Here is a 461,373-nt window from a genome sequence, read left to right as displayed (position 1 = left end):
CAAATGCGAAAGGTGTTACTTTATTTTTCTTCAATGTATCCGCCGTTTTTAGGAGTTCATCCCATGTCTTCGGTTCTTGAAGATTATATTTTTGAAAAATTTTTTTGTTATAAAACACTTGCGTAGAGCTGAAAACAGTAGGAACACCGTATACTTTACCGTCAGATCCCGTAGCAGCCAGCAATGTGTCCTTCGAGAATACATCCATCCCTTTAACATTAGTCAACGGCTCCAAGTAGCCTGCATCTGCTAGAGCTGCACCAGCGGCATAAGGACGAAGATGAATAATATCAGGACCGTTCCCGCTTTGCAGACCCGTGTTCAGAGCTGTGTTATACTCCGTATTCTTGGTCGGTTTAAACTCGATATCAATGTTCGGATTTTTCTTTTTGAACTCAGCAATGATTTTTGTGTAAGCTTCTGTATCTTCTGTACGCCAGCTACCCATTGTCAGCTTTACTTTATCCTGTGGCGCTGCTGTTGTTGGTGCAGTACTTGCTGTACTTGCTGTACCAGGGGTTGCACTTGGCGTTGCGGTGTTACTGCTGCATGCTACAAGCATGGAGGATGCTGCGACCATCGTTAGAACTGCCCCACTGAATAAACGTTTCATAAAAAAAGCCTCCCTTTAATTTTCATATCTATGTTTAACCTCCAAAACGATAAGAGGACCAAACCGCTTCATGCAAAATCGGACGCAATTCTCGAATCTTGTTATCTCTTCCAAGATGAACGGCATTCGTCAGGAATACCACGCTTATCTCTTGTTCGGGTTCTATCCATAAACTCGTTCCAGTGAAACCTGTATGACCGAAACTACGCGAAGGCCAACTTACACCGCAACTCGGCACATAAATTGGAGCATCGCTAACCTCCCAGCCTAATCCGCGACCTCGTACCGGAAGCCCAGCAGCTTCGCGCATTAGCTTCGGAGGCAGTAGATCATAACTCTCCGGCGCCAACCACCATCTAGCATAACGCGTCAGATCATCTGCCGTAGCAAACAACCCCGCACTTCCAGACACTCCGCCAAGCTGGAAACTCTTCTCATCATGAACTTTACCAATAATGAAAGATCCATTTACAAATTCCGTAGCAGCCACTCGTTCTATGAGCTTATCTTCCGGATTGTAATAGGTATCACTCATCCCAAGTGGAGCAAATACATACTGATTAACGAAGCGATCGAGCGTCTCGCCAGTTACTCGTTCTACGATAATCCCAAGCAGGATCATACCAAGATCGCTATATCGCATATCTTCACCAGGCAAAAATTGCAGCTCCTGTGCGAAAATTTCCGCAAGAAGCGTCGGCCGCTTGTCCTCACGCGGGCGAACAGGCAGATCCGAGGGCAACCCGGATGCGTGCTGCAATAGATGACGAATGCTTACTAACGGGTGCCGGAATTCAGGCAAATACTTCTGTACAGGAGCATCTAACGAAATTTCACCTTTAGCTACCAGAATGAGTATAGCTGGCAGCGTTGCCGTCACCTTCGTCAAGGAAGCAATGTCAAACAAGGTATTCAAGCGAATCGGACACTTCTTCGTGCCATTAGAGAAAGAACCATAAGATTTTTGGAATCGAAAACGGTTCGATATCGCGATGTCCAGAACAACTCCTGGCAATAACCCCTCTTGCAACCAGCCCTCTACCAAGCGATCGACTTTATCCAATGCGTTTACCCACACTAACTGCTTGTCGAGTCATATCCAGTGATTTCACACTTTCCTCGTAATGACACCCAGCGATCCCTACATACAAAATATCTATAACATTCAGTTGGGCAATCCTTGATGCCATCGCCCCGCTGCGAATACTCTTCTCCAACGTACTAATAAACAATTGAATATCAGCCAGTTCTGCTACCGGATTAGCTCCGAACCTAGTTAGTGTAATAACCACCGCGCCATTTTTCTTCGCTACAGCGAGGGAACGAATCATATCTTCCGTTTGACCTGTGTAGGAAATGCCGAAAACGACATCGCCAGGAAGCAGGTTAGCAGCAATGGTAGCTTGCGCATCGAAGCCTGTCCCAATCTCGCACCAACGGTTAATCCGCGATAGCTTTTGCTTGAAATCCTCTGCAATTACCCCCGAGGCTCCAACGCCGAAAACACCAATTTTCCTCGCTGCACTTAGCGTTTGAATGGCTTTCTCTACACTTTCCGGCGAAAGAACGGTCAGTGTATCTTGAATCGAAACGATATTGTTAGTTGTGACTGATTTAATGAGCTCGCCCACCGAACTGTTCGCATGAATTTCCTGATACGCTTCAGTCGGTAATGATGTCTGAGATAAATCCCCGGCGACTCGCATCTTAAGTTCCTGAAACCCTTTGAAGTGAAGCGAACGCGAAAGCCGTATGATCGTCGCTTCACTTACACTGGCAAACTCCGCCAGCTTCTGTACTGAAAGACTAACGACCTCTTGCGGATGTTCCAAAATATATTGTGCAACTTTGCGCTCACTTGGCGTCAAGCTTGCCATAGCAGCTTCTATGCTCACTAATCCACCTTTTAACATCGGCAACATCCTCAATGGTTTTTTCAATAATTGATTTCAATGTCAATAAAGCTAACTTCTAATTATCATTATACTGAGTTTTATTTCATTTTGTAAATACTTTATTGAAACTTTATTTCTTCGGTGTTATGTAACCTATCACTTGTAAAAACGCTTTCTTGCATTTCCCCCACTATACAAACAAAAAATCCCGATACGAATCGGGATTCATCACCATTCCTCTACCGAGAATCAAAGGCGTTGCGCAAGCCATCACCAACAAAATTGAAGCACATGATCGTTAAGAAAATCATAAATCCTGGAACAATAGGCACCCAAGGAGCTTTCATCATAATCGTTAATGTCTGCGCACTCTGCAGCATATTCCCCCAGCTTGCTGTCGGTGGTTGAATACCTAAGCCGAGATAACTCAGCGTTGATTCCGTCAGAATCATCGCCCCCATTTGAATGGATGCAGAGACAATGACCGGCGCAATCGCATTTGGCAGAACATGATGTACAATAATCCTAAAATCAGACATGCCTATCGTTCTCGCTGCGTCTATGTATTCACGATTTTTGACTGTTAGAATCTGCCCCCTCAAGAGGCGGGACTTCCCCATCCAACCAAAGGCTACCAGCACCACAATGATGTTGAATAAACTTGGCTTCAGCAGGGTAACAACCGTAATAAGAATGAATAGCGTTGGAAACGAGTTCATAATATCAACAAAACGCATCAATGCAGCATCCACTTTGCCTCCGTAGTATCCCGCAAGTGAACCTACGACGACCCCAATAATAACGTTGAACAGCACGGCAAAGATCCCTACTGAAAGAGAAACACGCGCTGCATACAGCGTCCTGCTCAGCATATCCCGGCCGAGATCATCAGTCCCGAACCAATGGGACATGCTTGGCGGTTTCAGACGTTGCAGCAGATCTTGCTCCGCCGGGTCATGCGGGGCAATGACCGGTGCCAGTACCGCCATAATGATTAATAGAACCAATACTATTAAACCGATTACAGCTAACCTATTGCGCTTAAAACGTTCCCATGAACGGTTTTTCGGCAGGGCAACTGTCGATTTATTCGCGGAAAGCGCTACACTCATATGGTCACCCTCCCTCTTTTTTGCTCAAGCCGACACGCGGGTCCAGGATCGCATACGACATATCAGCTACCAAGCTGCCTAGTACATATAGGAAAGAAACGATTGTCGTGATGGCAAACAGTACTGGATAGTCCCGTTGGAAGGCCGCCTCCGTAAACAGGCGACCCATCCCGGGAATTGAAAAAATAGTTTCGATAATCAATGCACCGCCGAAGAAACCGGAGAGGTTCAGCCCAAACAACGTAGCTAGCGGAATCATGGCATTCCGAAGCCCATGTACGGTAAACACTCTGCTATCGAACAACCCTTTGGCCTTCGCCGTTCGCATGTAATCTTGATTGATAACTTCCAACATACTGGAACGGATGTAGCGAGTCCAAATCGCAACCTCCACGATCGCCATTGTCGTAATCGGCATAATCAAATGTTTGATCCGATCCATCATACTAAACGGAGCATTGATCGTCTTCAAACCACCCGAAGGCAACCACCCCAGTTTCACAGCAAATAACATCATGAGCAAAATAGCGAGAAAGAAGCTCGGAATCGACATACCCGTGAACGTCAGCCCAGATACGAATTGATCCAGCTTAGAATTAGGCCGAAGCGCACAAAGGATACCGATCGGGAAAGCAATCAACATCGACAGGATGAAGCTAGTCACCGTCAGAAGCAGCGTATTCGGCAGCCGATCCCAGATCACATGGGTCACCGATTCATTTTTCAGAAAAGAAGTACCGAAGTCCCCCCGCACCATCCCACTAATCCATTGCCAATATTGGACGGTTAGGGGTTGATCCAAGCCATAAGCTTTCTTCATGTTTTCTATATCTGCAGCTTTAATGGTCGGATCCTCTGCCAATGCGGAAAGCGGCCCACCCGGCGCCATATGGATGATGATGAAGATAACGACAGTGATGCCGAATAGAATAGGAATAGCGTTCAACAAACGCTTAAGTGCGTAGAGAGCCAACGACATTCACTTCTTTCTTATCAAAGATACGAACTCGATTCCAGAGTTTTTATTTGGTGAAATACCACTTTTCAATTTCCTTCAGACCATCCCGCGCCGGGTTGAAACCTGTCAGATTCGCTGGATAAGCCATAATAACTGTAGGTGAGTACAGGAACGTATAAGGCTGATCTTCCGCGATAAGAGCATCAACTTTGGCAAGCAGCTCTTTCCGCTTATTTTTATCAAACGTTCTCAAATCTTCTTCAATCAACTTATCGACTTCCCCGTTCTTATAAGAAACGGTATTCAAGCCGCTTTCAATTTCCGAAGAGTGCCATATCCCTTGCGGATTCGGGTCACCCGAGATGCTCCAAGCGTAGTAAATCGATTCGAAATTTTTACTTTGGAAGTTCTTCGTGAATGCGGACGCCTCTACAATCCGAGTATTGACAATGATACCTACTTTCTTAAGCTGCTGTTGGATGACTGTCATCGCTTTTTCACGAATTTTATTCCCTTGAATATTTTGCATTTCAAACTCGAATTTCTTGCCGTCCTTATCCAGAACGCCATCACCATCAGAATCCTTCCAACCGGCATCAGCGAACAACTTCTTCGCTTTTTCAGCATCATAATTGAACTTTGGTACATTATCCGTGAAGGTCCAGTAAGACGGAGGCGTCTGCGTGTGAACGACTTGTCCCTGACCCTCAGCTACACTATCTACAATAGCCTTGCGATCGATAGCCATAGTAAGAGCTTGGCGCACCCTTTTATCCTGGAACAAAGGATTCGTTAAATTCCATCCCACATAGGAGTAAGAAGAAGCGTTAATCCCCTTCAGAAGCTGCAATTTACCTGACGTTTTCGCATATTGCTCAATAACCGCCAGGTTGTCAGCAGGCACGCCAATAACATTAACTTCTCCCGTTTGCAGCTGCGCCATCATCGCATTAGCATCCGGAACAATCTTGGCCGTTATCTTATCAATCGCTGGCTTACCGGCGAAGTAAGTATCATTGCGTGTAAAGCGCAGGTATTGACCTTGCTTCCACTCATCAAGCTTATAAGGTCCGGAGCCGATTGGCTTCTTGAAGAACTCCGATTTGTCCATATCTTTGATAGCCACATCTTTCAGAAGATGCTGCGGGAGGATGTTGTAAGGCATCATATCGATAAAACCTGCATGGGGCTCTTTAAAAGTAAACTTGACCGTGGATTCGTCCACCTTTTCCACTTTCGTCACTTTTTCAAAAGTCCCTTTGCGAGGCCCTTTGTAATCAACACTAAGTGGAATGTTATAGGTGAACACGACATCATCTGCTTTTACAGGTGTTCCATCAGAGAACTTGGCATCGGTGCGGATTTTAATCGTCATCGTTAATTTGTCATCGGAGAACGTTGGCTGGCCTACTGCCAAATCCGGTATAATATCCTGTTTCTCATTAAAATCATAAAGAGAGCTGAAGACAAGATCAATGACTTCCGAGGAGGTCGTCGTTGTCGCCCAGAAGCGAATGAAACCCTGCGGGTCACCTAAATAAGCGGTAATCACCTCTCCGCCATCCATCTTTTCCGCCTTGGCAGCAGCAGGTGTCGACGTCGTCGTGGGACTCGTTGAATTTTCGCTTGCAGCAGGCTTGTCGGAACTACAGGCAGATAACAACAAAACAGAGCTCATGACAGTTCCAATTGCGATACTCGATAACTTGCCGTAAGACTTTCTCAACATGTTATTTCCCCTCTCACACTCTGGTTTTATATGAAATGGCAGGAAGCATAATGCCCCGGCTCAACTTCCTTAACAATTGGCTTATCGATCTTGCATCGATCCACGGCATGCGGACACCTGGTATGGAACGTACATCCCTGTGGCGGATTAGCTGCACTCGGTACTTCTCCTCTTAAAATAATCCTCTCCCTCTTCCTATTCACATCAGCTTCAGGAACAGAAGATAACAGAGCTTGTGTGTACGGGTGCTTAGGATTATTAAACAATTGATCCCTGCTCGCCGTCTCTACCACCTGACCCAAATACATAACCGCCACACGATCCGAGATATGACGGACTACGCTAAGGTTATGAGAGATGAACACATAAGACATAGCAGAGTGCTGTTGAAGATCATCCAGCAAATTCACGATCTGGGCTTGAATGGATACATCCAAGGCAGAGACCGCTTCATCAGCCACGATTAGCTTGGGATTCAGCGAAATTGCACGTGCAATCGCTATTCGCTGCCTTTGGCCACCGGAAAACTCATGCGGGTAAAGTCTAGCAGACTGCACGCTTAAGCCTACCGTTTCGAGCAGCACTTCCGCTTGCTTCATCGCCTCCGACTTACTCAAACCGCCTTGCAGAAATAAGGGCTCGGCAATTGCTTTGCCAACCGTCATTCGCGGGTTGAGCGAGGCGTAGGGATCTTGAAAAACACATTGCATATCTTTGCGAATAGGCCTTAGCTCAGATGCACTCAACTCGCCGATATTCGCGCCATTAAAATGAATTTCTCCACTTGTTAAATCCAACAGACGCAGGATAAGCCTGCCTACCGTCGACTTCCCACAGCCCGATTCTCCGACAATTCCGAGTGTCTCTCCTTTATGTACGGTCAAGCTGACGCCATCTACCGCTTTCACGACGCCTCTCTTCCTAAAACTCCCCCCGAACGTAAAATGCTTCCGGAGATCCTTCACTTCGAGTAGCGGAGCGTTCACCATTTCGATCCCCCTTCCATATGTGTTCTACACCTATTGCGTTCTATACCAACAGGCAACGAACCTGATGATCCTTGCCTACACTGCGCAGCTCAGGCATCTGTGAACGGCACCCCGCCTGCGCCACCAGGCAGCGGTCTGCGAATCTGCATCCAAAGGGGAAGGAACCTGCCGATGGCACTGTGCCCGGGATCGGATTCAACCTATCCATGGTTCCATTCATACGCGGAGTAGATCCAAGCAACCCTTTCGTATACGGATGTTGCGGATTGGTAAACAACGTTATGACATCTGTGTTTTCCACAATTTGTCCGGCATACATCACAATCACGCGATTCGCCATTTCAGCTACTACACCTAGATCGTGAGTAATAAAAAGGACAGACATGTCGGTTTCCTTGATTAATCCCCGGATCAGATCAAGAACCTGAGCTTGAATCGTCACATCGAGCGCAGTCGTCGGTTCATCCGCAATCAGTAATTCAGGCTTGCAAGCCATAGCCATGGCAAGCATGACACGTTGGCGCATCCCTCCTGACAACCGATGCGGATATTCCTTACGAATTCGCGCTGGCTCAGGAAATCCGACTCGGCGCAGCCAGTCATCGGCGATCTCAGCCGCTTCTTTGTGGGACACTCCCAAATGGCGAGTTATCGCCTCTGTTACCTGCAAACCAATGGTCAGCACGGGGTTCAAGGATGTCATCGGTTCCTGGAATATCATCGCGATCTTCCGACCACGAATTCGCGTCATCTCCCGCTTCTTCATACCTACCAGGTTGTGCCCTCGGAATCGAACTTCCCCTTCTGCAATCACGCCCATACGAGGCAGCAACTGCATAATGGACAGCGACGTCATGCTTTTGCCGCAGCCTGATTCACCAACCAATGCAACCACTTCGTTGGGGCCAATTTCGAAATCGATACCATCTACAATCGTCTTCTCGCTTTTTTTATCCTTAAACACGGTTCTAAGAGATTTAACTTCCAAGATTGCTTCGGACAAAATAGCTCTCCCTTCGTTTCCAGAATACATGATGTCAGTTAGTGGTCGGTTTGATGTTAGATATCATTACATAATTGTGTTATAAATAATTCCACAAGGAAATATTACCAGAATATTCATAAGTTTGTCACTACTTATTTTACCAATAGTCAATTAATTAAGAATGCCTTGCTATGGTTAAAAAAAACAAAAACGCCTGACGGATAAATCCCCGTCAAGCTTGATGCTAGCTGCTATATATTCTACTATTTCCCTCTATTGGCCAACCCCTCTGATTACCGAATAGCGCACTCGCTGGACAATAGCAGACCACCGAAAACCTAACACGAATATCGCCTAGGCTTTGTTGTGAGGCATTATGGCTTTGTCGAGGGAACTGTGGTCCTCTATTCAGAGGAAAACAAGCTATTTCCCTTCCTAAGCGGAACTACAGGGTCTTATTCACCTTCCATACCACGTTTTTCATGTGGAATCGGCGAAATAAGGGAACCCTGTTCCCCTTACTCGTGGACATCATGCTTTTACAAAGGGAATAGCGACTTATAGTTCCCCTAAGCCATGTCGGAGCACTTCCACACCACAGCCACGGCTGGCTCCTGATCCTCTATAGATCTAATGCATTTATCTTCGCCTTACCCGTGGAGAGTATGCCATTGAAAACCGTGTAGACCATAAGCTTAACCCTATCCTCGGTCAATTTCTCTCCGGAAACCAGCAAACGGTAAAACAACGGTCCGTATATCAGATCGATACTGGACTCTATCTCCAGTTCTTTACCTAACTCTCCGCGATCAATCCCTCTTCTCAGGATCATCCCGGATTCCGCGCGGCGCGGCTTCACATAGTATTCTCGAAAAACTTGAATTAATGCAGCATCCATCTGCCCCTGTCCAATCAACTCAGAGATCACTCTTCCTTCTTTGCTTTCCATAAACAAAGAAAGATTGACGGCATGTATCATAATATCCTTCAGGACTGAGCCTGTATCCGGGACTGGCAGCCGACTTGCCGCAGCTTCAAAGAAACCTTCCGCTACAACAGCAGCTTTATTGGGCCACCATTTATAGATGGTCGCTTTGCTCACACCTGCTTTTTCAGCAATCTTATCGATGGTTACGTCTTCAAAACCACCTTCCAATAGCAGCTCATAAGCTACCGTTAATATCACATGTTGAAGCTTTACATCTCTCGGGCGTCCTTTTTGACCCATTCATTCGACCCCTCTCTATCCTTTTTCTATCCTTTGCCATCAGTATATCTGAATTTTCGTGTATTTACAAAACGCCACGTTCAGTATATAGTGATATCTATTAAGTAGACGAAACGTTCACTTAATGCGGAATTTATTTTATGTAGAAGGGGAACATTTCCTATGAGCAAGTCCATTTCGAAAGCACAAAACGAGATCTCAACAACAATGATGGTTGTCTTGGCTGTGGCATGCGGCCTTATTGTAGCCAACCTTTACTATTCTCAAACCCTTGTGGGTCCCATTAGCACAGCGCTTGGACTGCCTTCAGGAGCAGCTGGGCTAATCGTAACGTTAACGCAAATCGGCTATGTGGTCGGCTTGCTATTCATCGTTCCGCTAAGCGATAAGATAGAGAATCGCCGGCTGATCGTGACATCTCTGGCCACCGTGGTCCTAGCCTTGATTCTGGCCGCTGTTTCCACGGAATCTACACTGTTTCTAACAGCAGCCCTGCTGATCGGATCTGGCTCAGTGGTCGCACAAATTCTAGTCCCCCTTGCCGCAGCTTTATCCAGCGAGAAGCAACGCGGCCGAGTCGTCGGAAACGTCATGAGCGGCCTTTTACTTGGCATCATGCTGGCCAGACCGATTTCCAGCTTAGTCGCTGGCATTTGGGGATGGCGCACAATATTTGTGCTATCAGCCGTTGGCATGGCTCTTTTAGCTCTGTGGCTGGCAAAAGTACTGCCCAAAAGGAATCCTGAAAGCACCTTAACGTATATACAGCTTGTAGCCTCCTTGATGGAACTGTTCAAAAAGAATCCAATACTGCGACGACGTGCCTTTTATCAAGCCTGTTTGTTCGGTTCGTTCAGCCTCTTTTGGACGACCGTGCCTCTCCATTTGGCGGATGAATATGGTATGTCCCAACAAGGCATCGCTCTATTCGCCCTGGTTGGTGTGGCCGGAGCTATCGCGGCTCCTATTGGCGGAAGATTGGCGGACAGAGGTCTCACAAGGGCAATAACCTTTGGCGCCATCGTGACTGCAGTCGTCTCCTTTCTGCTCATTGCCGTGTTTCATAACCATTCACTCTTTACGCTAGTACTGCTTTTTGTCGTCGCAGTTACGCTGGACATGGCAGTTTCCGGAAACTTGGTGACCAGTCAAAGAATTATTTTTTCACTTGGCAGTGAAGCAAGAGGCAGACTTAATGGTTTATTCATGGCTATTTTCTTCATCGGCGGAGCGGTCGGTTCCTTTCTAGGGGGATTAGCTTATGCGCATGGAGGATGGGTATCGAGTGCATCGATCGGGGTGGCATTGCCTTTCATCGCTTTCTTGTACTTCTTGACGGAACGCAAATCCCGTTAAACTGAAAAAAGAACCCTCCCTCAGCTCAACAGTTACGGAATCGGTTAATCAAATAAGAGGCTATCTCCTAGGTCATTTCTGACTTCGAGATAGCCTCTTTGTCTATCACGGCTGTTACCGCGATAAGAGCTGTTTAGCCACGATATAACCCGAGCCGCCATTCACCCCATGACCAGGCCAAGTCGCTGCGCCAAGCATATATACATTGGGAATAGCCGACTGATGGCTTGGCTGCCCTGGCAATGGGCGGAGCAAATAACTTTGCGCCAGATCGTGCGCCCCACCGTAAGGATCTCCCGGTCCAGCGTTCGGGTTGAAGCGAGCGATGGTGTTCGGTGTTACGACATATTTGCCAATAATCGCGCTAGGAATATTTGGAATATGTTTGCTCACAACGTTCAGCACGCGTTCCGTAAAACGCTCCGTCAGATCCTGCGTCCAACTGCCATCTCCAACATCAATCTTTCCAGCAGCGTCCCCTCTCGGCCGAATAGGTACTTCAAGCACTTGAACGCGCATGATTGCTTTGCCCGCAGGAGCCCGTGCGGGGTCGAGATTCGTGGAACAATCGACCGTGAATGTAGGGTTCGCCGGAAGCAGATCAGCCATCCCCTGTGCAATGGCCAACGTAAATCCATCCAGCCCATCTGTCAGATGCGGCTGTCCTACGCGATCAAAGCGTGCATCCGGCCAACGCGGCGGCTCGCTAAGGGCCAGATGAATCTGTACGCATCCGCGGCCATATCGAAACTGCTTGGCTTGGGTGCGCAGCGCCAAAGGCGCATCACTCTCATCTAGCAGCGAGAGATATAATTGATCCGGCGTGGTCGATGCCACGACAGCTTGCTTCGCTATGTATGTTCGGCCTTCCGCTGTCCGCACGCCAACAGCTCGGCCATTCTCCACCAGGATACGCTGAGCCAGTGTGTCTGTAATCATTTCTCCGCCTTGATCCTTAATCAGCCGCACCAACGCCTGAACCAATTGCTCACTACCTCCTGACGGGGTCGGCATACCGCCGCCCATCAAAGCCATCGCCGTAAGTGGAACCCAAATGCCACTTCCGACTTCATCCGGGGTTCGGCCGAGGTGAGTAACCCAAGAAGCAAGCATAGCGCGCATTACAGGAGATTTTAGCGTATTTACCGCATGGCGAGCCGTCCCAAACAATTGCCCGGCAAAAGCCGAATATCCTGAACCTTGCTCATCGTGAAGCAACCGTTTCAGAATTGGAGCTGCTTCCTGGCTGGAAAGATCCATGCTGAACAAGCCGAACACATCGTTAACATGGGGATTCAATTGCTCAAAAATTCCTGCCAAAGCAGCGCCGTCTCCAGGAGCCAGTCGCTCCGCTTCAGCAATAAGTTCTTCAAACGAGCGCGACAAAACAGCCGTGCGCCCATCCTCCATGGAAACCCCAGTCGGCAGGTCTGTATTCACATAACGCAACCCGCGAGCTTCCAAATCCTCCCTCAGCTCAGCATAAGCGGGTCCCGTAGTAAAAAGAGGATGCGCCGCCGCATACACATCATGCTTGAAGCCCGGCAGCGTGAGTTCCTCCGTCCGTACAAAGCCGCCTGGGCGATCATTTTTCTCTAAAACTAGCACGCTGCGACCAGCACGAGTTAAGTAGGCAGCCGTTATCAAAGCATTGTGCCCGCTGCCGATAATAATAATGTCGAAGGTTTCCATTCTATCACTCCTTTTTAAATTTGAAGCCTAGTAGAAACTTATTCCAACATCTGCCATATCATTACTTCATGTTAAGCGGCAGATTTCTTCTGATAATAGATCCGGGAAATTAATGGTCATGCCGTCAACGCCACACTGGAGAGCATGCCTCATGAGTTCTGGCGTGGATGCTCCCCAGGCTCTGACTTCCAAGCCATGCGATTTAGCAAGCTGCACATCCTTATGCTCAAGCCCATCGGTGCAGGGGCAAATTTGCCCAGCACCAATTTCCTTCAACCGGGCGATAGCCTCCTCATCGATCTTGCGGATTAGATGTCCAATTCGAATCGACGGATCAATAGCTCGTACAGCTTGCAAATTCTCGTATCCAAAGGAAGTGATCGTCGTTTGGGGCTGCACATCGAATTGTCTAATCAATTCCAATACAGGTAGTTCAATATGAGGATCTTTTAACTCTAAGGCCAATAGAACTTTTCTTCTACCAAAATAGTGCAGAAATTGCTCAAAGGAGACGAGTCGCTCTCCCGCATAGGCTGAAGAGAACCAGGAGCCGGCATCGAGCTCCTGAAGCTCCTTCCATGTATAGGAAGAAGGACGTCCGTGTCCGTCAGTCGTACGGTCCAACTCATGATCATGAAATAACAGGACGACGCCGTCTTTTGATATTTTTAAATCCGTTTCAATACCGTTCGCACCTTGCTCAAGCCCCTTGTAGAAGGCGGCAAGTGTGTTTTCAGGCGCATATGCCGAAGCGCCCCGGTGGGCTAAATTCATAAACATAGCCAACAGTCCTCCCTTATTTGCAGTCTTTTTTCAAAATCTGTCTACGTCAGAGTAAAATTATTCGATTTATTCATATAGTCATTGTAACAAGACAAAATCAAGTAGGTATTATCTAGTCTTAAATACTATGTAAAACGATAAATCCACTACGAATCCAAGTGAAAAAAGCTGCATTTTTTTATGACCTCGGGTCAATTGTAAATATTTTATGAAGACAACATTTTAGGACCTACTACGTTGGTCACATACGCCTGGGTCCCTATGACCAATCAGCGATTCGGACTGAAAAACCCAAAAGAGCGCTTCCCATTTGAGTCGGAAGTCGAGTACATCGATCACGATTTGACTGAATATTCGACCAGTGGACAAAAAATGACAAATATCCAATTTACATATATAGGCATTGAGTCCTAGCAGATAAAATTGAGTAGGAATTTACGCTCATTGTAAACAGGATTCGACACCATATATAATCGCGTTGGAAATAAAATTTCCAAAATAATGAAGAACGGTGTTTCTTTTTGTCAAGAAACGCCGCAGACGAATCAGCCCAATTGGGCGAGAAAAGAGGAGGAAAATTAAGAAATGCGTTCACCCGAGAAAAAGATTCGCAAGAAATTGACTCAGACAGCATCATCAGCGCTTGCTCTTTCCGTGCTTCTTGGGTCCTGGAGCGGTTTTCCTGCGCCAGCAGCGGCAGCAAATGCTGCCGAAGCTTCCCACCTTCTGACTTATGAAGGTGCAGCCTATGCCTCGTCAACCGAAGGAGGCTTGACGCCGGACAAAGCGTTCGACGGCAATACCGACTCCCGTTGGGGCAGCTCGTTCAAGGCCGGTGAACAGTGGATCTACGTAGACCTTGGCGCCAAAGCCAAGATCGACAAAGCTGTCCTTCGCTGGGAAAATGCTTACTCGAAGTCGTACAAGATCCAAGTATCTGACAACGAAAAGGACTGGAAAGACATCTACACAGACACCAAAGGAGACGGTGGCGTTGACACCATCGCCTTATCAGGTGAAGGACGTTATGTCCGTATGCTGTCGCTTGAGCGCAGCGGAGGCTACGGCGTTTCGCTTTATGAATTTGAAGTATACGGCACTGGCGGCAGCAATCCGCTCCCTGTCGTACTTGGCGAAGATGTCGCTTTGAATAAACCGGTAACGGCTTCTTCAACAGCTACACCTGACAAAGATAAACCCCTGTTACTGCCTGAATACGCTGTAGATGGCAATGCAACAACAAGATGGTCCTCAGCGCACACGAGTGATGAGTGGATTTATGTGGACCTTGGCAAGGAACATAACATTGGCCGTATTCGCCTGAACTGGGAAAATGCCGCTGGCCGCATCTACGATCTGCAAGTTTCGAATGATGCTCAAAACTGGAAAACGATTTACCGTGAAATCAACGGTCAAGACGGTTGGATGGATACCCAGGTTTATGCTAGTGGACGTTACGTTCGTATGAAAGGGATCTCCCGCACAACGAGCTACGGCTACTCCTTGTTCAATTTCAACGTGTACGATTATGTTGAAGGTGATCCAAAACCAACTTATACGATTCCTGAGCTTCCTACGGCATCGACAGTTGATGTTGGCAAAGGCAGCTACTTGAGCAGCGATATCAACATGCCGCAGCCACGTCCTCCGGTTAATAAAACCGATGATGTAAAGGGTCCAATTCCTTCTAATGACTGGTGGCAGTCCGTTCTTATCAAAAACTTGAGTGACAGCCTCATCACACTTCCACTCAAATCCAAATATACGACGATGGGTCTTGGCATCCTGAACCCAGGTGCAGGTTGGGTGAATGACACAGGTAATTCCCAGGCAGCTGACGGAGCACCTGACTTCTACTTGAACGCAGGCAACATCTCACCATCGCGCATCAAGAACAAAGTAGCCGGCTATGGCGACTGGTCCGCAACCGTTCAACTGAGCGACAACGACACTGAGAAAATGAAAACAACGTTCGTCAAAGGCTCGCCGTACTTGTACTCGGAATTCAGCGATCCAACAACACCAGAGTTGAACTTCCCGGTTTCCACAAGCTTCTATGACGACAACGGCAACCCGGTTCTTTTGGCTGATGGTGCTACTTTAACGGCGGATCACATCGGTTTCACCGTCAATAACGTAGATGGTTCACCGCAATCGAAACCCGTGACTCGCCATTATGGATTGTTCGCACCGCAAGGTTCAGTCTTCATGAAAGTCGGGAACAAAATTAAAGTGCGACTTGGTAGTGAACAAAACTACATGTCTCTGGCCTCCATGCCAGCTGCAAGTGATTTGAACTATTTTTATAAACACGGCTATGCCTTCATTAAAAACACGACGGTAACGCCAGGCTTCGATGAGAACACCTCCGAAGTTACGACCCGTTTCGATGTCGAGATCGATCAGAAGCGTGCAGATATGGAGCCAACAACGTTGATGGCACTGCTCCCACATCAATGGAAGCAAACAACTTCTCCACTGACTTCGCTTTCTTATGAGTCGATTCGTGGAACACTGAAGCTTCATGAGGGGAACTCGTTTACGACGGTTGATCGTTTCAACGGTATCGTTCCTCAATTTACGGAGCCGGGAGATCCGACTTACTCACGTGAAACCCTGCTTAAACAGCTAAGCTATCTGGACGAATCCACATCGAAGAATATCATGTCTGGTGATGCTTATTGGCAAGGTAAAGTGCTTCATCCGCTAGCAATGGGCGTCTTGATTGCTGACCAAATCGGAGATCAAGCGTACAAAAATGTGTTCTTGGAGCGTCTCAGAACAATTTTGACTGACTGGTACACTTACACCAAGGGAGAGCCGGATTACTTCATGTACTACGACCCAACTTGGGGTACGATGTACTACAAAAACAGCGAATTCGGCGCTAACACAGGACTGACAGACCATCATTTCACCTATGGTTATTACGTCTTCGCATCCGCCGTACTTGCAACTTACGATCAAGACTTCAAAAACAATTACGGTGAGATGGTCGAGCACCTCATCAGAGACTACGCGAACCCATCCAAAAGTGATCCGCAATATCCGTTCCTGCGTAACTTCGATCCGTACGAAGGCCATTCATGGGCTGGCGGTTACGGGGATAACAACAACGGGAACAATCAGGAAGCAGCGGGCGAGTCCTTGTTCGGCTGGGTCGGCGAATACATGTGGAGTCTGATGTCCGGCGACAAAAAGTTCCGCGATATCTCCATCTACGGTTTCACGACAGAATTGAAAGCAGTAGAACAATACTGGTTCAACTATGACAACGACAACTGGCTGCCTGAGTTTGCTCACAAATCCGTTGGTCAGGTATACGGCAGCGCGTACAACTTCGGTACGTTCTTCAGCGGCGATCCTGTCAACATTTATGGCATTCACTGGTTGCCGACAGGTGAGTATCTGACAAGTTATGGTTTCGATCCTAAGAAAGCTGCAGACTTGTATAATGGTCTTGTCAAGGATAACAAAGGCCCGGAAAACGCATGGCAGCACATCGTTTGGCCAATTGAATCCTTAAGCGAGCCACAAACGGTACTTAATAAATTTACGACCGAGAATACGCAAAAGAATGAAATTTTCAACACGTACTGGTTCGTTCACAGTATGGCAACTCTCGGAACGCGCACCAAGGACATTTGGGCAAGCGGCTGGACCGGAGCTACTGTCTACAAGAAAGATTCCGTTTATTCCGCAATGATCTGGAATGCGAAGAACGAAGCCGTTACCGTGACATTCCACAATGCAGCCGGCGTAACAGGATCCGCGAAGGTTGGACCGAAATCACTTGTGAAAGTAGACCCGACGAAAGTAACAGATTTGGATGGCAACACGCCTCCACAACTGGCGGCGGATACAACACAAAATGTGGTTGGACAACCGATCGAGATCACGTTCGCTGATCATCTGAAATGGCGCGAGTCCATCAGCTCAGTGCTTGTAAACGGAGCTGCAATTGATGCCGCTCAGTATAGTGTGCAAGGCGGTAAAATCACCCTGAACAGCGCTATGTTCCCTGTGGAAGGCAGCTACAAGATCACCGTTCAATCTGCTGGTTACCCGGATACAGAAGCACAACAAGTCGTCATCACGAACTCGACGGTTAATCTAGCCCTGAACAAACCGACCTTTACGTCGGATAAAACGAAAAACCCAGCCTCCTACGCGGTTGACGGCAAGCTGGATACGCGCTGGGAATCCGATTTCAGCGATCCGCAGTTCATCGGTGTCAACCTGAACTCGGAGTATAAAATCAGTCATGTCCGCTTGAACTGGGAGAATGCTGCTGGTAAAAGCTACACCGTTCAAACTTCTGTAGACGGTCAAAAATGGCAAACGGTGTACACGACCACACGTGGTCATGAAGGCATCGACGACATCAAATTCCCAGCCGTGAATGCCAGATATGTCAAAGTAGAAGGCACAGAACGGACGACAAACTATGGCTACTCCCTATGGGAAATGGAAGTGTTCGGTACGCCGGCAGGCGATCTTGACGCTCCGAAACTGACTGCGGACACGACAATGAACCGCGCTGGCCAGCCGATCGACATCGGCTTTGAGGACTTCGCGGATTGGAGAAACGCCGTCCTTGGTGTGAAAGTTAATGGCGTGGCGGCATCTGCTGCCCAATACGTAGTATCGCCAGGTAAGATCACACTAAATGGCGCCTTGTTCCCTGAAGCTGGCAGCTACGAGATTTCCGTTGAAGCTAAAGGTTTTGCCAACGCAGCAATTCAGCAAACTATCGTTACCAATTCGAACGTCAACCTTGCTCTGCGCAAAACGACGCTCACATCTGCGAATCCGAAGCAAGCTGGTAAAAATGCGGTTGACGGGAATATCGCAACGAGATGGGAGTCCGATTTCAGCGACCCGCAGTACCTAACGGTCGATCTCGGAGCGGATAATACCATTTCCCGCGTGCTTCTGAACTGGGAGAATGCAGCCGGCAAGAGCTACACGGTTGAAGTCTCTGCAGACGGTAAAGACTGGAAAACAGTCTACACGACAACAACAGGTAAACCAGGCATCAACGATATCGGATTCTTGCCAACCCATGCAAGATACGTGAAAGTAAACGGTACTGAGCGCACCACAGCTTATGGCTTCTCACTCTTGGAATTTGAAGTATATGGCGGCAATGCTCCTATCTTGCCAAGCGCGCCAGAACTGTCAGCCGATTCGACAGACGCGAAAGTCGGTCAGCCGATCGACATCACTTTCGACGATGATGCTGCATGGAGAAGTACGATCGAAGCTGTCAAAATTGACGATACGCTTGTAAACGCCGACCAATTCAAATTGGCTGCAGGTAAAATCACCCTGGACGCTTCTTTGTTCAAGGATGCGAAAACGTACCGCATTTCCGTGCAAGCGACAGGTTACACGGAAGCTTCCGTACAACAAACAATCGCAGCTAAAGAAATTCCGGGCAATCCGAACACAGGTCCAGGTACGAATCCAGGAAATCCAGACAATCCAGGAACTGATCCAAATACAAATCCGAATCCACTAAATCTCGCTTATGGTAGACAGACAGCTTCCTCGCCGGACTACCATCGCTCAAGCGCTGATGCCGTCGACGGACGATTCGATCGCCGCTGGGAGTCTGCTTTTGAAGACAACCAATGGATGAGCGTTGACCTCGGAGCTCCAAAAACGATTAACCACGTCGTCCTGGCTTGGGAGAACGCTTATGGTAAAGCTTACACCATCGATGTCTCCTTGGATGGACAAACATGGACAACGGTATATGCTACCGAGAATGGCAATGGCGACATTGACGATCTTACATTTGCTCCTGTGAATGCAAGATTCGTCAAGATGAACGGAATCAAACGTGGAACGCCATACGGCTTCTCGTTATGGGAATTCGAAGTCTATGCTGGCGATCAAGCACCGCTTACAGGACCTGCATTGACGGCAGATACGACCGATAACATCCTTGGCCAAGCAATCGACATCACGTTTACCGACAATACCGCTTGGAGAAACGCGATCAACGCAGTTGAACTGAACGGCGTTACCCTTCGCGCAGACCAATACAAAGTATCGGCTGGCACAATTACGCTTAACGCTGCTTTGTTCACAGAAGCTCGACCTTATGAAGTGAAGGTACATGCAACTGGCTATGACGACGTTACACTTACTCAAGCCATTATACCTGCAACGAATTTGGCGCTTTTCAAACAAGTCACCACTTCCGAAACTCCGCTTCAAAATGCGCAGTTCGCTGTGGATGGAAGCAAGAGCACACGCTGGGAATCACCATTCAGTGATTCGCAATGGATCTGCGTTGATCTTGGACAGTCCTTCAAAATTGGACGCGTCCTGCTGAACTGGGAGAATGCATCAGCGAAGGCTTACACAGTCGAAGTATCCACTAACGGCGAGAACTGGACGACAGTTTCCTCGACAACGTATGGAGACGGAGGCAAGGACAACATTCTCTTCACCCCTGTTGACGCTCGCTACGTGAAAGTTGCTGGCACACAGCGCAATACGCAGTACGGTTACTCCTTGTTTGAACTAGAAGTATACGAATAATGAATGAAGAGGCTGTCCTAAAGGTCATCAAATGACCAAGGGACAGCCTCTTGTTTTAATTAGGGGAGCGGATGGATTAGTTGAAAGTAACGCCGATTTCACGCAGCTTCTGATGATTTAGCTGGAGTTTCTACCTCTATTTCATTTCCTGCCACAAAGCCGCTAAGATTAACGGTAGTTTTTCCATCTATACCTCAGGCGGCAGCCGATTATCTCTCACTCTGGTCATCACTGCTGGTGACAATCAAATTACGGACCGTTTCCCGCAGACTGTCGCGCATATCGTGCGGCGTCCCTTCATCGGTCACTAACGTCTGAACCCGATTAAGCTCCATGCCAAACAGAAATCCACTGCGATTGGCTTTCGACGAATCTGCCATGAGAATAAGGTGATTACTCTGCTCAACCATCATCTGAGCAATTTGCAGAGGCTCCCATTTGGAATAGTAAATGCCTTGCGTGCCAAATCCCATGCAGGAAAACAACGCTTTGTCGAAGCGATATTGACGAAGCTCGCAGTGCAGCTTATAGCCAAATGTCATACCATCTTCCCCGACTTCGCCACCAACCATATAGACATTCAGCTTTCCCTTCTTCTGAACCAGATTCAAGGCGACCATCGCCGAGTTCGTCACAATCGTCAGGTTTTTATCACCTGGAATCAAGCGCGATAAAACAAGTCCCGTCGTATTGCCATCCACAAACACACTATCGCCTTCTTCTAGTAAGAGCACAGCTTCGCGAGCGATGGCCTCTTTACGCTCTAGATTCAGCTGCATGCGTTCATAATACGGCATGTCCCAGGTCGTCTGTTCTCTTTTAACCGCACCGCCGTACGTTCTGCGAACAATGCCTTTTTCGTCCAAAATACGTAAATCCCGGCGGATAGTTTCCACCGAGACACCATAGGTCACTATTAATTCATCGACAGAGACGCTCCCGGCACGCCGTACTTCCATGATAATTTCATTTCTTCGACGGACTGAGTTCATAGATGCATCCTCCCTTGCTGCGAGTAAAACAAGGCTTCCCCATAAGCCTTAATTGCGCTTACGTAGGAAGCCTGTTGCCTATTTGTTCCTTGTGATTCTTCCCGAGCTTACTTGAATTCTTTGAGCGCCTTCGTAGAATCAGCCTGCGCCTTCTTCAGCGCATCAGCCGGAGATAACTTCCCAGCCGTCATCGCTTGCAAAGCCTCTCCAACCGCAGTATCCATCTTGTTGCGTGCAGCACTGGATACATCGATTCGTGCATAAGGGAACACTTCATCGAAAGCCTGCTTCTTCTGCGGATTATCTGTATAATTTTTCTTCAATAAATCCGTATTCTGTGCGGATAGCGTCGCTGGGAAATAACCTGTTTTGGCTGCATAAATCGATTGTGCTTTGGATTCAGCGAAATATTTCATGAATAACCAGCCTGCCAATTGCTTCTCTGGTGTCGTTTTGAACAGAACTTGATTACCGCCGTACAATTCCGTTACTTTATTTCCGCTTTTCCCTTGCGGGATTAGCGTAATGCCCCACTTGAACTTATCTTTCACCAAGTCAAGCTTCGAGCTTGTACGGGCTGTCGTACCGATCTCCATCGCTGCTCTGCCGTTCGTGAATTCCTGTTCTGTGTCTTGAGCAAATAGAATTGCTTTCTTATCCACCAAATTCTTGATGATTCCAGCCAGTTCCAACGCTTGCGGATTGTCGTAGTTAACGCCGCTTTGATCCAAATTAATCGGGTCAATGCCGTAAGTACGCAGCCATGTACGGAACGTTCCGCCATTATTGGCATTGCCCATGACCAAAGCAGGAACACCCGTTTTATCCGTAATGTCTAGCGCCATCTTTTCAAATTCCTGCCATGTGGCTGCCGGCTTCTCATAACCCGCTTTCTTAAGGAGATCCGTGTTGTAATAGACGCCCATAGAGGAGTTGCCATGCGGCCAGCTCATCGTCTTGCCGTTGTATTCCGGGATACGTTGACGAGCCAAAACGCCTGGCATAATGTCATCGAGATCTGATTTTTTCAATCCGTTTACCGGATCGTTAATGTAGTCGTCGAGCGCCACAATTTTGTCTGCTTTCATGTATTCCAGCGTATCGCTCTCATAGGACATGGCCACTGCTGGAAGGCCCCCACCTTGCAGGGCAGCACGGACTTTTTTATTCAAATCGTCATACGAACCTTGGAATACTTCTTTGACAATAATTTTACCTTCATATTCCTTATTAAAAGCTGCGACCATCTCTTTAATTGCATCACCATAAATCGTTGCTTGAATATGCCAGAAGTCAATCGTGATCGGTCCGTTTTTCCCAAGCTCAATGCCTTGCGCTACTTTCGACTCCTCTTTTTTATCCGTTTGCGTACTGGCAGGTGCAGCTTGTTGAGATGTAGGTGTTCCACAACCGATGGTCGTAAGAAGCAAAAGGCTCGCCACTGAAGCTTTCCAAGCGGGAAAACGTTTCGTTATATTCATGGTTATCACTCCCTTGATTTGTATGTTGCATGAAGCATCCGTACGGTTAACAAGCAATGAAATGAGATAGGTTAGCGTATGTGATCTATTTACGAACGAGTTCTGAAAGCGCAAAGCTTTCCCCAGGAGCCGGACAATACTTCCTTATGCCGCCACTGTTGAACATCGTGGGATGTAAACTATGCAAAGGAACGACTAGTTTCGGTGCAATCCGTGTGGTTAATTCAGATATTTCCTGCGGTGACGCATGCCCACCCGTTGCACAATAACGATATTGAACACCGAATTCAGTGAGCCACTTCAGCAGCGTTTCGTCCGAAGGTGTCAGCGGATTACCGTCAGCATGAACGTAAATCGATGCCGATTCGCGTGAACCGAAGGTTTCTAATTCCGCTATAAGAGGTGTGTTCGGATAAGTCAGATAGACCGCATACGACGATTTATTGGCTGTGATTTCATTCAGCGTTATGGACTCATAAGGAAGCTCCACTTCCTTGGATGGTTGCGGCCCCTTGGACCATTGCGGCGTGCTCAAAAGCCGAATGACCTCCTGATCGACATCAAGTGCTTGATGACCGGCTAGTACGGTTAGTTTCGCGGAAGTTTCCTTCCACAGAACGGCCGTACTTTCGTCCATGACAAGCTGGCGACCCGCTTCTTTGGTGCGGATGATTAAATCAGCGACACGTTCTACGTTGCGAGCGAGAATGTTCACATACACCAAGCCATTCGTGTCTTCCATCGCCCGGCGGCACTCGACAGCCACCTCAACTTCAAGCCGATCCTTCGGCTTGCGGAACAACGTGTCTGGACGCATCCTTGTGCCTTCAGTAATAAGCAGATCAACCCCTTCGCTTTGGCAGCGTTCAATGAATCGATCCAAGCGGTGCGAATTCCGTCCATGTCGACGCCAGTCGGCCGTGAAGGCGATCTTGTGCTCGGGTCCGTGAATAATGAAGCCCGTAACCCCAGGACTATCATGATCCACCTCGATGAATTCCATGCGGAAAGTACCAAAATCGACGATCTGTCCATCTTCAATGAGACGTATATCCGCTTGCGTGCCTTCATACTCACCTGCTGCTACGACACCTTCATACACGGCATAAGCGTCACGGTGCATCCAGACAGGAAGTCCTTCACGCAGCGAAGGAAGCAGAGCCATATGGTCTTGATGGATGTGGCTCACGAAGCCATGCAGGTTCTTCACCTGAGGCAGTTGGTCTTGGCCCCATACCTGCGCAAGCTCAGCCTCCCCAACATCGCCGAGTAAAGCAGGATCGTACAAACCCATCACGGGAGGTGCCATCCGCGTCAACAGACAACTTCGGATCCCATAGTCCGACCGGACGCTGACTTCACCTTTGAAAAATGCGCGTGCCATACCAAGATCAAAGACAATTCCCGTATCTCCGCAGCTGTATACGATGTGAACACCGCCAATCGTGGTCAACCCACCATAAAACGTTATGCGCTCCTCCAACTGATGACCCTGATTCATACGTATTTCCTCCTCTAAATGTGCTTATGTTTGCTTTGTTGAATATCGACCAAAAAGGATGCTAGTTCATCTAAGGTTGTCAGTCGTACATCCCACGGCGACGTGTCGGACGATGGATACGCGGATATCCATGCCGTGTGTCCCCCTAACTTGCGCACCGGATACAGATCGTTCCATGCATGATCGCCGATCGAGAGAATTTGTTCAGGCCGCAGCCCTTCCCGTTTCATCAGTTCACTCATGAAATGTTCCATCCCAACCGGCTTCCCAGCACCGTATACAATATCCGTGAACAATTCGCTGGCGCCGAGTGCAGCAATAAACTCACGACCTGTATTTTCCGGCGAATTCGTGAGCAGCAGCTTCAAGCGCACCCCGCTCAATTGGCGAATAGCTTCATATAACCCCGCATGGCGTTCAAAACTCGACGAACCTTGAAGCATTTCCTTGCGAACCTGCTGAAATGACTCCTGACGTTTCACCTCGCCGATGCCATGTTTGACGGTAAAAATGCTAACTAAGCTCCAGGCATCGCCGGCATAAATAGCAGGAGTTTCAGCCGATTGATTAGGCTCAACCTTCACTTCTTCCCCTCGTGACCACGTATCCGTGCTCGGATAGTACCAGTCTCCAATGCTGCTTGTGTGCCGACCTTCCAGTACAAGTTCCATTTCTTCCAGAATCTCGCCCAGACTCGCTGCGTAACTTCCCTCTTTAAATAACAATTCCAAATATCGTTTGTAAAAAGTGCCATCCTGATAAAGTGTACCGTCTAAGTCGAATAAGACGACTTCAATCTCATGCAGCCAATCCATGTGTTGTTCCTCCGCTTGTTTCTTTGTTGTTTGTCCCTCTATCCTTTAAGCCCAGCCGAGGTAATCCCCTGATGAAACCAATGCTGCGCGACCAAGTACAGCAAGACAATAGGAGCGATTGTAAACGTAGCCGCCGCCATCAAATGATGATAATTAGGTCCTTCTTCACTAACAAAATACAACAAACCTACTTGGAGTGGCCTGAGCGATTCACTTGATGTAATCAATAGCGGCCAGAGTACGCCGTTCCATTTCCCGATAAAGGCAAGCAAGGCTGTCGTAATTAAGGAAGGCAGCACGAGGGGCAGCAGAACGGACCATAGGTATCGCCCACTCGACATGCCATCCACTTGAGCAGCTTCCCAGTACTCTTTTTGCACAGATAGAAAAGCCTGTCTTAATAAAAATATGGTGAAAGCTTCCGCCAAAAACGGCAGCATCATCCCCATGTAGCTATCATAGAAACCCTGTCCCCCGTTGCCCGCCCAATCGTTCCCCCCAGCAAATGGAATATGCCGCATAGTCACGAAGTTAGGGACCAAAGTAACATCATAGGGAATGAGCATGGTGACGACCACGAGCATAAAGATGAGATTCCGGCCGCGAAATGTAAAATGTGTAATAGCAAAAGCGATCGGCACACAGACAAGTAATTGGAGCGCAGTACCCACACCAGCGATAATCACCGTATTGACAAAATAGCGCTGAAAGGTGGATTCCGGTTTCAGCCAAGCTTCCGCGTAGTTCTTTAGGTGCCACACCTCAGGCAGCCATGTTGGCGGCATGCGATTAATTTCCTCGGCGCTTTTGAGCGAGGTCAGAATCATCCACACGAAGGGGAACACCACGCAGCAGGCTAACAATACCGTGCAAATCCACACGAACAACCATGTTATTTTGGAAGAACGGCTTGATCCTACTGAGCCAAACATCCTTTCATCCTCCATCCTGCATTAATGCATATAGTGAACCTTTTTCTCGCCGTAACGCAGCTGCAGCCAGGTTAATCCAAGCAAGAGTACGAATAGCACCATCGAGACGGCTGAGGCATAACCAACTTGACCGTACACATAGAAGCTTCTGAAAATATACAAAGGCAGTGACATCGTAGAGCCTAATGGCCCACCTTCTCCACCAGAGAAAACATAGAAAGCATTAAACGATTCGAACGCGCCAATCACCGATACAATAATTAGTAAAAACCAAGTTGGCGAAAGGAGCGGCAGCGTGATATGACGGATCGTGTGCCAAGTCCTGGCGCCATCAATTCGAGCTGACTCTGTGAGATCATGCGGAATTTGCGTTAGCCCCGATAGGAACACAATAATCTGAAAACCAAGGCTGCCCCATATCGTAAACAACATGATCACAGCAAGCGCCCAAGTCGGACCTGCGAATGCCGTTGGGATCGATGAAGGCCAGTGTCCGCCGAAGGATTGAATCAGCTTCATTAGAATTGGATCCGGGTCGGTCAGCCATTGTTGCGGCGTTCCTCCCATGTTACTTACAGCCCAATTCGCGAGCCCCACGCTCGGATGGAAAATCCATTTGAATACAATGGCTGCTGCAACCTGCGAAGTAATGTACGGAAGGAAAAAAAGGACACGCAGCACGGTTCTTCCTTTCGTTATATGAAACAAGACATAGGCAACAAAAAATGAAAGCAACAGCGACAAGGGAATCGTGCCTATCGCGTAAAATAGGGTGACAATGAAGCCTTGTCCAACTGGACCGAGCTGCAAGCCGGAGATTGAATCTTGTACAACGAGGTCCTCTGTAAAAATACGAATGTAATTATCGAATCCTACGAATTGCTCTGGCACATACCCCCACTTCCACAAACTCATCCACATGCCGAACAGAAGTGGCCAATAACGAAACAACAATAGCAGAGCCAGCGCCGGAAGGGCATAACACAATCCCGTCCACGCTTCTAGCGCTTTTCTTCGGGAGCGCGACTTGACTGTTAGACGCTCCTGCAATCTTGGATTAGGCTTGTTGTCATAAGCAGCAGCTTCTTTCGTTATCACTTAGAATCTCCTCTCTTATCTGCCTTTATGTTCGCCTTACTTCCTTCATTGTAGCTAGCAAATGTTTGCTGGTAATCATAGATGCTTTAAGAAATTGTTGCCGATGTTACCGATGTTTACACAATTCGTTATTCGCTTTTGCCAAAACAGTCATCTTATCGAGAACAACGGGCATTTTAGGTGTTGTTTTATTAAAAAAAAGAAAGACTCTACTCCCTTTGTAAATTAGGGAGTAGAGTCTTGAGGGAAGACGATTTCGACAGCAACCAATTATATAGATAAGAAGCGAATCAGGCCCGAGTCCCGAGAATTTGACCTTTATTTGATTGGCTAAAAGGAAAAACTTGTCTTGGCAAATCCGCCAAAAGCCTTTATCCTACTAGAAAGGTAGTCTCCGCTTCCTTTACACCAGCTTATTTTTCAGCCATAATGAAGGGATGTCAAAGATTAAAACCCTCTAGTTTATCTATGTTAGCCTACAATGGAGAGGAAGCGCATTCATGTCGAAATCATCCTTTAAATCATCCGTCGTGTCCAGCTTCCGAATGTCATGGAACAGCTTCAAGTCGAGGCTTCTACTTAAATATGCCTTATCCTACATTCTGATGTTCCTCATTCCCTTAACTGGCGTTACGATTTTCATCTATGAAAACGCAATCAATGATTTGCGCAGAGAAATTGAACAAACAAACGTCAACCAACTTATTCAAGTCAAATTATCGATCGACGAACGAATGAGTGAACTGCAGCAAATTACAAGCCGCATTGCTTATGACAAGCAGCTTAGCTCCTACATGGTGCATCATCCTTACTATGAGATGGAAGCAATTGACGCCTTGGGGAATTACAAAGTGAACAGCAGCATTCTGGAAGATTTGTTTCTATACTTTCATAATGATGAGAATATTTACTCTTATCGAGGTTTGACGAATGTGCACGTAGCATTTGGGGATTTGTACCATTACAGCAACTGGACAAGCGACCAAATCTATAGCGAATTGAACAAAATCAAGCAGCCGATGATTCGCCCAGCCGAGAATGTAACCGTTAACTCGCGTAATGACTCCATGCTAACGATGCTTTTCCCAATCAAACCGAACGACCTTTACCCTACAGCTACTGTCGTCTATATGGTGAATGAGACGAAGCTGACCGGCGTTATGGACACAATACTGAGCAACTTTTCCGGCAGCAGCTACATTTTCAATCAGAAGGGACAGCTTCTTACCTCCAATAATCATGGCAACGCACTTCCGGGTCAAGCAGTGGAATCCTTAGCTTCACTAGAACCCGGCATACATAGCATGAAGCTCGATGGCGTAGAACACTCTGTTGTTTCGGTAAGGTCCAAGGAGAACAATTGGAATTATGTAACTGCGATACCTAGCCATCAATTTTTCAGCAAAGTAGTCCATATCCAGACCTTATTTCTCCTGGTGTTCTGTATTACTGTCTTATTCGGCATTATCGTAGCCATGATCCTAGCTAAGCGGCAATATCACCCGATTAGGGATTTGATCGAATTCACGAAGCAGAAGAGTTCCAATTACGACATGACGACACGAAATGAATGGGACTGGATTAAGCAGACGATTCATGAATACAGCGCCCGCATCGACACCCAGGAACCATTCGTGCGGAACCAATGCTTACTGCTACTATTCAAGCACGGCAAGCCGGATGATCCAGAGATTGAGCGCATGGTAGCAAGCGCAGGGCTGGAATACCCGCATGGACAAGGGTTATACGTCTCTCTCATCCTTGCCTGGGATGACAATCTTGAAGGCGGAGAGTCCGCGAACATTCGGCAGCATCTGCAAGAGATGTTCAATGAACTGGAGTTCCCGAGTCTTCAAGCCCACGTTTATGGCGTAGAATTCTCGACGAAGGATCAACTGGCCCTGCTTGTCTCCGTCCCAGCAGATGCTCAGGAGCCTACCCAGAGGCGAATTGAGGAAGTTGTCGAAGCAATCAAAGTGATGATCAACAACAACGTCCAAATTATGCCTTATATTGGTGTCGGGATGCCGTATCCAGACCTCGCCTCGATCAACCAATCGTTTATCGAAGCAGCCACAGCGATAGATAACCGGATTATGGGCTCTAACGGGCGAGTAACTTACTTCGAGCAATTGCAGGATATGATCGCCTCGACTACTTCCGAGGCCTACTGGCTACCGAAGAAATCGATGCTTAAGCTGGAGCAAAGCTTGAAACAGGGTAACGAAACGGTAGCCAGTCAAGTGATCATTGATCTGATCGCTGAGATCAAGGAAGCCGCTGTCCCTGCAGCACTACTGCGCTGTATCTGCTTCGATCTATTGAACTCTTTGCTGAGAACAGCCCATGAGTTGGGAGTGAGCGAAGTGTTCGCCGGCATCCATAACTTCTCTGTATTTGAAACGCTAGAGGAGCTTGAGGACCGATTAACCTCCCTGGCCGTCAGTATCTGTCAGCAGGTCGAACGGAATACAGAAACAGAACAGCCTTCTTTAATTGAAGATATCGTCGCCTATGTCGATCAGAAGTTCGCTGACTACACGCTCAGTCTCGAGCATGTGGCTCTGAAATATTCCATATCGATCTCCTACCTGAGCCGCAGCTTCAAAGAGAAAATAGGCCATAACTTTACGCAATATATTTGGCAGCGAAGGATGGAAGAAGTCATTCGGCTGTTAATTCACACAACCGCCCCGCTGAAGGATATTATCGAACAAGTCGGCTATCTGGACGCTCCGAATTTCATCCGCAAATTCAAGAAAGAAACAGGTTATACACCAGGTCAATACCGCAAACTGTACGCCTCTTCCAAAAAAGAGCAGGAATAACCTGCTCTCAGCACAAGTGAAAAAGCTGCCCTAATGTCATTAAATGACCGAGGGCAGCTTTACTTTGTTGCACAAAGAGTAAATAGAAAAAACCAAAGAACTAAGCGAGAACAGGCCGCTTAGCTCCTTGGTTTTTACTTATTGAGGCTCGTTAAGAATGTAATCCACCAATTCATCCAGAGGCACCGTAGCCAAGGCGATAGCTGTATCCGTTACGCCGTAGTAAATGTAGAGCAGTCCATCCTTCACGACGTTACCCGTAGGGAAAATAACATTCGGAATTTGGTAACCAAATTTCTCATAGTACGTTTCCGGTTCCATGATGAAGTTGTTCGTACGGGCAATAACCTTCTCCGGGTTCTCCAGATCCAGCAGCAGTGCTCCCATCCGATATACAATCTCGTCGTCCACACCGTGGTAGAGTACCAGCCAGCCCTTATCCGTTCTTACCGGCGGCGTGGAGCCTCCGATTTTCCGCGATTCCCAGGCTGGATTCTCACCTTTGGCTAGAAGTTTCGGCTCTTCCCAGTGAATCAAGTCTTCCGAATATGTAATCCACATGGCAGCTTTTTCAGTGCCGTACTCTGCCCCTACGTATTCCTCAGGACGGCGCAGCATAGCGAACTTGCCGTTAATTTTCTCCGGGAACAAAATGTTGTCACGATCATTGATCTCTAGTGGAGTTGTGTCCGCCACAAACTCCCAGTTGACCAGATTGGTTGACTTAGCGATTGAAGAACGAGTGCGCCAATGAACTTCCTGCTCGCCCCAGCCATCCGGATATGTCGGGAATGATCTCTCCGGTACACCGCGATTGGTCGGATAGTAGTTCATCGCACACGGACGCAGCGCGTAGTTCATGTAGAACGTGCCGTCGATTTTGACAACACGAGGGTCCTGCACGCTACCGTAGGGGAACCCGAGCTCGTCAGGCGTCAGAACAGGCTCATCCTTCACATGAGTGAAATTCACGCCATCCTCGCTTTCCAGAAGCCCAAGGAAGTTTTTGCATGGCGTCAGGGAGCCAGCCGTACGCTCAATCATATAGAACTTGTCGTTGTCAATGATAACCGCCGGATTGAACACCGTTACTTTACGCCATTCATAACCTCCCGGAACGACAATCGGGTTATTTGGATGTCTTGTAATTTTCATACTTATTGCCTCCTAAATTAGATGAATATACGGTAACTGCAACTAACCTTTAACGGAACCGATCATGACACCTTGTACGAAATAACGCTGCAAGAACGGGTACACCACGACAATTGGCAAGGTGGACACGATGATGACCACATATTTCACAAGTGCGGCAATCTCTGCCTTGTTATTCATCGCGATAGCCATATCGCCGCTGATCGCAGCGCCTGTAGTCTCCGCCGTCATTTCTTGCAGCACGAGAATTTGGCGCAGTACCATTTGCAGCGGATATTTCGACTCGTCATTCAAGTAGATCAATGCTGGGAAATAACTGTTCCAATGGCTCACGCCATAAAATAAGGCCATTACCGCAATAATTGGCGCTGATAATGGAATAATGATAAGGCCGAACAGTTTAAAGTTCGAACAGCCATCCATATAGGCAGCCTCATGAAGCTCCTTGGGAATGCTGGATTCGAAAAATGTGCGAGCTACGATGATATTCCACACCGAAGCAGCTACCGGCAAAATGAGCGCCCCAATGGAGTTCATCAGTCCTAAATTTTTCACCAGCAAATAAGTAGGAATGAGACCGCCATTGAAGAACATCGTGACCAGGAACATACCCATGAAAAACTTGCGGCCAACGAAGTCAGTACGACTAAGCGCATAAGCAGCAGGCAGCGTAACGACAAGGTTAAGCAAAGTACCTAGAAAGGTATATAGAAGCGTATTGCCGTAGCCATTCCAAATCTTCACATTATCGAATACAAGCCCGTAACCTTTGAAATTAAGCCCTTTCGGAAACAACCACATCTCACCCGTACTCACATACTTGGGATCGCTCATCGAGGCGCTGATAATATACACCACCGGGTACAACACTACGATCAAAGCTAAGCTTAAAAAGACATAGTTCATGATAAGAAAAATCCGGTCACCCTTCGTCTCCTTCACTGCAGTGGCAACAGCCATAGATTACTCCTCCCTTCTTCTTGTCTACCACAAGCTCGTTTGACTTGTGCGTTTGGCAATTTTGTTAACGCTAATCAGTAGGATCGCATTGACCAGCGAGTTGAACAGGCCTACAGCTGTCGAGAAGCTGTACTGTGCACTGACAAGCCCCGTACGATAGACAAATGTAGAAATCACATCGGACGAATTGATGTTCAACGGGTTTTGCAGCAGTAAGACTTTCTCATAACCTACGCCCAGAATATTGCCCACATTCAGAATCAATAAAATGGTAATCGTCGGTATAATTGTCGGAAGATTAATATGGATCACTCGTTTGAAACGACTCGCTCCATCCACGATGGCTGCCTCATGCAGCTGTGGGTCTACCCCGGACAGCGCCGCCAGATAGATGATAGTCCCCCAACCTGTGTTCTGCCAAACACCCGAAAACACGTATACGGTCTTGAACCAGCTCGGGTCCGTCAAGAATGCAGGTGCATGGATGCCGAACAACTCCATCAACTTCACGATAATTCCGCTTGATGGAGATAAGAAGGTAATGACCATCCCCGCCATGACAACCACAGAAATAAAATGCGGTGCATAGGTAATCGTTTGCACGCTTTTTTTGAAAAAACCATTCCGCACTTCATTAAAAGCTAATGCCAATATAATGGGAAGTGGAAAACCGATTGCAAGCTCATAAAGACTAAGGCTAAACGTATTCCACAATAAATCCCAGAAGTAGTAGGAATGAAAAAACCGCTCAAAATGGGCGAATCCTACCCAATCACTCCCAAAGATCCCCTTGGATGGCGTGAAGTTTTTAAAGGCAATCTGAATCCCGTACATCGGTCCGTATTGGAAGATCAGGAAATACAGAAAGGCCGGGGCGATAAATAAGTACAGTTCCCAGTTTTTCTTTATTCTCGATCGCAGTGAACCGCTGATTGACACCTTCGTGTTTCTGTTGCTTGACACCTTCGTGTTACTTGTTGTTTGCCCACTCATTGTACTCATTGCCTTCATCCTCTCCTTTCTCTGCATGTTGGTTGCTGCTAACGCTTTCATTCGTCTTCTAAAGTGTAGAAAAAAACGAGGGCTTTCGTAAATATGTGAAATCTGCATTGTCATTCTTAAACGCCTCAACACCTTGATAGTCAAGGAATTTTCAACTCTGACTGCCAGGCAGCGAATAACTTCCCCTAGTAGTTACGGCAAGTAGAATGGTCATTTTCCCGAGTAAATCTATGTCGTTTTTCTTACGCTTATCCCTGTGCAAATCATACATATTGTCAATTACAACGATCTGTGTGAATCTGTCTAACGAAGTTAACTAGAAATAACTGATCTTAGGTCACCATTTCTACTTCATAAAAGGAGGCTTTTAATCTATGACTAGAAAAGCAGCTCATCTGATCTCACACAGTCACTGGGATCGAGAGTGGTATATGCCGTATGAGCGCCATCACTATCTACTGACCGAACTGATGAACGATCTGCTATACACGCTGGAGCATGACCCTGAGTACCTTTCTTTCCATTTGGACGGACAGACCATTATTATCGAGGACTATCTACAGGTTCATCCTGAAAAAAGAGAGCAGTTGGAAGCCTACATCAAGGCTGGCCGCATCATAATAGGGCCTTGGTATGTCCTGCAGGACGAATTCCTGACCAGTTCGGAAGCGAATGTTCGTAATCTGCTGATCGGACATCAGGATTCGGCCAAGTACGGCGTCATTTCCAAGTTAGGATACTTTCCTGATTCCTTTGGCAATATGGGTCAAGCACCACAACTGTTAAAACAAGCTGACATTGATACAGCCGTGTTCGGACGCGGTGTGAAACCTACCGGTTTTGACAATGTCGTCATCGATACGAACGGTTCTGGCTATGAATCACCCTATTCGGAGATGTATTGGTCGGCCCCGGACGGCTCCAAGGTCATCGGAATCCTATTCGCCAACTGGTATAGCAACGGGAACGAGGTTCCGGTCGAAGCCGAAGCAGCCAAGGCTTTCTGGGATAAACGTCTTGGCGATGCACAGAAGTATGCATCCACATCGGAGCTGCTGTTCATGAACGGCTGTGACCATCAGCCGATCCAGCAAGATCTGAGCCAAGCTCTCGAAACGGCCAAAACACTCTACCCCGATGTGGATTTCATCCACTCCAGCTTCGACCAGTATATCGACGCGCTGAGAAAGCAGCTGCCTGATGACCTGGTAACGATCCAGGGCGAGCTGCGCAGCCAGCATACGGATGGCTGGGGCACGCTGGTCAATACGGCTTCTGCTCGTGTTTATCTCAAACAGCTGAACCAGATTGGACAGACGCTGCTGGAGAAAGGCGCTGAGCCTCTAGCCACGCTAGCCCATCTGGCGGGTGGCAAGACCTACCCGCATCAGCTGCTCACCCATGCTTGGAAGACACTGATGCAGAACCACCCGCATGACAGTATTTGTGGATGCAGTGTGGACGAGGTTCATCGGGAGATGGTCACGCGCTTCGACAAGAGCCGGCACTTAACGGAGACGATCATCGACGAAAGCCTGCAGGCTCTTGCTGGGCGAATCGACACAGCAAGCGTAGCCTCCTGGCCGCAAGACAGTCTGCCTGTCACGATCTACAACATGACTGGCTGGGAGCGTACAGGTACTGTCCGTATCGAACTAATCGTGGCCAAATCGTATTTCAAAGAAGGACCAAATCCGCCTGCGATTGCGGAGAGGCTGTCTCAGATGTCACTCCAGTTGGAGGGTGGCATGCTGCTTGACGACCAAGGCCGAGCTATTTCAGCCAAGGCGGAGGATCTAGGTGTGCACTTCGGCTACGAATTGCCGAAGGACAAATTCCGCCAGCCTTATATGGCGCGCAGAATTGCGTTGACCTTCGAAGCGCAGCAGGTTCCGGCGCTGGGCTACAAGACGTGGGCCTGGGTTAGCGAGCCTTCAGCACCAGTCGAGGCACCACACAGTCCTCTAATCGTGACGGATTCCGGTATGGCCAATGCGCATATCGCAGTCAGCATTCACACAGACGGTTCTTACGATATTACCGACAAACATACAGGCCACACCTATCAGGGTATGGGTGTGTATGAAAACTGCGGCGATCTGGGCAACGAGTACGTCTTCCGTCAGCCTGATGGCGATGTTGCCTTGACGACCAAAGGGCTGCCAGCTCACGTGAAGCTGGTAGAAAATGAGCCTTACCGAGTTAGCTATGAGATCAAGCATACTTGGTTCATTCCGGCTTCCGCATCAGCACTCTTCGAAGAAGAGAAGCGGAAAATGGTTCCCTTCCGCAAGCGGACAGCTTCGCGTTCAAGCGACTTGGTGCCGTTCGAGTTGACCACTCGTATCAGCCTTGAACAGTCCAGCAAAGGCGTGCAGATATCAGCGTCCTATAACAACCAAGTCAAAGACCACCGCCTCCGGGTCCTCTTCCCTACTGGGCTGACAGCAGCGACGCATCTGGCTGATTCGATTTTCGAAGCGGCCGAACGTGATACCGTGCCAGCCACAGAGTGGATTAATCCGAGCAACGCACAGCACCAGCAGGCTTATGTCAGCGTATCGGATGACACACAAGGCTTGATGATCGCGAATAAAGGCTTGAACGAATACGAAGTCTTGCAAGATGGCAAGAACACAATTGCCGTTACGTTGCTCCGCAGCGTATCCGAGTTGGGAGACTGGGGCGTGTTCCCGACACCAGAGGCACAATGTCTTGGTGAACATACGGTCGAGTACGCAATTTATCCGCACGCTGGCACAGCGATCCAATCCGGCGCATTCGCCTTGGCGTATCAATTCCAATCACCGTGGTTCCACACAACTACGATGGGGCCGCAGGCGGGTTCGCTGCCAACAACCTATCAAGCACTGGAATGGCAGGGTCCATCCCTCGCTCTGTCGGCATTCAAAATGTCCTTGGACCATGACGATGTCATCGTGCGCGTTTACAACCTCTCTCACGAGGCTGATCAGTTGACGCTGAAGCCTTCCTTCCCGGTTGCTTCGTCCTACCAGAGCGACATTCTGGAACGCCGGCACGATCAGGCTGACCTCGTAGACGGGCTAATCCGTTCTACAGCGGGCAAGTGTGAGATTATAACTTACGCGTTTCAGCCCAAGACGTCCTGAATGCTAAATTTTTGAAACTCTAAACTTATATTCACAGGAGGAATACATCCATCATGAATTTACCTGCTTCCATTACCGAATTTCTGAACGAAGCCGAGCAAAAGCTGGCACACAACCCGAAGCTGCAAAAGCTCTTCAGAAACTGTTTCCCGAACACCCTGGAAACTACGACAAAGCTGCTTGACGACGGCACCACCTTCGTATTTACCGGGGATATTCCAGCCATGTGGCTGCGCGATTCCACAGAGCAAGTTCGTCATTACATTCCCTTCGCCAAGCAAGATAAAGATCTTCAGCGCATCATCAGCGGTCTGATCGCGCGTCAGATGTTCTATATCAACATTGACCCTTACACCAATGCTTTCAATGAAACGGCAAGCGATAAGCACTACCGTGACACCGATGATTGCGACCTGAATCCATGGATGTGGGAGCGCAAGTATGAGATCGACTCTCTCTGCTTCCCTGTACAGCTTCTGTACGCCTATTGGAAGGAAACCGGCCTAACAGATATCTTCACCCATTCCGTTTATCAGGCGCTGACTTCCATCGTGAACGTTCTGATTACCGAGCAGCATCATGACCAGAAATCACTGTACCATTTTACACGCCAAACAAAGCAGCATACGGAAACACTTCAAAATAACGGGCGTGGTCTTCCCTCCAACTACACCGGTATGACCTGGTCGGCCTTCCGTCCGAGCGACGATGCCAACCTGTACGGCTATAACATCCCGGGCAACATGTTTGCCGTCGTGATCCTTGGTCATATCATCGAAATTGCTGCGGATATCTACAACGATACGCGCCTAGCTGCACGTGCTGAGAAGCTGCGCAAGGAGATCGACTTCGGCATCCAAACCTACGGCATCGTGAACCATCCGAAATACGGCAAAATTTACGCCTACGAAACGGACGGTTACGGCAACTACTGCCTAATGGACGATGCAGGCACGCCAGGCCTAATCACGATCCCTTACATCGGCTACACGGGCATCGATGATCCGATCTACCAGAATACACGTAAGTTTGCGCTTAGCTTCGATAATCCGTATTATTTCGAAGGCAAATACGCCAAAGGCATCGGCAGTCCGCATACACCGGGTGGTTACGTCTGGCATATGGCCTTGTCTGTGCAAGCATTGACTTCTAACAATGTCGATGAGATTAAGGAGCTAATCCAGACGCTGATCGATACAGATGCGGATACCGGCTACATGCACGAAGGGTTCCATCCAGATGATCCTTCCAACTTCTCGAGGCCTTGGTTCGCCTGGTCCAACAGTCTGTTCGCTGCTTTGATTTGCAAGGCTATGGACGAAGGACTCGTCTAAGCACAAATTTGAAAAACTCCCCGTTAGCCATTACTGGCAGCGGGGAGTTTTTCATTAGCGCTTAATAGGCCCTGTAAGCATCCCGCAGGAGCTAACGAATGCTCTAATGATTCAATATACTCTTGGGCTTGTATCGGCCTGCTCTGGTCATCCTACCGTCTCCTGTGCGCGCACTAACACTCATGCTTATGCTTATGCTTATGCTTATGCCCACCGGCTTCACCATAACGCCCAACCTCGTCGTACCCGCCAATAACAAATTTCATTAACCAGCGGAATTCTCGCTAAGGCCATACTTAGAGGAACTGCAGTCCCCTATTTCGAGAAAAATGAACCGTTTTCCCCCTGAGCAGAACTGCAGGGTCTTATTTGGTCTCTACGCCATGTTTTTCGCGTGAAATCGTTCTAATAGCGGACCGCAGTACCCATTCCAGATAGAAATGTCACCCATCCAGCGGAATAACGGACCACAGTTCCCTTCCTTCATTCATGTAGGAGAAATCGCCAAAATAAAAAAAGGCGCAAAGGTCAATTCACCTCTACGCCCGCTTCTATCTCGTGTAGTGTCTAACTTGTTTCGCTGTACTACTTACTTAGGTGTTTTTCCAACGATCATAAGCTTTTTGATAAATTTCTTGGAAACGGTCCGAACCCATTTTCTTCAGGGTTTGCACATACTTATCCCAACCGTCCAGCGATTCTTGTCCAGTGGTGAATTTCGCTTCCATTTGCGCAACATACGTTGTAAGGTCGGAACGCAATGCTGCCACTTCGCCGGCCTCCGCTTCCGTCAGGAACAATGCCGGGAACGGTACGCGCGCGCCACGATCCAACAGCTTCGTTTTGGACTCATTTTCCACCCATTTCGAGAAATCGTCCTTCACAGGCTCATCCGGTACAACCATCGGTGAAGCGATACCGAAGTTAGGTGTAATCTTGGAACGATACGTTTCTCTGTCTTCTCCATTCGGTACAGGCAAATACTCAATTTGCGTTTTGGCGCTGTCCGAGTATTTCCACAGAACGCCTTCTGGCCCTTTGTTAAACAGCATTTGGCCTTCTGGCGAGTACATATAATCTACCCAGCGGATTGACGCTTCCGGAGAACGATTGGATTTGGAAATCGCAAATGTACCTGTAGAGAAGCCTTTGTTCCTAGCGATGGCAGGAGTACTCACTTTGTCGCTGCGAACTGGGCTGAACATCACATCCTCCGTGTTAGGCTTCCCGCCATGGGACATGTAGGCATGCCAGTCGGAGAACAGAAGTACCTGATCGTTTTTAATCTTCGCTTTTTTCTGGTCATCCGTCTGCGAGAAGGATTCGTGATCCAGAAGGTTGTCAGCCCAGAGCTTGTTCAGGTATGTTACGTAGCCTTTATAAGCATCTTCAGCCGGTGTATAGTGAACTTTTCCTTTATCATCGACGTACAGCTCTTCTTCATACGCTCCAAACGCACCAAGAATCCATGTACGGATATCTCTTAGCTTGATGCCTGAAGATGAGGACAACGGAATTTCATCCTTCTTGCCGTTTTTGTTCGGATCTTCATCTCTGACACGTTTGAGCAAATCGTACAGCTCATCCGTCGTCTCCGGCAGCTTCGTCACATTAAGTTCTTTCAGCATCTTGCCGTTGTACCACATTGGATTTCTGTACCACGGCTGAAACGGCTCGATGCGTGGAAGTGAATAAATATGTCCGTCCGGTGCTGTAATCGACTTGCGAATATCCGGTTTATCAGCCAGCACTTTCTTGATGTTCGGCGCGTATTCATCAATTAGCTTCTCCAAAGGAATCAAGATGCCTTGGCTTCCGTAGTTCTGCTCTTCAGCCTGTGTCAGTTTCGACGCGAAGAAAATGTCCGGGTAATCGCCGCTTGCGAAAACAAGGTTTTTCTTCGTATCGAAGCTGTCCCGAGGCGCATTGCGGTAATCAATTTTGATGCCCGTAAGCTTCTCCATCTCTTGCATAACCGGCATGTCCTTCCAGTTCTGAATCCCCATATCCGGTGCCATGATAGAGATGGTCAGCGGGCTCTTCACGATCGGGAACCCTTCTTTATTCACTGAGCTTTCCTTCGAACTTCCACTTCCGCTTGCAGCGCTTCCATTCTCTTTTTTAGTTGCGCAACCGCTTAATACGGACAGTGATACCGCTAACACGAGTGCGGACGCCACGACTTGCTTCTTTCTGTTCGACATTGCATGTCCTCCCTTTTGGTCATCTTTGAAAGCCGTCATAATTAACAATGACCCAAACGTTCCAGGCTCTTTTCATTAATTATGATCACGCTTGCAACATATCCTTGCGAAACATTACTGTCTTGGCGAGAATCAAGCTGCTAACGCTTACAAATTGAAGATTAAACTTCGCAGCAGTTTTAGTAAATATGTCGATTTTGTGCTGTCAAAGACCGTATGTCTGCACGAACCCAGCGCATCATGGATTTGATAGATCTGGCTACACCATTAGGCTGACCACCTAATATGTAAGTTTTGTAAAGGTTTTAGCTAGAGCAAAACATACACATTGTAACTTTTTAATTACAATTAATAAAGAACAATCTCTGTCTACATAAGCGATTTCGTCCACAAAGTATTGTCATAAGTGCATGGATGCTCAACATAAATAATAAGAGATCAGGGAGAATTGACTGTTTGAAATAGGAGGTACAATGATGAAAGATAATAATGAATTGATAAATGATCAGCAGCCTAATGGTCATTCCCCTACACAATGGTCACCTGCGAAACCGCCCACTTACCATTCGCAAACAGTCGGTGAACGAGGTCCTGTACTGGAACAAGACAGCGTTCTGCATGAAACTCTGGAAACTTTTATCCATGAAAAGATGCTTGAAAGGCCTGTGCACGTCAAAGGGTATGGCGCTTTCGGGTACTTTCAGACCGTTCATTCCATGGCAGCATACACACAGCTTTGCTTTCTTCAAAGTCCTGGCCAGCAGGTCCCTGTCACCGTGAGATTTTCCTTTGCTGTAAGCAACAAAGGCACCCCGGACACATCCCGCAATGTGCGTGGATTCTCCACCAAGTTTTATACGGAGAAGGGTGTTTTTGATCTCCTGTGCAATCACATCCCCGTTTTTGCGGTACGGGACGCCATTCGCTTCCCAGAGTTTATTAAAGCCTCCCTGCCATCGCCAGTTAATAATCTCACAGATCCAGAACGATTATGGAGTTTCGTAGCTAGAGCACCCGAATCCATTCATTTTCTGGTCCGGCTTTACTCTGACGCAGGGACGTTAAAGAGTTTCCGCCACACACCTGGCCACAGTGTAAACACTTATGTTTGGAAGAATGCAGAGGGCGTCCGTACGTATGTTAAATATCACTGGGTTCCTTTTGCTGGTGTACAGTACATAGACAATCGCGAAGCGACTCAATTGGCAAGTGAGAACCCGGATTTCTCGGGCAAAGAATTGAATGATCATTTGGCAGCAGGAAAAACTGTCGAATACGGGCTTTATGTTCAGCTAATGAATCCGTCAGATGAAGCAGCTTTGCCATTTGATCCATTGGATGATACCAAAGTTTGGGATGAACGGCAATATCCACTGTATCCGGTTGGCCGACTTGTGCTGAACCGCAATCCTGATAACTATAAGGAGCAAGTGGAGAAATTAGCTTTCTCACCCGCCAATTTATTGGAAGGCGCCGAGTTATCGGACGATAAGCTGCTGCAGGGACGTGCCAATATTTACTGGGACTCCCAGCGCCGCCGAATGGGTCCCGATTTCCGTAAGGTTCCTATCAACCATCAGGCTGATTGGTCCCCTGATTCTCTTGTAACCAGTGGCAATGGGAGATACGTGGATGGTCATTTGATGCGATCGGGCATCCCGAAGCAGGATGATTTTACACAAGCAGGTCAGTATTACTACTCACTCTCTCCCTTGCAGCAAGATCACTTGATTGCTAATCTCTCTGGCGACCTCTCCGGCATATCTCAAGAAACACAAAACATTGTTCTAAGTTACCTATACAATGCCTCAGCTGAACTAGGCGAACGGGTTGCTAGAGCTGTTCAAAAGCATGAACAGAGATAATTAAAACCAAAGAATAGATGATTCCTATCACATATAGGGGTCGTCTTTTTTATTCTAAATCCTTACTCACAAATCTCACTTCGGTCCGTCTGCTGAGCAGCTCGGCTATCCCTCTTGCGATTATCTGAACGCCTCTCTCAATCAAATCCTCATCCACTTGAGAGATACTGAGACGGATCACGTTGTCTTTGGCGAAATCTGGAAGATACATACGCTCTGCATGATCCACCAACACATGTTGATGCTTAAGGTGTTCCTGCAGCTGCTTCGCCTTAATCGGAATGGGCAGTCTGATCGTGGAATAGAAACCGGATAAAGAACCCGAATAGGTGGCAACAGTCATCAGCCACTTCTGGAAAGCTTGCTGAAGGAGCGTGGCCTTCCTGCTGTATAGCTTCCTCATACGCTCAATGTGCGCATTGAACATTCCGCTCTGAAGATACATCTCCAGTGCGCCTTGCGTTAGCATCGGCGTATGTACGTCTGCAGCAAACTTAGCTCGCAGGAACTCTTCCCGCAATACGTCAGGGAGTACAGCTAAGCCGAGTCGGAGACCGGGCAGCATCACTTTCGAGAAACTTTTAACATAAATAACTCTACCAGAAGGATCGTAGGCAAACATCGGGTCTGCCTTCAGATTCGCGTCTAAATCTCCCATATAGTCATCTTCAATAATATACACATCATATTGCTGAGCTAATTCGACGATCTTTTGCTTCGTTTCATTCGTATGGCTGTGACCTGTCGGATTGTGAAATCTAGAGACCGTGTAGAACAACTTAATATCGTTATGCTTAAAAAGCTCTTCCAACTGCGTAAGATCAATGCCCTCACTCCCTACTTCTATGCCATAAGCCTCGCTGCCATGCTGACGAATAGACTCAATAAACCCAGCATGCGTAGGCTGCTCTAGACATATATTTCGCTTGCCGTTTGGAAAAGGCAGGGATACCAACAGATGCAGAGCTTGCTGCGAACCAGATACGACATAAATTCTCTCGGGTATCGTGAACACCTGAAGATTCTGCAAATGCCGAGCCAGTTGGACGCGAAGCGACCCAAGCCCTTGAATGTCCGAATAGGTGAACATCTCTTCTTTATATCGTTCAATAGCCTGATTGATACAGTGTTGGAAATCCCGATAGGGCATCGCCTGTCGATCAGGTCCAGCAGAGAGGAAGTCAATTGTGTCAGGCTCTCCCTCCATTTTTTCCCGTCTGCGATAGCCCTCCACGACATAGAAACCGCTCTGGGGAACCGAATAGATGATATGCCGTTTCTCTAATTCCCCGTAAGCTTTCATCACCGTATTTTTGCTACAAGCAAACTCCTGGGTTAGAACACGAATAGATGGCAGCTTGTTCCCCGGCTTCAATGATCCCTCCTCGATACGCTTCATGATCTGATCCACTATCTCTTCATACAGCATATTTCCTCCCCTCTCCTTCCAAACTGTACGGGTACAATTCAAGAATAATCACCTATATAATCCCTGTCATTCCTCGTATACTCAACGTGAAGAAAGTAAATAATTGCCATTTTAAATCAAAGAGGAGTGATTCATGATGAAAAAAATGAAGATGATCGTACTACTGCTCGTTGCTATGCTGATTACAAGTACAGGCCCTTATGCCAGTATCGCGAACTCGGCTAGCGCTAAGCCTGCTATCAAAGAGCTCCATGTGGAAGAATTGTTCCATGGGATTTCAGGTACAATTGTTATGAAGAATCTGAAGACGGATAAAATGTACACCTATAACCTCCAGCGGAGCAATCAGCGTTTCACGCCGGAATCCTCATTCAAGGTTCCAAATGCACTAATCGGCTTGGAAGAGCATGCCGTGGAGGATGAGTACGAAGTCAAGCGCTGGGACGGGATCGTCCGGGAATTTGACGTCTGGAATCGGGATCATACCCTTGCTTCCGCCATGAGAAATTCCGCTATCTGGTATTACCAAGCCATGGCCCTCGACATTGGCGCTGAACGGATGCAGAGCAATCTCGATCGAATCGGGTATGGCAATCAAGACATTAGCGGTGGAATTGATACGTTCTGGCTGAACAGCTCCCTGACCATTTCCGCACAAGAGCAAGTTCAATTCATAGAGAATCTTGTGGAAGAAACGCTGCCGTTCCATGAGCAAACGATGAAAACGGTCAAACGTATGATGATCGATAACGAACAGGATGCCTACACCGTTCATGGCAAAACAGGGACAAGATTATCCGACCTAGGTCTCGGATGGTATATTGGCTATGTGGAGACGGGGAAAACTTCCTGGGTTTTCGCCACCAATGTGGATAGCAGCGGTACGACTGCCAAGACGATTACGCTTGAATGTCTCAAGCAAATGCACGTTATATGAGACTCTTATTATTATAATCATTTCATAGATTTGGAGCACCTGTTATTGCATTCACCCCACTGGGGGAATGACCATACAATATCGGAGCATCCAAATTCTGAGGAGTGAACATGATGTACAAACTGACGTTAGAGACGGCAAAATATTTAATCGAAATCGCCGAGCAGAAAGCTAGGCAAATGGGGCTGAATAGCTCAATCGCGATCGTTGATGATGGCGCGAACTTGATTGCTTTCCATCGGATGGACGGTGCACGAATTGCTGGGATCGAAATCTCCCAAGGCAAAGCGTGGACTAGCGCAGCTATGCAAATGCCAACAGCCAACCTAGCGCAATCGGCGCTTCCAGGCTCCCCCTCATTCGGTATCAACACGACCAATCACGGTAAACTTACCATCCTAGGCGGAGGCATACCTCTCATGAGCCACGACAGAGTTATCGGTGGGATTGGTGTAAGTGGAGGCACGAGCGCTCAAGATATCGAAGTAGCGAATGCCTCAGTTAATGCTTTTACTAGCATGCATGGTGCTAGAGACCCTTGGACGGCTAGTGCTCGTATCGGTTCTAACCAATCATACAGGTAAGCGATTCTTTTGACGTTTCTTGTCACGACAGAGCTGTAAGAGGACACGAAAATATATGAATTTAGAGCATTTCTTATTAATGAGAAATGCTTTTTATTTTGTAACAATAAAAATAACATAAATAACAATATAAATTTATTGTTTATCGATAAGTTATATGCTAAGATCATGTTGTCATTAAATAAGTGAGGTGTTTTAAATGAATGTTAAACGAGGTTCAACGACTTTCTTAAAGGTAATTATTTTTCTGGCTGGAATTGCAGTGCTAGCTTTGTGTATCTGGTTGCCTGGGATAACCGTTAGAGATGCAAGGATACATCCAGATACGGCTTACTTCCTAATCCCCTTTTTAGTATGTGCATACGGATTCTGTATTGCGTTTACGGTTGCGTTATATCAAGCATATAAACTGTTAACCTACATCGAAAAGAACAATGCTTTCTCGGAATTATCCCTTAAATCTTTGAAGATTATAAAGAAATGTGCTTTTACAGTTATTTTCCTCATTTCGTTAGCAATCGTAAGCTTAAGGGTGCTTGCTAAAGTTACAGGTAGTGATGATGCAGCGGGTCCTACCTCATTATGTCTAATGGGCATTTTAGCAACAAGTATCCTCGCAGCCATTGTGGACGCACTGCAAAAGCCATTAAAAAATGCTCCAGATATAAAATCAATAAATGAATGATTAACGGATATGTAACGGCAAGATAATCGAAACGAATTCTTGTATCGAATTCGACCCCATTCATTCCTTCTAATCAATAAGAATATAACATGAAATGCGTTGGAATAAATAAATGAGATCCAGTATGATGGCATTATTAAATTTCAAATGGGGTATGTGCACAATAAATCGAAATTTCGGCAAGGGAAGCCAGTTCAGATTAATGTATCTCATTCATGTTAAAGTTATACTATAAGGCGAGCTCGTTCATACCGGAACAAGCAGATAATGAATTTGACGAACTGTTTTATAAAAGCACATTACTGTAAAAGGAGAAGTAAAAATGATCCTTATAACTGGAGCAAACGGGAAAACTGGTCGTGCGGTAATTAAAGCTTTGCTTTCTAAAGGTGAGCAGATAAGGGCTCTTGTTCGTAGAACTGAACAAATCGAGGACATTCAATCATTAGGTGAGATGGAAGTCGTTACAGGAGATATGCTGGATCAAAAGGCTGTAAATGAGGCATTCGTCGGAATTAGGGCTGTATACCACATATGTTCAGCTATGAATCCCGATGAAATTCAAATCGGACAAGTCATCATACAAGCAGCTCGCTTGGCCAAAGTTGAACATTTTGTCTTCCATTCCGTCATACATCCCGTCATTCAAGAAATGCCGCATCATCAGAAAAAACTCATGGTTGAGGAGCTCCTGGTGAATTCAGGTATCCCCTATACGATTATTCAGCCAGGCGTATTTATGCAGAATATACTAGAGTCTTGGAAGTCGCTTAGTGAAAAAGGTATCTTTCAGCAAAAGTATTTTACGACTCAAGAAACTCGCATATGTATGATTGACTTAGAAGACTTAGCCGAAGCAGCTGCAATCATTCTTACTCGTCCGGGACATATATGGGCTTCATATGAACTTTCTGGACCTCAGAATTTATCATTGTCTGATATGGTAGCAGCAATGGAACAGCATTTTGGCCATGAAATCAAAGTTGAAACGCCTCAAGACGAAATGTTTGCAGCACAATTAAAAAAGCGTGGATCAGGAGACTATCAAGTAAATACAACATTAAAGATGTTTCAACATTACAACGAGCATGGATCTATCGGTAATTCTAATGTTTTAACGTGGATATTAGGTCGAAAGCCGAATGATTTTTCATCCTTCATTCTAAGAACATTAGAAAGCAAGAACTGATGCTGGAAGAAGGCAAAGTCACGCAACCTGATGTAACCCACAAAAGCTCATTCGTAAAATGAATGAGCTTTTATCTATTGCGCTAATTGTCACGAGGGAGAGTCTTACTCAAATAACGTCCATAAGCTGGCTGATCTCATCCTTCTCCAACCGACTCACCCTTAATCAGACTTACATAAACCCGCTCATGTTCCACTTTCTCTCCCCCAATCAGCTTAATAAGCTGCTCAGAAGCCAAAGCCCCCCACTTGCGTTTGGAGTAATCGATCGTTGCGAGTCGCGGCTGCGTATACTGCGTCAGCTCGATGTTGTCGAAACCGATAATGTGGATATGCTCACCGATCCGGAAATCCGTTTTCAACAGGGTGTTGTACAAGCCAATGGCCATTTCATCGTTCATGCAAAAAACAGCGACAGGTTCTTTATATTCTCGTATAATTTGTTCGGCAGCTCTTTCCCCGGAATCCTTATTGAAATTACCCTCAATCTCGACATAAATCAGATCGGAATGCCGCTCAATGGTTTGTTTAGTTGCCTGTAATCGCTGTTTGGAGTCGTAGGAATCCTTCGGTCCTGTTAAGACATACAGCTTCCGATGGCCTCTTTCAATCAAATATTCGACAGCCAGAGTAGCACCTGCTTTATTGTCGAGAAGCACATGATTAATGTTCGAATGGCTCAATTCCCGGTCCAGCACAACCAATTTATGTCCACGGTCTGCCAATTGCAGCAGTTCTTCGCTAGCGAACGAGTGGTCCAAGACAACAGCCCCGTCAATCATCCGCTGTGGCAGCAAGCGGTGGGAGTAGGAACCGCTGCAGACGATCAGATCATAACCTCTTTTGTTCAGTACCTCTTTCATCCCCTGCAGAATTTCTCCGTAAAACGCCCCGCTGAAATCAGTCAAATAAACACCGATGATTTTGGAGACCCGCTTCTTTAACGTTCTTGCCGCGGCATTCGGAACATAGTTCAGCTCGCTGGCTATCTTCAAAATCCTTGCGCTCGTTTCCTCCGTCACCTTGGGGTTTCCGTTGAGCGCATAGGACACGGTCGAGATAGAAACGCCCGCTTTTTTGGCAACATCTTTAATGCTGATCACAGAAACCGCTCCTAACATCTACACTTTCGTTTTCTTCTTACTATATCATAAAGAACTTTTCAAAAGGAAAAAGGCGATCCTTAAGATCGCCGATTTTTCTTACAGATACACATCAATCACATTTGTTTCTTCATTAATAAGCGTGTTAAGATCCTGCGCGCTGATGCGGAGGCCACCCTGGCGATAACGGTTGGCGGTTGCTTCGGCACTCACTTCTTTCTTGTTAACCGTCACATAACTAGCGGACCGCTCTTCTAAATGATAGATGAACGTCACAGGGCGTCCCAGCACTTGGAAATCGAACTGCAAACCATCCAGTTCTTGCGGAAGCACAGGATCTAGAACCAGGTCGCCGCCTTCCAAGCGAATACCCAGGACATTCGAGATCAACTGGTTCATGTAGATTCCCGGACCGCTGGAGTAAATTCTCCATCCGCCTTTGACCGGTACAGCGCCGTCCTTCAGCTCTCCGAAACGCTCCTGCGCTTCGTAACGCGTGCCAAACTTTCCGTCCGAGCTGCTGAAGTAGCTGTTGCTCTGACGCAGTTCCGCATTCGGCACAACATGTTGGATGCCGACTGGATTAATCATCTCGAGTCCCTTCCAGGCTTCATCGGCTTTGCCCAGCTTGGCCATGGCCTCGACGAAACGGATGTGAGCGTGGACGTACTGCAGCCCGATCTCTCGGCCGAAGTTAGCCGCTTGCTCAGCTCGCTTGAAGTTCGTGCTGATACCGCCGACATAGTTGGCAGGACGGTTCATCAAGCGGACGCCGTCTGGATAATACAGCTCTTTTTTAATGAGATCATAATGGGAAATGGCTTGTTCTTCTGTTAAAAGCTCGCCGATCATACTGCGCGTCATCGGAAGCAGACGGTATTGAATCCCTGTCTTGTTATCCGTAGGATGCAGCATCAATTCCGCTTTGCCTGGCTCCTCCATGTATACGAAGCCCGGAATGACATCCGTTCCCAGCATGTAGCTGTTGAAATCAGCCTTGATACCTGCGGCCAAATCTCTTAGCTCCGCTGCCAGCTGTTCGTCAACTTCACTAACCGCCGCTGACAATTGGTTGAACACCTGATAAGTTAAAGCAACAGTCCAGCTGCTAACCATATATTTCTTTAGCTGCGCATTCGCCGGCTGAAGTGTATCATCCCAATCACCATCGCCATAGGAGGAAAGATGAGTGCCATGAAGGAAATGATTTTTGATGTAATCAATTTCTTTTTTGGCATGATCAAATAGCGTCGCAGCCTCTTCCGTAAATTCGAACACATGCCGCTTCGTATACGGAACTTTCTCCTGGAGAATACCAAAGTCTTTGGTAGCTGCCAAATAGTCGCTTAACACTTTCAGTGGCCACACGATGATATCGCCATGGCTTTCTTCCTGCTGAATCGCCGCATAACGGTCGAACATGAACCATTGAGGCCAGTTGCCGTCGTCTTCGTACTGATGGGAATAGACGGTTTTGAGAATGTCGCGCACTTCACCGTATTTTTGCGTTGCAAGGAAGTATTCCGCTGGACCTTGGCACACATCGCGTGTTCCCCAAGCGGCACCTCCATACTGCTCCAAACCGTGCGGGACGGAGTAGTGCACTAGCATATTGTGCGTATACCACCAGGCAAGCGTATTGACTTTCTCCAAGCTGTCAGCTGCGCCACCGTTCTGTGACAGATGGAACCCATTCATCACACTGGCAAAAAAGTCCCGGTAACGTGCAATCTCATCCGTTGTGTCTACCTCTGTGAATGGCAGAGCTTCATCTCTCAGGAGTCCCTGAATGGTCAAGCTCCATTCACTGCTGGCGTCAAGCTCCATCACAACAGTGGAAGCAGCTAGGGGCTGAACGTTTTGCGCGAGCATCGTTTCGTTGCCAACTCTCATGTTAGCACCTGCAACGCGCACTCGGTAGCACAACTGCGGCCAAACCTTCGCGCTGTCGGAATCAGGGGACGCATAGAAGGACAACGTTTGTCCTTCCTGCTTGCAGCTGAAATACGATTCGTATTCGTTGTTGTTCATCGTGACTTGATTGGTTACAAGGAAACGATAAGCCTTTCCACTTTGGGAACGAACTCGCAAATGGATTTCCGGCGTGTCCACGGTAGTCAGGTTCGTGATCACAAGCATATCGTCCGCCATTTTGTAATACCAACGCGCATAGTTGAAACCAAGTTCAAACATCGACGGCATGGTGAGCAGACGGTATTGGCCTTGAACCTCCACGTAAATGCGCTGTCCTGATGTTTTCATCACATTTAAGGCATTCCGTGCATTCGTCAACATTTTGTTGAACGATGTGTTTCCAACAACCACCTGTGAGTTGAAGATACCGTACATATAGGAAGTGGTCGTCATCACATCTTCTTTCAGGCGAGCATTATCGCCAGACATGAGGATGTGTCCATGCGGGCGTTCTACGAGAAGCTCTTTTTCCTTCAGAATAACGTGTTCATGAGTTTCCGTGAAAAAGGATAGCAGCTTGTCTCCGTCAAACTCTTCCTGACGTCTGTTCGGGAAATAATGGGCAAGCTCATCTTGGGTCATTGACAAGGTGGTCAATGGTACACCTAGATGACCGAAAAAAGTCACCTTATCAAGCTCCTGGTTGAATGAATGGCTTTGAGCACTAGCTTCTTCCCATGCGCTTAGAATTTCGGAGTTATATTCCAGTCCTTGAATGGTCTCTGGATGATCAGACTTAAACAAGCCGTAGAAAACAAAACGCGCCGTACCCTTCACCTTCACACGCTCGGATTGCAGGGCTGTGAACGCAAATTCGTACTGGTACACTTCGTTCGCAAGCTGGTTTTGAGACAACGCTTCAGGCACATTCGTTTCCTTGTACGATAAACCGTAGAACTGGAAACCATCCGTCGAATATCCGACTAGCTTGGTTAAACCACCTTGCTGCAAGTAGGGGAACGCCCCTTGTTGCGGCATATTTTGACGAGAGCAGACGGCATAGCCGTTTTCGCCATTCGCAAAGGCCGCGTGGTCGATATATTGTGATAAATAAGCTTCGTTACTGCGAACAGCGCCTTTATCAGCAAGGCCAACATCTTGACCGTACATGACGTCAACTTCCGCATCGCCCTTCACCTGGACTTCCCAGAACCAGATGTCATGCGTTGTCAGATGAAAAGTTAATTCGTATTCGAGCCCTTCAGCCACACCTTGCCAAGATACTTTAGATGCCGAGTACTGCACTTTGCTTACTGAGCGAGCGCCCATCAGTGGTACAATTTTGATTCCACTAGAAGCGTGTACGCGCAAATAAAGGTTATTTAGTGATCCATCAACGGGATTAGCAACCCATTGGTTAATCATGATGTTCTTATACAGGATTTCGCGAATATCCCCGCTGCTAAGGAAGGAAAATTGCAAATTTCCCGACTTCAGTTGAAAATCCGCCTGTTCGGCAGCTGCCATGTTGTTCACTCGCTTTCCTCATGCTTACTATTTACTTGATTAATTGAAATGAAAGTGCTTGTAAAACATCCCTGCTGCTGCTGCCAACGAAAACAGCGAACTCCCCAGCATCGCTTAACAAGGACAAGTCGGAATGATGGTAACGAAGCTGCTCCTCCGTCAATAAGAACGTGACTTCCTGAACCTCACCCGGTTGCAGCTTGATTTTACGGAAACCTTTCAATTCTTTTAACGGACGGACCACTTCGCCTGCCACATCACGCACATATAGCTGAACAACTTCTTCTCCAGCGACTTCGCCCGTATTTGTAACCTTCACAGTCACTTCAAGCGATTGACCCAAAGCCATCCGATCTGATGAAATCGAAGCGTCGCTGTACGCGAAAGTCGTGTAACTCAAGCCGTAACCGAAAGGATAAAGTGGTGCATTGGGAATGTCTAGGTACTGAGAAACATAACGCACTTGAGCATCAGGAGCTCCTTGAGGGCGTCCTGTATTAAAGTTGTTGTAATAGACGGGCACTTGTCCAACAGCAAATGGGAACGACATCGTCAATCTGCCCGATGGATTGCTATCCCCGTACAGAAGGTCTGCGACCGCCGCACCACCTTCGGTTCCGGGGTACCATGCTTCAAGCACGGCATCCACTACGTCGTACACACCGTGAAGATCCAGCGGACGACCATTGAATAGTACCGCTACCATCGGCTTGCCAAGGCTTTTCAGCTTGGCCGTCAGCTCAAGCTGAGCATCCGGCAGGCGAATATTCGCTCGACTGCCTGCTTCACCGCTCATATCCGAGTGCTCGCCGAGGGCTAACACGATGACATCAGCTTCGCGCGCCACGCTTAATGCTTCCTCTAGTTGCGTTGCTGTCACGCTCTCAATATCGCTGCCTTGAGCCGTAACGATGCGGGACGTTTTTGCTTTCAAGCCGTCATACAGTTGAACGGCTTCCTCTTTTGAACCCAACCATGACCATGGACCGAGGATATCTCCGTTTTGAGCGAACGGGCCGATTAATGCTATGTTTTGTTCCTTCTTAAGCGGAAGCACAGACTCATTTTTCAAGAGAACGCAGGACTTCACTGCCAAATCACGCGCGGCCTGGCGATGTTCTGCACTCAGGACAATCTCACGTTCACGGTTAACATCAGCACCGCGATACGGATTATCGAACAATCCCAGCTTCTGTTTCAGCTCTAGAATGCGAAGAACAGCTTCGTCGATCAGAGCTTCATCGACTTCCCCGTTTTCCACAAGCTGCTTCAAATGATTCTCGTAACAAGTGGTCATCATTTCAATATCGACACCCGCGAGTAGGCTTTTGTAGGCTGCTTCTGCTTCGTCGGCAGCTACGCCATGCGGGATCATTTCTTTCACAGCGCCCCAATCGGAGATAACAACACCGTCAAAGCCCCATTCTTTCCGAAGCAAATCGCGCATTAACCGTTTGTTGCCTGCCGCTGGAATACCATCTACCGTGTTGAACGCTGTCATCACTAGTTCAGCGCCTTCATCCAAGGCAGCCTTATAAGCAGGCAGGTAATATTCCCGCAGTTGACGCTCCGACATGTCGACCGTATTGTAGTCGCGGCCGCCTTCCCCTGCTCCATAGGCTGCAAAATGTTTCACGCAGGCAGCAAGACGCGTAAGGTCGTTCTTCAAATCTTTTCCCTGATACCCGCGGACAAAAGCCCTAGCAAATTCTCCGTTCAGGTAAGGATCTTCACCTGTCGTTTCCATAACGCGGCCCCAGCGGGGATCACGTACCAAATCAACCATAGGTGAGAAAGTCACATGTACCCCGGCAGCAGATGCTTCCGCCGCAGCAATTTCCGCGCTTCGTTCAGCCGCTTCCAAATCCCACGAGCAGCTGATAGCCAGCGGCACAGGGAATATCGTTTTATAACCGTGGATAATATCCGCCATGACAAGCAGCGGAATTCCCAGACGGTTCTTTTTCATATGAGCTTCTTGGACGCTGATCGTTTCTATTGCACCCGACAGCCCCAGTACGGAGCCCGTATTTTTTACAATGTCATCGTTAATGCCCATGGACGCCATTGGGCCTGTAATCTGCCCTTCTGTCCCCGATCCATCGAAGAAAGGAGCGGCCAACTGCAACAGTTGGGATATTTTCTCTTCCAAAGTGAGCTCTTTAAGCAGAGCATTCAATTGTTGATCCGTCATCACGATGCCTCCTTTGGCTTCATTCATTTGATTTCAATCTGGATAAAGGATAGATCGAAACGTTTCGATTCATATTATAAACACTATAAAAAATGACGTCAACCTATAGAAGTGAGCTTATTTTAGTTTTCCAAACGTTTTTATTATTTAAAAATAACTAGTTGAAAACGATATCAAGTTGTTTTATAATGACATCGAAACGTTTCTATTGACCAATGTAGAGTTTTTATATTATTTTTTATAGTGAATCGAAACGTTTCTCAGATTAGTAGGATAGCATATCGTATTTCTATTATTTAGTAGGGATTCCGATTTTATTCCTGAGAATATGCGGTTAAAAAATATAACCATATAACTAATATTTTCTTGAGTAACCGTGCACCCTATTAAACAAATGAACAACAATTGGGAGGAAAAGGAAATGCGTAAACAAATCACAACAGTGTTGGCCGGGACCTTATTGGTAGCGGGAGTTCTTACAGGATGTGGTTCTAAAAGCGAGACACCGCAAAGCTCTGGAAGTCCAGCAACAGGCGGTTCGCAAGTAACACTAAATGTTTGGGGAATGGGCGAAGAGGCGAAATCGCTCCCGAAAATCGCAGAAAAATTCATGCAAGACAATCCAAATATCAAAATCAATGTACAAGCCCTGCCTTGGGATACGGCGCATGACAAGCTGCTCACAGCTGTTGCTTCCAAGAAAGGTCCTGACGTTCTTCAAATGGGTACGACCTGGATTCCGGAATTCGCATCTGCCAAAGCCTTGATGGATTTGAAACCGGAACTGAGCAAATATCCGGAGTTCGCAGAAGCCAACTTCTATCCAGGAGCGGTCAACACAACCAAACAAGGTGAAACTGTCGTTGGTGTTCCTTGGTATATTGATACTCGTGTTCTTTACTATCGTACGGATCTATTAAAATCCGTCGGCTTTAACGAAGCTCCGAAAACTTGGGACGAGTTGTCCGACGCTGCTAAGAAATTAGCTGCACGCGGTAACGGCAACTACGGAATCAGCATCGATGCGAAAGAGCAATCCCTAGCATTCATGTTCGCTCGCCAAAATGGTTCCAAGCTGCTTGACGGCAACAAACCGCTTTTCAACCAACCTGAATTCGTAGGCGCGGTTGATTACTTGAACAGCTTCTTCAAAAATGGCTCTGCGCCGAAAGACCTTGGCATGGACATCGTTCCAGCTTTCCAAAAAGGGATTACGCCAATGTTCATCAGTGGTCCTTGGATGATCAAGCTGATTAACGATCAAGCTCCTGATATCAAAGACAAATGGGCTACAGCTGTTCTGCCTAAGAAACTGAACAACACCTCTTCCTTAGGGGGTTCGGATCTATCCGTCTTCCAATACACAGAGCATAAAGACGAAGCACTCAAGTTCTTGGCTTATATGAGCAAGCCAGAAACACAGCTGGAGTGGCTGAAGCTGACTAACACATTGCCTGCAACGAAGAAAGCTTGGGAAGATCCTGCTCTAACGAACGATGCGAATTACAAAGTGATCGGGGAACAAATGAACGCTTCCGAGCCGATGCCACTGATCAAATCATGGGAAGAAATCGCTCAAAACGTGCTGAAAACTTTTGAAAACATTTATCGTGGCGGCGCCAATGTGCAAACTGAATTGGATGCTTTCAACAAAAAATCCGAATCCATCCTTTCTAAATAAAGATATTTCCACTACACAGCTAGCCGGCTTATGCTGGTTAGCTGTTCAATGCTACAAGCACTTCATCCCTCGGAAAGGAGAGGATTTGTCATGAAGGGATCTGCCGCCAAAAGAGCGCCCTATTTCTTTATTGCTCCAACATTGATTCTGTTAACCCTGTTCTCTGTGATCCCGATCCTGATTGCCTTGGTGATTAGCTTCACGAACATGGACTTAGCTGGGCTAGCCGATTATTCAAATATCAAATTCATTGGCCTGCAAAACTACAAGGATGTACTTTCTGACTCGATTTTTATAAAAGCGATCTTCAATACGTTGTTCTACGTTGTGATCGGGGTTCCACTGGTTATCCTCTGTTCACTTGGCGTCGCAGTACTTATCAATTTCGGAACCTCCCGTATTTTTAAAGCGTTCCGTGTCGTCTATTACCTACCTTCCGTGACCAACGTTGTTGCCGTCGCTGTCGTATGGTTCTACTTATACAATCCGACATTCGGGTTATTAAATTACTTGCTCAAACTGGTTCACCTTGGACCTGTTCCTTGGTTGACACACCCTATCGTTGCGAAAATATCGCTGATATTACTAGCGTTGTGGAGAGCCATTGGCCTCAATATGATTATTTTCATTGCCGGTCTGCAAGGGATTCCGAAATCCAATTATGAAGCAGCCGAGTTAGACGGGGCGACCCGTTTGCAGCAAATGTGGTACATTACGATCCCGATGCTGCGTTTCGCCATCTTTTTCGTCTCCATCACAACGATGATTGGTTGGCTGCAGTTTTTCGAGGAGCCTTTCATTATGACCCAAGGCGGTCCCTTGGACAGCACGACATCCGTTGCCCTGTTCATTTATCGCAATGGTTTCCAGCTAAGTCACTTCGGTTATGCAGCAGCTGGCTCGTTCATTCTGTTCTTCTCCATCATCATCGTGACACTGATACAATTCCGCTTCCAGAACAAGGATACGGATCTTTAATGAGAAAGGGGGCATCAATCATGTCCGCAAAATCTGCTTCAAACCGGTCAGTAGGTTCGGGTACGAACGATCGGCTGCTACAGTGGTTGGCTGGTATTGTCCTGACTCTGTTCGGACTCATGATGCTGTTGCCATTTATTTGGATGGTTTTGTCTACCTTCAAATCGGAGAGCGAAGTGCTGAGCATCCCGCCTACCCTGTGGCCGAACGCTTTTACGCTTGCTAATGTGAAAAAGCTGTTCATTAGCATGAACTTCGGTGTTTATCTGGGGAATACGCTCAGTATCGTCGTTTTCTCCTTTGTTGGTATGTTTCTTAATGCAATGGCGGGCTTTGGATTTGCCAAATATCATTTCAAAGGGAGCAAAGCACTCTTCTACATCGTGCTCGCGACCATGATGATTCCGGGACAGGTAACCATGATTCCGGTTTATCTCATCCTTAACGCGATGCATTTGACCAACACCATGATCGGCATTGTCTTGCCAGGGCTTGTTGGCGCATTCGGTATCTTCTTGTTCCGACAGTTCATGGTTACCATACCGGACGAATTACTTGAAGCCGGCCGTATGGAAGGTGCCGGTGAATTCCGTACCTTCTTGCAAATCGTGCTTCCGATCTCGAAGCCGATTCTGTCCGTTCAGGGGATCCTGACCTTCATCGCAGGCTGGAACAGCTTCCTCTGGCCGCTGATTATCGCTAATGATGAAAAGCTGTATACCTTATCCGTTGGACTCTCCTTGTTGAAAAGTCAGTCCAACCAAAACTTCGCCTTGCAGATGGCCGGTGCTACCTTAATGGTTGCTCCGATCATTATCATCTTCATCATTTTCCAAAGACACATTATTGAGAATTACTCGACTTCAGGCATGAAGTAAGATCAATATCAAAGCTGGCGAGCCGCTTCAGCGGCTTGCCAGTTTTTTTATATGCAAAACAACCACTTCCCCCTTACTACACACATTCACTACTCACCTCTCCTAACCATTACCTTCCCCCCTCACTACATACTACATCCATCACCATCACCATCTCCCTCACCCTCACCCTCACCATCACCATCACCTTCCCCTATTACGCTTCACTACACATATCTCACCCCCGACCCTCCAGCCCTACCCCTCTCGCCGAATTTTAAGTGACCATTTCTCTGCTAATCTGTTCATTTCAGATGATTATAAAATTAACGCCGATTACTCCAGCTATTTCTCTCAAAAAAGCCATTTTAATCCAATTAACTGGAATTTCTCCCGCTAATCTCTCGATATCTAGCATATTTCGGCTATCTACCCACAATTTTGCAGGAGTTTCTCCATTTAATTCACTCCCTGCCACAGAGCAGGGTGAAATAACGGTAGTTTTTCCATCTATTCCAGCTGCTGCGGCTTACCAGATCGATCCTTCCCAATAAAAAAGGAACTGCCGAATCGTTCTCGGCAGTTCCATTGCAGTTACGCGGACGGGACGGGGTAAAACTACATCCGCCCGGATGTTTGAAGTAGAATTTGAAGCACTTTAGCTGCAGCTTCACGCGTCGTCGCATCGGTTGGCCCGAAATAGAGCTTGCCTTCCGATTCGAAGCCCTCCATCAATCCAAGATCCGTCACCAGTTGGATGCTCTCATTCGCATAGCTGCTAAACTGCGAAGCATCGGCATAAGCATGATTGCCGGATAGTTTAGGACCCTGCAAGCCGATGAGCTTAACCGCTCTAGCGAGCATCACCGTCAAATCTTGTCGGGTAATAGTCTCATTCGGCTTGAACTGGCTTGCATCAACGCCTGTTACAAGTCCTGCCTTGAACGCAGTCGTTACGTCGTTAATGAACCAGTCGCTGCTTGTCACATCGCTGAAAGGACTAGCTTCCGTTTGCCCTTGCAATCCGAGAGACCGGACGAGCATCGATGCGAACTGCGCACGCGTCACGTTGACCTTTGGTGAATAAGTATGATCGGACGTGCCGTTCAACAGGAATTTGTCCGCAAGCGATTGGATTTTATCGCGCGCCCAGGACGTATCGATATCGGTGAACGTCACCTTTCTCACTGCAGCGGCATACGTCGAGAAGCCCGGACGACGTATCGTTACAATGGATGCCCCGTCGCTTGCAGGCGAGATTTTGGCAGGTACAGGATAAACATTGCCATTCTCAAGGTACAACGCACCCGCCGCACTTGCATCCGTACCTTTCTTGATCAAAAATGATCTTGTGACAACTTGGTCGGCTTTCAACTTCAGAGGTTCGGCAACACCGAGCTTCAAGCTGCTTGCCTCGAAGACATAAGGAGTTCCAAGAATAGAAGCATCTTTCGCTTGCTTCGTGAATTCGGATTTGCTGCCTTCGTCCATCTTGATCGTGATCACGATGTCCGCTCCTTCAGGCAATTGTTCTAAAGCTGAGAGCGGTAAAGCAATAGAAGCATCATTCCAGTTGAAGACAATCGTCCCCTTAAGACCAGCTTCCTTCAGCATCTTCGCTTGCGCAGCCGTTAATTTCAACTGAGCGGCATTAGCAGTATCAGATGCTGCTCCAATAGTGAATGCAATCGAGTTTTGTTTTGCTTGATCCAATGCTTTTTGCAGTTCTGCATCTGCTATGGATACAGACAATTGCGTGCCTACCAAGCTCGTGAGCGACGCGATTGAAACACTCGTTTGCCCTTCCGTAAGTACCGATGCAGCTACTTCCTTATTGTACGCCGCTCCGCTTGGCATGACAGGACCTGGTCCAGAAATCGGCGGATAATAAGGGCCGTTCGGTTCATCTGGCGTTGGCGGGTTAGGCACATTTACATCGGATTCACTGTTCATATAGAAGGTTTTGAATGTTGCTGTTTGGTCCACAAGTTCATAGTTCTCGTTATAGACGGATCCGATGAGAACCATTTTGTAACGGCCTTCCGGTAGATACATGGTCACCTTGTTGCTGGTGAATTCATCAATTCCAAGTGCAAAGGAACCATCGAATTCCGGAATAATGATGTTGGTCGGAAGCGGCTTTAAGACTTCCTTCTCTTCGTCCAGATCAAAAATCTCAGCGACTGTGCCTACCATTTCATTATTCATATCGTAAAGCGCGGCATAGAGATGATTGACTTCTTTCGTTGGGAGCATCGCCGTAATATCGATAGGCGCGTCTTTGGACACTGCTACGCTGCTGAGCTTCATGTTCTGAATCATGAACTCGTTGCCGTCAGACTGGTCGCCTACGTGAATGACGAACGGCAGATGAAGGGAAGGAACTCCTTCGCTCTCCAGCAAGACCTCACCCTCGTACACGCCTACAGGCGCATTCGCAATCGCTTTCCCGGTGAGCTTGAAATCCAATTGACCGCCCGCATCCACCGTGATTTGGTTAGCTGCGAGTCCTTCGAGCTCCATCATAATTGCACTGGAGTCCGGGGTAGGAATCGGATGATTCGGTTCAGAGGTTACTGACGGATGCATCACGACTTTCGCCTTGTACGAAACAGGCGCATCCGACATGTTTTTCACGCGAAGCGGCTTCTTCACCTCTTCGGCCCCAGGAAGTACTTCGCCAAAGCTCACGCTGCTCGCTTCACTCGGTATAACCGTTGGATTCATTTTGTTATCGTAAATGGTAACCTCATCCATGGATTCAATAATGGCAGGCGTATCGATCGCGCTCAGGACGTCTACACGTCCCGCACCTTGCGAATAAACATCATACAGCGTTCCGTTTTCATTGCTGATTTCGTCCGCTGTATTAGCCAGCGCTGCACGAATGTCGAACGGGGTCCACGCCGGATGGGCTTGCTTGAGCAGAAGAGCAAGTCCCGCCACATGAGGTGCTGCCATACTCGTGCCGCTCAGTCTCGCATAGGCTCTGTCGTAGTTGGCATCAGGATTTATTTTGCCATAAGCAGGCACCGTCGAGAAGATTTGAACCCCGGGCGCGCTTAAATCCGGCTTAATGCCATAATTACCATCGGAATTAGGTCCTCTGGAGCTGAAATCCGCCATGCGGTCTCCCGCAACGAAGTAAGAAGCAAAATCGTTTTTTATCGTGAATTTCAACGTGTGATCCGGATGGGCCATCAGCTCACGAGCTAGTGCACGTCCCATTTTACCCGGCATGTCGAAGGTTGGAATATAGTCATAACCATCGCCAAGGAAACCAACAGGTCCAACCGGGCCGTCGCGCGAAGGAATTACGTCGGACAAGTCGGGCTCATATCCTCCCATTGTTTCCTTGCTGTTGCCATTGAAAATCACTGCTGCCTTCGCGCCATGCTTGGCCGCTAGCTTCACTTTCTCATCGAAAGTGAGAAGCCCACGGGAGATGAAGACGATTTTATCAGCCAAGAAGTCTGGGCTAAGGTCATCATAATTGGAATCTCCCCCAAGACCGACATACACGCCTTGAATCGGATCGGCTCCAAATATCTCGTTGAACTTTTCTTGACCTGTCGTCCAGCTCATCAAGCTCATATTGGCATCATAGCCGAGTGAGGGGGCGTCGCCATATACAGCTGAGCTAACAGCGCTATAGACAGATCCCGTTACGCGACTGCCGTCGCTGGTCGCCGCACCCACGGAGATCGCCAATTGAGAAGATGCTGGTGATCCCATGGAATAATAGTAATGGGCTCCAGTACCGGCATTGCCGTTGGCCACAACAGCCACGACACCTGCCAAGACGGCATTATTCACCGCGATTGCATCAGGCGAGTCAGGGTCCTTTTCCAAATCACTCCCCAGGGAAAGGTTGATGACATCCATCTTATCTTCGACAGCATGCTCAATGCCGTCGATGACTTGAGCGGAAGTACCGCCTTCCGGTCCAAGCACTTTGTAAGCATACAGCTTTGCCTTGTAGGCTATGCCTTTCTGCACACGATCCGATGTTGGATTTGAAGCCCTACCAACGATGGTTCCGGAAACATGCGTACCGTGGTGAGAGCCTTCATAACCATCTACCGGCAAATCCTCGTAAGGATCGTCATCTAGATTGATGGCATCATAACCGCCTTCTTCATAAGCACTGGCCAGATCAGGATGCAAGTAATCGACGCCGGTATCAATGACACCAACTTTCAGACCTTCGCCTGTTAACCCGCGTTCCCATGCCTTCATGACACCGATTTGTTCGAGCGGAACCGTATCAAAATTAGGCGTTCCATCCGCAGCTAAGTAGCTATCGTGCTCTTCAATTGGATAATACATGACGTTTTTATGAATCGACTTCACGCCTGGAAGCTTGGCCAGCTGAGGGATCTGGTCCGCGCGAATGGTGATCTCCATCCCGTTCAGGACGGTGTTGAAGCGGCGGTCAATCGTGAATGGAATGCTGCTCTTCTGCGCGCTGCTTACGAAAGCATCTTGCTCGGATTGCACAGTAATTTCGCTGGCTTCTGCGGCTAATGTCTTGTAGCCAAGCTTGGCAGCATACTGCCCGACAGCTGACGGCTGGCCACTCAGTTGGACGATAACTTTGATCTCTTCCGTGGAAGTCGTATTAATGTCCTCGGCAACATGTGCCTGGCCCGGAGCCTTGTTAACTAAGGCGTCTGACCCAGCTTCCTTCAACAGACGGGTGATCGATTGCAAACCTTCCTTGGTTACGAAGGTCGTCTTGTCTCGCGGAGCGGCATGTGCGGTAGGCAGGCTCGTCGTGACGAGACTCCCAGCCAGCACCGAAATCATCGCGAGCGACAGCGATTTATTGAGTAGTGATCGTTTCACGTTCAGGTACCCCATTTCGGATCAGATTATAAGCTTCCTCGCAGGCTAGCGTAAGTTCAGAACATCCAAACCGTCGATTGTGACAATGCTATTGCTCGACTTGGCATTGGCTTCTCCTGCATGCACGATCTTGATTTTGTGCAAACTATTGGATAACTCGCCCGACGTAAAGACAGGCACCCGATAACGTAGACTCTCGCTGTACAAATCGATTGGAACCGGCGTCACCAATACACCGTCGATATAAATATTTACCTTTCCGCGGTTGTTGCCTGTCGTGGACCACAATGTGACCTTTGTGCCCGTGAACGTGAACTCGGCAGAGCTGTCTGCTGTCGTTGTGTAAGTCTGTACGCCGTCGGGATAGTTAGCACCATATCGGTTCGCCCAAGGGCCTACATAATTAGCCGCAGCATGAGTTGGTGAAATTAATCCTGATAAAACGAAGGAATCCACATTAATGCTTTTCTTTTGATCTACACCGTTTACAGCTCGTATGAGAACATCGTGATGTCCGTTAGGCAGCACCGTTTTGAATAGGGACTGATTCGACTGCGGCGTCTTGCTGGACAAATCGGCATACCCCACAACGACGCCGTCTATCGTAATTTCTGCTGAGCCTTGTGCGTCGTTCTTCGAACCGATCCATTCGAACAAATTGCCTTTGAAGCCGAATTGGACGTAACCATCACCTGTAAGCTGTTTGATCGTTCCTTTGGAATACGATGGGCTCGAAAGCGAAGTCCAGTTTCCGTCGAAACGCAGCGAAGGGTCATCGTCTTCAAGTACTCCTGACGCATTGCTGTACACCACGTTCAGGGTATAGCTGCCAACGCCGGATACCGCGTAGACATTGATGTAATAAGTGCCCGCCGTCGTGGCCCGGTACGTTATTGATTCGGCAGACTTGCCTGCGGTTTCGGAAAATGCGATCGCGCCTTCCTTGCTTTGCACTGTTTTAGCAGAAGAATCGTATAAAATGAGATCGAAATCCGTTTCTGCTGCGCCAGTAAGGGAGAATGTCACTTCTTCACCGGCATTCAGCTCAACCGAATAAACATGATTCGGATCGTTCACCTGATCGAGCTTGGCGCTAACAGATGGATCTAACAACGACATGCCAGGGATATCCTTATTCCACAGCGCGCGGTATGCGCTTATCAATTTACCGCTCACGGTGTTCGTTTTAAGATCACTGAGCGTTTTTCCGCTATTCACAACTCGCTGCTTGATATCCAATGCGCCCATTGTCGGGTTCTGACTTTGTACAAGCGCAGCTACCCCAGCCGTATAGGCAGCAGCGTACAGCGTTCCTTGGGAGTAGGAGTAATTACCGTTGCTGTTTTTCAAATTGACTTTGGTCATCTCGGGCTTATTGCTGATGACAGTGTCGTAAAACAGTGAGAAATCCATTAATCGATAAGTTTGATTGTCGTAAATGGTGCCCGGAACTCCCCAACCTTTGAATATGTACCCGCCTTCCTTGACGAGCTTGATTCCTAACACGTCAAGTACGAACTTAGAATTTAAACTTTGGTCAATTAAATCTTGGCCTGTTACCATCAAATGACCGCCATCCGTAAGATATCGGGTCAAGTTGGCTTGATCGACATCCGTTAGCAGCTTGCTATTGTTCGTAGCCATTGCCGTGCCTGAGAACCAAACGACGACATTGTACTGCTTCAGCTGCTCAATTGGTGGGCCATCAAAGGTTTCATCCGTTGTTTCAAAGGTTTCGTAAGTATAACCGGCTGTCTCAAGCAATCCTTTATAGACGGCAAAAGGATCACTCTCGTACATGGGACCGACTCCTCCTCCTCCACTGCGGCGACTGTCGTTCACGAGTAGGATTTTCGGCTCGACTCCAGCAGCCGGCTTGAGATAGTCCATCGCACGATTGAACATATCTTGCCGTTGACCTGCCGTTTCCGGAGTATCGATCGGAATTTCTTCAAACCCGATGCCGTTGTAATAAGCTTTATACACGCCGTTATCGATCTCGGCTGCATAACCGGCATTCACGTCAGGCGACGTCGAAATAATGAGTTCAGACGGTGCGGCCACATCGACGGAGGCTTGTCCACGCGCAGCGCCCAAAGACAGGTTCCCCAGAACATTTACGCCTGTGACCGACAGTATGTTCGAACTTGGATATGCTGCTGGGTATATGGGCCTGACATCTGCATTCAAAACACCTCCAGCACTTTCGCCGGCAGGAGCTACAAACAGCATGCCAGATGCGTTGATTGCATCTTCAACTAACTTGCTTCTGTAGGTGTACACGAGCCCGAGTGTGGCGATCTTGGCGCCGTTCTCTTCGGCATAGTGGATAGCATTCACGACATCTGTGAAGTAACCACCTCCTTCAGAAGCTACCTTGATTGGCATGACGTTGACATTAGGCGCAACTCCAGCGATGCCCTCGTCATTGTTCATCTTCGCTGCGATTTGGCCGGCAACCGTTGTACCATAGACATCGTTGAGTCCGTCGATCGTATCGAACAAGGTGTTGTCACCATGCGCGAAATCCCACCCATTCACATCGTCGACAAACCCATTGCCATCATCGTCGATGTCGTTATCCGGGATTTCCTTCTCGTTCGTCCATATTTGGCCGACCAAGTCAGGGACATCAATTTTCACTCCCGTGCCGATAACAGCGACTGTCACGTCTCTGCTTCCCTTGGTAATCTGCCAGGCTTCCGGCAAATCCATGTCAATATCAGGTGTGCCTCCTGGCACCACGCCTCCATTTAGTTCTTGTCCGGTGTTGTGCAGCGCCCACTGCTCATGAAATAGCGGGTCATTCGGCAAAGGTGGTGAATCGTCACCCGTGTCCGCAGCTGAAGCTGCAGCCTTACTCGTCTGCTCGAATGGACGGAACGTTTGCGGATTCAATGCGGTGGACACCTTGTAATCGGGTTCCGCATAAAGTACGTTCGGATCCTTGAGAAGTTCTTGAATGACGCTAGGGACATCGGCTCCAGCAGCAAGCTTCAGCAGTTTCGCATTGGGAACCGTTAGCGGGCTTGTGCCTATGACTTGATTGGACAGCGTTCCTGCAAATGTAGAAGCAGGTTCCGATCGGTATTTGACGATGACATGATCGGCGGCATACTCCATCTTGTCAGGTAGCGAGCTTGCGAAAGCTGGCTGAGGGGAGGAATCCTGCAGCGAGGTATTCATGTGCGAATCAACGGAGATCGTTGGGTCAAGGGTTACTTGTCCTTCCATCCATTGACTTTTTCTAATCGAATCATTTTGCTGGGGTTGCATGGCTACAGCAGGAGTCACAACTCCAAATAGCAGCATCGTTGAAAGAAGAGCGGAAGCCATGTTCTTACTTTTCCTGGTCAAGTCTTGTCACTTCCTTCACGTTTTTGGTTAAATGCCAAAATGAAAGCGCTTTAAAATAACACCGATCTACTAGTAAGTAAGTAACCCTTCTTTAATCACACACTTCTCTCGCGCAGCCTAAAAGAAACGATCTAGATATTTTACCTGATACGCCCCCTTTCTTCCTGTGTTCTTCCACCATACCTACGGTCATCTAACCGGCCTTTTGAGCCTTATCTACACGCCGAGGACGGTTTGGATATGCGAATTGGAAAATATGTTATTAAACCTAACACATCTCTTCCAAATTCTGAGATTATTATATAGTTGCTTAAACTTAAGAGTCAATAGGTTTAATTCCTTATAATTTTTCGAGCTTTTGTGCAAAAATACGAACGCATCATGGCCATGATTCTATAAATTAAGAATTATCTAAATAATTTTAAAAAGGATGCAACCTTTTCTTTCAGTCAACCGTTTATGATCATGTGAAAGCATTAAACAAACTATATGAGGTGGACCTTATGAAAAAAGTATTCAAAATGTTAACTCTATCAGCAGCAACTGCTGTATTCTCTTTAACTCTTGTAGGACAAAGCTTCGCAGCTTCGTCAAGCTTTACGGATTTGGATAAAGTCGCCGCAAAGGACAAAATTATCTCCCTGCAACAAAGTGGCATTGTATCTGGTATCACGACTGATTTGTTTGCTCCACAAGCAGCGATGTCAGAAGCGCAAGGCGTTCAACTGCTCGTAAATGCATTTAAGCTCAATCTAGATTTGGTGAGATTCGTAAAAGAGCCAAAAGCAACTGATTATTTTGTAAAAGCTAATAATGATTCTTGGTATGCCAATGCGCTAATCACTGCTGCCGTCAACAATGTTGATCTTCCAAAAGATTTAGATCCGAATGCCACCTTGACTCGCGAACAATTCACGCATCAGCTTATTCGCGCAATTGAAACATTTGGCAAGCTGCCTCTGATTAATCCTGTTGTTGTTGATATTAAGGACAACGATCAAATTAATGTTGAATATTCAGGTTCAATCCAACGCGCAATTAACTACGGCGTAATCAAACTAGGTGCTGATGGGAAAATGAATCCGAAAGCTGAAATCACTCGAGCTGATGCTGCTGAAGAAATTTTCAACGCCATTGAATACTTGAAAGCTCACCAAGCACCATCGGATCCGACTGAAGTCCTTACTGCTACAGACAGTGTGAAGCTGATCACTGAGACGCTTGGGCTCGTTGATTCAGACATTAAAATCAAAATTGACCCGAACGCCAAAGTGACGCGTGAATCCTTCACGAATCTGCTCGTTCAAACGCTTCAAACAAGCGGTAAACTGCCTATGATTAAAGTCGTTCCTGTGGATATTAAAGATAATGACCAGATCGACATTTTAAATTCAGGCTCCATTCAAACAGCGATTGCCATTGGTGCCGTGCAATTAAATGCAGATGGTAAGTTCGATCCGAAAGCTGAGATTACGCGTGCTGATGCAACTCAAATCGCAAATAACGTTGTTGACTATTTGAAATCTCACCAAGTGCATTCAGATCCAGGTGCAACCATTTCGGCAACGGAAGGCGCAAAACTGATTACTGAAACTCTTGCACTCGTTGGCGCAGACATTAACATCAAGATTGACCCTAACGCCAAAGTGACGCGTGAGTCTTTCACAAATTTGCTCGTTCAAACACTTCAAACAAGCGGTAAACTGCCTATGGTTAAAGTCGTTCCTGTGGATATTAAAGACAATGACCAGATCGATATTTTAAATTCAGGTGCTATTCAAACAGCGATCGCTCTTGATATTGTTGAATTAAATGCAGATGGTACATTCAACCCAAAAGCTGAAATTAGCCGTGTTGATGCAACTCAAATTACGACAAAAGCCGTTGAAGCTGTCAATAGATTGGCGACTAATAAATAAGATAGATGTAAAAAAGCAATCAAAGTGGACAGACATCCCTTTGATTGCTTTGCTTTATTTAACCATGTTGTTGACGGAATCCTTTTCGTCAAATACAGAAATAGGGTCTACTTTTCCGGTGGATTTGGGAATAATAAATTTACGCTGAAATACTTGTGTCTCTCTTATCTCCAGTTGTTAGAGAGATATCATCATAACTGATCGCTGCGAACCCTTTTCTCTAATCAAGTCCAGAATTGGGAACTATGGTCCATTATATGCAGGGAAACAAGCTCTTTCCTCTCTCGGGGGAAACTACAGGCTCTTATTTGACCCCCATGGCACGTTTCACCTGAGAAATTGGCAATATTGCGGACCATAGTTCCCCTTGAATCCCAAAAATGAGCCTTTTCAGGTAAATAGCGGACTATAGTTCCAACAAGCAATGCTGGAGCGCTTGCATCCCCAAAAAAACCTCCTATTCATCTTCACTTGGAAGCTGAATAGGAGGTTTTTACATTATAAACTCACAAGTGCCAATAGATTCGGAACGGCAAAGTCTGCGAGCCCGCCCGCTGGGATTCCCGGTGAGTCCATCGCTTCCCCGCACAACCACAAGGTGCGGATCCCAGCCGCACGACCACCGGCGATATCCGTATGCAGATTGTCGCCAACCATGACGCAGGCATCAGGAAGCGTAACCCCGCAGTGCCTTTGACGATCACATGTAACAAAGTCATCGCCAAATCCCCTTTTTATCTTGGAACGATCATAACACGAGCATTTTAACATTTCATTTCACCTATTTGTGTCAACTAAGTAATAAGGTTTTGTAAACTCCACACACCCGAAATTCACAACACCATATAATGGTACAACTGACTAATTTAAAGGCCTAAGAAGTTGGCCAAAGGAGAAATTGTATGCGAATTTTTTTAAGCCCTTTTACATTGGAAACGGCAACGGCTAAGGTTCGAAAGGCCGAAGATGACTGGAACACACGTAATCCTCAACTGGTGGCATTGGACTATAGCGAAGATTGCCGCTGGCGGAACCGAGTCGAATTTCCTGTGGGAAGAGCAGAAATTATCGAGTTTCTCACCAGAAAGTGGAACAAAGAACTGGATTATCGACTCATTAAGGAACTCTGGTCCTATAGCGGTAATCGCATCGCAGTACGTTTCGCTTATGAATGGCATGACGATGGCGGCCAATGGTACCGTTCTTACGGAAACGAGAATTGGGAGTTTAATAGCAAAGGATTGAATAAACGCCGTTACGCTTCCATTAATGATCTGCCTATTAAGGAAGCAGAAAGGAAATATCACTGGCCACTGGGACGGCGTCCGGATAACCATCCAGGCCTCTCCGAACTAGGTCTTTAAGCCTCTATATTCAGCCCTACACCCTCGTCAAATCCAAGCATAATGTTCATATTTTGAATAGCTGCCCCCGAAGCACCTTTTCCCAAATTATCAAATCGAGAAACAAGCAGGATTTGATCTTCATGTCCAAAAACAAATATATCCAAATTATTCGTATGATTGCATCTCGTTAGATTAAAGTAACCGTCTTCCAGATAGGCTTCAGAGTCGTAAGGGATAACCCGAATAAAACGTTCATCTTTATAATAGGAGGCAAGCAGCTCTTGAACATTGCTAGCCGTTACCTTCTTTTTAAACAATCTTGGAAAAAGAGGAATCGTAACGGCATCACCTTGGAAGTAATTTGCGACGATTGGTGTAAATATCGGTGGTGCGTTTAATCCGGCATATAGCTGCATCTCTGGAAGATGCTTATGGTTAAGGCCGAGAGAATAGGGTCTGGGTGCGAAAAGCTGATCCTTCTTTAAGTCCTCGTATTCGGAAATAAGTTTCTTACCTCCACCACTGTATCCTGTAAGCGAATAACAAGTCGCAGGGTAATCAATGGGTATAATGCCTTGGGCAACCAGTGGGTGCATGGCTACAATAAATCCTGTTGCGTGGCATCCTGGGACAGCTACCCTAGATGAATGATGAATGTTATTTCTTTGATCTTTATGTAATTCAGGTAACCCGTACGTCCAAGTTGAGTCAGTTCGAAAAGCTGTGCTCGCATCAATTACTTTGGTCTTGGGGTTACTAATCATAGAGACGGACTCTCTTGAAGCGGAATCTGGGAGACAGAGGAATACGAGGTCAGCTTCATTTAATAAAGCCTTTCGAGCTTCGTAATCCTTTCTTTTATCCGAATCAATTTGGATTACTTCTATGTTCGGTATCTTAGATAAGTACTCATGGATTTTTAGACCAGTAGTTCCCTCTTGACCATCGACAAATACTTTTTGTTTCATTTTTCCACCTCTTACTATATGTCGTTTTGTATAATTATACGTAATACTGAATTTATATTCAATCAGATCGTTTTTTAGAGTCAATATAAGCAATTATTTGCCCACATTTTGCAAAGAAAACGGTTTCACCATGCCCCAAGATAAAGAGAAGATTCATATCGGTTAGCATCGAAGGAGCTTTTTACCTATGACCATTCCTAAAAAACTCGGACTTTTTGCAATTACGTGGCCTTTATTTATTGAATCATCCTTGCAGGTATTCATGCGTACCTCGGATACATTCATCGTGAGCCATGTGTCGGACCAGGCCGTTGCAGCGGTAGGCGTCAGCAATCAGCTCATTATTTTTCTATTCTTGCTGCTGCAAGTCATCTCAACGGGTTCCGCCATCGTCATTTCTCAATATTTGGGCGCGAATAAAGGCGGAGATGTCAAGAAATTCGCTGCTGGAGCAATTGCACTTAATTGCCTATTCGGCTTCGTGATAAGCCTGTGCATCATTTGCTTCAGCAAGCAGCTGCTTCAGCCTTTTGGCTTGGAACCAGCAACACTGGAGCAAGCTCGCATATACCTATCCATCGTGGGCGGCTCCTTATTTGTTCAAGCTGTCAATCTAACCATTGCAGCCATAACACAGGTACATGGTTATACAAGATATACAATGACAGTCAGCTTGGGCATTAATCTCGTAAATTTGACGGGCAGTATTTTATGTATTTTCGGTCCCTTCGGCTTTCCAAAGCTCGGCGTTCCGGGTGTGGCCATCTCGGCCATCTTCAGCCAGCTAATCGGACTGATTGTGTATAGCTTTATTTTAAAGAAAATCATTCGTTTAAACTTATCCTTCACGGACTTTTACAAAGCCAGATTCGTAGATCTGAAAAAAATATTAACCATCGGTATTCCGACTGCTGGGAGTCAGCTCGTCTATTCGATTAGCCAACTGATGACGACCTATTTCATCACGCAACTGGGCGCTGAGATGCTCTCCACCAGGATTTACACCCAAAATATTATGACGTTCATTATTGTGCTGGCCGTTTCCTTGGGACGTGGAACCCAGATCATTATAGGGCGCCTGGTGGGTGCTGGTGAAAAAGAGGAGGCGTACAAGCAGTTGTTTCGCAGTTTGCTGCTCAGTTTGTTGCTTTCACTTGCCGCGGTCACATTGACTGTTATGTTCAGAAAGCAGTTGATCGGTATGTTTACGGATAACGTCGAAATCATTACATTGGGGGCTTTTTTGCTGACATTTGGTTTCTTACTGGAGCCCATACGCTGCTTGAACATCGTCATAGGAGAAGCCCTTCGGGCTGCGGGTGATGCACGTTTTATCCTCCTAATTGGCGTGTGTGTCATAATGGGACTGTGCGTCCCGTTAACCTATTGGGTAGGAATTCACCTGGGGTACGGTCTGGTAGGTATGTGGGGCGTGTTCATCATGGACGAAGGGCTCAGAGGGCTGCTATTATTATTCCGCTGGCGAAGTAGGGCATGGGAGAAAAAGGTGCTGGTAAGCAGGGAAGAAGCGGGCTAGTTTGAACAAATTTGCACAAACAGCCCTTATAAATCTTGGGATAATCGGATCATATCTATCACTTGTATCCCATTTTCAAATATTTCCTCCTCATAATGTCGAATAAAAAAGTCTCTGTCTATCCCGGTTATCCGGAAGCCGCATTTCTGATACAGGGCAAGCTGGCCAACGCCGGAATTTCCAGTACCAACCTCGATCGTTCTAAATCCGAGTTCCTTTGAAATCTGTATGGCATGCTTCACTAGCTGTTTGCCGAATCCTTTGTTTTGCTGCCTTTCATCAACGGCTACATTGACTAATTCAATCGTTTCTGGTCTTGTTGGCAGTAACACATAGACACCTACTATTTGATTATTCCGTGTGCCAACAAAGCATTGTCCTCTTTGAATGTAGTCTTCAACGAGCTTCTGTGAGGGGTCCGCTAATAAAAGCAGATCGAATGGCGGTTGTTCGTTGGGGTTTAACTTTCGTATTTGCATGTTTAATTGCACCTCTGTTTCTTGGTCTCAAAGCCAAATGAAAGGCTTTCGGGAACTACTCGTATGTTGAATATGTTGAACTCTTTCCAACTCTTCCGCAATGATGCGGATGCCCTCTTCAATATCCTGCTCATCCGTCCGTATGATGCTAAGTCGCAGCAAGTTCATTTTGGGAAAAGAAGAAAGGAACTGCCGATCGGCTGGCAACACATCAACTCCCCGAATCTCCAATCGCTTAACCATTTCCTCTGTATCGGAACCCGGAAGGCGAATTGCAGTGAAGACCCCCCCACTAGATTCTATAGAATATAAGGACTCTGGTGGCAGTAAACGCTTTGAAATTTCCCCTAATTTTTTTATACGTTGATTGTACAACGATTTCATTTGCTTGGCATGATGAGCATACATCCCGGACTTCATGTAAATCTCCAGCACACCTTGAGAAAGAACGGAAGTGCTCAGATCCGCCGTATGTTTATGCATTTGGAGTAATGGGATTAACGAATCCGGCACTGCTGCCGCAGCAAGCCTTAAACCTGGCAGCATCACTTTGGAAAAGCTCCGAAGATAAATAATATGACTGGCACCATTATAAGCGCGAATAGGATCTGCTTTAGAGTTCGTTTCCAGATCAGCAAGATAATCATCCTCAACAATGTAAACGTCGTAGTTCTTAGCCAGCTCCGCTAGTCTCATCTTGTCTTCTGGTGTGTAAGAAGTGCCTAACGGATTATGGAATCGCGGAATAGTATAAAAAAACTTAATCATATTACTTTGAAAATGTCGCTCCAAAGTCGCCCAGTCAATCCCGTTAGGCGTTCTTTCGATGCCGATGACCGTTTGTTTTTGTGCTTCTAATGCAGTCAACATTCCCCAGTAGGTTGGTTGCTCAACCAGAATGTTCGTTTTCCCGTTTGGAAAAGGCATCCCCGATAGCAGATGCAGAGCTTGCTGAGCGCCTGAGAATACAAAGATTTGCCCTTCGGAAGCAAACACTTGTTGCTGGTGAAACAGCTTCACAACCTCTTGACGAAGTGAAAGCAAGCCCTGTGGATCGGGATATGTGAAAATGGAAGATTCAAATAAATCCATTGCTTTGTTCATGCATTGGCGAAAATCATTTTGTGGGATTGATGATGGATCTGGGGCCGCCGATGCAAAATCGATTCGTTTTATTTTCATCAAAGGAAGCAGCACTTCTTGGGCAACAACAAAATAACCACTCTTCGGACGTGAGTATATCAAATTTTTATTTTCTAGCTCCTGATACACACTAATAATTGTATTGAGGCTGCAATCAAATTTCTCACTCTGTTTTCGTATGGATGGCAATTTTTGACCAGATTTAATTAGACCACCCACGATATCTGAGCGGATGCTCTGGATGATTGATTCCTTTTTACTTGTCATACATGCGCCTCCAATCAGAAAACTGTACCCATACAAAACAAGATAAACGAAGTGTACACGATTTATTGTACCTATTATAATACGAATCACCATATAAAGATGTATTAGAGGTGACTATAATGAACAAAGCAACGCATGGCTGGTTAAACGGATTCTTAGGTGTGCTTATCTTCAGTGGCTCTCTACCAGCAACACGTTTGGCTGTCATGGATTTCGATCCTTTGTTTCTCACGGTGTGCCGTGCCGCTATTGCTGGCATGCTGGCAGGAGGGTTACTCCTCATCTTCAGGCAACAACGGCCCATCAGAAGCGACATTGTTCCTCTTTTGTTAGTAGCACTCTGTGTGGTAGTCGGGTTCCCCCTGCTCACGGCTCTAGCGCTTCAATACATCACTTCCTCACATGCGATTATCTATGTCGGGCTTCTCCCACTTTCCACTGCAATCTTCGGTGTACTGCGTGGCGGTGAACGTCCGCGACCCGTTTTTTGGATACTTTCAGCTATTGGCAGCTCTCTTGTCGTTGGATTCGCCTTAACCAATGGAGCTGCATCTTCGCCTGTAGGTGACGGGCTCATGCTGGCATCTATTATCGCGTGCGGTTACGGCTATGCCGAAGGGGCTCGACTCTCACGGAGACTAGGGGGCTGGCAGGTAATTTCTTGGGCGCTCATGATGTCGCTTCCCGTTATGTTATTGCTTTCGTTTTATTACATGCCGGTTTCTTGGTCTAACACCAGTCTTTCGGCGCTATTAAGTCTAGCTTACGTCTCTTTGTTTAGCATGCTCATTGGTTTCGTATTTTGGTATCGCGGCCTTGCTCAAGGAGGTATTGCCGCTGTCGGGCAGTTGCAACTCCTCCAGCCTTTCTTTGGCTTGTTGCTTTCCGTTCTTTTATTGCATGAGTCAATTGGCTGGCCGATCTTTATTGTAAATATAGGGGTGGTATTGTGTGTGGCGTTCGCGCGACGATTTGCGTCGAAGTAGGTTCATGCTAACGGATTGAAGGGCTGCCGCTGGCAGCCCTTCATGGTTTTAACTATTGTTACTCGTTAATTGATATCACTTGGGCGTTCTTGTTCATGATGTTCTCTTGCCTAAACGGTAATAAACATAAATGATAATGAAATAAATTGGAAATAAGATTAGCCCTGCAAAAGCAGAAAATAAAACATATTCAACCTTATTACTTTCATTATCTGAATCAAAATTTACAAATCCATAAGTAACCAAGAAAAACCAGAATATGGTTAGTGAGTATCCAACTTTGTAAGGTAGTTTCATTTTTCACTTCCTTTAAAAAATGAACATGAGTACCGAATGTATGCCAACTGTGTAATTAAAAGAGTATTTCCCCCAAAGGGGTAGATTACAAATCCTTTGAATTCTGATATTCATAAACAACGTATTTTTCTCCCTTTTTTACAAGCAGCAGTTCAGTTTGCATTTGACCTTGAACCGTAAATACCTTTGTCCCAACTTGGAGTTTAGTTGCCATGTAATCTTCATAAATCCCTCCATCTTTGTACTCTTTTTTCACTTCGCCTAACTCATGATTTATTTTCAAATTCATTTGTTTATACTGCTCCTGATCTTCGGCACGTTTATAAAAACGTGAACCATAGACACATAGAATGTCCACGTCTTTGTTCTGTTTGAATATCTTCTCTGATATGGAGGTTCTCTCCATTTGACTAATCTTATTTGCACCTTCAATTTTCGGGTCTTTATAGCAACCAATTATAATTAATAGTGACGTACAAACGAATATGATTTTAAAAAAGGGGGTCATTGCTGTTTCATCCTTTTATAAAACATTTTATTAACAATTTTCAATAAGACAGACGTGTCATTGATAATTAAGTCTTAGTGAAAACATGAAATATCTCATTTCATTTTATATCCATTTTAACATATTAAAGTAAAAATCCCGCAATTTCTTTACACCTACATTTATTACAGAAAGAAACCGGAACCCCCATAGGAGTCCCGGTCCTCAGCCTATCATAGATTTATCGTTTTATGAGGTGGTGCGTGCACGGCGAGGCCGATCACGACAATTCTGCTTCCTTTTCTATACTTTTGAATCACGATTGGAATCCTCTTACCTTTGGGATTGACAATACTTATCTGAAGCGATGCGTTGTTTCTCGTTGCCACATAAATGGCGCGATTCCCCTTGAAAATTCTCTTCCAGTGTTTATCAAAATAATAAATTTCATCTTTCAAATCCGATAACGTATTGTTCCGATCAAGAGCCAAATGAATCACCTCCTTATCGTACTTTATGATGGAGCTATTTGATATGATTGGACAATCTTTCAGGGTTTGAATTCATTATAATTAATCTTTCCCTATATCGTGGATGATCTTAATGTTATGATTCTCATGCTGTAATAATAATTCGTGACGAGGTGAGGACAATGAAAACAAACAAATATACCTCTTATCCTCATGCTGCTTTTTAGTTATTCTTTTACGAATATAGCAGGCTCTGAGGGTAGGATTCACTCTCAGGGCTTTTATATTTAGGCAGAAGGAACGTTTACGCTTTCTTCTCAGTCTATGACAGCCACTTTCGGAGTGGCTGTTATTTTTTTATGCGTTCACTGCTTCCAAATATGAAAGGATGATGCTTTATTAAAAGACTCGCTCAATATTTTCGTTCCTTACAATCCGGACAGTCCTCTTACAGTATGATTTATGAAGGTTCCTACTATGATCAAGGGGGGACGGTATCTGACCCAACCTATTGGCATAATGATGTTGCCTATTACATTGAACGGACACATAAACTCACACTGGATAAACCATGTATCACCATCAGAATCCCTTTTGACCGTCTCGGCTTAGATGAAAATAGGGATCAAGTTGTTCTCTCGGATTTTGCATTAAGAGCATGGGTTGACCATATTGAGGCCTTAAATAAATTGCTTTATAACCGGTCACGTTCGGACAAAGAAAATGGCGCTTTTTATTGTTTTCGTCCAACCAATGTAGTGCTGCAACGTAATGCCTCCTTTGTCGAAGTTATCTCGGAAAAATGGTATCTATGCTTAAGGATTACTGTTCAACTTCCATTCAAGAATAATGACAAAGCGATGCGGATGCTCTGCAAAATACTTCCCAAAGAAGTGGAGGAGCTTATCGCCAAGTTTGATCTCATCAAATTAAATGCTGCCTATGAATTGGTAGAAAAACAAAATAGGATTCGCGAATGGCTGAAATCTAGTGGATATTGTGCTTTTATTGCGAATGGCAGTATTTTGCCAAGAAATAAAGGCAACATCGGGCCACTGGAGGGGGCCTTGCCTTTTACATCTCCAGAAGATGTTGAGATTGAAATTTGTGGCTTGCGAGGAATGGGAATCAAACATGGTGTGACAGTCATCACCGGCGGTGGGTATTCGGGTAAAAGCACAATGCTGGATGCACTGAATGCGGGGATTTACAATCACATCGTAGGCGACGGGCGCGAATTCGTGATTACAGAACAAAGTGCAATGGAAATAGCTGCAGAGGAAGGCCGTTCCATAAGAAATATCAATATTACCCCCTTCATAAAATGGATACCCCATCGTTCGGCTGAGCAGTTTTCGACTGACTACGCCTCAGGTTCCACTTCTCAAGCCGCAAATATTATGGAGGCAATCAACTTTGGTTGTAAACTTCTGCTTATTGATGAAGACAGAAGTGCGACGAATTTTATGATGCAAGACGTCAAAATGCGTTCATTAATCAAGCGTGAGCCCATTACACCTTTTACAGAACGTGTCAGGGAGCTTTATGAAACTGCTGGTGTATCTTCTGTTCTTGTTATTGGAGGTAGCGGTGAATTCCTGTCCGTTGCTGATCAAATCATCCTGATGGACAATTTTGCGCCAAAAAACGTCACCCAGGAAGCAAAAAAATTATGTGAACAGGACCAACCACGCGACCTTATCCCTCTTGCATCATGGGAGATAGAAAGAAAAATAACCACCGATCACTTTTCGAGCTATCCAACAGGCAGTGGTACAGAAAAGCTAATCGTTTCAACCATGAGAGATATGATGATAGGTGATGAACACATTGATATCAGAGGGCTTTACAATATCACATCACACGCCCAGCTTGCAGCTATTGCTTTTTTAATTCGAAAAATCGCTATAAGCAATCAGGATAGCCTCATCTATCTTCATGAAAAGATCACAAAAGCTCTCGAAGATATGGAAAGAGAAGGAGTGGATATTGTATTTTCTTCCTTTTTCCCTGGATTCGAAAGATGGCTTGAATTACCAAGAATCAATGAGGTATTATCTGTGATAAACCGAATGAAACATTTGAATTTTATTCAGACAGAACCTTCAGAACACATTAATTAGCACAAAGAAACCGATCACTGGACCTGGGGGTCTCAAGGATCGGTTTCTTTGTTGCCATTTACTTTAACGCAACTTGAGCAGACATTTCGCTTAGTTCACCGATCTCGGAGGCTGTCAGTCGGAAGCCCATTGCTTTCACGTTTTCCTCAACATGGCGCAGCTTGGACGCTCCGGGAATGGCGAACACGGAATCACCGTGCGCATGAATGATCCAGTTGAGCGCGACTTGCGTCGCGGAAGCATCATACTGAACGGCCAGTCTTTCCAAGATGTCGATGAGTGGTTTCGTCTGCCGCAAGCCATGCGGCTTGAAGCCTTTCATGAGACGGCGCGGCCCGGGAGCCTTACGGATTAGCTCCGGATTGTGATGAAACTTGCCGCTTAGAATGCCTTGTTCGAGAGGAGAATAAGCGATAATAGCAGCGCCCAGCTCTTGGGCGGTCTCCAGAACACCACTGCGTTCGATCCGACGATCTAGCAAACTGTACTTCACTTGGTTGGACGCTAGCCTCAGACCATACTCCTTCAAGACGCGATCCGCTTCCCGCATCCTTCGTGCATTGAAGTTGCTGACTCCGACGTTTCGAATTTTGCCCTCTTTCGCCAGCTTCGCCATTTGCTTCATCTCGCTTGCAACGGAGGAAAAGGAAAAAGGCTGATGGATCATATACAAGTCGATAGGGTATCCATCCAAAAGGCGAAGACGTTCATCGATCGTGCGCGGAATGCTGCTCGCGGTACGGAATGCTGGCCACCATTTGGTAGCGACGTGAGCATCCTTGGCTATATCCCCGGCTGCATGCAAGGATTCAGCTAGCATTTGCTCTGATTCTCCGTTACCGTAGACTTCGGCCGTATCAAACCAGTTGATGCCGCCTTCGAGACTGACGCGCACGATGTCGTGGACGAGGTCATTGTCCAGCTTGGGCCAGAATCCCCCGACGATTCCCCGTGCTTTGCTGAATTGCCAGCAGCCGAGTCCTAGCGGAGATAGAAGCAAATCCGTTGGACCGAACTTTCTTAATCGTGGTTTCGTTTGTTGAACCAACATCCGGCTTCCCCCATTTCGATTATTGTTCTATACCTGTAAGCGAATCCATATAGTCTCTCCAATATACTATTTTTCGATCTTGAATTGTAACTATTGATCAAAATCTATTATCGTAAAGCCTACCGGAGATTGGTTTGGTTCCGTGGACCTGATACTCCATAACATTAATATGCTCGTCAAAGTCCAACTCACATGACATCGAGGTGCATCCTAAGCACCGGTCCACCCTGTGAACCAGCGATGCCGATGACGACGAACCCCACTGATTCGTAAAAAGCCTTCGCCGCGTGATTGGCGGACACCTCTATACGCAAACCGCGGCGTGCAATGTCAGCGATGAGCGCACTGGCAACGCCTTGTCGCCTATAGTCAGGATCAGTGAACAGATCCTCAAGTTCGAGGAAGTCGTCGATCGGCCGCGCCGATGCGAAGCCGACGACTCGCCCGTCAACAACAGCAACATGCGCGAACGGCAGCATCGCGACGTCCCACACGAGCCACTCGGGATGAGCGGCGATTAGCTGGTGGTCGGCTTCGTTTGTCAGCGAAGCTCGGCGATAGACGTCACGTATCGTATCGACATCACCTGTGATCGCCCTCCGAATGACGAGGTCAGACGTTATGAATCGTGAAATCGGCACCCCCTCGTCAAACTGATGAATCCACTCTCCTTCTCGCTTGAGGTTTGCGATTCTATCTCTAATCAATTCGGAGAACTGACTCTCCCCTTCTCCATCAACTACTGTTTTCTCTAATGCTTTAATCTCGATTGAAATGATAAATCGCTTAAGCTCAGCTATATTCATAATGATTCAATACTCCTCGTCCGGCGGCTAAACCGCCATAATATAATGGATGTATATTATCACTGAGCAAGTCTTAGTCTATGGGCTGGCCTTCACTTGACTGAGAAACGGAACTAATGACAAATAGAACCTCCCAATCCGGTTGTGGACTGAGAGGTTCTAGTATAATTACTTAATCCAAGCGTTTATGCTCGAATACGTGGGCAAGAATGTCTCCCGGATTTCGGCCCGACATAAATTGATCAACGATTCCCTTGGTTACAGCCGCTTCTGTCCCTTGGTTCGATTCCACCAGAACTTGAATGGCATTGTCGAACGCCTGGAAAAACGCGACTTGCATCTCCTGTGCCTTTTGTAGTTCTTCTTCGCTATCACGGATGCCTGATGAATCTGGTTTACGCTCGTTAGTCGCTTGGGAAAGAGCTACATGCATTTCTTCTACGCTAAGATTCGTGCAATACGCTGGCGACCCAGGTTGTAGGCGCCAAGACTCATCAAGCCCGCCAGCATCTACAGGATCAAAACCTGCCTCGGTTACCAACTGGGATACGATCGCCTTAGCTGCAGGATCATCACCGGACACCGGCAAAGCTAGGCGTCGAGAAAGTCCAGACTGAATTTCTTCCGTCAAGTTATACCAATTAGTGGCACTGAACGCTTTGATAACCGAGTGCTTGATTTGCTGCTCGACCCAACGGCTTTCGGGCATTCCTTTTTCAATAGGCTCAATAGCGCCGTCGCGGTGCAAAGGATAATAATTGCTGGTATCGATCACAATCGCTCCTGGAGCGATTGTTTGGAGGAATTCCTTTGGTAAATCAACCATTCTCTTGGTGGGAATGGAAAGGATAACAATGTCGGCTCCTTGCGCGACGTCCTGAACCGTTGCTGGAGTTGCTCCAATCTCCTTGGCTAATTCGTGCAAAGCTGGGGAGTTACTCGAATTAGCGATAGTTACAGTATGTCCTTTTCGAGTAAAAATCCGCGCAAGGCTTCCTCCAACATTCCCTGTTCCGATAATAGCAATTTTCATATTGAACAACCTCTTTCTTAGGTTTTTTTATTTTTTTAGTCAATAGTGACCACAGTCATGTGACTACAGTCATCATACTACGGTCATATTTAATTTGTCAATTACACTAACATGCGTTATAGTTTAAGAGTCGGGAGGGGAATATGGGATGATAAAAAAAGAAACAAATCGACAGCTCAAGGGAAAATCCACGAAGAAAAAGATTTTTACTGTAGCGAAAGAACTCATCGTATCCAAGGGATATAACAACGTTACGGTGGATGAAATATGCGAGAAATGCGAAATTTCTAAAGGGACTTTTTATATATATTATAAATCCAAAGAGGACATCGTCAGAAAGTTGTACCGAGACGATATGTCCGAGTATATGGAAGAGAATTTCGGGAAGTATATTCAAGAGAATAAAGATGCTTCTCCTGTAGACAAGCTTAAAACTTTTATCATGGTAGCACTTGGATTTCCGATAACGGTTGGTGAAGAACTGACTAGACTCACTTTCGTTGTTTACCTCTCCCTTAATTCAACTGAAACCTCGTTTTTCTCGGACTGCATCAAGCAGGAATTGTTATTTGAAGCTATTGACGAGGGAAGAGCGCAGTCCATATTTAGAGAAGATATGTCTACAGAAGAAATCGTTAACTATGTTTACTCTTTTTTGACAGGGTCATGCATGACTTGGTGTCTATCTGATTCAAACTATGACATTGGCAAAATGAACGAAATATATGTGGATGCTCTAATAAAGGGTCTACAATGATTCCATATTGTTCCTTCAACAGAAAAGACCGTTCGGCCGAGTCTCTCACTCGTTCAAACGGTCTCTTCGCATTTTGTTATTCCTCTATGACAATGCTCTCATTAATTAAATTCATGATCACGATATAAATTAATTACGTCCTTCAGTGCAGCGGCAGCCGCCCCTCTAGGAGAGGATGAGCCTCCGATCGCGCAAACTGCCCCCATCGTGTCTGTTTGAAAAACGATACCTTTATTGGTGCCATCAACGCCAAACAACATATGCCCAGAGCTGATTTCAGTAGGAGCGATGTTGATGTGGACTTTCCCATCCCTTTTCAAGGCTTTGGCAAGGAGCTTGAATTTCGACCCCCTCCGTTTACATTCAGCCATTTGCTCCTTGGTGATAGCGTCAATTCCTTGAATCGACAGATCCTCTAGTAGATAACGAGTACCAAGCAAATCGTTAGCCAATAAGAGAATTTTACAAGCGCTATCTATCCCTTTTACATCCAAATCCGGATTGGTTTCGGCTATCCCTTTCTGCTGAGCAGTTCGTAATGCCTCTTCAAAAGAGAGGTCCTCTTCCTGCATGCAGGTTAAAATATAGTTTGTCGTACCGTTAAGAATCCCTTCAATACCAACAATTTCACTGCCTGCTAAACTGATTTCACCAATATCCTTTGTTGGTAATGCGGCGGCAGTTGCCGCACTATATTTTAGTCTTGCTTTGTTGGCTTTGGCCACCTCGAAAACCGTATCATAATGCGCCACAAGCGCTCCTTTGGATATGGCTACAACGTCCATCCGATTATGAAACGCTGTTATCATGTTGGAAAACCCCGGCTCACCACTCCCTACATCCGTAGGGGTAGCTTCTACCAATACATCCGCGTTAACGTAACTGCTCGTAAGTGGAATGCGTAAATTATGGGCATAATCAGATAACGATTGGGATCCTAACTCGGATTCCGACAAAATATGGAGGTTCAAGCCTTCCTCCGAACTAATAAAACCATCCCGTCCTCCTACCGCTACCAGACGTAATTCAAGATTATAGTTTTGTTTAATCATTTCTGATTTTTCTTTTAAAAGACGAATAAATTCTCTGCCTACGGAACCAAAACCAGTTAGCACAATATTTTTCTTAAGCATATACAATCCCCCGTTCATAAAAACAACATTCCTACGATTCAGCTTTAATTTCAGCCTTGTTTACTAAACAATATACGTTTAACTGACCATAACTTCAATGACAAATAGGGAGCAACTGCCGCAGCAGTTTACTCCCCTAATGAAAGTTCACCTATAGTACTTCTACTTTAAGTTGATTTTTTTAATTTTCTCCATCTCAATCTTTGGTTCACGTTGTATAGTCAACAAGCCATTCACCTCTTGCTGCACATCAGTTAGCTGCGTGTAGCAGAAGCCGCTGACGTACTCCAAGTTTTTGATTGCCTGGGTAATACTTTCATACCGCGCTAAGAACTCTTCTTCACTCTTCACTTGGTTGCCGTAGCCCCAACCTTCCTCGCTCTTGAACGCGATACCGCCATACTCACTGATAATTACCGGCTGCCCCTTATAGCTGTACCCATTTGCGAAAGGGTATCGGTGTTTGTCATGAGGAACTTCATTGCTAAGCAATACTTCCTTATCCTTGTACCGAGCTTCGAATACGGCTCCCAGCTCCTCATAGTCATGCAGCGTAATGATATCCGAAACCGTGTGCTCCCAGCCGTCATTCACAACAACAGGGCGCATTTGGTCATACGACTTGGTCAAATGATAGATGGATTCGGTGAACTGCTGCTGCTTCCGGTCCGTAGAGATGCTCGAAATCCCCCACGATTCATTGAACGGCACCCATGTGACAATGCTCGGATGATTATAATGCTGGCGCACAACTTCGATCCATTCCTTCGTGAACCGATGTACGGCATCATCTCCGAACTCATAAGTGGATGCGAATTCCGACCATACCAAGAGTCCTTTGCGATCCGCCCAGTATAGGAATCTTGGGTCCTCCAGCTTCTGGTGCTTTCGTACGCCGTTAAATCCAAGAGCTAAAGTTTTCTCTATATCATCAATAAGAGCTTCCTCAGATGGCGGCGTCAGATGGGTATCTTCCCAATATCCTTGATCAAGAAGCAGACGTTGATAAAACGGATAATTATTGAGAAGAATCTGATTGCCTTTAATCTCAATGCTTCGCATGCCGAAATAGCTGTAGACCGTGTCAACTGGCTGGCCATCCTTCTTCAGTATAACTTCCACATCGTACAAATGTGGATGATTGGGATGCCAAGCATAAACCTTCCATTCGCCGATATCGTTCATAACGCTTACATCTACTTTCACAAACGGCCTGTCAACATTCGATTCCGTTGAGCGAATCAACTTGCCGTCGTATCGGATAATTGTCTGCAGCGACAATCCTTCGAAAGATCGAACGGTGCTTCCCATCTCATACTCGAACGATACGGACGCTTCCTTCAGCTTCGGCGTAATCTTCATACGGTTTACATGGTGCACATCGACGTATTCCATCCATACGGACTGCCAGATGCCTGTAGTCTGTACATACCAGCAGCCATAGTTCTTGTCCACCCAGCGCTGCTTGCCGCGCGGTTGCATCGTACTGTTCCCATCCTCAACCCGGACAGTAATCCGATTATCACCACCTGGCACAACAGCATCCGTAATATCAAACGAGAACGCGGAATATCCACCCTCATGCGAGCCCACATAAACGCCATTCACCCAGAGCTTAGCCAAATAGTCGACAGCTTGAAAATGAAGCATGATGCGCCGTTCATTGATATCAGCTGGTATAGCCACGATCCGTTCGTACCATACGCAGGGATGGAAGTTCTCTTCGCCGATACCGCTGGCCTTAGTCTCGTAAGTAAATGGAACTTGAATTTTCTTATCAGCGTCGAGGTTGCTGTACCAACTATGCTGCTCTCCTCGAAACGAATCATCAAAGCGGAAGCTCCACTCCCCGTTCAACAATTGCCATTGGTCGCGTACCAATTGCGGTCGCGGGTAATTTTTAACGTACTTATGCGTGCTGGTCATATTCTGAAAATCCTCCTTATAATTAACTTAATTGTTAACTAAATAATCAAAATAATGTATTGTTGTTCATATTATGATAAATTGCAGGCATGATGTCAACATAAAGTTTATTAGTTAACTAATAAGTTAACTAATGGCTACGATATCAAGTATAAAGACAAAAACAGCCGATCTTCCAAAGAAGACCAACTGTTTCAGCATATACTTTCGTATGAATGTACAATTATTTCTGTACTTGTACAGTTAACACGTCACTGGAGGTTACTCCGCTTGCATTGACCAATTCACTTCGGTACTCGTATGTACCAACCCCGCGTCCGAAAATTGCACTCACCATACTTTGGGCGCCGGGCGTAGCGGCTTGAAGTGATTTGGTTTCGATTAACACACCATTCTCGTATAAACGATATTCTGTAGCATTGGTTCCCCACCACATGTTCATCGTAACATGGAATGTGCCGTCTCCATCCCAATTATCTTGGGAAAGCACCGGTTTACCCGGCGTTGCGCCCGTGATAGTGACAACAAGCGGATTGCTCGTTGTCGTACCGAAAGAGTTGATGAGTTCACTCGTGTACGTATATGTGCCGTTCACTTTTCCATGCACATTCACTAGAGCCACTTGTGCCGCAGGAGCCGCATCCTTCAACGTTTGTGTCGAGATGAGCGTGCCATTTTCATACAATTTAAATAACGTTCCATTACTGCCCCACCACATATTCATTGTTACTGTGTAGTTGCCATCACTTAGTCCCGTGGCTTCACCGCTGTTAGAGGATAAGACTGGATTACCTGGAGCCCCTAAAGACACCGACTTCACCACTGTGATCGTAACAGCATTGCTCTGTACGGTTACACCCTGCAGAGTAACAGCAGCTGTAATTTGAGCCGTTCCTTCGGCTACCGCAGTGATTTGCCCCTGCATATCAACCGTTACCACGGCACTATTGCTTGAGCCGTACGTAACTGCCGCTACGGTGAGATCAGCAGGCGCTGCATTGCTAAGCTTACCCGTTACCAGCGCGGAAGCTGTGGTTCCTACTTGAAGTGAAGTCGCGTTAACCGCAAGCATCGCTTCACGAAGTACTGGCGTTGTAGACACCGGCTTCACCACTGTGATCGTAACAGCATTGCTCTGTACGGATACACCCTGCAGCGTAACAGCAGCTGTAATTTGAGCCGTTCCTTCGGCTACCGCGGTGATATGCCCCTGTCCATCAACCGTTGCAACCGCACCGTTACTTGAGCCGTATGTAATTGCGGCTACGGTGAGATCAGCAGGCGTTGCATTGTTAAGCGTACCCGTTACCAACGTTGAAGTCGTGGTTCCTACTTGAAGTGAAGGTGTGTCAACCGCAAGCATCGCTTCACGAAGTAATGGCGTTGTTGGCTGTGCTGTTTGAATCGTTATATCATCCATGTAAGCCGTATAAATACCATCTGCTGTGTGATCGTATGCAGCGATCACCGCTACTATCGTTTTGCCAATGAAAGAAGAATCTAAATAATAAGAGACTTTGCCCCACTCGCCTACTGCACCTTTTGCGCTTTTGCCGGTAAATCCAGCCTTGTTGCTTAAATACGTACCATCGTCAAACAGCAAATCAATGAAAGCGTGCCGACCTAAGTCGTTTTCTGCTTGAAGATAATAAGAAAGCTCCAAATTGTTTTGAACTTTTATTTGGGTTGGCGCAATTCGCGCATAAAGCTGAGCATTCTCGGAGCCACTTTCCAATTTACCACTAAATCGGAAAGCATACGCGCCTCTATGAAAGGTACCTTTCTCGATAGCAAAAGAGTCTAACGCGGGGTCCGAATGCTGACGCTTCAGAATTTGGGGATTTTCGCGTTCATTTTCATCATCGGGATTGTAAATACCTACGTCAACGTTGGTTAGCTCACCGCCCGCAGCGACGCGTTGTTCAAAACCGTTCCGCCAATAAACAGGACCCAACGAATCCTCAATCGGCACTTCATAGCTAACAGGATTGCCTTCCGTAATGTCACGTTTATTCAAATCGGCAATAGCTCCCGTGAGCCGCAAATAAAAATCGGAAGAAAGCCATGTACCTTCGGATGCCTGTGTATACAAATACTGCTCGCCTTTCGGAATTTCATAGGAATCTTCAGCGCCCTTAATGATTGATGTCCCCTCATCAAACTCATCAAACATGGCGATGTACGATGTCCTTAGACCGTGCTCTCTTAAAAGTGCCGCCTGTGTCCACATGAAATCCCCGCTTTCTCTGCCTATCTCATTCGGCGGCGAATTCACGCCGTTTCTGAGATTCGCCCAAGCAAACCCTGGGAAGATAACAGGCAAGAAATCAATTCCGTATTGCTCACAATACGCCATCTCTCTTTCCAGTCGTTGGTCGGTTTGCTCCCACCAAGCTTTGGCGTCCTCTGAACCATTAAACCGTCCTACCGTCCAAGGAGATGCCATATCAAGGGACTGATAGACCGCAGCATAATCATTGGTTACCGATGCCCATGTATTATCAGGCAACCCTCCGATAACATAATAACCTCTGTCTTGGAACCAATGAATAAGTGTGAGCGCGTTACTGGCGCTCGGATATCTGGACGGGTTGTCTCCCGCAAGTCCCCATAAGCAAACTACCGGCTTCCCTTTTGCATAGGCATAACTCGTTGAGCTTACAATGCCTTTGCGTTCTACATTGTAAACCCAATCTTTTTTGATTCGGTCTACAGCAGCTTCCCCTGCGCTTCCAGACCCTGACAAATCATACATGACATAAAATAGTTTATTATATTTTTCAGCGGCATCTTGAACCATGTTGATATTATTTTTTATAGGACTTTCAGTCACTTCTGTTGTACTATAAAACCGCTGAACAGCTAACCCGTCTATCCCATAATCACGCAACCAAGAAACATGCAAATCTACCACGTCTTTATTCTTGGATGTAAATAATTTGGCTTGTTCTCCGGTTTCCAGGTTATCGAAATTGGTAGGGAATAGAGCATTATCGGGATATTCCCTTACATCGGGCCAATTTTCAAACTTAAGCTGACCAACGCCAGGTCTCGTCCCGGAGTTCCAATGAACCCATCCCGCATTGGTTGCATTGGCAGTAAACCACATCTGATAACCGGCAACCGTCTTTCCGATCATGTTATTACTTGACGTTTCCCCGGCAAATGCAGGTGGAAGTGTCTCGTCAATGGCAGGCTCCTTGCCACTCTCCACGCGTATACTTTTTACATAGAAATTTCCACCGGAAGCTAAAATCCTGAAATCAGCACCGCCATTTTGCGCTTTCCTCATTTGGGCATCTGTCACATATATTTTCAGTGTGACCAGATCCCCAGTATTATAAAGCTGGATAAAATGCCTGTTATTATAAGCGTTTCCAGTTGATTTTTGACCCAGCTCCAAAAATGGTTTCTGTGTCCCGACATCGTAATATTGAATGGTAAAAATAACATCTTCAGCACCTCTAAGGGAAGAGTCTGCACTCAACGTAGCATACAGATATTTTTGAGCATTAATACGCCCAACCGTATCTCCTTCATACTCTTCAACGAAAGTTTGGGCTTCGGAAGCCGGATTGCCGTTGTATTTGCTATACACTACACCTTGTTCCACGACAGGTTCGCCAAATTCAAGCAAAGTAGACGAGATTTCAAGGTTGCCAAATGCGGCTGCCAACTCCGTTGTAGCGGTTGCTATCTGGTCGACAGTGGCATTATTGTTGTCGTATACGGATTTGGCTGCTTGCCATTTATTCATGTAAGCATCCCATGAAGCCGTGATGTACGAAGTGGAATCCGCCGGTTTTTTGTTCATCTCAGCGAGCAAATCGTCTTTGCTGACAGGTTTAATAACCAAAGCACTCTTGGCCGTATTGACATAATCAATAGCCTGACCCAGTTTGACGATATCCGTACTGTTTGCCTGAATCAAAGCGTCTGCAGCAGTTTTTGCAGCATGGTAAGCAATCAAGGATGCTGGGGTATATTGGCTGGTATCTGCAACAAAGGTTGCTTGCAGCTGCGTCCGCAGAGCAACAGCATCGAACGCCTGGTTAGCAGCGGTCAACTCGGCATCGGTCTTAACGCCGGCAGTGGCACCAACCATGACTTTATCGAGATACAAGCTGCCATCGGTCACACCCGTAAAGGTGAACTGCATATCGGTCATGGCATTAAGCAAAGATTGGGTATCGGTTACAACTTGGGTGCCATCCAATAATTGGCGTAGATTAAAGGTGACAGTCGCAAACTTGTTGTCTTTGGCAAGGCTTTTTTCATATAAACCCGTTTCGGCAACAGCTGCCGTATACGTCTTGCCCCCACTAACGAACTGCAGTGCCAGTTTGGCGCCGGTTTCATTAGCGTTGAGCACATTTACTGATACATAGTTGTAATTGCCAGCTTTAAATTTCAAGCTGTTATAGGACACTATCGGACTGATGCCGATCACTTTGCCAGTAGCACCGGAATAGTTTACCTGCAATGCCGAGGCACCCTCCAGCTTCAAAGCAGAAGAATATCCGTAGGTAACCGCAGTGGTGGTGCTGACAGCCCCTGACTTCCAAGACGGATGGAATCCGAAGGAATTAATCGTGGTATCGTTTTGGTCGACGACCCATTCATCTTTGTCTGCGTACATCCAGCCTTGCTCTGTATAATAAGTTACACTCGGGTCGGGAGCACTGGTGCTATCTGCATATGCGGTAGTACGGAAGGGGCTGACTGGGATATAATAATTCCCTTTGGCGGCACCAACCAGATTGGCATTGTTATTAAAATTGTCAAAAGCATAAATGACATCCTTCGGATCAGAGACCATATTGCTCCATACTTTAACGGTGTTCGTACCTGTAACTTCAGCGTTGGCAGTAACATACACATGGTCTGCACCCGCAATGCTAAAGCCATGAAGAGAAATGCCGTCATAGGATTTAAGACCTTCACCTACGTTGTCAAAGGTAAGGTTAATGACATTGCCTGAAACGGTCTTGCTCTTATAGATCGGAGCCGATTTCAGGTCGTTGGCGCCGTATACCAAACTCATGGCACTATCGGCAAAACGCTGGCCAACCTGCTCCTTCGTACGAGGATGGATCGCACCAGGTGAAGTCCCGTTCAGCACATGAGTGAGCGGAACGTCGTAGATAGGGAAGAGCGTCATATTCTTGTCAGCGTTGGCCAAATAAGATTTGGTCATACTCTCAGCCAGCCAGCCGAGATGCTGAGGGTTGGTACTACCATTGTCGTACTGATCCGGCGCAACCTGTGCTTCGATAAACGGCATGGTGTTGTTTGCAAAACCAAACGCTTCGCTCCAGCTTTTTTTCAACAGATTTAATTCAATATCATAGATTTCGCTGCGGTTGGAGTTGCTTTCGCCTTGATACCAGATCGTACCAGCAATGTTGGTTCCGGCAAGAGGACCGATTTTCTGATTGTACAAAACGGACATTTTATTGGCTTCTGTCGGCCACCATTCGGCATCATAGTACAAACCGCGTTTCATCAGAGCGGCTTTTACTTCAGCGTTGCCTTCAATTGCCAGACGGGGTAGCCAAGCTTCAATGACGGTACCGCCGGTAGCATCACTGATCACACCAACAGGAACATTTAACTTCGGTTGCAGCGATTTTGCCATGAAATAGGCGGCGGCAGAAACCTTGTTGACTTCAGTACCTTTATCGCCTGCGCCCCAATAGGCTCCGGCAATGTCCGACGTTGGATCAATCGGTTGATCTCCATTTGCCCCCGCCGGGTAACTCGGAACCAAGAAGAAACGGATGTTATGGTTATTGGCGTTGGCTACTTCGGAAGCCCCTGTCATCGCCGTACCCACATTTAAAGCCATGTTGGACTGACCGCCAGCGAGCCATAATTCACCTATGGCAACATCTTTGATGGTTTGAATGACGGTGTTGCCTTCGCTGACCACAATTTTGTAACTGTCATAGCTGCCGTTCCGTGGGGATAAAGAAACATCCCATCTTCTGGAGGCCGCAGCAACTGCCGTCTTGGTTTCGAGCGCAGTCGTCTCATTGCCTTTGAACAATTCAACTTTTATGTTTTTACCTACATCCGAATATCCCCAAATATTCATGGGTTTCTTCTGCTGGAACAACATGCCGTCGTTGAAGAAGGTGGGAAGTGTGGTGTCATTGGTCGTATCGATCAAACGGACATTCGAAATTTTGATGACCAAATTGTCGGTAAAGGTAGCCGGCCAATTGGTCATATAAAAGCGCATATAGTTGATCTTTGAATAATCAATTGTACCGCCCGTTGCGCCACCGGTAGACAACATAACGGAAGCGCTCGATTGACCGCTTTGCCAGTTCAGCGATCCGACACTAAAGGCTAATTCATTGGTGTCGTTGTGGCCGCTGCTGGTAAGCTCAAGTTGGCCTGCAGCTTGCGACATTACCGTAATATTACCAGGATGGGTCAGGTTTTCTATCTCGGTATCCATGACCAATTTAACTTTTCTGATATCATGGTGTGAAGCGTCAATTGGTGCAAATGGAACAGCAAAAGAGGCTGTGGGAGTTCCGGCACTGCCGCCACCGGTAATATTAAACGTCTTGGTGAAAGGAATATTGGCCACCAAAGGTGTGGTGTCGTATTGCACCGGTGGCACCGGGTCGGCCGGACGGGACATATCCACGATATTGACATCTTTCAACCGGATGACATAAGCGTCTGGCTTCACAGTGAAGCCAAAATACTCCAGACGAAAAAAACGGATATGAGATAGGTCGACTGCTGCCACATTGCCCATTGCTGAAAAAGGAAGCAACACATCATTCCACCCCGGCTGAATCTCGGTGCCGTCCGCCCGCTTCAAATCCTTCGAGTTATACATTAAGTAATGCCCACCAATTTGATTATCTGACACTTCAAACCGGCCGTTGCCGCCGATTGTTTTCATCAAATTAGTTATATTGCCGGGATTATCATTATTCTCGACATAGAGCTGCAAACTCACGGCTAGATTGGCTGGAGCCACTGACGACACATCGAAATCAATGGTATTGATATAGCCCGATCCAAATCCATACCGTGTAGGATTGGTTAATGTATAGGGCTTAAGCTCCCTTTTATCATAAATTTTCTGAACTATGTAGTTATCCATAATGCCTTTAGCGGCCGTGGCCGAAGCACCCGTCGGTATCATCATGATGGGCAGTACCAACATAATGGACAAGAGAACCGCCAATAGTTTTTTTGTATTCATGCCCTATTCCTCCTGATTCAATTATCCTTTTATCGCAGAACAACGTCATTTTGTTGCATGTGCAGGAACATGTAAATAGGATACTCTCATGAATCTTCCCATACGCTTTATCGTGCTATGGATCCATTACTTCATCCCCCCTTTGAACCCCATTGGAAATCGCTTACATTCTCTTTCCTTCCTTAATATAGCGCTCTCACAATCTTAATTGAATGATGTTTCTTTACAAATATTGATGCATTTTTACCGTTGCTCACTTATGTGCGGATCAACCAAAGCTGATCTTTCGCTACGAATTTTCAACCGGGACGCCGTGTCGCCATGGCGGTTGATTGACGAATGGTGATGACTCCATTGCTGCAAGAGACCACCTTGGCATCCCCAGCCGCAGTTACCTGCTCTGGCATAACGGCAGGCCGTATCTCTGCACGAATGTAAGGTTGACCTTGCAGCGAGATCGTAACCTCCTCAGCACTGAGTTCCATGCAAGCCGTCGCTCTGGACATCGAGGCAAACAGCGTATGTCCGCTATAGCGGAGAACACTTCCGTAACCGATAAAACAGCGCTCGACATTCGTCCAATCCTCCTCATCAGCACCTTCAGATCGCGTAATGGCTATCAGATAAGCATCTGTCTCCCATCCATTCAACTTGCGGATGCAATTCTGATGCATCACCCGGCCATCTGCCCGGAGATTCCAGTAAATATCTGTTTGCTTGCCGCCGGAACGAATGCGTATCCCTTGCATTTCATACCCTTCTAAGGCAGTCACTTCCGGCAGAGGACGCTCTGATTCCAGTGGGAGTAATGCCGTAATAAATTTTGCCTCATGAACGAGCTCCTCTATTTCAAACGATACATATGTCACCTTGCTATCAGGATTGTGGTCCGCCATCCCCTCCTTTTGCTTCATGATCAGCTTCTGAGGGAATACATGCTTAACAATCACACTGGCATCGCCGTTCGTGATACGTAAGGAGCCATTCTTGTCTATGCTGGTATCCCCTTCGTAGTGAAGCAACCATTGCAGGTTGCCTTGCTCATGCGTCCGAATGTCATCCATAATGACGATAACGCCGTCGACCCAGAGAAAATGACGGAAGTTCCTAGAGACATGCAGCGACATCGGCCCAGTTGCGTCTGCGTAAACATAACGAAGGCCAGCATGATCCACCAAATTATACACGTGTCCAGGCTCCTTCACGCCTCGAGTCACATCCGACCTCAGTTGTCCCTCACCGTTATACAACACGACATTATGAGCTTCGCTCTGCATATAGTAATCAACATATTCAGGTCTCCCGTAAGAACAATTGCCTGAGTCAATCAAGAGGGGCCGCCCTTTATGGTAAAGAACGAAAGAACCAGCATCTGCATGAGCATGATTCCAGGTGAAGCCGGACTTCACCGCCAGCATCGTGCGATCCTTCTCCCAGCCATCGCGCATCGTCGCCCAGCCGATATCCGCATAGATCGCCGATGTTTCAGCAGCGGATGGTGGACTCGATTCCCCCTGCCAAATACGATCCTGCTGGATGAAATCATAAAACCCGTACTCCGCTTTCCATTCCTTCAAATACCAGCGCAAACGCGGATCGTCGAGCCCGTTGGCCAGCAGCATCTTTGCCGATTGCACGGCTCCTGAATAGATATAACCGTCACCGAAATTAACGGTCAGCGGGCGTTCGGAAGCCGGATACGTCGTATGCAGGAAGAAGTCTCCAGCCTTCGCGAGCACAGGAATATCGGAAAAATCCGTATATCCGAACGAATGTTGATAAGCCAACCTGAAGACCAGATATTCATACAGGCCATAATCGGCATAGTTGAGACTTTCGTAGAAAGCTCCCGCTTCGTCGTAATTCAAACTTTTATTGCCAAGGACACTGCCTTTGTACAGAAAGTATTCAGGGAAAATACGAATGATTTCTTCCAGCCATGCGCTCGCTTCAGGTTCCTCGTCAATGACGGAAAGCACCCCGACTCCCGCTAATCCAATCATCACAGCCCACCAATTATGGCCCATGGAATCAAGTGCATGCGTACGGGTATCAGCAAATACCCAATCCTTCAATGTCGGCAGAACGCCAAGGTCGAGCAAGGACCGGCGAATTGTCATACGCTCTTCCGTGCTCAGCACATCATAGATGCAGTCGTAGCCGACGGCAAAACCGTGGCAGAAGCGGGACGTATTTAACTCCGAATGCCATGGCGGATCGTTCTTCAGCAGGCCTTTACCATGCCATTTCGTATAAGTGCTGTAATGAAGGAGCGCTTCCCTTAGTTTCTTTGCATAGTGCTCTTGGCCCGTTACCTGATACACTAGGCCAAGTATTGTGCCCATCTTGGCAACCTGCTCGCTCGGCGGCCCATACCTGCCGTGCTGGGAATCTTCTCCGTCAGCTTCGCTTTCATCTGTGAAGCCATTTCCCAACATGTCATCCGCCTTGGCTACAAAAGCCTGCCATTCGCGCTCCAGATTCTCATCCTTCTGCAATTGAACCCTAAAACGTGCAACCCAAGTTTGATCAAAATATAAATACGGATGCTGTTTCTTGCTAATTTCAGCCATGGTTATCTTCTCCTCCTATGAATACGCTTTCTGAAGTTCTTTACGAATAAAGAAATAAGTTGTACATTTGTTATATACATAAATACAAGGAATGATGAAACTTATGTCCAGTGCACCAGCAAGGATACCCATGTACATTCAATTAAAAACTTATATGATGAGCCAAATTCAACAGGGCATCTGGAAGCCGGGAGATAAAATCCCCTCGGAAAATGAGCTCGCCGAGCAGTTTAACGTCAGCCGTATTACGGTAAAAAATGCCATGGCAGCCTTCGTGAACCAAGGTCTTATTTATCGGATTCAAGGAAAAGGTTCCTTTATTTCCGATAGTGCAGCGCTTCCGCTCACACCGTTCGAGCCAGTAGAATCACTGGAATCATGTATCGCCTTCCTGATGCCTCGCCTTGACAATCTCTATACCGCCAACTTACTAACTGGCATTGAACAAGAGCTGGCTGATCATGGCTATCATGTTGTATTCAAACTTACCCACGATAGGCAGGAAGTAGAAATTAAACGGCTCAAAGAACTCACTCAACTCGGTATGAAAGGCATTATCATTTATCCAGTGGAGGGAGAGACTTTCAATAGTGAAATATTGAAGTTGACCTTGGGCGATTATCCTTTTGTCATCGTAGACCGGTATTTACGCGGACTCGACGCCAACTGCGTAAGCTCCGATAACTTTACTGGAGCTTATGAAGCAACGAAACATTTGACAAGTCTCGGCCATACCACCATTAGCTTTCTCAGCACAGCGATTACGGGCACCACGAGCATCGAGGATCGGTTGCGTGGTTACGAGCAAGCCTTAAGCGATGCTGGACTGTCCATCGAATATCGATTACGACTAATACTTAACAATCATTTGTCGATCTACGAACAAATCAAGCAATATATGTTGGATCATCCGGATGTTACTGCCATCGTAGCGACAACGTCGACGATCGGCCTGTTCGCCATGAAAAGCGCACGGGAATTGAATCTCGTTGTTCCGCGGGACTTATCGATTGTATGTTTCGACAACCAGGAGAAGTCTGAACTTTCGGAAGTTCCACTTACTTACATAGATCAGAATGAGACAAATATGGGCAGAGAAGCCGCTAAACGTGTCCTTTCTCTGATCCAGAACCCCATCCAAGAACGCAGCATCCTTACGCTTCCCTGCCAGCTTATTGTCCGTGGCTCGACGGTAAGTCCCAACCTGGCCCGATCCTAGAATATTTATAACAAGTCCATCGATGGGGTTGATTCCAATGAAAACAAAAATTCAAAATCAATTCTTCTTATCCTATCTTTTTCTTGCCGTCATCCCGCTTTTGGCGCTTTCCTATTATTCGTACTACACCATCAAAACCAATGCTCAAAAAGAGCTGGTCCGTACAATTTCATTTGATATGCAGCAAAGTCAGGCTTCCCTCGACGCTCTGTATCTAAGATTTCAAAGGTATATGGACATTCTTTCAAATTCATCCACTTTCTATAATCTTGCTCTCCCTGCATTAGGCGATATCAAGCAAGGGAATATCCAACATGCGAAATACATCGGCACAACGGGCCTTGACCCGCAAATTAAGAGCTTGTTTGCAACGGATGATGTGATTTCTGCTGCCATGGTTATCATCGACGGGCGTGTAGTCTACAGCTACAAATCCTTTGTATCCGTTACGAATGACTTCAAGAGTAATCCCATCATTGTCACCACCGAAGCCAGTCCCAACATGCGTTGGTTTAGCAATCAGGTCACTCCCTTCGGCTCCTTCGATGGCACCTATTCCGTGATCACCAAAAACATCTATAACATTATGGGCAATAATCCGTCTGAGATCCTTTGTCAAATTATCCTGCTGGTTAGTCAGCAGAAGATGAACGCTCTCTTAAACAATGAACTTCGATTTGCTGACAGCATCATTCGCGTATTGGATACAGACGATACCATCATTGCCGGAAACGATCATGCTCTCCCCCTTAGCGATCATCAAATTGCTTTAATGACACAAAAACTTCCACTCGATCAAAACTCGAACAACATCTCGTACATCGATAAATTTTTCGTTTTACATAATATATCGAATGTTACGAATTGGCGCATCGTTCAGTTGTCATCATCGAGGCATGTAACGGAAGCTTCTTCATCCATCATTCTTTTTTCCACCATTCTTGCAGCAGCCTTGCTGATTCTCATGTTTCTGTTTTCATTTATTATTTCTAATGAGATTCTCCTTCCCATCAAACGTCTTGCCAATGCAATGAAAAAGGTTGGAGAAATGAACATTAAAATGGCCGTCATGCCCAATTCCAAAAACGAAATCAGCGAAATTGCAAGCGGATTCAATCAAATGGTGGACCGAATCGACCACTTATTTAGACATACAATTGAAATCGAAAGCCAAAAGCGCAAATCCGAGATTGATATGCTCAAATATCAGATTAATCCGCATTTTTTATACAACACCATTAATTCCATACGCTTTTCCGCAATGAAGCATAAGGACGAAATCACGGCCAGAATGCTGGTTACGTTAAGCCGTCTGCTCAGGAATACCCTAAGTCACCCTAGCAATGTTATTGCCTTAAGAGAGGAAATACAGAATACGAAAGACTACATCTCTTTGCAGCAACTGAGATACGATCATCATTTGAACGTTGAGTATCAGATTGAAGAGCAAACTGCCCATTTGCTTGTACCGCATATGATTTTACAGCCCATCGTTGAAAACGCCATCATGCATGGTTTGAATCAAAATTTGAACACAGGCGCCAAAGCCAACATTATCCTTTCTTCCTTTTTAAAAAACAGCACGACCCTGATTCTTTCCGTCCATGATAACGGGATTGGTATCGCCAACCAGATCATCGACAATCTGCTCGTTCAACCGTCCACACTTTCTTCAGACTCGCTGCGCATCGGTTTCGTTAACATTCATAAAAGAATCCGACTCCAATACGGGGAACCCTATGGAATCGAGATTGAGAGTGCGACCGGTTTCTTCACCAATGTAAAAATTATTCTGCCCGTATTGGACACTATGGAAGATGCCCAAGCCCATTTCATTAACGAAGGAGGTACCAACGAATAATGAATGCCATTATTGTTGACGACGAGCCTTACGTAAGACAGATGCTTAAGAGCATGATTCATTGGGATGACCTGTCTCTTCATTTGGCGGGCGAGTTCTTTAACGGTCAAGATGCCTATAATTGGATGAAACAAGACAACCACGTAGACCTGGTGATTACGGATTTAAGGATGCCGATCATGGACGGACTGCAGTTGATCAGAGATACTTTGGCAATTAAACGTGATATAACCTTTCTTGTGATCAGTGCCTTTAACGATTTTCATTTGGTGAAGGAAGCCTTCTTGCTTGGCGCTAAAGACTACTTATTGAAGTCTGAGATGACGGAAGACCATATCAATCACACGCTGTCCAATCTACGGTTGAGCGATCGCCAACAAATGCCAGCCGTCTCCAGCAAGGATCTAATGAAAGAAACGCTATTAAGCCGGCTGGCAGCGGAAAATCTTACGTCTAGCGATATCAGCACCTTGAGAGAATTGTTGTGCAACAATGAAAAAAGGCGCCTAACCTTGCTTCTACTACGATTGAACAAGCTTGACGCTAATGTCTCAACACCTGAAGCATCCATGAAAAATGCCATCTCGGAATGCCTCTCTCCCAACGAGGAGATTCTCGCCTCTAGTAGTCAAGCGCACGTTGAAATCATTCAGACGTCGCCTTACGAGTATTTAATTCTTACGCTCTATGCTCCGCAGGAATCCGAAGCTTCTATCATGCATCATTTAAGGAGTGCCTTTAGCACATTTCGCCCAAGCGGATTTCGGATCAATCTGGGAGTCAGTCGTATTTCTAGCGACTTCTCAACCCTTCCACAACTCCTTCATGAGGCAAGGTTGTCCGTGGATTATTGCTTTGTTGCAGGCAACGGTTCCATCATTCCCTATACGTCGAAGTTTGAAGAAACACCGCCACTTTCGATCGACAGCCGGCAACAAGTAGCCCTCTTAAAGGATCAACTGAGTGCCATCCTTTTTGACAAGCGCAAACCGGAAATCCATAACGTCATCATCACACCACAAACCGTGAGTGCCAGCCATATTCGAGCTATCAAAGAACTCTACATGAAATATCATTTTTTTCTCATGGATTTTGCGATGCAGAATGGCCTCTACGGCGAGCTGCGCGAGCTAAGCAATACGTACGAGGAACATTTGAAATTTTACGGCGATCTGGACTCGCTCAACAAATGGCTATCCTCCGTGATTGCCGTCGTTAAGACCCACAATGGCGAGAATTCCATGATTAGTCAGGTTAAACACTACGTAGAAGAAAACTATATGCACGATATAAGCCTGCAATCCGTTGCCAACAAGTTTAATATGAACAGCAGCTATCTTAGTCGGCTGTTTTCTGAGAAACGCGATACCACTTTCACGGATTATCTGGCTCACACTCGCATGACCAAGGCAATTGAATTTATGAAATCATCCAACCTGAAAATCTATGAAATTTGTGAGAAAGTAGGCTACACATCCCCAGAACATTTCAGCCGAACATTCAAGAAATTGACCGGCAAAAGCCCCAAACAATTCATGGATGGCCATGAATGAACAAATAAATCTGCCGTGCAATTGCGGCAGATTTATTTGTTCGGGTTGCTGTACATTAATAGCTGATCTTGACTGTTTTAATTTCAAATGGTTTAAAACTAAGAGCTATCACGTTCTTTGTTTCCAGCTTCTCCAAGTCTTCTTCCAGCATGTTGGTTATAGCAGCCTTGACCATATCGTTCGCAAACGTTAGCGTCGAGTTGGTATAAGTCCCCTCTGCCTCGTACAACCTGATGATATAGGCCCTATCGTTATCTTCGCATGGCTTAATCGTTTCAATCATAATATTCGGTTCGCTTACGCGAATAAATGCTTCAAAGCTGCAGGCACCCGGAACGATAATTGGCTTATAATTGAACGCATAGGCGGGCTTGATGACGGAATCTGCATCGAAACCGCTGTGATGCGGCAGGAACGCATAGGAGCAGCTGTGTTCGCCCTTATCTCCCCTGAAATCCGGTCGGCAGCCGCCTTTATGAAGCGTCAGTCCAAGCTGGGATTGATGGACGGATATGCCGTATTTGCAGTCGTTTAACAGGGCAACACCGTACCTGGTTTCTGACAAATCGGTGTATTTATGATTACACACCTCGAACTTGGCTTTTTCAATATCCGTATTACGAGTCGTTGACCGCTTGATGTAGCCGAATTGCAGCTCCTGTCTTGCAAAATCAGCAAATACACTCGTATCAAATACGGTCTTGAGCAGTCTGTGATCGTCTTGCCAGTTCATCAACGTCTCGAATTTCACTTGCTTACTGTCACTGTAGAAAATGACGTCCTGTCGCAAGCTCGATTTGGCGGTCAATTTGTAGTGATTGCGGATTCTAAATTCCACAAGCCCATCCGAGACAACTTCACTTGAGAGCAGTTCAGCGTTATCCTTAAACTTAAGCTCAATATCCGCATCAATGTCCCAACTATCCCAAGCAGTCGGCACATCCTCCGCCATGAGCAGTGTATTCAGGGCATAACCGTCTCCTCTGAGCTCCCTATTCAAACTCTTGTCGATCATCGATTTGATAAAGCTCTTCTCATCGAAAACCACTCTGTAGAATGGCGTATCCAGGGTATGATTCTCATAATGGAAACAGGAGCCTTCACTAGATTCGCCTACTACCCGCTCCAGCACCACAGACGATAGAGCGTTAATCGTCACACCAGCGATTGCTAGCTGTTTGCGTCCCCACAGATCGGTTACTCGTTGCTGGGCATATTCCCCTTGGATCATGCAGCCATCCACAGCATCCAAATAGATCGTATCATTGCGATCGAAAGCTAATGTGTTTATAACCGATACTTTGCTGTCCGCAGGTTGTGCAGGCACAACTTGTTTAATGAATTCATCCGCTTGCTGAATGATGTGCGTCGTCTCCGAGATGCTACGATCATGCACTTCCGGAATCGATGTCCCCGGCAAAATATCATGAAATTGATTGATTAATAGCATCTCCACAAGTGGCCTAATATCGGTATCACGGCATATTGCATCACGGTTCACTGCATCTCTAACTGTCAGATATTCCAAATCATGCAGACGTATTTCGGACAATCGGTTATTACGTTTGATTGTATGTTGATTTGTCAGCGTTCCCCGATGAAGCTCGAGGTACAATTCACCTGCATATACGGGAGCGCTGGTAAGTGACTGCTCTAATTTTTGCATGAAATCACCAACCAGCATCGTCTCCACTCTCGGGCATCCTTCCAAATCGCTGCATCTCCGCGCCATTTCAATCATTTCGAATTGCGGACCCCCGCCACCATCGCCATAACCATAGGCCAGCAGACGCATGTTGGACACCCTCTTATCCGTGATTGCATCTTTGGAGCGATGACCGTCCAGCACGGAATCAGTAGCAGTTTCCGGATCCGGCCACAGATGGGTTTTATTTAAATGCGTTAGCACTCTCGTCCCATCTAATCCCTGCCAATAAAAGGTATCGTACGGAAACTTGTTCGTGTCGTTCCACGACATCTTGGTCGTCAAGAAATAGTCGACCCCGCACCCCTTCATAATCTGGGGAATGGAAGGACTGTACCCGAATGTATCTGGCAGCCAGAAGCAATTCGATGTATAGTCGAAATGCTCCCGTGTAAATCTCTGCCCCCATACGAACTGCCGCAGCATCATTTCCCCGCCGACTAGATTGCCATCGCATTCAATCCATACGGCTCCATTCGGTTCATACCGACCGGCTTTAACTGCAACTTTGATTTTTTCAAACAACTCTGGATAGTGCTCCAACATCATTTGTCCATGATAGGCAGAACTTTGCACAAATTTGTACTCCGGATACTGCTCCATTAAACTAATCTGATTGGCATACGTACGCGCGCACTTTTTAACGGTTTCTTCAATTGTCCAACGCCATGCCGTATCCATATGGGAATGCCCAATGACCGCCGCAATTGGTGCCAAGGAGGTATTCTTGTATTGATATAACGTTTTAATGAGCTTACTGGATTGCGAAACGGCCTCCACAAATAAGCTGGTCTCAATATTATCAGGGGAATAATAGAGAATTTCATGGATTTCCGTTAACGTTTTAATAATATTAGCTCTAACAAAACTATTCCTATCCAATGCGTTAGCCATTTGATTAAAGGTTTTCAGGTCGAAGTAAAAATCGGCCATCTGATGGTTTTTCACACAAATATCGATGGATTCGTATTTATGGATGAAATCGGATCGCGGAGAATCCGCTAAAGGCTGGCTTGCTGCTGAAAAATGCCCCGCATAAGACTCCAGTGCAATGTCAATGAGCTCTCCGCCTTGAACATTCGACTTCAATAAATCGCTGTAGTGATTCCCATGACTTAGTGTAAATATGCCCGTAGGCGATCCATTTACCCAGAGAAGCGTCTCATGTCCTCCGACATGCGGTTTCAGGAATAACGTTTGATTAGTCAGCTCTTGCTTGACCTTGTAGGTTCCTTTAAGCCAGCAATACTTCCCTTCACCGCCCCATACTTCCCCCGAACTGGCCTGGACGAACAAATGACTTTCCGGTATGCGATGCAGCCTCTCCGGAGTTCGGTAAATCTCTACATCCAACGTATCTACTCTGGTGAACATGTAAGGCTCTATCGTTTTCTCGAATCGCTTGAGCTTCCCTAGCATGCGCTCAGTCTGTTTGTCATTCAGCATCGCTTTTCGTTTTCTCCTTACTTTTTGTTATACAGTCTGTTCGCGTTCTTGACTAACTCATCACCGAGTTGTTTTTTCCAATCCGCAATAAAAGCGTCGAAATCATTAATTGTCTTCTCACCAACGATGACCGATGTGAACATGGTGTTCCATTGTGTCGCATACGTTTGGTTCTTGCCATCTAAATTCTCGCCGGATTCAGAGGTAACCGGGCCTTCTACCGTCGGTTTATCCGTAGTGACGAGGTAATCCACATTTTTCTTACTGTACAGTCCACTATCGTCAAACAGTAGTTTCTGTCTGTTCTCTTTTACAAAAGCAGGAAGCACCTTCGCATTAACATCATCCGTGGCATCGAAAGCGCCCATGAATGGCCAGCCGAATCCTTCTTTGGCTTTGGCCTCATTCGTTGAGAATTCCTGCTTGGTCACAGGCGAACCATTGACAAGCGTATAGTGCTTATCCAGTAAACCATACCTGGCCAGTGTATACGTCTCTGGATTACCAAAAATGGTGTCCCAAGCCGTCATAATTTTATGCAGTTTATCGCGATCTTTCTCCAGCTTCTTATTAAAGAAGACGATATTGGTGAACATCGGTGCGTTGGCGACAATCGCCTTGCTGCCGTCCCCCAGTGTCGGGAATGGCGCCCATTCCAGCTTCGCATTCGGATATTTCGCCGTTAGCTTGGCACCAATGCTTCCTTCATCAAAGGGTGGGTTGATCTGGAGCGTCGTATTGTAATATTGGTAGAAAAGTGCGTTGTTATTGACAAACTCGTCAACTGGCGTCGATGTATTCTGATACATCGTGTAGTACTCTGGATTGATGTAGCCGGCCTTATACCATTTGTTAAGCTGAATCAGCGCTTCTCTCATGCCTGGCATGAATGGCGCATATTGAATTTGGTTATCTTTATAAATCCAAGCGTCACGCCGCACACCGTATGCAGACAAGAAATAATACATCGCCTGCGCTTCTCCGCCGTTCTGAACCGTGATCGGATAATTGATCGGATATTTTTCCTTATACTTTTTGAGTACCACATCCCACTCGGCAATCGTTTTGGGCATGCTCACTCCAAGTTCTTTCAACATGTCGGAACGAATGGCGACGCCATAAGGCAAGGAGTTGCCCAGTGCCCCGTTGTTAAAGCCTTTCAGCTTGCCATCTCTGGACCATAGATCGAGGACGTGGCTTTTCTGATTGCCTACTCTGCTTACAAATGAAGCATAGATGTTAGGCGCGTATTGCTTAACTTCGTCCTCCGTCAAGGTTGCTGCCGAGTCAAACAGCGCTTTGCTGCTTGTAATATAGCCGCCATACACATCCGGCATCTCGCCGGACGCAACGAACAAGTTCAGCTTCGTGTCATAATCCGCATCAGGCACAGCCGTGATTTTCAAATCAACGCCCAGCTTTTCATTCAGCTGCCGAACGACTTCCGAATTGGGATTAGGCTGAATTCTTGTCGTAAAAATATTGATGGTCGGCTTTTCCGTCGTTCCTTTTTCCGTGTCATTGCTCGACGAGGAACAACCCGCAAGAACAGCAACAGCAGCCGTGGTCAAAACAAGTGAAACAGAAACACTTTTGACAATTTTCATCGACAATTTTCCCCTTTACTTCCATCATTTATTTGGACTAGCCTTTGAAACCCCTATTAACCTTTCACAGCACCAATCATTATTCCCTTAACAAAATATTTCTGTAAGAAGGGATATACCATCATGATCGGGATCGTGGTGACAAGCAAGATGGCTGCCTTCACGGATTCTGCCGTATATCGCTGACCGGACATATCGACATTCTCAATCCCCATAACATTGGCCAGCGCTGCATCCTGCGCATTATTAAGAACATCTCTCAAAATAATTTGCAAAACTTTAATTTCACCATTGGATATATAAATCATGGCATCAAACCACGAATTCCATTGGCCAACCAGAGACCATAACGTCACGGTGGCAATAATTGGCGTAGATAGAGGCAAAACAATGGTAAAGAAGATGGAAAAATCGTTCGCTCCATCTATGTATGCGCTCTCTTCCACCTCAACAGGCAAGGATGTAAAAAAATTCCTAATGATTACAATGGTATACGCACTGCATAAGCCAGGGATGACCAAAGACCAGATTGTATTGAGCATATGCAGCTCTTTGACCAGCAAATAGGTCGGAATTAATCCACCTCCAAAAAACATCGTAAATATAATGAGTCCCATCCACCATTTTCTACCTAACAAGTATCGTTTGGATAGCGGATAGGCGAGCATTGCCGAGACAACAACCGTAAGAAAGGTTCCCAAGACCGTACGCAGAATCGTCCAGTAATAAGATTCAAGTAAAGCGCCTGTCGCAAAAAGCTGTTTATAAGCATCAATGGTTGGATTGTTGGTGAACAGGTGAAGCCCGATTGTACTCGCTTCATCTGGAGGGCTAATGGATATTACGGCCTGTTGTACGAATGGAAAAACAATCGTCAAGCAGATAAACAACATAAAACCTATATTAAAACCATTAAATATCCTTTCACTTACACTTAATTTCATATGCGGGCTCTTTCCTTTCCTTAATAGAAGACTTAGAAGACTGTATAGTTTGATAGCTTGCCAACAATCCAATTCGAGAATAAGACAAGGATGAGTGCAATGACACTTTTGGCGATTCCAACAGCTGTTGAGAAACTATATTGCATATCAACCAAGCCTACCCGATACACAAAGGTATCAATAATATCCGCACTGGGCATGACGATGGAATTGTAAAGGTTGAATATCTGGTCGAATCCGCCATCGAGAATACCTCCCAGCCCTAATACAAAGAGCATACAAATCGTAGGCAAAATGCTTGGAAGTGTAATATAAATACACTGTTTGAACTTCCCCGCGCCATCAATAACTGCCGATTCGTACATGTCCGAGTTGATCCCAGCAATGGCAGCTAAATAAATGATACTGCCGTACCCAATTTCTTTCCATACATTAGAAACCAGGAGGATTTGCAGGAACGAATCTGCGTTGCCTAATAAAATGCGAGGTTGCCAGCCAAACGCATCGCTGATTAATCCATATAAGCCATATCTGGGTGAAACAAGTTGGAAGATTAGTCCAGCTACAATAATCCATGAGAGGAAATGCGGAAGATATGAAATCGTTTGCACGATTCTTCTAAATTTATTGGAAACCAACTCATTCAACAACAACGCGAAAATAATCGGTGCTGGAAATCCTATAGCAATCTTCAAGATGCTGATTTTCAGCGTGTTTAACGTAACCGTCCAAAAATATTTCATTTCCAACATCTCACGGAAATACTTGAAACCTACCCAAGGACTGCCAAATACGCCGTCAGCTGGACTATAATCTTTGAAGGCAATCAGAATCCCATACATCGGGCCATATTTAAAAACCAGAAAGTATATCATGCCAGGGATTAATAACAGGAATAGAAACTTCTGCTTCATTACCTTTGGAAGTAGGCCTGCTTTCTTTCGCGAAGTAGGGATGCCTAATCCTACCTGCTCATTAACAACGCTCATACTCATCTCCTGCTTTCTCTTGTAGTTTGACACACGCTTCGCGAATGCGCTTTCTTTCTTAACACTTGTATGATTTCTTGACTTAATTGTAGCCCGTTTATTCCATAATATTAATGATTTATCTTTACAAAAAATGATGTATTTTTACTGTTGTTATTGTGACGTCTCATAGGTTTGGCGGTAGTGTTCCTTCTTCTCAAGGGAAAGCACACTTTGAACTCGACAGCAGATACGCGGCAAATGCAAACAGACCGCGTAGAATTCGCGGCCTAGCTTACGTTTATGCTAATGAAAATGAATCATAAATGTCTTGATCTCATAGGGCTTCATCTGAACGCTTATCCGCGCGTCATGCTGCTGCTCGCCTTCAAGTCGTTCGAGCAGATCACATTCCTGCCAGGACACGATTCCGATGTCACTCGTCATTTCCACTTGTCCGCTAATGCCTGCGAACTCGTGTACACGTACAATGACCGCGTCTTGTTCCTCGGCATGTTTAACCGCATCTATCATGACATGCTCGCAGGATAGCTGGAACAGGCTGAATGATGCTTTATCAGGCGTTCCCAGCGCATGCGTCAACGGATTATTAAGCGACCATGCAGATTGCATCGTTTTTCCTTCGTACCAATCGCCAGCATGCGGAAACAACGAGTACGTGAAGTGATGCTCACCAATATCAGCCGTAGGGTCAGGAACCTTCGCGGACTTGATCAATGTGAGTCTCATGACATTATCTTTGATATCATAGCCATACTTGCAATCATTCAAGAGGCTGACGCCATACCCCCGTTCGGACAAATCGGCCCACTGATGCCCAACGGTCTCAAAACGTGCGTAGTCCCAACTTGTATTCCAGTGCGTAGGTCGCTTTACATTGCCGAATTGAATATCGTAAGTAGCTTCCGTCGCCCGAATTCGCACAGGAAATGCTACTTTCAGCAGTTTGCGCTGCTCATTCCAAATGACATGAGTCTTGAAATCGATTCTGCGGCTATGCGCATAAAGCACCATATCTTGTACAATGCTTGAATCCATGTATGACCATTCGAAACGGACGATGGCAGCCAAATCTCCCGTGCCCGTCACTTCCATCCGAGTCACACAGGTCACTTCCTGTTTTTTCTCCGTATAAAAAATGTCAATATCCCAAGCCTCGTGCCGACCCTTCGGCTTGTCTTCAAAGACTTCGAATCTGTTGCCTCTCTGACCCTCGGCGATGATTTCCCGCTTCTGGGTGCGATCATAGAGTCGTTCAATCTGACCGTTAGCATGCCATTCGATTTCGTAAAAAGGCGTGATTAACCCCTGATGCCGCTCTTTGAATGGATTGTCCTTCTTATTTGGCATAGCCGTATCTGCTCGATCGGATTGACGAATCGCCGCGTAGCCCATCGATGGGACATTCTCAACCTTAACCCACTGTTGCCCATCCACCTGCTGTGCCTCAAGCGGACGATTATGAGCATCCAGCCAGTATTCTGCCGCTTCTTCTTGGGGCAAGACGACGATATCCGCTCGCTCCCATGGCGAACTGTTGAACACCACCACTTCACGCAGCTGCTTGTCACCTGTTAAGTACGAAGCGGATTGATTCCACACTTTTTCTCCAATCATACACGCTTCACCATATTCTACCCTGCTGTCCTCATAGACCTCTCGAATCGACGAGCCTGGAATAATGTCATGGAATTGGTTTCTCATAATAATTTTCCAGCCTTCATACAGAAGGAGCGAGGTTTCACCGTTCCCTGCATGCGCACTGGCATTCAATAGACTGCTCATGACTTGCATCCATTCCGTTTCTCTGTACAAAAGCTCCAGCTTACGATTCATAAGCTTGTTATAAGCTTGGCTTGTATAGGTGCCACGATGCAACTCCAGATACAACTCACCATCCCAAGTGTGCACATAGGAATTTGAATTGGAAACCTGTTGCTGCAGCTGGTTAAAATAGGTATCGGCGCGCCCCGTTTTCACTGCGGGAATCCCAGGTATTTGATCTAGACGGCGTCTCATTTCGAGCATTTCCCGATTCACGCCGCCCCCGCCATCCCCGTACCCGTAGGCCAGCAGTAAAGAAGAATTCAGCGACTTATCACGGTAGGCGTCCCAAATCCCTTGGACCGAGGATGGCGTGACTTTCCCGTTGTACGTATAGTAAAAAGCACCTTCGTTCGAACCAGGATCTGGCGTTGTAATGAAATGAGTCAGTACTTCTGTGCCATCAATCCCCCTCCACATAAAAGTGTCATGGGGCATCCGGTTGTATTGATTCCAACTGATTTTCGTCGTCATGAACGTTTCAATGCCGGATTTCCGTAGAATCTGTGGCAGCGCCCAGCTGTATCCAAACACGTCAGGCAGCCACAAGTACTTGCATTCAACACCAAATTCCTCACGGAAGAATCGTGTTCCATATAGAAGCTGCCGCACCAGCGACTCCCCTGAAGCTAAGTTGCAGTCAGCCTCCAGCCACATCGCACCGCCCGCTTCCCAGCGTCCTTCCTGTATACGTTCCTTAATGCGCTCATAAATTTCCGGGTAATCCGACTTGATGTATTCATACAGCTGTGGCTGAGTTTGTAGGAAAATGTATTCCGGGTACTGCTCCATTAAACGCAGCACCGTTGAAAAAGATCTCGCGGCTTTCTCCCGTGTGTGTTTCAGCCGCCAAAGCCAAGCGACATCGATGTGCGTGTGCCCGATGCATTGCACCACAACCGCGTGCAGCTTGGGCAGAGATGACAACGCAGTTTGAAGTTGTTCCTGGGCGCTAGCTACTGAGTTGTAAAAGGCTTCGCTGCCTGGCCTTGACCAATCCAGTAACAGAAAAGCTTGATCCAGCATAGAGAGCAGCTGGTGCCGTTCTGGGCGATTCTCGTCCAGGATGCGAACCGTTTCCAGCAACGCTTTGGCTGTGTAGAACAGATCGTCGCATGCTTCATCCAGCCAGCACAGAGCGGCCATTTCCAGCCGACTCTCCATTTCGAGGTGGCTTTGATAGCCGCCTAGTCCAGACCACAAGCGGAAGCGAAGCTGTACCGTGGAACCTATCATTTCCTCAGCGAAAAATACTTCCTCATGATTCGAATCCACTCCCTGATACGGCTCCCCGTTCAGAAAAAGCAGCGATTCAAAACCGCTGTTCGTCCCGCCGCCAGTCTGGCCTAAGTTAAATCGGCCAATGACCTTCTTGCCTTTCCACTCAGCAGGGATAAGCACATCCGCAGCTAACCAGTAGTAGACATCGCGCCCTTTCCAGCGCTCCCCCATTTGAATATGACTCCACTCGCCGTCTTCCGTCGGATAAGCTCCTATCGCTCCTTCGCTATCAAGTTTAATCCGAAAAGTATCTATCATTCTCGCATCACGGTAGCGAAAAGGCTCCAGTTCATTGATTCGAGCATGCAGCTTCTCAATTGTCCAAAACATTGACATACTCCCTTCAAACCATAGTTTTATATAAGTCTATATCCCTGAGGGATGACTGTGAGGTGATAGGAATCCTTTGATTAGGGGGAAAATCATTCTTTAAAGATCTCTAGGTGTATTTGTTATCATTTCGCTTATGCATTGTTCAATATCCTTATTGAAGCAATCAATAGTCAGCGTACTATATTTTTCGTATAAAGGGACTCGTTCCTCATAAACATCTCTTAGACGATTACCTTTTCTTATGACAATGCCTCTTGTTGTGATATTTATTAGTCTTCTTTTAATTTCTTCATATGGAACATGCAAATAAATAATCTGGCTATTTTGTCTAAGCATATCCATAGCTTTTTCTGAATAGATAACGCTTCCGCCTGTGGAAATAATAGAATTATTTACTTGTAATGCTGACACGATTCTTTCTTCGATTTTCAAAAATTTTTCAATACCTTCATGATCAATGATATCTTGAAGCAACCTTCCCTGGTGCTGTTGGATAACAATATCTGTATCCACGAAGTCCATTCCTAAAGCTTTTGCAAGCAATACTCCTAATGTACTCTTACCAGCACCGGACATGCCTATTAGAACAATGTTCATGCTTTCCCTCGCCTTTAGTTGCTAGAGTTAAACTGCTGTAAATTCGATTCTTTTGTTTTCGTAATTGAATGTAGTACTCAGACATTGGCAAAGTATCCACCCACAATTACACTTGCCGAAACGATAAATTTCATTGGTTCCGCCTCCTTAAATGTTTACTTCATTACCTAAAAAACGATATGAGCCATTTCATAATTAAGATGAAAACCGTAATCCCGATCAATTCAAATATATAATCTCTCCATGAAAACTTGTCTTTGCCTAACTTCATTTTGAAAACCAGGAAGATTGCAACACCGAAAATAATAGTGAGTATCTCTTCCAGCATTAACATCACCTCAAACAAGAAGCTCTAAGTAAATAAATTCCATATTGGTGTTTATACTCCTCCTCCTGAACTTAACTGTTAGCACTTATCTCCTAAAAACAAAACAAACCGGCACCCCATCGGAGTACCGGTTCTCTTAGGTAGCAACCTCATGCTGCATACCTTCACTAATCTCAAGAAAGTCTAATCGTTCTACTTGATACAAATCATAGAGCTGCTGTGTATGATTGATAGATGCATAGATTTGCGGGTTTAAATCATTTGCAAACTTGGCATACGGCAGTTTTTCAACTGCTTTCTTTGATCGTATATTTTGTTTCCGGATTTTCAAGAACACCGTTTCAATATGATGCGTAAGGAAGAGCTCAGTAAAAAACGATTCCTTCGCTCGTTGATTATAACCTTTTCCAAAATAAGGGGCTCCAATCCATGTCGCCAAGAAGCCTGCTTTATTCACAATGTCATATAAATCAATGGTGCCAATAGGATGACCCATTTCGTTAAGAATCGTTCTAGAAATACATGTCTGCTGGTCTTCTTCAACAATTAGCTGTTTAGTGACGAATAAATACTCTTCATACGATTGACATTTATAACGAACATAAGGAAAAACCTCTGGATCATTTAATAAGTTAAAAAGAGAATGGCATTCTTGCAAATTACGTTTTTTTATCATTATGTTCTACCACCCTAGTCCCTATATTCAAACAATTTAAGTATATAAAAAGAGTTCGGGGATTATATAAATTCTGCATTTACTTTATGTAAATTTGGATAGCCGCTATATTTAAATGGTTTATTTTACCACATTTAAAAAAGCGCCAACGAACAAGTCGCTGACACCATTACATGGAAATAATACGGCTAATTTGTTCAAATGAGCTGCTCATATGGGATTAGATGGAAATATTCCAGCTATTCCCCTCGTTTTCTCATAAAAGGGGCTGTTGTGGCCAAATTAACTGGAGAAACTCCTTCTATTCTACAAAATCCTTTCTCAGCGCCATTTTTAACTGTAGAAATTCCTGTTATTTCACCTTTGAGGGTAAAAAAAGTCCACTCTTTAGCTACCCGCGCGTTATGTCTCCCTCTCAACCTTATGCAGCTTCTATACCGTCAGCTGGTGAATCGCTATAAAACAAAAAAAAAGCCGGAGATGACCTCCAGCTTTTTTCGTGTCATGCATTATTTCGTTGTTTGGAATGACTTGATCGTATCCTGAATTTGCTTTTGCAAGAAATCCGTTTGAATCGCCTTCGGATAAACGGCCGTGAACAGATAATAATTGCCGTCCTTTTGAAGGAGACTCATTGTCGTTACAAGGTCCTTGAACTCCCATTCTAGCCACATCGCTTGAACACCATCAATCGTTTCCGTCCGGTTGACAGTCTCTTTGACATCAGTGCCGCCGTACTGAGCGAGAGCTTTTTCCTTAAACTGCTTGACAATATCTTGGGTGGTTAAATTAGATAACTCCGAATCAGCAGCTAGAAAAAGAAAATGCCCCATCCCAAACGCGTATTCCAGCGTGCCATTTTTGCTTTGACTTGAATTAAGCTTCCAGTAATCAGGAATTGAAATAGTATAGTTATAGTTCTTATTCTTCACTACACTCGTTTTCGAACGGTCCAAGTTTTCCGAGCTGTCTTTAATCGTCCCGATCGAACTGGAAGGTTTACCAATCTTAATTGATTGCAAAGTGGTTTGAATGAAGCTATCAGAAAGATCATCTTTATTGCTAAAATCAATCACAATATAATACTTATAATTTCCTTTGATGAGATACACATTCTCGGTTGAATCCCAAATGCGGGAGTCAAATGTATTCGACGTTCGCGACACATGCGCCTGATTCCCGTCAACCACGAGATTACGTGCAGCTTCCGTTTTCCTATACGCTGGAGCGTATAGCTGTGTATAGTTGTCCGCGGTACGCTCAGACCACTTTTGCAGTGTGTCGCTTTCCGTCTTTGAAGTCACTTTATAACTGATGCTTCTTTTTTTCTTCGGATCAGTGAACTGAATCATTTCGCTGTTGCTTCCGGTTTTGGACCACTCGGCTGGAATCTTGATGGAAATTCCATACGTTTCATCCGTATACAAGCGCAATCCATCTTTCACTGATGAAAGGTCTTTCAAGGTTTTGACACTGGTATCAAATGATAATTGAAAGCTGTTTAGTAGATCTTGGTATCCGTTATGTTTCGTAATAATTTTATCATTTTCTTCCTTTTCAATCGTGAAAATGATGATATACACTTTGTCGCCGCTTTGATAAGCGCGATATTCATAGAGTTCATCATCATCCTTGGATTTAATGAGCGCATATGGACGTGTACCGCTTGAAACATATTTCTTTTCTAAAATCGGTTCATCATCCGTTTGATCCACTAGCAAATCCAGCAGAGCATCCTCCGACATATTCTCGGTCATATCAGACTTTACCGATACATTAAAGCGGTACTCTCCATTTGCGTCATCGAATGAAACGTAATCTTCCTTAAAGCTCTGATAACTCTTCACCAGGCCTGTCGGATACTTCATTGACCAGCTATAATAGCTATTGCCGATATGTGTCTTCCCTAGATCTGAATCAATGCCTTCTGCATCCGTGCCCGCTGCACGTGTGCTAGAAATAGTAATCGTTGAAGTCGCTTCATCAAACTTCACACTGGCTCCGAATTTTTCCGAAATGAAGCGGAGAGGCACCATAGTCGTACCATTTTTCAACTCAGGTGCAACTTCAATCTGTTCCTCTTTACCGTTGACTGTTGCTGTCGTGCTGCCGATTTGCAACGAAATAGCTGTGCCATTATAGGTGAGTCCTACCGTTTGCGTTTCAGATGCCCAGCTCAAGGCTGCGCCGAAGGCCGAAGTAATAACTCGCAAAGGTACAAGCGTCACGCCATTGTTCGCATAAGGGGTTTCAACAGTAGTGGCTTGATCGTTAATGGTAATATGATCTTCTCCAAGCTTCAATTGAATATGGACCGATTGATCTTTCGTCAAGGAATCCGCAGCAAAAGCACTGAGCGGTTGAATCATAATTAGTATAATTGCTAGTAAAATTAGATAAGTAGAGCGTAATTTAGTCATTGTTCACCATCCGAGTTTATTGGGTTTGGGTAGCATCCAGCAATGTAATTTCTTTTTGGATAATGTCTCCGTTAGATTGCAGAGTCAAAGTAACCTTGTCTCCGGGTAAGTATTGCTTCAAAAGTTCATTTAAATCGACCAGTGTTTTCACATTGGAATTATTCACGGAGTACAGAACATCCCCCTCTTTAATCCCGGCATCAGCAGCGGACGTATGCGGGTCCACACGCGAAACCTTAAGCGGCTCGTCCGTAGGAAGCCCGACAACAGCCGCCCAGCTTTCCTCAACTTCCAGACCAAGCGCAGGACGTTTAACTTTCCCATATTTTACAAACTGATCTAATATGTATTGTACCGTGTCTGAAGGAATAGCGAATCCAAGTCCATCGATACCTGCCGCCGATAACTTCAACGAATTAATTCCAATTACCTCACCTTGCAGATTAACCAAGGCTCCACCGCTATTGCCTGGATTAATGGCCGCGTCAGTTTGGAGCAATCGATAGGTGGAATGCAAGGAGCGATCAGTCCCGCTAATTACTCCATAGGTAACTGAGTTGCGAAGAGCAAAAGTAATAGGTGTACCGATCGCCACAACTAGTTCACCGACCTCGACATTGCTGCTTTTGGCAAAAGTGGCTGCCGATAAATTCTTAGCGTCAATCTGAACGACCGCCAAATCGCTTTCTTCATCCAAATGTATCGTTTTACCCGCGTATTGCTTCCCTTCTGAGGTCACAACAATAATCTGCTTCATGTCTTCGACTACATGCGCATTCGTAACAATGAGCCCATCGGATTTAACGATAATTCCAGTGCCATGAGCTAAATTAAAACGGTTATCCGACGAAGCTTGACTCCCACTCATCGGCTTGCCGATAATCCCCACAATGGATGGAGAAACCTTTTTCACTACTTCCGTTACGCGTGATCCTGACGCATAGGTAAAGTCGTTCTCTTCAGCCCGGTAGTTCCCGCTGCCTCCTAATGTTTTGACAACGTCGGAAGCCTTCACATAAACCTCACCATCCAGCTCCTTCGTTTGCCAATGCGAAACACTGGCTGTCACTCCGGCATTCGTGGCCTCGGCTGCGAATACTTGTCCATTCCCCCCACAAAATGAGAGTGCTAGTAAAGTAAATATTACATAGCGAATCTGATGTTTCAAATAAATCTCTCCCTACCTAGTTTATGGAAACTTTCCCCCTTCCTATTATACATAAATATGGAAATGAGGCTATATGGAAAATTTAACTTTAGAGTAATATTACAATGTAAAAAAAATACAGCCGGATCACCCGAGCAACCTTCACTCGTTGTGTTCCAGCTGTATCCTATTTCACTAAATTCACTTGCTTTGTTGCATGTTTCCGATGCGTTCGACGACCACTACCGCTTGCGCTCGTGTCGTTGCCTCATTCGGCTCCAGGCTACCGTTGCTTAAACCTTGTATGATTCCCTTGCTAACTGCCTCGCTCATCACAAAGTTCGGCTCAATGGCTGTATTTGCTTTTTGCAAATCCGGGCTTACCGCACGGAGGGCAATTGTGGCAATCTCCTGACGTGTAATAGGAAGATCCCAGCCTTGCTGCAAATCCCCGCTTTGCAGAATCCCAGTCTTTTGTACAGCATCAATATAAGGTTGATACCAGACTCCGCTGGCGTTTTCTGAAGCAATAGGCAGATGCATAGCTGTAACGGCGAGCTTCAGAAATTCACCTCTTGTAATGACGCGATCAGGAAGAAAGCTGCCGTCGCTATAGCCATTCACAACTCCTTTTTCAGCTGCTTGAAGAATATTATCCTTCGCCCAGTGGCCTTCCAAATCATTGAAAGAAGCGCTTAGTCCAGTTACAACAGCCGGCAGATTACGATTGGCTAAGGAATTGCTTCCTAATTGGCCTGTGTAATTGCCGCCCCATGTCCAAATGGTTCCATCCGCTGCTTTCACTACGCTATGAGTCCCGCCTGCGGCAGCGTCATCTGCATTGGCGATTCCCTTAAGTTGTACCGGTTTGTTTTGATTAGCCTTGGTACCATCGCCTATTTGTCCAAAAAGGTTTTGCCCCCAAGCCCAAACACTTCCGTCATTTGCAATCGCTAGACTGTGGTAAGAGCCCGCATGTATGGATTTCATGGAAGGCAACTGCGTTACTTTGACTGGCTTTGGTTGGTTGATGGTTGTTCCGTTTCCTAATTGTCCGAAGGCATTGTAACCCCACGCCCAGACTGTGCCATCATTCTTTAGAGCAAGTGCAAAGTTTTTACCGGCTGTAATCGCGACAACACCAGTTAACCCATTAATTTGAACAGGTTGCTGCTTACTAGCCAGCGTCCCGTCTCCCAGCTGTCCACTCGTATTATCTCCCCAAGCCCATATTTTCCCCGTATTTTCTAGGGCCAAGTTAAAATTAGCGCCTGAAGCGATAGCAAGGATATTCGACAGTTGAATAATTTGGTTTGACGCCGCTGTCGTGTCATGACCTAATTGCCCATACGTATTGTCTCCATAACTCCAAACAGAACCATTATTAAGCAGTGCCAATGTATGATTACTTCCTGCAGTTGCAGATACAACACCGTTCAATGCTTTCACCTGCACAGGTGCAGCGCTTGGTGTCGTTGTTCCATCCCCTAATTGACCGAAGAAGTTCTGTCCCCATGTCCAAAGGGTTTCATCCTGTTTGACGACAACCATATGCGTATCACCGCCTTCAATGACAGCAATCCCGTCTAGATTTAGAGCTTTCGGAGATATGGCAGAGGTATGAGTACCGTCTCCCAGTTGACCGAACGTATTGCTCCCCCAACCGTACAGCTGATTATTTTTGATAACAAATGTATTACTTTCACTTGCTGTAAGAGGCAGCTGTCTAGCAGATTTAATCAAAACCGTTCCTTCGCCGGGCTGCAGCACCGGAGGGTTCAGCCATTCGTTCGCCTGTGTTTGAACAGGGGCAGCTTGATTATTCAGCGTCTTGTCGCCGAGTTGACTGTAACTGTTGTTCCCCCATGCCCATAGCTTACCTGCTTTATCGATAGCAAAAGTGAAATTGGAACCGGCCCCTATCCCAGCTATTTCGGGCAAGTCATTGACATGCTCGGGGAATGCCCGGCTCCACGTTTTCCCATCGTATGCGGTTCCTATGCCCAATTGACCAGAGGTATTATTCCCCCACGTATAGATGCTGCCATCCTCTTTTAATGCAACAGCATGCGAACTACCAGCCGTTATTTGAGTCACGTGATCAAACCCGGTGATAAGCTCGGGGAACTTATGTTCATCCTGCGCATTGTTCGTCACAACACTATACATCGTGCTTGGATCCGAATCGATCAGTCCCCAATTTAACACGGTACCGTCATCCTTAAGCGCTAAGGAGAAGTCGAATCCGGCAGCGATCTGTGTAATATGCCAATTCGTGTTTGTTGCCATAATAGGCGTATTCAATCGGTTCTGATCATAACCATAGCCTAGTTCACCAAAGAAATTATCACCCCATGCCCAGACAACGCCATCCTGATCAAGCGCCAAGGTATGGTATGCTCCGCTCGCTACTGCTTTAACAGATACGATGTTGCCTACGACTTGAACGGGTTTATTTTGGGCCGTATTCGTACCATCTCCGAGTTGGCCGTACGTATTGTCTCCCCAGCTCCAGGCTGTTCCGTCATCTTTGATCGCAACAGAGTGGAAATTACCTGCGGAAATCGCAGTCACATGGGTAAGATCTGCCACCTGAACAGGCGTCGACCGATCTATGTTGGAGCCGTCACCCAACTGACCAAATGTGTTTTCTCCCCAAGACCATACGGTGCCATCCGATTTGAGGGCTAAGGAGTGCGTTAAACCAACCGCAATTGACGTAATACCGGACAATCCACTGACTGGTGTAGCCTGATCGCGGTTATTAAGGCCTGACCCCAATTTACCACGAAGATTATTTCCCCATGTCCAAACGGTACCGTCTTTCTTCAAAATAACCGTAAAACCTTTCCCGCCTCGAATTTGCTGAATCGAAGCTGAAGCCGAGTTTACATCTGAAGTGGCGGTAATAGTGCTATTCGTTTCCCCAAAAACTTTCCCGGGAAATACCGAGAAAGCTGTAAAGGAACTAAAAAGCAGAAAACCTAGCAGCCAGAAAGTAACGTTGCGTTTCACTGTTTTCATGTTCCTTCTCCTTAAAGCTTTCCATATGGAAGCTATCTTCGTAATCCCCTATAACTAGGCTATAGTCCCTTGCTCCTGGACAATTGCAGGCTTGCGTTTAAATCTTTTCGTGATACCATTTTTCCAACTATCCAGCAATGTATAAACAACAGGTATCAGTACTAAAGTGACTAGTGTGGATAAGGTCAAACCAAATGCTACAACTGTTGCCATGGAAGCTTGTGTCTCCGCTCCTTCACCAAACCCGATAACAAGCGGTACCATCGCAAGGACAGTAGTCGCTGTAGTCATTAGAATAGGACGTAAGCGCACTTTGCCCGCTTCAATAAGAGCATCGAATAACGGCATACCTTTGGCACGCAATTGATTCGTATAATCGATTAATACGATGGCATTATTAACGACAATGCCCACGAGCATGATCATGCCAATGATAGAGTTCATATTAATCGTACGATGTGTGACCAAAAGCCCCAGTATGGCGCCAATGAAAGTTGGCGGTAAGGAGAACATGATGATAAACGGTCCATATAACGATTCAAATTGACTTGCCATAACCATGTACACCAAGGCAACGGATAGAATAAGCACTAAGTATAAGCTTTTAAAAGAATCATTCTGGCTGGCCTGCTGACCGCCCATCGTAACTTGATAACCATCCGGTGGTTGAATCGCATCAATTTTCTGCTTAACCTGCGCCGATACCTCACCAACAGAAGCCCCAAATATGGAAGCTTGTACGGTTGCCACACGGTTCTGATCTTGTCTGCGGATTTGTGCAGGACCTGTACCTGGCTCAACCTTGGCAATGAGACTGACAGGGACAATCGCACCACTTGCCGTATTAATCGTCACATTGTTGAAATTCTCCAGCTTGTTCGTAAAATCATTTGGATACTTCACTAGAACAGAAATTTGTGAACTTGCTGTTTTAAACTGTGTAGCCACACTTCCCTGATAAGCTGTGCGCAAAGCTGTCATCACATCTCTTAACGAAACACCGTAGTGAGCTGCTGCATCACGATCAATCGTTAAATTAAACTGTGGAATCGAACGATCCAACGTATTTTGCACATTTCGTGTGCCTTCTACGGAAGTGATTTCCTGTGCAACGAGATCGCCCAGCTTCTGTAAGACGGCTAAATCCGGTCCGGATAAATTAACTTGAACGTCGCCGCCACCAAAGTTACCGCCACCGCCAAGCCCTGGCAGACGTACACCTGCCGGAACACTTACTCCAATTTGTGCTCCCGCAAAGCCCGTTGTGAGGCTCCGGATTTGTTCAGCAACTTGATCGGTGCTTTTCTTTCTTTCGCTGAGCGGTTTTAATCGAATTTGGATGCTGCCCGTATTGGTTGCTGCTGATTGAAAGGCTCCTCCGCCAGCCGAACCAACTGAAGTAAAGACGGTGTCTATTTCCGGCACATCTTTCAATCTTGTCTCCAGCGTAGTAGCTACTTGATTCGTCACCGCGAAATCTGTCCCTTGCGGCAAATTAATATTTAAATTCACTTGTCCTTGATCTGTTTTGGGTGTTAATTCACTGCCTACAAAACGAACCGAATACACGCTCGCAGCGAATAGCAGAACTGTAATGGAAATAATGACCCAGCGATGGAGCATGGACCAGCGCAGTAGTCTGGCGTAAACCTTTGTCATAAACTCCATGCCTCTGCCGAACCAAACGAATGGATTAAAGCTTCTACCCGTTGGCAGCTCTTCATCGACCTTACGACGCAATATTTTGGCAGCCAACATCGGCACTAAAGTAACAGCTGCAAACCATGCGGCTACATGTGAAAAACAAACAACTAGTGCCATTGGCCAGAAAAATTGTTTGACCAAGCCGCTGATGAATGCCGTCGGTGCAAAAACCGCTATTTGTGCCAATGCCGAAGCCATAACTGCTGTACCCACCTCGGCCGTTCCCACTTTGGCGGCTTCTTCCGGAGACAAGCCTTCGTGTCGTTTACGGAAAATACTTTCCAAGACAACGACGGCGAAGTCTACGAGTGAACCGAGACCAAGTGCCAACCCGCCAAGTGTGATGGTGTTAATCGTTTGATGACCGAAATACATCATACTGAATGTGCTTATGATGGAAATCGGAATTACGACGCCGATAATGAGAGTCGCCCTAACACTTCGCAAGAAGAACAACAGGATGATGACCGAGAACACGCCTCCGAGCAGCGTATGTTCAACAACGGTACGCAAGGAATCGCGAATAAACTTGGCAGAATCATTCAATATCGCGACATGCATACCTTCCGGAAGCTTAGACTGAATGTCTTGCAGCGACTTCTGAATGTTGCTAGATACGGAAACTGTGTTGCCGTCCGATTGCTTGAGTACAGAGAGAGAAACACTGACTTCTCCATCTTTACGCGCTTCCAGCGTAACATCTTGATAAGTGTCTATAATTTTGCCGAGCTCACTTAAAGCGATCGTTTGTCCACGCCCCAGCTGTACTTGGACTTTGCCGATATCAGCCGTTGATTTGAATTCTCCGTCAATATGCAAGGGCACCAGTTGACTCCCTTTATTGACAAGTCCAGCGTCGGTAGACGAATTATCATTACCGAGTGCGGAAACCAAGGTACTGAATGAGATATTGTATTGCTGCAAGCGACTTGGTTCTACGAGAATTTGTATTTGTCTGACACGTCCGCCAGTGACGCCAACCGATGCAACGCCATCAGAACGCTGGACATCAGGACTCACAATATTGTCAGCGATGTCGCGAAGTGTGACAAGGTCGGTTTTACCATACAGGGCTAGCGTCATGATCGGTGTACTGTTCGGATCAGCACGTGAAACGACGGGCGCATCCGCATCCGCAGGAAGCTGCCTTCGGACACGATCTAATTTGTCCCTCATGGTTAATGTTGCCTGATCAATATTCGTGCCATAATTAAATTGCAATGTAACGTTACTTGAGCCTGTACGTGAGTTTGAGGATATACTCGTTACTCCTGTGACGGTGGCCATTGCATTCTCAATCGGCTTCGTAATCTGTTGTTCAATCTGTCCTGGCGACGCGCCGCTCCAAGAAACCGATACAGTGGCAGACGGAATTTCCAGGTTCGGGTACAGATCCACGGGCAGAAGCGGAATCGCAATCGAGCCCACGATCACGAGCGAAATCATGATCATTAAGATGGTGACTGGGCGATGAACGGAGAAATTAGCTAATTTCACTGTCCAGCCCCCGCTTTCGGAGTTGCTGCATCAGCGCCATTGCCGCTTGGCTTAGCTCCTGAAGGATCAGCTCCCTTACCTTGGGTGCCTTGTCCGCTCTGTCCTTGGCCGCCGCTCCTGCTTTGACCAGCTTGACCTCCGCCTTGCCCAGCCTGGCCACCTTGACCGCCTTGACCGCCATTTCTATTTTGGCCTTGGCCGCCTTGATTGCCTTGACCGGCTTGTCCTTGGCCATTCTGACCGGCTTGTCCTTGACCACCGCTCTTGCCTTGACCTTGGCCTTTGCCTGCTCCATTTTCTTGTCCTGGTTGATTAATCTGTACCGGAACGTTATCAGAAAGCAGCTCTTGCCCTTTAACGACAAGCTCATCTCCAACCTTCAGACCGCTGATAATTTCGAAGGATGCACTCGTCATCACACCTACTTTGACAAGTACCTTCGACGCTTTCCCCTCTTTAACTATGTATACGGCATTACCGCTTGGTTGGCTAAGCACTGCGTCTGCAGGTACAACAATGGATTGTTTGCCTTCACTTTTGAGTGAGGATTCGGCAAACATGCCCGGTAATACTTCATGGTTATCATCATTAATTTTGATGTCGACCAGAAAAGATTTGGAAGTAGAGTCCATGGTTGGATGGACGGAATATACCGTTCCATCGAACGATTTATTTAGTGTAGGGATTTTAACCGACATGGGAGAACCGTTTTTGATTTTCCCAATAGATGCTTCAGATACGTTGACTGTTGCCAATAATGGATCTACTGTAGAGATCGACATGACGGCAGCTTGGCCCGCATTCTGCCCGACTGGTACTAGAATTGCGCTTACAATCCCCGCAACGGGGCTCGTTAACACACCATCTTGAAGCTGTTCGCTTAAGATGCTCAATCTTGTTTCAGCTTGCTGAAGCTGAGCAGCGCTTACTTGCAAGGAATCCGTAGATTGGGCTGCTTTCAGCGTTTGCTTAGATTGCTCAAGGGCAGCTTCCGCACTGTTCTTGGAAATATCCTGAGAGGATTGTGTTTGTGCTAGCTGTGTACGACTAAGATCAAGCTGAGCTGAAGCTGTCGCTTGTGTATTAGCAAGTGTTAATAATGCTGAATTCAAAGACTCTTGTGCAACTTGCACGGCTTGGGAGCTTTGTGCGGTCAACAACGCATTTTGCAAGTTCGTCAACGATTGTTGCGCTGACTGTGTGTCTTTATATTGAGCTTGCTGCGCTTGCTGCAACGCAAGTTGAGTCGTTTGCAGCTTCGCGAAGGCAGTGTCAATGTCCCTTCCCGACTGAGCGGCTGCATTATAGGCAGCAACAGCTTGTTGCACGTTCAGTTGTGAGGTATCTATATTATTATTCTGTGTCGTTAATAAGCTGTCTAACTGTGAATTCAAGTTCGTCTGCGCGACAGTCACTGCGGTAGCAGCATCAGCTTGTGCTTTACTGAAGCCTACCTGTGCAGAAGAGACTCCTTGTTTGGCTGATTCAATAGAGTTCTGTTGTGTCGTAATCGCATTATTTAATTGTGTTTGTGCTAAAGCTACGGCATTCTTCTGATCATTAATCGTTTTCTCATAAGCAGCTTGCTGAACAGCTAGCGTCTTCTGTGCTAAAGCTAAACTATTCGCTTGATCATTCACTACCTTGTTGTACTGCACTTGACTTAACGCATAATCGCTTTTGGTCTGCTCGATAGATTGCTGAAGCGTGCTTGTATCGATGTGCGCTAAAGCCTGTCCCACTTTCACTTTATCCCCGATATTAACATCAAGGGATGCTATGCGGCCATTCACTTTGGAAGAAAGATTCGTAGTGAAAGCCGGCGTGATCGAGCCCGTAAATACTTGGCCGCCACCAATGTCCGACAATTTAACAACTTGTGTTTCTACTGCCATCTGACGTGTTCCCGTTCGTCCGTTTGCCCCTGGTTTAGCAGTGCTTGCTGGCGTGCTGCAGCCTGCTATGGTGACGGTTATCGCGGTAACGACTGCGATGATTGTGGTACTCTTGAGTGAACTGTACTTCCTCATGGGATGGAAACCTCCGTCTGATTCATTTCATTTGGGCAAATGCTCCCTCTCACCATATTTGACATTCATGATAAAAGTGTGATTGAAATGTGAAGAATATGTAAAAACAAGGAAGAAGACACGATATCCCTAGGATAATAGACCTGAATAGACCTGAATAGACCTGAATAACCTAAAAAACCACCCCATTCGGGTGGTTTCACAAATAAAATTCGATTAAATTCGACAAATTTCCCTAAGACTTATACTCGCATTTCATGCCACATGGCTAGCCTTTTACCGCCCCATCTGTAATTCCTTGGATAATCCAACGTTGAAATATAGCAAATATGATAACAATCGGAATCGATGACAAAATCAGCGAGGCCAGAATCAACGACCATTCCCGGCTATATTTGCCGAAGAACATATTGATTGTCAAAACTAATGTATATTGGCGGAAATCGGTTAGCATTAGTACGGGCAACAGGAAATCGTTCCATAGCCACAACAGATTCAAAATACCAATCGTAAAGGTAATCGGAAGCAGCAGCGGCAAAATAATCATGAAAAAGGTTTTAATTTCACTGCATCCATCCATTTTCGCCGATTCATCTAACTCACGCGGGATGCCTTTCACGAATCCATGGTACAGAAACACAGCCATACTAACGCCCAAGCCGGCACACACAATGCCTAGACCGAATGGAGAGCCTTGGAGACCCAGCGATTTGGCCATCTTCGTTAAAGTAACCATAATCGTCTGAAAAGGGATCAGCATAGAAGATACGAATAGCAAGAAAATGGCGTTGCTCAGTTTCCCAGGCGTTCGGGAGAGCTTATATCCCGCTAGAGAGCTGCATAACACGATGACGACAATGCCTGTTACGGTTACAACAATTGTGTTCCAACCGCTCTTGAGCATGTTCGCCTTGCTAAAGGCTTGCACATAGTTTTCAATGTGAAACTTCACTGGTAGGCCAAGAACGGAGCTGTACATCTCTCCTTGTGTTTTGAAAGAATTCAATATGGCCATATAAATTGGAAAAAGGAAGAAAATCGCCAGGATGCTTAGCGCCAATAGAGACAGCCCTGCATAATGCCGCTTGTTCATGCCTCTACCTCCCGTTTCTTCATGACGGAAACTTGAATAAGCGTAATGACAAGTATGATCAGGAAGAGAATGATCGCTTTCGCGCTGGCATACCCATACCTGAAATTGCGCTGATAAGCCTCCTCCAGAATATTCATAGAGATAACTTGCGTTGCCCGGGCAGGTCCTCCGCCTGTTAAAGCATAGATAAGGTCATACACTTTAAACGAGTTGTTCAAGGTTAAAAAGATGCAGATCGTCAGCGCGTGCGCAATCAATGGCAATGTAATGAAACGCAGCATATGATGAGGCTTCGCACCGTCAATAATAGCTGCTTCTTTGAGATGCATGGGAATACCTTGAATGGCAGACATATAAATAATCATTAAAGTTCCTATTCCACCCCAAATGGAAACAAGCATGATCGTGTAGAACGAAATGTTAGGGTCACCTAGCCAGGAAATATCGAGAAATTTCAAGACGGCATACTTGGACAAAGCTGGCATGACCTTGGTAAATACGAACACCCACATGAAAGTACTTATGATAATACTTAACATGCTAGGCATGAAGAAGATGGTTCGAAGCCATCCTTTGCCTTTGCTTTGTGATTCAATCATTAGGGCAAGCAGCAATGCGATCGCGTTCTGAAAAACGACAGCAAACAAGACATATTTAGCCGTGAATAGAATCGACGTTCGAAAGTTCGCATCATCGCGAATAGCTTCAATGAAATTCTCTAGCCCAACGAAGGTATAATGTTTATTCAAGCCATCCCAGTTCGTAAAGCTGTAGTAAGAGCCTTGGAGCATCGGAATAACTAGAAATGTCACATACATGATAAAAGCGGGCAGCACGAACATAATCAATGATGTATGGTCTTTGACAAGGCGTTTCAGCACGTGGGCTCACTCCTTAGGAAAATCTTGTGCTCTGCCTAATCTTTCTAAGACCAGAGCAGAGCACAAACTGTCTTCCAAACTTTATTTTTTGTTGGCTATCGCATTTGCATCTTTCCAGGTTTTATCCAGATCCTTAATGACATCATCGGCGGACATTTTCTTATTGAAATAGGCTTGAAGCGCTTTGCCTGATTCATCTTTCACGGCAGCAGGAATCTGTGGATCTTTATAGGCTTGCCCTTTGTTTACAAATACAGAAGCGTCCTCAACCCAAGGATACGGCTTAAACGTGTGATTCTTGGACACTGGATTGAATTTCAATCCTTGATACAGATCGTTTGACGCTTGATCATCTAGAATGAAATTGAGCAGATCTGCCGAAACTTCCTTATTTTTGCCTTGGGAAGCCAAAGCTAAGGATGTTGATACCGAGACGTTGATTTGTGTTGCTGTTGGATCATCATTGATAGGAAGCGGAGCAACCCCGAATTCGAACTTATCATTGGCTTTCAAAATACTGTCTGCATCCCATGGTCCTTGTACCCACATAGCCGCTTTGCCGGCAGCAAAATCAGCTGCTCCGTCATCGTTGCCAACTTCAAATACACGGTCCGTTCCATTGCTGTTAACGAGATCGATAATCCCGAACATCTCTTTCACTTCTGCAAAGCTTCCTTGATTTTTATTCATTTTATCAACAAAATCCTTATGGCTTGAGTTGCCCAATCCACCAATTGTCAGAGGCAAGAACAGCTGAGGGATCCAGCTTTCTTTGTAGCTGAGCATAAACGGTTTAATTTTATTGTCATTTAACTTTTGAACGACTGCCTTCATTTCCGTTAACGTGGAAGGTGGTTTAATAGCTAGATCTTTGAAGATCTTTTTGTTGTAAAGGTACCCCCATGCCAAGCTTTCCATAGGAACCGCTACGACTTTATTGTCGATCGTCACGAGTGCCTTGATGCCATCAATAAGCTTAGGGGAAAGCGGTTGTTTCGTTAAATCCTCCAAGTAACCAGCTTTGTAGTAATCAGGAATGTCGTTCACGGCATGCAGACTGAAGATATCCGGTACATCGCCAGTGGCTAGACGAGTTTTCAAGATTTGTGTTGAATTATCGGAGCCTGGATACTCGGTGTTGATCGTAACCTCGATATTTTTCTCTTTCTTTTCCTTCTTAGCGAATTCGGCGAAGTACTTCTCGAATTGATCACGGAAGCGGTCCAAGCCGCCAAGAAATACTTTTAATTCTACTTTTTTAGGCGCGCCCTCGCTTTTGGAATTGCTGCTTTCTCCAGCGGTTGGTGTGCTTTGACCAGACGAACAAGCCACGGTGGAACCTAGCATAGCCATAGCTACTATCATTACAAATGCTTTCTTCATTCTGTCGCCTCCCCTTGTTATGGTAACGCTTACGAACCCTAGTATACTTAAGAAAGCGCAACCATTCATTGGACAGAAAAAGCGTCTCTGACTGGACAATATTGATATCACTGAACTGGCTTAAGCTCATTAAGCATCCTGTCTAATCTGAGATGGCGTCATTCCTGTCATTTTTTTGAATATGCGGTGAAAATAAGTCAGATCTGAATAGCCGACCGCTTCTGCGGCGCTCTTGATGGATACCGAAGAATCCTGAAGAAGCTCAAGCGCTTTCTCCATCCTTTTCGCAATCAAATAATCCATGACAGTTACACCAATTTCTTGTTTAAACGTACGGGATAGATGCTCTTTGCTGACAAAAAACTGGCTGGCAATAGTGGCAAGACTCACTTGCTCGGCGTACGAAAGATCGAGATACTTCCGAATCTCATCGATATTAATGCGGGTTTTGTTTTTCCTTTGGTGAATTAATGCTTCTACGATACCGACATAGGTGTTGGTCAAAACATCCGTCCACTCGGACACCGGCGTATCATCCGTAACAAAAAAATGATTGGCGCTAGCCTGAGCTTCCATTGTTAATTCGCTTCCCGAAATAGCGCATTGCTCCTCCAGAAGCAGCATGAATTGCTTGTACAGCGAATTATTCAGACCAGGCTGCAAGCTTTCTTGATCGCTCAACGTTTGCTCCAGGAGCTTAAAGCTTTTCTTGACGGCCTCCGTGTTCATCTCTTGAAAATGTCTGGTGATCGTATGTTTCAGCTCCGTGATCACTTTCAATAACTGCTTGTCCAGCGGTTTGGCAGCATGGATCCCCCGTGTTACGCCCAATTCTCGCACCGCTTTCTCCAAAGCTCTATTCAGCTCTTCCGGATTGATCGGCTTGATCAGATATTCATCGACTTTGGATAAAATCGCCTGTTTCATATAGGTAAAATCATCAAATCCACTAATGACAATTTTGCGGATAAATGGATAGTCCTCACTTATTTTTTGCAGAAGCTGAGCTCCGTCCATGCCTCGCATTTTCATATCTGTAATCACAATCTCCGGATGTATCTGCGCTATGATAGTGAGGCCACTTAGCCCATCCTCTGCTTCCTCAACCTGAGAGATACCTAGTCGCTCCCAATCTGCCAAATGCCTTATGCTGTTGCGGACCCAGAACTCATCATCAATAATGACAGCTTTCATTGTAGAGGCTCCTCTCCTTTAATTAGTGCGGGAATAACGACTTTGACTTTCGTTCCGGCACCTTTTGCGCTTGTGACAAACATACCGTACTCCTGACCAAAAATAAGCTTAATCCGTGAATTCACGTTGTTCATTCCCATGCTTTCCCCCAACACCTGATCCTCCCCTGGTCGGCTTAATTGCCTCCGAATTTCCTCTAACCGCACCTCATCCATGCCTAGACCGTTATCTTCGATACTTATCTCAATTTCATCCATCATCTTCTCCACCCTGATCGTTATCATCCACTGACCCATCTGGCCTTCCAAACCATGGACGAAACAATTCTCTACAATAGGCTGGAGTATGAATTTGGGAAGCTCAAACATGCCGCAGTCTTCTTCGATGTCAATTTGAATATGAATCGTATCCTGAAAGCGCAGCTTTTGAATATGCAAATAGTTCGTAACATGTTCGATTTCATCCGCCACAGTGACGAGATCTGATTTCATTTTAATCGTATAACGAAATAATTCACTAAGCGCTCTGACATACTCATAAATTTCTGGTGCGTTTCGTGAGAGGGCAACCCCACCAATGGATTGCAGCGCATTATACAGAAAATGCGGATTGATCTGTGCCTGCATCGCTTTCAGCTGCGCAGTTCTCTTCTCGATTTTACTTTTATACTCAATTTGAACCAGCTCTTTAATTTTCTGAAGCATAGAATTGAACCGTCTTTCTAGTGTACCAATCTCATCGCTCCGTACCTTATCGACACCCACATTGAAATTTAGATGCTCCACGGCCTTCATTGACCTCGTCAGTCGAATAATCGGTTTCGTGGTGAAATAAGCAATTAAAACGGAAAGAATCATAGCGAGAAGAATAGAGACCATAGCTGTATAAAAACTAAAACTCAGCGTATTGGAAGCGCCTTCATTTACGTAGCTAATCGGAATAAATTTCACGATCCATAAATTGGCTGATACAACTGGCTGGTAAAATAGAATACCTTGCTTTGATTCGATAAAGCCAGGCTCCATTGGACTGTGTATCGCCTTTTCCAGCATCTCCTTGTCCATCATCGTTTGTGCGGGGTACGGATTGTACATGATGTTTCCTTGCGCGTCCAAAACAAGCACTTGGCTATTGGGCTCCGAATGGATCATGTTGATGACGTTATCCATCATATTCCATCTTGCTTCAATAAACACGCCACCGAGAATCTCATGATCCTCAAAGCGATTCATGCTGCGCACCAATTTGAAATTATTGTGTGTGGATTTGACAATCTTGTTGACAGTCTGGTGGTTATTTACGGATTCTCCCTCTTCACCGAAGAGATTAATCATTTGATCCGTTGATCGTACAGCATCCTTATCGACAATATACATACGCTGTTTGGCATTCAGATACAGAGAGATCGAGGCAATATTCGTATTGTTGGCCACATACAGGGATCTGAGTTTCTCATCAATATACAGTTTTCCTGTATCCAGAACGTTACCATTGCTCACCGTTTCACCACCAGAATTCGGAAATAAGTTGTTATCCATAAGAAGCGAATACGCCACCGAATGCAATTGACCAAATTTTTCATCGAAATATTTGGCAGCCCAGTCCATTCTCGACTCGTTAGATCGTATGATTTCCAGACTTAATGATTGCTTCGTGGTCTTTGCGGCAAAGATCGTCACTAAAGTTAACGGCAGAACAGCAATAATGATCATCAGAATCATAAGCTTGTATCTCATACTCATTTGAACAGGAAACTGAAAGCGCCGTGTCATCGTTCTAATTTCCACCTTATTTTTTCCTCCTGTTTGGTTATTGCATCGCAAGTAAAATTCATGCTACTGTGAGAGTGGAAACTCAACTACGCGATCACGATAAGGTATAATCTAAATGAATGAACTTTTCATGGACTTCTTAACGATTTTGCTCCCTACCTTTTTCTTTTTCTACATGGCAGTAACCTTGATTCATCGAAATATGAAGAGCATGTTGAACCGAATTGCGGCTCTCCTCATGCTTGCTTTTCAATTTTATTTCCTAGGGGAATACATCAAAACATCTTTGCTCCCGCAATATCAGATGCAGATTGTTCTCTATGGAAATAGTCCGATGCTCCTGTTGGTTATATGCTGCTTGGTTCATCTCAGTATACTCATCGGAAGTCCTGCGACTTCGTCATTCAAGCGATTCTTGCCTTTCATTTACGCAGTTCCTTATGTCCTGTGGCTTATATTTTTAATTACCAAAGATCATCGGGTATTGTTTAATGCGGCTGTGACGGATGGACGAAGTCCACTTGATCCACTATTTCTACTATTTACGGTTCTCCTCATAGCAGGATATATCCTTCTTTCGGTGATCATCCTAGCTGTTTCCTGGTATCGTGTGAAGGTAGTCAAGCATCGACAGGTTCTGCGTTCGCTGCTGCTCAGCTTATTTTTGCTCTTTGCCTGGTTTGTTTTTGTTACATCTATTTTACAATCGAAGGTAGTAACTTCACGGAATGCCATGATCCTATTTTTCATAGGATACTTGGTATGGGCTCTTGCCCTCCGTCATTTGGTTGGCAAATATGATATTATGCCGGATTACCGCAAGCTCTTTCATATTCTTTTCAAATCTGCGCCAACCGCCATTCTCCTTCTGGACCAAAAGGGAGACATCAAAGAGATGAATCCAAGGGCCAAACAATGGTTTGAAGGGATCCCTGTTCAACATATAATGAGCTATTTCCAGTTTGAAAATAACTTGCCCGTAGCGGATATGTTGGCTCTTGTTCAGCAAGAGAATGATGCCCAGTGGGAGGCTCAACTGCATAATCCGAATACAGGCGATTTGGATCTAGTTATGGGCCTTGAATTGATCGAAGAAACCGACGAGAAGCTATTTGTGATGCACCTCACGGACGTTACTTCTCTCAAGGTTGCAGAACGCAAATTATTGAAATCCGAACAAAATTATAAGTATTTAGCGCACCACGATTCACTAACGGATCTATACAATCGTGCTGCCCTCCACGAGCTGTTGCAAGAAAAGATAACGCGTCGTGAAAGCTTTGCACTTATCTTAATCGACTTAGACAATTTCAAACCGATCAACGATAGATATGGACATTTCGTTGGTGATCTTTATCTGAAGCATATTTCACATATGTTGGAAAATTGCTCCTACCCTGATGATTTGATCGGACGGATTGGGGGAGACGAATTCGTTTGGATTATTTCCTCTATGGATGGAAATAGCGAGTTAGACCGTGTTGTCGATACGCGGTTATCCCTCTTACAGAAAACCCCTTTTATGTACAAAGGGATTGAAATCCCGATTTTGTTTAGTGCCGGAGTCAGTCAGTATCCCAAAGACGCGACGGACATCGCCGCATTACTGAAAACCGCGGATGAAGCTATGTATACCATGAAACGGGCAAGGAAAAATGGTGTTTCCACCTAAGCTAATAGGTGGCTCGGGAAAATAAATGGCGGCAGCCTTGGACTAAACAACTAGTCCTTGGCCGCCGCTATTTATTTTATGTATCAACATCCATAGGAATGAAGACGCTGAATTTAGTACCTATCCCCTGTTTGCTCTGAACGCGAATCGTTCCACCCAAAGCTTCAATAATTCGGTAACTGACCATAAGTCCGAGCCCCGTGCCTTTCGATTTCGTCGAATAAAATGGATCCCCTAATCGCAAAAGCTGCTCTTCGTTCATGCCAATCCCCGTATCCGTAATCTCAATAACCGCGTGGTTCTTTTGGGCAAAAGTATGAATCGTTATCTTCCCGTTTTTCTCTATCGCTTCCGCCGCATTTTTAATTAAATTGATCAGGACCTGGGTTAATTTTTTCGAATCTGCATAAACATACAATTCCTCCAACTGGCTCTCCACAATATGCCCTTTGGACGTAACATACGGGTCGGTAATACTCATTACGTTGCTCAAATGGGCTTTCACATCAATCTTTTCTACCCTTTCAGCCTGAGGCTTGGCGTACATGAGGTATTCGGAGATAATGCCTTCCGCCCGATCAATCTCTTCAATGGCATGAATCGCATACTTAAGATCCGTTTCATTTTGCGAACGGGCCTTTAATAATTGAAGAAAACCTTTGGACACGGTGATTGGATTGCGAATTTCATGTGCGATGGTTGCAGCGAGCTCACCTAAGACGCTAAGTTTCTCGGACCGGTAGATTTCATCCCGCATCTGGATGTTGTCTTTCATCGTTTCAATGAAAAAGAAAGTGATCCATGAACAAATCGTAAGAATGACGCAGTAATAAGTAAAGAAAACCTCATGCTGATCCGTATCATTATGCAATTGAATGGAGCTCCATACCGATACAATCAATGCTGACAATAATGAAAACAGCACACCCATGACAATATTTTGTTTGCCAGTTATTTTTTTGCGAAGCTTCAGGAAGACAATGACAATAATGAATATAGGAATATAAGATAAGGCGGTTACTATAAACCCGCTCCCCCCGAGATAGAACCGATAACCAAGCAAAATAATGGCCACAAGCACCCCAGAGCGGTAACCCCCGTAAAACAGCGCTACTAGAAAAGGAATTATTCTTAAATCATATATATACCCGGGGAAAACCGTAAAAGGAAAAGACATGCAGCATACCACAGATATACTTGAGAACACGCCGACAATTAATTTGAAATGCTTATTCTTATATAAGCCAAAAGCAAAGTATGAAAGGGCTCCTACCAAAATGAATAGAAAGTTTAACAGTATGTAATCTAGCATAAGGCGCCTCCCATACGAGTTTATGTCATCTTGATTATGCATGAAAAAAGCCGCTTAGCAAATAGTAAAAAGCGGCAGTCTAGGAAAAAAAGTTCCCAGACTGTCGCTTTTTGAATTCGTGCAGTATGAATGTATACTTGTGTCTTAAATTTTACTAACAACTTCCTTATTTTGAAGCAAAGCAACCAGATAAGCCAAGGTCAATCCTTGCCCCCATCCTTGCACCCTTTTCTTGGAAATTACCTTGTAATCATCTACGGAGTACATGACTGCCGTGCCTGCGGATACGTTTCGTACTGAGCCGTCTTCATCAATATTTGCCAAGATGCCCTCATAAGCTTTGGCCATATAATTCTGATGCAGCGGGTGCGCATAAGTTACGAGTGCGGCGGCAATTCCTGCGGAGGCTGATGTTTCCTCGTAGGAGGTCTCATCATTCAATACCGTGCGCCACAGTCCATTCTCCGATTGCAGTCTGACCAATGCGCTTAATTGATCGCCAAGTGCCCCACCAATTTGCATCCACATAGGCATGAAAGGATTCAGCATTTTATAGGATTGTGCCATTGTATAAGCAGCCCATGCATTCGCTCTGCCCCAGTAAATGCCGGACAAATGATCTTTCCTGACATTATCCCAGGCATGATAGAATAAATTCGTCTTCGTGTCCTGCAGATATTCTTCATGCCAGTAGAATTGATTAAGCGCATCCTCAATGTACGCCTTATTATCTAGTTTAAATCCGAGTCGCAGCAAGAAATACGCAGCCATGAATAACGTATCCGCCCATGCTTGCTCTGGAAAATCATTCTTAGAAGATACCGTATGCTGGAATACGCCCTCCCCGAATCGGATGGCATCCTTCCGCAAATATTCAGCTTTCAACAACGCCAGGTCGAGGTACTTGGCATCATCTGTAGCTTCATACAAGGTCAACATGGTATGTCCCATGGCACAAGCGTTAACCATCATCGGCGGCAACCCAAGCTCCAGGTACTCGTCCACCCATTTAACCAAGAAATCGATGTACTCCTGATTCCCGGTTACTTCCCAAGCTTTGCAAATGCCATAATAGGCTACTCCACAAGACCAGTTCCATGTGAAATCCATATTCATCGTTCTGCGGACTACCCGGTCTATGAGTTCTTTTACTTCATTTTCATTGCATTCAAATTTCCGCATTGGATCGCTACCTCCGTCTATTTTAGCTGATGAAATTTATAGCTTTCGCACACATTTACCTATAAAAATACCATAATATCCGAAGGCATTCTCCGCATTTTTAACTAAAAAATGTGCAAATCTCGCATATCTTGCGTTTTGATGAAACCGTTTAACTCGTCAACTGCTGAGATTCCCGGTACTGACCTGGCGACAAGCCGACACACTTTTTGAAAATACGGCTGAAAGATATCGAGTTGGTATACCCCGCTCTGACAGAGATGTCCTGAACCGTCTCCAAGGTTTCCGTTAGCCGTTTCTTCGCGAATTCCATCCGCAGTGAAATGAGAAAGTCGCTGAAGTTCTCACCAATTTCTTCCTTGAACAGTTGGCTCAAATACTTCGAATTGACTTGAAAGCGATCACTCAAGAGAGCCAAGGAAAGGTTCGGGTCTGTGAAGTTTTCCGCCACATAGCTGCGAATTTCTTTCATCAATGCATGATGTCTCCGGTTATGGGAAAGCTCCAGCAATTGCTCCAGCATTTTCTCTAACGCCACACGATAGCACGTCTCAATCTGCTCAAGTGTCTCGGAATGTTCCAAACCCTGCATCAACTCAGACTTCAGACTCGTCTTCCAGTACATCTCAATTTCCGGCTGCGTGCCTTCCAATTCGCGCTCCATTTGAAAAATAAAATATTGCAGAAGCCTTTCAATATCTCCCCTTTGCAGCTGTTGAACCCGCATTTCTTGAAACAGCTTGTTGAAAGCAGCGGACCACCCCTGATCCGTCAAACGAACTTGCCGCACGACAGCTTGGATAAGCTGAAGATACGTAAACCATTCATCCGATAACTTTTCGTTGCCTTCTACAGTAGCTATGATTTGATTGATGCCCAAAGTGACTTTCCGGTTCACAGCTTGGCCGGCTTCTTGATAAGAACGACGAATCAAAGCTACATCCTCAGCAACGGTGCCAACACCTAACGTAACGGTAAAATCCAAATGGGCCTCGATCCATGAACGAATTTGCTCGGTCAATTTCAATAGATGGTGCTCAAGATCCTGATCCTCGTGAGAGATATGGAGAAGCACCAGTCTATTTTTGGACACCCATTCCATGATGACTTGCTGCTGATTCTGTTCAGAGAACTCTACCGCTACACTGCTGATAACAAATTTGAAAAGCGACTGATCCTTTTGGTTATATGTCATGCAGAACTGTACATAATGATCAATTTCGAGCAGCGCAACAATAAAGCGGGTGTCATTCTTCATCCCATAATGTTCGCTTTCCAGCTTCCATACTTCCTGATCCTCTGCGTATTCGCCATTCAGTAGATTCTGTAAAAATTGCTGCCTGCGAATCGCCAGATGCTCGACTTGCCGCTCCTGAAAGGCCATATTGTTCGTAATGAGCCGCTCAATAGCTTGATCAATGAAAGCGAACTCGTTTGTATCGTTCTTCAAATCATTCGAAATCACCGCATTCGAGAAACGGTCGATTCGATGCAAAATCGCTTCAATCGGCCTATAACTTCGACGTGTGACGTAAAACATGGAGCCTATCGCCAAGGCAATGGCACCCAGCACGGCGACAATCCATACCAAGTTGCCATGAAGCAAAATACTGTAAAGCTGACTTCCTTTAATTCCCGTTTGATAGGTCCAGCCGGTATAATCGGACGTTACTGCCGCTTGAACACCGATATCCTTGGATTCGAAGAACACATTCGGGAAAAAAGGCTGATGCCCGGCATCGTAAATTTGCGCATTCGTCACCGTGCGATCAATCATCCCATCGGTAAATTTAGAAATAGCGTCCAGATTTACGTTGATAATCATGTAGCCGAGGCTGCCTGTATCCAGCGGAACTTTTCTTCCCAGCGTAATTACTTTGAGATTCGTCCTATTGGTCCCGTCTTTGACACGTGGCGACGACCAATTAACAGGGTAGGGCTGTTCTAACAATTCACGGATAAAATCACGATCCGGAAAATCACTCATAGACCGTATCGTGCTCTGATCGAGAACCATTTTATCTTTCGCTCTGTAGAAATAAATGGAATCGATAAAATTATGCTGTACCATCATTTCACTCAAAACATTGGATGCTGCATAACTGAGCAACCGGTCAGAAGGCGTTTCCAGAAAAGCCTGCAGCTCCGCATTCGTCTGAATCACTTTCCGAGCATCAGCATCAATCGTTTTTAATGAATTATCGATCATGTTGCTGATATATTCCGTTGTTACTTTGTTGGCTTGAATCGCATTACGGACATTGAGTTCGTTAATAATCGTAACGAAAATAGAAATGAGAATCGAAATCGTAAGAAACAATATCGGAAGATACGAAAACATCATGCGTTTGATATACGTGTTATTTTTCATCTTAACTCACCCTGTTTGCCAGCTTTTACTACTAACACTATACAAGCCAGCCTAACTTGCTGCAATAAACTGATTTCTGTCACCTAAACTTATTTCAGAAATGCTGATTTCCAACACAAAACCAAGCAAAAAAACAGCTGGTTCCCCAATCACACAAGGGTGCCAGCTGAATCCTCTTATTTTTTCTTCATTTCTTTATAAGCCGCTCGTTTTTCATCGATTACGGCTTGGCCGCCTATTTTCAGATATTCTGCGGTGATGGCATCGAATGTTTTGCTGAATTCTTCCGGCTTAGCTAAGACACTTTTGACGACGGCTTCCTGGGCTTTGTCACCTAGCGTTTTGCTATTTTTGATCTCAGACTCGATCGGACGATCGAATCGCGGATTGGTGTAACCGTCATTTAAGGCGTTGTTAATCGTTTGTTTGGCCAATTCTTTATAATTAGGGAATTGAATGGCGGCGGCCTCGATATTTTTATCCGGAGATCCGAAATCTTTCCCGTTGCTAATCATCGCGATATCGACGTTGTTGTAGAACGTTTTCTTCGCTTCATCCGTTGTTATCGTTTTTGGGAATCCATTTTCAAGCGTATAATGCTGGCCTTCAATACCATTTTGCAGTGTGAACAAGACATCGGGCTTCGACATCCAGTCCAAATACTTAATGGCTTCTGCTGCATGCTTACTCGACTTCGGAACCATCAGGTAAGCGCCAATCGGATCGTATATCGCTTTCGGATGCTTGCCCTCTTCATTCGTGAACGGATCCATGGCCACATACTCTGCGCTCGGCACATTCTTCTTGAGCGAGTCGAGAACATTGCCTGTCCCCATTAAATTGGGGTGGGCAGCCAGTGCAGTGAAAGCGCCGACTAAACCGTTCGATACATCCTTCTCGAAATTTTTGCCGTCTTTATCCAGTGCGAAGTCCGGATTAATCAGACCCTCTTGGTTCAACTTATTCAAGAACTGAACGCCTTCTTTATAGCCGGGCTTCAGCAGCTCAGGCGTTGCATAGAAATCTTCTTCCGAAATTTTCTTGACGAATGAACTGATCAGAATCCCTGGTGTACTGATGTTCGTACCGTTCATCGCGCTGAAATCGAAAGGAATCACTTTGCCGCCAGTTTGTCCTGGATCTTTCTCTTTAAAGGCTTTCATTGTTTTGTAAAATTCTTCTGTGGTCTTCGGAATTGGCATGCCCAGCTTATCCAGCCAATCCTTGCGAATATAGGAGGTATGCGCATATTGCAAAGGTCTTTTTGCAGGAACTGTATACTGCTTGCCGCTAAAAATACCATAATTCAATACTTCCTGACCAAGGAACTTCTTCAGGTTCGGACCATTATCTTCGAGCAGCTTGCCAAGATCCGTCAAACCGCCATTTTTGACATAATTGTTAATGGTATTCGTATCATACGTAAACACAACATCCGGAGCATCGCCAGATGCCATAAGCACATTGAGTTTATCTACCTCTTGATTACGCGGAACTGGAATGAACTGCATTTTGATATTGTTCGGATCACCGAAGTTTTTCTGAATCCATTGTGTCCAGAAGTTATTATCGACGGAACCTGCTCCTGCAGGTGCATTTCCCCGGTCGAACATTTCGACTTTCAGTGTGACGGTCTCTTTGCTTGCACCGTTTGCTGCAGCTGCCCCAGAAGGGCTTGATGAAGCTTCTTTAGAGGCGCTCGAGCAGGCTGACAGCATTCCAGTCAAAACCAGTAGAGCGGTTGAAGCACCAAACCATTGGCGTTGCTTTTTGTTCATTGTAGTAACCCCTTTCAAAATGGTAAGTCGTATATGTTAACCTCCTGGCATGTCAGAGGCAGTAACCAAGGTTAGCCCTTCACTGCTCCTATCATAATTCCGGAGACGAAATATCGCTGCAGCCACGGATACACGATTAAGATTGGCGTAGTAGCGAACATGATGCTCGCGGCCTTGATACTCTCTGGAACAGACTCGATTTGGGAGGCGCCTTCTTGCGCTGTCAAATCCGTAACCATGCTGTTCATAACGACTTGATACAGCTTGAGCTGTATGGGATACATATCCGCATGAGTGATATAGAAGAGTGCGTCCATAAAGCCGTTCCACCGAGATACCGCATAAAATAAACTAAGTGTCGCTAGCGCCGGCAAGGAAAGCGGTAGTACGATGCGAATGAGAGTCCCTATGTGTGAACTTCCGTCCAAGTAGGCGGATTCCTCCAAGCTAACGGGTACCGATGAGAAGAACGAACGTAAAATGATTAAATTAAAAGCTGAGATCATACCTGGTACGATCAGTGATGCAAGATTATCCAGCATTCCAAGCTGCTTCACCAGCAAATATTCGGGAATTAATCCACCACTGAAGAACATCGTAAAGACGATTAGCAGCATAAACACTTTTCTGCCCTTCAGACGTTCTTTCGTCAGCGGATATGCAGCACAGATGCTCATCACCATGCTCACGACTGTATAGGTAACCGTTAACACGATGGTCAACCCCATCGATTTCAGCATTCTCGTATCCGTAAATACAATTTCATACGCATGAAAGTCTATTTCCCTTGGGAAAATGGTGACGAGATCGGACAAGATGGCATGCTTGGAGCTTAACGAGATCGAGATAATGTGAAGGAACGGCAGCAGACAGATGAGGAGCGCCACCCCGATAATCAACATAATCATAGCGTCTATAAGCCGAAACTTCTTCGTTTTCCGCAATACAGCGTTGTTCATACTGTTTCCTCCTACCATAATCCTTGCTCTCCGAATCGTTTGGCAATCGTATTCGCCAAGACCACGAAGATAAGTCCTACCAGCGCTTGGAACAAGCCCATAGCGGTTGCCAACGAGAACTGCGCTGATTGCAGACCAGCCTTGTACACAAAGGTAGAGATGACTTCCGCATAATCCATAACGAGAGGATTGCTCATGACGAAGGGACGCTCGAAACCGATGGTCATGATATGACCCAGCTGCATAATCAGCATGACTACGATGGTCGACCGAATACCTGGCAGCGTAATGTGCCAAACCTTCTTCCATCTTCCTGCCCCGTCCACCTCGGAAGCTTCGTAAAGCTCCTTATTGATACCGGTTAATGCCGCCAAGTAAATGATGGTTCCCCAACCGGCACTTTGCCAAATCCCCGTTCCCAAATACACGAGAAGCCAATGATTTTTCTCCGTTAAGAATGGGACTGCCGGCAAACCGAGATGTTCAATCAGATTGTTAACGAGACCACCTTTTGTAGCAAACATTTGGTACACGAGCCCGCCAATGATGATCCATGAAATAAAGTGAGGCAGGTATAGAATCGTTTGCGCTACCTTTTTAAACCACATGGTTCGTAGTTCATTTAGCAAAATCGCCAATAGGATAGGAGCAGGAAACGAAAAAAATAAATCCAGGAAATTCAGCAGAAGCGTATTTCTGACAACCTGATAGAACTGGCTCATTGCAAATAACTCGCGGAAATTATCGAACCCGATCCATCTGCTGCCTGTAACTCCTTGAAAAATACTGTAATCCTGGAACGCAATCGCCGCCCCATACATCGGAACATACTTAAATATAAGGAAATAGGCAATTGGTAAAACAAGTAAGGCATATAGTTGATAATCCTTCATTAATCCCGCTACCCGTCGACGCCTCACGGCTGCCTGGATGGATGGCGACTTCGTTTGTGTAACACTTTGGTCCATGTGCATCCCTGCTTTCTCTTTGTCTTGCTAAGCAGCTTTCTCTGCTGCCTCTTTCCCTGACCGTACTGGTCCAGGCGGCTAACAACACTATACGCGGAGCGCAGCAAACAACACAATAAACTAAATTCCGTACACAAACCTATTTCCGCAACCCTTGGTGCATAAGGCTTTTGCGCCAAAATAAAGAACGCCTGTTAGGAATCAACAGGCGTTACGGAACTAACTATATTCGACTTGGTGATCTCCTAGTATCTATGCTAAAATCGTGATAGCGCTTACTTGCATGTCACCCTATATCCAAATAATCAGAAATGTTGGAGGAACGAATGTGGAAGAAAACGCAAAGAATGAACACGTTAATTACCATCATCCCTTACTGCGCTACAAAATATGGGACATTACGTTAGAGCCATTGCCTTCGCTCCCTTGGAACCCGTGGCACTATCATAAAGAAATAGAGATCATTCTGCTATTCGAAGGTGCTATGCAAGTTGAAACGGTAGACACGATTTATCATTTACAAGATCAAGACTTGTTAATCATCGGATCTTCCCGGTTACACCGTACCCGTAGACAGAAGTTAGTCAAACAAATTGTCTTGCAGTTGGACATGACGGCACAATTAGATCCGTACACCAAGGACTTCTCTCCAATTTTGTTAGAATTATCGGATCCACTGGATCGCATCAACGAAGTATTGGCAAACAATCAATCTGTTAAGGACACTATTTTCCATCTGTTAGTCCAAGTTTACCAAGAGGCAAGCCATATGGAGCCTGGTTACGAATTGGCGATAAGCGGTGCCTTCAAGCAGCTGCTCTCCCTGCTCATACGTCATTCTCCATCCTCTCCTCCGATATCACCAGCGGATTGGCAGCGTCTCAAGCCAGTACTAGATTATATTGATTTACATTATCGTAATCCGATTCGGATTCAGGATATCCTCCATCTCGTACATTTGGAATATCACTATTTTATTAAATACTTTCAACAGTGCATTGGCATGTCCTTTGTAGACTATCTTCATTTAAGACGAATTAAAACAGCTGAGCATCTATTGCTTACCGAATCGCTGAATATTGCCGATGTCGGCGTGCAATCCGGCTTTCCGAATGTCAATATGTTCATTCGTATTTTTAAGCGATATAACGCGTATACGCCTTCTGAATTCCGCAAAAGGCGTATACAAAAGCCGTCATCGTTCGTTTAAGACTCGCTATTCAATTACCTGCAAATTCGCCTGTTTCTGAATGAGTTCGTTTGTTGCCTTACGAGCGATACGGGTTGCGATGAGCCCATCTATGCCAGTCGGCATATCACCCTTTTGACCGGTTTCAAGTGCTAGGGCGAAAGCTTCGTACATGCCCTTGAAATTCTTTTCTGGGGCAAAAGGAAACCGTGTTGTGCCGGCCACATTCCGCATCTCAAATAATTTGGATTCACGATCATAACGAATAACTCCGTCAGTCCCGATCAATTCATAAATAAAATGTGAGACTGGCTCCTTAGCCGTAAAACAATAAGAATAGCTGATTTCTACCATCGTATGTACATCGTTGGCATGCTTCATATGGAGGTACATATGGTCTGGAGCTTCATAATTGTCCACCCAAGCTCCTTCCGAATGCTGAAGCTGCACATCCGAATTCAGCCACCATCTGGCAAGGTCAATCTGATGAACACCGCAGTCAACCATAGGTCCGCCTTCGAACATTCGGTTAGCGCGTCTTACGTTCAGTTGCTGAGCGGTTTGATCATGATCCACATATTTGCCATGATTATTCCAGATATAACTTAACCTCAGTGATCGTACCTCACCGATCGCCTTATTATCAACGATGGTTTTAATCTGCTGAGCAACGGGACTGAATCGGTAATCAAAGGCTGTGAACAACATTAATCCCGCTTCTTCCATGATGGCGATCATCTCAGCAGCCTCTTTATCATCCATGGCCAGCGGTTTCTCACACAGTACATGCTTTCCATAACGTGCGGCATCGCGTACATTTTGATAATGCGAAGGCGCTGGAGATGTAATGACTACCGCATCAATTCCTGATTGGAAAAACAGCTCAACATCACTAAAAACTGGCACATTATGTTTCTTCTCCAGCTCCTCTTTTCGAGAAACCACTGGTTCATAAATAGCTGCTAACTCGAATGTAGACGAATTTATTATCGTGGGAATATGCCCGTAATTTGCAACAACTCCACAGCCCATCAAGCCCAATTTCAACATACTCTTTCCTCCTGTAGATCCTGCCAACCTAATTTTTGTTCTTCCTATTCTTTCACCGAACCCATTAATACCCCTTTAACAAAATATTTTTGCAAAAATGGATACACCATCAAAATGGGGAGCGTGGCGACCACAATGGCCGCATACTTCAATGTTTCAGGAAACGCTGTTTTATTGGCATCATCGATGACTTGTCCATATCCTGTGGAATCACCAATGATGACAAGCTGCCTTAGAACGACCTGCAGCGTCCAATAACGTGAATTATTCATATACATGATTGCGGCGAAAAACTGATTCCAATTCCCAACGGCATAAAATAAGGTAAAGGACGCCAGCGCAGGCAAAGACAAGGGGAGTGCGATTCGCATAAAAATCCCAAAGTTGCTGCAGCCGTCCATTCTTGCCGAATCTTCAAGCGCTTGCGGAATGCTTGCGAAGAAATTTTTCAAAACAATCAGGTTAAAAGCAGAGATGGCGCCCGGCAGCATTAAAGCCCAAAGGCTATTGATCATCCCGAGCTGCTTAACAACTAGGTAAGTTGGGATAAGCCCACCGCTAAACATCATCGAAAAGACGATTAACATCAAAATAGCTCTACGCGCGCGAAACCGTTTCTTCGACAAGGAGTAACCTAATGTTGATGTAAACAACATGTTTATCGCTGTCCCTACCACAGTTATAAATATTGTAAATAGCAGGGCTCTGACAAACGACGGTGTAGTAAGAATCATATGGTAGGACGTAAGCGTAAACTTCTCAGGCCATAAAATAATGCTTTCCGTAAGCACCTGCTTGATTGGTGATAGAGATGCGACAATGACATAATAGAAGGGAATAAAGGTTATTATCGCTACCAAGAACAATGATAGATAGTTTGCACTATCGAAAATCCGACTGCCTACCCCTCTATTTCGAATCATGCTATCCTCCTCCTTATTCTTCCCTGCTCAATATATGCCATCTTCGCCAGCCTTTTTAACCAACCAATTTGCAACAGCAACAACAATGAGACTGATGATTGATTTGAATAGCCCAACAGCCGTAGAAAAGCTCAATTGCCCCTCAACCAATCCTTTTTGATAGACAAATGTTTCGAAAACATCTCCTACATTTCGCACCAAACTATTTAACATGAGGAAAATTTGCTCAAATCCAACGTCCATGATGTGTCCTAGACGTAATAGAAACAGGATGATAATCGTGCTGCGAATCGTTGGCAGCGTAATGTGCCATAACTGTTTCCAACGATTCGCTCCGTCCATAACCGCAGCTTCATACAGTTGTGGATCCACACCTGCGAGTGCGGCTAAATAAATGATGGTCCCCCAACCGGCTTCTTTCCAAACATCTTGTATAACAATCAGCGTTCTAAAAGCTGCCGGTTCAGACAAGAAATTAATCGTTTTTCCACCCATTGCCTCAATGATATGATTAACGACTCCCCCGCCTGACAACAAGACAAACGTTAGTGAGGCAATAACAACCCAGGAAATAAAATGCGGTAAATAAATGATCGTCTGTATCAACTTTTTAAAAAATGTTTTGCTTATTTCATGCAGCATTAGGGCAAGAACAATGGGAACTGGAAAGAAAAAGATCAGCTGATAAAAGCTAATTAACAACGTGTTTCTCATTAAGTTCCAAAAATGATCATAAGCAAAAAGCTCCTGGAAGTGCTTAAACCCAACCCATTCACTTTTCCAAAACCCCATAAAAGGACTGAAATCCTGGAAGGAAATTAGAATTCCCCACATCGGCAAGTATTTAAATAAAAGAAAATAGACGATCCCAGGAAGGGCAAGCAAATAAAGATCCCAATCCTGAAAAAAAGAGACAAATCTCCGTTTCGTTGCTTTCTTCGTTATTGGCCCTGTTAAGCTGGATTGCCCTGATATTTGGTTCATACTTGTCAACTCCCGATACTCCTACTTACTGCCCTGAGATTTATAAAACTCGTTGGTTTCCTTCGTGATTTGGTCACCGCCACCCGCTTTCCATTTCGTAACAAACTCATCGAAAGCATTTGCCGGCAGCTGCCCCGTAATAATCCTTGTAAAATAATCATATCTAAGCTTGTTGTTTATTTCTTCGTTCTTCTGTATTTGAGTTGGTGAGATGTAGGATGGGAGCGTTAGGGCAATTCCCTTGTCCTTATTCTTATCCAGCGCATCACGTTGAACCTTTTGGATATCTAGTGGTGCTCCAGTATCTGTATAGCTATAGACATCATATGGTGAAACCATGATTAATTCCTTAATATCGTCTTTAATGTATTTCTCGTTCGTAGTAAATGTACCGTCCGCATTCTTGGTGTTATGAATGCCATCGATCCCGTATTTATTGAAATGATAGCCTTCCTCACTTGCTTCCCAGTTCATAATCTCTAGGACCTTATCTACCTTCTCGGGCTTGGCTGTCGCAGGTATAACCCAGCCAGCTGCGTTGCCACTTCCAGCAAAATATCCACTAATCCCAGTCGGCCCTACAGGAGGATCGATATAAATAAGTTCCGCCTTTGGATCCACTTTTTTCAGTGCAGCAATATCCTGAGCGTAGTCAATGATATAGCTTTCTAGGAGAATCCCTGCTTTCCCGCTTTGAATTTCTTTCCGAGTGTTCCCTTGTTGTACAGGGAAGTCTTTACTTAGAGCTCCTTGCGCATATAAATCCCGTAAAAATTGAAGAGACTGATTCATGCCTGGCGTAACAAATGCATTCATTAGTGTTCCATCTGCTTGTTTCAACCAGCCGTTCCCTGTTCCGAAGGCGCCAAACAATGGGCCCAAATTCGATAGTTTAGGATCTGTGGCAATTCCATACGTATCTGCATTGCCGTCGCCGTCAGGATCATTTTTGGTGAATGCAACTGCCACTTTAGCGAAGTCATCCGTCGTTTTGGGAATAGGCAAATTCAGTTTATCGAGCCAATCCTTCCGAATCAGGACGCCTGTACGCACGATCGGCCTCACCCTCGGTATCATATAGAAATGTCCGTCTACTTTCACATTGTCCCAAATCGTTTGCGGGTATTTTTTCAAATTAGGAGCTTTATCAATATACTTATCTAATTGCATGAAGGCCCCTTGCTTTAAATACCCACTTAAAGCCGCATCGGGGAATGCGTTCCAGACCATCACATCAGGGATACTGCCAGAGGCAACGATCGTGTTTTGCTTGGTGGTGTAATCATTGATTGGCGTGTCCATAATCGTCAGCTTCACGTTAAACTTTTTCTCCAAAAATTTAATAGCCTCATTGTCGTCATGTGTAATTTGAATATTAGCCGATGTGTAAAACATGACGCTTAAATCCATTGGTGCAGCAGGTTTCGAATCACCGGAAGAGGAATTTGCAGTTGGAGCGGAAGAACAACCAATTAATGAGACAGTTAAAACTGCTGTTGCTGCAAGCGTGTTTACCTTACGCAATCTGTTTTTGACCACATTGTTAGCCCCCTAAATGTATCATCCTTTTTAAAGATAACGCTTACATCAACGTCGAACCATCGCTCTTACAAATCCAATTGTACGTGAAAGCCCATATAGATTCTAGGAACAGAACTGGTGTAAAATCACACAAAACTGTCATTTTGCTTTCCATCCGAAGTTACTTGCTGGGTTGAAATAGCACAACAAGTCCATTCACAGAAAGAAAAAAGAGCTGCGTGAGGCCAGCTCTTTCCGTCCACTTAAGGACTTATTATTTTCTGCTGTCTTTCAGGATGGAGGCCATCGCCATGCAAAATAATACGACAATTATGATAAGTACTACGCCACCTAAGACAACGAGGCCCATTTTTATAAGAAATATTTCGATTACAGCATCGACCATTTTCCCACTACCTTTTTGGAAATAAATCTATCATTTATTGGTAGATTTTGTGAGTACTATTTTTTTATAGTACTGGGGGGTTGAGGATCGGCCTGCTTGGGGGAACTACAGACCGCTAATCTTGCGGATAGCGGGGTTTTGGCGGTTCGTGGGGAACTACAGGGCTTGCAATCGCAGGCCATCAGGTCCACCAACGCAAAGAAGCTACCCGTCAGCCGGTAGCTTCATAACTCAAAATCAAATCTTGCCGTAATCACGGCAGCAAGATCTTAATCGCCGCTCATCCAGCACCAGCCCGAAGCCCGGCGAAAAACCGTGCAAACTAACCCGGCTGTCAGCCGTCCTCGATGTAACCTGTGCGATAACACAGGTTTCGAACGCATCAGACTCGCCAGGTTTCTCCAGCGCCTCAACCCAATCGGCGGATAAACCGATCGCGAGCTGTTGCCAAACCGTACAAGCCGGGCCAACCAAGCTGTCGTCACCAATCATAAGCTTGGCGCCGAAACTTTGGATCTTGCGCGCCAGCTCTACAGCATGAATAAGAGAGCCCGCACAGCCTGGGTGAATATTATAGATGCCGCCCATGCCAGGCATTACCGAACGGGCAGCTTCAATCGCCGGGCGCAAAGGCGCGTCTGGCAGCAGCTGCAGCGCACCAGCCTGATCCTGTAGCCGGATCCACTGCGGCACCGTCAGGCTAGCCGGATCTTCGCAAGCATTGAGTCCAGCTTCTTGCAGGATGTGCATTGCAGCTACGATGCCGTCAAGGTTATCTTCACTCTTCTTCGGCCGGTAGCCGTCATTCACATCACCGACGATGAACGTCTGCGGTCCCATGACATCTCGGGCTGCTTCAACGATCTTTTTATCCAGAACAATGTCCCCGAACAGCTTGACCTTCAGGTGGGTGCGGTAACCTTGATCCCATGATTCCTGCGCCCGCTCTCTGACCTTCTCTAGGTCGTTCTCCAGAATGCAGAACAGCCCCGGAACGGGCTCCTTGCCATCAAGCCCCAGCAGTTCAAGGACTGACTGGCCGAGCAGTTGACCCGCAAGGTCCAGCAGCGCTGTCTCCACCATTTCAGCACGCTTGGAGCCCAGCTCTGCAAGCCTGCTCATTACGGTGCGAACCGCTATCCCAATCGGCATCCCGATTAAATCTTGCAGCGGGGTAAGCCATTCCTTCAAATCCATCTCTTCGCGGTTGACAGCCATGATATTTTCTCCCCAGCCGCACCGAACCTGATCCCCATCCCCGGCTGAAATGCGGATAAATCCGTGGATACGATTCGTCCACGCCCCATGGCTGAATGACCGCTCAACATTTACGTCATACCGGTAAAGCTCAATCGAGCGGATCGGGTCTGCTACCTGATCCAGACGTTCCATAATCTTTTCCATGTCTACTCCCATCTTCCCTTAAGGGCTACAGTTTGTTGTGTTCGCGGAAATCTTTGGGCGTCATGCCCGCCATTTTTTTGAAAATCCGATTGAAATACGTCGGTTGATACCCGACTTGCACAGCGATTTCCTGCATTTTCAGCTCAGAGCCTATAAGCAGTTCTTTGGCCCGATCCAGTCTCGTCTTGGTCAAGTAGTCGACGAAATATATACCCGTTACTTGCAGGAAAAGCTTACTCAGACCCGACGAAGAGATGCCGAGGCGGTCAGCGCACAAGTCCAGCGAGATGTCCGTTTGATACTCCGAACGAATCATACCAACGGTCCGCTCAACCAATTCGCGAGCCCTGTCGTTCTGATGATGCATAAGCTCCGCCATCAATGGTTCCACGATCCGAGCGGAATACCAAGCCTGCATCTCGTCGCTGTCCTTAAGCGCCAGCAGTTCGGCATAGAGCTGGCCCCAATCAAACAGGGAACCGGCTTGCATGACGTCCGATTGCATCAAAGCCCCCTGCACTGCTCCCAGAAGCTTGAGGCTGCCCTGCTGCAAAAGCAGTTCCCGCTTCGCGTGCGCCTTTAGCTCCTGGAAAAACAAGCCCAACAACCGGTGACTCTCTTCCCCCAACCCGCTGATCATCGAATGGACGAGGTCTTGCTCCAACGTGAACGGGTATCTGGAATCTGCATGCTCGCTCATCGGTTCGTTCAAATCGATAATCTGGTTCGGTACATCCAGCTTTCTGTACCGCAGCGCCTGCTGTACCTCTTCCCAAGCGAGCGGAATGCGGCTGATGGCAGACACGGTCTGACCTAGGCCAATAACGGTATCCATTTTCAAAATACGGTGCAAGCTTTGACCAATCTCGGAAGCCATCCGCTTCAGCCGCTCGGCAACCTCGGCAGGAGATACCTCCCGGGGAAACATGATGAACAAACCGACAGATAAGTCATGCAAGTTCATAACGGATACATTGTCATTGCCTGTCAGTTCCTCAATTATATTGACCGCTGCGAATGTCACCAGTGGCTGCTCATCCTCGCGGAAGGACCCCTGCAACAACCGATGGAAACCCAACAGTTGTACGACCATAACAACGAATTGCTGCCCATCAGGCTCCCAACCATACTGCTCCATCCGCTGCGTGATCTCCTGATCCTGTAACAGCTGCAGATGGCCCTGCACCAATTGCAGCAAGAACCCTGTCCGCAGCGAGGAATGTTGTCCCTCCAGCCGTGACTGCAGCAAATGACTTTCTCTGCTCAAATTCCGCCACTGCTCCTCGATGTACTGGATCTCGTCCTTGGGAACGAGCAGCGGCTCCGGACCGGCTGGGGAGATCAACGTGCGCAGAAGCCGATGAATCGGCTGGACCAGCCGTACGGACGCATACCACGAGCTGAGCAGAACAAACAATAAACTAATCAGTCCCACCGCCATAATGAGCCGAGATACGAGCACAATCGGTTTCAGAAATTCGGACATTGGAACTGCCGAAACGAGCTCCCAACCGGTGATCGGTATGACCGCCGTCGATACCACATACAGCTCGCTATTCCAGCTCCACCGGAAAGAGGAGGATTTCTCCTGCTTCCCACCTATCTCTTGAACGAGCGCCTCGTTCATCTCTTTAACAGCAGGCGAGAACAACTCGCGTGACAGCAGCGTTCCTTCCCTGTTGAGGATGAAAGCCGTGCCGCCAAGACCTGGATCGAAGCCCGCTAAATTCAGAAGCTGCTTCTCGTTAATTCGGGCCATGATCACACCGAACGGTTCGCCGATAACTGGCAGCTTGTGAATGACGAACAGCCCATCGATCGCGGGCTCCTGAAGCATGCGCCAGAACAGCCGCTCTTTCACAGCGAGCAATTCGTGATAGGGCACCGCCCCTTCACCTTCCAGTTTGTGGATACCTTGGCTGTCCGAGATAATGCGAGGCGGACTCTCTAGGTACACAAAGGCCTGATCAATTAGCGCACTGCTGTTATTCAAGACCGTCAGAGATTCAAAGAACTCCTTGCTAAACGCATAATTATCTTTAAAATCAATGCCTCTGAGCTTGTCGCTCATCGGATTCAGCGTCCACTGGTTCATACCGACCTGCAGATGACCTAGCGCATCGCTAACTTGCTTAACCGTGTAGTCAAGCTGCAGTTTATGCGTCCGTTCAACCTCACGCTCTATGTAGCTGACACCGATATAATAACTGCTAAACGCAATAAGGAGGGTTGGAATGGTTGTAACAATCAGAATGAGCAGCAAGCTCCGCCGGAATGCGTGTCCTCGATATGATAGCAATCCTTTCCCTATCCGCTTCTTCATGCCCCATCCATCCCATCATCTATGCTCGTACAGGAAGCGCACTCCTGAGCCAATGCCCCTGAGCCGCTTCCTGCTGATTTTTCTTGTTATTTTAAAATGTTATTTACCCGCTATTCGCTTCTGATACGAATCGTTTACTTCCTTGATGATTGCTTGGAAGTTCTGATCCTTGGACAAATTCTGCACCAAATCATCCCATGCACTGATGGGTTCTTTGCCCATGATGACTTTGACCCGTAGATCATCTACCTTCTTATCAATCTCAGCGCCGAATTTGCTCGCAGTCTCCGAGAATAATCCGTTGCCAATATCACCGACCAAATACGGTTCCCGTGCATCGACGATCTTCTTGTTACGCTCGAAAACATCAGCAGGCATCCCCGTCCGGTATGCCCAGAGGTACTTCTCGTCGCGACTGAAGATTTTACCCAGCGCACTCTGGGAGACAATATCCTTTTTCGCCTGTTCCGTGGCCAGCTTTATGCCGTCCTTCTCGGTATAGTGAACATCCTTGAAGCCGTACCAAGCCAGATCCGTACCTTCCTGCGACGAACCATAATCCATCAATTGCAGAATTGTCTTCAGCTTCTCCTCGGATACCTTCTTCGGAATCAGGAAGATCCCATTGAAGCCACGCCATTGATACGCCATCTTCTTGCCTTCTGGACTAACCAGATAGGTCATTGGCAGTAAATCCGCAGTCGGATTCGTTTTCCGCAGCTCTTCTGTCGGACGCCAGGAGGCCTCAACCGTATCGACCCACATGCCGGCTTTGTTGGACTTAGCCATATCCTCGAACTGGCTCAGTTTGAGCACCGCAAAGTCCTCGGGAATGACTTTTTCGTCGTATAGTTTCTTTTCATACAGAATGGCATCACGGGTCTGCGGCTCCAGATAAATATGCGCGAGTTTGCCATCCTTCAACTTCCATTTACCTTGCGTTGAGTTGAATAGCGGTTCGAATAAGAAGGACCCTTGGTTGCCAGCTAGTCCAAACGTGTCCTGCTTGCCATTCCCGTCGGGATCTTTATACGTAAAAGCCTTCATCGTTTCGAGTAATTCATCCATCGTCTCCGGCATTTTCATACCGAGCTTATCGAGCCAGTCTTTGCGAATATTGATAAAAGACCACCCGCCCATGGGGCGAACCGCAGGTATACCGTAATTTTTGCCATCCTGCATCTTGGAATTTTCCCATACCGCAGTCGGATAGGCAGACAGATTTGGATACGCCTTCATCAATTCTGGTGTAAGCTCCCAGAACGCACCTTCCTTAGCCATCTGCATCACGAGCGGGTCAAAAGGATCCAGAACGAACATCAAATCCGGGATATCGCCGGAAGCCAGCGTCACTTTCGTTTTTTCCGCATAGTTATTGGATGAAACCCATTGAATATTTAACTTCGTATTCGTGCGCTTGCCGATTTCCTGAACGATCACATTGTCGGCACCTGGCGGTTCCGGTGTGCTGAAGTTCGTCATAATGGAGATCTCGGTCGTTTTCTGCGACGTTTTACCAGCATCACCACCGCAGCCTGTTAGCGCTATAGCCGCCGCCGTCAAAATCGTTGCACTTTTTACTATACCATGTTTACGTAGTATCAATTGTATAACCCCCTGATCTATATTCGTATGCTTGTTTCATTACCCTTTGATCGAACCAACCATGACACCCTTCGCGAAGTGCTTCTGCAGAAACGGATACACAAGTAAGATTGGGACCGTCGCAATAACGACAGCGGCCATCTTCAGAGTCTCCGGAGGAATGGACTGCTCCGCCATCAGCTCTTGTGCAGCGCCCCCTCCTGCCGACGTAGAGGAATCAATCAACATGTTCTGCAACAGTACTTGCAAAGGCCATTTCGACGAATCGGTGATATATAACACAGCTGAGAAAAAAGTATTCCAATAGCTGACCGCATAGAAAAGGCCAAAGGCCGCCAGTGATGGTAGCGATAATGGTAAAATAATTCGAAACCAGATGCCAATATCATTGCAGCCATCCATCTGGGCTGCCTCCTCCAGACTATCCGGAATGCTATCGAAGAAGCCCTTCATCAAGATGACATACCAGCCACTGGTTAACACGGGGATGATTAAGGCCCAGACGCTATTAATTAGATGCAAATCACGTACGAGCAAATACGGTGGAATCATCCCAGGGTTGAACAGCGTCGTCAATAACATCAACAATAGAATCGCTCGACGCGCTGGCATCCTTCTTCGCGAAAGTGCATAAGACAGCGCCGCCGTGATGACCAGGCTGCAGAACGTGCCGACAATAGCCAAAAACCCGCTGACCATCGAGGCGTTCAGGAAAGATTTTGTCGACAGCAGATATTTGTAGGAAGCCAGCGACCACGTTGAGGGGAACAGTCTGAGTCCTCCCTTCAAGTATTCCGATGGGTCCATGAACGAAACGACAACGACATAATAAAGCGGAAACAACGTCACTAGCCCGATAAGGGTGAGCAACACATAGTTAACAATCGGAAAGAGGTCCTTCGTGCTCTTTCTCATCCTTCATCCTCCTTCCTTAATACACGCCTTCTTCACCAAACCGTTTGGCGAGTTTATTGGCGATGACAACCAGCACCAGCCCTACCACAGATTTGAAAAGCCCAACAGCCGTACTGAAGCTGAACTGTCCCTGTTGAATTCCGAGCCGATACACATACGTATCGAAGACCTCGCCCACGTTCGATACCGCCCCATTCCCCATCAGGAACACTTGTTCAAAACCAACATCCATAATATTTCCGATTCGCAAAATGAGTAGGATGAGAATCACACTACGAATTCCTGGAAGCGTGATGTGCCAAAACTGCCGCAACCGCTTAGCTCCGTCCATCTTGGCTGCTTCGTACAGCTGCGTGTCTAGTCCGGCAATAGCTGCCAGGAAGATGATCGTGCCCCAGCCCGCTTCTTTCCAGATCGATTGCACAGTAAGTAGGATCCAGAACAATTTCGGATTTGTTAAAAAATCAATTTTCTCAAACCCAAAATACACTAGCAGGTTGTTAATAGATCCATCCGTGCGCGTTAACATCATAATCGTGATTCCCACAATGATGACCCATGACAAAAAGTGTGGCAAATAAACGATCGATTGAAGCAGCTTCTTGAAGGGCTTGCTCATGACCTCATTCAGCAGCAAGGCGATGATAATCGGCAACGGAAAGTAGAAAACCAAGTTCATTAAATTGATCGCCATTGTGTTGCGAAACAGCATCATGAAATCAGGGTTGGAAAAAAATCGGATAAAGTGCTCCAACCCCACCCAGTCACTTCCAAGCACACCTCTATACGGTGAATAATTCTGAAAAGCAATAATGATGCCCCACATCGGTACATACTTGAACAAGATCATGAACAGAATGCCCGGCAGCGCCAGCATATACAGAAATTTATCGCGTTTCATAATAGCCAATATCCTAGATCGCTGCTTGGTTGCAGATGACCCAAGTTCAGATGGTACGGGCCTACTTAGTTCACTGTTCATTCTTTTATTGTACACCTCCTCTCGCTTCTCTTGGTGTTCGGTTTGATATTCACAGCCTACGAGAATCACGTTCTTGCCGCAATTAGACTTTTTTTCTCACGGAAATTCCGCGTCATTACTGACTTTTCCCGAAAAATAAAAAAGAACAAGTCGCCTATCTGTCACGATAGCGCTTGTTCTTCTTATTATGGTTTAAACACCATTAGCAGTATTACGATGAATGCAGCGAGGTTCGCGATCCCTTCCAACCAAGCTGATCGCTTTCGACTCTGTCGGTACTTTTCTGGCAGATCCTCCCCCTTCGTCTGCTGCAGCAGCCTAAGCTGCTGTTTAATGCCCGCCGGAATTAATCCAGCAAAGATGACCAGAATAACAAGGAAGATGACAATTGAGAGCACATACCACAATTCTTTGAACAAGGAGGTTTCCAGGAAGCCAAGGGCAAGACCTGTAAGAAGCAGCAGTGTGCCGCCGATTTTCGGCAGAATCGCCGTTTTCTCGAGCAGTGAAAGTGCGAACCTCACTTGGCTTGTTGTCCTAGCACTGCTCATAATCAAGGGATAGCAGATGACGGCAGCCATAGCCGTCACGGCGGCAATAATATGGATAAACACCACGTAAATATACATGTATAGTCTCCCTACTTTAGATTTGACCATCTAATGAGGATATTTTTTTCGCGCTTACTGTTCTAGTGCTTACTGTTTCCGTTTCTGCTGTCTGGGTTCGCCGCTCTTCTCGATACAACATCCAACCTACAACCAGACCATACACGGCTGTACCAATATGGATCCAAGAAGGTGTTTTATCTACGGCATGTGTTATTACCAATAGCGCATCGATGATAGGCATTATTATCGAGGTTAACATAACGACGAGCGTCGCTTTTCTCATCCGAAGTACCATCAAGGCAAGCAAGAAGATACCAATAAACAGATCACGATCTGCTTTAATATGAACAAGATATTTATCAGAAACGTCATGCAGGGGGATGCCAAAATCTCGAATCGCAGCTTCCGGAACGATGAAACCTTTTACCCCCAAAAACAACATCAACAGCGTAACAACGCCCACTAACCAAAAGGATACTGACTTAAATCCCCAATACAATTTGCCCATTTTTTTGTCTCCTTTTTCCAATTTATTTGATTGACTTTATTTTACATCGGTACTATGATTCTGTTAAGAACGCACTTTAAAGTACGCCACATACTTAAAAGTAAGGGTGTGATAGATCAATGATTCATCAGCGCGAATGTCCCATCGAGACGGTCATTCATGTTTTAGGTGGGAAATGGAAACCGACGATTTTATGGCATTTGGTGGAATCAACCAGGCGGTATAACGATCTGGAAAAGCTAATTCCTGATGTCTCCCAGAAAATGCTCACGCAGCATCTTCGAGACTTGGAACAAGAAGGCGTGGTCCTAAGAACGGTATACCCAACGGTCCCCCCCAAAGTAGAATACTCACTTAGCGAATATGGCAGAACATTGGTCCCTGTTGCAGAAGTCATGTGTGCTTGGGGAGAACAACATAATGAACGCAAACAAAAAGAACCAGCTTCTTAAAGCTGGTTCTTTTTGTTTGCACTCAGGTCATCTTCCTTCACCCAATCCCACATAGCCGCAAAAATAGGCTGCAGTTTCCACCCGCGCTCCGTTAGCTCATATTCCACGTGCAGGGGAACACCGGGATATAGCGTACGTGTAATAATCCCTTTTTCCTCCAGCACCCTCAGTCGATCTGTTAATGTCTTCGGGCTAATTGGGTGCAGCCTTCGCCGTAACTCTCCGAATCGCCTTGTGCCGACGAACAACTCCAACAAAAGAGGAAGAGTCCATTTACCATCCAAAATTTCGAGTAAAGGATCAATGGCTTCGATACAAGAACGATCCAACATGTACGTTTCCTCCATAGTTCATTTTATGAAACTATTGCACTTAATTGTAACTACTTTTCAAATGTACCACAGTGCTGTAGTCTAATTAAAGAGCAGGAATACAACATTCTACCTCCTATCGATATCAACCCCTGCGTAGTGCGCGCAACCAGGGAGATTCCGCGATAGGATCAGGGCTTTGAATCATTATAATAAACTGAATATTCAAATAATTATACCCCTACTACTTAAACACTGCCTGAAAAAGGCTGAGCGGAGGCACATATGCAAAGACCATTTGATGTAGATGCAGCGGAATATCCATTCAAGGACAAGTGGATGCCCTATCGTGATGGCATGATTCATTACGTTGACGAAGGGCAAGGCCCCGTCATTCTTCTCCTGCACGGAAACCCTACCTGGTCGTATCTTTACCGGAATGTCATCAAGGATTTGAGCGCTGAATGCCGGCTGATTGCACTCGATTACCCAGGACTTGGTATGTCACGAGCTCCTTCCAATTATGGCTATACACCTCAGGAGCATTCGGAAGCAGTCACCGAATTCATCCAGCGCTTGGATCTCAAAGACTTTGTACTCGTCGTCCAAGATTGGGGAGGTCCAATCGGACTCAACTACGCCGTAGGACACCCTGAGAACTTGCGCGGAATTGTCGTTATGAATACCTGGGCATGGCCGGCGACACTCCCTGCGATGAAACTATTCTCGCTTGCCATGGGCGGTTGGCCATTGGGTTATTGGCTGCAGACCAGACAAAACTTTTTCGCTACAAAAATTGTCCCGCATGGCATCCATCATATCGAGAAAATCACGGATAGCTTGAGAAAGGCCTACACCGATCCATTTCCAACTCCAAAATCCCGGAAACCGACATGGGTATTCCCAAGGCAGATTCGCAAGGCACGTCCATGGCTTGCGAAGATCGAAGAGAAACTTCCGGTTCTATCTCATTTACCAGCTCAAATTCTGTGGGGCATGAAGGATAGCGCTGGCTTTCCTCCCGAAGAGATGGCGAAATGGCAAAGTTATTTGACATTAAATGAAACTGAGTCGTTAGGCGATGCCTCCCACTATGTGCAGGAAGATCGACCAGATCGGGTAACCGCATCCATCCGCAGAGTCCTTGAAAGGACAGCAAAACCATCTAAGGAGGCAATATGATGAAAACAATTCTATGGGCAACTCTAACAGGTAATGGTAATTACGCACAATCCGGTCCGAATAACCCACCTAAACAGGAAGCACTCGCCGATTTTGCGGCACATGCTCAGGCAGCGGGTAATTTCATTGTCGGAAGACGCACGTTTGAAGGGATGATGGCAAGCGGGAGCGGCGGTGCTTTGGCTGGCATAGATATCGTCGTTGTTTCGGGAAGCGTCAAAGAAATCCCTGGTGTGACAGTTGTTGGCTCGCCGAACGAAGCCCTAAGCTACCTGCGGGAGAAAGGCTATCAAGCTGCCCTCATCTCGGGAGGTGCGGATCTTCATAATGCTTTTCTGGGTCAAGGGCTTGTTGATGAGCTCATTTTCAATGTCGCTCCAGTACTTGAAGGTAAGGGACTTAATCTATTGATTGATACGAAGGAATACCAATATAAGGATGTAGACTTATTGAATTTCAAATCGCTCGGCAACGGCGTTGTTCAATTGCACTATGCGATTGGTCACAAAACGGAAGTTCAGATGGCATAGGCCTTGCGAGACTCAACGGACAAAAAACCGCGCCACTTAGGACGCGGTTTTGTATGTTCTAAGCTCGACTAGTGACCTTCGCTGTCTGTCGTGAGCGACAACAGGATATCGTAAAGTTGGTTAAGCTTGTCCGCTGGCAGCAGCCCTAGCACCTTTTCAGCCGATTCCTTCATCGCGGCACGGGCTTTCGCCATCACGGGGAGAGCTTCATCCGTCAACGCAAGCAGCGTTGCACGGCGATCGTCCGGATCAGGATGGCGGACAATCATATTAGCCTGCTCCAATGCATCGACGAACTGTGTAACTGTGCGGGGAGCGATGCCGCAGCGCGCAGCCATATCCCCCATTCTAACGCGGCCTGCTTCCTGAACGGTTACAAGAAAGCGAAGCCTTGGGCCAGTCACGTAGTCCGGCAAGTCGTACTCAGCGAGAAAAGTCTCGAATTGCAAATGCAGCCGATGCGTCGTTTGAAACAACTTCTCCATCACTTGGCCAGCCGTAGGCGTCGCTGACGGAGAGTTTAAGCGTGAATCCACCATGATATCCAAAGTCTCCCTTGACGTTTCATCATATAGTGAGTATACTCACTAATACGAAGATGATAGTGTGTATACTCACTATGAGTTTATGTTTTATATGTCATTTTACGCTACAATTCACAAAATGAAAAGAAAAGCTATGACGTTTCCACACATTAAGGAGGTTTTATCGCATATGGCCGATCAAACTATGCTAGCCGTCCGGTATCATCAATTCGGGGGATCGGATGTCTTAACTCTCGAAGAAGTTCCGCGTCCGACACCTCAAGCAGGAGAGTTGCTCATCAAAGTGGTCTCTGCGGGTGTGCTGCCCGCCGATTGGAAGATTCGTATGGGGCTCTTCCCGCTGCCCGTTTCGTTCCCGAGTATTCCCGGCACTTCGTTCGCAGGCATGATCGAAGCTATCGGAGAAGGAACAACCGGTTATCAGGTTGGGCAAGAAGTATTCGGCCGCAGCGCCAGGGGGACATACGCCGAATATGCGGTTGCTCCCGTCGAAGCAGTCGCTATGAAGCCGGTGTCGATGAGCTTCGACGAGGCAGCGACGTTATCCGGCGGAGCAACGACCGCATGGCGGGCGATCACAAGCGCGGGCGTGAAGTCTGGCGACCGCGTTCTGATCCACGGTGCAGCCGGAGGTGTGGGATTGTTCGCCGTCCAGTTCGCGAAAGCGCTAGGCGCTTATGTCTTCGGCACGGCTGGACGGGAGAATTTGGACTTCATTCGCTCCCTCGGAGTCGATGAAGCTATCGATTATAAGGCGACGCCTTTTGAGCAAGTCGCGCAAGATGTTGACTTCGTCCTAGACACGATCGGCGGGGACACGCTCAATCGTTCTTGGTCCGTCATCAAGCGGGGCGGCTCCCTCGTGTCCATCACGGGGCAGCCACCTGTCGCTCATGGGCAGTCGTTAGGCATTCGGGTGCTTCCGTCAAGCTTGGCGACGAGCCAAGACTTGAATGACATTGTTAAGCTAATCGACGAGGGTATAGTGAAGACGGTTGTTCAACACGTCTATGGCATGAATGAAGTCCGTCAGGCGCATGAACGCAGTGAAAACGGGCACGGGCGCGGCCGTATCGTGCTTCGAATAGCCGATTCACAAGATAGATCCATATGACGTCTTCCCAGCTATTACTCCACAATAATCCGGTCGCCTTTACTTATAGGTTGAGAAATCACCAAAAATTCCATATCCTCACTTGATTTATTAAACATTTGATGAGGTACCAGAGGAGCAACTTCGACTCCCTCTTGTGGATGAAGGACAATTTCTTCCCCCTCCATCTCGATGGTGGCCGTACCTGATAACACGAAGAAAAATTGACGGGAATGCTGATGATAATGTTTTACCTCTGACGTATTGGCAGGCATTCTTTCATGAATGACGCTTAAATCACCCTTCTTCACCAAATGCCAACCATCACATTGATCTCCCCAAATATAATGTTCCGCCTCTTGTTTGCTTATTTTCATCTCAGCAGGACTCCCCTCTCACTAGTGTTTAATTTCTTAGAAAGAATTATTATACGTTAAAATGAATAAAAAAAACGATAAAAAAGGAGCCAGCGGTCAAATCGCTGACTCCTTTGCCCCCGCGGCTGCTGGCATTCTCCAAGCAACTCATCACCAGACGGCCACACATGCTCATCCCCCATTTTTAACTGGAAATAATGGAGCTAATTTGTTTATATCAGCTGGTTCTAGATGAATAGATGGAAATTCTCCCGCTAATTCCTCATGTCTGGCCTAAAATCAGGCGCAGCAGCTGATTTAACTGGAGAAACTCCAGTTAATCTATCCGTAACCTCTTTCGATCCCATGATTAACAGGAGAAATTCCAGCTCCAGTTATTCCTCACTTATCTCTATTTATCGCTAAACAGCGCAAGATAAGCGCCATATCCTCTTTTTTCAAGATCCGCCTTCGGAATAAATTCCATCGCTGCGGAGTTCATACAGAATCGCATCCCCGTCGGTTGCGGGCCGTCTTTGAACACGTCGCCAAGGAAGGAGTCCGCATTGCGGCTTCTAACTTCCATCCCAAACAATAGTCCCTTACGTTTAAGCACAACGTTGTTATCTTCCAGGGGCTTCGTAAAACTAGGCCAACCTGTACCCGCGTCGTATTTGTCCTGCGAACTAAACAACGGTTCGCCCGAAACGATATCTACGTAAATGCCTTCTTCTTCGTTATCCCAATATGCATTAGCGAACGGCCTCTCGTCTTCACCATGCTGGGTTACGTTATACTGGAGTTTGGTCAGCGAATTCAGCTTTTCTTCTTTATTAAAATCTTTATTCATTTGCGATCACGCCCCCAAGTATTATTATTCAAAATAAAAACCGCGGCCCGAGTTGAACTCGCTCATTCTGTACTTTGTGGCTGAGCGGGTTTTTTCGTAGAAATTCTGATGTTCATCCTCGGCTTTGTAAAAGGTTGTTGCAGCAGCAATTTTCGTTCCAATTGGCTTATTGAACCGTTTGGATTCACGCAATTTATGGCGGGAAATTTCAGCCTGCTCTTTTTGTTCATTATTCTTGTAGAAGATGGCAGATTGATGTTCATTGCCGCGATCACCGTAGTGACCGCCAGCTGTAGGATCAATATTGCTCCAGAAAACTTGGAGCAGCTCCTCATACGTAATTTCATTCGGGTTAAAGTGAACCTCAACAGATTCAAGATGATCCGTCGTGTTAGAAACAACCTTCACGTAGGTCGGATTTGTGTCTCGCCCTCCTGTATAACCGGTGTATACATTCGAAACACCTTCAAGCTGCTGGAAAGTCTCTTCCATATGCCAGAAGCAGCCGCCAGCGAAGATGGCCGTATCGGAAGGGGTTGCTTGAGGCTCGGTCACTTTGGATTCCAGTGATTTCATCATGCCGTAAATAATGCCTTGGTGATAGAACATATGCATCGCAGTCAAATAAATGAGCTCGCTGATCGTTTGAGCATGCAGGAAGTTCTCTTTCACAGGCTCGTCCAGTCTATCTTTCAACACCTCGTGAATATGATTGCGGAGTCCTTTTAGTTTGGAAATCAGAAGATCCCACTCGGGTGGTTCTTCTTTCCAATCAGCAGGTTTCGAACCGTAAGCGAAAAAGCTTTTATAGCTTTCTGGAAGAATACTAGGTTGCTCCGATAGGCTGAGCACATCGAACTCTGTGATCACAAGCACATGCCCCAGGTGCCAATGGATATTGTTTTTAAATCCTTCTGGAATGACTCTGCGTTTCTCAGGGGGACATTGCTTGCATACACGAATCAACTGATTAATGTGTTTATCAAATATGCGAAATACGAATTCAGCTCTCATGGTATGATGCCTCCCGTATATTTAATTATCGCTATATGGCCCAATCCTTTACTCAACTAGGAGTCATCAAGGAAGGACGACCCGAGCGGAACTCGCTTATCTTGTAAAGAAATGGGTTCTTGTGATAATAATCTTGATGTTCAACTTCAGCCTTATAAAACGTTGCAGCGGCTGAAATTTTAGTTACAATCGGATTCATATATTTGTTTGATGCCGCTAATGCATCTCTAGATGCTTCTGCCAACTCTTTCTGTTCCATACTCATGTAAAATACGGCTGCTTGGTACTGTCTTCCGCGATCACTGAATTGACCGTCTGCATCCGTTGGATCAACGTTTTGCCAAAAAACTTGAAGCAGATTATCGTACGTAATCTGGTTCGGATTATAACGAACTTCTACCGATTCGAGATGCCCTGTCGTTCCCGTCCCCACTTCTTCATAGGTGGGATTTACTTTATCCCCTCCTGTATACCCACTTTCGACACGATAGACACCACTCAGCTTTTCGAAAGCTTCTTCCATATGCCAGAAACAACCGCCCGCAAAAATAGCCGTTTCGAATCCAGCGCTCGCATGATCATTTTCAGTCATAAGCATCTCGCGAGCATTCGCTATTTCCTTTTTGTGAAACGACAAGTAAACAAAATAAACGAGTAAGACGAACAGCATAATGGTTAATACAGATAATAACCTTTTGTTTATCTCAATTATACCTTCCTCCTCTCACATTGAAACTATCTATATAAATTTTATTGGTTACCAATATAACATGAAATAATTCTTGAATCAAGTAACCTTTTATACATATTTAAATAGTTACAAATTGATCGATATGCATATGGACCTAGGCTTTCCCACAATCAAAGAACTCGCGGCAGACCACCAAATGATCAGTCAAGCTTAGAGAATCATGATTGTTGCAAATCTCATCTAGTTTTTTGACCAATGCAATTACCTCATCAAATAAGATGGCACGGCCTACATAAGTAATCGAAAATTCCATCAAGAAATAACCGCTGCCGGTTTCATTTGTCTTATTCAAAGTTAAGGTTACATCAGGTGTTGAAACATCTTCGTCTTCATACGAATAAATATGGATTTTCCATGTATGCGAGCAATCGGAACAATAGCAATCATCCTGCTTGTACTTGTCCAGTTCGAACCAGCCTTTTTTCATTACTTCTCTTCCTTTCTCCTAAGCTCAATTCATTCTGGGGGTTCTACAAGATTAATGAATTTCTGGCTCTCCATGCCGGAAAAAGTATAACAAAAATAGGACGTTAGCAGACCTGCGAAAAGTCATGACTCCAATGGAAAAAAGACAAAACATTCGACAATAAAGCACGATAAATCTCATGCTGTCATGCCAAAAGTCATGCCCTTTCTTTATCAAAGATGACGTACCGCAAATAGAGCTACTTGCGTCCTGTCGCGCAGCGCCAGCTTCGCTATTAAGTTAGAAACGTGATTTTTCACAGTACCTTCTGTTACATACAGCAAACCTGCAATTTCTTTATTGTTAAGTCCCCGCCCCAATAATGCGAGTACATCTTTCTCTCGTTCAGTTAATAGTCTGAGCTCATCTGGTTCCGCTTTACTTAAAGGATGTTCCTGATCCGCGCTCCTATCGGGCGTTTTTTTCAATTCTTTCAGCAGCATCGCCGTGATATCTTGTTGCAGCACTGTCCCTCCATTGTACACCGTATGAATGGCACTGATGATTGCTTCTGAAGGCATATCCTTCAATAAGTAGCCGTGTACGCCTTTCTCCAATACGCTCAAGATGAGTTCCGCATCATCGAAAGTGGTCAGAATCAATATCTTTGTCTCAGGAAAGTGCTTGAGTATCAATTCTGCTCCTTCTACGCCATCCATCCCTGGCATGCGAATATCCATCAGCACGACGTCCGGTTGCCATTCAATGACTTTGGCATAGGCGTCTCTCCCGTCCTCGGCTGTTCCAACCACTTCCATCCCCGGCTCCAGACCAATTATTGTTGCAAGACCATCTCTCATCAGCCGCTGATCGTCGACAATGAGGATTTTCATGGCTGACCCTCCATTTCCGTTTTAGGATAGGGAAACATAACCTCAACAGCAAAGCCTGTTTTCTGATCCATTATAAAATGGACGTTCCCTTTCCACGCTTTCACCCTTTCTTGCAAATTTGTTAAACCAAACCCCAGCTTCAGCTCGCCTGGCAGCCCCCCGTCATTACGTATGCTTAGCGAAAAATCGGTTTCGGCATAGCCGAGCACAATCACAACGTTGCTGGCATGCCCATGCTTCTGTGCATTGGTGAGGGATTCTTGCGCAATGCGGTAAACCGTTAATTGAAGACCTCCCGGGAGGGCAACTGGTGTCCCTTTAACTTGTAGAACCGTATAAACCTTAGCAAATTTCGTAAACTCTTCTGCTAAGCTCGTAAGGTTTTCAATTAAAGATGTAGATGTATTAGCCTCGTTTCGAATAGCCCTTACGGAAAGACGCACCTCTTGCAAGGCAGATCTAACTAATTCCTCACACACCAAATAGGTTTGCTCGCTGCGTAAAGCATCCAGCTTGCTTAACTTGCGTGCCGCTTGCATCTGAACCATCAATGCCGTCAGCTTATGACAAACGGTATCATGAATCTCTCCTGAAATTCGTATGCGTTCCCTAGCTGCCGCCCATTCTTCCGCCTGGTGTGAATATGCTTGCAGCCGCTCATGAGAATTCATCAATTGTGTATACAATTGCATGGTTTCTATACTTGCCCTTTGATGAAAATGAATCAAAAAACTCACCATGCATGCGAACACAATGAACGAAGTGGAAATAAAATAGGTTGCTTTATCTAACCTTTGATACATGTACCAATCAATGCTGCACATCGTAATTAAATAAATCACTACTAAAGATACACCTGTCATAATGAGTGCACGTGTATTTTTCACAAACATGAAAATAGCTAATGCCGTAATGCCATTAAAGATATGATTCGGGATTTTTCCGTCGATATAGATATATCCGTAAGAAGCTGATAACAGGAAATCGAGGATTAGAAGGTATAATAGCCAATGCTTCTTCATGCTGGAGTAAAATAGATTAACGAAAATAAAAACCATGAGAGAAATCACAACAAAGCTTAGTCTCCAAAAGATCGCAATCGAATTTTCAAAATAAAACATCCCGATCAGGACGAAATCATAAACGAGCTTCAGTCCAAAAAGCCATCTCAACGAAACGGGGTTCTTCCATACACGATCCATTACTTTCGGCATCCTCTATATCTCCCTCATCACGCGGCTCCATGTTGGTTATGACTTATTTGGAGTAATTTCCCCTATCTAGGGTAGTCTTAACCAGAAATGATGTTCTGAAATACCAAAGAGACTCGCAGCAATAGGCCGCGAGTCAATGTTTGTATAAGTTAATAAGATAATTTGGTTAGTGCATTTCTTTATGTTTGTTGCCGTTATTCCACCAGGCATCACTAAATCCCCGTGTGTAGGCTATATAGAACATTGCCTCCATTTCCGGTGTAATGCCTGGGTACTTCTGAATTAATTGAGTCAAACGTGTTTCCATTAGCTCTATTTCTGCTGGTAACATTCCTTAGCGAAGCGCCTTGAATGCCGTGCGAAGTTCTGAAGTTACGAACTCTGGCTGCTCCCAAGCTGCGAAATGTCCGCCTTTAGGGAGTTTGTTGTAGTGGATAAGATTCGGGTAAGCTTTCTCTGCCCAACTCTTTGGTGCTTCATAAAGCTCATCTGGATAGACACTTACCGCAACCGGAAGTTTTACGCCTTTGACGCCGAAGAAGGAAATGCCGGCTTTACCATTCTCCCAGTAGATACGAGACGCGGAAACGCCAGAATTTGTGAACCAGAAGAGTGAAATGTTGTCGAGCACGTCATCACGCGTTAGACCTTCTTGAACTCCCGCAAAAGATCTCGAGATGAGGGCAAGACTCTTCCAGTCATGATCAAGCATAAAAGCTGCCAAAGCGACAGGCGAATCTACTAGTCCCGTTAACGTTTGAGGACGTGTCCCCATCATAGCAGCGTAAGCAAATTTATTTTCGCCAACTTGCGCGCACGCTTTCTTCTCTTCGTCCGAGAGACCGGATGGCAGTGGGTTGCCAGACCAGATCGCGGCATCAACATCAGGAGGAATCACACCCGCCATGTTCGTGTGAAGACCGATCAAACCTTGGGGTTCTTGAACGCCCATAAAGTCAACGACAATCGCACCCCAGTCGCCGCCGTGCGCCACATACTTCGTGTATCCAAGGCGTGTCATAAGCTCTCCATAAGCACTCGCGATGCGTTTAGGATCCCAGCCCGTTGTGGTCGGCTTGCCTGAGAATCCGTAACCAGGCATCGACGGAATGATCACATGGAAAGCATCCGCTGCACTTCCGCCAAAAGCCGTAGGATTGGTCAGTGGCTCAATAAGCTTCATCTGCTCGAAGATCGAACCCGGCCAGCCGTGCGCAATGAGGATCGGCATAGCGTTCTCATGCTTGGAACGAACATGAATGAAATGAATGTCCAGACCGTCAAGCTCGGTAAGGAAATGCGGATAAGCGTTAATTCTCGACTCAACTTTGCGCCAGTCGTATTCATTTGCCCAATAACGTGCGAGTTCCTGAATCGTCTCCAGTTGCACGCCTTGATCTTGATTCAAGACCGTTTCCTTCTCAGGCCATCTAGTCGCGTTAATACGTTTACGAAGTTCGATAATTTCTTCATCTGGGATACTTACATGAAATGGACGAATAGCATTCTTGTCGATACTTGTTTGTGTCATTTTTTTAAATCTCCTCTTGTTGTAACCATCTAATATTTGTTTGTCTGTTACGAGTTGTAATATAACATGCTCCAACAAACAATGCAAGTAACTTTCTATAATTATTTTAATAGTTACAACAAACTTAAAGTTAGTATTATGGGATTTTCACATAACTACATACATATTTTTAAAATTTATGATCCATATTATAGATAATGTTGGTTTTAAAGGAAGGTACTAAATGGGGCGCTTTCGTATGAAAATCAAGAAGACTTTCCAAAAGGATGCAGATACAGATCTTTCTAATCCAATAACAGAAGTTAATTATAAAAAGATACGTTCAAAATTCGGGGATAGTTTTGACCTCGTTCATCGTTCATTCCATCAGGATAACATTCACATTATTTATTTAAGTACATTAGTAGATTCCAAAACTTTAGAGTGGGAAATACTCTCACCCTTAAGAGAAGTTTCGTTCCATGCTTCCGAAAATTTCTTTCAACAATCCCTGTTTAAACGAGTACATAATCAAGAGGAGATCATCCAAGGCATATTAGACGGTAATGTGACACTGTTCACGGGGGAGCATACCTATTTAATCGATGTGCAAGGACTCGAGGAACGTGCCATTTCACAATCGGAATCAGAAACCGTCATCAATGGGCCACATGACTCTTTTACTGAAGCATTAAAAACCAATGTATCACTGATTAGAAGGAGAGTCAGAAGTCCTCGCTTAAAAATGATAACGTTATCTGTTGGAGAAATTTCAAAAACAAAGGTGCTTATCCTCTATATTGAGGGGATTGCAAAAATAGATATTGTGAATCAACTGAAAGAAAGAATTCAATCGATTCAAGTTGATTCCATTTCTGACTCCAATGTTTTGATTCAAATGATAGATGATCATCAAAATTCGCCATTCCCCCAATTTTATACCACGGAAAGACCAGATATCGCTGTGACAAAACTATACGCTGGGAAGGTAATCGGACTTGTCGAAGATAGCCCCAGCATTTTTTGTACACCATCCAGTTTCTTTGATTTTTTCGAATCGCCAGATGATTATAATCAGCGTTGGACGATAGGAACAGCGGTTAGAATTCTGCGATTCTTCGCTTTATTTATTACATTAATCCTCACAGCTTTTTATGTCTCTATATGTACGTTTCATTACGAAATGATCCCTCAATCCCTACTTCAAAGCCTTATGCAGTCTAGAAGCAGAGTACCCTTTCCGCCTTTTGTTGAAGCCCTGTTTTTAGAAATAGTCATTGAACTTTTACGGGAGGCGGGTGCAAGACTGCCTACCAAAATAGGTCAAACCATTGGCGTAGTGGGCGGTATTGTCATTGGTCAAGCCGCTGTTGAAGCTGGGATTACCAGTAATATTTTAATCATTGTTGTTTCTGTATCAGCCATCGCTTCCTTCATTGTCCCAAGCTATATTATGAGTGCTTCCATTAGAATCGTCCGGTTCTTATTTATTATAATGGCAGGATTTTTAGGTAATATTGGTGTTTTCTTTGCATTAGGAATAGTAACCATCCATTTAACTGGCTTAACCAATTTGTCCTCTCCTTATTTTAAGCCTGTTTCTCCAATCCTCTTCAACAATTGGAAGGATAGTATTATTAGAGCCCCATTTTATAAAATTAAAAAGAGACAACCTGCACATTCCTTCATGCCTGGCGATGATGAAAATGAGAGGAACTAATGGTGACCCTATGAAAGAACGGCTCCATCCACTTCAACTGTCTATTCTAATTTATTCCATTCAGAATGGTCTTGTTTTGTATACATTACCTCGAACAACTGCCGAATATTTTGGAACAAACGGCTGGTTAAGTATAGTTATTACGTTTGTCTTAGTTAATATAAATATTTTGCTGATTGCCATGAGCTATAAACTGGGTAAAGGAAGGTCAATTTTTGAAATTATTGAGGCGAACGTTCCCAAATGGGTCATGTTCCCCGTCTATTTTTTTATCATTTGCGTTTGGATTGGAATGGCAAGCATGATTATGAGGGATTATATTTTCATCATGAAAATGATCTTTTATCCCACTTTACCTGCCTTCTATTTTGTCCTTTTCTTTACACTTCTTAGTTTTCAATTATTAAGAGGTGGAATTTACCAAATTGCAAAAGCACTTGCGGTTTTAATTATCTTCACGCTTCCCATGATTTTTTTGCTTTTTTATCTGGTTCCAGAATTTGATTTCTCACGTTTCACACCTTTCATTTTTAAGGGAGGAACCAATCCTTTCAAGGGGACACTTCAGGTTTATTCGGCCTTTTTAGGTATGGAAGTTTCCATGCTTTTTTTCCCTATGGTAGAAAATAAATGGACGAAGTCACTTTTTATTGGTAATTTCTTCTCCACAGTCATCTATCTCCTTGTAACATTTATGAATTTCGGCTTTTTTAGCTTCAATCAAATATTAAATGATCTATACCCCGTTATGACCTTATTTGAATATACAGAAGTTCCTTTCCTTTCGCGGGCCGAAAATCTTTGTTTTTGTGTTTATGCCTTCAAGGTATTATCAACTACTGTCATCTATTACTGGGGAGCTCAGCAAATTTTTGGCAATATGATGAAAAACGTGAAGCCCAATTTCTGGATCATATTCATACTTGCATTGGGTTTTATACTTGCTTTAATTCCTAATTCCGTCCTGGACGTAGCTAAATCGTTAAAATTGTTGAGTAATTGTGCAACTGGCATTGCTTGGGGATTACCTATATTCGTGTTAGGCAACCTTGCTATTCAAATTCTTAAGAACCAGCGGCATAGGGAGACAGATCATGCAAAATAAAAGGAATGTATGGATCACAATAAGCTGTTTGTTATTAGCAGGTTGCGCTGAACCAAATATTATTGAGGATTTAGCCGTACTTGAAGCCGGCGCTTACGATTTGTCTGAAAGTAATGAAAACCCAATTACAACAACCGTTCTTTTTCCTACTGTTACGAAAGAAGGGAAGTTTGATACTATGACGCTTACGGCTAATGGTAAATCCGTTCATGACAATTTTCTTAAGCTTCAGAATTTAACCAGTCTAAAGATCGTCGGAGGGCAGGGTACTATTCTGTTTGGGGAAAGATTATCGAAAAAAGGACTTATACCTATTGTTAAGACGTTTACAAGGGATCCAGAAATCGGAACTCGCGTTAAATTTGCGATCGTTGAAGGAGACGCAGCAAAATTCCTCAAAAAAAAATTACCCTCTGTCGAAGATAATGCTGAATTTCTTTATAATTTCTTGGAGAAGGCAGGCAAGCAAAATAACATTTTACTTACGAATCAATACCGTTTTTTAAGAGATTATTACGATGATGGGATTGATCCGGTACTCCCCGTATTTTCCTATGAAGGCGAGAGTATTGAACTAAAAGGATTGGGTATTTTTAAAGGAGATCAATATGTTACAAGCCTATCCTTAAATGAAACTCAGATCCTTAACTTTCTGATCGGAGACATCAAGAATGGCACGTTCATGATTAGTATGAAGAATGAAGAGTCAGGAGAAAATTATCAACTTTTGTTAAGCAGCGTTCTTTCTGATAATGATAAAAAAGTGAACACAAAGGATATGTCGCTAGAAATAAGGTTAGATATAAAAGGAAGCGTCATTGAATACACAGGCACAATGGATTTAAGTAACGAGAAGCACCAAAAACAATTGGAAGATCAAGTTGAAAAATATGTAATAACCTGTTCTGAAAAGCTGTTAACCAAATTAAAAAATGAGCAGTCAGATCCTATCGGAATAGGGAGGGTGGTTCGCAATCGTTTATCCTATGAAACATGGCACAATATGAACTGGACTACGACGTATGCAAACTTGAATATGAAAGTAAAAGCAAACGTAAATCTAATTAATATTGGAAAATCAAAATGATTCCCTAGTTGGCACTGGCACTTTGTAACAACCATAACAGGGTTTATTTAGTTACTTGCCAATCGATTTCGTTCATGATACAGTATCCAATGTAACCTTTAATTATTGATTAGGAAGTTACTTTTGTATATAGAGAAGGGATTGATAACCATGGAACGTATTCAAACAAATCAACAATTTCAAGAGAAAATCAATGGTGATCATTACACGATTATGAAATTCGATGCGACTTGGTGTCCTGATTGTAAAAATTTAGACCGATTTATTGGTGATATTGTAACAGAGTACTCCGACAAGCAATTCTATGCCGTAGATTCCGAGCAGTTCGAAGAGCTTACCGAAAAATATGACGTAAGAGGAATTCCAAGCTTGCTCGTATTCAAGAATGGTGAGAAATTAGCACACTTGCATAGTAAGTTTGCCAAAACCCCTGCACAAATCCGAGAGTATTTGGATACAATCAACTAATTCAATTTGAAAGGCGACGATGACGATATTTCCACTTCGCAATGTGAAACGCAGCTCGACAGATGACGATAACATACAAAACTTTCTTCAACAAGCCAAAATTGGATTTCTCGGCCTATCCTCAGAGGACGTCCCTTATGTCATCCCACTCAATTTCTCATTTCTGAACAACGCTATTTATTTTCATGGGGCCGAAGAAGGAAGAAAAATTACCTATATCGAGCAAAACCCGCGAGCTTGCTTCACAATCAGTGAAAATTACGGAACGATCACGAGCCCGGTACCCGCTAAAACAGATACCGCCTTTATGAGTATAATTATCGAAGGCAGCTTAGAACGCGTAACCGATTTAGATGAAGCAACGGCAGCTATGCAGGTCATGCTAGATAAATATGTACCAGGCTATTATGATAAGCCGCTGGGACGAACTCATTTGGATCGGTATGTTTCTCCGCTAGGCAGTAAAACTGCCATATTTAAATTAAGCGCGGCCTCCTTGACCGCCAAAGAGAAAGCAGAAATCCCTGATCGCATGTTTTATGAAGGCAGAACCGTTCAGAACGATCTGGCGTAACATATAAACAATCGAGGAGCGACACAAGATGAAAACAACCATTTTTGAAGAACTGATCAATATTAGAGCAGAAACGCTGAAAGCATTTGATGGCCTAACTGAGGAACTTGCGGACCGCATTCCCTCTGGTTTTCGCAATAACATCCGGTGGCAGCTTGGTCACATCTATTTCGTAATGGAATACCTGGCGACTTCGCAGTTGAAGATTCCACCTCTTATGCCTGAAGGTTTTACCGATCGGTTCGTTTCCGGAAAGTCGCCGTTGGATGATACGTACCCTGCTTCACTTCCTAATCCGACATTGCCTGAACTGAAGACCTTGCTAACAGAACAGCTGGATAGAATTCGCGAGCAGTATCCAATGGAACGCTTGAACGAAAGTGTAGCTGCAATTCATACCTCCACGGGACTCGCCTTAGTATCTCCAGAGCAGGCGCTCCGTTATAATCTGTACCATGAAGGATTGCACTTCGGAGCCCTTTCGATCTATAAAAGATTATTGTCTCCATTATTGCAAAAGCGAGAAGTAACCACTCAATGAGAGATTCCCGATAATTCTTCAGAATAAAAAAGGCACAATCCTCTCCTAAGAGAAGCGATTGTGCCTTTTTCCTATCCTGAATGGAGTATGCTGGAAGAGCTACAGCAGTCAAGTCACTAGCTAATAGCTGAATTGAGTGTTACAATATAGGGATTCCACATGAAAACAAGGGAGTTGCGGCGCGATGTTATGGGATGATTTTATGAAAAGCGACTATCATGACTGGAGAGGCAGCGGTCATTCAGAAGACAGGCTAGACAAGCCTGGGTGGTTGGAACAATGGCTGGCTATCCACAACCTTCCCTATCCTGGCACTCCATCTGCGAAAGAATTAGATGATCTGAGATGGCTGAGAGGACATATGCTTCGTATCGTGCAAAAGCTGACGGTGCATGAGTCAGCAGCCCCCGCTGATCTCGAGGGGCTGAATCGTGCACTGTCGGGCGGACCGATGTTTCTGCGTATTGCGGAATCGGATGCAGATTACCGCCTGGAATCCATTCCTTTACGAGCAGGCTGGTCCCGTATCGGAGCAGAGGTAGCTGCTTCCTTCGGTCGCATACTTACGGAATGCGAACCCTCCCGCTTACGTATTTGCGAAAATCCAGATTGCATGGCTGTCTATTACGACGAAACCCGAAACAGATCCAAACGCTTCTGCGACGATAAAGCTTGTGGCAATCTAATGAAGGTCCGCCGGTTCCGCGCACGTCAAAAAGCGGCCAAAACCGGTGTTACCACTTCTGAATCCTGATATCCGCCAGAACAGGCCCTCTTAATAGAGGGCTTTGTTTGTTATCTTGGTTATAATTCATAGTGACAACACAACGAATAGGTAAATTATTGAATGCGAAGAATAAGCTTTACTGAACGTTAACTACCAAAGTCAGAGGGTGATTCCCATGTTGAAAGTAAACCGCAAGGATACAACCATGCCGATATGGCAGCAACTGTTGAACCAGGCCATTGACCATATAGCCAGCGGGAAATGGCCTCCAGGAGAGCAGTTAATTCCATCTCGTGAGCTGGCCCTTCAACTTGGTGTCTCTCGCTCAACCATACAACTCGTTTATGAAGAACTGCTTGCACGAGGGTTCATCGTTACATCAAGGCGTGGAGGTACGCGGGTAAGCTCCTCTTGGAGTCACGTAAAAGAGATTCCAACTCCTTTGCCCGATGGGCCTGTGCTCCCTTCGCTCCCGCACTTAACTTCTTCTATCCACCTCTTGCACGATTGGTTAAAAGGTGAAGAAGCCGGTGAGATTTCCATTGATTTCAGCCCTCATGAGCCTTATATAGACGATGTATTTCAAAAGCTCTGGCGGCAAACCTACCATCATGCATCTGCCTGCATGCGCCCATCCGATTGGGCTTACGGAGATGCCTACGGATACTTGCCGCTTCGTGAGCAAATCCAGCGTTATTTGTCACTCGTACGCGGTATTCATGTTCAAACCGACCAAATTTTGCTGACTTCCGGCGCACAACATGGCATTGATTTAATCGCGCAATCGCTACTGAGCGAAGGGGAAAACGTTGCTATTGAAGATCCGGGCTATCCGGCTGCTTGGCTTGCAATGAAGAATAGGAAGATGCGTGTCCTCCCCATCCCCGTTGATGAATATGGTCTCGTCGTTGATGACGTTCCACCGGATACCAAGCTGACTTTTGTAACTCCCTCGCACCAATGCGCGGTTGGTGTCGTCATGTCGGAGCCGCGAAGGCAGCAGTTGCTGCATTTCGCTCTGAAGAATCAAAGTTGGATTCTCGAGGACGACTACGACAGTGAGTTTCGTTATCACGGTGATCCCCTGCCAACCTTGTTTAGCCAAGCGCCAAATAATACGTTGTACTTGATGAGCTTTTCGAAAATGGTTGCACCCGGCCTCCGCTTGGCTGCGCTAGTCGGGTCTTCCGAAGCTATCGCTCAGATCGCCCGTGTACAAGAGTTGAGCTATCGTCATCTACCGATCATGGAGAGTATCACGCTTTCGCGATTCATTGAGCAAGGTCATTGTATGCGGCATATGCGAAGAGTTCGAAACATGTACAGACGAAGGCATGAAACCATGAGCAAAGCTATACAAGCCAGCGGCTTGACCAAACGTTTAAAGCTATCCGGTATTGAAACGGGATCACATATGCTGCTTGAAGCCGATGCGTGGTTTGACGAGAGGAATGTTACCTCGCAGTTGCTGCAACGAGGGGTCCGTGTTTATCCACTGAGCCCCTATTGTCAGGAAAGCAGCCGAAGGGGCTGGGTGCTGGGTTTTGCAAAAGTAGAAGAGCAGTTGATCGTAGAAGGTATCCAGCATTTCGCTGACATATTCTTACGATCATAGCTAAGCCTGTTAGTACAAGGTCGCTTATGGAAATATACCAACAGATGGCATGTAAGTACACGTCCAAAAGCAAGCATTTACTGCAATCCATAACAAAAAGCCACTCTTAAAGATTCTTAAGGCGTGGCTTTTTGTCACATTTTTATGAAAGAAATCCTTGTTATTAGAACTTTAGCGCTAACTCACGGGCCTGCCTAATTGACTTTTCTTTAATCGCAGGTGCTTGATCTGGTTTTGCAGCAACACCTTCAATAAAGATGCCTTCAAATGAAGGAATAGCAAAAAACTCCATAATCATTTTCAAGTGACGATGACCGATTTCAAAATCTGCAAACGGCCCGCCTTCCGCATAGTAGTTGCCACTTGCTTGAATATGCACAGCCTTTTTATCGCCAAGTAAGCCAATAGGACCTTTGCTCGTGTATTTAAAGGTTTTTCCAGCAACACAGATCGAATCAATGTAAGCTTTCATAACTGGTGGGAATGAGAAATTCCACATTGGATTAACAAACACATATTTATCAGCATCTACAAATTGATCGACCAATTCGCCCATACGATTTAATTTCTCTTTTTCTTCTTTGCTCAGCTGGTCAAAATCAATGCCCGAAGTTAATTTCCCCCATCCATTACAGACATCTGTATCGATTTGGGGGATGTTCATTTGGAACAGATCAAGATGGAGGACTTCATCATTGGGATTAGCTTCTCTATATGCCTCTATGAATTCATTTCCGACAGATAAGCTATACGAATTCTGGTGATCAGGGTGCGCCGTGATATACAATACTTTTGCCATTTTATTAACTCTCCTTTTGTTGTTTCCTATCTTTCATTTTTTTGAAAATGCCTCCTACGCAGCTTTTACCACTAGTAAGACAAATGGCAGATTCAATGTGTGACATGTTCGTAGCATGATGATTATGTAAAGAAACCTTAACTTGCTGAATCTACTTTTGATCGCATATGATACATGGTAGACACGCGGGTCCACCCCAAAACATCGTGCGAGAGGACTAGTAAGCATATGGCTTCCGTATCTTTAATTCAAACTGCCTATGAATATATACATAGACAAATCATGCTGGGAGAGTTCATGCCCGGCACGCTTTTATCTGAAAATGAACTTGCCGACTCGCTGAACATGAGCCGAACGCCGGTGCGCAGCGCTATTACGCAACTGGAGCACGACGGGCTGGTCGTTTCTCTGAAGAACCGCGGCGTTCTGGTGAAGGAGCCCTCCTTGAAGGAAGCGATGGATATTATGGAGATTCTGTTTGCCTTTCAACAGCTAGCCTTGGAGCATATAGAAACTCACGGCGAGGTGCCGGACCTCAAGAAGCTTAAGGAATGTCTTGATCTGCAGTTGGAAGCGACAGGACGAGACGCCTACTACCTCTATGTCAAATACACCTTGCAATTTGCGTACTATTTCATCAGCATCTTGAACAATAGTGCCATGCTTAAAATGATGGAACTTTATATAGATAAAATCGTACTCTATGCAACTATTAATTTTAAAATCACGCCGCATGAACCGCACTACTCCGGCAATCGGGTGAATCAGGCGATCTATGACGCCATTGCTGCTAAGGATTGGACTGAAATTCGCCGCATTGTCAAAACCTCTCATGACCATAACCGGGAGCGGATGATCCGATTGGGCCGCATATAACGACCAAAAGCGTAAAGGACTGGGGTGTCCTTTACGCTTTTGGCGATAGTATGGCTATGACTGCTTTCGACGGGCAACATGGAGAACGGCACCCCAGTGGCGGCGAACCGATTGATCTGAACGTTTTTGAAGGCGAACACGGATTTCGTTAAAAAGCTTATCGCGCTTCCTTTCCTCCATAAGGATGTGCCCGGAGAAAGTTTGGAGAAGTCTAATGTACGCCTCGGCCGGATAACTCCGCTCCCAGTCAAAGTGTCGAACGTGAACCACCTCGAACAGTCCGCTTTTCTCAATCTCTTCACTTTGATCTTCCAGTTCCCCAGGCCGTGTCCACTCGTTATCGTCCACCGGCTTCCCCTCACCAAGCTCATTATAAACGGCTTGAATATCACGGAAGAAGGGATCACCATCCTCTGGAAAAACGTGATCTGCGTTCCAGAATACCAAGTGTCCGTCTGGGCGAAGGACTTGCCATGCTTTGGTATATCGCACAGCGGGATCGACCCATTTCCATGAGGTTGCAGCAAATACCACATCAAACTTTGGCTCTGCTTCGGATTGCCAATCTTCAAAACTTCCTGTGACGATGTCAACGTCATCTCCAGCAAGGTTGTGGCGTGCTTCTGCTGCAAGCTCAGCGCCAATTTCTATGCACGTTATTTGGAATCCCCGTTTGGCTAACGGGATCGTTGCCTTGCCTGTTGCACAACCCACTTCCAACAAGCGATCACCTGGCTGCAATTTTGTCACGCGAATGAATTCATCGAATAATGCCTCCGGGTACTCCGGACGCGCCTGCTGATACAGACTCGCGGCTTGTTCAAATGACGTGCGTAATCTTTTATAGTCATTCTGCAAGTCGACTAATCCCTCCTATCGGTGCCGAATCATTCCTCTTTTTTCATATCAAGTCTAGAAAGTCAAGATTCTATTGAAGTAATCCTATCCGGGATTTCAGTGACAATCCTATTGTTCTTGTCATACGCTATTACTTTTAATTCATGGATTTCTACTAGTCCGTAAAAAACCCTCTTCCAGTTCGTTTGAATAATCGTTGCATCTATTACTTGATTGTACTTATCTATCATCTCTACCCTGATAATATCAGGATCATCTATATAACCGAATATTAAATGTCTTCTAACATTATCTTTAAAGTTGATTCCTGTTGTATCTACCAAAAATTTATTTCCATCATACAAAGAATTACTACTGCTTAGACTCCAACCTTTGCGATCACTGCCATCAAAAACAGCCGCACCTATACCCACATTTCCGTTATCAAAAGGAGCTTTGTATAAAATAAATGGCCTTTCCAGAACTGTACCTTGATATACGATTTCGCGACTTTTTTTATGACTTTTATAAAATTCTTCTTCTACTGTCTTGCTTTTACATCCAGTAACACTCATGCAAATGATAATAAGTATTAGAATCGATTTGAATATTTTCAATTTCCCCTCCATGTAATGCGACCACAAGTGAGTTAATGCATATAATTAAATTTCACTTTCTTAAGTGAGCCGTTTCTGCAAAATATATGAGTCTAAATCCCTCAGAAGTACAATTGATTTTAGTTATCGAACACTCTGAAATTAGATGACTTTGTTCATTAATAAAATTAGGATGAATACCATTCAACGCTTCTTCAGGAAATTCATTTATTAGAAAGTCTGTAATTAAGCCACCGTGAGTTACGATTACCATACATTCTTGTGAGTATTGACACGAAAGTTCTTTTAAACAAGAGGATAGTCGGTCACCAGCCTGACTTGCAGAATCTCCGAAGGGAGGTGAAAAGTCACGTTCCTTGGTGCATCGATCCCAAATTTCAACAAACTGATCAAATGTTTGATCTGGTAAGTCTCCCCAATTAGCACGCTCTCGCAAGCGAAAATCCTCTACAATTGGTAATTGTAAGGCTTGCCCAATCATGTCAGCAGTTTGTTTGGCTCTGTTAAGGGGACTGCAAAAAATTCTAGATATAGGAATGTCCATGAAAAGTCTAGCTGTCAGATCTGCTTGCTCTACACCTTCCGCGGTTATCGAGACGTCCCCTCTATTTCTTTCCTTTATGGCATGTCTAACCATGTAAAAAATAGTGTTCATTTTCGTCACGCCCCACTTATTTAATATGTACCTAATTAGCCATTCATCTAATTAGATAATACAATAATTCGGTGCATATAAACAGAAAAATTTTCCAAATTACCTAGATACAAACGCAAAAAAAAAGGGAGACACCGAGTCCCCCTTTTCCACCTTACAAAACCTTTAAACCACCGGGAACCAACCAGGAACGTTTATAAGCATATTCCACAAAGGATCCGGCAGCACCAATTCTTCTTGAGCCGTTCTTGGCAATGTCGTTCTGATCTCGTTTTCTTGATCGTTCAGCAACTTTTCAACCCATTTCGGTTCCATAATGATAGCATGGGCTAAAGCTACTAAAGGTACCCCAGTATCTAACGCTTGCTTGACATCTTCTGGTAAAGATAATCCTCCAACCCCTATTACAGGTACACGATGCCCTACCCTTTCTTGAATGAGTAGAACACGTGATGTCATATCCGCCTCATCTCGTATCGATCCATCCCAAAATCCTCTTACAGAGACATGAATGTAGTCGAGCTCCTGTTCCGCCAAAGCATCAACCAATTGAAGTGTATCTTCCATGGTTATGCCCGGCGTTTCTTTCTCTTCCGGCGATACTCTGTATCCGATAATGAAAGCTGCCTTCGCATGTTCGGCAATTGATTGCTTCACGCTCTCGATTACGGCAAGAGGAAATGTCATTCGTTTCTCCATTGTTCCTCCCCACCGGTCAGATCTGCGATTAGAGTGAGGGGAGAAGAATTGCTGAAGCAAATACGTGTTAGCTCCCTGAATCTCAACGCCGTCAAAACCTGCCACAATTGCTCTGCGAGTTGCTTCACCAAAGGCTAGAATCTTAGTCGTGATTTCTTCCTCCGTCATTTCTCTCGGAACAACCGAACCCGGACGTTCCGACGCTATGCCGCTGGCACTGGCAGGCTGTTTGCCATCTATTAACTCAGGCGAAGACATTCTCCCCGCATCGTAAATTTGTAAAATGGCTTTTGCACCCTGTGCCTGAATTGTACGCGATAGCCTTTTCAATCCATGAATCAATGAATCGTCATCCGCACCCATTTCGTTACGAAAAGCTATCCCTTCAAGTGAAACATGGCTACTCGCGGTAATAACAGCACCGACACCGCCTGAACGCTCTTTATAATAAGCTAGTTCTTCTTCCGAAACGCCTCCATCCTGAAGAGAAGAAGAATGGGTCATCGGCGCCATGATTACGCGATTCTTAAGCTGTATGCCCGAACGAAGAGTGAAGGATTGGGTGATAGATTTATAGGTAGGATTCATTAATGATTATCTCCTTGTAATTAGATAAATTCTGATTGGTTTGATGCTGATGCTGCTTTCTAGTGGCTTTATCCCACATTTCGAGTTTAAATCTTGCATACACCGTCCGCCCCGCAAACATTGCTCTCGGAATCACCAAGCATTTGTAAAGGATGTTCTTCTCTCCATACTTGCTCAAGCACGTCTAAGAATTCGCTGCTGGGTTTTACCCCAGATACGGCGTACTTAGCATTGATGATATAGAACGGTGTACCACTAACGCCAAGCTTGGAGCCATATTCCCGTTCTTTTTCAACTGTATCTTTGTATTTATCGCTTGATAACAAATCAAGTACTTCTGCTGCATGAAGGCCGATTTCTTCAGCCAGCTCAGCAAGCGTTTCGTGATCGCCGACATCCAATGAATCCGTAAGATAGGCTTTATAAACCCGCGCCAGCCACTTTCCTGCTTTGCCTTGTTCTTGGGCATAAACAGCCACGCGAAGAGCATCAGACGTATTGGTTGGAATTAATGTGTCGAGATGATAATCGAGGCCGATCTCTTTCGCCATCTTGACTACCGATTTATTTGCTTCCTTCACATAGTCCGCGGACATTCCACCACCATGAATTTCTGCCGTCCAGGCATAATAATCTTTGCCGGTATTACTTGGAGCATTAGGGAATAGCTGAAATGGCCTATAGACGATTTCTACTTGATCCTTATGCTCGAATTGGTTGAGTGCTGTTTCCAAATTTGTTTTTCCGATATAGCAGAGCGGACACATGACATCTGACCAGACTTCTATTTTCATGACCTCGCCTCTTCCCCAGATTAGTCATAGATAGTCAACAAGAGTTGATTAATTGACATCTATTGATTATCATTATAAAGCGTCCCCGCTAGATCTCAATCGCTAATACATTCGATTTTGTTAACTAATCAACACATCATTCAGGTCTGTTTATTATCATTGTAATAAAAGGACGGTGTCCGTACGCGATGGCTAAAATAGATAGAAGAATTCTGAAAACTAGGGAAGCGATTCGTAATGCCCTTATTGCGTTAATGTCCGAGAAAAGTTTCGAAAACATTACGATCAACGACATCTCGGAAAAAGCTAATCTGAACCGCGGTACTCTTTATCTGCACTATACGGACAAATACGATTTGCTCGATAAATGTATCAAAGATCATTTGAGCAACATGTTAAATTATTGCACAATATCCCAAGTCGGCGAGGCTAAATTGGATGTTATTAATTCTCCTCTACCCTTGTTTCAGTATTTGGAGGAGCACTTTTCTTTTTACTCGTCCATGCTAACCAATAAAGGGATAACTTGTTTTCAGGAACAGCTGATTTTCATGGTCAAAAACGGAATAAACGAGCGATTGAAAGCCGGCGAAATCAACCAAGGGGATGACAATGAGGTTGCCGTTCAATATATGGCATCTGCTTTTGTGGGAGTCGTGGAATGGTGGATAAAAAATAATATGCCTCTTTCTCCGGAAGTGATGGCGCAGCAATTGTGGGGAATCTTTGAAAAAAACTATTCGTTGGTCCGTGCACTTCGAAACTCGAATGAAGGCTGATGCAACGCAATAAAAAAACCGTCAGAGAAATCCTGACGGTCATTTCTAGGAACTGCGATTGGGGCAGCTGGTAGATAAGAGCACTAAACGTACTTCTCTTCCGCACAAACTTGGCTACGGGAGAGAGAGCGACGGATGTCTGAAGCAAAAAAACCTGCAAAAAGTGCAGCAAATTTGGCCGAAGTCACTGATTATGATTCACATCCTGCATAAAGTACATCTAAATTGGTAGTTTTTCGTATTTCCGCTAAAAAGAATCGAATAACATGTACTTTTTACATGTTATTCGCAAGAAACAGAAAAAGCGAGATAATTTGCTGCACTTTTTGCAGTTTGTAAGGTGGCCTATATATCTTAGCACCAGCCTCTTTCCTGCCAATCGGATCCATATATCGTAGGAAGAAGAGCCAGCATGATAAAACCCGAATAAAATAGTTTTAAACTAACGGCTGCAGCCTTTTTTCTCAAGTTTGTACTTTCCTTCATACGTATCCTATCCTCTTGATCAATTTAGTTGAGACAACTTTTGTTTGTGTTAGTTCACAGCTTGCACCAATGCCCGAATCAGGCTGTTAAGCGATGACACGGTATTCATGTCCACAACACTTCCATCACGAGCAAGCTTCTTTGTGGCAATTGGAACGGCGAGTGTTGCTTCGCCCGGTATCAATGCGCTCATCATTTTGAGTGTCACTATTAACGATGCTAGCGCCGTTTTGCCACCATCCTCATGGGGGGATGCACTAATAACTGCTGTTGGCTTATTCATGAACTCAGCAGAAGAGACGACCCAGTCGAGCGCATTCTTGAGCGAGCCTGGCACTCCGCGTGCATATTCCGGCGTACAGAGGATGATCGCATCGGCTGACCGCAGCTGTTCCCTCCATTCATATACCGCCTCATCCACTTCCATATCGTCACAGTCTAAGTCTGGATTGAAATGCGGCAAACTCGCCATTCCCTCATACAAACGGAACTCCACACCTGTGGGCATTATCCCCGCAAGGAATGCAAGCAGCCTTGAATTCGTCGATTCCTTGCGAAGACTTCCTGATATCCCTAGCACTACCAGACTTCGTTGCTCCATGCGCTCACCGTCTTTTCCCTTTAATATCACAAGTATAGACGGTAACGCTAATGTCATAGTCAATAAAAGCTTCGGCAAATCCAGCTATCTTATGCCAGCCTCCGCCAGTTTCTCGTCCAGTCTCGCCTTCTGGCGCAAATGGTGCCTGCTGTGCATACCAACCATCTCAAACCAATCACTCGCGTTGAGCCAACCAAACCAGCCGTGCCGCACCTTGCAAGCCGGATTCACCTCATCTACGCTACCTGCCAAGCAGGCTAACTTCACTAGCACCTGCTCCAGTCCAGCTATGATTTCATCTTTGCTCTCGGGGTTGCTTGTTTCGTTGGGCAATTGATCAAGTTTCACCCGAATATTGGGCCACTTTTTTTCTGCAAGCGCTTTAATTCCATCTTTCGTCTTGCCTTCAGGCTCTTCCTCCGCTGCCATGCTGCAGGTTTCAATATGCCCGATGTATTCTTGCGCCACGTCGATCACGTGAATATACATTTGCCCAACTGACCATATGTTTTCATGGCATTTAAATCGCAGCTGTTCGATCGAATATCCGTCCAGATCCCGCATGTATTGCTCGATAATAGTCGAAGAATCGTTCAACATCCAGATCCTCTCCCTCTATTCCCAATTCATTACAGTACCTGAGCAATCTCCCACAAATGCCCGTCTGGATCGGCAAAACAAGCCGTCCGCCGCCCCCAAGGGCGTGTTATCGGTCCATTCAAGAACTTAACGCCCCGCAATTGTAGCTCATCGGCTACCCGGTCAATGTCCGTCACTTGAATCGTGAACTGAACCCGCGCCCCCTCTTCACCGCGGCCAACCTGCGCAGGCTCAATCAACTCACGGGCATTCGTTTGATTTAATAAATTGATGCATGTATTGCCATAATCAAAAACCGCGCAGTTCTCATCTTCACATAGGATCGCAAGTTTGAACGTCTCTTGGTAGAATGTCTTCGCCCGATGCAAATCTTCCACAAACAATGTGATCTCGGTAATTGTGTTCGCCAAATCCAAATCAGTTGTCTCCATCCGCGTTCGACCTCATTTGCAATTATTTACAATCCTATTTGGATCATACGAATTGCTTGTTCCATTGTCAATGCTAATACGAACACTGTGCACGCTGGAAAATACAAATAAAGTCTACATCAATTATGTAGACTTTATTATGAATTTAGGTTTCATCCGCGATAAAGAATCACACGCATGAATCGCTCATGTTTGCATATCGATCAATCATCTGTTGCAAAGCTTCTTTACTTTGATGTCCTACTAATGTTTCCAATTGATAACCATCTTTAAAAAGCATCAAAGTTGGCACACTCGATACACCATATTCCGCCGCAAGCTCTTTCTCCTGCTCCATATCAACGTTAGCAACGGTAGCTTGATGCCTGATTCCCTGAGCCAGTTCCTCTGTAATGAGGAGTTGCTCTTGCGAAGGCCCGCTCCCATGCGTATAAAAGTTAACAAGCGTGATCCCATGATTGATCTGCCCCTTGAATGTTTCTTTTGCTAATGAAATGCCACCCACCTTGTGACCTCCTCCTGTTTGATGCATTTAAGATTCTCTCTTGACCTGCCTTTTATTACTCATCCTGAGAACTCTGAATTTCCCCCTCACAGAGTGACCAGATACCTTCAATTAATCCTTTCAGCACAAAAGGTGCATACTCTCCATCAAAAATAGAGAAAACGCACCTTTTTTATAACATTTTAAACCAGTTGAAATTTCTTGTCGAGCAAAGTGCTCTTCAGGTACGCCTGCTATTTCCTGCTATTTCCTTCCATTTATAACCAAGTTGAAAAACCAATAAGGATCTGCCGCGGAGCAGTCCCTAATGTCACCCTTTTATCCTACATAGGTAGCAATGGAGATTTCTTCTCGAAAACCAAGTTTCCTGTACAAGCTTGCCGCCCCTGGGCTCCCTGCTTGCAGAATAGCCAGCTTTGCTCCACTTGCGTGTGCCTCACGTAACGCGTAATTGGTAATTGCTTCTGCAATCCCTTTTCTACGGTAAGGTTCGGCCGTTGTGACTGAATAAATACCCACTACGCCATTTTTCAATATCGAGGTCACTGTGGCAACAGGTTGCCCGTCCATGTATGATAAATAATGGTGAATTCCTCTCTTGGCCTCTATATGCGTATCCAAAGGACTCAACAACTTCACATAAATGTCAGGCATTCCAAACGAGATTTGTATCAAATGTCTGAATGCATCCAGTTCATCCTGCGTCCGCACTTCTCTGTACTCTAGCCCAGGAACTCCGGAATCTTCATATACCCAACTCTCAAGCGACATCAACATACCTGGATCAAGAGACACTTTCTCGAATTTGTTGGCCGTTAACGCAGCTTCCGTCACTTCATCTTCAACAAACGTGCTCCAGAAACACGGCACGCCGCGCTTCCTATACGTTGATGCAATGGCTTGGATCTCGGCCACAGGATCAGCCTTACCAGATGGTTTATAATCCATAACACGGTTGACAATACCCGAAGTCAAATTAGATTCCATCCTCGAAAGTGTATCTGTTTTGATGACTAATACATCTAATGCATAGCTGAGAACTGTCTCGAAACCGAGAATCAAATTCTGCTTGATGATTTCATCTGAATGCGACATGGTGAATTCACCCCCTCCTCAATTTCATAGATAGAACATGCTGTCACCAGTTTATAGCCAACACAAAAGGCCGCACGCTGCAGCCTCATGTTTGGTTTTTTATTAACTTTTAAAATTGAAAATCTCATCAACAGCTTGCTGATACCCACCAGCTTGTCGGAAGGAATCCCTCATAGCTGCAACAACATTCTTGTAAGAGGATGAGCCTAATACATGATCTACCGACTCCCTTAATTGATTCGCCGTCAAGCCTTGCATTTGCAATTGAATGCCTGCTCCGATATTAGCGACTTGAGCGGCAATCATCGGCTGATCTGCGCTTTGTGGGATCACAATTAGCGGAACGCCATAATAGAGCCCTTCCTGCGTACTATTCATGCCACCATGTGTAACGAATAATTTGGTGTAAGGCAGTAACTCCGTTTGTGGAACATAGTTTCTCACGATGAAGTTTGGAGGGATTTCCCCTAAATCAGTCATCTGAGCTCTATTCCCAATAGACATGACAATCGTGTGCTCCGTGTTCCCCAATGCCTCAAAGCAAAGCTTATAGAAATCTATGGCTTGGTTAAACACTGTACCTAGTGATATGTAAATTGGTTCTTTCCCTTTGATTGCACCAAGATCGAAGTCTTCTTGAGGCAGCCGTGATGAGATAGATGGACCAACAAACTTATATGCAGGGTCAAATGCTGCGCCATAAGGTTGAAATTCCCTTGTTGTATAAACAATCGTAAGGGGTGCCGGATTACAAAACACTTCGTAGCGTGAAGGGATCTCCACATCATACTGTTCCTTCAATTTAGCCGTTAAGCTTTGAAATTTATCATCTATCGATTTACTTGTTTCTTCAGGAATTTTCGCGGCCATTTGTTCCAATATTTTATTGAATGAGGCACTAGTTTGAGCAAAAGAAGTGCTAGAGTTGATTGCAGGAAGCTTAAGAATTTGAGCAAGCATATGGCCGCAACCGAACATAGAATCATGAATCATGTAATCAAAGTGCTCATCTTGGATCTGCTCAAGAACACTCGGAATCACAATATCTGCCGTAAGTAAAAGGCCATTAATTCTCTCGTGCAAATAATTTCGTCCACCTGTGAGAAAAGCTCTTATAAACTTATCATCGTCGAATGTTCGTACGGATGCTCCCGTCTTCTCCATGCGCTCCCGAAAAGCCTCGGTACAAAAGTAAACGACTTCTTCTCCACGCGAAATCAGTTCTTGTACGACTCCAATTGTTGGATTGATATGCCCTTCTGAGCCGCCATTAATAAATAAAACACGCGCCATTTCAATCACTCCTTCGCCTATATTTTACCACAAAAAAAAGGAACTATGAGGGGTCATAGTTCCTATCAGCATTAGCTAAACCATTCACGTGGCTGCTCCAGACGAAGTCTCTTAGGGAATAGATGGAAAAACTACCGCTAATCGAAGCTAATCCGGCGCTGGGAAGGATCTAACTGGAGAAACTCCATCTAAATCGTCGCTGACGAACGAAAACCGCTGGATGTGGTGAAAGTAGCGGTCCTGGGGTTCCTCGATTATGACCCACTGCAGGCAGTGGGCCTTAATCATCTATCCCCGAAGCTTGGCATGATGCTCAATGAGATCCTCATAATGTGTAAGCTTAAAATTCATGACAGACAGAGCTTCTTGCATGTCATTTATTTGCGACTCAATTTGGCGTTTATGTTCATTAAGGATATGGTGACAACTCTCATAATCATGAGCGGATGCAAGAGTCATATACCTTTCGATTTCCTTCAGCGGCATGTTGGTTCTCTTGAGCTTCGTCACGAAAATAATACGACTCAAATCTTCCTTATCGTATTCACGCTGACCATTTTTACTACGCTTGATTGTAGGCATTAAACCAATTTTCTCATAATAACGTATCGTGTCGTAACTGAGCCCAGTCTTACCCGAAATCTCAGCAATTGAATACGTTGGCTCCATGCTTTTCCTTCTTTCTAACTAGTTTAATTCCCCCTGAGATCAGTCGCTGAACTTTATCTGCGTCATATCCTCGCTAACTTGCCACAGTCGCTCTGCATAATCTGGATCAATCGCCCAGGGAAATACACCTTCTATGAGTTGACTCAGCCCTTGCGGAGCGTTCGCCGGAACAACTTCAGCAATATCTACATCCAGGCAGTAGACGCCGCCTTTCCCATTCAATTGTGCACTAGTCGCACACCATACGCTCGTAGCAGCTCCCTGCTCAGCCGTTTTGAATACCCCATTAGCGGCAACCTTTTCCTCATCTGACATAAAACGAACCAAATCGGTCATAATTCTGCCAGGATGAACGGAGAAGGCGCGAACTCCGTGTGCTTGCCCCCGTTTGTCCAGTGCAACAGCAAAAAGCGCATTAGCCGACTTGGACTGGCCGTATGCCTTCCATTTGTCATATTCCTGCTGCTCATAATGAATATCCTCGAAATTAACGCCTCCGAAGCGGACGCCAGTTGAAGAAACCGAGACAACTCGGGCGCTGCCCGCTTGCTTCAAGGCTGGCCAAAGCTGCAAAGTCAGCTGAAAGTGTCCCAAATGATTGGTCGCAAATTGGGATTCGTAGCCACGTTTGTCACGTACCAAAGGCGGAGCCATGATGCCCGCGTTATTGATCAAGATATCGAGCGCTCGCCCAGACTCCAGAAACTGCTGGGCAAATGCGTCGATAGAATCACGATCAATCAAATCCAGCTCCGCCAGCTCAACTCGCGGAATTCCTGCAACCGATGCGCGAGCTTTCTCTGGCGTACGCGCGGGTACGATGACTGTCGCACCTGCTTCAGCCAGAGCACGGGTTGTTTCAAGTCCAACGCCTGAGTACCCGCCAGTCACGATGGCCGTCTTCCCGCTTAAATCAATTCCTTCAAGTACTTCACGGGCTGTTGATTGGGCGCCGAACCCGGAATGGATCGGTTGTTGAGGGGTAACCTGGTCATTATTCTCTGTATTCATCTTCCTATTCCTCCTAATTTAGAGCTACTGCTTCTGGCAATCCGAAATGTCCTCATTGTGTTGCTTCTGCATCTTAACGCATGGAGTGAACTCCAGCGCAAGTAGCCTTCTATTCGGCTGCCTCGGTAGCTTATTGAAATTTCGCTGCAAGCGCAGCGCGTATCCGTATATGATTCTCAAGCTTTCCTCATCGTAAACAAACAACAAACCGGGACCCCATAGGGAGTCCCGGTCTTCTTATAACTGTACAACTGTCTGATTTTGCTTCGTATAGCGGTTTTCTGGTATCGGCAGCCCAAGATTTCCCCTTAGTGTATCTGCTTCATACTCTTCGCGGAACAGACCACGTTCCTGCAGAATCGGCACGACAAGTTCAACGAAGTCCTCAAGACCTTGCGGTGCTGCATGGCCAACAATGAATCCATCTGCTCCGCCTTCCTCCAACCATTCCTGCAGTTTATCCGCTATAACTTCCGGCGTTCCCAGGAATGTCGGCTTAGGCGTGGCCACTTGGAGGGCTACCTGGCGAAGCGTTAGTCCCTCCGCTTTGGCCCATGCTTTCATTTTGTCCGTTGCGCTCTGGAAGCTATTGCGGCCAAGATCACCCAGCTCCGGGAATGGCTCATCCAGTGGATATTGCGAGAAATCGTGATGCTCATAGAAGCGGCCGAGGAAATCCAGCGCTTTGTCGATCGATGTGAGATTGGCGATTTCCTCATATTTACGCTCCGCTTCTTCCTGGGTCCGACCCACGATTGGCCCTATGCCCGGGAGGATGACGATGTCATCGGGATTGCGCCCCAATGCTTTGGCACGTCCTTTTACGTCATCATAATAGCGCTTGGCATCCTCTAACGTCTCTTGACCGGTGAAAATGGCATTCGCCACTTTAGCGGCAAAATTCTTGCCGTCCTCCGACGCACCTGCCTGAAAGATAACAGGCTGCCCTTGCTTAGAACGCGCCACGTTAAGCGGCCCTTTGACAGAAAAGAACTCGCCTTTATGATGTAAGGTGTGCAGCTTCGATGGATCGAAGAATACGCCTTTTTCTTTGTCACGCACAAAAGCATCGTCTTCCCAGGAATCCCATAATCCTGTTGTGACTTCCAAATATTCATTCGCTATCCGATATCGCTCCGCATGAGCCGGATGCTGGTCTTCCCTCTTGCCATAGTTGAGCGCTGAGCCTTCTAATGGCGATGTCACGACATTCCAACCCGCTCTGCCTCCACTAATTAGATCCAGAGAGCCGAATTGCCGGGCAACTGTAAAAGGTTCACTATAGGATGTTGACAATGTCCCTACAAGACCGATTTTGGAGCTAATTCCAGCCAAAGCACTTAGGATGGTGATAGGTTCAAACCGATTTAGAAAATGAGGAATGGATTTCTCCGTAATGTATAGACCATCCGCAATGAAAACGAAGTCAAACTTGCCTTCTTCGGCTTTCAGCGTCCATTTTTTATACAGTTCAAAATTCACACTAGCATCTGTAATCGCATCAGGATGTCTCCATCCAGAAATATTTCCTCCTACTCCGTGTAGGATTGCACCTAATCTCATCTTTTTCTTGCTCATGTCTCTTCCTCCTAGGACTTTATATGATTAAAACGTGAAAGTGAAAAGGTGTTCAGATCCGCTGTAGAGGACACTTGTTGAATAAGATCGGCGAGCAGCGCACCGACGCTACTTGCAAATTTGAATCCATGCCCTGAGAACCCGCCAGCCAGCAGAACATTCGCATAATGCGGATGCCGGTCAATGATGAAATCCTCATCAGGTGTTAACTCGTATTTGCAGACCGCTCCTCGTAACAGCTCCCCTGCTGATTGAGGTAAGAATGCAGATAACGTGCGGCGCAAGTCACCTTCATCCTCTTCCAGATGACCGAAGGGGGCTGCCTGCTCTCCTGGAGCCCAAGGCAATCCTCCGTCGTGGCGGCCGATTTTGATGCCAGCGCCGCCAATGTTCGGAAAACCGTAATACCCTCCCTCATTCGTTTCGAGGGTAAATCCGGGAAAAATTCCCGCATCGTATAAATGGACTCCAGTCCCAAACCAACCCACGGTTTTGCGAACCGCCCGAATCGGCAGCGTGACGAAAGGCTCTAAACTCTTGAACCAGGCCCCGGCGGTTATAATCAATTGATCCGCAGAGAATTCTCCTGCGCGTGTACGAACACGGACGCCTGCTCCGTCAGCTTGAATATGCTGAACCGGATTATAAGGCAGCAGCATGGCACCTTCGGCCAAAGCAAGCTTGCGGTACGCAGCGATACATTGCTCGCTGTATAGATAGCCAGCATTCGGCTCATACATGGCTTCATAAGACTCAGGCAATGTGATTCCTGCCCAGCGCCGGTGAACCTCTGAGGCATCGAGCATTTCCACTTGAACGCCTGCTTCACTGCAACCAGGCAACCTCGTTATGAATTTACCCGCAGAACGATCGGCCATATTGAGTACGCCGGAGCGAACGAACAGCTTATGCCCGCTGGCCGCTTCGAGTTCCCTCCATAAACGATCTGCCTCAAGCGCCAAGTTAATATAGGGCATCCCACCGCTGTAGGCATGACGGATTAACCGCGGCTCGCCATGATGGCTCCCGTTCTCGTGCGGGGGATCATACGAATCGATCATCAAGGTGCGAATCCCCCGCTTAGCCAGGTAATAACCTGCGCTCATGCCCATGGATCCGGCTCCGATAACGATCACTTCAAACGAATTTCTCATGCCAGACCTCCTCCAAAGCCTACCGCTCCGCAGCGAACCGTTTCAGCTCATCAACCGCCAACTCAGCAAAAAATAAGGCAGAGACGGATAATGCTCGTTCATCGATATCAAAAGCAGGATGATGCCATTCATGAGGTCCTGAAGTTCCTATAAAGGCAAAAAATCCTGGTATTTGCTGCTGGTAGAAAGCAAAATCTTCACCCGCCGGGGAAGGCTTCGGCGCCATGACCTCAAGACCAATCCGCTCAGCTACCTTAGCCGCCGCTTCAGCAAGTGCCGCATCGTTGTGCACGGGCGGCGGTCCCTGAAGCCAGCGGAAGGAAGCTTGAGCCCCGAAGGCAGCAGCGACGCCGGTTACAATGTCACCGAAGCGCTGCTTGACTCGGGTTCGCACGTCATTGTCGAATGTCCGCACCGTGCCGTCCAAAATAGCTTTCTCCGGTATGATGTTCCAGGCGGTCCCTGTATGCAGTCGCGTTACGCTGACAACGGCGCTCTCAAGCGGACTTACACTACGGCTGACAATCGACTGGAGAGCCGTAACCAGATAAGCGGCAGCTACAACCGGATCTACACTCGCTTCTGGTACGGCAGCATGTGAGCCAATGCCTTCCAGCTCTACGAGAAAGCCGTCAGCAGCAGCCATCAGTGGCCCTGAACGAATGCCAATCGTACCTACAGGAAGATCCGGTTTATTGTGCATGCCGTAGATCGCCTTAACCCCTTCAAGTGCCCCGGTTTTAATCACTTTATTGGCCCCCGCTGCCTTCTCTTCCGCCGGTTGGAATACCAATCGAACGCTGCCAGCCAGCTCGTGCTCCCTCTCTTTTAAAAGCAAAGCTGCACCTATTAATGCGGCAGTATGAAAATCATGACCGCATGCATGCATTTTGCCTCCATGCTTGGAAGCAAAGCTGAGGCCAGTCTCTTCTTGAATCGGCAGGGCATCGATATCCGCCCGCAACGCAAGGGTTGGCCCCCCGTGCAGTCCGCCGACTTCAGCAATCAAACCTGTTTCCAGTTTGAATTCCGAAACAATGCGGATATCCGCCGCCTTGAGTGTGCTTCGGATAAACGCCGTTGTCTCGAATTCCTCATGCGACAGCTCTGGGTATTGATGAAGATGACGCCTGATAGCAACCAGTTTTTGTTGAAATCTACTTTCCTTGCTGACGTGAATTGCTGTCATTATGCCTCCTACTGTTTATTTGACCTTAGTTACCCGGTGCGATTCGCAAGAAAAAACTGTAGAATCTCCGATTGCTCGCCATTCAAACTGATTAAATTCGTCTGCAGAGCGACGCTCGCAACCCCAGCTAAATCTACGGGGTGTAGAAGCTGATCACGCACTTCCTTATTGACACATAGTCCAGGGAGGAAACATAATCCAGCCTTGTTCATAACCAGCTTCTTGGCAGTCTCCGCGTTATCCGTTTGAATTTCGATTGCCGGAGGTTTATCCAAGCTTTGAAAAAGCCTATGAATTCTCAGCCAATCCAGCGAACCGCATTCAAAAAAGACAAAGGGATGATCGACGATCAAGTCAAGAGGCACCTCTTTTTGACCTACCAGCGGATGATCCGCATAAGCATATAACCGAATAGGATCTTCGTAATATTTGACCGAATGTAGATTAGGATGGCTAATGTTCCGAACGAAACCGATATCGAGCTCTTTATTCAGAACTTTAGACATAATTTCGTCGGTCGTCGCTGTTGTTAATTTGATTTGAAGTCCCGGAAACTGACTTTTTAACTTAGGAAGCAATTCCGGCAGCATATAATTGGAAGCAGACACTGTGCAGCCCAGACGAAGCTCTTGCGGATCCGTCCGCTGACGCTGAATGTGCTGCTTACCTTTCTGATACACTTGCAGCAACTGCTGTGCATAAGGCAGGAATTGCCTGCCCTTCTCTGTCAGCTGCACTTGTTTACCTAGTCGGTCGAACAGCCGAATGTCCAGCTCCCGTTCAAGTGATTGAATCCGGGCTGTGACCGATGGTTGTGACAGGAACAAAACTTCCGCCACTTTATTAAAACTGCCATAGTGGTACACATAAACGAACGCCTCGATATTTTCAATATTCATACGCGGTACCCCAGATCCAAATAGAATAAGATAAGTCAGTCAGCAACCAAGCACAAAAAGACCTCCGAGCCCTTCATCTGACGAACATGCAGATATAAGGCTTCACAGGTCTCCGGCTGCCCGGTTGACAGCTATTGAATTATTCTATACTTTACCGATAAATACCAAGTATGTCAATCGGAATTTACAAGTTTAAAAATAAGGGTCATGGCAAGCCACGAAATGTTCTTGACCCACTTCGCGGAATTGCGGCTCTTCCGCAGCACATCTTACGGTAGCAGCAGGGCACCTTGTGCGGAATCTGCAGCCTGATGGAGGATTAGCCGGTGACGGAATCTCCCCCTCAATCGCTTGGAACGAGTGCTGCCGAAGCGGATCGGGAACCGGGATGGAAGCCACCAGCGCCCTTGTATATGGATGCGCCGGATGGCGGAATAACTGTTCACTGGGTGCAATTTCAATCAGCTTCCCTAAATACATGACGCCGATACGATCAGATACATACCTGACAACATGCAAACCATGACCGATAAACAGCATCGTAAGGTCAAGCTGCTTACGCAGTTCTTGCAGCAGATTAATAATCTGCGCTTGAACGGATACATCAAGAGCCGAAACCGCTTCGTCAGCGAGTAGGAATTTTGGCCCCAGAGCAATCGCTCTCGCGATGCCGATACGCTGCCGTTGTCCGCCAGAAAACTCGTGCGGATAACGGTCATAGGCCTTCGGATCAAGTCCAACAAGGCGCAGCAATGTCTCTACGGATTCTCTCTTTTCCTTCCCCTTCCTGCCCCCATGCACGGCAAAAGGTTCGCCAATAATATCTCCTACCTTCCAGCGGGGGTCAACAGAGCCATGAGGATCTTGGAAGATCATCTGCATATCCTTCCGTTGCTGGCGTAACATAGAGCCTGACAATGTGCCTAGATCTTGATTTTCGAATAAAACGGTACCGGAAGTCGGCTTCTCCAGATGAAGCAGCAGCCGTCCGAGCGTCGACTTGCCGCTGCCCGATTCGCCGACCAGACCGAATGTCTCGCCCTTTCGAATCGTGAAAGATACATCATCGACAGCTTGAATCCATTTCCGGTCTCTTGAAAGAAAAGAACTCTTCAGCGGGTAATGCTTCGTAACATGGCGCAGCTCAATGAGCGATACCGCCTCCTGCTTAGAGTTATCTTCATCAAGAACAGGACGCTCGCGAACTTCAACTCCTGAAACCAGCTCCGATACCCCGGTATCCCGCAGTTCCGGCAGTTGATCAGCATACCAGCAAGCCGATTGACGGCCGCCCTTCTCCTCCAGCGCCGGCGCCTCACGGGTGCACAATTCTGTCGCATAGGCGCAGCGGGGATGGAAACGGCATCCCGACGGGAGATTGTTCATACCAGGTATCGAACCTGGGATTGCATAGAGGGGCTGAGAGCGATCACTGTCTAATGTTGTAATAGAGCGCAGCAGCCCCAGCGTATATGGATGCCTTGGCTGAGTGAATAGATCCACAGCCGCCGATTCCTCGACGATTTGTCCGGCATACATCACAATGATCCGGTCTGCCATCTCTGCCGCAACCCCAAGATCATGTGTAATCAGCAGAATGGACATATTAAACTCACTTCTCAGCTCGTGCAGGAGCTGTAGAATTTGCGCTTGAATCGTCACATCCAGAGCGGTTGTCGGCTCATCTGCGATCAGCAGCTCCGGTTTGCCGCTTAGAGCCATCGCGATCATAGCTCGCTGCAGCATCCCGCCAGAGAGTTCGCCTGGATACTGCTTAAGCCGAAGTTTCGGCTCTGGGATGCCAACTCGCTGAAGCAGCCGGGCAGCCTCCTCCTCTGCCTCTCGGGCCGTGATACGGCGATCATGCCGCCTAATTGTTTCTGTGATTTGACTGCCAATTGTAAAGACAGGATCAAAAGCCGCCATTGGCTCTTGAAAAACCATTGCAATTCTCTTCCCCCGCAAAGAACGCAGCTCTTGCTGCGGAAGCGTCGTAACATCGACATCACCGAGCTTGATAGTGCCGGAAGTAATCGTCCCGTTCTCATGTTCAATTAAGCGCATGATGGCTTTGGAAGTAACGGACTTTCCGCTTCCAGACTCGCCGACCAGACACACGATTTCACCGGCCTGAATGGAAAAGCTTATATCGCTGACAGCCTGCATCACATTCCGATTTACAGCAAATTCTACGCCAAGCTGATCTACAGATAACAATGCACTCATCCCTGCTCCCTCCTAGGATTGTCGTTTCTTGGGATCAAGCGCATCGCGCAGTTCATCGCCGAGGACATTGATCGATAGTACGAACAGCGTAATCGCCAAACCCGGAAACGTACATATCCACCAAGCTACGGTTAAATAACCCCTGCCTTGAGAAAGCAAGGCGCCCCAATCCGGTATTTCTTTTAGCACGCCAAGCCCCAGAAAACTAAGACCGGACCCGGTCAGTATCGATGTTCCCACACCTATAGCCGCCATAACCAGCAGCGGAGATAAGGAATTAGGCAGAACATGCTTCACAAATAAAGAAAGCTGTGTCGCCCCGATGGATCGGGAAGCGGTAATGAATGGCCGATTTTTGACACTAAGTATCTGCCCGCGCATGACACGCGCATAGTTAGGAACTGCGGCTAATGCAACAGCGAGTATGATATTCCAAAGCCCAGGCCCAAGCGCTGCAGCAATCGCGAGTGCCAATAGTACACTGGGAACTGTCATCACGATATCGTTCAACCGCATCAGCACACGGTCTGTCCATCCCCCGAAATACCCCGCGTAGGCACCGATCAGTCCTCCCAGAAGTCCTCCGACAATAACAGAAGCAAAACCGATGAATAGAGACTCCCTGGCGCCATACACAATAAGACTGAAGACATCCCGGCCAAAATAATCCGTCCCTAACACGTGAGCACCGCCGGGAGGCAGCAAGATTTGATCCGCTTGCATGTCAGTCGGCATATAAGGCGCAATCCACCTAGGCACGATGGCGCAAATGATGAGAAATACAACAACAAGCGTTGACGCATATAAAATGAACCGTGAAGGGCTGAGATTCAGATTCTTACGTTGAATGGTCAGCCCGGCTCGTTTGATACGCCACAGGGGTTTCGCATTGACAGCTTCTCTCATCCTCATCATCCTCCTTAAAGTTTTCGTTAGGATACTGACTTCGCAAGCATAAACTTAACTCTGGACTCGCCTGACCCGGGGGTCAATATAGGCATATGAGATATCGACGAGTAGATTCACCAGGACATAAATGATGGCCGAGAATAAAATAACCCCCTGCACAACCGGCAGATCCTTCGCCATAATGGCATCCGCAATGATTCTGCCGATGCCCTGACGCGAGAATACCGTCTCAATAACAACCGTGCCAGCGAGCATCTCGCCAAGCAGAATCCCCAGCATGGTAACCGCAGGAATGAGGGCATTGCGCAGCGCATGGCGGTACATCACAGAGCGCTCAAGCAGCCCCTTAGCGCGAAGCGTGGTAATGAAGGCTTCTCCAAGTACTTCCAGCATGGCATTTCTAACCATACGAACAATGAAACCCGCCCCTAGCATGCCGAGTGTAACCGCAGGCAGAACCAGCGTTTGCCAGCCGCTAGAGCCAATCGCAGGCAGCCAACCGAGAAACACAGAAAATAAGAGAATAAGCAAAATCCCTGACCAGAAAGTTGGCATAGAAATACCGAACAATCCGACCATTCTAGCGATGATATCAATCGGTTTATTGCGATGAATCGCCGACAACACCCCGAGCACAAGGCCAACAATAACGGAGATCAGCGAAGCTGCGGCTGTAAGGGCCAGTGTCGCTGGGAAGTGCGTCATAATTTTGGGCAGAACAGGCTCTGAGTTCACTAATGATTTACCGAAATCCAAGGCAAGCACGTGGCCGAAATAGGTCGTAAACTGCTCCAAAAACGGTCGGTCTACACCTAGCTGATGACGTAAATTCGCAATCGCTTCAGGGCTCATCGTGCTCGGATCGATCATATTCATCACAACATCTCCAGGCAGCACATAAAGAACACAGAACACCAAAACCGAAGAACCCAAAATAACGCCTAAAGAACTGATGAATCGGACTACAATTGCGTTAACCATCCGAACGGCCTCCTTACTTTTTGAGGATCGACGCGTCGTTGAACAGCGGATAGCCTAAGGAATCAAATTTGATACCATTTACATTTTTTGAGGCTGCAACGGTGTATGGGAAAATGTAAACTGGAATGATCACCGCATTGTCGATGATATAACGCTGCACATTCTTATAAATATCCTTACGCTTCGCTTCATCCGCTTCCACAACTCCTTGCTCAAGCAGCTTATCAACAGCTGGATCTGATAAATGAGAAAGCGAAGGACGAGCATTCGGTGCTGTTGTGTGGTAGAACGAATTCAAGGCAACAGGATCGGAGTTCACTTGGCTATTGCCATAGAGGTCGTAGGCTTGAGCTGTATAAATGACACTTTGAACATCCTTCGTTATCTCGACTTCGACGGCAACTCCAACTTTCTTAAGCTGCTGCTGAACGATGGCGGCAATATCATTGCGCTTCTCCCGATTCGGTGAACCATCTACATAATGCAGTGTTAGCTTTTTGCCGTCTTTCTCGCGTACACCATCTGCCCCTTTCACCCAGCCCAATTCATCAAATAGACGGTTTGCTTTATCAAGATCCGGTTTTATCTTATTTTCAAGCGAAGCATCGTAACCGAAAATCCCAGGTGTCAAAGGCGACCATGCACGTTGATAAGTGCCCAGGTATAGTGTCTTAACAATGGAATCTACATCAATCGCGGATTGCACAGCCTGACGCGCCTTCACATCATTCCAAGGAGCTCTGCTTTGGTTAAAAAAGAGCGTATACGGCAAGCCGCTTGTGTTTACTTGCAGAAGCTGAAGCTTGGCATCGTTTTTCAGTGCCACGATATTTTGCGGTGGAACCGTTTCTGCCGCCGTGACCTGCCCGCTCTGCACACTGCCAAGCCGTGTCGCCTCTTCAGGAATAATTTTGAACGTAATCGCGTCCAGATTGGCTTTGCCCTTATTCTCAACCAGTGCAGGGGCCCAGTTATAATCCGGATTGCGCTCGACTTTAATTTCGGAATTATCGTCCCATTTGACGAATTTGAAAGGCCCTGTACCCACGGGGTTTTTACCGAATTGATCACCGTATTTCTTGGCAGCAGTTGGAGATACAATACCAAGCATCGCCTGGCTTAAGTTACCGAGAAACGCGACAGATGGCGACTCCAGATTGAGCTTAATGGTATATTCATCAATGACTTCCGATGATTTGTATGGCTTCAGCAGGGCAGAAGCATTGGCTGCTTTCGTAGCTGGATCAAGAATACGATCATAGCTATACTTCACAGCTTCTGCATTAAAAGGTGTCCCGTCCTGAAATTTCACATCTTTACGGAGCTTGAAGGTGTAGCTTTTACCATCCGGCGAAATCGACCATTCTGTTGCCAGCCATGGTTTGATCGTGTTATCCGGCAGCTGCACGACCAGATTGTCATAGATCGTCCGGAATACTCTGACGGCAACGGCTAAACCGCTGCGGTGCGGATCAAGTGAATCCGGCGAGGTTGCCAATGCAAAGGAGAGTTCACCTCCGCTTGCCGCCTGTCCGTTCCCTGCAGCATTGACCGAACTTGCAGATGATGCCGATTGGCTTCCTGAGCCTCCGGTTCCTGCGCAGGCCGTTATAACTGTAATGGCAGCTGCCAGCAGCAGTGTGACCGGTATATAACGTAATTTCCTCATTGTGCGCACACTCCTATGTCAAATAAATAGATTAAGCTGACCAAACGCTGCTTGCAATCTCCCGGCGAAGCACTGGCGCAACCTCAGACGCGAACCATGCCATCTGCTCATGCTGCTCCGCTTCCGTTAGACCGTCCACACTTATCGACATGACCTGATGGCCATAAGCGGCCTGATAGGTCAATATTTTCTCAATAACACGTTCAGGACTGCCCACTAGCAGTGGCCCATTTGCTAAGTTATCCTCCAAATTAGTAAAAGGCGACTGGTTATGTTTAGCTGAATCCGTGGAATGAAAGGCTTCATAATACGGACGAAATCGGCGGATAGCTTCTTCTGTTGTTTTAGCCAAGTATAAAGTGCCTGCCCCCGCTCCAACGGTTGCATCCTTGGGATCATGCCCATAATAAGCCCATCTTTCCCGGTAGTGATCGATCAACGCTTTGTACTTTGGTAAAGGATGAAACGTATTGGACGAGAAAATGGGTTCGCCATATTGGGCGGCCAGCTCCGTAGAGAGCGGTGATGAGGCACTGCCGTGCCAGATCGGAATCGTAGGCTGAAAGGGTCTAGGCAAAATGGTAACCTCCCGCAACGGGGGACGATATTTGCCTTCCCAGCTGACATTTTCTTCGCTCCATAATCGTTTGAGCAGGGCATATCTTTCAGCAAGCGAATCCCATTGCTCTTCTTCTTTGATGCCAAATAACGGATAATGCCGGGGGTCATTGCCTTTCCCGATAATGAGCTCCAAGCGGCCTCCCGATAGGTGATCCAGCGTTGCATAATCTTCAGCTACGCGAACGGGATCGAGGACGCTTAGCACCGCCACCGTCGTCAGCAGACGAATGCGCGAAGTATGCGCAGCAATCGCTGTCAGTAGCACAGCCGGTGAGGAAGAAAGAAACGGAGGTCCGTGTCTTTCCCCAATACCGTAGGCATCAAAACCAAGCTTTTCCGCATAAATCGCCTGTTTAAGAATATTCTGGAACTTCTCTTGCGTTGTCAGTGTTTCACCGGTTACCGCATTGCGTATATTCATCACTAAGCTGAATAAAGCGAATTTCATAACCTGCCTCCTTGGCGATGCTGGCGAATTCTCTGAGCATGCAAGTGAGGATTCACAATTTTGCGCAGCAGATACATCGTGCCGTCGCCATTGCCCCGGTCAATCGCATCGATGCGCTCATAGCCTTTTCGCTCATACATATCCAGCAGCCATGGATGCTTCTCTGCTGTGGCAAGGGTGACTGCGGATGCTCCGAGCTCATCGCGAATGATCGCTTCCTCCACCCAAGTCAGCAGTTTCGTGCCGAGTCCGCTGCCTTGCGCATCAGGATGGACCGCGAACCATTTGAGAAAGGGATACTCCCAGTGCCACTTGTTGATAGCATCCTTGGATAAGGTTAACGTAGCGGCAATTTGTCCGTCATTTTCCAGAACGTAACAGGCGTTTTTCGCGATATTCTCTTCGATTAGTGCCAAATCTGCATGTGCCGCTGGCCATTGCAGCTTCAATTCGCGTATTGTGATATACGCATCGTAGATGATTTCCAACAGCCTCTCGGCATCTCTGGACTCAGCAAGGCGATAAACTTCGCTCATGAAGAGCTCACCTCTCGCTGGTTAGCATGAGCCAAAGAGCGTTTAATGCGATCGATTTGGGACAGATGGTTATATACATGCTTCGTAAAGCCCTGAATGATGTTCGTTATGCTTACGGGCTCGCCTTTCGCATTAATACCAGTCTTTTGCCAATCTTCGTCGTTTAAACGGTGAAATAAAATACTGTTATAGCGGAGCAACTGATGAAATATTGTCAAATTATCGGCAGCCGAACCGTCATTCGCCTTTTGTCCGCTGACCCAAGCATCCTGGTTAAAAGCAGGCAGTCGAACCGTCGTCCCCGCTAAAATGTCACGAATTCGGAAGGAAATAACAAGACTATGATCAGCTAGGTGGGTCAAAACTTCCGTTACACTCCAAGAAGCAGGGGCTTCTTTCCAACTTAATTGTTCCTGGCTTAATCCTTCTACAGCCTTAAGTAATTGGTTATACGTATCCAAATAGGGTTGAATGTCAGAGTGACTCATCGCTTATCCTCCTAATAATGTCGTTTCTACATCGTTCAATGCTTCTGCCAGCCTTTCATAAGAGCGGACTCTCTCTGCGAAATCCTCGATTCTAGCTGTAACGATGAATTCATCCACGCCTGTGAGCCGCTGTAAATCTACCAACTGTTCACGTACAGTTTCTTTGGAGCCTCGCGTGACTTCCGTCGTCTTCTCCTCAATGGTGTACGGTTCATTCGCCTGCCTTCCGAATTCCTCCGCTTGCTCCAAGGAACCTACCGTCGCTTTTTTGCCACTGGCCAAATACACTTTGTAGTGCTTCTGCTCAAATGCAAGGGCATGCGCAGCCTGATCTGTGTCTGCCACAATGACGGACAAAGCAAGGATAGCCTGCGGTGAACGGTTAGATTTTCGCTGAAAGTTGGATTTATACACCTGTATAGCTTCAATTGCTGCTGATCGGTCCCCATTAATGGATAAAGAAAAGACATAAGGAAGGCCTAACGATGCCGCAAGCTGTGCGCTATCGAGACTTGCGCCAAGCAAGTAAATATCAGCTGGATGACTGGCTATAGGCGATACTTTAATGCCGTGCAGCGGATGACTCTCCGGAATTTGGTTATTCACGTAGGCCTCCAGCTCGACGAGCTTTTCTGTCAGAGTCTGCGGTTCTGTGACACCACGCTGCAGCGCCTGTGTGCTGCGAGGCAACCCTCCCGGCGCTCTCCCAACACCCAAATCGACTCTTCCCGGTGCAAGGGAAGCGAGTACGTTGAAATTCTCAGCAACCTTATAGGGGCTATAGTGCTGCAGCATGATGCCGCCTGATCCGATGCGGATTCGCTCTGTTTTTGCTAGCAAATGCGAGATCAGCACTTCCGGCGAAGAACCGGCGAGAACTTCGGAGTCATGATGCTCCGACACCCAGAATCGTTGATAGCCGAGCTCCTCCGCTTTTTGAGCTAAACGAATGGTCTGGGCAAGCGCCTCAGACGCTGAGCTTCCGGGATAGATCGGACTTTGATCCAAAATGCCTATTGAAATCGTCATAAGGCTGCCTCCTAGATGGAATATGAAAGTTCTGGACGAATGCGGCTCAGGAACTGCTTGGTCCGCTCTTCTTTGGGACGGTTAAACAGCTCGTTCGGCTTCCCTTCCTCGACGATGGCGCCTTCGTCCATAAATACCACGTGACTGGCGACATCCTGCGCGAAGGTCATTTCATGTGTGACAATAATCATCGTGATGCCCTCTTTGGCAATCTTGCGGATGACAGCGAGCACTTCGCCGACAAGCTCAGGATCCAGTGCCGACGTCGGTTCATCGAATAAAATAACTTCAGGATTTAGCGCTAGTGCTCTGGCGATGCCGACTCGCTGCTGCTGTCCGCCGGACAGTTGAGAAGGATAAGCATCCAGCTTCTCCCCAAGACCAACCTTCTGCAGGAGCTCGACACTAATGCTCCGAGCCTCATCTTTGGGAAGCTTTTTGACAATCAGCAATCCTTCCATCACATTCTCAAGCGCTGTCTTGTGGCGGAACAAATTATATTGTTGAAATACCATCGCCGTCTTTTGGCGCAGCTGATGAATGTCCTTTTTGCTTGCTTTCTTGCAATCCACGCTAAAGTTATCAATCACGATCGCGCCGTCATTCGGCTTTTCCAAATAATTCAAGCATCGAAGCAGCGTCGTTTTCCCTGAACCGCTCGGCCCTAAGATGGCAACGACTTCCCCTTTGTTAACCGTGAGATTGATGCCTTTGAGCACCTGGTTCCGTCCGAAGGACTTGGTAATATTGGATAAATGAATCATAAGGTGCCACCTTTCACTGCGCGATCGACTTTAAACTTATAATTCCGATGCAATTACTAAGAATTTGATCTGATCTAACCTTATCATCCTTATTAAGCTCTCGTCTAATAGAGTTCTTCTATACATCGATACAACAATTCAATACACACCCGTGAATTCCCGGGATTTTGCTTACACGACACCGCTGCGATTGTATAGATTCAAACGTTTTTCCAACAAAGACGAGATGTTTTCGGCGATAATGGTCAAAATCCAGTAAATCACAGCCGCTGCGATGTAGGCCTCGAGATATTTCCAATTCCTCATCGCAACGATGTGCGCAGTCCCGTTCAATTCCTGCAGCGATATCATAAAAGCAAGCGAAGAGCCGTGCAGCAAGCCGATGAATTTGCTCAGTAAATTCGGCAGGCTTACGTGCAGCGCTTGCGGAAGGACGATCCGCCTCATTCCCTGCCAAGTCGTCATGCCAACCGAATAACCAGCTTCGAGCTGTCCCTTGGAGACAGACAGAATACCTGAACGAATCGTTTCGGACATGTACGCGCCAATATTCAGCGTGAAGGCTACGAAGATGAACAGCATGAGCGGGATCACACTCGAGCGCACACTCCAGCCATATCGTACTGCAAGGTAATCAAAGATCATGGGGATGGCAAAATAAACAAGCATAATATGCAGCAGAAGCGGCGTGCCTCTAAAGAAGGAAACATAAAACTGCGCGACACGGTGAATATATTTGATTCTGTACATGCGAATGAAAGCGATAATCACTCCGACAATGAAACCCGAGAATAAAGGGACGATGGAGAGAATAAGCGTCAGCGGCAGTGCCTTCAGCATGGCTCTAAAGGCTTCAAGCATAAATTGGAAATCGATGTGAATGGCTGCTCCCTCCTTTCCTTTTAGTCGAAAGCCGTGACTGCTTGCTCAAAGCGTTGAACCCTGCGCTCGAAACGATGGTACACGTATTCCAATAAAAGGACCACGACATAATAAATCATGGACAATGCGATCCAGATTTCCAGAAAATGATAGGTCGTGCCGAGCATCTCCGCTCGCCCGACTAAATCCATTACGCCCAGCGTATAGGCAAGGGAGGTATCCTTCAGGGTGCCAATCGTTAGATTGGCCACATTGGGCAACGCTACTCTCCACGCTTGAGGCAGAACGATTCGCGTCAGCACGGCATAGCTGCTCATGCCGATCGAATAGCCGGCTTCCGCCTGCCCGCGATCTATGGCGTTTACCGAAGCGCGGACAATTTCGGAGAAATAAGCGGCGAAATGGAGCGCATAAGTGAGAATAACAAAAACTAAGGGTTGAACATCGCTTACATCGATTCCGACTGCTTTCAGCAGCTCCGGCACGCCATAATAGACAAGAAATAGTTGGATCAGTATGGGTGTGCCTCTTGTGTAAGAAATATAAATAATCACAAGTCGATTTAGCAGGGGGATCTTGTACAGCCTTGGCAGTGCGACGACGAGGCCCAGCAGTACGCCGCATACAACGGAGGCCAGCACAATGAACAACGTGACGTGCAGGTAAGACAACAGCTTAGGCAAGTACACCCAAATTAGTGAAAAATCAAACGATTTCCCCATTATTGTGTCACTGTAAAATCTTCTCCTAACCATTTTTTACTTAGGCTGCCCAATGTTCCGTCTTTTTTGATTTCTTTTATCGCTTCATCAATCTTGCTTTTAAGTTCCGTTTCATCCTTGCGCAGCACATAGTAAATTTTGGATGTGTAAAGCACAGGACCAACGACTTTTTGCTGCGCATCAGCGTCCTTATTGCGTCCTGTTACTTGGAACGGTGTCGATATGGTTGCGTCTACACGACCTGTTTTAATCTGATTAATCACATCATTCGTTCCACCGCTGCCGGAGAAGACGAGTTCAAAGGGGTTCCCTTTGCTTTTGTTGTAATCCTGCAGCCAGACGGCGCCATTGCTTCCTGGAGAAGTAATGACCTTTTTGCCTTTCAGATCTTCAATCGAGTTCACGGTATTGTTGTCTTTGTTCACGACGACTTTGCTCGGCCATATGTTGTAGGCTTCATCGTTGAACAGAAACTTGGCTTGTCTCTCGCTGTTCACTTCGTATTGATTAACCGCTAGATCGACTTTGCCAGCTTCCAGACTCAAGAGGATGTTGGCGAATTCCATGGTTTTAAATTCAAATTCATAGTCAGGCAGACGCTTATCAATTTCCTTCGTCAATTCGATATCATAGCCAGTTAAGGTTCCCTTATCATCAAGGAATGTGACATCTTTAAAAGTACCGCTCGTACCCACCACGATTTTCTTCACCTTCTGTGGCGCTGCAGCAGCAGGCGCAGCTGCCGGTGAAGCTCCGCCTGCTGCTGGGGAGACAGCCTTTTCTTCTTTTGCTCCGCAACCTGCAAACAGCAATGCGGAAGTCAGGATAAACGTGGTCGATTTCAACAATTTCATAGATACATCCTCCTATTTATTCATTAAGTTTGGACTACAGCCAGCGCCAAGCGGTAGGCTTCAACCACCGTCGTTTGGTCAGCTGCGAAGAAATCATAGCGGGGCTCGCGTTCGAATCCCAGCCTGAGATAAAGCCGCACAGCGTCAGGCATTCGGCTCGACGTGTGCAAGCCGAGATACGCGAATCCGTCTTGCTTGGCACGCCGGGCACATTCTGCAATCAGCGAGGTGGCGATGCCTTTGCTTCTTGCAGAAGGATCTACGCCGAGGAGGCGAATTTCCGGATATGGAATGGTCTCGCTCAGCTTCTCATACAAACCCTCTTGAGGCGGATATAGAAGCGCTACTCCTACGAGCTTTTCTTCCTGCTCAGCGACAAGGCGCCAGGTATCTTCCGTGCGCTTCCACTGAGCCTTGATATTGCTTATGTATTGATCCCAGAACGCAGGACCAAAGCCGGTCTCATACTGACGGTAGGCTTCAATCGTCAAAGCGACGGCCTTTTCCCATTCATCGGGTCTAGCATCTCTTACGCTGACATCGATCGCGGTTGACATGCTAGCTCCCCCTCACCGCTTCAGAGTGCTGAATGTAACGGTTCACGGGTACATCTAGCCCCAGATTACCTCGCAGTGTGTCCTTTTCATACTCCTTGCGGAATATCCCGCGTTCTTGCAGCAGGGGAACGACCAAATCAACAAAATCAGCGAGTCCATTCGGTACGACAGTTCGGATGTTGAAGCCATCCGCAGCGCCTCCCTCGAACCAGTGCTGGATGAGATCAGCCACCTTCTCCGGCGTACCGATGAAATTGCTTCTCGGCGTGGAAGCTCGAAGTGCAATCTGCCGAAGTGTGAGCCCCTGCTCCCTAGCCTCCTGCTTAATGCGGTCTGTCGTACTTCGGAAGCTGTTGCTGCCGAAGTCGCCGAGCTCAGGGAACAGCTCATCCAAAGCATGCTGCGAGAAGTCATAATGCTCAAAATAACGTCCCAAATAATTCAGTGCCTGTTCAATCGTGACAAGCTCAGCGATTTCCTGATATTTGCGCTCTGCTTCTGCTTCGGTTCTGCCTACAACGGGGCCGATGCCCGGGAAAATCAGAATCTCGTCCGCTTGACGACCGTAAGCGGCAGCTCTGCTTTTTACATCCTGGTAAAAAGCTCGTGCTTGCTCGAACGTCTCGTGCCCCGTATACACGGCATCTGCTGATCTGGCAGCGAGATCTTTGCCGGAATCCGAGGAGCCCGCTTGGAATACAACGGGGTACCCTTGCTTCGAACGCGCAACATTCAGCGGTCCTTGAACGGCAAAGTGTTTTCCCTTGTGGTGCAGCGTGTGAAGTTTGGCGGAATCGAAGAATACACCGCTAGCCTTATCTCGGACAAACGCATCGTCCTCCCACGAATCCCATAACCCTTTTACAACCTCCAGATGTTCCTCAGCAATCTCGTAACGCAGCGAATGGTGCGGGTGGTCGCCCTTGCCGAAGTTAAGCGCCGAGCCTTCGAGGGGGGATGTGACGACATTCCAACCCGCTCTTCCCCCGCTAAGATGATCAATAGAAGCAAACTGTCTAGCCACTGTGAATGGCTCGCTATAGGAAGTAGATAGGGTTGCAACCAGACCGATATGCGTTGTTGCTTCGCTTAAGGCTGACAGCAGCGTCAGCGGCTCGAATCGATTGAGAAAATGAGGATTCGACTTTTCATTAATGAACAAGCCATCCGCGATAAACAAGAGATCGAATTTTCCTTGCTCAGCTTTACGAGCCTGCTCTTTATAAAAGGCTAAATTAACGCTCGCATCAGTTGGCACTTCGGGGTGCCGCCAGAAGGATATACTATTTCCTACACCGTTCAAATTAGCTCCCAGCTTTAACTGTCTCTTGGACATGGTAGTCACTCCTCTTTAACCATTAATACCGATGTGTATAATCGGATTTAATTTCATAGGATTACTATATCTCAACAGATGGTCACAGTGTATATCGCATTCTTCTATTCATCTATTCAAAAGTTCTATCGGAGAATGCGACTTTAACGTCAGTCTCAAAAAAAAGGAACGTCAGATCTTCCTGACGTCCCTTTCTCATCTAGCAAGATGCTGAAACTTCCCAATAATTCGGCTAAAGCATTGCTCGGGGAACTGGAGTCCCCTATTTTTGAGAAAAGCGGACTCTTCCCTCTCAGAGCAGAACTACAAGGCGTTATTTGAGCTCATTGGCGCATTTTCCAGATGAAATCAGCAAATAGGGGAACGTAGTTCCCCCTTGCGCGTGGAAAATAGGCTCTTTCATCGAAATAGCGGACTACAGTTCCCTTCATTTCCTTTTATACGAGTAGGCAGAGCCATTACTGAATTGCTCTTCCCATTCTGGTGCAGCAACGCCTGCTACTTCTCCATGAAGAAGCGGATCCTTCGTAGCTCTCATCCAATTATCCACTCTCGACCTAAGCTCTTCGAGAACTTCCTTATAAGCTGGCAATACCGCCAAGTTGCTCGTTTCAAGCGGGTCCTTTTCCAAGTCATACAGTTCCTCTGGAACGTTAGGTACGTAATACCCTTCTCTTACGGCAGCCCCTGAAAGACTGCGGTGAATATCAAGCGGTAAATAGACCGAAGGACCGTCCTCAAAATTACGGATATATTTGTACTTCTCCGTACGTATGCTCCTCATCGGGTGATACAGGTCGTGCCAAGTGAGCTCCGAGAAGAAATGATCACGGGTTGGCTCATTCGTTGCCGCCTCTTCCAAAATAGGCAAGAAACTGTTGCCATCAATCCCTTGCGGTGAATCTGCACCAGCAAATTCAAGTAGCGTCGGCATTAGGTCGATGTTGCACAGCAGTTGATCTACAACCTTACCGCCTTCTATGCGGCCAGGATAATACATAACTAATGCTGTTTCCAAACCTGCATCCATCAAGGTGCCCTTTGCTCTAGGAAAAGCAATGCCGTGATCGGTTGTATAGATGACAAGCGTATTTTTATCTAACCCAGTAGCTTCTAAACTTTTTAAAATATGTCCAATGCTTTGATCCAATATTTTCACTGATCCATGCAGCAGCGCAAAATCCTCCCGAACTTTCGGCGTATCTGGCAAATAAGGAGGAGGAGTGACTCCGTCTATCGGATCAGCAATCGCCTCGTATTCATCGAAATCACGATGTGTCTCAAAAAAACCAACCGAAGCAAAAAATGGCCCGCTATCCGTAGATGCTGCTTTCTCCTCTAAATACTGGGCAACTTTTATCGCGACATCAGGCCCACGATCACCTGGCACAGGCAATACATGTTCGTAGCCTAATTTATAGGTTGAGGAAGTGAGTCTGCTATCCGGCTCATCAATCGTTTCATGGCTAAAACCAATTAATGAGGTTTCGTAGCCGTTTTTTTGAAGTTCTTTAGGCAAAGTCGTTACATCCGGATTCATAGAAAATCCAAGATGAGCCAAGCCGATCATACCGTGGTTATGCGGGTATAAGCCACTCAGTATACTTCCTCTACTAGGGCTGCATTGGGGCGCCGGACAGAAATACTGGTCAAAACGCACACCTTTATCGGCCAGATTATCCAGATTAGGGGTTTCTACTTGCTTGCCGTAACAACCTAAGTATCTACCTGTATCATGCGAAATCATCAATAGAATATTGGGTTTGTCCATGTTACTCTCCTTTAGTGCTTACATTTTTTTGTGTACGCTATTCTTTTACAGCTCCAGATGTTAATCCAGAAATAATGCGCCGCTGAAACAAAAGAACAATGAGAACAATAGGTACTGTCACAATAATAGCTGCCGCTGATATTTCTCCCCACGGGAACGTGAATTCCCCCTGAAACATGGCGATACCTACCGGTACCGTCATCATACTTTCCTTCGTGTTGATTGTTAGGGAAAAGAAAAACTCATGCCACGCATCAACAAAAACAATGATGGCTGTTGTAAACAGGCCGGGAGAAGCTAAGGGCAGCAATACTTTCCAGAAAGTTTGCAGGACGGAAGCCCCATCCATTTTAGCCGCTTCATCGAGTTCATAAGGAATTTTCGTAAAAAAAGAAGTCATATACCAAATGGATAACGGCAACGCAAATGTCGTATAAGGGATAATTAAGCCTAAGTACGTGTTGCGTAAGCCCGTAGCTTGCATAAATAGAAAAATAGGCGATATGGTGGCAATCTGAGGAAACATAGAAACAGCAAGCAACACGCCTAAAAATACGGATTTTCCCCAGAAATGCAGCCGTGCAATTGCATAGGCGGCAAAAGAAGCAATCATTAAACTGAACACCATGCTAAGCCCCGCAACAGCGAAACTGTTTATTAAAAATCGTCCAAAAGGATGATTGGCAAACACACTTATATAGTTGCCTAACGTATAACCAGGTACTAACACATCGAAAGCATGTATGCCGTATAAATATTGAGGTTGTTTTACTGAAGCTATAAATACCCAAAGAAATGGAAATATGATGACTGCAACAAATACCATTAAGCCGGCGTAAAAAGGCAGGCTCGCTTTCCTAACCATGTCGCTCTACCCCCCGCGTTTGCTGATCACGTCGCCGCCTAATATTTTCACGTAAATTGTACAAATAACAGCAATGCATATAAATACAATGACAGCCAATGCTGATCCAGCCCCGAAATTTAACTCTGAGAACATGGTTTTGTACGCGTAAATCGACAATGATTCTGTGGAATTGGCCGGCCCACCACCGGTTAATACATAGATAAGATCAAATACACGGAACGCATCCAATGTACGGAACATAAGTGCTACCAGGATCGTCGTCTTGAGAGACGGCAACGTTATATGCACAAACTGTTTCCATTTATTAGCTCCATCCATTTGTGCGGCTTCGTATAAGGAGCTTGAAATCGTCTGCAGGCCTGCAAGCAAAAGCAGCGCAACAAAAGGTGCTGTTTTCCAGGTATCAGCCAAAACAATAGAGAACATGGCTCCCTGCTTGGTCGATAACAACGTGCTCATATCAGAAATGACACCGATTTCCGCAAAAAGTTTGGCAACGACACCATTTTGTCCATCGTAAAGGAAATGCCAAATCATCGCCGATATAGCTGTTGGTGTTGCCCAAGGGATTAAGACGGCCGCTCGCACGAGACCTCTGCCACGGAAACTGCGATTGATCAGGATCGCAATGAGCAGACCAAATAACATCTCCATCGATACGGCATATACCGTGAACAGCGAAGTATTTCCAAGAGCATGCCATAAACGGGCATCCGTCATGAAGCGCTTGTAGTGTCCTAAACCAACAAAATTCGGTTTAATAAAAGAGTCTTGAAGCGCCTTTGTTAATCCGATAGCGTCATCTGGGCGTTGTAGCGCTCCGGTTTCCTTGAGTTGGAGCAAACTTATGCGCATCTCGTCCAGACTCGATTGAATCCGTTCTGCCTTCTGGTTGTTCAATTCCATATATTTCAATTCATCTGGAACTGGTTTGAAGTCATACAGAAGCTTATCGATCTCTTCATATCTGGCATTTAGAGAAGCGTCACTCTGCAATTCATTCTTAATCTGCTCTGCCTTCTCTTTTAGCGGTCGCAACTCCGCGTTCAAATTCTTATTTGCTGATGCTTCTTTATCAAAAGTTCGGAGCAAAATCGGTAAAGTCTGCGTATATCTCTCCATATCCAATGCGTAGGTCGAATGGATTTCACTTCGCGTTGGATCATTCAAACGGACATCGTACAAGCTGATCCACATGGAGCGCAGAACAGGCCATATCGCAATTGCGCCAATCAGTATAGCAGCCGGCAAAACAAATACATAAGCAAGTCGAGCTTCTCTGGTCATTTTGCTGCGTTTGTTACGGTTAAACATCCGGGGTATCACCTGCCTTAATTACGTCGTGCGCGAATGAAAGGAAAGGAAGGGTCACACCATGGTCGGTAGACCCTTCTTTATTTGATGTTACTTGCTGACAGCTTGCTTGATCTGGCTCTCCAGATTGGAAAGTGTCTGTTCCGGCGTCTGCTCACCTGCAATTGCCTTAGAAACTTCCACCTGAATCACACTGGAAATCTTAGCGTATTGAGGTGTAATTGTACGTGGAATAGCACTTCCTAGACTATTTACAAAATCACGGCTAGCGAATAACGGACTTGCCTTTTGAACATCAGCATCATCAAACAATGGCAAGTAGGTTGGCGTTTGCGTACTGTTCACGGCGATAATTTTTTCCCCTTCAGCACTTACCGCGAATTTCAAAAATTCCCATGCTTCCTTCGGATGCTTGGAGTATTTATTGATTGCCGCCAACCAACCGCCTAATGCTGCAGCAGAACGGGCATCTCCCGCTGGAAGGGGAGCAATGCCTACATTGCCTACTACTTTCGAGACCTTCGGATCGTTAGCTTGCGCATAAAGTGCCGGCCAATGGCGGGCGAATACCGCGCTACCCTCAATAAAGGCATTTAAAGTTTCTTTCTCAGTAAAAGTATTCAAATTCGAAGGTACAGCAGAAGATTTGGAAATTTGAACGAGTTTCTTCAGTCCTTTCAGAGCCTCGGGACTATTGACCACGACATTCCCTTTGCCATCGATAATGCTCCCACCGTAGGCTGCGACAAGTTCCGTGAAGCTGACGGCTAAACCTTCATATTGCTTAGCTTGCGTGACAAACCCATATTTCGTGCCGCCTTGCCCTTTCAATTGTTCCGCCTGTTTGAGCAGATCATCCCATGTTTTCGGTACTTCTTTAACCAGATCTTTACGATAGTATAATAGCCCCGCGTTATTGTAACGAGGAAGGGCCCATTGCTGACCGTTAAAGTAGCCTGCATCGATGCCACCTTTTAGATATTGGCTGGTTTCAACCTTATCTTCCTGAATGAAGCGGTCAAGAGGCAGCAGAAAACCAGCTTGCGCAAATTCAGCGGGCCAAACGACATCAAGATTAACAACATCCACTTCAGCAGATTTTCCGCCCAAAATAGTGACCAGTTGATCATGCATCTGTGAAGAGTCATTCGGAAATTCCCGTACTTCTACTTCGATATTTGGATGCTTTGCCTGGAACGCAGCGATCAGCTTCTTCGTTCCTTCTGTTTGATCAGCACCTTGGCTGAAAACAATTTTCACTTTCTCATTCGTCGGTGATGAAGACTCCGCTGCCTTCGTGCTTGCCTTGGGTTGTTCTTTCGAAGGCTCGGTTTTGTTTCCGGACGTACTGCTTCCGCATGCGCTAAGCGCCACAATCAATGATAATAAGAGTGCCGTGTTTGCTGCTGTTTTTTTCAACATAGTTACAACCTCCCAATGATGGTTTTTCATTTGAATGCATAGGTATTCCAATCTATGAAAAGCTTTTCAGAAAACGCTGGGAAACGTTCAAAGCGAATCCCTTTACCACGATGTGCCCCTTTTATTTCGTTAAGTTATACACGGTCTCTCGTTCTTCAATCCAATGATCCATATAGGTTCTTAACTCTTCCAAAGGCTCGCCATTAATCATACGGTCCAGCTTCCGGATGACCAATTGCCCCATTTCATACAAAGGCTGAGCGACTGTTGTCAGTTTAGGGAAACACATTCCCGCCATCCTTGTATTGTCAAAGCCAATGACCGATATGTCATCTGGCACTTTAATTTTGTTTTCATGCAAATAAGAAATGCACCCGAGTGCTCTTTCATCACTTGTGGCAAAAACCGCGGTCATTTCCGGAAATTTCTTATGTAGCCTTTTGACAGCCTCGTACCCATCTTTAAAATGATAACTGCCATATTCAATACAGGTATCGGGATCAAGTTCAATGCCATGTGTTCTTAAGGCTCTAAGAAAACCTTGGATCCTTGGTAACCCTGATATTGGATCCAGCATAGAGCCGCTAATCATGCCAATCTGTCGGTGCCCTTGGCGTATCAAATATTCAGTTGCATCAAATGCAGCCTGTTCGTCATTCACTTTTACGGATGGAATCTCGTATTCCAGACTATGCGTTGCTGCGAGCACAATGGGTACTCCCAGTTGTTTGAAAAGCTCGTAATTGTCAGGGAAAACAGGCTCACTTGTAAAAACAATGCCATCAATTTGCTTTTCACTTAATACTTTAAAGCTGGCATTCTTGCGGTCCTGATTGTTATCCGTATTGCAGATAATCAAATTATTGCCGCTCTCTCTCGCAGCATCCTCCATCCCTTTGATCAACTCGGCATAGAACAAGTTGGAGATATCAGGAATAAGAACGCCTAAAGTCTGAGTACGCTTGTGAATTAATCCGCGTGCCAGCGCATTCGGTGTGTAATTCAGCTGTTTGATCGCTTCCACAATCTTATCACGCTTGTCTTTTGCGACAATATCAGGGTTATTTAATACACGTGAAACTGTACTTATGGAGACATTCGCCATTTTGGCCACATCTTTAATTGTTGATTTCATCTCATCCACCTGCTAAATGTTGTGAAAAGCTTTTCATATATCATATCAAAGCTATCCGGATTGTTCCACAAGACATTTCCAAGAAAAAGATAAGATCATAGACCAACAAATATACCTAGTATTATACTCGGTTTAATTTGAATATCAATAGGTTTCAATAATTTTTACTTATAAATGACCGAGGGACAGCTTTACTTGGCAAATCGACATTACCGAACAAGAAAGCAGCCGTACATAGAAAAAGCCCAGGAACTAAGCGAGAACAGGCCGCTTAGCTCCACTGGGGCGTTACGTTTTCATGCACTGAACTCCTTCGTCTCCTCCGCCGAATGCCGCGCTTCGGCAAACTGGCTGCCTGGATAGGGAAGCTCATAGTGATCACGAAGGGTCGTACCCGTGTACTCCGTTCGAAACAATCCCCTGCGCTGCAACTCAGGAACGATGAGATCAAGGAAGTCCTCTAGCCCCCCTGCCATCAGCTGCGGCATAATATTGAAGCCGTCGGCCGCTCCGTTCTTGAACCAATGTTCCATCACATCAACAATCTGCTGAGGCGTGCCTGTTATCGTCCGATGACCGCGTCCTCCGGCCAGACGCTCCAGCAGCTGACGCAGCGTCAGATTCTCTCGATGAGCCATCTCGACAATCAAGTGTGTGCGACTTTGATGGCCTCTCACTTCTTGAGCGGGCAGCTGCGGCATCGGGCCATCCAGCGGATAACCCGTCAGATCATAGCCGATTCGATTGGACAGCATCAGCAAGCTGTGGGCCGGGTTGGAGAGCTCGATGAGCTTCGCTTCCTTCTCTTTGGCTTCCTCTTCAGTGCGCCCGATAATCGGGCAAATTCCCGGCAGAATGACGATGTGCTCCGGCAATCGATTCAATTGAGCCGCCCGCTGCTTCATATCTTTATAGAAGGATTCCGCTTCTTCAAACGTTTGCTGAGCCGTGAAAATCGCTTCCGCATGCTCCGCAGCGAACTGTCTGCCATTCTGCGAGGAACCGGCTTGAACGAGCAGCGGCCTCCCCTGCGGTCCACGTGAAATATTAAGCGGCCCCTTCACGGAGAAGTGGTCCCCTTTATGATTAAGCTCGTGCACCTTGGAGCTATCTGCAAAAATGCCGGCTTCCTTGTCCCTGACAAGGGCATCGTCTTCCCAGCTGTCCCACAGCTTCGTGGCAACGTCCAGAAACTCCCGCGCCCGATCATAGCGCGCAGTGTGTTCCGGGATTTGCTCATAATTGAAATTCTGAGCCTCCGCATCCGTCCCGGACGTAATGATATTCCAGCCAGCGCGGCCGCGGCTAAGGTGGTCGAGTGAAGCAAACCGCCGAGCCAGATTGAACGGCTCGTTGAAGCTTGTGGACACGGTCGCGATCAGACCGATTCGCTTCGTGACCACGGCAAGTGCCGACAGGAGCGTCAGCGGCTCGTACCCGCTGGTCGCCCCATTCCGTACCGCGTTCGGACTGGTCGCTACCCGATCCGCAAAGAACAGCGAATCCAGCTTCGCGGCTTCCGCTTTGGCAGCCAGACGCTGGTACAAAGAGAAATCAAGCAGTTGATCGAGATTTGACTCCGGATGCCGCCAGGCGGCTTCATGATGTCCCATCGGAGAAACGAACAAATTCAGATGTAGTTGACGTTGTTTTTCACTCATAGGATACCCCTTGTTTGATGAATTAGAAAAAGCTCCCGTTCAAAGGCTGCCGCACGTGGAACTTGTACGGTGACCTTATGTTAGGGAGCCTTTGGATGACCAATTGGCAGATAACGATTATTTTCATAATTTTACAATAATTAATCCGATTATACAAGTGGGATAAATACGTTTTGTTTTGGGAATATAATTAGGGGCATATTAGTTTAGGCATGTTTTCAGAGGAACAATTAAATCAGAAGGCTAGGTGTAATGGGTGGAAAGCAAAAAGTGGGACCTAATATCAATAGCCTCGATACCACTTATTATGACGCTAGGAAATTCCATGCTAATTCCTGTACTGCCTGCTATCCGCAGCAAATTGGGAATTACTTCTCTCCAGGTGAGCTTATTAATAACGATTTATTCGGCTGTAGCCATCCTATTGATCCCTGTGGCCGGGTACTTATCCGATCGTTTTGGCAGAAAACAAATTATTATCCCAAGCCTGATCATCAATGGTATTGGCGGTTTACTTGCTGGATTAGGCGCTTGGTGGATCGAGAATCCTTACTTGGTTATCATGCTGGGTCGATTATTACAAGGCGTTGGGGCAGCAGGTGCTTTTCCAATCGTACTGCCTCTTGTAGGGGATATATTCAAAAAAGAAAGTGAGGTAAGCAGCGCTCTAGGCATCGTGGAAACCGCCAATACATTTGGCAAAGTTCTTAGTCCCATACTTGGATCGGCTTTTGCCTTAATCATCTGGTTTGCTCCCTTTCTTGCCATTCCTGTTCTTTGTATCATATCGGCGGTAATGGTCGCATTTCTAGTTAAATCGCCGCCTAAAAAGAGTGATAGCAAGGTTACTTTTGCTCTATTCCGAGCAAATATGAAACAAATTTTCCTCAATAACGGTAAATGGTTATATGCCACTTTTGCCATCGGATGTATATGCATGCTTGCTATCTTCGGAACTTTGTTCTATTTGTCTGACACTCTTGAGGATGACTACCACGTCAAAGGGATAATCAAAGGTTGTATCTTGGCAATCCCCTCAGCTGCACTGTGTATAGCTTCGTTTATGACCGGCAGATGGATTGGTAGAAATAAAATTCTAATGAAATGGCTCACATTTGGAGGCATTACGTTAGCTGCGGCTAGCTTCATAATAAGTGGTATGTTGCATGCTATCATTTGGCTGATCGGTTTAATTAGTCTAGGAGGAATCGGAATTGGTGTAACGTTGCCATGCATGGATGCCATGATTACAGAAGGAATTAATAAGAGTGAGCGCGGAACCATCACTTCCCTTTATAGTTCAATGAGATTCATAGGTGTAGCCGTCGGTCCGCCACTTGCTGCTATCCTTGTGAAAATCTCTCCTCACTTGATGTTCTATATGATTACAGGTGTCTGTGTACTTGCAGCGGTTCTAGCTTTATTCACGATAAAACCAGACCAAGACGAGGCCGCGGCACAGTAAGGAACAGATCTCAAAGTCTCACTTTGAGATCTGTTTCACGTTTTCTTTTAGACAATATCATACTAGGACGATGCTATCCGTGAATACACCATATCCGTTAACTTCTCTGTGTCGTAACTCACATACTGGTTAGCTAAATTTCTCATTGGATCCCCAGCATAATAACGTTCATAAAGCTCATGCCTGGATCCGAGCGGGCTTCCTATTAAATCCCATGCTAGTTTAAATAAACGCACTTTCTCATCCGCACCTGAATTTGTGGCTCCTTGCAGGTATTTGTGTATGAATGGAGATAACGGTCCATCCATTTCCGAGCATGTGGAAGGAACTTGGAAGAACCCCCCCGCTCCTATGGTTTGAATGATTTCGAGCGCACGAGGATAATAGCGGCTGCCCAGATTTCTTGCTGTTTCGATATATTCAAAAGAGGGCAGCATATTGCCGAATTCATCTGCTTTCGCCGATGCTTCCGATGCGACAATGAGCCCTTTAATCGTTTGGATTTGATTAATCAGTTCACCTAATTTCTCTTGAATATTGATATAGGCATGAACCCCGATAGCTTGTGCAATCGCGCAAGCTACACCAGTTGCGAATTCAAGTTTGACTTGCAGACGGATAATGCTTTGATGATAGGCAAGGCTGTTAGAGGCTTCATTGGTTCGAATACTCCACAACGCCTCGGGTTGATCGTGCAGAAGCACGCGTTCCCAAGGAACTAACACATCGTCAAAGAACAGCACAGCATCCATTTCATCGAAACGTGAGCTAAGCGGGTGATCTTCCTTGCGGGTCAACTCCGCGAATGATTCCCTACACATCATATGCAAACCTGGCAAATTGGCCGGTATAATCATCATATGTGCGTACTCAGGCCGATCGTCCGGTATTCTTGCTACTGGGTAAACAATGAAATCGTTCGCGTATGGAGCGGCGGTTGCGATCATTTTCGCTCCTCTGATGATAACTCCCTCGTTATTTCGACCAACTACACGCAAGACAGCATCCGGATTCTCTCCTAGTGTTTGAGATCGATTGATTTGAGGGTCGCGCTGAACAGCCGTAAGAAATAAGTCCCTGGCCTTCGCCTCTTCGTAGTAACTTGCTAGCTTTCCAGCAAAATGGTTATCATATTTCCGATATCTCTCTCTTGTCGCATACCAGCCTGTCAGACGTGAACGCGCATAATCAGAAAGGCGACTCATAACCCCTGAGGTGCTCTCCGCCCAAATTTGAAAGGCTTTCGCCCGTTTTGTCAGATCTGTGCTGGTGCGTGGGACCAAAAATGAATAATGAACAAATTTCCCTTGAGCTGTATCATGGAAACCAATTTGACTACAAAGGTCCGGGTCGTCCAGCATGGAAAATAGTCCTGAGATCGTATTTAGAGTTCCTGCAAAAGCTGGGTGTGAGGAAACTTCGACGTCCTTCCCTTCCAACCATACCTTCCGGCCGTCATTGAGGCTTTGAATAAATTGTTCCCCTCGGGTTAACATCAAGTAGTTTCCACATCCTTTATCTGCAGATTAAATTGACCATCAAGTAAGTTTTGAAGCGTCGTCTGTTCCAAAACTTGAGCAATAACCTCTCTGATTAGTATCCATAACGGTTTCAAAAGACATCCTGCCTCTAACTCACAAGGCTCGTATTTGGTTAGGCTGGCGCAGCCCATTGGGGCTAACGGTCCTTCCAGCCTACGAATGATTTCGCCTAAGTTCACTTGTTCAGGTGTATGCATAAGCCTAAAACCACCATGCTGGCCTCGCCTGCTTTCTACATAGTTCAACTTCTTAAGCTGCAGCATGATTTTTTCCAGATACATCTCAGTCACCAGCGTTTTCTGGGACAATTCACTAATAGCCAACCATTCATTTGGATTTTGTCCGAGTATGATGAGGGCTCGTAATGCATATTCGCCCCTAGATGATATTTTCATCGGATCCCTCCTCATATATGACTGAAATCATCCTATTTCAAATTGATTATAATTTTGATTGGTCGTCCAAACAATCGCCATATGACCCCTATGAGATTAGCCTAACAATAAAAGGCTGAGCTTTCGCTCAACCCAATGTCTCACCGGATACATTTTACATGGAAAAAATACAGTTAATTTGCTCATATGAGCTAATGATATGGAATTAGATGGAAATAATCCTGCTATTCCGCTCGTTTTCTCAGATATGGGGCAGCTGTAGAAGAATTAACTGGAGGAACTCCACTAATCCACCACCACCACCACTCAGCGCCATTTTTAACCGTATAAATTCCTGTTATTTCACTTTAGGCGTAAATAAAATCCATCCGCATCCGGATAGACTCGCTTAAAATCCATCCAGTGAAAAAGCTAGCACTAGGGCCAAAATGATAGATAACAAAATCGCAATCGTACTGATTGCAATTGCAATGATACTTTTCTTTTTCTCAGTCTTCATGCGAGTCAGGCTTAGAACAATACTAATTATTCCACAGATAATACCAAACAGCGTTGAGATGAAAATAACGCCAATTACGGCAACGACACTAAGAATAATCGCTGCATTTACATAACGTCTCAATATGATTATCCCCCTTATCTGCCCGGCTGCTTAGCGTTTCTAGTACGTAATAGAGGCTACCATTTCTACTGGTAGCCTCGTCGTTTCATTTTGTTTGAATTTATCACAATGATGATAAAACCGATTTCGGCAGCTTGCAAACCACGCTGTAGGCGGGATTGAACATATTTGCAATTTCATATTCAACGGCTTGACCTAGAAGCAAGCTGGCTTCCGATGAGGTTAAGCCGCAATCTTCCTGCAGCAGCCGAAACATTTCGGTAGTTGCATGTTGTAGGGCCTGATCAAGCGGCCGGGCATTACCGATGCAGAACCAATGCGTGTCGGTTTGGCCCCGTGGCCAGCTTATCGTTTTACCCTTTTGAACGCTTACTGTGAACTGAACATCCATGGATATTTCGAGACCTGTCCCCATGATTTCTCCATCGCCTTGCAGTGCATGCCCATCGCCCAAATAAAACAATGCCCCCTCAGCTGACACCGGAAAATAAACTGTCGTGCCTGCGATCAGGCCTTTATAGTCCATGTTACCGCCATATTCACCGCTTGTGGCCGTCGAAATGAACTGCCCTTTGGATGGTGCTACACCAAAACACCCTAGAAAAGGCCGCAAAGGCAACTTCAATTTAGCCAGCCCGGGCGTCGGCTCCTTCAGATAGGCAACCCCCTGCGCAACATCTACCGTCCAGTGTACGATTTCAGAGGCCGGCAAGCTAGCAGCAACAGCTGGATCGATAACGGCCGGGGCAAGCATATTGGTTGTCCACGCCCAATCGCGGTTCGGCGTTATAGACTCGAATCGAACAGCAAGCGTATCCCCAGGCAGCGCCCCTTCGACATAGAAGGGTCCTGTCATCGGGTTCCCGCGAGCGGCTGCACTTTCACCTTTCTCGTCCCAGCCTCTTGCATCAACTGTCGTTGTAATGACTGTATCCCCATCCTGAACCATCAGAACAGCTGGATGCTGGCCCATTGTATGATAATAAAGCTGCGGGTTGAACGAATGAATCATGGCTACTCCTCCATCTCGGTTGGATAGTCTATTGATTCGACAACTGTTATTAATTCCCTACTCGGCATTAAATAAATGCCATAATAAGCTCTTTTGAACATGCATTCTATTCTCCGCCTGCTGATAAATAATAGAATGTTCGGATTCGATCAAATCCTCTTCAATTTCATATCCAGGATGAATCGGCATATCGTGCATGAGATAAGGAGATGATCCATTTAGATTTTTCTTGTTAATTTGAAAGGGCATCATGATTTGAATCCTTCTATTTTTCTCCTCCTGATACGCTATATCTTGAAAATGTTCCATATCCACCCAAGTATCTGTATAAATAAAATCTGTTCTATGAACAGCATCAGACAACCGACTCAAGGTTTCAACGCACCCGCTTGCATAAGCTGTACGCATCAGTTCCTCATCCCATGAAGCTTCATTAATGATTGGAGTAACTAACAAAAGTTTAATGCCCAATGTCACACAACCTGCTATCAAGGAGTTTGCAACATTATTATGAATCCCTACATAGGTTAAAGTCACATCTGCGAAGCTGCCTTTTATTTCGTATAACGTCATCAAATCAGCTAACGCTTGGCACGGATGGTACTTCTCACAGCATCCATTAATGACAGGGACATTCGAGTATTTCGCTAGCTCAAGCAAATCAGAATGCTTCTTTAACCTAGCCATAATAACATCACAGTTTCTATAGGCATATCGAACTTCATACTTAATGGGTGATAGGCTAAAATTACTTGAATCCCAGTCCATGGTCACAGCGTAACCGCCCATTTGGTTAATGCCAGACTGAAATGACAAGTTGGTTCGGGTCGAAGTTTTTTGAAACAACATGAAAAGACCTTTTTTATCACAAGCTTGGTAAAAATCTGTTGGATTCCGTTTGATCGCAATCCCTTTTTGAATAATGGCTAACAATGTATCCTTATCCAGTTCTTTTAAAGACAGTACATGCTGACTCATGATTTCACCTCGATGTATATTAATACAAATTAATGAATATATATTCATATTATTGCAGTTACATACCGGTGTCAACGGTTAGCTCCTTCTGCCCTACGTATCATGAAAATGTCTCAAAACAAAAGAGGCTTTCCCAAGTCTCCAATGACCGTGGGAGAGCCTCTTTAGATGAACAGGAAATACTACCGCTATTTAGTGGCGTAACACAGCTACAGCATGAATAACTGGAATTTCTCCTGTTAATGCGGACGACTGAGCTTGGATGCAGGGTTACAGATGCGAATTAACGGGTTTTTTTCCATTTATTAGACCAACCTGAAGAGAATTCCCTTGGAATAACTGGCGTTTTTCCCGCTAATCGTTTAACACCCCTCAGCCTCAAAAATCACCGGCTGATCTCCACGCTTCATCTTAATCAGGTAGCATCGCTCCCCTAGCGGCGACTTCAGAATATGCTCACCAGCAACTGTGCAGGTGCGGACCCAATCGGGCAGCTTGACGACAGTATCCGTATCTCGCTCGGCTGTTATCTCCGCTCGGAACTTCCCTGATCCGGTGTCCCACTCCAACGAAACTTTGCCCGTATGAAATCTCCAGTGGGTCAGTTTCCCCCGCTTCAATCGTTCAGGCAATGCGGGCAACAGCTTCACAATCCCCGGCGAGACCTGCAGCAGCATCTCTTGGATCGCATTCACCCAGCCCAGATTGGCATCGAGCTGAACTGGCGCCGTCGCCATGTTCATCGACAGCCCCATCCCCCGCCAATCATTATGCAGCGTGAACAAATTGGGAAGCAAGCTAGCACGCGATAGAATATCCAAGCATTCCAGCGAAGCGTCACCATCCCCTAGACGCGCATAGATCGCCGACATGTGCGCGAGCGACCAGCCGGCCTGCGCGCCAATCTCGCGTTTCTTGACTGCCGTCTCAAAAGCTTGAAATAGCGTTGGGTCCGTTTCTCTGGTCACTTCGTGCCCTGGAAATACAGGATACAGATGTGACAAATGCCTGTGAGCGTACCGATCTTCGAAATCGGTATGAATCCATTCGCTCACCGCTCCCTCGTCGTTCACTCGGTAAGCAGGCAGACGATCCAACATGTCTTGCCATTCCTCTGCTTCCTTCTCTGTATCTCCAACCGCTTGAACAGCTTCAATCAAATGCCGCAGCAATTCTTTCAAAATGGCGATGTCCATCGTCGCATTTATCGCTGTCGGCATTGGATGTGCCAGAGGCTTGCCGCCTGTCGGCATATAGTTGAGTGGTGTATTTTCCGGTGATACAGACGGATATAGCTTGTAACGGCCACTTTCGTCAATGACAAGAAAATCCTTATAGAATTGAAGGACCTCTCTCATGAATGGCAGCGCTCGCTCTTGCAGGAAGCCAGTATCTTCTGTGAATTTAGCGTACTCATAATAGTGCTGTGCCAACCAGCCAGCTGCTCCCGTCCAATTTAAAATAACCGGGACGATCTGACTGGGTACGCCGACACCCGCTGTCGTGCCAGCTGGCAGATAGATTCCCCGGCAACCGTACAACTTGCGAGCATTATCGCGAAAATCATCCATCAGCGACTCATAATATCGAAATAAGGATGGAACAAGCTCGCTTAAACCGCCGACATGCGCATGCCAGTACATCATCTGGATGTTCTCATTAGCCATGTTGTGACTCCAGACTAGCCGGTAGTCCCCTCCCCACAACCCATACAAGCCGAAAGGCTCCGCCTCCTCCGCAGCTGAGGTGCCGCTAAGGAATAAGTACCTGCCGTATGCCCACATTTTCCGAATAAGTGTCTCGGAAGCTTCTCCCTCATAGGCATCCAGCAGCAATCGCTCGTTAGTGCGAGGATCCGAATCCTCATCACCGAGAACAAGCAGCGCCGAACGATAAAGCGGTCGATGTAACGCGACATGCCGTCCCAGCAGGTGTTCGTAAACGGCACAAGTACCCGCACTGGTCTCCGATTCTCGAAGCAGATCGGCAAGCTCCAGCTTTAACCGGGGCCAGTCTTCCGATCGCTGACCCTGTGTAAATACTTTAACCAGCACGAGCACTCGATTTGCCCCTATGAAATGGATGACGCCATCTCCTCCAGTGGTTTGTCCACCTTCGTGAACAATCCGCAGTACCGCTCCAAAATCGCTTCCGTCATCGTTCGTAGCCGAGTACCACGTATGAGTTTCATCTGCTCCTGTTTCCACGGAGCTCTCCAGCTCCTTGTACTCCGGCGTGTCCGCCCAGCGGTCACTTGGATGAAGGTGCAAACCGATTTCACCGGTTATGCCGCTCCCCCCTTCTCCTTCGATCGTATAAACGAGACAATCATCGGCACGGGAAACGAACAACGTCCGCTTATACCGGCAATCCCCGTCATTCCAAGCCACTGTAATTTCACCGCTATCCATTGCAAGCTCTCGGCTGTACCCGCGAAAGGCAATCTTGCTCGGCATCGTCAGATGGATGGCTGCCAGTGGAAACCTGGAGGCCAGCTTCGTTCCATACCCCCGCTCCTTCAGGGCATCCGCCAACTGCCAACTCGCTTCCTGATAACGCCGCTCATCCATCAGCTTCCGCGTCTGCGCAAGCGTGAAGCTGACATCGGGAAGCTCATCTCGCTGTCCCCAGTGCCACAACTTCGCATGGTTCAGCAGCACCGTTTCCTCCTGAACACCACCGAATACAGACGCACCAAGCACGCCATTGCCAGCTGGCAACCCCTCGCGCCACATATTCCGCCACCAGGAGGCCGGGTAGCTCATCGTCAGCTTATCATCTCGGTTTTCTATACGCCCCAACATCTTATTCCTCACACTGCTCGCGCAACTGCTCCATCTCAAGTGTAGCTAGCAGCAAGGGGGCAACACCCATTAAGACATCGCTAACAATCGCTTCGCTTAAATAATAGGCATACGAGCCATCTCGGTATTTACGGCCGCCAAGACCCGCACCGTGACAGATATGATGAAGATGCACACCTTGCTCGTCTTCCGTCACGAAACGTTTCAGGATTCCTTCATAAGCTCTTTCTACGACGCTCCGGTCGATTTCCGCCAAATATTCCAGCCTAATCCCCTTTACGATCGCATAAGTAAGCATGCAGGAACCCGACGACTCCAGATAGTTGCCTTGCTGGCCGTTGCAATCCATTACTTGATACCAGACACCACTTTCTTGATCTTGTGCCCGTACGACGCTATTAACCATCCTTTCAAAAATGCCCATGAGCTGTCCACGTTTCGGATGCCCAATTGGGAAATGCTCCAGCGCATCCACCAATGCCATGGCATACCAGCCCATTGCCCGTCCCCATACATGTCTCGATCGGCCCATCCCGCTGTCGCACCATCGCTGCTCCTGCGTTTCATCCCAGGCATGATGCAGCAAGCCCGTCTTCGGATTACGCGTATGACGTTCGACAAGCAGTAACTGATGCGCAGCCTCGTCGAACCACTTGTTGTCATCGAATGTACGCGCAAATTCAGCCATATAGGGGGAAGACATATACAAGCCGTCCAGCCACATTTGATAGGGATATATTTTTTTATGCCAAAAGCCACCCTCAGTCGTACGCGGTTGACCAGCAAGCTGAGTGATCAGCAATCGCGCTGCTACCTCATATTTCGCTTCGCCTGTTTCCCGCCATAAACGAAGAAGATTCTTCCCTTTATTGATATGATCAAGGTTGTAATCGTTAAGTTTGTAACCGCGTATGGTACCATCCTCTTGCACAAACACGTCCATATGCCGCTTAACGAAATCATGATAGCTCGCCTCGCCTGTCCAATCACCTAACTTATCGATGGCTGCAAGCGCCATTCCAGCGACATATCCCCATTGGTTGGCAATTTTCGGATGGTACCCGTCTTGGCTATGCGATAGAATCGCTTCGCCGACCTTGACGGACATTCGTTCGATTTTCGTATCCAATATGGAAGTCTTCATATATTTATGCACCCTCTCGCTTCATTTTTTATGGCGTGAACAGCGGCAATACGCTAAAGTCCTCCGGGACGTTAACTAGATACAAATTTCCATACCCGTTCTTATCGCTCGTAAATAGCACACGCTTGCCTTGCGCATCAAAACGCGGATGAGCATGCACTTTCTGAGAATGAAAGCTGCAGCGCAGCTCACACAGCATGCGAGGTCCGTCGTACACCCCGTCCTGCTTTCGCCAGATGCTTAGCGTCTTCACTGCGCTTTTCCCGTCAACAATGGCTTGACCCAGACCATCTGAATAACCATGCCATGTATCGAAATTGAATTCTGTTTCTTCCAGCTCTGTATTGTCATACCGGATACTGCCGAAGAAATTCGTCCCGTTCGTACGGAACCCATGGTAGCCAATCGTTACGCCGTCTGGATAAAAAAATTCGTGGCCAACCTTTTCTTCAGGTTCTAGACGTTCGCGAATTTTCCATGCATGGCCTGTGCGTAAATCAAGTCCCCAGATGCGGTGATCGACCAAATGCCAAGGTCCCTCATGACAAAATGTCATCAGCCAAGGCTCCTTGGGAGAGGCATTGATATGCGTAATAAAGCGGTTTGCTTCATATATCGTTTCCACACCGCCGTTCACTGCATCGATGCGTACAATCATGCTGTGAGGAGCCGCTTCCATGAGTTCTCGATGCCCCACATAACCGTTGCCGAGGTCCAGTCGAATCCGGTGCGATAAGTCTTCTTGGACACACGTACAGACATGTTGACCGTCGGAGCTGGCGCTTACATTGCCGAGATGATATCCCTCAGGCGCTTCATATACCACTTTTTCATCAAAATCCCCACGCAGGTCTAGACGTATGATCTGTGTTCCGAGCTTTATGTAGACAGCGCTCCCATCCGGCAGCAAGCATGCATCGAGATGATCATTTCCCGGGTAATTGGTCAGCTGCGTAATCTCACCGCTCTCAACGTGCAAGCTATACAAATTCGTGCTATTCCCACGATCCGAGACGAAGATAAGGCGCTGTTCCTCATCATACCAACCGCTTTCCGTAAAATATAAATGATGGCTATGCGACTTATAATCCGTCAACTGTATCACTTCAAGGCCAGTGAATCGGTCCGTTGCCGATTTACGCTCCGAAGGCCATATTGTTCCTTTTGCCATACGATCGTCTCCTTCTTATCAATTCCATTCGTATTAAAAGTTGACCTACAACCAAGGTTTCAATCCTACCCAGTTCACGTTCCAACTGCCATCCTGCGGAAACCCCGGATTATTCGAATTCGTATTGCCTTCCCAGCCAGCAGCCATCATCGCAACAGCTGTCAATAACCCTCCGTTGCCTGGCAAATAAGCAGACAAGCCAACACGCTGATAGTTGTGGCCATTGGTTAAATACGTATTTTTCGCTGCGTCCATTAGCAGAAAGTCTACTGCCAGGTCTGGTTCACCCAGCCTTGCCGCCGTCATTGCACACATCGGGAAATCCCACCCCCAAGCGGAGCCCCATTTCCATACCTCTTTCACCTTCAGCAGCGTGTTCAGCATCACCTTGCGGTCAATCATGGTTCCGGGTAAAATGCCAAGCGCACCGAGCATCGATGGATGATCGTGATTTCTGGCTGTAAAGGTATCCGGGCACAGCTCATGGGCCAGATAAACGCCTTCAGCCTGCGGCGGATCGGCCATCCTCCCGGCAACCTGTGACCACTTCGGGTTCGGTGTTTCCTGCAGCAGCTCCGCCCAGCGAACCGCGATCTCCAAGCCATATTTCCAATACTCCAACTCGTACGGAGGATTTTTACTACCTGCAAGCGAGTGGCACTCCTGCGCTGGAATTAATGGTGGACCTAGATCGTAAACTTGCTTTGCATCATCGAAGTGGGCAAAAGAGACCATGAAATCCGCTGATTCATAGACAATATCGCGGAATCGTTCCAGCAGCTCTCTCGTCGGCTGAGCTTTATAGATCAGCTCAGCCAGCGTCATCGGGTGCGGCTGCTGCCAGATCAACCCTGGCGCAACGGGCGAAGGGCAAGGTTTGCCTTCGAAGTCGACCATTTTGGGCCAGCGGGCACCTTCATACCCTTGAGACTGCGCTAGTTCGCGTGCAACCGGCAAGATTCGGCTATACCAATCCATGCTTTTCAGCAGGATGTCCGCTCTTCCCCACAACGGAAAATGCGCGCCATGCCACCAATGCATCTCCAAGTGGGACTTGCCGAACCAGCTGTTGTACATAAGTCCTGTCTCTTGCGGAGGCAGAGAGCCACCACTGTGCATAGCGCACAGGAATTGCGAAAGAACCACGCGTCTCTCCAGCTCATAAGCTCGTGGATCCGAGCTGCCAGAGAAATCGATTGCCGCTCCGCTGAGCCAAAATGTCTCCCAGTGAAGCCTGCTCGCAGCCATCGTCTCTTCGAATGACGGGGCGATTTGCGCTGATTCCGGGGCGAAGGTTATTGAAAATTCAATCAATTCAACTTGTTCAGAAGGAGGGAGCAGCGTAAACTCATGTGCTCCTGTCCGTGTAAGTGTGCCCGCGCTCCAAGCCCACCTGAGCTCATATTTATCTTCATCCATCGTACGTTCCAGCAATGCTTCATTGCAGCTGCCTTCACGAAGATCCGTCTTGTGCCTATTGTCGTTCTCCCAGTCAGGAAACACAGCCTTCGCCCAACTTGTATTCGTCATATCCGGCGCTGGGAAACGAACGAACACCTGCAGCCGGCCTTGCGCAATTAGTCCTGATTGCACACGCACACCGATGGTATCGATCGAAGGATGACAAACCGTCGTAACATGAACCGGTACGCCTTGAATGGTATAAGCGCTAGTCAGTACACCTGACCACAGATCGAGCTGCTGGCCGATCAGCGCCACATCGGCTGCTTCTGCCACTTCCCCTGATTCCAATAGAAAACGAAAAGAGACTCGGCCTAGTTGCAGGCGGTGCGGATTCATCCTCAGCCAGTGGTAGGCCTCCGCAGTACTCCCAGGTTTCATCGGGTAACCGACTAGTCTGCCATGTGTTTCAAACATCTGGTGTTCAACATCTTGATCCGTAAATCGATTCCTTCCACCCGTATAATGCCAACCCCAGTTGGACTGCGTGCCTAGCGGTACCTCATATTGATCCGGGAATGTCTGTAACCCCGTGATATCCGCACTGAAGGCGAACTCCCCATTCCCCACAGAAAATGGGGACAAAGGGTCCCATTTATGCAATTCAGGGTTGTGCCTTTGTATGATTTGTCGTCTGTCCATAGTTCCTCCTATGTTCTCTTATCCGTTCCGACTGATATCGCTTGTTCACTCCAACATAGCGTCCGTACGGGTTCTCAGCATATCCCGGTACTTGCCCGGGGTTATATTCTTGAATTTACGGAAGCTTCGAATGAAGCTGTTCTCGTGCTGATAGCCGACCATAACCGCAATATCCGAAATCTTATATTCGGTCTTCAGCAGCAGATCCGCCGCACGTTCCAAACGCAGACGCGTCAAATAGTTATAGATGGTTTCTCCCGTTTCTTGCTTGAAAATCTGACTGGCTAAGGAGCTGCTAATCCCGACATCATCAGCAATCTCTGGAATACCGATGGTCTCGCTCAAATGCTGCTTCATATACTCAATCATGCGGTGACAGGTAATAAAATCCTTGCTTTGAATGAGTTTATGGAAGCGCTGAACCAGCGGATGGACACGCTTGCTAAGTTCCTCTTGTATGTCTCCCAGATGAAGCGTATTAAATCTTTCGAACGTGCTGCCCTCTGCCGATTCGTCATCGCTCTGGCATAACTGCTCAATACGCTCCAGCACGGCTCGTAGAAAAGTTAAAGCGGCAGAAGGATACCCATAATTGCTTCGCACATCGGAGATCAGACGTTCAACCGCTTCCAGTGATCCTGTCTCGTCCCCCGACTCAATCAATTGCGTTAGTGCATCCAGCCTTCCTGCGTCCACAACCGTCTCCATCACTTCATGCCCCGATACTTCATGAAACGGAATGATCTGCCCATAGCCTTGATAAAGCCGATAATTCAGTGCATTCTCAGCTTCCAGCATCGCTTGACGGAGCCAGGCAACTTCGGTTTGAGGAGTACTTACACCTGCCGAAATGCTAAACTTAAGCAGACTGGACACGACCTCGGCAGCTTCCTCCAACTTACGCTCAAGCACGATCCCCGCTTCAAGCGGCTGCAGCAATATCGCCATCTTGTCTTTCCCAAAATCGGCACAAACGACCCTCCACCTTTGCTCGAACAGCTCGGCCACGATGTTAGCCATAGCGAACTTCAATAACGATTGATCGTCACCCGTGTACTTGCGCGACCATTCCTCATATCGGTCGATCGATATGACGGCTACCGTAAAGGGTTCTGACGACCATTCACCAAAGTAGCGATGCCACTTTTCCTCTATATCCCGCTTGCCCGTCAAGTTCCCCGTGTACATATCATACAGCAGCTTAGATGATGCCTCCGACATCGTCTCTCTTACGAGCTGAGACAGATGCGCATGGTTAGTAAGCAGTTCACCAGCCAGCTTCTCAAGATCGATGCCTTCGGAATTCATAGACTTGCGGTCGTAGCTGCTAAACAACTGCATGAGCCTGCGAACAGGGCGGAAAGCAGCGGCATTGATATAGAAAATCGTCGCACATCCGAGCGCCAGAGCTGCTACGGAAACGGTCAAGACAACATTGCGAACCTTCTTGGACTTGGCCAGCAGACTATCCTGCACGACGATGGATACGTATTTCCAGCCCGTTACCTCCGAAACAAGCTGATTGACCAGCAATTTGCGATTCTGATGGGTAATGTCGCTGCTGCCATCTTCCCTGAGCTGGGCCAACGCCTGCCGAATGGACTCCTGGTCGAAATCATAGTTCGAGACCGCGTACAGGATCTCATCATGCTCGTCAATGATGTAACGCATCCGATTTAGATTGTTTAATACAGGAGGATTCAGCTTGGCGAACAGCTCCTCATCCTTGAGATTGACAGTTACAATTCCCTTAAACTGTCCTTGAATCATGATTTTGCGAAAAAGTGTAACTTCGGAGCCTTTTCTGCCGGCGCCCTCCGGCACCTGACGCTTCTTGATCACCGTCATGCCGTCCCCGAACTCGTCGACGACATTAATCCAATCTGAATCGTCAAAGTTGAGTTTGCTCGAGCTGTAGCCCTGCGGAATGGCGATGAAGCTCCCTTTTGTCCTGTCATACACATAGATACTCTTGATATATTTAGAATTGCTTATCAGAGTGGACAGCAATTGATAGATCTCCGATATGTTGGTGTACGAATTCTGTACCTCACTGGTCAGGAATGTATAAATATTTGCGTTCAAAGCGACCTGAATGGCGGCCTTATCACTCTCTTTGATAGCGTCATCAATGACGTTCATATTTAATTGAAGCATTTGGCGCTGCGGCTCGCTGAGCTCTTCCTGCAGGACAGACTTTGACGTATAGTAGGATGTCAGGCTGACGGCTAGAATGATTAGAAACACGGATACCGTTAAAATGAGTACGAGCCGGGTTTGCGTATGGGCTAAATTGTATTTCAGCCATTTTTTGAAGGATTGCGTCACGTTGGGGTTCCCACCTTATTAGGAGATCTTACTATTATAGCGCGATCCGTTCCCTCGCGACACGTTCCTTCCCAGCTGTTCCTTTGCCATTTCACGCTGTACAACCTCAGCTTTTGATTCTTAAGCTGTTCATCATGGCATGCGCTTCAATCCCAGCCAAGAGCACGATGCCAATCCCGTGTGTGTCATTCAGGTTCCAGCCAAGCTCGTGCTTATAATACGCGTTCGAGTAGGACCAGCTGGAGCCTTTGCATACGCCGTACAAATTCCCATGCTTATCAATGACGCGAGTACATAAGCCATTCCAACCGGACATCACCGCCGCCGTGAACGCTTGAGGCTCTTGCAGCCAACCGTGACGCACACCAAGTGCGAAACCATAGATGAACATCGATGTACACGACGCCTCCTCATACGACTCAGGATCCGTCAATACCTGATGCCACAAGCCGTTTTTGCCCTGAAGCCGGAGATAACCTTCCGCCAACTCTCGGTAAAAGCGGAGAATATCTTTGTAGCTGGAATGCCCTTTCGGCAGTACTTGCAGCAGCACGGAGAGGGAGAAAAATACCCAGCCATTCCCCCGCCCCCACGTCGTAAGTGATGGCTTTCCACTGCTTACGTCATAGACATGAGACATGATTTGCAGTTCAGGCATATATAAGTACTTTTTATATAACAGCAGTTGGCGGGAAGCTTCCTCTACATATCGTAAATCTCCGGATAACTCGCTATATCGGCATAGGAACGGCACACTCATATACATGTCATCGCACCACATGGTATTATGCATGCTGGGCGAAACGCCGATACGACGGTAAAGCGCCCCATCCTCCAAACGGTCTTGCACACTCATGATGTAATGCGCGATGTCGTCCGAAACTTCGCGTGCCCCCTTCAACTGCCGCAACCGGTTCGCTAGAATCGCGAGTGCTCCGAAGGATCCGCAGTCATCGAGACTGTCGATATGGGATAACTGATTGTTCAAGCCAGCTGCGCCAAAATACTTCCGGTCCCAAAGAGAATAAGCATAGGTCGACGTTGCAAATTCCACATGACGGGTTACGTAATCCGTCATATCGCTGCGCGCTAGCAAACGGCTTGTTTCAAGCAATCCGAATAAGGTTACACCAAGCGGGTAGTTCCAACGGCCGAAGAGTTCGTTCTCGAGAAAAGGTCTAACGTAAGTCCCGGGCTCATTCGTCGTCCAGAACACCTCACCTGTAGAGCCGACTGCAACCGTATCCATCTTCATATAGTCATCCGCGCGCAGCTCGGCGTCAGCAGCGAATGGCCCCAGATGCAGCCATTTGCCCGCATAACCATGAACTTTAATTGGCGTGTTAAGTACTACACTTTTCAAATCCCCAATGAGCTGAAACCCCCAACCCTCGCCACTGCACGTGCTGTATGCCACGAGGCTTCCGCTTCGCCGGCACGATTCTAAATTGAAACTGAACGAGCCTGCCCCAGCAGCTTCATAGACTTTATGTCCATTCCACATGAAGGTTACAGGGCCATAAGTAACCCCTGCAACGGTCACGGGACCGGTCATTGCCGGGTCGACTCGGACGGACGTCCAAGATATGGCCTTCGATCCCGGATAGAGACCGTAAAGTTGTTCCAAATGGCCTGTCCAGTTGCCGTTGTCTCTGCTGTCTGCGCGCTTCGGCAGCCAAGATGCCGCACCTGTGACCTCTTCCCTCACCGTCACAGCCGGAATTTGTGTAAGTGGGCTTTCGAGTGGAGTCGTATAGATCCAGCCTTCTTCCCCCTCACGCTCTAACGAAGGTGCAAGAAAAGTATACGGCTTATTCTTGCGATTGCCAGAGCCGAATTCCGCTCCGCAGCAACCATCAGCGCTCCGGCCAAACGCCAAGACAAAATGGTTCCAGCCCCGCACCAGCCCAATCTTAAGTTTCAGCGGTGATGCTCCTTCCGCTTCCTCCTCGGGGGCAGAGCCGAAACGCTGCTCCCCGTTGTGATACAGCCTTACAGGACCGAGACATCGAAGCAGAAATATAAACTCTTGCGGCTCATCGATCCACAGCTTCGCCCAGGCATATACCTGCTGACCGGTACGCATTTCAGGAAATATACGTGCAATTGGAAACGAATACGTATGGTTCTCAAGCTTACGGATTTCACTAGAACGTGTCACCCTGTACACCGGACCATGCGGCGGATGCTCGCCAATGTAACGCTGAGCCATCACGGTCAGCACATGAGGAATGTTGGTACCGTTCGTTTGAGCGGCCATACTTTCCACTGGATCTATATAGCGGGTTAATGATGTCGTCACTCTCCTGCCACTCCTTTTCCGCTCAGACTAAGAACCTTCTCCGAGAATGCCCCTTTAAGTACTTCCCCGATTGTAACGGGGCGATGCTCCTTCACAGAGCGCCACACGGCTTCCCCGGTCGCCACTGAGTACGCGCCATCCACGGCTCCAGATAGAATCCGGTATGGCCTCCGGCGATCCTCGCCCATAAATAAATCCTCTAGTAATAGCGGGTCTCCGCCACCATGACCGCCTTCTCTGTGCACCACATGGATCGTTTCCTTAGAGCCAAACAGTGGGTAATAATCGATGGTCTGCACGGGAGTCGGAAAAGGTGTGCGGCTCGGCATATGATATTCCACCGACTCCAATCTCCCCTTTGTGCCGTTAATGGCTAATCGATAACCCTCGTATGGAAGGGAGAAGTTAACCGAATAACTGAGGAGTGCGCCACCGCTATATTTGACCGTTGCCGCATAAGTATCCTCAATATCAATTTGTGAATCGAAGATACATTGATCAGGCCGATAATCCGAATATGGAAACTTGCTTTTCACCGCTCCCAGCGAACCGAGATGATCGTCCTGCACTTGTATATTTTTACTACGTGAGTTCCAACGTGAATAATAGTCGCACTCCGCTGTTTGCTCACACGTCGTGCAATAACGGCCATCCTCCTTGCTGGGGTTCGCTTCCCCTTCAGCTCCGTAATAATTCAAAGCACCATAGGCGAATACCTCAACGGGTTGCTGCCCGATCCACCAATTCACCAGATCGAAATGATGCGTACATTTATGAATGGATAACCCTCCGGACAGCTCCCTCACCCGATTCCAACGTTTAAAATAGCTTGAACCATGATAGGTATCGAGATACCAATTCAAGTCAATCGAGGTAATCCTGCCAAGCTTACCTTCCAGAAGCATTTCCTTAATCTTCGTATGAATAGGTGCATAGCGGTAGTTGAACGTAACCGTGACCGTCCCTTTACTAGCTGACTCAGCTTCCATCACGCGTCTTGCGTCTTCTCCTGTTGTCACCATCGGCTTCTCCGTAATCACGTCCAAATCATGCTCAAGAGCCGCTATGATATACTTCGCATGGCTGTCGTCCCGCCCAGCTACAATGATGACATCCGGACGCGTCTCTTCAACCATCCGGGCAAAGTCATGCTCCCCGTAAGTGCCGATCTCCTGCTGCTCCGGAAATCTTGTCCGAAATAGCTCGAAGCGAGCTTGGTCGCGATCCAACAAGCCGACGAGCTCGCTCCGAGCAGAGAACGTCGACATAATGGGCTTGGCGAACATTCCCAGCGCCCGACCGCTTACCCCGCAGATTGCATATCGCTTTTTCATGAGCTACATTCCCTTCCATGCCTGTTGTCATTTATATTCTCAGCGCGTTAGCGCCCGCAGGAAGCTAAGTTGGCTTTGCGGGCGAACCTTACGCCAGTCATCAAGTTGTTACTTTTTCACCTTTGCGTACCATTCTTGGGCGCGCTCTGTTACTTTGTCGCCACCCGATTTTTTCCAACGATCAACAAACTCATCGAATTTCTCCATCGGCCATTCACCGATCACAATTTTGGTCAAATATTCCTGAAAAAGCTTATGCGATTGAATATCTGGGAAGCCTTCATATACCGTGTTCGGCAGTCCATCTCCTGCTATACGCCGGGCATCAGCCGTGTTGACGATGAACATATCCTGCACCATCTTCTGCATGTTCTCCGGAATTGTTTCTTTGATCCGAATATCCATATCCTCTTTGGTTGTCAGATTACGCATCCCTAGAGCAAGCGGACGGCTATCTTCTGGCGGCAGCAGCACCTTTTTGCCATTCACGACCTGATGTTGAAGCCCTTCAATCCCAAAACGAATAAACTCATCGTTGCTTGTATCATAGAAAAAGTCGAGCAGCTTCAGCGATGCTTCCGCTTTGTTCTTGGCGGCTGCTGGAATGATCCATTCCGGCTCGCCCATCGTTTTCATCGTAACGAAACCTTGAAAACCATCGACTTTAGGCATCGGCATACCAACAATATAAGCATTGGGCGCTCCTTTCAGCATCGCCGTATATCTGTCGCGAACACCCGCCGGGAGATGGTACCAGCTGCCAACCAGGTTGTTATTGATTTTGGCCTGCCATACGTCGCCTTTGTTAAGGAACGTCTCGTTATCGAGCAGTTTGTCTGCATACAGCTCACGGATATATCCGATGGCTGCCTTCATGTTAGGCGTAACGCCTGCATACTGAATCTTGCCGTCATACAGGTCCCACTCCGGACTCCCTTCCCACATGGCGACACCGTACATCCCGAATAGGTGATCAATCCACTTGCCGAATTCTCGGCCAGAGGTCGGCAGCTCGTCTTTTAACCCGTTGCCATTGGGATCCTTATCACGAAATGCCTTCAGTACTTCCTTATAGTCAGATGCTGTCTTTGGCATCGGCAGTCCGACTTTATCCAGCCAATCCTTACGAATCATCGGTGCGCGCTCAGGAACGAGAAACACCTTTGGCACATAGTAGATATGGCCGTCTGATGAGGCCGAACGAACGACGTCCCACGCCTCCTTGGGAATGTTCTTCCATACATTAGGTGCGTACTTCGGAAGAAGATCTTCGAGCGGCAACGCGCCACCTTGCTTGATCAACGTCTGCTCGATGCCGCCAATTGGACGCAGAATGTCCGGCAAATCATTCGAGGCAATCATCAGATTGAGGAACTCCGTCGGCTCTGAGCCCGGAGGGGTGGTCGTCAGCTGATATTCAACGCCTGTTTTCTCAGCTACATATTTGACATGCGCGTTGTTAGCATCTGGAATAGTGCCTACGCCCATGTGGCTTTTGAACACCTTCACTTGTACAAGCTTGCCGTTCTGGGCGCCGCCTTCTGCGACAGGCGTGTTGTCTTCCGTTTTCGCACAGCCCGCAAGGACTGTAACGGCAAGCAGCGAAGCCACTGCTGTAATCGCTACCTTTTTCCCAAATAAAAGTTTCCTCATGTATATATCCTCCCTTTGATGGCACGTCATCGATCTTTGCAAATTTGCTATAGGAAGCCAAGTCTTGATGCTCTATATCTGCTGCTTTTTACTCCTTCAACGAGCCTAGCATCGAACCCTTTACAAAGTACTTCTGCAGGTACGGGTAAACCAAAATAATGGGCACGGTGGCAAACAATATTGTAGCCGCTTTCAACGTTGTCGTGTTGAAATCATAATCGCCAAGGAACAGATTCACAGCAGCAAGTTCCTCTGGTGACTGCAAGTAAGCACGAAGCTTCATTTGCAACGGCCATTTGTTGGGATCGCGGATGAACAGTACGGCCCTTTGGAACGTGTTCCAATATCCAACGGCATAAAACAAGCTGACAGTCGCGAGCACAGGCTTGGATAAGGGGAGATAGATTCGGAACAAAATGCCTCCATCGGTGCAGCCGTCCATACGCGCTGAGTCATCGAGCTCCGCAGGAATACCCATAAAAAACGTCCGAATAATAATCATGTTAAACGTTCCAATCAACCCTGGCAAAATAAGCGACCACAGGGAGTTCATCATGCCCAGCTCCCGAACGGTCAGGAAAAATGGGATCATCGGTGCATTGAAAATCATCGTAATGATAACAGCCAGCATGAACGGCTTGCGGATCAGAAATTCCTTGCGGGACAGCGGAAACGCTGTCAAAACAGAGAACAACATGCTTAGCAGTGTCCCAACAATCGTAATATAAGCCGTTACTCCGAAGGCGCTCCATAATCCCTTATTTTGCAGAATATGCCCCCACGATGCCCACGTAAATTCTACTGGTAGTAAAAATACGGTCTTCGAATCTGCGGCAATTGGTGAACTAAGCGACACGGCCAACAGATGGACAAGCGGCATCAACATCGTGCCTGCAGCTGCGGCTAGGAACAAATAGTTGAACACTTGAAAAACTTTTTCTCCATACGTCTGTTTCATCACCACAACCCCTGTTCTGACTTTCTCGCCATCCGGTTAAAGATCCATAGCAGTGCGAAACCAATGACTGACTGGAATAGTCCAATAGCTGTCGTAACGCTGTACTGTCCTTGCAGAACCCCGGCCCGGTACACATAAGTCTCAATGATATCCCCCACCGAATACGTCATAGGCGTCAGCAGGTTATAAATCTGATCAAACCCGAGCTCCAGAAAATTGCCGATGTTCAGTAGGAATAACACCAGAATCGTAGGAAACAGAATCGGTAGCGTAATATGAAGGGTTTGCTTCCAACGGTTAGCCCCGTCCATCACAGCCGCCTCATATAAATTCGGATTGATACCGGTAATGGCGGCAAGGTAAATAATCGTGCCCCAGCCGACTTCCTTCCAAATCCCCGATAAGACGACAATCGTTCGAAAGTAACTCTGCTGCTGCATAAACAAGATCGGTTCGAGACCGAACCAGCCACGAACCATGTTGGCCACGCCTTGACTGGACAGCAGTTCAAACACAATGCCTCCGACAACGACCCATGATAGGAAGTGCGGGAGATAGAACATGCTCTGCACCACTCGTTTTACCAGCATCAGCCTCACTTCATTAAATAGAAGTGCTAGAATAATAGGCGCAGGAAATCCGAACACGAGGTGATACGTGGCAATTGTCGCCGTGTTTCTTAATACATGGTAGAAATCTTGATAAGTGAAGATGAACTTGAAATTGTCCAACCCCACCCAAGGACTTCCCAACATACCTTTGAAAATCTGATAATTTTGAAAGGCAATGACACTTCCCATGAGCGGCACGTATTTAAAAATAAGGTAATAAACGAGCCCAGGGATGAGCATGAGATACAACATCCAATGCTTTTGCAAATTCAGGAGATACCGGTTTTGCGCAAGCTTCACATGCTTCACATCTCTGTCTGTGATACCGGGCTTCGTTTCCGTATACAACTTTGCCACTGTCGTAAGCCTCCTTCACGTCTAGTACCGTCATCTTACCTGCTGGGGAGATATCATGACAATCGTTCAATCCTCTAGGTTATGAACCGATCCGCGATTTGCACATTTTCGCAATATTTGAGAGCTGTTACAAGAAAGTATGGATGCGCAAATAACTCTTATTGTGCATAATTGCTGCTCCTGCATACTGCCGCGCGCCTATAAATCTAGCTTGTGTGGAGGAATTGTGCACGCGTTGGAGCATTGGTTCATTGCGAATTTATTGGGTGAAATGCAGGAAGGCTACCGAATGATTCGGCAGCCTTTTGTTTTATTTATAGGTTAACTCTATTTTCCTATCATCTTGGATTGAGCGTTGGCATTTCAATATATTTCAAATAAAACATAACTCCCGCTTGGATCGATACCAACAGTATCAATTCTTGTATCCTCACCTTCAATTTCTACTACATCAAGCCCAGTCTCTTTTTAGTGGATAGTGGATCCGCATCGATTAACTGGAAAAACTCCCGTTATTCAAAGCATTTCACCGTTTAAAATTCAAATAACTGGAAATAACACCGTTAATTCACTCCAATATCCCTGCTTCCTAACTCAATCGTCGCTATTAACAGGAGAAATTCCATTTATTGATGCTGTAGCTTTGTTACTCTACTAAATTGCGGTAGTATTTCCCGTTAATCTGATGGGGGCGCTCCCTCGGGATACAGTCAGCCGGGTTGGGACTCAGAGCATGTCCCCATCCCTATTTTCCCCACACTTACACGTTATTTAAAATTTCCATTGCAACAGATACGCCTGCATAATCACCAACACGCTCACCCAACCCAGCAGGTACGATATCACAAACATCTAGGGAGAAAGTTAGTGCTTCCTGCCTTAATGTTGTCATGACTATGGGCTCCAGCAGCTTATGCTGTCGTCCATATATACTGCCGATTACGATCTTCTCCGGATTAAGCACATCAATTAACATCGCAATCCCTTGTCCCAGGCGGCGCCCCACCAAATTGAAAATTTGAATGGCCATGGGATCCCCTGCTTCCGCAGCCATTCCTACTGTTTCCGCAGTCAAACTACTCAGTTGGTTCATTGTTTGGCAATAAGACGGTGGTTTGCCTTCCTGTATGGCTTGAAGCGACAACGTTCGAGCGAGCTTCGCGATACCGCCGCCACTGCAGAAGCCCTCAAATGAACCCGCCTTTCCATATCCCCAGGGTCCATCAGCTTCCAAACGAACATGCCCTACTTCACCTGCCATATCATTCGTCCCTATATAAAGCTGCCCGTTAAGGACAAGTCCTGCTCCCATTCCTGTACCAAAAGTCAGAAAGACCATGTTGCGACAGCCTATTCCCGCTCCAAAACGCCATTCAGCTAAGGCACAAGCATTCGCATCATTCTGTAAGCCAACTGGAACGCCATATCGCTCGCGAAAAGGAGAAAGAATATCAATTTGGTCCCAACCTGGAAGATTAGGCGGGGAGAGAATAATTCCCGCTTGGCTGTTAAGTGGACCTCCACAACTGATGCCTATAGCTTCAGGCGTCGGATCTGGATAACGGATTAACATCGCATCAAGAGCTGCGCTGATTTCACCGATGGCTATTTCTGGCCTAGATGGTGTCAGAAAACTCGTTTTGTCCATAAACACGACACAATCTTTTTCTACAACTGCCAAACTCACTGCGCACTTTGTTCCACCAATATCTATGGCTGCTACTAGGGTCATTGTGGAAAAAACGCCTCCTCTAACATCAGGCATAAGGCATGATAGATAGGCAGATGTCTCTCTTGAATGTCGAGTGTTTTCTCCGAAGGCACACATATCGTCACATCACATAAAGACTTTAATTTACCGCCACTATCCCCCGTGAAGCCAATGGTTTTCAACCCTTGCACCTTGGCAACCTGCAAAGCCCGAAGGATATTCGTAGAGTTACCTGATGTACTGAAAGCAATTAATACATCCCCTGAGCGACCGTAGCCATACACTTGCTGAGCAAAAACCATTTCTGGATCAACATCGTTGGCGTAAGCACTTATCAATGCCGAGTGACTAACGAGTGAAATCGCCGGCAGTGCCCCTTGGAGTCTATCGGCAAGATGAACACCTTCTCCTGGGAACTCACGTTCAAAACGATCGCTTATGGATGTGGACAATGGCCGCTTGGATACAAATCCCTTCATTAATTCGCCAACAACATGCTCACAATCTGCGGCACTTCCTCCATTCCCGCACAATAACAGCTTGTTTCCTTGGTTAAACGAATGGTTTAACAGCTGAAATCCCAATTCGATATCTGTCAAACAATTTATTAGTTCTGGGTAACGTGTTGTCATTGAACACAAAATAGCGTTCATTCCGAAGGACCCCCTTGGTTAAGTTACTTCATCACTCTGGCAAGAGCCGTATTGTAAATCGTTTCAATCTCGGTGGCCCCTTTGTCTCTGCATTGCCTAATGAATTGATCCCAATCGTTCAATGCTCCCTCACTTACAATGAACTTATCCATATTTTGAGTTAAATAGGCGTCTAATTGTGTGCGGAGCTGCTTTAGCCTATCTCGTTCTTGTTTATTAAATGGAGGATCGTTGACTTCTCGGTAATTAATCCCGTCAACAAGATCCTTGTTTGCCGTTTCTGACCACTTCATTAATTCCGGTGCCGAAGATAGAAGAATTGGATGGTCGTCAGATTGCAAGGCTAAGCCAAGATAACCGGTACCAAGGGCAGATTGCATGGCGCGGAAAGGATCTTGTTTATCTTTGAACTTCAATTTCGTCGCATCAGATATCTGATATTCGCCGCCATCAAGCCTGTAGTCCACATTTTCTACGCCAAAACTTGTTAGATTGCTCCCCTCTTCTCCATACATCCAATCTATGAGTTTAATCGCTTCTTCAGGCTTCTTAATTTTAGCGCTTATCGCGTACATTTCACCAAGGTGATCAAGTTGATAAATGCTATTGCGTTTAACTCCTTTATTGCTCGCTAGAACGGGTAACAATTCGAACCTTGCTTCTGGTTCTTTCGCTTGAAGCGCCTTATTAAAGTTAGCTCCGAAACCGTTATTATCTTGAAAAAAGAACGATTTTCCTGAGCTTAATTTCTCTTGCCATATTTGTGAGGTAGCTACGGAATAATCAGGATCCAGCAGTTTTTCTTTGTAAAGTTTATGAAGATAGGCAATAGCCTCTTTGAATTCGGGCGCATATGGACCAAATTTATATTGCTGCGTAACTGGCTCATAATAAATCTTGGTACCCGTAATATTCGTATAGCCGCTCCCAAAACCAAAAGCAACAGGGTTAATCAAATTTTCCGTTCCTGTTTTGCCATTCGCTGCACGACTAGTGAAAGGATAAGAGGCTGGATAAGCTTCTTTCAATTTTTTGAGGATTTGATAGAGCTCTTCGTACGTTGTAGGCGCTTTTAAATTAAGCTTCACTAACAGGTCTGTACGCATCATCGGGAGCAGACCAGATTGAACACTCCATTTGGTTACTAGAGGAAAACCATACAGCTTACCATCCACCTTTGTCTTATTAATTTCGGGCTTCTGCTCAATTAGCTTGTGGAAATTCGGCATTTTATCCAAATAGGGCGTCAGATCCAGGAAAATACGAGTATCGGCGAAATCCGAAAGATCATTTTGATTAACCATAATGACATCGGGGATCGAATTTGTAGCAATTAAGGTTTTCTTTTTATCTTCATAATTACTTTGTGGAACACTTTGTAATTCAAGTTTCACATTTTTTCTCTTCTGAATTTCTTGAACAACGACCGAGTTTGCATCTAACGCTTGGGATGGATGCTCATATCTCATCCATGTAAGCGCCATCTGATTGTCAGACGGGGAAAAACTTGCCCTCACCAATGGCTTGACTGGACCATTAGGCGAGCTATCACACCCTGCTACTAAACTCCCTACTACAACCAGCAAACAGCAGGCAGTTAACAATCTCCTGTTACAATCCATGTTGTTCCCCCTCAATAACCTGGATTTGTTCTGGCCATTTTTATTGTATAAGCTACCTGCCTCGCTTTAAAAGAACCAAATCAGCATGAGATGATTCATTATTCCACTTGCATCTCCATGATTCATTCTTCCACCTTGCAGTAATCGTCCACTTTCATCCTATTTCTGCTTCATCGCATGAACATGTCGATATTCATTCGGTGAAATGCCTTCATGTTTTTTGAATAAACGCAAAAAGGTTGTGCGACTGAAAATGCCGATCTGATCAGCAATATCACTAATCTTCATATCCGTTTGGGCCAACAATTCCTTCGCTTTTGCAATCCGAATTAAGCTAATATAGTCCGAGATATTAGTCCCTGTCGTCTCTTTAAACATCCTAGATACATATTTGGCAGAAAGCCCGATCTCGTTTGCAATCACCTCTAGATATAAATCTTTTTCATAATGCTTCTCAATATAAGCCGTGATAAGAGAAACAACGGCTCCTGATTTGCTTTCAGGTTTATACAACGTTTCTGTGATCATTTTGTTGTAAAACTCAAAAATCATTTTCAGTCTTACATCAAACTCAGTCGGCAAAAGCTCCTTATGACTCAAGAAATCATGTTCATTATCCTCAAGAAAGTCATTCATCCGAAGTCCTTTTTCTGTCAAATAACGATTACCTGTATGGAAGAACTCCACAAGCAAAGCCCCTAGAAAGTGATAAGAAACACCTCTTGCTTTATTCAAACCAATAATCCCTTCCAGTTCTACCCTTAAACCTTCTCTATCACCTGACTTTAGCTTATTTACGATTTTGGTCTCATCAAGAAAGGAATAATAGTAATTCTGATCGATATCCAAATGTGCAGCATCAACGATTACCGTCTTGGATGAGTCTGTTCGCTTATCTATGGCCGTTATGGCATCACTATAAGATTTGGAATAGTCTTCAATCTTGTCATATCGTTTTCCTAAACCAATAATTAATTCGCAATACATAGTGTCGTAAGCAAACGTCATTCCAATCATTTCTAAAGCTTGTTCTAGTTGTCCACGGTCTGCCTCACTTTTCAAATTGACCATGCAAACATATAAGTAGGGCTCATATTCCACCAAATAACAATTCACGTATTTCTTCATAATGCCCCAAAGCACATTCTTCATCTTTTCAAAAATTAATAAGCGATCTGCTTCCAGAATGTCATGATAAAATTTATCCCTGAACATAAACACAAAGCAGCAGCATAAATAACTGCCTGTATGAAAATCAATTTCTTTTAGTATCTGGTTAACAGCGTAAGGCTGCCCTCCTCGAACCCCTTTAATTAAATTTATGAAAAACTGCTCGAGAATTTCCTCTGAAAAGGTGTGAATTTTAATATTCGCATCCTTATGTAGCTGGATCAATTGACTGACGCTATTTCCAATCCTTTGAAGTTCGCCACTGCGTGGAGTCTCTTGATTCCCTTCATCTATTCGTTCTGTTTTTTGTAAAATATCTCTGATATTTTTGATCGGGTTGTAAAGCCGAACGCTAAATATGGCAGAAAAAGCGATGCCAATAATGATTAAACTGATGCAGATCCAGATGATCAAACTAAAAATGCTAGAAGACTCCTGGTTAAAAGAGCTTACCGGCGTAATTGAATAATACTTCCACCCGTATTCGGAGGTTGTTTGAACAATCCAGTTCTGCTCTTGACCGATGTTAAACGCTTCGTTACTTGCTTTGTCCTTAGAAAAGCGAGCAACAATCTGCTCCTTTTCACTATCTTCTAAACCGCTGCTTTGTAAGATAATCTGATTATTTTTATCCATTACGATATATTTGGTGGTCGAGTAAATCGAGTTATTTTGTAGCGTAGTAACGATCGTAGGGATAGATATGGTTGTCACCATCGTTGCCAAATGTCCATTTAAATATTGCGTTGTCACACTGGGAATGACATCACGGTTCGTATTCATATTAGGGTTAGCCACTCTCGTTGGTGTCAGTAATTCGAACAAGCTGCTTTGGTGTAATTGTTGTCGCCAGAAATCCTTATCGTAACTATCAAATTTATAAAATGTGTCAAAGAATACATCAAAGTCAACCATGCCGTCACTAAAATAAACGCGCTGATCATCCACAAATAGAAAGATATTGTCGACAAAGTGACTTATCGTATTCCGATTCCCCGCAATGGATCTCACAATCGATGGCAACTTAATTTTCTCTTCATCGGTTAGTAAGGGATACGGCCGTAAATATTGTTGGATCGTATCACTAAGCAGTAAGCTGTTGTTGGTTGACTGTGCCATACCTAAATAGATATCAATGGTCTTGTAGGATGCAGTCAAATTATCCGTAAGCTTCCCTGAGACATCCTTCTTAATTAATTGATTGGCATTAAAATAGGCTATAACGCCAAGGATGACAATTGGGATCAGTAAAGAAAGGAAATAAAGAAGAATCTTAAAGAATAATCTATTTTTATTCAACGTTTGCTTCAAGTGTTTCCAATTCAAGTGTACTCCCCCAATATGAGCGCTCCCCCATTTATAGTAAGCGGTTTCAGTTACTAGTATTCTAATCATTCTACATGAATCCTTCTTCTTACGGCCAAAAAATTCCCCAACGCGGGGATAGATAGGTTTGGAAGAGGGAGTACGTTGTCTACAGGGAGAGTATTGGACAATAGAAGCAAAGACATCGATCAGGTGAACATAAAAGGATAAGCAGGATGCACGGTATTGTGCTTCCTGCTTAGGGTTCAATTATGGTTAGGAAATTGCTTAGCTAACTCCTTGGAAAGACGATATAACTTATCGACTTCTAGTTGATTCGTAGCTGTAAACTCAGCATGATTTCGCGCACGCGAGTAATAATTCGAACTGATTCCTTCCTTCATTTGATAATATTTGGCGTTAATGGGATATAACTGTCGTTCAATAAATGAAGCGACACTCAGCAAATCGCTCAAATGTTGCGCTTCTTCAGGATGACTCTCCCAGTTATGTAAAAGCCAAGCATACAGATCTGGATGAAAGTTGGCCATAACTCCACTGTAACCATTAGCACCCAACTTCAATGTTTCCAAGAGAGTAGCAGTATTAGCATTAAATAGCTTTAGTGAAGTTCCTTCAATGACTTCCAATTTTTCTTTGATCATTTCGATATCACACGAGGTATCCTTCAAGAAGAAGAATTTTCCGGTATCCGCGCACCATTTCAATACGGACGGTGTAAGTAATCGCTTATAGGGAAATGGACATTCATAGATGCCGAACGCAATATGCTCCGGAAGTTGCTCGATGAGCTTCTGAGCGTTATCCATCCACACCTCATCAGACTCATCTTCGTCTGCCAATCGGTTCGAAATCAGAATAACGGCCTCGACTCCGGTTTCTGATATCGCACACAATTCCCGAACTTGGTCTTCAATTGCGTTCGAGATGTGCCCCGACGCAATGACGGGAACCCTTCCCGCTGCCTTCTCCACGACAAAAGCGGCAAGATTCACACGTTCTTCCAAGCTCAAGAAAAACATCTCGCTTGACTGACAGACAGCAAATAAGCCGTCCACCTTATTTTGAATAAACCACTCAACCATACGTCCCATCGCATCAAAATCTATTTCTCCAGACTCCTTGTATAAAGTAATCATTGTGGGCCATACGCCGTTAGGGTTGTTAATTTTCATTAGCTCTCTTACTCCTCCATAGGTTTCATTTCTATAAAATTCACTTCTTCAATCGACTCGTGCAGCATGCAAGGGATGAAAAAAGTTTTAATCTCGCATCTGCCAAAGGTGCTCCGCCACTTGCGGTTCAAGGCTGACAAGCATAGTTCTGTCTCTACTTCTCTCCCGTAAGCTTCCTGGCAGCGAAGAATCCAGCCATTCCCGTCTTCTGCCGGTTTGAAGGCCACAGCAATAACATGGTCTGACGTGATGGAAATCCCCTCCGAAATTTGCGGCAAATCCCCTTCATGATACGTTTCCCAGACTTGCAGCAACGGATTATGTAACTCGTAAGCTTTCCGTACAACTCCACTATCTTGCCAAGTACCGCTATGAGGTGAGAGTACATAAGCAAATTCCTGTACACCTTGGTCCATAAACTCAACTTGTTCATCACGTTCGCCAAAATGGTCGGCATAAATCGGACTTCGTACTATTGTCATCCTTAGTTCATTGCCTTGCACATCGTATCCGTATTTGGCATCGTTAATCAAAGAAAGACCGAACGTAGCCGGCTCCATGTTTTCCGTCGCATCTGGCTTGTTGCCTGATACATTCACCCACATTTGCCCAGGCACTTCGTTTCCATTAGTTGGCCGTTCAATGAAGCCATACGGAATTTCAAACACCGCACGTGGCTGCTCCACATGAACGGGAAAGGCAAGCTTCAGCATCTTGTGCTGTTCTCTCCAGTCCAGTCTTACCTTGACATGCACATCTGTGCTGTCATGCAATAAGCTGATATCCTGACGAAGCACAGAAGCTCCATAATAGCTAGTTACCCTTATTGTCGCTCGCAGCGGTCCATTCTCAAGCACCTTCAATTCAGCGTTGCCAAATTGCCCTAGCTCCTCACGATAGTTCGTAAGACCGTGACCCCAAGTATCACTGTGCGTCTCATCCAAGACAATTGGCACTGCTCCGTCGCCGGCTAATACTTCTCTACCGCCACTGCGCTTATCCGTCACACGACGGATATACCCCGTAGTTGGATCAATCTCAATACTTAACTGACTATTTTCCAGCGTGCCACCCTCTGCCCTGACAGCATTAGTTGGCTGAACGATATCGAAAGCTTTATCCCGATATCCCCAAAATACTTGGTAACCAAAAGCCGGGATTCTCCCCTTTATGAAGGTGTCCCATTTATCACTTGTATTTGTCCGAGATGCCCTAACCGTTTGAATCAGCAGCGGACTGCCTGCAGCATCTGTCACTCCAGCCAGCTTCTTGTTAATTACAATGGACGCCTCGACGTCCCACGATAAGGGGTTAAACACCACGAGTGGTGACCCTAGATCATCTTGCTCCCAGAGCTGCCAGTCCTTCTCTTTGTTTAATGATTTAATCCCCGGTTTCATCGTATTTATCGACCAAGAGATCTTCTGAAGAGCAGCATTAATTGCCTTTGCTCCTATACTAAATGCTTCGCCATAGAAATCGCGAACATCATCGAAAGCTTCCTTAATACTGCAGCCGCCCATAATATCGTGAAAATGATTAAACATCACGTTCTCCCACGCCCGGTTAAGCGCTTCCATAGGATACGGCAGCCCTCTCATCAAATTAGCCAAGGAAGACATTTTCTCAGCAGTCAGCATCTGGTGCTCTACTTTACGGTTCGCGGCTTTGGATTCCGAGTGCGCTGAATAACACCCGATGGCATGCATCTGCATTTCATCTTTAATGACGGGAATATCCGGATTCATCTGCTTCATTTCAGAGAAATATCGATTCGGAGAACTAAGCTCGATGCCGTCCATGTCCGGTCGTTCTTGGAGCTTATGAATAAGTTCGAGATTCTGAATGGTCGGTCCCCCGCCATGATTGCCAACACCGTAGAAGGACATGAAGGCATGCCCGCTTGCTACTGCCATAGCTCTGTGACTACTTAGCTTGTCTTCCATGCCATTACTCGCCCAATTACCGTAACTGTCAGCTAGCCTGAACGTCATCACGCGGCTGCCATCTTCTGATTCCCACCAGAATAAATCGTGCGGCAGCGTCTTTTCGTGTGCTCCTGGACGCATAAATACGTACGCGTTCATCCCGCCTTGCTTGAGAAGCTGGGGCATCATACCATGGTGACCGAACGAATCCACGTTGTATCCGACCCGCGCCATTACTCCGAATTTCCCCATAAAATAGCGTTGCCCATATAAACTGTGGCGTGCGAACGATTCGCCAGACGGCAAATTGCAGTCCGGTTGTATCCACCAACCGCCTGTGATGACCCAGCGTCCTTCAGCAATACGCTGCTTCATTTCGGCAAACATCTCAGGAGCATTCTCTTCCACCCATTTGTAGTACGCTGCGCAAGCACAAGTAAATACAAAATCAGGGTACTCGTTCAATCGGTCCAACGCAGAACGAAAAGTCGCTTTGATCTCCGCATATCCCTCTTGCCAGCGCCATAGCCATACTGGATCCAAGTGGGCATTTCCTATTAAATGAAGCTTCGTTTCCACAGCAATTTCATCCCCTTTTGAGAAATATTTACCCTTTCACAGAGCCTAGCATTGCCCCTTGTACAAAGTATTTTTGGACAAACGGGTATATGACAAGCACGGGTAAGATGGCAACAAAAACACAGGCATACTTAATATTTTCCGTCATGACAGCCATTCCTGCTTCTGCCGCCCCAAGCTGGGCGGATTGTGTAGCCATATCTCCCGAAATGACGATATTACGCAAGATGATTTGCATCGGGTACAGATTCTTCTCATTTAAATAAATGAGTGCTGGGAAGAAACTGTTCCAGTGTGCCACTGCGTAAAATAGAAACATGGTCGCCATAACAGGTAAAGAGAGCGGCAGCACAATTTTGGTGAAAACTCGAAATTCTCCTGCGCCGTCCATAATCGCAGACTCGTGCAGCGCTTCTGGAATATCTTCAAAAAATGTTCTCATCAGAATCATGTTGAAAACATTGATCGCTGTCGGAATTAATATAGCCCAGATCGTATTAACCATTCCCAGCGCATGAACCACCATGTACCGCGGGATAAGACCACCGTCGAAGAACATCGTGAATACAACAAACAAAGCAAGAACGGAACGTCCATACATATGCTTACGGGACAAAGGATATGCGCAAAGAGCCGTCATAATTAAATTAACAAGTACACCGCCGACCGTATAGAAGATGGTATTTCCATAGGAGCGCACAATCGCAGGATCATTAAAAATGACATTGTAAGCTTTAAAATTAATCTCTATAGGTCGCCAAAACACTTCACCACTGCTAACCGATGATCCTGAACTAATAGAAATAATCCCCATATAATAGAGCGGATACAAAGTAACAAAGATCATTAGCAGCATAAAAATCATGTTAATCGTATCGAAAAAAGGTAAGTTACGAAGTCGCATCTCAATTCCTCCTGCTAGAACAACCTGGATCCATTCAATTTTTTGGAAATTTGATTCGCTGAAATAACAAGCGCAAAGGCCAGTACAGACTGGAAAATACCCACAGCCGCAGCGAAGCTAAAATCACTGTCAATCAACCCTCGGCGATAAACAAACGTTTGGATAACGTCTGCCGTTTCATAAGTAGGACCGCTGTACAGTAATAAAATTTTCTCGAATCCGACCGAAAGCATTTTGCCCAACGTTAAAAGCAGCATAATCGTAACAACGGTTGAAATCCCAGGTAATGTAATGTGCAGTAATTTACGCCATCGATTTGCCCCGTCCATCGTTGCCGCTTCATAAAGTTGTGGATCGATCGTGGTCAACGCCGCCAAATAAATAATGGAGTTCCAACCAATTCCTTGCCAGATTTCGGAGCCCACATAAATGGTTCGGAACCACTGCGGCATGGACATGAATGTCTTCGCTTCCCCACCAAAAAGCTTAACTACTTCATTAATTAGCCCATCGATAGAGAGAAAGTTAACCAACATACCTACGACTACTACGGTAGACAGAAAATGCGGAATATAAGTGATACTTTGAATAAACTTTTTGAAAACTTTCTGCTGCAGTTCGTTTAGCAACAACGCGAATATCAGTGAGGATGGGAAGTAAAAAATAAGAGAATACAAATTGATCAGTACGGTGTTGCGAACCACTTGCCAGAAATATGGATCCGTCAAAAATTGGCGGAAATATTTCGTCCCTGCCCAAGGGCTATGAAAGAAACCCTTGACGATCGAATAATCTTCAAATGCCATGAGATTCCCAACCATGGGTGCATAATGAAAGATAACAAAATACACAAACGGTAATAAAAACATGAGATACAGTGGCATGCTCTTGCGGATATTCTTTTTGATCTCAACAGCTGGTATCAACGATCCCCTCTCCTTTCGGGAAAATAAAGGGACAGGCTGCCAGGTATGCCTAAGCAACCTGCCCTCTCACTATATGAACGGAATTTTGCGCGTTATTTCACGCGGGTTAAGGCATCGTTATAGATTTTGACAATATCATCTGCCCCTTTTGCTTTGAGTTGTTTAACGAAGTTATCCCAATCCTTGAGGGCACCGTCTGTCACAATGAATTTATCCATGTTTTGAGCCAGGTAAGCGTCAAGCTGTGTTCGGATTTGTTTCAGCTTCTCACGCTCATCTTTGGTAAATGGCGGGTCGTTAACGAATTGAACATTTTCGCCTGCTGCCAAGCCTTTGGATGCTTTTGTGTTCCAATCTACCCATTCCTTCGTATTAAACGGCAAACCAGCGTGATCGTCATTATTCAGACCAAGACCCAGGTAGCCAGTGCCATACTCCGATTGCAGCGCATAAAACGCACTTGGCTGTCTGTCCTTATATTTATTCACAACAGCGTCAGTCAATTTGTAATCGCCGTTTTCACCCGTGAAATCTTCCCCTTTGTTGCCGAAGTTTGTAACCTCGATTCCCTCTTGGGAATAGAACCAATCCATGAACTGAACAACCTGTTCAGGATTCTTTACTTTGGCATTAATGACATACGATTCCGACAAGTGGCCAAGTGCGTAGATAAGGTTCCGCTTTGCTCCGCTTGGTGTTGTCATCGTATCCAACATATCAAACTTCGCACTCGGATCCTTCTTCTGCAAATTAATATTAAACGTGCTGGCAAAGCCATTATTATCTTGGAAATAGAAGGATTTGCCCGAGTTTAGCTTCTCTTGCCAAATTTGCGATGTAGCCGTAGCATAATCCGGATCAAGCAGTTTTTCTTTGTACAGTTTATTCAACCATGTAATGGCCTCTTTGAACTCTGGCATCGCTGGACCAAATTTATAAGTTTTATCTTTCGGCTCGTAATAGACTTTCGTACCGTTAAACGTTGTGTAACCGCTACCAAATGCGAACGATATTGGATTGATCAGGTTTTCTGTCCCTGTAAGCCCATTGGCAGCTCGAGCCGTGAACGGATAGGAATCCGGATTCGCTTCTTTCATTTTCTTCATCACTTGATATAATTCATCGTAAGTCGTGGGCTTTTTCAACCCTAACTTGTCAAGCACATCCATACGAATCATCGAAAGCTGGCCGCCAACCCCCTGCCAATTTGCTACAAGCGGGAATCCATACAGCTTCCCGTCAATTTTGTTTTTATTGATCTCTGGCTGCTGGGAAATGACCTTCTTCAGGTTAGGCATTTTGTCCAAATATGGAGTCAAATCAAGAAAGGTTCCCGTGTCGGCAAAGTTCTGAATATCGTCTTGTTTGACAAGCATGACATCAGGCAGCGTATTCGTTGCGATCAACGTTTTCTTCTTATCATCGTAGTTGCTTTGAGGGACGCTTTGAAGATTTAGTTTGACATTTTTACGCTTTGCAATTTCCTGAACGGCTTTTGAATTAGCCACAATAGCTTGCGAAGGATGTTCGTACCTCATCCAAGTCAGTGATAGTGGTTGGGCCGCTGCTGGCGTGCTTGCCGCACCGGAAGTAGATGCCGGAGTCGAAGAATTATTAGTTGAAGTCGGTGAAGTGGTTGAACTGCTTCCACAACCGCTAAGCACACTTGATAGCACAAGCAATGAGCCCGTTACTGCCATAATCCCCTTTTTTGATTTCATCGAATGAATCCTCCCATGTAATTGGATTGCCTTACACGAGGATCATAGCACACCATTTTCGCGCAGATGAACGTCCAATTCGGCGTTTAAAGTGCCGTTTTTCCGCTTATGGCGCGATGATTCATTTCTCCGCTATGATGCAAAAAGTCGCTAAGGTGTCTCAGCAGGAATCGCCGCGTTGAAAATGGCCTAGAATGACTATGCCCATTCTGGGACAAAAGAAAAATGTGCCGGACTCAACTTACGCTGAGCCGGCACATCAATCTTAAATAACTACTAATTAATCAATTTCAAATACTGCAAAGCTTGTTTGATAGTTACCGCTGCCTCTGCGCGAGTAGCTACATCTTGCGGAGCGAAGGTAGTTTCTGTTTTCCCATGCACCAATCCTTTGTTAGCGGCTTCTGCTACTGCCTTACGGGCATAGTCTGATATTTGATCTCCATCTGCGAATTGCCCAGTAGCTGCTGCATCCGTTTTTGCTGCTCCTTGCACAAAAGCTACAGCTTTCATCAGCATAACGACCATCTGCTCCCTCGTAATCAGTTGATCCGGGCTGAAGATGCCTGCGGCTGTACCTTGAACCAAGCCATGTTTAGCGGCTGTATTTACTTCTGCGGCATACCACTGGGTAGCAGCAACATCTGAATACACAGCTGGCATCGTTTCGGTCGATAACCCCAGCCCTCTTACGAGAAGTGCTGCAAACTGAGCTCGAGTCACTTGCATCTCAGGCGTGTACGTATGATCCGATGTGCCATTGATAATCATTTTGGACGCTAACATTTCAACATCCTTCTGTGCCCAGTGCCCCGTCATATCTTCAAATGTTTTCTTGTTCTGAACGATGGCGTACATACTGTTCGTATTACGGATAATGGTTGCTTCTGTCTTCCCATTGCTCACCGTAAATACGGCTGGCACAACTTTCATTTCCTTGGTGATCGGATCGAATACAACTGCGGTAGCAGTTGATGGATCTTGGTTAACACCATCTATTACTATCGTGCGTTTAACAAATGTATCTCCAAAATGATGAATCTCTTCTTCTTTATCCTTAGATTTCAGAATGATTTTATAATCAATCAATTCGCTTACTTGTTTTAAACCCTTGTCTGAGATGGCTTGCTGAAATTGCTCTTCATCCTGACTTATCGCTTTATTCATTACGATGATCAGCGTTGCACCGGCATCCATACGTTCTACACCAGCGAGGTTTAGTATGGAAAGCGGCAGATCATAAGTACTGAATGGACTATGAATAGTCACAATTGTTCCTGGGTTTTCCTTCAGACTGTCTTGCAGGATATCCAGCGGCAGCTCTACGGTATTAGAAGCATGAGTGCCTGGCACGTAAATATGGAGTACAGGGTTATCCGTGTCCTTTTTTAAGTGAAGATCTTCTAACTTCTGCAGCAGTCGTTCACGATCAATGATGACAGTTGCCCCATCCTTCTCTGGATTCATCCGAACTTCCTTTGCACCCGGCACATAACGGCTTGGATCTTCTGTAAGTGGAGGTTTCACTGGAACGTTAGTGTTAGAGGTTGAACCACTAGAGCTACTGGAACCCGAGTTAGACCCAGGACCTGGCACATTATTTTGTCCGGATAACGTAATCACTTTATGCCCAAAAACGGCTGAACCATCCGTTGCGGTTGCAACGACTTTCACGGTCCCATCCTTCAAAGCCGTGAGCAAACCTGTCGAATCGATGCTCGCTTTATCCGTGGTTGTACTACCATCGCCTTCATAAACAGCCCATGTCACCGTCTTGTTCGTAGCGTTTACCGGAAGCACCACCGCGCTTAATCGTTGGCTACCGCCTTTCACGCTAATCGTGGCCGCTGCGCTTGTAACATTAATGGAAGCAACAGTTACGGATTCAGTACCTGGATCAGGGTTTAGATTTTGCCCAGTAATTGTAATGGTTTTCTCCCCACGGATGTTCGAACCATCTGTTGCGCTTGCAACGACTTTCACGATCCCATCCTTCAAGGCTGTGAGCAAGCCAGTCGATTGAATGAACGCTTTATCCGTGTCGGTACTGCCATCGGCTTCATAAACACCCCATGTCACGGTCTTGTTCGTAGCATTTACTGGAAGTACTACCGCGCCTAATAGAAGGCTGCCACTTTTCATACTGATCATGTCCGCTGCGCTTGTAACATTAATGGAAGCAACACCTACGGATTCAGTACCTGGATCAGGGTTTAGATTTTGCCCGGAAATGGTAATGATCTTCTCCCCCTGGATGTTCGAACCATCCGTTGCGGTTGCAACGAGTTTCAAAATCCCGTCCTTCAAGCCTGTCAGCAAACCAGTCGATTGAATGAACGCTTTATCCGTGTCGGTACTGCCATCCGCTTCATAAACATCCCATGTCACGGTCTTGTTCGTAGCATTTGCTGGAAGCACCACTGCGTTTAGCGCAAGACTTCCGCCCTTTACGCTTATCGAATCCGATGGGCTTGTGATCGTGATTGATTGAACCTGCAAATCACCGCCTGCCTCTTCACTTTTAATATCTGCACGATCCAACGACAAGTAGGTATTGCTTGCGCTGGCATTTTTCTGACCCTTGACGCGGATTTTCAGCACATGCTCCTGATTCCCCAAATTGTCACTTTCAAAAAGCAACTGCTGGTCCGATCTTGATGGGGCATACGTGTCGACCATCGTTTCTAGTCCGCCATCGATGGAAATGGCCGCAATCCCCTGATTATTATTTTTAGCCCCATATAGCTGAACTTTGGAACCTTTAAAACGCAGGAGTGCATAAGCATCGGCCGTGTTCGAATAGTGATTGTCATTACTGTACGCTCCAGACTCATATGAGGTATAGCCCCAGCTTGGACTGTATTCGAATTGCTCGATGCCTGAACCGGTGTCATTATCATTCACTACTTTTTTGAACAAGAATTGAATGTTATCGAACTGCGCTTGATTCCATCCACTGCCTAAGCCCGCCATGCCACTTCCTCGTCTACTATCAGAGACCGAAGCGACCAAATTGTTATCAACGTACGCTTTTATACTCGTTCCCATAAAAGATAGCTTCAAATTGTGCCATGTATTCGCTGAAATGCCAGCAACTGTTCCTGTTGCAAGAACGATATCGTTGCCAGTCTCATAGGTATACGGATCTCCATAGCTTAGATACCATTTTCCGTTACTATACGTACTGAGCCTATAGCCTTTGTAGTCATTGACATTTCCACCGGCTAAAGCAGTACCCACCCTGCCGTAAATACTTACCGCACCAGAATTTTCTATGAGTGTATCAACACTGTAATCATAGTTCTGCCAATTTAAGTCTCCGAATTCAGTAAATGTACTTGGATTTGGATAATTGCCCCAGCTATTCCATGGAATTTGCGGTTTTAGAATGACCTGACGCAACGTCTTGCCAGTTCCGCCTCCATAGCTGTCGCTTACTTCGAATGCCCCTTCTATATCGTACATATACTTTGGTGTTTTACCTGTAGCGTAGCTTTCAAAATTTTCACTATAATTGTCACCAAACGGACTATTAGCAGGTATTGGATTTACAGCAGTACCTTTCTGTTGGCCCGTCGTAGTTGTCAATGAATAGATGGAATTGGCCTCAAGATTAATAGAGTACGAGCCACCATTTACCTGAATATCGCTTTGTTGTACAAACTGAGAACTGCTGTTTGATTTCCAGACATGAACAGCATCCGTAGAAAGTCCTCCAGACAGGTTAAAAGTCATTGATTCTGGAGAATTGCCTGTTACAAGTACTATACTGTAGTCACTACTGTTAGGTTTTTTGAATGTCACATAGGAGGTACCTCCTGCTGCGACTCCGCTGCCGCTGTCCAGATATTTCCACCCTGGTTGTGCAAATTGCGTTGTATGGGCGGCTGCCCAAACAGCAGGCTGCACCAAATAATAACCTGACCATGGCGTATTAGCTTCCATAATACCCGAATGCGCCCAACTCGTATTATTGTATTGCGAGCTAATCGCGTGCCATATATTTGTCTTCGTAAGCTTGCCGTTAATATAGTTGAGATTGAGTTCCTTTGCTAGATTTAATGAGCCATTCCAATCACCAATACCGGTCCAGCCTTCGCTTTCCCAAATCGGCAATCCGCTATTCTGAGCATTATACGTAGATGAGCTATTCACATAGTGATAGCCAATTGCTGCAACCGCACTTTTTAAAGCTGGATCATTGACGATTTGGTCGGCAAATGCCCAATTGTCGCTTAATATGTCAGGTGCTACGATCTTAACGTGTGAAAGGCCATTATTATCTAATGTAGGCCTTAAAATATTTACAATGTAGTCTCTGGCCTGCTGTGATGTTCCATTAGGTTGTTCGTTTTGATTCCCGGCAATATAATCCAAATCATAGCCCCAAACGCTTTTTAATCCCTTAATATAACTTACGAGATAATCCGCGTTATCCTGCGACCATATATTTCCATTTCCTACCCAACCTGGCGCTCCCCATTGCAATCCTGAAAGCTTAATATTGGGATTTCGCTTTTTAGCTTCGTTAATAAGCCAAGTTTCATATCCGCGTGTCATATTCGGATTGGCATTTTCTGCTCTAGTCCTTGCATGACTGGGCTCTGTTCCACTCGTTGAGTTAATATCTCCTCCGATTTCCACTTTAAGTTCCTGAAAAGAAGCTCCGAAATTAGGTTTGAACAGATAATCCAGAATATCACTGCGATATGGCTCCGGATAATCAATGAGAAGTTTCGTGTTTCCTCCTCCTCCGCTTATTACTCCCTCTCCTTCAAAAATTCTTCCCGAACCGGTTCCCTCAATATTGACCAATGTACCGCTGACTCCAGCATCAGATTCCGTTACCGTAATGTCATCCGCATAGGCATTACCACTACCTGATGGATGATAGAGGTATATGGTCGCTTGGAAACTACCAAGGCCCGTGGTAAAGGTTACATTGCCATTTGTGTAATTTGCGCTTGAAATAGGTATAAACTTCTCCGTGCCGCCATAGTTCTTGACACCAATGCGAATCTGTTGGCCAGATGGAGCCATCGCGTAACCACTTAACATATATGTCGTATTCGGTTTAACCGATATGACTTGTTCGACGGAGGCCGGCCCATTCCCAATACGTACAGCAGATGTTCCAGTCCTTGCATTAGCCGATGAAATGGCTGCATCATTCCAAGTTGTCCATGGTGTTAAATCTTCGGATTCAAAACTTCCATTCCTGAGGGTATCTGTTTTTTCAGAGACTGAAATGTCATCAACGTAAGCATTGCCTGAACCTGTAGGATGATAAAGATAAATAGTTGCCGTCGTACTCGTTGTTCCCGTTGTAAAGGTTACTTCACCTTGCGTATAGGTCGTACTTGCAATTGGCGTAGAGATTTCGTCGCCGCCATAATTTTTGACACCGATGTTTAGTTGTTGGCCCGTAGGAGCCATTCCATACCCACTCAGTATGTAAGTGGTATTTGGCTTTACCGTTATGACTTGTTCAACAGAAGCAGGGCCATCGCCTATTCGGACACTGGCATCTCCGTTTCTAACATTGGAACTGGAAATTCCAACATCCCCCCACGTAGTCCATGGACTTAGAGACCCGGCTTCAAAGCCAGCGTTACCTACAATTGGCATCTCGAACGCACCAATATCAGGCGCTTGATTATAGATGGGGTTGCCGAAGAAATCTTGTGTGCCTGGAGCGTTGATTACCATTCCAGCGTCAATAAGAGGAGAAGAAGGCTGAAGTTTAAATCCTTCCAATGAACTAAACCCGTCACCTGGATTCGGATCAACAAATTTCGGATCGGTATATATGCCATTGGGTTCTGAAATAACTGTTGAATTGTAATAGGCATTGTAATCGTGGTCAGCCCAAAATCTATTGATATAACTCAAATCCGTGCAGTTAACGAAAGCATTGTTATATGCATACCTCGCTGTAATTACTCCCGTATCATTGTAAAACACATTGTTATAATACCAGAGATTAGTTCCAGAACCGTGGTGAGGCGCTTGTACCGGCTCGTTGGCAGAGATATTATACCTTGCAATATTCGTATTTTGTATACCATCCATTGTCAGCATGAAACCGCCTGCGTTTCCATGACTATAATTATACTGAAAGATTTGGTTGCCATTATAAAGGTCAAAATCCCAAGCCGACAAATCCCCTGCATTTGGTTTATATTGAATGTAAGCGACTTCATTTTTCTGATAAGTGATATCATTAGATGACCAAGACCAAATTCCAGCTACCGCAACATTGTTTGCCCTATCCGCGCCGTAAGTACTGACGTTTCCTTCAGCCAATCCGTTGGAAACCTGGGCGAAGAAAGCTGTATCCCCTGCAACATGGTCAAAAACATTGCCTCTGATGATGACATTGGTAGAGTAGTATTCCGGTTTATTTTGTGCGTACCAGCTCCAGGCTACTTCAATACCGGTTTTGGACACATATTTGATCGTATTGTTCTGAATCAGGACATCATTAAAGTGACCGAGATCCGATGTGCCCCAAGCTTCAACAACGTAACTGATTCCCCCGGTTGCCTTATCTAACGTGTTGTCGTGCAAAGCCGGATTACCATCAACGTCATGAATGTAACAATTTTGAACATAAAGATGATTGAACGTATTGGCGTTATTTTTAATCCGGAAATGAACACCTACATAGGTGCCCGAGTTATCCGAACCGTAAGTCCCAGTAAAATTGGTAATCTCAAGATTGTTAACTTCCCAGTACTCCTGATTCTCAAAATAAACACCCGCAAAAGCCGTTTTATTTACATTGATGATCGGTTTATTCCCTGTTCCATATGTATCTAGAACAATCGGATTGCCACTTGCGCCACTCCCTTTGGGGCTGAGATGCTGGCTATTCCAGACCGAACCTGTTTTCAGTAAAATCTTATCCCCAGGAGAAAAAGAGTCTACGGAATTCACTTTGGTTAGAGATTGCCACGCTGTTGCAGTGCTAGTGCCGTTGTTACTATCATTGCCCCCAACCGAGTCTACATAATAAATTGTGCCTGCCGCCGAGGTCGATGTCGATGCCGATGTTGATGTCGATGCCGATACGGAATTTGGCGCTGCCATAAGAAATGGATAGACGAGCATAAGAAGAGCCAGTACCGTACACCAAGTACTTTTTTTCACCATGAATGATTCCTCCATAAATATTGATTATATAAAAACGGTGTTGACCGTTGAAAACTTAGATCTACAAAACTCCCAGCTGCTGATGTCTATGGAAATAACCGATTGTATACGCTTGCATTCTTTTGTATATTCGCTTCTCCTACAAGCTTATCTATCAACGCATTATATTTCTTATCCATATAGTCGGATTGCACTTTCGTTCTCACAGCTTCAAAACTTTGATAACGAGCCTGCTTTTTATCCAAACATTTCATGAGTATGAACTCGCTCCTTGTTTCTATAACCTTACTTACCTGTGCGATTTCTAGTGTAGCAGCAATTGTTATTAACTCTGAAGACAGGATTCCATCCCTCTTAGCGGTCGTCTCATCAAAAATCTGATCATATACTTTACCATTATCACTGTACAGCTTAGCTACACTTTCGAAATCACTTCCTGAATTAAGGCTTGTTTTTGCTAGCGTAATGGACTGCTCGGCCTTCTGTTTTTCCCTCTCTGTACTGCCGAAGGGGATGACTATCTTTTGAATTTTGATATAATCTGGCAACTGATATTTCTCTTCCCTGTCTTTTTCGTATAATCTCTTTAAATCATCTTCCGAGATACTTCCCGCATATAGTTTCTCTTTCAACTTAAATACGCTATTACTAAATTGATAATCGAAAAATTCGTTCTCGCCATATTGGGTTGGCCCATAAACAATCTGCCCTTTCTTCACCGCCTCTTGTCTTCTATGGTTCTCATCCGCCAGACTCTTTAAGAAGCCCTCATAGCTTATATCAGTGAGAATGCCATTCTGCTTCATTAGTATCTGCTGAACTTTCGTTCTAACTTCATCGTTTAAAGTCGCTTCTCTTGCATAACTGATTGGACTTTCACCACTTCCATATGTTGTTGTCCAAAAATCCTTCCCAGGATCTACGCCATATTTGTCCTTAAAATAGCTATAAGTTTTGGCAACGTGATTGTAGGATAGTCGCGCCCGAAATTCACCTGCAGCTATGGGCTCGTTGTTTACAGTCAAAGCAGGATCATGCTCGGTGACACCTTGTTTGGTCATGAGGATATACATGAAAATAAGGATAAGTATTCCAAAAAAAGCAAGCGACACGAATAAATACTTCTTAGTTAGCTTCATACTCACACGCACCTTTAGTCATCAATACTTGTTCGCTCATAGATAGGCCTAATAATAAATCCATATTTGGAATTATTTTCTGAGGCGTTCAAAAAAAAACTGGGAACTGATTCGCATCAATTTCTCCAGATTAACGGGAGAAGTTTATATTACTTCTCTACGATAGGTACATTATGTATAACTACATATTACAAAATCAGAGAATACGCTTTCATTGATAATTTTAGTCATTACCTTGATATTTTTTGTGATCTTTATGGCGTGTCACAAAAACCCGTATTAAATTGTCCTATGTGCGATCGACCATTTAACTAATATGGAGGAGATACATATGGAAGTAAGAATTCATCATAGTAAAGCAAACCCAGGGGTTCTGCAAACCATGTTTAAACTGGAAGGTTTCATCAAAGAAAGCGGCCTGGATCCTGTCTTATACGAAATCATCAAAATAAGAGCCTCGCAAATCAATGGCTGCGCGTATTGCCTTGACATGCACACCCAGAAAATGAGAAGTCTCGGGGAGACGGATCAGCGTATCCATTTGATTAGCGTGTGGCGCGAATCTCCCATCTACTCGGACCACGAACGCGTAGTATTAGAGCTTACCGAACTTGTAACGGCCATTTCTGTGCAGGGAGTTCCAGATGCCGCATATGCGCGTGTTCGGGAGCACATTAATGAGCAGGAATATGTGACGCTAATTATGGCAATCAATACGATTAATGCTTGGAACCGGATTGCTATTGCTACGGGTATGTTCCCTGGTTGTGTGTAAAAGACTGAGAGACGTCCAATAGGACGTCTCCTTTTTTTATCCTCTCTCCCTTTTAGAGAAAGTACGTTGATTATGAAACAATGCAACTTTTCCAGCCCGTCAATCGTCTGAGATACTGAAAGCAAAAACTCAACGAGGTGATAGAACTTGAAATCACGAAAAAAACTTCTAAGCATATCCGCAGCTGCCGTTTTGTCTCTCTCCATAGCAGGTCAAAGTTTTGCAGCAGCCTCAACGTTCACCGATTTGGAGCAGGTTGCAGCCAAAGATAAAATTATTTCTCTGCAATCGCAAGGTCTCGTATCGGGAGTCAGCAACGATCTGTTTCAGCCCAACGCACCATTAACCGCCTCCCAAGGCGTTCAATTGATCGTCAAGGCGCTTGGTCTGAACCTCAGCGCTATCAGTTTTTTTAAAGCGCCCCTGGCAACCGACTATTTTGCGAAAGCAAACAATGATGCTTGGTATGCGCAAAGCTTAATTATAGCGGCGAATAATGGTTTGGAACTTAAGGCTGATCTTGATCCAAACCAGAAATGGACGAAGGAAACTTTTACGAAAGAATTGCTCCTTGCGCTCGAAGGCCACAATATTATGCACATGATGAAGCTACCGCCGATCGAGATCAAAGACAAAGCCGAAATTACCCAGGACGCTCTCGGATCGATCCAAGCCGCTATTTACAAAGGCATTACATCGCTTGACGCTGATGGCAATTTCCATCCACAAGCGGATATTACACGCGCGCAAGCCGCTGAGATGATCTATAATGCGCTCAAGTACGTCCATGCTGCTCCGAATCAGAATCCGGCATCCGGTTCAACTGGCGATGTACCAAGAGATGGAAACAGCCAACCGATGATACCAGTCGTTGATCCAACAGGTCAAGTTAAAGCCAATTCGATTGTATATGAGAATACCGAATACGGTTTCCGCTTCACGCTCCCTGACAGCTGGAAGGGTTACACGACTGTATCCGACAAGTGGGAAGGTCTTTCCATAGCGGATTCACAAGGTGAGACCAAAGTGGAAAGCGGTGCGAAGATTAGCATTCGTCATCCCGAATGGACATCCGAACAACCGAGACAGGATATCCCTATTCTCGTCTTTACCATCGACCAATGGAATGAGCTCCAGCAGGAGAAATTCCATATCGGCGCAGCTCCAATCGGTCCTAGCGAGCTAGTCCGCAATGACAAGTACGTGTTTGCGCTTCCGGCGCGTTATAATTTTGCCTATCCAGAAGGCTACCAAGAAGTAGAAGATATTCTAAAGAGTAATCCCATTCAACCGATTGCTAATCAAAAATAAACATACACAAGGCTGCCGATGCAACATCAATCGGCAGCCTTGCTGTATGTGAAAGCTATTGTTCGGTCAAAATAATCGGACCATCCGCCGTAATTGCGAGGGTATGCTCGTACTGTGCCGAAAGCGAGCCGTCAGCGGTTCTGGCGGTCCATCCGTCGGCATCAATCGTCATTATCGCTTTTCCGGCATTGAGCATCGGCTCGATTGTGAAAACCATCCCTTCCTTCAAACGAAACCCTTTGCCCGGCTTCCCGACGTGCATATAATTAGGTTCCTCGTGCATCTCTCTTCCTACGCCATGACCGAGCAGATCGCGCACCACCGAGAATCCATTGCGCTCGGCATGGGTTTGAACCGCGTGCATCACATCGCCGATTCGGTTGCCGACAACAGCTTTTTCGATACCGAGATACAAGCATTCCTTCGTTACCCGCATCAGATTACGGGCTTCTTCCGACACCTCGCCGACAGCATAACACCAACCTGAATCGCCGATCCAGCCATCTGCTTCCGCGACGATGTCGATTGTGACGATATCGCCTTCCTTGAGCGGCTTCTGGTTCGGAAAACCATGTGCAATGACGTCGTTGACAGACGCACATGTCGCAAACGGATAGCCGTTGTAGCCTATCGTATAAGCCTTGGCGCCATTATCCTTAAGGAATCTCACTGCGAACGACTCGATATCGAGCGTCGTGACACCAGGCCTGATCATACCTGCGATTGCTCGATGGAAAGCAGCTACGATGCTCCCGGCTTTTCTCATTTCTTCAATTTCTGTTCGCGATTTCAGGATGACCATGGCATTCATCTCTCCTTTGACTGTATGCCCGAAAAAATCATATGGACGATTCCTTCTACATCCATCTCGCTGCGCATATGGTGGTGGATGTTCAGTGCTGTGTAGCCAACAAGCGAGCCGAATATCAGATTAGCTGTTTTCTCCGCAGTTTTGGAGCCGATTCCTTCACGGACCATTTCCACAAACGGCAAATAGATCCTTTCCTGAAAATCGGCAAACAGCTTGCTGAACCGGTTTCCCGGAAAGTGATGGAAATTATCCGCCACCGTTTTAAGCAAAATAAATACGGAAAGATCCTCGGCACACTTCGTGAGGAGCAGCCTGGAGAACGACTCCGCTTTGAGCATACTGCCAACATCCCCCGTCTTAGCAGGCAATACAGCCGACTCGACTCGATTCAGAGCATCCCACAGTAAATCTTCCAAAAGCATGTGCTTATTTTTGTAGTAATGATACACAGTTCCGTAGCCGAGCTCTGCCTTGACCGCAACATCGCGTATTTCCAATTGAATGCCCTTCTCCAAATAGACTTCCGCGGCCGCTTGCATAATTTGGTCCATCCGCATCTCCCGGATCGCATCATTCTGTTCTTTGGTACGTGGTGACATAGCGCCACTCCTTTTTTAGACCTGCTGTAATGTCAATGTAAAAACAATATACATCATTTAGAAGTAAGGATCAAGTACTTCAATTGTCTATTTTTCGGATAAAGCCTGATCCCAGAAAGCGAAAAAGAAGCCAGTGATCAAATCACTGACTCCTTGATATGGCCCTTCAGTGCCTGCTAGCTCCCCAGACGCCTCCCCCGTGCTCTTCTCCCAATTCATAACTGGAAATAATGGAGCTAATTTGTTATAAATCAGTTGGTTCTAGGCGAGTAGCTGGAAATTCTCCCGCTAATTCCTCAAGTTTCGCCTAAAATCGGGCCCAGCGGCTGATTTAACAGGAGAAACTCCAGGTATACTATCCATAGCCTCTTTCGGCACTATGATTAACAGGAGAATCTCCAGGTATTCCCTCTCCGGCTGTAGAGTTTAACTCAAGTTCTTCATGCCCCGTAGCCAATCGTAAAATCCATCATCGAAAAAGAGATCAGGAATGTACGTCTGCGTATACTTGCAATTAGGGCATAGTAGAACCAACCCCTGTTCAAGCACTTTAGGGTATAATTTCTCGTGTTGACTATTGTTTCCGCAAGTAAGAGGATTCACTCCTACTGCCTGCTGGTAATCCGTAATACGCCTCTTAACGTCTTCTTCGTTCATTGTAATCCCCTTTATTGGTTGAGCCAAAATAATTTATTTATCCCTGACTGCCCTCGACGGCGATCAGTAATACCGCGGCGGCGAGACCCAAGCGACGATCAAGCTTGCCGCTACTGTCAGCCGAGAAATCCAGGTTTAGTTTTTGGACGAAGGGGTTGAAATTTTGTTTGAACTCGGCGACTTTGGTTCCGTTCATTTCTACATGATAATGCTGAGGGATCAAATTCGTCAGGAATCTTCGCAAAAGGGCAAGCAGCACATTATCTTCCTTAATTAATCCGATTACTGACTCACTCGGGTCCAAAATCGCCCATTCATCCTTAAGAATCGACTTCATCCCTTTGCGTCGCAAAGAGCCGATCTTGATCCCGGTTTCAACATCAACTACGTCGAAGATGGAGGAGAAATCAATGACGCTTCGTGCTTGCATGGTGATCAAACAATCTTGCATCGTTTCATCGCCGTATATCCGGATGTCTTCCTTCAGCTTGAAGGCTTTCATCTTCGAGAAGAGAATGGGCTTTTCATTCTCATCGAAAATATCGATTTTGGCACCAACTAAAGATAGGATCTGCTTTCTAACACTGAACTTATGATGATTGAATTTCGGATTCAAGTCTTCGCCCCCTGCACTCTAAACTCTACTTAGTCTATATTCATTCAAATTCGACAGAATTAGGCAAAACTCCTTTCGTCCAAGGGGACGAATTGAAAAGCAACCGATCGCTCGGCAGCTCCCTTGCTTGCAGTCATCGCTCCTATCGGACCCGCCTGGACCTCCAAAGAAAAGCAATTGTAACCCTTATGGACAGCCTCTTTTGCGGTAAGGATCAATTGGGAGGGGAACTTAGGGGCGCTATTTAACCGAATCAACCAAAAAGAGGCAATCCCCTTCGTCATTTGCATGACTGATAGGACTGCCTCTTCTTCAATCTTATTTCAATTCGGTAATGAGTCTATCCATTTCACCTGTTGGGGTAGTGATTGTTTCATACACTTTAATGGATATATTGGATTGAATCTGATCTTGAGCGAGATTGCTGAAGGTCAGTACTTGGTTACCACTTACCAAACGGTTTGACCCGGTAAAAGGAAATGAATTCGAGCCCAAAACTCGTCCTAAAGAATCGACTAGCTCAAACTTCAACTTGGAAAAGGCATTATCAAGGACCACTTCGGATTCCCGCTCCATCCCGAGGTCCAAATTTAATTTATACGTATAGGAGAATCCGGTTGTTCCCATCATCGTCAACTGCGATATTGTCCAGCTTTTCAAGTTTAACTTGAATGGATACAAGGAGATATTATTATGATCGTTATCATTCTGAATGCTTACGAAATAGCTGGCAATCGTCGCTTTGTAGGCAGAATTGGATAGCACTTCTTGTACGTTCAATTGGAATAGCTCACTCTGGTCCGTGGCTGGAAGTGTGAACCCATAGCTGACGACGATCCCTGTTCCTGGAGCTATATCTGTAGTTCTTACCGCTTGGCGTGTTCCTGCGTACGCATTGCCATCTTTACCCGCTAATTCCGCTCCAAAAGCCGGAACCGGAATTGGTTTATCACTCTTATTGAAGAGTGTAAATTTGGCTATCCCCGTTTTATTTCCTGTTTCTTGATTATCTGTTACGTGAAGTTCTTGAAGCGAAACCGTCAAATTCGGATTAATGGTATCGTTCATTCGCGTAAAATCCATCGGCGTGCCGAAATCATAACGGCTTACACCCGCTCCAGTGACAGTACCTTCGTTCGCAGGAAGTCGGAATCCTATGCGTCCTGTGAAATATTGAATCGGTGCAGTCTGCCCTTGTTTCAAGAAGCTTTCAGATGAAAGGACATAGAAGGCTTCAAGTGCGGTATCCGTATCCGCTGCAATCGCAAAATGAATAGACTTCTTGCCCCCCGCATCAAGATGAATTGGAGCCTCTTCCACTCGCTTGCCGATGAAGGATTTGCCCTCCGATTTGCCGCTCAAAGTAAAATCCGGTATGGTTTCCGAATAGCTGCCTTGATTCTCCGCTATTATCTCCACGATATAGGTTGGTGTTTGCCCTGTAAACTGCTTAGACATCTTCACCGCTGAATATTTCAAAGCGGAATTGATGCCAGGAAGGGAGAAGCGGACTCCCCAGTCCCCCAAATGGGCTGGATCTTCTATTTGGGCATCCTGGCCACGCCATACCATCGAACTGATATTAGCATCCGCTAATGGCGATTCTTGCTTTGGATACACCTTTTGATCGACTTCTACCCAAAGAAGATTCGTCAACTGGACATCCTTGTTCACACCTATATCCGTCATATAGCTTAAGGTCACACTCCCCTGCGGAAGTATGGAGCGAGAGTTGCTTGCACTCGCTGGAAGGGTATAGACCGTGCCTTCCGCCGTTTGGATCCGAAGATCATAATCCGGAATTCGGATGGTTGCTCCGGAAGTGTTAGTTAAGGTAATCACAACTCCGACTCTCCAGCCGTCTGACGATTTCTCTTGGGTCACACTTTTGACTTGAGCCTGTGTATTGTCTGTCAGGTTGTAAGCTGTTAGAGCTTCAATCGGGAGGTCAACGATAGCCGGAGCCGTTGTCACAGGTACATACTGGCGCTTCGCTTCATACGAAGAAGTAACAAGTTGTTCCCTTGTTGCTGGAGAAATGCCGCCGAATTTACCATCCATTTGGTTCCCCAGCAAATTCATTTGTACAGCCAAAGCGGCATACCCCTTAGCCCAGCTGGATATTGTGTTATCATTTATGCCAGCATTTGATTTCAATTCAGCTTCTTTATTCAATCCTCGAATCAAGAAAGCGGCTAATTGTTCTTTGGTTACCTCGCCTGCGGGATTAAAGGTGCCTGCGCCAAAACCATCAGTCAATTTAGCTGTTTTCAATGCCTCAATATACGGAAGTGCATAGCCATTGGCAGGGTCAGCAGCGCTCACATCGCTGAAGCTGGAGGTGATTAATGAAGTATTAACCTTCAATTGGAATATTCCAGCGGCAGCCTTCGCGAACTGGGCACGGTTCATTTTATCATGCAGACCAAACACACCCTCGCTCACACCATCAAAAATACCTGCGGAGATCATTGCATCAAATTTGGCTTTCGTCCCCGCATCCAATTGACTCAAATCGTTGAAATCTGCGGAGGATTTAGGAGAACCGGCACCTTGTGCTACCGTAGTTAACAGGGTAGAGGCCATACACGTGCTGATAATAACAGATACATACTTCTTCATTGTCTAGTGCCTCCCGATAAATTCAATCTTACTTCACGTGCGTGACTGCTACTCTTTTACTTCAACTGGCGCTTGTTTTCGCTTTATAAAAAATAGAACGAAAGGAATACATATAAAAGCTGGAATGGCTGAGATATAAAAAGTATCCGCGATAGACCTGACGAAAGCTTCCTTCTGTATGAAACCGGCAAGGTAGGACGTAGCTGCGCCTGTAGCCGTAGCCCTATCTACCGCCCAAGCATAAATCTCCCCTGTGAGAGCGGACACTGTGTTGTTCGCCATAACGGAATCTACAGATACGCTTTCGGAAATGTGCTGGTAATGTACGAGCTGACGATTGCTCATAATAGCAGTAAATATCGCAATTCCAAGCGATCCAGCCACTTGGCGAAGAACATTCGATAACGGCGAAGCGTTACTGATCTGTTCCGGAGCCACCGCGTTCATTCCCGCAGAAGTTAATGGCATCAAGCACACGCCAATGCCAATTCCCCTAATAGTTAATAAGGCATTCAGCCAATGATTCGGCGTATCAGCCGTCAAAAGATGCAACTCCGCGGTCGTTATCCCCAGAATCGCAAGGCCTGCAATACAAATTGGAACAACCCCGAATTTCTCTACCAACTTCCCGCTAATAGCCATCATGACCGCCATGGCAATGGATTGCGGCATCAAGAGAATTCCCGTCTGCATCGCATTAAGCCCTTGAATACTCTGCAAATACACAGGGGCCAAAAAAGTTCCGCCCATCATTGCCATCATAACCAGACTGCCCGAAATGACACTAATCGTAAATTTAACATTTTTGAATAAGTTCAAGTCCAGTACAGGCTGCTTGGCTCCAAGCTCCACCCAGATTAAGAGCAATAAACTGCAGAGAGCAATAAATAACAGACTGACAATGAACAGCGAAGTCCAGCCTTGGGACTGCCCTTTGCTTAAAGCCAGCAGCAGGCTGCCGAAGAAAGTCATGGACAAGACAGCCCCTGGCGTATCAAATTTCAATCCTGTTGTGCGAGGTGATTCCTTCATGAGAATCTTGCCAAGCACGACGGCCAGAATGCCAATCGGCACATTAATGAAGAAAAGAAGCCGCCAGCTGAAATTCTGGATCAAATAACCTCCGAAGGTCGGTCCTAGCGCGGGTGCCACCATGGCTGCAATCCCCCACAGCCCCATAGCCGTGCCTGTTTTCTCCTTCGGAAAGGTTGTGAAAATAATGGACATTCCGACTGGCATAATGAATCCACCAGCCAGCCCTTGAATGATTCGAAATATGATCATGGTATTGGCGTTCCACGCCAAACCGCATAGCACTGAGAATATCGTAAACCCCGCTACGGAGTAGATAAATAAATTCTTATTACCGAATCTCCCACCCAGATATCCGCTCATCGGAATAACCATAGCGGAAGCCAGCGTATATCCTGTAATGATCCATTGCATGGTGATGAGATCCGAGCCGAATACGGCAACAAATTTATTCATCGCCACGTTCATTAAGCTGCTATTCAATACAGCGACAAACGTACCTGTGACGATAGCAATAAGTGACAACCACATGTGACCATTGCCTTCTGATTTCTGCTGTGTAACCACCGATTCATCGGCCATCGGAGCGCCTCCTATTCGGCTTTTACCTTCGTGCCCTCAGCCAAGTTATCTGCCGGCTTCACGATGATTTGTTGACTTGCTTTGATGTTATCGTTAGGCATCACATAGAGCCAATCCTGGTTTTTCTCTTCTGTTTTCACTTCAACAAGGTGCGCCATACTGTTGTCTGCCGTAAACAAATACTCTTTCTGATCCTTTTTGATCACAGCGCTTTTTGGCACTTCCAGACGGCTTTGCTGTGCAGCATTGAGCTTGACCTCCGCCACCATCCCGGCAAACAACAGGCCATCTTTGTTATCGACTTTCACCTTAACAGGAAAGGAATTGCTGTTGGTGTTCGCTACTGGACTGACGAATGAGATTACACCCTGAAAACTCTTACCCGGCACATTTTGTACGCTAACGTCTACGGTCATGCCTTCTTTCACTTGGGTAATCTGGCTATCCACCACACTAAGCTCTACTTGGACTTGATTCATATTGACAAGCGAGAGGATCTGCACGCCGGCTTGCGCCAACTCTCCTGGTGAAATGCCTTTCTTAACAATGACTCCGTCGATAGGAGCCGTAATTGTTGCATTGCTCAGCCCACTATTCGCAAGTTCAAGGGTAGCGTTCAACCGCTCTACATCCGCTTCGAGCGCTTTAACCGTATTTTCTGTCGGACCGACCTTGGCAAGTTCCAGCTTTGCTTCGGCTCCTTGCAATTGTGCTTCGGCGGCTTTCTGTGCACCTAAAGCCTGCTCATACGCTGCTTTGGCCTTTTCATATTCGAGCGTCCCTTTATCCAAGTCATCTTGAGATACACTCGAACTGCTCTCGAATGCATTGCGAAGACGATTGTAGGCGCTCGTAGCAAGTCCCAAGCCTGCTTTGGCCTGCTCAACGGCCGCAGTCGCCTGTTGGTATGCCCCACCAGCTGCTTGGATTGAACTCTGAAGTCCTGTAATCTCTTGCTTCCGGGCACCCGCTTGGGTATCAGCTAATTTAGCCTGAGCTGCGCTGGTTGAATACTCGGCTTGTTTCACCTGTTGGGTCAATTCCGTTGTCTCCAACTGGACGAGTACATCCCCTTTATTCACCTTGCTGCCCTCTTGCACACGAACTTCAGCCACTTTACCGGATACCTTCGACACGATATTAATGCTCTGATCAGGAATTATTTTGCCGTTCAGGCCTGCTGCGGTGCCTTGTCCCAGCTTGATTACTTGAACAGGAACGCCCGACGCTGCGGAGTCTTCTGCTTCTATAGACCCGCATGCGGGCAGAAAAGCAAGGGTAGCAAGCATAAAAACGGCGGGAATTATGAATTGGTTTCTTCTATTCATTTGAACTGGCTCCTCTTTATTTAATTGCTCTTCAAGTGAATTTTGATATTGGTGCTGATTCCCGGCAATAGTTCAAGTCCTTGATGGTCTTCAATCGATATTTTGATAGGAACACGCTGGGTTACTTTAGTGAAATTCCCGCTCGTGTTTGTTGAAGGAAGTAGCGAGAACGTCGATGCTGTAGCCTTGCTTATTTCTTTTACCTTCCCCGTTAGAATCTTGCCTGGAAAATTATCCAATTTAATATCAACTTTCTGCCCTTCATGAATCTTGTTAATCGTGGTTTCCTCTATATTGGCTGACACGAACAACTTATTGGGATCTACAATCATCGCGACAGCCTGGCCAACCGATGCTACTTCGCCTGTTTTGATTAAAGTCTTGATAACCGTGCCTTCTATGGGAGATCTTAATGCCGCTTGGTCCATGCTGCTTGTGGCCAAATTGTTACTATCCTGTTGCCCGACAATCTGATCGGCAAGAACATGCGCACCTTCGTCGACCTGCAGGGACGTCACCTTACCAGTGATACGTGGCATCACTTTATAGATATCGCCAGCCAGTCGGGAATCCTCGGTAGAGATGAAGTTCTGACCTTCATACCAGAAATATCCGGCAATACTGCCTCCGCCAAGAACGATAACGGTTAAAATCACATACAACATCATTTTTCGTTTCATGTTTTCTCCTCTTTCTTCTTTTTCAACTCTCTTTTTAACATTTGTTCTTAACAATCGTTTTTAACGATCGTTAAACTCCTTGAACGTTATTATAGGACCTCATTATTAAAACCGTCAATGAAAATTTTCGGACGACCGATGCGCCAAAAATTGAAATGGCCCGCGATCCTTTTGAAGAATCGCGGGCGTTTGACTAATGTCATATTCTCCTTTAAAATTCGTTAGAACAGGTGTTGCTAACAACTGTTAAACGGAGGTGCAGTTGATTCCTATATGAACAAACAAGAAATTGATGTTAAACAAAAAATTATCATATCTGCCAAAAAGCTGTTCTCCGAACTAGGCTACGAAGGAACGAGCGTCAGAAAGATTTGTGACGAGGCCGGTGTTTCATTGCCGCTGGTTTCGTATCATTTCGGAGGCAAGGAAAACGTATTCCTCGCCATTCTTGAACCGCTTGAGAAGCTGCCCTTTTCTGCCGAGACGGGGGATCCCAAGCTAGATTTGCAGAAATATCTAGAGGTTATGATTGCTTTTTATCAACAAGATCGGGAAATTTCATTAATTGTTAGACAAGAACTGGCCATGAGTAGTACAAGAGCGGACAAAATTATTACGTTTATTCAAAACTCTACAAATAAATTAAAGAGCATTCTTGAAAACGGACGGGATCAGGGTATTTTTCAATTTGAATCCATATCCAATGCTCTGCGTTTCATCCTTGGATGTATGAGCATGATCTCGGTCTCTAACACGGGGATGCTCGAAGTGATCATCGGAGAGAAAGAAGTCGGTGACTTTCCGATTGAGAAAGAGGTTATTGCGTTTATCTACAAGGGAATTAGGAGTTAACAGCTGATCGTTATACATGGAGCCTCTCCCTTCGGGAGTAGGCTCTTTATGCATGATTCATATCAATTTAGAAAGGTAGTTCCGAAATCTCTCCAAATCATGATCAAGAATCTCGCGAATTATCGTGATCACATGCCAGCCCTCACAGACTAGCTCCAACTGCCGTCTCTCGTATTCCTGATATTGTTCGTAGGTACATCTCTTCTCTACAATCTCATCTCCTACGAATTGGATGGCAAGCTTTTTGGGCCTACCAGTCGGGTACAAATGTAGGCAACAATAACTTAAATTGGCTCCGCGCCTAGGAAGACGAACTTCTAAATTGTCAAAATCATAATTCACTAGCGGCCCCCACAGCTCCTGAAGAAAACTAGTAACATCCTCACCATATTTAACCTGCACCTTTTGGTTAAGCTTCCTCCCTATCCAGCGGGTAACGTTAGGATGAACGAATTGCTCTTTAAATGGCGGTCGAAGCACTTTCTTTCCGGGCTGATGACCGAAATCATGCTTCAATGCCTCAGCACCACATTGAACCAGCAGACCTGCCTGATCGAATATGATCGAATCCTTGGTTAGGCAATGCCGATAATAAAAAAGCTGATCTTCGTTAGGATAGAACATCATATAAGGCAAGATTTTTCCCGCATCTTCTGGAAACTCCCGTTCCAAGTAGTCAAACAGCGGGGCAAAAGCTGCTTTTAACCATTCTTCTGTTACTTTCTTAGGTGTTTTTAGTTTTGGATACATCATCTACGCTCCCTCTGACCAACAAAAAAAGCACGCATGCCCGCAGAAGAAATTCTTCTGCGGGCACGGTGCTTCCGTTAGTCATATACATTTATTTCCATTAAGCATTCATTATCTCACATCTTTGATAAATTGAATAGCATCCATTTTCATGGTAATTCGGAATTAGTCTTTATCACAAACTTATTTCTGATCCTCTGACAGCAAAAATCGCTTCGTCACCTTCATCAAAATTAGCCCGACCCATAACCCTATTGGTGCACAAATCATAGGAAGCCATATCGGACCAAGCAGCACGTTTTTGATACGAAATGTGGATGAATACATCACACCGACCGTAACCAAGTAGGCTGAGAAAGCGAATGGCATACTCATTAATGGCCTTTTCTCACCCATCGCCTCTCGATAAGCGTCCCACATAGCAAAGAAATAGAGACAAGGATAGAACATTAACCACTGATAATTGGTTACTTGCGTTGCTTTCTCCGTATTCCCTTGAAAACTTAACATGATAGCCGTATTAAAATTGGATTGGACATTGATTAATATTTCTAATCCAATGAAAAGAACACCTTTTGCAATCTTCCCATCCAAAAGTTGAGGGAATCCTGGCAGAGCGATGCTCCATAAAATTTTCTCAAGTTCATCTTTTGTCATAGGGGGTCTCTTCTTTATTAAATTTTATTGCTTAATAAGTTGTTTGCGGTCCTCCATTTGCGGCGGTTCCTCCAGCCAACCATGCTTAATCATCAGCTTAATGCCATCGTGTGTATACACATAGATATCCTTGGCGACTATTCCTGCTTTCAAACTCAAATCATTTCTTAATGTAAAAATAGTACCAAAGCTGCTGCTTACCATACCAAAGGTATTAAGAAGGTGAATGCAAAACATCATGAGTTTCTCTGAAAAGGGGGCTATGGTAGACGTTGTTACTGTGCTCCCAGAAGTGGCTGAGAACTGAATGTTGCTTTGGAGGAGGAGATCTTCAAAGGTTTTAATTTGTTTCTTTGCAAGCTCCATTCCTCTCACAAAATATTCCTTTACTTCTGGGGTATTCGCACATTGTGCAAAGCCTGAAATCAGCTGCAGTCCAATATTGTTTGTTTCAATTCCATGATGAAGAATGCCTACTTCTATTGTATTTAGTGCTCTTTTATCTCCGAAGAGATTGAATCCGCTCAAATAATCTTTACTCTCAATAAACTCATTTGCGATAGGCATCGTTACTTTGGGTGGTGTGGCGAGAATCCCTTTTTTCAGCAGATATTCGGTTGATCTTTTATAGATATTTTGAGTAACGACGGTCAATCCCTCATAGATATCCATCACTTCGCCTTGGTAGGACATATTTAAATTGAGCGTATACATGCCCATACTTATTTCTTTCAATATTCGAAGGAACATGATATCAAATCCATTGTCATACAGTTTCGGTGCTTCTAAATTGACATCCGCTTTGGTAAAACCAACAGGGATGACAATCCCTTGATTCTCAAACAAATCAATTATTTTACTCACATAATGATCAAGATCTTGCCATAAGCCACCCATAATATTTCTTGCTTCAGGATCTTCCGTTTTCTCTATAAAGTAATCCAGCACTCGAAGAATGAGTGTCTTTTGCTGATAGGTAAGCCAAAGCGTCCCTAGCTCGGATGAGCTTATTGAGTCTGCTTTCTTTATCATAAGTTTATCTCCATTTCGAGTGCAGCTCTCCAGAGCTTTCCGTTATCTAATTTTTTTCTTGTTTCTGTGTTTAAAATCTATAACCAATTCCCGATCGACATCAAAGTGGAGCACGCTGCTCTGAGTTAAGTCAACGACCCCTTTCATAAGGATTGCAATGCCAACCAATACGAAAAACGATTTCCAGTAGGACCATCTCACCAGCTCATACATATCAAGTGATACGAAGATGGGCTCACCAACATACGAAATAACTAGCGAAGCCACGACAATAGCAATCAGGAACGACTTCCAGGTCGAAAACTTCTGATACATATACGCAAAAATAGAAGGAATAACAAAAAAGTCGACAGCATTTAAGTTCTCGGTAAATGGGATGAGTTGATGCGGGTATCGCCACAAGTCGAAAAACTTGCCGACCTGATCGACCGCCCCAACGATGATAAATCCAGTCATGAAGGTCAGAACTGTGCTGAGTGTCCTTTTTCGATCCATAAGGATGAGCAGCAGCGCGACAAATAGCACATTGATAATGACAATGATCCACCACTGGAACGAAAAAACATCATGCTGCAGCCAATAATCAAGCTCTAATCGGCTCTCTTTTACGTTTAATTCCTCTATGTCGTTTGGCATATCTTGCTCCCTATACATTTCAAACTTAAATCCATGTTCCTTATTATTAAACAGGAAGACCAAAATATGTATAGTTGGGAAATATTTTTTGGGTTCACATTGAAACAATAAAAACGCAAGCTACAATGAGCTTGCGTTCCCAGTATCTTTTAAATGGAGAAGTTTTTCATCAATGGCATGATAAATGAAATAGCACCCATTCCAAATTTCATAAAGCTGCCTATGTTACTAAACAATCCAGCTGACCCACCCGCGTTGGCTGCACCTTGACCAAGGCCCCCCAATAATCCACCACCTGTTGAAGTCCCTCCAAACAATCCTCCAAGTCCTCCGCCACCAAGAAGCCCCAGCATGTTACCCAAACCACCAAGACTTGAAGTATGAGCTTTAGCTCTAACTTTATTCCGTGGAAGCTTTTTGTTGCCTTTCACCCCTTGAAGAATAACTTGATTAACCTGCACTTCTTTCAGAACGCCATAATAGAAAGAACCGTTCTTGAGTACAACACATACGGGTGTTCCTAGGTTTGCTTTTGCTTGAGCGGCGATCGTGGCCGACGATTCAATTCGTCCTTTCTGTCCTACATTTACGCGGCTATGTTTCCTATTGGGTCGATGATAAGTTTTCATGCTGCTCACACATCCTTTTATATAGTAGTCCCTGTTCTTGTCATCATATGTTGGGAAGACAAGATTCGAATGTGCTCCTAACAAAAAAACAGCCGCAAGTGATTTCAAACTTGCGGCCGCTCATTCACTTTTCGCTTACGTATTAACCGATAATCAATCTTGCCAATGCCGCCAAGTCTGCGATGTCGATAATGCCATCTTTATTGATATCTGCTTTTTCATACAGATTCCAATTCGGATCCTTGGATGTTTTGCCATAATAAGAAGCCACTATAGCTAAATCTCCGATGCTTATTCTATCATCTCCGTTCGTATCTCCCGGAGTGGCAATAATAACAGATGCCTTAAATGCTTGAAGCGCACTCGTTAATTCCGTTGTCGCTTGCTCCAATTGCTGCTGGGTCACAGAGTCATCTTTCACGACGGATTGAGCTTTGTCGATAGCTGCCTGCAGCGTAGCTTTGGCTCCAACTGGATATTGACCCGCGTGCGTACCTTCAACAGCTGCATCGTGTTTCGCTTGAGCGTCAGCAATAAGAGCAATAAGTACCTCTTTATTAATTGGAGCTCCGATTTGTACGCTGTATGAAGTACCCTCGATCTCCTTCTCTAGGCCTGCTCCATTAGCGAAAATAACGTCTGACAGCGTTAATGTCGCTGGCACGGAAGATGCTGATTTCGCTCTCATGTGAAGCGCCAGCAAATCAACATTGGCACTAAGATCTCCGCCGACTACTGCGGATAGGATTCTGACCTTGCCAGGATTTTTGGCAACATCCGATACGGCTACAATTTTCAAATCATCGAGCAAAGAATCTACAGAAAGGAACTCCATTTGCTCAGGGTCATACGTAAAGCTTAAATCTTGTGCATACACGCTCTCAGTCACACCAGATAAACGATAGGCGATATCGAACGCCTGACCCGAAGAAACGCTTGACGGACCGGTTAACACGGTTTGTTCTTCCACATTGTAGACTTCTGCTTCTGCTAGTTGGAACCTATAGTAGATATCATCATGAGGCATGGCTCCGAATTGGGTTACTACTATTTTCACATATCTTGCTTGTTCAGTTTCAAAACTGTATCTCTGAGGTCCACCGTCTAAATTAGACTCCCCTCTGACTTGTTTCACAGTTTTGTACTCACCGTTATCCGCTTTCACTTGAATGTCAAAATCAGTTGGGAAGGAGGCTATGTTTCCGTCCACAGTCTTCGAATCCAACCTCGGATACAAGACAAGATTGTTGAATGGTTGTACGCTGCCTAAATCAATTTCCACCCATATTGGATTATTGGCTGTATCTTTGGAGGCAAAGCCATTACTGGAATATCTCAGATCGAAATTTCCATCTGTTAAATTAGCGATATGCCATGTTGGAGCAACTGTTATTGTATTATTGCTGCTCGCATTTTTGCCTAAAGCCAAATTCTTGCCATTGGATACAAAAATGGACTTGGATGATGCAAGCGTGACACCCTCATAGGTTACTTCTACAGTTATTTTGACTTTACCGAAACCTACCGTTTTCACCTTTCCTGCTGCATCTACAGTTGCCACATTGACATCACTGCTTTTAAATACGGACTGAGCTTTGGCTAGATCTACCGTTACGCCATTTTCTTTTTTCGCGGTTACCTTCAGTTGAGTTGTATCGCCGACAATCATTTTCGTTTGGTCGCTAGTTAAGCTGACAGAACTAAGTGGGCTTCCTTCAATCGTCAAAAGAGACGTGAACGAATAGCTCCCAGATCCCACTTCATAGACGGCTTTATCTCCATCCATCTTCACGAAACGTACTCCTTCGACTTCGTCAATACTTTTCCCGCCTTCTTTAACAGTATGCTGATCATCTGTTGGTACGTAGACAGTCGCAGTCGTATTCGCGGGAATCGTCGTTTCCAAGCTGAATTTGTTCCCATCTACCTGCCACTTGCTAGCAATTTTTCCGTAGATTGAATCATATTCCGCCTTCACATATTGAAATTCTCCACCCACTGTCGGCTGAATGATCGTATGTTTGAATCCCGGTTGATCTGAATCTGCTTCAATCCCCGCAGCAAAGCGGTACATCCATTCGCCAACGGAACCTAACGAATAGTGATTGAATGAATTCATGCCCACATCGCCGAAGCCGCCTTCTTTGGTATAGGAGTTCCATCGTTCCCATATCGTTGTCGCACCGTTTTTGATGCTGTAGCCCCATGAAGGGTACGTGTCATTCGTAAGCAAATGATACGCAACTTCCGAGTAACCAGCCTTGGTGAGCACAGGAAGCAAGTAGCCTACACCTAGAAATCCTGTTGATAGATGCCAATCCCGTCCCTTAATTTTATCTACAAGGTATTTGGCCGCAAGGGGTTGTTTATCCTCAGGAAGTAAGTTCATTTGAAGTGCCAATACATAGCCGGTTTGCGTTTCACCTTTGATGTGTCCGTCTTTATCGACAAACCTTTGATTGAACGCTGTTCTAATATCGTTAAACAAGGTTTCATATTTCTGCGCATCCGCATTGTTACCAATGACTTTCGCCATCTTGGACATCAACATGGTACTATAGGCAAAATAAGCGGTATTCACAACATCTGTAGGTGTGTTGTCGTCAACGTTAAGCCAATCGCCGAAACCACCCTCTGGCCGAATGAGTCCGCTGCTGTTCGTTTTCAAATAATCAATCCATTTGACCATCGAAGCATAATTATCTTCTATGACACGCTTGTCGTTGTTCATTAAATATACGGTCCATGGAACAATAACACCGGCATCGCCCCAGGCATTATTCCCTCTTCCGACGATTGAAAGATAAGGGGCAACGTCAGGGTAGGCACCATCAGAACCTTGGCCTGACATCATGTCTCGCATGTATTTTTCAAAAAAGGTCATCGTGTTCATGTTGTAACTTGCGGTTCGGGCAAAAATCTGGGCGTCTCCCGTCCAGCCCATTCTCTCATCGCGCTGTGGGCAATCTGTCGGAACGCTTAAGAAGTTGCCTTTTTGCCCCCATACGATATTACTATACAACTGATTCACCATACTGTTCGATGACTCAAATGTTCCCGTCGGCTCCGTATTTGAATGGACCACCACACCTGTGATACTATCTAGCGTCGGAACGCCCGGATATCCAGTTAGCTCCACATACCGGAAACCATGGAACGTAAAATGCGGTTCATAAACTTCATTCCCACCGCCTTTAAGCGTATATTCATCCGTCTGCTTCGCGGTTCGTAAGTTAGCCGTGTAGAGGGTGCCATCATCATTCAACATTTCACCGAAACGCATCTTCACTTTAGATCCAGCAGGTCCGTTCACTTGTAAGCGAGCCCAGCCTACCATATTTTGCCCCAAATCCAAGATATAAGTTCCGGGAGTCGGTACGGTTATTACTTTAGGCTTTAACTCCTCAGCCGCCTGAACTGTCGGACCTACTTGCGCAATCAGCTTGCCTTTAAAATCATTCACAGTCCCTGCCGCGATCCAATCTGTATCATTGTACCCAGGTTTATCCCATGCTTGCAGTTCATTCCGGGCATCATAGGTTTCCCCCATCAATAAATCCGAAGTCACGATGGGTCCAGCTGTGGAAATTTTCCAAGAGGCATCCGATACGATCTGATCTTTCGTTCCATCCTGATACTCTACATTCATCTGAAGAAGCATTTCTGGTTTCTGGCCATACACATGTTCACCAGCCATCGCTACATGCCCGGAATACCAACCGTCTCCAAGCAATGCTCCGAGCGCATTGTTGCCACTTTCGAGCATCCCAGTCACATCATAACTTTGGTATTGAACGAATTGATTATAATCCGTCCAGCCTGGGGATAGATGATCTACACCGACACGATGTCCGTTCATGCTTAACTCATATAAACCGAGCGCAGTCGCGTATACAGTCGCTTTCTTCACAGGTTTCGTAATTGTAAAAGCTTTGCGAAGCTGCGGTACGTGCCTTTCACTCTGCTTAATGACAAGATCACTTGCCAATTCACCCAGCACTAATTGACCGTTTTCAATCTTTCCAGCGCCGAAAGCGTTCTCATCAGGATTTGAAAAATCTTCCGTAAACAGTGAGTTTCCATTTTCATCTTTAATCTTAATATTATCGAAACTCGCACGCTCATTAGTTAAGTTATCCTTATGCTGTCTGAAACCAATTTTCCCGAGTGAAAAACTACTATCCTGCAAGGTATCTATTAATTGTTGGTCTACATACGTTGATATTTGATCGCCGTTCACATCTATTTTCATATGATGTGCTGTATTTAACTTTGCCGCATCCGGGATTATAGAAGAAATGTTTTTTTCTTTAATTACACTAGGATTAGGATTCCATTTATGCGGTCTAAATTGAGCATATGGCTTATCTTTTACATTAATCTGCCACATATAAAAATGGGATGAATCTTGTGAGCCGAAAACAAATCCGGCAGCAGCTTCTAAGATCGTAAAATCGAGATCGATCGAATATTTGCGGTTATTAGGTATTTGCTCATTGGGGACTGTAATCCAGCTCGCCTGCCAATCGGAAGGCTTCAGCAATCCCATCTCCCACCAAGCCTGCACACTCCAATCGGACATTTGGTCGTCTTTATCCCATATCCGTACCTTCCAGTAATAACGGTGACTCGTTTGCAGTTCCTCGCCCGCATACGCTACGTTCGCGGATTGATCAGATAGCAACTTCCCACTATCCCATACATCGCCTTGATCCTGTGAAAGCAGCTCTGGCGTTGATGCCACCAGCACTTGATAGGCTGTCTGCTTCTGCGAACGTGCATCAGATCCCATCTGCCAACTCAACCGTGGTTTTAACGTATCGAGTCCTAATGGATTGACCGCTTGCTCGGTCTTTAAATTCTTGACTCGAAACGTGGTGTCAGCAACATTCGCCGTGCTGGGAGCTTCGCTCTCACTCGCAAATGTCGTCGCCGGCACTAACATCGTGGGTAACATCGAGAAGATCAGCAACGATGATAGCGCTCTCTTTTTGAACTTGTTTTGCTTCGTACGTTGGCTCGCCATGATTATTTACCTCCGCTATACTAGTTTCTCTTTCGAATAACTTTCGTCATCTTGCTTTTATTATAGGGTAATGGTTTTACCACTGAATAGGCATCCAATCTTTGGAATAGGTGTCTATTCTTTATCTCTTGATTAAGGTAAATCTATGGAAATTGAAGGTATGGGATCAGAACAGACATCTTAGTCCCCTGCCCTTTTGAGCTCTCCATTTGAATGCCATAATTAGATCCATACATGAAGTGGACGCGACTATGTACATTGATTAATCCAATACCGCCAGCAGCATATTCTTGCGTCGTATCCTTAAGTCTATCTCTAAGTAGTTGCAGCAACTCTTCAGAAATACCGGCACCATTGTCTGAAATGATGATTTGAATACCTAAATCGACACCTTTTATCTCAATATGGATGTTTGTTGGCGAATTGCTTTTCTCAACAACATGTCGAATCGAATTTTCGACGAGAGGCTGCAGCATAAACTTAGGCGTGTAATATAGCTCCATGCCAGGGCTGACATCTATAAGGTAGGAACATCTGCTGCCATACCTTAATTGCTGAATATAGAGATAATCGGATACATGCTTAATCTCGTCTCCAATTTGGACGATATCCCCTCTCTTGGCGGCAAAGCGGAGCATTCTGCTTAAGGCGGAAATCATGCTTGATGCCTTCTCCTGATCCTCTCCTTCAATAACCATTTGAATAGATTCCAGCGTATTGTATAGAAAGTGAGGGCTGATTTGATTCTGCAACGCAGCCAATTCAGCTTCCCTTTGGCGGATCTCAACCTGATACACCTTCTGCACCAGCTCTTGAATGCGCTGGACCATATGATTAAAGCTATAGCCGAGTTCTCCGATTTCATCTTTCTGATGGATGGGAAAGGAAACATCGAAATTCCCCTTCTCCACTTTCCTCATAAGTCTCTGCAGAGTTCGAATGGGGCTCGTCACCGTTTGTGAAACAACGGCAGATACGATGATGACGATAATTAAACAAATTGAAAAAATAGCAATAGTAACATTACGAATCCAGATTGTTTCTTTGGTTAATTCTTTTATTGGATTAATCGTGACCAATGTCCAATCCGTATAGGTAGAATGATTAGCACTGACAAGCATGCGCGAATGATTGACTTCCCTTACAACCGTACCGTTCTCCAGAGGCAAAGCGGAGGACTCCCATGTGCTTTTTCCGATTAAATTTTTATCGTTATGATAGACGATTTGGCCCAGCTTGTTCGTAATAAACAACATACCGTCGGTTGAAAACGGGATCAGATCGCATATTTTGGAAATTTCACTGAGATTGACTATGAGCAGCACCGTACAAAGCGGAATCATATTATCCGTATCGTAGATTTGTTTATAGATGGAAATATAGTTCGGATTATCTTTAAAAACTAACTTTTGCTGACCGGGTGGAAGAAACCATGGCTTCCCTTGCAGATCCATTTCCTGTTGAAACGGGTTTTTGTCTTGTAAAAAAGCGCTCCCAACAAAACTCAATCGTGAGCTTGAATAGACACGGCTGCCGGATTGCACAAAAACAGCAATGACATCTTGATGTCTGCCGTTTACGATGTTGCTTGCCAGATACGATTGCACAAAAAAAGCATCCTGCTCGCTGGATGAAGTAGATCCAGACTGTTTCTTCCGCAGGATAGCCATGACTTCATTCGATCTAGCAATAACGTCAGGTGTTGCGTATAGCTCCGACATATACTTATCCATGTTGAAGTTGGACTGTGTTAAGAGGGCAGGTACATATTCCCCTACATTTTTTTCGATCGACTCGACATACTGTTGATAGGAAAAATATCCTAGAAACAAAAGCGGGAAGGATACGAGCGTCAGATAGGTGATAAATAATTTCGTGCGAAATTTTATCGGAATCTTCTTCATCTTACCTTCCACCTGCTTCCGCGTGAGACTTTGATAAGAAAACTTTGTTACACACCTTTGCTAATGGATGGTTTAATCCATTTTCCCCAAGAAGCCAACTTGCGGAAGCCCATGGCATGCTGAATCAATAAAACGAGAATTAGAATACTGCCTTGAATCACATCTTTTATAAATGGAGCCACACTCAAGAGATTCAAGCCATTGGACAGAACGGCAAAGATACAGCACCCCAGCATCGTTCCGATCATTTTCCCTTTGCCTCCGGAGAGAACAGTCCCCCCAAGCACAACAGCAGATATGCTCTGCATCAAATAAATAGATCCCATATCAGCTCGAGCTGTTGCAACGCGGGATGTCATAATGATCGCCACAATTCCTGCCAGCACGGCTGCAATCACATAGACCCCAATTAACACCTTGGTCACCTGGATGCCCGAGAATTTGGCCGACTTCTCACTGCTTCCAATCGCGTAAACGGAGCGTCCCCATGGGGTATAAGCCATGATCAGGCACATGAGGATGACTAAAACAATTAGAATAATGGATTGTACAGGGATTCGGAAAATTGATCCTTGTCCCCATAAATAGAAAGATTCTGAAAATCCGGAAAATGCCTTACCTTTACTCAAAACGAGCGCAATGCCGTTAAAGAAAGTCATCGTTGCCAAGGTAACCAGGATTGGCGAAATCTTTAATTTGGCCACAAAAAATCCATTAAATAATCCACAACATACGGCAACCACAAGTACAAGCGGAATAACAATGAGAATCGGCAGGCCTTTATTAAGCAAATATCCGGTAACGACAGCCAGAAGACCTACTAGATTTCCTAATGAAAGATCAATGCCTGCCGTTAGAATAATCAATGTCATACCGAGTGACAAAATCCCCAATTCTGCCAGCTGCACGGTTACCGATAATAAATTGTCCACTGTCAGAAACACATCACTTTGCAAGCCCAAAAAGACAAGAAGAGCAAGCAGCAGCAGGAGAAGCAGCATTTCATTCGTAAGCCAGTTCTTAGGTTTCATGCTCTGGCCCTCCTCGTGAGCTTCACTTTGCGATTAAGGACATCTACCGAAATGGCGAGCAAAATGACCATGCCAACAACAACATTCTGCCAATATGTTTCAACATGAGCCAGCACCAGCGCATTGTTGATCAGACCAAGGAACATAACGCCTAGTACGGTTCCAAGCACTGATCCGCTTCCTCCCATAATATTGACACCTCCAACAACTACCGCTGCGACTATGCTTAACTCAAATCCTACTGCCGCATTAGGCTGAACACTGCCTTGTATGGCACCATAAACGACAGACGCCACCCCACAGATTAAACCCATGTACATGTACACAAAAATTTGCAGTCTTTTGACCCTAATACCGATACGTACGGCCGACTCCTCATTTCCACCAAAGGCATAAATTTGTCTGCCGATTCTCGTGTATCGCAAGAGGAATCCGCTGATGAGGGCAATTCCCAGAAAAATAAGAAAAGACAGCGGCAATCCCACAACCTTCTGTGCATTTAAATTGCTGTACCATGCCGGGAACCCAACAATCCATTCCCCATTCGTCACTTGCAGAATCGTTCCCCGGAAGATCCCCATCGTTCCTAACGTGACAATGATAGCGGGAATTTTCCCGTACACAATAAATAAGGAATTGAGTAATCCTAGAACAAGTCCGCAACCAGCACCAATGAGAAATGCCATATAGAGATTAGCACCTGTTGAGATGACATATTTGGCTACAATGACAGATGACACAGCTAGGATGGCGGCGACAGAAACGTCGATCCCTCCTGTTAGAATGACGATCGTCATTCCTACGGACATAATGCCGAGGACGGAATTCGTAATCAGGATATTCGTTACATTACTTGAGGTCAGAAAATTCGGCGTTATCATTGTCATAATGAGTGTGACTAGAATGAGTAATAGAGCAACGCCGAACTCTCTACTTGTAAGTAATCGCTTCATCATGCTGTCACCTCATCTTTGGATCCATCTTCTTCTCTATTGATGCCTGGTACTGCTAGCTTCATGACGGCAGCTTGTGTTGTATGCTTGGCATCCAACTCGCCTGCAAGCTTACCTTCGCACATGACCAGAATGCGATCGCTCATGGAGAGAATCTCAGGTAGTTCTGAAGAAATAAGGATCACACCAATCCCTTTCTGCACCATTTCATTGACTACTTTATATATTTCAGCTTTCGCTCCGATATCAACGCCATTGGTAGGCTCATCAAGAATAAGAACAGACGGGTTGGTCGCAATCCATTTGGCAAGAACGACCTTTTGCTGATTACCTCCGCTTAGCTTATCTACTTGAATGTGAGGGTAGGGAGGTCGAATCGACAACTTCTGAATATAGTCTTCCGTGATGGATCGCTCATCTTTGGGCTTCAGGAACCACCTAGAGCGGGCAATCCTTTGCATAATGCTAAGCGTCGTGTTGTGCTGCATGGACAATTTCATGGCCAAACCTTGAATTTGTCTGCTTTCTGGCACTAGTGCCAAACCGGAATGAATACATGCGCTCACCGACTTCAGATCAATGCGCACGCCTTTCATAGATACACTTCCTTGATCTGGAGGATTCAAACCGAATATCGATTCAGCCAATTCACTTCTTCCAGCACCAACTAAGCCTGTAATGCCGACAATCTCCCCAGCTCTTACCCTAAAACTGATATTCTCGAATTGCCCCGCTTTGGTCAAACCATTCACCTGCAGCAAGATGTCTCCGATTTGAACGGGAATTTTGTGATACAAATTCGTTAATTTGCGACCTACCATCAATTCCACAAGAGCTTCCTGCGTGAAATCTTTCAGCGAGCCTGAAGTTATGTACTGTCCATCCCTTAACACGGTAGCCGTGTCACAGAGTCTGTAAATTTCATCGAATTTATGACCGATAAATACGATTGCAATGCCATCACGCTTTAATCCCATTGCAGCCTGAAATAAATATCCAACTTCCATTCGAGAAAGCGAGGATGTAGGTTCATCCATAATTAACAGCTTACAATCGCTAACTAAAGCTCGCGCAATCGCAACCAACTGCTGTTTACCTACGGATAATTCGGATAGCTTAGCATTCAGATCAAGCTTTATGCCTAAGCGGTCCAACGCAGCTTGGGCCTTTATAGTCATTTTCTTCCAAGAAATGAACGAAGTGCTTTGTTCGTCACTTTCTCCTAAGGCGATATTTTCTGCTACGGTTAAATTAGGAAACAAGCTTAGATCTTGATAGATGACAGTGATACCTAACTTTCTTGCTTGTGTTGGACTCTGGATTGCGACTTCCTTGCCTTCAATCATGATTCTGCCCTGATCCGGTTGAATGACCCCTGCCAGCACTTTAATCAATGTGGATTTCCCCGCCCCGTTCTCCCCTACGATTGCGTGAACTTCCCCCCTTCTTACTTGCAGCGATACTTGATCCAGCGCTTTAACCCCAGGATATTGCTTGGTTATAGCTTCTAATTCCAACCATAATGAATTTGTCACAATAGGCACCCCTTTCTATCAAATAATGGCAGAATCCCTAACCTCTAACGATTAGGGATTCCTTGTCTAATACGTTGATTTAGAAGTCGTATTGATCCACATTATCCTTGGTGAAATCGGTTGGCTGTCCCATGATAAGGACTTTCCCTTGGATAGATACTTTACCTACATTTGGAATGTCTTGTCCGTCTGTCAGCGTTTTACCGTCTAGCAGATCTTTGGCAGCAGCCACTGTTAAGTAACCAAGTTTTTTCGGACTCCATAACGTGGCCATTTGAGCAGAATTATCTTTCAAATACGGTTTCATTAGGTTCGGTGTGGACAAACCAACGACTTTAATTTGACCATTCTTGTTCGCCTTTTTCACAGCTTCTGCAGCACCAGGCACAGCCGCTGAGCTGTTCCCGATAATGCCTTTCAGATTCGGGTACGCAGAGATCAGATTTTGCGCTTGTGTTAGCGCTTTTTGCTGGTCATCATCGCACGGCACTACGGAGTCTAATTTCATTTTCGGATACTTTTCAGCAGCTTGCTTCTTCATATAATCCATCCAAGTATTCAGGTTCCCAGCTGTCAGAGACCCTGTAATGATCGCAAACTCGCCTTCTTCGCCCATTTGTTGCGCAAGCGTATCCATAATATGCCTGCCCAAAGCTTCATCACTTGTTTGGCTGACGAACAGATCCCGCGAATCTTCTTGCGCATCTGCATCCCATGTTAATACTTTGATCCCTGCTGCTTGAGCCTTCTTGAGCACGGGAGCAATCGCTGTTGGATCATTAGCTGAAACGGCAATGGCGTCTACCTTTTTCGTAATCAAATCCTGAATAAACGTCGATTGTTGGGCGGCATCCGCTTGCGTTGGGCCTGTATAAATAACTTTGATTCCCAAATCCTTCCCCGCTTGTTCAGCGCCTGCTTGTGCAGAGTTAAAGTAAGGAATACCTACAAGCTTAGGTACTACAGCAACCGTAAATTCCTTCTTCGCAGCTGTGGTTGCAGCCGTTTTGGTATCCGTGGACGGGGAATTGGCAGAAGTTAAGGAAGTGCTCCCTCCGTTTGAACATCCAGCCATGATGGACATAGCAAGAAAACTGCATAAAACCGTACCTAGCATTTTTTTGGATTGCAACATTTTTCATTTCCTCCCTTTTAGTTCTAACACTTCTTCTATACCATTTAATCTTAATAGAGGTGGAGGCTCTTACATAGATATCCTTTTTTTAGATTACGGCTATATTCTTTGGCTCTTACATAAAAATGACCCGTCTCATTACACATGTGCAATGACGGGCCGATTCTTATTTTAGTTGATGCTCCCTATAATCTGTTGGTGTACTTCCATAATATTCTTTGAATAGCTTGGTAAAATATTTCGGGTTCTGATAGCCTACTTTATTGGCGATTTCATTTAATTTTAATACTCTATCCTGCATAAGCTCGCGCGCTTTATCCATCCGAATGCGAGTAACATAATTCAAAAAGTTTTCTCCCGTCTGGATCTTAAACAAATTGCTGAAATAAGAGGGATTCAAGTAGATTTCTCCCGCGACAACACCTAGCGTCAAATCATCTGCCAGATGCTGTTCGATGTAAGTTTTTGCTTTTTCGACGGGCTCTTTCTCGCTTTGAAATCGCAAACTCTTTAGCTTCCCTGCAATGAGCAATAGAAAACGCATCAATTCTTCCTTTAGTTCCAAGACATCGGAAGATACTTGCATTTTTCTCCAAGTACTCTCGATATAGGTAGTGGACATCAGCTTTCCTGTATCGCGATCCTCCAACCGGATCTCATCAATCAGTATGGTTGCCCGCAGCATCAATGCAAGAACATTAGCAGGTAAATCACCTGAAAATAACGTATTTTTCTTCCAAATCGAAAATAAATCGTCTACGGTAGCTCGAATAACGTCTTCGTCAAAAAGGCGCATCACGTTAAATAGCTTGCTCTCAAGATCTGATAGGCGCAAGGCTGCACTTTTCGTTTCCTGTACATTTAACAAGTTATACGCAGGCTGCTTTTCAAGCCAATGGCATTTCCCACCGCCTTCAAACAGTCTTCGTTGCAGCGAAGCCCTCGCTTCAGCAGCGGCCTGTCCAATGGTTGATATATCTTGCAGTTCACTGCTTACTCCCAGGCTGACTGAAACCGGCAGGTATTTCGCGAAAGTCTCATGAAGCTTCACCGTAAGACGTTCACAGAACCGGTCTATCTCCGAAGAGGAGGCATCATCTGCATCTGCTTCACCATCAGGCTCCTCTTGTTTATTATGGTTGATTAGAACCCACCCCCAACCGTCCAAACCATTCCAAGAGCGAAGAGAGATGGCTGATGCTTCGCTTCCTCCGAACCCACTGCCTATTTCTCGTATAATGCCATTCATCACATATTCAAATAATTCATAGTCTCTTTGAGAATAGGCGTCGGCTCTTGGGACTCGGTCAATGGAAGCAGCAATTAGTCGATAGTGGCATAAAGGGTTAAGCAGACCTTGCCATTCCTTAACATGAGGAAGCCTGCTTGCATAAAGAACAGAATTCAAAAAGTTCCCGACTTGGAAATCATCCGCCTTCTGAGACTTATGTTCTAGATCTTGCTGCAAAAACTGCTTCTTTCTATGCGTAGTGACCAGTTCTATCATATTATTCAGTTGCTCACGAAACTGTTTGCGATCAATCGGCTTTAAAATATAATCGCTAGCGCCGAGCTTCAGAGCGCTTCGCGCATATTCGAATTCCTCGTACCCGCTAATGACCAAACTGAATACATTCGGATGAAGGTGCCTAACCTCAGTCAAGAGTTCCAATCCGTCCATTTCAGGCATTCGGATGTCAGTTATTATTAAATCAATCTCCTCTTGTTCCAGGGAAGCTAATGCCTCTTTGGCCGAGGAGCAGGTGCCTATGACTTGAAAAGAAGTCCCGGCCTGTGTTACCAGTCTTGCAATTCCAGTGCGAATTAATTCTTCATCATCTACGATTAACACGCGAAGAGGGAGCACTTTGAACATCCTTTCCTATTCATTTGGGTGGTACTTTCATATATGGGATGCGTACTGTAATGGTTGTCCCTTCCCCTTTCTTACTCGTAACAATCACGCCATATTCCGTGCCGTATAACAGTTGAATTCGGCTGTGCACATTTAATAATCCAATACCATGCTCTTGATCGAGCAGCTGTTCACCCTCGAATTTGGCCTGGAGCTTATGGAGTATTTCGCCCGGTATCCCTGGCCCATTATCTTGAACGATAAATTGGACACCTTCAGCAGATTTGCTGACTGTGATCATAAGCTGAGTTGGCGAATTTGTTTTCTCCACAACATGCCGAATCGCATTCTCAACAAGGGGTTGTAGAATAAATTTGGGAGCAAAGTACAGATGAATACTCGGGTCTATGTCAATGACATATTGACATCTTTTGCCGTATCGCATCTTTTGAATATACAGATAATCCGTTATATGTTTTACTTCATCCCCAATGTTGACAACATCCCCTCTTCTTGCCGTAAATCTAAGCATATGGCATAGGGCCGAAATCATCGTAGAAGCCGTTTCGCCATCGTCATTCTCGACAACCATTTGGATAGATTCCAATGTGTTATATAGAAAGTGAGGATTGATCTGACTTTGCAGGGCAGCTAATTCCGCTTCCTTTTGTCTAATTTCTTCCTGATAGACCCTTTTCACCAGTGCCTGAATGCGTTCAACCATGTGATTGAAACTGTTCCCCAGTTCCCCGATTTCATCCGTTTGATGAACAGGAAATGAGACTTGGAAGTTACCCTTTTCTACCTGTCGCATTAACAATTGAAGTGAACGAAGGGGTCTAGTCACCGTTTGTGAGAGCCATATGGAAATGAGAGCGGATACAAGTAAGCAAATAGAGAAGATAGCTATTGTGAAATTACGTATGCCTATCGTTTCTTCCGTCAGTTCCTTGACTGGATTAATCGTAGCCAAAGTCCAATTGGTATAGTCCGATTTGTCAGCGCTAACCATCATTCTTTCTCTATTAATTTTGAGTTCTGAAGTCCCTTTAGCAAGTGTTATTTCAGGCGTTCCTACTTGGCCGATGAATTCGTTGTGATTATTAAATACAGTCTGTCCTACCTCATTATTCAGCAGAACCATCCCATTCTTTGCAATCGGTATCCGATTACATATCTTGGATATCTCATCCAAACTTACAATGAGCAGTACCGTACAAAGAGGGTTCATATTGTCTGCATCATACAATTGCTTGTATATGGAAATATACGGCTGATTATTCTCGAACACGAGCTTAAGTCTTTCAGGTGGAACAAAAAGCAGCTTGCCTTGTAAATCCATTTCTTGCTGAAAGGGATTTTTCTCTTGCAGAAATGCGTTTCCTTGAAAGTTCAATCGTGAGCTTGAAAACACACGATTCTTCGTCTGAATAAACACGGCAATAACATCTTGATGCCCGCCATTCACAATGTTATTAGCCAGGTACGATTGAACTGTAAACGCTTCCTGTTCTTTGATGGAAACTTTGTCCTGCTCCTTTTTCCTGAGGATCGCCATTATTTCACCTGATCTCGTTACGACGTCCGGAATAGATACGAGTTCTGACAAATACTTATCCATATTGGCATTGGCCTGGTTTAATATCGCTGGAACATACTCCCCAACATTTCTTTCAATCGATTTCTCGTATTGGCGGTAAGATAGATATCCTAATACAAATAAAGGCAAGGAAACAAGAAGCAGGTACGTAATGAATAACTTTGTCCTAAACCTAACCTGCATGCTCCTCATTGTCGTACTCCTAGTCCAGTATAGAAACAGTCATCGGGATATGTAGTGAATCTATTTATTCGTTAAAAGGAACAATTTTCCTGCAATTCCATGTGCCCTTTTCCTCTGAAAATCGCGATCATTACTTATGCGCACGTAAAAACGGCCGCAAGTGATTTCAAACTTGCGGCCGCTCATTCACTTTTCGCTTACGTATTAACCGATAATCAATATTGCCAACGCCGCCAAGTCTGCGATGTCGATAACACCATCGTTATTAATATCTGCTTTTTCATACAAATTCCAATTCGGATCCTTGGATGTTTTGCCATAATAAGAAGCCACGATAGCTAAATCTCCGATGCTTATTTTATTATCTCCGTTCGTATCTCCCGGAGTGGTAATAGCTGTAATTTGCACACTATAGGAGGTACCGGCAATATTCTTCTCCACGCCTGTTCCATTGGCCACTACAGCGTCTGACAGACTTATCAATGCTGTCACGGGTGATGAAGATTTCGCACGCATGTGAAGCGCCAGCATCTCACCATTGACACTATGATCGCCCCCTACCATTGCAGATAGGATTCTGACCTTGCCAGGATTCTTCGTCACATCAGATATGGCAACAATTTTTTGATCCGTAAGCAAAGAGTCTGCTGATATGAATTCCATCTGCTCAGGGTCATACGTGAAAGTGACATCTTGGGCGTAAACGCTTTGATACACACTTTGGGTATCCCCCGTTATCCCATAGTTTAGAGTAAAAGGCTTGCCGGCTTGCACACTTTGCGGGCCACTTATCACACCTGATAGATCTTTCGGCGGTGCATCCAGGTCTGTTAGATAACTATTATTAAATTGAACATCACCACTGAAGACATTAAATCCACTTTTGCCTTCTTGATACGTAGCATCATCGGCTTCAATAATAAGCTTTCCGTCCAGGTAATACTGCAGATGTTTTCCATTAGCTACCACTTTAAGATGATACGTGTCTTTGACGTCTATTCGTGCCGTGCCCAATTCAAAATTGCCGTTGGCAGGGAATTTAAATATTCTTGCCGTTCTCATGTTTCTGTCCACATTGGCCACATAGGACTGACTTCCAGTGTCATTGGACCGGAAAATAAGGGCAGCAGCAACACCACTTTTAAACGTTAGATCGCTTTCATAAATAAAATTCTTGTACGACTTCTCCGTTGCGATATTAAAGCCATCTCCGGCTGCATTTCCTTCCAGCCCATTCCTGATTATCCAAGTGCCACCTTGTGGAACCAGTTTCGTCAGGTTGGTATTGAATTCTGATTTATACACTTCAATCTGAGCGGTTGCAGTTAATTGACCTGATGTAAAAGTGATGCTCGTTGTTCCTTCACCAAGCCCTTTAATAAGAGCATGACCCACTCCATCCGTTGTTACTTCGGCAATTGCTGCGTCTCCCAGACTCCAGGCACCTCCAGCCAATTGTGTGTTAAATGGAAACGGGATGGCCGAAAGTCTGGTCGTCTTGCCAAGTGGGAGATTGACTTTGCTTTCACTCAATAAGACTTTAGCTGGGGATGCAGCCTGACTATCATCTCGCCAAGTCGATTTCAGATCGTACAGGTGCAGCGATACCAATTGAACATCTCCGCCCTTAGCGTAAAGTTCCATCTTATCGCTTCCGAATTGAGGGAAAACTAGATTGGTAATAATCTGTTTACCATCGTTGCCAAAAGCCTCTACGGAGGACCAATCTACAAAAAGATGCATCGTTATCCGATTGTTCTCAGGGGTTAAAGGCGCTTCGGAACGCCCGGTAAGCTTGGCTCCTGAATGATTGCGATCAACGAACATTTTCTTGTTTGCTGTATCGTAACCAACAATGGTTTCCTCAGACTCTCCTTGTCTGACCTTCAAACCGAACTCTTGAGCGGTTCCTAGTTCAAATACAGCTTCAATCTCTGCCTGAAGAGCGTGGTGTCCCTCAAGTAAGTTCGTTCCTGGACTTACCGTCTTATTCGTCAGCGTGTAGTCTGCCCCCCGAAGTTGTTGCAGTTCCGCAATTGGCTTCTGCATCAAGCGTATCCCTTCCGGCGACGTAACAAGCGACAGTTCGTAAGGAATCGTATTAGCTCCATTCCACGGGTTCGTAACTTCTTTGAGGGAACTTGCATATTGCAAGTTCGTCATCCAACTCATTATAATTCGTCTGCCCCCAGGTACATCACTGAAGGATTGTGTCGCATAGGTATCTGGACCATAGTTCATCGGAATGTCATTGGTTTCGGGCACGAACGTCTTGCCGTCAAATGATCCAATGATATAACTGCGTCCACCCTTGCTTAGTACCCACTTTTTATTTTGGGCATTACCGTCAACAGGCAATGGGAATAAATCCGGACACTCCGTATAAATATTATTCTCACTTTCTAACGTCCAATTGATGAGATTCGGCGAAGAATAGATTCGGAACTTGCCGCCTGCTACAGCCATAATCCACTTCTGTGTTTCCTCATGCCAGATTACCTTAGGATCACGGTAATCATTATCGGCAATCGGAGGCAGAACAGGGTTCCCAGCGTATTTCGTCCAGGTTCTCCCTTTATCCTTGCTATAGGCGATACTTTGCTTCTCTTTACCGTTCGCATCGTGCGTGAATATGGCAACTAGACCAGAGCCCCCATTGAAGAATCCGCTCGTATCATGGGCATCAACCACCGCAGAGCCTGAGAATATATACCCCTGCTTATCTGGATATAAGGCTATTGGAAGGTGCTCCCAGTGAATCATATCTTTACTCACAGCATGCCCCCAATGCATTGGCCCCCACACGCGATCGTAAGGGTAATACTGGTAGAACAAGTGGTACTCGCCCTCATAGTAAACCATCCCATTCGGATCATTTAACCAACCGAACTCAGGCGTGAAGTGATATTGCGGTCGATACTGCTCCGAGTAATAATCAGGCGCTCTCACGCCTCCCTTACCGGGTTCTCTGTCTTCAACAAACGTTATTCGGACATTATCGAATACAACATTTGAAGAAAACACATTCAACCCCAAGTTACCGCTTGTGTAGGTATTGTCTTGTGCATCAATGATCAAGACATCATCCAGATAAAATAAAATGTGTTCTCCGTTAACAAGAACTTTCAAGTGATAGGAACTTTTCGACTGAATAGGTGATGAGCCTAGCTCAAATTGACCCACGGCCGGGAATTTGAACAGCCTGGCTGTACCAAATGACCGATCCACATTGGCAACATACGCCTTGGACCCGTCCTCATTAGAACGGAATACGAGAGCCGCCGCTTTATCCTTCGCATTCACAAAATTAATATCAGCCTCATAAACAAAATTACTGTGCTGCTCGCTAGCCATGTAAAAACCGTCCGAATTACTTGTACCCTGAATTTTGCCATCGGACGTTATGGACCATGTCCCCTGCTTCGATTGCCATCCTGTCAAATTCGAATGGATCGCGTTATCTGCCAGAATGGTCGTCGGGCATATCGTAATGAGGAACACCAGAAGGCTTAGCAGGAATAAAGTAGTTTTATTTAAAACTTTCATGCGCTTCCATCTCCTTTTCGTCATAGCCAATTATTTCATTGATATCTCTGCTGACTCACTTTCAAACATTCGCGTAATCGCTTACTTATCACTTCGCAAACGATCCAGTAACACTGCCAGTACGATAACAATACCTGTAATGACGGTTTGCCAGAAGAAGCTCACATTTAGAAGTGTCAGACCATTCCGTATGATTCCCAAAATCAAAACACCGATGATCGTCATTTGAATTCGGCCAATCCCGCCTGTCAGACTCGTACCGCCAAGAACCACGGCAGCGATCGCATCAAGTTCTGCCATGTTACCCGCATTAGGCTGACCAGAAATCAATCGTCCCGCAAGAACTACGCCGGCTAATCCCGCACATAATCCGCTGATGGCATATACATGAATCAACGTCTTCTCTACCTTAATCCCTGTTAATCTAGCTGCCTCTGCATTTCCACCAATCGCATAGATATGTCTGCCAAACATCGTATACTTCAGCAGAATAAACATAACCACATAGACGCTAATCATAATGAATATGGGCGTTGGGACCGATAATATTTTTCCAGACCCATAAAACTTAAACGTTTCTGAAGCTAATATCGTAGGTAGCCCACCACTAATCACATAAGCTGCACCTCTGATATACGTCATACTGCCTAATGTAACAATAAAGGATGGAAGCTTGGTTCTCGCTGTTAGGAAACCATTGACCCAACCTGCTAGATATCCTACCGCAATCCCAGCAAACATGGAAATATAAGGGTTTATGCCTTGTTTGGATAGCAATACGGAAACAACGCCTGCTAGTGCGATCGTAGATCCCACAGATAAATCAATCCCGCCTGTCAGAATAACTAAGGTCATTCCAGCAGCAAGGATGCCATTTACCGATGATTGTTTTAACACATTCAGAATATTTCCCGTATCCGTAAAGTTGGGGGCAAAGATAGCAAGTATGATACATATGGCAACCAACACAATTAACATGCCCAGCTGATTCCAAATCCTACCTATTGATAATCCAAAGTTTTGCCTTCTATTAACAACTGCTTCCATACCAGAACTCATTGAATCTCCCCCGTTGCATAATACATGATCTTCTCCTGAGTCGCCTCTTCTCGTTGTAGGTTCGCGCGTAATTTACCCTCATGCATAACGAGCACACGGTCACTCAGCGCCATAATTTCCGGCAGTTCCGAGGAAATCATTAACACGGCAAGACCCGTCTTGGCTAGTTTATAAATGATTCTATGAATTTCCGTCTTTGCTCCAATATCTACACCTCTTGTTGGCTCATCTAACAAAAGCACCTTGGGAGAGATGGATAACCAACGCGAAAGAAGCACTTTTTGCTGATTGCCTCCGCTTAAACGGAGTACCTTTTGTTCTTTGCTTGCCGTCTTGATGCCTAATTCATGGATATAGACATCGGCTTCCTTACTTATTCGGGACCAATCCAACAGGGAGGATTTTCGATAATTAGGCATGACCGCCATCATCATATTTTCTTTGACTGACATATGAAGGAATAATCCCTGCTCCTTACGGCTCTCTGGAACATGGGCAATGCCATACCGCATGGCATCTTCGGGGGAAGATATGTTCACCGATTGCCCGTTAATTAGAATTTCACCAGAGGATATGTCGGATAATCCAAAGATAGCCCTGACCAATTCTGTCCGCCCGGCACCTACGAGTCCTGAAATCCCGACGATTTCCCCAGCGTGCACCTCTAACGAAATATCCTTTACACGTTTGTTGTCCGTTAAGCTTCTAATCTCTAATACAGGTGTTTTATTCTGTATCCAGTTTGTGTGCGACTGTGGTTTCTGGAATAAATCACTCAATTCACGGCCAACCATCGTCTTCACTAAGTGCTCTGGACTCGTTTCAGTTATGGGTACGGATGTGATCCACTCCCCATCGCGTAAAATGGTGCAGCGATCAGAAATTCTAAAAATCTCATCCATTCGGTGTGAAATATAAACAATCGCTACACCTTTTTGCTTTAATTCATTAATAATAATAAAGAGCTTATCGATTTCTTTATTGGTTAATGAAGCTGTTGGTTCATCCATGACTAGAACTTCGGCTTCTATAGATAAAGCTCTGGCGATTTCCACCATTTGTTGTTGAGCAACACTTAAGGTTGAGACATTTTTTCTAGGGTCTAATTCTGAACCTATGGATTGTAATAGCAGATGGGCTCGTTCGTGCACTTTGTTCCAGTCCACCATACCTAATCTATTCTTAGGGAATTTGCTTCCCATTAATACATTCTCGCCAATGCTTATATTCGGAGAAAGATTAAGTTCTTGATGAATGACACTAATGCCCTTCTCACGTGCTTCCATCGCATTATGCCATGCAGTCGGTTTGCCTCGATAGATGATCTCACCTTTATCCGGACGATAAATGCCTGCCATAATCTTCATTAGTGTCGATTTGCCAGCGCCGTTCTCCCCCATCAAAGCGTGTACTTCACCTTTATGTAGATCGATGTTGATGTTCTTTAAGACAGTGACCCCTGAGAAAGACTTGGAGATCGCACGCATGCTTAACGCTATTGACGATACAAAGGAAATGTTCCTATGAACATTCATTTGGACAGCTTCCATCATGTTCTCACTCCAACTATATGATTAGATACTATCATGTGATGTGATTTCCCATTGTAGTAAACCACATCACATGAAGGATTAGCTCCTACTCGTGATCCTACCAGCCTTTGTAGTCTTTAACGTTTTCTGTTGTAATGAAATCAGTTGGAAGTTTAATTAATTCTTCTACTTTCTCGCCTGCAAGAACTTTAAATGCCGTTTCAACAGCAATAGTGATCATATTAAATGGATTTTGTGCAGAGCTTCCGACAAAGCTTTTGTTTTCTTTCAGCGTAGTTACAGCATCTGGTGATCCATCCACACCGACGATAAACATTTCCTTGTCACGATTGGCTTGTTCAGCAGCAATCTTAGCCCCAATACCCGTTGGATCATTAATCGCAAATACGGCATCAATTTGTCCTTTGCCATTGGCTTGTAAAATGGTTTCCATCTTAGTAAGCGATGTCTCACGATTCCCGTTACCATTCTGATTCGCTACGATTTTAATATCAGGAGCTGCTTTGAGCGCTTCTTTAAATCCTGCAATACGGTCTGCTACAGCGGATACCGGTGGACCATCCAAGACAGCAATATTGCCTTTTCCATTCAATCGTTTCACCAAATATTCACCTGCGATTTTACCTGCTTGAACGTTATCCGAAGTGACACTGGCATTGACGCCGCCTTCCGAAATTGTGTCTACTGAAATGATTGGAATTCCTGCTGCTTTAGCTTGAGCTACTGCTGCCGCAATCCCTCTGGTATCTACAGAGCTTAGAATAATCATGCTTACTTTTTTGGTAATAAAGTCTTCGATCTGAGCTGTTTGTGTGGCCAAATTATCTTCAGCACTTACGGCAATCACTTCACCGCCGTGTTTCTTGGCTGCTTCAGCAGCACCTTTGGACATCGCTACGAAAAAGGGATTGCTTAAGTTTTGTACGGTCAAACCAATCACTACTTTTTTACTCGGTGTCGGATCTGCCGCCTTAGCTGTTTTGGCTGATTCCACCGGCGCTTGTGTGGCAACTGTCGGTTTCGTTTCTGTCGTCTTGCCACAAGCTGAGAGCGCAAACACAACAAATAAAAGCAAGAAAATCTTCAAGTTTTTCATAGTCAAACTCCTCTGAATTTTTTGTGTACCCAAGTGAACAACTACACACCTACAGGAGGAGGCCTCACCTTCCCACAAGTATTTATGACTCCATCATACATGTGAAAAAATCAAAACTTAATAGAAAATCTTCTCTCAACTGTTGAAATTTTTCTATTCAATAACTGGCAACCATATATGAACGGTTGTGCCTTTGCCTAGTTCACTCTCGAAAGACAGCCCATATGGCGTGCCAAAATGAAGCTTAATTCTTTGATCCACATTTTGTAAGCCGATACCACTACTCTGCACAGATGGACGTTCTTTCTCGTAAATGCCGTTCATCTCCTCCAAGGACATCCCTTTCCCATTATCAATGACCTGAAGAAGAATGCCGGTTTCCTTACGCACTCCTGTTATTTGTATATGACCTATGCCTTCTTTATTTCTTATTCCGTGATAAATGGCATTTTCCACTAAGGGCTGCAGGATGATTTTAATCACCTTATTTGCAAGAATACTTTTGTCCACCTGGATTTCAAAATCTATTTTAGATTTATAGCGCATTTTTTGGATCGTCAAATAGTGTTTAATATGCTCGATTTCACTGAAAATAGAAATGAACTCCTGCCCTTTACTAATACTTAAACGGAAGAGCTTCGCTAAAGAAGCTGTCATAAGGACAACTTCTTTGGACTTATCGCACTCTGCCATCCAGATAATTGAATCGAGCGTATTGTACAGAAAATGGGGATTGATTTGAGCTTGCAATGCTTGCAGCTCGCTTTTTCTTTTCAACTCCTGCTCCTTCACATTCTGCTGCATGAGCTCTTTGATTTCTGTTGTCATATGATTAAATCGAGTACTTAGGAGCCCTATTTCATTAGGGCTTTGTATTTCAATCTGTATATCAAAATTCCCCCTTTCCACCTCTTTCATCGAGCTTTCAAGATGTTTAATAGGCCTTGAAATACGAAGTGATAGAATAATTGAAAGCAGCACTGTAATGATAAGTAACGCTATACCTCCTAACAATGTATACGTTTGCAACTCACGATTATTGGAGACTAATTCATCCACATAAGTAACCCCGATGATTTTCCAACCGGTGCTTTGTGAGGTCTTAATCGTGTACATCCGGCTATTTTTCCCTTCTGAAGTCAGAAAACTGTTTCCAGATGCCTGCATAACCTGCGATACTAATTCGACTTTCTTATTCGTATTAATCATTTGCTGCTCCGGGTGATAGACAATGTTTCCAGCAGCATCAACAATGAACACATAACCTCTATTTCCGAGTTTAAACTTATTGCAAATATCATTGATAACACTATAGTTCAAGTCTACAAGCAGAACACCGAGCTTTTCACCGCCGACCGTACTGCTCAGTTCACGACTTAGAGATATCACGTTATTGTTATCGTTAAGAATCATATTTTGCTCATGAGAAGAAGAAATAATGACTTTTCCCTTAGCTTCAATTGCTTCTTTGTACCAACTTTGTTCGGCTGGCTTCACTTGTGGATTCAATTTAATATTTTCGTTGTAGGGGATGAACTCACCGTTCGTACCAAATATCAGGATAGATGAAATATCCTTCCTCGTATTCAACACGGTGTTTAGCTGGAGGGATATTTTCTGTTTCAAGTCTTCCTTCCCGCTTGCACCTAGATATACCCGCTTCAAGAGATATTCTTTGATGTCATAATTGGATAGAACCATGCTTGAAATATTGTCCATATAAGTAATGTAGCTGTCTATATTGGAGCTAACCTGTCCCATGAGCTGATAGGTGTAGTCCCGCGAATTTTTCTTCACGGACTCCGTGGAAAGTGTATAAGAAGTCCATGCCGTCACCATAATTGTGACCACAATCAAGCATGAAAAAGCAACAGCGATGGATGACTGGATGCTTTTGAAACGAAAAAAAAGCAGCATTTGTTTCTTTTCCATAGATGCACACCTTTACATCATTTTACGGTACACAGTCGGAGTCATGCCCGTTGCCTTTTTAAAGATTAAATTGAAATAATGGGGATCGAGATACCCGGTGCGATTTGCGATTTCGTAAGTCTTCAAATCCGTACATTTAAGCAATTCCTTTGCTTTTTCCACACGAATCCGCGTTAAATACCCTATGAAGGTTTCGCCGGTATGATTTTTAAAAATTAAGCTAAAATAACTAGTACTTAATACAAGGTATTTGCAAACCATATCCATGGAAATATTCGTATCTGCATAATTTTCTCTGATATAGGCTTCCGCTTTGACAGCTTGCATCTTGCTGCATTTATTTCTTGTCTCTAAAATAATTCCTGTAATGCGTGAACAGTAGGTCTTCAACCAATCTTCAATTTCATCCAATGTGATCAACCCGTAAATTTCAGTCAATGGGCTTGAAATCTTGCTATGCGTGGTTTCACCAATATCCAGATCGTCTAAGGCATCCATAATGGAAACAATGATATGCTGTACGTGGATATAACACCGATCCATGGACAGATAGGATTCCTTCAAATTTTTAATAATTTTCTCAACGATTACATCAATTTCCTGCTGTGTTCCTGACTTAATGGCCGTTATTAGCTTCTTCTCCCAGAGCTTATCGTAAGGAACTCTCTCCCCCAGTCCCCCCTCCATATCGCCACTATGTATAATCCGATTCTTTCCGAGAAAAAAGCGATATTCTAAGGCACTCAAAGCTCTTTTATGTGAATAGTGAATATTTTTTAAGGATGACATAATGTCCCCTACACCGATGGACACTGTAAACTTCAAATATTCTCTTACCGAAACCTTGATTTCTTCGAAAATTCGCGTTGCTGCTCTACTTAAAACTTCCATATCATCGTCAAAGAGAATCACGACCGTTTTATCATCATTATTTTGAAAGACGACTCCGTTTTTCTCTCTCGAGATCATTTCTCCACTAATATTACATACAGCAAAATAAAGCAGTTCACTCTCACTTCCAGGAAAAAGCTTTTTCAGTTCTCCCTGATCATCCACATCAATCACCGCTACCAAATAATAGTTTGCCTTTAAATCAATTTCTAAATAAGCAAGCTTATCATCTATATTGCTTTCTCGCAGATCACCAGTAACCAATTGGTTCAAGTACCGTTCTCGCACCAACGGCAAACTTTCTCTTAGCTGCTGCTTAAGCATGCCTAAATCTTCTACCTGACGAGTCTCATCATCAAGGGCTGCTTTTAATTTGGAAAGCATTTCTCGAAGCTCATCTGCCGTGTTCGGCTTTAAAATATAGTCATACACTTTGAGCTTTAAGGCTTGCTGGGCATACTCAAATTCATCATATCCCGTAAGAATGATGACTTTGGTAAGTGGATGATTCTCGGAGAGATAACGTGTCACTTCCAGGCCATCCACCAAGGGCATGTTGATATCTGTTAGTACCACATCTGGTTTAAGTGTTCCTGCAGCCTGAATTACCTCATCTCCATTTATGAAATCGCCAACCACTTCAAAACCAAGCTCCGCCCAATTTAGACTATCTCGTATTCCCTCTCTTACATTGTCTTCATCATCCGCAATGATAATTTTGTACATGCCACTTTATCACCACTATGCCTATTATTTTTCGGATCATCTTACCAACCCTTGTAACCGCCTACATTATCTTCCGTAATTAAGTCAACAGGAATTTTAATGAGTGGTTCCAACTTATCACCCTTGAGTGCCTTAAAGCCTTCATCCATAGCTATTTTAATCATCTCAAAAGGGTACTGCGCTGAGGTTGCAACAAAACTTTTGTTCTCTTTAATAACATTAATCGCATCTGGCGCTCCATCTACACCAATGATGAACATTTCCTGGTCGCGACCAGCTTGCTCAGCCGCAATTGTAGCGCCAACTCCCGAAGGATCATTCGTTGCAAATACAGCATCGATTTCCCCTTTTTTATAGGTTTGCAATATGTTTTCCATCATCGAAACCGTTACTTCACGGCTCCCTCTGCCATTCTCCTTGGCAACTACTTTAATTCCCGGTGAACCCTTAATTGCTTCTTCAAAACCAGAAATACGATCTGTTACAGCAGAAACTGGTGGACCGTCAATGACTGCCACGTTTCCTTTTCCATGCAATCGCTTAACGATGTATTCCCCAGCTAATTTCCCTGCTAGATAATTGTCTGAAGTTACAACGGTGTTCACTCCACCATCTGCGCTCACATCAACGGCAATTACAGGGATTCCCGCCTCTTTTGCCCGACTTACAGCACTTGAGATCCCTTTGGAATCTACAGCATTTACTAAAATGATATTGACCTTATTCGTTATAAAATCATTCATTTGCGCTATTTGTTTATTCAAATCTCCCTCTGCGCTTTCAATAATAACGTCAGCACCATGCAACATTGCGCCTGCGGTAGCCCCCTTGGACATGGCAACAAAAAATGGATTGCTTAAATTTTGCAAGGTTAATCCCACCACGACAGGTGTCCGGTTCGCTGTCACTGCTTTTTCTGTTGCGAATGGCATTAACGTTGCTTCAGCAATTATTTGGGCAGGCATTGTTAGATGAGTGGAAGAGCAAGATGTAAGCGTAATCAAAGCAAGTGCTGCCCAGGCAAAAGATAATGCTTTCATGCTTTTCATATTCACCCTCTAAGATTCCTCCTTTCAACAATGGAAGGATAAGCTGAACGACAAAAAGGGGTGACGAATGCTTACACTCGACTTGCCCCTTTTCTTGATTTCATACCTCTACATTATGTAGCAATAGATCGATCAAGTATTTATATTTATCCGTGTTTTTTTGCGTTTTTAAGGTATATTTTACCTTCATCTGGATTTATCCGAGTTCAGCAATGCTCAACTCCAGAATATCCAGAGCTTCATAGAGTTGACCTTCCGTAATAATCAACGGCGGTGAAAGAGTAAGGACATTTCCCTTGGAAACTTTGAAATTAAGTCCTCTTGCCAAACAGTTGTACATGACGCGCTCTGCCTCTTGCACGGCAGGTTCCTTGCTCACACGATCAGTTACGAGCTCAACTGCAACAAGTAAACCAATTTGACGAATATCTCCAATAATGGGATAAGCGTCCATCATGCTTTTCAACCGCTTCGCCATGATCTCCGCCAGATGGTTGGCATGCTCCAGCAGATTCTCTTCCTCGATGACTCGGATGGTTGCAAGCCCTGCAGCAGCTCCTACCGGTGATTTCTCATGCGTGTAGTGCCCGATCGACATCTGCTGCGCTTTGTTCAACTCTTCCTTCACGAGCAAAGCGGCCATTGGGAATACACCGCCGCCTAAGCCTTTACCCAGCACCATCATGTCGGGTTCGATCCCGTAATGCTGGTAGGCGAACATCTTCCCTGTTCGACCAAACGCTGTTGCCGTCTCATCGACAATCAACAAAGCGCCGTAGCGATCACAGAGCTCGCGAAGCTTCTTATAATAAGCGACAGGTGGAATTTGCACATCCGTGTTACGAATGGTTTCAATGACGACGGCACCGATCTCTCCATCCTGTTCAAGCACATATTCAATAGGCTTCAGACATAGGGAGTGCGCTTCATCCTGACAGCCAAACACACAGCGATAGGAGTTAAAAGGGATTACATGCTCAGCGCCAGGAAGTAGTGGACCTAAGCCGCGTCGAAAAGCTCCCTCGCCGCCAACCGATATCGCATCTAGTGATGCTCCGTGAAAGGACCCCCACATCGATAAAGTTTTGTATTTACCTGTTACAGCGCGTGCAAGCTTTAGCGCCATGCCGATGGCGGATGTTGCTCCAGGCGCGAAGAGAACTCTTTGCAAAGCTCCGTCTGTTAAAGCAACTAATTTATTGGCAAGCTCAATTGCAGGCAAATTCGTATATCTTCTCGTACAGAACGATAGCTGATCCAACTGCTGTTTAACAGCTTCAATCACTGCCGGATGGCCAAAACCAAGCTGATGCACGTTATTTCCATGGAAATCCATTATTCTGCGTCCTTGACTATCTTCTACATAAATCCCTTCACAGGAAGTGAGTACATTCAGGCAAGGTGTAGACAACGTTTGGTGCAAAAAGACATCCTCGTCCTCTTGCAAACTAGCTCGTGCTGCTTCATCAATATGAGCTGTCCACCATTCGCTTCTTGCTTCCGTTAAATTAATATCGCCTTCCGTTTTCATGAATGCGAGATGCTGTTGTTTGGTTGGCATGTGTTCACCTCAAGTTGGATTTGGTTGTTTCTCTCCCTATATCTTATACTGCCTTTGTAATCCCAATGTTAAATACAAGTAATATTTCGTGTTTTACATTTATTTAATTTGTTTTAATTGCTAGTTTAAGTGATGCGAAAATGTAGCATCTGCCAGTACTGGGCTTCCGCGGCTGTGAAGGAAGCGAATAAGTTGCTGCACCTACAGCGTTCTATGTTGCACTTTGTGCAACCATTAAGCTGTAACTGGGCATCAGCGCACCTCTATATTGTACATTCTGCAACCAATGAAGCACTAAACAGCTCACATCTCACCTTTTCGCAACAAATGGCTGTATTTTGTGCAATGAAAGACTGCATTCGCGGTCAGACTACCCCATTATGTTGTATTAAATACAACGTAAGCCTTCGACTTTGCAGATCTGCCGTCCCTTCGCCGCCTCATCCTCAATCCATCACTCATCACTCATCACTCATCACTCATCACTCACCACTCATCACTCATCACTTAAATTTTAACTGGAAATCATACCGCTAATTTGTTCATTTCAGCTCGTTCCAGGCCAATAGATGGAAATCCTCCTGCTAATTCCTCACGTTTTGCATAAAATCGGCAGCTCCGGCTGAATTAACTGGGAAAACTCCAGTAATTGTACCCCGCTCCTTCATTCGCCACTATAGTTAACTGGAGAATTTCCCGTTATTCCGCCCTGCATTAAATAAGGGTAAGCTTCGTTTGCCCTTTAACAAATAAAACCGCCCAGCTCTCCTCGCGGGAGCCGGGCGGCATTCATCTATCCATGAAAATATGCTGCTCTTTTCATAAAAACCTGTTCAACGGATTCAACAATTTTTCCATCCTGCTCGGATAATCGTTTCACTTCGTTCCACTCTTTGTCCTGCGAGAAAGTGTCCCACTGTCTGGTCCGTTCTTCCATGCTTTCGTATTTCATCGTGTAATACAGCTTAGGCTGATCTTCTAAATCTTCCCAGAAATCACACACCTGCATGCCGAGTCTGGCAAAAATACCAAGCGTATGCTCGGAAAAGCGCTTTCGAATCGCATCGATTCTTCCTGGATGAATGGTATAGATTCTTAATTCGTAAATCATTCGTTCAGTCACCTCCACTCCCTTATCATCATTAGGAAACAAACGATTTCCTATCCATCAAAACGGAGGTGAATAGATAAAATCTTTACTTATTTCATCCAGCGATTTCAAAACGTCCTCCGTAAGCTCAAGGTTAACCGCCTTTACATTCTCATCGATTTGGGATTCACGGGTCGCTCCGGCGATAATGGTGCTTACCGCAGGTTGGTGCAGCAACCATGCCAGCGAGAGAGCCGTGGCCGATGTACCGATTTCCGCAGCAATTCTGGCAACCTGTTCACCCAGCTCCACTCGGGCAGAATTCACACGCCGCGCAAAGTTAGGGTTCACATCCAATTGGGATCCGCTTGGTACAGAACCTCCTGAATATTTCCCTGTAAGAATGCCACCTGCCAGAGGAAAATAAGGAATGACGCCAATTCCCTGATCCACACAGAATGGCAGCAGCTCCCTTTCAATACCGCGATCAACCAATGAATACCCAGGTTGAACCGAAGCGTATTTGATCAGATGGTGACTCTCACTTATGGCCAAGGATTTCATCATTTGCCATGCCGCATAATTCGAAGCGCCCACGTACCTTACTTTACCGGATGTCACCAGATCATCCAATGTACGGAGCGTCTCCTCAAGCGGTGTTAAGGGATCAAAAATATGGATCTGGTACAGATCAATGTAGTCTGTTCGCAAGCGGCGCAAACTTGCTTCAATTTCCTTCAGAATATGCTGACGCGAGGAACCTCTCGTATTTGAACCTTCTCCCAGCTTGATACCTACTTTTGTCGCAAGGAGAACGTCATGCCGTCGTCCTTCAAACGCTTCTCCGATAATCTCTTCCGATTTCGTGCCTGTATACACATTGGCTGTGTCAATGAACGTGATCCCCTTGTCAACAGCGTGATGCAGGACTCGGATCGATGTGCTTTTGTCTGCACGCCCACCGAATGCATTGGTACCCAAACCTAGCACTGAAACTTCCAATCCGCTTGTCCCTAAATTGCGATATCGCATAACAAATCCCTCCAGGTAATCGTTTTTGCAAACTTTTATAGCAGGATATATCTAGGCCTTTATAATTGCTCGATGACTATCGAATTCCTCATATTAGACCGTCTTTCCCTGTACAACACCATTCCGATGATAAGTAACGATAGCGCAACAAGAGCGCTTGGTATAAAGAATATGTTGGGCGTTATCCCCTGAATGAACAGGGGCAAGAAATACCCGATCAAAGAAGCTGTCTGCGAGATGAACACGTACAAGCTTGCCCCAAAGCCTGTTCGGCTTAGAAACATCCGCTGCACATACCCCATAGCAACTCCGTAAAGAATCGAAACGAAAAACGAATACAACGGCTGGACGACAAAGAAGACCGGAAGCGAGGTACTGCTCGTATAAGTCAAATAAGTTGCGAGTGCGAAACAACCGCCGAGAAAAATAATCTTCTTACTACCGTACCGTGCCGCCAAATATCCGCCCATTGTCATGAAAAACAGCTCGAATACCGCCTGCGCGCTCCAGATATAGGACATAATCTCGGGCTTACCGAACAGCTTTAATACGACAAGTTGTAGATATAATCCTCGAATCGCATCGGCACAAGAGAGCATAAGCAGAGCCACCAACATAATGAGAGAGAACGGTTCTCCTTTGACCACTTGCTTTGCGCCTAGTTCCCCGGTTGATTCCTTATACAACAGTAAAAGAACCACCAAACACACATAACCTGCCATATTCCCCCATAGTACGCCCTTAAACGTTGCAATGAGGAAGATGTTCGCTCCAAGCAGCAGCCCTGCAAAAAATCCAATACTATAGGAGGCGCGAAGCCAAATCTGGGCCATCTCTACAATATCTCCGGCACGGCGGGCAAAATGATTTCTAGCCATGCCAAACAGCTGACCCATAATCAATCCGGACGGTGCAACGGTTATCGTCATGCCAATGAGCGCACTCCGAAAATCAGAGGCATTCATATAGATGAACAACCCGATAATGCAAAGTAAGGCTGCAAATACCGGAAGCTGTTTCTTGCTTTTCAAACTGTCGCTGATCCAACCAACGGTAATCGTAATGGCTATATTGCAGAACAGGGATACCGCGAAAATAACAACAATCTGTACTTTTGAAAGCCCAATACTTTCGTTCAGATATACAGCATTCATAGGTGCTAAAATGCCTGTACCTATACCGTATAAAAATAACATAATAAGCAGCGTTCTTGCTCCAGGGATTGAAACAAACTTGCGAACATCACGAATAATTGGCATGAACACCTCTTGGCGATCCCTAAGTAGTCCTACTATTTTTAATTATAAATAGTCATACCTGTTATGAGAAGGAGTGAATAATTGTAAAGTAAGTTACCTTATTGTTACTTTCAAGAGCGCGCTCTTCTTTGTCCCAATCAGACGTCCTTCGGAAACAAGGTCATATCCTCCTGCAAATGGCGTAGTAGTTCCAAACGAAACGCCGTCGGCCAGGCTACAAGCCACTGTGACACGTCAAATGCGTCATGCCCCCACCTCGTGTGAAAATATCCCTCGTCCTGACTTCCCGCGGGACGCTGTTTGCCCATGATCATGGTATCACCATCGGAGATGCCGATTATAGCATTGGCCCAAACCGCCTTTGCCCGCTCTCGCCAGGTAGGATTATTCGTTAACTCAGCTAGCGTTAGCCAATCTTCTACAAAAGAAAGCGCAAAGGGATCGATATGATGATGCTGAGTCGATACAGAAGTCCCACCGAAGGTATCGTACTCCAATCGTCCCAACTCGCTAGCTTTGTCGTAACGAACCGTATGGTGCCACTGCCACGTAGCCAGATACCAGGCAGCATGTTCCGCCCATGTCAGATAGGTTTGGTTTGCAGTTGCTTTGAATAGGCATAATCCGGATTTCAATAGAGGGATCGCTGATTCCTTGTCAATGCAGGAAGTGTCAAGGGCTCCAGCCGTGGAATATCCATTGTCCAGCAGCTCATTCATGTAGAAACGATAGCCGGATTCGGCTGCTTCCAAGTACGCTGCCTCACCCGTTAACTCATATGCCTTAACCAAAGGAGGCACGAGAAAACATCCAACCGTTCCTTCAGGATCGGCTAATGTTCCGTCGTTCCGCCAGGATTTGCCGATTCTCCCTTCTGGTGCTTGAACGCTCACTACGAAATCACAGATGCCTAGCGCTGCCTCACGATAGCTGGGGCGATTCACTCCGCACTTTGCCGCTAACTGTTCCGCTTCGAATAAGTTCAGTGCCGCTGTACCCAAATTACACGCATCCTGAACTTCCGGTTCTCCTCTTTTGTGGAGCAAATAATCATAATGACAATGAATCAAACCGTTGTTCAAACGGCCATGTTCCACCCACTGGTCTAGCACCGCAAGTCCGCGGCCCAAGGAATCCTGATTCCCGGATCGCAGGTAATCGCTAAGAAAAGAGTTGGCCAGCGAAGCATTTTGCCCACACCAGCCAATCTCATAATGCCTTACCTGCTGCCACTCCCCCTCTTTCCATGTTCGACCAATTGTAAATCCACTGAACTCTCCGTCTATATGCCACAAACCATTCCGAGCATAATCTATGGAAAGCTCCCAGATCCTCTGTGCGTCCATTCCTTGTTTAAGTGGCTTATCGTGTAGACGCCAAGCCAAATCAAGCATGCGACGCCATGATACACGGGGGCGTTCATAGTGTTCAACCACTAAGTAAGCCGTAGCTTCGAACGTCCCCCCAGGTGACAGATGTAAAGTGCCACGATAGGCTTCTGAGTACGTGTCCCTGTAAGAGTAAGTGAAGGGCGCTTCTTCCTCAGGCCAAAGCAGTCGATGGATAGCTTGTCCAGTTACTTGCTCAAGTGAACATGAAAACCCTTTCATATCTCTTGGAGACTCTCCAAAAAGCGCAATGGACCAGCCGTTTCCTTCTGAATAAGTCGCTCCCGGTACTGAAGTCCGATGCCAAGCGAATGTCCAGGGTTGTCCATTCTTGCTTAGCCCTTTGGGCTCCAAGCCTCTTCCCCATTCATTGCCATTGTAAGAAACAGCCGGAATCATATAATACTCGGGTTCATACGCCGTACCAAAGTCCATACTTAACCGGCACGTTCGAGCTACCTCCGCTTGATTTACAAAAGTTCGACTCCAGCGAAACACACCTTCTTCGATCTCTTCCAAAGCATCCTTCACTTCCAGATTCGCCTCCCGAATGGGAAGAATTCCACCAATGACTTGCCCTTTCGAAGTTAAACACATGACTTGATCTTCTTCTCTTACTTGCCATTCATAATGAGCTCGCATAACTACCATTCATCTCCCTTTGTCATTGCCGCTTCCAATAACAATCGTAATGTTTATGCTGCTTCCTTTTTTGTAATGACAATCTCATCTGCCATCTGTTTATGTTGTGATTGATATCTCAAACCCATCAGCCAGACAGTATGTTAAGCAATTCCAAAGGTTTTGCAAGTTTTCTGAAGTCTTTAATTCTTTCACTTATATTTGCAGGTACAAACCATGTAGCCTGATAAGCCATCATCCCAGCCTTGGCAGCACCATTCAATTCGTTCGAACCACCATCTCCAATAAATAAAGATTCTGCTGGAGAAACGCCTATTCTTTCACATGCTAGCTGATAAATCATGGGATTCGGTTTTGCTAATTTAACCTGATAAGAAAAGATAGCATCATCAAAATACGTTGATAAGGGCGAAGCTTCCCACGCTGTCACTTCTTCGGGGGTACAGTTACTTATTAAACCAATCTTTATTCCCATTTGCTTAATTTGGTCTAACGTCGATAAAATTGCTTGATCCATATTGTCGAAGGCTTTGAATTTCGCGGCAATGCGTTCCTGATGCAAGGCTTCAATAATTTCATCATTCATATCGTGACCCATAGTTCCAAATATTTCTCTTAAAACAGACGGAAAATCTGGATACGTGCCATTCATTCTTTTTTCTTGTCTTAAACGCCACTCATTATCAAATCTATTTGCCTCAATTCCGTATCGCTCTACAATGTGCGTTGAACGTGGCGCCTTCCTTTGTCCATTCTCATATTCTGAAATAAGTGTTTCAAATAAATCAAAATATATGGCTTTAATGCCCATGCGTAGAAGACCTCCTTGTCTCTATCCATGTAGCCCTAGTGTAACCTATCCTCATTCCTGCTCTTTCCATATTGTTCTGACTTGTTGAGGCATAAGCACATTGACTAACAACTAACTCACAGTTTTCTAATGCCGCTTCGTGCATACGCTTATGTATGAATGCCGACTGCAGACCTTGCCCTCTATACGCTGGAAGTGTGGCAGCAAAGGTCATGGATGCAATACCATTATTGATATGCATGACCGCAACGCCTGCAGCCGTTTCATTGATAAATCCAATGAAAAAACGCCAGCCTGAACGACCAAACAATATCTGATTGTTTGCAGCAACGTACTTTGCACCACTTTCCGCTAAGCCGCTTCCCAAACAATGTAGCTTCCCGTAAAGTTCAAATTCATTCTCTTCAATTTCGCGAATTCGTAGATTAGCTGGATAGGTAGGAGAAACAAAATTAGGAAGACCATACATGGATGTATGAAAAGCATTTTGATAGAAACCTTTACTAGCTAAACGCTGAAATAATTCAGGACTTGATTTGGAAGGGATTATTTCAAACTGACATTGCCTATCACGCTTGTGATAGAAGTCTATGATTTCGTCCAATAGGTCACTATCATCGAGGGTTATTCCCTTTACGGTATTAAAAGTCCCCCATGGCATTGTTTTAATATAAAAGGCGGTTGAATGGCCAAATTTCTTGAATTCTGCGCCTTCAGGGTTGCCTTCACGCTCACGAATCGCGCTAACTCTTGAAACCATATAATCAATCTCTGACTGTTCAAGCCGTTCAGCTAAATGTTTGGTTACAACTGGAAATTGCAAGGTACGATTCACTCCTTTTCAAAATAGTGAATACTTGTTTTATCTGATAACCATCCCAAACCAATTAATTTAATCATACATTATTTCCCAATTACTTACTGCGTTTATTTTGAGGCAGCAATTGCCGTCTATAACACTACTGTTTCGTTCTATGAAAAACTTGGTTATAAAACCATGTATGGGTATCACTCATCACTCCTGATTAACGTATGATTTGCCGACCATTGCACAATCTCAACTAAAAATTTGCTTAGCATGGAAGGAGCCCTTAATCATGGCAACAACAACACAAACGAAATCTTCTATTCCTCCCCAGCATCAGAATCAGCAGCCAGGCATCGAATCGCAAATGAACCCGCAGCCTGAGTTTGATAATAAGGCCTATAAGGCGGCCGGCAAGCTGAAGGACAAAGTCGCGCTAATCACCGGAGGCGACAGCGGCATCGGCCGCGCCATTGCGCTGGCCTATGCGAAAGAAGGTGCTGACGTCGTGCTTGTCTACCTGAATGAGCATGGCGACGCAGAGGAAGCCAAGCGTCACATCGAGAATGCGGGCCCCCAATGCCTGCAAGTCGCAGGCGATATCGGCGACGAAAGCTTTTGCCAGCAGCTGATTCAGCAAGCAGTGCAAAAATTCGGCAAGCTCGATATTCTCGTGAACAATGCCGCCGAGCAGCACCCGCAAGAAAGCATCGAGGATATTACAAGCGAACAGTTGGAGAGGACCTTTCGCACGAACATCTTCTCCTTCTTTTACCTAACGAAAGCAGCCATACCGCATTTGAAAGCCGGCAGCGCCATCATCAATACAGCTTCAGTCACGGCTTATCACGGGCATGAGAAGCTGCTTGATTATTCTGCCACGAAAGGGGCTATCGTGACGTTCACCCGCTCTCTGTCCCTTCAGCTGCATGCCAAAGGCATTCGTGTCAACGCGGTAGCGCCCGGTCCAATCTGGACACCACTCATTCCTTCTACGTTCTCCGAGCAGGATGTTGCTGCCTTTGGCGCGTCAACGCCGATGAAACGCGCTGGTCAACCAAGCGAGCTTGCCGCGAGTTACGTCTTCCTAGCCAGCGAAGATTCGTCTTATATGGCTGGGCAGGTGCTCCATGTGAACGGCGGTACGATTGTTAACGGATAAGCGTGACGCTGCTTGATACCCATTCTCGCTTATTGCACCCAAAAGACCTGGCTCATGGAACTAGCGGCCAGGTCTTTTGGGTTATGCTTTTTTCACTTCCTTAAGCTGATAATACAGACCGCTCGTATCTGACCACTCCGCGAAAAGCACCTGCTCATGATGCGGAATTCCGCTTAGTTGCAACAGCTGCTCCACCCAGCTCCTGTCACGCCCGAAGCGCTTCAATGTATCTTCATTGATACTGCCGTTTTCAATGATATAGGCGGGAAGGCTGACGCTGCCCTGCTGAGCCTTGGCATTGCCACTGATCTCTTCCGGGTCCTTCTGGCGCAGCACGCTGATGCTGCCGTTCGTCTCGAACAAAGCATAGGACACTTCGCGCAGTGAGAAAATATTATTTTCCCGAAGCAGCATGCCCAATTGCGCGAAATCGAGATTATTGCGCTTCATCGCCTTGAAATCAATCACGCCGTCCCGGATAATCAAATCAGGCGTTCCCGCAGCATAGCGCGATAGTCTGGGGAATCGTGCGATAAACTTTTCTAACCCCAGCGCTAGAAGCGTCCAGATAATCAAAGAGAAAAGCAGATGGCTGAGATGAATTTCTGGATCATAAATCGTATTGCCGACCAGTTCGCTGAGCATTAAGGAGGAAACGAAATCAAAGGCGGTCAATTGAGAAATTTCTTTCTTCCCCAGCAGTCTAGTCATGATCAAAAGACCTATCAAAGCGACTGTGAGCTTGACACCGATACTTACATATAAATTGACATTCACCTTCATCGTTCCCTTCAGAGTATAGTTCAGCAGAATTTCTTTCAGTTTATATATCAAATAATACCACATATTGGGACTAATCTGGACCTCAATGAACTTAGATAGGCGCGACCCTCTTGGTGTGCGCACAAAAATAAACCTTGAAAGGCACAAGTGCCAATCAAGGTTTATTGATTTATTTTTCCCAGTAAAAGTGACTAATTCACGAAAGCGACAAAGATTTATGACAGAATCATGAGTGTTTGTTAAAGCTAGGTTCAAGAGCGACACCTATGTGATAACCTAAAGCTATAGAAGGTAATTTACCTGAAAGGGTGTGTTAAGACATGCAAATCCAAAGCAATACAGTTAGCATTCAAAGAGCTCCAATTTCAATCACGAAGGTACTCTTCGAAACGATAAAGATTGGGATTATTAAATCAAACCTCATCGCAATGATCGCAGGACTTAGTATGGCGTTGTTCGTACACGGAATACCGCTAATCGATAAAATCGGCAACATGACATTAGCACTAATAGGCTCTTCCTTGGTCATTGGAGCGGCTGGTATTTTTAATAATTTATACGACCGTGATATCGACCGCTTAATGGAACGAACGAAAAACAGGCCAACTGTTTCTGGCATCATTGATATTAGGATCGGATTGATCATAGGTATTTGGATTGCGATCGGTGGTCTTGTGACACTCTATATGGCATCGCCGCTATCTGCTTTCATGGGCTTTCTGGGACTATTCTTATATGTCGTGCCTTACACCATGTGGACAAAACGCAAAACAATCTACAATACGGAGGTTGGAAGCTTATCTGGCGCGATTCCTCCGCTGATCGGTTGGTCCGCGATCTCACCGGACATTTTACATCCCCATGCTGTTGCACTGTTTCTATTGATGCTTATTTGGCAGATGCCTCATTTCTACGCAATTGGAATTAGACGCATGGAGGAATACCGAGCGGCTAACATACCGATGCTGCCGGTCGTCAAGGGGATTCGTAGAACTTACGTGCAAATGAACGTGTATCTGGTTGCGCTATTCCTTGTCAGCTTTTTGTTCTGGACCTTTAATCCGTACATCGCGGCAGCAAATGCGCTGCTGAGCCTGGTCTGGTTGATTCTGAGCATCAGCGGATATCGACGCAAGCAGGAGAACAAGTGGGCCCGTTCGATGTTCATTTTCTCGCTTAATCACATCACAGTGCTTCTAATGATGGTTGTCTGCTACTCATTAGGTGCTCTTTTGTTAGGATAATGATAATGGGATGGCCCACGGGCCATCCCATTGGACTATTTTGGTAATTAGCAATGTGATGAAGTTACAGTTCGTTATCTTCCTTCCTGTTATTATCGTATTTGTAAGAAGCACAAGCCACTAAGCTTCTATCAAACAAATATGATTCTGAAGGAGAATGATACATGATGATTTCAATTAATAAAAAATTGGCGGGAACAGTAATCGCCGCAACTGTCTTGTTAACCGGCGCTCAATGGGGACATGTAAGCACTGCTCAAGCTATGGAAGCCTCATCTTCCTTGCCTGTAAAAGCTACATTAGCTAACGTGTTTCACATCAGCCCTGATCGTATATATTTTGACCAAACCACAGGTTTTTTACAAATTGACGGGCAAAATGCCTTTAAACCTACTATCAATAACGGAGTTTCATACGCCTCTTCTGACGTTATTGCTGAAGCTGCTGCCGAAGCAACCAAACAGCAGCCTATGACTTTCGTGCTTATTCATGGCTCCTGGGCGGATGCAAGCTTTTGGGATAAAACGGTTGCTGAATTGAAAAGCAAGGGCCACGCCGCTTATGCACCTGAATATGCGGGTCATGGCAAGTTATATGATCCTAACGTTACTCATGAAGCTATTGTTGAGTCCGTTGTGAATTATATTAAGTCCAATCATCTGACCAATATTGTCCTCGTCGGGCACAGCTTCGGTGGCTCCATTATCCAGAAAGTAGCCGAACAAGTGCCAGATCAGATTCACCGCTTAGTGTTCTTTGACGCTTTCGTACCTCTTGACGGGCAAAGTGTCGCGGAGCAGCTTCCTCCTGAATTACAAGGAGCCTTTGGTGAATTAGTGAAAGGTTCCGGCAACAACACGATTCCTATGCCTTACCCTTTGTTCCGTGACGGTTTTGTCAACACAGCCAGTGAAACCTTAGCTAAACAAATTTATCAAAGCGCAAAACCCGAACCTGCAACACCTTTACTGCAAAAACTGGATTTGAAGAAATTTTACACCCTGAATATACCGAAAAGTTACCTCTATTTCACTTCTGATATGGCAGCACCACAAGGTGATACCTATGGCTTTCATCCTGCGCAATCCCGTCATCTAGGACAATTCCGATTGATAACCGGTGAAGGCGATCATATGTCTGCCGCTTATGCGAAGCCTGCTTATTTGGAAGAGAAATTATACGAGGCAGCCAGAGACTAATCTTCTGCACGGCAAAGATAACAAACATACATGAGATCAGTGTTACCGATTCGTTGGTAACGCTGATCTCTATTTATTTGCCACTTCGTAGATGCAATGTGACTAAGTTACGGATCGCTAACATCGAATCTGCTATTATTGGGAGCAGCATCTATGACAGAAATTTCGCAGAAGGAGCAATTATGGTTGATTTTGAATGGTATCGAAGTTTTGTTTCCATATTTAAACATAATTCCGTTTCATTAGCCGCTAAAGCACGAATCATGACGCAACCAGCGCTCAGCCAGCATCTGGCCTGCCTGGAAGCGGAAGTTGGTGAACAGCTATTTATTCGTACAACGCGAAAACTTGTCCCGACTGAACGAGGAAAACAACTGTATTCACTTCTCGCGCCTTACATCGATTTATTAGAAGAAAAGACGCAGGAATTAAGAATAAACCCTATATCTACAGCAAAAACTATTAAAATTGGCACAACGCAGGAATTGTTTACTGAGAAAGTTTTGACACATATACCTAAAATGAATTTGAAAACAATCACCTATTTTCGTGATGCGAATGGCTTATTGGAACTTCTGAGAGAAGATCGTGTAGATATCATCCTTACGAGCAAAAAGTTCTCGATACCTGGTATTGAATATCTACCGCTTAAGCAAGAGGGATATGTCATTGTAGCTCCTTCCAACACAGAAGTGCCTGACTTTACTCATTTAAGAGATATGGAGCGATGGCTGCTGCAACAACGTTGGATCAGCTATGATCTCGAACTGACCCTTATTCGAAAGTATTGGAAAGAATTTTTCAAATCAAGTCCCCAGCTCATTCCGATTCATGTCATCCCCAACCTGCATTTAATTTTAAGAGCAATTGTGGAAGGCGAAGGCATAAGTGTGCTTCCAACCTACATGCTGAAAGATAACAACGTGACAGCACCAAAATATCGAATAGTCAACGAACAGATGATTGTTAGTAACGACTTATTGGTTGGATTCAAGTGCAAGCATAAAGATCAGATTTTCATCAATGAGTTTTTAAACCGTATCAATGAATAGAATGAGAAGCTCCCCCTCTAGAGGTACAAGAAAAATGAATAAACATTTATTAACAGGGATAGGATAAAACTAGTAACTGTTGAGGGGGATTCGTCATGCATATAGAAGCGGATATGATTATAAAAAATATCGCGCAAGATATGGGGAATCCGCCGGATCTAAGTTGTTTGCAGCTAACTATGCACGACAATTCAATCGTCCATTGCTTATACCTAGCTTCCATCACCATGCCAAATCAAGTGGATGAACTGATCCTAAAACCACTTATTACGGCTAATCAACAAGGCAGCCATGTAACGAATACAGCATGGTTATTGAACACTATTCCACTTGGGCAAAGACAGGAGCTAGATGATTTCAGTCAAGCTATCCATCAATTGCTTAATGGTCATTGCCTGCTGATGCTGTCTACCGAGAACAAGTACTTGAGCTTTGATGTCTCAAAGTCCGCCTATAGAAGCATCGAAGAACCGAGCTCTGAGGTCGCCATTCGCGGACCTAGGGAAGGCTTCGTCGAAGATATTTCTCAAAACATCCCTTTGATTCGCAAACGGCTAAAAAGTAAACATCTGGTTTTCGAAAAGATTGTACTCGGCACTCAAACACAAACTACAATCTACATAACCTATTTAAGTGATGTCGCTTCTACCCAGGTTGTCGATGAATTTCGTCGTCGCATCTCTTCCATAGAAACGGATAGTGTACTCGAGAGCGCCTATATTGAAGAATGGATTCAGGACAAAACCTTCTCTCCCTTCCCACAGCTAATTACGACAGAGCGCCCAGATTCTGTCGTAGCCAAACTGCTTGAAGGACAGGTTGCCGTACTGACCGATGGGACACCTATGGCGCTGCTTGGACCTGTCACTTTTTTTCAATTTTTCACTTCCCCTGAAGACCACTATCAACGGGCAGATATTGCGACACTAATCCGGTGGCTTCGCATGTTTACCTTCCTGCTAGCCATCTTCACACCTGCTTTATATGTATCAATTGTCAGCTATCATCAAGAACTTTTGCCAACGTCCCTATTAATTAATTTGTCAGCTCAACGTGAGCAAGTTCCTTTCCCCGCTTTCGTAGAAGCAACAATCATGATGATAACATTCGAAATTTTGCGAGAAGCTGGCTTGCGCATGCCACGTATCGCAGGCCAAGCGATTTCCATTGTTGGAGCGCTTGTTCTAGGACAAGCAGCCGTTGAGGCAGGGTTAATTTCGGCAGCTATGGTTATTGTCGTTTCTCTAACAGCGATCTCTAATTTCATTTCACCCAGTTATAGCTTCGGCATTGCCCAACGAATTATCCAATTTTCTTTTTTGGGATTATCCAGTGTGCTAGGGTTATTCGGCTTACTCATAGGCGTGTATATCCTGCTGGTCCACTTGGCTTCCTTGCGCTCTTTCGGAATCCATTATTTATCTCCTGTTTCACCACTGCATCTATCCGCATGGAAAGATACGATTATTCGCGTCCCCAGATTCCTCATGAATCGACTACCCCGTTGGTCTCATGACAAGTAACTAGAAAGGAGTTCATCATGAGGATCTTCTTCGTTTTACTCTTTCTCCTTATCTGTACGGGATGCTGGGACAAAAGGGAAATTAACCAACTAGCCATTATTAATATAGCAGGCGCTGATAAAGACCCTAAAACAGGCGAACTCACAGCCTATTATCAAGTGATCAACCCGACCGGTATTGCTTCCAAGCAAGGAGGGACTTCAAGTGCGCCCGTATACACATTCAAATTGAATGAAATGAATTTCGGGCGTCTTGCGGGACGTACTAGCACGATCATGCCACGGCAATTTTTCACGCCGCATATCCAGTGCTATATTGTCTCCGAAAGCTTTGCCAAACAGGGCATACTGGAGTTTATCAATTTCATTGAGCGAGATCCGGATCGCCGAACAAACGTCGATTTCGTTGTCACGGATTCCCCCCTCTCTGATATTATGTACAGCTATACGGCACTGGAAAGGGTTCCCGGCAAATATATTCGCTCTGTTATGGATATGCATGCGCGAACCTTTCATAAACATCTATTTCCTAGTCGGTTAAGAGATGTCGCTAGAGCAGTATCCATGCACCAACCGATCATCATTCCGATCCTCCATTACTCGGGGGTACAATCGTCCTCGAAAACAGACCGCTTGGAAAGTATCCAAGCCAGTAAAAACTCCCTCACTTTCACAGACGGGGCCGTATTTCAACATGCTCAAATGGTTGGTCGTGTCGATGAGGATACGAAAAGAACGAATTATATCTTAAACGGCCAGCTCAAAATTACTTCAAACACGCTTCAAGTCAATGGGGCTTCCGTTGTCGTTGAAGCGCAGAATATCCAAGTGCATAGGCAATACGTGCTAACCGCATCACCTCCGCGTCTTATCATGAATATCAAAGTCGATCTTAGGGTCGTAGAAAATAATCAAACCGTTCCGATGAACTTGGAGAATCTCGATGAGATCGAAGTTGCTTACAATAAAGAATTGAAGGAGAAAGCAGAGCATCTTATCAAGTTAACTCATGATAAAGCCTGGGATCTTCTAGGCATTCAGGATGAAGGCATCAGCGAGGAAACTTGGAAAAACTTAAAAGTGGATGTGTCGATTCATTCTACCGTTGAAGGAATTGGAAACACGAGTACGGCCTATCAGTAGCATGGGAGGAAGAACAATTGGAAAATGCGCGATTGAGCGGTTGGCAAATGTTCACAGTTACCTATAGTTTGGTAATTGGAACAACATACATCCTTCTTCCTGGCAAACTAATGGCCGATGCCAAGCAGTATGCTTGGTTGATCGTCGTATGGTCTACTCTATATGGATTGCTATTAGCAGGTGTCTGGTTATATTTAGCCAAACATTATCCTGGTAAAGGAATTATCGAAATTGCCAACGAAATTCTAGGCAAATGGGCCGGCGGCGTTGTTTCCCTACTGTACATATTTTACTTTATCCAAATGGCTTCTTGGGTGACCCGCAATCTGGGTGATTTCATGCACGGAACCCTTATGCCTCGAACACCTGTGCCGATGTTCATCATATTAACTCTGTTTGCCTGTGCGTATGCGGTCGTCAAAGGGATAGAAACGATAGCTATCGTTTGTGAACTCATAACACCCTACATGGTTATCGCCTTCTGGTTACCTTTCTCCTTCATGCTTCGGGAGTGGGATTGGAAATACTTTAAAGTGCCCTTTGACTTTCACATTTTGCCGGTGATGATTGATACCAACTATGCCTTTGCCTTTCCTTTTATGGAAACCGTTGCGCTGATGATGTTGTTTCCTTTTGTAGGTCAAAGGCTTAAGACTTCCTACTTATTGGGGATCGGAATTGGAGGACTCATTCTTACTTTATGCATGTTTTTCACGATCGGCATCCTTGGCACGGCACGGGGTTCCGCACTCGTGTATCCCATTTTCACCATATTTCGCGAGATGCAATTTTCTCGATTCATTGAACATTTAGAAGCCGTCATTTCCATCAATATCTTGCTTCTCGTCTGTCTCAAATTAAGCATTTTGTTTTATTGTGCCGTGTTGGGAATCTGCCAGCTCTTCAAAATAAAAAGACGTGCGACTGTCGCCTACCCACTAGTCTGGTTTATGTCTGCCTATTCGCTGTTATTTGCCAATATCCTAGAAAATATCGTTTGGATACAAAAATATTTGTTCCCCTACTACATGCTCTTTAGCATTATTATCCCGATACTCCTAATACTCCTCACATGGATTAGGAATATAAGGAATAAACCTAAACTGTTAAAGAATCATTCTACAGCATAAAAGCGAAAAAAAGTCTTGAAATACAAGACTTTTTTCGCTTTTATGTTAGGTCCAACTACACTCACAATCCGAGTCGCTCGAATTGCTCTAACGGCGTATTCGCTTCGTGCATACTCTCTTTGAGCAGTCTAATCATACGCGCCTCCAACTCCGCGTCCTGAATCGCATGCTGCTGCTGATAATCTTGCGATATATCATAGAGCTTCGTCTCCATGACTTGACGGTTCGTTGCATATGGTTCATCCTGCCGGCTCATAGGCACTTTAAACAAGGGAAAGCGCGTATACGGCAAGAAACGGCCCGTTTCAATCAACTCTTGCACCTGATTGCCCAAATAAGAACGGAAAGTCGTCGGCATTGCGGTATACGTAAAACACGGATGATTATCTGCTGCACGCGGAGCTCTCATATAGGTATAGTTGCCGTCCGTTACATTCACCGCCATACCGTGATAACCATAGATCGCCGCATTGCGGACCTTGTCCATCTGCCCTTCAAGGAGTCCCCTTAATGAATGACCTTTCACTTGATCCGGAATCGCCACATTCATGTAATCAAGGATCGTCGGCATCACATCAATGTTTTGCGTGAGCGCGCTGATTCGTGTACCGTTGTGTTCTCCGCCTGGGACATGAATCATCATGGGAATATGTGCGAGCTCGTTGAAGACATGCATCTGGTTTTTACCCATTTTCTGATGCTCACCCAATAAGAAACCGTGATCCGTTGTGAAAATCAGCAGGGTATCCTGCCATAACGCCAAACGGTCCATCGTATCCAGCAGCTTGCCAAGCCAATGATCAATCATGGTGAGATTGGCCGCATATCGTTTGCGTACATGCGCAACCGCCTCTTCCGGCACATCTACATCCCCGTAATTAGGCCAATTATAGAGCGGTCCCTTATAATCATCTTGATACAGATCTAGATAATGCTTCGGGCAATCGAAGGGTTCATGCGGATCGAAGGCTTCTACCATCAGGAAATAATTGTCCTCCTCCGCGTTGCTCTCCAGCCAATCGCAAGCAGCGCGCATCGTTCGCGGCCCGGCATAATCCTCCTCTTGCAGAAACCTCTTCCGGTTTCGTTCATACTGCGTTCTGACCCTGCCGTAATGTTCTGCGGGCACTTCCGGCTCACTTACGGTCGAATGCCAAGGATCGTCCTCCTGTCCGCGATGGAAGTCCCAGGTCGTAAAGGACTGGCAATAGTTCTCCCCACCGGTAGCGAAATAATGGTAGTGATCAGTTACGATATGGCTGAAAACCCCGCCTTTCCGCAGAACATTCGGCAATGTTTCATCGAACGGTTCAATGCCTCCCCACCCTTTTTCCAGAAAAGCAGTTCTTCCTGTCAAGAGGTCTCTTCGCGCTGGCATACAGGGGAGTGATCCTGACCAATGTTGATCGAAAACCACGGATTTCTCGGCAAGTCGTTCGATATTTGGCGTCTTGACCCAATCCCCTCCATACGTTGGCAGCAAATGCCGATTAAGCGTATCCAAAAGCACGACAATTGTATTCATAGCAGCCTCCCATCCATGATTTCCTTAGACAAATTCGTCATTTATGCTTTGAGACCTGTGGTTACAATACCTTGCACGAAATATTTCTGGGCAAAGAGGAACAGAAGCATAAGCGGGAGTACAACAAGCGTCGTTGCCGCCATTAATAAATTCCATTCCACACTCGTTTCCCCGCGAAACATCGTCAAGCCCAGCTGTACGGTTCTCATCTGCTCCGAGTTCGTCATAATAAGCGGCCACATATAATCATTCCAGGTCGCTGTTGTTTTGAAAATGCCCAGTGTAGCGAGTACCGGCTTACTTAAAGGCAGATAGATTTGGTAAAACACCCGAAAGGTGGATGCTCCATCTATTTGCGCCGCCTCATCTAGTGCCCTTGGAAAGGTGAGGAAAAACTGACGGCATAGAAAAATGCCGAACGAGCCTGCTACAAATGGAAAAATCAAACCGGCATAACTGTTGATTAATCCGATGCCTCCCGCTCCGAATATATCGTTGCCTCCGGCTATCGGAAACTTTTTCATCATAAGAAAGGTTGGAATCATGGTGACTTGCGAAGGTACCATAATGCCGACGAGTACGGAAAAGAACAGAATGTCTCTTCCAGGAAACCGCAGTCTAGCAAAAGCATAGCCGGCCATCGAGTTTAGTACAAGACTAGCAACCACTGTAATCACTGTCACAACAAAAGAATTATAGAAATAACGGAGCCAATCTCCCTTGGACATGGCCAGCACATAATTCTGAAACATCCATTTATGCGGGATAAATGAGAAAGTAGGCGACTGTATTTCTCCCATCGTCTTGAAGGAGGTAACCACCATCAGCATGAATGGAAAAAGCATGATCAGAGCAACTGCAAGCATAATGGCCGATAGTAGAATCGTGATGCTCATCTTACTTTTCAAGCGAAATTCCTCCTCTCCATCTATTAGTCCACATCGAGATCATCACCTTGATTACCGTATTTGAAATTGACGATTGTAATCACAAGCGTAATGGCAAACAGCACCATGGCCATCGCCGATGCATAACCCATCTGGAAATCTTGGAATCCGCGCAAGTAGATTTGGTGCACAACGGTAGTCGTCGAACCCATTGGCCCACCGTTCGTCAGAATATTCACTTGCTCGAATACCATGAAGGAGTTAATACACGTCATAATAAGAATAAAAAAGGTCGTAGGCTTGAGCATTGGAAAGGTAACCGACCAGAACTGCCGTAGTTTGGAGGCTCCATCCATATGTGCCGCCTCGTATAAACTAGAGGGGATCGACTGCAAGCCCGCCAAATAAATAATCATCGTATACCCAAGTGATTTCCAGATGCTCATGATCACAATGGCGAGCATGGCTGTTTGGGGATCATACAACCACTGGACTGGATCAAGTCCTACTGTTTTGAAAAGGCGGTTCATAATCCCCAGTGAGGGATCATAAATCCAGAGCCAAATCATGGACACGGCCACCATGGAGGTTACGTTAGGCACATAGATACTGGCTCTAGCAAATACCTTGCCGAAGATTCCTCCATTCAGCAGAACAGCCAGAACGAGTCCAAGCGCAATTTGGGGCAGTATTGTCCAGAATGCGTACACCAGGGTATTCGTCATAGCTTTGGCGAACATACCGTCATGCAGCAATCGCGAATAATTCTGCAGACCGATAAAAGATGGACTGCTATAGAAGTTATAATTTGTAAAACTATAATAGAAGCTAATCAGTAATGGAATAAAAATAAAGGCAAAGTAAATGACATACCCGGGAGCAATCATGGCATATCCGGCATAATCGTAACGCAATTTGCGGAGCGATTTGTGCCGGCCTAAGTCTCCTTGGGCACCTGTCGTTGCAGTCGGCTTCACGGGAAACCACCTCGTTTCATCTGGTTGGAACGTAAATCGCCTGCCCGTAGACTGCAAGCAATCTTCACGCAGGCGACTCAGCTCCTATTTGGAAATTAGATTTGGAAGCTCCTTGGTCAACTGAGCAGCAGCATCCTTCATCGCTTGCTCCCCTGTTTTCTTGCCATAATAGGCTTCTTCTAAGTTCAGGCTAATAAACTCATACATTTTACCGGAATACGTTACTTTCGCAGCACCTTGTCCATACGTCACGGCGTCGAATATAGCACCATTCATGACTGGATTTTCTTTAATATAATCGTCTTTCAATGACTTCCTGACGACCGGAGTTCCTAATTCCTTATACCTAGCCCATGTCTCTTCTTTGGCCATGACCGTCTGCATAAATTCAAAGGCCAAGTCTTTTTGTTTGCTTTGTGAGCTCATGAACAATAGACGCATGCCAGCGAAGGTAGACTTCATTTTGCGGGAAATGGGACCTGATACACCAATCTGCCCATTGAGCTCAGGATGTTCCTTCTGTAAATTCGTGAATGCAGCAGGACTATCATAAGCAATCGCCGCTTTTCCGTTCGGGAACAGATTCTCATTGGATTTCGTTGAATCGTTCGGAATCGTGATTCCCTTTTTCACCATATCAATTAGGTATTGTGTAGCCTCAATGGATTCCGGGGAATCAAATAACGGTGTATTCGTCTCCGGGTCAATAATTTTGCCTCCATTTTGCAGAACAAAGGATTGCCATAACGTCCAACCGGTCGCCGTCGGAATGCCGAAACCCGCCATCGTTGTTGTCGCTCCATCCTTCTTTGTCAGCTTTTCCGCATATTGCATCAGTTCATCCCAATTGGCCGGCGGCTTCTCAGGATCCAGTCCCGCTGCTTTGAAAAGATCCTTACGCCACAGCAGAACCCTCGGATCAGGGATGAAGCCTATGCCGTACAGCTTCCCTTTGTAGGTACCGGTATCAACGACGCTTTCCAGCATGTCGCTTTTATCTGCCCATTTGCTCGTGTAAGCGTCGAGTGGCTCATATTGCCCTAAATTCGCCCGCTGCGCCAAGGATGCCAGTGTGTAAGACAACACATCCGGCGACGTTCCGCTGGCATAAGCGGCATTCAGCTTCGTTTCCATATCTGAACCGAAAGGAACCTCGCTATACGCGATCTTCACCCCTGGATGCTTCGTCTCAAAATCGCTCATTACGCGTTTCCAATAAGCATTTTCTGCTGGATCCGTACCAGCTCTCCAGAAAGTGAGCGTTTTGCTTCCTCCGTTTGCTCCATCGCTCTTCTTATTCAGCTGCTCCGTACTGCTGCTGCAACCGCTGAGCAGAATGCTGGCCGACAGTATAAGGCCGATCCCCCCGGCAACCCATTGCTTTTTCATATTTGAAAGCCTCCCCTTGTAGTTCATCTATCTGACAACTTCATTATAAGAAATCGGGAATGGGTCATAGTGAAACTGGTTTCCGTTCTTTTGGAACAAATGCAGGCTTCTTGATTCTGTCGTACTGAGTCTCACAGATCTTATACAAAATTATTCCTTTGATATGCAAAAATAATCCGATAGGGCCTTAGCTGAACAAAAAAAACATCGCATTCAAGCGATGTCTAGTGTGCTTAGGCTCTATTATGCAGCTCCATGTATTCAGATGGGGAGATTCCTGTGTATTTTTTAAACAACTTAATAAAATAACTTGCGTTCGCGTAACCCACTTGCACGGCTGTCTCCGAAACCTTCAGCGTTTTGGTACTCAGCAGGTTCATCGCCTGCTCTAACCTTACTTGCATCAGGTACTCGTTGAAATTCATCCCCGTTTCTTTTTTGAAAAGCTCACTGAAATAGTTCCGGCTCAGGTGAACATGGTCAGCCACTTGCTGAAGCGAGAGTTCTTCTGAAAAGTGTCTTTGTATAAAATCGCACGCATTCTGTACGGCTTCTCCATATTTGCGCCGGTGTTGTTCAATCCACTGCACAATCGTATCCACCATCGTCTCCGTCCAACTTCTGAGCTCTCGAAAAGTTTTCAGCCGCATCACCTCCAGGTGAGCTTCGCTATACAACAAATCAAGCTTCGTAGCCGGCACCTGATAGGCTCTTGCTTTGTTCACCATGGCATAAGTTAGCTCAAGGGATAGCGCCCTAGCTTGCTTAGCATTCAATGCTTTTTGCTCAGATATGGCGTTCATGAATTGCTTGCAGGCTTCTGATACCTCTCGAATTTGTCCCAAATCTAAATAACGGTGAAAGTTATCTGGCACAGGAATCGTGTCCGCTTGACCAGCAGGAATCGGGGACTGATCATACACAATGCTGCGATCCTCATAAAATAAGGGCAGATGCAGTGCCTCTAATGCCTCTCTTGCTTGCTCCGGCAGGAAGGAAAGACGGCTGTAAGTCGTACTGATGCTTATCGCAGCATGTACACCAATAAATTTACGCAAATTTTCCGTTACACGGTTAGCCAATAGCAGCAAGGACTCCCTTTGAGATTTCATACTCGTGCTCTTGATATTAACCAGCAGCATCACCACATTGTCCTCATAGAGAAAAGAACAGCCATTGCCAGCTTCATTCATCAAAGTCTCGTTGACAATATTGGTTACCGCAAGGATTCGCAAATCTTCCTCTTGAATTTTCAGCTCCGAGGTCGGAAGATTGCCTAACGCTAGTACCGTCAAGTTCCTCTCAGTCAGCCCCGTGCCGAACAGCAGCATTTTATCTTGAAAATCATTCCATTCCTGTTGATTTCCTAGCAAAAGCTCCTTGAAATACGCGGTACGAAGTGCCAGTTGGTTTTGATTCAACAGACTTCGCAAGGAGTTGATTTCGACCAGCTTACTATGGTCCAGTTCAATATCCTTACCGATCTTTTGCAGCACCTCGCCTAGACCCTGAAGTGTAATTTCTGCTTTAAGAATGTATTCACTTGCACCGAATTTGAGTGCCTCGGCGGCGAATTGAAATTCATTATAGGAACTGAAAATAACGACGCGAATTCTCGGCATTTCCTGCTTCAAGCTCTTAATCAGTTCAATACCGTTCATACCCGGCATTTTGACATCAGTCACGACCAAATCAACGGTATGCGACCGGCAAAAATCGATCGCCTCAAGACCATTTGCGGCTTCTCCGGCAATACGGTAAGGTTCGCCCAGCCTGGCAACGGTCATTTGAAACCACTCCCGAAAAATCGGTTCGTCATCTACAATGAGAATATTCATTTAGCATTCGTCTCCTTCCACTTATACCAGGCTGGTATAAGAACGGATACCTTCGTTCCTACTCCTAGCTCGGATTCTACCGTTAGCCCATATTTTGCGCCGTAATACAGCTGGATTCGCTCATGTACATTCCGCAAGCCCCCGCGATGGGCTGCTTGTCCATCCTCAGCATACTCATCTAAGAACAAACCAGCTTTGCTAGCAGGCTCCATCCCAACACCATCGTCCCTGATTTCAAACAGGATATCTCCATCCTGCATAGCCCCTCTGATCCACAGCGTCCTCTTCCCGAGCTTCGGCTCCAGCCCATGAAAGATCGCATTCTCGACCAGCGGCTGCAGAATGAATTTGATCGTTTTGAACGGCATCATCTCGTCAATGAATGCATAGTGAACCTCCAGCTTATCACCCTGCCGAATTTGCTGGATGTACATATAATTGTGCAGCATGCTAATTTCCTCTTCGATCGGTATTAACTCATCATGCTTGGAGATCGATTGCTTCAGCAGCTTAACCAAAGCCACAATCACGGAATCGACTTTGTCAACGCTGTGCTTATGAAGCATGAATCGTATCGAAGTTAGTGTGTTATACAGAAAATGCGGATTAATTTGCGATTGCAGCGCCTGAAGCTCGGCATGCCTCTTTTGCTGCTGCTCAACCGTAATTCCTTGCATCAACTCATTCAATCTAGCGACCATCTGATTAAACTTCCTCGTCAACAAACCAATTTCATCATCCTGATGAATCGGAGTACGAACGGACAGATCCCCCGTCTCTACGCGAGTGAAATCGCGATACAGCCGTTTGATCGGTATTGCGAGTCGTTTGGCCATCACATAAGAGGCCCCGATGGCAAGTAGAACAACGATAATAAAAACAATAGAGACAATTAGCTGTATGCGATTTAAGCTGCTAAGAACAACTTTTGTCGGTGTATAAGAAACAAGTTTCCAACCTGTTTTGCCGATTGTCTGGAAAGAAATTAATTGCTCCGTATCATTCTCGCGGTCTACGAAATAACCCGACTCATACTGCTGAATTTTCCAGTAATAGGAACGATCCTTTACATTCGTCAAGATCTTTCCGTCTGCCTGGGAGGAGATCACACGACCATCGTCACCGATGATCACAATTTCCCGCTGCTCATCCAAGGCACTTTCATATAAACTCCTTATTGTGGTTGCGTTTACACTAATCATTACGAGACCCGTAGGAGCGCCGGTTTCAAAACGATTACTAATTCTTACAGCGTGAAAGGTGCTACGACCGTCCTCTGTCGCCATAAGTCCAGGGATCGGCTCCGTAATCCAGAGAATACGTCCCTTTGCCTCAGCAGCCTTTCGGAACCAAGGTTCGTTTACAATATCTCGGATTCGGATATTCATATTTAGCGGATTCGTCGACTGTTCGAGTCCGTTCAGGCCAAGAAGCGTAACATGGTATTGGAGCTTACCGAAAGAATAAATCGAATTCGTAAGCAGCCTGTCAAAAGCAGCACGAAGATGTGCTTCTTCATAGCTATTTGCGGTTATTTCCGTCGTAAACGCATGGTTAATCTCATCATTGAGATAGAACGTATTCGAAACCGCAATCACATCGTCCAGCAGCATATCCGTCTTCTCAGCAATCTGACCAAGTGTTTTGAGATTCGACTGGCTAACTTGCGATTCAATTGAATTTTTGGAAATTTGCAGCGTAATGAATCCGAAGACACCGAGCGGAACAAGGATGAGGCATATTGTCGATATGAGAAACTTATTTTGAATGCTGCTGCGATGGATAAACCATTTGCTTAGCATCGTCGACCCCCTCATTACATGACTAAACATATTACCTGATAATACACGATAAGACGATCGTATCAAATACTTTTATCCGAATTGATATTTAGAATTAGGAAATAATAACAATTGCTTACTCTTCTGAAATGGCAAAGGGGCAACAACGATGAATAACTTCAGGAACAAATATAGAAATCGCTATTATCAAGCCAACGTTACTGCTTTCGGTACGATTCAGCTCCACCAGCGAAATCCCCTCATCGTCGGATTATGGTCCATCGCTTTCCCTGGATTCGGCCATTTTTTGGTCCACAAATTTATAACCGGCTTCGCCTTGTTTTTTTGGGAATTTTTTATTAACCAAATCACCCATCTGAATATGGCCATCATGTATACGTTTAACGGCGATCTAGCCCAAGCAAAGGATATTTTAGACGAAAGATACATCTACCTCTATATTCCTGTTTATTTATTTGCTATATGGGACAGCTACCGGGTTGCAATTGATGAAAACAAGATCCACTTGCTCGCGGAAAGGGAAAATGCCAAATACACGACTTTCACGATGAACCCTTTCGGGAATAACTTTCTAGACAAAAAAGAACCATGGATCGCTTTGGCTTGGTCAATGGCCTTGCCAAGTCTCGGACAACTCTATATTCATCGACTCCTAGGCGCTTTTTTGCAAATGATTACGACTATTATTGTATACCTGAATTCAAATCTGGTCGAAAGCATTCACTATTGTCTACTAGGGGACTTTTTGAAAGCCAGAGAAGTACTAGATCCACAGTGGGTCCTCTATTATCCGTCGATCTATTTCTATGGCTTATATGACGCCTACTCAAATACAGTTGAATTAGAAAAACTTTTTAATCGGGAACAAGCAGACTTTTTGAAGAACCATCATCAATCAAAGCATTTTGTATTACATAAAGGAGAAAAAGTCTAATGGACATCCAGTTCTTCTCTACCTTTCAGCATACACATTTCGTCGAGCTTGCCATTAGCAAACTAAAAGAGAATGAAATCGACGATATCTACGCAGTTCCACTAGATAATCGTCAGGTAGATACCAAACTGTTTGATACGACGCACGGTATGGATGGAACCTCATTGATTGATATTGGTCTCATACTTGCCATGATGTGTGGCACGATAGGGGTAGCTAGAGGATTTGTTCTGGACTGGGGACCCGTGGTTTGGGGACTCATTGGATCGGTTGTTGGTTTTATTATTGGTTTTGTATTCGATGTAATCAAGACCCACCATAGACGGAAGAAGATAAGAACTGCTAAAGGTAGTGAAGTGATCATCATTGTTCAGTGTACGAATGAACAGTCCCAGTTTGTAGAGATGACCTTATGGAACAACATGGCACTTGGAGTTGCCAAAACACGCATGCAAAGTCAGAAGTGGACACAAGAAGGCTATTAATTCCAAGGAATTAAGTGAAACAAAACTAGAAAAAAGAGCAATTACCACGTGGTAAACTGCTCTGATCTTGAGCTATCGCTTAACGCTTAACCTAGGCTTTCCTCTTGTCAAATCTTTCAATGATCTCTGCTATCGCGTTAATGCTGATCGGCTTGCTGATGTAAGCATCCATGCCTTCAGCTAGATATTTCTCACTATCGCCTTTGATTGCATGAGCGGTCACTGCCACGATGTACGGTTTGTTCTTCCCCTTTAATAGTTCATGGATTAGTTTCGTAGCCGTTAACCCATCCATCCAGGGCATTTGAATATCCATAAAAATGATATCATACGGATAACGCTTGACAGCATCCACTGCTTCTTTGCCGTTATGTACCAAAGTCGCTTTGTACCCGAGTTTCTCTATCATTTTCTTTAAGACAAGTTGATTCACTTCGTTGTCTTCTGCAATTAATATTTTCAAGGATTGTTCGGTTGAATTCTCGACCTTATCCTCATGTTCGCGCCACCTATCATATTGCGATGAGTCAGAATGCTCTAATGGAACTCTGAAGCTGGCTGTGAACAAGAAGGTTGATCCTGTTTGATCATTGGAGGCTTCATGCCAGATTTGACCATCCATAAGCTCAACAAGCTTTTTACAAATAGCTAATCCTAAGCCGGTGCCTTCTGTTTTCCTAGTCATAAAATGATCTACTTGATAAAACGGTTCAAATAAATGACCGACCTGATCTTTCGGAATACCGATCCCTGTATCCTTGATTGCGAATTGAAGACGCACTGTATTCCGTTCTTGCGATAACATTTCCACACTGATCGAGATTGCTCCGTTAGGCGTGAATTTGATAGCATTGCTGAGTAAATTCATCAGAACTTGTCTTAACTTCGTTATATCTCCATGAACCAGGTTAGGAACCTTAGGACAGACCGATGTCGTGATCTCCAGATTTTTCTCAAGAGCTTTGGACATTACCATATAGAGCGTTTCTGATAAAATAATTCTTATATTCAGGGGTTCTTCCATTAATTCCGTCTTGCCGGATTCAATTTTGGAGAAGTCCAGAATGTCGTTGATAATCGAGAGCAGCGTGTCGCCACTTTTTTTAATAATTTGTACATATTCGATCTGCTCTTCATCCAATTCCGTCTCCAGAAGTACATCCGTCATCCCGATAACCCCGTTCATAGGTGTACGGATTTCATGACTCATCATGGCTAAGAATTCGCTTTTCGCTTTATTCGTCTTCTCAGCCGCTTCTTTTTCAATAATCAACTTCTTTTGTTCCGTCATGTCTTTCGCTATGATATAAAAGCCCTTCGTCTGAGCATGGATGATGATTGGAGCCAGTGTCACCAACACTTCAACGGAATGACCGTCTTTGTGCTGAATGAAAGTGATGTCTTTTTCCACTTTTTCAATATCGCCATAATCGTGTAAAGCCAAGAGCAAATTGATTGAATTGATCTCGCCAATTAATGTAGACATTCTACTGCCTATTAACTCTTCAATGCGATATCCGGTCATCTGCTGAACCATCTTATTGCCATTGATAATAATGCCGTTCAATCCAAAAGAAATAATCGCATCATGGTTGTATTTCTTTAATGACGTATACCGTTCAATGCTTTCCTGCAGCTTGAGTTCTGCCAGCTTGTTCTTGGTTACATCGATGAATTGGGCAATAAAATACAAAGGCTTCCCCTCATGATCATCACGAACTAATGAAACATGTACAAAGGTCCAAACCATACTGCCATTTTTATGAAAGTACCGATTTTCTATTTCAAATGAAGGAATGACGCCATGGAGCAGCTCTGTTACTAAACGACTAGTGTTGCTGCTGTCATCAGGATGCCGGATATCTTCTAGCGTAAAGTCCTTGAACTCTTCTTCTGAATAGCCGAAAATCCTGCAAACTGCCGGGTTAACGTTCATCCATTTGCGATCCAAAGAGATCAAAGCGATTCCAATCGGAGCACTGGTATATATATGTCCAAATAATGCTTGGGGGTCAAAGTACGCTAAGTCCTGCATCTATCCATTCCTCCTTTTCAATTAACGCGATAGCTACTCCTATTTTACCATAAAACGGGTACCTGTCCGTAAGCGTAATCCCCAGACTTGATTGCATGAAAAAAAACCGCGAGTTTCGCGGCTTTTCATGGGTCAATGTCTTGTCTACACGTTTACCATACAAATGTCATAGTAACAATAACCAATAAAACGAAGAGAACCAAAATGGCGGCTGCGCTTGTGCTACCTGCTTCATACCCCATCGTTCGTATCCTCCTTTCTTGCAAAAGCAATCACCTATCTGGAACATGTAAAACCTTACAAGCTGACTGAAGTCAGAACGATAACCAATAAGATGAAAAGGACAAGGATCGTTGCTGTCGACGTATACCCTCCACCAATTCCAGTAGATGACAACGTGGTGTTACCCATAAAAAGCTCCTCCTCTTGTGAAGAAAAATGTGACGACTGTATAGAGTACGAACTTCGTGGAATAATTGCTTGGACGCATTCATTAGGTGCCTATTTTTGTAATAAAAGGAATTTACGTACTTGCTCATTCCGCAGCCATAGGCCTCCCCAAACCAACACAGCCAGATAAACAGGAAACAGGATCGTGGAAAAAAGAGGAGCATCTAGACGCACCTGTGTCGCGATCACGCCGCCAAAATAACCGGTCAACAACATCGCACCAATGATAGCTGTACGAGGTAATGCATAAAGGAGCGTAGAAAGAAGTCCGAGTATGCCAATTAAATAAATATGATGCTCTTGAAAACCAAGTGATACGGTAGAATCTACTACAAATGCAGGTTTAAATAATTTCATGATACTGTCTAACAGCATAAACAGAATGGCTATCCCACTCATCACTCTTCCTGTCCATAGCCCGCCTTTAGAACTTGTTTTTGTCATCGTCAATCTCTCCTTTATAATTGGTTACCTATGAATAACGACGAATGAGCAATCATGAAATCGACAAAGGATGTTTTTTTATTTTTGCTCATGCTTTTGATAAAAGATGACATACAGCTGTCACCTTTTATCAATTATACTACACTTGAAGTGTACGCACTCAAAAGTGGGGGGCAATAGGCAAGCGATGGAAATTGAAAATCTGATTCCAACCAAATCGAGAGAAGATTTGAGGATTTGGCTTCAAGCCAATGGTACGACTGAGAAATGTTGCTGGGTATTGGTTAGTATGAAGCCCCGCCCTGATACGTTGTTATATTTGGACGCGGTCGAGGAAGCTCTGTGCTTTGGATGGATCGATGGCGTCAAAAAGAAAGTATCTGAAACTGAGATGGCTCAGAGACTATCTCCTAGAGGCAAGAAAAGCTCATGGACTGAATTAAATAAAGCACGAGCCAGCCGCCTCGAAAAGCTGGGGTTAATGACAGACGAAGGAAGAAGGGTTCTTCGTGATAAGGATCACCTTTCTTTTAGAATAGATAGAGAAATAGAGCAAAGGCTGCAAGAGGAAAAGCATGTATATGACCATTATATGGCATTTCCGGATCTTTATAAAAGAGTTCGGATCGACACGATACAAAGCGTTAAAAATCAGCCAGCGTTATTTAAGAGCAGATTAGACAAATTCATAGAAAATACGAGAGAAAATAAAATTTACGGTCAATGGAATGATAATGGACGTCTACTATAGATTTGTTTCAAATCCCCCTATACACAAACTCCACAAATCACATAATTTTCCTCCTTCTTGGGATAATAAATAACCATATACCCGTACAGAAGGAAACCGACCTATGCAGCTAAGAAAATTATTCAAAAAAAATAATAAACCTCCGGTATCCGAACCTGATCTGCCAACCAAATCTGATGCTGCCTCCCTCTCTCCTCATTTGGTGGAGAATCAAGCATGGCTAGAGGAACGGCTTGCTGATTGTTCTGATGTCTTATACCTTCCACAACATTTCGGACCTCAGTTAGAGAACGCGGCACTTATCGTCTATTGTGAATCACTTATTCAAGACAAAGATTTAGTCCAACTTCAAGATGTCCTCGAGGATCTTGACTTTCATGATATAGAAGTTGGAACAACATCTGCGCTCGACGATGCATTCTCCTTTTTTGAACACCACGGCGTCACTTCAAAGAATATGACTTTGGTTACGCAATTACCGAATGTTGAAGAAAATATCTTAAATGGCCATGTCGTGATTTTGTTCGACCGATGGGATAAAGCACTTAGCCTTGACGCACTTTCTATCGATACAAGACAAATAAGCGAACCTATCAATGAGCCCGTCGTTCGAGGGCCGCAAGAGGCCACGATCGAGAATTTAAGGGTCAATTTGGGCTTGCTGCGCAACCGATTAAAAAGCTCTAAATTCAAAATTCAAAAGTTCGTTGCCAAAGGAGAAACACACACAGAGATTGCCGTTGGCTACTTGGACGGTGCCGTAAATCCGGAAACATTAGAATTGTTTAAAACTAGATTTGAGAAAGCGATACAGGAAGAAATTCTCGAAGTCGCCTATATTGAGGAGCTGATTGAGGACTCCACGTACTCCCCATTTCCGCAATATCGGCATACTGAACGAACGGATACGGCGGTTGCCGCAGTTCTTGATGGCAAGATCATTGTTCTTACCGAAGGTTCCCCCTCCATCCTGATCTGCCCAGGCCTCTTTGTCGAATTCTTTAGTTCAAGTGAAGATTACTACATTCGATCTCTATACACATCACTCATCCGGCTTCTTAGAATATCCGCTTTTATTATGGCGCTTACATTGCCAAGTCTATATATAGCTATTACTACGTTCCATTCCGAACTGATCCCAACCGTGCTGCTGTTAGCCATCATCGATACACGTGAAGGAATCCCCTTTCCCGCTTTTATCGAAGCGTTATTAATGGAATTCTTCTTTGAAATCATGCGTGAAGCCGGCATACGTCTCCCAAGACCTGTTGGATCTGCCGTGAGCATCGTTGGAGCGCTGGTCATCGGACAAGCCGCGATTGAGGCTAAAATCGCTTCACCGATCATGGTTATTATCGTTGCACTTACAGGGATCGCATCATTTTCTTTGCCCAACTATAATTTGGCCATCTCCCTACGGATCATGCGATTCCCCTTAATGCTGCTTGCAGCTACTTTAGGCGGGTTCGGTTTCATGATTGGTTTTCTGTTTATTTTTCTACATTTAATCAGTTTACGTTCCTTAGGGCAGCCTTATCTGGCTCCATGGGCCCCCTTCCGGTTTCAGCAACTCAAAGACGGTTTCTTACGTGCTCCTCTAAAAATTCTGCTCCGTTCTCCGCGAAACCGACACATGCATAGGACGCCGAAAAAGTAACTGTTGCCACAGAAAGCAGGAAATAAACAATGAGAAAGTTAATCGTCATCACATTATCTGGATTGTTTTTATTTTCTTTAACAGGATGCTGGAACAAGGCCGAACTAATCGAATACTCCTTTGTACAAGCTGTGGCTATCGATCTGTCGGACAAAGGCCGTGTAGAGCTAACCACACTGTTCTATAAACCGAGCGGAGCTGGCGGAATGACGAAACAAAGTTCGCTTAAATCAGCTTTCACCATTAAGACGGAAGGCGAGAATGTTTTTGATGCCATTCGAGATATCACCATTCACTTGGGGCGTAAGGCGAAATGGGATCACATGCGTGTCATACTTGTCAGCGAAGAAGTCATACAAAAGATGGATTTAGGTGTGGTTCTTGATCTATTTCGACGGGATCATGAACCAAGGCCTACCAATTCACTGATCATAACAAAAGGGAAATCCGAGAATTTTTTGCATATGCATCCATTTATTGAATATACGATGGGACAGCAGTTACACTCTGCAGACGAAGGCTCTTATAATTTCACGGGCAAAACATTGAAAGCGACGATCTTGGATGCACATATCCAAATGAAAAGTGAAACCGGAATAGCCACTGTCCCCTATCTGTCACTCGATAAAATCCATGGGAATGTCCCAAGCGTTGCTGGAGTTGTCTTGATTGAAAAGGGAAAACTGGCTGAAATTATTTCGCCAAAAGAAATAAAAGCAATTCTTATGCTTAAACGCAAATTCAAGGGCAGCATCATTACTACAGCCTGTGAAGGAAACGAATCCGTCAAGGGTCTTAAGGAATCCTTCGAAGTGTTCCAAGAAACCACTGATCTCCGCACAACAATCAAGAATAATGAGATCACTGTAGATGTGACGACAAAGCTCAAAGGGGCTGCAGGGGAACTTAACTGTTCAGCACTTAGCACGGGCGCAGAAGAACAAGCCTATGAAGAACGAGTGATCCAGGAAGTAAAGAAAGAATTGCTTACTCTCATTCGTCATCTCCAAGCCAGCAAACTGGATGCCATCGGCATTGGCGACAAAGTTTTCGCAAAAAATCCGCGCTTATGGATGGAATGGAAGGAAGATTGGGGAGACCGTTTCGCGGATATCGGTTTTAACATCCATGTCGAAGTAACAGTTACGAACACGGGAATGAGCAGTATGCCACTTGCTAATTAAGGCATCCACTCCGAGAGGACAAGTCTAACTATGTTAATCAAACTGATTGTAGTCATCATCATCTATGTCCCGCTCCTGTTATTAGAAGTTCCTAGCCTATTAAAAAGGCCGCCTATCGAGATCAAGACCTATTCCTTCCTGATCTTGGTTTCCTTTTATCTTGGAGCCATTTTTATTTTTGAATTAAAATGGTTAGTTCTGTACGACATGGCAGAATTCATTCTGGGGGCTCCCTCTAAACGCATTGTTGAGTTCTTAAATATAGCCCCCCATTAGTGAACCTCTATCCGATGAAAAGGCGGGAACGTAATGAAATTACAAGAACAAATTAGTGCTGGTCAATTGTCTGTGGTATTTTTCATTTTCTTAACGGGGTCATCCATTATCAACATTCCTCAGCCTTTAATCATGTTTGCACGCAACGGATCTTGGGTGTCCCTTCTGATCTCGTGCTCCATCAGCCTTATTTGTTTAAGTTGTATCTTATATATGCATAACAAATTTCCCGATCTGACTTTTATTGAATACAGCCGCGTAACGGTAGGAAACTGGCTCACCTTCCTGCTGGCAATCCCTTTCATCTCCTTTCAAATTCATATGACTTCCGGCATTGTACTAGATATCGGGCTCTTTATGACCACCACAATGATGCGGGAGACACCCCTCTATGTGTTCAATACCCTTATATTTCTCTTGATTTATGTAACCGTGCGGATGGGGATTGAAGTGATCGCCCGCATGTTTGTTTTTCTGACAGCAATGGTTATGGTCTATGTATTCATTATTTTAATACTTGCCAGTTTAAAGTATGTTCCATCCTACCTAGTGCCCGTGATGCCTTACGGAATTAAACCCGTATTGCTTGGCGCCTATTTTTCTTTCGGATTCCCCTATGTCGAAATTTTTCTTTTTAGCATGCTGCTTCCTTTCGCAGTCAAGAAACAAAACAAGCGGTTAACACGCGGATTGTTTATTGCACTAGTCTTGAACGGTCTATGCTTAGTGACGGTCACTTTATGTACGTTAATGACTTATGGCCCCATCGCCGCAGATCGGCGATTCTCCATGTTTCAAATAGCCCGAACCATAGAGCTTTACGATATCATTCAGAGAATTGAGTCTCTCATAGGAATTTCATTAATTGTGGCTTCTTATATGAAAGCAACTATCGTTTTATTTGTCCTAAACCTCACCTTCACCCATTTACTCAAACTGCAGGATGACCGCCTGTTAATCTTGCCATTGACGGCAATTTGTTGTTTTCTAACGTTCAATACCTATGCAAGAGGCGAAGCCTACTGGGCAAATATAATCTCCGTTATTCATCCTCTATGGGGAACCTTCGGATATATGGTGCCTGTCTTACTTGTTATGATCGTCTATCTGATTAAGAGTAAATGGAAGAATTCTATAGCCGCGAGCAAATAAAAGACAGTTAACTCCTTCAAAAACAAAAAAAACCTACCGCCTCAAAGAGGCGATAGGTCTTAGCTTACTTTTTGAAACTGATTGGCAGCGGCGCGTCAGGCGATACCAATTCTTGTTCACGCATTTCCTGCCAAAATTCATCTGGTATAACAGCATGCAAGGCTAACTTGTCCTCAACAATTCGCTCGGGGCGGCTAGCTCCAGGGATGACAGCAGCAACTGCCGGATTGGCTAAAGAAAATTGCAGGGCAGCAGATTTGATACTAATTTGGTGGCGATCTGCAATGCTTTTCATTCGCTCAACTTTCGAAATGATTTCAGGAGAAGCCTTCTGATACTCGAAGTGGGTCCCTCCAGCCAAGATGCCTGAGCTGTACGGGCCTCCTACAATAATATCCACACCTTTTTTAGCCGCGGTTGGCATCAATCGTTGCAATGCATACTCATGATCCAGCAGCGTGTAGCGGCCAGCCAGCAAGCTAATGTCCGGGTTCGCCTCTTCCAGTTCCATTGTGATTTCAATCGGCTCTACGCGATTCACGCCAAGCCCCCAAGACTTAATTACCCCTTCTTCACGCAAACGCGTTAGCACGCGAAACGCTCCAGTCCGGGCGATTTCATATTGCGAAAGCCACTCATCCCCATAGAAATCCTGAGCAATATCATGAACGTAGACGATGTCCAGGCGATCGGTTTTCAGTCGTTCCAGGCTCTGCTCGATAGAACGCAGCGTAGCGTCTGCACTGTAATCATTGACGAGCTTATTCTTGCGCCCGAATTCGAACAGTCCCCCCTTCTCACCTAAGTCGCGCGAAGCTGGATCTTCCAATTCGTCTAAAATAACGCGCCCCACCTTGGTACTCAATACATAGTCGTCGCGCCGGCGTTTCGACAGTGCTTCACCAAGACGGAGCTCGGCCAAGCCTGCGCCATAGAATGGAGCCGTATCGAAATAACGAATTCCCTGCTCCCAAGCAGCGTCCACAGTTGCTATTGCTTCCTCTTCCGGAATGTTACGGAACATATTGCCAAGCGGCGCAGTACCAAATCCAAGTTTCCCCTGCAAATAACTTTTCATCTTATAATTCCTCCTCTAAAAATCAATATGATTTATTCTTACCTTATTTCATGTGAGCTAATACTCACGGAATGGGCCTTGACATAGCTGCTAGTAAACATGGTCTATCCGTTTGTTATTATGTCGCAAATTAAATGTTAATGGAAGTACGTACTTTTAAGTATTATAGGCACCTTGAAGTATCCTAGGTACTTGCAAGTATCCAGGCATGAACAAAGAAACTAACAAACCAATGGTTTGCTAGTTTCTTTCTTAGTAATTTTTTGTCCGTTGCTCGAACTTATTCAACTACGGGAGCAAGATTTTCCTTTTTTTCAAAATTAGGAATGATCCGTGAGGAAATAAAGGCAACAATTGGTACAGTAAGCACAACCCCAAAACATCCGGTTATTCCTTGGATGACTTCAACGGTGATCGTATTCATGTTCAGTAATTGATTACTGGATACCTGTGAAACATATATGATCATCAGAGAAGCCAGGCTAGTGCCTGTGAAGGCAAGAATCAGGGTATTGGCCATGGTTCCCATCATATCTCGTCCGACATTAATACCGGACATGAACAGCTCTTTTTTGCTAAGATTAGGATTAGTTACATATACTTCATAAACGGATGAAGCAATCGCAATGCCAACGTCAATAATGGCACCAAGCGAAGAAAGTAAAATCCCTGCGAACAGCAGCCCCTTAAGCTGCATACCTGTTTGATCGGCAACAACGATTAAAATTTCGACTTCCGGTGTACTATACCCAGAGATATGGGCTAAGTTACCCGCTATATAAGCAACGAGTCCAGCGATAATCATCCCAACAGTCGTTCCTATGATGGCAGCGACAGACTTCGAGCTCCAACCATTCAATAATAACAAAGTAACACAGGTTGTCAGGACAACAATCAGGACAGAGGCAAGTATGGGCGAATACCCCCTGTATAACATGGGGATGAACAAGTAAATAATACAAGCAAAAGTAAAGACGATGCCTGCCACGGACATTAACCCTCTTTTTCCCCCAAGCCACCACAAAGTAGCAAAGAAAAGTAAGGTTAATGTTAATAAAAGTGGAGCTCGATAATAGCTGTACACGCTGACCAGATAGTTTTGAGCATCCGCCGTGTCAACACTCACGATTAGCGTTTGTCCTGCTTTTGCAATAACGTTTAAATAGACACTCACGTTGTTGGTAATGGTATGAACGGTACCTTTATGCTCTCCGGAAAGAATTTTAACTTCGAGCTCCTGAGATCCCGAATATAAATCCCCTCTTGAAGAATCCTTGACTAACTCCTCGTTAAGTACCTTTAATACCTTTGCTTTTTCATATTTGGTATAGGATGCATCACCATGTTCATTGTACTTGGCTTCGGGACTGTGATTAAAAAAGTACATAAATAGACTAATGAGCAGCAAAAACAGGATAAAAAGAACAACCCTTACTTTCTTTGTTTTAAGCATTTGAAACCTCCACATTCGTAGCTCTGTAGTCGTATGTCGTTTCTATCATTGATTGCCCCAGAGGTTTCCTTTCATTAAATAGTCATGACCCGCTCCAGCAGCCAAATAGCTCCTAGAAGAAGAGCGACACTTGAACAGGCAACAACGATACGTCTTGCATATTTATAACGGTGCATGAAGTAAAGCAGCGGCACAAGCAATCCAACGATTAAAATCTGAACGGTTTCAATTCCCAGGTTAAAGCTGATCAAATCAACGGCCAGTTCGCTTCTCGGAATGTTCATTTCCTTCAAGATGTCGGCGAAACCCATGCCGTGAATAAGCCCGAACAAGAAGGTAAGCACCCAGCGATGGCTAACCGTAGGACGCCTGATATTATCAATGGCAACATAACAAATACTAAGCGCGATGGCAGGCTCAACAATCATAGGAGGCACGTTAATAATTCCTAGAACGGTTAAAGTTAGGGTGAAGCTGTGAGCAATTGTAAAAGCAGTAATCATAGTCGCATACTGTTTAAGCGTTTGGCGTGCGATCAGCAGCGAAAACAAGAAGAGCAAGTGGTCATAACCACCCAATATATGGCTCATACCTAGTTTAAAAAAGGAAAACCAGCCGCTCATTGAATTTGGTTGTTCGGATTCAAAATCCTTGTCCGTCAAGGCCATGTTCCATGTTCGGAAATTACCGGATAAGGCTTCTGTGCTTTTCTGATCACCATGATTGATCGTTAACAGGTTGACGTAGTTCGTTTTCGCATCATTCGTATAAAGATTATCGATGAAAGATACCGTCATCGAAGGCGATGCTGGCGGATACACGGCTTTCAACACCAGCTTTGTCGCGTCCCCTTGGTGTTCAAGCCCGAAGCTTTCCACTTGAGTCCAAGCCTTCTTTTCCCCGTTCATACTAAAGGTTAGATTGTCTTTTAAGGTGGCTTCCATCCGCTCTTTCACTGCACTGAACTCTTCTTGATCCAGCTTGTTATCTGAGTTAGTATCACCTTTCATTAGCTCTATGACAGATAGTTCGTCCAGCGTGTAGACCATCTCGGTTTGCGACCCGGTTAGAGTCAGCGTCGTGTACCCAGCACTATAAGCATGAGCATAAGCGGCTTGCGTGAAAGGAAACACCAGCACGCATACTAGCGCCATTAAGCACAATATCGTACGCTTAACAGGAGCACTAATCTTGATCATCTATTTTCCCTCCAGAATTTTCGTAATAAAGACAAAACCCTCCCCTATCTGCAATTAGAGGAGGATTCTGTCATTCCGTTTGCTGCTTATTTCGTTAGAAGTCTCTCAATCACAACGGCTGCTTGAGCACGTGTCGATGAATCATTTGGTGCAAAGTTATCATTATAACCAACTACGATGTCTAGACTTGCAGCTAATGCAACACCAGCTGCAAGAGAGGAATTAATCGATGAGCTATCTTTAAATTTACTTAATAACGCATGAATGTCTGTCTCATGCTTGTAGCCTTTGACAGCAACGAGTGCATTCGAAGCAATAGTTGCCATTTCCGCACGGCTAATTTTCTCATTAGGTGCAAATTGCTCATCCGAACGCCCATGGATGATTCCAGCCTTGGCAGCAGAAGCAACTACGGACTTAAACCAATCTCCCTCATTTACATCATTGAAGGATTCGGTAGCTGTTTCATCGTCCAAGTGAAAAGCTTTTACAATCATCGCAGCGAATTCTGCGCGTGTAACTTCAGCATTTGGCGCAAATTCGCCTTCGCTTCGGCCTTGTACGATTCCTTGAGCAGCTGCGATTCCAATTGATTTACCTGCCCATGCTTGAACGTCAGCAATATCTTTAAACGCTACTTTGTTCTCAAAGATGGCATACGTAGAAAATGATTTGCGTTCACCCTCGGAGTAATTGTCTTCTGCGTCATAATGACCGCCATAAAACTCCAATTTACCGTCAACGATTTTGGCTAGAGAGAATAGGTCTGAATTCAATCCTTGCACCGTAATCGGTAGTCTGATAATCACAGGTTTCGTAAAGGTAGCATTTGTGCCTGAACTATTCATAAACTCAAAATTGTATATATCTGATGCAAGTTTTAAGTTTGTAACTAAGTTTGCTGCTGGTTGTTTTTTAATAGTCAGCGTAGTAATCCCCGTAAACTGATCTACATCAACGGCTAAGGAAACGCCATTTATTTTAAACGAGATCGCATCAATTCCAGCTTCCTTGGCTTTCGTTACTAGATCAGCAATAATTGGGATCTCTGCATTATTTACAGTTTGTGTGCCTAGATCAAGGGTAGTAGTCACTTTAACTTCAGCATTTGGATCAAATGCTTTTAATTTATCAGTCATAATTGCTGCTTGGTCCATAATGGTTTTGAACAAATCAGTGAACGCGTTGGCATTTAATTCAACCTTGGCGGTATCACCATCCACTTTAACCGAACCGGAAATATTCAATGTCGATTGTTGTTCTATAGCCTTTTCAACGGCATCGGTTGCCTGTTTAAGTGCTGTCTGGGCATTGCCCCCATTGTTCTTAGTGGCTAATAGCTCATTCAGCTTTTGGTCCGCATTTTGAGTAATTAAAGCGAGCTCTTGTGATGTAATCGCAGCTACAGGAGTAGCGGATGGCCCTGATGCCCAAGAACCTCCTGACGAGGGTGGGTTTCCAGCACTTTCTCTATTCACATTTAGAACAAGACCAGGCGTTATGCTTTCCTTTGTTGCCCCGCCGCTCTCGGTCGTTGTTGTTACATTCGTTTCTTTCATCGTTACTTTCGCAGGATCATTGCCCGTATAAGTAAATGTCACATTACAAATGTTTACTTTTCCGTTGTATATGTTTTTGTAATCAAAGAAGCCAAAATAATGAACTCCGTCTTTTTCTGTGTTCACTTTATTCTCGCTAGTAATGGTACTTGTGTAATCTACTGATTTAATTTGGATATTACCTTCAAGTCCTAAACCAAATTCAGCGCCGCTAAACAGCGCATTGTTCGTAACAATGATGCCCACTGAAAATTCGTTTGCATTGGTGCCGACAGTAACACTTGACTGTGAAAACTCTACACTTTGAAGGTTAGTAGCAGCAAATGCCGTTGTTTGTAAGGATAGGATGCATATAAGAACGAAGATCGTCATCAATTTCATTTTCATTTTCTACAAGGCACCTCTCTAGTTTAAAATCCAGGAAAAGGCATAAAGCCTTTTCCTGTGAAGGTCTATCAATGAATATCGGGGTATCAATGATTATTCAAGAATCTGCCTTAAGATTAAAGTGAAGTCCGTAATATCAACAACATTATCCGTATTGATATCTGCAAACTTAACAGCATTCCAGTTTGCATCAGTTGATGTAGCTCTGTAATACTGTAGGGCTTTTGACAAGTCAGACGCCGTTAATAGACCGTCATTATTGAAATCGTAATAGCTGATAACGGAGCCTGTCTTCCCAGTAATCGTAGATTTCGTATCTTTATTTAGTCCAACCGAAGAAGTTATTGAGGTTAGAAGATTTAAATCTGCTGACGCCACTTTCTGCGGTCCTGGAACTAGCTCAAAGGTAAGTTTAACAACATCTGTGGGTGCAATCGTCGAGATAGCTGTTGTTAAGCCTGCCACAACCCTAACGGAGTTACCTTCTAATTTGCTGTCAATGACTCCAGCGTTAGGAGATACTAGCTCAGCTTTCTTAAATTTGATTCTTGTGCTGTCAAAACCGAATGTTGCATCTACGGTGTTTACATTATTACCATTTGTAAGGGCATAGTAGTATTCAAAAGTAGACGGGTGAACATCTTGTGTTTGTTTCGAATAGACTTTGGCTTCCGTATCCTTAACCAATCCATAGGAATCAACAACTTCCATTGTATCGGTTCTGAACGTTTTCACCGTAACGCTTGTTGGACTTACATCAATCATAGAGAAGGTCGGAACACGAAGCTGACTTCTAACTGCGGAGTAAACTTCTGGTGTTGTTTGTAAGGAATAATACTTACTGCCGCTTGATGAGTTGGCCGTGATGTATGTAGCACCTGTAGGGTTTACATCTCTTCCTTGACTGTCAACAAGCTGATTTTTTTGCGGTTTGTCGCCTTTCATAACGAACGTTCTTACATAAGAGTGGTCATGCCCCATGAAGATCATGTCGATATTCAGCTCATCGAACGTTGGGAATAGCCCAGCTCTCAAATTTGTAATAGAAGACTCTAAGGAGTGAGTTCCTGCTCCATAAATATCATGGTGGAAAGAGACAAATTTCCATTTGGCATTTGGAACAGCAGCAACGGTTTCTTTCATAAATTGTACATGTGCTGCTGCGCTGCTATTGTTTGTATTCAATACCATAAACAAAGTGTCGCCTTTGGTGTAATAATAGTCGCCTGGGCTAACCGTCGTAGCACCTAAAGTAGATTGGTTTGGCTGAGTGAAATGATAAGCATAATTCGCACTGCCATCGTGGTTACCAACAACCGTTGCTATAGGTAAACTTTTTAGAAGACTTGGACTTAGGAAAGCGTCATATTGCGCTTCACTGTTATTCGTTTCCACCTGATCACCAGCGGACATAATAAAGCTCGTTTTAGGGAACATAGCAATTGCTTTGTTCAGAGTGTTCGTCCAACCATATGTATCATTGGTTACACTACCTGACGAACCGATTTGCGGATCTCCTACAAACATAACGCTGTAGTTGTATGGATCTTGTGAGGAAAAGTAGTAAATCGGACTCCAGTTGGTGCCGTCTCCTACTCGGTACGCAAACTCTGTATTAGGTGTAATACTTGTAATTGTTACTTTGTTGGAATAATAAACGTTCGATGAAACGGTCGCAGCTTCGGAAGTAGTTCCTGTGAAGGTAACAGCGTTAGAACCGCTAGGGAAATTACCGCCTACGACGAGAGCCTTATAAGTTACTTGGACTTTGGCAGCTATCGGATTTACGTTCGTATAATACGTTACATTCATTTCGGATTCGTTCTTTCCCGGATTGAGTACAACGTCTGAGATAGCATAACTGCTTGCATCTGCACTGACGACTGAATTCAGCTTGAATTTATCTGCAAATCCAGACGGCAGAAGAGAAATGACTAATAGAAGGGCTAAGACTAGTACAGTAATTGTGGTAAGTCGTCTTTTGGAATTAAATAAACTACTAAACATATATAAACCACTCCTATAAGATGATAGTGCCTCACCGCGCGGTTAATATTTGAAGGCACTCCTTATACTGTATCTTAGAACTGTAAAGAGAAATATATTTTTGCGTGTGTTAATTGTAAACGTAAAGTATACAGTTCATGGTAACAATGAAGGTTTGGGAGGGTTAGCGAAGTTATGCTAGATAGCTCCTAATAAACGCGATTAATCCGAGCAAGGCGAGTACAATCAAAATAGCAGGAATCGCCCATTTGATCCTGCGGATCGCAGAAATCAGCGGATACAGAATCAGCACAATCAAGGCTAAACTGATAACAATCCCTGCACTATAGGCAATTAATGAGAATGCAACGTGGGGTCCATCGCTGCTCATTCTACGCAATACCTCAGCAAAACCAAAACCATGAATCAAGCTAAAGCAGGATATTAACCACAAATTTTGTTCCTTGTTCTTGTTGAACAGCATGTTCAGAGCGACATATAGCATACTAAGTGCAATGCCAGAATCTACAAATTTGTCCGGAAACGCCGGGATAGGCAGACTGGCCAAAATCAAAGTCAGTGGCTGAGCAGCTGCAAAAATACCTGCAAATACTAGCAGCTGCTTCCTAGATTTCACACCGATAAGAAGACCGAGTAGAAACAACAGATGCTCAAAACCTAGCAGCAAGCTTTCATAACCAAGCTGAAAAAATTCAATAATGGCATGTCCAAAGCTCAATTGACCCACTTGAACTTCACGAAGATCTTTCACTAATACAGCATTATGCTTAAACTCACCGAGCGCTAAGGTTACATAATTGACATGCCACTCATCCATATCAAAAACCAAGTCATAATCCAATTTAAAATGTTGAGGACTAGATTTCACTGGATACTCCAGAATCGCTTCGGCAAACGGCTGATTGTCCTTGTCGAAATAGGTAAGCTTAGTCAGCTTTCCATCAAGCTGCAAATTATCACCATACAATTTGATTTGAGAGAGCAGATAAGCTTCCACTTCCTCTTGCGAATTGGCAACGAATTGATTTAACACTTCGGGCGTTGTGAACTGTCTGTTCGGGTCATCTTGTGTTGCTCCTGCACGCATATCGTACATATCGAGTTGCAATTTGTACGTGATGATACCATCTTTCATTGAAATATCCGAATAGGCCACGCTGTCACCATCATGTGCGAAGGTAAGAGGAACCCATAGCATGAATAATACGAACGATAATGCAAATAAGGCAAACCACTTTTTCACCATTTCTATCCCCTCCTGATCTGCTGCTGCAAATACCTCTGCTAACGTTTGTTTATCAATATAAGCCCATTATGTTAGAGGAGAGTCGTGATCATATATATTTATTGTGAAGGTGAATAGAAAAAGCCTGCAGCTTTTTCGCCGCAGACTTCATTTATTGGCTACTCGTTTAAAAAGGTTGTCACCTTGTTCTGGATTAGCTTGGCTACTTCCTCCGCAGACTTCTGTCCGTTAAAGAAGGACGAGACCTCTGCATTTAAAATAGCATACACTTCCATGTCTGGTGACTGATAGCTACGTGCTGTATCAATCATTTGTTTGAACTGCGTAAATTGCTCGTCCGACACCTTGGGTACTTTCCCGCTTGAAAGCTTGTACGTTCCGCTTTTAACTTGTTTCTGAATCTCGTTCAGCTGCTTCTCATTCACGGATTTAAGCAGTGAGAATCCTGTTCTTCCTGGCAAGGCTTGCACTTCGTCGGATAATAAGAAAGCGATAACCTTCCAAGCCTCCTCTTTAACCGGGGAATTGACTTGTACGGCAAACTGGGCTGAGGAGCTAACCCTAGCTCCACCCGTTTGTTCTGGTTGTTGCAGCAGTTTCGGGTTGGCGAAGATTTCATACAGACTCATTAAACCTTCTGGCTTTGAAATACCATTGGAGGAATAGAAAATAGACGCTCCCTCATCCCCCGTCATGATTTTATCATCATACATTTTCTTAACTTGGTTCATTAATCCAACGAATACAGGAGAGTCGATCTTTGCCGTTTTCGTTGAACTATCAACGAACTCTGAGTATCTTCCCACAAACAAATCAATAAAGACGCTTTCTGCTGGATAAAACGCTAAACCGTAGCGCCGCTCTTTGCCGCCTTCTCCCAGTTTCTTCACCATATTTTCAAAATCCTTCCAGGTCCACTTCTTATCGTCAACATTCGTGTTCTTAAGGATGTCCCCATCGCCTGCAAAAACACGTAAGTTGAACCCTAAAGGCATGGCATACAGACTACCACTGCGCTTCAATACATCCAAAATGTTCGTTTGCAAATCACTTTTATTCAGCGTTTTGTCTTGCTCTATGGCCTCATCCATGTTCAGGAGAAGCTTTTTGCTCACATAATCCTCGATAGGCAAGCTGCTTATTTCGAAAATATCCGGGCCTTTCCCGGATAGCAAGGCTGTATTTGTCGTGGTTTTATATTTCGCATTATCTTCTGTAAACTGAAATGCCAGATCAATCTCCGGATACTTTTCTTCAAACTTTTTCTCAACCGTCTGAAAAAATCCGTACTCTCCCGACTGTACAAAATAGTTCGAAGGTTCGAGCGATCCTGGCATCGCCAGAGTCACGACCGTTTTCCCGTCTTTGCTTACCGGTTTCTTCGTATTTGACAATGCATCGCTTGCTGGCTCCTTCGTATTTGACAAACCTTTGTTGTCTCCCGTACTGCATGCGGTCATTGAAATTGCTAAAATACCAATAAAAATCATATACAAACCTTTTTTCATCGAATGTTTCCTCCTACAATGATCTTTTCTACTTGCTTAACTATTGCAAACGAACACGGTTTCCGTCTTGTAAAGGCTCACTGCTTTCCATAATAATCAGATCATCCATATAGAGATTATCCGCTTGAATCATCGTTTTTTTGCCATTCGCTTCACTGGATCGAATTCGGACTTTACGAGCCATATAGCTATTGCCTAAAGTCCCCCTCATCTCTTCCATTTTATATACAAATGTGCCTTCAGAGTCCTCATGAATCGCCTCATTAGATAGGACCAATCCTTCTTGCTGTGAGCGATTCTCCCATTTGACCTCGGCCTTCTCACCCCCTTTCAGCTGAGAATCAGCAAGCCTTATGTGAAGAGACTTCTGCGGAATTGATGGGGGAAGTCCTGATATTCCATTTGAGCTCCCGGTACGAGGTTCTGCAGGGGTCATTTCATCAATCGTGCCGTCAATCATACGGATTGGTTGAGCTTGATCTGTTTCTGCCATGGTATGTACCATGACCTCTACCTTATCCCCGACCGAAATACCCAGGCTCGAAAGCAGCGTTGCATCGGCAGAAATATCCAAGCGATAACCTAGACTGCTATTGGATATAACAGTATCCGGATCTCCCGATGATGTTCCCCCTTCAATAGCATTCAATTTATTAATAATCCCATCGACTGGAGCGATCATCTCCCGTTGGTTAGCCAGATGATCCCTCAACTCGTTAATTTTACGTTCCTGCACGCCCAGATCTAGTTTAAGCGTTTCAATATTACGTCTTGCATTCCGGATCTTGAATTCGTCTCCTTCCGTGTTCAACTGAATGAACTGATCTTGCACATTTTGCAGGTCAATTTTCTGCTTTTCTAGATAGGCAAGTTGATCTTCCAATTCTCGTTCAGCAGTTGTACTGTCATACATGATTAGCGGCTGCCCCTTCATCACTCGATCGCCTTCTTTCACGAGAATCTTCCTAACTTTCCAACCGGCAGGGTTCGATAATCTCATTTCGGCAAATGGTTGCAATATACCACTACTTTCAAGCTTGAACAAAAGATTCCCGTTAGCCGCCTTTTCTGTTCGCACTTTCGGCAAGGTCAATGATTGCAGCGTGTTGCTGAATAGCGTAAAAAACAGTAACATTCCTATAAAAACAAGGAACACAATTTGAATGCTTCGGGTGCGCCTGCGATTACCCCGCTCTTCTTCTAACTCCATCTGATGTCTTTCACCTCCTATTCATCACCCCTTAATGCCCGACAATTGAACGCCTTTAATGAAATACGTTTCCGCATACAGAAACAAGAGTACCATCGGAGTCATGTAAAGCATCGACGCAGCCAAAGCAATCCCTTTTTCAGCAGTCAAATTGGATAAATAAACCGATAACGGCTGCTTGAATGGGTCGTCCAAAAAAATAAGCGGCTGCTCCACCATGTTCCAATAATCGACGAACAAGAGGATAACCAGTGCAGCCAAACCCGGTTTGATCATCGGAATCATAATTTTGTAAAAAATTCGCAGATGTCCAGCTCCATCTATCTTTGCCGCTTCGATATAGGCGTATGGGATACCCAACATGAACTGCCTAAGCATAAATACACCGAAAGCTGCGAAAATGCCAGGCAAAATAATCGCATACCTACTATCCAGCAGCCCAAGCTTATCCGCCATCAGGTAGTTTGGCACTAGTGTCACTTGGAATGGCATGAGCATCGTCAAGACATAGACGAGGAATAAGGATTCACGGCCACGAAATTGCAGTTTGGAGAAGGCATACGCAGCAAGTGCTGCTACGAGGGCTTGCCCTATGATGATCGGCACTACCAAAAATACGGAATTCCAGAACATCGTCAAATATCTCGGGCTGCTCACCAACACCTTGCCGTACTGCTTCAAGGTCACTTGATCCGGCAGTAACTTTAAATTCACAAACGGATTTGCTTTCCCTGCAACTGCTTTGTTCATCTGTCCTATCGGTCCATAATTGGTAGCAAGTTCTTGATCTGACATCAGTGAATTCGTGAAAGTAATCACAATTGGCATAATGAACAGGACAGCAATCGCGACCATGACGGCCGTTAACGCACTTTTTTTCAATAGGTTAGTAACTAACACAACCTGCTCTCCTCCTATTCCATGAACTGCCGATAGCGGCGTTCAAGCGCAAGCAATCCAATGACGATCAGAATAATGCAGCCAGCCATCATTGTCGCCGCCGCAGTCAGCTTCTGAATATTCAACGTCGTGAACATGTTATTCATATAGTGCTGCATCATGTATATACTGTCATGCGGATAATCACCTGCAATCAAATACGTTTCCCGGAATACTTTAAACGAATTAATAATCGACATAATAACTACAAAGATTATTGTCGTTGTTAAATACACCATTGTAATGCTGCCAAACTGCCTTAAGCGCCCTGCGCCTTCCATATTGGCGGTTTCGTAATAATCCTTTGGGATTTGCTGTAGTCCCGCGAGAAATAAGATCACGTTATAACCGATGTTCTTCCATAAATAAACGACAATGATGACATTGCGGGCTGCACCCGTCTTCATCCAATCTATACGCTCAATCCCGAAGCCGCTCAGCCAGGCGTTCAGCGAGCCGTTCCAATCGAACATCATCTGCCAGATCAGAATAATGGAAGCAACAGGAACAACGAGTGGCAGCACATAGGCCGTTCGCAGCCATTGGCGCAGATAGATATTCTTACTTAGAAGCATCGCCAACCCAAGCGACAGCACAAGGATAAGCGGAACGCTGATCGCACTAAAATAAAACGTATTGGACGCGGCCTTACGGAAGGATTGACTAGCCAGCAGCTCACGGTAATTAGTTAAACCCACAAAATGCTTGTCTGCGGTGCCGCTCGTAAACGAATCGAACACTCCCATGGCGAACGGGATTATATAAAATAACGCAAATCCGAAAACACTCGGCATGAGAAAGAGTAAAGCCGTTGAACCATCCTTTCGGATCCATTTTTTTAATACATCCCCTTGCATCCTCGCAGCCTCCTCCCATGATTACTCCAGACCTGCGGATACTACATTTTGCGGCAAATGGACTTCGAAAAGCGTGCAAATTAAATTGCTTTGAGCCGAAATTGTACCTTGATGCTGCGTGACAATATTCTTCGCAATCGATAAGCCAAGGCCAGAGCTTCCCTCTTGAGGCGTACGCGCTCGATCGCCTGTAAAAAACATATCAAAGACGTATGGCAGCTCTTCCGGAGGAATGCAATCTCCGTAATTAATGACTTGAATCACAACATTTTCTACGTCCATATGGCAGTTAATATCTATAAATTGGCCATCATTTCCATAGCGAATGGCATTCGTCAACAGATTTTCAAATACGCGTGCCAATAGCTCTCCGTCACCCCAAACCGTCAAATGAGGCGCCACATTCAAACGGGTTGTTAGGCTGTTTTTTTCAAAGGCAGGGTACAATTCCTCGTTTAATTGAATGAGAAGCTCGCTTAGATCGATTGTTTTTTTGTCAATCGTAAGCTTCCCGTAGTTCATTCGAGTGATTTCAAATAGTTCGTCAATAAGCTTTTCTAAACGTTGAGCCTTCGTAAACGCGATGCTCGTATAGTGTTTGATTCGCTCTGCCGCCAGTTGATCGTCTTGCAGAATGAAATCCAAATAACCTAATACGGAAGTCAGCGGCGTACGCAAGTCATGAGCCAGATTCAAGACTAATTGTTCTTTGCTGGTTTCTGCAAAGTCTCCTCTCTCCAAAGCTTGCTGCAATTTCTCACTCGCCAGATTAATATCCCTTGCAATATCCCCAAACTCATCTTTGGATGGAATATCTATCCGACTGTTGAAGTTGCCATTCGCCAGCTGATTAATTCCACTGGATATTTCATTGAAATAGGCTGCATAACGTTTGGTGAACAGGAAGAAAAACAAATACGAAAGAGGGATGAAAATAAGCAAAAAGAAGTTGATATCCCCAATATCTCTTATGAAATAACGAATAGCCGTCAACGGATTTTCGAACTTGGTCGTATAATAATAAATCTGCAGAGCTTTATAGAGTAAATAAGTCATAGTGGCGGAAACTAGCATACTCAAGCCAAAAAGTTGGATCATTTTAAAGCGAAAGCTTTGGAACATTTTAGCCATTAAAAGTATACCCCACGCCCCAAACTGTTTTTATGAGTTTGTTCCTATGCAGATCTTCGCCAAGCTTCTTCCGCAAGGATCGAATATGTACCATAACCGTATTGCTGCCTTCGTAGTAGGTATCACCCCACACCTGTTGAAAGATGTTTTCTGCACTATAGATTTTCTTGGGATAACTGACTAACAGATGTAAAATCTCGAATTCTTTTGGCGTTAACTCAATAAGCTTGTCGTAAAGGATTACCGTGCGTTCTTGGGGATAAATGACCAGTCCGCCTGCCTCTACCATAACTCTGTCTGGTTGCGTTGATTGATGAAACAGCTTGGAACGCCTTAACTGCGCATTAACACGAGCAACCAATTCCATGGGGTTGAACGGTTTGGTCACATAATCATCTGCTCCTCTGATGAGTCCGGTAATTTTATCGAGGTCGGTCGCTTTGGCGCTTAAGAAAATGATTGGCAAGTGATGTTGTTCTCGAATAAGCCTAGTAACTTCATAACCATCCAGCTCAGGCATCATAATATCTAAAATCGCCAAATCAATAGAATGCGACAGAACAGCAGAAACAGCTTGCTGACCATCAGATACTTTCAAGCAGCGATAGCCCTCTTTTTCCAAATGCAACTCAATCAGATCCGCAATCTCGGTCTCATCATCAGCTATCAGAATTGTGATCGACTTCATTCTTCCCACCCCCGTCCTTAGTTCCTCCTAACCTTCCATGCACTTAGGATAAGGAAAACTAATTAAGAAAAAAGGGGGATAAAAATAAAATTTTTCTTAAACTCTGAAAATTACCCTCATAAACCCCCATTAACGGAGAAAAGGCAACCGATTATTAGATCGGCTGCCTTCTCTTCGATAATAACGAAACACACTATATTAAAGTAATTCTTCAGGATTCAACTCTGGGAACAACCGGTCGCGGATCGCTTTCATGATAGCTGGCGCGCCAACGGTGTCACTGTGCACGCAGACCGTCCCGATGTCTGCATAGTCCGGATTCTCTAACAACTGAGCCACTCGCGAGGAGATGTCCATAGGAGAGCCAATCTCACCCGGCGTCCATCCGAACATCTTCACCTTGCCATCCGAGTACGGTCGATCGGCGAAGTATTCATGAATGACCCGAATGCCGAGGCGCGCCGCACTCCTCGAAGTATTGCTGTCAGGCAGGGTAAATACACTGAGTGAAGGGTCAAAAGCATGAACCGCTTCAATGAATGCGTCGGAAAGCGCCGGATCGTCCGATGCCATCATATAAAGAGCTCCGTGAAGCTTCACATGTGCCATCGTCATTTTTTCCGCCCGAAGGAATGCGTCGAGCGCCCCAAGTTGATACAACGAGAGATCATACACTTCACTCGGCGACATTTGCATATACCTGCGGCCAAAGCCTCCACGATCTGGCAGTCCGATGTGGGCGCCTACTCGCACACCGTACTTTTTGGCAAGGGCTACCGTCTCCCGCATGATGCGAGGGTCTCCGCCATGAAAGCCGCAGGCAATGTTGGCAGAAGTGATGAGCGGCATCATCTCTTCGTCGGCCCCATACCGATAGACGCCAAAGCTTTCCCCCATATCGCAATTTAGATCTATTGCAGTTCTCACAGCCCTGGTTCTCTCCTTGGGGAAGCATGCTGTTCGTAATCGTAAGCGAACCGCAGTAGATCCGCTTCTGCGAACGGCTTACCGACTAATTCAAAGCCTACGGGGAGATGACCGGCGAATCCGGAGGGAACTGACATAGCCGGAAGGCCAGATTGTGAAGCGATAACCGTATTCGTCGGGAACGTTAGACAACTCCACTTCTGAGCATACAATTCCTCGCGCTTCGGCGGCAGTACTTGAACGGTCGGATAGAGCAGGAAGTCCACTTCCTTGTCCAGCATCAGGTGAACGATGGCGCGTCGGAATTCCTCTTGGCGTACACGCGAGCGGTAATAGTTCTCGTCACTCTCAGGCTCATCGGGTCCAGCGTTAATGTCGTGGAACAAGTCGTTCATTGGGTGAAACGCATTAGCATCGTATATTTCCTTGAAGCTCTTGAGTGGAGCGCTTGGACGCTTCTGCAAGAAGTTGTTGATGTCTTTCTTCGACTGCAAGGTGTATAGCGATGTCTCGGTAATCCATTGGTCCATATCAAGGAGTTCGAGCTCTTCCACGACCTCGACGCCTTGTTCCTTCAACCAGCTAACCGTCGAGCGAATCCGGTCATTCACGGGAGCACAGTCCGCATCACTGTCTGGACCAAATGCACTAGAGAGTACGCCTATTCGGTACTTCTTCATGCTGGCGCCTTCGAGCATAGCCTCGTACTGCCCTGCATGCGCGGTTTGAGCGGCAGCGGCTGTAAACACATCGTTCCGATCGAAGCCGACGAGGACATCCATTAGCTTTGCAGCGTCTTTAACTGTACGTGTAATCGGGCCGGCAGTGTCTTGAAAATGCACGAGCGGAGAAAAACCGTTACGGCTGATCAGACCGGTCGTGATGCGAAGGCCGAATAGATTATTGAAAGAAGATGGTAATCGAATGGAACCACCTGTATCTTCACCGACACCAATTAGGCCAAAATTCGAAGCAATACCGGCGCTCGTACCAGCGCTTGAACCGCCGGATTCACAGTCCAAATCGTACGGATTTTTGGTGTGATCCGTCATCGACGAAAAGGAGAACCACCCTGCTGCGAAATCACACATACTCGTCTTCGCAAGAATGATCGCCCCTGCTTGGCGAAGCCGCTTGATAAGCGAAGCATCTTGCTCCGGTACGTAATCCGCGAATGCGATGGAACCGAATGTTGTACGGATGCCAGCCGTCTCGGCCTGGTCTTTCACAAGCACGGGCACCCCGTGCAGCGGGCCTTTGAACTCGCCTGTTTCGGCGAAAAAAGTATCCAGCGCCTTCGCTTCCTCCATCGCGGAGGGATTGACAGTTACAATCGCTTGTATACTAGGGCCCTGATTATTATAAGTGTCAATTCTATCTAGATACCATCGTATCAAATCTGCTCCAGTAACGATCTTTGCCTTCAAAGCTTCGTGGAACGACTCCACGGTAGCTTCCATATATGTAAAAGTACGCATATGATCAACTCCTTTTTCTGTCTAAGCAAATATGCTACAATGTCAGCAATGAATCTCCCTGGCTTGGTCGGAGAGACGCGTTGGCAGACGCTTCTCTCGCTGCTGATTCCGTTACTATTTTGCTGCTGCCGTTTTGGGAGCAACGACGGATGACTTCTTAGAAATCATCCAATAAGCTATAGCGGATATGATAATTCCACAAATCGCAGTGGATACACTAGGAAACTGATAATTGGCGAAAAGAGCGGCAGCTGAGCCGATTCCCCAAGCAACGAAAGGCTGGTACCGAATATTGCCGTCGATGGCAGTCGACGCTTTGCGCGTTACCAGCTGATCCATAATGATAATCGTACCGATCGGCGGCACGATCACACCTAGGAGATTCAGCCAGTTAATGAAGTAGCCCCAAATACCAAGCGCCGCAACGAGAATTCCGATAAGGCCGAGTACGATTGTCATTGTACGCATCTTGGTCCCCGTAATGTGCGACCATCCGACGGCTCCATTGTACAAGCAGTGCGAGCAGACCGTACCTAGATTAACAAAGAGAAACAGCACTGCAATCCAAGTTAAAAAGCCGCCTTTCGCAACGATGACTCCGAATACGTCACCTGACCCGCTTAGTGTTGCTGCAGCAATAACACCTCCCACAATCATTGCAATCAAATTTGATATGGGGAATGCAGCAAATGTCGCGATTAAAGCGTGATTGCGATTTTTTGCCCAGCGGGTGAAATCTGACGTCATCGTTCCCGAGTCCGCGAACAAGGCAAATACAAGTGTGACACCGACCCAGAAGGCCAACGGGGAATCTGGATTACCTGCATAGCTCATAACGGTTTGCCCATTCCCGACAGCCTCCACTGCAGAGTACACTCCTAATACGAGAAACAAGGGTACTGATATAATTCCTATAATAGACAATGCCTTAATACCTAACAAAGTCAACAACAAGTACAGTACACCCGCAATGACTACGATGAGCACTTGATTCACGCCAAAAGCACTCCCCATACTAACGCCGGTTAATCCCGTCTGCACAGCAAACCACCCTATGACGAGCGTAGACAAGAGCGCGGAAGAAACCATGTACCCTTTCCGCCCAAATGTCTTTGAAGCTTGGAGGGAGAAATTATACCCGTCCTTCGCCCCAAGCATGCTAAGAAGCCCAACATACGCAAATAGCAATCCATTACCAAGAACCATCGCAAGGATGCCCCGCATGAAACCCAACCCATGCACGAGCGTGGCGCCGGTGACAGCACCGGTAATAATCATTGGAAATCCAACCCATACGGACATAACAGATAACAAAGACTTTCGTTTATCCGCTGGAACAGGTGTATGTTCGTACTCGCTCTCAAAAAGCTCACTATCCTCTGATGCATGACTCATTTGAATACACCTCCGCTAATTTTCAACTGCAAATCTTTTCTCCGAGTCTTAATCGCCCTACACCTCATGCCATAGCATTCACCTCCTTAATCAATTTACTTTTTATTGGATAAAGCTTTCAGAACCACATCGCAAGTATAAATCAGGTGGTCGGAAATCTTCTCAAGAAGCTGGGGGAGGTTACGCTGCTGAATCAAATCCAAAATCTCGCGGTGCTGAATATGCGCTTCTTGAAAATCGTCAACAGACGACGAATAAATCGTCATGTATGGCTCCACCTTATCCCAAACATTCTTGATCAGATCGAGCACATGCGAGGACTTGGAACATTCATAAAATCGTAAGTGAAAGAGCTTATTCAACTTCCGCCATTCCGTCACGTCCATGTTTGGGTTAGCCATCGATTCCAAGATGTCTTCCAAAACCCCCAAATCATGATTAGTTACCTGTTCGAGGGACCACTCCGCGGCGAGCATTTCGAGGTGCTTGCGAATGGTAAACATTTGCTTCACTTCCTCCACCGACAGTTCGTTGACGGTCACGCTGCGCCTTTCGAATGTAATAAAACCTTCCGCCTGCAGCATACGCAGCGCTTCTCGCACAGGCATTGTGCTTACGCCAAACAACTCCGCTATCGTGCGGATCGAGATTTTCTTCCCAGGCGGGATTACCCCAAGGGTAATGCGTTGTTTTAATCGGTCGTACACTTCGTTATTCACTGATGGCACTTTTATTATGTCACTCATTCTCTTACCTCCGTGATTTGTGATATGTGATCACACTTATTTAATTAAGATTATTATGACAAGGCAAAGACGAAACGTCAATACCATTTACCAGAACTTTTGGACACAAAAAAAAGCTTGATTTCTCAAGCTTTTTTTATATGTTCCAAATTAAACACTTAGATCTACATAAAATGGTGGTTTCACACCAAGTATACGGGCATACACGAATAGTTGGCCTTTGTGATGGGCTTCATGGGCGATCAAACGATAGAACATTTCCTCAACTGGCTCTGTAAGATCAACACCGTTAATATTAATCGTGGCAATATCCTGCAGCTTGGAATCGGTGTATTCATTCAGCTTCTGCTCTGTCACTGTGGTCAAACGCTTCACTAGCTCGCGCGCTTCGGCAATGGTCGAAGGAACGGGCGGAATATTCATCTCGCGCTTCTCGATCTGAGCAAAGAAGAACTCGGGCGTCCAGGCGAGATGGTGCACTAGCTCCAGCGTTGTCATACCGCCGTCCCAAGGACTCCAGCTGCCACTTGTTTCGGGCAATGAATCTACCAATTGAACCGCACTGTTATGATGCATTTTCCAGCCTTTTAAGATTTTTTGAGCCGTTGTAAGTTGAGTTAGCATTTAAATTCCTCCTAAATTTCTGATTAATAAAGATCTAAATCCGTATACTTATCATTACTCCAGCATTGCTTCCGCTGGTTGATAGTAAATCTAATAGTGTCAGAAGACATTTTAGTTTAGCCCTGTATGGTTAAATTTATTATGAGAATGCATGTGTTAAACACTTAGATCTACATAAAATGGTGGTGTTACGCCAAGCATACGGGCATAAACGAATAGTTGTCCTTTGTGATGCGCTTCATGGGCAACCAGACGATGGAACATCTCCTCGATTGGCTCCGTAATAGCAACACCGTTAATATGGATAGTGGCGACTTCTTGAAGCTTTGAATCCGTGTAAGCATTCAGCTTCTGCTCCGTCACCGCGGTCAGATGTTTCACAAGCTCACGCGCTTCTTCAATCGTCGATGGTACGGGTGGAATGTTCATATCGCGCTGCTCGATCTGAGCAAAGAAGAACTCTGGTGTCCAAGCGAGATGGTGTACCAGCTCCAGCGTGGTCATGCCGCCATCCCAAGGACGCCAATTGCCGCTCGATGCGGGAAGTTGATCTACCAGTTGAACCAGGCTGTTGTGATGCATGTTCCAGCCTTTCATTATTTTTTGAGCTGTCGTGAGTTGAGTTGTCATTGTGAATTCCTCCTAAATTTTTGGATTGATTATGCATACAATCGGTATACTTCTATAGTGATCAGAAACTTTCCAAGTTTCATTAAAATCAATTGCTCGAAGCTGTTTGGGACAGCAACTATAGTGACAATAACCATGAGGTTGCCTCCTGTATCCTCCCCGTGTGACTACTTTAACACTAAAGCAATCACGATTTGTACTACCGTTATATTAGGTGAGGAATAACAAAAGGTTATGGAGCATGTCATTCCAAAGGATGACTAGGGACAGCTTCTTTGTTATGAAGTCGAATCGATTAGCGGGAAAAACTCCCTTTATTTCAATCGAGTCTCAGCTGTGGAGGGAAATAACTGGAAAAGCTCCAGTTAATTCGTACCCACAAACCGGTTTCCAAGCTCAACCGTACGCATTAACTGGAGAAATTCCAGTTATTCATGCCATAACTTAGTTATTGGGCGATTTAGCGGTACTAATTCCAGTTAATCTGAAGATGCGCTCTGATACTGCTCAATCTTCGAACGGTTTGATTAGGATTACTGGAGATGGATACAATAATATCTGAATACACAAAAGTGCAGGAGGAGTTACCATTGGTTAAGATAGCAATTATCATTGGGAGTACACGTCCAGGACGTAATTCTGAGGCCGTAGCGAAGTGGGTATATGAGTTAGCGAAAAAAAGAACGGACGCTGACTTTGAACTCGTTGATATTGCAGATTTCAATCTCCCGCTTTTGGATGAACCGGTCCCGCCAGCGATGGGTCAATACTCGAAGGAACATACGAAGGTATGGTCTGCTAAGATTGCCTCATTTGATGGCTACGTATTTGTAACCCCTGAGTATAATCACGCTACAACCGGTGCACTCAAAAACGCTATCGATTACTTATATAATGAATGGAACAACAAAGCTGCTGGATTCGTAGGTTTCGGAAGTGCCGGGGGTACACGCGCGGTGGAAAATCTGCGACTAATTATGGCTGAACTTCAGGTGGCTGACGTGCGTGCTCAAGTAGGATTATCTCTGTTTACTGATTTTGAAAACTACAGTGTTTTCAAACCAGCCGAACATCACTTGGGTTCGGTCAGCGCTATGCTTGATCAGGTGATTTTATGGAGCGGTGCTTTGAAGGCTATTCGCTAAAATAGAGCACGGATGACTGAACAAAGTATCCCCGAGTAATTGCTCGGGGATTTGTGTCTTATGTGGATATGACAAGACCGGGAGCACCGTGTAATCGGTGTCCCGGCCCTTGTTTTACCTCAAGAGTAAGAATTAATATACTTCTAGTTCGAATAATGAATAACCGTATTGCGTGGTGCGCTCTGTACCCGTTACTTTAACGTAGCGAGCATCAGTTGGGTTGATAAGCAAATTAGCAACGCCTTCATGTCCGTCAGTTGTGGCATACAGAGTCGTCCAAGCTACGCCATCCGTGGATACTTCTACACGGTAAGTCTTAGCAGCAGCGTTCTCCCAGTTCAGTACAACACGCTTGATTGTAGTCACATCTCCAAGATTAACGCTAATCCATTGTGGATCGATGCCGTGTTGGGACTCCCAACGCGTATTTTTGTTGCCATCTACAGCAAAACTACTGCTTTGCAGTGGTCCCTCAGAAGTAGTTATTGGTTTGTTCAATGCCAAGTTATAAGATGATCCTAGCGTGATTACTTGTGTAACAACCTCTTTTTTGTAGCCAGTTGCCCCAACCGTAATTTCATATGGTTTAGCGTCGATAAACAGGGAGGCATCCAAAGTTATTTTGCCCGCTTCCACGTGATATTGTGAATGGCTCAATGCTACCCCATCTAGTTTAACGGTAGTAATTGCAGCTCTCCATGCCAAGTCATCAGCGAAAGTAAGTTCGACCGGCTCTCCAATTGTAGCTGTAGGACTAGTTACCAGAGCTGGACTATCGATCAAGTCAGCCGTACCGGCATATACTTCGAACTCCCACAGGGAGAAGCCGTAAGGCGTACCACGCTTAATACCGTTCATTTTCACGTATCTAGCTTCTACAGGTGAGAAGGAGATGTCATCAATGCCCCCATCTTCGCTGTCAGTAGCGTATACAGTATGCCAAGTATCACCATCCGTAGATACATCAATCGTATAGGCTTTACCGTAAGCATTTTCCCAGTTCAGCAGAACGCGGTTCATGGTTTGCTTCGCACCAAGGTCTACACTCATCCATTGGTTATCCGCGAATGCAGATTCCCAGCGACGATCCAATCTGCCGTCTACGGCGTCAGAGCTAGAACGATGGTAATCCGGCGAAGATGCGGTTTGCTTATTCAAGGCGAGATTGCTGCCAGGGTTCGCTGGTGGATTCGTTGGATCCGTAGGTGGGTTCGTCGGGTCCGTAGGCGGATTCGTCGGTGTCCCATCCTTAGAAAGAACCGTTTGATATACGACCGTATTTTTAAATCCATTCGCCTGGACGGAAATCCAGTATGGTTTCGCTTCGGTAAACAATGAGCTGCTAAGCGTCAATTGACCTGCGGTAACACGGTAGTCAGAAGCGCTAATGACGGTGTCATTCACTTTCACTTCGCTAATCGCGTTTCTCCACTCTAAATCGTCAGCAAACGTGATATCCAGCGGTTCGCCGATCACATTCTCCGTCGCATCTGCGTGTAGTACAGGTGCCGACTCAATTCCTGAGAAAGCATCACCGTAAACTTCCATTTCTCTAAGCGAGAAGCCGTAGTCTGTTGCTCTCGTATTCCCATTCATTCTCACGTATCTTGCTTGATTCGGTGCGAAAAGAACTTTATCTAAATGGCCGGGTTCTCCCTGGTTTGTAGTAAATACCGTCTTCCATGTCGTACCATCCACAGATAATTGGATATCATAATTTTTGGCGGATGCGTTTTCCCAGTTTAGAACGATGTAAGTAATGTCGTCGTACACAGCGCCTAGATCGACCGTAATAAATTGGTTGTCGGCAAATTTGGATTCCCATCTTGTTGCAGGATTTCCGTCTACCGCATAATTGGCAGCTTGAAGTGCATGATCGGATGCGAATACCGGTTTATTCAATGCTAGGTTTTGTGAATAATAGGAAATAATAGGTTGCTTTATGTCTGCACTCAAATAACCTGTTGCTTCAATGGTTATGTCGTAATCGCCATCAATTCCGAAAAATCCACCGTCGAGCAGAATTTTCCCAGGTGATATAGCGTAACTAGAGGGATCTTGAAGCGCATACCCATTGATCTTGACGGCAGAAATCGCATTTCTCCACTCAGAATCATCTGCAAACTCAACTTCAATATACCGCCCAACGATATTCCTCGTGCTATCCGGAATTAACTTCGGTGAATTCATCAGCTCTTGTGCACTAATAGCTCCACTTCCGATCGTTGGAACCTTAAAGGATGGCGAGTGGGAAGCTGCGGCAGCGTGCGAGACTGGCGCCAAGGCAAAGGAACTGAGCAGCAGAGATACAGCCAGAGATGTTGAGGTGACAATGAGTGCTTTTTTTCTTGCAATTCTTGGCCGTGCGTTCATTCTTAATTTTCCTCCTTTTATATTCAAATCCAATTAGCAGCCCATTCTCAAATAATTTTAGAAAGAATAATTATAGGAAATTAGACGCATTGTCAAATCTCTGAAAAATTAGCATAATCAACGTTGATGCGCTGTCATCCATTCGGATTAAGAAAGAAGGCGCGCCCGTCCCACATCTGTGAATAATATAAAATGAAAATATGATGACCACAATAACCAAAAGAACACGATTTGTGCCTAATTGCACTATCTGACTTTTATTGTGCCATTCTTATAAAGAAAGTTTGGTGAAACGGTTAATGCCAGTGATGGATAGAAGAATTCTCAAGTCTAAAGAAGCAATTAAAACCGCTTTTATTGAACTATTATCTGAAAAACGTTTTAACGAAATTACGATCCAAGATATTTCCGACAGAGCCAATGTCGGTCGAAGAACCATTTATCATCATTATTTAGATAAGTTCGATCTACAGGATAAACTTATTGAAGAACATTTATATGAACTAAGGAAACTCTGCGAATCAACATCAAATTTAGATTTCGTTGCAGCAAATTTGATTATGTTCGAATATTTTAGATTACATTTTTCTTTCTTTTCGACCATGTTAGCAAGCACCGGAGCCTCTACTTTCCGTTGTCGTCTCCTTAAATTTCTCATTGAACAATTAAAAAACAACGTAGATATAACCCAAGGAATAAATAAAGGATTAAATAAAGAAGTTATTCTTAATTTCTTTGGATCCGCTATTGTTGGAATCATGGAATCGTATATTAGGAATGGAACCCCTGAATCGCCTAAACTTGTGGCCGAACAAGTGGGGATATTATTAGAGCGGAATCTCTAATAGGAACGCCTCTTTAGATGAACGGGAAATACTACCGCTAAATCGTCCAATAACACAGTTACACGCATAAATAAATGGAATTTCTCCAGTTAATGCGTACGACTGAGCCTGGAAACAGGGTTGAAGGAGATAATTAACGGTAGTTTTTCCAGTTATTAACTCTTTCTATCGGATACTTTCCTGAAATAAAGGGAGTTTTTCCCACTATTCGATTCGGCTTCATAAAAAAGAAGCTATCCCAATTTAGGACAGCCTCAATCTATATCTCACTTGCTTAAACTCTTAAATCTTTTTACCTGCTCAGTAATGGCAATCTCGGTAGGCAGGCGTTCCACACTGGAAGCGCCGAAGAAACCGGCTATCCCGCTCGTTTTACCGAGCACATACTCAACATCCGCAGGTTCGGAGATCGGTCCACCGTGACAAATGACCAGTATATCCGGATTGATAGACTTACCGGCATCAGATATCCGTTGAACTAGCTCTGCTGATTCATCAAGCGAAAGCGCCGTCTTGGCTCCAATGCTCCCCTTCGTAGTTAGTCCAACGTGAGCGACAAGCACATCCGCTCCTGCCTTCGCCATTTGAATCGCATCCTCCTCATTGAAAACATAAGGAGTTGTCAATAAATCCAATTCATGAGCTTTACGAATCATCTCAACTTCCAGATGATAGCCCATACCCGTTTCCTCCAGATTCTGCCTGAAGGTGCCGTCTATCAAACCTACAGTAGGAAAGTTCTGCACACCGGAGAACCCCATTTCTTTCAGCTGCTTCAGATATACATCCATCAAGCGGAAGGGATCTGTACCGCATACCCCTGCCAATACCGGCGTATTTCTCACAATAGGTAAAACCTCACCACCCATATCCATAACAATCTGATTGGCATCCCCATAGGGCATTAATCCTGCTAGTGATCCTCGGCCTGCCATCCGATAACGTCCGGAATTATAAATAATAATCAGATCGACGCCACCCTCTTCCGCACACTTCGCCGATAACCCCGTTCCAGCTCCAGCTCCTACGATGAAACGGCCCTGCTCTTCTTGCGAACGCAATCTATTTAATATTTCCTGTCGTTGTATCGCCATTGTCTTCTTACCCTCTCTTATTCAGTTCTAGTAGCTTATGCAAATTCTCCGCAATTACATCTGCTACTGCCGGATCGTTAATATCTTCCTCCATATCAATCATAGGAATATTCGATCTGAGATGCTCTTTGATTCCTTCATACAAAGCCTGACGCTCTTCCTTACCATCAAAAGGCCTAGCATCCATATCCAGCAGCGAAACGCCGGCTTTAGGAAACACGACAAGGGTCGGAGCTGTCCCTGCGTTCAGTTTAGTGGCTAATAATCGGCCCAATTCTCTATTCTCAGATACGGTCGTTCTCATCAATGTCGTTGTTGGATTATGCTGGTAAAAGCTTCGCTCTTTGAATTGTGTCGGTACAGTCTCCGGTGGACCGAAATTGACCATATCCAGAGCTCCTACCGAAACAACCTGCGGAATGCCTGATCTTCCCGCTGCTTCCAGGCGGTTCGGCCCAGCATCGAAGATCCCGCCAACCAAATGATCAGCCAATTCCGTGGTTGTAATATCCGCAACGCCCTGGATATAGCCCGCCTTAATTAACTCCTCCATCGCTAATCCACCAGTTCCGGTCGCATGGAAAACAAGGAGATCGTATCCATACCTCTCCAGAGTTTCTCGTACACGTGTCGCGCAAGGCGTCGTCACGCCGAACATCGTGATGCCGAGCGTAACTTTATCTTCCACTGTTTCCTGTTCCGTATCCATGTACGTGATCATCCCCGCCAACGCATGGGCTGCATTGCTCAGTATTCGACGGGATAACTGATTAATGCCGGCGATATCGACAACAGAGTACATCATCGTAACATCTTTGACGCCTATATAGGGTTTCGTATTCCCCGATGCAACTGTGGATACCAATAGTTTAGGAACCCCGATGGGTAATCCCTGTAGGGCTGCTGCCGCCACCGTCGTGCCTGCCGTCCCTCCCATTCCGAAGGCTGCGCCTACAAGTCCCTGCTTCTCGAGACCGGCAACGATTTCAGCAGCCCCCCGAGTCATAACTGATATAGCTGTTCCTCTATCGTTAGTACTTCGCAATTCTTCAATGCTCGAACCGCCAGCTCTTGCAACCTCACTCGCAGATACATCGGGTTGAAATAACGGATTGCCGAGTACACCTGTATCTACCATGAGCGTTGCGACCCCGCAAGCTTCCAGCTTTTCTTTTACATATAGAAACTCTTGACCTTTCGTATCCAAGGCTCCGATCAAAACGGCCTTTTTAGTCATCGTTACCAGCTCCTCCAGGACCTGATTTTCACTTCAATCCATCTTTCATAAAAGCGTAGCAATCCTTCATACCCTCCATCACGCTGCCGCCACTTTCCTCATCTGCCGAAATCCATCCTGTATAACCAATCTCACGAATAGCTTCGAAAATATCTCCAAAATCAATTGAGCCTTGACCGAGCACTCTCCATTCACCTTGATCAAAATCCTTAAGATGAAAATTATCGATGACGTGTCCAAAGCTCCGTATGATTTCTGACACATCCATAATTCCGGATTTCACCAAATGGGCAGTATCCACAGTAAGTCCAACAGAGTGTTCCTTGATTTGATTAAAAAAAATGTCGAAATCGTCGCGATGCATAACGGGATTATTAAAATGATGATGAAGGGATAGCTTCAGCCCCTCCTGCTGTGCTTCAAGTCCCAATTCCGATAACACGTCCGCATATCTGCGTATGTCTGCCGGCGTCACATCGGCTCTAGGAATTCCATGGCAGTATACAATTCGTTCTGTGCCGATGGCCGAAGCGAAACGAAACACATGACGCAGCTTCTCCGTACTGGCATCACTCAAATTTCCGCCTGTTATTAGCGCTGAACCAATACCTGGTAAATGGCCCCAAGTTTCTATGAATCTTTCCGGATTGGTTAGAAAAGGAGCATATTGTGATTCTTTTAATTGAAGCCCATCATATCCAACCGTTCTGTATTGTTCAAACAGTAATGTCTGTTCCTCCGTCGTGGAGGTAGGTCTTGAAAATGCCAATTTTATCGTCATATCTATTCTCCTTATGGTCATGTCTCATCGGTTCAATGGACGATTATGCCTTCAACGAGCAGCTTGAGTGCCCCGATGGCTCCAAGTAAAAGCACAAGCCGTTGAAAGTAAACCTGTGGAATTAAAGGAAGCAGCTTGATACCAACATAAGCACCTATTGCAATTAAGGGAAGGGTCCAGATATTAATCAGGAGAGAATCGGACTTTATCATTCCCAGATGGATGAAAAAGGGTACTTTCACGAGGTTTACAAGTAGAAAAAACCAGGCACCTGTGCCTATAAATTCTTGTTTAGGTACTTGTTTCGCAAATAGGTAGATCGCTATAATAGCACCGGAAACATTACCAATTGTCGTTGCAAAGCCAGCGAGTATACCCATCGATGCAATAAACCATATGGAAGAAGGAAACTTGGAATCAAACCTTGCGCCCATGGTATCCCTTAGGACCTGAAGAAGAATCAAGCCGCATATCAGAGCACCCAAGAGAAGCTTTAATTGATTGTTATCCACCTTTAGTAATACGTAATAACCACCTATAACGCCAATAAGTGCCCAAGGCATCAGATTTATTAAGTGTTTCCATATGACATTTTTGCGGTAGTAGGCAACTGCCAGGAAGTCACCAATAATCAGCATCGGAAGCAAGATACCCACTGACAGTTTTGCCGGAAATATGATTGTCATTAGCATCGCATTAAAGATGCCCATGGTTGAAATTCCTGTCTTGGCGAATCCGACAAATATCCCGATGAAAATGAGAATAACGATCTGCAGAACGTTGAGTTCAACCATTTTTTTGCTCCATTGGAAGGATTATTTCCTACAATAATAGCCGGAGGGGATTCTTTCCACCCTCCGGATCTTGTCATTTTATTCCCCGATCGTCTGACGGTCAGGAGCCGAATAGGCGATAATCATACGGCACGGCTCCCAACTTGTGGTCGTTGCATTATGTGGGACATTACGTGGAATACGCAGCATCATGCCAGGCTCCAAATGAAAGGTTTCATCTCCAAGTGTATGATCGCACTCACCGGAAAGAATGAAAATGACTTCTTCACAATTAGGGTGTACGTGTCTTGGATTGGAATCCCCCGCATGAATATATACCATGCCGAAGGTCATTTCGCTCGCTGGATCAATCTCCTGACCGCAAAGCCATTGAATTTTACCCCAACTTTGGTTCAATACACGTGATTCATCCTGTTTTCTCAAATCTGTTATAGTAGCCATTCGCTCATTCTCCTTTGGTTGGTTTACTTAGCTGCCATACGCTCTTTATAGCTTGCATTCATTTCTTGTATAATCTTCTGATAGTTAGCATCTGCCTTTAGACCTGCAACGAATTTATCCCATTCCTCTATGCTTACCTTGCCCATAACAACCTGTGTCTTCATGTCATTAATCTTCTTGGTATAATCGGCTCCAAGCTTTGTATTCGATTCGGAGTACAAACCGATCTCAACTCTTGGTGTGCTGATTTTCGCTTTGGCATCGATAATTTTTTTATTCCGTTCAAATATTTCCTTCGGCATGCCCGGCGCATAAGCATACATATAAGGGTCGTGCTTCATAAACAGCTTGCCCATCGCCCCTGGACCTAGGCTGTCTTTAACCGCTTGTTCATTTGTTACATAAAATCCGTCTTCTTTCTTAAAGTGTGTACCTTCAATACCATAATTGGATAAAATGTGGCCTTCTTCCGAAGCGCCGAAATCGAGAAGCGATAAAATCTTACGCATTTTCGCTTCCGGTACACTCTTGGGAATCGCATAAACGCCGATAAATCCGCTATTTTGCTGCTGGAAAGGTCCTTTATTCGCTTCTAACGAAACGATAGGTTCCCAATTCACCTTCGGATTTCTCTTCCATTGATCGAATTGCCAGCGCCACATGGCCTCGATCGTTTCCGTCGTGATGCCGGATTTCCCGCTTGTCGCCAAGTCCGTAATATCATTGCTTTTCATTACGGCAAAATCCGCTGGAATGAGCTTTTCATCATACAGTTTTTTCTTGTAAAGCAGCGCTTCTCTCATTTCAGGCTCCAAGGTAATGTCAACAAGGTTGCCATTCACAGGTTTCCATTTACTGCTGGCTCCAGCAAAAATAAATTCAATTTGATCGTTTGTGCGCATCGTATAGCCAACAGGGTTATTCGTGCCATCCGGATCTTTCTCTTTAAAGATCTTCATTACGTTGTACAACTCATCTAAGGTTGTAGGCATCTTCAAACCGAGCTTATCCAGCCAGTCCCGACGTATATAAAAGGTAGTCCCGCCCTCCAGAGGACGCACAATCGGCACCACATAATTCTTGCCGCCAATTTTCGTATTGTCCCAAATCGCTTTTGGAGAATCCATCAAGTTCTTGTATTCTTTCAGATATGGTGTTAAGTCCCAGAATGCACCTTGTTTAACCATCGTTTGAAACTGGGGAACGGTCGAATCTGGAAGCCGGACAGCATCCGGAAGGGCGCCCGAGGCCAACAGCACGTTTAACTTGTCATCAAATACGGGATCTGAGACCCATGTAATATTAAGTTTGGTATTCGTCTTTTTCTCAAATTCTTTGATGACCGGATTATCCGCCCCTGGAGGCTGCGTAATGGAGAAATTCGCGAAGATATTGAGTGGCACAGGCGCCGACTCCACCTTGGCTCCACTCGAATTCGATGCAGTACTTGCTGGACTAGTGTCAGAACATGCTGTCGTCAATACCGCAAAAATGGATAACATAGCGATAAGAGCACTCTTTTTCTGAGCTTTCTTCATGCCTAAACCCCCTTAATCAATATGAACTTGGGTTAGCCCTTGACTGAACCTAGCATGACACCTTTGGCAAAATGCTTTTGTAGAAACGGATATACGGCCAAAATTGGAACCGTCGCAATAACAACTGCAGCCATCTTAAGCGTTTGCGTAGGAAGTTGATTCTCCGACATCATTTCAACTGCTGCAGCCCCGCCCGTCGTTGTATCCGATTCAATTAGCATGTTCCTAAGCACAACTTGCAAAGGTACTTTTGTAAAATCATTGATATACAAAATAGCATTGAAGAACGTATTCCAGTAACCTACTGCATAGAACAAGCCGAAAGCAGCCAAAGCTGGGGCCGAAAGAGGAAGCACAATCCGGAAAAATGTCCCCAGGTCCGTGCAGCCGTCAATCATAGCCGCATCCTCCAGCTCAACTGGAATACTGTCAAAAAAGCTTTTCATCAAAATGACATTCCATCCGCTAACCAGCACTGGAATAATAAGCGACCAAATACTGTTGATTAAGCCAAAATCACGGACCACAATATAGTTTGGAATAATGCCGGGATTGAACAAGATGGTTAATAAAACCATCATCATCATTATTTTTCTGCCTCTTAATCTCTTCCGGGACATCCCGAACGCCATTGCCGCTGTAAAAATTAAACTTAAACCGGTTCCGACAGTTGCGAGAAAGGTGCTGTTCAGCATCGCGACTTTAAAAGCATCCGTATTTAACAAATATTTGTAGGATACAAGCGACCAATTCTGGGGAAACAAGACGAAACCGTTTTTCATCAAGTATTCATGAGGCTCGGTGAAAGAAATGACAAACACATAATACAAAGGAAATAAGGTAACGAGTCCAATTACAACTAATAGGATTGTATTGAAGCCGTTAAACAGCCGGCCACCTAAGCTTACTTTCATCAATAGACACCTTCCTCACCAATCCGTTTGGCCATCTTGTTTGCCAAGACAACTAGCGCAAGACCTACCACTGATTTGAACAAGCCAACGGCCGTACTGTAACTGAATTGTCCGCTCTGGATGCCGTTACGATAGACATACGTTTCAAAAACATCCGCATACTTGGCGACGGCTCCGTTATTCATCAGGAATACTTGCTCGAATCCAACGTCCATAATATGTCCGAGTCTTAAGATGAGTAGCACGAGAATGACACTTCGGATTCCCGGCAGTGTTACATGCCAGGCTTGCAGCCATCTGTTAGCACCGTCTATTTTGGCAGCTTCGTATAGCTGCGTATCCACTCCTGTAATCGCTGCCAAAATGATAATGGTTCCCCAACCGGTTTCTTTCCAGATGTTCTGTGCAACGAGCATTCCCCAGAATGTATCCGTATTTGTCAGAAAATCATATTTGTGAAAACCCAAGGATTCTATCATCATGTTGACGATGCCGTTCGACTGAGACAAGAGCAGAAAAGATATGCCTACAATAATAACCCAGGACAGGAAATGCGGCAGGTATACAATCGATTGAATGATTCTTTTGAAAAATTGATTGTTCACCTCGTTCAGCAATAAGGACAGTACAATTGGCAGAGGAAAGAAAAAGAGCAAATTTAATAAGCTAATAACCATCGTATTTCGAAAGAGAAGATAGAAATCAGGATTGGAGAAAAACCTTACAAAGTGTTCTAATCCTACCCACTCACTCTTCCAAACACCCGCATATGGCGAATAGTCTTGAAAAGCAATAACGATCCCCCACATGGGCAGGTATTTGAAAATAATAAAGAAGAGTACACCAGGTAAAACCAATAGATAAAGATATCTATCGCGTTTAATATCTAACATATAAGGCCGTGATTTCTTTTTGGTATCCACACCAACGGATGTTTTCAAAGAGGAGGATTGTGTAGTCATATTCATACCTTCCACTTCCGTCATTTATACGCCAAGTATGTATTTCACATCCCGTGCACTTCTTACTTTAAATGAACGATGCGCTGTTCTTCAGCGGATACATAGGCAGCATCCAGAAGCGAAACCGTTTTCAAATTATCTTGAGAACTATTCGGTGCTTCCACGCCAGTCTCAATGGACGTAAACAGATGATTAATGCCTTCGAAAGTGGCTATTTCTCTCGATACATTGTTTTCCCATGTTTGTTCAGGCGTTTTTTCACGTGGCCGGTACAAATTAACTTTCCCGTCCGATGCAATGATCGTCCCTCTCTCTCCAATCACGATCATCTCCGTTCTGCCTATTGCACTAGAGAAGCTTTGGACGTAAGTCACGACCGTGTCGTTCTCGAATACAACTTGAACCGTACCATCGGTTTCCCCGACACAATCTATTGCGGAGGACGAACGATTCTGGGCAACAACCGACTTGGCTTCGGAGCCGAGAATTAACCGGAACCCATCGAACCAGTGAATCCCCATAACAGATAAGGCGTGACGTTGTTCTTCCAGTCTCCAGCCTGCATCTTGCCTGAACATGAGGTTGGTAAACAAAATGGACGTGACTTTACCAATCCGATCCTCTGCAACAATCCCCTTCACCAGCTCAAAAGGGAAATGACGTCGGAAATTTTGGTTAATCGATATCGGCACGCCATGCTTCTTCGCCTTCTCCGTAATTTCTTTGGCCTCAGCCAACGTATCAGAAAAAGGTTTTTCACAGAAAATAGGAAGCCCTGCTTCAATAATTGGAAATAGAATTTCTTTGCGGATGGAGGTGGGTGTACACACAATAACAGCATCAACACCACTTTTTTGGATAAAGTCGTTTAAATCAGTAAATCGCTGAGGAACCCCATATTTATCAGCTTTGGCATGCAAAGCCTCGGGATTCGGATCGCAAAGGGCTGTTACCTCAATTCGTTCCGGATGATCTTTATACCCTACGAAATGCAATTCGGTCACTCCACCAGCACCAACAATACCAACTTTGTACTTTTTCATTACCCTTCAACCTCCTAATTTGGAATTGAACAAAATAAATGACCAAACTTCCAACCACTCCACTTGGGAATAAGGAAACACCACAGCCTTGAACTAAATGGTGTTGATTATTAATCACTTAAATTGTATTATATTCAACTTAGTTGAATAAACCCAGTATACCTCACGATATAAATTAATGCAATCGCTTTCTTTTAAAATATTCAAAATTTCCCATAGCCATTAGGATGACAAATCCGCTGCTAAACAGCAGCGGATTTCTGAGTGAAGTTATTCCATTTTCTGCATAAAGAAAGACCACATACTCTAAAGTAGAATACATAGCCCGTCTTCCCCCAACTTATTGGGACCCATCTTTTATTTACGTATTATTTAACTTCGACTGCGTAAACATAGCCACATACTTCACTTCATCTGTGATCGCCATTAACGAATGTTTCTCGATGGAATCGAAGTATAGACTATCTCCAGGCTTCAGTGTATACTCCACATTGCCCACTTTGTACCGCATTTCGCCTTCTAAAATATATATAAACTCTTCACCATTGTGGCTGAATTCATTCTTGCTATCATTATCCTCTTTCCGTGTTATGAATAAAAACGGCTGCATCAGCTTTTCTCCGCGCTCAACGGCAAAAGCAAAAAAAGAGTACCCTTTATCTGTCTTGGTCATTCTTGCTTCACATGTTTCTTTTTTCGTATAAATCGTTCCCGCTTGTTGCTCATCGTCCAATAGAATTGACACTTTCGTGCCTAACGCGTCAGCGATTTTAATTAATGTCGATATAGGAGGAATCGTTTTTCCGTTCTCTATTTTCGATAATAAACTTTTTGAGAACCCGCAGACATTGGCAATATCCAATAAGTTTCGATTCTGTTCTATCCTGAGCTTTTTAATTTTATTCCCTAGATCCATCATATGGTTGTCCCCTAATTTAATGTCATTCAACTAAGTTTAGTTTAACGAAACACATGAATTCAGTCAATATGCAAATGTCTAAGTACTCTTAGGATTTTCCATGCTCCGGTATTGCTTCGGTGTCATTCCCGTCTTTTTCTTAAACAGAAGATTAAAAAATTTGATGTCCTGGTACCCGACCTTCTGAGCGATTGAAGACACCGTGTAATCCGTTGAAACTAGCAGACGACAGCTCCATTCAACACGTAGTTTATGCACGAAATCTGTATAGTTCATTCCGGTCCGTTTGACGAATCTACGCCGAAACTGTCTTTCGCTTAAACCCACCATTAGGGCAAATTTACCTATTTGCATCGGTTCGACGACCCGATCTCGGATGATGTCGATGACATGATCCAGCTCTATATCCGTGCTATTGGATACAGGCGGATCCAAGTCACCACTTTCACACCTTCGAATATGCATGAGAATTCTAATCAATTCCAGCTGCATCATCTGTAAATAATCTGGCCGTTTTCGCACAAACTCTTCGAACAATGTATTGATAATCGACTGGATTGAACCATCTCGGTCTTTCCAATGAACCCACGCCTGCTCTGGGTACGGCGCTGTAAGTAAGTGAATAATATCTCGATCCCCGGCAAAGAAATCAGCAAGCTTGCTTGCAAATGTCGAATCAAACAAACAGTTGTAAACGATCAATTGATTGTTTCTGGGCTGTGCGCTTGCCGGACGGAACACATGGGAGACGCCGATCGGCAGGAAAAATAAATCTCCCTTTGCAACGGGCAGCGTCAGCCCTTCGATATAATGAAATCCGCTTCCTTCGCTTACATAATTGATTTCGAAAAACTCATGGTCATGCTCCGCAAGCTCGAACGACTCCGATACTCGGTTAACGAAAATCGGTGTATCTGGTGTCAAATACATGTTCGATGGTGTTGTTTCTATATGTCTTTTTGCACACATGGCTCCACCTCCATCTTATGTCTGAATAGCCCCTATATTTTGTCCTCATAGACACCTATTTGATGTTGATTCCTAGTTTATACTACATATAAGAAAATTGCATCTGGAGGTTGTGTAATTAATGGCAAACAACGAGCAGTGGCAAGCCCAATGGATCTGGTCTGGAGGCGAAGAAAGTCCACGGAACGAATGGCGGTGCTTTCGCAAGCAATTTCAACTTCATGGAGAACATATCTTGGGAGAAGTCCGTGTCAAAATCACTGCGGATTCCCGGTATGTGTTATATGTTAACGGGGCTCGAATTGGACGCGGTCCTGTTCGTTCCTGGCCTTTTGAACTCGCGTACGACGAATATGAAATTGGCCATCTGCTTCATGCAGAATCAAACAATACAATCGCAGTGATGGTCATGCATTATGGGGTCCCCACGTTTCAATATTTACGCGGCCGCGGTGGCCTTCTGGCTCAAGTTGAACAGACCCTTGGAACTGAGCTCAACGTCATTCTTGCAACCGATTCCACTTGGTCAACGGCTATTCATGCCGGTTACGACACCCGCTCCTCCCGAATTTCCTGTCAGCTCCCGTTTACCGAAGTGATGGATGCAAGGAATTGGGATGATTCCTGGACGAATTCGAGCTTGGAAAGCGCCGGCTGGGAGCTCTCCACGGTTATCGGACCGGCAGGCATGTTGCCATGGACTCAGCTTGTTGAACGTGATATTCCTCCGTTGACCGAAGAACGCGTATATCCTGTTCGCATCGAAAGTTTGAGCAGAGTTAAGCCAAGATCATGGGGAGTGGCACTCGACCTGCGCAATCACTTCGTTCCTGACAGCGAAAACCATGCCAACAATGTAAGGTTTTGCGGATATCTATCCACCGTGATCCGTACGAAGAATCCGGTTCGCGCTACAATTGGAATCGTCGACAACGGACGTCTATTCGGGCCTTGCAGCCTTAACGGCGTTTGGTATGGCGAAGAAGCCTTTTATGGCAGTAACCCTGAACGGTACTTGGACGTTGAACTGGATCAAGGGGACAACTTTTTCATGATGGATGTACAGGGGACAACTCACGGACATGCTTTCCATCTAGCCATCGACAGCGACGATTGGTTCGAAGTTGCCTCCCCACTTGAACATCGTCCTGACACCACGGGCACGCGGTCGACATTTGCAACCATTGGCCCTTTCGATCATATCGAAATCATTGATCACAAGCCCGAACACCCGATTAATCAGTCCCATCCGGACTATCTACGAGCCAAGAGCATCACACGAGCAGATCAGCTCAGCGAATTCGAAGCTTGGGTAAACGAGGTCGATCACAGATACGTCAGCAGTGATGATGTTTTCAGTGCGTGCGTTTGGAAAAAACATTCGGTACAGCTGCCGATTCCATATGCCCTGCAAAATGCAGTCATCGCGAACCAAACAGCCGCTGCCGTTCCCATTTATCCAGGTGAGCATACCGAACTGATTATCGATTTTGGTAAGGAGTATTCGGGGTATATCGAATTCGAAACGGAAGCAGCTGCAAATACCATCATCGACTTTTACGGCTTTGAGTACAGGAGAGACGGATGGATCCAGCATACGTACGGGCTGGATAACACGGTGCGCTACGTATGCCGGGAAGGCCGTCAGACGTATTCGTCCCCAATTCGCAGAGGATTCCGCTATTTAATGGTCGTGATTCGGAATGCTGACGCGCCAGTAAAGCTTCATTCCGTCTCTGTGCTGCAGAGCAACTACGCCGTTGCGGAAATCGGCCGCTTCCAATGCTCCGATCCGCTGCTGGGCCAAATTTGGGAAATCAGTAAACATACGACGCGTCTTTGCATGGAGGATACGTTCGTCGATTGCCCGGCATTCGAACAAGCCTTTTGGGTAGGCGATGCCCGTAATGAAGCGCTTGTGAACTATTATGTGTTCGGCGACGATGCGATCGTAAAACGGTGCTTGCGTCTCGTCCCTGGCTCACAATTCCAATCTCCCTTGTATGCGGACCAGGTCCCAAGCGGATGGAACAGCGTCATTCCGAACTGGACGTTCTTCTGGGCGATCGCCTGTCTGGAGCTTTACCGTTTCACGGGAGACAAACAATTCGCCGAACAAATATGGCCTCATGTCCATAATACGCTTGATCATTACCTGGAAAGGCTTGATGCAAAGGGCCTATTGAATATGAAAGGCTGGAACTTGCTAGACTGGGCTCCAATTGATCAACCTCGTGATGGCGTTGTCACTCATCAAAACATGTTTTTCGTTCAGGCGCTGCGCTCTGCAGCTCAACTTACGGAGGGGTTCGACGTGAAAATCGCCGAACGGTACACGTCCTGTGCCGACCGTTTGAAAGAGGCGATCAATGCATGTCTTTGGTCGGAAGATCGCCAAGCCTATGTAGACTGCATCCATAGCGATGGCGAGGTGTCGAAGATATTCAGCATGCAGACGCAAACCGTCGCTTATTTATGCGATATTGCGGATGGAGAACGCTTAAGTCGGCTGAAAGCGTATATTGCTGTTCCGCCAAGTGACTTCGTGCAAATCGGCAGCGCGTTCATGTCATTTTTTTATTACGAGGCGCTCGCCAAACTCGGCAGATTCGACATTATGCTGGAGGATATGCGCTTGCAATATGGACAAATGATTGATAACGATGCAACGACATGCTGGGAAATGTATCCGAAACCGCCGGAAGAACGTCCCCATCCGAATGTGCTGACACGCAGCCATTGCCATGCCTGGTCGGCGGGTCCCGGATATTTCCTCGGCGCTTTCGTCTTAGGAGTCCGAGGTCTGAACGAAGGCTGGTCCAAAGTCATGATTGAGCCGCAAATTGCAGATCTTACATGGGCAAGAGGGACAGTCCCACTCCCTCGAAGCGGCAGAGTCGACGTATCCTGGCGTGCAGACCGGCAAAATAATAAGCTGCACATCAGAATCGAAGCGCCGAAAGACCTGGAGCTCTCCATCGTCCCTCCTCCCGGGTACGAGGCGGTTGTAGAATTAATTGAGCTTGGATGATACTGAATTTACATCAATGATTGATAAGAACAGCCCTAGCGATTTGATCGCTAGGGCTGTTCTTATGGCTCTTTTGTTGAACGAATGTTTGTCGTTAGTATAGCGATACTCCGCTTTTAACTTAAAGATTGATCAGCGTTAAAGCGATATAAAACTTCCCATCTTGGATCTAAAAGTTCCTCCAAGTTGCAATCTGATCCCTGTCCTGAACTATCGTTCTGCGTTAGAGTTCAATGCTCTTTTATTTACTTGACCCTATGTCATTTTTAATTTGACTCACTAATTTTAAAATCTCAGTGTCAGCTTCGGTCGAATAATAAATGTAATTATGATTGTCCATGTCTACCTCCCACCATAGCCAATGAAGTCTCGATTTGTTTCTTATTTCGGGTTTAGATACTATAAAAAATATTCTTCCTTCATCATCAATATAAGTATCTCTTCCCTTATCTGTATCATAAGTAAAACTAAGTATTACTTTGGAAGCAATTTGCGCTTTTTTATAAGGAGTTCTTTGTACATATTTATCTTTGGTTATGTCAAAGTATTTTTGAATGACTTCGTGGTTCTTGTAATAAATGTTTTTTTCATAAAAGTAAAATTCATTTGCAGTTCCAAAATTAGTGAATTTTTGTACGGATGGTACAACAGTTTTGACTTTATATAGCAGGAGTCCAATCCCTAATATGAATATGGCTATTATCAAGTAAAGTAATTTTCTTTTTAGCTTGTTCATGAATCCCTCCCATCCTTTTTAACATCTGTTTATTCAAGTAACGTTCTAGCTAGCTTAATGGCACAAAGAAAGAAATCAATTCTTGTAACGAATTTATGATGTAATCAGGATAATAGTTTTCTGGCAATGCCTTATGTTTTCGATTAATCCAAGCAACCTTAATTCCTGCGTTTTGCGCACCTATAACATCACTAGAGAGTGAGTCACCGACATGTAGAACCTCGAGGGGGCTAAGATTATATGACGCAAGGGCTTGCTGAAACATCTCCGGTCTTGGCTTATAAGATTTTACGTCCTCGCTGCTAATAACTCTTTCGAATGATAAGCCGTTATGGTTAATTGCTGATTGAATGTCATTTCGGTCAATGTTTGAGAGAATTATTTTCGGAGTACTGATACTCGACAGAAATACATTTGTGTCCTCAAACAATTCAGGAGCTTGCCAGTGATCAAATAAAATTTCGCTAAGTTCTCTTGGATTTTCTGATGAGTTGTAGAAGGCAATTGTATCCTCTAAGGAACGTAGTTCGATTTCACGTTGAGTTCTAAAGTTATCACCATAAGATGCGTTGAAAGTTTTAGAAAAAGAATTCCACCAATATTTTCCGATGTCTTGGGTTGTGGTTCGAGTTGAAGTTGATGTCAAAATTCTTCTGCATATTTCCTCAATATACACTTCATCTTCGTGTACGAGTGTACCGTAGAAATCAAGAAATACGGCTTTATACATAAAATCATAACACATCCTCCCTTATTGCTTCATTACTCTAACACTGTAATACTGCATCACTTTACTATAATAATTTATTTGGATTAATTTGTATATATAACTACCCTAGGTTGAATATGAAGTATTGTTTTCCGCTAGCTTAACCTCGAGAGTTCCCCCTCTGTTATGTATCCGAACACTCTGCATTTTCAGTAGAAAAAGAGGGCAGGATAACCTGCCCCCCGATTGATTATTCGAGAATCTTCCGTGCCACGAACGCAAGGTCGTTAATATCAATAACGCCATCGCCGCTAATATCCGCAATCTTAGCTTGCTCCCAATCCGGATCGGTATTTTTCTTGCCATAATATTTAGCCATAATCGCCAAGTCACCGATGGTTACATGATCGTCTCCAGTCAGATCTTCTGGAATTCGTGTAATAACCAAAGCTTTAAATGCTTGCAGCGCCGCATTCAAATCAGCTGCAGCTTGATCCACTTGCTGCTGCGTTGCTGTTGTGGTGCCCGCTACGGTGTTCGCGCTGTCGATCGCTGCTTGCAAGACTGCCTTCGATCCTGCCGGATATTGACCAGTACTGCTGCCTTCTGTTGCTGCATTGAGGTCGCTTTGCGCTTTGATAATCATATCGTTCAGTGCCGTTTTGTCGATAATGACTGATATTGCCAAGTTGTGGGAAACGCCGTCTACTGTCGTTTCCACGCCATCACCACCCGATAGAACCCCGTGAGATAACGCGATAACTGTTTCAGTGGATGTAGGGAGCGATTTTGCTTTAAAATTAAGCTTCAGCAAATCACCGCCGGAATTAACCGAATCAACAGCTCCCAAGCTTGCCGCAATAATCCGGACTTGACCCAACGTTTCTTTTTTGCCCACGATCTCGAATTTGTCCTTTACGGATTTCGCAGAGACAAACTCTACTTTTTCCGGGTCAAAAGTGAAGGTCAAATCTTGCGCATAGACGCTGTCTGTCACATTGTTCAATCCGTAGGTCAGGTCAAATGAGGCACCGGCAAGAGTTTCCGTTGAGCCCATTAACACGGCATTAACCTTGGTTGGACCTGTTTCGGGAAACTCGTAAAAGTACCAACCGTTGGTGCCGTTAATACCGCCTTGACCGCCGGTTATGGTGTTGAACCCGCCCCAATAGTAATCGTAAGGACTTTGGGTTTGGCCGTTGGAGACTTTCAACGAGTAGGGATCTGTATTCAATCTAGCAGCTTCGGTGTCGGTCAGAGTCTTCGTGCCGTAGAAGAAGTCTTGCAGATATTTGCCTTCCACAGTGGCACTGGCAGCGCCATGAGGGTCTCCGGAGGACACATAGTTACCAGTGTTAAACTTGACAAAATCGTCGCCATTGGCGCCCAAAGTCCTGTAAACACCCTTGGCGCTACTAAGGCTCATGTTGTCGGTCGTAGAGCCGTCATTATAGTCATTGAGGTTAGTATCGATGATGATCGCACGATTCGGTGCGAGGGTAGCCACCAACGAAGCTTGGTCGAAGGGCAAACGACTATAGTCGCCATAAGCGTAAGATTCATCCTCGTGCTTATACATGTGGCCATAGGGCATGAAGTGGCGGAATAGCTCGTTCTCACGGGTACGGTTGTGGCGGTAACTGTTGCCAGGTCCTTCGGTGCCGTGGGCGATTACGTTCTCGGCGCCGGGGTTACCATTGCTAAAGATGGTGTCTTTGAAGTTGTACTCTTGACCTTGAGCGTTATAACGCCAGTTGGCAGGGCCAGTAGCTCCGGCTCCGCCGGCGACGATCGCTTTGACACGCTCATCAAAGACTCCAGCCACAAAGGCATACTTGCCATTGATGGAGAAACCTTTGGTGACGGCGCGAGTGGGGTCAATCTTGGCCGCCAGGGCGGGATTGCTCGCGACCGCTTGCTCCAGTATGTCTAAATAAGCAGAAACAGCTGTGGCGTTGGCCATTATGACACTCACATCAGCGGTAGTGCTGTTCCGCGAGTATGGAAAAAGACTGTAGAATATGCCGTTACGGTTAGGGTTGCCCCACGCTAAATCATTACGCACGCCATCCGCTGCCCAATTGGGAAAGCTAATATTGGCGATGCCGTTAGCTGTCCAACTGCCAGCGAATGAGATCGGTGCGCCTTGACCTTCAGGGACACCAGCGGTAGGCATGGTTATGCTGATATTCACGTTTTGTTCGGTGCCGCCGGTAAAGTTGACGTTTGTAGGCGTCACCTTCGCAGAGACGGTGGCGTTGCCGGTGCCGGCGTAGTTGTTCGTCGTGATAGAGACCTTGTAATCCACATCTAGTTTTGGCTTGTAGCCATATTCATAAAACTGGGCCAATTCCAAAATCTCTTTCTTGCGCTCGGCCCACTCCTCTTCGTTAGTTACCATGCCGTTGCTGCCTTTGGTCTCGTCGAAGAACTTCCAGACGCTCGGCAGGGTGTTCACAGCGGGCAGGTCGTGGGGGTCCGGGTACTTCGTGTTGCCCCATTTCAGCCCTGCGAAAGCTTGGGCGACCTCCAATACAGCGGCCTCTTTCTCTTGGCGGGTGGCGGAAGGACTATTTTTGATCACGTTATAGGCCGCCTTGGCACTAACCATACGGGACTTGGACTCTGGCGTCCATACATTGCTTCCGTCTCCATTATTGACTTCAGCAGTGCCATTGCCCGATCCACCAGGATTGTTCTTGGAATTCCAGAAGCGAATATCCTCATCAGCACGCCAGCCACTGTAGGCGAATTCCGTCTTCTCATCCCAGCCAGATAGTGTGACATCACCCCAGTCGCGGTTCCTTACGCGTTCGGAATTCGGCAAATTGGAACTACCCTCACGCCCCGCGTAGTAGTCGGTTTTACTCCAATAGGTAAAAGAAGCGTTTTGGTCGAAAATGCCAACATCCAACCCGACCTGCGTACCATTGGTCAGCTTGCGATCCCAGTCATCGCCCCATCCCTCGATTTGCATGGCAATCTCGTAGGTGTAGTTAACCCCGGGGCTGTTGGTTTCAGCATTGTACCCGGATGATTTGAAAGCTTTCAGACGTGTAGAATAGTCTTGATGATTTGGATTAAAGAACGAGCCAAGAGAGGGAATTCCGGTATTAGTGAATGAGGATACTGAGGTGGCGTTCGGGTTTGCACTCTGGAAGAAGATGCCTTGGGTATCCGTTTCCATGCCCCATTTGTCGTTGAAGGCATCCATAGAGACGAATAAACCGTCCATAGCAGGCGTGTAGGTGGCAGCAGACCAGTTCGGAGTTCCAGCGTCGGATTGGGTCGTGTCGCCGGTTACTTCAACCAATACGTAGAGCATCGGTCCGTCCCACAAAAGCCGTAAGGTGCCCTCGGTGGTGGCATCGGGAGCGGTTGCCGTCATCGTGGTGTTGTACTTGTTGCCAATCCTGTAGACAGGGGCAGTGTCCCATTCGGCTTCCTTGACGCCGTCCACCACGATGGTAGCAGTTGTAAACTTGGCGTTGCCCTGAGCCCTGGGAGAGGTGATTTTGAGGCTCATGTTATTGCCGCCGGTGGGAGTGTACCGTTCTGTAACGTTGGTGTTGTTAATGAAGTTCTTGTCATCCCGCTGGTTATACGGATACTGGTCATCTGTTGCGGCAGAGGCCGCCGGTGCGGTGATACCAAACAACATGCCCAGAGCCAGCATAGTCGTAAGGGTGCTTCCAAATCTACTTCGTCTTTGCATTGCATATCCCCCTCTTATGAGTTTGAAAACGCTTAACCGTTCCCTACTGATGTTAAATCTATCATATGCAAGTACAAACGGAATTCAATTTTTTTGGCACCTCACTATTAATTATTACAGATTTCTTCAGGATGAACGTCCCCCCCTCAACACCGCACTAGGAATAATTGCGCGAAGATCAAGCGAATGGTCACCGCTGGAGACCCCGCGCCTTCGCTCCATGTGCTTCCTGTCATAGCCTCGGGGCAGCTGAGGGTTTCGAAAACTGGTACTAAAAGGAGAAAAGAGGCTCCCCCGGTCATTAGCTGACTTGGGATAGCCTCGTTTATGGAGCCCAATCGAATAGCTGGAAAAACTCCCTTTATTTCAAGCATGCCCCTGCCATAATAACCCAATAACTGGAAAAATTCCTGTTATTTCGCTCTTTCACCCTGTTTCCTAGCTCAATCGCCCGCATTAACTGGAGAAATTAATTCCATTTATTCATGCTGTAGCTGTGTTATTGGACCATTTAGCCGTAGTTATTCCAGTTCATCTGAAGAGGCGCTCCCAAGGTCACAAAAGACTGTGTAAAATTTCAATTCCCACCGCAACAATTCATTCCTATATCGAGTCTATATTTACAACATTAGGAAATTGAGGTGGAAACAAAATATGAGCTCCAAAACACTCATGAGGAATGTCATTGCTCTAGTCTTTGTCTGCATGCTGATCAATTTGACTGGTCATTTGCAAGCAGATGCTGCCCCGCCGCACAAGGAATTTGTCCCGCCCAAAGTCCCACCGGTCATCACCTTATTGGAGCAGACACCGCTATATTCCACGCCAGACGATTCACACAAACCATTTGCAGCACTCACTCCTCAGAATGTGACTACGGTTGATGCTGAGCAATCATGGTACACCAAACAGCGCGGGGAAAAGGTGTGGATTCAAATTAAGACCACGTGGGCAGGTGATCTCTGGATGCACCTGGACTATGACCGAATTGGCATCGTCAAGCCGATCGACACGAACATTGCACTGCTCTGGGACTCCTCACTTTATACGCAACCGTCTTTATCAACGATGACGGATGTTGTTCTCGCTCCGCAAACCGTTCATGCCAATGCCATATTCGAATCACCGGTATCCTACTTAACTAACTCTTACCGAATTGAGACCTCCTGGCTAGGAGATATGTGGGTTGTCTCTCAGCCTCATATGCTGCTAGATATGGAGATTGTGAATCAGGAGATGGATCTGCCAACCGAAACCTTGTATATGGAGGACTATGATACATCCAATCGCATGCAACGTCCCTCGGATGCCAAGTTGATTCCTCCGCAGACAGTATTTGCCTTCGAAAAAACACAGAATGGGATCTACCATGTTCGATCTCAAGATGGCAATACTTTCTGGATTCATCCGGATTTTGCACAGCCTGCAGGGGCCGTACAAATGAAAGAACGGCTCAATCTATTGAAGGACGTAAGGCTCTATCTGTTTCCTACAATGCCTTTCCCAACCTTTGGAGTGCTATCGGCTCAAACCGTAGATGCATTCGAGAGATGGACAGATCCGCAAAACGAACAATGGTACCATATTCATACTTGGGCCGGAGATATGTGGGTGCAGCCAGATAAGCCGCTTTAATAAAAGCTGATGCTTCATCCCCCATGTTCCCCAAATGTTACTTTCAAGTAACTATATGAGTTGAAAGTGCGTACTTTTCTTCCATTCTCCTCCCACTCATAATAAGCGTTAGAAGAGAAGGAGGAATGCCTTATGGAACGAGATGAAATGAAAGCAAATAAAACCGCTCTTGTCGTTGGAGCTAACGGAGTGATTGGACGTAATCTCATCGATTATCTGATTACACTCCCCGAATGGAATATCATTGGCGTTTCAAGACGTGGTGGTATGAACACTGGTCGATTACGATATGTGGCAGCAGACCTGCTAAATAAAGAGGATACCTTGGCGAAACTAGGCAATCTAAATACAGTCACACATATCTTCTATGCGGCTTATCAAGATCGCCCTACATGGGCCGAACTGGTTCCGCCTAATTTAGCAATGCTCGTAAACGTGGTCAATACGATTGAACCTATTGCTCCAAACCTTACGCATATCAGTCTAATGCAAGGCTACAAAGTGTACGGCGCACATCTCGGTCCCTTTAAAACACCAGCGCGGGAGACCGATGCCAACCATATGCCTCCCGAATTCAATATCGACCAGCAGCAATTCCTTGAACAACGTCAGCCGGGATCCACGTGGACCTGGTCGGCTCTTCGCCCGTCAGTTGTTAGTGGGTTTGCATTGGGAAATCCGATGAACCTCGCTATGGTTATTGCGATTTATGCTTCTATGTCCAAGGAACTCGGCCTGCCGCTTCGTTTTCCAGGAAAGCCCGGCGCATATAATAGCCTACTTGAAATGACGGATGCCAACTTGCTGGCTCGCGCAACAGTCTGGGCGGCAACCAATGTACGTTGCGCGAATCAGGCATTTAATATTACGAACGGCGATTTGTTTAGATGGAATGAGCTTTGGCCGAAGATCGCGGAATTTTTCGAACTCAAGACCGCCCCTCCGTTACCGATGGCTTTAGAGGTAGTCATGGCAGACAAGGAAGCTCTCTGGAACACCATGGTGGAGAAATATGATTTACTGAGGAATAGCTATCAGGACGTTTCTTCCTGGAAGTTCGGGGACTTCGTGTTCTCTTGGGATTACGATTTTTTCTCCGACAGCTCGAAATCTCGCCGCTTCGGCTTCCATGAATTCGTCGATACGGAAAAGATGTTTATGGACATCTTTGAACAATTCCGCCAGCGCAAGGTAATTCCATAAACTCAGGATAAACTCACCATACCGGTTCCTTATCGTTAGGGACCGGTTCTTCATCTTATTCGTCCTTTTGCGGAGGTTCAAATAATACCGTTCCTCTATCGCCGTATACCTTTTCGATATGCGCATCTCCCCATTTGCACATATGATGAAGGATTTCTTTCAAGCTCCAGCCATAGTCCGTCAACTTGTACTCAACCTTTGGTGGCACTTGGTTATACGAAATACGGAACACGATCCCATCATCTATTAATTCTCCTAGCTGCTGAGTAAGCACTTTTTGCGTGATGGCAGGCATCAGCCGCTTCAGTTCGCCATTACGTCTTTTTCCGAACGTGAGATGGAACAAAATCACCGGCTTCCACTTGCCTCCGATCACTTCAAGGGTGGCTTCTACCGCCGTATTATAAATTTTATCGGGCTCCTGCATCATTTTAAATCCCCCCTGCAAGGTCCTTTTTTAAATAATAATGAGTATGTCCACCAACATTTTCTAAGGTTCCAAAGACTTCAAAGCCTTGTTTTTTGTAAAAATCTAACGCTTGAAAGCTTAAGGTATCCAACTTGATAAAGTCACAGAAATTTTCTCTAGCCAATCTTTCAGCTTCTGCTAGTAGTTTTAATCCATATCCTAATTTTCGAAATTCTTCTTCCACAAAAAGATACTTCACCTCTAAAAAATTCAGAAATATTTCACCGACAAGCCCGCCGCACGTTTTATTATCAGCACTTTTCAAGAATAGATGAATTGCTTGATATCTACCCTTCAAGTCATCAGGAAAGTACCTCATATTAAATTCAATCAACTTGTTTACTACATAGGACTTGTCCTCATTATTCGTCTCATTAGAAATATGCATTTCCATTAGATTCACTCCTGTTCAAGATATTAGGGTTTGATCAATTAGTTTAGCAGATCCTCACTTACTATTGAAGTATTTTTGATATTTGCCTTAACCAGGAGGTTCACTTGGTCTGTCAAAGTTTTGTATGGCGAACAATTGGCTATAGTAAATGGTGGAAGATGTCCTGTAATTGATGAAACTTCTGAAGACTATAAATCGTCAATAAGATTTCGCTATTTTGACATCAACGACTGATAGCCAAGCGACCAAACCCGCTTATAATGAAGCCATTACCACCTGATAGGAAAGGAGATTTTCGGTATATATGAGCAAAAGCAAAAATTACACGGCTGCCATCGTCACCATTTCACTAGTTGCCAATATCGTTATTTTACTCCTGTTCTTCTCACCGATTGGCTACAAGGGAGAGATCAACTTCGACCTTACTATCTTTCCAAGAATCAATGGGGTGCTCAACAGCTTCACCTTCATCTTCCTGCTAGCTGCGTTAATCGCGATCCTACGGAAGAACGTAAAGCTACACAAAGGGTTCATTCTCTCCGCCTTCTCTTCTACACTGTTGTTTCTTGTCTCCTACTTAACGTTCCATTACTTGTCTTTGGAGACGGCGAAATTCGGTGGTGAAGGCATCATCCGGCCGATTTATTTCTTCATTCTGATCTCTCACAGTATTCTGGCAGCCATCATCGTGCCGCTCGCCTTGTTCGCTCTCGTATGGGGATGGACGAACCAACTGGATAAACATCGCAAAATTGTCCGTTGGACGATGCCGATTTGGCTATATGTCAGCTTAACAGGGGTTATCGTGTTCCTATTGATGGAACCGTATTACTAAGGGAATCGTGAAAGTGACAACGCAAAAAACCAAACTTATGATTTCGCATAGGCTTGGTTTTTTCTGTTTTTATGAATTAAAAATTTTATTACACGATTCGCTTCCGCTGTTAGAAGTAGAGTATAGTAGAAGTAGTTGTAAATATATGCTAGGAGGCTATAACCATGTCACAGGAGATTTGGATTAACCTGCCGGTCAAAGATGTTGAGAGGTCAACCGCCTTTTTCCATGCGATTGGATTCGATGCAGTGAGCTTTGGTAGCGAGAGAGCCAAGCTTGACATTGGCCAAACAACGATTTTGCTGTTCCCGGATGCCACGTTCGAGAAATTTACAGGTTCCAAAACCGCAGATACTTCCCACAGCGCAGAAGTCATATTTTCCCTTGGCGCTAAGAGCAGAGAAGAAGTAGATGCCATTATTCAAAAAGTAGAGTTCGCCGGAGGAAGCATTTTCGGCAAACCGAGTGAAACTGACGGCTGGATGTATGGCGCAGGATTTGCTGACCTCGACGGTCATCGTTGGAATCTGCTTTACATGGATGAGAGCAAAATGCCGAAACGCTAATATGGAATCGCCGGTCACCTGCTTAAGGTCACCGGCGTTTGTACGTTTTGTGCTACTGCGTTCTGAGCCCGCTCAGATTTTCCCCGTATCAGTGAACTTTGGCTTTTAGAAAAAGATGGTTTAAAGATTCCATTATTTCTCGGTTAGCCTTCCATTCTTAAGGTAAAGCACTCGATCACAAAGCGGCAACACTCGATCATCATGCGTAACCATAACCGCGCTCTTACCCTGATCTTTTACTTGCTTCGCGATCATGCTTACTACATCCAACCCTCGTGATGCATCTAAGCTTGCTGTTGGTTCATCGGCAAATAAGACAGCTGGGTCATTCATTAAGGCTCTTGCGATAGCGACTCGCTGACGTTCTCCCCCCGAAAGCTTCTCTGGATATGCCGTTCGGCGAAGAGACAGTCCCATTTTATCGAGCAGCTCATTTGCTCTTATAGCCGCCTTCTCCTTGTCCATTCCGGCAAGCTTGGCCACCAGCATCAACTGCTCTTCAACCTTCAAGTAGGGAATTAAATTGGCGCTCTGAAAAATAAACCCGATTTTGCGAAGCCGCATCTCAAAGAGCTCTTGTTTGTTTTTGCCGATGATCGATTCTCCGTCGAGTCGCACATCTCCAAGCGTTGGTTCAAGAAGCGCTCCAGCAATGGACAGAAATGTACTCTTCCCCGAGCCGGATGGTCCCATTACAGCAACTAGCTCACCTTCTGCTACCTCAAGGTTTAACTGATCCAATATCGTCCTTTCCATACCACCATCTTCAAAAGTGCGTGTAATCGCCTGTAAAACAAGTCTGTTTTTCATGCTGCTGTCCTCCCAATCGCATCCAAGGCATCAATTTTAGCGACCTTCCACACTGAAAATAGTGAGCCTGCAAGAGACATGATGACGAAGGACAAACTAGTCAGTGACAGGGTGGAAAACCCTAATTGAAATGGCATAGAACTTGGCAATAAAGCCTCAAACAATCGTACCAACAGGACGCTAATAACTAAGCTGCCGACCGATAAAACCATAACCTGCATCGTCACACTCCTAGCTAAATAGGCTGTGCGTGTACCGATGGCTTTCAAAATACCGAATTGACTGGTTTTCTGTATCGTGATGACATAAAAGAAAACAGCCAGAACAAAAGCTGAAATAACAAACAAGAATACAATCATCATCATAAGAGAGCCTTGCTCTTCTTTGTAACCAGGAATCGCAGACACGGCCTCAGACTTCGTTATAACCTCAGTATTAGGCAGCGCGGCCTGAATATCCTTGACTTTCTCGTTTGTGCTTTTAATCGCAATGGCATTATAAACTTGACTATCTGCTGATTTCATTCCTGGCCGAGTCAGTGTCTGTTTCTGAAGATCAAGCCAATCCTGTTTATTTAGAAAAATGGCCGGTGTATGGCTAAATGACTCATTCTTCACAAATCCGTTTACAGTCCAGTTTGTTCCCGAAGCTTGATCGACAAGAACTGTGCCTATTTTGACTCCCGAATCAGACATCGTTTGATCAACAAGAACCTGGCCTTTTATTGTATCTGAGAGGGGTGAACCTTCTGTTACGGTTGGCGCCAGCCAGCCACTGCTGTTAACTGCGAGTAGAGTTACATCCATTTTCTCCGTACCGTCAGCTGGTATAACCGTCGTCATTTTCACACCAAGTGGCTCTGCATTCTCTTCTCCAACTAGGAAGCCAGCCTTCTCTAGCTGAGTTTGATCGACTTGAGACCTCGTGAATCGGTGATTAGATTCCTGTTCCAAGATAAAATGAGTTGCAGCCATATTCTTAACAGAAGCCGCGTTATCATAGGCAAGCCCCTGTGCAAGACCCGTGACAAACAGAACAAGAAATGAAACAAGTACCATAATTGTAGCGATTAATGTATACCGAGCCTTAGCAAATCTCATTTCTCGAATAGCTAAATACATGTTGCTTCCCTCCTTCGTCATGACTAAAGTATAGGAAGCGAAAATGAACGGCAAATGAATAACAGATTACATCTGTGGCAGTATTACAGTAAAGATGGTTCCTTCAGACGAACTGGCTATCTCCACACTTCCCTCATGGACCTGAACAATTTTCTTTACAATCGATAGTCCAAGACCTGTTCCTCCAGAAGAACGCTCGCGTGCACGATCAACCCTATAGAAGCGGTCAAACAAAAAAGGGATATGCTCGGGCGCAATACCGTCACCTGTATCCTGAATATATATTTTACAAATTGAGTTGGTCAGTTCCGCACGTATCTCAATACTTCTTCCCTTTGGGATATGTGTTACTGCATTGCCAATCAAGTTCATCCAAACTTGCATAAGCAGCACTTCATCGCCATGAAGTTGTATCGTTTCAGATATAGAAAGCTTCAGCAACAGCTCCTTCTCCTCCATCTGCCATTGCAGAATTTGGACGGCTTGGCGAATTTGTCCTCGTAGTAGGAATGTTTGCTTGTTTACTGCTTCTTGCCCTTGTTCTAGTGACGAAAGCAGAAGCAACTGCTTGCTTAGCAAAGATAGATGGCGACTCTCTTTCTCGATAATCGATGCGTAATGCTTGCGTTCATCCGTTGGAAGTTCGCGATCTGCGAGTACAGCTGCGAATCCTTGAATAGACGTTAGTGGTGATTGAATTTCATGGGAAACATTGGATACAAATTGTTGACGTGCTTGATCAACCCTGTCCAATTCACGGCTCATCGTCATGAAATGTTCCGCCAATTGCCCTATCTCATCCCGTCTATTGATTCGTAGTTTACTATGATAGTTACCTTGGGCAATCCGTTTCGTTGCATCCGATAGGCGTGTAATCGGTTTGACTAAATAGGTTGTACTAATCAAGAAGAGTATTATGCTAATGGCAATAGTGAACAAAGCAATGAGTGCAAAAAATACACGTAATTCACCAAATTGCAGGATCACATCTGGACGCATGAATAGCGCATAGTTTCGATCTCTGCCATGCACGAGGACACCTACCGTATTGCTCATACGATTATCAAAAAAGCCAGAGATAAAAGGCTTGTTTGGGAAGTCTGCCACACCATGATACAACTTACCGCTGAGGACTGATGCTTTCACGTGATCGTCCAAATCATGTTCCCGGAATTCACGTCCATAATAGGTATCGCTTCCTTGACCATCTGTCAAAAATAGTTGATAACCAAGTGCCGCTGCGTTTTGCAGATATCTATCGATGTCATCAGGTTGTTTCTCGGCATACTGCTTCATCTGCTCCACGATGCCAATCAACTTCTCGTCGTTGTAGGGTTTAAGTTTCACATGATAGTACAGGTTTGACCCGAGAAAACCGATGATGCTGCTCACAATGATTACTGCTAGCGTAATTAGGAAGACTCGAGAGTATAACGATTTCATTGCCTTCCCACCTCAATTTTGTAACCTATCCCGCGAACCGTCCTAATGGTGAAATCGTCTGTGTAATCCGCGAATCGTTCACGAAGCCTCTTAATATGTACATCGACCGTTCGGTCATCACCTTCGTAATCGGCTCCCCAAACAAGCTCAATCAGTTCATCGCGGGAGAACAAGCGACCTGGATATTGGGCGAGCTGCGCTAGCAATTCGAATTCCTTCATTGGCAAAATAAATACGGTCTGGCCGTCAGAAATCTCAATATTTCTCCGATCAATAGTCATTCTATTGATACGAATCAAGTCACTTGACGTTCGATTATATCGTCGGAATAAGGCTTTAACCCTGAAAACTAACTCTTCCGGCTCGAATGGTTTGGTCAGATAATCGTCGGTGCCCTGGAGATACCCCTTTTCTTTATCTTGCAGTTGATCCCGAGCGGTAAGCATAATAATGGGGATATCGTAATTTTGTCGAATATAATCACATAGTTCGAGTCCATCCATTCTCGGCATCATAACATCAACAATCGCTAAATCAATCGGTGTTTGCTTCATCAGCTCGATCGCTTTCAATCCATCCTGAGCCTCGTAAATCCCAAACCCTTCTCTCGTCATCACATAGCGAAGGAGTTCTCGAATATTCGCATCATCGTCTGCAACAAGCAGGTTTCTCACTATGATTTCCTCCTGCAATTAAATTCAGCCCAAATCATGAAACTTATACACATGGATAAATAGACTAAAGATCAGCTCCATCCGCTCTATATTGTATCACGGATACCTCTTAATTTAATCTCAGCGCTTTCCAGCCAGTACCCAAGTATCATGTTTATTGACTGAATATCAAAAAAGCACCAACCTCACGGTTCGTGCTTCGTTTACAAAAGTTGCAAGTTCACTCATTTGAACCAGCCCTTCTCTTTGAAACGCATAATAGCCTCAATTCGGTTACTGACATTGAGCTTATCGAGAATAACAGAAATATAGTTACGAACTGTACCACGTGTAATATACATGTGATCAGCAATTTCCTTCGTATTCTTACCATCGGCAATAAGGGTCAGAACTTCCTTTTCCCTCTCTGTCAACGGATTTTCCTCATGATAAGTTTCGTCTACAAGCTCTGAGGCATAGATTCGCCTTCCAGCCATAATACTGCGAATCGAAGTAGCCAGTTCCTCGCTCGGGCTGTCTTTCAACAAGTAACCGTTAGCACCAGCCTTCACCGCTCTTTCAAAATACCCATATCGGGCAAACGTGGTCAATATGATGACCTTGCAACCCAATCCCTTAAGTGCCTCTGCGGCATCTAACCCGTTCATGATCGGCATCTCGATGTCCATCACACAAATATCCGGCTTATGCAGTTGAACAAGTTTGACAGCATCCTCGCCATTGCTTGCTTTGCCTACGACCTGCATATCTTCTTCCAAATCGAGTAAGGAAGCGAGCGCGCCAAGCAGCATCCGTTGGTCCTCGGCAATGACAATTCGAATCATAGCCTCACCTCCCTGTCTGGTGGTATGATAGCATTTGGTATTTTAATAACAATTAACGTACCCTGATTTGAAACAATGTCCATAGATCCATTAATAAACTCCAGCCGCTCTTTCATGCCATGCAATCCGTTGCCAAGCAAAGTAAGGCACTCTTTCGTCATACCAATCCCATTGTCACCTACCTTGATAACCAGATCGCTTAATGAAGGTTCGATAGAGATTGTACACGTTGTTGCACTGCTATGTTTGATAATATTCGTGATCGATTCCTTCAAGCACATGCTGAGCACAGTTTCATTTATCAGGGATGTATTGGTTAACTTCGTGTCGCCTTCTACAATGAGGTCGATCTCTGCAGCTTTCAGAATCTGCTTGATTCGAAACATCTCATCCACTAGCTTCTTACCGCGCATTTGAGTAACGATTTCCCTAACTTCCTTTAAAGCAATTCTAGCGGTCTGGCGCACATCATTAATTTCGATTAGTGCTTGCGTCGGATTTTTGGTTATTAATTTCCCGGCTAGGTCACTCTTCAAACCAATTAGTGAGAGCTTTTGACCAAGTGTATCGTGTAAGTCTCGAGCGATCCTTTGACGTTCCTCAAGCTTAACCAGCTCAGAAATCCGTTTATTGGCATCCTCTAGCTGTACTTGCAATTTCTCACTCCTGTTTCGGTTGAACGTGGTGACCGGAAGGAGAATAACCCCTATGACACAGATAATAATAAAAGGCAATTGCGTAAAAAACACAGGATTTTCGGATACTAATCCATAGTTAATCGTCACAATCGTTGTTGTCAAATGAATGCAGTACAGCGTGATAAATCCTGCCTTACTTTTCATTGTGCCTATAAAAAATGCTAAAAACAGCGAGAAGTATACATAACTGAATAATAAGGTCATGATAATTGAAATAATGATTTGTACACTCGTCCAAAAGTACACAATCCACCCTTTAGAAACGAAAGAAAGCACATAGCAGCTAAAAAATACAATAATCATAATTGCGCCTAAGACAATATGGTACATGTCCGAAGAACGGAATATGAAATAAAACGGAAGAATGTAAAAGACAACCCATATATACGGACTAAGACCGGTGTTTTTGTGAAAAATTTGATACCACTTTTGCATAGTCCGTTTTCCTCTATTTCTTCAACTTAGATTTACTTATATCTTAGCACAAACACGAAACGGATGTATTTATTGCCCTTGTAAGCTCGACTTGCGAGCTTCAACTACTATTTTATTCGCCAGAGCAGCTTGCTCTTTGGTCTTAGCAAGATCAGGTTTATTTTTATACCCAACAAACGTTTTGTTATGCTCATCCCATAGACGGAAGCGCAGCGATTTCAGACTTGTTCCAATGGTAATGGTCGTTGCCTTCTGAAGCGGCGGGGTCGCATTATGCGCTTTCTCCAAATTATAATTTGGCACTTTGGGACTCAAATGATGTACATGATGAAAACCAATATTTCCTGTAATCCATTGCAAAAGCTTGGGCAGCTTATAATAAGAGCTTCCATCTACCGCGGCTTTTACATAACTCCACTCATCTTCGTTCTCAAAATAGGAATCTTCAAACTGATGCTGTACATAAAACAGCCAGATCCCAAGCAAGCCAGCTACAAACATGATTGGTCCTTGGATTAGAAGAAACGACTGCCAACCAATGGCCCAGATCAGTAAGGCATATAAAGCAAGGATGGAAACGTTCGTCAAGTACGTACTCATTCTTTCCTTACGTTTGGCACCTTTCGTGTTAAAGCGATTCGTAACTAGGAATAAAAAGATAGGACCTAATCCGAACATAATGAAGGGATTCCGATATAAGCGATACGCAATTCGAACCCACAGGGAAGATGCCGCATACTCGTCGACAGTCAGAACCCACATATCACCTACCCCGCGTTTTTCGAGGTTACTGCTTGTTGCATGATGGATGGAGTGGCTGTTCTTCCACTGCTGATACGGAAAAAGTGTAAGAATACCGGTGATGGTACCTAGTATTTCATTAGCCCTGCGGCTCTTGAAAAACGATTGATGACAACAATCATGGAAAATGATAAAAGTCCGTATAATGAAACCGGATGCAAGGATCGTAATGGGGAGTGTTAACCAATAGGATATTGATAGGCTTAGATAGGCAGCAACCCATAGCAGCATCAACGGTCCTAAAGTGTTAATTAGTTGTTTGATACTAGCCCTCGTATTTGACTTTTCGTAAGGGGCAACTTGTTTTTTTAAATTAGTTAGCGTAGATTGTGTCATGGGTTAGTTCCTCCTCGGGTATGATCCGCAGGACTAATGAACGAACATTAGCAGCAGCTCCTAACTCCATTATAGGTCCCTCCGATCATTCTAAGCAGTCATAAACATCATATAGAGGGTATGACATATGTCATACCCCCCTGATTATTCCTTTTGTATGCTTTTCCCATCATTGACCTTACGACTTCATGGTTCCTTCTTTGCGGTACTGATTTGGCGCTATGCCTACTACTTTTTTGAATGCCGTACTGAAGTAATGCTGCGAGTCATAGCCGACTTTCTCGGAAATTTCAATAATGCTCATATCGGTTGTACTCAGGTAATGAATGGCGTGTTTAATACGTGTATGCGTAAGCATATTTACAAAAGGAATTCCTAATTCTTGTTTAAATATGCGTCCCAAATAAACAGGGGATACCTTCATTTCATGAGCAATCATCTCGAGTGTTATCTCAGGGTTGCCATATCCCTGTGCAATTAAATCCTTCGCCTGACGAACAAAAGGAGACAGATGAACTTCTTTATATAAAGCCGTTTTCGCTTGCTGGTATGTATTAGAAACATGTGTAACCTCGTCTATACCCTGCAAGAATTTAGTAGCTATGGATATTTTCAGATAGGTTTGCACAGCTGCATGAATTTTCTCGATATGATCAGCTGGCACCGTTTCCCATACTAAGACAATCAGCATTCCCAAATGGTCTCGAAATTTGACCATCGTGTAGGGAGATAACAGTTCTTCCACGATATTCTCCACGGCAAACAAGTACAGTTGACGGTCTCTTTCCGAGAATAGCTCCTTGCCTCTTGAATTCCCGGACCATTGAATAACGCCAAGAACACTCGGCGCTCGACCTGGCATCTTAAGAAACGCAAGCTGCTCTCTGATCTCTCCCTCGCTAAGTATGCCATCCATCCATTCTAGGCAGAAGCGTTCTCTTAATAGCGAGAAGTTTCTTTCAATCTGCTTGGAAGCCATTTGCAAATGCTCTTCTTTCTCCATAGAGGAAGCCATCTGCTTTGTGATTTTCGTTAAAACATCCGCAAGTTGCACAGGATTCACTGGCTTGAGGATATAATCGTCCACATTCATCCGAATAGCTGCTTGTGCATAGGCAAACTCATCATGTCCGGTTATGATGATAATTTTGCAATTCGGAAGCTCTTCACGTATATGTTTAATCAATGACATACCGTTCATAATGGGCATATTGAGATCAACAAGCAGAATATGAACACGGTGCTGGCATGCCAGCTCTAAGGCTTCTTCGCCGTCTTCAGCCTCAGCTACAACCTCCAGGCCTAATTGCTGCCAATTCAATGAACTTAAAATACCTTCGCGAATGATCGATTCATCATCTGCAATCAGTACTTTCCAGGGTGGACTTACGATCACACGGACACCTCTCTTTTTAACATAGGATGCGTAATGGTTACGGTTGTTCCTTCTCCCCTTATGCTGTCAATCGATACCCCATAAGCTTCTCCGAAGCTTATCACAATTCGTTCATGTACATTCTTTAATCCATACCCCTCGCCTGAGGGAGGAGTTGCTGCAATAAATGACAATTCCTGCTCACTTACAGGCTGATCTTCCTTCTTATATTCACTCGCTACAGCAACTGATTTTGAAGCAGCCGTTTCCAAAGTTCGTCTTAAACGTTCCAGCTTTTCCCCCGACATGCCAGCTCCATTATCACGTATGGTGATAACGACTCTTTCACTCTCGTTCCTAGCATGTATGTCGATATTACCAGGTCCTCTGCGCTCTTTAATCCCATGATAGATGGCATTTTCCACAATTGGTTGAAGAATCAGCTTGAGTACATCAAGCTCATGAAGCAAAGGGTCTATAACAATGGAATAATTTAATTTTTCCTTGTACCTTGTTTTTTGAATGATGAGATAGCTTTTCACGTGTTCGAATTCTTCCATAAGTGAAATGACTTCGTTCCCCTTGCTAAGACCTATGCGAAAAAGTCTGGATAGGGAATCGACCACTTCGGTCACTTCATGCGCACCGCTTTTACGAGCTAACCATAGAATCGTATCGAGTGTATTATATAAAAAATGCGGCTTTATTTGTGCTTGCAGACTTCGCAGCTCCGCTTCCCTCTTCTGTCGCTGCTCCTTCTCAACCAAAGCGATCAGCTTCGTTATTTGCATCAGCATTGTATTGAAGCTTCGTCCCAGCATGCCAATTTCATCTGTTCGATTATCCTTAAATCGTATAGATAAATTCCCATCCTCTGCTCTTCTCATGAACGACATAAGCTGCCAAATAGGCAGAGATATCGTGTAGGACAAGTAATACGAAGCAGCGATGCCTAGCAAACAAACAACGAAAACAAACATAATCAAATATAGGCGGATTTCCCGAACCTCTCGGACCGTCTCTTGGGTTGAAAATACACCTACCGTCGTCCAATTGGTAAAGGCGGACTTCCGATAAATGAATTGCATGTTGATGCCATTGATCGTTTTAGAAAAAGTACCTGAGGGATTCTCGTCAATCCAGCTTCGCTGAAACTTACTCACAAGAGGATGATCTGGTGTGTAGATACTTTCAGCTTTATCATCGATAACCATCAAGTAACCCGATTTCCCTAAGCTTACGTCCTGTACGGTTTCTGCGATGACTCTAAGCTTCAAATCAATAAGAATAACACCCATTACGGCTTGACTTTGTGGATCCAGAATCGCTCTGACCACGGAGACAATATCCTCATCCTTATAGTCGACGTGTGTGGTGACATTTCTTCCTGAAGGATGACCTACGATGCTGAATATCCCCTTGCGATCAACAGCTTCCTTATACCAATCTTCTTCTGTTAGGCTCCGGGATGTCCTTGCATACATTTCGTTACTTATGTAATCTCCTTGCGCATTCACCACCAGAATACCCGCCACTTCCGAATAAAGGGTTGTGAATCCCTGAAGAAATCTCCGCATATCGTAGGTTTCTGTTGTCTGAATGGCCGGCTCATTGCTTAGAAACCGCATCACTTGCGGGTTAAAGGATGTGAAGTAGGTAATATTCTGCAAATTTCCCGCGTACGATTCAAGCGATGTATTTACATTACCGATTAATTGAGATGTATGTTCATTCACCTGTTTCTCAATAATCCGATCTGTCGCTAATGCGATCAGAATGCCCAGACAAATGGCAGGCAGAATGCTGATTAATAAGAAGTGCATGATTAGTTTATAACGAATCGGCCAGTTATTGAGTGTAAACCATTTGGACATCTTCATGCGCTTCACCTCATCATTCGCCTCTTAGCTGTCATTTGGCATAATAGATATCAACATTTTCCTTCGTCACGATCGTAATTCCTGTATCCACATAAGTAGGCACAAGCGGCTCCTTGGCATTCTGCAGCGGTAATTGAGATTTCTGGGCTTCCTTTTGAAGATGCAGCAGCTGCATAAGCGACCAATACCCCATATTCCATGTACCTTGCGCCAGCGTTGCTGAAATAGTCTCGTTCTTCACCATATCAAGCGTTCCTTTATCGGTATCAAATCCAATAATTTTCACTTGTGAAAGCCGATTCAAGTTTTTTACTGCATTACCTACACCCACACCCCCATTAGCCTCAGTGGCAAATATACCTTTTAAATCCGGATGATCCTTGAGAAGGCTAGCTGCAATCCGTTCGGACGCCAACTGGTCCCCTCTACCATCTTCGATTGCTATAATCTGCAAGTTGGGGTAGCTGGTTCGGATCGTATCCTGAAATCCCGCCATCCGATCCTGATGATTGAGTTGATTAGGCAGCGTAATAATCGCAAGCTTCCCATTTAATCCGGTCAACTCAGCCATTTTGTGAGCTGCGCTTACGCCAGCATTATAATTATTCGTTCCCAGGAAAGAGTACGCTTTACTCTTCGGTGCACCAGAATCGAATAATACGACAGGAATACCCGCTTCGACAGCTTTATTAATGGTCACAACAAGTGCGTCCGGATTGATCGCCGAGACCGCAATTCCTGCCGGCTTCTTGGCAATGACTTGTTCCAAAACCGTTATCTCTTCGTAGACATCGTATTGTGTAGCGCCTCGATACTCAACGGAAACATTCAATGCCTTCGCGGCATCCTCGAATCCTTTGAGACAGCTTTTCCAATAATCAATGCCGGATTGGAAGTTAACCATGACATATTTATCTTCTATTTTCCCTTGTAATCCGCGATTCATCTGCTTAAGCGATTGATCCGTAGATTCGTTGTAGTGATAAAAGTAAAGGAAAAGCAAAAAAGTTGCGATTAGTATCGCATATACCATCATCAGCTTTTTCATACTAGCTCCTCCTATAACCTAGGCATTCCGAAAACACTTTCATTTTATAATAACTGGTGTTCATTTGGCTAATAGATAATTCAATAGCATCACGCCAATAAGACCCTCCTTTTCAGGAAAGTCTTGTTTGTTTCCCTCTTACCTAGATAGATTCAACTAGCTGTTTTCGATTTATTGTAAATATCAAAACCAACCGCAAATAACAGGACTAATCCCTTGATTCCCTGCTGCCAATCGATGCCCAGACCAACCAAGGACATCCCATTATTCATAACACCCATTACAAGTCCGCCAATGATAGCCCCAATAACCGTACCAATCCCACCGGTCGCGGAAGCACCGCCAATGAAGCACGCAGCAATAGCATCCAACTCAAAGTTTACACCAGCTTTAGGCGTAGCCGCATTTAACCTTGCCGCAAAGACGAGACCGGATAATGCGGCCATTACCCCCATGTTGACGAATACCCAGAAGGTAACCCGATTCGTTTTGATTCCTGACAATTTAGCTGCTTTTTCACTTCCACCAAGCGCATAAATGTGACGTCCCATAACCGTTTTATTCATAATGAAGGAATAGATAACAACGAGCACAAACAACAGAATTAGAATGTTAGGAATGCCTTCATAGGTTGCCAATACATACGTAAATACATTAATAATCAGGACCATGACGGAAATTTTAGCAATCAACAAACCCTTTGGCATCACATCGAAATTGTATTTGACTTGATTCTTTCGTTTCCTAAGTTCACTCCATATCAAAATAAGGGATAATACAAGACCTATAATCAGTGTAGTGATATGCACTGTGCTTGCATGTAATACATCTGGTATAAAGCCAGAACTAATTTTCTGAAAAGCCTTCGGGAACGGTGCGATCGACATCCCGTTCAGAACGATCATCGTCAATCCCCGGAAGAGGAGCATCCCGGCCAGCGTAACGATGAAAGAGGGGATTCGCACATAAGCGACCCAAAATCCCTGCCACGCCCCTACCAAGGCTCCAATAAGCAAAGAAACGATGATCGCTATGGCAAAAGGCATTTTCATATCAACCATCAGAACGGCAGAAACTGCACCTACGAATGCGGCTACAGATCCTACAGATAAATCAATATTTCCAGTGATAATTACTAATAACATACCTATAGCAAGCACCAAAATGTAACTATTTTGCAAAATCAAATTCGTTACATTCAGAGATTTTAACAGAACCCCATCTGTCAAAATCTGAAACAATAACGTTATTAAGACTAGTGCAATGATCATACCGTATTGACGGATGTTGCTTTTGAACATTTTAGTCAGTGTTTCCATGCATGTGTCCCCCTGCCCTCGTAATGCACTTCATGATTGCTTCCTGTGAAGCTTCCTCTTTACTTAATTCTCCAACCATTTTCCCCTCATTCATCACATAAACACGGTAACACATCCCCAGAATTTCAGGCAGTTCCGAGGAAATAAGCAGGATTCCTTTGCCCTCCATGGCTAATTGATGAATAATCGTATAGATCTCATATTTGGCCCCGACATCGATTCCCCGTGTTGGTTCATCCAGAATGAGGATATCCGGATCTGAAAAGATCCATTTGCTCAAAACGACCTTCTGTTGATTACCACCGCTCAAGTTCCCTGTTTTCTGTAAAATGCTTGATGTTTTAATATTCATCTTTTGACGAAAGCTCTCGGCATGAACAATTTCTTCATTCTCATTGACGACTTTATTTTTCGAAATCTTATCCAGCCTTGCCAACGTTATATTTCTTTTAATATCATCAATCAAAATGAGTCCATAGTTCTTGCGATCTTCCGTCACATAAGCAACACCATGCTGAATGGCCTTATCAATGGTTGGCAAATGAACTTCCTTACCGTCCTTATACAATCGACCACTGATTTTCTTCCCATAGGATTTGCCAAAAATACTCATCACCAGTTCCGTTCTACCTGCTCCCATTAATCCAGCAATGCCGACAATTTCACCTTTACGAATGTTCAAATTTACTTGATCGATGACTTTACGATTGTCTTGCAGAGGATGAAACACATTCCAATCCTTGACTTCAAAAAGCATCTCACCAATTTGCGGCTCTCTGATTGGATAACGATTCGTTAAATCCCGCCCTACCATGCCTTTAATAATGCGATCTTCCGTGATTTGGTCTTTTCTCATATCCAGCGTTTCTATCGTTTGACCGTCCCTAAGAATGGTTATTGAATCGGCCACCTTAGAAATTTCATTTAATTTGTGAGAGATCAAAATAGAAGAGATTCCTTGCTTTTTGAATGCTAATAATAAATTCAGCAAATTATTGCTATCTTCTTCGTTCAAGGCCGCCGTTGGCTCATCCAGTATGAGCAGCTTCACCTTTTTAGACAGGGCTTTGGCGATTTCCACCAATTGCTGCTTGCCGACACCAATATCAATCGTCAACGTCGTGGGTTGCTCCTGTAAGCCAACTTTCTGCAGAAGTTCCCTTGTCTTCACAATGGTATCGTTCCAATTAATGATTCCTCGCGAAGACTGCTCATTGCCCAGAAATATATTCTCTGATATAGATAGGTACGGAATAAGCGCCAATTCTTGATGAATAATAACAATGCCCAAATTCTCACTTTGTTTGATATCTTTGAACTCACAGACTTGACCCTTGAACAGAATGTCGCCATCATAGGTTCCGTGTGGATATACGCCGCTTAATACTTTCATCAGTGTTGATTTGCCTGCACCATTCTCACCAAGCAGAGCGTGAATCTCACCTTCTTGTACGCGCAAATTCACATTACTGAGCGCTTTCACACCCGGAAATGTTTTTGTAATATTTCTCATTTCCAATATGGCATCCGACATGCGATCACCAAGCCTTCCATGTAATAAGTGATCTAACGATAGTCATACTCGGCTATCACTAGATCACTTAGGCATTCCTAGGTTGAATTTATTTACCTAATTTATCTTTTGTGTAATAACCACTGGTTACCAATATGGATTCATAGTTGGATACATCGACAGATACAGGCTCAAGCAGGTAGGCAGGAACAACTTTAACGCCATTGTTATACGTTTTCGTATCGTTCACTTCGGCTTTGTTTCCTTTTAGAACACTATCTGCAATCGCAACTGCTTTCTTAGCCAACTCACGAGTGTCTTTAAATACGGTTTGCGTTTGTTCCCCGGAAATGATTGATTTCACCGACGCCAGCTCAGCATCCTGACCTGTAATAACCGGCAGCGTCTTACCAGCGGAACCATAACCTACACCTTTTAAGGAAGAAAGAATTCCGATACTGATTCCATCATAGGGGGACAAAATAGCATCCACTTTTTCAGAAGCATAGTTTTTACTCAACAGATTATCCATTCTGGATTGGGCAACCGAACCATCCCATCTCAATGTAGCTACTTGCTCGAACCCTGTTTGCTTGCTCTTCACCACTAATTTACCGGAGTCCAGGTAAGGCTTAAGTACGGAAATAGCGCCGTCAAAAAAGAAATGTGCATTGTTATCATCCGGTGATCCAGCGAAAAGCTCAATATTGAATGGGCCTTTCCCCTCTTTCAAGCCTAGCTTTTTCTCGATATAGGAAGCTTGCAGTACGCCTACCTTGAAATTATCGAAAGTCGCATAATAGCTGACAAACTCGCTCTTTTTGATTAAACGATCGTAGGCGATAACCTCAACTTTGGCATCATGTGCTTTCTTAAGAACGTCGGTCAAAGATTCTCCGTCAATCGGTGCGATAACGAGGAGATTAACACCTTTGGTAATCATATTTTCTATCTGGGCTACCTGGTTCTCAATAACGTCTTCCGCATATTGCAGGTCAGTTTTGTACCCTAACTTTTCGAATTCCTTCACCATATTAGCTCCGTCGCTCACCCATCTTTCGGATGATTTCGTCGGCATCGAGATCCCCACTTTACCTCCAGCTTTCACATCCGTTTTGGCTGCCGTTGTCGGCACCGCTGTGCTTGCCGCATCTTTCGGCTCCGTCGTTGCCGTTTTCGTACCGCAAGCGCTCACCAACATCAAACATAATAAAATACATACAGATACCATTTTTTTCATTAGAACTACCCCTCTCTTAAACCTAGGTTCTTGTTTCATAGTCCTAAGTATAGGGCTGGAGGAATTTACCGTCTTTTCAAAAAGACAACTCCTTTTTATAAATATTAAACTTATTTAAACGCTTTCAGAGATGTGCAAGGGAAAACTAAAAGCCCATAAAAAAACAAAAAGAACTCAGAGCAAATGCTCCAAGTTCCATGTAGACATATGTTATTTCATGTAATAGAAAGCATAACTCTTATGCTTTCTTGCGATTCAAGTGAACAAACGTAATCGCTAGAGCAAGAACCAACACGCCGCCTTTGACAATGTCGAAGCCAAAATAAGGGACATTCAGCATCGTCAAACCATTCAGCAAAATACCGATCAAAACAGCTCCGAAAAACGTCCCGATCACATTCGGCTTACCAGCGCCAAGCACGGAATAACCCACAAATACGGAAGCAACAGCTTCCATCAGCAAAGGTGCACCCGCGTCAATTTGACCAGAACCTACACGAGAAGCATAGAGGATACCACCGAAAGCGGCAAAAATACCCGATAGGACGTAGGCGGCCAGACGAATTTTATTCACGGAAATGCCTGATAACCGGGCAGCTTCACGATTTCCGCCCGTCATGTACAATTGCCGGCCCCAACGCGTATACGTCAGGAAAATATGTACGGCGATGACAGCCACCAACATGAGAATAACCGGCACAGGCACACCAAGCAGCTTACCTTGACCAATCCATAGAAACTCTGGCGTGAATTTACCTTTGGCTACGGTCCCATCTTGGAAACGCATATTGTTATAGATGGAGAAGCCTTTCGTATAGGTCTTTTGGACGCCGCCAATGATGTACATCACAGCCAAAGTCGCCAGCAGATCCGGAATCCGAACCTTCACAATCAAGAACGCATTCAAAAGTCCGATAACCGCCCCAATGATAAGCGGAACGATAATGACAATAATCAAAGGCTGTTGATACCAGACCATCAACGCCGCCGCACCTACCGTCGACAACGAAACCGTCGAGCCTACGGACAAATCAAAGCCGTCTACAATTTGCGATAACGTCACCCCAATAGCAACGAACATGACAATGGAAATGGAACGCAAAATATCGGCAATATTATCATAGGTCATGAAATTTTCATTAATAAACGAAAAGACGATGATAACCAAAGCAATAATGAATAACGCGCCGTATTTAAAGGAAAAATCCAAGCTTTTTTCTTTCATGTTATTCGGCCTCCCCCGCACTCGCATACGTTAAAATGAGATCCTGCGTCGCTTCCTCACGGGAGAGCTCCTTCACGACAGAACCATAGCTCATCACAATAATGCGATCAGCAATTCCTATAATTTCATTTAGCTCGCAAGATAAATAAATAATGCCTTTGCCTTCTGCCGCCAACTGCCCAATGAGGCGGAAAATATCACTTTTCGCGCCAACGTCAACACCTTTGGTCGGCTCGTCAAACATGTAGACGTCAGCATTCGTCGGCAGCCATTTGCCTACGGCAACCTTCTGCTGGTTGCCTCCGCTCAAATGCTTGACGATGCGATTCGGATCGCTCGGCTGCACGCCGAGCTGCGTCACCATCTTTGCAGCGTGTTCGCTCTCCTCACGCTGCCGCACGAAGCCCAGCGAGCTCAGCTTGCGCAGGATCGGAAGCGACAGATTGCGCTTCACGGTCTCTTCTACGAGGACGCCCTGCTTGCGGCGCTCCTCTGGCACAAGCGCGATGCCGGCACGCACGGCATCCTCCGGCTGGCGCAGCGCGAGCTTGCGGCCGCTAAGCCACACCTCGCCGCCGTCGGCGGTGTCGGCGCCGAAGATCAGCCGGCTCAGCTCCGTCTTGCCGGCGCCGACAAGCCCCACGACGCCGAGGATTTCGCCTCGACGGAGGGCAAAACTGACGCCGCGCACCTTCGTGCCGCGACGCAGTCCCTTCACCTCGAGGAGCGTTTCGCCAATGGGCACATTGGCCTTGGGAAACTCCTCGGTGAAGGTCTTGCCCAGCATCGCCTCGATCACGCCGGCGATGTCCATGGCAGCGGCCGCCTGCGTGAGCACTTGGCGGCCGTCGCGCATGATCGTGATCCGGCTCGACACCCGGAACACTTCCTGCAATCGGTGGGAGATGAAGATAATCCCCACCCCCTCCTGTTTCAGGCTGTCCATAATCTGGAACAGCCGCTCTGACTCCTCCAGACTGAGAGGGGCCGTCGGCTCATCGAAGATCATGATCTTCGCCTTGTGCGCCATCGCTCTGGCAATCAAAACAAGCTGCTTCTGCGAAATACTCAGCTCATCCACTTTGCGCCGTACTGAGAACGTCGCACCGATCTTGGCAAGAATCGCTTCAGCTTCGCTATGCAGCTTGCGCCAACTAACCCAAGCACCGCCATGAACCATGCGATCCATCATCACGTTCTCCGTGACAGTAAGCTCAGGAACCAGCGCTGTATCAACTTCCTGATAGACGCAATAGATGCCCTGAGCCATCGCGTCCTTGGGCGTTTGAATCGATTGCGTTTGACCGCCTATTGCAATTTGACCGATGTCATGCGTATAAGCACCGGACAAAACTTTCATCAATGTGCTCTTCCCAGCCCCATTCGCACCTAGCAAGGCATGAATTTCACCTGCATGGAGGTCAAAATCAACCTCCTGCAGCGCCTTCACGCCGGCAAACGATTTGGAGATGCCACTCATTTGTAATAAAGCTGCGCTATCCTTCATCGACATCCGCCTTCACCTCTCTTGGCAATCTGAAAGTCCCATCGCAGATTTGGCGATGGGACCCCCGTTGTTCCGATTATTTTTTTTCTGCTGCTTTCAACCAATCCGTATAGCCTTGTTGGCTTCCGCCCCAGCCTTTTACATATTCGCTAAGCTGCGTTGTATTCACTTGTTTATCTTTCGGCAATTGTTCTCTGGACACGTACACAGGATCCAAGACTACCTTCTCAGGCGTTTGATCGCCATGCAGTTTTTGGTACAAGTAACGGACTTGAACGCGTCCGATATCTTTTGGATCTACGGCTGCCGACGCTACCCAAGGGCTTTTTGGATCTTGCAGAAGCTGCAAATCTTCATCGCTAAGGTCGATACCGTATACTTTAATTTCCGTGCGTCCTGCTTGTTGAATGGCACGGGTAGCACCTTTGGCAAACTCATCCCAAGCTGCCCATACCGCTGTAATATCGCCTTTGTTCGGGTATTTTTTAAGAATAGCTTCCATTTGTGTTTGGGTATCCAAAGCAGGATCTTTGGCCGTTCCGAATGCCGCTACTTCTTTAATATCCGGATATTTCTTCTGGAAAGCTTGGTAAGCTTCTTGTCTGCGCTCCATCGGTGCGAAACCGGCTACCCATACTTTCACGATATTTCCTTTTCCGCCTGCATCTTTAGCCAATTGCTCCAATGTTGCTTCAGCCATTTTTTGGTCGCCTTGCTCCAAAGAAGTTACACCTGGCACAGTAAGGATAGAGTCGAAGCTAACAACTGGAATTTTCTTTTCGACGGCTTTTTTCACGCCAGCCTCAAGTGCTTCAGCCGTTCCATGGTCGATTAGAATACCATCAAATTTTTGGTTAATGGCTGCATCCAGATTCGAAGCCATTTTGGCAAGATCCGTATCGGCAACGAATACCGTAACTTTCCCACCAAGTTTCTCCACTTGCTCTTTCACACCTTCAACATACTGAGAAGAGAATGTGCCTGTATTGAATTGCATAATAAGTGCAATTTTCTTTCCGCTTAAATCTGCAGCACCTTTCGCCGCTTCCGTTGCTTTCGCACTTGCCGCAGGACTCGCTGTCGCACTGCTGCTCTCTTTTTGACCGCAGGCTGCTAGCAAACTACCAAATACAGCTAGAATAACAAATAAACTGATCAATCTTGTTTTTTTCATGATTACCCTCCCGATCCTTGCTTTTCTCTAATTTCCTATTTCACTTGTCGGATATAATATACCAAGTTATCCAGTAGGAATTAGCTTATATTAGCATCGGAAGGATATCTCGTCAATAGTTTTATTGAACAAGGATTAATACTCAGAGATTACAGGTCATTCTTCTATTCAGAAATTTTAATACGGCTCCCGCTTTGATAGGAACGTATTGCTGCATCAGCAACTAATAGCGCTCGATAGCCCGCTCTTGCACCAACCGGCGGTTGTTCGCCTTCCCGCAATGCTTGCAATAACTTTTCTATGTGATTATCGAATGTACGATGGAAGTCCCGATCCTCATCGTTAAAGTAACCCGCTTCCCAGCTTTCACCCAGTTCGTTGCCTAAACCATGGAAAGTATAACGCTTAACAGTATCATGGATAACGATACGGCCTTGCGTTCCATCCAGTTCAACACGATGCGTATCTGGATAGGCATAGGAAGAATCATAGGTGCCAAGCAAGCTTCCGACAGCCCCACTCGTAAATTTCAAAGCCAGTGACAAGGTGCGGAAACCGCCTCCGGTCTGATCTGTCATTTCCGCCATCACGGATGCAATCGGACCGCATAGGTACTCAAGCATATCAATCCCATGACACTGCGTTTCAATGAGATTGGCATGGGGATGATGACTTGCCCCTTCTCCACCGAATCGCCAAGTCGCAAAATTCAAATTGCCCAATCTCCCGTTCTTGATCGCATCAAAGGATAATTGAACAGGTTTTGCGAAGCGATGATTAAAATTAATAGCAAAAAATACGTTCCGTTTCTCGGCTTCATTCAGAAGCAGGTCTGCTTCTTTTAAATCAAATACAAGCGGCTTTTCAATCAACAATGGAAAACCTGCTTGAATGACTTCCAGTGTAGTTTTAAAATGCTCTTGATTGGGAAGACACAGGCTGACTAGATCAGGTGTTTCCTTTTCAAGCATCTCAGAAATACTCGTATAAGAGCGGGTACCGTATTCGAATGCTTTTCGCTGCGTTTTTTCCGGATCACGTCCAACGATCGCACAAAAATCAACATCAGGACGCGTTGAAAAGATACGTGCATGCTGAAGTCCCCAACTGCTCGGCGTATTGAATCCCGATGATAGGCCCTTGCCGTTCGTGGATCCGCCAGCTCCAACTAATGCCACTTTCAATTTACCTTGAGTTGTCAATGTTCAATAACCACCTTCCCAGTATTTCCTTGGAAAAACAACTCGTAAGCTTCTTGTATTTTGTCTAACCCAAATCGATGAGTGATAATTTGGCTAAGGTATGGCAAATGTTTCTTTAACAGTTCATGATTTTCCTCGAGCTCATGGTATTGAAAATATTCACTGCCTAGTACACTCCGTTCTGTCGCTATCAGGTCGGCTGATACTTTCAGATTTAATTGTTCCCCGTGCCCGACGCAGATGAGCACGCCTCTCTGGTTTAAACTGTCTAGAGCAGATTGACGAGCAGCCGTTTTGCCACTGGTATCAATGGCAGCGTCAACGCCCTTCAATCCTGCTGCTTGAACCGATTCAGCCAAAGATTGATTCCCAAGATGAATCGGAATCCCCCCCATTTGCTTCGCTAGATCCAAACGATACGGAACAAAATCCATAATAAATACGGGAATCTCTGTGCACAGCAATATTTTGGCCATGGCAAGCACCCCTAAACCTATTGGGCCAGCACCTGCGATCAACATAGAACGGATATCTTTGTGAACTAGCTTCGCTCGCTTAATCGCATGCCCGCCTGTGCCCATAATGTCCAGTATCATGGTTGCTTCCGTCAGCGGAATAGAAGGATCAACGGGATAGAATACGCTTTCATTTATAACCATATACGGGCCGTAGCCTCCATCATGTGTAAAACCGTAGTCAGCACGTTTGTTAAAACACTGATTGGTAAACCCACTTTTACAACTACGGCATTCCCCGCAGAAATCCATTAGAAAGGCTACGCCAGGTGTACCAATAGGTGTTACTGCGCCTTCCCCAGCAGCTACCACGATACCAGAGGCTTCATGACCAGGTGTCGTAGTTGAACCATCAAAAAACTGGCTTCTATCGGAACCGCAAAGAGCGTTAGCTTTCACTTCCAGGAGAAGTTGCCCAGGTCCAGGAGTCGGTGTTGCTTTTGTCCCGTATTCGATTCTCCCTGCCCCGATAAATAAAGGAATATTCATGGTTTGTGGGATATTTTTCAAAGTAGACATGTCACTTCTCCTCCAACTAATTTATTTATTGCGGGTAACATTATGGATAACATTAACGTTAATATTACGTTATCACTGACTGTTTATTTCTGTCAACACTTTATTGTATTTATTTCCCACCAGTGGTCTTCGCTTTTCTTCCTGCAAAAAAACCTGGCACTCATTTATCATGATCTGCCAGGTTGGGAGTACTTCTATTTAGGTACTTTCTCTTACAATGAGCTGTGTTTGAATCACTTCATTAAACGTCGTATGTGTGATTGGATCATTTATTTTTTTGAGTAAAACGTCCACAGCCCGTTTGGACATTTTGCTTTTGGAATTAGCAATCGTAGTCAGAGCAAATGGAAAGAAAAACCTAGATTGTATATTATCAAAGCCTACTACGGCGATAGTGCCAGGAACTTTGTACCCACTTCTGTTCAGTGCATAGATGACTTCCCATGCCATCATATCGTTAAAAGCGACTACAGCTGTAAATTGGATGCCTTCTTCGATAACTTTCTTTATAACCTGCCTGCTGTCACCTGAGACAACACCGACCTCTTGAATCAGTTCATTGTCCACCTCGATGTGATACTCATTCATCGCTTTGAGATAACCTGCAAGTCTTTCTCTGGCACTTGATATATAGTCAGGTGCTTTTAGAATCAGGATCCGCTTGTGATCCTTGTCCAACAGATGTTTCGTGGCTAAATAACCACCATGGGTGTCATCACAAATCACATAATCGAAATCTGTACGATCGAACCTTCGTCCAAGCAGAACAAAAGGAATCCCAGTTCTTTTTAGATATTCGATATTATCGACACTCTTCTGCACCGGACAAATAATAATGCCATCTACTTGCTTTCCTAGCGCCGAATTAATGGCTTGCTCCTCTAACTCACTGTTTTCTTCCGTATTAATGACTAAACATACATACCCATGTTTTCTGCTGGACTTTTCAATTTCTTTCACCATAATAGCAAAATGCGGATTAGAGATATCCCCTACAATGATGGCAATTGTTTTTGTTGATCCTGACCTCAAGGAACTGGCTAATGAGTTGTTGATGTAACCCATTTCTTTCGCTGTCTTTTGAATGAGTTCTCTGGCTTGGGTTGAAATATCATCTTTATTCTTAAGAGCTCTAGAAACTGTATTTATCGTATAACCAGTTTTTAAGCTGATATCCTTAAGCGTTACTCTTACTACTCGAGAATCAACCATCTATTAAGCTCCCATCCATCACCGACAGTACATTAACGTTCACATCAACAAGATATCACTTCACCAATTATTTAGTCAATCCTAGGTTCTTGACCCAAGTATCTCAACTATTTTACCGAAAATATGGCTATCCAGCTTCCGGCCTTCCAGATTTCTTATCTTTTTCGAAAAGTTTGTTTCGTTACTTAACATCTCAAACAATTCCAGCTTCAGATTAAATTCAATTTGAGTCGTATGGAGATAGTCATATAAACGCTTTAATTTATCCTGTTCTTCAATGTGGCTATATGCCAACGTTAATTGAATCGCGTCGGTATTTTTTATATCCTTTAACTGCACAACCAGCTCATAGTTGCTCCAGCAGCAATTAACCTCGACTGGCTCACCGTTAACCGTTAAAGCTACCTTTTGTTCCGGTACGTTTACTAAAACGATACGATAATCGCGGTTTTCTGGCGATACCGTTAAATCTCCTTCAGCAGGATGAATCGTGAAGACCGGCTGTTCATTCCAAGACAATTGAAACTTGGTTGCTAACCAGCTTTCTTTTCCATATTCCTCTTCATTGTTATCTTCCCACATGGTGAATTCTCCCGAGGCGCCGGCAAACACCCGTAATTCAAGCCGTGAAGGATTATGAATGGAATTGGTAAAAGTTGATAAATCTGTAAGTGGTATGATACTTCCCATTTTGGCTAGAACCGGAATCTCACTCATTCCGCGATAGAAGGTTAAGCGGGTATTACCCGAATAGATTTGCCCCGTAAAGAAATCTACCCACTCGCCTTCCGGCAGCCAGCCGTTAACCGCCGCAACCTGCGAGCGTTTATCGACTGGGTCGGTAATTGGCGCAACAATAAGCTCCGTTCCGAAATAGTATTGATTTTTGTATGGATAAGCGTCATCATTCCAAGGGTCGTTGTAATACATAGGCGCAACAATAGGCTCCCCTTGCTCATGGGCACGCTTGTTCATGGCATACAGATATGGAATGAATTGATGCCTTAGGCGCAGGAAACGTTCTATTACTTTTTCGTATTGCGGAGCATAATTCCATGGTTCTTTTCCAGAGAATATATTATCCGAGCTATGCAGACGATTAATTGGCGAGAATACTCCGAATTGAATCCAACGCGTCACCATCTCATCGTCTTTAATTCCAAGCATATGCCCGCCAATGTCATGACTCCACCAGCCGTAACCGATATTGCTTGCGTTGGCCGTAAAATACGGCTGAAACCGCAAGGATTCCCAAGTTGCATGCGTGTCGCCGGAAAAGCCGATCGGGTAGCGATGGCTTCCCGGGCCTGCATATCTGGAGAAGGTTAGCGGTCTTTTGCCATGCTTGGCATTGTCAAAGTAATGATAATGGTTCAGCATCCATAGCGGATCTAGTCCTTCAATCTTGGAATGAGATCCTTGTTGCCAATCAATCCACCAGAAATCCACGCCATTCTCTTCGTTGGGATGATGAAGAACTTTGAAGTAAGCCTCCGCAAACTTCGGATCGGTGAAATCAAAAGGAATCATCGGACTGCGCTCCGGGTCGATGCCTAAAGCGGCTTTCATTTCAGCATACATGTCCTCGCTTGGACGAACGCCATCAGCAGGATGCAAATTCAGCGTCACCTTCAAATTCTGATCATGCAGCCAGCTCATGAATGCTTTTGGATCCGGGAATTTCTCTTTATTCCATGTGTAACCCGTCCAGCCGCTGCCGTATTTCGGATCAATCTTTGTTACATGCCAGTCCATGTCGATAACCGATACGGAGAAAGGAATCTCCTTCCTCTTGAATTCGGTCATCAGCATCTTGTAGTCCTCTTCACTATAGGGATGGTAGCGACTCCACCAGTTCCCCAAAGCGAAACGCGGCAGCAAAGGCATTGCACCCGCTAGATCATAGAAGTCTTTTAAGGCTTGCCTGTAATCTCTTCCATAGCCAAAAAAGTATAAATCAGTGGCTTTCGACGTTCTTGGCGATATCCAGCCATTCTCAGTAATTTCTAAGGATTTGCTGTCATCCAGGAGGGAGTAGCCTTCTTTGGATAAGATACCTGGCTCGAGCGGCAGCGCACCGTTAATATCATCTAAGGTCCGTGCGGTTCCCTTTAGATCCTTGGGCACCTCCCCATACTGCCATGTTTTCATGTAAACCCCTGAAATATCGTTGACATGTATGGATAATCCTTTGCCGGAGAATGCCCTTTTGTCATACTTCAACAACAATTCACTTGTTTGAATTTCCAGAGCTTCCGCGGTTTCAAAGACTTCAAATTCCGGTGTTTGAAAGTTCCGGTTAATCACAATTTGTGTAGGTAAATCTTCAAATTGGCCGCACTCGCTGTATTCCAAACGAATGAGCCGGCTTGTTAATACGGTAAACCGATACTTTTCTCCAAGGATGATAGTCTTCTTTGGCGAAATCGGATTGGTTTTCAGACGTTCCTTTGTTATCATGTTGATCACCCGACAACAGGTATCCAGGTGCCTGTCATTCCCTTGTCCAAGGATACGACGGTTCCAGCTTCAAGCACGCTTTCAACACCTTCGCTCGTAAACTTCCACTGCGAATATTGGGGATAAATGGCAGACAGGTCAACCTCAAAAGTTCGGGTCACCGTTCCCAGATTCGTCAAACGGAAGGCATCCGCTTCGTATTCGTAGCTCAGCTGGAATCCATTCTGCTCAAGAACAACCTTACCGGTATTCATTAATCGAGGAGAAATTTGCAGATCTGCCTCGAACGTCTGGCGAACGCCCAGATACTCATGAACCAGAACCCATGAATACACGCACGGGTATTCGTAATAATGCGCTGCGCCATGCCAATCTTTATCATCTATATAATAAACATAATTCATGTCGTAACGCTCGCCCATGATATAGCCTTCTTTGGCCGCTTGCTCCGCCACGCGCATCAATTGCCCCAGCAACACCTTGCCGTTTTTCTTCCACGTCCAGTATGCTGCATCCCAGCACCAATATCGACCCGCCGCGCATAAATCGTACGGTCCTCCGTCACCGATCTCGGCATCCGTATACTGATCAATATGAGCCGCAAGAAAAGTAGGAAAGCGTTGGAATTGATCAATATGCTCGTCCACAAGCGCGGTAACGCTTTCTTCTTGTTCCTTTGACGTGTATCCGAATAGAACGGGCAGGATATTAGCAAGCAAATGAATATGATCATGCGCCACGCCACTGCGATCCACCCAATCTACGAAACGATGATTCGTCTCGTCCCAATAGCCCATTGGCAGGGGTTTCGCCAGGCTGCTTCCAAGAAGAGCGGCAACTTCCTTATAGTGCGCTTCCTTCTCCCCTCTTCCCAAGCGATGCTCGAGCTCTGCCAGCAGGTTAAAGGAACGAGCGGCTAGTGCCGTAGCAAACGTCTCCCGGCCATCCTTGATGACCTGATCTTCGTAATAAACGTCGGACCATAGTCTGCCATACCGGTCCATCTGATCTTCGATACACGAAGCGGCACCTTCCAGCGCCTCGATGTGGAGTCGAAGCCAGTCCCAATCTTTCGTAGCCGCGGCATAGAGCCAAGCTGACTCCAACACTTCTACGTTGCCCGTAATCAGGAACATAATCGCGTTGGTCGAGCCGTCGAGACTGCTGCGGCGAACGTGATATTCCCTGTCCCCATTTGGCTGAATCGCGCATGGATCGCGCCATAGTCCTTCGGGATCTTCTTTCATCAGCTTGATTTGCAGCTCGATCATCCGGCGGACGACGTCGTAATCCAGCTCGTTGCCCCAGCTCATGCGCCCTTTGATCTGAAACTCATGATCCACGTCGGGATAGGTCCCGCTGTAGGTCGATTGCAGGGTACTGAGAACATATCCTTCCGATATCGGATAGTTCGAAGCTCGCGTTCGTTCGATAACCGATGGCAGCATGGTTCCCCAATAGAGAGAAGCAAGAGCATGTGCCAGCTTCTCTCCATGTTCGAACTCCAACTGAAACCTGTTGCCAAAGGTATCGGCTTGAGGCCGGCTTTCGTAAGCAATCAGTTCGCACGATGCCGCTTGCACTCGAACGATAAGGCTCTCCTGATCAGGCGTCAACAGGATTTCGATTTCCCCATCTGCTTTGATCAGCCATGAACCTTCAGAGGAATCTGGATCTGCTGGAAGTACCCAGGCATAATCTCTGCCCGCAACTGATTTATGTTCGGCATTCATCGGCAGGACGTACCATTCCTTATTGTGATCTAGTACGAATGAGGGCCCTTTCACCATCTCTAATTCGATGGGTCCTTCATCTTGAACCGTAAGCTTCCAAGATCTGTTGTTCATCTTCTCGCTGCTTGCGCTAATTCGCTTGATTGTATTACTTTCTAATGTCATGCTTACCACTTTGTGACACCTTCCTTTAAACGATTTCCAAATGGAAATTTATTTCCCCATCCGTTTCAAATTCTTCTGATACTGATCTGTCCAGTATGCCTCGACTTGCGGTAGTCCAACGGAATCTGCTTTTTCAATAAATTCTTGATAAATGCTCTGGCTCTCTTCTTTGGAGCTGGCAAAAATCATTTTGACGCCATACTGCGCGTACAAATCCGTTACTCTTTTTAAAATAATTCCTTCTTTACTGTTTGGCATCGGATCCAGATTTTCCAATTCCGGCATGTATTTCACTTTATCTGCGAACATTTTGTTATATTGAATGAAACTTGGGTCGGTGTTATTCCATTCCGGATAAAGCCACCAAGCCGTATTCGTCGCAAACCAATATTCCCCTAGACCGTTTTTGGCGGAAACTCCCGACCAGTCTTTTTGTTTCACATCCCAGTATTCCTTCAGATAGAGCGGTTTGCCATCCACCACATTATAATGAGGACCCGTTACGATATCACCGCTATATTTGTCTCCTTTGACTCCCCACTTGGCCGTAATGTGCCCTTGTTGTGAGGCCATATAAGCCAGGAAGCGTATTGTGCGCTCTGGATGTTTATTCGATTTCGGTATGGCAAAGGCGTTCCAGCCGCCGCCAGTTCTGACTTGAGAATAGGCCTGGAATGGTGCCATGACTTTATAGCTTGTCTTTGGATTGTCAGCCGGTGACTTTGTTCCTTCACCGATCGCCCAAGCGTAAGAAATCGTTTTGCCACTATTAATTTTCTGGGTGAAAATGTCTTTTGTATCGATAAATGTATCTTTGGTTAGTAAGTTCTTAACACTAAGTTGGTTCATGAAGCCTAAGATTTGTTTGAAATTATCACTGCGCAGACCGGATTTGATTTTATTTCCATCAACGTTATAACGGAAATTTGGGAGCATGCTATTTGTCCCCATTTGATAATCTCGATCGTTAGTCAGGTCTCCTACATTTGCATAGAAGCCCATTTTGTCGGGGTGTTTGGCTTTTATTTTCTCTAAAGCAGCGACGTAAGCATCCAGTGTGCTAATATCCGGATTTCCAATTTCATCTAGGTAGTCCTGACGAATGGACCATTCTGGCTGGTTCGTACCAACGAGCGCATTGTATTTTTTAGCTTCCTGCTGATACTTTTCACCTTCGATAAAATCAACGTACTTGTAGGTGTGAGAGTCTTCTCCCTTATAGTTAGTGAATGCTTCCTTGGGAGCATCCTTCAACAGCTCTGGTGCATATTGGGCAGCTAATTCATCTAGAGAATATAGAAGGCCTTTTTGCTCCATGATGCTCCAGGCCGGGCTGTTCTTATCCGCCATAACAATATCGGGCAGCTTCCCGCTATTAATCATCAGATTCAGCTTCTGATCATCATCGGTAACCGGTTTTGATATTTTGATGGTTACGCCTGTTTCCTTCGTAATCTGTTGAGCCGCCGAATCCGTCCAGTTGTTACCGAACCAGGAAAAGTTCAAATACGCATCCAACGTAATGGGGGATGTATCTACTTCCCAACTTTTCTTCCCATCTGCAGATGCTGCCGCAGTTGGCGCCGTTGTTGATGCTGCTTCGTTACTCGTTTTTTCTTTCGTGTTGGAGCATGCACTGAATATGGAGACACACATTGCACAAGATACAAACAGAATAGTACCGCTTTTTATTTTTTTCATCTGACTTGCAACCTCCCTGAAATTAAAAATCGACTGTTATTTCATTAGCTAATCTGGATTTGGATGCGTGGACCACCCCTTTCAATCCTACATTCATCAGGCTTTAATTGCCCCTACCAACATCCCTTGTACGAAAAACCGCTGTAGAAACGGATATAGAATCGTAATCGGTGCAATTGAAATAATTAATGTCGCATATCGCATCGACTCAAGTGTCACACTTGACCCGTTATTGCCAATATATCTTTGTATCTCTTGCTGAGCTTCCGATAGCGACAATAACCGCATTAATATAACAGGCAGTGTCTGCAGACTTTCTTGGGTAATAAAGAAAGATGAAATGAAATAATCATTCCAATGAAAGACGGCTACGAACAACGATACGGTAGCAAATACAGGCGTTGACAGCGGGATAATGATATTCCAATAAATACGGAACTCACTGGCCCCATCCATAAGTGCGGATTCGACAAGCGCCTCTGGTATATTCCGAAAAAACGACATGAATAGCAGACAATTGAAAAATCCGAACATGTAAGGAACAATGTATACCCAGAAAGTATCTAACAGATGCAGGCTATTCAGTACCAAGTAAAGCGGAATAAGACCACCGGAAAAATACATGGAGATAGCCCCCATCGACACATAAACCTTACGCAGCTTGAGGTGTGGTCTCTGGAGCGAATAAGCAGCCATTGAAGTAACAAATATCGTTACAGCCGTTCCAACCACGGTTCGGATTAGTGTGTTTTTCAACCCGATTAAAAGTAATTCCTGTTTAAATACCAACTGATAATTTTGGAGCGAAAACTCGCGCGGCATCCAATAAATCGGTGCTTTTGCAGCGTCTGCTCCATCGTTCAAGGATTGAATAAGCACGAAATAGAGTGGATAAAAAGTAGCCGCAAGTACAATGAGCGATAACGCCCATACAAGGGTATCCACGAAGAAATCTTCCCTGCTTTTTCGAAATGAAGTTCTCATGAGATGCCTCCTAGAAGATGTTGCTGCCATTTATTTTTTTGGCTGTCCAATTCGTTACAAGCAGCAAGGTTAACGATAGCGTAGAAATAATAAGATCAGCGGCAGCAGCGAAGGAATACCGCATTTGAATAAGTCCATTGTCAAGTGTGTAGTAGCCCAGTGTGTAGGATCGATCATAATTAAACATGTTGCCTAGCAGGTAGCTTTGATCGAAATTGGATCCCCCGTAGAACAGATTGCCAATGTTCAAAATCAACATGACCATGATCGTGCTCCGAATGGCGGGCAGGTTGATATGCCAAATACAGCGAAGTCTCCCTGCGCCATCTATTTTGGCCGCTTCGTAGATCTCCGAGTTGACGCCTGTGATCGCCGCCAAGAAAACAATCGCTCCCCATCCCGTTTCTTTCCATAAGTCCAACATAGAACCAAGTCCCCAGAACCATTTGGCATCCGCCATAAATCCGATAGGCTCCTTCGTTACATGCAGCGACATCAATACGTGATTCACCATGCCTTGCGGATCCAGGAAAATAAGACAAAGCGTAGCCACAATCACGTAAGATAGAAAATGGGGCAAGGTACTGATCGTCTGGACCAGTTTTTTATAAGAGCTTGACCGAATCTCATTCATAACGAGAGCGAATAGGATGGGAGCAATAAATGTAAAGACGAGCTTTACGATGCTCATCCCGACTGTATTTTTCATCGCCAACCAGAAACGGTCATCCTCAAAAATTTCTTGGAAATGCTCAAAGCCGACCCATTGTCCACCGAATATCCCATTCGTCAGGTCTGTTTCTTTAAAGGAAATGAACATACCTAACATGGGTAGAAAATTAAAAATTAGCATGGCGAGAACAGCCGGTAACACCATTAGTTGTAAAACCAACTGCGGCTTGGAGAGCCGATCACGCAAGCTTATAGGAAAGGTTGGCTTTTCGGCAGTCGACAGCAAAGGTTTAGTCATTCTTATCACTCCATCGTGTTGTGTATATGGATCAGGCGAACTAGACTTGTAACATGGTTTAATAGTACCAACCTACATATTCAATTTCAGTATCGAATCTTTAGTTTTTAGTGTACGATTTTTATACCCTTGTCCTTGTTAAGGTTTCTGCCCGTCGCGCTGATATATAATGTAGAAGGCAAGCTTTGCAATTGACTATCGATAGAACCTGATTTAGAGGAGCAGAATAGGATGACCACCAAAAACAACCTGCTACACAAGATGAGCTTTAAATCCAAAATATTCCTGACTTATCTATTACTCATTCTTATTCCTACTGTAGGAAGCAGTATATGGATCTATCAGAACCTGATTCAGGACTTGGTGAAAGAACGAAATCACGCGAACAATCAACAGCTGTTGTACGCTGAAACGGATATTAACAATAAGATCGACGAAGCTGAAAAAATAGGCTATATGGTTTCAGTCAACACAACACTGAACGACGTGCTCAGCCAACCCTACTATGATACGGTCACTTGGATCAACATCATGAATCAAAGCGTTAAGCCGATGGCTTCCTGGATTGAAGCGACTACCTATACGATTGGGAAGTTTCGAATACTTGTCGAAGATGACGAAGTGCCGGAAAGCGATTTTTTCAATCACTCCTCTTCTTACGCAAAGCAGAGTTGGTATTTGGATATGAAGTCCGGCACGCAGCAAGGAAAAGCTTATTGGCGGCATGATGCCTCCGGGCAGTATTATCTTTACTATGCGCTAAGCAGCAGCAATTATAGCAATAGCGGAGCCTACTTGGAACTCATGGTCCGCGGATCGTATTTATTTGAAAGCTTGCAGGTCAAGGAAACTTTGAATTCAGGCGTTATGGTGGTTCTGGATGATAAGGGGAAACTACTTTACAGTGATACGGAGACTGCGCTGCCGCAGCTGCCTGATCAAGACACCCTAATTGACGATACCGACTACTCTGTCCTGACCGAGCCTATTCGATTGCCAGGCGCCGTTCTCGTCAGCATGACACCAAACAGCGTGATGATGACGCATTGGACCAAATCCCGCAATGTTTTTCTCGTTATCCTTGTGGTTTCCGTCACGATTCTAGCAATTTCCGCCTATCTAATGGCTGTTTTCTTAATGCGAAAAATCAAACAAATCCTTGCCGGCATTCGCAGGATTCAAAAGGGTGACTTTGATATTCAGATCCCCGTTCACGGAGAAGATGAGATTGACATCGTCGGCCACAATATCAATGTCATGGCTTACAAAATCAACGAGTTAATCGAACGTGTATACAAAACTGAAATTGCGCAACGTGAAGCGGAGCTTTATGCCCTTCAGGCGCAAATCAACCCGCACTTCCTCTTTAACGCCTTGGAAACGATGCGCATGATGGCCGAATTCAACGATCAAGAAGAGCTTTCGGAAGCTATAACCGCACTCGGAAGCATTATGAGATACAGTATTACACATAGCCAGAAGAAACAGACTTTTGTCTGGAAAGAATTGGAGCATTTGAATGACTATCTAAAAGTCCAGAATTTAATGCATAATGGCCGTATACAATTACAGACTGATTTTTCGGATCGCATCAACCGCCTTCCTATCCCTTCGTTCATCTTCCAACCCATTGTTGAAAATGCGATTAAACACGGATTTCACAATCGGAAAGGAAATCTCATCATTTCTATATCCATTAAGGAATATGAAGGCGTTTATTTGTGCCGGATTGCCGATAACGGGACAGGGATGGACAAGGAGCGGCTTGCGTTCGTTCAACGAATACTTAAAGAGGACGTAGACGAAGTCGGGACGCTAAGGCCATCGGAGGGCGGCGGCGTTGGGCTTTTGAATATTCTGCAGAGGATTCGGTTCAACTACGGCAAGCATTACGGGCTTGAAATCGAAAGCGGATTATCAGGGACGGTCGTTTCCATCCGTTTTCCCGATATTATAGGAGGAGTTCCACTTGTTCAGTATGTTAATCATTGAGGACGATGACATTATTAGACGGGGCATCGTTAAAATAGTATCCAAAATGGATTTGCCTATTACTACGATTGAAGAAGCATCTAATGGACTAGAAGCACTTGAAAAAATCCGGCAGATGGTTCCAGATCTCATTATTACAGATATTATGATGCCTTTTCTTGACGGACTCAAGCTATTAAAACAAATCCGAGAGTGGGAGCTCCCCTCGCGAACCATTATTATAAGCGGCTTCGACCAATTCAGCTACGCTCAAGAAGCAATCGCCTACGGCGTTGGCGCTTATTTATTAAAACCCGTAAAGAAAGATAAATTATATCAGGTCTTACATAAATTTATTCAGGGGCTGACGAAAGAGAGCACGCATCACAAGACTGCTTCAGATGGCTCTCAATTCGGACATGATGTAGGTTTCATCACGCGCTATCTGGAAGAGCATTATGCTGAAGATATCGACCTCAACAAGGCAGCTAGTCTCGTGTTCATGAATTCAACTTATTTCAGCAGCCTGTTCAAAAAAATGACCGGCGTCAGTTTCATTCATTACCTCCAAAAGATTCGTGTGGAGGAATCCAAGAAGCTTCTCAGTAACCATCAGCTGAAAATATACGAAGTCGCCGTAAAAGTCGGGTTCTCCGACGAGAAATATTTCTTCCGTGTCTTCAAGAACACGACGGGGCTTACGCCAAACGAATTTCGCCTATTAAAAACAAAATAAGAAAGGGGTGCAAAGGTCAGATTCACCTATGCACCCTCTTTATGCTGTTTTCTATCCCAACGTTTAATTAGACTTTAGCTCTTCTTCCAACGATCGTATGCTCCCTGGTAAATCTCTCGGTATCGGTCGGAACCCATCTTCTTCAAGGTTTCTACATACTTATCCCAGCCGTCCAGTGACTCCTGCCCAATAATAAACTTCGCTTCCATCTGCGTAACATACGAAGTCAGATCGGTAGTAAATCCTGCCACTTCTTGAGACTCTGCTTCCGTCAAAAACAATGCCGGGAACGGCACGCGCGCCCCTCTATCGAGTAGTTTGGTTTTGTTCTCGTTATCCACCCATTTTGCGAACTCATCCTTCACAGGTTCATCCGGTACAACCATCGGAGAAGCGATACCAAAGTTAGGTGTGATTTTCGAGCGGTACGCTTCTCTGTCTTCTCCATTTGGCACAGGCAAATATTCGATGTTAGTTTTGGAGCTGTCCGTAAATTTCCACAGAATACCCTCAGGGCCCTTGTTGAACAGCATCTCGCCTTCCTTCGAGTACATATAGTCGACCCAACGGATCGATGCTTCCGGAGACGGATTGGATTTGGAGATCGCGAAAGTCCCTGTCGAGAAGCCTTTGTTTCTCGATATGGCCGGAGCGCTTACCTTGTCACTTCGAACCGGGCTGAACATCACGTCCTCCGTATTTGGCTTCCCTCCATGCGACATGTAGGCATGCCAGGTGGAGAACAGCAGAACCTGATCGTTCATAATTTTAGCCTTCTTTTGGTCGTCCGTCTGCGAGAAAGATTCGTGATCCAACAGGTTCTCTGCCCAGAGCTTGTTCAGGTAAGTCACATAGCCTTTATAGGCATCTTCAGCTGGTGTGTAGTGAACCTTATTGTTATCGTCCACGTACAATTCTTCTTCATAAGCACCGAATGCGCCAAGAATCCAAGTACGGATATCTCTTAATTTGATGCCTGAGGAAGACGACAGCGGAATTTCATCCTTCTTGCCGTTCTTGTTCAGGTCTGTGTCTCTGACAAGCTTAAGTAGGTTGTACAACTCATCCGTCGTCTCCGGCAGCTTCGTTACATGAAGTTCCTTCAGCATCTTGCCGTTGTACCACATCGGATTTCGGTACCATGGCTGGAAAGGCTCGATACGTGGAAGAGAATAAATATGTCCATCTGGCGCAGTGATGGACTTGCGAATATCCGGTTTCTCGGCGAGCACTTTCTTGATGTTAGGCGCATATTCATCGATGAGCTTCTCTAAAGGAATCAAGATGCCCTGGCTCCCGTAATTCTGCTCTTCAGCCGGTGTGAGCTTCGATGCGAAAAAAATGTCAGGGTAGTCTCCACTTGCGAAAACGAGGTTCTTCTTCGTATCGAAGCTGTCCCGTGGTACATTCCGATATTCGATCTTAATACCGGTGAGCTTCTCCATCTCCTGCATGACCGGCATATCCTTCCAATTCTGTATTCCCATATCTGGAGCCATGATGGATAAGGTCAACGCTTTACTCACAATCGGATACCCTTCCTTATTCACCGAACTTTCCTTCGAACTTCCGCTATTGCTTACAGCGCTCCCGCTCTCTTTGTTGCTCACACAGCCGATCAGTACAGTCATTATCATAGCTACAGCGAGTGCGGACGCTACGACTTGCTTCTTTCTGTTCATCCTTCATTGTCCTCCTTCTCCATAATAGAGATCATAATTTGCAAATTACCAAGGCTGCTAGCGATTACACTAGAATCTTAATCTTCTTGGACATTCTGGTAAATATGTCGTTTTTGTACTGTCAAAGCCTCATGTAACCTCAACATGGATACATGTAGTTTCGCAAGTCATATGTAATTTTTGTTAAACTAAGTATTTAGACAAAACAAACACATGATTTCTTTTATGGAAAAGCGTGAAAGCTTACGAAAAATAATAAAAATCCGCCTAATAAGCGACGGATGTAGATGAGCAGCCGGATTGGCCTCTTCATTCTCAATACACTAAGATTTCTACGTGACTCTGCCGTATTGCCTGGCTGCTGTCCTGATACGACGATACAGCTTTCTGCCCTTCAAGTGCTTCCATGGATAAATGGCCGGCCTCGTATTCACTTCCAGAATCCATAGCTTCCCCTCGGTGTCAAGAGCCACATCAAGCCCCAGTTCTCTAAAGCCTCTTCGATTAGAATCAAATCTCTTTCCGACAGTAACGCCAAGCCGCTTCAATGCTGCTTCCTTACGAAGGATCGACTTGATCTTGTACCCTGCTCCTACCAGTGTTTGGTGAAGATAGCCGAGCCTGCCGCCTTGGTGATAATTCGTGGCAATCTTGTCCGGCTTGCCTATTTTCGTGCACATAGCCGTGCTTATCCATTTTCCTTTATTCGTCTTCTGAACCATGACTCGGATATCGAACGGTCTACCTTTTGTTTTGGCAAGCGAGATCCCCTGCTGAAGCAGATACGCTTTCCTTCCTGAGAACCGGGACAGCTTCTTGTGTAAATGACCTAGTGTCGGACTTGGCGATTTGACGGTTTGAGGTTTTGTTTGATACCCACTTGTGATTTTCTTGATACGAATGATACCAAACCCGCCCGTACCTCCCGTAGGCTTAAAATAGACAATTGGATAGGTGGATAACATCATCCGCAAATTTTTTCTGTTAAACGGAACTGTTCGGGGGATATGCCTTCGCAAATTCCGATGCTTTAACAGCCATTTGGTCTTTTGCCATTTGCTCTTGAAAGACATGCTTGCATATGTCAACTGCCTCAACCTCCCTTACTCTCAACATACGCTTGGCATTAGGTACTTGTCACAGCATCTGCCTAAACCGTTTCCAATGACATGGACTCTCGCCTAATGAAGAAAAACCGTCAGGAAGTTTCATCCTGACGGTCCTTTTTAAGTTACACGCGTTGGCTGATCTACGATATCTTTCCCTTTCAGTCCGAAGGTCTGTAAAGGGCCGAAAGTCGTCATGCGGGTTAACAACAACGCCATCTCTCGTGGAGAAAGCTGCATACCGCTTTCCAGCCAGTGCTGAATCATCCCTAAATTTGCGGATGCCAAGTAAGAGATCGCGTACTCGCGCGGTGTAGGAATATGCTCAGATTGAAGCAGAGACAGCTTTTCATAGAGATGCTTTTCCATAATCTGTTTCACTTGGCCTGGATAGGCTGGATCACCTTTGGATCCCAAGAGAACTTTGAAAAAAACGGCATGCAAAGTAAAAAAATCGAACAATTTCAGGAAAATGGGATGAGGCTCGTTCCGTGAAGCATAGTTCATGATTTGAATTGGGTCGATGTTTTTAACGATTTTCAAAATGTTGTTGAGCATATCCTCTTTGCTTTGTTCGAGTAGATCGTATTTATCACGGTAGTGCAAATAAAATGTCCCCCGATTCAAGCCGGCCTTCTGCATCAAATCCCGGATGGTCGTGCCCTCGAAGCCTTTTTCGTCGATTAGGTCAATTAAGGCATTCCTAAGCAACATCTTCGTTCGTATGATTCTGGGATCCGTCCTGTCCTGCATGTACGTCCGCCTCTTCCATGAACTATTTCTTGAACTAATGAACATACGTTATACAGCGTGTCGCGTAAGCGACTTTTGGAGGTATCTTGATCATTGAATTTAACCTCCAACTAATTATAATAAGCTGTGTAAGCATTAATCAACACCAAGTTCATTAAATAGGAGGAGATGTCAATGAGATCAGAAACGCCCTTTATTCATTATGTAAAAGAATTTATGGGCCAGCGTCTTATTTTGTTCCTATTCTCTCTTTGTCTCTTTAGCGGTTGTGGGGTCATCGCGACTTTCGGCACTTTCCGGACGATCGTAGCCATGTGTGTAGGTCCCGTACTTGTTATCTTAATTGAATATTTGGTTCACCGGTACCTTCTACATGAATTCCCGCGGATTGTTCCAATAGCATATAAGGGACATGTCGCCCATCATGATTCTCCAAATGACGTGAAATTTTTGTTCGGCCCCGTCTCTTTTGATATCTTTGCATATTTGCTTATTTACGGGACTGCGTTTATGGTGACAGGGTTTGATTGGCATCTGGCTTTGGCCGTAGTGTTCGGTGCATCCGGCTTTCAAGTTTATTATCAATGGAAGCACTATATTTCCCATCGCCCCATCAAACCGTTGACCCCTTGGGGCAAATGGATGAAGAAAAGACATCTGCTGCATCATCATTTAGATGAGAAATCATTATACAGCGTAACCAATCCTATGTTGGATATCGTCATGAGGACAAACCAGCCTAAATCGTCACCTAAATCTTAAATGCCATGAAGTCACATACCTACCTTATGTTGTACTAAGTGAACTGTCTTTTCGAAAGCACCGCTTGATTATACAAAACTAACTTGATGGAGATGTTGAACATGAGAGTAACAACAGGAAAATGGCTTGGTTGGATCGGCATTATTTTAGCAGTTATCGGCTTTTTCTATGCACCTGTATGGATGGGCAGCTTTGCTGTTGTCCTCGGACTCATCTGCCTGGCAACCCCGAAAAAGGGACTTGCCTGGTGGTCGGTTGCCCTTGGCGTGATGGCCTTTATCATTCCTTACTTTAGATAACATTCACCATACAGAGAAGACCGTTTGAAAGGTAGGTAGGTGACTTCATGGCAACCCTTGCGGAAAGCAAGGGTTCTTTGATTTTCGACGAGAAAATAGACTGTTACCGATTCTGCTAGCATTCTCAAATAGCCATCATTTTATGAAATAAAAATGGAAAGTACTAGTCAGGAAGCACTCTACCCTTATATTTTCCGCTTTGTATCAGTTGCACTCTGACTTCAATGTTGTTTAAGGTATCCTCTTTTAATACCAAGTGGCCACCATCGTTTAAGCGATGCCAAGCTTTAGGATCATTCCTATAAACTTCTTTAAACAAATTCAACAGATCTGCCTGTTTGGAAAGCCCCTTTCGATAGGTCGATATGATTTCATCTCGAACGACTTGTTCAGCTTGGTCTTCCATCATCTTTTTGGAAGCATTTTCAGTCATTTCTGTAACAGTTGCACGTGCCTCAACGTATAGGTCAAAACGGGCTTCATCATGCTTAATTAACGGCAGTATCTTATGATGAGGCTTCGTTAATACGAGTGATCCTGAAGGTTTTTTATTATCAGGAATATTAATGAAGATACGGTTCGTTTTCTTATTAAACCATCTAACGCCTTTCAGATCGTCTTCAGAAAACCACCCCGCTAATTGATGATAATGCATGGCATATGCCCCATCTATTCGAAACATGGCTTTCTTCATCTGATCTTCCTGCCATTCTTGTTTCGTTATAGAAATCGTTGGAAGTATGACCGTCCTGCCTTTTTCATTTAATTCGGCAATGTTTTTGTATCCATACTGTGGTTGAATCGAGGATCGCTGTTTAAAGCTTTCCTCTGGCGTATCCATGATCGTATCCAGTGGTGAAAGATTAAGCAGAGATTTTTGTGTAAAAATATCGGTGAAGCTCTCTTTTGTACCATACAGCAAAATATTATATCGAACTTCAGGGTAGCGATTTATTGCATCATAAACTTGTCTGAGTGCAGCTTTGCTTTTCAATAGGTCTTCCGTACAGATAATTGCTTTGATATGTCCCCAATATATTCTTAATTGCGAAGTCGCGTAAATGGAGGACAAAGCCTCAGCAACTGTCTTTCCCTCTCCCTTCCCAATCCATATCGGCAAATTTTTGCCTATCGAAATTTGATCACTCCTTGCAATATTCGAAAAGTTTAGAATCTGTACATACGTAATATAATGTTCGTCTTTATAATCAAGGCCAAGAGCCGTTACATACGCCATATTTTGTATGGTTTTGGAATCCCAACATCCTGACACCATGAAAGTTACTGCTAGAATGATATTCAATTTAATGATTACTTTCATGCAAGATCTTCCCTTTGCTTATCAGAGTCTACAGTATTTAGGTCTTCAGGTCTTTTTCTATAAAATCTCCAGGGAAGCCGTATAACAGCTCTTGCCATCTCTTTAAACACCGGGGGTGACAGTGGGGACATGTAAGGAACTCCGAAGGAGCTCAGCTTGCACATATATCCAATGAAGAGCACAAAACCAACGATTAATCCAAACATTCCGAAAACGGCAGAAATGAAAAAAAACACGAATCGGAGGAGGCTAACGGCTCCACCCAAATTTTGACTGACTAATGTTGCTCCTGTCACAGATACAATGGCTCCAACAACAATGACACTTGGAGAGACGAACCCAGCTCGAATGGATGCATCTCCAATAATTAATCCGCCTACAACGGTCAATGTCTGGCCAATGTTACTTGGGAGGCGAAGACCTGCTTCTCGAAAAATCTCCAACAACATGAGTAAGATAAACATTTCAATTTGTCCAGAGAACGGCAAGCCAATGCGTGCCGTGGCAATAGTTGCCATCAAACGAAAGGGAATCTGATCCGGGTGAAACGAAGTGAGTGCTACCCAAACGCCCGGCAGTAGGACTGATAATAGAAAACTGAATCCACGAATCAGACGCGCAAACGAAATATAATGGAAACTGAAATAGATATCTTCTGGTGATTTTAGCAATAGCAAAAAGGTCGCTGGCCCAATTAGAACCATTGGATTACCATCCACAATAATAACAAATCTTCCGTTAAGTAAATTAGTTACAGCCTTGTCAGGTCGGCCGGTGTAATCAAATAAAGGCATCATAGTGTACGGTTTATCGGAAATCTTCTGCTCTAGTTGATTGATACTTTGAAGTCCCTCGACATCAATTTTATTCATTCTTTTTCGAACTTCATTCAACACATCGGAAGAAATAATATCTGAAAAATAAAACAAGCCTACTTTTGTTCTTGTTCTTCTTCCCAATGTAAAAGTTTCATAACAGAGGGAATGACTGCGAATACGTTTTCGAATCAAGGCCACATTGACAACGATATCTTCCACAAATCCATCTCTAGGACCAATGATAGAAATTTCTGTGCTTGATTCCTCAGGTGTACGATCTGGAAAACGGGCTATGCACATTTTAAATAAAAGGTTCGATTGTGTGAACAGCAGCAGGAGATCGCCTTCGTAGATACATTCAAATATTTGTTCCTGCGATGTAGTGGCTTCTAGTGCAGTTAATGGCAATGGCATGAAGACATGATCCATTTGCAATTCACTTAACTTTTGCCGCCGATACAAGTTTTCCAGTTCTGGAAGAATGACCTTTGCAATCTGTGAGGAATCGCACAACCCGCCGCTATAGATAAGAATAACTTCAGCTGTGCCGCCTTCATCAAATTTATATTCTTGGAATTCAATATCTGCAGAGTGGAGTGTCAGCGCCTTGAGCTTCTGCTTGTCCCAACCTTCTACTGGTTTAAGTATAGTCCCCGTCATGCCGCTTCCTCCTTGAACTTCTTGGAAAATAACGAGATCGTTATGCAAACGATCGAAATGAACAAAGCCACCCCTAGGGAAATTGGGAAATAAAATCGATACATCCATAAATAAAGTGAATATTTCTCAAAGGGAACCATGGATAGCGCGACATAGCTGATTGTAACGATAAGGTTGAAGAGATTGCGTTGTCGTGAATTAGTCAAAGGCATCATTTCCACAAGTAAAAACTGTGCGAAGCCGACTCGAATAATCGCACCCGACATCCACTGTAAGACGGATAAAAAATCGACATGTTCGATATTGCTGCCCAATCTGACCAAGCGCCATTGTTCGTATGGAGATTCAGACTGTTTAGCAGCTTCAATAGGTCCAAATTCACTCACAGCTCCAATAATGGGGCCAACAGTTATATACACCAAAAACAAGGCAAATATAGCAATTTTCCACACCCGAGCACCGGACTTGAGACGATGTTGGACGGCTATCATCATCAGTAGTTCAATAAACCCGCCTCCGGCATAAACCATGCCATGTATGACGGGCTGCCAACCATGCTCCAGAACAGGTTTCAGAAGCGAATAATCTTTCTGCGGTGCATTCGAGAAAGCTACAAAATATCCAAGGACAACCACAACTGGAAGCAAGATACCGGCACTGATCGCTATCGTCCGTATGCCAGAGGTAGCATAGTAATGACATGCGATGCATAAAACAATGACCAACGCTAATTTAGGTGTACCTGGCAAGTAATCGACATTTGTCCAAATTGCGGTATACAAGACAGTTGACGATCCGATCATGAATAACTGTAAGCAAATCGGAAATACAATTATCCAGGATACGATGGTACTCGTCTTGCTTGCTAACCAAGGCTGCAGTTTCTGCTGGCCCGTTCTCTTCATGAACATAACAAGGAGAGCGCACCAAGGAAGAAATAATAATCCCGCCAGTATCACAGAGATCCAGGCATCTCTTCCAGCTGCATCTAGGAGTAAAGGGTTGGCAATGATATGGCTCATTAACCCATTCATAAGCATAAAAATCATACACACTTGTAAAAAACTGATTTTACCGATTGCCTTATCCACTGCCATCACCCAACCGAACCCATATTGACGAAACGTACTTATTGTTCCTTACGGTGTACTATTTATACTTTATTGGAAGGGCTTGGAGTACTAACGCAGATCTCCGCCTTGTTTTCTACAAACAGTAATGATAACGAGGGCGATCGGCATGAATTCACACAAAAAAGCCAACCAAAAACGAAGTAATAGATTCGCTTCCGGTTGGCATCTTTTTAATTTTTATTAGCAAGAAACGCGGTAACTTCGGCCAGTCGTGATGCAAAACCCCATTCGTTATCGTACCAGGTAGCGACAGAAAGAATTTCTCCTTGTAATTGAGTCAGAGGGAGATCCACAATTGAGGAATGGGAGTCTCCTACAATTCGAGCAGACGTCCATGCGCCTTCCAGAACATCCAGCACTCCCTTTAACGGCCCCTCTTTCGCTGCGAAGCGGAAGATATCATTAACTTGCTCTACCGTGCACGGCTTTTCCGTCAAAAGATTCAACTCGGCAATACTGCCAGTACGCGTTGGCACACGGTATGCCTTTCCAGTAATCTGTAAGTCTTTCCAAATAAATTTGAGTGCCTTTGCTGCTCCGGAAGAAGATGGAATAATATTTTCCGCTGCTGCCCATGAATCTCGCCGATCCTTCATCGGTTGATCTGTTAACGATTGGCTATTCGTGTAAGAATGGACTGTCGAGAATAAACCGTACTTAATCCCGAAGTTTTCGTTGATTAATTTGACAACGACAGCTAAGGCATTGGTTGTACAGCTTCCCATGCTAATAATCTTGTGCTTGTCCGGATCAAAAGTGTCCAAATTTATCCCTTTTAGCAGCACAGCGTCGCAATCTTCCAGTGAACTGCTAGGACCACTCAGTAATACGCGGCGGGCACCGCGTTCCAAATGTACGGAAGCTGCAGCTCGGGTAGAGGATCGACCTGTGCAGTCCACCACTAAATCCACGTCTAGACTCTTCCAATCAGGAACTTCGTTAGTCGAATTAATATACTTAATTTCACGTCCACCTATCACCATCATGCCATGATCTCCGCTCACGTCTTCATGCCAGCGGTTATAATTCGTATCTACTTCGAAAAGAGCGGCAAGCGTAGCTTCGTCTCTTATATCTGAAATAGACACGGGTACGAAAAGTTGCCTTTGTAAAGCGACTCTTAACAATTGCCGACCAATTCGTCCAAATCCATAAATCGCTATTCGTCCCATAATTTCCTCCATTGCGAATTCACTCTTGTTCTTCCCTAACTGTTCTTACTTCCTAGCTGCTTCATATAGTTTTTGCGCCAAATAACCAGGCTGCTCAAATGCCGTGGTCATATGATCACCTTCGCCGAGGATAAGTCGGAATTGACCCAAATGACTCGATTGAGCAGGATGGAAGCCATATTTATCTCCTTGTGGAGTAACAATATCAGAAGTTAAGAACAGATAGCTTTTCGGAATATTCAAACTATAAAACTTCTTTAGATCAAGTTTTTGAACAAGTGGCGCACCTGGCTCTGGTTTTGCTTTATTGTATATGGACTTAGCAATGCTTTCACTCGCTGTGTTTACAAAACCATCTCTAAATACGGCGAAAGGCAATTTGATGGTACCATTCCCGGATTGTTGTGCCAGTTGCCCAAATACCTTTTGAAGTTCTGTCGGTAATTGATCACTTAAGCTTTGTCCATCAAGCGGTACAAAAGCGTCAAAGAATACCAAGCGGTTTATCCGATCAGGGACTTGCTCAGCAACTTTCTGAATGACAGTACCTCCGAAGCTGTGTCCGACAAGGGCGATATTCGTCAATTTTTTCGATGTTATATAATCCACGATTGACTTCACAATATCCTCATGCTTCACAGCTGGATTGTATAAGGAACCGTGACCCGCATATTCGGGAGCATGAACGGTATGACCTTGTTTTCTCAGTTCAGCAGCGGCATTATCCCAGAAACTAGCGTCAGCCCAGGCACCGTGTACAAGTACAAATGTGATAGGTTCCTGCTTATTGGTATTTGTCGCTAGTTGTGTAATTGTGTTGCTAGAATTTTCGTAGGATGCACCATGTTGACTTTTGACTTTCACTGCATTCTTTCCATCCATTTGAGAACATCCTGTCAAACCGCTTATCAGGATCGTTGCTCCAAAAATTGCTCCTACCCAAGCATGAGTTGACTTCATATTTGTTGGATTCTCCTAATTTTCAGTTTAGTTGTCGGTGTTATTATCTGTTTAACTTGTTGCCCAGCACTGAATATAAAGTTACCTATTATGGCAGAATTGATACATGTAAAATATTCATTCTATACAATTTATGATAGAATTCATTTGTCGCCTTCCAACCGGTTAGGCAGATACTGCGTTCAAGCAAAAGAAATCATAAAGGGTGTGTTGAGATGTCGAAACTCCAAGACATTATTACGATTTCCAGAAAAATCATATATTATAAAGGCTACCAAGCTACGTCGATCAGCGATATTCTGGAAGAGGCTCACATCGGGAAAGGCCAGTTTTACCACTATTTCTCTTCCAAACGAGACCTCGGCCTGGCCGTCGTCGAAGATCTCGTCAAGGAATGGGACAGGGATGTCTTCGAGGGTATTTTCGCAACCGATCTTGATCCTATCGTGAAATTAAATAAAATGCTCGACAGAACGTTGGCCATCCATCTGGACGAAGAAGGGCATTCGGGTTGTCCCGCGGGGAACCTCGCCATCGAGATGAGCGAACACGACGAGACATTTCGGCTGAAAGTCCACTATATATTCGACCGGTGGATTTCGTCGATCGAAGGCGCGCTGAGTGAGCTGAAAATGCAGGGGCATCTCACGTCGGACATCGATGCCAAACAGCATGCACGAGCCATCGTGTCTATGATCGAAGGCGGCATTTTATTAAAGAAGAGTCAAAAAGAAGATGGCTTTCTCACGAATGCCATCGCGATCATTCGCGCGCAATACCGGCTTTCTTGAGCCGGGTTTCTTTCGTTTTTTCTATTGTGCATACGAAGCACTTTTGTTATAATCACTCTGTACCGAACGGTAGGTACAAACAAGAGGTTAGCTCATCGAGGAAGGGGTACCCAGATGCTTGACGATCATTTTTTTTGTCGATTCTGTACCGACAAGTAGGTACAGAATTGATTGAAGGAAAGAAACCACCGAATGTCCGCGGATAGCTTATATCATAACAACTTTTAAATCCGAGAGGAGTATTAAGAAAATGAAAGAAGCGTATACAGCACTTTTTGAGCCATTTCGGCTGCGCAGCGGCAAGGTATTGAAGAATCGAATTGTCATGGCACCAATGGGGAACTGGGGCTCATTGCCCGGAGGCTTTATTTCCGAGGAAGAACTGGCTTACTACAGCCCGCGAGTCAAAGATGCCGGCATGATCATCACTTCGGCTACAACGTTTACTGAAGATGAGCATTATCCCGGAGCGCCAACCACGTTGACGGATGAGCATTTGCCGGGACTTAGAAAATTAAGTTCACTACTAAAATCCAATGGAGCCGTAGCCATCGTGCAATTGTTTCACGGTGGAGCTCTAAAAATGGAAAATCCAGAAGCCCCGAGTGCCGTAGCGCCGGAAAACTCTGATGCTGCGCCTCCTCATGAACTGACAGATTCTGAAATCGAGGATTTGATTAAGAAATTCGGGGATGCAACCCGACGAATCATCGAGGCAGGCTTTGACGGTGTAGAGATTCATGGAGCCAATGGCTATCTGATACAGCAGTTCATTTCGCCTCATTCTAACCGACGACAGGACCGCTGGGGAGGTACATTCGAAAAGCGGCTGGCTGTTCCGCTCGCTCTCATCGAGGAAGCGAAAAAAGCTAGAGCTGAAAGTGGAAAACCGTTTGCCATTGGCTATCGAATTTCACCAGAAGAAGCATTTACCAACGGATTAACTATGGCTGACGCTATTCAAATTATCGATGTTCTAGCCGATCAGGAACTCGATTATATCCATGTCTCCCTGCATAATTTCTTTTCTAAACCCCGCCGAGGCGTGGAAAGTAATTTATCCCGAATGGAAATCTTGAAGGAGCTTGTAGGAAATCGTACACCACTCATTGGTGTTGGCGAAATTACGACTCCGGAACAAGCTGCGGCTGCACTATCGTCCGGTGTGGAACTTGTCGCACTCGGCAGGGCGCTTCTGCTCGACCCGAACTGGCTAAGCAAGGTTCAAGAAGGCCGAGAAGATCAAATCAAGAACAAGTTATTCCACAGAGACTTGCCGGAACTTTTATTTCCTAAGAAAATGTGGCAGCACCCTGACCTGATATTCGCAGATTAAGCCTGGCTCATGATTAGCGGCCGCGCCGTTGACCGAGCGAAAACCTTTTTTGACCTGTTGCGAGCGCATCTTCAAATGAACAGGAAATACTACCGCTAAATCTCCCAATAACGCTGCTACAGGCAGGAATAAATGGAATTTCTCCAGTTAATGCGGACGATTGGGCTTGGAAACAGGGAAAAAGAGAGAATTAACAGGACTTTTTCCAGTTATTAGGTTTGCCTGGCCTAGACTTGCTCGATATAAAGGGAGTTTTTCCAGCTATTCAATTCTACTCCACAAAAAAGAGGCTACCCCAAATCATCCAATGATCATGGGATAGCCTCTTCTTTGTGGCAAAGCCTCTTTTCTATCTCTTCCAATGCGGCTGCTCAGTAGTGTTCGTGATGAGACTTTCTACTTCACAGCACCTTGCGTAATACCATTAATAATCCATTTTTGCGCAATCAGATATACGATTACCATTGGGGCAAGCGCAAGCAGATACGAGGCGAATGCCAAGTTGAAATCCGTGCTGAATTGGCCTTGAAACACGTACTGCACAAGAGGAAGCGTGTACGATTCCGGTTTGCCTAAAATAATAAGCGGCAGCATAAAGTCATTCCACGTTGACAAGCAGCTTAATATGGCGATCGTGGCATTGATCGGTGCAAGCAGCGGAAATATAATGCGCCAGAAGGTGCCATAAGTTGAAGCACCGTCAACCGTTGCGGCTTCTTCCAATTCAATCGGTATCGTGCGGATATACCCGACATACACAAAAATGTTGAAAGCAAGTCCATACACGATGTAGAGAATAATTAATCCTGGCATGTTGTTCATATGCAAGTTCGTTGTCAGCTTTACAATTGGAAGCATAATAATTTGGAAAGGAATGAACATCGCACTGATGAAATAAAAATATAAGCCTTTAAAGAACTTGTTGTTCATATTTCGCGCAATCGCATAGGAAACGAGGGAATTGGTCAGAAGTATGAAACCAACGGAACATACAGTGATAACCAAGCTGTTCCCAAAAGCCGTGAAAAAGTCGGTCGCTTCAATGGCATTCGCGAAATTTTCAAAGTGCAATCCAGTCGGCAGCGAGAAGACAGATTTCGCCATCTCCTCCGGATTCTTTAATGCAATTGCAACCGCCATATATAAAGGGAACAAAATAAGTAATGATCCCAGTGCAATCAAACTTGTGACGATCCAGTTCGTGGAGTGTTTGGTCATTAGGCTTCCATCTCCCGTTTCTGCAAAAATTTAAGCTGTAGGACAGAGATGACGACAATTACGATAAAATAAATGACGGCATTCGCGGATTGGTAGGCAAATTCTCCGCCTTGGAAGCCGCCTTGATAAATCAAGAAAGCAATGGACTGCGTCGCGCGACCAGGTCCGCCTCCCGTCAATGCAACAATCTGGTCAAAAACCATCAGGGATCCCTTCATGGCCAGTACCATGTTGATCGTGAAAAAGGATGAGATCATGGGAAATGTAATTTTCCAAAACGTCTGCCATTTACCGGCCCCGTCCAAAGAGGAAGCCTCATAGATATCTTGTGGAATCGTTTGAAGTCCAGAGAGATATAGAATCGTATTAAACGCAATACCTTGCCATACAGCTACTATCACGATCCCGATCCATGCCCATTGTTCATTGCCCAGGATGTTGGTGGACAGGAATTCGATTCCTAATTTCTCACCTAACGTAGGAACAATGTTGGCAAATAGATAGTTGAAGATATAACTGACAATAAGTACGCCAAGTACGTTAGGGAGAAAATAAACCCCTCGGAAGAAATTACGGTATTTAATACGTGAGTTAAGACCTAGTGCAATGAGCAAGCTTATTACATTAATGAATATAGTAACGACAATAGCGTATTTAAACGTAAACAAATAGGAGTTAATGACATTCGCATCTTGAAAGAGATTGATAAAATTCTTAAAGCCTATAAAGTCGTACCCTTCGCTATACCCATCCCAATTTGTGAATGCGTAATATATGCCTTGAAGAGCGGGAAAAGTATGGAAAGCGAAAAACAGGAGCAACGCTGGTATTGCCATACTGTAATACGCCGCTTTTTTTGAAACCATGATGAACCTCCTTTATAAATAGGGAGAGAGCACCCTACGGCGCTCTCTTCTATGTGTATCGGCGCTTACTTGCGGTTAGCAACTTTATCCCACTCGGTATCAAATTGTTTCACATAAGCATTTACATCTTTCTTCTGCAAGTAGCTTTGGATAATCGTATCCGCTTTAACAGCACCAGGAATGTAGTGATCGGAGAAGTCCTCAATGGCGCCGCTCGTGAACGAAGCATTCAGATCCTGTACACTAGCATCGGTTTGATTCACATTTTTCACGGCAGAGAACGCTTTTTGCTCATCAATGTAAGTTTGAACGTTTTCCGCTTTCAGCATGAATTCAATGAACTTCTTAGCCTCATTAGCGTGCTTGCTGTTTTTGGAAATCGTCAGCAGGGTATCAACGCCGGAAACAACTTTATTCTTAGCAGGGTCGTTCGTCGCTGGGAATGGGAATACACCCAAATCTATGCTAGGATTCGCTTTTTTGATTTCCGGAATAGCCCATACCCCTTGCAGATACATGGCCGATTCACCTTTAGCGAAAGCCGTGTTACCATCGTTGTAGCCCTTGCCCATCATATCCTTTTGACCAAAATCCAAAAGCTTTAATTGCTTGTCAGCTACTTCACGGAATTCTGGGCTGTCAAACTTCACTGAGCCTTTTGATCTTTTATCATAGAAATCAATACCCACAATGTTGGTTGACAAGGAGTTAAATGGCACCATCACTGTCCAAGAGTCTTTGATCGTCAAGTAGAACGGAGTTTTACCGGCATCCTTCACTTTTTGAGCGGTAGCCAGCAATTCATCCCAGGTTTTCGGAACGCTTAGACCCAGCTCTTTAAACATCGTTTTATTGTAAATGACACCACTTGCATTAGCTGTAAAAGGAATTGCGCTGAGTTGATCGCTTCCTGTCAGTTTCTTCAACATATTAATGTAGGAAGGTTGAATATTCGCTGTAAGAGAGTCATTCGAAAAATCAGTAAATAATCCGCTCTTGGATAGCTGAGCAAACGTATCCGTTGCTCCGAGACCAATGATATCGGGCACATCTTTTTTGGCAACACGCGTTTTCAGAACCGTCTCCGCATCTGGCGGGTTGACTTGAGTCACGATAATGTTCGGATTCGCATCGTTAAACTTTTTTACCAGAGCATCGAAGGAGGCTTTCGCTTCCGCTTTATTTTGGAAGAACTCCAGCTTCACTTTCTCACCTGTTGCAGATGAAGTTGCCGGAGTGGAACCAGGTTCACTGTTCGTTTTTCCAGCTCCACAGCCTGCCAGCACGGAAAGTGCAAGGACGCTTGTAAAAATTGTTGTCGTTGTTTTTTTCATCGAAGAAACCTCCATTTTATAAAAGAAATATGAGTCTGACTTATCATTTTGAGTAAACGTTTACTTAAGGGAGAAAAAAAAGAACCAACGAATTTCTTCACATCACCACCCGTAAGAAATGAATCCTGTTAAATTGAATGACTCTAAAACTTTAAAAAAGCAGTATGTTAGGTTAAACGTTTACTAAAAATTCTGAAAAAGAAGCCCTTTTCAAGGCTTGGATCTCACGGTTTGTCTTTCCACCAGTTGATGGCTTACGATGCTGCTCGACACTTGCGTTTCACTGTGTTCAATTAAAGAAATCAGTTTCTCGGAAGCCATGCGCCCCATCATTGTCAGCGGTTGATGTATGGTCGTTAGCGGCGGATAGACCATTCTCGCAAATTTCAAATCGTCATAACCTATGATCGAAAGATCATCCGGAATCTTGAGCCCTTGTTCAAAGCAATAATTCATGGCGCCAATGGCCATCTCATCGCTTGCCGCGAACACTGCTGTAAAAGGAGGCGCTTCCGTCAACAGCTTCTTCATAGCTTCCCTGCTGCGCTCCAATTGAAAACCACCAATGGCTACTCGCGATTCGAGGTATTCAATACCATTGTCAGTCAAAGCCTGACGGTACCCCTCTAAACGTGGATATCCCGCTATCTGATCTTTAAGCGAACCGCTGATCATGGCGATCTCCCGGTGTCCCTTCTGAATAAGATAGCTTGTCGCATGGTAGGCAGCTTGACGATCATCGACTTTGACATACGGTATCATATGTTTTTGGGACATTGTATTTACAAGGATAACTGGAACTCGCATTTCCTTAATGGCTTGATAGTATTCATCCTTAAGCACTTCACTTGTGAAAACAATGCCATCTACCTGCTTCTCCCTGAGAACTTGCAGATACTTCATGGTCCGCTTGCCTTCTTCAGCCGTATTGCACACTATGACACTGAACCCTTTTTCTTGAGCAGTCTCTTCAATCCCATGAAGAATATCAGATGAGAAGCTGCTGGACACATGCGGAAACAAGACACCAATGGTCTGAGTCCTCTTATTAACGAGCCCTCTTGCAATCGCATTAGGTTGATAACCCAGCTCTTCCACCGCTTGCATAACCTTTTGTCTGGTTCTGTCTGAATAGCCAGCGAGGTTGTGCAGCACCCTTGAAACCGTGGCGACAGAGACATTCGCTGCCTTGGCCACATCTTTAATTGTCGGAGGATTCATACGGTAAATTCCCTACTTTGCATAACATCTGATTGATTACGTAAACGTTTAAGTAATTTTAGAATAGTCGCCTGTGCAGGATTTGTCAAACATTTTTTAAATCGCTTACAAAAACGCTATAAGGTCAAACTTCTGTGCGCTTGCAATTGAGCTGTAACAATTCATAACCCCATCCTCAAATGAGAATGGGGTTATTGCTTTGAATCAAGAAGTTGGCGGGTAACAAAGAATCACCTGCAAAGGTAATTCTCCTTCACTGTTCCACTTCATAGTGGAGATAGAAACTGGTAAGAAAAAGGTGTTCCCTTGACCGATAACTATCATTCCTGACTCATAGGACAGAGTCCCTTTTCCTTGTGTGACGATTGCGATAGCGAAGGTGCCGTTTAACTTGTGTGTAAACACATCATTGACTGTCAAACGGTCCATAGTGAAGCGGTCGGTATCCGTTGACTGAATGAGTGCTGACAAATTTCCACCGCTAGATTCTTGCAATAGGCTCGGCTGCTTGGTCCACTTGTGTTTTATTTGCTCCAACGAATGGTTCTCATAATGGAAACAGTTCAACATCTCATCGAAGCCCAACCCCTGATGGCAGGCCTTATCGGGCACATGGTTGCCTCTTGGTGTGGTTCGCTCTGTCCGAAGTGTGTAGTCTGTAGGCTCTTGGATTTCAATTAGGAAGCATCCGCTTCCGATTGCGTGAGGGACGCCACCTTCAACAAGGAAAATATCGCCTTCTCGTACTGGAATCCGATGCAGCGCATCAATCATGCCTGGAATATCCTGCAATTCGAACAGACTCTTCCATGCTTCAGCCGTCACTCCCGGCTTAAAGCCAAATAAAACATAAGGTTCTTCGCCATCAATTGTTCTGCCGCCCAGCACATACCAAGCCTCCGTTTTACCGAATCGAGACTGGAACTTGCTTTCCGCGAACTGTCTATCTGGATGCACTTGAATCGTCAGGCGTTCACTGGAATCGAGCAATTTAACTAATACGGCTGTTTGGGAGCCAAACTTCTCGAGATGTGCTTTGCCCAAAAATGCTACTGGATCGGAATCAATCACTTCTTGCAAAGTGGTAATCGATTGATCAGCCAACTTAACCTTGCTTAATCCCTCTTGCAGATGTTCACGGCCGACATTGACAGCCTTCACGACCGAAGCCACCCATTCCTCTGGAAAACTGCTATCTTCTGGAGCAGGTTGTTGCTGCCATTGGTCGATAAGTTTGCCTCCTGAATAGGTTCGCCATACCCGGTTTGGCTGCAGCTGAATCGGTTGATTACTCAATTCTTTGAAAAGATGATGTGACAACTTATCCCCTCCACGAAAGTTTGTAGATGCTCACGTCTTTTGCAGGAATGGTAACACCGAAGGATGCACGTCCCTGCTCCTGCCTACTATCAAGCTTGCAGCTATGTGTAATGCAGGAGACAGCCTCTAACTCTGATTCTATGCCGCTTAGATGCACATCAGAGGAGATAGACTCATTTGTATAATTGAATACAAACAAAAGCATTCCGTCTTCCCCTTTCAAGGAACACAATTTCAATCTAGAATCCGTTATTGAATGAAGAGAAAGTGAATACAACGCATCCAAATACTGGACCCATTTTCGTACATCCGCCGAAGGTTCTTTATGGTACCCGTACCACAGCATGCTGGAAATGTAGAGGACACGGCCTTTACCAATTGGTGAGTTCAGCACCCCTGGATGATGATCCGAATAGCTTCCCCATACTTCAACATCTGGACGATCGACGCTTAGTATCTTCCGTTCAAAATAACCAGGCAGGCTTGACTTCTCTCCATCTTCAAGTGAAATTTGCAAGTCCAACGGATCAATGTCGATCAAATGATAGCCAAGATCAGCATTCAAGTCCCCGCCAGGCAAGAGCGCATTCATAAGACTATCTTCCTTTATTTCGCCAAATTTACCGTCTGCAATAATGGTTCCGCCTTGCTCAGCGAACTGCTTAAGCGCCGCTGCAAGTTCAGACCCAATCGTCAGTTGATTCGTTAAGAACAGTGTTCCGAATGCAGACGCTTTGCCATTCTTCACATCATCTGGAGTGATAAACTTAGCTGGTATATTCAGCTCCCATAAACACTCATATAATCCGGCGATGGAGTTAATATAGATGTTGGCTTCTTCAGGCACCGTTAACGTAAAGGCTTTGGTAAAATCATGTGTCAACTTATCATACATAATAGCGACACGCGGTTGTTCAGGATCATAGGTTGTAAATGCTGCGCGATGCTCCTTAAGAATTCCACCGATTTCTGCAGCCGCATCTGCTCTAGGCGTAAAACCCCCTTGCGGATCTACCAAGCCGCGTCCAGCCGTTTGAATTCCTTTCATAAACGGGTCCCACTTCCAGTAAATAAGTCCCTTAGCCCCATGTGAAATAGCTTCCCAATTCCACCATTTAATTTCGTATGGGTAAACCAAGCTTTTTGGTTTAAACATACTCCTATGATGACTTTGCAGCTCAGAGATCCAGAACCGACCTGTTTTGGTCGCAGAGTGAACACCAACAAAGGTTTCCCAGCGTTTATAATGAGGGGTGCCTTCTAGCGTTTCTTTGGGATAAAATGAGATTCCATACTCATCTACGTTCTCTGCTATGTTCCAATCATCATGAGGTCTTGTATAGAAATTGTCCGTAGCGACCATGGAATTAATATTGTCAGCGATTGTCAGGCGATCTGGATCAACAGCCTTAATATAGCCTCGCCATTCACGCATAATGATCCCCATATTCGCCTTGCGGAATTGCTCCCAATCAACAAATGGCATTACACTAGCCCATAGCCAGTATGTGAACTCAATTTGCTGCCAGTCATAATACGAACGGTCCCATACTTCATTCAATCGTGCAATAGTACCATATTTTTCCTCTAACCAGCTGCGGAATAATTGCAAAGTGTACCGATCATAGGAAGTAAACATTGTTTCATTCAAAATATCGTACCCGTATAGCGCTGGGGAATGTTTATACGCTTCTGCTGCAGCCGTGTAATGCTTCTTTACAAGCTGTTTGACTTCTGGATGATTATAGTTTAAATAGTCAAAAATAATTTTATCGTTATCAACCGTTCCATTTGCTTTTTTGGCGTAATAGTCTTCCTTCATTAAAAAATCCGGCGCATACTCGAGTGCGGTAATTTGGCCTGCCAGCTCCATGATCACTTGCATCCCAATCTGTTCGGCATATGCTAAGATTTCGATTCCTGTTTGAAAAGGGTAGTTGACATTCGCTTTATTCTCCCACCAGAAGAAAGCCGGCCAGATGACAACGAAATTCATGCCGCAACGCTTCATATCATCTAATTTTCTTCTTATATCCTCAAGTGAAAACTCTCTATGTACCTTAAGAACGGAACCATACGGAAAGTCTGAGTTCGTCATTGAAATCTCCTTACAACTTTACAAATTTTGTCGATGACATTCTTCCATTACAGCGATTTGTTGACGTACTTGTTGTGGTGTAACTTCCAGTTCTTTTCCATTTACAAGCGTTTGATAAATCATGGTATAAAAGCTTTGAGCCATCGTATGGAATAAATCATTGCCTTGCTCGATGGGGGCATCCCAGCTCTCTTCATACCATTTCAATTGTTCACGGCAATAAGCAGGCTCATTTTTTTCATTGACCAGAGGCGTTGTCACCAATTTCAGCTCTCCCGCTTCTTCTTGTTTGAAATATTTCCAGTCCAAATGCTTGGTGCTCCCGTTGATTCCGCCTCGAGTCCCTTGGACATTATAAGTAAAACTCGGATATGCACAGCAGGAGGAAATTTCCACATCAATGACTGGACGTCCATGGCCATGCAGGATGATTTTCACATAGTCCTCGGCATCTCCAGCTGTATTCGCGCGATCCATAATAGAAGTAATATTGGGCATTTCCTCGCTGCCATAAAATTGGAGCGCCTGATCTACTGGATGCGGCCCCGTATTTAAGAGGTTGCCTCCATCATTAGCTCGTAATGTCTGCCAATCCCATCTTCTTGCAAAATTGTTGTAGGCAATACTAACCTGAACCACTCTGCCTATTACGCCGGATTTAATAATTTCCTGCACTTGCCGATAGGCAGGTGCATACCTGGATTGCTGATAGATAGCCAGCAATTTCCCCGTTTTCTTCGCTGTGTCAATCAAGATATCGACCTCATCTACCGTTCGGGCAAGCGGTTTCTCAGATAGGACATGAAAGCCATTTTCCATAATTTCCTTTGAAATTTCAAAATGAAAATGGCTAGGTGATGCATTGATAATTAAATCCAGATCATCTCTCTTAAACAGATCATGGTAATCACGATAAACATCGCAGTTCAACTCTTTTTTTGCTCTTTCCAGCCGTTCTTCCAGCATGTCCGCTACGGCAACAATGTCATACTGCTCTTTCATTTGACTCAGGGAGTAGGCGTGTATATCACGCCCACTCCGTCCTTGACCAATAATAGCAACTCTGATCTTTTTCATACCGTTACCTCCGCTGCTAAATTGCGCATATATTGTACATACTGGGGAAATGCAATCTCAGGATTCTCTAGTTCTGGATGCCATTTTTTCTCCCATTCCAAAGTAAAATAGCCCTCATATCCCTCACGTTTTAATAACGTATAAATGTCTTTCAATGGGATATCGCCTTCTCCGGTTAAACAGTATTGGAAACCTTCTGCTCCGTTCTCCTCGATACGTGAATCTTTCACATGTGTGTATTCGATCCATTGTCCCAATGCCTTCCAGCTATCCTCAGGTTGCTCACCAACCATACGATATGGATGATGCACATCCCACAGCACCCCTATAGCATCGGTATTAACCAATTCCAATACTTTTTTCATATTTGCGCAAGAAATCCAATCATCATGAGTTTCAATCAAAAGCTTAACACCGTATGTCTTAGCGATGTTTGCCATTTCACTTACATGCTTAACGACCTTTTGAATAGCCGTTTCCCGATCGGCATCCCCAATTTTGCCGCCAAATACACGAATATAGCGAGTTCCGAAAATGCTGCAAAGCTTTGCGAATTCGGTAATTTCCTGCAGGTTTTTATCGTAATTTTCCTCAAAAAATAAATGGACTGAGCTGGAGAAGCAAGAAACATGCAATCCGGCATCGGTGATTTTATGAAGCGTTTCTTCCACCTGCACGGAGAATTCCGGAAGCTTATAAATATTCATTTCCCCGGTTAACCCTCTAAAGTCGATTGCATCAAAACCATATTCGGTGGCGCTGGAAATAATTTTGTCTAAGGACCATTCCGGGCATCCTAGTGTGGTGAAGGATAATTTCATATAGGTTCACTCCATATCGTCTAATTTTTAACCATTTTTCTTTTTGTAGGATTCATTCATTTCCTGAACAATTTTAAGAAAGTTGGCATCTCCCTTTAATTCTGCAACGAATTTGTCATAGCTTGCGGAACTTTCCTTACCTACAATCACCTTGATCTTCATATCCGTAATTTTCTTCTGGTATTCAGGCCAGTATTTCACCCAAGCATCAGAATCAACTCCGATAGATGGATCAAGAACCGCAAATTTAGCCCGTTCATCAATAATTTTGGCGTGGGCATCGTAGTAGTCCTTAGTGATACCAGACTTATAAGCTTTCTGATACTTATCAAATTTCAAAAATATTTGTCCCATCGCTTGTTGAGATACGTTATCTTTCTTTGCTTGCTCCGTCGGAATCTTAAATCCGTCCTGCTCAGTGAAATGAACATCCTTAAAGCCGTAATTCGCCAAGTCGGATCCTTCATCAGATGCACCGTAGTCCATAAACGCCATAATTTTCTTTACCTTTGCTTCAGGTACTTTTTTAGGAATCAAGAACATGCCGAACGAACCTGGATCGGTTACCGATGTATCGTTCAATGAAACAAGTGGTTTCACGTAGGCATCAGGAGTTTGCTTTCTGAGCTCAGCCGTTGACTCCCAGGCTTGGTCCATAGGAACGGCATCAATACCGCCTTTTCCTGCCTTCATCATATCTAGCGTCTGTGTCTGTTTCAAAATACTAAAATCTTCCGGGATCAACTTCTCCACGTAGAGTTTATTCAAATAAGTAAGAGCTTCTTTTTGTGAAGGCAAGAAAATGATAGGCGTCAAAACGCCATTCTCCAGCTTCCAATCCCCAACCGTTTTCGTAAAGGCCGTCTCGATGACATTGAATTTACCTATTCCAGTCGGATCCGCATACCCCAAGAAGCCATAGGTATCATTTTTGCCGTTACCGTCTGGATCTTTCGTTGCAAAAGCTTTCATAACTTCATACAACTCATCTGTGTTAGCAGGTTCTTTCAAGCCCAATTTATCCAGCCAATCCTTACGGATATTCAATCCCGTCTGCCCATATACAGGCCTTACACGTGGAATTCCATAGTTTTTACCATCGCCAAATGCGAGATTCTTCCAGGTAAGTTCGGGGAACTTAGCGAGATTCGGATAGCTTTTATACATCGTAGTTAAATCCCAGAATGCCCCCTGCTGTGCCATGCTTTTCACCAACGGGTATCTTTGGGGGTAGTCAGCAAGAATTAAATCCGGTAAATCGCCCGATGCCAACGTCACATTTAACTTGTCAGCGTAGTTATTCGGAGATACCCACGTGATTTTAAGTTTCGTGTTCGTCCGTTTCTCGATCTCTTTGACAATCAAATTATCTTCACCCGGGGGCTCCTGAGAAAAGAATGTGGACATGATACTGATTGTCGTAGGCTCCTCTTTCTTATCACTACCACCTGCATTCGTTCCCGATTTGGAACTGCAAGCTGCCGTTGTTACCAGCAATACGGCTGCTGTCGTGAGTGTAACCGCTCTCAACATTAACTCTTTCTTTAAAACCATCTTGAAAACCTCCTCTTAATTTATATATCATTCCTTAACAGAACCGACCATAACACCTTTTGCAAAATGTTTCTGCAGGAATGGGTATACCAGGATAATCGGTACTGTAGCAACAACAACGGCTGCCATCTTCAAGGTTTCTTTCGGCATTTCTTGTTCTGAAGCGATTTGACTGGCAAGATCGCCTCCGCTCGTCGAGGAATCGATCAGCATATTTTGAAGCAAGACCTGAAGCGGCCACTTGTCAAAGTCGTTAATGTAGAGAATGGCGTGAAAAAATACGTTCCAATAGCTAACGGCGTAGAATAGTCCAAAAGCCGCCAAAGAGGGGAGTGATAGAGGAAGGATGACTTTTAGCCAAATCCCCAAATCATTGCTGCCGTCAATGCTTGCTGCCTCTTCTAAACTTACTGGTATACTGTCATAGAAACTCTTCATCAGAAAAATGTACCATCCACTGGTTAAGGCCGGTATGATTAGTGACCAGATACTATTGATAAGTCCCAGGCTTTTCACAACCAGATACGGTGGAATAATACCGGGGTTAAACAAGATCGAAATTAACACGAGCAGTAGTAAAATCTTCCTCCCCCTTAACCGCTTTCTGGACAAGGAATATGCAAAACTTGATGTAACAGCAAGGCTTAACAATGTTCCCACAATAGCGAGAAACGCACTATTTCCCCCAGCACGGATGAATGCGCCTGTTGACAGCAAATACTTATAATTCACGAGTGTCCATTCGGATGGCAAGATGAAAGCCCCCGCTTTCTGGATATACTCGGAAGGCGTTGCAAAGGAGACAATTACGATATAGAGAAAGGGTATTATCGTAACGATCCCAGCAAAAATAAGTATGATCGTGACCAAGAGATCAAAAGTCAATCCCTTCACATTTCTTGTCATTGTCCAGCCTCCTCAATATAAGCCATCTTCGCCAAATTTTTTGGCCAACCAGTTCGTTGACACAACCAGAATCAATGCCACAACGGATTTGAAAAGCCCCACTGCTGTTGTAAAACTAAATTGCCCGTTTTTGACCCCCATACGGAAAACATAGGTTTCAAATACATCCGATACACTAGAAACCGCGCTGCTGGTCATCAAATATACTTGTTCAAAGCCGACATCCATGACTTGTCCCAGCCTTAATATCAACAAGGTAATGACTACATTTCTTATAGAAGGCAAGGTAACATACCACATTTGATGCAAACGATTCGCACCATCCATCTTTGATGCTTCGTACAGAGCGGGATCCGTTCCCGCAATTGCCGCCAGGAAAATGACCGTTCCCCATCCGGCTTCTTTCCATATCGATTGCAAGGTAAGCATGATCCAGAAATAATTCGGATTCGTCAGAAAGTCGATTTTCTCAAAGCCCATCATAGCGACGACATTATTGATGACCCCTCCAGTCCGTGAAAATAATAGAAAGGTCATGCCGGCTATAATTACCCATGAGAAGAAATGCGGTAAATAGACGATGCTTTGAATCGTTGTTTTAAATTTCATATTACGAACTTCGTTTAATAGAAGAGACACGATAATGGGTACTGGAAAGAAAAACACCAGATTAAGGAGACTAATCATCATCGTATTTCTAAACAAATTCCAAAACTCACTGCCAAGGAAGAACCGTTCAAAATTCTCGAAGCCTACCCACTTGCTGTGTAAAAAACCTTGATAGGGGGAGTACTCCTGAAACGCAATCAGAATGCCTCCCATCGGTACATACTTGAAAATCAGAAAATAAAGAATACCAGGCAGAGCTAATAGATAGAGGTATCTATCCCTTAGAATGTCTTTTACAGCAAGCTGAAAATTACTTTTTCTTGCCGTTTGTTTGTCTACCTTGCCTACTTCTAACGAGACTTTTGGCATGCCTTACCACCTTTCTTGTGCTTCCATATTTCATGATCTGAATGTACATGAGGGCCCTATTTATCACAATTAAACATTTTCCTAAATCCATTAACTGAGGTAGTACTTTTTCCTAAAAGCTGATTTCAAGCCATTTCAAGCCCATTTCCACAAAAAAAAGGCTACATGCTCTCGCATTATAGCCCTAATCCTGCCTCTCTATATTCACCAGGAGTAACACCTTCTGATTTTTTAAAAAGCTTATTGAAATAGGAAGGCTGATAACCCACTCTTCCAGCAATTTCAGTTACCTTTAAATCCGTGTTTCTTAGCAGCTCTTTAGATTTCTCGATGCGAACTTCAGTAAGATAATCAATAAAGTTCTGTTTGGTGACTTCCGCGAAGACGGCACTTAATCGTTTCGGCAGGATGCCAATTTTATCTGATAAATATTCCAATGAGATATCATTCATATATTCCTGAGCAATCATTTCCTTGACCTTATGAATCGTTTGTTTCATCTCGATACCCTGCTTCTCGGATAATGCTTTGAGAAAAGGCAAAATCACCGCATTTCTGAACCACTTATTAATTTCGTCGATTTCCTTTAATTGGAACAGTTGCTCATATAGATTGATTCCCTGGCTTGCGCTAGCATGGGCTACATCAAGCTGTATCATGGCTCGCAAAACACTGCTGAGCAGCTGAGCTGTAAATTGTTGAATCTGGAATGCCTTCCCAGCATTATGTTTTAAGACGGTATGAAACTCTTGCAGGAGCTGAATCGTTTCTTCTTCTGCCCTCATTTGAAGCGCATGAATCAAATCTTTCTCAATTTGAAACGGATAGCCCAGATTCTCTTTCACATACGGAATAAAATCATCGGTGCTAAGAATTTGCCCGTGCTCCCCAATTTCCCGGAAATGCAGACATTGCTTGACCTCATTCAATGCTTTTGGCAGATTCTTAAGATCATTGGCTGGCCTGCTGATCCCTACTGCTACATGAACGCCTAATAATTTAGTGATCATGTTGATCAATTCATTCGAGATTTTGTAAAGCTCGCTTTTGATTTGCTCCCCTGGCTTATCCTGCTCGAATGATACGAGTAACGAAACGGATAAGTTATGGAGGTTAATAACCTCCATGTTAGCTTTATCCATGGAAAGTTCCTCAATAATATTAGCAGCCGCGAAGGTAACAAGTTGTTCGTCCCCTTCCACAAACCTTTTACTTGTTTCAGAGAATGGCGATAATTGAATGAGCAGCAGAGTAAACTTTTGATTTACGGTGTCCCAACCATGTCCCTCCAAGCGTACCCGCAGCTCGTTCTCCGAAAAGAAATACAGCTGATCCTGTATCAATTGCAGCAAAAAGCCTTTTTTTATGCTATAGCGATTCTCTTCCAATAGAGATTGAAACAATTCACTTTTACGCGTAATATTAAGCCACTTGTCTTCTATGAACTTGATTTCGTCCGAACGATCTTCTTCTTCTGGTATTTTGTTGCTTATTCCCCCGCCAAACATTTGAACTAAGCGCTTAATCGGCCGATACATGCGTTGTGAAGCAAACCAAGACAATAAAGCGGCGATAACTAACCCCATAAAACTTACACCTAGCATTAGCTTGGAAGTTAATGTAATCGGTTGCATTACTTGCGAGATTGGCGTACCAATCACATATCTCCAACCGGAACGAGAGAATGTAGCCGTGGCAACGGAGTATTCCTCGCCTTCCCATTTGACAGTGAAAGATTCCTGACCCGAATCATCTTTTAACACTTTGCTTCTTATTAAATCCTTTAAAGGTTGTTTGGATGCATCCGTCTCTTTGCCTGATGTGATCCAATCGCCACTCGGCTTCATAATAAAAGAAATCCCATTCTCATAAGGATTCAATTGTGTAATTTCTTTATCAATCATGTTTTTGTCCAAATATACTAAGAGTGCTCCATATGGCCTCGTACTTATGAAGGGAAGTTTATGCACTAATACTAAAGGAAACAACGACGAAACATCGCTTGGATAGAAGTTCTCCGTGTCGCTCCAATACATCAGGTCTTCCGATTTTAATATCGAATCATAGGTTCCTTTATTCAAGCCATCTTTGAGCCAAATGGCCCCTCGATCATTAGAAACTAACATCTGTTGATTCTCTAGAAATAAATCAATCCTCATGATCATGGGATCAGAGCTTTGTGTCACTGCTAACCATCGATAAATATCTTGCATGACCTGAAATTCTTCAATGAAATTAGCATGCCTAATTTTTTCATCAAATATAGAATTAGCTGCTCCTTTGTCCACAGTCATCTCAAGCTGCGAGAACTGCTCATCGAACCGTTTGAAAACTTGTTCAAGCTGGTACTTATTCTTTTGATATACTTCTTTCTCTACTTGGTTAATTCCAATCATATAAGTGCTAATTCCAATAATAGCTGTTGGGAAACTAGTTACAATTAAAACAAAAATCAGACTTTTTCGAAAATAATTACCTCTGAGGCCCCGATTATTCACTTTAAATTTCAGCATCGATAGTACACTCATATAAATCTCCTTATACGATGAGATTGAAACGAAAAAAGCGGCATTAAAGAGACCACGACAATTATAGTATAAATTTCGACATATTTCTTCGTTCTCCTTTAAGAGGATGAAATAACTACACTAAAAAAGCGCTAACATGATATTGTCATACAATTTATGAAAAGCAAAAAGCCGGCCATTATGGCCGACTTTCCAACATTTCTTATGCCAATATGGATTCGATTTTATCGATTACATCCGATGAGAGCTCGATACCGGATGCCTTCGCATTTTCCTCTACCTGCTCTGGACGGCTTGCACCCACTAGCGCACTAGCAACATTAGGCTGTCTCAAAATCCAAGCTAATGCTAGTTGAGCTACAGAGATTCCCAGCTCCTTAGCGATACCATCGAGCTGTCCGACTTTGGCAATCTTCTCTTCCGTGATCCCGTTCCGCATGCCTTCGAGTTTAGCGGCACGGCTGTCTGCAGGAATGTCCGAGATCGATGTGTACTTCCCGCTAAGAAGACCCTGAGCGAGTGGTGAGAAAACGACTTGGCCGATGCCTTTTTGTTCGCCGAGTGGAATCACTTCTTTTTCAATATAACGGTTGAACATGTTATAAACCGGTTGATTGACGACAATACGATCAAGCAAATATTTATCAGCTACTGCAAGAGCTTCTGCCATTTGTACAGCAGTCCATTCGCTGACTCCGGCATACAAAATTTTGCCTTGTCTCACCATATCATCGATGGTTCGAAGGGTTTCCTCTACAGGAGTTTCAGGATCAAAACGGTGACAATAATAGATATCTACATAATCCGTATTCAAACGCTTAAGGCTGGCATGTAATTGCTCGAACACATGCTTACGGGACAATCCCCTGTCATTGGGACCAGAACCCATTGGCCAAAACACTTTGGTAGCAAGAACATAGGAATCGCGGGAGTAAGTGTTGAGAGCCTCTCCTACCACTTTCTCGGCTTCTCCACGTTCATACACGTTAGCTGTATCAAAAAAATTGATACCCAGATCGTACGCTTTGTGAATCGAATCTACTGCATTTTTCTTTTCGACATAACCACCGTATGTAAGCCAACTGCCTAAGCTAATCTCACTAACCTTTAGTCCCGATTTGCCTAATTTTCGGTATCTCATGTACTTCATTCCCTCCATTTTGTTCTAGCATCTTGACTACCTAATGATAAAGCACTCGGTATTCTTTTAAAAGTACTGAAATTTTATTTACATACTTAACGAGAGTATAGTAAGTAAACTCATTGATTGATCTATTATAATGATGACGCCGTTTCAGGTTTAAATTAATTCTTTACCGATCGTTCTCAAAATGGTATTATAGGTTTGCGGACAGAACCTAGGGTTACAAAAGGACGTGAGAATGAACAGGCCGAGAAACAAAGATAAGCTGTAATGCCTATTAATACAACTTTAGCAATCCTAGGATAAATTTTTTTGAATAAATAAGAATGATCGTTCTCGATAGACATCTAGGCTAGGTCGAAGGGCTATATATAATAAATCTTAAAGGAGAATTTAAAAATGACTACAAACCCGAGCAATATGGACGGCAAGGTTGCTTTGATAACTGGAGGAAATCGTGGTATTGGATTGGAAACGGCACGTCAATTAGGTAAGCTTGGCGCCACTGTCGTTATTGGATCACGCGATTTGGAGAAAGGGAAGGTTGCTGCGGATACACTCCGTACGCTGGGAATCCAAGCGGAGAGTATCAAATTGGACATGAATCTAGCCGAAGACCATCAAGCTGCCTACAATTTCTTTGAACAGCGTTACGGTAAGCTCGATATGTTAATTAATAATGCTGGGATACAGATAGAGATTGAAGATCTTGCGCCCATTAATGAAACAAGTACCGTTTCGCCGGCCGTTATGCGTGAAACCTTCGATGCCAATTTCTTCAGCATGGTTGAATTAACTCAGTTACTTCTGCCGCTGATTCGCAAAGCGCCTGCCGGAAGAATTGTTAATGTATCCAGTGCGCTTGGATCGAATACGCTACATGCCAATCCCTCTGCTCAAATTTACGATGTCAAGCTTCTTGCTTACGATGCCTCGAAGGCAGCAATGAATACTTTTACGACTCATCTTGCACATGAGCTTAAGGATACACCAATCAAAGTGAATTCGGCTTACCCAGGTTGGGTCAAGACACCAATGGGCGGTAAATACGCTGATATGGATCTAGAAGATGGCGGTAAAACAAGCGTGATGCTTGCCACTTTACCTTCGGACGGACCGACAGGCAAGTTCTATCATATGGATACAGAACTGCCTTGGTAATAAGATAGTTAATAGATAACGTATTGATGCGGCGAGCGCTTTCCCCATATAACGGGAGAGGCTCGCCTCATTGTGATTAGACGGGCCAGTAACGCAAAGTCTCAAGTAACAGCAGCCACTTTCATTGCCTTGCTGGATCATTTGTTAGAACAGTAATCTTATTTTTTTTCATACTGTTAATAATCCTTTGTCCTGAATTGACTTCTGTAACAGTAACGTCCCACATCACGGCATTTGTAATCGGATTTGAATAATCGTTAATGAACTCAATGGTAAGTTCTTTTACTCCGTTTAAGGGGATTTCAAAAGGTATTTGACCATTCGATCCACTCGTAGCTGAAAAATTAAATGAATAAATACTTGCGCCATCTGCGATAAATCTGATGATACTCATCCCTTTGCTTGCCACATCATCTGGTATTGCGACATTGCCTGCTATTTTTGTATATTTACCATTTAAAAGATACGTAAACTCGTTATTTCTTTTATTTTTTCTACTGTACATATTGATTTGAGGCTCAACCTTTTGCTCGGCTGCTGTAAAACTTAAGAGGGTTTCATCCCACAGGATTTCCCCCTCCTTTAATGTAAGTTCACTCAGGGCTACGGCTTCGCCGCCTCCATTTTCCAAATAATGATTGATGCCACCAACACTGGCATAGACGCCAACGGAAAGTACAATGGCTGTTAAGATGATTCGACAGATCCCTTTAAATTTATCTCGATCGCGGCGCACTAACCGTTGCGCACAGAATCCTACCGCTGCCCCTAACGTATTCAGGATGATATCGTCAATATCAAGGGATCCTAAGTGAGAAAGCATTTGTAAGATTTCAAGAAACGTAATAGAGAGAATAAATAAGGCTATGAATCGAATGAAGTTGCAACGAAACAGAAGAGGGATGACAATCCCAAAAGGTATAAATCCTACAAAGTTGCCCATCTCAAAAAACAAAAATGGGTCTTCCAATTGGAAATCACCCCTTGGAAAGTGTAGTGGAATCCCATCAGGTATTAGACTATACCGCATGCTAGTATCTTGAAGAGATCTGCCGAAGCCTATATACAAAAAATAAAAGATCAATACGGTGTATAAAGCTAACAATATTAGGGTCATTTTTCGTAACTTTCCTTGATACATACTTACATCCCCTCTTTTATCTAGCACTCTTGATCATATCAATTTGCTGGCGTTTGGATTTTTTCCGCAGCCCCCAATTCAAGAACACTACACTGGAAATGACACTACCCGCCCCTATTTCCATCGCAAGAGTGAGTTCTTCGTTCATGAACAGCACTCCTACATACATCGCGATCACTGGTGAAACAAACGTAAAAGTAGTAGGAAAGACGGCGTTCGTGACACGAAGCAGCCAATAAAAAATGGAATAGCCTACTACAGAACCAAAAATGATCAAGTACACGAGTGCCCCGAAAGCTGCTGGGGAATACTTACTTGGAGTCACATGCTCAAAGCAGAGAGAGAGCAACAGTAAAAACAAACCACCTATTACCATCTGCAAACCATTACTGGTCATGGAAGGTACAGCGCGGGTATGTTTTTGAAATCGAGTCAGTGCAAGCGCATATATAAACTTCACGCACAAAACCAATGCGATTCCCACATAAGCTAGTTTCTGTCCACCATTTGACGTCTCATGGCTAGTACCTGTTGCGACCAAGTACGTGCCCAAAAAGCCAAGTACAATTCCGATCATAAGATGTAGACTTCTTTTCTTTTGACCCGACCACATGGCCAGCAAGGTTGTAAAGATCGGGCTCGTGCCTGCCAATATCGCCACTGTTCCAGAAGACAAGTACTGTTCTGCCCAATACACAGCCCCAAACTGAATTCCTGTCAACCCTAAACCTCCGAGAGCGATCTCTTTCACTTGTTGCCGGGTCAATTGTTTGAGTGATTTGGCTCCCCCGAGTAAAATAAAATAATGACCCCTGCGAGGAAAAAACGAGCACTTGCAAAGAAAAATGGAGGCATTCCTCCTTCAATTCCAATCTTGATCGACAGAAAAGTCGTCCCGAAAATCAAACACATAGCCAAGTACGCGATCATCATCTTTATTTGCTCCCATCCTGTAGGTCTTAGATTCACCACTATCAAAACATACACTTGCTAGAACAGTAAACGACATGTTATAACAGTTGGCAGGAAGGAGTGAGGGATGGAGATGCATATTTCATTAGATCGCAAATCACGTGTTCCACTGGCCGAACAAATTCAATTGGCCTTGGCAGAGCGCATCCGTTCAGGCTTGTATCAAGCAGGCGATCCCCTTCCATCTGTGCGAGAATTGAGCCGTGCGATTCGGGTTAGTTTGATGACAGCAGTCCTTGCTTACGAGAAGTTAGAAGCAACTGGATATGCGTATCGACATCACGGCAAAGGTACTTTCGTCAGAATCCCAAGTTCGGAAAAAGACGAGATTTTAAAGAATATCAACCAAAAAAACTCCTATGATTGGCAGTTGGCAATTCCCGACTATTTAGGAAGGTCGATGTTCCGTCATGTAGGGGCTGTAAATCGCAAAGATGTGAAATACCCCCTACACAGGATCAAACTACATACGGAAGAACTGTTACCCATTCAACACTTTCAACGGGCACTTCAACAGGCTTCATCCGATCGATCGTCGATTGGCGATTATGCACCCGCCGCTGGAGACGAAGCGTTGCGTATCAAGCTTGCTTCTTTGTTCCAGCACAAGAGTTCTGCGCTCACAGCATCTGAACTGTTGATAACAACGGGAACCCAGCAAGCCATTGATCTCGTCGCACGAACGTTTCTTGGACCTGGGGATCTTGTCGCCGTTGAATCTCCTACATACCCCGGAGCTTTGGATGCTTTTCGCTCTCGTGGTGTAACCTTGATTCCTATTCCTACAGACCATACAGGCATGAGACTCGATATTCTTCAGCAATTATGCGACATTCATCCCCCGAAAATGATCTACACACTGCCCACGGGTCAGAATCCGACAGGTAGTGTCATGTCTATTCATAAACGCCAGACTTTACTAGAAATCGCACAGAGCTACAACACCCTGATTGTGGAAGATGATCCTTGGGAGGAGCTTTACTTCGAGGATCTGCCACCGCGTTCCCTTTTTAGCTTGGATCGAAGCGGACATGTGATCTATATGAAGGGATTTAGCAAAACAATCGCACCAGGACTCCGTCTATCCGTCATCGCGGCAAGAGGTTCTGTGTATCAACGCTTACTCCATGCAAAAGCAGTGACCGATTTATCTACCCCTTTATTTAACCAGCGCATTTTGCTGCACCTGTTGGAACAGAACATGAATGAACATTATTACAAGGTCCGCGGCCAATTAAAAAAGAGACGTGACGAGATACATCAACTTTTGAAGCGCCATGCCCCCTCCGTTTGGACCTGGACGCTCCCGACTGCCGGCCCCTTTTTTTGGCTGACATCAACTGTTGGTGTGAACACGGACGCCTTGTTTGTCGAGGCCGAAAGCCAAGGTGTTTTATTCTTCCCAGGCTCTTTCTTCTATTCAGGTAATTCCGAGAGCAGCAGTCTGCGAATCGGCTTTGCAACCCTGCCTGAATCGCAAATTCACGAGGCTATTCTAACGCTTTGCCAGCTTCTGCATAATATCGATTCGAATTGAAAAAAACCTCCCAATTCTAGGTTTGCTAGAATTGGGAGGGTTTTATCGTTCTACTTATTGTTGAACTAGCGTTTTGCGTTAATTTAATCAAGACTTGGTTAGGTTTGATTTTGGCCAGCCTCCACATTGCTAAGCAGAGCAAGGTCGTGTTGTTCCGAGCATTATGAAACCCCGTATACCTTTTTCATGCCTTCCTGGATTGGTCAACTATCGTTCCCGTGAGGTTAAGGCCATATCCATAAGAGCTCTGCTCAATCCTTTATTTCAATTCTATTACCTTCAGGATCAATAACAATTCCAATAATACCCCAGTCAAACTTTTTCACATCAACCTTTACCCCTCGTGCCTTTAACTCAGAGACAGTAGAATCAAAATTATTCACATTGAATCGAATGACTATGGGGTTTTCTGCTCTAGTTTTTTCTCTATTTGAAGCAACACCATTACTTTCTATCATGAGATAACTACCGCCAAAATCTAAAATGGATAAACCTTCGCCACGCCGGCGTATGTTCAGGCCAAGTTTTTCAGAGTAAAATTTTAATGCCGAATCGTAATCCTCACAGAACAGAATTATTCCTGTTTCTCTGATATTCATAAGCAAGCCCCTCCATATCTTTTTTGAACGTTAGTTTCCGATAGCTGAGCGATAATCCTAGTTTTCATTAAAAGGATGTTCGAAAAGATCTAGCTCGTTTTCTTTTAATTTAAAAAATGATCACACGTACACCTATGATGTTTTCGTTATGGGGGATACCAAATACTGTGAGTTCTTTTTGGATATCTTTTCTAATCTGGGAAAACGAAAAGATAATATAAACTAACCATGCAATGTCTTACTCAAGAATTATCGTTTTAAGATCGTTATCCATTATTGATAAATTTTTTCTTTCATTAACTACTTCCAACTTATTGTAACCACATTTTATACAACAAGTAGCAGTATCGTCGAATAGCATGAATTCTTTGCCACAAGACGGTATTAAGCATCTGTATACAATGGCCTTCACAAGACACCATTCCTCTCAAAATATCGAATACTTCTTCATTTTTAAATCTTTTTAGCAATCTTCCTAGAGCTGCATGTAAAAATTCCGCATCATCAATAGTAAGCCCCATAGCAACACTATCGTTACCCGTTAGTTTAACTCTGTTTTAACTTCCTTTAGCCATTAATGCATTCAATAAAATGTCGGTTTATAAAGTTGTATTTTCATCAAGACTATTAGTCAAGATGATGTAGATAATGAAGGAGGCCGGAATTGTTAAAATGAAGATTAATCTAATAGCAAATGAGGAAATTCCAAAGAATTCTGCAATACCTCCGCAGACTCCTTGCAACGATTTATCACGTGAGGACCTTTTCAATTTATTCTTAATCAAAGCAACCCCCTCCTAATTCACCTTTTATTAGCTAATTTATTGCACCATATATTGGAAATATTCTGTCTTTTGCTTAAATGTAGCAGTTGCCGATGGAAAACTGCTCCTTGGTTTGTTCAACTATCGTGTCCCGTTAGTTCAGTCAGACTCAGCAGCGAACTTAACTTACCACCAGATTGAACCACTTACAGTATTTCAAAAATAACATTTCTTTTTGATCATCATCGACCATACAGAGTACCTTTTCAAACGAATACTTAAAAAACTCCAACAAATCCGTCTCGACAGCTTCTAGTTTATTAATTAAGTCATTTCGGATTCTTGCTGCGATAAATCTTTTCTCATCGTGCCTGAATAATCGTCAGACCAAACTCTTACCGAATCATTTATGTATTCCAAAGTCGGGAATGGATCATGACCAAGCCATACATCCTTTTTACTTAAGACCGCTTCAAGTACTTCTCTCCAATTCTCAAGCCCACAGCAACAACTCGGAAGAATCGCTTCTTCTTCATCTTCAAAGGCTATGCCACCACTTATTGCTACTTCATCAATGGTTATCAACTCATTTAATACCTCAGTAGGCTCTCTATCCACATCTATGTTGTTATACCCGCATAGTAACGTAAAAAATAGAACGGCATCTTCTGAAGTAGAAGATCTTGAAAGATAATTTGTTTCCCTGTATTCAACATTTGATAACCAAGAGGGCTGCTTAAAATATGAATCTTTTATTACTGCACTAACTTTCCCCATTATATTAACTCCTCATGATTTATTGTCTAAATACAGATTACCATTTTTTGGTTTATCCCACTACAATAATCTGCCCGTTCAATATTCAAAGGCAGCCGATCAGTGCCGGCTGCCATCATTGTGATTGAGCTATAGTTCTCCGTAATTAGGCTACCGATAAACCTCCGTATCAGCTACATATAAATACACCCTAATAGAAGAAGTTCCAAGGATTATTTCTTAACCTCAAAACTAACTTTTATCTGCTCGACATCTCTTACCAACAATGTGTATTGTTCTTTATCATTTTGATTATTGGGATCGTATTGCACATCCGTTGGGGTGTCAAATGCATAAACAGTATCACCTAGCTCACCAATTTTAGAAATGCGAATAATTTTAGCTAGTTCGATCCCATTGGTTTCCCATTGATCTTTTGGCCAAACCTCAACTCTAAATAATTCGCCCTTTCCAACCTTTGTAAGGAATCTGAACGCCATAATATCTTCATGTTTGAGTTCAACAACATCATAATTGTCTTTCCATTTGGATGGTAACGTAAGGCCGAAGTTATACTTCTCATTCACATAATTAATAGTTTTTGTGGTCGTAGTGGTATCTTTTGAACAAGCCATTAAAATTTGGACACTGATTAACAGTAATAATACTGCACGAATCAACTTTGTCATGAATGATTCCTCCTTTTCACTTGGAAAATACATTTTCTCCCGGTGGACTGAACTAAAAAATGGTTGCAGTTAGCAACCTTGATTCCGCTATCGTTATCCGATAGCTTTTATAAAAATTATAGAATTCTGTACTTCCTAAGAAGAGCTCTTGTAATTAAAATAATAGCTAGTGATACATAAGCATATCCCATTTTTGGATATATTTTAGTGATATCTTCAGGTGTAACTGATTTATCAAAAAAAACAAAGTAGCCTATATATATTACATATCCAATTGAGCAGAGTGTAATGATATTTGCAATTAATTTAAAGAGTTTTTTGGACATGTAATCACCTCCAAAAGTGAGCAGATAAACATTCCTCTCCTGTCTTCCGACCAGCAGAATAACACCACATACTGGAACTATCGTTCTCCGTTAGAATAGTATTTTCCAAATGGATTTCTATTTTTTTATTCATAACCACCCTCAGCTTTGGGTAATTTTTTATAAGAATCCTTACCCTCAACTATATGTTGGATGAATGTTCGTAATCCTAGTAGTTGCTTTGCATCGCTCGTTACGTCACAATTTTTATCTGACCAAGTAAATGTTTTCGTTTCTCCATCTACACTAATTTTCCAACTGTCTTCATTATAGGGGATGCTAGAAGAATTCTTGTTAGTTGGTACCAACTCTTTCGTTCCCATGATAGTTATCTCTCTCATATTCTCATAAATGCTGTGCATCTCTTCTATGGTAAAAGTGATTTTTGCCGTTATCTCCCCGTTCATTATCAAATCTTTTGTAACCGTATCTTGATAGGTATAACAGCGAAATCGAAATCGGTGGGCATTACTTTTGGCATTTTGTTCTGTTGCTCAATAGCTTCCTTTTTCTGATTCTCGATATTAGAGCTTGCCGCCAAATCTGTTTCCGTACTACAAGCAGTAATTATAAATAGTAATACAAATAACAATGAGCATAGTTGTTTCATTTAACCCCCCAATTATTTCCAAGTAAATGTATTGACGAAAATGAGAGACAATTGTTGCACAATCCTGCACGTTAACGTAATAAAGCTGCCGATCGTTTCGACAGCTTCGTCATTCAACTATAGTTATCTGTTAGTTTAATCTTAAGAACGGTATATATGAATTTGTCCACCATTAGTAAGGCATTCTGCGTAGTCAAGAACGTGATCAATGTTGACATATTGCCAGGGCTGAAACCAAAACTGTCCCATTTTGTTAAACAAGATTTGATCCGTAACAGAATATGCAGCGTGAATAACGCTCCCCTCTGCATTTTCCCAAACAAGAACATCATGGGATCTTATACGTCTGCTGTCCGTTAACCGAGATATTTCTTCTCTCTTGATCAAACCTTCGTTCTTCAACGCATCAAAGAACTCCTCAATATTGAGCCAATTTTCAATCACTTCACTCGAACCAAGAGATGACCCTGCAGCTGCGGAAAAACAATTCGCGCCACTAGCTAATGGGAACGTTGATGCATGCTTCTTTATAACGTGTTCACTACGCTTGGGAATATTGTTACAATTCACATCCAGCACAGCAATTGGTTCTACCCTTTCTTCTAGCCACTTTAAAATCCATTTAACTTTTACTTCAGTGGGCAGTAGCTTCCAGGCACCCTGTGTAAGGATGATCCGATCGTTACAAGCCAAATGAGTTTCTTTTAGGCGCTTAAGCCAATCATCACTAATATCCCTCACCCAATCAAACGTGAAAATCTGCCCGCGTCCTAGGCTAACTTGATGTTCAAAGAGTTTAGCTTGAAGCCACTTGTCCTTTAAAGTATCCGCTTCAAGGTAGACGATGGACGCTGTTGCTGAAACACTCCAGTGTCGATAATTAGCACCGTATTCACCAACAAACTGATTGGCTATTTCAACAAACTGTGCCTTTGAATAGACTTGAAAGCCCAATGATTCCAACTGGTGCAGAAGATTATTATCGCCATCAATATAGAAAGGTTCTAGTTTCGGAAAAAATGTGGTCAACCACAATTTCATTTGTTCCGAAGTAATAATGCAACCACAAGCTTCGAACATGTCCCTTTACACTTGAATCGTTCAATAAACATATTCGGGGGCGTTATGAAAGTAATCTGCCTAATAGCTTAATGAGGCTACCACTCGTTTTCACTGCGGTAGCCTCAATGTGTAGTTTGTTTAAGTAATATATCTCATATGCTGACTAGAATATGCGATCTCGCTAAAATCATACCACCCTAAAAACTATATTAGTACCCGTCTCATTAGTCTTAAAAGGTTTGCTATATTCTTTGAATACAAATTCAATTCCCGATATATCATCAGATAACGGTGGTGATACCATGTAATTATAAGATGAGTGTCCTGAAGTGCTTCCGCCATTAACCATTCGACAGTCATAGCGTTCTCCTAAATACAACTCAAAATGGCTGTGTCTGTGAGGATTAGTGTTAAAAGAAAATAAACCATTAGACCGGCAAAATAGAGTATTAGATCGTGAAAATTAAGTTGTAGACTGAGAAAATATAGTATTAGACTGGAAATGGCATTAAGCTAACGGGAGGATACTTCCAATATGTGTTAAAATGAGGATCTGATGAATCTACGCCGAAAACAATAGGAAGACGACATGATTGGAGCCATTTTATTACGATGCAGCCTTGAAGACCACCTCACGTTTGCGGATGAGTCGTGTTCTGTTCATCCATGAACTTGTTCATGTTCACCGACTTGATGCCCTCGGCAGTGAGCAGCTCCTTAAGCCGCTTAAGATGCAAATCGCCAAGTCCGTACAACAGATACCCCTCGCTCTTCGCTTTCTTAATATGCTGGAACATCGAGAAATCACGGGCTTTCTCCGCTTTCATAATCTCGGTATCCGCTGCACCATAATCCGACTTGGCCACATGCCAATTGTCGGCAAAAGCCTTCTTATCCGCAGCCGATGCCTGTGCCTGCTCCTCTTGAAGCTTCGTAGTGGCGTAAGCCGTTACTTCACGAACGAACGTAGTAAACAGATCCTTGCTCTTTGCAGCTTTCATGGCCTCCGTTAAAGGCTCCGCCGATTGGTCATCGCCTTCAAGGCTGGCAGCGGTTCGCTGCCACAGATCTTCCTGAGCCGCATAGGTCTGATAGAGTACGGATTCTTCATCTGCACCCGCCGCAAATCGAATCGCCATGCCGAATAATCTCTTCTCTGCCTCCGACGCCATGACCCGATAATCGTAACTCACATTAATCCCTTGCAAGCCTCGAATGACTTTCGGATAAAAACTTTCCGCATAGTGCGATTTAGCCCCCGGACCCGTGCCGATGCCACCGAACTTGGCATTGCGCTCAACCTCTCGCTTCGTTATAGCCGCTTCCAGCTCAGGATTATCGGCAGCTTCAGCTGGACGTTCGGTGTAGGCTTCGTGCATGAACTTATCCGTCCCCACAGCTTTCACAACATCTTCCAACGTAGTTGCCGTATGGATTTCCCCGATTACCGTCAGCTCATCCGGAATGCGAATCCACGTATTCGTCTTCTCGACATACCCGATTTTCTCTGTCGTCTTCGCCGCGTACTGAGACATTTCATCCTTACTGTTGAAATAGCGTGATTTCCCGTCCGCGATCATATTATCTACGTTCCGCTCGCCTGCGCCTTCGTTGCCGCGGCCGGTTTTGGTCTTGTTCCTGTAGCCGCCAATTAGCGCCCGCTTGATATACACCTTACGCTGAATATCGCTTTGGGATGGGGAAGCGGCTTGAATCGTACCAGCGGCTAACCCTGCTGTCAGCTCCGCAGGTTTTTCCACGGCTCTCGCAGCAGGGTTAGCCGCTGACTGCTGCTTGAACAGCTCGCCAACCGAGCGGTTGCCAATCGTACGCTGCAGATGCATCATCTGCGCCGGGCTCATAGCCTGCGGGAGCTTCGTTGCACGCTGAAGAGCTGCACCGGACAAGCCTTGTGTCGTTTCATTTTCAACCATATTCAACGATTCGGCGGTGCCTGTCGTCGTTGTCTGCTGAGCAGCCTTGCCCGGTTGTTGGTGTGTTTGCATTAATACGCCCCTTCCTGATAGAACTGTTCACTAGATTGTATCATGCTAAGTATTGGAAGAAAATACTAGTAATATATGATAAAGCACCTCATTGGGTGCTTCTCTTCACCCTTTCAAAAGGGCATTAGCTATCAACATGTCAAGCTTACGGATATCTACACCTTTATGCAGCCTCACTTTGATATGACCTGCCCTTGTCCACAGCTCTACCTCTGCCGTGGTATCAAGAAATCCTCCTGCATTCTCAGTGGACCACATATTAATAGAGGAATACGGCAAAGAGTAGATCTCTACCTTTTTCCCTGTGAAGCCTTGGGCATCTCTCACAATCAACCTTTTATTTGTAAATATAGCACTGTCCCGAAAAGTTTTATAGGCAGCTATCGCCATTTCCCTCTGTAACGAGCAAACCTTCAACATCTTGCGGAATGGGGCATTCTGAAACAAAGACCCACTCTAGCGTGCTTTTCATTTCTGTTGCCATTTCTACATTTCCCCCAAATATATGGTATTCGTACTGTTTATTCGACATTTTACGGGGGACGTTAGTTTAATAGTAGTAAAGCGGCAGTCTAAGACTTTATTTTCCTTGTCCTAGCCCGCCGCTGTTTTATTTTCAGGGTAAGTCTAATACTTAATATTATTAATCAGACGATAATTCAATTTATAAATCTCGTAACATCAAGAGCTTGAGTCTAACACTTTATTTTTCAATCAGCTGAACGGAAAATCCCATGCTCATAGGAGCTGTAAACTGCTTGCAATTTTTCATGGTATATGTTGCTTTTTCTCGCGACATAAAATAGGGATATAAAAATAAAAAGCTTGAATTCTCAAGCTTTGATAGGATCACTTATGTCGCCACTTTTGTGTCTATGGACACACGTCAGATATGTGTCTCTAGACACCTATTAACACGCCTGTATTTTTTGTAATATTTGTTTAAAGAGGACTTCATTCCTATTCATTCCCGACCGATATAAAGAATAATGATTCATTAGCGCGACTATAGTCATGAAATATCAGGAAAGAAGGGTTACTTTATGAGAATAATTCACCGCAAGCCGATCAACGCTACTTTGCTTCAAGTAGGTATTAGGACTCGTTCTTCGAATTTCGCCGCAACGGCAGCCATAGAGAACAGATCGACGAAGCGCAGAGGAAAATTCATGACCGGCATGATTAACGGAGCGCTTTTGGTCGTGCCATTCTGGATTTTGATCGCCTGGTTGATTTTTCACAACTAAGCTGACGTTCCCCGATAGTGCTAAGCCTAGGCTGCCAGACCCATTCACCCGGCAACCTTTCCGAACCTATTAACTCTCCCTATACGCATCTTTACTTCCCTTGCCAAGTCATCGGATGCCTCAGCGTGATCCGGGTGCCTTGCCACAGGCGGAGTCTCATGTGATACATATCGGAGAGTAAACGTTGGGGCCAAACTCGAGCAAAATGATAACCCGCAACCCCGTTCTGATGAATGGAGTTTTTTCCGCATTATTTTGATTGTCAGCCTGCCGGGCTTATTATAAATGAGTATCACGTTAAGGCTATTGCCTATTAGCCAACACAATTGCTTGCTTTGTTCACGCCATGTTCAACATAACTGCCTGTTACATGAGAAGGCTGCCGTTCAATTTTGTAGGCAGCCTTCTCATGATGTGTGTTGAACTATAGTTCGCGTTAGTTTAATCAGAAGTATTTTTTAAACCCTTTACTAACCGATCCGTCATATCCTTCTCGTTCAAAGAACTTATGAGCTCTTTCACGGGTTGAATTGCTTAGAAGCATAATCCGATGACAATTTATTGACCTACAATACTCCTCAACATGTTCTAAGAGTTGCTGTCCAATGTTCTTACATCGGTGATTTTCATGTACAATAATGTTTTCGACAACTCCATACGGTCTTGTCCCATGCATTGCTTGGATACATATATTTAGCGTTACTGTCCCTAATATTTCACCATTGTTATCGAAAACTAAAAGAAAGTTATTAGGGTCATTTCTAATTATATCAATTTGTTCTTCGATTACATTCATTTTCTTACTATTTGGTACTAGCATACGATAGAGCTCGTATAGTTTCTCTTTATCAGATCGTTCAGCTTGACGAATCAAACAGAATCATCCCCCCTGAATAGTTTATATTACATTTTATTCCACATTTTAATTGAGCATTCCTGCCCGGTAGTTCAGCAAAAAGCAGCCCATCGAGAATGAAGTGACCCCTTAAAGTTAGACAAATGTTTTATGCAACCTGTTGGGCATGAGCTCGGTACTGTACCGGGCTCATGCCTTTTAGTTTTGATTTGATACGTTTGTGATTGTAATAATCTATGT

Annotated in this window: 357 protein-coding genes and 1 pseudogene (1 of these 358 only partly in view); 71 read left to right on the top strand and 287 right to left on the bottom strand. The window is 45.1% G+C overall.

Going from position 1 to position 461,373, the window contains the following annotated elements; genetic code table 11:
* The 9 genes from GQF01_RS31230 to GQF01_RS31190 all read right to left on the bottom strand — a co-directional run.
* Nucleotides 1-613, bottom strand: the 5' portion of a protein-coding gene (locus GQF01_RS31230; protein ID WP_161410966.1) for an ABC transporter substrate-binding protein. It extends 701 nt beyond the left edge of the window; 613 of the gene's 1,314 nt are visible here — the first part of the coding sequence; its start codon is at nucleotides 611-613; its stop codon lies off the left edge, out of view.
* Between the two features lie 34 nt (nucleotides 614-647).
* Nucleotides 648-1,691: a serine hydrolase domain-containing protein gene (locus tag GQF01_RS31225; RefSeq protein ID WP_161410965.1), complete on the bottom strand. Its 1,044-nt coding sequence runs from the start codon at nucleotides 1,689-1,691 to the stop codon at nucleotides 648-650.
* The gene (locus tag GQF01_RS31220) at nucleotides 1,669-2,535 is read right to left on the bottom strand and encodes a MurR/RpiR family transcriptional regulator (protein ID WP_161410964.1); all 867 of its coding nucleotides are present in this window, start codon (nucleotides 2,533-2,535) and stop codon (nucleotides 1,669-1,671) included. Before GQF01_RS31220 ends, GQF01_RS31225 begins: the two co-directional genes overlap by 23 nt.
* A gap of 212 nt (nucleotides 2,536-2,747) precedes the next feature.
* A complete protein-coding gene (opp4C, locus tag GQF01_RS31215) occupies nucleotides 2,748-3,620 on the bottom strand; it encodes an oligopeptide ABC transporter permease (protein ID WP_161410963.1) in 873 nt (290 codons plus the stop codon).
* A 4-nt stretch (nucleotides 3,621-3,624) separates the two neighbouring features.
* Nucleotides 3,625-4,593, bottom strand: a complete 969-nt coding sequence (locus tag GQF01_RS31210) for an ABC transporter permease (RefSeq protein WP_161411141.1) — start codon at nucleotides 4,591-4,593, stop codon at nucleotides 3,625-3,627.
* 49 nt (nucleotides 4,594-4,642) lie between these two features.
* On the bottom strand, nucleotides 4,643-6,307 hold the full coding sequence (locus tag GQF01_RS31205) for a peptide-binding protein (RefSeq protein WP_161410962.1): 1,665 nt from the start codon (nucleotides 6,305-6,307) through the stop codon (nucleotides 4,643-4,645).
* A 26-nt stretch (nucleotides 6,308-6,333) separates the two neighbouring features.
* The gene (locus tag GQF01_RS31200; protein ID WP_328803574.1) at nucleotides 6,334-7,293 is read right to left on the bottom strand and encodes an ABC transporter ATP-binding protein; all 960 of its coding nucleotides are present in this window, start codon (nucleotides 7,291-7,293) and stop codon (nucleotides 6,334-6,336) included.
* A 43-nt stretch (nucleotides 7,294-7,336) separates the two neighbouring features.
* Entirely contained in the window at nucleotides 7,337-8,329 is a 993-nt protein-coding gene (locus GQF01_RS31195) for an ABC transporter ATP-binding protein (RefSeq protein WP_161410960.1), read from the bottom strand.
* 574 nt (nucleotides 8,330-8,903) lie between these two features.
* Nucleotides 8,904-9,509: a TetR/AcrR family transcriptional regulator gene (locus GQF01_RS31190; RefSeq protein WP_161410959.1), complete on the bottom strand. Its 606-nt coding sequence runs from the start codon at nucleotides 9,507-9,509 to the stop codon at nucleotides 8,904-8,906.
* A gap of 162 nt (nucleotides 9,510-9,671) precedes the next feature.
* Between GQF01_RS31190 and GQF01_RS31185 the strand changes: the two genes are divergently transcribed.
* On the top strand, nucleotides 9,672-10,865 hold the full coding sequence (locus tag GQF01_RS31185) for an MFS transporter (protein ID WP_161410958.1): 1,194 nt from the start codon (nucleotides 9,672-9,674) through the stop codon (nucleotides 10,863-10,865).
* 114 nt (nucleotides 10,866-10,979) lie between these two features.
* Here GQF01_RS31185 and GQF01_RS31180 read toward each other — a convergent pair whose 3' ends face one another.
* The gene (locus tag GQF01_RS31180; RefSeq protein ID WP_161410957.1) at nucleotides 10,980-12,557 is read right to left on the bottom strand and encodes a phytoene desaturase family protein; all 1,578 of its coding nucleotides are present in this window, start codon (nucleotides 12,555-12,557) and stop codon (nucleotides 10,980-10,982) included.
* Nucleotides 12,558-12,623: 66 nt separating this feature from the next.
* A complete protein-coding gene (locus GQF01_RS31175; RefSeq protein ID WP_161410956.1) occupies nucleotides 12,624-13,337 on the bottom strand; it encodes a glycerophosphodiester phosphodiesterase in 714 nt (237 codons plus the stop codon).
* 588 nt (nucleotides 13,338-13,925) lie between these two features.
* Between GQF01_RS31175 and GQF01_RS36495 the strand changes: the two genes are divergently transcribed.
* A complete protein-coding gene (locus GQF01_RS36495; RefSeq protein WP_161410955.1) occupies nucleotides 13,926-19,895 on the top strand; it encodes a galactose-binding domain-containing protein in 5,970 nt (1,989 codons plus the stop codon).
* 209 nt (nucleotides 19,896-20,104) lie between these two features.
* Here the strand turns inward: GQF01_RS36495 and GQF01_RS31165 are convergent, their stop codons facing one another.
* The 6 genes from GQF01_RS31165 to GQF01_RS31140 form a co-directional block, all read right to left on the bottom strand.
* A complete protein-coding gene (locus GQF01_RS31165) occupies nucleotides 20,105-20,887 on the bottom strand; it encodes a DeoR/GlpR family DNA-binding transcription regulator (protein ID WP_161410954.1) in 783 nt (260 codons plus the stop codon).
* Nucleotides 20,888-20,994: 107 nt separating this feature from the next.
* Complete coding sequence (locus GQF01_RS31160) at nucleotides 20,995-22,368, bottom strand: ABC transporter substrate-binding protein (RefSeq protein WP_161410953.1); 1,374 nt, start codon at nucleotides 22,366-22,368, stop codon at nucleotides 20,995-20,997.
* Between the two features lie 85 nt (nucleotides 22,369-22,453).
* A complete protein-coding gene (locus tag GQF01_RS31155; RefSeq protein ID WP_161410952.1) occupies nucleotides 22,454-23,869 on the bottom strand; it encodes an MBL fold metallo-hydrolase in 1,416 nt (471 codons plus the stop codon).
* Between the two features lie 14 nt (nucleotides 23,870-23,883).
* Nucleotides 23,884-24,684: an HAD family hydrolase gene (locus tag GQF01_RS31150; protein WP_161410951.1), complete on the bottom strand. Its 801-nt coding sequence runs from the start codon at nucleotides 24,682-24,684 to the stop codon at nucleotides 23,884-23,886.
* Between the two features lie 38 nt (nucleotides 24,685-24,722).
* Nucleotides 24,723-25,616 (bottom strand): carbohydrate ABC transporter permease, encoded by an 894-nt coding sequence (locus tag GQF01_RS31145; protein ID WP_161410950.1) that lies wholly within the window; start codon nucleotides 25,614-25,616, stop codon nucleotides 24,723-24,725.
* A 21-nt stretch (nucleotides 25,617-25,637) separates the two neighbouring features.
* On the bottom strand, nucleotides 25,638-26,714 hold the full coding sequence (locus tag GQF01_RS31140) for a carbohydrate ABC transporter permease (RefSeq protein WP_161410949.1): 1,077 nt from the start codon (nucleotides 26,712-26,714) through the stop codon (nucleotides 25,638-25,640).
* 500 nt (nucleotides 26,715-27,214) lie between these two features.
* On the opposite strand from GQF01_RS31140, the gene GQF01_RS31135 reads away from it, so the two are divergent.
* Nucleotides 27,215-29,542 carry a helix-turn-helix domain-containing protein gene (locus tag GQF01_RS31135; protein ID WP_161410948.1) on the top strand — a complete coding sequence of 776 codons (2,328 nt, stop codon included), beginning with the start codon at nucleotides 27,215-27,217 and terminating at the stop codon, nucleotides 29,540-29,542.
* Nucleotides 29,543-29,680: 138 nt separating this feature from the next.
* Here GQF01_RS31135 and GQF01_RS31130 read toward each other — a convergent pair whose 3' ends face one another.
* The 3 genes from GQF01_RS31130 to GQF01_RS31120 are packed head-to-tail and all read right to left on the bottom strand — an operon-like array spanning nucleotide 29,681 to nucleotide 32,659.
* Nucleotides 29,681-30,697, bottom strand: a complete 1,017-nt coding sequence (locus tag GQF01_RS31130; protein ID WP_161410947.1) for a glycoside hydrolase family 130 protein — start codon at nucleotides 30,695-30,697, stop codon at nucleotides 29,681-29,683.
* A 42-nt stretch (nucleotides 30,698-30,739) separates the two neighbouring features.
* Nucleotides 30,740-31,657: a carbohydrate ABC transporter permease gene (locus tag GQF01_RS31125; RefSeq protein WP_161410946.1), complete on the bottom strand. Its 918-nt coding sequence runs from the start codon at nucleotides 31,655-31,657 to the stop codon at nucleotides 30,740-30,742.
* Nucleotides 31,658-31,681: 24 nt separating this feature from the next.
* Entirely contained in the window at nucleotides 31,682-32,659 is a 978-nt protein-coding gene (locus tag GQF01_RS31120; protein ID WP_235960701.1) for an ABC transporter permease, read from the bottom strand.
* A gap of 374 nt (nucleotides 32,660-33,033) precedes the next feature.
* Between GQF01_RS31120 and GQF01_RS31115 the strand changes: the two genes are divergently transcribed.
* Both GQF01_RS31115 and GQF01_RS31110 read left to right on the top strand, forming a co-directional pair.
* On the top strand, nucleotides 33,034-35,790 hold the full coding sequence (locus GQF01_RS31115) for an alpha-mannosidase (RefSeq protein ID WP_161410944.1): 2,757 nt from the start codon (nucleotides 33,034-33,036) through the stop codon (nucleotides 35,788-35,790).
* A gap of 53 nt (nucleotides 35,791-35,843) precedes the next feature.
* Nucleotides 35,844-37,124, top strand: coding sequence for a glycoside hydrolase family 125 protein (locus GQF01_RS31110; protein ID WP_161410943.1), 1,281 nt, complete (start codon nucleotides 35,844-35,846; stop codon nucleotides 37,122-37,124).
* Nucleotides 37,125-37,717: 593 nt separating this feature from the next.
* On the opposite strand, the gene GQF01_RS31105 is transcribed toward GQF01_RS31110, so the two are convergent.
* Entirely contained in the window at nucleotides 37,718-39,328 is a 1,611-nt protein-coding gene (locus GQF01_RS31105; RefSeq protein ID WP_161410942.1) for an extracellular solute-binding protein, read from the bottom strand.
* Between the two features lie 476 nt (nucleotides 39,329-39,804).
* Between GQF01_RS31105 and GQF01_RS31100 the strand changes: the two genes are divergently transcribed.
* On the top strand, nucleotides 39,805-41,193 hold the full coding sequence (locus tag GQF01_RS31100; RefSeq protein WP_407945437.1) for a catalase: 1,389 nt from the start codon (nucleotides 39,805-39,807) through the stop codon (nucleotides 41,191-41,193).
* Nucleotides 41,194-41,242: 49 nt separating this feature from the next.
* On the opposite strand, the gene GQF01_RS31095 is transcribed toward GQF01_RS31100, so the two are convergent.
* Nucleotides 41,243-42,622, bottom strand: coding sequence for an aminotransferase-like domain-containing protein (locus GQF01_RS31095; protein WP_161410940.1), 1,380 nt, complete (start codon nucleotides 42,620-42,622; stop codon nucleotides 41,243-41,245).
* Nucleotides 42,623-42,767: 145 nt separating this feature from the next.
* Between GQF01_RS31095 and blaOXA the strand changes: the two genes are divergently transcribed.
* From blaOXA to GQF01_RS31075, 4 genes are all read left to right on the top strand, one after another.
* On the top strand, nucleotides 42,768-43,559 hold the full coding sequence (gene blaOXA, locus GQF01_RS31090; protein ID WP_235960751.1) for a class D beta-lactamase: 792 nt from the start codon (nucleotides 42,768-42,770) through the stop codon (nucleotides 43,557-43,559).
* A gap of 113 nt (nucleotides 43,560-43,672) precedes the next feature.
* Nucleotides 43,673-44,143: a GlcG/HbpS family heme-binding protein gene (locus GQF01_RS31085; protein ID WP_161410938.1), complete on the top strand. Its 471-nt coding sequence runs from the start codon at nucleotides 43,673-43,675 to the stop codon at nucleotides 44,141-44,143.
* 199 nt (nucleotides 44,144-44,342) lie between these two features.
* Nucleotides 44,343-44,828, top strand: a complete 486-nt coding sequence (locus GQF01_RS31080; RefSeq protein ID WP_161410937.1) for a DUF2975 domain-containing protein — start codon at nucleotides 44,343-44,345, stop codon at nucleotides 44,826-44,828.
* A gap of 322 nt (nucleotides 44,829-45,150) precedes the next feature.
* Nucleotides 45,151-46,017, top strand: coding sequence for an SDR family oxidoreductase (locus GQF01_RS31075; protein ID WP_161410936.1), 867 nt, complete (start codon nucleotides 45,151-45,153; stop codon nucleotides 46,015-46,017).
* A gap of 136 nt (nucleotides 46,018-46,153) precedes the next feature.
* Here GQF01_RS31075 and GQF01_RS31070 read toward each other — a convergent pair whose 3' ends face one another.
* The 3 genes from GQF01_RS31070 to bglX form a co-directional block, all read right to left on the bottom strand.
* A complete protein-coding gene (locus tag GQF01_RS31070) occupies nucleotides 46,154-47,119 on the bottom strand; it encodes a LacI family DNA-binding transcriptional regulator (protein ID WP_161410935.1) in 966 nt (321 codons plus the stop codon).
* 99 nt (nucleotides 47,120-47,218) lie between these two features.
* The gene (locus GQF01_RS31065; protein ID WP_161411140.1) at nucleotides 47,219-50,560 is read right to left on the bottom strand and encodes a GH36-type glycosyl hydrolase domain-containing protein; all 3,342 of its coding nucleotides are present in this window, start codon (nucleotides 50,558-50,560) and stop codon (nucleotides 47,219-47,221) included.
* A 31-nt stretch (nucleotides 50,561-50,591) separates the two neighbouring features.
* Nucleotides 50,592-52,754 carry a beta-glucosidase BglX gene (gene bglX, locus GQF01_RS31060; RefSeq protein WP_161411139.1) on the bottom strand — a complete coding sequence of 721 codons (2,163 nt, stop codon included), beginning with the start codon at nucleotides 52,752-52,754 and terminating at the stop codon, nucleotides 50,592-50,594.
* Nucleotides 52,755-53,175: 421 nt separating this feature from the next.
* Between bglX and GQF01_RS31055 the strand changes: the two genes are divergently transcribed.
* The 3 genes from GQF01_RS31055 (at nucleotide 53,176) to GQF01_RS31045 (ending at nucleotide 56,291) form a co-directional block, all read left to right on the top strand.
* Nucleotides 53,176-54,435: a sugar ABC transporter substrate-binding protein gene (locus tag GQF01_RS31055; RefSeq protein ID WP_161410934.1), complete on the top strand. Its 1,260-nt coding sequence runs from the start codon at nucleotides 53,176-53,178 to the stop codon at nucleotides 54,433-54,435.
* A gap of 90 nt (nucleotides 54,436-54,525) precedes the next feature.
* Nucleotides 54,526-55,413 (top strand): carbohydrate ABC transporter permease, encoded by an 888-nt coding sequence (locus GQF01_RS31050; RefSeq protein WP_145660451.1) that lies wholly within the window; start codon nucleotides 54,526-54,528, stop codon nucleotides 55,411-55,413.
* A 20-nt stretch (nucleotides 55,414-55,433) separates the two neighbouring features.
* Nucleotides 55,434-56,291, top strand: a complete 858-nt coding sequence (locus GQF01_RS31045; RefSeq protein WP_161410933.1) for a carbohydrate ABC transporter permease — start codon at nucleotides 55,434-55,436, stop codon at nucleotides 56,289-56,291.
* Nucleotides 56,292-56,580: 289 nt separating this feature from the next.
* On the opposite strand, the gene GQF01_RS31040 is transcribed toward GQF01_RS31045, so the two are convergent.
* The 3 genes from GQF01_RS31040 to GQF01_RS31030 all read right to left on the bottom strand — a co-directional run bounded on the left by GQF01_RS31040 (nucleotide 56,581) and on the right by GQF01_RS31030 (nucleotide 64,454).
* Nucleotides 56,581-56,748, bottom strand: a complete 168-nt coding sequence (locus GQF01_RS31040; protein ID WP_161410932.1) for a hypothetical protein — start codon at nucleotides 56,746-56,748, stop codon at nucleotides 56,581-56,583.
* A 140-nt stretch (nucleotides 56,749-56,888) separates the two neighbouring features.
* Nucleotides 56,889-61,118: a S8 family serine peptidase gene (locus tag GQF01_RS31035; RefSeq protein WP_161410931.1), complete on the bottom strand. Its 4,230-nt coding sequence runs from the start codon at nucleotides 61,116-61,118 to the stop codon at nucleotides 56,889-56,891.
* Between the two features lie 45 nt (nucleotides 61,119-61,163).
* Nucleotides 61,164-64,454 carry a S8 family serine peptidase gene (locus GQF01_RS31030; protein WP_161410930.1) on the bottom strand — a complete coding sequence of 1,097 codons (3,291 nt, stop codon included), beginning with the start codon at nucleotides 64,452-64,454 and terminating at the stop codon, nucleotides 61,164-61,166.
* 524 nt (nucleotides 64,455-64,978) lie between these two features.
* Between GQF01_RS31030 and GQF01_RS31025 the strand changes: the two genes are divergently transcribed.
* On the top strand, nucleotides 64,979-66,394 hold the full coding sequence (locus GQF01_RS31025) for an S-layer homology domain-containing protein (RefSeq protein WP_161410929.1): 1,416 nt from the start codon (nucleotides 64,979-64,981) through the stop codon (nucleotides 66,392-66,394).
* Between the two features lie 498 nt (nucleotides 66,395-66,892).
* Here the strand turns inward: GQF01_RS31025 and GQF01_RS31020 are convergent, their stop codons facing one another.
* Nucleotides 66,893-67,165, bottom strand: a complete 273-nt coding sequence (locus GQF01_RS31020; protein ID WP_161410928.1) for an HAD family hydrolase — start codon at nucleotides 67,163-67,165, stop codon at nucleotides 66,893-66,895.
* 131 nt (nucleotides 67,166-67,296) lie between these two features.
* Between GQF01_RS31020 and GQF01_RS31015 the strand changes: the two genes are divergently transcribed.
* Nucleotides 67,297-67,758: a nuclear transport factor 2 family protein gene (locus tag GQF01_RS31015; protein ID WP_161410927.1), complete on the top strand. Its 462-nt coding sequence runs from the start codon at nucleotides 67,297-67,299 to the stop codon at nucleotides 67,756-67,758.
* Here the strand turns inward: GQF01_RS31015 and argC are convergent.
* A complete protein-coding gene (gene argC, locus GQF01_RS31010; RefSeq protein WP_161410926.1) occupies nucleotides 67,755-68,708 on the bottom strand; it encodes an N-acetyl-gamma-glutamyl-phosphate reductase in 954 nt (317 codons plus the stop codon). The two genes, GQF01_RS31015 and argC, sit on opposite strands and share 4 nt — an antisense overlap.
* A gap of 187 nt (nucleotides 68,709-68,895) precedes the next feature.
* Between argC and GQF01_RS31005 the strand changes: the two genes are divergently transcribed.
* A complete protein-coding gene (locus GQF01_RS31005; protein WP_161410925.1) occupies nucleotides 68,896-70,245 on the top strand; it encodes an MATE family efflux transporter in 1,350 nt (449 codons plus the stop codon).
* A gap of 26 nt (nucleotides 70,246-70,271) precedes the next feature.
* On the opposite strand, the gene GQF01_RS31000 is transcribed toward GQF01_RS31005, so the two are convergent.
* Nucleotides 70,272-70,724, bottom strand: coding sequence for a GNAT family N-acetyltransferase (locus GQF01_RS31000; RefSeq protein ID WP_161410924.1), 453 nt, complete (start codon nucleotides 70,722-70,724; stop codon nucleotides 70,272-70,274).
* Between the two features lie 27 nt (nucleotides 70,725-70,751).
* Entirely contained in the window at nucleotides 70,752-72,134 is a 1,383-nt protein-coding gene (locus GQF01_RS30995) for an aminotransferase-like domain-containing protein (protein WP_161410923.1), read from the bottom strand.
* Between the two features lie 119 nt (nucleotides 72,135-72,253).
* Between GQF01_RS30995 and GQF01_RS30990 the strand changes: the two genes are divergently transcribed.
* A complete protein-coding gene (locus tag GQF01_RS30990) occupies nucleotides 72,254-73,120 on the top strand; it encodes a DMT family transporter (protein WP_161410922.1) in 867 nt (288 codons plus the stop codon).
* 382 nt (nucleotides 73,121-73,502) lie between these two features.
* Here GQF01_RS30990 and GQF01_RS30985 read toward each other — a convergent pair whose 3' ends face one another.
* The gene (locus GQF01_RS30985) at nucleotides 73,503-73,925 is read right to left on the bottom strand and encodes a hypothetical protein (protein WP_161410921.1); all 423 of its coding nucleotides are present in this window, start codon (nucleotides 73,923-73,925) and stop codon (nucleotides 73,503-73,505) included.
* Nucleotides 73,926-74,137: 212 nt separating this feature from the next.
* Nucleotides 74,138-74,395 (bottom strand): hypothetical protein, encoded by a 258-nt coding sequence (locus tag GQF01_RS30980; protein ID WP_161410920.1) that lies wholly within the window; start codon nucleotides 74,393-74,395, stop codon nucleotides 74,138-74,140.
* A gap of 434 nt (nucleotides 74,396-74,829) precedes the next feature.
* Here GQF01_RS30980 and GQF01_RS30975 point away from each other — a divergent pair, with 434 nt between their 5' ends.
* Entirely contained in the window at nucleotides 74,830-76,497 is a 1,668-nt protein-coding gene (locus GQF01_RS30975; RefSeq protein WP_161410919.1) for a P-loop domain-containing protein, read from the top strand.
* A gap of 58 nt (nucleotides 76,498-76,555) precedes the next feature.
* Here GQF01_RS30975 and GQF01_RS30970 read toward each other — a convergent pair whose 3' ends face one another.
* From GQF01_RS30970 to GQF01_RS30960, 3 genes are all read right to left on the bottom strand, one after another.
* The gene (locus GQF01_RS30970) at nucleotides 76,556-77,548 is read right to left on the bottom strand and encodes an aldo/keto reductase (RefSeq protein WP_161410918.1); all 993 of its coding nucleotides are present in this window, start codon (nucleotides 77,546-77,548) and stop codon (nucleotides 76,556-76,558) included.
* A gap of 188 nt (nucleotides 77,549-77,736) precedes the next feature.
* Nucleotides 77,737-78,354: a GNAT family N-acetyltransferase gene (locus tag GQF01_RS30965; RefSeq protein WP_161410917.1), complete on the bottom strand. Its 618-nt coding sequence runs from the start codon at nucleotides 78,352-78,354 to the stop codon at nucleotides 77,737-77,739.
* A 172-nt stretch (nucleotides 78,355-78,526) separates the two neighbouring features.
* The gene (locus GQF01_RS30960) at nucleotides 78,527-79,396 is read right to left on the bottom strand and encodes an NADPH-dependent F420 reductase (RefSeq protein WP_268894406.1); all 870 of its coding nucleotides are present in this window, start codon (nucleotides 79,394-79,396) and stop codon (nucleotides 78,527-78,529) included.
* A 139-nt stretch (nucleotides 79,397-79,535) separates the two neighbouring features.
* Here GQF01_RS30960 and GQF01_RS30955 point away from each other — a divergent pair, with 139 nt between their 5' ends.
* Nucleotides 79,536-80,144 carry a TetR/AcrR family transcriptional regulator gene (locus GQF01_RS30955; RefSeq protein WP_161410915.1) on the top strand — a complete coding sequence of 203 codons (609 nt, stop codon included), beginning with the start codon at nucleotides 79,536-79,538 and terminating at the stop codon, nucleotides 80,142-80,144.
* Nucleotides 80,145-80,245: 101 nt separating this feature from the next.
* Here GQF01_RS30955 and GQF01_RS30950 read toward each other — a convergent pair whose 3' ends face one another.
* From GQF01_RS30950 to GQF01_RS30935, 4 genes are all read right to left on the bottom strand, one after another.
* On the bottom strand, nucleotides 80,246-81,277 hold the full coding sequence (locus tag GQF01_RS30950; protein WP_161410914.1) for a homoserine dehydrogenase: 1,032 nt from the start codon (nucleotides 81,275-81,277) through the stop codon (nucleotides 80,246-80,248).
* 162 nt (nucleotides 81,278-81,439) lie between these two features.
* On the bottom strand, nucleotides 81,440-83,203 hold the full coding sequence (locus GQF01_RS30945; RefSeq protein ID WP_161410913.1) for a glycoside hydrolase family 2 protein: 1,764 nt from the start codon (nucleotides 83,201-83,203) through the stop codon (nucleotides 81,440-81,442).
* A gap of 223 nt (nucleotides 83,204-83,426) precedes the next feature.
* Nucleotides 83,427-90,434: a sialate O-acetylesterase gene (locus tag GQF01_RS30940; protein WP_161410912.1), complete on the bottom strand. Its 7,008-nt coding sequence runs from the start codon at nucleotides 90,432-90,434 to the stop codon at nucleotides 83,427-83,429.
* 299 nt (nucleotides 90,435-90,733) lie between these two features.
* Nucleotides 90,734-93,007, bottom strand: a complete 2,274-nt coding sequence (locus tag GQF01_RS30935) for a heparinase II/III family protein (RefSeq protein ID WP_161410911.1) — start codon at nucleotides 93,005-93,007, stop codon at nucleotides 90,734-90,736.
* 130 nt (nucleotides 93,008-93,137) lie between these two features.
* Here GQF01_RS30935 and GQF01_RS30930 point away from each other — a divergent pair, with 130 nt between their 5' ends.
* The 3 genes from GQF01_RS30930 to GQF01_RS30920 are packed head-to-tail and all read left to right on the top strand — an operon-like array spanning nucleotide 93,138 to nucleotide 97,640.
* Complete coding sequence (locus tag GQF01_RS30930) at nucleotides 93,138-94,226, top strand: GntR family transcriptional regulator (RefSeq protein ID WP_235960699.1); 1,089 nt, start codon at nucleotides 93,138-93,140, stop codon at nucleotides 94,224-94,226.
* Nucleotides 94,227-94,263: 37 nt separating this feature from the next.
* Nucleotides 94,264-96,087 (top strand): sensor histidine kinase, encoded by a 1,824-nt coding sequence (locus tag GQF01_RS30925; RefSeq protein WP_161410909.1) that lies wholly within the window; start codon nucleotides 94,264-94,266, stop codon nucleotides 96,085-96,087.
* A complete protein-coding gene (locus GQF01_RS30920; protein WP_161410908.1) occupies nucleotides 96,087-97,640 on the top strand; it encodes a response regulator transcription factor in 1,554 nt (517 codons plus the stop codon). Before GQF01_RS30925 ends, GQF01_RS30920 begins: the two co-directional genes overlap by 1 nt.
* A 55-nt stretch (nucleotides 97,641-97,695) precedes the next feature.
* On the opposite strand, the gene GQF01_RS30915 is transcribed toward GQF01_RS30920, so the two are convergent.
* The 17 genes from GQF01_RS30915 to GQF01_RS36980 all read right to left on the bottom strand — a co-directional run bounded on the left by GQF01_RS30915 (nucleotide 97,696) and on the right by GQF01_RS36980 (nucleotide 127,530).
* On the bottom strand, nucleotides 97,696-100,791 hold the full coding sequence (locus tag GQF01_RS30915) for an alpha-mannosidase (protein WP_161410907.1): 3,096 nt from the start codon (nucleotides 100,789-100,791) through the stop codon (nucleotides 97,696-97,698).
* A 17-nt stretch (nucleotides 100,792-100,808) separates the two neighbouring features.
* Nucleotides 100,809-102,398, bottom strand: coding sequence for a type 2 periplasmic-binding domain-containing protein (locus GQF01_RS30910; RefSeq protein WP_161410906.1), 1,590 nt, complete (start codon nucleotides 102,396-102,398; stop codon nucleotides 100,809-100,811).
* 56 nt (nucleotides 102,399-102,454) lie between these two features.
* On the bottom strand, nucleotides 102,455-103,291 hold the full coding sequence (locus GQF01_RS30905) for a carbohydrate ABC transporter permease (protein WP_235960697.1): 837 nt from the start codon (nucleotides 103,289-103,291) through the stop codon (nucleotides 102,455-102,457).
* An 83-nt stretch (nucleotides 103,292-103,374) separates the two neighbouring features.
* Complete coding sequence (locus GQF01_RS30900; protein ID WP_161410904.1) at nucleotides 103,375-104,331, bottom strand: ABC transporter permease; 957 nt, start codon at nucleotides 104,329-104,331, stop codon at nucleotides 103,375-103,377.
* Between the two features lie 285 nt (nucleotides 104,332-104,616).
* A complete protein-coding gene (locus GQF01_RS30895) occupies nucleotides 104,617-107,766 on the bottom strand; it encodes an alpha-mannosidase (protein WP_161410903.1) in 3,150 nt (1,049 codons plus the stop codon).
* 99 nt (nucleotides 107,767-107,865) lie between these two features.
* Nucleotides 107,866-108,366, bottom strand: coding sequence for a shikimate kinase (locus GQF01_RS30890; protein WP_161410902.1), 501 nt, complete (start codon nucleotides 108,364-108,366; stop codon nucleotides 107,866-107,868).
* Between the two features lie 464 nt (nucleotides 108,367-108,830).
* Nucleotides 108,831-109,370: a GNAT family N-acetyltransferase gene (locus tag GQF01_RS30885; RefSeq protein WP_161410901.1), complete on the bottom strand. Its 540-nt coding sequence runs from the start codon at nucleotides 109,368-109,370 to the stop codon at nucleotides 108,831-108,833.
* Between the two features lie 509 nt (nucleotides 109,371-109,879).
* Complete coding sequence (locus GQF01_RS30880) at nucleotides 109,880-111,790, bottom strand: stalk domain-containing protein (RefSeq protein WP_161410900.1); 1,911 nt, start codon at nucleotides 111,788-111,790, stop codon at nucleotides 109,880-109,882.
* 16 nt (nucleotides 111,791-111,806) lie between these two features.
* Nucleotides 111,807-112,958 carry a S1C family serine protease gene (locus GQF01_RS30875; protein WP_235960691.1) on the bottom strand — a complete coding sequence of 384 codons (1,152 nt, stop codon included), beginning with the start codon at nucleotides 112,956-112,958 and terminating at the stop codon, nucleotides 111,807-111,809.
* 180 nt (nucleotides 112,959-113,138) lie between these two features.
* A complete protein-coding gene (locus GQF01_RS30870) occupies nucleotides 113,139-115,961 on the bottom strand; it encodes an RCC1 domain-containing protein (protein WP_161410899.1) in 2,823 nt (940 codons plus the stop codon).
* A gap of 54 nt (nucleotides 115,962-116,015) precedes the next feature.
* Nucleotides 116,016-119,162 (bottom strand): efflux RND transporter permease subunit, encoded by a 3,147-nt coding sequence (locus GQF01_RS30865; protein ID WP_161410898.1) that lies wholly within the window; start codon nucleotides 119,160-119,162, stop codon nucleotides 116,016-116,018.
* Nucleotides 119,159-121,192 (bottom strand): efflux RND transporter periplasmic adaptor subunit, encoded by a 2,034-nt coding sequence (locus GQF01_RS30860; protein WP_161410897.1) that lies wholly within the window; start codon nucleotides 121,190-121,192, stop codon nucleotides 119,159-119,161. Before GQF01_RS30860 ends, GQF01_RS30865 begins: the two co-directional genes overlap by 4 nt.
* A gap of 268 nt (nucleotides 121,193-121,460) precedes the next feature.
* Complete coding sequence (locus GQF01_RS30855) at nucleotides 121,461-122,285, bottom strand: carbohydrate ABC transporter permease (protein ID WP_161410896.1); 825 nt, start codon at nucleotides 122,283-122,285, stop codon at nucleotides 121,461-121,463.
* The gene (locus GQF01_RS30850) at nucleotides 122,282-123,127 is read right to left on the bottom strand and encodes a carbohydrate ABC transporter permease (RefSeq protein ID WP_161411137.1); all 846 of its coding nucleotides are present in this window, start codon (nucleotides 123,125-123,127) and stop codon (nucleotides 122,282-122,284) included. The genes GQF01_RS30855 and GQF01_RS30850 overlap by 4 nt, the downstream gene beginning before the upstream one ends.
* Nucleotides 123,128-123,247: 120 nt before the next feature.
* A complete protein-coding gene (locus GQF01_RS30845) occupies nucleotides 123,248-124,549 on the bottom strand; it encodes an ABC transporter substrate-binding protein (RefSeq protein WP_161410895.1) in 1,302 nt (433 codons plus the stop codon).
* A 129-nt stretch (nucleotides 124,550-124,678) separates the two neighbouring features.
* Nucleotides 124,679-125,743, bottom strand: a complete 1,065-nt coding sequence (locus GQF01_RS30840) for a response regulator transcription factor (protein ID WP_161410894.1) — start codon at nucleotides 125,741-125,743, stop codon at nucleotides 124,679-124,681.
* Nucleotides 125,740-127,530 carry a sensor histidine kinase gene (locus GQF01_RS36980; protein WP_161410893.1) on the bottom strand — a complete coding sequence of 597 codons (1,791 nt, stop codon included), beginning with the start codon at nucleotides 127,528-127,530 and terminating at the stop codon, nucleotides 125,740-125,742. The genes GQF01_RS30840 and GQF01_RS36980 overlap by 4 nt, the downstream gene beginning before the upstream one ends.
* A 115-nt stretch (nucleotides 127,531-127,645) precedes the next feature.
* On the opposite strand from GQF01_RS36980, the gene GQF01_RS30830 reads away from it, so the two are divergent.
* A complete protein-coding gene (locus tag GQF01_RS30830; RefSeq protein ID WP_235960690.1) occupies nucleotides 127,646-129,187 on the top strand; it encodes a sensor domain-containing diguanylate cyclase in 1,542 nt (513 codons plus the stop codon).
* A gap of 76 nt (nucleotides 129,188-129,263) precedes the next feature.
* Here the strand turns inward: GQF01_RS30830 and GQF01_RS30825 are convergent, their stop codons facing one another.
* The 6 genes from GQF01_RS30825 to GQF01_RS30800 all read right to left on the bottom strand — a co-directional run bounded on the left by GQF01_RS30825 (nucleotide 129,264) and on the right by GQF01_RS30800 (nucleotide 137,757).
* Nucleotides 129,264-130,499 carry an ATP-binding protein gene (locus tag GQF01_RS30825; RefSeq protein ID WP_161410891.1) on the bottom strand — a complete coding sequence of 412 codons (1,236 nt, stop codon included), beginning with the start codon at nucleotides 130,497-130,499 and terminating at the stop codon, nucleotides 129,264-129,266.
* Nucleotides 130,500-130,643: 144 nt separating this feature from the next.
* Nucleotides 130,644-131,681, bottom strand: coding sequence for a glycoside hydrolase family 88/105 protein (locus GQF01_RS30820; RefSeq protein WP_161410890.1), 1,038 nt, complete (start codon nucleotides 131,679-131,681; stop codon nucleotides 130,644-130,646).
* Between the two features lie 151 nt (nucleotides 131,682-131,832).
* Nucleotides 131,833-134,052 (bottom strand): helix-turn-helix domain-containing protein, encoded by a 2,220-nt coding sequence (locus GQF01_RS30815; RefSeq protein ID WP_161410889.1) that lies wholly within the window; start codon nucleotides 134,050-134,052, stop codon nucleotides 131,833-131,835.
* A gap of 176 nt (nucleotides 134,053-134,228) precedes the next feature.
* Nucleotides 134,229-135,830 carry an extracellular solute-binding protein gene (locus GQF01_RS30810; RefSeq protein ID WP_161410888.1) on the bottom strand — a complete coding sequence of 534 codons (1,602 nt, stop codon included), beginning with the start codon at nucleotides 135,828-135,830 and terminating at the stop codon, nucleotides 134,229-134,231.
* 71 nt (nucleotides 135,831-135,901) lie between these two features.
* Nucleotides 135,902-136,789, bottom strand: a complete 888-nt coding sequence (locus tag GQF01_RS30805; protein WP_161410887.1) for a carbohydrate ABC transporter permease — start codon at nucleotides 136,787-136,789, stop codon at nucleotides 135,902-135,904.
* Nucleotides 136,790-136,800: 11 nt separating this feature from the next.
* Entirely contained in the window at nucleotides 136,801-137,757 is a 957-nt protein-coding gene (locus tag GQF01_RS30800; protein ID WP_161410886.1) for an ABC transporter permease, read from the bottom strand.
* 328 nt (nucleotides 137,758-138,085) lie between these two features.
* On the opposite strand from GQF01_RS30800, the gene GQF01_RS36975 reads away from it, so the two are divergent.
* Nucleotides 138,086-138,967 (top strand): AraC family transcriptional regulator, encoded by an 882-nt coding sequence (locus GQF01_RS36975; RefSeq protein WP_161410885.1) that lies wholly within the window; start codon nucleotides 138,086-138,088, stop codon nucleotides 138,965-138,967.
* A gap of 6 nt (nucleotides 138,968-138,973) precedes the next feature.
* Here GQF01_RS36975 and GQF01_RS30790 read toward each other — a convergent pair whose 3' ends face one another.
* From GQF01_RS30790 to GQF01_RS30740, 11 genes are all read right to left on the bottom strand, one after another.
* Nucleotides 138,974-139,996: a Gfo/Idh/MocA family protein gene (locus tag GQF01_RS30790; RefSeq protein WP_161410884.1), complete on the bottom strand. Its 1,023-nt coding sequence runs from the start codon at nucleotides 139,994-139,996 to the stop codon at nucleotides 138,974-138,976.
* Nucleotides 139,997-140,040: 44 nt separating this feature from the next.
* The gene (locus GQF01_RS30785) at nucleotides 140,041-140,919 is read right to left on the bottom strand and encodes a carbohydrate ABC transporter permease (RefSeq protein WP_161410883.1); all 879 of its coding nucleotides are present in this window, start codon (nucleotides 140,917-140,919) and stop codon (nucleotides 140,041-140,043) included.
* A 27-nt stretch (nucleotides 140,920-140,946) separates the two neighbouring features.
* Nucleotides 140,947-141,903, bottom strand: a complete 957-nt coding sequence (locus GQF01_RS30780) for an ABC transporter permease (protein ID WP_161410882.1) — start codon at nucleotides 141,901-141,903, stop codon at nucleotides 140,947-140,949.
* Nucleotides 141,904-141,924: 21 nt separating this feature from the next.
* Nucleotides 141,925-143,442 (bottom strand): extracellular solute-binding protein, encoded by a 1,518-nt coding sequence (locus GQF01_RS30775; RefSeq protein ID WP_161410881.1) that lies wholly within the window; start codon nucleotides 143,440-143,442, stop codon nucleotides 141,925-141,927.
* A gap of 625 nt (nucleotides 143,443-144,067) precedes the next feature.
* Nucleotides 144,068-145,234, bottom strand: coding sequence for an enolase C-terminal domain-like protein (locus tag GQF01_RS30770; protein WP_161410880.1), 1,167 nt, complete (start codon nucleotides 145,232-145,234; stop codon nucleotides 144,068-144,070).
* Nucleotides 145,235-145,259: 25 nt separating this feature from the next.
* Entirely contained in the window at nucleotides 145,260-147,557 is a 2,298-nt protein-coding gene (locus GQF01_RS30765; RefSeq protein WP_161410879.1) for a helix-turn-helix domain-containing protein, read from the bottom strand.
* 99 nt (nucleotides 147,558-147,656) lie between these two features.
* Nucleotides 147,657-149,162, bottom strand: a complete 1,506-nt coding sequence (locus GQF01_RS30760) for an extracellular solute-binding protein (RefSeq protein WP_235960683.1) — start codon at nucleotides 149,160-149,162, stop codon at nucleotides 147,657-147,659.
* Between the two features lie 39 nt (nucleotides 149,163-149,201).
* On the bottom strand, nucleotides 149,202-150,077 hold the full coding sequence (locus GQF01_RS30755; protein ID WP_161410878.1) for a carbohydrate ABC transporter permease: 876 nt from the start codon (nucleotides 150,075-150,077) through the stop codon (nucleotides 149,202-149,204).
* 16 nt (nucleotides 150,078-150,093) lie between these two features.
* Nucleotides 150,094-151,059 (bottom strand): ABC transporter permease, encoded by a 966-nt coding sequence (locus GQF01_RS30750; RefSeq protein ID WP_235960682.1) that lies wholly within the window; start codon nucleotides 151,057-151,059, stop codon nucleotides 150,094-150,096.
* A 185-nt stretch (nucleotides 151,060-151,244) separates the two neighbouring features.
* Nucleotides 151,245-151,688 carry a DUF2269 family protein gene (locus GQF01_RS30745; protein ID WP_161410877.1) on the bottom strand — a complete coding sequence of 148 codons (444 nt, stop codon included), beginning with the start codon at nucleotides 151,686-151,688 and terminating at the stop codon, nucleotides 151,245-151,247.
* 16 nt (nucleotides 151,689-151,704) lie between these two features.
* Entirely contained in the window at nucleotides 151,705-152,178 is a 474-nt protein-coding gene (locus GQF01_RS30740) for a DUF4267 domain-containing protein (RefSeq protein WP_161410876.1), read from the bottom strand.
* A 119-nt stretch (nucleotides 152,179-152,297) separates the two neighbouring features.
* Here GQF01_RS30740 and GQF01_RS30735 point away from each other — a divergent pair, with 119 nt between their 5' ends.
* Nucleotides 152,298-152,630 (top strand): winged helix-turn-helix transcriptional regulator, encoded by a 333-nt coding sequence (locus GQF01_RS30735; protein WP_161410875.1) that lies wholly within the window; start codon nucleotides 152,298-152,300, stop codon nucleotides 152,628-152,630.
* On the opposite strand, the gene GQF01_RS30730 is transcribed toward GQF01_RS30735, so the two are convergent.
* Nucleotides 152,627-152,962, bottom strand: a complete 336-nt coding sequence (locus tag GQF01_RS30730) for a winged helix-turn-helix transcriptional regulator (RefSeq protein ID WP_161410874.1) — start codon at nucleotides 152,960-152,962, stop codon at nucleotides 152,627-152,629. The two genes, GQF01_RS30735 and GQF01_RS30730, sit on opposite strands and share 4 nt — an antisense overlap.
* Before the next feature lie 264 nt (nucleotides 152,963-153,226).
* Between GQF01_RS30730 and GQF01_RS30725 the strand changes: the two genes are divergently transcribed.
* Entirely contained in the window at nucleotides 153,227-154,123 is an 897-nt protein-coding gene (locus GQF01_RS30725; RefSeq protein ID WP_161410873.1) for an alpha/beta fold hydrolase, read from the top strand.
* Nucleotides 154,123-154,653, top strand: coding sequence for a dihydrofolate reductase family protein (locus tag GQF01_RS30720; protein WP_161410872.1), 531 nt, complete (start codon nucleotides 154,123-154,125; stop codon nucleotides 154,651-154,653). Before GQF01_RS30725 ends, GQF01_RS30720 begins: the two co-directional genes overlap by 1 nt.
* A 68-nt stretch (nucleotides 154,654-154,721) precedes the next feature.
* On the opposite strand, the gene GQF01_RS30715 is transcribed toward GQF01_RS30720, so the two are convergent.
* On the bottom strand, nucleotides 154,722-155,192 hold the full coding sequence (locus GQF01_RS30715) for a MarR family winged helix-turn-helix transcriptional regulator (RefSeq protein ID WP_161410871.1): 471 nt from the start codon (nucleotides 155,190-155,192) through the stop codon (nucleotides 154,722-154,724).
* 175 nt (nucleotides 155,193-155,367) lie between these two features.
* On the opposite strand from GQF01_RS30715, the gene GQF01_RS30710 reads away from it, so the two are divergent.
* On the top strand, nucleotides 155,368-156,312 hold the full coding sequence (locus tag GQF01_RS30710; RefSeq protein ID WP_161410870.1) for an NADP-dependent oxidoreductase: 945 nt from the start codon (nucleotides 155,368-155,370) through the stop codon (nucleotides 156,310-156,312).
* Between the two features lie 14 nt (nucleotides 156,313-156,326).
* On the opposite strand, the gene GQF01_RS30705 is transcribed toward GQF01_RS30710, so the two are convergent.
* The 9 genes from GQF01_RS30705 to GQF01_RS30665 form a co-directional block, all read right to left on the bottom strand.
* On the bottom strand, nucleotides 156,327-156,668 hold the full coding sequence (locus GQF01_RS30705; RefSeq protein ID WP_161410869.1) for a cupin domain-containing protein: 342 nt from the start codon (nucleotides 156,666-156,668) through the stop codon (nucleotides 156,327-156,329).
* Nucleotides 156,669-157,059: 391 nt separating this feature from the next.
* A complete protein-coding gene (msrB, locus tag GQF01_RS36970; RefSeq protein ID WP_161410868.1) occupies nucleotides 157,060-157,497 on the bottom strand; it encodes a peptide-methionine (R)-S-oxide reductase MsrB in 438 nt (145 codons plus the stop codon).
* 24 nt (nucleotides 157,498-157,521) lie between these two features.
* On the bottom strand, nucleotides 157,522-158,511 hold the full coding sequence (gene msrA, locus GQF01_RS36965) for a peptide-methionine (S)-S-oxide reductase MsrA (protein WP_161410867.1): 990 nt from the start codon (nucleotides 158,509-158,511) through the stop codon (nucleotides 157,522-157,524).
* A 52-nt stretch (nucleotides 158,512-158,563) separates the two neighbouring features.
* Nucleotides 158,564-159,181, bottom strand: coding sequence for a peptide-methionine (S)-S-oxide reductase MsrA (gene msrA, locus GQF01_RS30690; RefSeq protein ID WP_161410866.1), 618 nt, complete (start codon nucleotides 159,179-159,181; stop codon nucleotides 158,564-158,566).
* Nucleotides 159,182-159,356: 175 nt separating this feature from the next.
* Nucleotides 159,357-159,689: a hypothetical protein gene (locus GQF01_RS30685; RefSeq protein ID WP_161410865.1), complete on the bottom strand. Its 333-nt coding sequence runs from the start codon at nucleotides 159,687-159,689 to the stop codon at nucleotides 159,357-159,359.
* 212 nt (nucleotides 159,690-159,901) lie between these two features.
* Nucleotides 159,902-160,561: a response regulator gene (locus GQF01_RS30680; protein WP_161410864.1), complete on the bottom strand. Its 660-nt coding sequence runs from the start codon at nucleotides 160,559-160,561 to the stop codon at nucleotides 159,902-159,904.
* Nucleotides 160,558-161,775: a sensor histidine kinase gene (locus GQF01_RS30675; RefSeq protein WP_161410863.1), complete on the bottom strand. Its 1,218-nt coding sequence runs from the start codon at nucleotides 161,773-161,775 to the stop codon at nucleotides 160,558-160,560. The genes GQF01_RS30680 and GQF01_RS30675 overlap by 4 nt, the downstream gene beginning before the upstream one ends.
* A gap of 166 nt (nucleotides 161,776-161,941) precedes the next feature.
* Nucleotides 161,942-162,082: a hypothetical protein gene (locus tag GQF01_RS30670; RefSeq protein ID WP_161410862.1), complete on the bottom strand. Its 141-nt coding sequence runs from the start codon at nucleotides 162,080-162,082 to the stop codon at nucleotides 161,942-161,944.
* A 27-nt stretch (nucleotides 162,083-162,109) separates the two neighbouring features.
* Complete coding sequence (locus tag GQF01_RS30665) at nucleotides 162,110-163,306, bottom strand: epoxide hydrolase family protein (RefSeq protein ID WP_161410861.1); 1,197 nt, start codon at nucleotides 163,304-163,306, stop codon at nucleotides 162,110-162,112.
* Nucleotides 163,307-163,544: 238 nt separating this feature from the next.
* Here GQF01_RS30665 and GQF01_RS30660 point away from each other — a divergent pair, with 238 nt between their 5' ends.
* The 8 genes from GQF01_RS30660 (at nucleotide 163,545) to pdxR (ending at nucleotide 171,122) form a co-directional block, all read left to right on the top strand.
* Nucleotides 163,545-165,005: a spore germination protein gene (locus GQF01_RS30660; protein ID WP_161410860.1), complete on the top strand. Its 1,461-nt coding sequence runs from the start codon at nucleotides 163,545-163,547 to the stop codon at nucleotides 165,003-165,005.
* The gene (locus GQF01_RS30655) at nucleotides 164,983-166,110 is read left to right on the top strand and encodes a GerAB/ArcD/ProY family transporter (protein ID WP_161410859.1); all 1,128 of its coding nucleotides are present in this window, start codon (nucleotides 164,983-164,985) and stop codon (nucleotides 166,108-166,110) included. Before GQF01_RS30660 ends, GQF01_RS30655 begins: the two co-directional genes overlap by 23 nt.
* The gene (locus GQF01_RS30650) at nucleotides 166,100-167,197 is read left to right on the top strand and encodes a Ger(x)C family spore germination protein (protein ID WP_161410858.1); all 1,098 of its coding nucleotides are present in this window, start codon (nucleotides 166,100-166,102) and stop codon (nucleotides 167,195-167,197) included. Before GQF01_RS30655 ends, GQF01_RS30650 begins: the two co-directional genes overlap by 11 nt.
* A 150-nt stretch (nucleotides 167,198-167,347) precedes the next feature.
* The gene (locus GQF01_RS30645) at nucleotides 167,348-167,665 is read left to right on the top strand and encodes a thioredoxin family protein (RefSeq protein WP_161410857.1); all 318 of its coding nucleotides are present in this window, start codon (nucleotides 167,348-167,350) and stop codon (nucleotides 167,663-167,665) included.
* A gap of 25 nt (nucleotides 167,666-167,690) precedes the next feature.
* Nucleotides 167,691-168,239 (top strand): pyridoxamine 5'-phosphate oxidase family protein, encoded by a 549-nt coding sequence (locus GQF01_RS30640; RefSeq protein WP_407945441.1) that lies wholly within the window; start codon nucleotides 167,691-167,693, stop codon nucleotides 168,237-168,239.
* Nucleotides 168,240-168,267: 28 nt separating this feature from the next.
* Nucleotides 168,268-168,780 carry a DinB family protein gene (locus tag GQF01_RS30635; protein WP_161410855.1) on the top strand — a complete coding sequence of 171 codons (513 nt, stop codon included), beginning with the start codon at nucleotides 168,268-168,270 and terminating at the stop codon, nucleotides 168,778-168,780.
* Between the two features lie 202 nt (nucleotides 168,781-168,982).
* Nucleotides 168,983-169,534: a CGNR zinc finger domain-containing protein gene (locus GQF01_RS30630; protein ID WP_235960680.1), complete on the top strand. Its 552-nt coding sequence runs from the start codon at nucleotides 168,983-168,985 to the stop codon at nucleotides 169,532-169,534.
* 148 nt (nucleotides 169,535-169,682) lie between these two features.
* Entirely contained in the window at nucleotides 169,683-171,122 is a 1,440-nt protein-coding gene (gene pdxR, locus GQF01_RS30625) for a MocR-like pyridoxine biosynthesis transcription factor PdxR (RefSeq protein ID WP_161410853.1), read from the top strand.
* A 163-nt stretch (nucleotides 171,123-171,285) separates the two neighbouring features.
* Here the strand turns inward: pdxR and GQF01_RS30620 are convergent, their stop codons facing one another.
* Entirely contained in the window at nucleotides 171,286-171,921 is a 636-nt protein-coding gene (locus GQF01_RS30620; protein ID WP_161410852.1) for an FMN-dependent NADH-azoreductase, read from the bottom strand.
* A 228-nt stretch (nucleotides 171,922-172,149) separates the two neighbouring features.
* Between GQF01_RS30620 and GQF01_RS30615 the strand changes: the two genes are divergently transcribed.
* Nucleotides 172,150-172,797 carry a GntR family transcriptional regulator gene (locus GQF01_RS30615; RefSeq protein ID WP_161410851.1) on the top strand — a complete coding sequence of 216 codons (648 nt, stop codon included), beginning with the start codon at nucleotides 172,150-172,152 and terminating at the stop codon, nucleotides 172,795-172,797.
* Nucleotides 172,798-172,851: 54 nt separating this feature from the next.
* Here the strand turns inward: GQF01_RS30615 and GQF01_RS30610 are convergent, their stop codons facing one another.
* The 5 genes from GQF01_RS30610 to GQF01_RS30590 form a co-directional block, all read right to left on the bottom strand.
* A complete protein-coding gene (locus GQF01_RS30610) occupies nucleotides 172,852-173,655 on the bottom strand; it encodes a class I SAM-dependent methyltransferase (protein ID WP_161410850.1) in 804 nt (267 codons plus the stop codon).
* A 62-nt stretch (nucleotides 173,656-173,717) separates the two neighbouring features.
* Nucleotides 173,718-174,209: a hypothetical protein gene (locus GQF01_RS30605; RefSeq protein WP_161410849.1), complete on the bottom strand. Its 492-nt coding sequence runs from the start codon at nucleotides 174,207-174,209 to the stop codon at nucleotides 173,718-173,720.
* A 94-nt stretch (nucleotides 174,210-174,303) separates the two neighbouring features.
* Nucleotides 174,304-174,888 (bottom strand): histidine phosphatase family protein, encoded by a 585-nt coding sequence (locus tag GQF01_RS30600; protein ID WP_235960678.1) that lies wholly within the window; start codon nucleotides 174,886-174,888, stop codon nucleotides 174,304-174,306.
* Between the two features lie 183 nt (nucleotides 174,889-175,071).
* Nucleotides 175,072-176,193, bottom strand: coding sequence for an NADH-dependent flavin oxidoreductase (locus tag GQF01_RS30595; RefSeq protein WP_161410848.1), 1,122 nt, complete (start codon nucleotides 176,191-176,193; stop codon nucleotides 175,072-175,074).
* Nucleotides 176,194-176,279: 86 nt separating this feature from the next.
* Entirely contained in the window at nucleotides 176,280-176,987 is a 708-nt protein-coding gene (locus tag GQF01_RS30590) for a DsbA family oxidoreductase (protein WP_161410847.1), read from the bottom strand.
* 188 nt (nucleotides 176,988-177,175) lie between these two features.
* Between GQF01_RS30590 and GQF01_RS30585 the strand changes: the two genes are divergently transcribed.
* Entirely contained in the window at nucleotides 177,176-177,766 is a 591-nt protein-coding gene (locus tag GQF01_RS30585) for a TetR/AcrR family transcriptional regulator (RefSeq protein ID WP_161410846.1), read from the top strand.
* A 535-nt stretch (nucleotides 177,767-178,301) separates the two neighbouring features.
* Here the strand turns inward: GQF01_RS30585 and GQF01_RS30580 are convergent.
* The 32 genes from GQF01_RS30580 to GQF01_RS30425 form a co-directional block, all read right to left on the bottom strand.
* Nucleotides 178,302-178,910 (bottom strand): NADPH-dependent FMN reductase, encoded by a 609-nt coding sequence (locus tag GQF01_RS30580; RefSeq protein WP_235960739.1) that lies wholly within the window; start codon nucleotides 178,908-178,910, stop codon nucleotides 178,302-178,304.
* A gap of 27 nt (nucleotides 178,911-178,937) precedes the next feature.
* Complete coding sequence (locus GQF01_RS30575) at nucleotides 178,938-179,453, bottom strand: DinB family protein (protein ID WP_161410845.1); 516 nt, start codon at nucleotides 179,451-179,453, stop codon at nucleotides 178,938-178,940.
* Between the two features lie 29 nt (nucleotides 179,454-179,482).
* On the bottom strand, nucleotides 179,483-179,884 hold the full coding sequence (locus tag GQF01_RS30570) for a VOC family protein (RefSeq protein ID WP_161410844.1): 402 nt from the start codon (nucleotides 179,882-179,884) through the stop codon (nucleotides 179,483-179,485).
* A 169-nt stretch (nucleotides 179,885-180,053) separates the two neighbouring features.
* Nucleotides 180,054-180,389 (bottom strand): thioredoxin family protein, encoded by a 336-nt coding sequence (locus tag GQF01_RS30565; RefSeq protein WP_161410843.1) that lies wholly within the window; start codon nucleotides 180,387-180,389, stop codon nucleotides 180,054-180,056.
* Nucleotides 180,390-180,707: 318 nt separating this feature from the next.
* Nucleotides 180,708-181,484: a GNAT family N-acetyltransferase gene (locus tag GQF01_RS30560; protein ID WP_161410842.1), complete on the bottom strand. Its 777-nt coding sequence runs from the start codon at nucleotides 181,482-181,484 to the stop codon at nucleotides 180,708-180,710.
* Between the two features lie 102 nt (nucleotides 181,485-181,586).
* Complete coding sequence (locus GQF01_RS30555; protein WP_161410841.1) at nucleotides 181,587-182,777, bottom strand: macrolide family glycosyltransferase; 1,191 nt, start codon at nucleotides 182,775-182,777, stop codon at nucleotides 181,587-181,589.
* 288 nt (nucleotides 182,778-183,065) lie between these two features.
* Complete coding sequence (locus GQF01_RS30550; protein ID WP_161410840.1) at nucleotides 183,066-183,446, bottom strand: MerR family transcriptional regulator; 381 nt, start codon at nucleotides 183,444-183,446, stop codon at nucleotides 183,066-183,068.
* Between the two features lie 39 nt (nucleotides 183,447-183,485).
* Complete coding sequence (locus GQF01_RS30545; RefSeq protein ID WP_161410839.1) at nucleotides 183,486-184,457, bottom strand: oxidoreductase; 972 nt, start codon at nucleotides 184,455-184,457, stop codon at nucleotides 183,486-183,488.
* A 237-nt stretch (nucleotides 184,458-184,694) separates the two neighbouring features.
* Nucleotides 184,695-186,035, bottom strand: coding sequence for an LLM class flavin-dependent oxidoreductase (locus tag GQF01_RS30540; protein WP_161410838.1), 1,341 nt, complete (start codon nucleotides 186,033-186,035; stop codon nucleotides 184,695-184,697).
* A gap of 11 nt (nucleotides 186,036-186,046) precedes the next feature.
* The gene (gene solA, locus GQF01_RS30535; protein ID WP_161410837.1) at nucleotides 186,047-187,189 is read right to left on the bottom strand and encodes an N-methyl-L-tryptophan oxidase; all 1,143 of its coding nucleotides are present in this window, start codon (nucleotides 187,187-187,189) and stop codon (nucleotides 186,047-186,049) included.
* 19 nt (nucleotides 187,190-187,208) lie between these two features.
* Nucleotides 187,209-188,378 (bottom strand): amidohydrolase, encoded by a 1,170-nt coding sequence (locus GQF01_RS30530; protein WP_161410836.1) that lies wholly within the window; start codon nucleotides 188,376-188,378, stop codon nucleotides 187,209-187,211.
* A 29-nt stretch (nucleotides 188,379-188,407) separates the two neighbouring features.
* Nucleotides 188,408-189,277: a LysR family transcriptional regulator gene (locus GQF01_RS30525; RefSeq protein WP_161410835.1), complete on the bottom strand. Its 870-nt coding sequence runs from the start codon at nucleotides 189,275-189,277 to the stop codon at nucleotides 188,408-188,410.
* A gap of 192 nt (nucleotides 189,278-189,469) precedes the next feature.
* Nucleotides 189,470-191,503, bottom strand: a complete 2,034-nt coding sequence (locus GQF01_RS30520) for a dipeptide ABC transporter ATP-binding protein (protein WP_161410834.1) — start codon at nucleotides 191,501-191,503, stop codon at nucleotides 189,470-189,472.
* A gap of 12 nt (nucleotides 191,504-191,515) precedes the next feature.
* Entirely contained in the window at nucleotides 191,516-192,409 is an 894-nt protein-coding gene (locus GQF01_RS30515) for an ABC transporter permease (protein WP_161410833.1), read from the bottom strand.
* 54 nt (nucleotides 192,410-192,463) lie between these two features.
* Nucleotides 192,464-193,393, bottom strand: coding sequence for an ABC transporter permease (locus GQF01_RS30510; protein WP_161410832.1), 930 nt, complete (start codon nucleotides 193,391-193,393; stop codon nucleotides 192,464-192,466).
* A 13-nt stretch (nucleotides 193,394-193,406) separates the two neighbouring features.
* Nucleotides 193,407-195,062, bottom strand: a complete 1,656-nt coding sequence (locus GQF01_RS30505) for an ABC transporter substrate-binding protein (RefSeq protein ID WP_161410831.1) — start codon at nucleotides 195,060-195,062, stop codon at nucleotides 193,407-193,409.
* Nucleotides 195,063-195,093: 31 nt separating this feature from the next.
* On the bottom strand, nucleotides 195,094-196,131 hold the full coding sequence (locus GQF01_RS30500; protein WP_161410830.1) for an LLM class flavin-dependent oxidoreductase: 1,038 nt from the start codon (nucleotides 196,129-196,131) through the stop codon (nucleotides 195,094-195,096).
* Complete coding sequence (locus GQF01_RS30495; protein WP_161410829.1) at nucleotides 196,128-196,667, bottom strand: GNAT family N-acetyltransferase; 540 nt, start codon at nucleotides 196,665-196,667, stop codon at nucleotides 196,128-196,130. The genes GQF01_RS30500 and GQF01_RS30495 overlap by 4 nt, the downstream gene beginning before the upstream one ends.
* Nucleotides 196,664-197,155, bottom strand: a complete 492-nt coding sequence (locus GQF01_RS30490; RefSeq protein WP_161410828.1) for a DinB family protein — start codon at nucleotides 197,153-197,155, stop codon at nucleotides 196,664-196,666. Before GQF01_RS30490 ends, GQF01_RS30495 begins: the two co-directional genes overlap by 4 nt.
* A 3-nt stretch (nucleotides 197,156-197,158) precedes the next feature.
* The gene (locus tag GQF01_RS30485; protein WP_161410827.1) at nucleotides 197,159-198,184 is read right to left on the bottom strand and encodes an LLM class flavin-dependent oxidoreductase; all 1,026 of its coding nucleotides are present in this window, start codon (nucleotides 198,182-198,184) and stop codon (nucleotides 197,159-197,161) included.
* An 11-nt stretch (nucleotides 198,185-198,195) separates the two neighbouring features.
* Entirely contained in the window at nucleotides 198,196-198,948 is a 753-nt protein-coding gene (locus GQF01_RS30480) for an amino acid ABC transporter ATP-binding protein (protein WP_161410826.1), read from the bottom strand.
* Nucleotides 198,949-199,119: 171 nt separating this feature from the next.
* The gene (locus GQF01_RS30475) at nucleotides 199,120-199,809 is read right to left on the bottom strand and encodes an amino acid ABC transporter permease (RefSeq protein WP_202556785.1); all 690 of its coding nucleotides are present in this window, start codon (nucleotides 199,807-199,809) and stop codon (nucleotides 199,120-199,122) included.
* Between the two features lie 41 nt (nucleotides 199,810-199,850).
* Nucleotides 199,851-200,552 carry an amino acid ABC transporter permease gene (locus tag GQF01_RS30470; RefSeq protein ID WP_161410825.1) on the bottom strand — a complete coding sequence of 234 codons (702 nt, stop codon included), beginning with the start codon at nucleotides 200,550-200,552 and terminating at the stop codon, nucleotides 199,851-199,853.
* Nucleotides 200,552-201,406: a transporter substrate-binding domain-containing protein gene (locus GQF01_RS30465; RefSeq protein ID WP_161410824.1), complete on the bottom strand. Its 855-nt coding sequence runs from the start codon at nucleotides 201,404-201,406 to the stop codon at nucleotides 200,552-200,554. Before GQF01_RS30465 ends, GQF01_RS30470 begins: the two co-directional genes overlap by 1 nt.
* A 23-nt stretch (nucleotides 201,407-201,429) precedes the next feature.
* Complete coding sequence (locus GQF01_RS30460; RefSeq protein ID WP_161410823.1) at nucleotides 201,430-201,963, bottom strand: GNAT family N-acetyltransferase; 534 nt, start codon at nucleotides 201,961-201,963, stop codon at nucleotides 201,430-201,432.
* Nucleotide 201,964: 1 nt separating this feature from the next.
* Nucleotides 201,965-203,299 carry an LLM class flavin-dependent oxidoreductase gene (locus tag GQF01_RS30455; RefSeq protein ID WP_161410822.1) on the bottom strand — a complete coding sequence of 445 codons (1,335 nt, stop codon included), beginning with the start codon at nucleotides 203,297-203,299 and terminating at the stop codon, nucleotides 201,965-201,967.
* Nucleotides 203,300-203,726: 427 nt separating this feature from the next.
* Nucleotides 203,727-205,070 (bottom strand): sulfatase family protein, encoded by a 1,344-nt coding sequence (locus tag GQF01_RS30450; protein WP_161410821.1) that lies wholly within the window; start codon nucleotides 205,068-205,070, stop codon nucleotides 203,727-203,729.
* A 37-nt stretch (nucleotides 205,071-205,107) separates the two neighbouring features.
* A complete protein-coding gene (locus GQF01_RS30445; protein ID WP_161410820.1) occupies nucleotides 205,108-205,935 on the bottom strand; it encodes a carbohydrate ABC transporter permease in 828 nt (275 codons plus the stop codon).
* A 6-nt stretch (nucleotides 205,936-205,941) separates the two neighbouring features.
* Nucleotides 205,942-207,252, bottom strand: coding sequence for a carbohydrate ABC transporter permease (locus GQF01_RS30440; protein WP_161410819.1), 1,311 nt, complete (start codon nucleotides 207,250-207,252; stop codon nucleotides 205,942-205,944).
* A gap of 90 nt (nucleotides 207,253-207,342) precedes the next feature.
* Nucleotides 207,343-208,674, bottom strand: coding sequence for an ABC transporter substrate-binding protein (locus GQF01_RS30435; protein ID WP_161410818.1), 1,332 nt, complete (start codon nucleotides 208,672-208,674; stop codon nucleotides 207,343-207,345).
* Between the two features lie 121 nt (nucleotides 208,675-208,795).
* Complete coding sequence (locus tag GQF01_RS30430) at nucleotides 208,796-209,809, bottom strand: LacI family DNA-binding transcriptional regulator (protein ID WP_161410817.1); 1,014 nt, start codon at nucleotides 209,807-209,809, stop codon at nucleotides 208,796-208,798.
* A gap of 296 nt (nucleotides 209,810-210,105) precedes the next feature.
* The gene (locus GQF01_RS30425; protein ID WP_161410816.1) at nucleotides 210,106-211,470 is read right to left on the bottom strand and encodes an LLM class flavin-dependent oxidoreductase; all 1,365 of its coding nucleotides are present in this window, start codon (nucleotides 211,468-211,470) and stop codon (nucleotides 210,106-210,108) included.
* A 307-nt stretch (nucleotides 211,471-211,777) separates the two neighbouring features.
* On the opposite strand from GQF01_RS30425, the gene GQF01_RS30420 reads away from it, so the two are divergent.
* Entirely contained in the window at nucleotides 211,778-212,935 is a 1,158-nt protein-coding gene (locus tag GQF01_RS30420; protein ID WP_161410815.1) for an MFS transporter, read from the top strand.
* A gap of 62 nt (nucleotides 212,936-212,997) precedes the next feature.
* Here the strand turns inward: GQF01_RS30420 and GQF01_RS30415 are convergent, their stop codons facing one another.
* From GQF01_RS30415 to GQF01_RS30290, 26 genes are all read right to left on the bottom strand, one after another.
* Nucleotides 212,998-214,431, bottom strand: coding sequence for a 4-hydroxyphenylacetate 3-hydroxylase family protein (locus tag GQF01_RS30415; protein ID WP_161411131.1), 1,434 nt, complete (start codon nucleotides 214,429-214,431; stop codon nucleotides 212,998-213,000).
* Complete coding sequence (locus GQF01_RS30410) at nucleotides 214,431-214,871, bottom strand: RrF2 family transcriptional regulator (protein ID WP_161410814.1); 441 nt, start codon at nucleotides 214,869-214,871, stop codon at nucleotides 214,431-214,433. The genes GQF01_RS30415 and GQF01_RS30410 overlap by 1 nt, the downstream gene beginning before the upstream one ends.
* A 388-nt stretch (nucleotides 214,872-215,259) precedes the next feature.
* Nucleotides 215,260-215,493, bottom strand: a complete 234-nt coding sequence (locus GQF01_RS30405) for a hypothetical protein (RefSeq protein WP_161410813.1) — start codon at nucleotides 215,491-215,493, stop codon at nucleotides 215,260-215,262.
* A 103-nt stretch (nucleotides 215,494-215,596) separates the two neighbouring features.
* Entirely contained in the window at nucleotides 215,597-216,505 is a 909-nt protein-coding gene (locus tag GQF01_RS30400) for an acetamidase/formamidase family protein (RefSeq protein ID WP_161410812.1), read from the bottom strand.
* Nucleotides 216,506-216,562: 57 nt separating this feature from the next.
* Nucleotides 216,563-217,483 carry a Rossmann-fold NAD(P)-binding domain-containing protein gene (locus tag GQF01_RS30395; protein ID WP_161411130.1) on the bottom strand — a complete coding sequence of 307 codons (921 nt, stop codon included), beginning with the start codon at nucleotides 217,481-217,483 and terminating at the stop codon, nucleotides 216,563-216,565.
* A gap of 362 nt (nucleotides 217,484-217,845) precedes the next feature.
* The gene (locus GQF01_RS30390) at nucleotides 217,846-220,287 is read right to left on the bottom strand and encodes a glycosyl hydrolase family 95 catalytic domain-containing protein (protein ID WP_161410811.1); all 2,442 of its coding nucleotides are present in this window, start codon (nucleotides 220,285-220,287) and stop codon (nucleotides 217,846-217,848) included.
* Between the two features lies 1 nt (nucleotide 220,288).
* Entirely contained in the window at nucleotides 220,289-221,431 is a 1,143-nt protein-coding gene (locus tag GQF01_RS30385; protein WP_161410810.1) for a glycoside hydrolase family 88/105 protein, read from the bottom strand.
* 28 nt (nucleotides 221,432-221,459) lie between these two features.
* Nucleotides 221,460-222,602, bottom strand: a complete 1,143-nt coding sequence (locus GQF01_RS30380; protein ID WP_161410809.1) for an oligogalacturonate lyase family protein — start codon at nucleotides 222,600-222,602, stop codon at nucleotides 221,460-221,462.
* Nucleotides 222,603-222,647: 45 nt separating this feature from the next.
* Nucleotides 222,648-224,705 (bottom strand): glycoside hydrolase family 65, encoded by a 2,058-nt coding sequence (locus GQF01_RS30375; RefSeq protein WP_161410808.1) that lies wholly within the window; start codon nucleotides 224,703-224,705, stop codon nucleotides 222,648-222,650.
* Between the two features lie 45 nt (nucleotides 224,706-224,750).
* On the bottom strand, nucleotides 224,751-227,033 hold the full coding sequence (locus GQF01_RS30370; RefSeq protein WP_161410807.1) for a helix-turn-helix domain-containing protein: 2,283 nt from the start codon (nucleotides 227,031-227,033) through the stop codon (nucleotides 224,751-224,753).
* A gap of 106 nt (nucleotides 227,034-227,139) precedes the next feature.
* Complete coding sequence (locus tag GQF01_RS30365) at nucleotides 227,140-229,335, bottom strand: glycoside hydrolase family 88/105 protein (RefSeq protein ID WP_328803562.1); 2,196 nt, start codon at nucleotides 229,333-229,335, stop codon at nucleotides 227,140-227,142.
* Nucleotides 229,332-230,669, bottom strand: coding sequence for a Gfo/Idh/MocA family protein (locus GQF01_RS30360; RefSeq protein ID WP_161410806.1), 1,338 nt, complete (start codon nucleotides 230,667-230,669; stop codon nucleotides 229,332-229,334). Before GQF01_RS30360 ends, GQF01_RS30365 begins: the two co-directional genes overlap by 4 nt.
* Before the next feature lie 108 nt (nucleotides 230,670-230,777).
* Nucleotides 230,778-232,322: an extracellular solute-binding protein gene (locus GQF01_RS30355; RefSeq protein WP_161410805.1), complete on the bottom strand. Its 1,545-nt coding sequence runs from the start codon at nucleotides 232,320-232,322 to the stop codon at nucleotides 230,778-230,780.
* Between the two features lie 88 nt (nucleotides 232,323-232,410).
* Nucleotides 232,411-233,280 (bottom strand): carbohydrate ABC transporter permease, encoded by an 870-nt coding sequence (locus GQF01_RS30350; protein WP_161410804.1) that lies wholly within the window; start codon nucleotides 233,278-233,280, stop codon nucleotides 232,411-232,413.
* Nucleotides 233,280-234,143 (bottom strand): ABC transporter permease, encoded by an 864-nt coding sequence (locus GQF01_RS30345; protein ID WP_161411128.1) that lies wholly within the window; start codon nucleotides 234,141-234,143, stop codon nucleotides 233,280-233,282. The genes GQF01_RS30350 and GQF01_RS30345 overlap by 1 nt, the downstream gene beginning before the upstream one ends.
* 865 nt (nucleotides 234,144-235,008) lie before the next feature.
* Nucleotides 235,009-235,980 (bottom strand): ROK family protein, encoded by a 972-nt coding sequence (locus tag GQF01_RS30340; protein ID WP_161410803.1) that lies wholly within the window; start codon nucleotides 235,978-235,980, stop codon nucleotides 235,009-235,011.
* Entirely contained in the window at nucleotides 235,977-236,612 is a 636-nt protein-coding gene (locus GQF01_RS30335; protein WP_161410802.1) for a D-sedoheptulose-7-phosphate isomerase, read from the bottom strand. The genes GQF01_RS30340 and GQF01_RS30335 overlap by 4 nt, the downstream gene beginning before the upstream one ends.
* A gap of 23 nt (nucleotides 236,613-236,635) precedes the next feature.
* Nucleotides 236,636-238,234, bottom strand: coding sequence for an extracellular solute-binding protein (locus tag GQF01_RS30330; RefSeq protein ID WP_161410801.1), 1,599 nt, complete (start codon nucleotides 238,232-238,234; stop codon nucleotides 236,636-236,638).
* A gap of 159 nt (nucleotides 238,235-238,393) precedes the next feature.
* The gene (locus GQF01_RS30325) at nucleotides 238,394-240,730 is read right to left on the bottom strand and encodes a helix-turn-helix domain-containing protein (RefSeq protein WP_161410800.1); all 2,337 of its coding nucleotides are present in this window, start codon (nucleotides 240,728-240,730) and stop codon (nucleotides 238,394-238,396) included.
* A gap of 245 nt (nucleotides 240,731-240,975) precedes the next feature.
* Complete coding sequence (locus GQF01_RS30320; protein WP_161410799.1) at nucleotides 240,976-241,905, bottom strand: dihydrodipicolinate synthase family protein; 930 nt, start codon at nucleotides 241,903-241,905, stop codon at nucleotides 240,976-240,978.
* Nucleotides 241,906-241,913: 8 nt separating this feature from the next.
* Entirely contained in the window at nucleotides 241,914-244,412 is a 2,499-nt protein-coding gene (locus tag GQF01_RS36960; RefSeq protein WP_161410798.1) for an alpha-mannosidase, read from the bottom strand.
* Between the two features lie 28 nt (nucleotides 244,413-244,440).
* Nucleotides 244,441-245,316: a carbohydrate ABC transporter permease gene (locus tag GQF01_RS30310; RefSeq protein WP_161410797.1), complete on the bottom strand. Its 876-nt coding sequence runs from the start codon at nucleotides 245,314-245,316 to the stop codon at nucleotides 244,441-244,443.
* Nucleotides 245,317-245,330: 14 nt separating this feature from the next.
* Entirely contained in the window at nucleotides 245,331-246,242 is a 912-nt protein-coding gene (locus GQF01_RS30305) for an ABC transporter permease (protein WP_235960673.1), read from the bottom strand.
* Between the two features lie 92 nt (nucleotides 246,243-246,334).
* Nucleotides 246,335-247,963 (bottom strand): extracellular solute-binding protein, encoded by a 1,629-nt coding sequence (locus GQF01_RS30300; RefSeq protein WP_161410796.1) that lies wholly within the window; start codon nucleotides 247,961-247,963, stop codon nucleotides 246,335-246,337.
* A gap of 276 nt (nucleotides 247,964-248,239) precedes the next feature.
* Entirely contained in the window at nucleotides 248,240-255,118 is a 6,879-nt protein-coding gene (locus GQF01_RS30295) for an S-layer homology domain-containing protein (RefSeq protein WP_161410795.1), read from the bottom strand.
* Between the two features lie 86 nt (nucleotides 255,119-255,204).
* Nucleotides 255,205-256,230, bottom strand: coding sequence for a peptidylprolyl isomerase (locus GQF01_RS30290; protein ID WP_161410794.1), 1,026 nt, complete (start codon nucleotides 256,228-256,230; stop codon nucleotides 255,205-255,207).
* Nucleotides 256,231-256,588: 358 nt separating this feature from the next.
* Here GQF01_RS30290 and GQF01_RS30285 point away from each other — a divergent pair, with 358 nt between their 5' ends.
* Together GQF01_RS30285 and GQF01_RS36050 are read left to right on the top strand one after the other, a co-directional pair.
* Nucleotides 256,589-257,032 carry a carboxymuconolactone decarboxylase family protein gene (locus GQF01_RS30285; RefSeq protein WP_161410793.1) on the top strand — a complete coding sequence of 148 codons (444 nt, stop codon included), beginning with the start codon at nucleotides 256,589-256,591 and terminating at the stop codon, nucleotides 257,030-257,032.
* Between the two features lie 147 nt (nucleotides 257,033-257,179).
* Nucleotides 257,180-258,343 (top strand): S-layer homology domain-containing protein, encoded by a 1,164-nt coding sequence (locus tag GQF01_RS36050; protein WP_202556784.1) that lies wholly within the window; start codon nucleotides 257,180-257,182, stop codon nucleotides 258,341-258,343.
* 55 nt (nucleotides 258,344-258,398) lie between these two features.
* On the opposite strand, the gene map is transcribed toward GQF01_RS36050, so the two are convergent.
* The 7 genes from map to GQF01_RS30240 form a co-directional block, all read right to left on the bottom strand.
* Nucleotides 258,399-259,145 (bottom strand): type I methionyl aminopeptidase, encoded by a 747-nt coding sequence (map, locus tag GQF01_RS30270; protein ID WP_161410792.1) that lies wholly within the window; start codon nucleotides 259,143-259,145, stop codon nucleotides 258,399-258,401.
* Nucleotides 259,146-259,150: 5 nt separating this feature from the next.
* Entirely contained in the window at nucleotides 259,151-259,753 is a 603-nt protein-coding gene (locus GQF01_RS30265) for a TetR/AcrR family transcriptional regulator (protein ID WP_161410791.1), read from the bottom strand.
* 694 nt (nucleotides 259,754-260,447) lie between these two features.
* Complete coding sequence (locus GQF01_RS30260) at nucleotides 260,448-261,026, bottom strand: hypothetical protein (RefSeq protein WP_161410790.1); 579 nt, start codon at nucleotides 261,024-261,026, stop codon at nucleotides 260,448-260,450.
* Nucleotides 261,027-261,344: 318 nt separating this feature from the next.
* A complete protein-coding gene (locus tag GQF01_RS30255) occupies nucleotides 261,345-263,648 on the bottom strand; it encodes an S-layer homology domain-containing protein (RefSeq protein WP_161410789.1) in 2,304 nt (767 codons plus the stop codon).
* A gap of 48 nt (nucleotides 263,649-263,696) precedes the next feature.
* Nucleotides 263,697-265,262, bottom strand: a complete 1,566-nt coding sequence (locus GQF01_RS30250) for a DHA2 family efflux MFS transporter permease subunit (protein WP_161410788.1) — start codon at nucleotides 265,260-265,262, stop codon at nucleotides 263,697-263,699.
* 11 nt (nucleotides 265,263-265,273) lie between these two features.
* Nucleotides 265,274-266,590: an efflux RND transporter periplasmic adaptor subunit gene (locus GQF01_RS30245; RefSeq protein WP_161410787.1), complete on the bottom strand. Its 1,317-nt coding sequence runs from the start codon at nucleotides 266,588-266,590 to the stop codon at nucleotides 265,274-265,276.
* Between the two features lie 20 nt (nucleotides 266,591-266,610).
* Nucleotides 266,611-267,270 (bottom strand): HlyD family secretion protein, encoded by a 660-nt coding sequence (locus GQF01_RS30240; RefSeq protein WP_161410786.1) that lies wholly within the window; start codon nucleotides 267,268-267,270, stop codon nucleotides 266,611-266,613.
* A 273-nt stretch (nucleotides 267,271-267,543) separates the two neighbouring features.
* Between GQF01_RS30240 and GQF01_RS30235 the strand changes: the two genes are divergently transcribed.
* A complete protein-coding gene (locus GQF01_RS30235) occupies nucleotides 267,544-268,122 on the top strand; it encodes a TetR/AcrR family transcriptional regulator (RefSeq protein ID WP_161410785.1) in 579 nt (192 codons plus the stop codon).
* Between the two features lie 57 nt (nucleotides 268,123-268,179).
* On the opposite strand, the gene GQF01_RS30230 is transcribed toward GQF01_RS30235, so the two are convergent.
* The 27 genes from GQF01_RS30230 to GQF01_RS30100 form a co-directional block, all read right to left on the bottom strand.
* Nucleotides 268,180-268,872: a hypothetical protein gene (locus tag GQF01_RS30230; RefSeq protein WP_161410784.1), complete on the bottom strand. Its 693-nt coding sequence runs from the start codon at nucleotides 268,870-268,872 to the stop codon at nucleotides 268,180-268,182.
* Nucleotides 268,873-269,055: 183 nt separating this feature from the next.
* The gene (locus tag GQF01_RS30225; RefSeq protein WP_161410783.1) at nucleotides 269,056-269,529 is read right to left on the bottom strand and encodes a hypothetical protein; all 474 of its coding nucleotides are present in this window, start codon (nucleotides 269,527-269,529) and stop codon (nucleotides 269,056-269,058) included.
* A gap of 24 nt (nucleotides 269,530-269,553) precedes the next feature.
* Complete coding sequence (locus GQF01_RS30220) at nucleotides 269,554-270,558, bottom strand: DUF3231 family protein (protein WP_407945440.1); 1,005 nt, start codon at nucleotides 270,556-270,558, stop codon at nucleotides 269,554-269,556.
* Nucleotides 270,559-270,603: 45 nt separating this feature from the next.
* A complete protein-coding gene (locus GQF01_RS30215; RefSeq protein ID WP_161410781.1) occupies nucleotides 270,604-271,197 on the bottom strand; it encodes a CBO0543 family protein in 594 nt (197 codons plus the stop codon).
* 149 nt (nucleotides 271,198-271,346) lie between these two features.
* Complete coding sequence (locus GQF01_RS36045; RefSeq protein ID WP_202556783.1) at nucleotides 271,347-271,826, bottom strand: hypothetical protein; 480 nt, start codon at nucleotides 271,824-271,826, stop codon at nucleotides 271,347-271,349.
* A 142-nt stretch (nucleotides 271,827-271,968) separates the two neighbouring features.
* The gene (locus GQF01_RS30205; RefSeq protein WP_161410780.1) at nucleotides 271,969-276,852 is read right to left on the bottom strand and encodes a family 78 glycoside hydrolase catalytic domain; all 4,884 of its coding nucleotides are present in this window, start codon (nucleotides 276,850-276,852) and stop codon (nucleotides 271,969-271,971) included.
* 143 nt (nucleotides 276,853-276,995) lie between these two features.
* The gene (locus GQF01_RS30200; protein ID WP_161410779.1) at nucleotides 276,996-278,756 is read right to left on the bottom strand and encodes a cache domain-containing sensor histidine kinase; all 1,761 of its coding nucleotides are present in this window, start codon (nucleotides 278,754-278,756) and stop codon (nucleotides 276,996-276,998) included.
* Nucleotides 278,757-278,803: 47 nt separating this feature from the next.
* On the bottom strand, nucleotides 278,804-279,787 hold the full coding sequence (locus tag GQF01_RS30195; RefSeq protein ID WP_161410778.1) for an ABC transporter permease: 984 nt from the start codon (nucleotides 279,785-279,787) through the stop codon (nucleotides 278,804-278,806).
* Nucleotides 279,784-280,743, bottom strand: coding sequence for an ABC transporter permease (locus GQF01_RS30190; protein WP_161410777.1), 960 nt, complete (start codon nucleotides 280,741-280,743; stop codon nucleotides 279,784-279,786). Before GQF01_RS30190 ends, GQF01_RS30195 begins: the two co-directional genes overlap by 4 nt.
* The gene (locus GQF01_RS30185) at nucleotides 280,740-282,275 is read right to left on the bottom strand and encodes a sugar ABC transporter ATP-binding protein (RefSeq protein WP_328803561.1); all 1,536 of its coding nucleotides are present in this window, start codon (nucleotides 282,273-282,275) and stop codon (nucleotides 280,740-280,742) included. Before GQF01_RS30185 ends, GQF01_RS30190 begins: the two co-directional genes overlap by 4 nt.
* Before the next feature lie 79 nt (nucleotides 282,276-282,354).
* Entirely contained in the window at nucleotides 282,355-283,410 is a 1,056-nt protein-coding gene (locus GQF01_RS30180) for an autoinducer 2 ABC transporter substrate-binding protein (protein WP_161410776.1), read from the bottom strand.
* A gap of 166 nt (nucleotides 283,411-283,576) precedes the next feature.
* Nucleotides 283,577-285,262: a response regulator transcription factor gene (locus tag GQF01_RS30175; RefSeq protein ID WP_161410775.1), complete on the bottom strand. Its 1,686-nt coding sequence runs from the start codon at nucleotides 285,260-285,262 to the stop codon at nucleotides 283,577-283,579.
* 34 nt (nucleotides 285,263-285,296) lie between these two features.
* Complete coding sequence (locus GQF01_RS30170; protein ID WP_161410774.1) at nucleotides 285,297-287,057, bottom strand: sensor histidine kinase; 1,761 nt, start codon at nucleotides 287,055-287,057, stop codon at nucleotides 285,297-285,299.
* A 195-nt stretch (nucleotides 287,058-287,252) separates the two neighbouring features.
* Nucleotides 287,253-290,594: a GH32 C-terminal domain-containing protein gene (locus GQF01_RS30165; RefSeq protein ID WP_161410773.1), complete on the bottom strand. Its 3,342-nt coding sequence runs from the start codon at nucleotides 290,592-290,594 to the stop codon at nucleotides 287,253-287,255.
* Between the two features lie 81 nt (nucleotides 290,595-290,675).
* Nucleotides 290,676-291,572: an ABC transporter permease gene (locus tag GQF01_RS30160; RefSeq protein WP_235960672.1), complete on the bottom strand. Its 897-nt coding sequence runs from the start codon at nucleotides 291,570-291,572 to the stop codon at nucleotides 290,676-290,678.
* Between the two features lie 77 nt (nucleotides 291,573-291,649).
* The gene (locus tag GQF01_RS30155) at nucleotides 291,650-293,206 is read right to left on the bottom strand and encodes a sugar ABC transporter ATP-binding protein (RefSeq protein WP_235960671.1); all 1,557 of its coding nucleotides are present in this window, start codon (nucleotides 293,204-293,206) and stop codon (nucleotides 291,650-291,652) included.
* Nucleotides 293,207-293,303: 97 nt separating this feature from the next.
* A complete protein-coding gene (locus tag GQF01_RS30150; protein ID WP_202556781.1) occupies nucleotides 293,304-294,302 on the bottom strand; it encodes a substrate-binding domain-containing protein in 999 nt (332 codons plus the stop codon).
* A 153-nt stretch (nucleotides 294,303-294,455) separates the two neighbouring features.
* A complete protein-coding gene (locus GQF01_RS30145; RefSeq protein WP_202556780.1) occupies nucleotides 294,456-296,234 on the bottom strand; it encodes a sensor histidine kinase in 1,779 nt (592 codons plus the stop codon).
* A gap of 12 nt (nucleotides 296,235-296,246) precedes the next feature.
* Nucleotides 296,247-297,851 carry a response regulator transcription factor gene (locus GQF01_RS30140; protein ID WP_161410771.1) on the bottom strand — a complete coding sequence of 535 codons (1,605 nt, stop codon included), beginning with the start codon at nucleotides 297,849-297,851 and terminating at the stop codon, nucleotides 296,247-296,249.
* Nucleotides 297,852-297,892: 41 nt separating this feature from the next.
* The gene (locus tag GQF01_RS30135) at nucleotides 297,893-298,900 is read right to left on the bottom strand and encodes a substrate-binding domain-containing protein (protein ID WP_161411122.1); all 1,008 of its coding nucleotides are present in this window, start codon (nucleotides 298,898-298,900) and stop codon (nucleotides 297,893-297,895) included.
* Nucleotides 298,901-299,096: 196 nt separating this feature from the next.
* Complete coding sequence (gene pbfA, locus GQF01_RS30130; protein WP_161410770.1) at nucleotides 299,097-300,461, bottom strand: (R)-1-hydroxy-2-aminoethylphosphonate ammonia-lyase; 1,365 nt, start codon at nucleotides 300,459-300,461, stop codon at nucleotides 299,097-299,099.
* 793 nt (nucleotides 300,462-301,254) lie between these two features.
* Nucleotides 301,255-301,572 (bottom strand): NIPSNAP family protein, encoded by a 318-nt coding sequence (locus GQF01_RS30125; RefSeq protein WP_161410769.1) that lies wholly within the window; start codon nucleotides 301,570-301,572, stop codon nucleotides 301,255-301,257.
* 57 nt (nucleotides 301,573-301,629) lie between these two features.
* Nucleotides 301,630-302,583, bottom strand: coding sequence for an aldo/keto reductase (locus tag GQF01_RS30120; RefSeq protein WP_161410768.1), 954 nt, complete (start codon nucleotides 302,581-302,583; stop codon nucleotides 301,630-301,632).
* A gap of 59 nt (nucleotides 302,584-302,642) precedes the next feature.
* On the bottom strand, nucleotides 302,643-303,842 hold the full coding sequence (locus GQF01_RS30115; RefSeq protein WP_161410767.1) for an MFS transporter: 1,200 nt from the start codon (nucleotides 303,840-303,842) through the stop codon (nucleotides 302,643-302,645).
* A 137-nt stretch (nucleotides 303,843-303,979) separates the two neighbouring features.
* Nucleotides 303,980-305,872 (bottom strand): hypothetical protein, encoded by a 1,893-nt coding sequence (locus GQF01_RS30110; protein WP_161410766.1) that lies wholly within the window; start codon nucleotides 305,870-305,872, stop codon nucleotides 303,980-303,982.
* A 127-nt stretch (nucleotides 305,873-305,999) separates the two neighbouring features.
* Nucleotides 306,000-306,683, bottom strand: a complete 684-nt coding sequence (locus GQF01_RS30105; RefSeq protein ID WP_161410765.1) for an HAD family hydrolase — start codon at nucleotides 306,681-306,683, stop codon at nucleotides 306,000-306,002.
* Entirely contained in the window at nucleotides 306,673-307,506 is an 834-nt protein-coding gene (locus tag GQF01_RS30100; RefSeq protein WP_235960669.1) for a GNAT family N-acetyltransferase, read from the bottom strand. The genes GQF01_RS30105 and GQF01_RS30100 overlap by 11 nt, the downstream gene beginning before the upstream one ends.
* Nucleotides 307,507-307,780: 274 nt before the next feature.
* Here GQF01_RS30100 and GQF01_RS30095 point away from each other — a divergent pair, with 274 nt between their 5' ends.
* Nucleotides 307,781-308,650, top strand: coding sequence for an SDR family oxidoreductase (locus tag GQF01_RS30095; protein ID WP_161410764.1), 870 nt, complete (start codon nucleotides 307,781-307,783; stop codon nucleotides 308,648-308,650).
* A gap of 81 nt (nucleotides 308,651-308,731) precedes the next feature.
* Here the strand turns inward: GQF01_RS30095 and GQF01_RS30090 are convergent, their stop codons facing one another.
* A complete protein-coding gene (locus GQF01_RS30090; protein WP_235960667.1) occupies nucleotides 308,732-309,484 on the bottom strand; it encodes a DUF421 domain-containing protein in 753 nt (250 codons plus the stop codon).
* A 269-nt stretch (nucleotides 309,485-309,753) separates the two neighbouring features.
* Here GQF01_RS30090 and cyoE point away from each other — a divergent pair, with 269 nt between their 5' ends.
* The 6 genes from cyoE (at nucleotide 309,754) to GQF01_RS30060 (ending at nucleotide 316,723) form a co-directional block, all read left to right on the top strand.
* The gene (gene cyoE / locus GQF01_RS30085) at nucleotides 309,754-310,677 is read left to right on the top strand and encodes a heme o synthase (protein ID WP_161410762.1); all 924 of its coding nucleotides are present in this window, start codon (nucleotides 309,754-309,756) and stop codon (nucleotides 310,675-310,677) included.
* Between the two features lie 164 nt (nucleotides 310,678-310,841).
* Complete coding sequence (locus GQF01_RS30080) at nucleotides 310,842-311,876, top strand: alpha/beta hydrolase (RefSeq protein ID WP_235960666.1); 1,035 nt, start codon at nucleotides 310,842-310,844, stop codon at nucleotides 311,874-311,876.
* A 182-nt stretch (nucleotides 311,877-312,058) separates the two neighbouring features.
* On the top strand, nucleotides 312,059-312,928 hold the full coding sequence (locus tag GQF01_RS30075) for a LysR family transcriptional regulator (protein ID WP_161410761.1): 870 nt from the start codon (nucleotides 312,059-312,061) through the stop codon (nucleotides 312,926-312,928).
* A 95-nt stretch (nucleotides 312,929-313,023) separates the two neighbouring features.
* Entirely contained in the window at nucleotides 313,024-314,451 is a 1,428-nt protein-coding gene (locus tag GQF01_RS30070) for a spore germination protein (protein ID WP_161410760.1), read from the top strand.
* A 17-nt stretch (nucleotides 314,452-314,468) separates the two neighbouring features.
* Nucleotides 314,469-315,593: a Ger(x)C family spore germination protein gene (locus GQF01_RS30065; RefSeq protein ID WP_161410759.1), complete on the top strand. Its 1,125-nt coding sequence runs from the start codon at nucleotides 314,469-314,471 to the stop codon at nucleotides 315,591-315,593.
* 17 nt (nucleotides 315,594-315,610) lie between these two features.
* A complete protein-coding gene (locus GQF01_RS30060) occupies nucleotides 315,611-316,723 on the top strand; it encodes a GerAB/ArcD/ProY family transporter (protein WP_161410758.1) in 1,113 nt (370 codons plus the stop codon).
* A 61-nt stretch (nucleotides 316,724-316,784) separates the two neighbouring features.
* Here GQF01_RS30060 and GQF01_RS30055 read toward each other — a convergent pair whose 3' ends face one another.
* The 6 genes from GQF01_RS30055 to GQF01_RS30030 form a co-directional block, all read right to left on the bottom strand.
* Nucleotides 316,785-318,248 (bottom strand): sulfatase, encoded by a 1,464-nt coding sequence (locus tag GQF01_RS30055; protein ID WP_161410757.1) that lies wholly within the window; start codon nucleotides 318,246-318,248, stop codon nucleotides 316,785-316,787.
* 41 nt (nucleotides 318,249-318,289) lie between these two features.
* Nucleotides 318,290-319,156, bottom strand: a complete 867-nt coding sequence (locus tag GQF01_RS30050; RefSeq protein ID WP_235960665.1) for a carbohydrate ABC transporter permease — start codon at nucleotides 319,154-319,156, stop codon at nucleotides 318,290-318,292.
* A 23-nt stretch (nucleotides 319,157-319,179) separates the two neighbouring features.
* Complete coding sequence (locus tag GQF01_RS30045) at nucleotides 319,180-320,112, bottom strand: carbohydrate ABC transporter permease (protein WP_328803560.1); 933 nt, start codon at nucleotides 320,110-320,112, stop codon at nucleotides 319,180-319,182.
* A gap of 84 nt (nucleotides 320,113-320,196) precedes the next feature.
* Entirely contained in the window at nucleotides 320,197-321,501 is a 1,305-nt protein-coding gene (locus GQF01_RS30040; RefSeq protein ID WP_161410756.1) for an ABC transporter substrate-binding protein, read from the bottom strand.
* A 233-nt stretch (nucleotides 321,502-321,734) separates the two neighbouring features.
* The gene (locus GQF01_RS30035) at nucleotides 321,735-323,339 is read right to left on the bottom strand and encodes a response regulator transcription factor (protein WP_161410755.1); all 1,605 of its coding nucleotides are present in this window, start codon (nucleotides 323,337-323,339) and stop codon (nucleotides 321,735-321,737) included.
* Nucleotides 323,336-325,141, bottom strand: coding sequence for a cache domain-containing sensor histidine kinase (locus GQF01_RS30030; RefSeq protein WP_161410754.1), 1,806 nt, complete (start codon nucleotides 325,139-325,141; stop codon nucleotides 323,336-323,338). The genes GQF01_RS30035 and GQF01_RS30030 overlap by 4 nt, the downstream gene beginning before the upstream one ends.
* 148 nt (nucleotides 325,142-325,289) lie before the next feature.
* Here GQF01_RS30030 and GQF01_RS30025 point away from each other — a divergent pair, with 148 nt between their 5' ends.
* Entirely contained in the window at nucleotides 325,290-326,075 is a 786-nt protein-coding gene (locus tag GQF01_RS30025) for a hypothetical protein (protein WP_161410753.1), read from the top strand.
* Entirely contained in the window at nucleotides 326,075-326,560 is a 486-nt protein-coding gene (locus tag GQF01_RS30020) for a hypothetical protein (protein WP_202556779.1), read from the top strand. The genes GQF01_RS30025 and GQF01_RS30020 overlap by 1 nt, the downstream gene beginning before the upstream one ends.
* Before the next feature lie 91 nt (nucleotides 326,561-326,651).
* On the opposite strand, the gene GQF01_RS30015 is transcribed toward GQF01_RS30020, so the two are convergent.
* The 3 genes from GQF01_RS30015 to GQF01_RS30000 form a co-directional block, all read right to left on the bottom strand.
* Complete coding sequence (locus GQF01_RS30015; protein ID WP_161410752.1) at nucleotides 326,652-328,595, bottom strand: PAS domain S-box protein; 1,944 nt, start codon at nucleotides 328,593-328,595, stop codon at nucleotides 326,652-326,654.
* Between the two features lie 297 nt (nucleotides 328,596-328,892).
* Nucleotides 328,893-329,006, bottom strand: a complete 114-nt coding sequence (locus GQF01_RS30005; RefSeq protein ID WP_161410750.1) for a YjcZ family sporulation protein — start codon at nucleotides 329,004-329,006, stop codon at nucleotides 328,893-328,895.
* A gap of 90 nt (nucleotides 329,007-329,096) precedes the next feature.
* Nucleotides 329,097-329,489 carry a DoxX family protein gene (locus GQF01_RS30000; RefSeq protein WP_161410749.1) on the bottom strand — a complete coding sequence of 131 codons (393 nt, stop codon included), beginning with the start codon at nucleotides 329,487-329,489 and terminating at the stop codon, nucleotides 329,097-329,099.
* A 187-nt stretch (nucleotides 329,490-329,676) separates the two neighbouring features.
* Here GQF01_RS30000 and GQF01_RS29995 point away from each other — a divergent pair, with 187 nt between their 5' ends.
* The 4 genes from GQF01_RS29995 (at nucleotide 329,677) to GQF01_RS29980 (ending at nucleotide 334,509) form a co-directional block, all read left to right on the top strand.
* Nucleotides 329,677-330,240, top strand: a complete 564-nt coding sequence (locus GQF01_RS29995) for a YdeI/OmpD-associated family protein (RefSeq protein ID WP_161410748.1) — start codon at nucleotides 329,677-329,679, stop codon at nucleotides 330,238-330,240.
* Between the two features lie 103 nt (nucleotides 330,241-330,343).
* Nucleotides 330,344-331,897: a spore germination protein gene (locus GQF01_RS29990; protein ID WP_161410747.1), complete on the top strand. Its 1,554-nt coding sequence runs from the start codon at nucleotides 330,344-330,346 to the stop codon at nucleotides 331,895-331,897.
* 29 nt (nucleotides 331,898-331,926) lie between these two features.
* Nucleotides 331,927-333,081, top strand: coding sequence for a Ger(x)C family spore germination protein (locus GQF01_RS29985; RefSeq protein ID WP_161410746.1), 1,155 nt, complete (start codon nucleotides 331,927-331,929; stop codon nucleotides 333,079-333,081).
* Nucleotides 333,082-333,390: 309 nt separating this feature from the next.
* A complete protein-coding gene (locus tag GQF01_RS29980) occupies nucleotides 333,391-334,509 on the top strand; it encodes a GerAB/ArcD/ProY family transporter (RefSeq protein ID WP_161410745.1) in 1,119 nt (372 codons plus the stop codon).
* Nucleotides 334,510-334,573: 64 nt separating this feature from the next.
* Here GQF01_RS29980 and GQF01_RS29975 read toward each other — a convergent pair whose 3' ends face one another.
* The 18 genes from GQF01_RS29975 to GQF01_RS29890 form a co-directional block, all read right to left on the bottom strand.
* The gene (locus tag GQF01_RS29975) at nucleotides 334,574-335,587 is read right to left on the bottom strand and encodes an aldo/keto reductase (RefSeq protein WP_161410744.1); all 1,014 of its coding nucleotides are present in this window, start codon (nucleotides 335,585-335,587) and stop codon (nucleotides 334,574-334,576) included.
* 280 nt (nucleotides 335,588-335,867) lie between these two features.
* Complete coding sequence (locus GQF01_RS29970; RefSeq protein WP_161410743.1) at nucleotides 335,868-337,040, bottom strand: YibE/F family protein; 1,173 nt, start codon at nucleotides 337,038-337,040, stop codon at nucleotides 335,868-335,870.
* A 74-nt stretch (nucleotides 337,041-337,114) separates the two neighbouring features.
* Complete coding sequence (locus GQF01_RS29965) at nucleotides 337,115-338,239, bottom strand: HupE/UreJ family protein (protein ID WP_161410742.1); 1,125 nt, start codon at nucleotides 338,237-338,239, stop codon at nucleotides 337,115-337,117.
* An 86-nt stretch (nucleotides 338,240-338,325) separates the two neighbouring features.
* Nucleotides 338,326-340,185: an S-layer homology domain-containing protein gene (locus tag GQF01_RS29960; protein WP_161410741.1), complete on the bottom strand. Its 1,860-nt coding sequence runs from the start codon at nucleotides 340,183-340,185 to the stop codon at nucleotides 338,326-338,328.
* 93 nt (nucleotides 340,186-340,278) lie between these two features.
* Entirely contained in the window at nucleotides 340,279-342,192 is a 1,914-nt protein-coding gene (locus tag GQF01_RS29955) for a fibronectin type III domain-containing protein (RefSeq protein ID WP_161410740.1), read from the bottom strand.
* Between the two features lie 172 nt (nucleotides 342,193-342,364).
* A complete protein-coding gene (locus GQF01_RS29950) occupies nucleotides 342,365-343,438 on the bottom strand; it encodes a HupE/UreJ family protein (RefSeq protein WP_161410739.1) in 1,074 nt (357 codons plus the stop codon).
* Nucleotides 343,439-343,596: 158 nt separating this feature from the next.
* A complete protein-coding gene (locus GQF01_RS29945; RefSeq protein WP_161410738.1) occupies nucleotides 343,597-344,946 on the bottom strand; it encodes an ABC transporter substrate-binding protein in 1,350 nt (449 codons plus the stop codon).
* 40 nt (nucleotides 344,947-344,986) lie between these two features.
* A complete protein-coding gene (locus GQF01_RS29940; protein WP_161410737.1) occupies nucleotides 344,987-346,156 on the bottom strand; it encodes an efflux RND transporter periplasmic adaptor subunit in 1,170 nt (389 codons plus the stop codon).
* Nucleotides 346,157-346,180: 24 nt separating this feature from the next.
* Nucleotides 346,181-347,011 (bottom strand): carbohydrate ABC transporter permease, encoded by an 831-nt coding sequence (locus GQF01_RS29935; RefSeq protein WP_202556800.1) that lies wholly within the window; start codon nucleotides 347,009-347,011, stop codon nucleotides 346,181-346,183.
* A gap of 59 nt (nucleotides 347,012-347,070) precedes the next feature.
* Nucleotides 347,071-347,952: a carbohydrate ABC transporter permease gene (locus GQF01_RS29930; RefSeq protein ID WP_161410735.1), complete on the bottom strand. Its 882-nt coding sequence runs from the start codon at nucleotides 347,950-347,952 to the stop codon at nucleotides 347,071-347,073.
* 21 nt (nucleotides 347,953-347,973) lie between these two features.
* Complete coding sequence (locus GQF01_RS29925; RefSeq protein WP_161410734.1) at nucleotides 347,974-349,083, bottom strand: HAMP domain-containing sensor histidine kinase; 1,110 nt, start codon at nucleotides 349,081-349,083, stop codon at nucleotides 347,974-347,976.
* Nucleotides 349,076-349,771: a response regulator transcription factor gene (locus tag GQF01_RS29920; protein WP_161410733.1), complete on the bottom strand. Its 696-nt coding sequence runs from the start codon at nucleotides 349,769-349,771 to the stop codon at nucleotides 349,076-349,078. The genes GQF01_RS29925 and GQF01_RS29920 overlap by 8 nt, the downstream gene beginning before the upstream one ends.
* Nucleotides 349,772-349,969: 198 nt before the next feature.
* Nucleotides 349,970-350,698, bottom strand: a complete 729-nt coding sequence (locus GQF01_RS29915) for a 5-oxoprolinase subunit PxpA (protein WP_161410732.1) — start codon at nucleotides 350,696-350,698, stop codon at nucleotides 349,970-349,972.
* Entirely contained in the window at nucleotides 350,695-352,176 is a 1,482-nt protein-coding gene (locus GQF01_RS29910) for an amidase (RefSeq protein ID WP_161410731.1), read from the bottom strand. The genes GQF01_RS29915 and GQF01_RS29910 overlap by 4 nt, the downstream gene beginning before the upstream one ends.
* Nucleotides 352,177-352,290: 114 nt before the next feature.
* A complete protein-coding gene (locus GQF01_RS29905; protein ID WP_161410730.1) occupies nucleotides 352,291-353,571 on the bottom strand; it encodes a cytosine permease in 1,281 nt (426 codons plus the stop codon).
* A gap of 95 nt (nucleotides 353,572-353,666) precedes the next feature.
* Nucleotides 353,667-354,317 (bottom strand): GntR family transcriptional regulator, encoded by a 651-nt coding sequence (locus tag GQF01_RS29900; RefSeq protein WP_161410729.1) that lies wholly within the window; start codon nucleotides 354,315-354,317, stop codon nucleotides 353,667-353,669.
* 150 nt (nucleotides 354,318-354,467) lie between these two features.
* Entirely contained in the window at nucleotides 354,468-354,941 is a 474-nt protein-coding gene (locus GQF01_RS29895) for a DinB family protein (protein WP_161410728.1), read from the bottom strand.
* A 156-nt stretch (nucleotides 354,942-355,097) separates the two neighbouring features.
* Nucleotides 355,098-355,571: a DinB family protein gene (locus GQF01_RS29890; RefSeq protein WP_161410727.1), complete on the bottom strand. Its 474-nt coding sequence runs from the start codon at nucleotides 355,569-355,571 to the stop codon at nucleotides 355,098-355,100.
* Between the two features lie 590 nt (nucleotides 355,572-356,161).
* Between GQF01_RS29890 and GQF01_RS29885 the strand changes: the two genes are divergently transcribed.
* Entirely contained in the window at nucleotides 356,162-356,716 is a 555-nt protein-coding gene (locus GQF01_RS29885; protein ID WP_161410726.1) for an NADPH-dependent FMN reductase, read from the top strand.
* A gap of 132 nt (nucleotides 356,717-356,848) precedes the next feature.
* On the opposite strand, the gene GQF01_RS29880 is transcribed toward GQF01_RS29885, so the two are convergent.
* Nucleotides 356,849-359,089 (bottom strand): discoidin domain-containing protein, encoded by a 2,241-nt coding sequence (locus GQF01_RS29880; protein WP_161410725.1) that lies wholly within the window; start codon nucleotides 359,087-359,089, stop codon nucleotides 356,849-356,851.
* 299 nt (nucleotides 359,090-359,388) lie between these two features.
* On the opposite strand from GQF01_RS29880, the gene GQF01_RS29875 reads away from it, so the two are divergent.
* The gene (locus GQF01_RS29875) at nucleotides 359,389-359,934 is read left to right on the top strand and encodes a TetR/AcrR family transcriptional regulator (RefSeq protein WP_161410724.1); all 546 of its coding nucleotides are present in this window, start codon (nucleotides 359,389-359,391) and stop codon (nucleotides 359,932-359,934) included.
* A 266-nt stretch (nucleotides 359,935-360,200) separates the two neighbouring features.
* On the opposite strand, the gene GQF01_RS29870 is transcribed toward GQF01_RS29875, so the two are convergent.
* From GQF01_RS29870 to GQF01_RS29820, 11 genes are all read right to left on the bottom strand, one after another.
* The gene (locus GQF01_RS29870; RefSeq protein ID WP_161410723.1) at nucleotides 360,201-361,028 is read right to left on the bottom strand and encodes a phosphoenolpyruvate hydrolase family protein; all 828 of its coding nucleotides are present in this window, start codon (nucleotides 361,026-361,028) and stop codon (nucleotides 360,201-360,203) included.
* 7 nt (nucleotides 361,029-361,035) lie between these two features.
* The gene (locus GQF01_RS29865; RefSeq protein WP_161410722.1) at nucleotides 361,036-362,265 is read right to left on the bottom strand and encodes a Tm-1-like ATP-binding domain-containing protein; all 1,230 of its coding nucleotides are present in this window, start codon (nucleotides 362,263-362,265) and stop codon (nucleotides 361,036-361,038) included.
* Nucleotides 362,266-362,293: 28 nt separating this feature from the next.
* Nucleotides 362,294-363,046: a sugar phosphate isomerase/epimerase family protein gene (locus tag GQF01_RS29860; RefSeq protein ID WP_161410721.1), complete on the bottom strand. Its 753-nt coding sequence runs from the start codon at nucleotides 363,044-363,046 to the stop codon at nucleotides 362,294-362,296.
* A gap of 32 nt (nucleotides 363,047-363,078) precedes the next feature.
* A complete protein-coding gene (locus tag GQF01_RS29855; protein WP_161410720.1) occupies nucleotides 363,079-363,840 on the bottom strand; it encodes a sulfite exporter TauE/SafE family protein in 762 nt (253 codons plus the stop codon).
* A 78-nt stretch (nucleotides 363,841-363,918) separates the two neighbouring features.
* Nucleotides 363,919-364,281 carry a cupin domain-containing protein gene (locus tag GQF01_RS29850; protein WP_161410719.1) on the bottom strand — a complete coding sequence of 121 codons (363 nt, stop codon included), beginning with the start codon at nucleotides 364,279-364,281 and terminating at the stop codon, nucleotides 363,919-363,921.
* 23 nt (nucleotides 364,282-364,304) lie between these two features.
* Nucleotides 364,305-365,819, bottom strand: a complete 1,515-nt coding sequence (locus GQF01_RS29845) for an extracellular solute-binding protein (protein WP_235960663.1) — start codon at nucleotides 365,817-365,819, stop codon at nucleotides 364,305-364,307.
* A 32-nt stretch (nucleotides 365,820-365,851) separates the two neighbouring features.
* Complete coding sequence (locus GQF01_RS29840; RefSeq protein ID WP_161410718.1) at nucleotides 365,852-366,733, bottom strand: carbohydrate ABC transporter permease; 882 nt, start codon at nucleotides 366,731-366,733, stop codon at nucleotides 365,852-365,854.
* Nucleotides 366,733-367,719, bottom strand: a complete 987-nt coding sequence (locus GQF01_RS29835) for an ABC transporter permease (RefSeq protein WP_407945436.1) — start codon at nucleotides 367,717-367,719, stop codon at nucleotides 366,733-366,735. Before GQF01_RS29835 ends, GQF01_RS29840 begins: the two co-directional genes overlap by 1 nt.
* Before the next feature lie 38 nt (nucleotides 367,720-367,757).
* Nucleotides 367,758-368,738 carry a Gfo/Idh/MocA family protein gene (locus tag GQF01_RS29830; protein WP_161410717.1) on the bottom strand — a complete coding sequence of 327 codons (981 nt, stop codon included), beginning with the start codon at nucleotides 368,736-368,738 and terminating at the stop codon, nucleotides 367,758-367,760.
* Nucleotides 368,739-369,099: 361 nt separating this feature from the next.
* Nucleotides 369,100-369,657, bottom strand: coding sequence for a helix-turn-helix domain-containing protein (locus tag GQF01_RS29825; RefSeq protein ID WP_235960659.1), 558 nt, complete (start codon nucleotides 369,655-369,657; stop codon nucleotides 369,100-369,102).
* 78 nt (nucleotides 369,658-369,735) lie between these two features.
* Nucleotides 369,736-370,626: an AraC family transcriptional regulator gene (locus GQF01_RS29820; RefSeq protein WP_161410716.1), complete on the bottom strand. Its 891-nt coding sequence runs from the start codon at nucleotides 370,624-370,626 to the stop codon at nucleotides 369,736-369,738.
* 121 nt (nucleotides 370,627-370,747) lie between these two features.
* On the opposite strand from GQF01_RS29820, the gene GQF01_RS29815 reads away from it, so the two are divergent.
* The gene (locus GQF01_RS29815; protein WP_161410715.1) at nucleotides 370,748-373,657 is read left to right on the top strand and encodes a family 78 glycoside hydrolase catalytic domain; all 2,910 of its coding nucleotides are present in this window, start codon (nucleotides 370,748-370,750) and stop codon (nucleotides 373,655-373,657) included.
* A gap of 241 nt (nucleotides 373,658-373,898) precedes the next feature.
* Here the strand turns inward: GQF01_RS29815 and GQF01_RS29810 are convergent, their stop codons facing one another.
* The 3 genes from GQF01_RS29810 to GQF01_RS29800 all read right to left on the bottom strand — a co-directional run bounded on the left by GQF01_RS29810 (nucleotide 373,899) and on the right by GQF01_RS29800 (nucleotide 378,817).
* Nucleotides 373,899-374,393, bottom strand: coding sequence for a hypothetical protein (locus GQF01_RS29810; protein WP_161410714.1), 495 nt, complete (start codon nucleotides 374,391-374,393; stop codon nucleotides 373,899-373,901).
* Between the two features lie 49 nt (nucleotides 374,394-374,442).
* Nucleotides 374,443-375,123, bottom strand: coding sequence for an HAD family hydrolase (locus GQF01_RS29805; RefSeq protein ID WP_161410713.1), 681 nt, complete (start codon nucleotides 375,121-375,123; stop codon nucleotides 374,443-374,445).
* A gap of 229 nt (nucleotides 375,124-375,352) precedes the next feature.
* Nucleotides 375,353-378,817: a glucuronyl esterase domain-containing protein gene (locus GQF01_RS29800; RefSeq protein ID WP_161410711.1), complete on the bottom strand. Its 3,465-nt coding sequence runs from the start codon at nucleotides 378,815-378,817 to the stop codon at nucleotides 375,353-375,355.
* A 654-nt stretch (nucleotides 378,818-379,471) separates the two neighbouring features.
* Between GQF01_RS29800 and GQF01_RS29795 the strand changes: the two genes are divergently transcribed.
* Together GQF01_RS29795 and GQF01_RS29790 are read left to right on the top strand one after the other, a co-directional pair.
* A complete protein-coding gene (locus tag GQF01_RS29795; RefSeq protein WP_161410710.1) occupies nucleotides 379,472-380,452 on the top strand; it encodes a hypothetical protein in 981 nt (326 codons plus the stop codon).
* 132 nt (nucleotides 380,453-380,584) lie between these two features.
* Nucleotides 380,585-381,655 carry an SDR family oxidoreductase gene (locus GQF01_RS29790; RefSeq protein WP_161410708.1) on the top strand — a complete coding sequence of 357 codons (1,071 nt, stop codon included), beginning with the start codon at nucleotides 380,585-380,587 and terminating at the stop codon, nucleotides 381,653-381,655.
* Nucleotides 381,656-381,710: 55 nt separating this feature from the next.
* Here GQF01_RS29790 and GQF01_RS29785 read toward each other — a convergent pair whose 3' ends face one another.
* Together GQF01_RS29785 and GQF01_RS29780 are read right to left on the bottom strand one after the other, a co-directional pair.
* Nucleotides 381,711-382,082, bottom strand: coding sequence for a winged helix-turn-helix transcriptional regulator (locus tag GQF01_RS29785; RefSeq protein ID WP_161411113.1), 372 nt, complete (start codon nucleotides 382,080-382,082; stop codon nucleotides 381,711-381,713).
* Between the two features lie 4 nt (nucleotides 382,083-382,086).
* A complete protein-coding gene (locus GQF01_RS29780) occupies nucleotides 382,087-382,518 on the bottom strand; it encodes a GNAT family N-acetyltransferase (protein WP_161410706.1) in 432 nt (143 codons plus the stop codon).
* Between the two features lie 304 nt (nucleotides 382,519-382,822).
* Here GQF01_RS29780 and GQF01_RS29775 point away from each other — a divergent pair, with 304 nt between their 5' ends.
* Both GQF01_RS29775 and GQF01_RS29770 read left to right on the top strand, forming a co-directional pair.
* Nucleotides 382,823-383,353, top strand: a complete 531-nt coding sequence (locus GQF01_RS29775; protein ID WP_161410704.1) for a DUF420 domain-containing protein — start codon at nucleotides 382,823-382,825, stop codon at nucleotides 383,351-383,353.
* A 164-nt stretch (nucleotides 383,354-383,517) separates the two neighbouring features.
* The gene (locus tag GQF01_RS29770; protein ID WP_161410702.1) at nucleotides 383,518-383,919 is read left to right on the top strand and encodes a VOC family protein; all 402 of its coding nucleotides are present in this window, start codon (nucleotides 383,518-383,520) and stop codon (nucleotides 383,917-383,919) included.
* Between the two features lie 132 nt (nucleotides 383,920-384,051).
* Here the strand turns inward: GQF01_RS29770 and GQF01_RS29765 are convergent, their stop codons facing one another.
* The 24 genes from GQF01_RS29765 to GQF01_RS29650 form a co-directional block, all read right to left on the bottom strand.
* Nucleotides 384,052-384,729 (bottom strand): ABC transporter ATP-binding protein, encoded by a 678-nt coding sequence (locus GQF01_RS29765; RefSeq protein WP_161410700.1) that lies wholly within the window; start codon nucleotides 384,727-384,729, stop codon nucleotides 384,052-384,054.
* Nucleotides 384,726-385,850: an ABC transporter permease gene (locus GQF01_RS29760; RefSeq protein ID WP_161410698.1), complete on the bottom strand. Its 1,125-nt coding sequence runs from the start codon at nucleotides 385,848-385,850 to the stop codon at nucleotides 384,726-384,728. Before GQF01_RS29760 ends, GQF01_RS29765 begins: the two co-directional genes overlap by 4 nt.
* A 66-nt stretch (nucleotides 385,851-385,916) precedes the next feature.
* Nucleotides 385,917-387,293 carry a sensor histidine kinase gene (locus GQF01_RS29755; RefSeq protein WP_161410697.1) on the bottom strand — a complete coding sequence of 459 codons (1,377 nt, stop codon included), beginning with the start codon at nucleotides 387,291-387,293 and terminating at the stop codon, nucleotides 385,917-385,919.
* Nucleotides 387,290-387,967 (bottom strand): response regulator transcription factor, encoded by a 678-nt coding sequence (locus GQF01_RS29750; RefSeq protein ID WP_161410695.1) that lies wholly within the window; start codon nucleotides 387,965-387,967, stop codon nucleotides 387,290-387,292. The genes GQF01_RS29755 and GQF01_RS29750 overlap by 4 nt, the downstream gene beginning before the upstream one ends.
* Before the next feature lie 224 nt (nucleotides 387,968-388,191).
* Entirely contained in the window at nucleotides 388,192-388,791 is a 600-nt protein-coding gene (locus tag GQF01_RS29745) for a response regulator transcription factor (RefSeq protein ID WP_161410693.1), read from the bottom strand.
* On the bottom strand, nucleotides 388,788-389,924 hold the full coding sequence (locus GQF01_RS29740) for a sensor histidine kinase (RefSeq protein ID WP_161410691.1): 1,137 nt from the start codon (nucleotides 389,922-389,924) through the stop codon (nucleotides 388,788-388,790). Before GQF01_RS29740 ends, GQF01_RS29745 begins: the two co-directional genes overlap by 4 nt.
* 69 nt (nucleotides 389,925-389,993) lie before the next feature.
* Nucleotides 389,994-391,061 carry a fatty acid desaturase gene (locus tag GQF01_RS29735; RefSeq protein ID WP_161410689.1) on the bottom strand — a complete coding sequence of 356 codons (1,068 nt, stop codon included), beginning with the start codon at nucleotides 391,059-391,061 and terminating at the stop codon, nucleotides 389,994-389,996.
* A 178-nt stretch (nucleotides 391,062-391,239) separates the two neighbouring features.
* Nucleotides 391,240-392,457: a response regulator transcription factor gene (locus tag GQF01_RS29730; RefSeq protein ID WP_328803559.1), complete on the bottom strand. Its 1,218-nt coding sequence runs from the start codon at nucleotides 392,455-392,457 to the stop codon at nucleotides 391,240-391,242.
* Nucleotides 392,454-394,316, bottom strand: a complete 1,863-nt coding sequence (locus GQF01_RS29725) for a cache domain-containing sensor histidine kinase (protein WP_161410688.1) — start codon at nucleotides 394,314-394,316, stop codon at nucleotides 392,454-392,456. The genes GQF01_RS29730 and GQF01_RS29725 overlap by 4 nt, the downstream gene beginning before the upstream one ends.
* A gap of 31 nt (nucleotides 394,317-394,347) precedes the next feature.
* Complete coding sequence (locus GQF01_RS29720) at nucleotides 394,348-395,364, bottom strand: substrate-binding domain-containing protein (protein ID WP_161410686.1); 1,017 nt, start codon at nucleotides 395,362-395,364, stop codon at nucleotides 394,348-394,350.
* A 152-nt stretch (nucleotides 395,365-395,516) separates the two neighbouring features.
* Complete coding sequence (gene mmsB / locus GQF01_RS29715) at nucleotides 395,517-396,683, bottom strand: multiple monosaccharide ABC transporter permease (RefSeq protein WP_161410684.1); 1,167 nt, start codon at nucleotides 396,681-396,683, stop codon at nucleotides 395,517-395,519.
* On the bottom strand, nucleotides 396,667-398,217 hold the full coding sequence (mmsA, locus tag GQF01_RS29710; protein ID WP_161410683.1) for a multiple monosaccharide ABC transporter ATP-binding protein: 1,551 nt from the start codon (nucleotides 398,215-398,217) through the stop codon (nucleotides 396,667-396,669). Before mmsA ends, mmsB begins: the two co-directional genes overlap by 17 nt.
* A gap of 88 nt (nucleotides 398,218-398,305) precedes the next feature.
* Nucleotides 398,306-399,436 (bottom strand): multiple monosaccharide ABC transporter substrate-binding protein, encoded by a 1,131-nt coding sequence (chvE, locus tag GQF01_RS29705; protein ID WP_161410681.1) that lies wholly within the window; start codon nucleotides 399,434-399,436, stop codon nucleotides 398,306-398,308.
* 238 nt (nucleotides 399,437-399,674) lie between these two features.
* Complete coding sequence (locus GQF01_RS29700) at nucleotides 399,675-400,661, bottom strand: ABC transporter permease (RefSeq protein WP_161410679.1); 987 nt, start codon at nucleotides 400,659-400,661, stop codon at nucleotides 399,675-399,677.
* 1 nt (nucleotide 400,662) lies between these two features.
* Entirely contained in the window at nucleotides 400,663-402,168 is a 1,506-nt protein-coding gene (locus GQF01_RS29695) for a sugar ABC transporter ATP-binding protein (RefSeq protein ID WP_161411111.1), read from the bottom strand.
* Nucleotides 402,169-402,244: 76 nt separating this feature from the next.
* The gene (locus GQF01_RS29690) at nucleotides 402,245-403,342 is read right to left on the bottom strand and encodes a sugar ABC transporter substrate-binding protein (protein ID WP_161410677.1); all 1,098 of its coding nucleotides are present in this window, start codon (nucleotides 403,340-403,342) and stop codon (nucleotides 402,245-402,247) included.
* A gap of 164 nt (nucleotides 403,343-403,506) precedes the next feature.
* The gene (locus GQF01_RS29685) at nucleotides 403,507-404,544 is read right to left on the bottom strand and encodes a Gfo/Idh/MocA family protein (RefSeq protein ID WP_161410675.1); all 1,038 of its coding nucleotides are present in this window, start codon (nucleotides 404,542-404,544) and stop codon (nucleotides 403,507-403,509) included.
* Nucleotides 404,541-405,578, bottom strand: a complete 1,038-nt coding sequence (locus GQF01_RS29680; protein ID WP_161410674.1) for a zinc-dependent alcohol dehydrogenase family protein — start codon at nucleotides 405,576-405,578, stop codon at nucleotides 404,541-404,543. Before GQF01_RS29680 ends, GQF01_RS29685 begins: the two co-directional genes overlap by 4 nt.
* A 198-nt stretch (nucleotides 405,579-405,776) precedes the next feature.
* Nucleotides 405,777-406,790 carry a LacI family DNA-binding transcriptional regulator gene (locus tag GQF01_RS29675; protein WP_161410671.1) on the bottom strand — a complete coding sequence of 338 codons (1,014 nt, stop codon included), beginning with the start codon at nucleotides 406,788-406,790 and terminating at the stop codon, nucleotides 405,777-405,779.
* A gap of 81 nt (nucleotides 406,791-406,871) precedes the next feature.
* Complete coding sequence (locus GQF01_RS29670; RefSeq protein WP_202556777.1) at nucleotides 406,872-409,250, bottom strand: glycoside hydrolase family 31 protein; 2,379 nt, start codon at nucleotides 409,248-409,250, stop codon at nucleotides 406,872-406,874.
* Between the two features lie 5 nt (nucleotides 409,251-409,255).
* A complete protein-coding gene (locus GQF01_RS29665) occupies nucleotides 409,256-411,148 on the bottom strand; it encodes a glucosidase family protein (protein WP_161410670.1) in 1,893 nt (630 codons plus the stop codon).
* 48 nt (nucleotides 411,149-411,196) lie between these two features.
* Nucleotides 411,197-412,849: a type 2 periplasmic-binding domain-containing protein gene (locus GQF01_RS29660; protein WP_161410668.1), complete on the bottom strand. Its 1,653-nt coding sequence runs from the start codon at nucleotides 412,847-412,849 to the stop codon at nucleotides 411,197-411,199.
* 96 nt (nucleotides 412,850-412,945) lie between these two features.
* On the bottom strand, nucleotides 412,946-413,833 hold the full coding sequence (locus tag GQF01_RS29655; RefSeq protein WP_161410665.1) for a carbohydrate ABC transporter permease: 888 nt from the start codon (nucleotides 413,831-413,833) through the stop codon (nucleotides 412,946-412,948).
* A gap of 10 nt (nucleotides 413,834-413,843) precedes the next feature.
* Nucleotides 413,844-414,803 carry an ABC transporter permease gene (locus GQF01_RS29650; RefSeq protein ID WP_161410664.1) on the bottom strand — a complete coding sequence of 320 codons (960 nt, stop codon included), beginning with the start codon at nucleotides 414,801-414,803 and terminating at the stop codon, nucleotides 413,844-413,846.
* A gap of 261 nt (nucleotides 414,804-415,064) precedes the next feature.
* Between GQF01_RS29650 and GQF01_RS29645 the strand changes: the two genes are divergently transcribed.
* Together GQF01_RS29645 and GQF01_RS29640 are read left to right on the top strand one after the other, a co-directional pair.
* Nucleotides 415,065-416,795 carry a cache domain-containing sensor histidine kinase gene (locus tag GQF01_RS29645; protein ID WP_161410662.1) on the top strand — a complete coding sequence of 577 codons (1,731 nt, stop codon included), beginning with the start codon at nucleotides 415,065-415,067 and terminating at the stop codon, nucleotides 416,793-416,795.
* The gene (locus tag GQF01_RS29640) at nucleotides 416,782-417,510 is read left to right on the top strand and encodes a response regulator transcription factor (protein ID WP_235960731.1); all 729 of its coding nucleotides are present in this window, start codon (nucleotides 416,782-416,784) and stop codon (nucleotides 417,508-417,510) included. The genes GQF01_RS29645 and GQF01_RS29640 overlap by 14 nt, the downstream gene beginning before the upstream one ends.
* Nucleotides 417,511-417,584: 74 nt before the next feature.
* Here GQF01_RS29640 and GQF01_RS29635 read toward each other — a convergent pair whose 3' ends face one another.
* The 3 genes from GQF01_RS29635 to GQF01_RS29625 all read right to left on the bottom strand — a co-directional run bounded on the left by GQF01_RS29635 (nucleotide 417,585) and on the right by GQF01_RS29625 (nucleotide 421,051).
* Nucleotides 417,585-419,192, bottom strand: a complete 1,608-nt coding sequence (locus GQF01_RS29635; RefSeq protein ID WP_161410658.1) for an extracellular solute-binding protein — start codon at nucleotides 419,190-419,192, stop codon at nucleotides 417,585-417,587.
* 332 nt (nucleotides 419,193-419,524) lie between these two features.
* Nucleotides 419,525-420,280 (bottom strand): YheC/YheD family protein, encoded by a 756-nt coding sequence (locus tag GQF01_RS29630; RefSeq protein WP_202556776.1) that lies wholly within the window; start codon nucleotides 420,278-420,280, stop codon nucleotides 419,525-419,527.
* A gap of 138 nt (nucleotides 420,281-420,418) precedes the next feature.
* On the bottom strand, nucleotides 420,419-421,051 hold the full coding sequence (locus GQF01_RS29625) for a TetR/AcrR family transcriptional regulator (protein WP_161410656.1): 633 nt from the start codon (nucleotides 421,049-421,051) through the stop codon (nucleotides 420,419-420,421).
* 174 nt (nucleotides 421,052-421,225) lie between these two features.
* On the opposite strand from GQF01_RS29625, the gene GQF01_RS29620 reads away from it, so the two are divergent.
* Nucleotides 421,226-421,813, top strand: a complete 588-nt coding sequence (locus tag GQF01_RS29620; protein ID WP_161410654.1) for a sterol desaturase family protein — start codon at nucleotides 421,226-421,228, stop codon at nucleotides 421,811-421,813.
* A 101-nt stretch (nucleotides 421,814-421,914) separates the two neighbouring features.
* Nucleotides 421,915-422,112 carry a C4-dicarboxylate ABC transporter gene (locus tag GQF01_RS29615; protein ID WP_161410652.1) on the top strand — a complete coding sequence of 66 codons (198 nt, stop codon included), beginning with the start codon at nucleotides 421,915-421,917 and terminating at the stop codon, nucleotides 422,110-422,112.
* Nucleotides 422,113-422,275: 163 nt separating this feature from the next.
* On the opposite strand, the gene GQF01_RS29610 is transcribed toward GQF01_RS29615, so the two are convergent.
* The 5 genes from GQF01_RS29610 to GQF01_RS29590 form a co-directional block, all read right to left on the bottom strand.
* Nucleotides 422,276-423,433, bottom strand: a complete 1,158-nt coding sequence (locus GQF01_RS29610) for a Ger(x)C family spore germination protein (RefSeq protein ID WP_161410650.1) — start codon at nucleotides 423,431-423,433, stop codon at nucleotides 422,276-422,278.
* The gene (locus GQF01_RS29605) at nucleotides 423,430-425,019 is read right to left on the bottom strand and encodes a spore germination protein (RefSeq protein WP_235960657.1); all 1,590 of its coding nucleotides are present in this window, start codon (nucleotides 425,017-425,019) and stop codon (nucleotides 423,430-423,432) included. The genes GQF01_RS29610 and GQF01_RS29605 overlap by 4 nt, the downstream gene beginning before the upstream one ends.
* Entirely contained in the window at nucleotides 424,908-426,008 is a 1,101-nt protein-coding gene (locus tag GQF01_RS29600; RefSeq protein ID WP_161410648.1) for a GerAB/ArcD/ProY family transporter, read from the bottom strand. The genes GQF01_RS29605 and GQF01_RS29600 overlap by 112 nt, the downstream gene beginning before the upstream one ends.
* Before the next feature lie 206 nt (nucleotides 426,009-426,214).
* Complete coding sequence (locus GQF01_RS29595; RefSeq protein WP_161410646.1) at nucleotides 426,215-427,216, bottom strand: type I glyceraldehyde-3-phosphate dehydrogenase; 1,002 nt, start codon at nucleotides 427,214-427,216, stop codon at nucleotides 426,215-426,217.
* A 45-nt stretch (nucleotides 427,217-427,261) separates the two neighbouring features.
* Nucleotides 427,262-428,176, bottom strand: coding sequence for an alpha/beta hydrolase (locus tag GQF01_RS29590; RefSeq protein ID WP_235960653.1), 915 nt, complete (start codon nucleotides 428,174-428,176; stop codon nucleotides 427,262-427,264).
* 215 nt (nucleotides 428,177-428,391) lie between these two features.
* On the opposite strand from GQF01_RS29590, the gene GQF01_RS29585 reads away from it, so the two are divergent.
* Together GQF01_RS29585 and GQF01_RS29580 are read left to right on the top strand one after the other, a co-directional pair.
* Nucleotides 428,392-428,967 carry a TetR/AcrR family transcriptional regulator gene (locus GQF01_RS29585; protein WP_161410644.1) on the top strand — a complete coding sequence of 192 codons (576 nt, stop codon included), beginning with the start codon at nucleotides 428,392-428,394 and terminating at the stop codon, nucleotides 428,965-428,967.
* A gap of 250 nt (nucleotides 428,968-429,217) precedes the next feature.
* Nucleotides 429,218-430,303, top strand: a complete 1,086-nt coding sequence (locus tag GQF01_RS29580; protein ID WP_161410642.1) for an NADH-dependent flavin oxidoreductase — start codon at nucleotides 429,218-429,220, stop codon at nucleotides 430,301-430,303.
* Nucleotides 430,304-430,699: 396 nt separating this feature from the next.
* Here the strand turns inward: GQF01_RS29580 and GQF01_RS29575 are convergent, their stop codons facing one another.
* The 13 genes from GQF01_RS29575 to GQF01_RS29515 form a co-directional block, all read right to left on the bottom strand.
* Nucleotides 430,700-431,521 (bottom strand): carbohydrate ABC transporter permease, encoded by an 822-nt coding sequence (locus GQF01_RS29575; protein ID WP_161410640.1) that lies wholly within the window; start codon nucleotides 431,519-431,521, stop codon nucleotides 430,700-430,702.
* Nucleotides 431,521-432,387, bottom strand: coding sequence for a carbohydrate ABC transporter permease (locus GQF01_RS29570; protein ID WP_161410638.1), 867 nt, complete (start codon nucleotides 432,385-432,387; stop codon nucleotides 431,521-431,523). The genes GQF01_RS29575 and GQF01_RS29570 overlap by 1 nt, the downstream gene beginning before the upstream one ends.
* Nucleotides 432,388-432,452: 65 nt before the next feature.
* A complete protein-coding gene (locus GQF01_RS29565; protein ID WP_235960651.1) occupies nucleotides 432,453-433,721 on the bottom strand; it encodes an ABC transporter substrate-binding protein in 1,269 nt (422 codons plus the stop codon).
* 210 nt (nucleotides 433,722-433,931) lie between these two features.
* The gene (locus GQF01_RS29560) at nucleotides 433,932-434,942 is read right to left on the bottom strand and encodes a LacI family DNA-binding transcriptional regulator (RefSeq protein WP_161410634.1); all 1,011 of its coding nucleotides are present in this window, start codon (nucleotides 434,940-434,942) and stop codon (nucleotides 433,932-433,934) included.
* Between the two features lie 204 nt (nucleotides 434,943-435,146).
* A complete protein-coding gene (locus tag GQF01_RS29555; protein ID WP_161410632.1) occupies nucleotides 435,147-436,262 on the bottom strand; it encodes a type I phosphomannose isomerase catalytic subunit in 1,116 nt (371 codons plus the stop codon).
* 1 nt (nucleotide 436,263) lies between these two features.
* Entirely contained in the window at nucleotides 436,264-438,360 is a 2,097-nt protein-coding gene (locus tag GQF01_RS29550) for a beta-galactosidase (RefSeq protein WP_161410630.1), read from the bottom strand.
* An 18-nt stretch (nucleotides 438,361-438,378) separates the two neighbouring features.
* Nucleotides 438,379-439,437, bottom strand: coding sequence for a Gfo/Idh/MocA family protein (locus GQF01_RS29545; protein WP_161410628.1), 1,059 nt, complete (start codon nucleotides 439,435-439,437; stop codon nucleotides 438,379-438,381).
* Entirely contained in the window at nucleotides 439,434-440,258 is an 825-nt protein-coding gene (locus tag GQF01_RS29540; RefSeq protein WP_161410626.1) for a sugar phosphate isomerase/epimerase family protein, read from the bottom strand. Before GQF01_RS29540 ends, GQF01_RS29545 begins: the two co-directional genes overlap by 4 nt.
* A 27-nt stretch (nucleotides 440,259-440,285) precedes the next feature.
* Nucleotides 440,286-441,812, bottom strand: a complete 1,527-nt coding sequence (locus tag GQF01_RS29535; RefSeq protein ID WP_161410624.1) for an extracellular solute-binding protein — start codon at nucleotides 441,810-441,812, stop codon at nucleotides 440,286-440,288.
* Between the two features lie 27 nt (nucleotides 441,813-441,839).
* Complete coding sequence (locus tag GQF01_RS29530) at nucleotides 441,840-442,718, bottom strand: carbohydrate ABC transporter permease (RefSeq protein WP_161410622.1); 879 nt, start codon at nucleotides 442,716-442,718, stop codon at nucleotides 441,840-441,842.
* 12 nt (nucleotides 442,719-442,730) lie between these two features.
* The gene (locus GQF01_RS29525) at nucleotides 442,731-443,696 is read right to left on the bottom strand and encodes an ABC transporter permease (RefSeq protein WP_161410620.1); all 966 of its coding nucleotides are present in this window, start codon (nucleotides 443,694-443,696) and stop codon (nucleotides 442,731-442,733) included.
* A gap of 176 nt (nucleotides 443,697-443,872) precedes the next feature.
* On the bottom strand, nucleotides 443,873-446,224 hold the full coding sequence (locus tag GQF01_RS29520; protein WP_161410618.1) for a helix-turn-helix domain-containing protein: 2,352 nt from the start codon (nucleotides 446,222-446,224) through the stop codon (nucleotides 443,873-443,875).
* Nucleotides 446,225-446,426: 202 nt separating this feature from the next.
* Complete coding sequence (locus GQF01_RS29515; RefSeq protein WP_161410616.1) at nucleotides 446,427-447,365, bottom strand: aldo/keto reductase family protein; 939 nt, start codon at nucleotides 447,363-447,365, stop codon at nucleotides 446,427-446,429.
* 402 nt (nucleotides 447,366-447,767) lie between these two features.
* Between GQF01_RS29515 and GQF01_RS29510 the strand changes: the two genes are divergently transcribed.
* Complete coding sequence (locus tag GQF01_RS29510; protein WP_161410614.1) at nucleotides 447,768-448,529, top strand: SDR family oxidoreductase; 762 nt, start codon at nucleotides 447,768-447,770, stop codon at nucleotides 448,527-448,529.
* A gap of 121 nt (nucleotides 448,530-448,650) precedes the next feature.
* On the opposite strand, the gene GQF01_RS29505 is transcribed toward GQF01_RS29510, so the two are convergent.
* Together GQF01_RS29505 and GQF01_RS36955 are read right to left on the bottom strand one after the other, a co-directional pair.
* The gene (locus GQF01_RS29505; RefSeq protein WP_235960729.1) at nucleotides 448,651-449,646 is read right to left on the bottom strand and encodes a VanZ family protein; all 996 of its coding nucleotides are present in this window, start codon (nucleotides 449,644-449,646) and stop codon (nucleotides 448,651-448,653) included.
* A 40-nt stretch (nucleotides 449,647-449,686) separates the two neighbouring features.
* Nucleotides 449,687-450,436, bottom strand: coding sequence for an EamA family transporter (locus GQF01_RS36955; RefSeq protein WP_161410610.1), 750 nt, complete (start codon nucleotides 450,434-450,436; stop codon nucleotides 449,687-449,689).
* A 279-nt stretch (nucleotides 450,437-450,715) separates the two neighbouring features.
* Here GQF01_RS36955 and GQF01_RS29495 point away from each other — a divergent pair, with 279 nt between their 5' ends.
* Entirely contained in the window at nucleotides 450,716-452,179 is a 1,464-nt protein-coding gene (locus GQF01_RS29495) for an aminotransferase-like domain-containing protein (protein ID WP_161410608.1), read from the top strand.
* A gap of 251 nt (nucleotides 452,180-452,430) precedes the next feature.
* Here GQF01_RS29495 and GQF01_RS29490 read toward each other — a convergent pair whose 3' ends face one another.
* The 9 genes and pseudogenes from GQF01_RS29490 to GQF01_RS29450 all read right to left on the bottom strand — a co-directional run bounded on the left by GQF01_RS29490 (nucleotide 452,431) and on the right by GQF01_RS29450 (nucleotide 459,514).
* Complete coding sequence (locus GQF01_RS29490) at nucleotides 452,431-452,778, bottom strand: VOC family protein (RefSeq protein ID WP_161410606.1); 348 nt, start codon at nucleotides 452,776-452,778, stop codon at nucleotides 452,431-452,433.
* A gap of 599 nt (nucleotides 452,779-453,377) precedes the next feature.
* Entirely contained in the window at nucleotides 453,378-453,548 is a 171-nt protein-coding gene (locus GQF01_RS29485; protein WP_328803571.1) for a PspC domain-containing protein, read from the bottom strand.
* 318 nt (nucleotides 453,549-453,866) lie between these two features.
* Nucleotides 453,867-454,319 (bottom strand): hypothetical protein, encoded by a 453-nt coding sequence (locus tag GQF01_RS29480; RefSeq protein ID WP_161410604.1) that lies wholly within the window; start codon nucleotides 454,317-454,319, stop codon nucleotides 453,867-453,869.
* A 212-nt stretch (nucleotides 454,320-454,531) separates the two neighbouring features.
* Nucleotides 454,532-454,987, bottom strand: coding sequence for a hypothetical protein (locus tag GQF01_RS29475; protein WP_161410602.1), 456 nt, complete (start codon nucleotides 454,985-454,987; stop codon nucleotides 454,532-454,534).
* Between the two features lie 116 nt (nucleotides 454,988-455,103).
* On the bottom strand, nucleotides 455,104-455,313 hold the full coding sequence (locus tag GQF01_RS29470; RefSeq protein WP_161410600.1) for a hypothetical protein: 210 nt from the start codon (nucleotides 455,311-455,313) through the stop codon (nucleotides 455,104-455,106).
* Between the two features lie 125 nt (nucleotides 455,314-455,438).
* Nucleotides 455,439-455,675, bottom strand: coding sequence for a hypothetical protein (locus GQF01_RS29465; protein WP_161410599.1), 237 nt, complete (start codon nucleotides 455,673-455,675; stop codon nucleotides 455,439-455,441).
* Between the two features lie 428 nt (nucleotides 455,676-456,103).
* Complete coding sequence (locus GQF01_RS29460; protein WP_161410596.1) at nucleotides 456,104-457,003, bottom strand: hypothetical protein; 900 nt, start codon at nucleotides 457,001-457,003, stop codon at nucleotides 456,104-456,106.
* 653 nt (nucleotides 457,004-457,656) lie between these two features.
* Nucleotides 457,657-459,030 carry a hypothetical protein gene (locus GQF01_RS29455; RefSeq protein WP_161410594.1) on the bottom strand — a complete coding sequence of 458 codons (1,374 nt, stop codon included), beginning with the start codon at nucleotides 459,028-459,030 and terminating at the stop codon, nucleotides 457,657-457,659.
* Nucleotides 459,031-459,135: 105 nt separating this feature from the next.
* Nucleotides 459,136-459,514 (bottom strand): annotated as a pseudogene (locus tag GQF01_RS29450) (PH domain-containing protein).
* Between the two features lie 559 nt (nucleotides 459,515-460,073).
* On the opposite strand from GQF01_RS29450, the gene GQF01_RS29445 reads away from it, so the two are divergent.
* Nucleotides 460,074-460,277: a hypothetical protein gene (locus GQF01_RS29445; protein ID WP_161410590.1), complete on the top strand. Its 204-nt coding sequence runs from the start codon at nucleotides 460,074-460,076 to the stop codon at nucleotides 460,275-460,277.
* A 445-nt stretch (nucleotides 460,278-460,722) separates the two neighbouring features.
* Here GQF01_RS29445 and GQF01_RS29440 read toward each other — a convergent pair whose 3' ends face one another.
* Complete coding sequence (locus tag GQF01_RS29440) at nucleotides 460,723-461,151, bottom strand: GNAT family N-acetyltransferase (RefSeq protein WP_161410588.1); 429 nt, start codon at nucleotides 461,149-461,151, stop codon at nucleotides 460,723-460,725.
* A gap of 130 nt (nucleotides 461,152-461,281) precedes the next feature.
* The coding region (locus tag GQF01_RS29435; protein WP_161409857.1) for an IS3 family transposase at nucleotides 461,282-461,373 on the bottom strand (92 nt) is incomplete at its 5' end.

Origin of the sequence: Paenibacillus silvestris (genome assembly GCF_009882985.1) — a bacterium.
Lineage (GTDB): Bacteria > Bacillota > Bacilli > Paenibacillales > NBRC-103111 > Paenibacillus_E > Paenibacillus_E silvestris.
Note: the sequence above shows the minus strand (reverse complement) of the source record. Positions and strands in the feature narration are given on the sequence as shown.

What these genes read in the sequence shown, in the direction of transcription:
- GQF01_RS31160 (WP_161410953.1), bottom strand. Translation starts at nt 22,368, where the DNA reads ATGAATATAACGAAACGTTTTCCCGCTTGGAAAGCTTCAGTGGCGAGC.
- GQF01_RS29525 (WP_161410620.1), bottom strand. Translation starts at nt 443,696, where the DNA reads ATGCCAAAAGTCTCGTTAGAAGTAGGCAAGGTAGACAAACAAACGGCA.
- GQF01_RS29690 (WP_161410677.1), bottom strand. Translation starts at nt 403,342, where the DNA reads ATGAAAAAAACAAGATTGATCAGTTTATTTGTTATTCTAGCTGTATTT.
- GQF01_RS31100 (WP_407945437.1), top strand. Translation starts at nt 39,805, where the DNA reads ATGAAAGATAATAATGAATTGATAAATGATCAGCAGCCTAATGGTCAT.
- GQF01_RS30180 (WP_161410776.1), bottom strand. Translation starts at nt 283,410, where the DNA reads ATGTTGCAATCCAAAAAAATGCTAGGTACGGTTTTATGCAGTTTTCTT.
- GQF01_RS30195 (WP_161410778.1), bottom strand. Translation starts at nt 279,787, where the DNA reads ATGAAACCTAAGAACTGGCTTACGAATGAAATGCTGCTTCTCCTGCTG.
- GQF01_RS29680 (WP_161410674.1), bottom strand. Translation starts at nt 405,578, where the DNA reads ATGTCTACTTTGAAAAATATCCCACAAACCATGAATATTCCTTTATTT.
- GQF01_RS30900 (WP_161410904.1), bottom strand. Translation starts at nt 104,331, where the DNA reads ATGAGCGTTGTTAATGAGCAGGTAGGATTAGGCATCCCTACTTCGCGA.
- GQF01_RS30575 (WP_161410845.1), bottom strand. Translation starts at nt 179,453, where the DNA reads ATGTTGAACGATTCTTCGACTATTATCGAGCAATACATGCGGGATCTG.
- GQF01_RS30410 (WP_161410814.1), bottom strand. Translation starts at nt 214,871, where the DNA reads ATGAAAATATCATCTAGGGGCGAATATGCATTACGAGCCCTCATCATA.
- GQF01_RS31000 (WP_161410924.1), bottom strand. Translation starts at nt 70,724, where the DNA reads ATGCAAATACGAAAGTTAAACCCCAACGAACAACCGCCATTCGATCTG.
- GQF01_RS29870 (WP_161410723.1), bottom strand. Translation starts at nt 361,028, where the DNA reads ATGGCGATACAACGACAGGAAATATTAAATAGATTGCGTTCGCAAGAA.
- GQF01_RS30525 (WP_161410835.1), bottom strand. Translation starts at nt 189,277, where the DNA reads ATGAATATTGAAAATATCGAGGCGTTCGTTTATGTGTACCACTATGGC.
- GQF01_RS30570 (WP_161410844.1), bottom strand. Translation starts at nt 179,884, where the DNA reads ATGGAGACAACTGATTTGGATTTGGCGAACACAATTACCGAGATCACA.
- GQF01_RS29935 (WP_202556800.1), bottom strand. Translation starts at nt 347,011, where the DNA reads ATGGTCGCGATTGCTGTCCTGTTCATTATGCCAATTGTGATTACTTTC.
- GQF01_RS30020 (WP_202556779.1), top strand. Translation starts at nt 326,075, where the DNA reads ATGGACATCCAGTTCTTCTCTACCTTTCAGCATACACATTTCGTCGAG.
- GQF01_RS36495 (WP_161410955.1), top strand. Translation starts at nt 13,926, where the DNA reads ATGCGTTCACCCGAGAAAAAGATTCGCAAGAAATTGACTCAGACAGCA.
- GQF01_RS30255 (WP_161410789.1), bottom strand. Translation starts at nt 263,648, where the DNA reads ATGAAGAAGTATGTATCTGTTATTATCAGCACGTGTATGGCCTCTACC.
- GQF01_RS30465 (WP_161410824.1), bottom strand. Translation starts at nt 201,406, where the DNA reads ATGAAATTGTTGAAATCGACCACGTTTATCCTGACTTCCGCATTGCTG.
- GQF01_RS29835 (WP_407945436.1), bottom strand. Translation starts at nt 367,719, where the DNA reads ATGACGGAAGTGGAAGGTATGAATATGACTACACAATCCTCCTCTTTG.
- GQF01_RS30160 (WP_235960672.1), bottom strand. Translation starts at nt 291,572, where the DNA reads ATGTTAATTGTGTTGGTTGCCATATGTATCATACTTGCTATCTTTGCC.
- GQF01_RS30225 (WP_161410783.1), bottom strand. Translation starts at nt 269,529, where the DNA reads ATGACAAAAGATGAACTTGAGAAAATTTTATGGAGCATCGCTCTGCCA.
- GQF01_RS30135 (WP_161411122.1), bottom strand. Translation starts at nt 298,900, where the DNA reads ATGAAAAGCATGAAAGCATTATCTTTTGCCTGGGCAGCACTTGCTTTG.
- GQF01_RS30330 (WP_161410801.1), bottom strand. Translation starts at nt 238,234, where the DNA reads ATGGATTGTAACAGGAGATTGTTAACTGCCTGCTGTTTGCTGGTTGTA.
- GQF01_RS30890 (WP_161410902.1), bottom strand. Translation starts at nt 108,366, where the DNA reads ATGAACATTGTTCTAATAGGCATGTCCGGTGCTGGTAAGAGTACATTA.
- GQF01_RS30170 (WP_161410774.1), bottom strand. Translation starts at nt 287,057, where the DNA reads ATGAGGAGCATGCAGGTTAGGTTTAGGACAAAGTTATTCATTACGTAC.
- GQF01_RS31005 (WP_161410925.1), top strand. Translation starts at nt 68,896, where the DNA reads ATGACCATTCCTAAAAAACTCGGACTTTTTGCAATTACGTGGCCTTTA.
- GQF01_RS30540 (WP_161410838.1), bottom strand. Translation starts at nt 186,035, where the DNA reads ATGAGCAAGAAAAAGATGAGATTAGGTGCAATCCTACACGGAGTAGGA.
- GQF01_RS30555 (WP_161410841.1), bottom strand. Translation starts at nt 182,777, where the DNA reads ATGGCGCGTGTTTTATTTATTAATGGCGGCTCAGAAGGGCATATCAAT.
- GQF01_RS30080 (WP_235960666.1), top strand. Translation starts at nt 310,842, where the DNA reads ATGATGATTTCAATTAATAAAAAATTGGCGGGAACAGTAATCGCCGCA.
- GQF01_RS31125 (WP_161410946.1), bottom strand. Translation starts at nt 31,657, where the DNA reads ATGGCTGTTGCCACTGCAGTGAAGGAGACGAAGGGTGACCGGATTTTT.
- GQF01_RS30880 (WP_161410900.1), bottom strand. Translation starts at nt 111,790, where the DNA reads ATGACTAAATTACGCTCTACTTATCTAATTTTACTAGCAATTATACTA.
- GQF01_RS30140 (WP_161410771.1), bottom strand. Translation starts at nt 297,851, where the DNA reads ATGTACAAAATTATCATTGCGGATGATGAAGACAATGTAAGAGAGGGA.
- GQF01_RS29725 (WP_161410688.1), bottom strand. Translation starts at nt 394,316, where the DNA reads ATGAAGATGTCCAAATGGTTTACACTCAATAACTGGCCGATTCGTTAT.
- GQF01_RS29920 (WP_161410733.1), bottom strand. Translation starts at nt 349,771, where the DNA reads ATGAAGTCGATCACAATTCTGATAGCTGATGATGAGACCGAGATTGCG.
- GQF01_RS30035 (WP_161410755.1), bottom strand. Translation starts at nt 323,339, where the DNA reads ATGAATATTCTCATTGTAGATGACGAACCGATTTTTCGGGAGTGGTTT.
- GQF01_RS29570 (WP_161410638.1), bottom strand. Translation starts at nt 432,387, where the DNA reads ATGGTTTCAAAAAAAGCGGCGTATTACAGTATGGCAATACCAGCGTTG.
- GQF01_RS29480 (WP_161410604.1), bottom strand. Translation starts at nt 454,319, where the DNA reads ATGGGGAAAGTTAGTGCAGTAATAAAAGATTCATATTTTAAGCAGCCC.
- chvE (WP_161410681.1), bottom strand. Translation starts at nt 399,436, where the DNA reads ATGAAAAAAATGGTATCTGTATGTATTTTATTATGTTTGATGTTGGTG.
- GQF01_RS36045 (WP_202556783.1), bottom strand. Translation starts at nt 271,826, where the DNA reads ATGAAAACTTATCATCGACCCAATAGGAAACATAGCCGCGTAAATGTA.
- GQF01_RS30685 (WP_161410865.1), bottom strand. Translation starts at nt 159,689, where the DNA reads ATGAAAAAAGGCTGGTTCGAACTGGACAAGTACAAGCAGGATGATTGC.
- GQF01_RS29455 (WP_161410594.1), bottom strand. Translation starts at nt 459,030, where the DNA reads ATGCAAACACACCAACAACCGGGCAAGGCTGCTCAGCAGACAACGACG.
- GQF01_RS30190 (WP_161410777.1), bottom strand. Translation starts at nt 280,743, where the DNA reads ATGATGAAGCGATTACTTACAAGTAGAGAGTTCGGCGTTGCTCTATTA.
- GQF01_RS31220 (WP_161410964.1), bottom strand. Translation starts at nt 2,535, where the DNA reads ATGTTGCCGATGTTAAAAGGTGGATTAGTGAGCATAGAAGCTGCTATG.
- GQF01_RS29465 (WP_161410599.1), bottom strand. Translation starts at nt 455,675, where the DNA reads ATGGGAACGAAAGAGTTGGTACCAACTAACAAGAATTCTTCTAGCATC.
- GQF01_RS30765 (WP_161410879.1), bottom strand. Translation starts at nt 147,557, where the DNA reads ATGAAGAAGCGGATAGGGAAAGGATTGCTATCATATCGAGGACACGCA.
- GQF01_RS30205 (WP_161410780.1), bottom strand. Translation starts at nt 276,852, where the DNA reads ATGGCGAGCCAACGTACGAAGCAAAACAAGTTCAAAAAGAGAGCGCTA.
- GQF01_RS29800 (WP_161410711.1), bottom strand. Translation starts at nt 378,817, where the DNA reads ATGCAAAGACGAAGTAGATTTGGAAGCACCCTTACGACTATGCTGGCT.
- GQF01_RS31205 (WP_161410962.1), bottom strand. Translation starts at nt 6,307, where the DNA reads ATGTTGAGAAAGTCTTACGGCAAGTTATCGAGTATCGCAATTGGAACT.
- GQF01_RS30965 (WP_161410917.1), bottom strand. Translation starts at nt 78,354, where the DNA reads ATGAATATAGCTGAGCTTAAGCGATTTATCATTTCAATCGAGATTAAA.
- GQF01_RS30340 (WP_161410803.1), bottom strand. Translation starts at nt 235,980, where the DNA reads ATGACCCTAGTAGCAGCCATAGATATTGGTGGAACAAAGTGCGCAGTG.
- GQF01_RS29735 (WP_161410689.1), bottom strand. Translation starts at nt 391,061, where the DNA reads ATGACACAATCTACGCTAACTAATTTAAAAAAACAAGTTGCCCCTTAC.
- GQF01_RS29605 (WP_235960657.1), bottom strand. Translation starts at nt 425,019, where the DNA reads ATGGATGTATCGATTTTATTTCCCAATTTCCCTAGGGGTGGCTTTGTT.
- GQF01_RS30420 (WP_161410815.1), top strand. Translation starts at nt 211,778, where the DNA reads ATGACGCTAGGAAATTCCATGCTAATTCCTGTACTGCCTGCTATCCGC.
- GQF01_RS29585 (WP_161410644.1), top strand. Translation starts at nt 428,392, where the DNA reads ATGTCGAAACTCCAAGACATTATTACGATTTCCAGAAAAATCATATAT.
- GQF01_RS30925 (WP_161410909.1), top strand. Translation starts at nt 94,264, where the DNA reads ATGAAAACAAAAATTCAAAATCAATTCTTCTTATCCTATCTTTTTCTT.
- GQF01_RS30320 (WP_161410799.1), bottom strand. Translation starts at nt 241,905, where the DNA reads ATGAAAATTAACAACCCTAACGGCGTATGGCCCACAATGATTACTTTA.
- GQF01_RS29445 (WP_161410590.1), top strand. Translation starts at nt 460,074, where the DNA reads ATGAGAATAATTCACCGCAAGCCGATCAACGCTACTTTGCTTCAAGTA.
- GQF01_RS30860 (WP_161410897.1), bottom strand. Translation starts at nt 121,192, where the DNA reads ATGAGGAAGTACAGTTCACTCAAGAGTACCACAATCATCGCAGTCGTT.
- GQF01_RS30680 (WP_161410864.1), bottom strand. Translation starts at nt 160,561, where the DNA reads ATGAAAATCCTCATTGTCGACGATCAGCGGCTGATGAGAGATGGTCTT.
- GQF01_RS29520 (WP_161410618.1), bottom strand. Translation starts at nt 446,224, where the DNA reads ATGAGTGTACTATCGATGCTGAAATTTAAAGTGAATAATCGGGGCCTC.
- GQF01_RS30265 (WP_161410791.1), bottom strand. Translation starts at nt 259,753, where the DNA reads ATGTCACCACGTACCAAAGAACAGAATGATGCGATCCGGGAGATGCGG.
- GQF01_RS30000 (WP_161410749.1), bottom strand. Translation starts at nt 329,489, where the DNA reads ATGACAAAAACAAGTTCTAAAGGCGGGCTATGGACAGGAAGAGTGATG.
- GQF01_RS29950 (WP_161410739.1), bottom strand. Translation starts at nt 343,438, where the DNA reads ATGGTGAAAAAGTGGTTTGCCTTATTTGCATTATCGTTCGTATTATTC.
- GQF01_RS29975 (WP_161410744.1), bottom strand. Translation starts at nt 335,587, where the DNA reads ATGAAAAGTTATTTGCAGGGGAAACTTGGATTTGGTACTGCGCCGCTT.
- GQF01_RS31080 (WP_161410937.1), top strand. Translation starts at nt 44,343, where the DNA reads ATGAATGTTAAACGAGGTTCAACGACTTTCTTAAAGGTAATTATTTTT.
- GQF01_RS30675 (WP_161410863.1), bottom strand. Translation starts at nt 161,775, where the DNA reads ATGCCGAAAGTAATGGATCGTGTATGGAAGAACCCCGTTTCGTTGAGA.
- GQF01_RS30110 (WP_161410766.1), bottom strand. Translation starts at nt 305,872, where the DNA reads ATGCGAGCTCATTATGAATGGCAAGTAAGAGAAGAAGATCAAGTCATG.
- GQF01_RS30585 (WP_161410846.1), top strand. Translation starts at nt 177,176, where the DNA reads ATGGCTAAAATAGATAGAAGAATTCTGAAAACTAGGGAAGCGATTCGT.
- GQF01_RS29540 (WP_161410626.1), bottom strand. Translation starts at nt 440,258, where the DNA reads ATGAAATTATCCTTCACCACACTAGGATGCCCGGAATGGTCCTTAGAC.
- GQF01_RS29775 (WP_161410704.1), top strand. Translation starts at nt 382,823, where the DNA reads ATGAGCAAAAGCAAAAATTACACGGCTGCCATCGTCACCATTTCACTA.
- GQF01_RS29970 (WP_161410743.1), bottom strand. Translation starts at nt 337,040, where the DNA reads ATGCTTAAAACAAAGAAAGTAAGGGTTGTTCTTTTTATCCTGTTTTTG.
- mmsB (WP_161410684.1), bottom strand. Translation starts at nt 396,683, where the DNA reads ATGGAAACACTGACTAAAATGTTCAAAAGCAACATCCGTCAATACGGT.
- GQF01_RS29785 (WP_161411113.1), bottom strand. Translation starts at nt 382,082, where the DNA reads ATGCAGGAGCCCGATAAAATTTATAATACGGCGGTAGAAGCCACCCTT.
- GQF01_RS29980 (WP_161410745.1), top strand. Translation starts at nt 333,391, where the DNA reads ATGAAATTACAAGAACAAATTAGTGCTGGTCAATTGTCTGTGGTATTT.
- GQF01_RS29905 (WP_161410730.1), bottom strand. Translation starts at nt 353,571, where the DNA reads ATGAGTCATGCATCAGAGGATAGTGAGCTTTTTGAGAGCGAGTACGAA.
- GQF01_RS30985 (WP_161410921.1), bottom strand. Translation starts at nt 73,925, where the DNA reads ATGACCCCCTTTTTTAAAATCATATTCGTTTGTACGTCACTATTAATT.
- GQF01_RS30715 (WP_161410871.1), bottom strand. Translation starts at nt 155,192, where the DNA reads ATGGTGGATTCACGCTTAAACTCTCCGTCAGCGACGCCTACGGCTGGC.
- GQF01_RS30015 (WP_161410752.1), bottom strand. Translation starts at nt 328,595, where the DNA reads ATGCAGGACTTAGCGTACTTTGACCCCCAAGCATTATTTGGACATATA.
- msrA (WP_161410867.1), bottom strand. Translation starts at nt 158,511, where the DNA reads ATGAGAGCTGAATTCGTATTTCGCATATTTGATAAACACATTAATCAG.
- GQF01_RS30105 (WP_161410765.1), bottom strand. Translation starts at nt 306,683, where the DNA reads ATGGGCATTAAAGCCATATATTTTGATTTATTTGAAACACTTATTTCA.
- GQF01_RS29865 (WP_161410722.1), bottom strand. Translation starts at nt 362,265, where the DNA reads ATGACTAAAAAGGCCGTTTTGATCGGAGCCTTGGATACGAAAGGTCAA.
- GQF01_RS29890 (WP_161410727.1), bottom strand. Translation starts at nt 355,571, where the DNA reads ATGACAACTCAACTCACGACAGCTCAAAAAATAATGAAAGGCTGGAAC.
- GQF01_RS29990 (WP_161410747.1), top strand. Translation starts at nt 330,344, where the DNA reads ATGCAGCTAAGAAAATTATTCAAAAAAAATAATAAACCTCCGGTATCC.
- GQF01_RS30645 (WP_161410857.1), top strand. Translation starts at nt 167,348, where the DNA reads ATGGAACGTATTCAAACAAATCAACAATTTCAAGAGAAAATCAATGGT.
- GQF01_RS29700 (WP_161410679.1), bottom strand. Translation starts at nt 400,661, where the DNA reads ATGAAAGAAAAAAGCTTGGATTTTTCCTTTAAATACGGCGCGTTATTC.
- GQF01_RS30350 (WP_161410804.1), bottom strand. Translation starts at nt 233,280, where the DNA reads ATGAAACAGACGTATGGAGAAAAAGTTTTTCAAGTGTTCAACTATTTG.
- GQF01_RS29505 (WP_235960729.1), bottom strand. Translation starts at nt 449,646, where the DNA reads ATGACCCTAATATTGTTAGCTTTATACACCGTATTGATCTTTTATTTT.
- GQF01_RS29610 (WP_161410650.1), bottom strand. Translation starts at nt 423,433, where the DNA reads ATGAAAGTAATCATTAAATTGAATATCATTCTAGCAGTAACTTTCATG.
- GQF01_RS30230 (WP_161410784.1), bottom strand. Translation starts at nt 268,872, where the DNA reads ATGTATCCAAAACTAAAAACACCTAAGAAAGTAACAGAAGAATGGTTA.
- GQF01_RS29565 (WP_235960651.1), bottom strand. Translation starts at nt 433,721, where the DNA reads ATGAAAAAAACAACGACAACAATTTTTACAAGCGTCCTTGCACTTTCC.
- GQF01_RS30815 (WP_161410889.1), bottom strand. Translation starts at nt 134,052, where the DNA reads ATGAAAAATAACACGTATATCAAACGCATGATGTTTTCGTATCTTCCG.
- GQF01_RS29795 (WP_161410710.1), top strand. Translation starts at nt 379,472, where the DNA reads ATGAGCTCCAAAACACTCATGAGGAATGTCATTGCTCTAGTCTTTGTC.
- GQF01_RS31095 (WP_161410940.1), bottom strand. Translation starts at nt 42,622, where the DNA reads ATGCTGTATGAAGAGATAGTGGATCAGATCATGAAGCGTATCGAGGAG.
- GQF01_RS29640 (WP_235960731.1), top strand. Translation starts at nt 416,782, where the DNA reads ATGTTAATCATTGAGGACGATGACATTATTAGACGGGGCATCGTTAAA.
- GQF01_RS31110 (WP_161410943.1), top strand. Translation starts at nt 35,844, where the DNA reads ATGAATTTACCTGCTTCCATTACCGAATTTCTGAACGAAGCCGAGCAA.
- GQF01_RS30975 (WP_161410919.1), top strand. Translation starts at nt 74,830, where the DNA reads ATGATTTATGAAGGTTCCTACTATGATCAAGGGGGGACGGTATCTGAC.
- GQF01_RS29790 (WP_161410708.1), top strand. Translation starts at nt 380,585, where the DNA reads ATGGAACGAGATGAAATGAAAGCAAATAAAACCGCTCTTGTCGTTGGA.
- GQF01_RS30855 (WP_161410896.1), bottom strand. Translation starts at nt 122,285, where the DNA reads ATGAACAAGCGGCATTATGCAGGGCTGTCTCTATTGGCGCTAAGCATC.
- GQF01_RS30705 (WP_161410869.1), bottom strand. Translation starts at nt 156,668, where the DNA reads ATGAAAATAAGCAAACAAGAGGCGGAACATTATATTTGGGGAGATCAA.
- GQF01_RS30950 (WP_161410914.1), bottom strand. Translation starts at nt 81,277, where the DNA reads ATGCTTAAGAAAAATATTGTGCTAACTGGTTTTGGTTCCGTAGGCAGA.
- GQF01_RS30360 (WP_161410806.1), bottom strand. Translation starts at nt 230,669, where the DNA reads ATGAAAAAGCGATATGCAATCTGCGGGGTAAGCGGTCGGGCGCTGGGA.
- GQF01_RS30650 (WP_161410858.1), top strand. Translation starts at nt 166,100, where the DNA reads ATGCAAAATAAAAGGAATGTATGGATCACAATAAGCTGTTTGTTATTA.
- msrB (WP_161410868.1), bottom strand. Translation starts at nt 157,497, where the DNA reads ATGAATAAAGATTTTAATAAAGAAGAAAAGCTGAATTCGCTGACCAAA.
- GQF01_RS29985 (WP_161410746.1), top strand. Translation starts at nt 331,927, where the DNA reads ATGAGAAAGTTAATCGTCATCACATTATCTGGATTGTTTTTATTTTCT.
- GQF01_RS30490 (WP_161410828.1), bottom strand. Translation starts at nt 197,155, where the DNA reads ATGAGTCACTCTGACATTCAACCCTATTTGGATACGTATAACCAATTA.
- GQF01_RS30300 (WP_161410796.1), bottom strand. Translation starts at nt 247,963, where the DNA reads ATGAAATCAAAAAAGGGGATTATGGCAGTAACGGGCTCATTGCTTGTG.
- GQF01_RS30485 (WP_161410827.1), bottom strand. Translation starts at nt 198,184, where the DNA reads ATGACGATTTCAATAGGCATTTTGGATCAAAGTCCGATCTATCCCGGA.
- GQF01_RS30450 (WP_161410821.1), bottom strand. Translation starts at nt 205,070, where the DNA reads ATGGACAAACCCAATATTCTATTGATGATTTCGCATGATACAGGTAGA.
- GQF01_RS30635 (WP_161410855.1), top strand. Translation starts at nt 168,268, where the DNA reads ATGAAAACAACCATTTTTGAAGAACTGATCAATATTAGAGCAGAAACG.
- GQF01_RS31025 (WP_161410929.1), top strand. Translation starts at nt 64,979, where the DNA reads ATGAAAAAAGTATTCAAAATGTTAACTCTATCAGCAGCAACTGCTGTA.
- GQF01_RS30120 (WP_161410768.1), bottom strand. Translation starts at nt 302,583, where the DNA reads ATGCGATATCGCAATTTAGGGACAAGCGGATTGGAAGTTTCAGTGCTA.
- pbfA (WP_161410770.1), bottom strand. Translation starts at nt 300,461, where the DNA reads ATGCCAACCAAACAACAGCATCTCGCATTCATGAAAACGGAAGGCGAT.
- solA (WP_161410837.1), bottom strand. Translation starts at nt 187,189, where the DNA reads ATGAGAAATTCGTTTGAAGTGATCGTTATCGGAGCCGGATCCATGGGC.
- GQF01_RS30595 (WP_161410848.1), bottom strand. Translation starts at nt 176,193, where the DNA reads ATGAATCCTACCTATAAATCTATCACCCAATCCTTCACTCTTCGTTCG.
- GQF01_RS30510 (WP_161410832.1), bottom strand. Translation starts at nt 193,393, where the DNA reads ATGGTTAACGCAATTGTAGTCCGATTCATCAGTTCTTTAGGCGTTATT.
- GQF01_RS29955 (WP_161410740.1), bottom strand. Translation starts at nt 342,192, where the DNA reads ATGTTTAGTAGTTTATTTAATTCCAAAAGACGACTTACCACAATTACT.
- GQF01_RS30030 (WP_161410754.1), bottom strand. Translation starts at nt 325,141, where the DNA reads ATGCTAAGCAAATGGTTTATCCATCGCAGCAGCATTCAAAATAAGTTT.
- GQF01_RS31150 (WP_161410951.1), bottom strand. Translation starts at nt 24,684, where the DNA reads ATGGATTGGCTGCATGAGATTGAAGTCGTCTTATTCGACTTAGACGGT.
- GQF01_RS30885 (WP_161410901.1), bottom strand. Translation starts at nt 109,370, where the DNA reads ATGATAAAAAAACGTAATTTGCAAGAATGCCATTCTCTTTTTAACTTA.
- GQF01_RS31075 (WP_161410936.1), top strand. Translation starts at nt 45,151, where the DNA reads ATGATCCTTATAACTGGAGCAAACGGGAAAACTGGTCGTGCGGTAATT.
- GQF01_RS30735 (WP_161410875.1), top strand. Translation starts at nt 152,298, where the DNA reads ATGATTCATCAGCGCGAATGTCCCATCGAGACGGTCATTCATGTTTTA.
- GQF01_RS30805 (WP_161410887.1), bottom strand. Translation starts at nt 136,789, where the DNA reads ATGAACAACGCTGTATTGCGGAAAACGAAGAAGTTTCGGCTTATAGAC.
- GQF01_RS30620 (WP_161410852.1), bottom strand. Translation starts at nt 171,921, where the DNA reads ATGGCAAAAGTATTGTATATCACGGCGCACCCTGATCACCAGAATTCG.
- GQF01_RS29625 (WP_161410656.1), bottom strand. Translation starts at nt 421,051, where the DNA reads ATGCAGGACAGGACGGATCCCAGAATCATACGAACGAAGATGTTGCTT.
- GQF01_RS30250 (WP_161410788.1), bottom strand. Translation starts at nt 265,262, where the DNA reads ATGGCCGATGAATCGGTGGTTACACAGCAGAAATCAGAAGGCAATGGT.
- GQF01_RS30990 (WP_161410922.1), top strand. Translation starts at nt 72,254, where the DNA reads ATGAACAAAGCAACGCATGGCTGGTTAAACGGATTCTTAGGTGTGCTT.
- GQF01_RS29535 (WP_161410624.1), bottom strand. Translation starts at nt 441,812, where the DNA reads ATGGTTTTAAAGAAAGAGTTAATGTTGAGAGCGGTTACACTCACGACA.
- GQF01_RS31045 (WP_161410933.1), top strand. Translation starts at nt 55,434, where the DNA reads ATGTCCGCAAAATCTGCTTCAAACCGGTCAGTAGGTTCGGGTACGAAC.
- GQF01_RS30785 (WP_161410883.1), bottom strand. Translation starts at nt 140,919, where the DNA reads ATGATTCGAAATAGAGGGGTAGGCAGTCGGATTTTCGATAGTGCAAAC.
- GQF01_RS30150 (WP_202556781.1), bottom strand. Translation starts at nt 294,302, where the DNA reads ATGAAAAACTTGAAGATTTTCTTGCTTTTATTTGTTGTGTTTGCGCTC.
- GQF01_RS31145 (WP_161410950.1), bottom strand. Translation starts at nt 25,616, where the DNA reads ATGTTTGGCTCAGTAGGATCAAGCCGTTCTTCCAAAATAACATGGTTG.
- GQF01_RS29875 (WP_161410724.1), top strand. Translation starts at nt 359,389, where the DNA reads ATGCCAGTGATGGATAGAAGAATTCTCAAGTCTAAAGAAGCAATTAAA.
- GQF01_RS31115 (WP_161410944.1), top strand. Translation starts at nt 33,034, where the DNA reads ATGACTAGAAAAGCAGCTCATCTGATCTCACACAGTCACTGGGATCGA.
- GQF01_RS30910 (WP_161410906.1), bottom strand. Translation starts at nt 102,398, where the DNA reads ATGAAAATTGTCAAAAGTGTTTCTGTTTCACTTGTTTTGACCACGGCT.
- GQF01_RS30145 (WP_202556780.1), bottom strand. Translation starts at nt 296,234, where the DNA reads ATGGAAAAGAAACAAATGCTGCTTTTTTTTCGTTTCAAAAGCATCCAG.
- GQF01_RS30920 (WP_161410908.1), top strand. Translation starts at nt 96,087, where the DNA reads ATGAATGCCATTATTGTTGACGACGAGCCTTACGTAAGACAGATGCTT.
- GQF01_RS29815 (WP_161410715.1), top strand. Translation starts at nt 370,748, where the DNA reads ATGGCAAACAACGAGCAGTGGCAAGCCCAATGGATCTGGTCTGGAGGC.
- GQF01_RS30385 (WP_161410810.1), bottom strand. Translation starts at nt 221,431, where the DNA reads ATGAAGACTTCCATATTGGATACGAAAATCGAACGAATGTCCGTCAAG.
- GQF01_RS29880 (WP_161410725.1), bottom strand. Translation starts at nt 359,089, where the DNA reads ATGAACGCACGGCCAAGAATTGCAAGAAAAAAAGCACTCATTGTCACC.
- GQF01_RS30935 (WP_161410911.1), bottom strand. Translation starts at nt 93,007, where the DNA reads ATGGCTGAAATTAGCAAGAAACAGCATCCGTATTTATATTTTGATCAA.
- GQF01_RS31030 (WP_161410930.1), bottom strand. Translation starts at nt 64,454, where the DNA reads ATGGCTTCCGCTCTTCTTTCAACGATGCTGCTATTTGGAGTTGTGACT.
- GQF01_RS30600 (WP_235960678.1), bottom strand. Translation starts at nt 174,888, where the DNA reads ATGGTTAGACATGCCATAAAGGAAAGAAATAGAGGGGACGTCTCGATA.
- GQF01_RS30395 (WP_161411130.1), bottom strand. Translation starts at nt 217,483, where the DNA reads ATGAGTCAGCATGTACTGTCTTTAAAAGAACTGGATAAGGATACATTG.
- GQF01_RS29740 (WP_161410691.1), bottom strand. Translation starts at nt 389,924, where the DNA reads ATGCAAAAGTGGTATCAAATTTTTCACAAAAACACCGGTCTTAGTCCG.
- bglX (WP_161411139.1), bottom strand. Translation starts at nt 52,754, where the DNA reads ATGACGGATCAACAATTGAATGCTCTGCTTAAAGAGCTCACTTTGGAA.
- GQF01_RS30995 (WP_161410923.1), bottom strand. Translation starts at nt 72,134, where the DNA reads ATGACAAGTAAAAAGGAATCAATCATCCAGAGCATCCGCTCAGATATC.
- GQF01_RS30505 (WP_161410831.1), bottom strand. Translation starts at nt 195,062, where the DNA reads ATGAGGAAATTACGTTATATACCGGTCACACTGCTGCTGGCAGCTGCC.
- GQF01_RS29860 (WP_161410721.1), bottom strand. Translation starts at nt 363,046, where the DNA reads ATGACGATAAAATTGGCATTTTCAAGACCTACCTCCACGACGGAGGAA.
- GQF01_RS31190 (WP_161410959.1), bottom strand. Translation starts at nt 9,509, where the DNA reads ATGGGTCAAAAAGGACGCCCGAGAGATGTAAAGCTTCAACATGTGATA.
- GQF01_RS29755 (WP_161410697.1), bottom strand. Translation starts at nt 387,293, where the DNA reads ATGAAATCGTTATACTCTCGAGTCTTCCTAATTACGCTAGCAGTAATC.
- GQF01_RS29760 (WP_161410698.1), bottom strand. Translation starts at nt 385,850, where the DNA reads ATGTATTTAGCTATTCGAGAAATGAGATTTGCTAAGGCTCGGTATACA.
- GQF01_RS29765 (WP_161410700.1), bottom strand. Translation starts at nt 384,729, where the DNA reads ATGAAAAACAGACTTGTTTTACAGGCGATTACACGCACTTTTGAAGAT.
- GQF01_RS30630 (WP_235960680.1), top strand. Translation starts at nt 168,983, where the DNA reads ATGAAAAGCGACTATCATGACTGGAGAGGCAGCGGTCATTCAGAAGAC.
- GQF01_RS30065 (WP_161410759.1), top strand. Translation starts at nt 314,469, where the DNA reads ATGAGGATCTTCTTCGTTTTACTCTTTCTCCTTATCTGTACGGGATGC.
- GQF01_RS29510 (WP_161410614.1), top strand. Translation starts at nt 447,768, where the DNA reads ATGACTACAAACCCGAGCAATATGGACGGCAAGGTTGCTTTGATAACT.
- GQF01_RS29560 (WP_161410634.1), bottom strand. Translation starts at nt 434,942, where the DNA reads ATGAATCCTCCGACAATTAAAGATGTGGCCAAGGCAGCGAATGTCTCT.
- GQF01_RS30895 (WP_161410903.1), bottom strand. Translation starts at nt 107,766, where the DNA reads ATGTTTTGGACAATTGAGAAGCTGCATGCTCGAATCAATGAACTGGAG.
- GQF01_RS30460 (WP_161410823.1), bottom strand. Translation starts at nt 201,963, where the DNA reads ATGTCAACCGCGATCGATGTCAGCGTAAGAGATGCTAGACCCGATGAA.
- GQF01_RS30455 (WP_161410822.1), bottom strand. Translation starts at nt 203,299, where the DNA reads ATGTCCAAGAGACAGTTAAAGCTGGGAGCTAATTTGAACGGTGTAGGA.
- GQF01_RS31130 (WP_161410947.1), bottom strand. Translation starts at nt 30,697, where the DNA reads ATGAAAATTACAAGACATCCAAATAACCCGATTGTCGTTCCGGGAGGT.
- GQF01_RS31155 (WP_161410952.1), bottom strand. Translation starts at nt 23,869, where the DNA reads ATGAATCAGGGTCATCAGTTGGAGGAGCGCATAACGTTTTATGGTGGG.
- GQF01_RS30235 (WP_161410785.1), top strand. Translation starts at nt 267,544, where the DNA reads ATGAACAAACAAGAAATTGATGTTAAACAAAAAATTATCATATCTGCC.
- GQF01_RS29770 (WP_161410702.1), top strand. Translation starts at nt 383,518, where the DNA reads ATGTCACAGGAGATTTGGATTAACCTGCCGGTCAAAGATGTTGAGAGG.
- GQF01_RS30245 (WP_161410787.1), bottom strand. Translation starts at nt 266,590, where the DNA reads ATGAATAGAAGAAACCAATTCATAATTCCCGCCGTTTTTATGCTTGCT.
- GQF01_RS31185 (WP_161410958.1), top strand. Translation starts at nt 9,672, where the DNA reads ATGAGCAAGTCCATTTCGAAAGCACAAAACGAGATCTCAACAACAATG.
- GQF01_RS30075 (WP_161410761.1), top strand. Translation starts at nt 312,059, where the DNA reads ATGGTTGATTTTGAATGGTATCGAAGTTTTGTTTCCATATTTAAACAT.
- GQF01_RS29780 (WP_161410706.1), bottom strand. Translation starts at nt 382,518, where the DNA reads ATGGAAATGCATATTTCTAATGAGACGAATAATGAGGACAAGTCCTAT.
- GQF01_RS30515 (WP_161410833.1), bottom strand. Translation starts at nt 192,409, where the DNA reads ATGAGAGAAGCTGTCAATGCGAAACCCCTGTGGCGTATCAAACGAGCC.
- GQF01_RS30200 (WP_161410779.1), bottom strand. Translation starts at nt 278,756, where the DNA reads ATGAAGAAGATTCCGATAAAATTTCGCACGAAATTATTTATCACCTAT.
- GQF01_RS29595 (WP_161410646.1), bottom strand. Translation starts at nt 427,216, where the DNA reads ATGGGACGAATAGCGATTTATGGATTTGGACGAATTGGTCGGCAATTG.
- GQF01_RS29900 (WP_161410729.1), bottom strand. Translation starts at nt 354,317, where the DNA reads ATGAGTGACATAATAAAAGTGCCATCAGTGAATAACGAAGTGTACGAC.
- GQF01_RS30830 (WP_235960690.1), top strand. Translation starts at nt 127,646, where the DNA reads ATGGACTTCTTAACGATTTTGCTCCCTACCTTTTTCTTTTTCTACATG.
- GQF01_RS29670 (WP_202556777.1), bottom strand. Translation starts at nt 409,250, where the DNA reads ATGATAACAAAGGAACGTCTGAAAACCAATCCGATTTCGCCAAAGAAG.
- GQF01_RS30380 (WP_161410809.1), bottom strand. Translation starts at nt 222,602, where the DNA reads ATGGCAAAAGGAACAATATGGCCTTCGGAGCGTAAATCGGCAACGGAC.
- GQF01_RS30955 (WP_161410915.1), top strand. Translation starts at nt 79,536, where the DNA reads ATGATAAAAAAAGAAACAAATCGACAGCTCAAGGGAAAATCCACGAAG.
- GQF01_RS29600 (WP_161410648.1), bottom strand. Translation starts at nt 426,008, where the DNA reads ATGGCAGTGGATAAGGCAATCGGTAAAATCAGTTTTTTACAAGTGTGT.
- GQF01_RS30025 (WP_161410753.1), top strand. Translation starts at nt 325,290, where the DNA reads ATGAATAACTTCAGGAACAAATATAGAAATCGCTATTATCAAGCCAAC.
- GQF01_RS29635 (WP_161410658.1), bottom strand. Translation starts at nt 419,192, where the DNA reads ATGAACAGAAAGAAGCAAGTCGTAGCGTCCGCACTCGCTGTAGCTATG.
- GQF01_RS29695 (WP_161411111.1), bottom strand. Translation starts at nt 402,168, where the DNA reads ATGAAGGATAGCGCAGCTTTATTACAAATGAGTGGCATCTCCAAATCG.
- GQF01_RS30945 (WP_161410913.1), bottom strand. Translation starts at nt 83,203, where the DNA reads ATGACCAGCACGCATAAGTACGTTAAAAATTACCCGCGACCGCAATTG.
- GQF01_RS30560 (WP_161410842.1), bottom strand. Translation starts at nt 181,484, where the DNA reads ATGTCGCATTCAGATGAAATCATCAAGCAGAATTTGATTCTCGGTTTC.
- GQF01_RS30940 (WP_161410912.1), bottom strand. Translation starts at nt 90,434, where the DNA reads ATGAATACAAAAAAACTATTGGCGGTTCTCTTGTCCATTATGTTGGTA.
- GQF01_RS29910 (WP_161410731.1), bottom strand. Translation starts at nt 352,176, where the DNA reads ATGCGTACTTTTACATATATGGAAGCTACCGTGGAGTCGTTCCACGAA.
- GQF01_RS30550 (WP_161410840.1), bottom strand. Translation starts at nt 183,446, where the DNA reads ATGGAGCCAACGTATTCAATTGCTGAGATTTCGGGTAAGACTGGGCTC.
- map (WP_161410792.1), bottom strand. Translation starts at nt 259,145, where the DNA reads ATGGTCATCCTGAAATCGCGAACAGAAATTGAAGAAATGAGAAAAGCC.
- GQF01_RS29545 (WP_161410628.1), bottom strand. Translation starts at nt 439,437, where the DNA reads ATGAAAAAGATCAGAGTTGCTATTATTGGTCAAGGACGGAGTGGGCGT.
- GQF01_RS30425 (WP_161410816.1), bottom strand. Translation starts at nt 211,470, where the DNA reads ATGAGTGAAAAACAACGTCAACTACATCTGAATTTGTTCGTTTCTCCG.
- GQF01_RS29470 (WP_161410600.1), bottom strand. Translation starts at nt 455,313, where the DNA reads ATGTCCAAAAAACTCTTTAAATTAATTGCAAATATCATTACACTCTGC.
- GQF01_RS30445 (WP_161410820.1), bottom strand. Translation starts at nt 205,935, where the DNA reads ATGGTTAGGAAAGCGAGCCTGCCTTTTTACGCCGGCTTAATGGTATTT.
- blaOXA (WP_235960751.1), top strand. Translation starts at nt 42,768, where the DNA reads ATGAAGATGATCGTACTACTGCTCGTTGCTATGCTGATTACAAGTACA.
- GQF01_RS31135 (WP_161410948.1), top strand. Translation starts at nt 27,215, where the DNA reads ATGTCGAAATCATCCTTTAAATCATCCGTCGTGTCCAGCTTCCGAATG.
- GQF01_RS30055 (WP_161410757.1), bottom strand. Translation starts at nt 318,248, where the DNA reads ATGAATACAATTGTCGTGCTTTTGGATACGCTTAATCGGCATTTGCTG.
- GQF01_RS30520 (WP_161410834.1), bottom strand. Translation starts at nt 191,503, where the DNA reads ATGAGTGCATTGTTATCTGTAGATCAGCTTGGCGTAGAATTTGCTGTA.
- GQF01_RS29925 (WP_161410734.1), bottom strand. Translation starts at nt 349,083, where the DNA reads ATGGCTAAAATGTTCCAAAGCTTTCGCTTTAAAATGATCCAACTTTTT.
- GQF01_RS30840 (WP_161410894.1), bottom strand. Translation starts at nt 125,743, where the DNA reads ATGAAAGCTGTCATTATTGATGATGAGTTCTGGGTCCGCAACAGCATA.
- GQF01_RS30500 (WP_161410830.1), bottom strand. Translation starts at nt 196,131, where the DNA reads ATGAAATTCGCTTTATTCAGCTTAGTGATGAATATACGCAATGCGGTA.
- GQF01_RS30480 (WP_161410826.1), bottom strand. Translation starts at nt 198,948, where the DNA reads ATGATTCATTTATCCAATATTACCAAGTCCTTCGGACGGAACCAGGTG.
- GQF01_RS30580 (WP_235960739.1), bottom strand. Translation starts at nt 178,910, where the DNA reads ATGACATTAGCGTTACCGTCTATACTTGTGATATTAAAGGGAAAAGAC.
- pdxR (WP_161410853.1), top strand. Translation starts at nt 169,683, where the DNA reads ATGTTGAAAGTAAACCGCAAGGATACAACCATGCCGATATGGCAGCAA.
- GQF01_RS29895 (WP_161410728.1), bottom strand. Translation starts at nt 354,941, where the DNA reads ATGCTAACTCAACTTACAACGGCTCAAAAAATCTTAAAAGGCTGGAAA.
- GQF01_RS31055 (WP_161410934.1), top strand. Translation starts at nt 53,176, where the DNA reads ATGCGTAAACAAATCACAACAGTGTTGGCCGGGACCTTATTGGTAGCG.
- GQF01_RS29940 (WP_161410737.1), bottom strand. Translation starts at nt 346,156, where the DNA reads ATGGAGTTAGAAGAAGAGCGGGGTAATCGCAGGCGCACCCGAAGCATT.
- GQF01_RS31085 (WP_161410938.1), top strand. Translation starts at nt 43,673, where the DNA reads ATGTACAAACTGACGTTAGAGACGGCAAAATATTTAATCGAAATCGCC.
- GQF01_RS29460 (WP_161410596.1), bottom strand. Translation starts at nt 457,003, where the DNA reads ATGAAATTGTGGTTGACCACATTTTTTCCGAAACTAGAACCTTTCTAT.
- GQF01_RS29530 (WP_161410622.1), bottom strand. Translation starts at nt 442,718, where the DNA reads ATGACAAGAAATGTGAAGGGATTGACTTTTGATCTCTTGGTCACGATC.
- GQF01_RS29655 (WP_161410665.1), bottom strand. Translation starts at nt 413,833, where the DNA reads ATGAGAACTTCATTTCGAAAAAGCAGGGAAGATTTCTTCGTGGATACC.
- GQF01_RS29515 (WP_161410616.1), bottom strand. Translation starts at nt 447,365, where the DNA reads ATGAGATACCGAAAATTAGGCAAATCGGGACTAAAGGTTAGTGAGATT.
- GQF01_RS30710 (WP_161410870.1), top strand. Translation starts at nt 155,368, where the DNA reads ATGGCCGATCAAACTATGCTAGCCGTCCGGTATCATCAATTCGGGGGA.
- GQF01_RS29620 (WP_161410654.1), top strand. Translation starts at nt 421,226, where the DNA reads ATGAGATCAGAAACGCCCTTTATTCATTATGTAAAAGAATTTATGGGC.
- GQF01_RS30845 (WP_161410895.1), bottom strand. Translation starts at nt 124,549, where the DNA reads ATGAAGAAAGCATTTGTAATGATAGTAGCTATGGCTATGCTAGGTTCC.
- GQF01_RS30400 (WP_161410812.1), bottom strand. Translation starts at nt 216,505, where the DNA reads ATGATTCATTCGTTCAACCCGCAGCTTTATTATCATACAATGGGCCAG.
- GQF01_RS30240 (WP_161410786.1), bottom strand. Translation starts at nt 267,270, where the DNA reads ATGAAACGAAAAATGATGTTGTATGTGATTTTAACCGTTATCGTTCTT.
- GQF01_RS30750 (WP_235960682.1), bottom strand. Translation starts at nt 151,059, where the DNA reads ATGAACAGTGAACTAAGTAGGCCCGTACCATCTGAACTTGGGTCATCT.
- GQF01_RS29845 (WP_235960663.1), bottom strand. Translation starts at nt 365,819, where the DNA reads ATGAAGAAAGCTCAGAAAAAGAGTGCTCTTATCGCTATGTTATCCATT.
- argC (WP_161410926.1), bottom strand. Translation starts at nt 68,708, where the DNA reads ATGAAACAAAAAGTATTTGTCGATGGTCAAGAGGGAACTACTGGTCTA.
- GQF01_RS31195 (WP_161410960.1), bottom strand. Translation starts at nt 8,329, where the DNA reads ATGTATTCTGGAAACGAAGGGAGAGCTATTTTGTCCGAAGCAATCTTG.
- GQF01_RS29475 (WP_161410602.1), bottom strand. Translation starts at nt 454,987, where the DNA reads ATGACAAAGTTGATTCGTGCAGTATTATTACTGTTAATCAGTGTCCAA.
- GQF01_RS29575 (WP_161410640.1), bottom strand. Translation starts at nt 431,521, where the DNA reads ATGACCAAACACTCCACGAACTGGATCGTCACAAGTTTGATTGCACTG.
- GQF01_RS30355 (WP_161410805.1), bottom strand. Translation starts at nt 232,322, where the DNA reads ATGAGGAAACTTTTATTTGGGAAAAAGGTAGCGATTACAGCAGTGGCT.
- GQF01_RS30095 (WP_161410764.1), top strand. Translation starts at nt 307,781, where the DNA reads ATGGCAACAACAACACAAACGAAATCTTCTATTCCTCCCCAGCATCAG.
- GQF01_RS30440 (WP_161410819.1), bottom strand. Translation starts at nt 207,252, where the DNA reads ATGTTTAACCGTAACAAACGCAGCAAAATGACCAGAGAAGCTCGACTT.
- GQF01_RS31015 (WP_161410927.1), top strand. Translation starts at nt 67,297, where the DNA reads ATGCGAATTTTTTTAAGCCCTTTTACATTGGAAACGGCAACGGCTAAG.
- GQF01_RS29855 (WP_161410720.1), bottom strand. Translation starts at nt 363,840, where the DNA reads ATGGTTGAACTCAACGTTCTGCAGATCGTTATTCTCATTTTCATCGGG.
- GQF01_RS31065 (WP_161411140.1), bottom strand. Translation starts at nt 50,560, where the DNA reads ATGGCAGCTGCCGAACAGGCGGATTTTCAACTGAAGTCGGGAAATTTG.
- GQF01_RS30790 (WP_161410884.1), bottom strand. Translation starts at nt 139,996, where the DNA reads ATGTTGAAATTGGGCTTGATGGGCTGTGGAGTTGTTGCAAATTACGGG.
- GQF01_RS30660 (WP_161410860.1), top strand. Translation starts at nt 163,545, where the DNA reads ATGAAAATCAAGAAGACTTTCCAAAAGGATGCAGATACAGATCTTTCT.
- GQF01_RS29930 (WP_161410735.1), bottom strand. Translation starts at nt 347,952, where the DNA reads ATGCAAGGGGATGTATTAAAAAAATGGATCCGAAAGGATGGTTCAACG.
- GQF01_RS30155 (WP_235960671.1), bottom strand. Translation starts at nt 293,206, where the DNA reads ATGATGGAAGCTGTCCAAATGAATGTTCATAGGAACATTTCCTTTGTA.
- GQF01_RS29840 (WP_161410718.1), bottom strand. Translation starts at nt 366,733, where the DNA reads ATGAAAGTAAGCTTAGGTGGCCGGCTGTTTAACGGCTTCAATACAATC.
- GQF01_RS30730 (WP_161410874.1), bottom strand. Translation starts at nt 152,962, where the DNA reads ATGTTGGATCGTTCTTGTATCGAAGCCATTGATCCTTTACTCGAAATT.
- GQF01_RS30435 (WP_161410818.1), bottom strand. Translation starts at nt 208,674, where the DNA reads ATGTTGAAAAAAACAGCAGCAAACACGGCACTCTTATTATCATTGATT.
- GQF01_RS30870 (WP_161410899.1), bottom strand. Translation starts at nt 115,961, where the DNA reads ATGAAAACAGTGAAACGCAACGTTACTTTCTGGCTGCTAGGTTTTCTG.
- GQF01_RS30915 (WP_161410907.1), bottom strand. Translation starts at nt 100,791, where the DNA reads ATGCTGAATGACAAACAGACTGAGCGCATGCTAGGGAAGCTCAAGCGA.
- GQF01_RS29810 (WP_161410714.1), bottom strand. Translation starts at nt 374,393, where the DNA reads ATGAACAAGCTAAAAAGAAAATTACTTTACTTGATAATAGCCATATTC.
- GQF01_RS30905 (WP_235960697.1), bottom strand. Translation starts at nt 103,291, where the DNA reads ATGTTGTTTATCTGCTTGACGATTGTTTTTCCATTCGTACAACAGGCC.
- GQF01_RS30755 (WP_161410878.1), bottom strand. Translation starts at nt 150,077, where the DNA reads ATGAGAAAGAGCACGAAGGACCTCTTTCCGATTGTTAACTATGTGTTG.
- GQF01_RS30040 (WP_161410756.1), bottom strand. Translation starts at nt 321,501, where the DNA reads ATGAAAAAGCAATGGGTTGCCGGGGGGATCGGCCTTATACTGTCGGCC.
- GQF01_RS29945 (WP_161410738.1), bottom strand. Translation starts at nt 344,946, where the DNA reads ATGAAAAAAGGTTTGTATATGATTTTTATTGGTATTTTAGCAATTTCA.
- GQF01_RS30615 (WP_161410851.1), top strand. Translation starts at nt 172,150, where the DNA reads ATGGCTTCCGTATCTTTAATTCAAACTGCCTATGAATATATACATAGA.
- GQF01_RS30005 (WP_161410750.1), bottom strand. Translation starts at nt 329,006, where the DNA reads ATGGGTAACACCACGTTGTCATCTACTGGAATTGGTGGAGGGTATACG.
- GQF01_RS30165 (WP_161410773.1), bottom strand. Translation starts at nt 290,594, where the DNA reads ATGAAAGTTTTAAATAAAACTACTTTATTCCTGCTAAGCCTTCTGGTG.
- GQF01_RS30605 (WP_161410849.1), bottom strand. Translation starts at nt 174,209, where the DNA reads ATGAGTGTTACTGGATGTAAAAGCAAGACAGTAGAAGAAGAATTTTAT.
- GQF01_RS30430 (WP_161410817.1), bottom strand. Translation starts at nt 209,809, where the DNA reads ATGAAATCAACAATTAAAGATGTGGCCAAAATGGCGAATGTCTCCATA.
- GQF01_RS30495 (WP_161410829.1), bottom strand. Translation starts at nt 196,667, where the DNA reads ATGAGCGAAGTTTATCGCCTTGCTGAGTCCAGAGATGCCGAGAGGCTG.
- GQF01_RS30825 (WP_161410891.1), bottom strand. Translation starts at nt 130,499, where the DNA reads ATGCTAGATTACATACTGTTAAACTTTCTATTCATTTTGGTAGGAGCC.
- GQF01_RS30295 (WP_161410795.1), bottom strand. Translation starts at nt 255,118, where the DNA reads ATGGTGAAAAAAAGTACTTGGTGTACGGTACTGGCTCTTCTTATGCTC.
- GQF01_RS29820 (WP_161410716.1), bottom strand. Translation starts at nt 370,626, where the DNA reads ATGTGTGCAAAAAGACATATAGAAACAACACCATCGAACATGTATTTG.
- GQF01_RS30740 (WP_161410876.1), bottom strand. Translation starts at nt 152,178, where the DNA reads ATGGGCAAATTGTATTGGGGATTTAAGTCAGTATCCTTTTGGTTAGTG.
- GQF01_RS29960 (WP_161410741.1), bottom strand. Translation starts at nt 340,185, where the DNA reads ATGAAAATGAAATTGATGACGATCTTCGTTCTTATATGCATCCTATCC.
- GQF01_RS30720 (WP_161410872.1), top strand. Translation starts at nt 154,123, where the DNA reads ATGAAAACAATTCTATGGGCAACTCTAACAGGTAATGGTAATTACGCA.
- GQF01_RS30590 (WP_161410847.1), bottom strand. Translation starts at nt 176,987, where the DNA reads ATGAAAATAGAAGTCTGGTCAGATGTCATGTGTCCGCTCTGCTATATC.
- GQF01_RS30820 (WP_161410890.1), bottom strand. Translation starts at nt 131,681, where the DNA reads ATGCGGAAATTTGAATGCAATGAAAATGAAGTAAAAGAACTCATAGAC.
- GQF01_RS30415 (WP_161411131.1), bottom strand. Translation starts at nt 214,431, where the DNA reads ATGTTAACCCGAGGGGAACAATTTATTCAAAGCCTCAATGACGGCCGG.
- GQF01_RS29650 (WP_161410664.1), bottom strand. Translation starts at nt 414,803, where the DNA reads ATGACTAAACCTTTGCTGTCGACTGCCGAAAAGCCAACCTTTCCTATA.
- GQF01_RS29995 (WP_161410748.1), top strand. Translation starts at nt 329,677, where the DNA reads ATGGAAATTGAAAATCTGATTCCAACCAAATCGAGAGAAGATTTGAGG.
- GQF01_RS30970 (WP_161410918.1), bottom strand. Translation starts at nt 77,548, where the DNA reads ATGTTGGTTCAACAAACGAAACCACGATTAAGAAAGTTCGGTCCAACG.
- GQF01_RS29665 (WP_161410670.1), bottom strand. Translation starts at nt 411,148, where the DNA reads ATGACATTAGAAAGTAATACAATCAAGCGAATTAGCGCAAGCAGCGAG.
- GQF01_RS29580 (WP_161410642.1), top strand. Translation starts at nt 429,218, where the DNA reads ATGAAAGAAGCGTATACAGCACTTTTTGAGCCATTTCGGCTGCGCAGC.
- GQF01_RS30665 (WP_161410861.1), bottom strand. Translation starts at nt 163,306, where the DNA reads ATGACACAAACAAGTATCGACAAGAATGCTATTCGTCCATTTCATGTA.
- GQF01_RS30930 (WP_235960699.1), top strand. Translation starts at nt 93,138, where the DNA reads ATGTACATTCAATTAAAAACTTATATGATGAGCCAAATTCAACAGGGC.
- GQF01_RS29965 (WP_161410742.1), bottom strand. Translation starts at nt 338,239, where the DNA reads ATGATCAAGATTAGTGCTCCTGTTAAGCGTACGATATTGTGCTTAATG.
- msrA (WP_161410866.1), bottom strand. Translation starts at nt 159,181, where the DNA reads ATGCTGTTCGTCTTACTCGTTTATTTTGTTTACTTGTCGTTTCACAAA.
- GQF01_RS30655 (WP_161410859.1), top strand. Translation starts at nt 164,983, where the DNA reads ATGATGAAAATGAGAGGAACTAATGGTGACCCTATGAAAGAACGGCTC.
- GQF01_RS30070 (WP_161410760.1), top strand. Translation starts at nt 313,024, where the DNA reads ATGCATATAGAAGCGGATATGATTATAAAAAATATCGCGCAAGATATG.
- GQF01_RS30530 (WP_161410836.1), bottom strand. Translation starts at nt 188,378, where the DNA reads ATGACAGCAATTCACGTCAGCAAGGAAAGTAGATTTCAACAAAAACTG.
- GQF01_RS31120 (WP_235960701.1), bottom strand. Translation starts at nt 32,659, where the DNA reads ATGAGTACAATGAGTGGGCAAACAACAAGTAACACGAAGGTGTCAAGC.
- GQF01_RS29590 (WP_235960653.1), bottom strand. Translation starts at nt 428,176, where the DNA reads ATGAAGTCAACTCATGCTTGGGTAGGAGCAATTTTTGGAGCAACGATC.
- GQF01_RS29830 (WP_161410717.1), bottom strand. Translation starts at nt 368,738, where the DNA reads ATGAAAAAGTACAAAGTTGGTATTGTTGGTGCTGGTGGAGTGACCGAA.
- GQF01_RS30670 (WP_161410862.1), bottom strand. Translation starts at nt 162,082, where the DNA reads ATGGAAACACGTTTGACTCAATTAATTCAGAAGTACCCAGGCATTACA.
- GQF01_RS30475 (WP_202556785.1), bottom strand. Translation starts at nt 199,809, where the DNA reads ATGCTTGAAGCCTTTAGAGCCATGCTGAAGGCACTGCCGCTGACGCTT.
- opp4C (WP_161410963.1), bottom strand. Translation starts at nt 3,620, where the DNA reads ATGAGTGTAGCGCTTTCCGCGAATAAATCGACAGTTGCCCTGCCGAAA.
- GQF01_RS29490 (WP_161410606.1), bottom strand. Translation starts at nt 452,778, where the DNA reads ATGAATATCAGAGAAACAGGAATAATTCTGTTCTGTGAGGATTACGAT.
- GQF01_RS30125 (WP_161410769.1), bottom strand. Translation starts at nt 301,572, where the DNA reads ATGATTTACGAATTAAGAATCTATACCATTCATCCAGGAAGAATCGAT.
- GQF01_RS31175 (WP_161410956.1), bottom strand. Translation starts at nt 13,337, where the DNA reads ATGTTTATGAATTTAGCCCACCGGGGCGCTTCGGCATATGCGCCTGAA.
- GQF01_RS30470 (WP_161410825.1), bottom strand. Translation starts at nt 200,552, where the DNA reads ATGGGGAAATCGTTTGATTTTTCACTAATTTGGGTGTACTTGCCTAAG.
- GQF01_RS29825 (WP_235960659.1), bottom strand. Translation starts at nt 369,657, where the DNA reads ATGATGGATCTAGGGAATAAAATTAAAAAGCTCAGGATAGAACAGAAT.
- GQF01_RS30375 (WP_161410808.1), bottom strand. Translation starts at nt 224,705, where the DNA reads ATGGACAGACGACAAATCATACAAAGGCACAACCCTGAATTGCATAAA.
- GQF01_RS31105 (WP_161410942.1), bottom strand. Translation starts at nt 39,328, where the DNA reads ATGTCGAACAGAAAGAAGCAAGTCGTGGCGTCCGCACTCGTGTTAGCG.
- GQF01_RS29615 (WP_161410652.1), top strand. Translation starts at nt 421,915, where the DNA reads ATGAGAGTAACAACAGGAAAATGGCTTGGTTGGATCGGCATTATTTTA.
- cyoE (WP_161410762.1), top strand. Translation starts at nt 309,754, where the DNA reads ATGCAAATCCAAAGCAATACAGTTAGCATTCAAAGAGCTCCAATTTCA.
- GQF01_RS29745 (WP_161410693.1), bottom strand. Translation starts at nt 388,791, where the DNA reads ATGATTCGAATTGTCATTGCCGAGGACCAACGGATGCTGCTTGGCGCG.
- GQF01_RS30810 (WP_161410888.1), bottom strand. Translation starts at nt 135,830, where the DNA reads ATGAACAAAAAGCAACGCCAATGGTTTGGTGCTTCAACCGCTCTACTG.
- GQF01_RS30345 (WP_161411128.1), bottom strand. Translation starts at nt 234,143, where the DNA reads ATGTTGTATCTCATGCTCATCCCTGGGCTCGTTTATTACCTTATTTTT.
- GQF01_RS30850 (WP_161411137.1), bottom strand. Translation starts at nt 123,127, where the DNA reads ATGTTCGTGCTGCCCGCTTTTATCATGTATGTGACATTTCTAGTTATT.
- GQF01_RS30115 (WP_161410767.1), bottom strand. Translation starts at nt 303,842, where the DNA reads ATGCCAATTATTCGTGATGTTCGCAAGTTTGTTTCAATCCCTGGAGCA.
- GQF01_RS29805 (WP_161410713.1), bottom strand. Translation starts at nt 375,123, where the DNA reads ATGTATAAAGCCGTATTTCTTGATTTCTACGGTACACTCGTACACGAA.
- GQF01_RS30770 (WP_161410880.1), bottom strand. Translation starts at nt 145,234, where the DNA reads ATGGAAAAGATTATGGAACGTCTGGATCAGGTAGCAGACCCGATCCGC.
- GQF01_RS30215 (WP_161410781.1), bottom strand. Translation starts at nt 271,197, where the DNA reads ATGCCAAACGACATAGAGGAATTAAACGTAAAAGAGAGCCGATTAGAG.
- GQF01_RS31180 (WP_161410957.1), bottom strand. Translation starts at nt 12,557, where the DNA reads ATGGAAACCTTCGACATTATTATTATCGGCAGCGGGCACAATGCTTTG.
- GQF01_RS29850 (WP_161410719.1), bottom strand. Translation starts at nt 364,281, where the DNA reads ATGGCTACTATAACAGATTTGAGAAAACAGGATGAATCACGTGTATTG.
- GQF01_RS29675 (WP_161410671.1), bottom strand. Translation starts at nt 406,790, where the DNA reads ATGGTTGATTCTCGAGTAGTAAGAGTAACGCTTAAGGATATCAGCTTA.
- GQF01_RS29720 (WP_161410686.1), bottom strand. Translation starts at nt 395,364, where the DNA reads ATGAAAAAGCTGATGATGGTATATGCGATACTAATCGCAACTTTTTTG.
- GQF01_RS30335 (WP_161410802.1), bottom strand. Translation starts at nt 236,612, where the DNA reads ATGAACGCTATTTTGTGTTCAATGACAACACGTTACCCAGAACTAATA.
- GQF01_RS30800 (WP_161410886.1), bottom strand. Translation starts at nt 137,757, where the DNA reads ATGGACCAAAGTGTTACACAAACGAAGTCGCCATCCATCCAGGCAGCC.
- GQF01_RS29645 (WP_161410662.1), top strand. Translation starts at nt 415,065, where the DNA reads ATGAGCTTTAAATCCAAAATATTCCTGACTTATCTATTACTCATTCTT.
- mmsA (WP_161410683.1), bottom strand. Translation starts at nt 398,217, where the DNA reads ATGTCGGATGCCATATTGGAAATGAGAAATATTACAAAAACATTTCCG.
- GQF01_RS30545 (WP_161410839.1), bottom strand. Translation starts at nt 184,457, where the DNA reads ATGAATACAGAGAATAATGACCAGGTTACCCCTCAACAACCGATCCAT.
- GQF01_RS30780 (WP_161410882.1), bottom strand. Translation starts at nt 141,903, where the DNA reads ATGAACCAAATATCAGGGCAATCCAGCTTAACAGGGCCAATAACGAAG.
- GQF01_RS31050 (WP_145660451.1), top strand. Translation starts at nt 54,526, where the DNA reads ATGAAGGGATCTGCCGCCAAAAGAGCGCCCTATTTCTTTATTGCTCCA.
- GQF01_RS30285 (WP_161410793.1), top strand. Translation starts at nt 256,589, where the DNA reads ATGGAAGTAAGAATTCATCATAGTAAAGCAAACCCAGGGGTTCTGCAA.
- GQF01_RS29495 (WP_161410608.1), top strand. Translation starts at nt 450,716, where the DNA reads ATGCATATTTCATTAGATCGCAAATCACGTGTTCCACTGGCCGAACAA.
- GQF01_RS30725 (WP_161410873.1), top strand. Translation starts at nt 153,227, where the DNA reads ATGCAAAGACCATTTGATGTAGATGCAGCGGAATATCCATTCAAGGAC.
- GQF01_RS30310 (WP_161410797.1), bottom strand. Translation starts at nt 245,316, where the DNA reads ATGCGACTTCGTAACTTACCTTTTTTCGATACGATTAACATGATTTTT.
- GQF01_RS30745 (WP_161410877.1), bottom strand. Translation starts at nt 151,688, where the DNA reads ATGTATATTTACGTGGTGTTTATCCATATTATTGCCGCCGTGACGGCT.
- GQF01_RS29660 (WP_161410668.1), bottom strand. Translation starts at nt 412,849, where the DNA reads ATGAAAAAAATAAAAAGCGGTACTATTCTGTTTGTATCTTGTGCAATG.
- GQF01_RS31165 (WP_161410954.1), bottom strand. Translation starts at nt 20,887, where the DNA reads ATGAACTCAGTCCGTCGAAGAAATGAAATTATCATGGAAGTACGGCGT.
- GQF01_RS31020 (WP_161410928.1), bottom strand. Translation starts at nt 67,165, where the DNA reads ATGTTAAAATGCTCGTGTTATGATCGTTCCAAGATAAAAAGGGGATTT.
- GQF01_RS30390 (WP_161410811.1), bottom strand. Translation starts at nt 220,287, where the DNA reads ATGTTGGGGCGTATAGAAAACCGAGATGATAAGCTGACGATGAGCTAC.
- GQF01_RS29550 (WP_161410630.1), bottom strand. Translation starts at nt 438,360, where the DNA reads ATGACGAACTCAGACTTTCCGTATGGTTCCGTTCTTAAGGTACATAGA.